Source organism: Mycobacterium sp. NTMscope_MAC_12, assembly GCF_976985675.1.
Genome location: NZ_CDRJYY010000001.1, coordinates 5,361,094 through 5,813,028, shown reverse-complemented (window position 1 = coordinate 5,813,028; position 451,935 = coordinate 5,361,094). Strand labels below are relative to the sequence as shown.

Genomic DNA, 451,935 nt, shown 5'->3' with positions numbered 1-451,935 from the left:
TCCGCAGTTGCCGCTCGACGGCGATGACGTTCGGGTACACCAGCAGCAGGCTGCCGGCCCTGGCCCCGTTATCGCCGGCGAACGGGTCGTACTGGCCGAGGATCCCCGAGGACACGTAGGCCAGGACGGCGCCGGTCTGCGCGCCGGTGATCCGGCCCGTGAGAAATCCGCGCGGCTTCTCGGCGCCGTTCATCATCACCCGCATCGACTCGGCCGCGGCGGCAATCCATTCCGGGCGGTCGATGATGCGGGCGGCGGGCACGGCGCCACCTGCGACCAGGCCGGTGACCTCACGGACCAGGGGTTCGGCGTTGGCCGCCGCGCCGACGAGTTCGTCGATCACCTGGCGCCGGGTGTAGTCGCTGGACGGCGGGCCGGGCCGGGCCAGCCGTCGGCCGACCGTGGCCGCGAATTGCCAGTCGACCGCGGTGCCCAGCGTCAGCTCCGGCGCCGGCGTCATGAGCACCCGCAGAACCAGAGCCTGGTCGCCAGGGCGTCCATCGCGTTGCGGCCGGTCGGGCCCGCGTCGTTAGAGATGAATGCGAAGGTGAGCACCCGGCCGCTGCGGTCGGTGAGCACCCCGGCCAGCGCGTTGATGTTGGTCAGCGAGCCGGTCTTGGCCCGCAACCAGCCGGCGGGGCCCTGGCTGGTCGAGGCGTCGACGAACCGGTCGCCCAGCGTGCCGCTGCCGGCGGCGATCGGGAGCAGATCCAGCAGCGCCCGCAGCGCCGGCTGGTCCGGCCCGGCGGCGGCCTGCAGCACCCCGTCGAGCGTCTTGGCCGTCAGCCGGTCGTCGACCGAAAGCCCGCTGGAATCCAACAGCGCCGCACCCGCGGTGTCGACGTGGGCGGTGCTCAATCGGTTGGTGACCGCGTCGGCCGCACCGGCGAAGCTGCGCGGCCGGTTGATCGCGGCGGCCACCTCACGGGCGATGCATTCGGCCAGCACGTTGTCGGAGTGGTCCATCATCTCGGACAGGCGCTGCACCAACGGCGCCGACTGCACGACGGCCAGCTGGCGCGCTCCGGACGGCGCCGTCGCGATCGTCACCGCGGCGGGATCGAGGTTCAGCGCCTTGGCCAGCTCGCGGCCGGCATCCAGCGCCGGCGTCCGGGACCGCCGGGAGTTGACCGTGGTCGGCTGGATGCGTCCGGCGTCGATCATCACCGACTCGATCGGCGCGATGTCGCCGTTGTCGACGTCGGCGGGATCCCAGCCCTGCGCCATCGTCGGCCCGCTGAACGCCGAGGTGTCCACCTGCACCGCGGTCGGGGTCACGCCGCTGCGCCGGATCTGCTCGACGAGGTCGCTGATGCGGGCCGCGCCCCGGTACCAGGTGTCCTGCCCGGGCGGTGCGGCGGACAGCACCGGATCGCCGGCGCCCACCAGCACGACGGGGCCCTGGGCGTTTTGGCTGCCGGCCACCACCCGGGTGCTGATCCGGGCCTGGCGGTCCAACGTCAGCAGGGCGGCGGCCGCCGTCAGCACCTTGTTGGTCGACGCCGGCACCAGCGGCATGTCGTCCGCCACCTGCCACAGCTCTTTGCCGGTGCTGGCGTCGGTGATCCGGCCGCCCAGCCTGCCCAGGTTGGGGTCACCCGCCACCGGCGCCAGCGCGGCGCTCACGCCCGGGCCGCTGGGCAACTCGGCGGTATCGCTCACCGGGACCATGCCGGGCTTGACCGTGGGTGCGTGCGGAGCCGGGATCGGAGCGCGCGCACTGCCCGCGCCATGCCCGGTCGTGGTGAAAAACGTTGCCGCCACCACCACGGCAGCGACGAACGCCAGCACGCCCAACCCGATGAACACTGGGGTGGATTTTTGCCAGCGAGTACGGGCCATCACTCTCCTGACTGTTTGAACCCATTCTGCCGAATCGGCGGCGATGGGCTCGACTAGGGTGTAGCAGAGCAAAATTGGCCTGCCCATGCAGACACCCAGACAAGGAGCCGACGCGGTGGAATTCGACGTGACCATCGAGATCCTGAAGGGCCAGCGGAACAAATACGAGATCGATCACGAGACCGGTCGGGTGCGTCTGGACCGCTACCTGTACACCGCGATGGGCTACCCGACCGACTACGGCTTCATCGAGGACACCCTCGGCGAGGACGGCGACCCGCTGGACGCCATGGTGTTGCTGCCGCAGTCGGTGTTTCCCGGGGTGATCGTGGAGGCCCGTCCGGTGGGCATGTTCCGGATGACCGACGAAAAGGGCGGCGACGACAAGGTTTTGTGCGTGCCGGCCGGCGACCACCGCTGGGACCACGTCCAGGACATCGGCGACGTGCCCGAGTTCGAGCTCGACGTGATCAAGCACTTCTTCGTGCACTACAAGGACCTGGAGCCGGGCAAGTTCGTCAAGGCGGCGGACTGGGTTGGCCGCGCGGAGGCCGAGGCCGAGATTCAGCGCTCGGTGGAGCGGTTCAAGACCGAGGGGCACTAGCGGCCGCACCGGCCCTGCGCCGGTTGCGCAGCAGGCTCCAGCCCAGCGCCGCTCCGATGAAGACCACCCCGACCGAGGCGGTGACCGCTTCGGGGACCTGCAGGCGGGGGTCGATGGATCCCAGCATGATCACGGCCAGCGCACCGATGGCCCAGTGCGCGCCGTGTTCCAGGTACACGTACCGGTCCAGGGTTTCCTGCTTGACCAGATAGATGGTGATGGACCGCACGAACATGGAGCCCACCAGTCCGAGCCCGAGCGCGATGACGATCGGGTCCGAGGTGATCGCGAAGGCGCCGGTGACCCCGTCGAACGAGAACGCGGCGTCGAGAACCTCGAGGTAGAGGAACAGGGTGAACCCCGCCTTACCGACCGCCTCGGCGGCCGTCATGCCCTCGACGTCGGCCGGGCGGAACGCGCGGCTCAACCCGTTGACCACCAGGTAGGTCACCAAGCCGAGCACTCCGGCGGTCAGCACCGTGGCACGCTCGTCGGCCGAATGCGTCAACCGCGAGCCGACCAGCACCAGCGTCGCGCCGGCCACCACCACCGACACCTGACCGAGTCGCCCGATGCGGGCGAAGGGGACCTCAATCCACTTGAGCCACTTGATGTCTCGGTCATGGAAGACGAAATCCAGGAACAGCATCAACAGGAACATCCCACCGAACGCCGCGATCTGCGGATGGGCGGACAGGATCATCTTCTCGTAGCTCGGCGAGCCGTCCGCAAACTCCAGCGCGCCATGCGGCGGCGGATGCAGCGCCAGTTCCAGCGCGCGAACCGGCCCGATCCCCGCGGTGGCCCACACGATCACCAACGGGAACAACAAACGCATCCCGAACACCGCGATGAGGATCCCGACGGTCAAAAACATCTGCCGCCAAAACGGGCTCATCCGCTTCAGGATCGCGGCGTTGATGATGGCGTTGTCGAACGACAGCGACACCTCGAGGACGGCCAACACCAGCAGCAGGAAAAGGTCCTCGAGGCCGCCGTGCGCATACCCCAGCACAAGGGCCACCACGGTGAGCAACAACGAGATGCCGAAGACGCGGTAGGCGGCCATGGGTCCTTTCCGACAGCCGCTCACATTAGCGAACCCGGTCGCGGCGCCGGGCTATCGGTTGCGGACACTTACTATTTTCAAATTGTGGCGATACATCGGCGCGGTCCGCTGAAAGCGCTGCCCCGATGACCGAAATCAGCGCGTCACAGGGGCCGGTGGCGCGCGGCGCCATGGCCCGCGTCGGCACCGCCACCGCCGTGACCGCGCTGTGCGGCTACGGCGTGATCTACCTGGCGGCCCGCGACCTGGCGCCCGGCGGCTTCTCGGTGTTCGGGGTGTTCTGGGGGGCCTTCGGGCTGGTCAGCGGCGCCGCGTTCGGCCTGCTCCAAGAAACCACCCGCGAGATCCGCGCTTGCTCAGTTGGGGGGCCGTACCTGGAGGTCGCGCCGGTCAAGCGCACCCACCCGCTGCGGGTCGCCACGCTGATCGGCGTGGCCGCGGCCGTCGTGATCGCGGGGAGCGCGCCGTTGTGGAGCGGGCGGGTTTTCGTCGAAGAGCGCTGGCTGTCGGTGGCGCTGCTCAGCGTCGGGCTGGCCGGCTTCTGTGTGCACACCACGCTGCTGGGCATGCTGGCCGGCATCAATCAGTGGACCCAGTACGGGGCGCTGATGGTGACCGACGCGGTCATCCGGGTCGCGATCGCGGCGGCCACCGTGGTGCTGGGCTGGCATCTGACCGGCTTCCTCTGGGCGACGGTCGCCGGCGCGCTCGCCTGGCTGATCCTGCTGGTGGCCTCGCCCGCCACCCGCGCCGCCGCCCGCCTGCTCACCCCGGGCGGCACCGCGAGGTTTCTGCGGGGCGCCGCGCATTCGATCACCGCGGCCGGCGCCAGCGCCATCCTGGTGATGGGTTTTCCGGTGCTGCTGAAGCTCACCAGCGCCGAGCTCGGCGCCGAGGGCGGGGTGATCATCCTGGCCGTCACGTTGACCCGCGCGCCACTGCTGGTGCCGCTGACTGCCATGCAGGGCAACCTGATTGCGCATTTCGTCGACGAGCGCAGCGACCGGGTGCGTGCGCTGATCGCCCCGGCCGGGATCGTCGCGGCGATCGGCGCGGTCGGGGTGCTGGCCGCGGGCGCGGTCGGCCCCTGGCTGTTGCGATTCGCTTTCGGGCCGCAGTACCACGCCAGCAGCGCCCTGCTGGCGTGGCTGACCGGGGCCGCGGTGGCGATCGCCATGCTGACGCTGACCGGCGCCGCCGCGGTGGCCGCCGCGCTGCACCGCGCCTACTCGCTGGGTTGGGTCGGCGCGACGGTCGCGTCGGGTCTGCTGCTGTTGCTGCCGCTGTCCCTGCAGACCCGAACCGTGGTCGGCCTGCTGTGCGGGCCGTTGGTCGGCATCGGCGTCCATCTGGTGGCGCTGTCGCGCGCCGGACGCGCATCGGGCTGATCTGGCCTGCACCAGCGTGTACCTTGTGGGCTTAGATGGGTACGGAAACGCAATATTCGGTCGTCTGGGTCGTCATTCCCGCCTTCAACGAAGCAGCTGTCATCGGCGAGGTGATAGCCGACGTCCGCTCGGTGTTCGACCACGTCGTCTGCGTGGACGACGGCAGCGCCGACGGCACCGGTGAGATCGCCCGGCGGGCGGGGGCCCACCTGGTCCGCCACCCCATCAACCTCGGGCAGGGCGCGGCCATTCAGACCGGCGTCGAGTACGCCCGCAAGCAGCCGGGGGCCCAGATTTTCGCGACGTTCGACGCCGACGGCCAGCATCGGGTCAAGGACCTGGCCGCGATGGTCGACCGGCTGCGCGCCGGGGACGTCGACGTGGTCATCGGCACCCGGTTCGGCACCCAGCAGGTCGCCCGGCCGCCGTTGCTGAAACGGATCGTGCTGCAGACCGCCGCGCGGTTGAGCCGGCGCGGTCGCCGGCTTGGCCTGACCGACACCAACAACGGGCTGCGGGTGTTCAACAAGAAGGTCGCCGACGGCCTGAACATCACGATGAGCGGCATGAGCCACGCGAACGAGTTCATCATGCTGATCGACGAAAACCATTGGCGCGTCGCCGAAGAACCGATCGAGGTGCTCTACACCGAGTATTCGAGGTCGAAGGGCCAGCCGCTGCTCAACGGCGTCAACATCATTTTCGACGGATTCCTGCGGGGGAGGATTCCAAAATGATCCGACATGAAAGGACCGGAAGATGAACTGGATCCAGGTGCTCCTGATCGGATCGATCGTCGCGCTGCTGGTGTATCTGCTGCGCTCGCGCCGCAACGCGCGGTCCCGGGCCTGGGTCAAGGTCGGCTACGTGGTGTTCGTGCTGGCCGGCATCTACGCCGTGCTGCGACCCGACGACACCACCGTCGTGGCGCAATGGTTCGGGGTGCGCCGCGGCACCGACCTGATGCTCTACGCGCTGATCATGGCGTTCTGCTTCACCACGCTCAGTACCTACATGCGGTTCAAGGACCTGGAGCTGCGTTACGCGCGGCTGGCCCGGGCGATCGCGATGGATTCCGCCCAGGCGCCCGAAGCGGGCTAGCCGGTGTGCGTCCGCCGGAAGTAGTCCACCGTGCGGCGCACGCCCTCGGCGAGCTCGACCTTCGGCCGCCAACCCAAAACCTGTGCCGCAGAACCGATGTCGAGACAGGATCGCTTGAGGTCGCCGAGTCGCGGCGGCGCGAACTCCGGGTCGTCGGGGCCCCCGACCGCGGCGGCCACCGCCGAATGCAGTTGCCGGTCCGAGGTTTCGACCCCGGTGCCGATGTTGAAGCGCTGCCCGCCACCGGCGTCTCCGGACGCCTTGACGAAGGCGTCGACCACGTCGTCGACGAAAACGTAGTCGCGGGTGTTGCTGCCGTCGCCGAAAACCTTGGTGGGCTTACCCGATAGCAGCGCCTGGGCGAAGATCGCCACCACGCCCGCTTCCCCGTGCGGGTCCTGGCGGGGCCCGTAGACATTGGCCGGCGCGATGTGCGAGCAGTCCAGCCCGTACAGGTGGCGGAAGGTGTTCAGGTAGATCTCGCCGGCCACCTTCCCCGCGGCATAGGGCGACGCAGGATCGGTGGGGGCGTCCTCACCGGTCGGGTACCGCGGCGGGACGCCGTAGATGGAGCCGCCCGAGGAGGTGTGCACCACCTTGCGCACCCCCGTCCTGCGCGCGGCCTCGGCCAGGCGCACCGTGCCGATCACGTTGACCGAGGCGTCGAACTGCGGGTCGGCCACCGAGTGCCGCACGTCGATCTGGGCGGCCAGGTGGAACACCACCTCCGGGCGGTGCTCGTCGAGGATGGCCTCCAGATCGGCGGTCACGATGTCGGCCTCGACGAAGACATGCGCCGGATTGTCGGCCAGGTGCTCGAGGTTGCCCGCGCGGCCGGACGCGAAGTTGTCCAGCCCCACCACCGCGTGGCCGTCGGCCAACAGACGGTCGACTAGCGTCGAGCCGATGAATCCGGCTGCCCCGGTAACCAGTGCACGCACCGGCCCACCATACATAGCGGCGGCGGCCGCGGCGCTCATCGCGGTGCAGCTGGCGGTCCGCGCGGCGCTGGCGTTCGGGGGCTACTTCTATTGGGACGACCTGATTCTGATCGGCAAGGCCGGCACGCATCACCTGCTCGCGCCGTCGTATCTGTTCCACGATCACGACGGCCACGTGATGCCGGGGGCATTTCTGCTCGCGGGCACCATCATCCGGCTGGCGCCGCTGGACTGGACGTGGCCGGCGGTCAGCCTGGTGGTGCTGCAACTGCTGGCGTCGCTGGCGTTGTTGCGCGCGCTGCACGCCATCCTCGGCTGGCGGCCGGTGCTGCTGATCCCGTTGACGTTCGCGTTGTTCACGCCGCTCGGCGTGCCCGGATTCGCCTGGTGGGCGGCGGCGCTGAACTCGCTGCCGATGCTGGCGGCGCTGGCCTGGGTCTGCGCCGACGCCGTCCTGCTGGTGCGCACCGGCGATCGGCGCTACGCGGTGACCGGGGTGCTGGTCTACTTCGGCGGGCTGCTGTTCTTCGAGAAGGCCGCGGTGATCCCGTTCGTCGCGTTCGCGGTGGCCGCGCTGCTGTGCCACGTGACCGGTGACGGGAGCCTGCGGTCGGCGCTGGCGACGGTGTGGCGGGCCGGGGCGCGGTTGTGGACCGCGGCGCTGGCGCTCACCGCCGCCTGGGTGGCCCTCTATCTGGGCGTGGTCAATCAGCAGCGGTGGAGTTCCGACCTGTCGATGACGGCGCGGTTGCTGGCGCGATCGATCACGCACGGCATCGTGCCCGGGCTGGCCGGCGGGCCCTGGCACTGGGACCGGTGGGCGCCGGCGTCGCCGTGGGCCACGCCCCCGCCGTCGGTGATGGCGCTGGGCTGGCTGGTGCTGGCCGGCGTGCTGGCGGTGTCGCTGGCGCGCAAGCGGCGCATCGGGCCGGTGTGGGCGACCGCCGCCGGCTACGCCGTGGCCTGCCAGGTGCCGATCTATCTGATGCGCTCGTCGAAGCAGACCGCGCTGGAGCTCGCGCAGACCCTGCGGTATTTCCCGGATCTCGTCGTCGTGCTGGCGCTGCTGGCCGCCGTCGCGCTGTGCGCCCCGAACCGGCCGGCCGGGCCGGCCTGGCTCGACGCGTCGCCGAAACGCGCGGCGGCGGCCGCGGGTCTGGCGGTGTTGTTCGTGGCGAGCAGCCTGTACTCGACGGCCACGTTTTTGACCAGCTGGCGCGACAACCCGGCTCAGCCCTATCTGCAGAACGCTCGGGCCTCTCTGGCCGCGGCCCATGCCGCCGCGGACGCGCCGCTGCTTGACCAGGAGGTCGATCCGCTGGTGCTGCAACGGGTGGCCGCACCGGAGAATCTGTCCAGCCACATGTTCGCCCTGCTGCGGGATAGGCCCGAATTCGCGCCCGCGACAACGCAATTGCGCATGCTGGACAGCTCCGGTCACCTGATCAAGGCGCGGGTGACCTGGGTTCGTACCATCGCGCCGGGGCCGATGCCGCGCTGCGGCTATTTCGCGCAACCGGACAAACCGGCGCGCCTGGTCCTCGACGGGCCGCTGCTACCCGCCGACTGGACCATCGAACTGAACTACCTGGCCAACAGCGACGGGTCGATGCTGTTGTCGATGACGCAGGGGCCCGAGGTCAAAGTGCCGGTGCATCCGGGACTCAACCGGGTGTTCGCGCGCCTGCCGGGCGCCGGGGACGCGATCACCGTGCGGGCCAACACCGCGGCGCTGGCGTTGTGCATCGCGTCGGGTCCGGTGGGTTTTCTGGCCCCGGGCTGAGCAGGGAAGTAATGGAGCCGCCTAGGAGAATCGAACTCCTGACCTATTCATTACGAGTGAATCGCTCTACCGACTGAGCTAAGGCGGCGTGCCCTCGCGCGGGCGGCACGAGTCTACGGCAGGCGGGCGGGCACCACGAAATCAATCGCGCGGTTCCTGGGTGCGCAGTTCCTGACCGATCGTCGCGACCATGGCGTCGACGGCGAACTTGGGCTTGACGTTGATCGCCAGCGCCTCGCGGCATTCGAGGACCGCCTCGATGCAGCGCAGCAGCCGATCGGGCGGGGCATGGGCCGCCAGCGCCGCGACCTTCTCGGCCATATCCGGATGGTTGGCCCGCACCGCCCCGGCTCCCGCGTCCAGGGCGGAGGCCATCAGCGCATCCCGGAAATAGGTCGCCAGGTCGATCAGCGCCCGGTCCAGCGCGTCGCGCGAGGCCCTGGTCTGGCGCGACTTCTGCCGCCGCTCAAGGTCTTTGATCGCCCCGGCCGCACCGCGCATCGCGCCCGCGGTGCCCTTTCCGGTGCCACCGGCGCCGAGGGCCGTGCGCAGCTCCTCTGTCTCGGCCTCGGCGCGGTCCGCGGTCAGCACCACCGCCTCGGCTTCGGCCGCGGCCACCAACTCCTCGGCGGCGGCGTAGGCCCGCGACGGGGTCGCGGCGTCGCGCACCAGTCCCAGCGCCCGCTCGCGCCGCTGCCGGGCCTCCGGGTCGGTGGCCAGCCGGCGGGCCCGGCCCACGTGGCCGCCGCTGACCGACGCCGCCCAGTCCGCGGTCTCGGGACTCAGGCCGTCGCTGTCCACCAGCACGTGCGCGATCGCCTCGGTCGAAGGCGTCACCAGCGCCACGTGCCGGCACCGGGACCGCAACGTGATCGCGATGTCCTCGGGGTCCACCGACGGCGCGCACAGCAGGAACACCGTCGACGGTGGCGGTTCCTCGACCACCTTCAGCAGCGCGTTGGCGGCGCCCTCGGTCAGCCGGTCGGCGTCCTCGATCACCACGATCTGCCGATTGCCGGTGGCCGGGCGCCGCGACGCGATCTGCACGATCGCGCGCATCTCGTCGACGCCGATGGACAGGCCCTCGGGAATCACCCGGCGCACGTCGGCGTGGGTGCCGGCCATGGTCGTCGCGCACGCGTGGCAGCGCCCGCAGCCCGGCCCCCCGTCTTCAACGGCGGAGGTGCACTGCAGCGCGGCCGCGAAGCACAGCGCCGCCACCGAGCGCCCCGAACCCGGCGGGCCGGTGATCAGCCACGCATGTGTCATAGTCCCGGCGCCCGCATCGCTGTGGGCTGGGTCACCGCGCGAGGCTTTGGCGGCGGCGAGCAGCTCGGCCGTCACCGCGTCTTGGCCTACCAGCCGCGCAAACACCCCGGACATCACCGGTAACAGTAGACAGCGAGGCCGACAGATACCGATCGGCTACCGTACCGCGACCATTCCGTGACCTTTGCGGCCCTCGGGGCCCCCGCGCGACCTGCCGAGATCGTTATTAAGTTTCCGGGACGTCGCCGCAGCCCGATACGGTGGGTTCGTGACATCGGCGGCGGCACTACCGGGGCGGATCAGCGCATTCGTCCGATGGGTGGTGCGCACCCCGTGGCCGCTGTTCGCGCTGAGCATGCTGCAAGCCGACATCATCGGCGCGCTGTTCGTGCTCGGCTTCCTGCGCTACGGCCTGCCACCGCAGGACCGTATCGAACTGCAGGACCTGCCGACGCTCAACCTGGCGATCTTCGCGACCTCCTTGGTCGTCCTGTTCCTCGTCGGCGTCGTGGTCAACCTCAAGCTGCTGATGCCGGTCTTCCGCTGGCAGCGCCGCGACAACATGCTCGCCGAGACCGATCCGGTCGCGACCGAACTCGCCCGCAGCCGCGCGCTGCGCATGCCCTACTACCGCACCCTGAGCACCGTCGTGTACTGGTGCATCGGCGGCGTGGTGTTCATCGTGGCCAGCTGGTCGGTGGCCAAGTTCGCGGCGCCCGTCGTCTCGGTCGCCACCGCGCTGGGAGCCGCGGCCACCGCGATCATCGGCTATCTGCAATCCGAGCGGGTGCTGCGGCCGGTGGCGGTCGCCGCCCTGCGCAGCGGGGTGCCCGAGAACGTCAAGGCGCCCGGCGTCATCCTGCGCCAGATCCTGACCTGGATGCTCTCGACGGCGGTGCCGCTGATGGCGATCGTGTTGGCCGTGGTCGCCGACAAGGCCTCGCTGCTGCATGCCGCGCCGGAGAGCTTGTTCAACCCCATCCTGTTACTGGCGCTGACCGCGCTGGGCGTCGGGCTGATCAGCACCCTGCTGGTGGCCATGTCGATCGCCGATCCGCTGCGCCAGCTGCGCTGGGCTTTGAGCGAGGTGCAGCGCGGAAACTACAACGCGCACATGCAGATCTACGACGCCAGCGAGCTGGGCCTGCTGCAGGCGGGCTTCAACGACATGGTGCGCGACCTGTCCGAGCGGCAGCGGCTGCGCGACCTGTTCGGCCGCTACGTCGGGGAGGACGTCGCCCGCCGCGCGCTGGAGCGCGGCACCGAGCTGGGCGGCCAGGAGCGCGACGTCGCGGTGCTGTTCGTGGACCTGGTCGGCTCCACCCAGCTGGCTTCCACCCGGCCGCCCGCCGAGGTCGTCCACCTGCTCAACGAGTTCTTCCGGGTGGTGGTGGACACCGTTGGCCGCCACGGCGGTTTCGTCAACAAGTTCCAGGGTGACGCGGCGCTGGCCATCTTCGGCGCGCCGATCGAGCACCCCGACTCACCGGGCGGGGCGCTGGCCGCCGCCCGGGAATTGCACGACGAGTTGCTCCCGGTGATCGGTTCGGCGGAGTTCGGCATCGGGGTGTCGTCCGGTCGGGCCATCGCCGGCCACATCGGTGCGCAGGCCCGCTTCGAGTACACGGTGATCGGCGACCCGGTCAACGAGGCCGCCCGGCTGACCGAGCTGGCCAAACTCGAGCCCGGCCACGTGCTCGCGTCGGCGATCGCCGTCAGCGGCGCGCTGGATGCCGAGGCGTTGTGCTGGGATGTCGGCGAGGTGGTCGAGCTGCGCGGCCGCAGGGCGCCCACCCAGCTGGCCCGACCGGTAAAGCTAGCTGCCCCGGAATTGGTTGCGCCGCAAGAGGTTTCCAGCGACGTAAGCAGCTAACTGCGCTTGGCGGTCTTTTTGGCCGCCGACTTCTTGGCCGGTGACTTGCGGGCGGCCTTCTTGGCGGGGCGCTTCGCCGGACCGCGGGCCCGGCGGTCGGCCAGCAGTTCGGCGGCCCGCTCGTCGGTGATCGACAGCACGTCGTCGCCCTTGCGCAGGCTCGCGTTCGTCTCGCCGTCGGTGACGTACGGCCCGAACCGGCCGTCCTTGATCACCATCGGCTTGCCCGTCGCCGGATCGGCGCCCAGCTCACGCAGCGGCGGCGCGGCGGCGCCCTGGCGGCCGCGGCGTTTGGGCTCGGCGTAGATCTTCAGCGCTTCCTCGAGGGTGATGTCGAACATCTGCTCCTCGGTGGCCAGCGAACGAGAATCGGTGCCGCGCTTCAGGTATGGGCCGTAGCGGCCGTTCTGCGCGGTGATCTCCTCGCCGGACTCGGGGTCGACGCCGACCACCCGGGGCAGCGAGAGCAGCCGCAGCGCATCCTCGAGCGTGACCGTCTGCAAGTCCATGGTGCGCAGCAGCGACCCGGTGCGGGGTTTGGGACCGGTGGGCTTCTTGCCCTTCTTCGCGGGTGTGGCGCTGCCGTCGTCGTCCCCGGGCGGCGGCTCGGGCAGGACCTCGGCCACGTACGGGCCGTATCGCCCGTCCTTGGCGACGATTTCGTGGCCGGTTGCCGGGTCCACACCCAGCACCCGTCCCTCCTGCGGCGTGGCGAACAGCTGCTCGGCCAGCTCGAGGGTCAATTCGTCGGGGGTCAGCGAGTCGTTGAGGTTGGCCCGCTGCGGCTTTGGCTCGCCGCTGGGATCATCGGGGTCGCCGGTCACCATGCGCTCCAGGTACGGCCCGTTCTTGCCCACCCGGACGTAGACGGGACGCCCCTGCTCGTCGTCAAAGAGCCTGATGGAGTTGACTTCTCGAGCGTCGATGCCTTCCAGGTTGACGCCGACGAGCTTCTTCAGGCCGCCGGATCGGGCCACCGAGTCGGCCACCCCGTGCTCGCCGCCGAAGTAGAAGTTGTTGAGCCAGTCGGTGCGCCGCTCCTGACCCGAGGCGATCGCATCGAGCTCGTCCTCCATCGCGGCGGTGAAGTCGTAGTCGACCAGCCGGCCGAAATGCTGCTCCAACAAACCGGTTACGGCGAACGCGACCCACGAGGGCACCAGGGCACTGCCCTTCTTGTGCACGTAGCCACGGTCCTGGATCGTCTTGATGATCGACGAATACGTCGACGGGCGGCCGATGCCCAACTCCTCGAGCGCCTTGACCAACGACGCCTCGGTGTAGCGCGCCGGCGGGTTGGTGGCGTGGCCGTCGGGCGTGAGCTCGATGGCGTCCAGCCGCTGGCCCTGGGTGAGCTGCGGCAGCCGGCTCTCGGCGTCGTCGGCCTCGCCGCCGGCCAACTCGTCCACCGTCTCCACGTAGGCCTTGAGGAAGCCCGCGAACGTGATGGTGCGACCGCTGGCGGAGAACACCACTTGCCTGTCCCCGGAACGGCCCCCGATCCGCAGGCTCAGCGTGGTACCGCGCGCGTCGGCCATCTGCGAGGCCACCGTGCGTTGCCAGATCAGCTCGTAGAGCCGGAATTCGTCGCCGTCGAGCTCACGGCGCACCGCGTCCGGGGTGGCGAACGTCTCGCCGGCGGGCCGGATCGCCTCGTGCGCCTCCTGGGCGTTCTTCACCTTGCGGGTGTACTGGCGCGGGGATGGCGAGACGTACTCCTCGCCGTAGAGCTGACGCGCCTGGTTGCGCGCGGCGTTGATCGCCGACTGCGACAGCGTGGTCGAGTCGGTACGCATATAGGTGATGTAGCCGTTCTCGTAGAGCCGCTGGGCGATGCTCATGGTGCGCTCCGAGGAGAACCGCAGCTTGCGGCCGGCCTCCTGCTGCAGCGTCGACGTCATGAACGGCGCGTACGGCCGTCGCGTGTAAGGCTTTTCCTCCACCGAGGCGACGGACAGCTGGGCGCCGCGCAGCCCGGCGGCCAACTCGGTCGCGCTCGCTTCGTCGAGGATGGTGACCTCGTCGGCCTTGCGCAGCTGCCCCAGCGAGTCGAAGTCGCGGCCGGCGGCCACGCGCAGGCCGTCGACGTTGGTCAGCCGGGCGGTGAAGGTGGGCGGCGACGCCTGCGGGTCGGACACGCTGGCGTCCAGCTGGGCCACGATGTCCCAGTAGGACGCGCTGCGAAACGCCATGCGGTCACGTTCGCGCTGCACGATGATCCGGGTGGCCACCGACTGGACCCGGCCCGCCGACAGCTTGGGCGCGACCTTCTTCCACAGCACCGGGCTGACCTCGTAGCCGTACAGGCGGTCGAGGATGCGGCGGGTCTCCTGCGCGTCGACCAGATCGATATCGAGGTCGCGGGGATTCTCGGCGGCCTCCAGGATCGCCGGCTCGGTGATCTCGTGGAACACCATCCGCTTGACCGGAATGTTGGGCTTGAGGGTCTCCAGCAGGTGCCAGGCGATGGCTTCGCCCTCACGGTCACCATCCGTGGCGAGATAGAGCTCGTCGACGTCCTTGAGCAGGCCCTTGAGTTCGGTGACGGTGCTCTTCTTCTCGGGGCTGATGATGTAGAGCGGTTCGAAGTCGTGGTCGACGTTCACGCCCAGCCTGGCCCACGGCTCCGACTTGTACTTGGCGGGCACGTCGGCCGCGGCGCGGGGCAGGTCCCGAATGTGACCGCGGGACGACTCGACGATGTAGCTGGACCCCAGGTAGCCGGCCAGTTTGCGCGCCTTGGTAGGCGACTCGACAATCACAAGTCGCCGGCGGCTTCCGTTGCCGCCGCCGGCGCTGTCCTTCAGTTTCGGGTCAGCCAACTGCCCTTACGCTCCATCCCTGATTGGTCCCCCCTGCGAGACCACCTGCAGGAAGAATGACAGGTCGGCATCGAAAATTCCGGTGAAATTCAGGTACGCGACCGTTCCTTCGCCCTGCGGCACCTGACAATTTCGCACCCTCGGGCGGGCCTGCGCAAACCGACGCTCGAGAACGCGGCGCAAAATCGCCCGTTGTCCGCCGGCTAAACCCGCGGCCACCGGGACAGCGCCTCGGCGCCGTCGGGCGGCTCCCCCACGTTCTCTACCAGGCGCGATAGCCTGCGGCGGCCGGTGATGCGCAGCGCCGGGTGGCCGCCTCGGGTGCCGATCAAGGTGGGCGCGATCCCGACGCGCATCAACGCCGACGCCAGCGGCGAGTGAGTGTCGGGCGCGTGCGGGTCGAGCGCCAGCAGGTAATGCTCGCCCTCCGGGTTGCCGGCCGCCAGCGTCCACGCCCGCAGCTCCCGCGGCCCGGGCAGCCAGCGCGGCGGCACGGTCTTGACCGCGCCGCGCGTCCATTCGGCCGCCAGCGTGCTCAGCGACGGGTCCACCGCCGTGCGCACCAGCGGGGTGTCCTCGTCGGTCCGGCTGATCTCGGCCACCAGCCCGGCCTCGCGGATCATGTCCGCCAGCGCCGAGGCCCGCCATACGTCGTCGACGACCACGGAAAGCCGAGCCAGCCGCGCGCCCTGCGCCTCCGGACCGCCGACGGTGACGATCTGCCCGGACGCCGCCAGCACCCCGGAAAGATCGGCGACCGCGGGCGGCACCGACTCCGCTGTGAAGAAGGAAAGCTGGCTCACGCCATCCGACAGTAGGCCCTCTCACCCGTCCGCGTCTTGAGGCGACCGGCGCGGCGGCGGCGGGCACCCACGTGGCGCAAAAGCCGAAAGAAACCGAAACAAAGAGGAAACCCCCCGGCGGGGCCCGCTGGGGGCTGCACGGGGGGTATCCGTCTCAGGTCTGCTCTCCTCTACAGGGAGCGGACTCCGGTGGCCTGGGGGCCCTTAGGGCTGTGGCCGATTTCGAACTCGACCTTCTGGTTCTCTTCGAGGGTGCGGAAGCCCGAACCCTGGATCTCCGTGTAGTGGACAAACACATCCGCGGAACCGTCTTCGGGGGCAATGAACCCAAAGCCCTTCTCCGCGTTGAACCACTTCACAGTTCCCTGTGGCATCTCTCGATCTTTCCTTTTCTTCTGGGTGCGGGGCATCGCCTTTCGATGCCCCGGGCCTGGTACGACCGCCATACCTCGCTGAGTCGCCGGAACTTCACCCGACCGATTAACCTCGCAGGAACCGCGGCCGCAACGTCGATCCTGCGAAAGTTTGACACGAACACAGAAGCTGCGACCGCAATTAGTCAACCATGTTCATCGCGTCGGCGACAGACTTGTGTGTTTGCCTGATGTGAAGTGCGATTCGGGCAGCGATGCCAAGCGGGGTGAGATGGCGAGTTTCGGCAGTGACCTGCTTGCCGCCGCGCTCGCCGGAACCGCGACGGACGAACGCCCGCTGCGCCACGTCGCCGAGCTGCCGCCGCGCGGCGGCCGGCCGGCCGATTGGCCGGCGTGGGCCGAGCCCGACGTGGTCAAGGCGTTCGCCGACCGCGGGATCGCCGCACCCTGGTCGCATCAGTTCGCGGCCGCGGACCTGGCCTACGCGGGCCGCCATGTGGTGGTGAGCACCGGCACCGCGTCCGGCAAGTCGCTGGCCTATCAGCTCCCCGTCCTCAACGCGCTGGCGACCGATCCGCGGGCCCGGGTGCTCTACCTGTCGCCGACCAAGGCCCTGGGGCATGACCAGCTGCGGGCCGCGCACGCACTGACCGCGGCGGTTCCGCGGCTGCATGACCCCGGTTTTGCGGTGGCGCCCACCGCCTACGACGGCGACAGCCCCGCCGAGGTGCGCCGCTTCGCGCGGGAGCGCTCCCGCTGGTTGTTCTCCAACCCCGACATGATCCATGTGTCGATCCTGCGCAACCATGCCCGCTGGGCCGTCCTGTTGCGGGGTCTTCGCTTCGTGGTGGTCGACGAATGTCATTACTACCGTGGGGTGTTCGGCTCCAATGTGGCGATGGTGCTGCGCCGCTTGTTGCGGTTGTGCGCCCGCTATTCGAGTGCGCCGACGGTGATCTTCGCCAGCGCGACAACGGATTCCCCGGGAGCGACGGCCGCCGAGCTCATCGGGCTTCCGGTTCAGGAGGTCACCGAAGACGGTTCACCCCAGGGGGCGCGGACCGTGGCACTGTGGGAACCCGCGCTGCGGGCCGACCTGGTTGGCGAGAACGGCGCGCCGGTGCGGCGCTCGGCGGGTGCGGAGGCGGCGCGCGTCATGGCCGACCTGATCGCCGAGGGAGCCCAGACCCTGACCTTCGTACGGTCGCGCCGCGCGGCGGAATTGACCGCGCTGGGCGCCCAGGCGAGGTTGGACGACATCGCCCCGGAGCTTTCCCGGACGGTGGCGTCGTATCGGGCCGGGTATCTCGCGGAGGACCGCACCGCGCTGGAGCGTGCCCTGGCCGAGGGCCGGTTGCGCGGCCTGGCCACCACCAATGCGTTGGAGCTGGGCGTCGACATCGCCGGGTTGGACGCGGTGGTGCTCGCCGGTTTTCCCGGCACCGTCGCCTCGTTCTGGCAGCAGGCCGGCCGCTCCGGACGGCGCGGCCAGGGGGCGCTGGTGGTGCTGATCGCCCGTGACGATCCGCTGGACACGTATCTGGTGCACAACCCGGCCGCGCTGCTGGACAAGCCGGTCGAGCGGGTCGTCATCGACCCCGGGAACCCGTACATCCTGAGTCCGCAATTGCTTTGCGCGGCAACCGAACTGCCGCTGGACGAGGTCGAGGTCCGCGAACTCGGCGCCACCGACGTGGCGGACGGCCTGGTCGATGACGGGCTGCTGCGGCGGCGAAGCGGCAAGTACTTTCCGGTGCCCGGTCTGGAACCGCATGCCGCGGTGGACATCCGGGGCTCGGTGGGCGGGCAGATCGTCATCGTGGAGACCGACACCGGGCGGTTGCTGGGCAGCGCCGGCGTCGGCCAGGCACCGGTCTCGGTGCACCCGGGAGCGGTGTACCTGCATCAAGGCGACAGCTACGTGGTGGACTCGCTGGACACCGAGGAGGGCATCGCCTTCGTCCACGCCGAGGACCCCGGTTATGCGACGTTCGCGCGGGAGATCACCGACATCGCCGTCACCGGCACCGGCGAGCGCTCGGCCTTCGGTCCGGTCACGCTGGGGCTGGTCCCGGTTCGGGTCACGCACCGGGTGGTGGGGTATCTGCGCCGCCGGCTCTCCGGGGAGGTGATCGACTTCATCGAATTGGACATGCCGGAGCACACGCTGGCCACCACCTCGGTGATGTACACCATCACCGAGGATGCGTTGCAGCGCAACGGTATTGACGGCACGCGGATTCCCGGGGCATTGCATGCGGCCGAGCACGCGGCCATCGGGCTGCTGCCGTTGGTCGCCAGCTGCGACCGCGGCGACATCGGCGGCTTGTCCACCGCGGTGGGACCCGAGCCCGACGGGCTGCCCAGTGTCTTCGTCTACGACGGGTATCCGGGCGGCGCGGGATTCGCCGAACGGGGCTTTCGAAAGGCCCGCACGTGGCTCGGCGCGACGGCCGGCGCCATCGAGGCGTGCGAATGCCCGCGGGGGTGCCCGTCGTGCGTGCAGTCCCCCAAGTGCGGCAACGGCAACGACCCGCTCGACAAGGCCGGCGCGGTACAGGTGCTGCGGTTGGTCCTCGCGGAGCTGGCACGAGAGTCACGCTGAGCAAACCGGCGGAGCCGGCGAGGTCGCCCGTCGGTTCACCCGCTCCCACGGGCGCGTCCCGTCGCCGTAAACTCAGCCGCATGGCCCACGACTGGTTGCTCGTGGAGACGCTCGGTGGGGATCCCACCGTTGTGGCGCAGGGGCGCCAACTGAAGAATCTCGTCCCGATCGCCACCTTCCTGCGCCGCAGCCCGTATCTCGCCGCGGTGCGAACCGCGATCGCCGAATCGGTGCAGACCGGGCAGGGCCTGACCAGCATCACACCCAAGCGTGATCGCATCATTCGCACCGAACCGGTGGTGATGTCCGACGGTCTCATCCACGGCGTGCACGTGTGGACCGGGCCCTCCGACATCGACCCGCCCGAGCGCCCGATTCCGGGGCCGCTGAAGTGGGACCTGACCCTGGGTGTGGCGACCGACACCCGCGAATCGCTGATCAACAGCGGCAAGAACCCCGAAGTCGAAGTCACCTTCGGCAGGGCCTTCGCCGAGGATCTCCCGTCCCGTGAACTCAACCCGAACGAGACCAAAGTGCTCGCGATGGCGGTCAAGGCCAAGCCCGACCAAACATTGTGCAGCACCTGGGATCTCACCGACTGGCGCGGCAAGGCGATCCGGATAGGTTTCGTCGCGCGCACGATCTTGGAGCCGGGGCCCGACGGCCGGGAGCACTTGGTGGCGCGAGCGATCAACTGGCAGTCCGAACTGAAGGGCCCGGCGGTGTCGACCGACGACCTGGCGCAACGGATCCTCAGCGGCCTCGCCCAGGCCGGGGTGCACCGCGCGCTGATCGACCTCAACAACTGGACCCTGTTGAAATGGCTCGACGAGCCCTGCACCTTTTACGACTGGCGACGCAGCGAGACGGGAAAGCCACGCGTCCACCCCGACGATCAGGACGTGATGACCGCCATGACAAGGGAATTCGACGGGGGCGCCACCAGTCGGGTGCTGCGCATGCCCGGGCACGACGGGGACTGGGTGCCGGTGCACATCACCGTCAACCGGGTGGAGCTGGAGCCGGATACGTACGCGGGGCTGGTCTCCCTGCGATTGCCCACCGATGACGAGCTGGTCGCCGCGGGGCTGTCACAAGCGCCCTAGTCCTTTCCTGCGACCGCCGGCCCCGCCCGCGCGGTGGCCCGTGCCGTACCGGCGACGACGACCGCCACCCGCGCCGTGATGACGACATCGAGACCGTCGACCACACAGCCGATGTCGTCGACCCGCATCGCGCGGGCGACGACCGCGGCGTGGGTGCAGGCCGCGTCGGATCCGGACGCCAGGCGCGCCGCCGCGGCCAGGGCGGCCAGGTCGGCCGCCGCCTGTGCGCGGTGACGGGCCACCACCGCCGAGCCGAGGTAGGCGGCGACGCCGGTCGCCCATAGCAGCACCACGACCATCCAGGCCGCGACCAATGTGGCCGAGCCCCGATCATCGGGGCGGCTCGACCGCGGCGACCGCCTTTGCGTCAATGACACTGGCGGGCAACAACTTCGAGTGCGCGACCACGGTGGCGACCAGGAAGTCGCCGTCGCGGTGCAGGTCGATTCGCGACCCGGCAGGGGCGAGTCGGCGAGCGGCGGCCACGGCGGAGCGTTCGTCGCCGCGAGCGGCCAGTCGGGCGGCCTCGCGAGCGGCGTCGATGCAGCGCACCTGCATCGAAACCGCGCTGACGCCGGCCAGGCACAGCACCAGCACCACCACGAGCGATGCGATGCCCAACGCCGCCTCGACGGTGCTCGCGCCGGCACTACCGGCTACACCTTGGTGTTGAGCGCACGGCCGATGATGTTGGTCAGCGCCGACACGATGGAATCGCCGGTGACCACCGCGTACAGCACCGCGCCGAACGCCGCCGCCGCGATCGTGCCGATGGCGTACTCGACCGTCGACATGCCCGACTCGTCGGCCGCCAGCACGACCACGCGCGCGGCGAGTTCGCGAAACATGTTGATCATCAAGGACTTCCTTTCGTTTCACAGCAGACCCGACTGCAGCACCTCACCGGCCAATCCGGCCACCACCGGGACGATGCCCAGGCAGACGAACGCCGGCAAGAAGCACAGGCCCAGCGGCCCGGCGATGAGCACCCCGGCCCGCTCGGCGGCGGCGGTGGCCGCGTGTGCGGCGTCGTGGCGGGACTGGTCGGCCAACTCGGCGACGCCACCGGCCAGCGCCGCGCCCGAGGACGCCGAACGCCGCGCCAACCGCAGCAGCGCGTCGACGTGCGTATCGTCCGGGCTCGCCGGTAGGTCCGACGGAATCGCCCATGCCACAGCGGGATCGGCGCCCAGCGCCAGCAGGTCGGCGGCCCGGCGCAGGACGCGGGCCGGCTGTGGCGGCGCGGATGGCGCGGCGGCCGCCGCGGCGGTCGACACCGCCATGCCCGCCCCCAGGCACACGGCCAGCACGTCGAGACAGGACGCGACCGCCAGCGGGTCCGGGCCGCCGGTTCGCGCGGCGGTCCCCCGCGCCCGGCCGCCGCGCAGCGGCGTCCCGGCACGCCGTCGCGTCAGCGAGGGACCGGGTCCAATCCACAGCGCCGCGGCCAGCAGCACCGCCACGAGGTTCATGCGCCGCTCCTCCTCATCGCTTCGCTCTGCATCGTCACCGGCGCGGTTCATCACGCCACCCGATCGACGATGCGGTCCGACCACAACAGCCCGCCGCAGGCCAGCGTCGAACCGATGAGCAGGAGCCACCCGCCCACGTGCCCGCCCAGCAGGAAGGCCAGCGGTCGGGCCCCGATCAGTTGACCCAGCAGCACCCCGAGCACCGGCAGGGCGGCCAGTATCGCCGCGGTCGCGCGCGCACCGGCCAGGCTCGATGCCACGCGGGCCGAGAACCGTTGCCGCTCAGCGATATCGCGCTGGGCGGCGCGCATCAGGGTCGCTATCCCCAACCCATTGTCACTGGCCAGCCGCCAGCACAGCGCGAGCCGCTCCCAATGCGCGGGTAGCGCCGACGAGTGCGACGCGGCGGCCAGCCCGGCCGCGACATCGGCACCCAACCGGGCCCGCGCCGCCACCGAGCGCAGCGAGTCCGCGACCGCGCCGGCGGTCTCGTCGGCGGCGACGCCGAACGCGCGCACCGGATGGGAGCCCGCCCGCAGCTCACCGACGAGCACATCAAGCGCGGTTTCCAGCGCGCGGCCCTCCCGCGTCGCGCGTCGCATGCGGCGGCGACGCCGATAGCGCAGGCTCACTGTCGCGCCCACGACCGCGATGCACAGAACGGTCGTCAGCGGCAGCAGGACCAGGGCGGCACAGCCGAGACCCACAGCCGCCCAGCCCGCCCCGCGAAGCTCGTTCGACGGGAGCCGCCGGCGCGGCGACGCCACCGGGCGCAGCCGGCGCCGGGGCGAGGGCCGACCGACCACGAGCGCGAGCGACAACAGCAGCGCGCCGGCCTGCGGGCCGTTCACGCCGGCATCCGGCTTTGCAGGACGCGCCGCAGTTGCGGGGCGTCGTCGGTCATCCCCCGATCCGCGTGCCACACCGTGACCGCCCGGACCTGTCCTCGAACCGGTTGCAGCACAGCGATTTCAGCGAGTCGCCGCCGACCGGTGCGGTCGCGTTCGACATGCAGTAGCACCTGCACGGCCGCGGCGAGTTGGCTGTGCAGGGCCGCCCGATCGAGACCGCCGAGCGCGCCCAGCGCTTCCAGGCGTGCGGGGACCTCGCCGGGGTTGTTGGCGTGCACGGTGCCCGCGCCCCCGTCGTGCCCGGTGTTCAGCGCGGCCAGCAGGTCGACCACTTCGGCGCCCCTGACCTCGCCGACCACGATGCGGTCGGGCCGCATCCGCAGCGCCTGCCGGACCAGTTGGCGCACCGGGACTTCGCCGACGCCTTCGACGTTGGCGCACCGCGCGACGAGTTTCACCAGATGCGGGTGCCGCGGCGCCAATTCGGCGGCATCCTCGACGCAGACGATCCGTTCGGCGGGCGGCACGGCGCCCAACATCGCGGCCAGCAAAGTCGTCTTGCCCGCGCCGGTTCCGCCGCTCACCAAAAACGCCAGCCGGGCGGCGATGATGTCGGCGACCAGCGCAGCGGCCGCGGGCTCGATCGCACCCGCGGCGGTCAGGGCCGCCAAGTCCTGGCTGGCCGGCCGCAGCACCCGCAGCGACAAACAGGTGCCGGCGGCGGCCACCGGCGGCAGCACGGCATGTAGCCGCACCGCGAACCCCCCGGCCCCGATGCCGGTCAGCTCGCCGTCTACCCAGGGCTGCGCGTCGTCCAGCCGCCGTCCGGCGGCTAGCGCCAGTCGCTGCGCCAAGCGCCGCACCGCGGCCTCGTCGCGGAAGCGAATCCCCGTTCGGCGCAAGCCGTTGCCGTCGTCGACCCATACCGCGTCCGGTGCCGTGACCAAGACGTCGGTCGTACCGTCCGCGCACAGCAGCGGTTCGAGAACGCCGGCGCCGGTGAGTTCGGTCTGCAGCACGCGGAGATTGGCCAGCACCTCGGTGTCGCCGAGCATCCCGCCGGACTCGGCCCGGATCGCGGCGGCCACCACCGAAGGCCCCAGCGGCCCGGCTTCGCCGGCCAGTCGCTCGCGGACGCGCTCGATCAGCGAACCACTCACGCCGCCCGCCCGTTCCGCGCCGCCCGCGCGCCGGCGGGCGGCAGCACCCCAAGCACCTCGCGGGCCGCCGCCGCGAGCGCCGACCGCCGCCCCAATCGCAGGCCGCCGCGTTCCACCTGCTCGCCGAGTTGCGGCTGCGCTTTGATCGCCGCCAGCAACGGCAGGCCGGCGATCTCGGCGACCTCCGCGGCCCGCAGTCCTCCCGGCGACGGTCCCCGCACCACCAGGCCCACGTTGGGATTGACGGACGCCAGGGCCGGCGCCATCGCCGTGGTCGCCGCGCAGGCCCGCACGTCACAGCGGCTGGCGACCACGACAAGGTCGGCGGCGCTCAAGGCGGCGTGGGTCGCGTCGGTGAAGCGGCGAGGCAGGTCGCAGATCACGCTGACCGCGCCCCGACGGCCCGCCTCGACGATGGCGTGCACCGCACCGGCGTCCACCTCGTACCCGCGCCGAGTTCCGGAGAGCACGCTGATTCCGCGGTGTCGCGGCAACGCATCGCGCACCGCCGGCCAGGTGAGCCGCCCACCGCGCAGCGCAAGGTCCGGCCAGCGCAACCCCGGCGCGTTTTCACCGCCGAGCAACAATTCGATGCCGCCACCCCACGGGTCGAGGTCCACCAGCAGCGCTTCGCTGGCGGCGTGAGCCAGAGCGACCGCGAGCACAGAGGCGCCGGCGCCGCCGCAGCCCCCGATGACGGCGACCGCGTGGCCGCGCGACCCGTCGTCGCGCGACGACTCGGCGGCTTCGGCGAGTTCGCCAACCAGCTCGGCCGCGTGCCCGGGCAGTCGCAGCACGTGCCCGGCGCCGACGCCGACGGCGGCCGCCCACGTCGTCGGGTCGGGCTCGGCCGCGGTCACGACGGTCACATGATCGCGGCGTGGCAGCGCCCAGCGCTCGCAGCGCGCCGCCGCCCCCGCGTCCAGCACGACGGCCGCGGCCGCCGCCCAGGTCTTGCGGCTCACCGGCGTCGCGTCGCCGGCATGCACGACGCGAACCCCCGCCGCTGCCGCCACGCGCTCCACTTCTGCGCGCAGTTCGGGCTCCGCCACCATCGCCAATACACCCGCGGAACCCTCGGCGCGGTGGGCGGCTTCCGCCGTGGAGGTGCCGGTCATCCGCCCACTGTGCGGGGCCCCAACCTTGGCACACCAGTCCCAAACGCGGATTTGGGGATAGAGACGTGAGTGTGCACAAACCGCGCGCGGCGGCGGTGCGCCAGCGACGACGGACGAACTCCCCGCAACGCATCGAGGGCCAATCCCAGCGCCCGAAACCGGGGGGAAACGGCCCAAAAAGACCCGAGAAAAGGGACGACCCCCGCCAGGGGGGGAGGAGGCGAGGGTCGTCGTGCATCAGCCCCGGGGGGTCGGGCTGATACACCCTCGGCTCAGGCCGAGTAATGCTTACTATACACATGACAGTCCGCAATAACGCAATAGATCATTTACTGAAAAATGACCTTGAGCCGCGAAAACACTGCTCCACCGGCCACCCGCACGGCCCTGAGCGGCCATTTCCGGTGCGGGACCGCGGCACGACGGCACCGTCGACCTATGCTGGGTCCGTGACCGTCTTCGACCCGGCTGCCGAGCAGTCAGCCGCGGGCCAATCAGCGGCAAGCACCACGTCCCGCGCCCGCACGGCGGCCTTCTTCGACCTCGACAAGACGATCATTGCCAAGTCCAGCACGCTGGCGTTCAGCAAACCGTTTTTCGCACAAGGCCTGCTCAATCGGCGCGCCGTGCTCAAGTCCAGCTACGCCCAATTCATCTATTTGCTCTCCGGTGCCGATCATGACCAGATGGATCGGATGCGGGCGCACATGACCAATATGTGCACCGGCTGGGACGTGGAACAGGTCAAATCGATCGTCAACGAGACGCTGCACGACATCGTGACCCCGCTGGTGTTCGCCGAAGCCGCCGATCTGATCGCCGCCCACAAATTGTGCGGGCGTGACGTCGTGGTGGTGTCGGCCTCGGGCGAGGAAATCGTCGCGCCGATCGCCCGGGCCCTGGGCGCCACCCACGCGATGGCCACCCGGATGGTCGTCGAGGACGGTCGGTACACCGGCGAGATCGCGTTCTACTGCTACGGCGAGGGCAAGGTCCAAGCGATCCGCGAGCTGGCCGCTCGCGAGGGCTATCCGCTGGAACACTGCTACGCCTACTCCGACTCGATCACCGACCTGCCGATGCTCGAGACGGTCGGTCACCCCAGCGTCGTCAATCCCGACCGCGGGTTGCGGAGGGAAGCCGTCGAACGCGGCTGGCCCGTGATGTCCTTCTCCCGCCCGGTGTCCTTGCGGGACCGCATCCCGGCGCCGTCCGGCGCGGCGATCGCCACCACCGCGGCGGTGGGCATCAGCGCGCTCGCCGCCGGCGCGGTCACCTACTCGCTGTTGCGCCGCTACGCGTTCTAAGCCACAGCAAACACGTGAGGCGCGCCATCCAATGCGCCTTGGCGGCATTCGCCAAATTGGGCCTTGCTGTGCTAAGGGTCTAGTAGTACAAAGGAACCACGGAAGCCCGGTGAGGCCTAGGTCGATCCGGAAGAGAAGGTTCGATCTCCCGATCCGGGCGCCCAGCACGGTGCCCGGCACCCACGCGGAGTCATAGCCGCGAAAATGGCAGAAGTGTTGCGGGCCTGCGTAATTGCGAAAAGCGGAAGTGTCGACGGCCCTTTGGGTGGGGCTGCAACCAGAAGCGTCGCAAGATCGCCGAGGCCAACCCACGCAGCCCCGAAATGCACGCTTGGTAACCGAGTCCCGTGCTAGCGGGCGGCGGACCGATCATTCGGAACGTCGCCCGCTCTACACTTTTCCGGCCCTTTTCCGGTGCCGATTTCCCGGCCTTTCGGCCCCTGCTTCAGCTACCGATTCGACATCGAGTCGGCGATCGCCAGAGCCTCTTTCGCACCGGCTTGCATCGCTCGGCAACACAGCACCAGCCACGCGCCCACCCCCTCGCGCGTGCCATCGGCGAAACCCTGTGCCGCGTCGCGGTACGCCGCGGGCTGACGCATCCAGCTGACCTCGGGCACCCCCAAGCCGTGCGGGTCCAGCCCGCTGGCGATGGTCACCAACCTCGACACCGCGCGGGCGACCACGCCGTCCGAACTGCCGAATGGCTTCAGCGTCAACAACTCACCGTGCGCGACCGCGGCGATCACCGGGGCCGGCGCCTGGGTGCGGCCATTCACCAACTCCGCCAACAGCTCCAGCCGCGGCCCTACGCCCGCATCGGCGCGCGGGCGACCCAGGTGCTCGGCGTCGGTCTGATCGGCCGCGGCCAGCATGTGCAGACGGGCAAGCGCCTGCAGGGGCGCGCGCCGCCAGATGCCCACGACGGGGCCTTCGCCGCCCTCGAGCGCCTGCGCCACCCGGAGCGCGCCCGCGAACACCGGATCGCTGACCTTTCCGGCGTCGGCGAGATCCTCCAGTCGGATGGGACCGCCGTCGAGAACCGACGACGCGCGCGCCGCCCGCAGCGCGGCCTCGGCGGCGGTCACGGGCCAGCCGCGCAAGTTGGCCCGGTGGCGATGGGCGCGCCCCAGCGCCTCGCGGGCGCGGTCGCTCGCCTCGGCGACGCCGGGCAGTTCCATCAGGGGGGCCAGAGGATCAGCCGTCACAGCTTGACAACCTATCTCCGTCGGATTGTCCGCGCGTGCGGGATAGCCTCCAACAGCTGCCTCGTGTACTCGTGGCCGGGGCGAGTGAACAGCTCCTCGGTGGGCGCGTGCTCCACCGCGCGGCCCGCGCGCATCACCAACACGTCGTCGGCGATCTGCCGGATCACCGCGAGGTCATGGCTGATGAACAAGTAGGCCAGCCCCAGTTCGGCCTGCAGATCGGCCAACAGGTCCAGGATCTGCGCCTGAACCAGAACGTCGAGCGCCGACACCGCCTCGTCGCACACCAGCACTTCGGGACGCAACGCCAGCGCGCGAGCGATCGCCACCCGTTGGCGTTGGCCACCGGACAGTTCGCGGGGCAGGCGATCCAACACCGACGACGGCAGCGCCACCTGGTCGACGAGGTCATGCACCGCTTGTGCGCGCTGCCTGCGGTCGCCGACCCGGTGAATCCGCAACGGTTCCTCGATGGCACGAAACACCGAGTACATGGGATCCAGGCTGCTGTAAGGATTTTGAAACACCGGCTGCACCCGCCGGCGGAAAGCAAGCTGCGCGTCCCGGGGCATCGCGTCGTCGATTCGGGTGCCGTCGAAAACCACCGCGCCCGAGGTGGGCGGCAGCAGGCCGAGCACCATCCGCGCCAGGGTCGATTTTCCCGACCCCGATTCCCCGGCGATCGCCAGCGTGCGCGCGCGGCGCAGCCGAAACGACACCGCATCTACGGCGCGGAATTCGCCGCGCCGCCACGGAACACCGTGGGATTCGCGGTAGACCTTGGTTAACTCGGAGGCGACGAGGATCTCGTCGGCGTCGCCCCCGTCCGGCTGCACGGCTCTCGGGCGCGACCGCGCGGCGCCCCGGACCGCCAGTGCAGGAGCCGCGGCGACCAGCCGCCGGGTGTATTCGTGCTGCGGGCTTTGCAAGATCGGCTGCGCCGCACCGGATTCCACGACGACGCCGCGATGGACGACGACCACGGACTCGGCACGCTCGGCGGCCAGGGCCAGGTCGTGCGTGATCAGCAGTAGCGCCGTGCCCAGTTCGGTGGTGAGCCGCTGCAGGTGGTCGAGCACCTGCCGTTGCACCGTGACATCCAGCGCGGACGTCGGCTCGTCGGCGATCAACAGCCGCGGCCGGCCCGCCAACCCGATCGCGATCAGCGCACGTTGGCACATGCCGCCGGACAGCTGATGCGGGTAGCTCCCGGCGTCTTTCACCGGGTCCGACATCCCCGCCGCGGCGAGCAGCTCCACCGCGCGTTCACGGGTGTGCGGGTCGGAGGTGTTGGCCCGCAACGCTTCCCGGATCTGAAAGCCGACCTTCCACACCGGGTTCAGGTTGGTCATCGGATCCTGCGGAATGTAGCCGATCTCCCGACCCCGGATCGCACGCATCGCTCGGCGGTCGGCGGCCGAGATGTCGACGCCGTCGAACACGATGCGCCCGCCGGTGATTCGCCCGCCGGGCGGAAGGAGTCCGAGGATCGCCGCGGCGGTGGTGGATTTCCCCGATCCCGATTCGCCCACGACGGCGACGGTCTGACCGGGCAGCACGGACAGGTCCAGGCCACACACCGCGGCCTGACCGCCGAAACTGACTTCCAGGCCGTCCACCAACAGCAGTGGCGGGGCGGTTGCGCTCATGCCCGCCACGCCCTCGACGCCGGATCCAGCGCGTCGCGCAGCGCGTCGCCCATCATCATGAAGGCCAACACGGTCATGGCCAGGGCGCCGGCGGGATAGAACAGGATGGGCGAGCCCGCCCGCAGCCGCGTCTGGGCGAGATTGATGTCGCCGCCCCACGACACCACCGAGGTCGGCAATCCGACACCGAGGTACGACAAGGTGGCCTCGGTGACGATGAAAAGGCCGAGGGCGATGGTGGCCACCGCGATGACCGGGCCCAGGGCGTTGGGTAGCGCGTGCCGGAGCAGGATCTGAAACCTGCTCATCCCCAACGCTTTAGCGGCGAGGACGTAGTCGCTTGCGCGCACCGAGAGCACCGCACCGCGCGCGATCCTGGCCACCTGCGGCCAACCGAACAACGCGAGGATCGCGATCACCGTCCACACCGTGCGATGGTGCAGGACCTGCATGAGCACGATCGCGGCAAGCAGCAACGGCAGCCCGAAGAACACGTCGGTGACACGGGAGACCACCGCGTCGATCCAGCCGCCGTAGAAGCCGGCCAACGCGCCCAGCGCGCCGCCCACGACGAACACGATCGCGGCGGCCCCCAGGCCGACCGTGACCGAGGCGCGCGCGCCGTACACCGTGCGCGCGTACACGTCGTGGCCCTGCAAGTCGGTGCCGAACCAGTGCGCGCGCGACGCGGGCAGCAGGCTCTGGCCGGGATCGGCATAAGTCGGATCCACGGATGTGAACAACGCCGGAAACATCGCGACGGCAACGATGAACGCGATCAACAGCGCCGCACCGATGAACTTCGGGCGCCGGTGCAACCGCCGCCACGTGTCGCGCCAGAATCCGCCCCGTGCGGTGTTCGGCTCAGCCATAACGGATCCGGGGATCCAGCGCGGTGTACAGCAGATCCACCATCAGATTGGTGAGCAGGTAGATCATCACCAGCACGGTCACGACCGAGACCACGGTGGGCGCCTCTTGCCGGGTGACGGCTTGGTAGAGCACCCCGCCGATGCCGTGAATGTTGAAGATGCCTTCGGTCACGATGGCACCGCCCATCAGCGCGCCCAGGTCCGCTCCCAGAAACGTCACGACCGGGATCAGCGAGTTGCGCAGGATGTGCACCGTCACAACCCGGGGCCGTGACAATCCTTTGGCGGTGGCGGTGCGCACGTAGTCGGCATGCGCGTTGGCGGCCACCGCCGACCGGGTCAACCGCACCACATAAGCGAAAGACACCGAGCCCAGCACGATTCCGGGTAACAGCAGGCGCGCGAAGGTGGCTCGTTGTCCCACCGTCACCGGGGCGATGCCCAACCGGACCCCGAACACGAACTGCGCGAGGAATCCCAGCACGAAGATGGGGATCGCGATGATGACCAGGCCGGTGATCAACACCGTCGAATCGAAAAGGCCACCCGCACGCAGGCCCGCGACCAGCCCGAACCCGATTCCCAGCACCGCCTCGACGGCCAGGGCGATCAACGACAGCCGCAGGGTGACCGGAAACGCGTGTGCGAGAACGTCACTGACGGGAAGCCCGGAGTAGGCGCGGCCCAGGTCGCCATGCAAAACGCCGCCGAGGTAGCGCAAGTACTGCACGATGAACGGGTCGTCGAGGTGATAGCGGGTGCGCAGCTGCGCGGCGACGGCCGGCGTCAGGGGGCGATCGCCGGCGATCGCGGCCAAAGGGTCGCCGGGCAGCAGGAAGACCATGCCGTAGATCAGCAACGTGGCGCCGAGGAACACGGGCACCATGACGGCGATCCGGCGCGCGATGTACCAGCCCATGTCAAGCCTTGACGATGTTCTCGTAGTCGGGCAACCCGTTCCAGGTGACCGTGACGTTGCTGACCTCGGGTGACCATCCGACCACGCTGATGTAGTTCCACAGCGGAACAACGGGCATGTCGTGGAACAGGATTCGTTGGGCGTCGTTGGCCAGCCCGGTGGCCTGCGCCAGGTCGGGTGCGGCTTCGGCGGCCGCCAGCGCGGCGTCGAACTTCTCGCTGGAGTAGCCGACGTCGTTGGATCCCGCGCCGGTGCCGAACAGCGGGGCGAGGAATTCGATCATCGACGGGTAGTCGCCCTGCCATCCGGCGCGAAACGCGGTGGCGATGCTGCGGTTGGTGATCTGGGTGCGAAACCCCGCGAAGGTCGGTTGCGGCGCGCCTGCCGCGTCGATGCCGAGCGCGTTCTTGATGCTGTTGGCCACGGCGTCCACCCAGTCCTGGTGTCCCGCGTCGGCGTTGTAGGCGATCGCGTAGCGTCCGCTCCAGGCCGAGATCGCATCGGCCTGCGCCCAAAGTCGCCGCGCCCGATCGGGATTGAAGTCCAACGCGTCACTGCCGGCGATGTTCGGATCGAACCCCGGCAGTGATCGGGCGGTGAAATCGCGCGCGGGACTGCGGGTGTCGGCGAAGATCTGCCGGGAGATCTGCGGCCGGTTGATGGCGGCCGACAGCGCCAGGCGGCGCAGCCGGCCTTCCTCGCCCCCGAAATGCGGCAGCCGCAACGGGGTGTCGAGGCTCTGGTTTATCGCGGCCGGACCGCTGGTGACCTTGTCGCCGAGGTCGCGCTTGTAGACCGGCAGGGCGCTGGGCGGGATGGTGTCCAGCACGTCGAGGTTGCCCGACAGCAGGTCGGCGTAGGCGGTGTCCAGGTTCGCGTAGAACTCGAAGCGCAGCCCCTTGTTGTGTGGCTTGCGGTTGCCGCGATATCCGGGGTTGGGCCGCAAGTCGATTCGGACGTTGTGCTCCCACGCCGGACCGTCGGGGCCTTGTGCGAGTTGGTACGGCCCGTTGCCGATCGGGTGCTGGCCGAACCCGCTCATGTCCCGGAAGGCGGCCGCCGGCAACGGATAGAAGGCGCTGTGTCCCAACCGCATCCTGAAGTCGATGGTCGGCGCCTTGAGCCGGACGGTGAACTCCAGGTCGTTGATCACCCGCAACCCCGACATCGTGGTCGCGGTCGGCTTGCCGTCCCCGGTGAGGCCGGCGACCGCGTCGAAGCCGTCGATCGGGCCGAAGAAGCATTGCTGCAGTTGGGCATTGGTGCTCAGCGCCCCATAGTTCCAGGCGTCGACGAACGAATGCGCCGTCACCGGTGAGCCGTCGGTGAACGTCCAGCCGGGTTTGAGGATGACGCGGTAGTTGACGTTGTCGGTGGTGTCGATCGACTGGGCGACCTCGGGCGACGGGTGGCCGGCGGCATCGTAGGACATCAGGCCGGCGAAGAGCCGGTCGAGGATCCGGCCGCCCTGGCTGTCGTTGGTGCCGGTCGGGATCAGTGGGTTGGGCGGTTCGCCGCCGTTGACCATCACCAGATCCGGACTCAGCACACCGCCGCCGCATCCGGCCAGCGAGGCGACCGCGAGCATCGCGGCGATGAGCGGGGCCAGCAAGGCCGGCGGGGTCCGCATCGCACGCATGACACCCGACCCTAGGGCCTGAAGTCGTGCGGCGGTGAAGTGCCACGACCGCGTCTGCGACCTAGAACCCCCGGGTGGTCGTCCCCGCGCGGGTCTACTGTCTGGCCAGGGCCGACTGGCTCGCTCAGACCGCGGTGACGGGATGCACCTGCAACTCGCAGGCCTCGATGGTGGCCGACACCGTCACCACGTTGGTGGTGCCGGGTGGATTGACGAGCAAGTCCGTGTAGGTGGGGCACGGCTTTCCCTCACCGTCGACGGCGACGCCCTCGACGATCGCCTGGCCCTGGGTCGAGATGGACAGGATGACGGCGGGCGCGACGTTGACGCCGCTGGGCAGGCCGCCCATGTATCCGCGCAACGTGGGCCGGGCGTGCACCAATGGGCCGCCGGCGCCCGAGTCGACCCCGGCGTATCCGGCGATGGTGCAGGGCTCCGCGCCGCCGGCGAGGGTGAAGATCAGGGTCACCGCGCGGTGCCCCACCGCGGCCTCCGTCGGGGAGGCGGACACGGCGATCTGGTCCGACCAGCACGGCGTCGGCGCGTCGACGGTGTCGGCCGGCATGGCCGACGCGGGCCACCCCAGCACCGTGGCGGCGGCGGCGTAAGTCGTTGCGGCCGCGGCGAAGCTGGAGGCTAGTCGGCGGATGCTCCGCCCATGACACGGCACACGGTGATTATCCGCCCTGAGGGCACACTTTGACCCCGGATTCGGCCGCACAAATGCCGCTCGCAGAGCCACGCCGCACACAGCTAGGCTCGCAGTCGGCCAGCCAACGGCGCAGTCTCGACACAGGAGAAGCCAGTGACCGCAACCCACCCTGCGGGCCCCTCGTCGTATCCCCCGTCGGCGCACTTCGTCGAACAGGCCAACGCGGGCGAGGAGCTGTACCGCGAAGCCGAACAGGACCGGCTGGCCTTCTGGGCGAACCAGGCCAATCGGCTGTCCTGGGCGACGCCGTTCACCGAGGTGCTGGACTGGTCCGACGCGCCGTTCGCCAAGTGGTTCGCTGACGGCAAGCTCAACGTCGCGTACAACTGCGTCGACCGCCACGTCGAGGCCGGCCACGGGGATCGGGTCGCCATCCACTGGGAGGGCGAGCCCGTCGGTGACCACCGCAGCCTGACCTACTCGCAGCTGCAAGCCGAAGTGTGCAAGGCCGCCAACGCGCTGACCGATCTCGGCCTGATGGCCGGTGACCGCGTCGCGATCTACCTGCCGCTGATCCCCGAGGCGGTGATCGCGATGCTGGCCTGCGCGCGCCTGGGCATCATGCACAGCGTCGTGTTCGCGGGCTTCACCGCCAAAGCGTTGCAGGCCCGCATCGCCGACGCCGACGCCAAGCTGCTGATCACCAGCGACGGGCAGTTCCGCCGCGGCAAGCCCGCGCCCCTCAAGGACGCCGCCGACGAGGCGGTCTCGGGCCCGGACAGCCCCATCGAGCACGTTGTGGTGGTGCGGCGCACCGGAATTGACGTGTCCTGGAATGACGACCGCGACCTGTGGTGGCACGACGTCGTGGACGCCGCCTCCCCCGAACACACCCCGGAGCCGTTCGGCGCCGAGCAGCCGTTGTTCCTGCTGTACACCTCGGGAACCACCGGCAAGCCCAAGGGCATCGTGCACACCAGCGGCGGCTACCTGACCCACGCCGCCTACACGCACTACTACGTCTTCGACATCAAGGCCGACACCGACGTGTTCTGGTGCACCGCCGACATCGGCTGGGTCACCGGACACACCTACGGTGTGTACGGTCCGCTGGCCAACGGGGTCACCGAGGTGCTCTACGAAGGCACACCCGACAGCCCGACCCAGCACCGTCATTTCGAGATCATCGAAAAGTACGGTGTGACAATCTATTACACGGCGCCCACGCTGATTCGCACGTTCATGAAGTGGGGCCGCGAGATCCCCGATGCGCACGACCTGTCCAGCCTGCGGCTGCTGGGGTCGGTCGGCGAGCCGATCAACCCCGAAGCGTGGCGCTGGTACCGGAAGGTGATCGGCGCCGAGCGCCTCCCGATCGTCGACACCTGGTGGCAGACCGAGACGGGCGCCACGATGATCTCCCCGTTGCCGGGAGTCGCTGCGGCCAAACCGGGTTCGGCGATGAGGCCGCTGCCGGGGGTCTCGGCGAAGATCGTCGACGACCACGGCGAGGAGCTGCCGCCGCCGGGCGAGGACAAGGGCGAGCACGTCACCGGCTACCTGGTGCTGGACCAGCCGTGGCCGTCGATGCTGCGCGGCATCTGGGGCGACCCGCAACGTTATGTCGAGACCTACTGGTCCCGATTCGCCGAGCAAGGCTGGTATTTCGCCGGTGACAGCGCCTATTACGACGCCGACGGCGACATCTGGGTGGTCGGCCGCATCGACGACGTGATGAACGTGTCGGGCCATCGGCTCTCCACGGCCGAGGTGGAGTCGGCGTTGGTCGGCCACGCCGCGGTGGCCGAGGCGGCGGTGGTCGGCGCGACCGACGAGACAACCGGTCAGGCCATCTGCGCGTTCGTCGTCCTGTGCGCGGATTTCGAGGTGCACGACGGAATCGTCGACGACCTGCGCGTCGAGGTGGCCCGGGAGATCTCCCCCATCGCGCGTCCGCGCGAGGTGCACGTGGTGCCCGAGCTGCCCAAGACCCGCAGCGGCAAGATCATGCGCAGGCTGTTGCGCGACATCGCCGAGAACCGCGAATTGGGCGACACCTCAACGCTGCTCGACCCCGGCGTGTTCGACGCGATCAGGGCGGCGAAGTAGCCGGTGCCGTTCAGGCCGGCAGCGGGCTGAACCCCGCACCGGGGCGGTGCTTGGCGTTGATGTCGCCCAGGATCGCGTTGAAGGACTGGACCACCGCCGGGGTGTGCAACGGGATGTACTTGACGATGCATGTCGGCAGGTTGTCGCTGAACGCGCCGTGGATCATTCCGACCAACTCATTGTTGACGGTCACCGGCGCGCCGGAATCACCCGGTTGGCCACAGACCTGCATCACGATGGTGCCCGGGGTCTGGCCCGCCCCCCAGGTGACGCCGCACGAATTGCCGGTGGTGCGGCCCTGTTTGCAGGCGATCTCGCCGAAGGCCGGGTCCGGGCCGATGCCGCTGATCAAGAAGCCGTTGAAGTTCGCCACCGGTGTCACCTTGGCCGGATCGAACTTGATCACCGCGTAGTCGAGGTTGTCGTTGCCGGCGACCATGGTGCCCAATATCCCCGCGTTTTCCGCGCCCTCGGCGGCGACCTGAGCGCCCGGGCCCCCGCAGTGCGCGGAGGTGAATCCGATGAGGTCGCCCGCGGCATCCCCACCGATGGTGGTCAGCGTGCACATGGTGTCGCCGTTGACAACGATGCCCGCCCCACCCCCCAGCGGGATCCTGACATCAGCGGCGGCGGCGTGGCCATGCGAACCGAGCACGGCCACGAGCAGGGCAACCATCGCCACCAAGAAGCATCGGTGCGCCCTCCGCACAGCCTCACTCCCATCGTCGGCCGGACATCGCGACCGGCTTGGCCGAGTGTAATCGGCCGGGGCGCCATGTTCGCTTCGGCCGCGCGTCCCGGCCGACCGCGTTCTGGCCGAACCCAACTGGCCAGGGGGCGGTCGCATGTTCGGCCGGCCTCGTCTGGCTTCTCCTGTCCAGGCGCCACGTGGCAACATGAACCGCGACGACAGCGAGCCTGGCGACGACGAAAGAGGACGGTCTGTGAGCAAAGCCGATGGCAAGAACGGTGTGCCCAGCACGCTGACCACGATTCCGTTGACCGACCCGCACGCCAAGCCCGCCGAGTCGTCGATCGGCGACCTGATCAAGGACGCGACGACCCAGGTCTCCACGTTGGTGCGCGCCGAAGTCGAACTGGCCCGCGCCGAAATTACCCGCGACGTCAAAAAGGGCCTCACCGGTAGCGTTTTCTTCATCGCCGCGCTCGTGGTGCTGTTCTACTCCACCTTCTTTTTCTTCTTCTTCGTCGCCGAACTGCTCGACACCTGGCTGTGGCGCTGGGTGGCGTACCTGATCGTCTTCGGGATCATGGTGGTGGTCGGCGCCGCACTCGCCTTGCTGGGCTTCCTCAAGGTGCGCCGGATTCGAGGGCCGCGCCAGACGATCGAATCGGTCAAGGAGACCCGCACCGCGCTCACGCCGGGCCATGACAAGCAACTCACCCAGCCGCACGGCAGGCACGCGAAGCGCGGCGACGAAGCCGCCGGCGATCCCTCGGGCGGGTAGATGGCGCCGCCCGATCCGTCGGTAACCCGCATCGACGGGCCGTGGCGCCACCTGGATGTGCACGCCAACGGCATCCGCTTTCACGTCGTGGAGGCCCTTCCTCCCCGCGATGCCGGCGGCCTGCCGCCGACGGCGCGGCCGTTGGTGATGCTGCTGCACGGATTCGGGTCGTTTTGGTGGTCCTGGCGTCACCAGCTGCGCGGGCTCACCGGCGCGCGCGTGGTCGCGGTCGACCTGCGCGGTTACGGGGGCAGCGACAAGCCGCCCCGCGGCTACGACGGCTGGACGCTGGCCGGGGACACGGCCGGACTCATCCGTGCGCTCGGGCACTCCTCGGCGACGCTGGTCGGCCACGCCGACGGCGGGCTGGCCTGCTGGGCCACCGCGCTGCTGCATTCGCGGCTGGTGTCGGCCATCGCGCTGATCAGCTCGCCGCACCCGGCGGCGTTGCGGCGATCCACATTGACGCGACGCGACCAGGGTTACGCGCTGTTGCAGACATTGCTGCCATACCAACTGCCGTTGTGGCCCGAGCGCCTGCTGACCCGCAACAACGCGGCGGAGATCGAACACCTGGTCCGCAGCCGTAGCTGCGCGAAATGGCTTGCATCCGAGGACTTTTCCGAGACCATCGGCCATCTGCGGACGGTGATACAGATTCCGGGGGCCGCGCACTGCGCGCTGGAATACCAGCGCTGGGCGGCGCGCAGCCAGCTGCGCGACGAGGGCCGGCGGTTCATGAGGTCGATGTGCCAGCAGCTCAGTGTGCCGCTGTTGCACCTACGCGGCGAGGCGGATCCCTACGTGCTGGCCGACCCGGTCGATCGGACGCAACGTTATGCGCCGCAGGGGCGCTACGTATCCATCTCGGGCGCAGGGCATTTCAGCCACGAAGAGGCGCCCGAGGAAGTCAACAGGCACCTGACGAGATTCCTCGACCAGGTGCACGCGTCCCGAGCCGGCCTCAACTGACGCAGGACCCGGTGCCCACCGTCTGCGTGTCACCGATTTTGGCGAGCTGACCGGCCACCTCGTCGGCGGTCAGCACAAAGCCGGTGTCGGGGTCGTCGACGGCCGCGCCGAACACCACACCGAGCACATGGCCGTCGAGATCGATCAACGGTCCACCCGAATTGCCTTGCTCCACACCGGCTCTGATCGTGTAGACGTCGCGGGTGACCGGCGCCGGGTCCCGGTAAATATCGGGCCCACTCAATTTGATCAGCTCCCGGATCCTGGCCGGTGTCGCGGTGAAGTTGCCCCCGCCCGGATAACCGAGCACGACGACACTGGCACCCGTCTTCGCCTCGGTCTGCGCGAACGGCAACGGTGGTGGCGGCAAGTTGGGGACCGCCAGGATCGCGATGTCGACCGACGGATCGTAGGACACCACGGTCGCGTCGAGGGGGCTGCCGCTGGCGTAGATCTGAACGCTGTTGGACCCGGCCACCACGTGCGCATTGGTCATCACCCGGTCGGGCGCGATCACGAATCCACTGCCCTCCAACACCTTCTGGCAGCTGGGGGCCAGGCTGCGCACCTTGACCACGCTGGGGGCGGTGGACTGCACCACCGGATTACGGGCCAGCTCGGGGTCGGGTGAGGCGACCGGGATGACCGGGGTCCGGCTGAACGGCTCCAACACGGCGGGCAGGCCGGAGGTGTTCAGCAGCGCGGACAGCCGCTTGGGCACCGTCTTGAGCCAAGGCGGTGCAACCTCGTTGACCTGAGCCAACACTCGCGAACCCCGGACCGCGGCGGCCAGCTCCGGCTGGTCCTTCGACTGCGTCAGCGGCGTCGCCAACAGCCACGCGGCGGTCAACACCACGACGAGCTGCACTCCCACCCCGATGACCGAGTCGAGAGTGCGGATGGAGCGGCTGCGGATCGCGCCCCGGACTGCTCGCCCCAACACCACGCCGGCGACCTCACCGATGACGACGAGCGCGAGGATCAAGAACAGTGCCGCAAACAATTTGGCGCGCGGGGCGGCGATGTGGCTGACGAGGTGGGGCGCCAGCAACACCCCGGCGATCGCGCCGAGCAACACCCCCACGAACGAGAGCAGCGAACCCAACGCCCCCGACCGCCAACCCGAGACCGCCGCGATGAAGGCGACCGCCAGTACGGCGATATCCAGCCACTGCGACGGGGTCATCGAATTCATGTTCATCGGCGGGTCTCGCCCCGTTCACCGACCAGCGCCATCGCCGCGTCCAGCTCCCGCTCGTCGGCGGTGTCCCAGGGCTGCGCCCAGCCGGCGACGTCGAGCAACGCGGAGATCACCTGGCCAGTGAATCCCCAGACCAGCATCTCGTTGAGCAGAAACGCCGGGCCGGCCCACCGGCGGCCGAGGTCGCCGCGGTACACCATCAACCGGTTTTCCGGATTGATGAAGGCGCGCACCGGAACTCGTGCGACGATCGCCGTCTCAGCCTCGTTGACCACGGCAACCGGACCGGGATCCGGCGAGTACGCCAACACTGGGACGACGTGAAACTGCGAGGGCGCGATGAACATTCGCTCCAGGGTGGCCAGCGGATGCAGCCTGCTGACGTCGATTCCGGTTTCCTCGTGGGCCTCGCGCAGGGCGGTGGCCACCGGGCCGTCGTCGGTGGGATCGGCGGCGCCACCGGGGAACGCCGCCTGGCCGGCGTGGTGACGCAAGGTCGACGCCCGCACGGTGACCAACAGGTCGGCGTCGTCGGGGAGACCGCCATCGGGTGGACCGGATTGCGGGCCGGAGAACAACACCAGGACCGCGGCTTCGCGGGCGCCTCCGCGCAGGGCGGTGACCGCCGACGCGGCCTTGGTGGTGATCATCGCCAGCACGTCGGCCGGCAGCCGGCGCCGGGCCGCATCCGGAACGTCATCGACGTTGTCGACCAGTGGACGCAGCCAGGACGGGCAGGCGTCGGGCGTCAGCGGAACGGTCCCGCGTGTGGGGGCGGGGTCCCCATTCCGCAGGGGCGAACCCCCAGCACTCACGGCCCCTCCAGTCGGTTCAATTTTTCCGCTTATCCCCTGTCGGTTCCGATCGCCGCCGCGATCTCGTCGGCAGTGGTGAAAGCTCGCGGCAGCGTCTGCGCAACGCTACCGTCCGGCCGCAGAACCACCGTCGCGGGCATCACATTTACCACCCGCAGCGCGGCCGCGACCCGGCGACGACCGTCCTGCAAGGTCGGCAGCCGAACGCCGAGCTCGGCCAGCCGCAGCAAGGCGGCGGTCTCGTTCTCGTCCTGATGCACCGTCACCACCGTCACGTCCGAACCGACCCGCCGTTGATACTCGGCCATCGCGGGCAGTTCGGCGGCGCACGGCGCGCACCAATACGCCCACAAGTTGAGGACCACACGGCGCCCGGCCACCGCGCGGGCGACATCGACGACCGAACCGTCGGCCGCGCACTCCGCCGTCACGCCGCGCAGCGCCTCGGGGCCGGGACCGCTTCCGGCACCGGGGCACGGCGCCAGGCCGGCCCGTTGCCGCGGACCCGCCAACGCCGCCGGGGTGTCGGCGTCGCGGTGTTCCCGGTCCGCCGCGGTCTGATCGCCACGTTCGGTCGCCGGGGGCCCCGTCGTGGCCGGGTGGTCACGCAGCTGCGCCACCAGCGCCGCGATGAGCGCCACGACCACCGCCAGAATCGCGATGTGCCAGCGAGCCTTCCGGGTGAGCGTCGGCCTCCACATCGGCATGCGGTCCCTGTGCGAGTCGGTTCCGGCGCGGGTTACAGCCCGGCCAGCGCGAGCAGGTGCTCGGTTTCCGGACCCCGCACCAGGGGCGCGGCCAGCGGCGCCTCGGTGGGTCCCAGGCCGAAGGAGGGGCAGTCCTTGGCGATCAGGCAGACGCCGCACGCGGGTTTGCGCGCGTGGCACACCCGTCGGCCGTGAAAGATCACCCGGTGACTCAGCATGGTCCACTCACTGCGCTCGATGAGCTCGCCGACGGAGTGCTCGATTTTGACCGGGTCGTTGTCCGTGGTCCAGCGCCACCGGTGCACGAGCCGCGCGAAATGCGTGTCGACGGTGATGCCCGGGACCCTGAAGGCGTTGCCCAGGATCACGTTGGCGGTCTTGCGGCCCACACCGGGCAGCGTGACCAGCTCGCCCATGGTGCCCGGCACCTCGCCCTCGAACCGTTCGACCAGGGCCTGGCCGAGGCCGATCAGCGAGGACGCCTTGTTGCGGAAAAAGCCGGTCGGGCGGATCAGGGTTTCCAGTTCGGCGCGGTCGGCCTGGGCGTAGTCGAGCGCCGACGGGTACCGCTTGAACAGTGCCGGCGTCGTCAGATTGACCCGCTTGTCGGTGCTCTGCGCGGACAAGATGGTGGCGACCGTCAGCTCCAGCGGCGTGGTGAAGTCCAGCTCGCAGTGCGCGTCCGGAAACGCTTGTGCCAGCGCACGATTCATCCGCCGCGCCCGTCGCACCAAGCCAATTCGGGATTCCTGCGACCAGCGCCGGGCCTCGACGCCACCGGGCTGGGCCGGCGTCGACTTCGACCGCCCGGACGACTTTGCCACTGTCACCTACGACAGAGTACTGATTTCGTGATCTCGCCGAGACCTCGTGTTGATGCAAGGCCATGTTTACTCTTCGTGTGTCATGGTTGCTGGTAGCCGGCGTTCCGGTGCTGCTGATGCTGGCGGCGCTCGGTCTGGGTCGGCTCGAATTCGAACTCACCCATGACGCCCTGGCGGTGGCCGATGTCGACGAGTTTCTCGAGCGCGCGGGCGACGTCGATATGCGCACCCTGGCCTGCGAAGGCATGCCCGAGGCGCTCGAGTACCTGCATCGACGGGAGGCCCGGCAACTGTCCGGCCCCGTGCTGACCGGGCGCACCGACGGGCCGCGCCACGCCGCGCCGTCATTTGCCGTCGGCTTCGTCGACCGCGATGAGATGACATTGCCGACGCGAATCCACGGCCATTCGCACGTCAATCCGCAATTTAGGGCACCTCGACACGCCAATCGTGTGTAGCGTTGGCACGTTAGACACAATGGCGTTCCTCTAGACTCGTCACGCGAGCAAGGGATCAGCCTGCCCGTATACATTTATTTTCTGGGAAAGTTGAAGAGGCAACGTGGACGAGATCCTGGCAAGGGCAGGAATCTTCCAAGGGGTTGAGCCCGGCGCGGTCACAGCGCTGACCAAGCAGCTGCAACCCGTCGACTTCCCCCGCGGACACACAGTCTTCGCTGAGGGGGAACCGGGGGATCGGCTCTACATCATCGTCGCGGGGAAGGTGAAGATCGGTCGCCGCTCGCCCGATGGACGCGAGAACCTGCTGACGATCATGGGCCCGTCGGATATGTTCGGCGAACTGTCGATCTTCGACCCGGGTCCGCGGACTTCCAGCGCCACCACCATCACCGAGGTGCGTGCGGTGTCGATGGACCGCGACGCCCTGCGGGCGTGGATCGCCGATCGCCCCGAGATCGCCGAGCAGTTGTTGCGGGTGCTGGCCCGACGGCTGCGCCGCACCAACAACAACCTGGCCGACCTCATCTTCACCGACGTGCCCGGCCGGGTGGCCAAGCAGCTGCTGCAGCTCGCCCAGCGTTTCGGCACCCAAGAAGGCGGCGCCATGCGGGTCACCCACGACCTGACGCAGGAAGAGATCGCGCAGTTGGTGGGGGCCTCCCGGGAGACGGTGAACAAGGCGCTGGCCGACTTCGCCCACCGCGGCTGGATCCGCCTCGAGGGCAAGAGCGTGCTGATCTCGGACTCCGAACGATTGGCCCGCCGAGCTCGATAAGCCCCGGGCGCGATCGTTGGTCCGCGAACGTAACGTGGCTGCGATTTTCGGCGTTCAATTTCGCAGTGGGGTTACGCTCGCGAACGCTCGCCGGGCGAGTTCGCGCTAGCCGCGCAGATGATCCAGCTGGACCTTCACCGACCATTCGGCGGCGTCCCACAGCTTCTCGTCGACGTCGACATAGACGTGTTCGACGATCTGGCGGGCGTCCGCGTCCTCGCCGAGCTCCCGCAGCGCCGATCGCACCTGCTCCAGTCGCTCATGCCGGTGCGCGATGTATCCGCGCGTGACGGCGTCCAGGTCCGGCAACTCCGGCCCGTGCCCGGGCAGCACGGCGCGATGGCCCAGACCGCGCAACCGGTGCAGCGATTCCAGGTAGTCGGTGAGGCTGCCGTCTTCCTTGTCCATCACGGTGGTGCCGCGGCCCAGGACGGTATCGGCGGTCAGCACGGCGTCGTCGAGCACGAAGGACAGCGAATCGGCGGTGTGGCCGGGGGTGGCCATGACTTTGATCGTCAGTCCGGCCGCATCGATCACCTCGCCGTCGACCAGCTCGCCGCCAAGCCCACGCAGGAAGCCGCTGCCCGCCGACCGGACCGTCGCGCCGGTGCGCTCGACGAGCTTGTCGATGGCGTCGGTGTGATCGCCGTGCCGGTGGCTGATCAGCACCAAACCGATGCGGCCCAGCGCGGCGATCCGCGCGATGTGCTCGTCGTCGTCGGGCCCGGGGTCCACGATGACCAGCTCGTCGCTGCGCGGGCCGCGCAGCACCCAGGTGTTGGTGCCCTCCAGCGTCATCAGGCCTGGGTTGTCGGCCAGCAGGACGGAGACCGTGTCGGTGACCGCCCGCAACCTGCCGTATGCGGGGTGGGTCAGCGACTCGGCAACCTCGGTCACGGCCGTCAGCCGACCTCGACGATCAGCTCCACTTCCACCGGCGCGTCCAGTGGCAGCTCGGAGACGCCGACCGCCGACCGCGCATGTGCGCCCCGCTCGCCGAACACCTCGCCGAGCAGGTCGGAGGCGCCGTTGATGACGCTTGGCTGGCCGTTGAAACCGGGAGCCGATGCGACGAACCCGACGACCTTGACCACCCGGGTCACCGAGTCGATCCCCACCAGGGAATCGACCGCCGCCAGCGCGTTGAGCGCGCAGATCCGCGCCATCGCCTTGCCCTCGTCCGGGGTGACCTCCGCGCCGAGCTTGCCGGTGCCCGCCAGCTTTCCGGCCTGCATCGGCAGCTGGCCCGCGGTGTAGACCAGGTTGCCCGTGCGCACCGCCGGTACATAGGAGGCCAGCGGCGCGACCACCTCCGGCAGCGCGAGACCGAGCTCCCCGATGCGGGCCTTCCAGGAAGGCTGGGCGCTCATCTTTACTTGGGGCGTTTGAGGTAGGCGACGTGCTGTTCGCCGGTCGGGCCGTTCAGCACCGAGACCAGCTCCCAGCCGTCGGCGCCCCACTGGTCGAGGATCTGTTTGGTGGCGTGCGTCAGCAACGGGACGGTGACGTACTCCCAGGCGGTCGGTTCGCTCATGCGGCGAGCTTATCGGTCGGTGGTGAACCGCTCCGGCCAGCCCGGCTAGCATGCGAAGGTGGCAACCACATCGAGCGGTGGTAGCGCCGTCGGCTGGCCGGCGCGCTTGACCAAGGCCCGCTTACATTTTGTGACCGGCAAAGGCGGTACGGGCAAGTCGACGATCGCGGCGGCGCTGGCGCTGGCGCTCGCGGCCGGGGGCCGCAAAGTCCTCCTCGTGGAAGTCGAGGGCCGCCAAGGGATTGCGCAACTCTTCGACGTCCCGCCCCTGCCGTATCAGGAGGTGAAGATCGCGACCGCCGAACGCGGCGGTCAGGTCAACGCCCTGGCGATCGACATCGAGGCCGCGTTCCTGGAATACCTCGACATGTTCTACAACCTGGGCATCGCGGGCCGCGCGATGCGGCGCATCGGTGCGATCGAGTTCGCGACGACCATCGCGCCCGGCCTGCGCGACGTGCTGCTCACCGGGAAGATCAAAGAGACGGTGATACGCGTCGACAAGAATCGGCTCCCGGTGTATGACGCGATCGTCGTCGACGCCCCGCCGACGGGACGGATCGCGCGGTTCCTGGATGTCACCAAGGCCGTCTCCGATCTGGCTAAGGGCGGCCCGGTGCACTCGCAGGCCGACGGCGTGGTGAAGCTGCTGCACTCCGAGCAGACCGCCATTCACCTGGTCACCCTGTTGGAGGCGCTGCCCGTCCAGGAGACGCTGGAAGCCATCGAGGAGCTCGCCGAGATGCAGCTGCCGATCGGCAGCGTGATCGTCAACCGCAACATCCCCTCCTACCTGCAGCCGGCCGATCTGGCGAAGGCCGCCGAGGGGGACATCGACGCCGACTCGGTGCGAGCCGGGCTGGAAAAGGCCGGAATCACGTTGAACGACAACGACTTCGCCGGGTTGCTGACCGAGACCATCGAGCACGCGACGGTGATCGCCACGCGCTCCGAGATCGCACAGCAGCTCGATGCCTTGAAGGTGCCGCGGCTGCAGCTTCCGGCGATTTCCGACGGTGTCGATTTGGGCAGCCTTTACGAGCTGTCGGAATCGCTTGCGCAGCAGGGAGTTCGATGAGCACTACGCCGAAACCGCTTGATATGGCCGCTATTCTGGCCGACACATCGAACCGCGTGGTGGTGTGCTGCGGCGCGGGCGGTGTGGGCAAGACGACCACCGCCGCCGCGATCGCGCTGCGCGCCGCCGAATACGGCCGCAACGTCTGCGTCTTGACGATCGACCCGGCCAAGCGGCTGGCCCAGGCGCTGGGGGTCAACGACCTCGGCAACACCCCGCAGCGAGTCCCGCTGGCGGCGGAGGTGCCCGGCGAGTTGCACGCGATGATGCTCGACATGCGTCGCACCTTCGACGAAATGGTGGTCCAATACTCCGGACCCGGTCGCGCACAAGCGATTCTGGACAACCAGTTCTATCAGACCGTCGCCAGTTCGCTTGCGGGCACGCAGGAATACATGGCGATGGAGAAACTGGGGCAGCTGCTGGCCGAGGATCGCTGGGACCTGGTGGTCGTCGACACCCCGCCGTCGCGCAACGCGCTGGACTTCCTGGACGCGCCGAAGCGGCTGGGCAGCTTCATGGACAGCCGGCTGTGGCGGCTGTTGCTGGCGCCGGGCCGCGGCATCGGCCGGTTGGTCACCGGCGCAATGGGTTTGGCCATGAAGGCGATGTCCACGATCCTGGGCTCACAGATGCTGGGCGACGCCGCCGCGTTCGTGCAATCGTTGGACGCCACATTCGGCGGCTTCCGGGAAAAGGCCGATCGCACGTACGCGCTGCTGAAAAGGCGTGGCACGCAATTCGTTGTGGTGTCGGCGGCCGAGCCCGACGCGCTGCGCGAGGCGTCCTTCTTCGTCGACCGGCTGTCGCAGGAAGGGATGCCGCTCGCCGGGCTGGTCTTGAACCGCACGCATCCGACGTTGTGCTCCCTGCCGGCCGAGCGGGCGATCGACGCCACCGAGATGCTCGAACACGGGACCGACCCCGAATCCGCGCCGCTGGCCGCCGCCGTGTTGCAAATTCATGCCGACCGCGCCCAAACCGCCAAGCGGGAAGTCAGATTGCTGTCCCGATTCACCGGAGCCAACCCGCACGTGCCGGTCATCGGCGTTCCGTCGCTGCCGTTTGACGTTTCGGATTTGGAAGCGCTGCGGGCCCTCGCCGACCAGATCACGTCGGTCGCTTAGGCCGAGCCACCCCGACCAGCGGGCGCAGCGCTGCGGCGTTCGGTCAGCCGGCGGTGCGGCTTCTGCTCTTGTCGAAGAAGTCCGCCCAGGACACCACCTCGGGGTGCTGCTTGAGCAGCGCGCGGCGTTGCCGCTCGGTCATGCCGCCCCACACCCCGAACTCGACCTTGTTGTCCAGCGCGTCCGCCGCGCACTCCTGCATCACCGGGCAGTGGCGGCAGATCACCGCCGCCTTGCGCTGGGCCGCGCCACGGACAAACAGTTCGTCGGGATCGGTCGTGCGGCATAGCGCCTTCGAGACCCAAGCGATCCGATCTTCAGCATCGACGCTGCGGAGTACACCTTGTGCGGCTGCAATGTTTGTCCTACGCGCCGCCGGCCGTATTGGTGACACGAATCGTTCCCTTTCCCTACCGGCCGCCCGTCACGGCCGCCCTCCTTGGGTGCAGATCCAACCCTGCGATCTACGCCTCACCATGTACATCGGTGTTACCTGAATCTCACCGTGTGTCTAAGTTAGGTGGTCAGGTGCCAATTGCGCAACAGTCCGATAACGCATTTTTTGGGACGAACGTGCCGTCTCGTACAAAAAATCGGGCGGGGAAGTGATCTTGCCCACTCGGCTACCCGTCTGACCTGTGACGCAACCGCAAATTCTCAACGCGCGCCCGGGGCCCCAGCAGCGGAAAATTTTCGGGTGAAGTTGCAGCGTGGCGGCGTGACTGGAGGCCGCTACTGTAGTACCCATGTCAGACCGCCCCCCGGCCGCGCTCACGATTCTGAAGCTCGCGGGGTTCTGTTTGTTGGCCAGCGTCGTCGCCACCGCCCTCCTTTTTCCCGTCGCCGGTGGCATCGGACTGGTGTCCAATCGGGCCTCGGAAGTGGTCGCCAACGGCTCCGCGCAGCTGCTCGAGGGCGAGGTGCCGGCCGTGACGACGATGGTCGACGCCAAGGGCAACACCATCGCCTGGCTGTATTCGCAACGCCGGTTCGAGGTGCCCAGCGACAAGATCGCCAACACGATGAAGCTGGCGATCGTCTCCATCGAGGACAAGCGGTTCGCCGACCACAACGGGGTGGACTGGAAGGGCACGCTGACCGGGCTGGCGGGCTATGCGCGCGGTGACGTGGACACGCGCGGCGGTTCGACCATCGAGCAGCAGTACATCAAGAACTACCAGTTGCTGGTCACCGCGAAGACCGACGCGGAGAAGCGCGCGGCGGTGGAAACCACCCCGGCGCGCAAGCTGCGCGAGATCCGGATGGCGCTGACGCTGGACAAGACCTTCACCAAGCCCGAGATCCTGACCCGGTACCTGAACCTGGTGTCGTTCGGCAACAACTCGTTCGGCGTGCAGGACGCCGCCCAGACCTACTTCGGGATCAACGCCTCCGACCTGAACTGGCAGCAGGCGGCGCTGCTGGCGGGCATGGTGCAATCGACCAGCGCGCTCAACCCTTATACCAACCCCGAGGGCGCTCTCGCGCGGCGAAACCTGGTGCTGGACACCATGATCGAGAACATCCCGCAGGAGGCCGAGGCGCTGCAAGCCGCCAAGGCCGCGCCGCTGGGGATTCTGCCGCAGCCCAACGAGCTGCCCCGCGGCTGCATCGCGGCGGGCGATCGGGCGTTCTTCTGCGACTACGTGCAGGAGTACCTCTCCCGGGCCGGGATCAGCAAGGAACAGGTGGCCCGGGGCGGCTATCTGATCAAGACCACGTTGGACCCGGACGTGCAGCTCCCGGTCAAGTCGGCGATCGACAAGTTCGCCAGCCCGACGCTGCCGGGCATCTCGAGCGTGATGAGCGTGATCCAGCCCGGCAAGACGTCGCACAAGGTGATGGCGATGGCCAGCAACCGCACCTACGGGCTGGACGTCGACGCCGGCCAGACCATGCGACCGCAGCCCTTCTCCCTGGTCGGCGACGGCGCGGGCTCCGTGTTCAAGATCTTCACGACGGCCGCGGCCCTGGACATGGGGATGGGCATCAACGCCACCCTCGAGGTGCCGGGACGGTTCCAGGCGAAGGGCATGGGTAGCGGCGGGGCCAAGGGCTGCCCGAAGGACAACTGGTGCGTGGTCAACGCCGGCAACTACCGCGGGTCGATGAACGTGACCGACGCGTTGGCCACCTCGCCCAACACCGCGTTCGCCAAGCTGATCCAGCAGGTCGGCGTGACGCGCACGGTGGACATGGCGATCAAACTCGGGCTGCGGTCCTACGCCGACCCGGGCACCGCCCGCGACTACAACCCCGACAGCAACGAGAGCCTGGCCGACTTCGTCAAACGGCAGAACATCGGCTCGTTCACCCTGGGCCCGATCGAGGTGAACGCGCTGGAACTGTCCAACGTCGCGGCCACCCTCGCCTCCGGGGGCACCTGGTGCCCGCCGAACCCGATCGACAAGCTGGTCGACCGCAAGGGCAATGAGGTCGCGGTGACGACCGAGACCTGCGATCAGGTGGTCCCCGAGGGCCTGGCCAACACCCTGGCCAACGCGATGAGCAAGGACGCGCTGGGCGGTGGCACGGCGGCCGGTTCGGCCGGCGCGGCGGGCTGGGACCTGCCGATGTCCGGTAAGACGGGCACCACCGAAGCCCACCGGTCCTCGGGCTTCGTCGGATTCACCAACCACTACGCGGCGGCCAACTACATCTACGACGACTCCACCAACCCCACGGATTTGTGTTCGTCCCCGCTGCGGCACTGCGGCGAGGGCGACCTGTACGGCGGTAACGAGCCCGCGCGCACGTGGTTCACCGCGATGAAGCCGATCGCCACCAGTTTCGGGCCGGTGCAACTGCCGCCCACCGACCCGCGCTACGTCGACGGCTCGCCCGGGTCGCGGGTGCCGAGCGTGGCGGGCCTGGACATCGATGCGGCACGCGCGCGCATCAAGGAGGCGGGCTTCCAGGTCGCCGACCAGAACAACTTCGTCAACAGCAGCGCAAAGCAGGGCGAGGTGGTCGGCACGACACCGAGCGGCGCAACGATTCCGGGCTCGATCATCACCATTCAGGTCAGCAACGGCATCCCGCCCGCCCCGCCGCCGCCGCCCGAAGGGGCGCCGGTGCCGGTCGGCTCGCAGGTCGTCGAGATTCCGGGGCTGCCGCCGATCACCATCCCCCTGATGGCGCCGCCGCCGCCGGCCCCGCCCGGTGCGCCGCCGCCGTAGGCGTGATTGCCGCACTCCTCGGCACCCCGCTTCGCGGGCCGCATCGTCGCACGGCGAGACCCGATTGCCGCACTCCTCCGCACCCCGCTTCGCGGGCCGCATCGTCGTACGGCGAGGCGTGATTGCGGCGTGACGCAAGAGATACGCTGCCGGTCCGCGGCCGGCAGTAGGCTGCCACCATGGCTGCTGTTTTGCCCGTCCTGATACGTGCCGGTGTCGCGGCGCTCGGTTCGAGCGTCGCCGGCCTCGGCTATGCCGCGATCATCGAGCGCAACGCCTTCGTCCTGCGCGAGATCACCATGCCCGTGTTGAGCCCCGGCTCCACCCCGCTGCGCGTGCTCCATATCAGTGACCTCCACATGACGCCCGGCCAGCGGCGCAAACAGGCGTGGCTGCGTGAGCTGGCCGGCTGGGAGCCTGACCTGGTCGTCAACACCGGCGACAACCTGGCCCACCCGAAGGCCGTCCCGGCGGTCGTCCAGGCCCTGGGTGACCTGCTGTCGCGGCCGGGCGTCTTCGTGTTCGGCAGCAACGACTACTTCGGGCCGCGCCTGAAGAACCCGATGAACTACGTGACCAACCCGTCGCACCGGGTCCGCGGCGAGCCGCTGCCCTGGCAGGACCTGCGGGCGGCGTTCACCGAGCGCGGCTGGCTCGACCTCACCCACACTCGGCGCGAGTTCGAGGTGGCGGGCCTGCACGTCGCCGCCGCGGGCGTGGACGACCCGCACCTCGACCGGGACCGCTACGACACCATCGCGGGCCCGGCCAGTCCGGCGGCGAACCTGCGGCTCGGGCTGACCCATTCCCCGGAGCCCAGGGTGCTGGACCGCTTCGCCGCCGACGGCTATCAACTGGTGATGGCCGGACACACCCACGGCGGCCAGGTGTGCCTGCCGTTCTACGGCGCCCTGGTGACCAACTGCGGCCTGGACCGCTCACGCGCGAAGGGGCCGTCGCGGTGGGGTGCGCACATGCAGTTGCACGTCTCCGCGGGGATGGGGACCTCGCCGTTCGCGCCGGTGCGGTTCTGCTGCCGGCCGGAGGCGACCATGCTGACCCTGATCGCCACCCCGATGGGCGACCGCGGCGCGGCCAGGGACCTGAGCCGTTCGCAGCCAACAGCTTCGGTGCGTTGACCGACCGGACCCGGATCGCGGTCCGCAGCCGCTCACGTTGCTGGACCGACAACGCGATCCGGTTGATCCATGCCGACGCGCGTCGCAGCGCCGACACCCACCTGCTGCGCTATCCGCTGCCTTCGCGGTGGAGCAGCGACGTCGACGTCGCGCTGTACCTCAAGGACGAGACCACCCACATCACCGGCAGCCTCAAGCACCGGCTGGCCCGTTCGTTGTTCCTCTACGCCCTGTGCAACGGCTGGATCGACGAGGGCACCACGGTGGTCGAGGCGTCCTCGGGTTCGACGGCGGTGTCGGAGGCCTATTTCGCGGCCCTGTTGGGGCTCCCGTTCGTCGCGGTGATGCCGGCGGCGACGAGCGCATCGAAGGTGGCGCTGATCGAAGCCCACGGCGGCCGTTGCCATTTCGTGCAGAGCTCCAGCGAGGTGTATGCCGAAGCCGAGCGCGTCGCCCGCGAAACCGGCGGCCACTACCTGGACCAGTTCACCAACGCCGAACGCGCCACCGACTGGCGGGGCAACAACAACATCGCCGAGTCGATCTTCGAGCAGATGCGCGAGGAGCGCTTCCCCGTCCCGGAATGGATCGTGGTCGGCGCGGGCACCGGCGGAACCAGCGCGACGATCGGGCGCTACATCCGCTATCGACTGCACGCCACCCGGTTGTGCGTGGTCGACCCGGAGAACTCCGCCTTCTTTCCCGCCTACGCCCATGGCCGCGACGACCTGAACGACTTGGTGATGCCCACGTCGTCGCGCATCGAGGGCATCGGCCGGCCGCGGGTGGAGCCGTCGTTTCTCCCCGGCGTCGTCGACCGCATGGTGGCCGTCCCCGACGCGGCCTCGATCGCGGCCGCGCGCCACGTCAGCGCCGTTTTGGGGCGCCGGGTGGGGCCGTCCACGGGCACCAACCTGTGGGGCGCGTTCGGCCTGCTCGCCGAGATGGTCGCCGAAGGCCGCAGCGGTTCGGTGGTCACGCTGCTCGCCGACAGCGGCGACCGCTACCGCGACACGTACTTCAGCGACGAGTGGGTCGCGGAACAGGGACTGGATCCGACGGGCCCCGCCGCGGCGCTGGTCGAGTTCGAGCGTTCGTGCTCGTGGGAGTGATGTGGCGCACCGCGGTTTGGCCACCCGATAGCCCGGTGCGATAGGCTGTCGGAGCTTCAGGCGGGGTGTGGCGCAGCTTGGTAGCGCGCTTCGTTCGGGACGAAGAGGCCGTGGGTTCGAATCCCGCCACCCCGACCAGTTAGGTCTGCCCATCCGGTGCGGGCGCAATCGCCCAAAACCCGGCCGATATAGTGGATCTCACCGTAATGCTGAGCAGACAGCATTGACATTCGTCGCCGTCATAACTGACCAATGATCGCCTTGCGAGACCGCAGGCTGCTGAAACGGCGCGGGATTTTGCCTGTAACCGGTCTCGACGCACGAAGGCGACATTCAGTGACCAATCTCGAAGATTTCACCCTGCTCACCGACGTTCTGCGCGCCATCTATTCCGCCGACGCGGCGGACTTCCCGCAGGTGCTGGACGAGCTGACCAGGGCGGCGGCGCGCTGGGTGCCCGGGGCGCAGGAGGCGGGGATCACCGTCACCAGCCGGAAGAACGAGGTCAGCACCCCCTCGGTCACGGACGATTGCGCCAGGTTGCTCGACGAGTTCCAGCAACGCCACCTCGAAGGGCCGTGCGTGCACGCCGCGTGGACCCGGAAGGTCGTCGTCATCAACGACCTCGCGGCCGACACGCGCTGGCCGAAGTATCAGGCCGACGCGCTCGCCCACACCCCGGTGCGCAGCATCCTGTCACTGCCGATGTACGCCGACGAGCTGAGCATGGGAGCGCTGAACTTTTATGCCGAACGCCCGCACGCCTTTTCCGACGACTCCCGCCGGGTGGCCGCCGTCTTCGCCACGCTGGGTGCCCTGGCGTGGAGCAACGTCGTGCGCGCCCAGCAGTTCAGGGAAGCCCTGAGCACCCGCGACACGATCGGGCAGGCCAAGGGCATCCTGATGGAGCGCTATGACCTCGATGACGACACGGCGTTCAACACGCTGATCAAACTGTCGCAGAGCATGAACACCCCGCTGCGCGTCATCGCGCGCCGGGTCATCGAGGACACGACCCGGCGCTGACGCGAACGCGTTCGCAGCCACCGGAATGCGCTGCGGCCCTGGGTATCTCGCGGCCTCTAGCTCTGGTTCCCGGCGCCGCCGCCCGGCGCGACGCTGGGTGCGCGGCGGGGGCCCCGCACGGGGATGGGCGCCACCCGCGTCCAGCTCCGCAGTTGCGTGCGCCCGACCAGACGGCATTGGTGGGTGATGGCCAGTTGGCGGGCCGCCTTCGTGAACGTCTGGTTGGTCACCACGACCGTCCGATTGCAATCGTGGTGTAGCGAACCGGACACGACCTGTTGCACCGCGGCGACGCCGACGGCCTTGGCCAGCCTTTTGCACTGCACCGCCATGCGGACGCCGTCCTTCTTGGCGATGAGGTCCACCCCGTAGTCGCCGGTGCTCGCCGTCGGCGTGACGCTGTAGCCCGCGATGCGCAGCTGCGCGGCAACGAATTCCTCGAATTCGGTACCGGACATTCGATCGATGGCCCGCAGCCCGGATTTCGCGATTTTGAGGTCGCGCCGGCGGTGTGCGTCGGCCTGATAGCGGTCCCGCTGCACCGAAAGCCACCACAGGAGGGCGACCGCGACCGCGAGCCCGCCGAGGCCGGCCAGAAATCCCGCGGGCGGGCTGCCGGTGGCCCGCTGCGTGAAATACCAAGGGAGAGCTAACCCCAGCAAGAGGAGCGACCCGAGAATCTTCTCCATGACTCCTCAACGTGCCCTTCGCGCCGACGCAGACCTGCCGATGAACCTAGTTCAAGCCTGTGACATCTCGGGGCAGGCGCGAGGCGACGCCGCGGCGCGGCCGCGGGGAGCTATCCGGTGAACCGTCGAGCGTTACGCGCAGTCGGCGCAGACCGGGAGGCCGGCGCTGGAGCGACGCAACCGGCTGCGGTGCTGCACCAAAAAGCAACTCGAGCAGGTGAACTCGTCGGCCCGCTGCGGGATCACGGTCACCGTCAGCTCTTCCCCGGACAGGTCGGCGCCGGGCAGCTCGAAGAAGTGCACATCGTTCGGGTCCTCGTCGACCACGGTGGTTCCCGCCCCGTGCAGGGTCGGCGCGAGCTCGCGAAGCGAGGACTTTTCCTGGGTGTCGTTGTCGGATACACGGCGTGCGTCGTAGTCAGTGGTGGTCGCCATCGGAGTTCCTCCCTGCTCTCAGACGGGCTGACGCACTTTCTTGTACTCACCCGTGGCGCAGGCAATACCCCGTTAATGCACGCCCTACACCGATCCGAGATAAGAAATTTTCGGCGCGGTCCGCGTGTCAGGATTCCCCCATGCGGTCCGGCGTGACCGAGCACGCGGCTCCGGGGGCGATACCCTCTGGGTGGTCGCGAGAACCCCTGTGCACCAGCGTTATTCGCACGAATGAACGGACGTGAACCGGCCGCCGTCTCCCGATCACCCGCCGGATGGTGTCAGCCGGGCCCGACGTGGGTATGCCCCGCCACATGACGTTGCAACCGGATGCGGGAGGTGCGCCCGCCGTCCTGTTCGACGTCGACGGAACCCTGGTGGATTCCAACTACCTGCACGTCCACGCGTGGCAGCGCGCGTTCGACGCCGAAGGCATCGTGGTGGCGTCGTGGCGGATCCACCGCTGCATCGGCATGGACGGCTCGAGGCTGGTGCGGACGCTGTCCGATGACGCGCCGGCCGACGTGCAGGAGCGGCTCAGCGACAAGCACAGCCGGTACTACCGCGAGATCACCGCGCTGCTCGAACCGTTGCCCGGAGCCCGCGCCCTGCTGCGCCGCGTCGCCGAGCTGGGGCTGCAGGTCGTGCTCGCCAGCTCGGCGCCCGAGGACGAATTGGAGATCCTGCGCAAAGTGCTCGATTGCGACGACGTCATCTCCGAGACGACGTCGTCCCGGGACGTCGACACCGCCAAACCCGAACCCGGGATCGTGCGGGTCGCGCTGGACCGAGCCGGGGTGGATGCCCGGCACGCCGTGTTCGTCGGGGACGCCGTGTGGGACGCGCACGCCGCGGCGGGCGCGGGCGTGCCGTGCATCGGGCTGCTCAGCGGCGGCATCGCCGGCGCGGAGTTGCGGGAGGCCGGGGCCGACCCGATCTTCGCCGATCCGCAAGACCTGCTCGACCATCTGGAAACCACCCGGATCGCGGCGCTCACTCCGGGACGCTGACCGCGGGCGCTTTCACATGCCGCGAGTGCGCAGCATCAACGGCAGCACGAACCAAAAGAATATGAACAGCGGCAGCGCGCACGCGCCCGCGACGAGGCCCACATTCCGCCCGGACACCGCCGCGAAAATGATGGTGGTGACGCCGATCAGCGCCAGGCCGAGCAGCCCCAGCCCGGCATAGGCACAGCGGTGAGCGGCGGAGACGAGAACTTGCAGCCGATGGCGCCGGAAAAGGATCCGGTGCATCGCAACCGGGGCGATCAGCAATACCGTCGAGCACACCGCGCACATCACCGTGGCCAGATAGACATCGCGCATGGGGCGTCCGAGGACATCGAAACGCTGCTGGAACGGCAGCGTCAGCAGGAAGCCGGTCAGCAGCTGCACCCCGGTCTGGACCACGCGCAGCTCCTGCAGCAGGCTGTTCCAATTGCGGTCCAGCCGTTGCACTTCGGTTTCGCCACGTTCACGGCGATCCCACCGCTGGTCGTCCTGCGGATGGTCGACGTCCATAGCCGTGATCATCGCACCCGGCGCGCCCGGCGGCGCGGGAATCGCTAGCTGTTGAGTTTGCCGTCCCGCACCGCGGTCAGCGCGTCGTCGAGCGTCGGATACAGCGGAAAGGTCTTGTCCAGACCGGTCAGGTGAATCGGCCGTCGGGTGGCCGGGCCGCGTGCGACCACGCCGAACCCGGTGTCCTTGCCCAGCTTCTCGTACGTCGCCGCCAGGATCTTCAGCCCGACCGAACCGAGGAACTCCACCGCCGACAGATCGATGACCAGTGCCGTGGGGCTCTCCGCGACAACCGCGCCGATGGCCTGTTCCAGGGCAGGAGCCGTGACCAAATCGATTTCGCCGCTGACACTGACCACGGAAACGCCGTCGTGGTCCTCGACCAACGTGGTAATCGAATCAGGAGCTGACAATGGCAATCCTTTGTCCTGGGCCTTGAATGCCTTAAGCGTTGTTCAACCCTAGCCTGCGTTACGAACTGCGAGAAGAATATGCCCTCTACACGTGGCCCGCGACAACCCAGGCTAGTCTCGCAAAAAGGAACTGCAGACCGCAGTGCGTGACGTGTACTCGGGAGGCCTGGGGAGGCCATATGTCAGATTCGACGTCGGATTTCACCAGTACCGGCACCGCAGCGCAAGTCGTCGGCATTTCCAGCGAGGGGCTGTTGCCCCAGCTAGTTCAGCATCTGCGTCAGAACCGGACCGTTTTGCGGGAGGAATGGGCCCGCCGCATCACCGAGGCCGAGCTGCTCACCGCGATGACCCCCGAGGAGCTCTTCTCCGAAGCGACGGCCGTCTACGACAACTACGTCGAGGTGCTCGAGACCGGTAGCGTCGAGGCGCTGCAGGCCTACGCCCGCGACCTGTCCGAACGCATCATCCCCCGAGGCGTGGAAACCGACGAGGTCGTCGGGATCGTCCTGCTGCTCCGCGACGTGCTGGCGCGCTCGCTGTTCGAGAAATACCAGACCGAATTCGAGATGCTCAACCGGGTGCTGGACGCCTACGAGCCGGCCGCCAACCGGATCGCCAACACCGTGGCGGTCAGCTTCGTGCAGGAACGTGAGCGCATCATCCGCCAGCAGCAGGAGGCGATCCGGGAGCTCTCGACGCCGGTGCTGCAGGTGCGTGAGCAGTTGCTGATCCTTCCGATCATCGGTGTGCTGGACAGCCAGCGCGCGCGCCAGGTCACCGAACAGCTGTTGCGCGCCATCCGCGCCAACCGCGCGAAGGTGGTGGTCATCGACATCACCGGTGTGCCGACCATCGACTCGACGGTGGCCAACCACCTGGTGCAGACGGTCGACGCGTCGGGGCTGATGGGTGCCAGCGTGATCATCACCGGCCTGTCCTCCGAAATCGCGCTGACGCTGGTGACGATCGGCCTGGACCTGTCGAAGATGAACGCGGTCGGCGACCTGCAGGGCGGTATCGAGGAAGCCGAGCGACTGCTGGGCTACGAGGTGACTCGTACCGGCGAGCAGACCGGGTGACAGTCAGGAACGCGAGCGCCGCATGCCAGTACCGATCCTGAAACAGGGTTCGATCCTCATCGCCTCGGTGCAGGCCGCGCTCTCGGACTCCGACGCCGAACGGCTGCGCTACGACCTCATGGAGCGCGTCAGCCGGTTCCGCGCGCAGGGCATCATCGTCGACGTCACCGCCATCGACGTGATGGATTCCTTCGCGGCCCGGTCGCTGCGCACGATCGCGCACATGACCCGGCTGCGCGGCGCGGACACGGTGATCGTCGGCCTGCAGCCCGAGGTGGCGTTCGCGATGGTCCAGCTTGGCCTGGCGTTCGACGACATGAACACCGCGCTGGACCTCGAAGAGGGCCTGTCCCTTCTGAATCGCCAACTGGCACAGCGGAAACCGACGATCGGACGCGATGGTGGCGGCTGATATCGTCGTCGCCATCGACAATCCCGACGACATCGTCGAAGCCCGCAAGGCGGGACACGAACTCGCCCTTGATTTGGGCTTCTCCCTGACCGACGTCACGATGATCGCCACGGCGATCTCGGAAATCGCCCGCAACATCACCAGCTACGCCGGCCGTGGCTCCGTGCGGGTCGGGGTGGCCGACCGGGAGGGCCGCAAGGCATTGGTGGTGCGCGCCGAGGACCAGGGGCCCGGCATCGCCGACATCGAACGCGCGATGGAAGACGGATATTCGACCGGACGCGGGCTCGGGATGGGGCTGCCGGGCGCGCGCCGCCTGATGGACCGGTTGGTCGTCGAGTCCACGGTCGGCCAGGGAACCGTCATCGAAATGTGGAAATGGGTCCCTCCCCGTGCATGAAAGCGGCCGCTGCGGACCCATCGAGTGGGCGAGGGCGGGCCGGCCCTTGCCCAGCGAGTACACCTCCGGCGACCGGGGCATCGCAGTCGACATCGGCGGTGAGGCCGTGCTGTTCGGTCTGGTGGACGGCCTCGGCCACGGGCCGGCTGCCGCGGAAGCTGCACTGCGCGCGATCGATGCGGTCAAGCGCAACAGTTCCGAGCGGCTCGAAGTTTTGATCGAGCTTTGCCACCGGCTGCTCACCGGGACCAGGGGGGTCGCAATGACGTTGGCGCGAGTCGATTTTGCCGCGAACACGCTGGAGTGGACGGGGGTCGGCAACGTCACCGCCGATCTGGTGGCCAAGGCACCCAGCGGTATCCAGGTCCGGTCCAGTGCCCGTCTCACCGGAGGCATCGTCGGCTACCGGATCCCGGAAATCCGTCCGGCACAGGCGGTTTCGATCCGCCCCGGCGATCTGCTCGTGATGAGCACCGACGGGATCGGGGAAGATTACCTGGAGCACCTCGACTTCTCGGCCCATGCTGTCGCCATCGCCGAAGAAATTCTCGGCAAGCACGCCAAGGAATCCGACGACGCGATGGTGCTGACGGCGCGGCACAGGGGGGCCTCGACATGAGCGACAACGTCTCCGCGGCCGGCTTCCACGCGCAGTACGCCGCCGCGTTGCGCGCCTACCTGGACACCCGCGACGAGGCCAGCCTGTCGATCGGATACGAGCTCGGCCGCACGGCCCTACAGGATCAAATCAGCCTGCTGGAAATCGTCGAGAACCACGTCCGCCTGGTCTTTGAAATCGCGAAGGACGTGCGCATCGACGGGCCGATCGCGCTGGAGTTCCTGCTGCAGTTGATGGTTCCGCTCGACGTGGCCATGCGCGGCTTCATCGACGGCAACAAGCGTTACGCGGAACAGCGGGCTCGCGCCGAGGGGCTGGCCGACCGCGACAAGTTCCGCAACGCGCTGGTGAATTCGCTGCAGGAGGGGTTCTTCGTCGCCGACCACGAGGGCTCCGTGATCGAGGTGAACAGCGCCTTCATCGACATCATCGGGTTTCCGAGCGAGGGCTTGCCCTATCGGTGGCCGCACCCGTGGCTGGTCGACACCAAGACGGCGGCCGAACAGATCGGCCGGGTGTTGGACCACGGCAGGGCCGACTACGAAACGCCGATCCGCCACGGCGACGGGCATCTCGCCTGGGTGAAGGTGAGCATCAACGCGGTCAAGGAGTCCGGCAGCGACCGCGCCGCCTACGTCGGGACCGTTCGAGACATCACCGCGGAGCGCGCTTTTGCGGCGCGGGAGAGTGCGGTCTTGCGCCTGGCCACGGCGGTGGCGGTGGCCAAGAGCGTGGACGAGTTGCTGTCGATCACGCTCGACGAGTGCCGCGCGGCGATCGACGTGCAGCGCGTGGTCGCGGTCATGTGGCCCAGCGGCGAGGGCGACCCGACGGTCCACGCCGCGGGCGAGCCCTCGGCAACTTCGTGGCGCAAACTGGATCCGACGTTGCGTCACACCTTCACCGACGCGCGTCAGCAATTACCGCTGACGGCGAAAACCGTTGAGTCACCCGATCATCCCGGCAAGGCTCAGGGATTGGTTGCGGTGCTCTCCGGCACCGGGGACCTGGCGCTGTGGCTGGAGCTGCGCACGCCTCGCTGGGTCAGCGGCGAAGACCGCCTGCTGGTCACCGTGCTGATCAGCCATCTCAGTCTGGCCATGCAGCACGTCCGTCAGTTCGAGAATGCCCGCGAGACGTCGCTGACGTTGCAGCGCGCCATGCTGCCGCCCGTCAAGCCCCCGCCGGGTTTCACGGTGCGCTACGAGCCCGCGGTGCTGCCGCTGGAGATCGGCGGTGACTGGTATGACGTGCTGCCCATCGGCGATCACCGCATCGGCATCGTCGTCGGCGACTGCGTGGGCCGCGGCCTGCCGGCCGCGGCCATCATGGGGCAGCTGCGCAGTTCCGCGCGAGCGCTGTTGATCAACGGCGCCGAGCCCGCGGTGCTGCTCGATCAGCTCGACTCGGCGGCGTCGCTCATCCCGAATGCCTACTGCACCACCGTCTTTCTCGCGATCCTGGACACCGAAACCGGGGTCCTGCAGTACAGCAACGCCGGCCACATGCCGGCCGTGCTCACCGGGCCCGAGCCCGGTACGACGACCCTGTTGACCGACGCCGCTTCGGTGCCGCTCGCGGTCCGCCGCGATGCGCCGCGACCGCAGACCACCCAGGTGCTGCCGCCCGGCTCGACCCTCATGTTGTTCACCGACGGGCTGGTGGAACGCAAACACGAGTCGATCGACGACGGAATCGCCCGCGCGGCAGACTTTCTGGCGCGGACGAAGTCATTGCCGTTGGACACCGTCGCCGATGAGATGCTTCGTGAACTGGCGCCGGAGGGCGGCTATGACGACGATGTGGCGATGGTGATCTACCGCCACCATCAGACCCCGCTGCGCATCGAAAGTGACGCCACCGCAGACCAATTGGTTCGTATCAGGCACCGTCTCGCGGACTGGCTGCGCGCCGCCCACATCACGGATGAGCTGGCCGCCGACATCGTGCTGGTGGTCAACGAAGCCTGCACCAATTGCGTCGAGCACGCCTACCGGGGATTCGTCGCCGGGGCCATGGTGGTCGAGGCCAGCCTTGGCGACGGCGAAGTGCACACCCGCATCACCGATTACGGGTCGTGGAAGACGCCGGCCGCCAACCCGGTCAACGGTGGGCGCGGCTTGCCGCTGATCAGGGCGCTCAGCCATGCGATGGAACTCGAGACCGCGGCCACCGGCACCACCGCCGATATCACGTTCCGATTGCCGGCAGCATCCGAGTAGTGGGCATCGAAAAGTGTTGCGGCGCCGTTTGCCGGGCCCCGGATACGGGTAGTCACCGGCGTGACCCTCGCATCGACCATGACTGAACCCGTCCTGCCGGAGGCGCACGGGCCGCTGTCGACGGCCGTTCGTTGCGCCCTGACGGGCCCGCCGTCGGTTGACCATTTCGCACGCATCGGCGCATCTGTGCGCGATTCGGACCCCTACGGTCTGGATCTGCAGCTGGCGCTGTCCGTGTGCTACGAGCTGCACTACCGCGGCTTTGCCGGCGTCGACCCCGAATGGGAGTGGAATCCGGCGCTGCTGGCGCTGCGGGCCGAATTGGAGCGCGTGTTTTTGGCCGGTGTGCGCCGCGACGTCGATCCCATCGAACCCGATCAGACGGCGGCGGCCGAAATGGAAGCGATTTCGGTCGAGCCCGTCGACGGCACCGGCCCGTCGTATTACCTGCGTGACACCGGAACGTGGCAGCAGATGCGCGAATATTTCGTGCACCGCTCGGTGTATCACCTCAAGGAGGGCGATCCGCACGCGTGGGCCATTCCGCGCCTGATCGGCACCGCCAAAGCGGCCTTCGTGGCGGTGGAGTTCGACGAGTACGGCGCCGGGCAGGGCCCGCGACTGCACCAGCAGCTGTTCGCCGATCTGCTGGCCGCGGCCGGGCTCGACGCGACATATTGGGGTTACGTCGACGCGGTTCCCGCCGAATCGCTGGCGGCGGTCAACCTCATGTCGCTGTTCGGGCTGCACCGCTCGTTGCGCGGCGCCGCGATCGGGCACTTCGCCTCGACCGAGATCACTTCGCCGCCGGGATCCCAACGGATGGTTCGGGCCTTGGAGCGCTTACGGGCGCCGGCGGCCTGCATCGCCTTCTACAGCGAGCACGTCGAGGCCGACGCGGTACACGAACACGTGGTGCGCGGCGATGTGGTCGGCGATCTCGTCGCGAGGGAGCCGCAGCTCGAGCGTGACATCATTTTCGGGATCCGCGCACACGCCGCGGTCGAAAACCGCTTGGCGGAAACGATTATGGCGTCGTGGAAGCAGGATCAGACGTCGTTGCGGCGGCCGCTGCCGTAGTAGTGGTCGTCTTGTTGAGTCGCCGGCACCTGCGGTGGCTGGTGTCGCACAACGGGTACCTGCCGCTGCGCCGGCAGGTACAGATCGCCACCATGAAACGGTCGGACTCGACGACTTCGCCGCCGGGCATCTCGATGCGCACCGGACCCGACACCAGCACCGGCCCGTTGGGAACCACCTGAACCCGGGTGGGACTCATCGCTTTTCAGCCCGGATCACGATCAGTTCCTCTTCCCGGCGCCCGCGTGGTATCAGGCCGACATCTTCCAGCCAAGTCGCCCGGGATGTCATCACCGGACCGAACGGAATCCATTTCGAGGCAATCACTTCCGCCTCCATGCCGGCCCACTTGAGGGAATCCAGCGACTGTTGGACACCGGCCAGCGCCGAGTGCACCAGCAGCAGGGATCCCCCGTCGCGCAACAACTTCGGTGCCGACTCGCACAGGGGGTCGAGTATCTGGCGGCCGTCTTGGCCGGCATCCCAGGCCCACGACGGTCCGGCGACCGGGTAGATCGCTTCCAGCTCAGCACCGGGGGGAGTCGGCACGTAGGGCGGGTTCGACACCACCACGTCGAACGGCGCGCACTCCACTGCCGCGATCCACGACCCCTCGCGAACGTCGACGTCGACACCGGCAACCGCGGCGTTTTCCCGGGCGCAGCGCACTGCCTGCGGGCAGATGTCGAAGGCCGTCGCATCGGCGCAGCCCATGCCCGCGGCCGCGATCGCGACGAAGCCACTGCCGGTGCACAAATCAAGGACATGCCGCCCCGGGATCAGACCGGTGTCGTGCATCACGTCGACCAGCAGTCTGGAATCCTCTTGCGGCTGATACACGTTGTGGGCGGGCAAGACGGCGGGCTCGGGATACGTGGTCGTCACTATTGGCCTTTCGAGAACCCTACAAGGATCGCCGCTGATCACGGCTTGGCGGGATAATGCCCGCAAACCCGCGCATTCAAACCGACCGGCCGAAAAGTCACCACCGCTAACGCGCCGTCGCGTGGGCGAACTGCTCGAGGATCGCCGCGCAGAAGGCCGGGAGGTCCGAGGGCGATCGGCTCGAGATCAAATTGCCGTCGACGACGACCTCTTCGTCTACCACGCGGGCGCCCGCGTTGCGAAGATCGGTGCGGATGCTCGCGTAGGACGTCAACGTCCGGCCCACCGCCACACCGGCTTCCACCAGCGTCCACGGTCCATGACAGATCGCGGCCACCGGCTTCCCCGATCTGACGAAATCACGGACGAACGAAACGGCGTCGTCGTCCATGCGCAGCTTGTCCGGGTTCACGGTGCCACCCGGAAGCACCAGGCCGTCGTATTCGTCCACCGACGCCTCCGACACTTTCCGGTCGACGGCGAAGGTCCCGGCCGGCTCGAGATCGTGGTTGCGCGCCTGGATTTCGCCGTCCTCGAGCGACAGCACCTCGATTTGCGCGCCGGCGTCGTGCAGCGCCGCGCGTGGCTGTTCGAGCTCAACCTTTTCCACGCCGTCGGCCGCCAGAAACGCTATTTTCTTTCCTTGCAATTCGTTTGACATCGCCGTCTTCCTTCCTGCGATCAACGATTCCCGTCGGATCAAAGGGTTCGCATCGCCGTGTAGAGGTCCAGGCCGGCGATCCCGGAAAGGGCGGCGGCACAGATGGTGCCCCGCCGCCGTCGCCCGGGACCGCGGGCGGCCACACCCGCGACCAGCAGGGCCATATCCAGGACATCCCCGGCCACGCGCGTCCACACCAGTTTGTCGGGACCCGCCAGCAGCGCCGCGCCGTGACCGCATTCGCGCAGCCCGAGCGCGCGGATCACCCGTCGCGATCGGGTGGTGTCGTTCACGCCCGCGATCGCGGCGACCTTCCCCGGGGCCAGTAGTTCGCTGATGCCCAGGACGAAGCTGGCACCGCCGAGCGCCTTGACCAATGTGGCTGTGGTGTCGCCTGATTGGTCGCTCATCGTCGCTCCCCGCTGATCAGTTTGCTGCCTCGCGCAGCGCGGCGAGCAACGGCTCGGCGGCCTCTTTGAGGAATCGCTCCTGGGTTTCCCCGCCGATCTGGATGAGCGCGATATCGGTGAATCCGGCCTCCCAGTAGGGCCGCACGCCCTCGACGATCGCGTCCAGATCGGGTCCGCACGGAATGGTCTCGGCGACGTCTTCGGGGCGCACGAATTGGGTGGCGCCCGCGAAGCCGGCCGGGGTCGGCAGGTCGGCGTTCACCTTCCAGCCGCCGGCAAACCAGCGGAACTGGTCGTGCGCGCGCTTGACGGCGGTGTCGCGATCGGGGTCCCAGCAGACCGGTATCTGGCCGATCACCCGCCCGCCGCCGGCGAGGTTGGCGGCCTGACGCGCGCCGTGCCAACCGTCGACGAGATCGGCCTTGGGCTCGGTGGCGATCAGATGGTCGGCCAGCTTGGCGAACTTGTCGATCGCCTTGGTGCCACCGATGGCCACCCCGATGCCGACCGGGATGTCGGGCACGTCCCACAACCGCGCGGAGTCGACCTGGAAATACTCGCCGGTGAAGTCCACCAGCTGCCCGCCGAACAGTTCCCGGATGATCTTGATGGCCTCACGCAGCATGTCTTGCCGACGGGTCACAACCGGCCAGCCCTTGCCGACGACGTGCTCGTTGAGGTTCTCGCCGCTGCCCAACCCCAGGGTGAACCGGCCGTCGGACAGGATCTGCACGGTGGCGGCCTGCTGGGCGACGATGGCCGGGTGATACCGCATCGTCGGGCACGTCACGTAGGTGTAGAGGTCCACCCGTTCGGTGGCCTGTGCCACCGCACCCAGCACCGCCCAGGCGTTGGGCGCGTGTCCTTGCGAGGTGAGCCACGGTGAAAAGTGGTCGCTGCAGACGTGGAAGTCGAAACCGCGCTCTTCGGCCGAAATGGCGTACTGGACAAGCTCTTTGGGTCCACTCTGTTCGGTCATCAAAGTGTAGCCAAAATTGGTCATGCGCAATTGGGTACCCGGCTGCCCCGAGGACAAACGACACCACCGAACCGGTCGGGCTACAGGCGCTCTTTGACGGCGGCCGACAAGCGGGCGCCGTCGGCCTTGCCGGCCGCGATCGCGCTGGCGGCCTTCATCACCATGCCCATCTGTTTCATGCCCGGACGCTCGCCGATTTCCTCGGCCACCTGCGCGATCGCCGTGTCGACAACGTCGGCCACCTCCGCCTCGGTGAGCGGGGTGGGCAGGTACTCGTCGATGATCCGCGCCTCGGCGTGCTCGTTGGCGGCGAGATCCCCGCGCCCGTTCTGGGTATAGATCTCCGCCGATTCGCCGCGTTTGCGGGATTCCTTGGCCAGCACCCTGATGACCTCCTCATCGGTGAGGTCTTTGGCCTGCTTACCGGACACTTCCTCGGTTTGGATCGCGGCCAGCAGCATGCGCAGGGTGGCCGTTCGCAGCTTGTCCTGGGCCTTCATCGCCGCGGTCAGGTCCGTCCGGAGCCGGGATTTGAGTTCCGCCATGTGTGAGACGCTACGCGCGGGCGCGGGGGGACAACGCGGTTCCACACGTATGAACGCGGGTGAACGCCGGTGAACATTGTGAAATGCCACGGCCGCCGACAGGATGGAGCCCATGACGAACGACGCGCCCGGCTGCAGAGCTAGTTTGCAAGGCCTCGGGGTTCGGTGAGCGCGCCGCCGCCTGGTTATCCGGTTGGCCCGCCGCCGGCATACGGCCCACCACCCCACTATGGCCCGCCCCCGGCGTACGGGCCGCCCCCGACGTACGGCCCCCCACCGGGCTACGCGCCCCCGCCGGGTTATCCACCCCCGCCCGGCTACGGACCGCCGCCGGGCTACGGGTCCCCACCCACCTTCGGCCCGCCGCCGGGCTACGGAACGGTCAAACCCGGCATCATCCCGCTGCGGCCGCTGACCCTCGGCGACATCTTCAACGGCGCGGTCGGCTACATCCGCGCCAATCCGAAAGCGACATTGGGCCTGACCGCGATCGTCGTGGTGATCATGCAGATCATCACCAAGGCCGCCTTCTTCGGACCGTTGGCCGCCCACGACCGATTCACCACCGACGAATCCGACGGCCTGACCGCGGGCGTCCTGGGCGCCTTTACGGCGTCGGTGGGCGCCGGCCTCCTGGTCGGCTGGCTGGGCGGCATGCTGCTGTCCGGAATGCTCACCGTCATCGTCGGGCGGGCGGTGTTCGGGTCGCCGATCACCATCGGTGAAACCTGGGCCAAGATCCGTGGGCGGCTGCACGCCCTGCTCGGCCTGGCCCTGCTGGAGGCCGTCGTGGTCGCGGCCCTGGCCGGGCTGGTCGCGGTGATCATCGGGGTGCTGGCGGCGATCGGTAGCGCCGCGGCGGCCGTGGTGCTCGGCATCCCTCTGGTGCTGGTCGTCGTCGCGGCGCTGGTGTACCTGTACACCGCGGCGCTGTTCGCCCCGGTGCTGATCGTGCTGGAGCGGCTGCCGGTGCTCGACGCGATCGCCCGATCGTTCAGGCTGATCCGCAACGGCTTCTGGCGGGTGCTGGGCATCCGTACCCTCACCTTCCTGGTGGCCTCCATCGTCGCCAACGCCGTCGCGGTGCCGTTCAGCATCGCCGGCCAGTTTCTCCAGATCACCTCGTCCGGCACGGCTTTCCTGATCAGCACCGCCGTCCTCTCCGTCGGGGCGGCGATCGGCGAGATCATCACCGCGCCGTTCAACGCCGGAGTCATCGTCCTGCTCTACACCGACCGCCGGATGCGCGCCGAGGCGTTCGACCTGGTATTACAGACCGGAGCCGCCCACGGGCCCTACGCGGCCGCGTCCACCGACCACCTCTGGCTCACGCGGCCGCTGTAACGGCTGAGCGAGGACTAGCTGAGCATGCCTTCCATCGACATCGACCGCGATGCCGCGCACCGTGCCGCGCAGGACGAACTCAACAAGCCGATCTATTCCAAGGGGTCGGCGGCCGACCAATTCCTCCACTGGCTCAACGACCTGATCTACCGGATGCTGCAGAAGACCTCCACGGTGCCGGGCGGATGGTTCACGGCGGCAGTGCTTTTGATCCTGCTGGCCATCGCGGTGCTGGTTGCCGTCCACATCGCGCGGCGCACCATGCGCGCCCGCCGTGGCGGCGACCATCTGCTGTTCGAAGCCGCCCAGCTGACGGCCGCCCAGCATCGCGCGACGGCCGAAAGCTACGCGGCCGAGGGCGATTGGGCGGCGGCGATACGCCACCGGCTGCGCGCCGTCGCCCGCCAGCTCGAGGAGACCGGTGTGCTGGCGGCGGCCCCCGGCCGCACGGCCAACGAGCTGGCTCGCGACGCCGGCACCGCGTTGCCCCATCTGGCTGGCGAATTATCCGAAGCGGCAACGGCTTTCAACGACGTCACCTACGGCGAGCAGACCGGCACCCAGGCCGCCTACCGGATGATCGCCGACCTCGACGACCACCTGCGGTCGCGCTGGTCGGGCGTCCCGGCGGAGGCCGGCCGGCCCGCCGTCCCCGAGTCGTGGGCCCAGGTGCGGTGATGGCGACGATCACCGAGGACCGCCCCGGAACCGCGCCCCGGCGCCGGCGGTCCTGGCGCTGGGTGGTCGTCCTCCTGCTGGTGCTCGCCGTCATCGCGGGGGTCGACGCCTACCTGAGCGCGCCGCGCCCCGGCGCGCGGATGGACCCGGCGTCGAGCGGCCCGGACGGCGCGCACGCGCTGGTGGAGTTGCTGCGCAACGCCGGCGTCGACGTCGTGGTCGCCGACACCATCGCCGACGTCGAACACGCCGCGCGCCCGGACGCGCTGATCCTGGTGGCACAGAGCCAATACCTGACCGACACCGTGGCCGACCGGCTGGCGAAGATCCCCTCGGATCTGCTGCTGGTGGAGCCGACGACGCGGGCCCGCGAGGCGCTGCTGCCGGACGTGGATGTATCGGGCGCCAGCGGCTTTGACAGCGGCCCGAATTGCACTCTGCGCGAGGCCGTTCGGTCCGGTTCTGTCCGGTTCGGGCCGACCAACACCTACAAGGCCAAGGACGGCCGGGCGATGACCCGCTGCTACGGCGGCGCGCTGATCCGCTTCCGGGATGGCGGGCGGGTCGTCACCGCGGTCGGCAGCACCGAGTTCATGACCAACGGCAGCCTGTTGCAAGCGGGCAACGCCGCGCTGGCGATGAACCTCGCCGGGGACCGGCCCCGCCTCGTGTGGTACGCGCCCCATCGCGTCGAGGGTGAATCCTCCGCCAAGGCATCGCTTTTCGACCTGATTCCGCCCAGCGTGATCTGGATCGTGTGGCAACTGGCGCTGGTGGTGCTGCTGGTCGCCGCGTGGAAGGGCCGCCGGCCCGGCCCGCTGGTGGCCGAGGAGCTGCCCGTGGTGGTGCGCGCCTCGGAGACCGTCGAGGGGCGCGGCCGGCTGTATCGGTCCCGGCGGGCACGCGATCGCGCCGCCGCGGCGCTGCGCACGGCCACGCTGCAGCGGCTGCTGCCGCGACTCGGGCTGGGCGCCGGCGCCGCACCGGCGGCGGTGGTGTCCACCGTGGCCCAGCGCATCGGGTCCGATCCGGGATACGTCTCCTACCATCTGTTCGGTCCGCCTCCGACGACCGACAACGACCTGTTACAACTTGCCCGTGCGCTCGACGAAATCGAAAGGCAGGTCGCACACCCGTGACACAACCCACCACCGCGGAGTCCCCCACCACTGAATCGGCACGTGAGGCGCTGCTGGCGTTGCGCGCCGAGCTCGCCAAGGCCGTCGTCGGGCAGGAGGGCGTGGTCAGCGGCCTGGTGATCGCGCTGCTGTGCCGCGGGCATGTGCTGCTGGAAGGCGTTCCGGGAGTGGCGAAGACGCTGCTGGTCCGGGCCCTGTCCGCGGCGCTGCAGCTGGAGTTCAAGCGGGTGCAGTTCACCCCCGATTTGATGCCCGGCGACGTGACGGGGTCCCTGGTTTACGACGCGCGCACCGCCGCGTTCGTCTTTCGGCCCGGCCCGGTGTTCACCAACCTGCTGCTGGCCGACGAGATCAACCGCACCCCGCCCAAGACGCAGGCCGCCCTGCTCGAGGCGATGGAGGAGCGCCAGGTCAGCGTCGAGGGCGAACCGCAGCCGCTGCCGGACCCCTTCATCGTTGCCGCGACCCAGAATCCGGTCGAGTACGAGGGCACCTATCAGCTGCCCGAGGCCCAGCTGGATCGCTTTCTCCTCAAACTGAATGTGGCGCTGCCCCCGCGTGACGCCGAAGTCGCCATCCTGCACCGGCACGCCCACGGCTTCGACCCCCGCGACCTGTCGGCGATCAAGCCGGTGGCCGGGCCGGCCGACCTGGCCGCCGGCCGCGACGCCGTGCGACACGTGCTGGTCGCCGACGAGGTACTGGGCTACATCGTCGACATCGTCGGGGCCACCCGCTCCTCCCCCGCGCTGCAGCTGGGCGTGTCCCCCCGCGGGGCGACCGCCCTGTTGGCCACCGCGCGCTCCTGGTCCTGGCTGTCGGGCCGCAACTACGTCACCCCCGACGACGTGAAGGCCATGGCCCGCCCGACGCTGCGGCACCGGGTGATGCTGCGACCCGAGGCCGAGCTCGAGGGGGCCACGCCCGACGGCGTGCTCGACGGGATTCTGGCGTCGGTTCCGGTGCCCCGCTAGTGATCCTGACCGGACGCACCGGGCTGGTCGCGCTGATCTGCGTCCTGCCCATCGCGGTGTCGCCTTGGCCGGCAACGGCTTTCGTGGCCCTGCTGGTGGCGCTGGCCGCCGCCGTGGCCGTCGACGTCGCCTTGGCGGCCCGCACCGGCGGCCTGCGCTACGTGCGCTCCCCGGATCGCTCCGCCCGGCTGGGGCAGCAGGTGGAGTGTGAGCTGGTGATCCACAACGACGGCCGGCGGCGGTTTCGCGGCCAGGTCCGCGACGCCTGGCCGCCCAGCGCCCGCGCGCACCCGCGCACCCACCCGGTGGACATCCCCGCCGGGGGTGATCAGCACGTCCAGACCCTGCTCGAACCGGTGCGCCGCGGCGATCAGCGCGCCACTGTGATCACCGCGCGATCGATCGGACCGCTGGGCCTGGCGGGGCGGCAAGGTTCGCAATCGGTGCCCGGCCAGCTGCGGGTGCTGCCGCCATTCCTGTCGCGCAAGCATCTGCCGTCGCGGCTCGCCAGGCTGCGCGAGATCGACGGCCTGCTACCCACCCTGGTGCGCGGGCAGGGAACCGAATTCGATTCGCTGCGAGAGTATGTCGTCGGTGACGACGTGCGCTCGATCGATTGGCGCGCCACCGCGCGCCGCGCCGACGTGGTGGTGCGCACGTGGCGCCCCGAACGCGACCGGCGCGTGGTGATCGTGCTCGACACGGGCCGCACGGCGGCGGGCCGGGTCGGCGTCGACCCGACCGCCTCCGATCCCGCGGGCTGGCCGCGGCTGGATTGGTCGATGGATGCCGCGCTGCTGTTGGCCGCGCTCGCGTCGCGGGCGGGGGACAACGTCGACTTCCTCGCCCACGACCGGGTGCGCCGGGCCGGCGTCTTCGGCGCCTCGCGCACCGAACTGCTTGCCCAGCTCGTCGACGCGATGGCCCCCCTGCAGCCGACGCTCGTCGAATCCGATTGGCGGGCAATGGCTTCCGCCATCGCACTGCGGGCCCGTCGGCGCTCACTGGTGGTGCTGCTGACGGACCTCAATCCGGCCGCCCTCGACGAGGGCCTGCTGCCCGTGCTGCCGCAGCTGTCGGCCAAGCATCACCTGCTGCTGGCCGCGGTCTCCGACCCGCGGGTCGACCAGATGGCCGCCGGCCGCTCCGATGCCGCGGCGGTGTACGACGCCGCCGCGGCCGAGCGCTCCCGCAACGACCGCGGCGCCATGGCCACGCGGCTGCGCCGCACCGGCGTGGAGGTCGTCGACGCCCCACCCGCCGAGCTGGCACCCGCCCTCGCCGACCACTACCTGGCGATGAAAGCGACCGGGCGCCTGTAGCTTTGGCGCCGCGAAGCTGTAACCACCGACGCATTTCCCGAGTAAGGCCGTCGGTAGTTGCAGTCTCGCGAAACTCAGCCGGTGGGGACCACGTCCGGCGCGTCCTCGATGTCGCCGCTTTCCCCGGCTTTGACCCCGCGGCGGCCGAAATAGACGATGTAGCACACGAACGCCGCCTCGGCGACGATGCCGATGCCGACCCGTACGACGGTCGGCAACGGCGACGGCGTCACCAGCGCTTCGATCAACCCGGAAACCAAGAGCACGGCCACCAGGCCCACGGCCACCGAGACGATGGCACGACCCTGTTCGGCCAGGACCTGCCCTCGGGGCCGGTCTCCGGGCGAGATCACCGACCATCCCAATCGCATCCCCGCCGCCCCCGAGAGGAAGACCGCCGTCAGCTCCAACAACCCGTGGGGGGCAAGCAATCCCAGCAGGACGTCGCCCTTGCCGGCCGGGAACATCAGGCCGGCGATCACGCCCAGATTGGCGGCATTTTCAAACAGCACGAAGGGAATGGGCAGCCCCAGCACCACGGAAAGCGCGATGCATTGGGCGGAAACCCAGGAATTGTTCACCCAGATTTGCAGCGCGAACGCGGCGGCGGGATGTTCGCTGTAGTACGACTCGACGTCGTGATTGACCAATTGCTCGATGTCGCTGGGTGTTCCGAGCGCTGACTGCACCTCGGGACTGCCGGCGACCCACAGCGCGACGAGCACGACCACCGCGAAGAACACCGCCGCCGTGGCCAGCCACCACCGCCAGGTGCGGTACGCGACGACCGGGAACGACACCGTCCAGAACCGGGCGAACGTACTGCTCAGCGGCGCGTGGGCGCCGGTCACCGCGGAACGGGCCCGCGCGACCAGGCTCGAGAGCCGGCCGACCAGCATCGAATCCGACGACGCCGAGCGCAGCATCGACAGGTGGGTGGACACCCGCTGATACAGCTCGACGAGCTCGTCGATTTCCGCGCCGCTCAGCGACCGGCGCCGCCCGATCAGTCGGTCGAGGCGGTCCCACGTACCGCGATGGGCCAGCACGAATGCGTCGACGTCCACCCTGGGCAGCCTAATCGCCCCGGCGGCCATGCCCCCGCGGGCACAACCAAGTGTGGCCGGCCGCACCCGCCCGGCCTGTACCGTTCGAAGTTATGTCGGAGGTGGTGACCGGGGACGCCGTGGTGCTGGATGTGCAGATCGCCCAGCTGCCGGTGCGGGCATTGAGCGCGCTGATCGATATCGCCGTCATGGTGATCGGCTATCTGCTCGGGCTGATGCTGTGGGCCGCCACCCTGACCCAGTTCGACACCGCGCTGAGTAACGCCATCCTGCTTATATTTACGGTGCTGGTAATTGTCGGCTACCCGTTGATCCTCGAGACCGCGACGCGGGGACGCTCGGTGGGCAAGATCGCCTTGGGCCTGCGCGTCGTGTCCGACGACGGCGGCCCAGAACGCTTCCGCCAGGCGCTGTTTCGCGCCCTGGCCTCGCTGGTGGAAATCTGGATGCTCTTCGGGAGCCCCGCCGTCATCTGCAGCATCTTGTCGCCCAAGGCCAAACGGATCGGCGATATCTTCGCCGGCACGGTGGTGGTCAACGAACGCGGACCCCGGCTGGGACCTCCGCCGACGATGCCCCCGGCCCTGGCCTGGTGGGCTGCGTCGCTGCAGCTGTCGGGGCTATCCGTCGGTCAGGCCGAGGTCGCGCGCCAATTCCTTTCCCGGGCACCGCAACTCGACCGCCAGCTACGCACGCAGATGGCGTACCGCATCGCCGGTGACGTCGTGGCCCGCATTGCGCCGCCACCGCCACCGGGAGCCCCGCCGGAACTGGTGCTTGCCGCCGTCCTCGCCGAGCGGCACCGCCGCGAACTGGCCCGGCTGCGCCCGCCCGCCCCGGGTTGGCCGACCATGCCACCGGGGGCGGTGCAGCAGTACCCGCCGCCGTGGCCGCCCGGCCCGGGGCCGGGCCACGGCGGTGCACCGGATGGTTTCGCACCGCCGCACTGACGCGCGCTAGCCGGCGACGCTCACCGCCATCAGTGCGACGTCGGCGATCAGCAGCGCCCACCCGAACAGCGGGACGGCGATGCCGCCGCGGTGTTTGGCGGTGAAAACCGAGATGACGATGACGACGACCGCGACCGCGGGCGCGCCGTAGAACGCGACGCCGAAATCGATGCCGCCGTGGCCCATGCTGGGGCAACTGCGGCCGCTGCAGCCGGCGGTGCTCATCACGCCACCCAGCGCGAAAAGCATCACGATCGCGGCGGCGGGCACCGTGGCCAGCGCCAACCCCCAGTTGACCCATGGCCACGCGTTCCGGCGCGGGGCACCACCGGGGTCCCCGAACGGGGCCGCACCGGCGACCCCGCGACCGACCGTCACGTCGTTGTCAGCGTCCATCCCACAGTTCCTACCCGCCGTCCGCCCTCTGCAAACCGGCCCTCCAGACCGAGCCCCGGTTTTGGGCGCATATTTCCGCAGGTCAGCGGCGGCAAGCGATATTTTTCAACATATCCCGTTGCATCGCGTTAGGTTCCGATATATCGTGATATTCCGTAGCGCACCAAACTGGTGCACAACCCACGAACGTAAGGACAGACAATGAGCAACCCATTCACTCCCCCCGAGGGACCATTCGGCGCCCGGCCCGGTTTCGGATTCGGCTTTGGCTCCGGCCCCGTCGACCGCCGCGCCCTGCACGAGGCGCGGCGCCAGGCGCGCCGGGACCTTCGCGAACATCTCCGCGACCACGCCGGCGGCGGCCACCCCGGTGGCTTCGAGGCCCCGTTCGGGTTGGGTCCCGGATTCGGTCCGGGCTTCGGTCCCGGATTCGGCTTCGGGCCCGGCGGTCGACGCGGCGGCTGGCGCCGTGGCGGCCCGGGCCGCGGCAAGCGCGGCGACGTGCGAGCGGCCATCCTGACGCTGCTGGCCGAGCGGCCGATGCACGGCTACGAGATGATCCAGCAGATCGCCGAACGCAGCAACGGACTGTGGAAGCCGAGCCCCGGCTCGGTCTACCCGACCCTGCAGCTGCTCGACGACGAGGGCCTGATCGCCGCGAGCGAAAGCGCAGGCAGCAAGAAGCTTTTCGAGCTGACCGAACAGGGCCGCGGCGCGGCCGAGAAGATCGAGACCCCGCCGTGGGACGAGATCACCGAAGGGGCGGACCCGGGTCACATGAACCTGAGGGCGGCCGCCGGGCAGTTGTTCGGCGCGGTCGGGCAGTCCGCCCACACCGCTTCCGCCGAGCAGCAGCAGCGCATCGTTGACATCCTCAACAACGCGCGGCGCGAGATCTACGGCATTCTCGGCGAAGACTGACCGGCGTCGGCGGGCCCTGGATCAGGTCACCTCAGGTGAGGGAGACCCAATCCAGGGTCCGCTGCACGGCCTTGCGCCAGCCCGCATACCCCTCGGCGCGCTGCTCGTCGTTCCAGGCCGGTGACCAACGCCGGCCCTCCTGCCAGTTGGCGCGCAGGTCCGCCGGGTCGGCCCAGAACCCCACGGCCAGTCCGGCCGCGTACGCGGCGCCCAGCGCGGTGGTCTCGGCGACCACCGGACGCACCACGTCCACGCCCAGCACGTCAGCCTGTATCTGCATGCACAGGTCGTTGCCGGTGATACCGCCGTCGACCTTCAAAACCTCAAGGCGCACACCGGAATCCGCGGCCATCGCGTCCACCACGTCGCGGCTCTGGTAGCAGATCGCCTCCAGGGTGGCCCGCGCCAGATGCGCGTTGGTGTTGAACCGCGACAGCCCGACGATCGCGCCCCGGGCGTCGGATCGCCAGTAGGGCGCGAACAGCCCGGAAAACGCCGGGACGAAATAGACCCCTCCGTTGTCGTCGACCTGGCGGGCCAGCGCCTCGCTTTGCGCGGCCCCGCTGATGATGCCCAGCTGATCGCGCAGCCACTGCACGGCCGCTCCCGTCACCGCGATCGAACCCTCAAGCGCGTAAACGGGTTTGGCGTCCCCGAACTGGTAGCAGACGGTGGTGAGCAACCCATTGTCGGACCGCACGATCGTCTCACCGGTGTTGAGCAGCAGGAAATTGCCGGTGCCATAGGTGTTTTTCGCTTCCCCCTCGGCCAGACACACCTGCCCCACCATCGCCGCGTGCTGGTCACCGAGCATCCCGGTGATCGCAATCTCGCCCCCGGCCGGTCCGGTTTCCGTCGTCACCCCGTAGGGCTGCCGCGACGACGACGGCCCGATCCGCGGCAGCATCGCCCGGGGGATGGCGAAGAACGACAGCAGCTCGTCGTCCCAGTCCAGCGTCTCCAGGTTCATCAGCATGGTGCGGCTGGCGTTGGTCACGTCGGTGACGTGCACGCCGCCCCGCGGACCCCCGGTCAGATTCCACAACACCCAGGTGTCGGGGGTGCCGAACAACGCGTCGCCGCGCTCGGCCGCATCGCGCACTCCGTCGACGTTCTCCAAGATCCATTGCAGCTTCGCCCCGGAGAAGTACGTCGCCGGGGGAAGTCCCGCCTTGCGGCGGATCACCTCGCCCCGGCCGTCGTGTTCGGCGGCCGACGCGATTCGGTCGGTGCGGGTGTCCTGCCACACGATCGCGTTGTAATAGGGCCGTCCGGTCTTGCGGTTCCAGACCAGCGTCGTCTCACGCTGGTTCGTGATACCCAGCGCGGCAATGTTTTTCGGAGCCAGGTCGGCGCGGTTGAGCACCGAGGTCAGCACCGAGGAGGTGCGTTCCCAGATCTCGACCGGGTCGTGCTCGACCCAGCCGGCCCGGGGCAGGATCTGTTCGTGCTCGAGCTGGTGGCGGGCCACCTCGGCACCCTCGTGATCGAAGATCATGCAGCGAGTGCTGGTCGTCCCCTGGTCGATGGCGGCCACGAATTCGGCGAACTCGGCCAACTGCCCTCCTCCACCCGTGAGCTCCGGCACTTTTGCGGCAAAAGTCCATCATGGACTACCCGCCCGGCGCGCGAGGCCGCAACCGCGACGCCGGAGAGCTTGCGTTACGGGCGGTAACCCTGTTGCATCTGCGGTGTGGGCGAAGAGGTCAAGCGCACCACGTACGACAGCGCACACCGCCGCGAATACCGGCGCAAGGTTCAGCTGTGCCTGAACGTGTTCGAGACGATGCTCGCCCAGTCATGCTTCGATTCGGAACAGCCGCTCACCGGCATGGAGATCGAGTGCAACCTCGTCGACGCGGACTACCAGCCGGCCATGTCCAATCGCCACGTTCTGGACGCCATCGGCGATCCCGCGTACCAGACCGAATTGGGCGCCTACAACATCGAATTCAACGTCCCCCCGCACGCGCTGCCCGGGCACACCGGGCTGGATCTCGAGGCCGAGGTGCGGGCCAGCCTGAACGAGGCCGAGATCAAGGCCGGCGCCGCCGACGGTGCGCACATCGTCATGATCGGCATCCTGCCCACGCTGATGCCCGAACACCTCGATCACGACTGGATGAGCGAGTCGACACGCTACGCCGCCCTCAACGACTCGATCTTCACCGCCCGCGGCGAAGACCTCCCCATCGACATCGACGGCCCCGAACCGTTGAACTGGCACACCGCGACGATAGCGCCCGAATCCGCTTGCACCAGCATGCAATTGCACCTGCAACTGGCTCCGGAGATGTTCGCCGCCAACTGGAACGCCGCGCAGGTCGTGGCCGGCCCGCAGCTGGCGCTGGGCGCCAACTCGCCCTACTTCTTCTCCCACCGGTTGTGGGCAGAGACCCGCATCGAGCTGTTCACCCAATCCACCGACACCAGACCGGAGGAGCTGAAAACCCAAGGCGTGCGCCCGCGAGTGTGGTTCGGCGAACAGTGGATCACCTCGGTCGTCGACCTGTATCGCGAGAACATCCGCTACTTCCCGTCCCTGTTACCCGAGGTGTCCGAGGAGGATCCGGTCGCCGAGCTGGCCGCCGGACGCATCCCACACCTGTCCGAACTGCGTCTGCACAACGGCACCGTCTACCGCTGGAACCGTCCGGTGTACGACGTGGTCGACGGGCGCCCACATCTGCGACTGGAGAACCGGGTGTTGCCGGCCGGGCCGACAGTCGTTGACATGCTGGCGAATTCGTCCTTCTTCTACGGCATGCTGCGCAGCTTGTCCGAAGCGGACAGGCCGTTGTGGGCCGACATGGATTTCGCCGTGGCGGAGGCCAATTTCTTGGCGGCGGCGCGCGATGGCATCGACGCCCGGCTGCGCTGGCCCGGGGTCGGGGAGGTGACCGCACGCGACCTGGTGCTCGACACACTGCTGCCGATGGCCGACGAGGGGTTGCGGCGCTGGGGCGTCGACGCCGAGGTGCGCGACCGGTTTCTGGGGGTCATCGAGGGCCGTGCCCGCGCGGGCCGCAACGGCGCCACCTGGCAGGTTTCCACCGTGCGGGCCCTGCAGGAAGGCGGCATGACCAGGCCCGCGGCCCTGGCCGAGATGCTGCGCCGCTACTGCGAGTACATGCACGCCAACGAGCCGGTGCACACCTGGGAGTAGGTTGACAACATGTCGTCTGATCAAGTGATGGACTGGGACAGTGCCTACCGCGAGCAGGCCCACTTCGAGGGTCCGCCGCCGTGGAATATCGGTGAGCCACAACCCGAATTGGCGGCGCTGGCCGCGGCCGGCAAATTCCGCAGTGACGTGCTGGACGCCGGCTGCGGAGTCGCCGAACTGTCGCTGAGCCTGGCCGCGCAGGGTTACACCGTCGTCGGCGTCGACCTCACCCCGACCGCCGTCGCCGCGGCCACCAAGTCCGCCCAAGAGCGCGGACTGACCACGGCCAGCTTCGTGCAGGCCGACATCACGTCGCTGAGCGGCTATGACGGTCGGTTCGCCACCGTGGTCGACAGCACGCTGTTTCACTCGCTGCCCGTCGAGGCCCGCGACGGCTACTTGCGCGCGGTCCACCGCGCCGCGGCCCCGGGCGCCAACTACTTCGTGCTGGTGTTCGCCAAGGGCGCCTTCCCCGCCGAGATGGAACCCAAGCCCAACGAGGTCGACGAAGACGAACTGCGCGCCGCGGTGAGCAAGTACTGGGAGGTCGACGAGATTCGCCCCTCCTTCATCCTGTCGAACGCCGTCAACATCCCCGACGCGCCTTTCGAATTCCCGCCGCACGACCGCGACGAGCAGGGCCGCATCAAGATGCCGGCCTACTTGCTGACGGCGCACAAAGCCGGCTAGCCGGTCGCGGTCGCCGCCGTCGCGGCGATGAGCGCCTCCGCGAAGGTCTCCAGGTCCTCGGCCGTGGTATCCACGTGCGGCGAGATCCGCAACAGCGGCCCCGACAGCTCCAGCGGCGCCCGCTGCACGCCGACGAAGGTGGTCAGGATCCGTCGTTCGGCGAGCAACCAGCCCCGCACCGCCTCCGGGTCGACGCCGTCGGTCGGCGCCAAAGTCGTGATGGCGCTGGGTTCTTCGACCTCCTCGACCACCGCCCACCCGGCCACATCGGCCAGCACCGCGCGGCTCAGGCCGCCCAGTTCGGCCAGGCGTGCACAGACCGTCGCCGGCCCGTACGCCAGGTGCTCCCCCAGCGCCAGCGAAAACCCCACCCGCGCGGCAACATTGGCTTCGCCGAACTCCAGCTGCTCGGCGACCGTCGGCGAACCCGACGCGCGCGCCCACTGCGGCGCCGCCAGCCTCGGGCGCAGGCTTTCCATCAGCTCCGGGCGCACCGCGAGAATCCCCACGCCACGCGGCCCGGCGATCCACTTGCGCGACGAGGAATACGTCGCATCCGCGCCGGCCGCGCAGTCCACCTGCCCCAGCGCCTGAGCCGCATCGACGACCAGTGGCAGCCCGACCTCGCGGCAGAGCTGCGCGACCATCGAAACCGGTTGCACCACACCGCTATGGCTGGCGACCGCGGTCAGGTGCACCAGGTCCGGCGGGTCGGCGTCGAGGGCCAGCGCCGCGTCGTCGAGCGCGACACGGCCGTCGTCCAGGGTCGGCAGCAGCCGGCGCTCGAATCCGTGGGCGGCCATCACGGCCAGGTTGGGACCGTATTCGCCGGGCAGGCACGCTAGCCTTTTTCGGTCCGCCCCTCCTGCCGGCCAGGCGCCCAACAGCAGATCCAAGGCGTTGAGCGAGCCGGTGGTGAACACCACCTCGGCGTCGGTCATCCCGGTCAGCGCGGCGAACGCGACACGTCCGGCGTCGAGCACCGGCGCGGCCGCCTCGGCCGCGACATACCCGCCGACTTCGGACTCGTTGCGGGCGTGCTGCGCCGCGGCCTCGATCACCGCAAGGCTCTGCCGTGAACACGCGGCGTTGTCCAGGTGCAGGCCGGCGAAGCGGGGGCGCGCCGCCCGCCATTGGTCGGCCAGCGTTTCGCCGACCGTCACTTCACGGCCAACGACAACCCGAAGTCGCCCGCGCCATCGGTCCACCATCGCGTGCGGCGCAATCCCACGGCGGCCAATTCGGCACTCACCTTTTCCGGGCGGAACTTGCACGACACCTCGGTGAGCATCTCCTCGCCGGCCTCGAAATCCACGATCAGCTCGAGCGCGCCGACACGCACCCGCTGGCGGCGGTCGGCCCGCAACCACATCTCGATGCGTTCCTCGGACGGGTTCCACCGGGCCACGTGCCGGAAGGCGTCGACGTCGAAATCCGCGTCCAGTTCCCGGTTTACCACCGCAAGCACGTTGCGGTTGAACAGCGCCGTCACCCCGGCGGCATCGTCGTAGGCGCGCACCAGGCGCTCGGTGTCCTTGACCAGGTCGGTGCCCAGCAGCAGGCTGTCGCCGGGCCGCATTTGGGCGGACAGCGCGGTGAGGAAGTCCGCGCGCGGCCCGGGCGTGAGGTTACCGATCGTCGACCCCAGGAATACGAACAGCCGTCGCCCGCCCACCGGGATCTCGGTCAGGTGTTCTTCGAAATCACCGCAGACGGCCTTGATTTCGACCCCTTCGTATTCCCGCTGAATGGCCGCGGCGGCCGTCGACAGGATGCTGGCGTCGACGTCGAACGGGACGAACCGGCGCAGCGAACCGCGTGCGCGCAGGGCGTCGAGCAGCACCCGCGTCTTCTCCGAGGTCCCGCTGCCCAATTCCACCAGGGTGTCGGCCTCGCTGGCCGAGGCGATTTCGGCCGCCCGCGCGCGCAGGATCTCGGCCTCGGCGCGGGTCGGGTAGTACTCGGGCAACCGGGTGATCTGGTCGAACAGGTCGCTGCCCACGGCATCGTAGAACCACTTGGGCGGCAACGACTTCGGCGTCTGCTGCAGGCCGTCGAACACGTCCCGGCGCAACGCATGGTAGGCCGAGTCGGCGGCGAGGTGGTTCGACAGCGACAGCGTCATCAAGACCCTTTCGGATGATCCAGCGGCGTCAGCGTGACGCCGCCGGCGGTGACTTCGACGAGGTGGCGGTCCGGCACGTCCTCCCAGTCGGAGTCGTTGTCATAGGGTTCGCTGGCCAGGACCACACCGTCCGGGCGGCGCAGGATGGACAGCGTGTCCCCCCAGGCCGTCGCCAGCATGCGAGAGCCGTTGGCGGCCAACACGTTCAGCCGGGCGCTGGGATCGGCGGCCGCTATCTCGGCGATGGTCTCGCCCAGCGCGTCGAGGCCCCGCTCGAAGATGACGGCCGCCAGTATCGCGCTGTCGCAGACCGATTCGGCCCGCGACGTCGCCGGCAACACGGCCCGGTCGACAATTCCGTTGTGCGACAACAACCACTGCCCGTCGGTGAACGGTGCCGTCGCACTGACTTCGATGGGCATGCCGACGGTCGCCGAGCGCACCGCGGCCACCACGCAGTGGCTGCGCAGCGCCGGCGCGACGGACTCGAACGACACGTCGCCCCACAGCGGCAGCGGGCTACGCCAGCGCCGTGGCGCGGCGCCATTCGAGGGGCCGTCCGAAGGAACATCGAAAAACCCGACGCCCCAACCGTCGGCGTTCAGCAGGCAATGCTTTTGGCGGCGCGGCGCGTAGGCCTGCACCCGCAGCCCGAACGGCGGGTCGAGCACAAGCGAGGAGACCGTGACGTCGGCCCCGAGCCACCCGAGATGCCGGCACATCAGGCGATGTCCCCGTTGTCGGAAACGTCCCAGGCCAACCGGACGCCGGAGAAGATCTGGCGGCGGTACGGGTGGTCCCAATTGCGGAAACTCGGCCGCAGGATGCCTGGCTCCACGGCCCACGACCCGCCGCGCAGCACCCGGTAATCGCCGTCGAAGAACGGCTGTGAATAGCGCTCGTAGAGCATCGGGACGAACCCGGGCCAGGGCCGCAGGGGGCTGCTCGTCCACTCCCACACGTCGCCGAGCATCTGCTCGGCCCCGTACGCCGAGGCGCCGGCGGGGTAGGCCCCGACGGGTGCGGGCCGCAACGCGGCGCCGCCGAGGTTGGCCAGCGCCTCGCCCGGCTCCTGGGCGCCCCACGGGTAGCGGCGCCGCGTGCCGGCGGACGGGTCCCACGCGCAGGCCTTCTCCCATTCCATCTCGGTGGGCAGCCGCGCCCCGGCCCAGGCCGCGTACGCCTCGGCCTCGAAATAGCTGACGTGCTGGACGGGTTCGTCGGCGGGGATGTCTTCGACGCGGCCGAACCGGGTGCGGGTGGCGGCGTCGGGATTCCAGAACTGCGGCGCGGTCAGGCCGGCGGCCTGGCGATGCCGCCAGCCACGCTCCGACCACCACCGCGGCTGGTCGTAGCCGCCGTCGTCGACGAAGTGCCGCCATTCGCCGTTGGTGACCGGAACCCGGCCGATCCGGAACGCGGGCAGGTCGACGACGTGGCCGGGGCGCTCGTTGTCCAGCGCGAAGGGCTCGGTGGCCGGGTCCACACCGAGCACGAACTCGCCGCCGGGCACCAGCACCGAGGTGCCGGCCAGGCCCGGACGGGCGGGCGGCAGCAGCGGCGTCTCGCGCAGCAGCGGGGCGCCGCGGCGCAAATTCAATGCCTGCAGCATGGTTTCGTCGTGCTGGTTTTCGTGGCTGACCACCATCGCGTACGCGAAGGCCGCCTCGTCGCCCGCGGGGTCGTCGGGCAGCGCGTCCAGGGCGTCGAGCACGGCGGACCGCACCGTCCGGCAGTACGCGCGCGCCTGGTCCGGTGGCAGCAGCGGAAGGTCGACCCGGCTGGCGCGGGAGTGCACGAAAGCGTCGTAGAGTCCCTCGACGGCCGGCGGCAGCATCGACGGCCGGGCCGGATCACCGCCCCGCAACAGCCACAGCTCTTCTTGCTGCCCGATGTGCGCCAGATCCCACACCAGCGGGCTCATCAGCGGGTCGTACTGACGGCACACCTCGGCGTCGTCGAAGTCGACCAGCCGCAAGGTCCGGGTCCGGGTTCGCGCCAACTGGTCGGCAAGCGCCTGGCGTGACGTCACCGTCACCGTCCCCCTCGCGCCGCCCGCGACACCTCGGCGGCGACGCCATGTTTGATCACCCGGTCGGCGAAGTCGTCGCCGGGACACCGGCCCTGTTCGACGAGGCTCACCAGCCGCTGCATCGCGTCGCCGAGTTCGGCCGGTGCCCTTTCGGCGGCGATGGTCACGCACGCGTTCGCGGCCGCGAAGAGCCGCCGGTCGCGCAGCCCGAGCCGCGCCGCGACGTCCCAGGCGGTGGCCACCGGTTCGACGGCCTCGGCCGCGGCGTCGGCGGCGGCCGGGTCGTCGAGCAGCGCCGCCAGGGTGAACGCCACCGCGGGCCACAACGCGTCCGGGACGCTGTCCAGGTAGCGGATCTCCAGCCACCGGCGGGGGCGGACCGGCGGGAACAAGGTCGTCAGGTGGTACTCCAGGTCGGCGACGCTGGGGCGGCGATCACCGAGCAACACCCGGCCGTCGACCCAGTCGGCGAAGGGCACCCAATGCGTGACCGCCTCAGCGTCCGGCGTGTGCACCAGCATCACGGGAGCCTTGAGCGCGTAGCGCCCCCAGTCGGTGCCCGGGTCGTCGCCGCTGGCCCCCAGGATGGGGCCGCAGCGCGCCGAATCCATCTGTCCCCACACCCGCTGCCGGCTGGAGACCCAGCCGGTGAAGTCGCCGCCCAGCATCGGTGAGTTGGCCGTGATCGCAATCATGGTGGGCCCCAAGGCGTGCGCCAGCCGAACCCGCGCCGCCCAGCCCTCGCGCGGCCCGGCGTCCACGTTGACCTGAATCGACGCGGTGGACGTCATCATCGCCGCGCCCGCTTCACCGGAGCGGCTGGTGGCGAAGAACCGTTCCATGGCGCGGTACCGGGCGCCGGGGTTGATGCGCCGGGGCGGTCGCAGCGGGTCGGCGCCGAGGAAGACCAGGCCCAGGCCGGCCTCGGCGAACGCCGGCTGCAGCACGGCCTGGTCGCGTTGCATCGCATCGATCGCGGGGAGGACGCCGTCGGCCGGCGGGCCGGAAAGTTCGACCGCGCCACCGGGCTCCACGGTGACCCTGCTGCCGCCCGGGAGCGCGGGGAGCCCGTCGAGCACCGCGGCGATTTCGTCCCAGCCGGGCCTGCGGTGCGGGGCGGCCGGGTCGTGGCAATGGGCCTCGAGCTCCAGACCCACCCGTCCCAGCGGGGCGTCCACCAGGCAGCCGTCGGCGATGTACTGCGCGACGGCCGTGGCGTCGGTGAGTTCGGCGATTTTCAGCTCCGCGGCAGGGTCGGCGCCGGTCGACCGCGGAGCCGCCGCAGTGATTGGGGCGAACGTCATATCACGATCCCTTCGGGCCCGACCAAGGCTGAACACGCACCTGCGGACCGCTTCCCTGCGCAGCTAATCGAACGATATCCGGCACTACTTCGTCTAGTGCTTCATCTATCAGACGCCCCCGACATATTCCCTTCCCGCGCCAATGGCCGGACGGCAGGGACGGATACCCAATCGCTCGACTACTGACCCAGCGCGTTCTGCATCGCCCCAGCTAGCACGTTCACGGCGGGCCCGGCGTTGCCCGACTGACACACTTTCGCCTGCAGCAACACGTTTTCGCGCAGCCTGGTTTGATCGAAGCAACGCCGATCGGTGCCCGCCTCCTGCTTGGTCCAGTTCTCGTCGGCGGGCCCGGCCGGCCCCCCGTCGAAGGACCACACCTGCGTGCTGCCGTTGTCCAGGTGTATCGCGGTCGTCTGACCCGAACAGCCGACCGTTCGATCCACCACCCGATGGAATGCCCGGGCCGCGGCGTCGGGGGTGGCGAACACCCCGACCGCCTGCTTGACCAGATGCGTTTGGTCGCTCGCCGACGTCTGCGTGACGGCTCCGTTGAAGGACGCCAGGTCGGGGTCGTCGTACACCTCGGACAGCCCGATGTCCGCCCAGTTGTTGCACTCCGGCAGGTCCACCCAGGTGCCCTGTCCCGGCTGGGTGAACACCGACTCCCAGCCCATGGGTCCGCCGACGATGTTGCCGACCGACCCCTTGCCGAGGACGGCGTAATTCACCACGCCCGGCTCCGACGGATGCGCCGCCGCGATCGGAGGCCCGACCGTACCCGCCAAAGCGAAGCCGACGGCGAGTACGGCCCAGTACACCCGCATGGTCATGCAGCGATCATGCCAGGCGTCCGGACGTTCGGTCAGCCCCCGTCAGCACCGGCCTTGTGCGCCAAGCGTTCCCGGCCGCGTCAGGGGCGCGGCGCGGGCGTGCCGGGAGCCGGGCTGACAGCCGTCGGCTGACCGGGGCCGCTGATCCCGGGGCCGGAGACCGGACCGCCGGGCCCGCCCGGACCGCCGGGGGGCATCGGCACGATCAAACCGGGTCCGCCGGGGTTGGGTCCCCATGGCCCATTGTCGGGTCCGGGACCACCGGGGCCGCCGTACCACGCGCCGGGACCGCCGGGGTTGGGTCCCCACGGCCCGTTGCCCGGCCCGGGCCCCCACGGCCCGTTGCCCGGTCCGGGGCCGCCCGGGTGGAACATGCCGTGGTGATGGTGGCAGTGGTAGTTGTGCTTCCAGATGAAGGCGCCGACGAAGAACGCCGACGAGATGATGAACACGATGCCCGCGACGATCACCACCCAGGCCGCCGCCGTGTAGAGCCGCGGCGGCTTCACCCGCTGCGGGGGTGGCGGCGGAGGCGGAGTGGTCGCGGCGGCAGGGGTCGGCTCGGCTTGGGGTTCGGGTGTCTCACTCATGCCATGCCATATTGCCCCGCCCGCGATGTCCGTAACAGGCCCCGGCGGCAAATTGCCGTGAATCGAGACGCGGCGGTTACCGCGCATGACAGGTGGCCCGGCGCTCGAGGAGAGCGCCGGGCCACTCGCGGGTTGGGGGTTCTAGTTGGTCAGGACGATGACGCTCGGGACCTCGTGCGAGGCCGCCGAGTGGAATACCGACGCCGGGAGCTGTCCCGGGGCCATGCCACTGGGCCGCACGGACGACGGGGCCGCCGGCGTCGTGGTAGCGCCCGGCCCGCTCGGGCCACCCGGGGCGACGCCGCCAGGTCCACCGGGGCCACCGGGGCCGCGGTGATGCAGCATCGCGTGGTGGTGGTGCTTGTGGTGGTGGCCGTGATGGCCGCCGCGGTGGCCAAGGATGAAGCCGGTGAAGAAGATGACCGCAACGATGAACACGATCCCGGCGACGATGGCGACCCACGCGGCGAGTTGGAAGACCCGCGGGGCCCGGTAGGCCGCGGCAGCTGCGGCCGGTGCAGTGGCGGTGGAGGTCCGCACGGTGGGGGTTTCAGATGTTTCGCTCATGAGACAAATGATGAAGCCGTTAACAGTAGTGGCGGCTATGCGCTACTTATGTAGCAGCTGTGAACTAAAGCCGCCGCTCAGCGCCCGAAAGCAGCTACTCGGGCTTGAACGGATTGACCGCGAACTGGATGACCCGGTACGGCGCGGCCACCCGCGCGCGAGTGTCCCACTGGCTCACGAAGATTCGCAGCTCGTCGAGCGTCGAGCCGGGCGAGATGTAGCCGCCATACGGCTGCGCAAGCCGGTTGTCGTAGGGCGGCGGCAGGCTTTCCGCGGGTTCCGGCCACTCGTCGTGCTGCACCACGGTGGTGACCGGCGCGTCGCCCAGTGCCGTCGGGTGGTCGGCCACCCGGACCTCCATGTTGCCCGTGACGGCATTGAAGTAGGACAACACGGCCTTGCCGTCGATCTGCCGGATGCACATCTCGCCCACCGCGTCCGGCCACAGCGGTGTCGGCGGCTTGCCCCAGCCCCCTTGCGGCCCGGCCGCCCAGCCCTGCCACCGGGACCGGTCGGTGAACGTTTGCGGTGTGGCGCGATACAGGACCACCGGGTCCCGACGGGTGAAGCTGTCGGCCACGATGTACACCCACCCGGTGGGCGAATCCGGGGTCGGGATCGGGTCGTAATACCCGCTGATCTGCGTCTGCGAGCCGCCCTGATACGAGGCGGGCCGCTTGGAACCCGGGATCGTCTGCCATCCCGCGCGCGCCGGTTCGGCGGTCACCAGCCGGGAGCTCTGCGGCTCCAGGTTCTTCGTCGTCGTCACCATCACGTAGTTGCGCCGGTTGATCTGCACCACTCCGGCGGGCAGTTGCGAGGCGTCCGGCGGGGTGGGATCGGCCAGCAGGGGGTGGGCGATCCCGGTGACGCCGGTGTAGCGCACCCCGCCCGGGTCGTCGACCGACGCCGTGTCGACGTGCAGCGCGACGGGCGCGTACCAGCCGCCGAACCCGACGCCCTGGCCGGCGAAGCTGTCGCCGCAGACCTGCAGCAGCTCGGTGGGAAATTCGACGAACTCACACAGGTCGGTCGCGCCGATGCCGTAATCCCCCGTGGGAGTGCCGGTTCCGGCGGTGGGGCCGATCCGCAACACCTCACCGGGCGCCAGCGGCTGCAGGATCGGCTCGGGGGCGGGGGCCGGCGGATCGGCATGAGCATCCCAAAACCATTGCGGCGCAAATAAAGTCAGTGCAAGCGAGCACCGCACGACCAGGCGAGTGTGGGCTGAGCTCAACAAGCTCACCCGCTGATCACAGCTGGGCGGCCAGCAGCTCGGCGATCTGGATGGTGTTCAGCGCCGCCCCCTTGCGCAGGTTGTCTCCCGAGACGAACAGGGCCAGGCCGCGGCCGTCGGGCACCCCCGGGTCCTGCCGGATCCGGCCGACCAGGGTCTCGTCGACGCCGGCGGCCGCCAACGGGGTTGGCACCTCGACCACCTTGACGCCGGGCGCCCCGTCGAGCAGCTCGCGGGCACGCTGCGGCGACAGCGGCCGCGCGAACTCGGCGTTGATCGACAGCGAGTGCCCGGTGAACACCGGCACCCGCACGCAGGTGCCGCTGACCGCCAGGTCGGGGATGCCGAGGATCTTGCGGCTCTCGTGGCGCAGCTTCTGGTCCTCGTCGGTCTCGCCGGAGCCGTCGTCCACCAGCGATCCGGCCAGCGGCACCACGTTGAAGGCGATGGGTGCCACGTAGGTCTTGGGCGCCGGGAACTGCACCGCGCTGCCGTCGTGCACCAGCTGCTCGGCGCCGTCGACGACCGCGCGCGCCTGCGTGGACAGCTCCTCCACGCCGGCGATCCCGCTGCCGGATACCGCCTGATAGCTGGACACCACCAGGCGTTGCAGACCGGCCTCCTCGTGCAGCACCTTGAGCACCGGCATCGCGGCCATGGTGGTGCAGTTCGGGTTGGCAATGATGCCCTTGGGGCGCCGGTGCGCGTCCCGTTCGAAGTTCACCTCGGAGACCACCAGCGGCACGTCCGGGTCCTTGCGCCAGGCCGACGAGTTGTCGATCACCGTCACCCCGGCCGCGGCGAACCGCGGCGCCTGCACCAGCGACATCGTCTTGCCGGCGGAGAACAACGCGATGTCCAGGCCGCTCGGGTCCGCCGTCGCGGCGTCCTCGACCTCGATCTCCTGGCCGCGGAATTCCAGCTTGCGGCCCTGCGAGCGCGCCGACGCGAAGAACCGCACCGACGTCGCCGGGAAGTCCCGCTCGTCGAGCAACCTGCGCATCACCTGGCCGACCTGGCCGGTGGCGCCAACCACGCCAATGGCAACCATTTCTATCTACCCGTCCCCGCATACACCGTCGCCGACTCCTCGCCGCCGAGCCCGAACGCCTCGTGCAACGCCACGACGGCCTTGTCCAGTTCCGTGTCGCGGCACAGCACCGAGATCCGGATCTCGGAGGTGGAGATCAGCTCGATGTTGACGCCCACCTCGGCCAGGGACTCACAGAAAGTGGCGGTGACCCCGGGGTGGCTGCGCATGCCCGCCCCGATCAGCGACACCTTGCCGATGTGGTCGTCGTAGAGCAGTTGGCTGAACCCGATCTCGTCCTTGAGCGCGTCGAGCTTGGCCACCGCGGTGGGCCCGCTGTCACGGGAGCAGGTGAAGGTGATGTCGGTCTTGCCGTCCTCGATCTTGGAGACGTTCTGCAACACCATGTCGATGTTCACGTCGGCGTCGGCGAGCGCCCGGAAGACGCGGGCGGCGTATCCGGGGATGTCGGGAATGCCGACGACGGTCACCTTGGCCTCGCTGCGGTCGTGCGCGACTCCGGTCAGGATGGGGTCTTCCATGGCTATGTCCTTGATCGATCCGACGACGACGGTGCCTGGGTTTTCCGAATACGAGGATCGGACATGCACCGGAATGTTGTAGCGGCGCGCGTATTCCACGCAGCGCAGCATCAAAACCTTGGCGCCGCAAGCCGCCATCTCGAGCATTTCTTCGAAGGTGACCGTGTCCAGCTTGCGGGCGTTGTGCACGATCCTCGGGTCGGCGCTGAAGATGCCGTCGACGTCGGTGTAGATCTCGCAGACGTCGGCGCGCAGCGCCGCGGCCAGGGCCACCGCGGTGGTGTCCGAGCCGCCGCGGCCCAGCGTGGTGACGTCCCGGGTGTCCTGGCTGACGCCCTGGAACCCGGCCACCAGCACGATGCGCCCCTCGTCGAGCGCGGCCTGCAACCGTCCGGGAGTGACCTCGATGATCTTGGCGTTGCCGTGCGTGCCGGTGGTGATCACGCCGGCCTGCGAACCGGTGAACGAGCGGGCCTGCGCACCCAGCGATTCGATGGCCATCGCGACCAGGGCGTTGGAGATGCGTTCACCGGCGGTCAGCAGCATGTCGAGTTCGCGCGGCGGCGGGGCCGGACACACCTGTTGGGCCAGATCCATCAGGTCGTCGGTGGTGTCGCCCATGGCGGAGACGACGACGACGACGTCGTTGCCCTGCTTCTTGGTAGCGACGATGCGCTCGGCCACGCGCCGGATCCGATCGGCGTTGGCCACCGAGGATCCGCCGTACTTCTGCACGACGAGCGCCACTGCTTCCCCTTCTGCTACGACTGATGCGTCGCGCAACAGAATACTTGCAGCGCCGCTGCGACTTTTCCCGCAGCGCTGCGCGCGGAACCACAGCGGCCCGGATCTGACGCAGATTTTCACCACGGCGCCAAGCGCGGTAAAGTTGCCGACGTGCAGCGGGTGCTCCTCCTCGGACGCCGCGACGGGGTCTGATCCAGACCGGCTTCCCGTCGCGGGTGTTCGCGATGCGCCGGTCTGAGGTTCCTTCTGACATCCCCGGAGCAATTACCGTGACTTCCAATTCCGACGCATTCAGCTCGACACGCAGCATCGTCAAACCGGCGGGCCCACCACGACCCGGGCAGCCCACGTGGAACCCCCAGCGGGGTTCGTCGATGCCGGTCAACCGGTACCGGCCCTTTGCCGACGAGGTCGAGCCGATCCGGCTGGCCGATCGCAGTTGGCCCGATCGGGTCATCACCAGCGCACCGCTGTGGTGTGCGGTGGATCTGCGCGACGGCAACCAGGCGCTGATCGACCCGATGAGCCCCACCCGCAAGCGCCGCATGTTCGATCTGCTGGTCCGCATGGGCTACAAGGAGATCGAGGTCGGGTTCCCGTCGGCCAGCCAAACCGATTACGACTTCGTCCGCGAGATCATCACCGACGGCGCCATCCCCGACGACGTCACCATCCAGGTGCTGACCCAGTGCCGGCCCGAACTGATCGAGCGCACGTTCGAGGCGTGCCAGGGCGCGCCGCAGGCCATCGTGCACTTCTACAACTCGACGTCAATCCTGCAGCGCCGCGTCGTATTTCGCGCCGACCGGGCCGCGGTGCAGGACATCGCGACCGAAGGCGCCCGCAAGTGCGTCGAACAGGCCGCCAAGTACCCGGACACGCGGTGGCGGTTCGAGTATTCGCCGGAGTCCTACACCGGAACCGAGCTGGAGTACGCCAAGCAGGTGTGCGACGCCGTCGGCGAAATCATCGGGCCCACACCGGAAAACCCGATCATCTTCAACCTGCCCGCCACCGTGGAGATGGCCACCCCGAACGTCTACGCCGATTCGATCGAGTGGATGAGCCGCAACCTGGCCAACCGGGAATCGGTCATCCTGAGCCTGCATCCGCACAACGACCGCGGAACCGCCGTTGCCGCAGCGGAATTGGGCTACCAGGCGGGCGCCGACCGCATCGAGGGCTGCCTGTTCGGCAACGGCGAACGCACCGGCAACGTCTGCCTGGTGACGCTGGGGCTGAACCTGTTCTCGCGCGGCGTGGACCCGCAGATCGACTTTTCCAACATCGACGAGATCCGCCGAACCGTGGAGTACTGCAACCAGCTGCCGGTCCACGAGCGTCACCCCTACGGCGGTGACCTGGTCTACACCGCGTTCTCCGGCAGCCACCAGGACGCCATCAACAAGGGCCTGGATCAGATGAAGGTCGACGCCGATGAGGCCGATACCGACGTCGAGGAGATGCTCTGGCAGGTGCCGTATCTGCCGATCGACCCCAAGGACGTCGGGCGCACGTACGAGGCCGTGATCCGGGTCAACTCGCAGTCCGGCAAGGGGGGGGTCGCCTACATCATGAAGGCCGATCACGGCCTGGCCCTGCCGCGACGGCTGCAGATCGAGTTCTCCCAGGTGGTGCAGAAGATCACCGACGGCGAGGGCGGCGAGGTCTCGCCGAAGGAGATGTGGGACGCGTTCTCCGAGGAGTATCTGGCCCCGGTGTGGCCGCTGGAGCGGGTGAAGCAGCGCGTCGACGCTTCGGAGGAAGACAGCGGCGTCACCAGCATCACCGCGACAGTCAAGATCAACGGGGTGGAGACCGAGATCAGTGGGACCGGCAACGGCCCGCTGGCCGCGTTCGTCCACGCGCTGGGCGATGTCGGCTTCGACGTGGCCGTGCTGGATTACTCCGAGCACGCGATGAGTTCCGGTGACGACGCGCAGGCGGCGGCTTATGTGGAGGCTTCGGTGTCGATCGCGAGCGCGGCGGAGCCGGGCGAAGCGGGTCGGCACCCCTCAGGCCCGGTGTCGATCGCGAGCGCGGCGGAGCCGGGCGAAGCGGGTCGGCACCCCTCGGGCCCGGTCGGTGGGCAGACGGTGTGGGGTGTCGGCATTGCGCCGTCCATCACCACGGCGTCGCTGCGTGCGGTCGTGTCGGCGGTCAACCGCGCCGCCCGCGCCTGATCAGACTCGCGCCTGATCAGAAGAGCGCGAGCTGCGGGTCCGCGTTGGTGGTGTCGGTGAATTCGTCCATGCTGGTGCCGCCGATGACGGCTCCGACGCAGTCCATGAACTTCGCGTCGGAGATCACCGGCACCCCCAATTTGTGGGCCAGATAGCCTTTGCCCTGCTCGGGCGCGGGATCGTTGCAGACCACCAGCGAGGTCTCCCGGTCGACGGTGTCGCTGTAGGCCAGCCCGGCGTGCAGGATCCGCTCGACGAGTTCCTCGTGGGTGCGGCCGACCTCGGCGGCCAGCGCCACCCGCATGCCCTGGACGAGGGGTCGGCCGCCCACGTAGGGGCCCGGGTTGAGATACGGGCAGGGCATCCGGGAGGCCAGCACCTTCAACGGCCTTAGCTCGTCGTGGGTGACCCGGCCGTTCGGCCAGCGCCGCCGGGTCACCGGATGCACCGGCAGCCAGATGTCGCCGTCGCGGGCAAGCTTGAGCGCCGAGGCCAGCACGCCGGTCAACACCATTGCGTCGTCGAAGGCGTCGTGGGGGCGCTCCTGGGTCACGCTCCAATGCGCCGCGAGTGTTTCCAGCCGCAGGTTGTCGAGGCCGAGGTCCAGCCGCCGGGCGAGTTCGACCGTGCACATCACCGAGTCGACGGGAAGTTCGATGTCGGCGAGTTCGGCCTCGGCGGCCAGGAAGGCGTAGTCGAACGCCACGTTGTGGGCCACCAGCGTGCGGCCGCGCAGCACGTCGATCACGTCCCCGGCGACGTCGGTGAACTGCGGCTGGTCTTCGAGCATCGCGGCGGTCAGGCCGTGCACGTGGGTGGGGCCCGGATCGACTCCGGGGTTGAGCAGGCTGACCACCGACTGCTCGACCTCGCCGTCCGCGTCCAGGCCGAGCACCGCGAGGCTGATGATCCGCGCCTGACCTGGCCGGAAACCCGAGGTTTCGACGTCGATCACGGCCCAGCCCGCGTCCGGCTCGCTGGCCGGCCGACCCCAGCACACCGCGCTCATGCACTGAGGATGGCACGGCCAACCGACATCGCCGGGTCGTTGCGCGCCGTGTCGGCGCTTGAATCGATGCGGGAAACCGGCTCCCCTTAAACTTCCCGGGTGGTCACCACCCGCGCCCGTCTGGCCCTCGCCGCAGGAGCGAGCGCGCGCTGGGCGTCGCGGGCGACCGGACGCGGGGCCGGGGCGATGATCGGCGGCCTGATCGCGATGACGCTGGACCGCTCGGTCCTCCGGCAGCTCGCCTCCGGACGCCGCACGGTCATCGTCACCGGCACCAACGGCAAATCGACCACCACCCGGATGACGGCGGCCGCGCTGGAAACGCTGGGCCCGGTCGCCACCAACGCCGAGGGCGCCAACATGGACGCCGGCCTGGTGGCCGCGCTGGCCGCCCAACGTCGAGCATCGCTGGCCGCGCTGGAAGTCGACGAAATGCACGTCCCCCACGTTTCCGACGCCGTCGACCCCAGCGTCGTCGTGCTGCTCAACCTCTCACGCGACCAGCTGGACCGGGTCGGCGAGATCAACGTCATCGAACGAACCCTGCGCGCGGGCCTGGCCCGGCACCCGGACGCGGTCGTGGTGGCGAACTGCGACGACGTGCTGATGACGTCGGCGGCCTACGACAGCCCCAACGTGGTGTGGGTGGCCGCCGGGGGTTCGTGGTCGAACGATTCGGTCAGCTGCCCGCGCAGCGGCGAGGTCATCGTCCGCGAGCACGGCCACTGGTACTCCACCGGCGCCGACTTCAAACGACCCAGCCCGCAGTGGTGGGTCGACCCGGAAGATGGGGGCGCGCTCCACGGCCCCGACGGCTTGTGCCTGCCGATGCGACTGACGCTGCCGGGCGCGGTGAATCGGGGCAATGCCGCTCAGGCCGTGGCCGCCGCGGTCGCGCTGGGCGCGGATCCGGCGGCGGCGGTCGCGGCCGTCTCGGCCGTCGACGAGGTCGCGGGGCGCTACCGGACCGTCCGGGTCGGCGAGCACGACGTGCGGATGCTGCTGGCCAAGAATCCGGCGGGCTGGCAGGAAGCGCTGTCGATGGTGGACAAGCACGCCGCCGGGGTGGTCATCTCCGTCAACGGCCAGGTGCCCGACGGGGAGGACCTGTCGTGGTTGTGGGACGTGCGTTTCGAGCATTTCGACGAGACGTCCGTGGTGGCCGCCGGCGAGCGCGGCACCGATCTCGCGGTGCGCCTCGGCTACGCGGGCGTCGAGCACACGCTAGTGCACGACACCGTCGCCGCGATCGCGTCGTGCCCGCCCGGGCGGGTGGAGGTCGTCGCCAACTACACCGCGTTTTTGCAGCTGCAACGAGCCTTGGCGCGCCATGGCTGACTCGGTAGTCCGGATCGGGCTCGTCCTGCCCGACGTGATGGGCACCTACGGCGACGGCGGCAACGCGTTGGTGTTGCGCCAGCGGCTGCTGCTGCGCGGCATCGCCGCCGAGATCGTCGAGATCACGCTGGCCGACCCGGTGCCCGAGTCGCTGGACCTCTACACGCTGGGCGGCGCCGAGGACTACGCGCAGCGGCTGGCCACCCGCCACCTGATCAAGCACCCGGGCCTGCAGCGCGCCGCGGAACGCGGCGCGCCCGTGCTGGCGATCTGCGCGGCCGTCCAGGTGCTGGGCCAGTGGTACGAAACGTCGGCCGGCGAACGCGTCGACGGTGTGGGCATGCTGGACGCGACGACGTCACCGCAGGAGGCGCGCACCATCGGCGAGCTGGCCACCAGGCCGCTGCTGGCGGGCCTGACCGAGCGCCTCACCGGCTTCGAAAACCACCGCGGCGGCACCGTGCTGGGCCCGTCGGCGTCGCCGCTGGGCGCGGTGGTCAAGGGCGCCGGCAACCGGTCTGGAGACGGATTCGACGGCGTGGTGCAGGGCAGCGTGATCGCGACCTACATGCACGGGCCGTGCCTGGCCCGCAATCCGGAGCTGGCCGACCTGCTGCTGAGCACGGTCGTCGGCGAGCTGCCCCCGCTGTCGATGCCGGAAGTGGACTTGTTGCGCCGCGAGCGGTTAGCGGCGCGCTAGGACGAAACGAGATGACGAAGATCAGCCCCAGACTTGCCGCCGGTGCCGCACTGGTCGCCGCGTTCATCGCGTCGTCGACGCCGTCGCACGCCAACCCGGAAGTGCTCAACGGCCGGTACAACGTGCTCTACGCGGACAACGACAAACCGACCGCCTGGCTTTTCGTCCCGTGCGGATCGGACTGCGTCCTGGCGACCTCCCAAGATGGCGGGACGTTCGTCATCAGCTGGGAATTCCACCTCGCCAACGGACGATGGACGCACAGCGGCACGGCCCCGGCGCCGTGCCCGAACGGCGCATCCGCTCCGGTGACCGTCAACTACAGCTTCGATGCCGTGTCGCTTGCCGGCGAAGGCCAGCAGACGACGACGGACGCGTGCGGCGGAGAGGCGGGCAGGACCTTTACCAGGTCGTTCCAATTGAGCAAGGCCTGACGAACGTCAGACCATGGCCCGGCGGCCGGCCAGCGCGCGGCCGAGCGTCAACTCGTCGGCGAACTCCAGGTCGCCACCCATCGGCAGCCCGGAGGCGATCCGCGTCACGGTCAGGCCGGGGATGTCGCGCAGCATCCGAACCAGGTAGGTGGCGGTCGCCTCGCCTTCGGTGTTCGGGTCGGTGGCGATGATCACCTCGGTGATGTCGACGTCGTCGACCCGCTCCCCGATCCGGCTCAGCAGCTCGCGGATCCGCAGTTGCTCGGGCCCCACCCCGGACAGCGGATCGAGCGCGCCGCCCAGCACGTGATAGCGGCCGCGGAATTCGCGGGTGCGCTCGACGGCCTGCACGTCCTTCGGCTCCTCGACGACGCATACCTGCGAGCCGTCCCGCCGGGGATCGGCGCAGATCCGGCACCGCTCGTTGTCGGAGACGTTGCCGCACACCGCACAGAACCGCACGCCATCGCGCACCTTCGCCAGCACCGCGGTCAGCCGGTCGATGTCCGGCGGCTCAACCGACAACAGGTGAAAGGCGATGCGCTGGGCGCTCTTGGGCCCGATGCCCGGCAGCTTGCCCAGCTCGTCGATCAAATCCTGGACGGGTCCTTCGAACATGTCGGGGCGGGATCTAAAGCCCCGGCGCCGGTGCGGGCGGCTGCCCCGGCGGCTGTCCGAACCCGCCGGCCAGCGACCCGAGCCGCTCCTGCGCCATCCGGGTGACCTGCTTGGACGCGTCGGCCATGGCGCCGACGATCAAGTCCTGCAGGGTCTCGACGTCCGAAGGGTCGACGACGGAGGGATTGATTTTCACGGCGACCACCTCGCCGCTGCCCTTGACGACGACCTCGACCAAACCCCCACCGGCTTGACCATGCACCTCAGCGTTCGCCAGGTGTTGCTGGGCTTCCATGAGCTTTTGCTGCATCTGCTGCGCCTGGGCCAGCAGCGCCGACATATCGCCTCCGGGTTGCATGACAGTCCCCTCGCATCTTGGTCTCGACTTGATTTCGCTCGTGAGTCTCCGGCGATTCGGAACACCCAGCGTAAACCGCGCGCCGTTACCTTTGCGCCGTGGACCTACGACTGAGCAGACGTGTCGGGATCAAACTGGCGGTTGGTGCGCTCGTTGCTGCGTCGACGGCGATCGCCCCGGCCGCGTGGGGGGTTCCCTCCAACATCGCCGGCATGGTGGTTTTCATCGATCCGGGCCACAACGGCTCCAACGATGCGTCCATCAACCGGCAGGTGCCCACCGGCCGCGGCGGCACCAAGGACTGCCAGGCCAGCGGGACGGCGACCAACGCCGGCTATCAGGAGCACACCTTCACCTGGGACACCGCGCTGCGGGTCCGCGCCGAATTGACCGCGCTGGGCGTCCGGACCGCCCTGGCCCGCGCCAACGACACCGGCCTGGGGCCTTGCGTCGACGAGCGCGCCAGCATGGCCAACGCGCTCCACCCCAACGCGATCCTGTCCATCCACGCCGACGGTGGCCCGCCGTCGGGGCGCGGGTTCCACGTCAACTATTCGGCGCCGCCGCTCAACCAGGCGCAGGCCGGGCCGTCGGTGCAGTACGCCCGCATCATGCGCGACCAGATGCAGGCCTCGGGGATCCCGCCGGCCAACTACATCGGGCAGAACGGCCTGTACGGGCGCTCGGACCTGGCCGGCCTGAACCTCGCGCAGTACCCGTCGGTTCTGGTCGAGTGCGGCAACATGAAGAATCCCGCGGACTCGGCGCTGATGCAGTCCGCGGAGGGCCGGCAGAAATACGCCGACGCCATGGTCCGCGGCGTCGCGGGCTTCCTGGCCTCGCAGGGCCAGGCGCGCTAACCTTCGAGTTCCTTTTTCAGGTTGGCCAGCACCTCGCCCTGAATCCTCTTCAGCCCCAAGGGCGCAAAGGTCTTTTCGAAGAAGCCCTTGACTCCGCCCGCGCCGGTCCACGTGGTCTTCACGGTGACGCTGGAGCCGGGCCCGGCGGGCGCCACCGTCCAGGTGATCACCATGGTCGAGTTCGCGTCCTTCTCGATGACGGTGTGCCCGGCCACGTCCACGTTGACCTGCACGTCGCGGACGCGTGATTTGGTGGCCTGCAGCCTCCACTTGGCGACGGTGCCCGCGCCCTGCCCGCCCTGCAGCACCTGGTAGTCGCTGTACTGCGGCGAGAGAATCTTCGGACGCACCGTCTGGTAATCCGCGACGGCGGCAAGGGTTGCCGCAGGCTCGGCGTTGATCAAGATGGTGCTGTCGGCGCTCACCTGTGCCAAGGCGACCCCTCCTCGTGATGAATTCCCCGGTGCCGCCGCTCGCGACGGATGCACGGGCTGTTGTCGAAGACTAGGGTATATGTGGTGCCTGTCCTTGGATCTGCACTCTCGGCCTACAAGTCGGGCGTTGAGCGGCTGCTGGCAAGCTATCGATCCATCCCCGCGACGTCCGTGGTCCGGCTGGCCAAGCCGACGTCAAACCTGTTCCGCGCCCGCACCAAACGGGATGCGCCCGGTTTGGACACGTCCGGGCTGACCGGCGTCCTGGGCGTGGATCCCGAAACCCGCACCGCGGACGTCGCCGGCATGTGCACTTACGCGGACCTGGTGGCCGCGACCCTGCCGTACGGCCTTTCGCCGCTGGTCGTCCCGCAGCTGAAGACCATCACCCTCGGCGGGGCGGTCACCGGCCTGGGGATCGAGTCGGCGTCGTTCCGCAACGGGCTGCCGCATGAATCGGTGCTGGAGATGGACATCCTCACGGGCGCTGGCGATTTGCTCACCGCGTCCCGCTCCCAGCACCCGGATCTTTTCCGAGCCTTCCCGAATTCCTATGGGACACTTGGGTATTCGACCCGGCTGCGCATCGAGCTGGAACCCGTCGCACCGTTTGTGGCGCTGCGCCACATCCGCTTCCGCTCGCTGCCCGCTCTGATCGCGGCTATGGAACGCATCATCGACACCGGCGGGCAGGGCGGAACCCCGGTCGACTATCTCGACGGGGTGGTCTTCAGCGCCGACGAAAGCTACCTGTGCGTGGGCCGGCGGACCACCACCCCCGGCCCGGTCAGCGACTACACGGGCAAGGACATCTACTACCAGTCCATCCGGCACGACGCGGCGGGTCCCGAAGCCGCGGCAGAGGCGACCAAGGATGACCGGCTGACCATCCACGACTACTTCTGGCGCTGGGACACCGATTGGTTCTGGTGCTCGCGCGCGTTCGGTGTGCAGGACCCGCGGTTGCGACGCTGGTGGCCGCGCCGCTATCGGCGCAGCAGCGTCTACTCCAAGCTGATCGCCATGGACCGCCGCTTCGGGGTGTCCGACCGCATCGAAGCGCGAAACGGTCGACCCCCACGCGAACGGGTGGTCCAGGACGTCGAGGTCCCGGTCGAACGGACCTGCGACTTCCTGCAGTGGTTCCTGGACAACGTGCCCATCACGCCGATCTGGTTGTGCCCGTTGCGCCTTCGCGACCGCCACGGCTGGCCGCTGTACCCGATGCGACCCGATCACACATACGTCAACGTCGGCTTCTGGTCGTCGGTGCCGGGGGGCGCGACCGAAGGCGCCACCAACCGGATGATCGAAGCCAAGGTGGGCGAATTCGACGGGCACAAGTCCCTGTACTCCGATTCCTTCTACTCCCGCGAGGACTTCGACGAGCTGTACGGCGGCGAGGCCTACAACACCGTCAAGAAAACCTACGACCCCGATTCTCGTTTACTCGACCTCTACGCAAAGGCGGTACAACGGCGATGACGACTACCAAGGAAACCCACCGCACGCGGAACGGGAAACTCAGCATGGCCGAGATCTTGGAGGTCTTCGCCGCGACCGGCCGACATCGGCTGAAGTTCACCGCCTACGACGGCAGCACCGCCGGGAGCGAGGACGCCGAACTGGGCCTGGACCTTCGCAGCCCCCGCGGCGCCACCTACCTGGCCACCGCACCCGGCGAACTCGGCCTCGCCCGCGCGTACGTGTCGGGCGACCTGCAGGCGTACGGCGTCCATCCCGGCGACCCGTACCAACTGCTCAAGACGCTGACCGACCGGGTGGAATTCAAGCGCCCGCCGGCGCGGGTGCTGGCCAACGTGGTGCGGTCGCTGGGGTTCGAGCGGTTGTTGCCTGTCGCGCCGCCCCCGCAGGAGGCGCTGCCCCGGTGGCGCCGCATCGCCGACGGGCTGATGCACACCAAGACCCGCGACGCCGAGGCCATCCACCACCACTACGACGTGTCCAACACCTTCTATGAATTGGTGTTGGGGCCGTCGATGACCTACACGTGCGCGGTGTACCCCGATGCCGACGCGACGCTGGAAGAGGCGCAGGAGAACAAGTACCGGCTGATCTTCGAGAAGCTGCGGCTGAAGCCGGGCGACCGACTGCTCGACGTCGGCTGCGGCTGGGGCGGCATGGTGCGCTACGCGGCGCGCCGCGGTGTCCGGGCCACCGGCGCCACCCTGTCGGCCGAGCAGGCGAAGTGGGCACAGAAGGCGATCGCCGAGGAAGGCCTCGCGGGCCTGGCCGAGGTGCGCCACACCGATTACCGCGACGTGGGCGAGGCGGCGTTCGACGCCGTGTCCTCGATCGGGCTGACCGAGCACATCGGCGTCAAGAACTATCCCGCCTACTTCGGGTTCTTGAAGTCGAAGCTGCGCACCGGCGGCCTGCTGCTCAACCACTGCATCACGCGCCACGACAACACGTCGACGTCGTTCGCCGGCGGGTTCACCGATCGCTACGTCTTCCCGGACGGGGAGCTGACCGGCTCGGGCCGCATCACCTGCGACGTCCAGGACTGCGGCTTCGAGGTGCTGCACGCGGAGAACTTCCGCCACCACTACGCGATGACGCTGCGCGACTGGTGCCGGAATTTGGTCGACAACTGGGACGCCGCGGTCAGCGAGGTCGGCCTGCCGACCGCGAAGGTGTGGGGCCTGTACATGGCGGCGTCACGGGTTGCCTTCGAGCAGAACAACCTTCAGCTGCATCACGTGCTGGCGGCCAAGACCGCCGCGCGGGGCGACGACGACCTGCCGCTGCGGCCGTGGTGGACGGCCTGACGCGCTAGCCTCTAGCCGTTGTCGATGCGGCGGGCACCCAGCTCGCTCTGGAGCAGTTCGAGCGCGACCTCTTCCGGATCGCGGCGCGGGCCCGGCGGCTCGTCGCGGACGGCCTCGGCGAGCATGTGTTCTTCTTCGGCCCGCCGAGCGGAATCCGGTTCGGGGGCAGGCTCTTCCGGCGCGGGGGTCAGCGTCCCGGCCGCGGCCGGCGCCGGCGTGCCGGCCTCGCACCGCACCCGCCAGTTGACCCCCAGCGCGTCTTTGAGCGCTTCGGCGATGACGTCGGCGTTGCGCTGTTCGCACAGCCGCTTGGCCAGCGGCGCCGATTCGTGGCTGAGCACCAACGTGTTGTCCTCGATCGCCCGGACGGTGGCGCCGGCCAGCATCACCTCGGTGGTGCGGCTGCGCTGACGCACCTTGTCGCGCACCGTCGACCACATGCTTCGCACCGCAGCGGCGTTGAGTTCGCCAGGCGCAGAAGGGGTTTCGGGGACGGGCGCGGGGGCGGGTTCGGGAGCCGGCGCGGGTGGCGGCGCCGGCGCGGGTGCCGGTTCGGGGTCGGGCTTCGGCTCGGGCTTGGCGGCAGACGCGGACGGCCGGGTGTAGCGGACCGGGCGATCGGGCTCGGCCGGTGTGGCCGCGCCGCGGGGAGTGCCCGCCGTGGTTTCGGCGCCGGGAATGGACATGTCCAGCCGGGTCTCGATCCGCTCGACGCGTTGCAGCAGCGCGGCCTCGGTGTCGCTGGCCGAGGGCAACAGCAGTCGCGCGCACACGACCTCGAGCAGCAGGCGCGGCGCCGTCGCGCCCCGCATCTCCCCCAGCCCCGCCTGCACCACCTCGGCGTAGCGGGTCAGGGTCGCCGTCCCGAGCCGGGTCGACTGGTCGCGCATCCGCTCCAGCACGTCCTCCGGCCCGTCCACCACGCCGCGGGCCGCCGCGTCCGGGACGGCCTGCAGCAGGATCAGGTCGCGGAACCGCTCCAGCAGATCGGTGGCGAAACGCCGGGGGTCGTGGCCCGCGTCGATCACCGACTCCACCGCCCCGAACAGCGCCGCGGCATCCCCGGCGGCCAGCGCGTCCACGGCGTCGTCGATCAGCGCCATGTCGGTGGCCCCCAACAGGCCCAGGGCCCGCTGGTAGGTCACATGCGCGCCCTCGGCGCCGGCCACCAGTTGGTCCAGCACCGACAGGGTGTCGCGGGGCGAGCCGCCGCCGGCGCGGATCACCAGCGGATAGACCGCGTCGTCGACGACGACGCCCTCTTGCTCGCAGATCCGCGCGATCAACGCCCGCATGGTCTTCGGCGGCAACAGCCGGAACGGATAGTGATGGGTGCGCGACCGAATCGTCGGCAGCACCTTCTCGGGCTCGGTGGTGGCGAAGATGAAGATCAGGTGCTCGGGCGGCTCCTCCACGATCTTGAGCAGCGCGTTGAACCCCGCGGTGGTCACCATGTGCGCCTCGTCGACGATGAACACCCGGTAGCGCGACTGCGCCGGCGCGTAGAAGGCCCGGTCGCGCAGCTCGCGGGTGTCGTCCACGCCGCCGTGGCTGGCGGCGTCGAGTTCGACGACGTCGATGCTGCCGGGCGCGTTGGGTGCCAGCGCCTGGCACGAGTCGCAGACCCCGCAGGGGGTGGCCGTCGGCCCCTGGGCGCAGTTCAGCGACCGGGCCAGGATGCGCGCCGAGGAGGTCTTTCCGCAGCCGCGCGGACCCGAGAACAGGTACGCGTGGTTGATCCGGCCCGCTTCCAGCGCGATCGACAGCGGCTCGGTGACGTGCTCCTGCCCCACCACTTCGGCGAAGGTTGCCGGACGGTACTTGCGGTAGAGGGCCACGGTCAGCAGGCTACCGGCGTCGTCCGACGACGACGCGGGCGCGGCAGGGTCGTCTGTTCACACCCGATCGCGGGCCAGCAGCGACTCCGACGCCGCCAGCAGCGCGCAGGTGGCCAGGCCGTCGACCGCGTCGCGCAGATCCGGCAGCGACGGGAAGGTGGGGGCGATCCGGATGTTCGTGTCGTCGGGATCTTTGCGGTACGGGAACGACGCCCCCGCCTCGGTCACCGCGATCCCGGCGTCCTTGGCCAGCGCGACGGTCCGCTTGGCCGTGCCGGACAACACGTCGAGGCTGATGAAGTAGCCCCCCTTGGGGTCGGTCCACGAGGCGATCTTGGAATCGCTGAGCCGCCGATCGAGGATCTCGGCCGCCAGCGCGAACTTCGGCGCCAGGATCTGCTGATGCCGCAGCATGTGCAGGCGCACCCCGTCGGCGTCGCGGAAGAAGCGCAGGTGCCGCAGCTGGTTGATCTTGTCCGGCCCGATCGACTTCTTCCCCGCGTATTGCAGGTACCAGGCGATGTTGCCCAGCGATCCGCCAAGGAAGCTCACGCCGGCGCCGGCGAAGGTGATCTTGGAGGTCGACGCGAACACGTACGGCCGATGGGGGTTGCCGGCCGCGGCGGCCAGGCCGAGGACGTCGACCTGCCGGACGAAGTCGTGCGTCAGGGTGTGCACCGCGTACGCGTTGTCCCAGAACAGCCGGAAGTCGGGCGCGGCGGTCCGCATCTGGACCAGCCGCAGCACCGTGTCCCAGGAGTAGGTGACCCCGGTGGGGTTGCCGAACACCGGCACGGTCCACATGCCCTTGATGGCGGGGTCCGCGGCGACCAGTTCCTCGATCAGGTCGACGTCGGGCCCGTCGGACAGCATCGGGACGGGGATCATCTCGATGCCCATCGTCTCGGTGATGGCGAAGTGCCGGTCATAGCCGGGGACGGGGCACAAGAATTTGACGCCGGCTTCGTCCTTCCAGGGCCGCTGCGAGTCCACGCCGCCGTAGAGCATCGAGAAGGCGACGAGGTCGTGCATCAGTTCCAGGCTGGAGTTGTTTCCCGCGATCAGGTTCTGCACCGGGATGCCGAGCAGCTCACCGAAGATGGCCCGCAGCTCCGGCAGGCCGTGCAGGCCGCCGTAGTTGCGGGTGTCGGTGCCCTCGCTGTCGCGGTAGTCATCGCCGGGAAGGCTCAGCAGCTGGTTGGACAGGTCGAGCTGGGCGGGAGCCGGCTTGCCGCGGGTCAGGTCCAGGGCCAGCTTTTTGGCCTGCAAATCCGCGTAATCCTGCTGATGGCGAGCGTGTGCAGCGGCAAGCTCGGCAGGGCCGAGGGACTCCAGCGACACCATGGACCCTTTCGCTATCAAGGCGTGGGAGGTGCGATCGCCGGGCGCAGCGGGTCGGCACCCGTTTAACCTAGGGGACCCCGCGCACCCGACAGAGCCCATTGACCCTTGCTGCCTTCCGGCCCTGGGGGAGTTCACAGGATAGACGCCGCGCGGGGTCCACCGAGAGTCTAATACCTTCCCCGGAGCAACCGGCGGTGGCCGTCTGGCCCTCGGTTACCATTGCCACGGAGGATTCGCCTAGTGGCCTATGGCGCTCGCCTGGAACGCGGGTTGGGTTAACAGCCCTCGCGGGTTCAAATCCCGCATCCTCCGCCATCGGTCCGCCCCGCGGACACGCACGTAAGCGGTTTGGTATCGCGCTGGTCGCCCTCAGGCCGGCTCGGGCCGGCCCAGCATGAGGAGGCTTATGGGGCGCAAGGTTGCCATCCCGTGGCACGCGTCATTCACGATCGCCGCCGGCTTCCTCTACTTCTTTTTCGTGTTGCCCCGCTGGCCCGAGTTGATGGGTGACACCGCGCATTCGTTGGGGACGGCGCTGCGCATCGTGGCGGGTGCGCTCGTCGCGCTCGCGGCGCTGCCGGTGGTGTTCACCCTGCTGCGCACCCGCAAGCCGGAACTGGGCACCCCGCAGATGGCGCTGTCCCTCCGGGTCGCCTCGATCGTGGCCCACGTGCTGGCCGGTGTGCTGATCATCGGGACGGCGATCAGCGAGATCTGGCTGAGCCTGGACGTCGCCGGACGATGGTTGTTCGGGATCTACGGGGCGGCCGCCGCGATCGCGTTGCTCGGTTTCTTTGCCTTCGATCTCTCCTTTGTCGCCGAGCTGCCACCGCCGCCACCCAAACCGATCAAGGCGAAGAAGCCCAAGAAGCGGCGCCGCAAGAAGGGCGAGGAGGCGGACGCGGACGCTGACACCGACAGCGCCGACGAAGACGACGAAGCCGAGGCGAGCGAGACGGACGACGCAGTAGCCGACGCCGCCGCTGACGACGTCGACGCCGACGCTGACGACGTCGACGAACCCGAAGTGACCGAGCAGCCCGCCACCACGGAAGTCGGTGAAGCCACCGACGCTCCAGTGGCGGCCGCCGAACCCGCCGAGACCGAGGCAGCGCCGACGGCCGAGGCCGCCGAAGCGACCGAGGAGAGCGAAGAACCGCGGGCCAAGTTGCAGAACCGGCGCCCGACGGGCAAGGGATCGCATCGGATGCGGCGCCGGCGCACTCGGGGCGGCACCGCGGTCGACGAAACCGTCGACGAGGGCTAGCGGGCCCGGCGGCCCCGCAACCGGCACGCGGCCGCCGAAAAGGCATGAGCCCCGGGATCTTCCACACGACGCCTTCCTGGCGGAAGTATTGGCGTCGAAATCTTCCTATTAGGCCACTAAGAACCCCGGCGGTTCCCTATGCTGAGCGAGTGCCAAACACCTATCGAGTGGTTCAGTGGAACACCGGCAACGTCGGCAAGAGCTCGCTCAAATCGATCGTCACCAACCCCATCCTCGAATTGGTGGGATGCTTCGCCTGGTCGCAGGACAAGGTCGGGCGCGACGCCGGCGAGCTCGTCGGCATAGCGCCGGTGGGCGTTGCGGCCACCAATGACGTCGACGAGCTGCTGGCCCTCAAGCCGGACTGCGTGGTCTACAACCCGATGTGGTTCGACGTCGACGACGTGGTCCGCATCCTGTCCGCGGGCGTCAACGTGGTGACCACGGCGTCGTTCATCACCGGCGGGAACCTCGGCGATGGCCGCGACCGCATCGTGGAGGCCTGCCAGAAGGGCGGCGCCACGCTCTTCGGGTCCGGCGTCAGCCCGGGTTTCGCCGAGCTGTTGGCCATCGTGTCGGCGATGGTGTGCAACCGGATCGACAAGGTCACGGTCAACGAGGCCGCGGACACCACGTTCTACGACTCGCCCGAGACCGAGAAGCCGGTGGGATTCGGCCAGCCGATCGACCATCCGGACCTGCCGGCGATGGCGGCGAAGGGGACGGCCATCTTCGGCGAGGCCGTGCGGCTGGTGGGCGACGCCCTCGGCGTCGAGCTCGACGAGGTGCGCTGCGTCGCCGAGTTCGCCCAGACCACCGAGGACCTCGTCATGGCGTCCTGGACCATCCCCGCGGGGCACGTCGCGGGCACCTACATCAGCTGGCAGGGAATCGTCAACGGCGAGACCCTGATCGACTTGAACGTGCGGTGGCGCAAGGGGCAGACGCTCGACCCGGACTGGAAGATCGAGCAGGACGGCTGGGTCATCCAGATCGACGGACAGCCCACGGTGACCACCAAGGTGGGTTTCCTGCCGCCGCCGTACTTCGAGGCCACCACGCTCGAAGAATTCATGGACCTCGGTCACATCATGACCGCGATGCCGGCCATCAACGCGATCCCCGCCGTTGTCGCCGCCGCACCCGGCATCGCCACCTACGCCGACCTCCCGCTGACGCTGCCCCGCGGCAATGCACACATCGGGTCATAGGACCGCGCTGCGCCGCCCGGGTTTGGCGTAGCGGGCGCCCAGCGTCGGCACCGCGAGCGGGCCCCGATCGCGGACCGCCTCGATGGCGTTGCGCAGCGGACGGGCCAGGCCCGCAAAGGATCCCATGTCGAACAGCAGCGGCGTCAGCAGCCGGTTGTGCACGAAACCGAAGGAGCTGCCGGTCTCGGGGTCGGCCCAGCCGAGCGTTCCGCCCAGCCCGACGTGGCCGAAGCCGCGGAGCAGTCCGGGAACCGGCGACTCGTGGTAGCCGAGGTGAAAAGGCATGGGCACCACCATGTTTGCGTCGGGCCACTTCCGTCGCGCCTGCCCGGCGAGTCCCCGCGCCAGCTCGGCGGAGAGGAACTTCTTGCCGTCGATGCGGCCGTCGTTGGCCAGCGCGGCGAACATCTTGGCCAGGCCACGCCCGGTCACCACGCCGTTGGCGGCGGGGACCTCGCCGTCCAGGAACGGGGTATCCCCCTTGATCAGCGAGATGACACCGGGAAAGTACATCGCGCCCAGCGCCCCGGAGAACGGCAGGCCGGCCAGTCTCGGCGCGATGAAGTTGAACACCGGGGCGCGCAGCCGCCCCTGCGGTATCAGGATTTCGGCCGCCGTGGTGGGTGAGCCTTCCGGGGGGCGGCCCAGGTGCAGCCCGTCGGTGTTGAGCGGACGGGCGACCTCCTGGCGGATCAGCTCGCGCATGCCCTTGCCGGTCACCGCCCGGGCCAGGCCGGACAACAGCCATCCGTAGGTGAGCGCGTGGTAGGCCTGCACACCGCGCAGGTGATCGACGGGCGCGGCCGCCAGCCGCTCCTCCATCAGGAGGTGGTCCATCAGCTCCGCTTTGGTGACGCCCCGCAGGTGCGACAACCCGGATCGGTGCCGCAACACGTCGCGGACCGTGATCTCGGCCTTCCCATTGGCGCCGAACTCGGGCCAGTATTGCGCGACCGGCGCGTCATAGGACAGCAGGCCACGGTCGGCGAGCCGGTGAATCACCGTCGACGCGATGCCCTTGGTCGCCGAGAACACCATCGCGCCGGTGTCGGCGGTCCAGCGCTGGGCGCCGGCCCGATCCGACCATCCGGTCCACACGTCGACGACGGACACGCCGTCGACGTAGACGCTCAGGGCTCCCCCGCCGAACCGGCGACCGGGGAACAGCTGGGAGAACAGCCTGATGACATTGGCGAAGCGCGGGTCGGCAGCGCCGGACACACCGCGTGGCAAACCATCGCCGGCGGTCAGCAGGGTCGACGGCGTCACGTCGCCGCGACACCTCGAGCGCTCATCCGAATGAAGCTATCAGTCGGGATGCGGCGGGGGCTCGGGATTCATATCGGGGGGTTGATCGGGCGGCGCTTCCCTCAGATAGCGCCTCAGCCGCAGCAACTGGTTGACCACGATCCCGATGCCCAACAGCATTAGGCCCGCCACTACTGCCACCACGATCGCGGTGCTCACGGAGTCCATGATGACAGGGCCCGGTGTTTCGATATCTCCTGCCGCCGGGTAGCCAGCACGCCATGAGCGCCGAAGACAAGTTGAAGAATAAGATCGAGGACCTCGGCGGCCGCGCCAAGGAAGCACTGGGCAAAGCCACCGGCGATCCCGAAACCCGGGACGAAGGGCGGGCCGATCAAGCGAAGTCCGCGTTGAAAGACGCCGGCGAAAAGGTGAAGGACGCGTTTAAAAAGTAATGACAATCCGGAATGTGTTGACCGTCCGGTCGATGCGCCGCCTGCCGCTGCCCATGTTGGCAGCGGCAGCCGTATTAGGTTCGCCGGTCGCGAGCGCGCCGCCGGCGTCGGCGGAACCGTGTCCCGACGTCGAGGTGGTGTTTGCCCGAGGATCCGGCGAGCCGCCCGGCATCGGCGGCATCGGCCGGCCGTTCGTGGACGCGCTGCGCTCGCAGATCGGCGCCAAGTCGCTGACGGTGTATGCGGTCAACTACCCCGCCAGCACCGACTTCGACAATCCCGCTTTCCCGGGGACCGTCATCGACGGAATCCGCGACGCCAGTGCGCACATCGAGTCCATGGCGGCGAATTGCCCCAACACCCGTGAGGTGCTGGGCGGTTACTCGCAGGGCGCCGCGGTGGCCGGCTACACCACCTCGGCCTCCGTGCCGCCGGGCGTTCCCGCTGACAAGGTGCCCCCGCCGATGCCGCCGGCCATCGCGCAACACGTCGCCGCCGTCACGCTGTTCGGCACGCCGACGGGACAGTTCCTGCAGAAGTACAACGCGCCGCCGCTGACCATCGGGCCGCTGTATCAGCCCAAGACGATCCAACTGTGCGCGCCGGGCGATCCGGTCTGCGCCAGCGGCGGCGACGGGGGGCTGGCCGCCCACACCTCCTATCCGGGCAACGGCATGACCAGCCAAGCCGCCGACTTCGCCGCCAGCCACCTGTAGGCCGGCATGCGGGTTCTCATCACGGGGGGCACGGGCTTTGTCGGCGGGTGGACCGCCAAGGCCGCCTTCGATGCGGGGCACTCGGTGAGGTTTCTGGTCCGCAACCCGGCGAAGTTGCAGACCACCGTCGCGAAGCTGGGTGTGGACACCTCGGACTTCGCCGTCGCCGACATCACCGACCGCGTCGCGGTGCGGGAGGCTTTGCAGGGATGCGACGCCGTCGTGCACAGCGCCGCCCTGGTCGCCACCGACCCGCGCCAGACGCCGGAGATGCTCGCCACCAACATGCAGGGCGCCCAGAACGTGCTCGGCCAGTCCGTCGAGCTCGGATTGGATCCCATCGTCCACGTGTCGAGCTTCACCGCCCTGTTCCATCCGGACCTGGAGACGCTGACGGCGGACCTGCCGGTGGTGGGCGGGGCCGACGGCTACGGAACATCCAAGGCGCAGGTCGACATCTATGCCCGCGGCCTGCAGGATGCGGGCGCGCCGGTCAACATCACGTATCCGGGCATGGTGCTCGGGCCGCCGGTCGGCGACCAGTTCGGTGAGGCGGGCGAAGGCGTGCGAGCGGCCGTGCAGATGCATGCGATCCCGGGGCGCAGCGCGGCATGGCTGATCGTCGACGTTCGCGACTTGGCGGCCCTGCACGCGGCGTTGCTCGAGCCCGGCCACGGGCCGCGGCGCTACACCGCCGGCGGCCACCGGGTGCCCGCGGCCGACCTCGCGAACCTGCTCGGCCAGGTCGCGGGGACGCCGATGGTGGCCGTCCCGATCCCCGACACCGCGCTCCGCGTCGCGGGGGCGGTGCTGGATCGGGCCAACCGTTTCCTGCCCTTCGAGACGCCGTTCACCTGGGCGGGAATGCAGTACTACACCCAGATGCCGTCCTCCGACGATTCCCCCAGCGAACGGGAACTGGGCATCACCTATCGCGATCCCCAGCAGACGGTGGCGGACACGTTCGCGGCGATGCGCGCGGAAAGCGGCTAGCCGCAACACCGCTCAGGCGGGTCTGATCTCCAGGCCGACGTGCACCTTGTCGATCCCGCCGCGGATGATCGTGTGCGCGTAGAACCACCACGCGTGATACCAGTACCGCTTGAGGACGGCGTTGTAGACCCGCCGCGTCTCGGACTTCGGCAGCACCCGGGCGACGGCTTGGACCTCGTCGCTCTTGGGCTTGCCCAGCGCCGCGCTCTTGGCGATCGTCACCCGGGGTGTGTTGTTGATCCGCTTGGTTTTCCACGACCCGTCATCGGTGATCACCAACAGCGTGCCGTCGCCGTCGGGCGCTCCCCAGATGGGCGTCGGCTTCGGCTGGCCGTCTTTGGTGAACGTGGTCAACAGCAGGTACTTGGATTGGATGACATCGGCGAAGCTGGGGGCCATGACAACCCAATTGCCCCGTCACCCCAGTTCCTAATCATGGCGGGCGCGACGCTGGGCTAAGCTTTTGGGCGATTGCCCAAGAGCGGGCTTTCACCATCCTTTGCGGGAAAGACATCCATATGACCGCCTCCCGACGGCCGAAGGCGCGCGACTCCAACACTCGCGACATGCTGATCGACGCGACGATCCAGATCATGGTCGAGGACGGATACGCCGCGGCCACCTCGCGGCGGGTGGCGAACGAAGCCGGCGTCAAACCCGCGTTGGTCCACTATTACTTCCCCACCATGGACGAGCTGTATCTCGACGTCTTCCGGCGCGGGGCCGCCGCTTATCTGGAGCGCCAAAAGCAGGCGCTGGCCTCCGACCGCCCGCTGCACGCCTTCTGGGGCACGCTCATCGAGCCGAAGGACACCCGGCTGCTGCTGGAGTTCATGGGGCTGGCCAATCATCGCAAGGAGATCGGCGCCGAGATCGCGGCGTGGTCGGAGCGGTGGCGCGAAACGCAAACGACCGCACTGAATTTCATCGTTCGCGAACACGGGTTGGACCGAAGTGAATTTCCGCCCGCCGGGATCGCGGTCATCATCGCGGCGATCGGGCGCATGCTCATCCTGGAGCAGGCGCTCGGCACCACGGCGGGCCATGACGAAGCCGTTGCGTTGGTGACCCGGCTCATCGACCGCTTCGAATTGCCGACGTAGCGCCCCTTAAGGCAGCACGACCCGCAAACGCTCCCAGCCGCGCACCGTGGACGTCGACGCCAATTGCGCCGTGTCGTAATCGATGTCCCATTCGGGCCAACGGTTGAGAATCTCGTCGAGCGCGACGCGGCCCTCGAGGCGGGCCAGGTTGGCGCCCAGGCAGTAGTGCACGCCCTTGCCGAACGTGATGTGCGAGATGTTGTCGCGACGGATGTTGTAGGTGTCCGGATCGGTGTAGCGGCGGGGGTCGCGATTGGCGGCGCCGAACAGCAGCAGCATGGCGCTGCCGGCGGGAACCGTCGTGCCGTAGCACTCGAAATCCTGTGCCATCCAACGGGCGACGTGGGGCCCGGTCGGTTCGAATCGCAGGGTCTCGTCGACGGTGCGGGTCAGCAGTGACCGGTCCTGGTATACCTCGCGGCGCTGATCGGGGTGTTCGGCCAGCACCTTGGCCAGCCAGCCGATCAGCCGGCCGGTGGTCTCGTTGCCCGCCCCGGCGACCACCTGGGTGTAGTGCAGCACCTCTTTACGGGTCAGCTTGCGGTGCACGCCTTGGTCGTCGTCGAACTCGACGTTGAGCAGCGTCGTCATCAGGTCGTCGGACGGATTCTTGGAACGCCATTCGACGTAGTCGGCGTAGATCCGGCCGTCGGCGATGGAGTCGGCGTTGGCGACCTTCAGGGGCGCGCCCGGCTTGGTGCGCAGGTTGGCGTCGTTGGCGTCACGCACCGAAACCTGCTCGGATTCCGGGATTCCCAACAGCATCCCGATCACCCGCATCGGCATCATCGATGCCAGCTCGGCGATGATGTCGAATCCGCCGGACCCGACGAGCGGGTCGAGGCACCGAACGCAGTATTGCCGGATCTGGTCCTCGAGGGCGGCCATCCGGCGCGGCGTGAAGACGCGAGACATCAGGCCGCGCAGCCTCGTGTGTTCGGGCGGGTCCTGGAACATCATCACGCCGCCGGGCATGTTGAACTTCGATTGGACCAGCTCGAGGATGTCGCTTCGCTTGTTGGAGAAGGTCTCCCAGTTGGCCAGTCCGCGCTCGACGTCGGAATGCCGTGACAACGCCCAGAAGTCGTACTTGTCGTTGTAATAGATCGGGGCTTCTTCGCGCAGCCGCGCATAGGTCGGATACGGGTCGGCGTTGATGCCCACGTCGTAGGGGTCGTAGTAGACGTCGGTGTCGTTGGTGACGGTCATCGATTCCTCACTTCGGGCAGCCGCCGGCATCCCCGCCACCCCTTAAATTTGGGCGATCGCCCAAAATCGTGGCACAGGCCATGTCTAGCAGCATCTCCGCGGATCCGTCAAGGTGGCTCTCTAGCCGGACGGTCCCGTCAGGGCGTCGACGTGGTAGCGGCTGGCGGTCCAGGGCGGTGCGTCCGGGGTGGGCGTGAGCGTGATCGTCAGTTGCGCTTTGCCCGCGGTGGCCGATTGCGGTACCAGGTAGGTGTCGTCCAGCCAGCGGTGAAAGGTGTTGCTGCGCGGCTGTAGCCACGTGCCCACGGGCATGCCGTCCACCGCGACGTCCGCCGATTGAAAGCCGGTCGCCTGATCGGACGTGCGCCGCAGCAGGACACCGCGATTGTCCGGATCAACCTGGACATGGAAAGCGATCGCGCCCTGGGTGCCGCGGACCGAGCCTACGACGGGCAGGGTGTCCTCGGTGCCCTCGTATTCGCTGACCAACAACTGATCGGTGGCGTCGGTGTCGGTGTAGCCGTGCAGGACGCGATCGACGGGATCGGCAGGGCGGACGTCGTCGCTGCCGGTCAGGACCGTGGCCGGCTGTGTGTAGAGGAATGCGGTTGAGCTGTAGTCGGGTTCGACCATGTTGCGTTTGCCGTGCTCGATGCCGAAGCGGAGCGCGGAACGATAGCCGATCGCGTCGGCGAGCATGATCCGGTAGACGGCGACGCAGTAGTCGGCGCACCCGCCGGCCGCCGTGCGTTGGTCGGGTTGGCCGTTGAGCGGGTCACTGAAGTGGGTGCCGTCTTTGAAATACCAGCCCCCCTCGTAGAGATCCTCGGTGCCGGTGCCGTACCACTGCGGGGACGCGGCGCCGTCGGTGTAGACCCGCTCGGCGCCTTCGAGAAAGTATGGGGCGCCGTCGCTGAACGCCGTTTTGGTCCGCTGGCCCCGTATGGTCTGGCTGACGCCGACGAACTTGCCGTGGCCTTGCTCGTCGGCGAACACCCAGTCCTGGCCCTGGACGGTCGGGCCGGCGTGGGCGCGGGCGGTGAAGTAGCCGGCGCGACCGCTGGCCAGCGCCGCAGCCCATTGAGCATCCGATGTGGTCGTCACGTCGCTACCGATCCCCGACACCTCCGATACGGTGGTGTTGACGAGCGTGACGCGGGCCGAGTCCGCGAAAGGCATTGGCCACCAACCCCACAAGATCAGCGACCCGTCGGGCTGCGGGCTGGCGGCGAACAGCAGCGATCGCACCGGGTTGGCACCGAGCCCCGCGCCGAAGAATTCCCCGAGGGGCGCGTCGACCATGGTCCGGCCGTCGAACTCGATCTGCAAGCGCAGTCCGGCCAGCAGTTGATCCGCCGGCGCCGGCAGCTGCAGCCGCAGCGCCGAGATGCTGCCCGGGCCGCTGGTTTCGGTGATTGATTGCCCGGAGCCCGCGGGAATGTCGACGACCCGATTGTCGTGTTTTGCGGTGCCCGTCGTCGGCTTGGGGTCGGCGGTTCCCGCGGCGCGAAGGGTGTCCAGCACGTCGCCCGCCGGATCGGCGGGCGAAAACGTGCTTATTCCATCGGCATTCGGAAACCGCCGGTAGTCGACGTGGTAATACTCCAAATGGGATGTGACGCTGACCCGCATCGACCGCCGATAGGGCATCGGCACCTTGACATAGACCCCGCCCGGCGACTGGGCGGCGTTGGCCACCAGCGGCCACGCGAATGGGGCGCCCACTTCGCCGTCGACCAGCGATTGCAACGGCGTGTCTACGACGGTCTGCCCGTCCAACTCGATGCGGATGTGTCCGATGGCACGAACATTGCCGCCGTCGCGGGTCAGCCAGATCGAATCGATTTCTCCGGCGCCGTGATCCTCCGCGATGACGCAGCCGGCCCCGCCCGGCGCCAGACAGCCGCCGGTGCCGTTCCGGTTGCCGGTGGAGATGTCGAAATCGCCGCCGCTGCGATCGAAACTCGACACCTGCAGCGTCTGCGAACCGGCGTCCAGATAGGGCAGCCGATCCAACCGACGATAGGTGTCCCAGCCGACCAGCCTTTCACCGAAGCCGTCGGCCGCGGGCTCGGCCGACGCCGCGGCGGGGGCAAGGACACCGGCGGTCGCCCACAGCATGAGCGCGCAGGCGACAGTCCACGCTCGCGAAGCCACCGGCATAGCACCAGAGCTTACTTTTCTCGATCGGGTTGACCAGATTTGGAACCTTACGCCCGTCCCCACTGACCCGAAACGCCTTCACGGTGTTGCCGATTCGCACAAATGCGGTCGCGATTGGCAATGCCCGGCGCGCCGAATCCCTGTTCCCCCGAATACGTTTGGCATCACCAGGGATTTCCAGAGACGCCGGGCAACGCCGGCCCCCGAACCCGGCGGACGACGCGGCGCCGGCAGAATTCAATCAGTTGACGTAGAACGACGTTATTTCGCTGGTTCCCATGGCATTCCGCATTGTACTCACGTAATATAACGCTCCTCGGGCGTAAGAATTCTCCTACGGAAGGAGTTGTTATGTCTGGTTTGAAATACAAGGTCGTTCTCGGCCTGCTCCTCACCTTCACCGCCATCACGGCCTCCGGCTGCACATTCCCGCTGACTATCGACTGCGGACCCAATCTGACCTGCACTCCGTAGGTTCGCCGGCAGCCAACAGGACCCCGAAGACAGCACCCATGCGCCGTTAATGGCATTGGGTGCCAGTTCCTCGCACGGCCGAAGCCGATACATCCCCTCGTGCATCGGACGACGCCGTGACAGCACCAGCGCGGTCGTGTGCCGTGAACGCGGTTGGGCACCAACGCTTTAGCAGTACGCATTGGGCCCTGATCCGGTCACTTTCCAACATGACCGACACCTCAGCGCCGCGACGGCGTGCGCATCCTTCGGGCCGTGCGCACGCTCTTCGCGAATTTCTTGCTGCCCTTTATGCGCGTTCGCGGTAAGCTAATCGCCTCAGCGAAACGGCGCTGAAGCGGTCGGCCCCGACACCCTGGCAGCTCGGGTGAGGGCATTCGTGCGGTGTGAATCCGCTTCTCCTAAGCCGCTGCGGCACAAGAGGATCACTTCCAGCCGCCGCCTCCCGGTGCTACCGTTGAAACGCTCGCGTGGGCTGGCGGTTCAGCGCTGCGAGAGGGGCCAATCGCGGCCCAGAGGCCCATCACCTAACGAATTTCGGTCTACCTTTTCCCGCCTTTACGATCCGTATCCCGGCTTGGCTGAACGCGTTTGGGCTCTCCGGGCATCTTCGGGTAGTTCGGCGGATACGGCATGTCGCCGAGGCCGCGCTCTTCGTCTGCCTCGGCCATCTCCAGCAACGTTGCGATCGACTGAGCCGCATCATCCATTGCGGCCCAAGGGTCTTCCCGGCCCGCGACCAGATCGGGGACGGTCGCCATGGTGTACTCGTCGGGCTCGGCGCCAGCGAGCTCGTCCCATGTCAGCGGCATCGACACCGTCGCGATCGGCGTGCGCCGCACCGAATACGCCGACGCCATGGTGCGGTCCCGGGCGTTCTGGTTGAAGTCGACGAAGATGCGCTCGCCCCGTTCTTCCTTCCACCACGCCGTGGTGACGGCGTCGGGCGCGCGGCGCTCCACTTCGCGGGCCAGCGCGATGCCCGCGCGGCGCACTTCGATGAAATCCCAGTCGGTGGTGATCCGCAGGAAGACGTGGATGCCCCGGCCCCCGGACGTCTTCGGGTAACCCACCAGGCCGAGCTCGTCGAGCAGCGGCCGCAACACGCCGACCGCGACGGTGCGCGCCTGTTCGAACGCGACGCCGGGCTGCGGATCCAGATCGATGCGCAGCTCGTCGGGGTGGTCGGTGTCCGGGCAACGGACCTGCCAGGGGTGCAAGGTGATCGTGCCCATCTGCGCCGCCCAGACGATCGCCGCGGGATGGGTGACCTTCAGCGCGTCGGCGGTCCGCCCCGACGGGAAGGTCACCCGGCAGGTCTGCAGGTAGTCGGGGTGGCGCTGGGGGATCCGCTTTTGGTAGATCTCCTCACCGTCGATGCCGTCCGGGAATCGCTGCAGGTGGCTGGGGCGATCGCGCAGCGTGTCGAGCATCGGTCCGCCCGCGACGGCGCGGTAGTAGTCAACCAGGTGCCGCTTGGTGCCTTTGGACCCCAGTTTGGGGAAATACACCTTGTCGGGGTTGGTCAGGCGGACCGCGACACCGTCGACGTCGACCTCTTCTGCAGCAGCCATACCAACGATTCCAGCACAATCAGGCTATGGACCTCCCCGTCATGCCGCCGGTGTCGCCGATGCTCGCCAAGTCCGTTCGCTCGATTCCGCCCGACGCGTCGTATGAGCCCAAGTGGGACGGATTCAGGTCGATTTGTTTCCGCGACGGCGATGACGTCGAGCTGGGCAGTCGCAACGAGCGGCCGATGACCCGCTACTTCCCCGAGTTGGTGGCCGCGGTCAAGGCCGAGCTGCCGGGGCGCTGCGTGATCGACGGGGAGATCGTCATCGCCACCGACCACGGCCTGGACTTCGAGGCGCTGCAACAACGCATCCACCCGGCCGACTCGCGGGTGCGGATGCTCGCCGAGGCGACGCCCGCGTCGTTCATCGCGTTCGACCTGCTGGCCCTGGGCGACGACGACTACACCCGACGGCCGTTCAGCGAGCGGCGCGCCGCCCTCGTCGACGCCGTGGGCTCGGGGCCCTCGATCCACGTCACGCCGGCGACGACCGACCTGGGCACCGCGCAGCGATGGTTCGACGAATTCGAGGGCGCCGGCCTCGATGGCGTGATCGCCAAGCCGCTGGACGTCACCTACCAGCCGGACAAGCGGGTCATGTTCAAGGTCAAGCACGAACGGACCGCGGACTGTGTGGTCGCCGGCTACCGGGTGCACAAGTCCGGCGCGGACGCGATCGGGTCGCTGCTGCTGGGCCTCTACCAGGACGACGGCCAGCTCGCGTCGGTCGGCGTGATCGGCGCCTTCCCGATGGCCGAGCGGCGCCGGCTGTTCGGCGAACTACAGCCGCTTGTCACCGACTTCGAGGACCATCCATGGAACTGGGCCGCCCACGAAGCCGGCGAGCGGACGCCCCGAAAGAACGAGTACTCACGGTGGAACGCCGGCAAGGATCTCTCGTTCGTGCCGCTGCGGCCCGAGCGCGTGGTCGAGGTCCGCTACGACCACATGGAGGGCAGGCGGTTTCGTCATACCGCGCAGTTCAATCGGTGGCGTCCGGACCGCGACCCGCGGTCCTGTACCTACGAACAGCTGGAACAGCCGGTGACGTTCAGCCTGGGCGAGATCGTGCCGGGCCTCGGCTCGGGCTAAAAGCGAGGGGCCCCTTCCGTGACGCTGCGGCCATCACGACCCGCGATGTCCGGCGGATCTGAAACGTCTTGCAGCACTGACTATTTCGCCTCCGCCAGGCATACTTTCGGACACAAGAGACAAGCGCCCGAACAGCTGTTCAACGTCAGTTAGCGGGGTCAGGTCCACACTGCGGTGCCGTCAGACCACTGTCAGTCGCACAAGTGAGAGGTCGCGTTAAGTGGTCACCCCATATCGATCCTGATAGTCAGGGCCAGGGTCAAGACGGCGACCACCGCGAGCAGAATTGTGTCTGTCCTGCGAAGGCGTGGCACGTCGGCTGTGCGCTGGCGCAATTCGCGGGCGATCAGGAAAAGCGGGAACATCACGCTGACGGCGATGAAGAACGATCCGACAATGTACAGCCAGACGAATCGCAGATTGTATTTCCTGGCTTCGGTCACCATGAGAGTGACGGCACTTAGGGCCAGCATCAGGGCGTCGGCTGTGATATTGCGCGAGGCCGCAGTCGTTTTGGTGTCGCGCCAGAAATTGACGAAGAAGTCGGTCGGGCTGTGAACGTACGTGACTGTTTGGCTCCACGTCGCGATGAGCGCGGCGACTGTGATAGCGCCGTAGACGATGCAAAGAACTTTGCGGGACGTAGGGACCGATGATGCTTGGTCCGCTCGGTCGGCTGTTGTCATGCCTCAAGGTAGAACGAACCAAACGAGCGATGGCACAAAATGACACATTCACTCGTAGCCCGGCGCCTGCGTTGCCGATGGTGTTTGCGGCGGTAGGCAATCGACTCGGCAAAGAACTCTTCGCTCGAGCACGGCCCTCAGGCTTGGCGGACATTGCCGATATGCCGATGGTGGCCTTGTCCAAGGGCGTGGTTAATGCTCCATGCCAATTCGGTGATCTGAACTACCCCAGGTTTAGTTCCTACTCGGTTGCGAGGGCCGGGGTCGGCTGGCTCGCAGGGTGTGAGGTGCCGGTGAGGGCGGCCTCGTACTCGGCGGGTGGAACGTAGCCGAGGGCTTCGTGCAGGCGTTCCTGGTTGTACCAGGCCACCCATTCGGCGGTCGAGAGTTCGACATCATCGATGCACCGCCAGGGCTTGCCGCGGTTGATGAGCTCGGTCTTGTAGGCGGCGTTGACCGCTTCAGCGAGGGCGTTGTCATAACTATCGCCACGCGACCCGACCGAGGGCGCGATCCCCAGTTCAGCCAGCCGGTCGGTATAGGCCAGCGATAGGTACTGGGATCCGCGGTCGGAATGATGAACCAACTCGGATAGATCGGTATTCGACTGCCACACAGCGTGATTGAATGCTTGAAGCGGGAGGTCTTCGGTGCGCATCGTGGCCGAGACCGCCCAGCCAACGATCTTCTTGGTGCACGCATCAGTGACGAACGCGGTGTAACAGAACCCCTGCCAGGTCCGCACGAACGTGATGTCGGCGACCCATAGCCGGTTCGGTGCAGCGGCCCGGAATTGGCGGTTGACCAGATCGGCCGGCCGGATCGCGGCCGGGTCGCTGATCGTGGTGAACACCGGCTTGCCCCGCTGGGCGCCGCGCAACCCGGCCTTGCGCATCAACCGGCGGGTTTGTTCACGGCCCAGCTGCCAACCACGCCGTGTCATCGCCGCGTGCATCTTCTTGACCCCATACACCGAGTAGTTCTGCCGGTGCACCGCCTCAAGGTCAGCGATCAGCTGCTCATCGCGGATCTCCCGGTCCGACGGTGGTCGGGTCCGCGCGGCCCGATAACCCCGCGAGGTGAGGAATCCGGGGATAGCTGCCCGCAGCACACGGCAGATGAGCTCGACCCCGAACTGATCGCGATGAGCATCGATGTAGGCGATCATTTCGTCGCGGGGCGGTCGAACTCCGCGGCAAAAAACGCAGATGCTGACTTCAAAATCTCGTTAGCCCTGCGCAGTTCAGCGTTCTCGCGCTTGAGCTTACGGATCTCGGCATGCTCAGAACTGGTCATGCCCGGCCGTTCACCAGCATCGACTTGGGCCTTGCGTCGCCACCGACGCACCGACTCCTCCGAAATATCGAGTTGGCTGGCGACAGACTTTATGGCCTCGAACTCCGACACTTCCGAGGCTTCCATCACAGTGTCCAACAACCGCAACGCACGCTGCCGAAACTCCGGCGAATACTGACGGGGCATAGCTTCCAATCCTCCTATAAGGATCGGAACTAAACCTGGGGTAGTTCAATCCTGTCCAAACACCCGGCTTGATTCGCGTTGGTGCGCGCGTCGGCGTGGGTCGCGAAACGAATCGGTTGATGCCCCAAGCCGTTTGAGGATTGATCCCGCTAGCTAGTTGTTTGTCGGTGGTGGTTGGGGTTGGAAGGGGTCATACCACCACCAGTCGGCGCGCTCGCCGGTCGGTCCCGGATACGGTGGCACTGCGGGTGGGGGCCCGGTGGGTGGGCGCGCCAGTGATCCCGGGCTCAGGATTCGGCCGGTGTCGTCGGTCACGGTGAGGGCGTCGGCGGGTCCGGTGATGGTGATAACACCCCGATGATGCAACCGGTGATGGTACGGGCAGACCAGCACCAGGTTGGCCAACTCGGTGGGGCCTCCGTCTTCCCAGTGCCAGATGTGATGGGCGTGCAGGCCCCGGGTGGCCCCACAGCCAGGCACCGCGCACGTGCGGTCGCGGTATTCCAGCGCGCGGCGAAGCCGCCGGTTGATCACCCGCGTCGCCCGCCCGGCACCGATAACCCGCCCCTCACGTTCAAACCAGACTTCACAGGTGGCATCACAGGTCAGGTAGCGGCGTTCGGCGTCGGACAGCAGCGGACCCAAATGCAGGGCCGCCGCGCGCCGCCCGACGTCGAGGTGGGCCACCACGGTGGTGTGCTGCCCATGGGGGCGGCGGGCCGTCTCGGCGTCCCAGCCCGCCTCCACCAGCCGCATTAACGCCTCGACGGTGCTCGGCAACGGCGGCCGCTGATCCGAACCGCCCCCGCCCTCACCGTGGTCGTGTTTCCACTCGGCGATCAGCGCCTCACGATGCGAGGCCAACGCGGCGTCGAACTTCGCGGCATCCAAGTGGCCAAGGGTGATCCGATAACAGGCGCCCCACTCCGTGCTAGTTGAGGTGATCGAACGCTCGCGCTCGGGGGCGGGCCGTGGTTCGGACTCGGACTCGGACTCGGTCTCGGACTCGGACTCGGACCGAGGTTCGGGTTCGGGTCGCGGTTCCAGCTTGACCGCGGTGCGTAGCTGACCGACCGTGGCGACCGCGGCCAGCTGCGCGTAATGCTCATCAGATCCCTGCCCGGCGCGTGCGGCGATCACCCCGACCTGATCGGCCGACAACCGACCCTCCCGCAGACCCTGAACACAGCGCGGAAACTCCCGCAGCCGGCCCGCGATGGCGCTGAGCGTGTGCGCGTTTGCCGACGAGCAGCCCAGCTTCCAGGCCACCAACGCCGGCACCGACCGCGCCCCGGTCACCCCACACAATTGGTCACGATCGATCTCGGCCACGATCTCCACAATGCGCCCATCAATCGCATTGCGCTGACCGCTCAACTCCGCCAACTCCTCGAACAACACCTCAAGGCGGTCACTCGCAGTGACCACCACGGCGTCAGCGGATGCGATCGACAACATGACGACATCATCGCAACCAGGTACGACAAATCCCGACCGCCCAAAACGACGCCGCCGACACAAAGCTCAGGCCAAAAGCCAACCTGTGGAGGAACTTCCAACTGTGGATAACTCGAAAACGGGCGTTTAGCGCCCCACCGAACCGGGCACGCGGCCGGTATGTCAGTCACAGCCTTTCAAGATCTGCCATTGGCCGATCGCGGCCGGGAATGGGACGGCGCCGCCGCCGAGAAGCGGGTCCGCAAGTGGGCCGGCGCCGAGGACGGCCCGAACCAGAAGTACCGCGATGCCCACGTCTGGTACGACGGCGACAAAAAGGACAACTTCACCGGGTACAAGCTGCTGATCGCCGATGTGATCGGCGGCTCGCTCAAGGCGGTGCCGCGCGGGGTGATGGCGGCCGGCGCGATCATGGACGGCGCGCGCGGCGGGATCGACGTGCCCGACTCCGACGTCGATCGGATCAAGAGCCACCTGGCCAAGTACTACAAGAAGATGGACGAAAGCCCGCCATGGGACCGCTGATCAGACGAAGCACCGCTGATCAGATCGCGAGCACGAGCTCCGACAGTCCGCGCAGCGTGACGTTGGTCTTGTACTGCGGCTCGCCGTCCAACCGCGCGTTCGGGAAACGAGCGGTCACCGCCGCCAGGGCCACGCCGGCCTCCAGCCGGGCCAGCGGCGCACCCAGGCAGTAATGCGCCCCGCGGCCAAATCCCAAGTGCCGCAAGTTTTTCCGATCCGGGTCGAACACGTCGGGGCGGTCGTATTCGGCGGGATCACGGTTGGCCCCGGCGAGCAGCAGCATCATGACATCACCCGCGGGCACCTCGATGCCCCCAATCACCATGTCGGCGAGCGCAATTCGACCAGCCAGCTGTACGGGCGGGTCGTAGCGCAGGGTCTCTTCCACGATCGCCGGCGCTCGGTCGGCGTCGGCGCCCAGGGCCGCCCACTGACCGGCATTGCGCAACATGGCCAACACGGCGTTCCCGATGAGGTTCACCGTGGTCTCGTGTCCGGCGATGAGCAGCAGATTGCAGGTGGAGACGATCTCTTCCTCGGTCAGTTGATCCCCCGACTCCTCCACGGCGATCAACCCCGACAGCAGGTCGTCGCCGGGTCGTGAACGGCGCTGATCAATCAGCCCGTGGAAGTATTCACGCAGCCACGTACCGGCCTCTTGTCGCTCATTGGCGACTTCCGGCGGCACACCGGTGATCGTCGAAAACGGATCCAGCGCCTGGGCCAGCAACGCCGACGCGCGGCTGAACTGCGGCTCGTCCTCGAGGGGCACGCCGAGCAGCCGGCAGATCACCGCGACCGGCAGCGGATAGGCGAAATCCTCGACGACTTCAAACTGTCCCTTCTCGGCGACCCGGTCGAGCAATCCGTCGACCAGCGAGCGGATGTCGGGTTGCAGCGCGCTGACCACCCTCGGCGCGAACGCCTTGCTGACCAGCTTCCGCAACCGGGTGTGGTCGGGCGGGTCGAGGAACAAGAACCCCGGCGGTCCTTGCCTGGGCGGCGCCGCGCCGGCCTCGGCCTGCTGCTTCGCGACCGTCGAGTTCGCGTTCTCGCTGCTCGACGACGGGTGCCGCAACACCTCGTCGCAGTCGCGGTAGCTCAGGAAGACGGCCAGGTTGGCGTCGGGCAACTGCAACGGTCCGCGGTCGCGAAACTGCGCGCACAGCCGATACGGGTCGGCCCGGTTGGCGGGGTCCAACAACTGCAGCAATAGCCCTTGGGATTCGGTGGCTTCGGTAGGCGCGGTCGTCACCCTGAACATTGTGCCCGCAGCCGGATCCGCCGCGCCGCGGCCCATTCAGCGGCGCAGGAACGCCACGATGTGGCCGGCCAGTTCTTCGCCGGCGTCCTCCTGCAGAAAGTGCCCGGCGCCGCGGATCACCGGATGGTCGATCCCCTGCGCGCCGCGCATCTCGCGCTGGAAGATCGCGGCCATCGGCCCGGTGATGGGGTCGCTGTCACTGAAGGCGACCAACATGGGTGTCGGGCTCACCGACAGCTTCGCCCACGCCTCCTTGTTGGCAGCCGCGGCGGGGTCGTCGGGTGACGTGGGCACCAGCCCGGGCATGGCCCGCGGGCCGATGCAGTACTCGTCGGCGGGAAACGGCGCGTCGTAGCCCGCGCGCTCGGCATCGCTCATCTGCCGGCGACAGCCGCCCTGCACGAACGCGCCGATGTCCAGCGTCGGCGCCGACGTGATGGCCTCCCGGAAGCGCCACCAGATGTCGGCCATCGGCTGGTCCCCGTTCGGGAGCCCGGTGTTGGCGACGACGATACGGGCGAACCGCTCGGAATGCTCTGCGGCGAGCCGCAATCCGATCAGCCCGCCCCAGTCCTGGCCGACCAGGGTGACGTTGCGGAGGTCGAGGGCATCGAACGCCAGCGCGCGCATCCATTCGACGTGGCGCGCATAGCTGTGGTCGCCGAGCCGGGTCGGCTTGTCCGAACGGCCGAACCCGACCAGGTCCGGGCAGATGACCCGGTGACCGTCGGCCACCAGTATCGGAATCATCTTGCGGTACAGGTACGACCACGACGGCTCGCCGTGCAGCATGAGAATCGGATCGGCATCTGCTGGACCGTCTTCGATCCAGGCCACGCGCAGCGCACCGCCGTCATCGTCGGGCAGCTCGTAATACCTAGGCGGATAAGGGAAATCAGAAATCCCGTCGAACCGCTCGTCGGGTGTGCGCAGCGTCTGCATGTCAGGTCCGTTCGGGCAGTCCGGCCACACCCGGATCCGCCATCAAGCGGTCGAGAAAACCGTGCTGGCCCTTCAACAACTTGATGCGCGCCGCCCCCACCGCGAACCAGCCCACCCGATCGACCTCGGGAAACTCCCGCAGCGTGCCCGATCCTTTTGGCCACTCCAGTTCGAACGTGTTGCTGCGCGCGTCGGTGATGTCGAGGTCGCTCTGCACGGCGAAGGCGGTCACCACCTTGCCGCCGGATTGTTTCAGCTGACCGAGGTCGATACGTGGCCCGGCCGGCACCGAGAGCCCCAGCTCCTCGGCGAACTCGCGTTGCGCGGCCGCCCAGGGATCCTCCCCGTCGGTGTACTCGCCCTTCGGGATCGACCACGCCCCGTCGTCCTTGCGGGCCCAGAACGGCCCACCCGGGTGCGCCAGCAAGACCTCGACGATGCCGTCGCAGGTCCGGTACAACATCACACCCGCGCTGAGCTTTGCCATCGACTTCTATTCTCCCACAGCGCGTTCCAGATCCTTGAGGGAGGATTCCAGATGCGCGAGCAGGCGCTGCAGGTGCGGCACGCTGCGCCGGCACCCCACCAAACCGAAGTCCAGATTGCCGGCGTTGCTGGCCAGGGTGATGTTCAGCGCCTGGCCGTCCAGCGCGATGGACAGCGGGTAGTTGCCGTCGAGCCGGGCTCCCCCGTAGTAGATCGGCTGCGTGGGTCCCGGCACGTTCGAAATGATGATGTTGAACGGCGGTGACGTCGACGCGACCCAGCCCGGGACCGCCGCCAACGCCAGCGCCGACGTGTTGACGGCGGACAGCGCCAGCGCCTGGAACCGCGGCAACTGCGAGAAGACTTGCTTGTTGCTGCGCATCGAATCGCTGATGGTCAGCAGGCGCTGCGCGGGATCGTCGGTGTCGGTCGCGAGGTTGCACAGGATGGCTCCGACCAGGTTGCCGCCGGCGTCGGCCTCTTCCTCGGTCCGCAGGCTCACCGGGACCATCGCGATCAGCGGCGTGTCCGGCAGCGCGTTCTGCTCGAGCAGGTAGTAGCGCAGGGCGCCCGAGCACATCGCCAAGACGACGTCGTTCACCGTGACGCCCGCGGCCCTCTTCACCGTCTTGATGCGGTCCAGCGACCAGGACTGCGCGGCGCAACGGCGAGCGCCGCCGATCTTGACGTTCAACATGGTCTTCGGCGCCCCGAACGGCAAGGTCAGTTGCTGCTCGAGCAGCGCCGCGCGCGCCAATCCCACCGTCGAGGGGGCAAGGGCCGCAAGGGATCCCGCCGCGCGCGCCAACGAACTCAGCGGAGACGACGGGCTGGACTTGCGCTTGGGTTTGCGCAGACTCCACGGGGCGCGGATCTCCGGGTCGTCGGGGTCGGTGGACAGCGCGCGCTGCATCAGCTTCTGTGCCGACACACCGTCGATCAGGGCATGGTGAACCTTGGTGTAGATGGCGAAGCGGCCGTCTTTGAGGCCCTCGACGATGTGCGTCTCCCACAGGGGGCGATGACGATCCAGCAGGCTGCTGTGCCACCTTGAGGTCAACTCGAGCAATTCGCGGACCCGCTTGGGTGACGGCAGCGCCGAACGCCGGACGTGGTAGTCGACATCGATGTCGTCGTCGTACGACCAGCCGAGGTTTGCGATGCCGCCGACGAACTTCGCGGGATGCTTGCGAAACGTGGGCTGGTACTCCCGCTGAGCCGTCAATTGCTTGTGCAGCTCACGGGCGAAGCCGCGGCGGGCACCCGGCGGGGGCTCGAACAACTGCAGGCCCCCGACATGCATGGGATGTTCGCGAGACTCTCCCAGGAGAAAGATCGCGTCGGTCGGCATCATCAGTTCCATCTACCCATTAAAGCGGGACTGCGGTCGGCGTGCGGATGTCTGCGCAGATCGGCGACGAGCTGATTCGCCGACCGTCAGTCGGCCACGACCGTCCACGCCGCGGTGGGACACAGGGCGATCGCGCGGACCGCGTTGTCCCACAAGGGTTCCAGGTCAGGGCGCACCGGGCTACAGCAGATCCGTGATCGTCTTCAGGCCCGCCTCGTAGAGCACGCCGGGTAGCATGCCGCCGTCGCATTCGATGGTGGTGCCGTTGACGAAGTCGGCCTGCCCGCCGGCGAGGAAGACGCAGACCCGGCCGACCTCCGCGGGCTCCCCGGCGCGGCGCAGCGGAACGGCCGCGAAATACTTCTCCCCGGTCGGATCGTCCTTCGGCAGCACGAACGACCGGAAGTTTTCGGTCATCGTCGGACCCAGCGCCACGCAGTTGACCCGGACCTTCGGCCCCCACTCCTCGGCCAGTGAGCGGGTGAGGTGGTTGAGGCCGCTTTTGGCCGCGCCGTAGGAGACCAGCGTGGGCGAACCCGCCGGATGTCCCGCGCCGCTGGAGATGTTGATGATGCAGCCGACGCCCTCCTGGGTCTGCATCTGCCGATAGGCGCGGATGGCGAACCACAGCGGGCTGATGAGGTTCATCTGCACCGCGAACGCGTGGAACAACGCGGTGCGCGCGTACTCGTCGTCGCTGGCGGGAGCGCCCTGAATGCGTTGCACCAGTTCCGGAATACGCTCGGCGTGCGGCGCCGGGACGGTGCCGCCCGCATTGTTCACCAGGATGTCGACCCGGCCGTGCGTGGCCACGACGTCTGCGACGAACGAGTCGATCGAACGGTAGTCCCCCTGATCGCAGACCATCTGAAAAGCGCGGGGCGCCCAGTCTTTTTCGATGCCGGGGAGTCCATCGAGCGGCGACCGCGAGCAGCCGATGACCGTCGCGCCCGCCCGCAGCAGTTCGTGGGCGATGCCGACGCCCACGCCGCGGCTGGTGCCGGTCACGATCGCGATCTTCCCGTCGAGGACGCTCATCCACAGACCCTTCCCGAACCGCCGATCATTGACAGTCACTGTCAGCAAGTCATAGCCTGCCATTTTGTTCGCCGATGTGTAAAGGCCACGCTCCGCCGTCCGGGAGGTCAATGATGAGTAGCCCGTCCAAGCTTCGTGTCATCCAGTGGGCCACCGGCGGTGTGGGTAAGGCGGCGATCCAGTGCGTCCTCAATCACCCGCAACTGGAGCTTGTCGGGTGCTGGGTGCACAGCGCGGACAAGAACGGCGTCGACGTCGGGCGGATCATCGGCACCCAGGATCTCGGTGTCACCGCGACCACCAGCCTCGACGAGGTGCTGGCACTGGACGCCGACTGCGTCATGTACAGCCCGCTGATACCCAACGACGACGAGGTCATCGCGATCCTGCGGTCCGGCAAGAACGTCGTCACACCGGTCGGCTGGGTCTACCCCGATCCGGGCAACCCACGTCACAAGGCCGTCGCCGACGCCGCGGTGGAAAGCGGTGTGACGCTGCATGGTTCGGGGATCCACCCCGGGGGCATCACGGAGCGATTCCCGCTCATGGTGTCCTCGCTGTCCTCGGCGATCACGCACGTGCGCGCCGAGGAGTTCTCCGACATCCGCACCTACAATGCACCCGACGTGGTGCGCCACATCATGGGATTCGGCGGCACTCCCGAGGAGGCCACCCAAGGGCCGATGGCCGGCCTGCTCGACGCGGGCTTCAAACAGTCGGTGCGGATGATCGCCGATCACATGGGATTTCGCATCGACCCCAACATCAGAACCATCCAGGATGTCGCCGTGGCGACTGCGGACATCGACTACGACCCGTTCCCGATCACCGTCGGCACCGTGGCGGCACGCCGCTTTCGCTGGCAAGCGCTGGTCGATGGCGAACCGGTCATCACCGCGGCGGTCAACTGGCTGATGGGTGAGGAAAACCTCGATCCCGCCTGGGATTTCGGTGAGCGCGGCGAACGCTTCGAGGTCGAGATCACCGGCGATCCCGACGTGAACCTCACCTTCAAGGGGTTGCAGCCGGAGACGATCGCCGAAGGGCTGATCAAGAATCCGGGAGTCGTGGTCACCGCCAACCACTGCATCAACGCGGTTCCCGACGTCTGCGCCGCCGAGCCGGGCATCAAGACCTACCTCGATCTGCCGTTGTTCGCCGGCCGCCCGGCCCCGAATCTCGCGCCGGACACCGCGTGATCCTCGACGACGTGTCGTTCTGTCACCTCGTCGTGGGCGTCACCGACATGGACCGCGCGCTCGCGTTCTACCGAGATGTCCTCGGCATGGACGTGGTGTTCGAATCGCTGATCTCCGGTGAGCCTTTCGATGCGGCATTGCACGCGACCCGCAAGCACGAGGGCCGGGTGGTCGGTGGGCTACTGGGCGGGTTGATGATCGAGCTGCTGTCGATCGGGGCCAGGGCGACCGAGCAGAAACAGCGACGCGGCTTCACGGGGATCCACAACGTCTCGCTGTCGGTGACCGACCTCGACGACACCCACCGCCGCATTGTCTCCGCCGGCTACACGCCCGACCAGGACCCCTTCGAGATCGGCGGTGTCCGAATGTTTTTCGTCAAGGATCCGGACGGGACGCCGGTGGAGTTCATCGAACTGCCCAACGGGGCGCGTAGCACCTACGAAATGCACCGGGGCGTAGCGCTGCAGATGGGACCCGTCCGATGAGCTACACCCACCCCGATTCGATGCGCGGACACGTCGCGATCGTCACCGGCGCCGCCCAGGGCGTCGGCAAGGGCGTGGCGGCCGCGTTGCTCGAACGCGGCGCTGCGGTGCTGGTGGTCGACATCCAAGGGGAGGCGCTCGAGGCGACCGCCGCCGAACTCGCAGCGATCGGACGGGTGGAACGGCTCGTCGCCGATCTGCGCGACCCCGACAGCGCGCAGCGGATCGCGGCCGCCGCGGTCGACGCCTTCGGTGCCGTGCATGGCCTGGTGAACAACGCGATCGCCACCAACGAGCCCAAGGCGTTCGTCGACATCACCACCGACGACCTCGCGCTCGGCTACGACGTCGGGCCCCGGGCGACCTTCCTGCTCATGCAGGCCGTGCACCCGCTCATGGTCAGGGAGGGCGGCGGGTCGATCGTCAACCTCGGCTCCGGGACGGGTACCGGCGGTGAGCCCAAGTGGGGCGGGTACGCGGCCGCCAAGGAAGGCATCCGCGGCCTGTCCAAGGTCGCGGCGCTGGAATGGGGTCGCGACAACATCCGCGTCAACGTCATCTGCCCGTTCGCCGAATCGGACGGCGTCAAGTACTGGAAGTCGTTCGCGCCCAAGGAATACGAGAAGGCGGTGGGGCGCGTTCCGATGAAGCGCATCGGCGACGTCCGCACCGACGTGGGCGCGCTGGTGGCGTTCCTGCTCGGCAGCGACGCGACGTTCATCACCGGGCAGACCATCCACGTCGACGGCGGGATCGGCTGCTTCCGGTGACGTCCCCGGCCAGACCAGAGTCGCTCCGCGATCGGCAGCGCGCCCAGATCCGCGCCGACATCCGGCGCGCGGCGTTCCGGCTGTTCGTCGAGCGCGGGTATGACGCGGTGACCACCGAGGAAATCGCCACCGCCGCAGGCGTTTCCCCGCGCACCTTCTTCCGCCACGTGCCGGCGAAGGAGGAGCTTCTCCTTGCGCCCGTGCGCTACGGCGGCGCCGCGATCGTCAATCTCCTCGAAGGTCGCCCCGCCGCCGAACCACCCGATATCGCGCTGATCAACGCCATCATCACCAGGACCCGCTCGTTCGAGCAGGCCGACACCGAAGAATGGCGCGAGGCCCTGCTGGTGGTCCCCGACCTGCTCGACAAGGTCACGGTGCACCGGCCCGCCGACAAGGAGCGGGCGACCAAGCTCATCGCCGAGCGGATGGGCGTCAACGCCGACGCCGACCTGCGTCCCGGCTTGCTGGTCCAACTCGCGTTCGCGGCAGCGGATTTCGCCTTCCAGCAGTGGGTGCGACAGTCCGGAAAGCCGTGGCCGCTCGATCGCTATGTCACCGAGGCCCTCGACGCGGTCAAAAGTCCGCACTGGAAACGTCGGTGAGCGGGTCAGCGTCGCTGCAACACCTCGGGATTGGCGATCCGAATGGGCTGCCCGTCCAGCCAGGCCACCACTGACTCCACGGTGTCGGAGTAGAAGGCGCCGAGCATCTCGCGGGTGACGTACCCCAGGTGCGGGGACAGTGTCACATTCGGGAGCCGCCGCAACGGGTGATCGCGGGGCAGCGGTTCGATGTCGTACACGTCCAGCCCGGCACCGGCGATGCGCCCGGATTCCAGCGCGGCGAGCAGGGCCGCCTCGTCGACGATCGGGCCCCGCGACGTGTTGATCAGGTAGGCGTGCGGCTTCATCAGGGCCAGCTCGGTCGCGCCGACCAGCCCTCGCGTGCGCTCCGAGAGCACCAGATGGATGGAGACCACGTCGGAGGCCTCGAAAAGGCGGGCCTTCTCCACCCGCCGGGCGCCCACGCTCGCGGCGGCGTCTTCGGTCAGATTTTGGCTCCACGCAACGACTTCCATGTCGAACGCTTTGGCATAGTCGGCCATGCGTCTGCCGACCCTGCCCAGGCCGAGCAGGCCGAGGGTCTTGCCCGCCAGGGTCATGCCCGCGGCGCTCTGCCAGCCGCCGTCGCGCATGTGGCGATGCTCGTCGGCGAGATTGCGCACCGTCGCGATCATCAGGCCCCAGGCGAGTTCGGGCGTCGCATCGCGCATCGCCCTGAATCGGGGATGCGCGAAATCGGAATGGGCGACCAGGATCCCGCGCTCGGTGGCCGCGGCCAGGTCCAGGTTCGGCAGGCTCTTGCCGACGATGGTGATCAGCTTCAGGTTCGGCAGCCGCTCGATCAGGGTCCGCGGAAACGCCATCCGCTCACGCAGGGTGCACAGCACGTCGAACGGCCGCAGCGCTTCGGCGGCGGCGTCTTCGGAGAGGTGGCGATCGAAAACGGTTACGTCAGCACGGTTCTGCACCGGTGACCAGTCGGCGACCTGCAACGCCACCCCGGCATAGTCGTCGAGTATCGCGACCTTGGGCATGGCTCACTCGATCATCGCGTTGCCGTGCCCGTCAAGACCGGGCACGCTGGACCCATGGGCGTGGTGGTGATCGGCCAGATCGCACGCGATCTGGTGCTGCGTACCGATGGGCCGCCGACGCCCGACGATTCCGTCACGATCCGGCAGCGCAAGGAATTGCTCGGCGGCAAGGGCGCCAACCAGGCGGTCGGCCTGGCGCAGCTGGGTGTGCCGGTCGCACTCATCGCCGTCACGGGTGACGACGACGCCGGGAGGACAGTACTGGCGCGGGCCCGACGGGACGGCATCGACGTCGGCGGCGTCGCGCGCCGCGGCACCACGGCGCTGTTGATCGATGTGGTCGCCCGGCCGCCCGAACGCATGCTCCTCGAAGACGTGCCGGAAAGCTCGCTGGTTCAGGTCGCCGACCTCGATCGGTCAATCACTGTATTCGACGGCGCAGATACCGTTTCCCTTCAGCTGCAGCAGCCGCCCGCCACCGTCTTGGAAGCCGCGCAACGGGCGCGGCGGCGGGGGCTGCGCGTGGTGGCCGACGGCGCTCCCGCCCCGCACATCCGCGCCGAGCTGCTCGCGGCGGTGGACGTGATCCGGGCCGACGCCACGGAAGCCTCGCTGATCGCGGGCCGGGAAATCACCACGGCGAAGCAAGCCTTCGAGCTGGCCGCCCACCTGCTGACCTGCGGCCCGGGACTGGTCGCCGTCGCCGTTCCGAAGGTCGGTGACCTGGTGGCGTGGAATGGGGGCAGCGAGCTGTTCGAGTTCGCCGACGTGGACGTGGTCGATCCGACCGGCGCCGGTGACGCGTTCGTGGCCGGCCTGATCGCCGCGCTGCGCGACGGCGCCGCACCACCGGAAGCCGGCAAGCTGGCGGCCGCGGCCGCCAGCGCGACGGTCCAGCGCCTCGGCGGGCGGCCCGACCTGGCCGCGCTCAAGGCGTGATCGCGGGCGGATACGGCAGTTCGGTGCTGGTGTGGGGGTCGACGTACACCGGGCGGCCGAGGTACGGGAACGCGCGCTGCGGGCACGCGGGCCGGTCGCAGATCTTGCAGCCGGCACCGATCGGCACGATCGACTCCGCGTCGGCCAAATCGATGCCGACCGAATAGATCAGCTTCTCCGCGTGCGCGACGTCGCATCCCAGCCCGATGGCGAAGCTCTTGTCCGGGCCGAGGTAACGGCTCGGCTCCGTCGTGGTGGTCCGCGCCACCCAGAAGTAGGTGCGCGCGTCGGGCATCTGCGCGACCTGGGTCAAAAACTGGCCGGGTCGGGAAAACGCGTGGTGGACCACCCACAGCGGGCAGTTGCCGCCGACGCGGGAGAAGTGAAAAGCGGTGGCGGACTGGCGTTTAGAGATGTTCCCGGCACTGTCGGTGCGGACGAAGATGAACGGCACGCCCCGCGCGTTCGGGCGCTGCAGGGTGGACAGCCGGTGGCAGATGGTTTCGAAGCCGACCTCGAATCGCCTTGCGAGCTGGTCGATGTCGTAGCGGACGTGCTCGGCGGCGTCGAGGAATCTCAGGTAGGGCAGCAGCAGGGCGCCGGCGAAATAGTTGGCCAGCCCGATGCGCGCCACGCCGCGGGCGTCGTCGCTGAGCTGGTCGTCGCCCGCGATGATCCCGGTGATCAACCGGCCCTGGGTGAGTAGGGCGATCTGGGTGGCGAGCTGAAAGGCACGCTGGCCCGGATGCAGCCACCGGGCCAGGTACAGGGTTTTCGCTTCGGGCGCGAACAGGCGTTTGGAGTTGGGGTCCAACACCTGACCGTCGTCGATCACGACCGCGATGCCGAGCTTGTCGGCGAGCAGCTCCGCGAGCTGGCCGTCGAGTCCGCCGATTCGTAAGTGGTTCTCGTTGAACAGATCTTCGGCGGCGAGGTCCAGTTCGCCGATGTAGTTCTTGCGGTCGTAGAAGAAATCGCGAACCTCTTCGAACGGCATCGGCTGCTGGGACAGCGACGAGGTGTCCAAGACTTCCGAATTCGCGCGGCTGTGCAGGGCCTCCAGGTCCGCCGTCGTGTCGTGCAGCCGCCGGTGCAGGTTGACCAGGGTCTGACCGATCGCGGGCATGCGGGCGACGAGCTCCTCGACCTGCGCGGCCGTGGCCGGCGCCTCGGCGAGCACCTCTCGAAGGTCGGAAATCAGGCGGGCATCGGACTCCGGCGCAAAGTACTGGCTCGGCAGGTCGAATCGTTCGGTGAGGGTGAGCAATACCGGAACGGTGATCGGGCGCTGGTCATTTTCCAGCTGGTTGACGTAGCTGGTCGACAAACCCAGGACGCGCGCCAGCGCCACCTGAGTCAGCCCCTGCTCCTCGCGCAATCGCCGGAGCCGCGCGCCGGCGAACGTCTTCGCCACGGGTTTCACCGTACGCCCAGCCCCTTTCACAACATTCGCAAAACCATGCGGATAAGGACACAAGATTACGCTTTTACAGGGGATTTACGCCGTCCCACGTCCTGCGTACTGTGCGACTTATGCGCATTCATGATGTTCGGACCCGGCGCAGCGCCGACGACTTCCCTCGTAGTGAACACCTCGCCTGGAAGATCGCCGAGGTCGCGGCCGACCCGGTCGCCGTGCCCGCCGACGTCGAGGCGATGGTGATCAACCGCATCATCGACAATGCCGCGGTCTCCGCCGCTTCCGTGGTTCGTCGGCCGGTGGCGGTCGCGCGGGCCCAGGCGCGGGCACACCCCGCCGCGGCCAAGGGCGCCAAGGTTTTCGGGATCGAGGGTGACTACTCTCCCGAGTGGGCGGCCTGGGCGAACGGCGTCGCGGTGCGCGAATTGGATTTCCACGACACGTTTCTGGCCGCCGAGTACTCGCATCCGGGTGACAACATTCCCGCCCTGGTGGCGGTGGCGCAGCACCTGGGGATCGGCGGCGCGGACCTGATCCGAGGCATCGCGACCGGCTACGAGATCCAGATCGACCTGGTCAAGGGAATCTGCTTGCACGAGCACAAGATTGACCATGTCGCGCACCTGGGTCCGTCCGTGGCCGCCGGCCTGGGCACGATGTTGCGTCTGGACAAAGAGACCATCTATCAGGCGATCGGGCAGGCGCTGCACCTGACGACGTCCACCCGGCAGTCGCGCAAGGGTCTGATCTCGAGCTGGAAGGCGTACGCGCCGGCCTGGGCGGGCAAGGTCGCCATCGAGGCCGTCGACCGCGCCATGCGCGGCGAGGGCGCGCCGGCCCCGATCTGGGAGGGCGAGGACGGGGTGATCGCCTGGCTGCTTTCGGGGCCCGGGCACACCTATCACGTCCCGCTGCCCGAACCCGGCGAACCCAAGCGCGCCATCCTGGACAGCTACACCAAGGAGCACTCGGCGGAGTATCAGAGTCAGGCGCTGATCGACTTGGCGCGCCGAATGCGCGAACGGATCGGCGATCTGGACCAGGTAGCGACGATCGTGCTGCACACCAGCCATCACACCCATTACGTGATCGGCACCGGGTCGGGCGACCCGCAGAAGTTCGACCCGGACGCTTCGCGCGAGACGCTGGATCACTCGGTGATGTACATCTTCGCGGTCGCGCTGCAGGACGGCACCTGGCACCACGAGCGCTCGTACGCGCCGCAGCGAGCGCACCGGCCCGACACCGTCGCGCTGTGGCAGAAGATCTCGACGGTCGAGGATCCCGAATGGACCCGGCGCTACCACTCCGCCGATCCGGCGGAGAAGGCGTTCGGCGCGCGCGCGGAGGTCACCCTCAAAAATGGTGAGGTGATCGTCGACGAGCTCGCCGTCGCCGACGCTCATCCCTTGGGGGCGAGGCGGTTTGAGCGCAAGCAGTACGTCGGGAAGTTCGCCGAGCTGGCCGAGGGCGTGGTCGGCGAGGCCGAGCAGCAGCGGTTCCTGTCGGCGGCCGAAGCTCTGGCGGACCTGCAGGCGGGCGCTCTGGGTGCGCTCAACATCACGGTCGGTCCGTTGGTGCTCGACAAGGCGCCGACGATTCCGGCGGGGATTTTCTGATGAGCGGGCTGATCGGCGGTGTCGTGCCGGCGGCGGCGAAACGGGCGCGGTTTCGTGCCGCGCTGGAAAGCGGTCGGCTGCAACGGTTCCCGGGTGCCTTCTCGCCGCTGGTGGCCAAGCTCGTCGCCGAGCTCGGGTTCGACGGGGTGTACGTGTCGGGCGCGGCGCTCTCGGCCGACCTCGGCCTGCCCGACATCGGCCTGACCACCCTGACCGAAGTCGGCGGGCGCGGCGCGCAGATCGCGGGGGTGACCGACCTGCCCACCCTGATCGACGCCGACACCGGCTTCGGCGAGCCGATGAACGCGGCGCGCACCGTGACGGTGCTCGAGGACGCCGGGCTGGCCGGCTGTCACCTGGAGGACCAGGAAAACCCCAAGCGCTGCGGGCATCTCGACGGCAAGGCGGTGGTGCCGGCCGCCGAGATGATCAAACGGCTGCGGGCCGCCGTCTCCGCCCGCCGCGATCCGAATTTCATCGTCTGCGCCCGCACCGATGCCGCCGGCATCGAGGGGGTGCCGGCGGCGATCGAGCGCGCCAAGGCGTACGCCGACGCGGGTGCGGACCTGATCTTCACCGAAGCCTTGGGCAGCCCAACGGAATTCGAGCGCTTCCGCGCCGCGGTGGACACACCCTTGCTGGCCAACATGACCGAGTTCGGCAAGTCGCCGCTGCTGTCCACCCAACAGCTGTCCGACATCGGCTACAACGTGGTGATCTACCCGGTCACCACGCTGCGGCTGGCCATGCACGCCGTCGAGATCGGTCTCCGTGAAATCGCCGAAACCGGAACACAATCCGGCCTCACCGATCGGATGCAGCACCGCAGCCGGCTCTACGAGTTGCTGCGCTACGCCGACTACACCCAATTCGATTCCGACATCTACAACTTTACCGTGCAAGGAGTCGCGCCATGAGTACCGCCGAAGACAACAAGCCCCGCATCTATAAGGGCCTGGCCGGCGTCGTCGTCGACACCACGGCCATCTCCAAGGTCGTCCCGGAGACCAACTCCCTGACCTACCGCGGCTACGCCGTGCAGGACCTCGCGGCCACGTGCAGCTTCGAGCAGGTTGCCTACCTGCTCTGGCACGGCGAGCTGCCCGACGAACAGCAGCTGGCCCTGTTCACCCAGCGGGAACGAGCGGCGCGTCGGCTCAACCGATCCCAGCTTTCGCTGCTGTCCAAACTGCCCGACACCTGCCACCCGATGGACGTCGTGCGCACCTTCATCAGCTCGATGGGCGCCGAAGACCCCGACGAGGACGACAGCAGCCCGGCGGCCAACCACGCCAAGGCGCTGCGGATGTTCGCGGTGCTGCCCACCGTCGTCGCGGCCGACATGCGCCGCCGGCGCGGCCTGGAACCCATCGCGCCCCACAGCCACATGAGCTACGCGCAGAACTTCCTGCACATGTGCTTCGGCGACGTCCCCGAGCAGGTGATCGTCGACGCGTTCGAACAGTCGATGGTGCTCTACGCCGAGCACAGCTTCAACGCCTCGACCTTCGCCGCCCGCGTGGTCACCTCGACGCAGTCCGACATCTACAGCGCGGTCACGGCCGCCATCGGTGCGCTCAAGGGCTCGCTGCACGGCGGGGCCAACGAAGCGGTCATGCACGACATGATCGAAATCGGGAGCGCCGAAAGGGCTTCGGAGTGGTTGCGGGGCAAGCTGGATCGCAAAGACAAGGTCATGGGCTTCGGTCACCGCGTCTACAAGAACGGCGACTCCCGGGTGCCGACCATGAAGGAGGCGCTCACGCGGGTCGCCGCGGCGCGGGACGGCCAGAAGTGGCTCGACATTTACGAAGTCCTGGAAAAGGGGATGGCCGAGGCCAACGGCATCAAGCCGAACCTGGACTTCCCGACCGGCCCGGCCTATTACCTCATGGGCTTCGACATCGGGGCCTTCACGCCGATTTTCGTGATGAGCCGGATCACCGGGTGGACGGCGCACATCATCGAGCAGACCGCGTCCAACGCGTTGATCCGTCCGCTGAGCGAGTATGTCGGACCGCCGCAACGGGCTCTATCGTAAATACCGTGTTGACGAAAGTCCTGGTCGCCAATCGCGGCGAGATCGCGATCCGCGCATTCCGCGCCGCCTACGAGCTGGAAATGGCCACCGTGGCGGTCTACCCCTACGAAGACCGCAACTCGGTGCACCGGCTCAAGGCCGACGAGTCGTACCAGATCGGCGAGGAGGGCCATCCGGTCCGCGCCTACCTGTCGGTCGACGACATCGTCGCCACGGCGCAGGCCTGCGGGGCGGACGCGATCTACCCCGGCTACGGCTTCCTGTCCGAGAACCCGGACCTGGCGGCGGCGTGCGCGGCGGCGGGCATCACATTCGTCGGCCCGAGTGCCGAGGTGCTCGAGCTCACCGGCAACAAGTCGCGGGCAATCGCGGCGGCGCGGGCGGCGGGCCTGCCGGTGCTGGCCTCCTCGACGCCCTCGACATCGGTGGACGAGCTGGTGACGGCCGCCGAGTCGATGACGTTTCCGCTGTTCGTCAAGGCGGTCGCCGGAGGTGGCGGCCGCGGGATGCGCCGGGTCACCGACCCCACAGCGCTGCCGGAGGCGATCGAGGCGGCCAGCCGTGAGGCCGAATCCGCGTTCGGGGATGCCTCGGTATTTCTCGAGCAGGCGGTGATCAACCCGCGTCACATCGAGGTCCAGATCCTGGCCGACAATCACGGCAACGTGATCCACCTCTACGAACGCGATTGCAGCGTGCAGCGGCGGCACCAGAAGGTGATCGAAATCGCCCCGGCGCCGAACCTGGATCCACAACTGCGGATGAGCATTTGCGCGGACGCGGTGGCGTTCGCGGAAAGCATCGGCTACACGTGTGCGGGCACTGTGGAGTTCTTGCTCGACGAACGCGGCAATCACGTGTTCATCGAGATGAACCCCCGGATCCAGGTGGAACACACGGTGACCGAGGAGATCACCGACGTCGACCTGGTGTCCGCCCAGCTGCGCATCGCGTCCGGGCAGACGCTGGAAGAGATTGGCCTGCGCCAGGATTCGATCGTCCCACACGGCGCGGCGCTGCAATGCCGCATCACCACCGAAGATCCGGCGAACGGCTTCCGCCCGGACACCGGCCGCATCACCGCCTACCGCACCCCGGGCGGCGCGGGAATCCGGCTGGACGGCGGCACGACGCTGGGCGCGGAGATCAGCGCGCATTTCGACTCGATGCTGATCAAGCTCAGTTGCCGCGGTCGCGACTTCCCCACGGCCGTGCGCCGGGCCCGACGGGCGGTCGCGGAATTCCGCATTCGTGGTGTATCGACGAATATTCCGTTCCTGCAAGCGGTTCTGGACGACGCGGATTTCCAGGCCGGACGCATCACCACGTCGTTCATCGAGGAGCGCCCGCAGCTGCTCACGGCGCGCAGCTCGGCCGACCGCGGCACCAAGATCCTCAGCTACCTGGCCGACGTCACCGTCAACAAGCCGCACGGTGAGCGCCCGTCGACGGTGTACCCGCACGACAAGCTGCCCGACATCGACCTGTCGACGGACCCGCCCGCGGGATCCAAGCAGCGTTTGACCGAACTCGGGCCGCAGCGATTTGCGGCCTGGCTCCGCGAGTCACGCGGCGTCGCCGTCACCGACACCACGTTCCGCGACGCGCACCAGTCGCTGCTGGCGACCCGGGTCCGCACCACCGGCCTGCTCAAGGTCGCGCCCTACCTCGCGCGGACCATGCCGCAGTTGTTGTCGGTGGAGTGCTGGGGCGGGGCGACTTACGATGTGGCGCTGCGGTTCTTGAAAGAGGACCCGTGGGAGCGGCTGGCGGCGCTGCGCGAGGCGATGCCCAACATCTGTCTGCAGATGCTGCTGCGCGGGCGCAACACCGTGGGCTACACGCCCTATCCGGAGACGGTGACGACCGCGTTCGTCGAGGAGGCGACGGCCACCGGCATCGACATCTTCCGGATCTTCGATGCGTTGAACAACGTCGACTCGATGCGGCCGGCCATCGACGCGGTGCGCGAAACCGGGACGGCGGTCGCCGAGGTGGCGATGTCCTACACCGGCGATCTCAGCGATCCGGCCGAAACGCTTTACACACTCGACTATTACCTCAAGTTGGCCGAACAGATCGTCGAGGCGGGCGCGCACGTCCTGGCGATCAAGGACATGGCCGGATTGTTGCGCGCGCCGGCCGCCGCGACACTGGTCTCGGCGTTGAAATCCCGATTCGACCTGCCGGTGCACGTGCATACCCACGACACCCCGGGCGGGCAACTGGCGAGCTACGTGGCGGCCTGGCACGCGGGGGCCGACGCCGTCGACGGCGCCGCGGCCCCGCTCGCGGGGACCACCAGCCAGCCCGCGCTGTCGTCGATCGTGGCCGCCGCCGCCAACACCGAGTACGACACCGGGTTGTCGCTGCCGGCGGTGTGCGACCTGGAACCGTACTGGGAAGCCCTCCGAAAGGTCTACGCGCCGTTCGAATCCGGGCTGCCGTCGCCGACCGGCCGCGTCTACCACCACGAGATCCCCGGTGGCCAATTGTCGAACCTGCGCCAGCAGGCCATCGCGCTGGGACTCGGCGACCGGTTCGAGGACATCGAAAACGCCTACGCCGGCGCCGATTCCATCCTCGGGCACCTCGTCAAGGTCACGCCGTCGAGCAAGGTGGTCGGCGACTTGGCGCTGGCACTGGTCGGGGCCGGCGTCAGCGCGCAGGACTTCGCCGAAGACCCGGCGCGCTACGACATACCGGATTCCGTCATCGGCTTCCTGCGCGGCGAACTCGGTGACCCGCCCGGAGGCTGGCCGGAGCCGTTGCGCACCAAGGCATTAGACGGGCGCGGGCCGGCGAAGCCCGAGCAGCCGCTCACCGCCGACGATGAAAAGGCGTTGGCCGTGCCGGGCGCCGAGCGGCAGGCCGCGCTGAATCGGCTGCTGTTCCCGGGGCCGGCCAAGGAGCTCGACGATCACCGCGAGACGTACGGCGACACCTCGGGACTGAGCGCCAACCAGTTCTTCTATGGGTTGCGCCAGGGGGACGAACACCGCGTGGAGCTGGAGCGCGGTGTGGAGCTGCTGATCGGGCTCGAGGCCATCTCCGACCCCGACGAACGCGGCATGCGCACCGTGATGTGCATCCTCAACGGTCAGCTACGTCCGGTCGTGGTGCGCGATCGCAGCATCGCCACCGATGTGCCGGCGGCCGAAAAGGCCGACCGCACCAATCCCGACCACGTCGCCGCCCCCTTTGCCGGCGTCGTCACGGTCACCGCCGAGGTCGGGGAGGAGGTCGAGGCCGGTCAGACGATCGCGACGATCGAGGCGATGAAGATGGAGGCCGCCGTCACCACCCCGAAGGCCGGCAAGGTCGCGCGAATCGCGGTGTCGCGCACCGCACAGGTCGAGGGCGGCGACCTACTCGTGGTGATCGACTAGCAGCTGCCGTTGATCAGCGCGGCGCGCGCCAGCGTCTGCTCCGCCTGCTTCACGTGGGCGGCGTCAACCAGGACGCCGTTCACCCCAACGGCGCCGCGGCCCCTGGCCTCGGCCTCCCGGTAGGCGGCGACATTGGCTTCGGCGCGGGCGATTTCGTCGGCGGTCGGGGCGTATACCGCGTTGGCGACGGGCACCTGGTCGGGGTGGATCGCCCATTTTCCGGTGTAGCCGAGCAGCGATGCGCGCCGCGCGTCGCGCTCGTATCCGGAGAGGTCGCGGTAGTCGGGGTAGGGCGCGTCAATCGCGTCGATGCCCGCGATGCGCGCAGCGACGATCACCTTGTTGCGCGCGTAGGCCCAGAACTCGCCGGGATACTCGCCCAGCGGGACGAAGTTGGTGTCCACCCGGGCGCCCTGGGACAGCGAGAAGTCACCCACCCCGAAGATCAAAGCGTCCAGGCGAGGGCTGGCCGCCGCGATCTCCTCGGCGTTGGCCAGACCTTCGACCTCTTCGATCAGCACCTCAAGCCGAATCCGCTTGCCGAGGTTCAGTTTTGATTCCAGCTGTGTGAGCAGAACGTCCACCCACCACACGTCGCGGGCGGTGCGCGCCTTGGGGATTATGATGGTGTCGAGGTTGCGGCCGGCCCTGGTCACCACCTCGATGACGTCGTCGTGGCACCACGCGGTGTCCAGCCCGTTGATCCGCACCGCCCGCGCGGTGCGGCCCCAATCCAGGTCGTTGAGCGCGCTGATCGCCTTGCCGCGCGATTCCTCCTTGAACGCGGCGGGCGTCGCGTCCTCGAGGTCGAGGAACACCAGGTCGGCGCCGCACCCGGCGGCCTTGTCGAACATGTTGTCGCTGCAGGCGGGCACCGCGAGCTCGGAGCGGCGGAGAAGATTCGTCATCGTTCAATTTCCTTCCGTCACAACACGCCACGGGCGCGCAAGTCGTCGATTTCGTCGCGGCCCATGCCGAGCAGTTCCCCGTACACCTCGGTGTTGTGCTCGCCGAGGCGCGGTCCCAGATGCCCGACCGTGCCCGACGCCGACGAGAAGCGCGGAACGGGGGCCTGCACCGTCATGGGTCCGAGTTGTTGGTCGTCGACGGAGATGAACACCTCACGATGCGCCAGTTGCTCGTCGGCGACCAGGTCACTGATGTCATAAACGGGCGCCGCCGCCACCTCGTGCGCTTCGAAGGCTTCCATCGCCTCCGAAAGTGTCTTGGTGGCAACCCAATCGGCGACCACGGCATCGACCTCGCGGGCCCGTGCCAGCCGTCGCTGCGGGTCGGAGAAGTCGGCGTCGTCGAGTAGATCGTGGCGGCCGATCGCCCGGAACACCCGCAGCGCCAACGCCGGCGAACTGCCGGACATGGCCAGCCACTTGCCGTCCGCGGTGCGATAGGTGTTGCGCGGCGCCGAGATGTCCCACCGGTTGCCGGCCCGCTCGGGCACCAGGCCCAACTGGTCATAGCCCAGCAGCGTCTGTTCCAGCAGCCGGGCCAGCGGGTCGATCAGGTTGACATCGATCAGTTGGCCCGGCCCGCCGTGCACGTCGCGGTGATACAGCGCCATCATCACCGCGTAGGCGGCGTTCAGCGACGCGACGCCGTCGGCCAACATGAACGGCGGCAGGGTGGGCGGCGCGCCGGCCTGACCCGTGATGTGCGCGAACCCGCTCATCGCCTCACCCAGCGTGCCGAAGCCCGGGCGCTCACTCTTCGGCCCGCTCAGCCCGTAACCGGTGATGTGCAGCATCACAATCCGCTCGTTGACCGCGCGCAGGCTCTCATAGTCGAGCCCCCACTTGCGCAACGTCTGCGGGCGGGTGTTGAAGATGGCGACATCGGCGTGCTGCACCAGGCGGCGCACCAGCTCCTGACCCTCCGCGCACCGCAAGTCCAGCGTGATCGATCGCTTGTTGCGCGCAATCGACTTCCACATCAACCCGACTCCGTCGCGCTGGTTGCCCCAGCCGCGGATCGGGTCGCCGTGGCGCGGTTCTTCGACCTTGATCACCTCGGCGCCGAACTCGCCAAGGTAGGTCGCCACCAGCGGAGCGGCGGCCAGCGTCGCGAGGTCGAGCACCCGCAGCCCGTCAAGCATGGGCACCGGCGGCCACCCGGCTGTTCGAGGGACGCTGCAGCCCGAGGTGCCCGCGCAGCGTGGACGATTCGTATTCGGTGCGGAACAGGCCGCGCCGCTGCAGCTCCGGGACCACCATGCGCACGACGTCCTCGAACGCTCCGGGCAGATGCGTTGCGGCCAAGACGAATCCGTCGCAGGCGCCGATTTCGAACCAGTCGGCCATCTGATCGGCGACCTGTTCGCCGGTGCCGACGAAGCGGGGCCCCTGCAGCAGCGTGGCGCGATGGTTGGCGAGGTCGCGCAAGGTGACCGTGTCCCCGCCGATATGGGTGCGCAGGTTCTGCACCAGGCCGCGGATTCCGGAGGCGGAGGCGAGCAGTTCGTCGGTCACCGGGTCGTCGAGGTCGTGTTGCGCGAAGTCGTAATTCATCAGCTCGGACAGCAGCGTCAGCGACGCCATCGGATGTACGAGATCGTTGAGGAACATCGCCTCGCGATCCTTGGCGTGGGCCTCGGATTCGCCCACCACCGCGTAGGCCATGGGGCAGATGCGCACGGCGGCGGGATCGCGGCCCGCTTCGGCGATGCGGTCCTTTTGATCGGCGTAGTGGTTGCGTGCGACCTCGATGCCCGGGTCGCCGGTGAAGATCAATTCGGCCCACCGGGAAGCGAATTCGCGGCCCCGGCCCGACGATCCGGCCTGGATGATGACCGGCCGGCCCTGCGGGGTCCGCGGCACCGTCAACGGTCCACGGGCGGAGAAGAACTGGCCGACGTGTCCCAGCTCGTGCACCTTGCTGGGGTCGGCGAACTGCCCGGACGCCCGGTCGTGCAGGACGGCTTCGTCCTCCCAGGTGTCCCACAGGCCGGTCACGACGTCCATGAATTCGTCGGCGCGGTCGTAGCGTTCGTCGTGACCGAGGTGGGCGTCGACGCCGAAATTCTGCGCCTCGCTGTCGTTGACGGAGGTGACCACGTTCCAGGCCGCGCGGCCACCCGACAGGTGGTCGAGCGAGGCGAACGTGCGCGCCACATGGAACGGCTGGTAGTAGGTGGTCGAGTAGGTGGCGCCCAGCCCAATCTTCGACGTGGCCTGCGCCAGCACCCCGAGAATCACACTGAGGTCCAGCTTGACCGGGCGGGCGCCGTAATGCACGGCCTCGCCCACCGATCCGCCGTAGACCCCCGGCATGGCCAGGCGGTCGTCGAAGAACATCAGGTCGAAGCAACCCTCTTCGAGCTGGCGGCCGATCTTCGCGTAGTAGGACGCGTCCAAGTACCGGTGTTCGGTCGCGGGGTGCCGCCACGAGCCCGCGTAGACCGAGGTGCTGCCGGCCTGCATGAAGGCCACGAGGGCCATTTTGTCGGTGCGCATACTTGAAACGTAACATCTGATATTTCAGATATCAAATGCTAAACCTGTCGTTTGGTATTATGCCCAGGTGGCTTCGACCTCAGGGATCGACATCTCCGGAACGGTCCGAGAGCGCGCCGCCCGCGAACTTCGCGACCGCATTCTGACCGGGGTCCTGCCGGCCGGTTCGCGGGTCGACCTCGACGCCATCACCGAGGAATTCGCGACCAGCCGCACGCCGGTGCGCGAGGCGCTGCTGGAGCTGTCGTTCGAGGGCCTGGTCCAAGTCGCCCCCCGCAGCGGCGTGACGGTGCTCGGCATCAGCCCGGGCGACGTCCTGGACAGCTTCACCATTCTCGGCGTGCTGACCGGGCAGGCCGCGGCCTGGGCCGCCGAGCGGATTGAGCCCGCGGAACTCGACACCCTACGAGAACTCGCGGCCGACGTCGTCGCGCGATCCGGGGACGACACCATCGGAGAAGCCAACTGGCATTTCCATCAGATGATCCATCGCGCCGCGCACTCCCCTCGCCTGCTGAACCAGATCAAACAGGTCGCCCGCGTGGTGCCGAGCAACTTCCTGGCCCTGTTTCCCGAGCACGAAAAGCATTCGCTCGACGAACATCAACAGCTGCTCGACGCGCTGGGCGACAAGGACGCCGAACGGGCCCGTGCGATCGCCGAGCGACACGTCCTAGATGCCGGCCGTTCGCTGGCCGACTGGCTCGAACAACGCCGCGACGCCTAGGCCGCCAGCGCGGGCAGGACCTTGTCGGTGAGCAATTGCACCGACTTCCACGCTTCGTCGACCGGCATGCCACCGACCAGGGGGTGCATGACGAGCGGCCCGTAGTTCTCGGCCTCGCGCACCTCCGCGATCAGCTGATCTGGAGTCAGGAAGCGGTACCGCCCCGATGCCCTGACCTCGTCCAGGGTCTGCACACCCGGAAGGTGCATTAGCGAGCGTTGATCGGTGGACCATCCGCCGTAAGTGACTGCCTCCCACAGGATGTGGTCGCCCAGTTCCGCCCACGCCCGCTCGGGGTCCTCGTGCAGGTAGATCATTCCGCGGTTGATCGGTCCCGGCATGAGAATGAACGGCGCCATGCCCGCCTCGGCGCACAGCTCGCGGTAGTAGGCGGCGATCTCGGGCAGGTGATCGGCCAGGCTGAGCGGCAGCCGGAACCGGGCGGCGCGGCGCGCCGTGGCACGCGCGCCACCGCCGACGTACAGCGGTGGATGCGGCCGGGTCCACGTGCCAATGTCGGACCACACCGCCAGCATCCGCTCGAGCAGGCCGTCCATCAGCGCGCCACGTCGCGTGAAATCGGCTCCCAGCGCGTCGTATTCGACCGTGCGGTATCCCAGGCCCACCGTGGTGTGCAGCCGGCCGCGGCTCATGTTGTCGACGAGCGCGATGTCTTCGGCAAGGCGGACGGGGTTCCACAGCGGGCCCAACGCGCAATCGACGCTGGCGATCAGCGTCGAGGTCCGGGCCAAGAACATCGCCGCGGCCATGATCGGGTTGCAGCTCCACCCGTGCCCGGTCGCGTGATGCTCGTCGACACTGATCGACGTGATGCCGTGCGACTCACCCCACTGCGCCAGTTCGAGCGCGGCGGACAGCTGTTCGCCCTGCACGCGCGGATCCCCCTGCGGCGAGGCGAAGTTGAAGCGCAGCACCGTCAGCAGCATGCTATGAGTTCCTCGCAATCTGGTTGCGCAGCCACGCGCTTTCCCAGAAGTTCGTGCTGCTTGCGAGAAGTTTTTCATGCGCCTGCCGGAGCACATCGCGAGCCCCCGAATGCTCGGCGGGCACGAGCTGGGCGAGGTGGATGGCGTGCAGCGCCCGATCGGCGGCCAGGTGCGCCCGGGCGCGATCCAGGAGCGCATCGGCGCCGGCCAACTCGACCACGTCGGCCGCGACGGCGTCAAATCCGACCGGGTACAGCTCGGTGGTCGACTCGTGGTGGAACCAGCCCGAGTAGTTCTCCCAGACGGCCCGCACGTCCCAGGCGACCTTCCCATAGCCCTGGCCCACTTCGTATTCCGCGGGCAACGTGATCTCGCGCATCAGGGTGCGGACATCCTTTCCGGCATTCATTCCGGCGACCGTCTGATCGTGGATGTACTGGATGGCGTTGCGCAGCCGGGCCAGCTCGGCGTTGATGCGCTCGGCCCCCGCGACGGGCGCGAAGTGACCCGTCACGAGCAGCTCGGGGCGCAGGTCGCGGACCCGTTCCACCGAGGCAATGGCCGTCAACGCGTCCCGGTAGCGGTCGCCCCGCATGGTGACGAGGTTGGGGATGTGCCCGAACAGGGGGCCGAAGGTGTTTCCGCACAGGCAGATTCGTTCGTCGGGGAGCCAGACCACCAGCGAGTCGGTGGTCTCCCCACCGGGCACCGAGATCAGTTCCATCCGTCGGCCGCCGAGCTCCAGCGTCAGCGTGTCCTCGAAGTCGAGGTCCACGGCGGGCACGCTCTGGCCCGCCAGTTGCGCGGTCCCCAGGCGCCGTTGGATGGCTTGGATGCCGTCGGCCAGCGTGTCTTTGAACGCGAACGCGCTGCGGCTGGCGCGGTAGGGGATCAGTCGTTCGTTGTCGTCTCGCCACGTCGTCCAGTTCGCTTGCGCGACAACGGTCGTGTCGGGGTCGCGCACGCTGTCCAGGCCGCCGACATGGTCGACGTGGCCCTGGGTGAAGATGATGTAGCGCACCGGCGAGGAGTCCACGGCGTCGAAGTTGGCGCGATGCACCGGCCCCTCGAAACCCATGCCGGTGTTGACGATCACCCGCCCCTGCGCGGTGGTGAGCAGGTACGAGTTGGACAGCCCGGGCGAGCACCACAATCCCGGGGCGATCTCATCCGCCTTCTCCGCGGACGCCGGGCGCATCGCGTCGGCGCCGGGCCTGCCGCGATAGACGGGTTCGGTCATCGCTGCTGACTCCTTATTCGGGTCGGACGTCGAACTTGTCGAAATAGAAGCCGAACCGGCCGCGGAGTTCGTCGGCGGAGACGCCGAAGTGCCGTTGCAGTTCGTAATGGATGCGGCCGTGCTTGCCTCGTGGATTGCCGTCCAGGTAGCGCTGGAAGCCGTCGCGCACCTGCTGCGGCAATTCGACACCGCCGCAGTGATACAGCCGCTCGAGCACCGGCATCTCGTTGCCGCCCAGCTGGTGAAAGTTGACGTCGATGCTGCGTTCGGTGTCCACCAGGTCGCGGTCGCGCACGCATGCGCTCAGCAGACGATGCACGCGATCGCTCCAATACTCCAGCAGCCACTGCGGATCAATGCTGTTGCGGCGCAGCCGATCCGAGTAGGCCATCATCGTGATCGCCGATTGGATCACCGCCACGGGGTCGCGGTGCGTAAAAGCCACCGTCGCGTCGGGGAACGTCGCCATCAACGGGCCGAGCTGCTCGCAGTGCTGCGGACTCTTGAGGACCCAGGTTCGCGGACCTCGCAGAAAGGTGAGCGCCTGCAACACCTTGCGCATGTAGGCGTAGTGGCGGGTTTGGTCGAGGCTCAGGTAGTAGTCGCGCCAATCCGGCACCCGCGCATGCCATTCCAGGACATAGGAGGACAGATCGAGGTCGAGGAGTTCCACCTCCTCCTCGATCGCCTCGGGGAAGCGGTCATGCATGGCGGCCACCACGGGCGCGCTGGCCATCAGCGCTTCGTGTTCTGCTTTGGCTCGCGCGTAACGGGGGTCCACGCCGAACACGTCGGGCCCCTGCCCACGAGCGGGGATGGGATCCTGGCTCTCCCAGTACGGCAGCGCGCGCCTGCGCGGGTCGGCGGCAATGAGATTCACCAGGTGCGTGGTGCCCGACCGCGGCATCCCGACCACGATGAAAGGCCTCTCGATCGGGATGGATTCGATCTCGGGGTACCGCGTGATCAGCTCGGTGAGCGACAACCGGTTACGCAGCAGGCGGACGATCCGCTGCCGCAGCGAATCGCGGGTGAGCTGGCGCAGACCCTCGTCGGCTTCGATCGCGGCGACGTGCGCGCGCAGCCGATCGGCGAAGCCGTCGGTGTCGTCGAGGTCGGCGGCAGCGGCTTTTAGCCCGGTTTGTTCGATGGCCTCCGCGAGCATCCGGTCGATGTCGAAGTCGACGCGCTTGGCCTCGGTGAACTGCAGGATCTGACGCTGGACGTCGGTCAGCCGGGGCGCGGTCAGGTCGTCGAAGTCGATGTCGTCCACCGCAGAACCCACCGCAACCCCTCTTCGACGCGTCAGGTGAGAAAGATGACACCGAGGCTAGACGCGGCGGGATTCCGTGGTTCACCCACCTTCCCGACCAGCGGTCACCCAGCTACAGGTTGGCCAGATCGTCGGGAACGTCGATCTTGTGCGCCAGCAGCGCCTCCAGGGGCACCACCTCGAGGGTGTTCTCGTGCGTGGATGCCAGCACCACCGGCGCCGCGCACCCGTCGTGGTGAGCCCGCAGCCAGTTCAGCGCGGTCACACACCATCGGTCGCCGGGCAGCAGGCCGGGGAACCGATACTCGGGAACCGGGGTCAACAGATCATTGCCGATGGAACGCTGGTGCTCCAGGAACTCGGCGGTCATCACCGCGCAAATCGTGTGCCGTCCAAGGTCCTGAGGCCCGGTTGAGCAACAGCCGTCGCGGTAGAAACCGGTCAGTGGGTCTGTGCCGCACGGTTCCAGCGGACCGCCCAGCACATTTCGATCAGGCACCCGTCCAGTATTGCTCTCGCGGGGGTGAAGTTTGAAGTGATTTGCCGACTGCGCCCAAGGATTTTCGGCGCCGGTGCGTCGGAGGCCGATGTGGACGGCCGGAGATCGGGCGTGTTAACTCGAATCGATGTCGACGCCGCCCAACCCACCCGGAAATCCCGCTGATGAGCCACCGTGGGGATGGCAGCCACCCGGTTACGGATCACAACCGACTCCGCACAACCCGCCTCATCCACCGCCTCCGCCACCGCCGGGATATCCGTCCCCGCAGGCTTACCCCGGTTACCCGGGCTATCCGGGATATGGCGGATACGTCGACCCGCAGGCGCCGTTCGGCCGCGATCCGGTTACCGGACTGCCCCTGTCGGACAAGGCCGCCACCACCGCCGGCTTACTTCAGCTCTTTCTCGGCTTGTTCGGCGTCGGCCGCTTTTACCTCGACTCGACTCAGATCGCGGTGGCCCAGCTGTGCCTGGGGCTGTTCGGAATTGTCTTCAGCCTGTTCTGTTTTCTGGGATTTCCGGTCCTGCTCGGCGGCATCATTTGGGCGATCGTCGACGCGATTTTGATCTTCACCGGCAGCGTCAAAGACAACCACGGCCGCAAGCTGCGCTAGACCCTCAATCAGGGTCACGCCGGTTTTGGTTGTCCGACAACGGGTTTGACACAGAGCCGGGCACATTTTAAACCGCCCGGCGTTTATGACGGCCCGGGCACGCCGGAGTCGATGGTTACGGATTGGTCACGATGACCGGTGGGTTCCGACTTTCGGCGGGGCCGCAGACGGCGGCCCGGGAGCAATTGTTATCTGAAGCTCTCGCGACGCGCTGAGCAAATCCCCGGGAAATCGCCCCGGAAACTTATCGTCACATCGTGGAACGACGAACGGCCCTGAAACTCCCTCTGCTGCTGGCGGCTAGCGCCGCAGTTACCCGGGTACCCCGGGCCTCCGCGGAGGAAGCGGGCCGGTGGTCTCCCGATCGCGCCAGCCGGTGGTATCAAGCTCAGGGCTGGCTCGTCGGAGCAAACTATATTCCCGCCAGCGCCATCAACCAGTTCGAGATGTTTCAGGCCGACACCTTCGACCCACGACGTATCGACACCGAGCTCGGCTGGGCTCAGTTCTATGGGCACAACACCGCGCGAGTGTTCCTCCACGATCAGCTGTGGGCCGCCGATCAGCGCGGGTTCCAAACGCGGCTAGGGCAATTCGTCGACATCGCGGCCCGTCATCGCATCAAGCCTCTCTTCGTCTTCTTCGACTCCTGCTGGGACCCGCAACCCCGAGCGGGCCGGCAACGCGCGCCGCGCCCCGGTGTGCACAACTCGGGCTGGGTGCAGAGCCCGGGCGCCGAGCGCCTTGGAGACCCCCGCTACGTCCCGGTCATGCGCGACTACGTCACCGCGGTGATGACCCAATTCCGTAATGACAACCGGGTTTTGGGGTGGGACCTCTGGAACGAACCCGACAACCCGGCGCGGCAGTACCGCAACACCGAAAGAAGCGACAAGGACCAACTGGTCGCCGACCTGCTCCCCCAGGTGTTTCGGTGGGCACGCGCCGTGGATCCGAGTCAGCCGCTCACGAGCGGCGTGTGGCGCGGAGACTGGGGACAACCCCAGGGCCGCAGCGCAATCAGCGACATCCAGCTCGCCAACTCCGACGTGGTCACCTTCCATTCCTACGCTGAGCCGGCCGGGTTCGAGTCGCGCATCAACGAGCTGACGCCGATGGGCCGGCCGATCCTGTGCACGGAATACATGGCCCGGCCCCGGGGCAGCACTGTGCAGAGCATCCTGCCCGTCGCCAAGCGCCACAACGTCGGCGCGATCAACTGGGGCCTGGTCGCCGGAAAGACCCAGACCTACTTCCCCTGGGAAACCTGGGATCACCCGGCCACCACGATTCCGAAGGTGTGGTTCCACGACCTGATCCGCCCTGAGGGACGTCCGTTCCAAGACATCGAGGTTCTGACCGTTCGGAAGCTGGCCGGCAGCCAGGCCTGACAGGTAGTGGCGGCCCCACCGGCCTGCCTTGGCATTGACCATTTGACGGTCGCCGTCGCGCTGCCAGTAGTAGCGTTTATGCCAGCTCAGAAGGGGGCGGCGATGATCGTCGGTGTTGGCCATCTGCCCACGACGCCATGACGCTGGCGAACCTGGTCGAAGCGGAACTGATCGCGTCGGCCGGCGGCGATCCGTGGGCGATCAACCAGAGCTTGCAGGCCGGTAACCCGTTTCAGATCTCGCAGTTGGCGGAGGCCTTTCATGGTGCGGGTCGACACACCGCCGAAGCCGAGCACGCATTCGAGCAAGCGCGAAAACGATTCGCCGCCGCCTGGAACCATCAGGATGGTGGCCACCCCATCAACGACTCTGAAGAAGTGCAGCGGGTGACGAAAGCCCTCGGGGCGCAGTCCGAACAGTTGCCGAAGATCGGTGCTGAATTGGAAAAGATCGCCGCCGCGTTAGCCGACGCGCAGAAACAAGGAGCTCGAGAGATCGCCCTTCTGGACAGTGAGCTCCGAGGCCTCGACAGCCTCATGACCGCGATCAAGAAGGAATTGGCGTCCGATCTGCCCGAGTCGGAACGCCAGAAGCTGTTGAGACTGTACGACGACGCGCACGCCGATGCCGTGGACGACGTCCGCGATGCCGTCAAACAAATGACGTCAATTCGCAACGGGTACTCCGACACTCTCCGTAGAGCCATGGGTGCCCTGCATACCGACGGTTACGACCCACCGAAAGCTGTAGACGACACTATGGAGCAGCCGTTACGGGGAATGGTGAGGAATCTGGGCCCGATCGCCGGCACCGGCAGTAATCCCGGCATCCCAGGGATCGGGGCAGCGGACTTAGGAGAAGTGGTCGAGATCCCTGGGCAGCCCGGGAAGTACCTTGCGATCTTCGGGGACGCATTCTCAGGCAATAAGGTTGGCGAGGGCTTGCACTATCGATCCGTAGCCGTTCCAGTGACCTTCGACGCCGACGGACGTCCGCATTTCGGGGCACCGTTGACCGGAGCAAAAGACAGCGGTCACGAGCTGTTCCCCATCCCGAGCGAAGCACCGCCAGAAGTCACAGACACGTTGCCCGCCGGGACGATCACGCTGGGCGACAAAACCTACATGATGGTCACGGGCACCAAGGACGGCTTGACGCCAGTGTCGTCGTGGCTGGTCGAAGTAAATGGCGATCCCGGTAAGGGGTGGACAAGCGTGCCGGGGTCATACCGGACCGTGGCAGAAGCACCCACTCAAATCAGCGGGTACAAAGGCCAAGACGGCAAGGTCTACATCGCTGCCGATTCGTTCGACCGCAGCCAAGGAGTCACCATGTACCGAGCAGATCCCAATGACGTCACCAACCGCGCTCAATAGCAACCATGGAATGGCACCGGCTGGGGAAAGGCCGGCGATATCGCCGCCGTACCGGTGACCGACCCAGGGGTACGCTTTGGTGAACTTAGTTTCCGTGAGGTCGGTGGACAGCCTGTCTTATCGGGATTCGAGGCAACTGCCGGCCCCGGAGCTGTGCAACTCTACGTGGGCAACAGCGCCGACAATCCGACCGAAATATTCAGCAACGTTCCAACTACGTTGGCGCACAATGATAATAACCACACTCCTGTGTCCGTCTTGCAACCGTACGGCGGATACATTTTGCCGAACTCAACGCTGAATAATATGAACGTTCTGGTGAGCCAATGGGACACTAAATTGAACACCCCGTACAACGTCCAACAGGTTCAGGTCAGTCCCGCGGGGCCATAACCGTTGGATACAGGAGGCAGAATCCACATGTCACCTTGGGTCAAGCCGCGAACGGTCTTCCAAACCTTCGCCGCCTTTGCGGTGGCCGTCGGTGAACTCAGCGCTTGCACCGCTCACGCCGATGCTCCATCATTTCCCGACCTCAGCGGCTATACACCGGTTAGCGCCGCCGACTACACGGTCACCTACCCGAATTCGGGTCGACCGAGCCCTTTGCAGGTGGTCGCATTCGTTACTCCCGACGGTGTGACTTGTGCATTCGGAAACCCGCCATCCGCCGGCTGCACTGGCAACAATTTGCCCGGAATGCCACCAGCTGCGCCGTCGGCGAGTGGAGCGCCGCGATTGAACTCGATTAGCACTGGATCGGGGTCGCGACCGACCGGTACGCCTCTCGACACGAATGGCCAGCCGCTGAAAACCCTTCCGCCGTTCCATTCCATCACGGTTGATGGGGTGATCTGCGGGGTCGATAACTCAGGCACGACCGCATGCAAAGACCCCCAGGGCCGTGGCTTCGTCCTGTCGCCACATGGTTCTGGTTGGCTGCCTCACGTGTGACTGTCAATCAGGCGGTAGGCGACCGCTTCAGCGTCCGACCATGATTCGGAGGAGGTTTCGAATGCCTACCGTCGCACGCCTGACTACTCGATCGTTTGCCTTAATCTTCGCCTTGGTGTCCGTGTCCTGTACGTCGCCGTCGCAACACGCCGTCGCACAGCCGCCCGGCTTCCCTAAGCTCGACGAGTTCACCCCCGGTATCAATCGATAACTACATCGAAATTCCGCCGAAAGGATTGCGGTACGCCTACTTTTCGACCCCTTACAACATCCAATGTTGGTTTGAGGCCGGCGAGCCCGTACCGGTTTGGCAATCGCAAGACATCAATTGCCTAGGGGACATGCCGGACGCGAATCCCTGCATGGTCGGCAAAGCAACGGGCGTACGATCAGCACCCACATATGCGATCAGCATGACAGGTAACAAATGTGGTGTGCCGTATACCCACGGGACATTGTTAAACATCGGACAGAAGGTGAACTTCCGCGACGCGACGTGCGTAGTGGGTCCTGACCGCCTCGTCGCCTGCCTGGACACCAGCAGCGGCGAGCACGGATTTGTGCTCAAACCCTCTGGCAGCGTGGCTTTTTAGGGCACAACTAAACCGGTTTGCCCACGGCGGCGATCCGAAACCGCTTGACCCAAAAGGGTTTACGAAGCCGCGAAGTCACCGACGACGGTCATTTTGTTTCCGTCCCGTGCGGTGGCGAAGCCGCCTGCGTTGAATGCGCAGTTCAGGATGATCGCCCGGTGCGGGGGACTTTGCATCCACATGTCCAGGGCCTCACGGGGATTCGCGGCGGATCCGCTGCCCCAGAAGACGATTTCACCCGTGGAGCGGCTCCGATAGCCCGCCTGCGCGATCCGCGCCTGTGGCGACGAGCCGTCCGAGCCGATGTGTCCGCTGACCCCGTTGCGCAGCATGTCGTCGGCATGCCGCTGGGCGGCTTCTGTCAAACGCGGGTCGTCGCTGATCGGCCCGCATCCCTGGCGAAGCTGGTTGACGCCGTTGTAGACCGCGGTCCCCGAATCGTCGGCGTGCGCAACGAAGCCGTCTGCACCGGAAACGGTGATGAAGGCAGTGCAGATCGAGAAGATTGCGAAGAACGCAACTTTCCTCGTCATGTTTGCCTCGTACCGCATACTGGCTTTATCTGTTTTAGATTACGAAATGTTACCCAGTCGCGACCATCGCCGGTCGCGAATAACAGATCCGTTCGGCGGCCGCCGACGGCGAGGCTAAGCCAAAGGCCCTGCTAGTGGCCGGTGTTGTGGGCCAGATCGATGGCGTACTGATTCACGAAGTGGCCCGCCGGTGGATCACCCTTGCCGCACGTCCCGTCGGATTCGCCGGGACGTTTGATCCACAGGTAGGCGTCGGCGTGCGCACCCGCGGTGGAGGCGGTCGGCGGGGTGCCCAACGCGCGGCCGCTGGGATTGCACCAGTTGAGCTCGGAATCGGGTGCCGGTCCGGCACCGTTGCGTGACGTATCGATCACGTAGTGCGAACCATTGGTGAGTCCGGAAATCGCTTCGCCGTAACCGATTTCGTCCTCGGTGGTGAAGAAGTTCGCGGTGTTGATGCTGAAGCCCCGCGCGTGGCCGACGTCGGCTTGGTTCAGTCTGGCGGCCATGTCCTCGGCACTGTGCCAGCGCAGGTGACCCGCGTCGACGTATACGGCGGCGTTCGGATCCTTTGTCAGGGTGTCGACGGCGTAGTGAATCAGGTCGAACCGTTCCTGGCGCTGATCACCCGACAGGCAGTCGGCCATGGCGAGCGCATCGGGTTCGACCACGATCGCCACCCGCGAGGCGCCCACACCGCCAGCGATGCCATCGATCCAGCTTCGGTAGTCGGCGCCCGACCCCATGCCGCCCGCGGCGAAGCTGCCACAGTCGCGATGGGGGATTCCGTAAATCGCCAGGACCGGGATGGCGCCGGCGGCGGCCGCGTCGCCGACGTACTTGCCGACCGTTGCCGCGGAGCCGCCCGGGACGATCCAGTACGCCTGCGGCGTATTGGCAATCGCGGTCAGCTCGGCGCTCGGCGGATCGGCGCTCTGCGCGGCGCGCATGGCCGCCGACGTGGGGTTGACGTAGAACGGCGCGCCGTCCAGCGGGTTGCCGTCGGAGACCAAACGCACCGCCGGGCCGGGACGGACCTGCACCGGATCGGCAAAAAGTCCGATGCCGGCCACGACTGCCAAGGAGGCCGTAATCGTCAGGAGAGGGGTGATCCACCGCGCGACTGCACCAGCAGCTGAGAACGTCACCTCAGGAAAATTAGCGGGTCGAACCATCGAGCGCCAACGAGGGTGGCGACCGATCGGCGCGCACACGATCGGTGCATCGTGAGAGCACGATCTACCTGCGACGGGGCGCCGGTAGTTTTGGCGGTGGCGGAGGGATTTGAACCCTCGGACGGTTTTAGCCGTCACACGCTTTCGAGGCGTGCTCCTTAGGCCGCTCGGACACGCCACCGCCGAGCAGCTTACCGAACGGGACGCCGCTCACCCCAATCGCTGGCGGGCGAAGAAGGCCTCCAGCGGCGCCGCGCACTCCGGTGCCAGCACACCGCCGCGCACTTCCGGCCGGTGATTGAGCCGCCGGTCGCGGACCACGTCCCACAGCGATCCGACCGCTCCCGTCTTGGGTTCCCAGGCGCCGAACACCAGCCGGCCGATGCGCGACAGCACCAGCGCACCCGCGCACATGGTGCACGGTTCGACGGTGACGGCCAGCGTGGCGCCCTCGAGCCGCCACCCGTCGCCGAGCACCTCGGCGGCCGCCCGCAGCGCGAGGATCTCGGCGTGGGCCGTCGGGTCGCCCAGGGCCTCGCGGGCATTCACGGCGCGGGCCAGCTCGGTTCCGTCGGCGCTGACCACGACCGCGCCGATGGGCACATCGCGGGGACCCGCCGTCGCGGCAACCGACAGTGCGGAGCGGATCAGCTCTTCGTCAGTCACCGACCGAGGCGGTCGATCACCGCCGACAGCTGATCGGCGAAGCCCATCTCGCGGGCGATGCGACCCAACTGCTCGTCGGCGTACAGGTCGGTCTCGTCGAGGATGACCCCCAGGACCGCCTCGGGCAGCCCGATGTCGGACAGCAGCCCCAGGTCGCCCTCTTCGAAGGGATCGGAATCCTCGAGGTCGTCGGGATCGATATCGGCGTCGAGCTTGTCGAGCACTTCCGCGGCGATGTCGTAGTCCAGCGCCGCGGTGGCATCCGAGAGCAACAGCCGCGTCCCCGACGGTGCGGGCCGCACGATCACGAAGAATTCGTCGTCCACGTCGAGCAGGCCGAAGACCGCCCCGGCGCTGCGCAACTCACGCAGCTCCGTCTCGGCCGCCGACAGGCTCGTCAGCGACTTGCGGGCCATCGGAGCACAGCGCCACTGTCCCTCTTCGCGCACGACCGCGACGCCGAAGCCGTCCGGCACATCTGCGGACAGGCCCTGGGCAGAGGCCCGTTGTTGTGCTCCCATGGCCGCTTACGGTAGTCCCTGACCAGGCCCCTGACCAGATGGAGCCTGGTAGCCGCGACATCTGACAGCAACCTTTCCGGGCGGATGTGCCAACCTTGGAATGTGGCAAGCCCTACTTCTAAGACACCGGTGTGTGTGCTCGGGCTGGGGCTGATCGGTGGCTCGATCATGCGCGCCGCCACGGCAGCGGGCCGTGAAGTCTTCGGCTACAACCGCTCCGTGGAGGGCGCGCAGGCCGCGACCGCCGACGGCTTCGACGCCACCACGGACCTGAGCGCGACGCTGACCCGCGCCGCCGGCTCCGACGCGCTGATCGTGCTGGCCGTGCCGATGCCGGCCATGGCGGGCATGCTCGCCCACATCAAGGACACGGCCCCGTCGTGCCCGTTGACCGACGTCACCAGCGTCAAAAAGGCGGTGCTCGACGAGGTCGCCGCGGCAGGTCTACAGGAACGCTTCGTCGGGGGCCACCCGATGGCGGGCACCGCGCATTCGGGTTGGGCCGCCGGCTACGCCGGGTTGTTCACCGAGGCACCGTGGGTGGTGAGCGTCGACGATCACGTCGACCCGACGGTCTGGTCGATGGTGATGACGTTGGCGCTGGACTGCGGCGCGGTGGTGGTGCCGGCCCGCTCCGACGAACACGACGCCGCCGCGGCCGCCATCTCGCACCTGCCCCACCTGCTCGCCGAGGCGCTGGCGGTCGTCGCCGGCGACGTCCCGTTGGCGTTCGCGTTGGCCGCCGGGTCATTCCGCGACGGGACCCGGGTGGCGGCCAGCGCCCCGGATCTGGTGCGGGCGATGTGCGAGGGCAACGCCGACCAACTGGTGCCCACGGCCGACCGCGCCATCGAACTGCTGAGTCGCGCCCGCGAATCCCTGGCCCGCCACCACTCGGTCGGCGAGCTCATCGAAGCGGGCCACGCCGCTCGAACGCGTTACGACAACTTCCCGCGCAGCGACGTCTTCCACGTCGTCGTCGGCGCGGAGAACTGGCGTCAGGAATTGGCCGCCGCGGGCCGCGCGGGCGGGGTGATCAGATCCGCTCTGCCAAGCCTGGATAGTCGACGATGAATCCTTCTTCGTCGACGCTCACCATGGTGTCGGCAATCGGGGTGCGCACCTTGATCTCGCCGCGACTGTCCGTGCTGCTGTAGCTCACCGTGTCCGCGATGATGGACATCTCCGGCATGTTCACGTACACCACGGGCAGCGTGACCGACGCCGCCTGCTCGTGTAGGCCGAGCCGCCGGATCGGCAGCGCGTTGAAGAACGGGCTGAACTCCACGTCGACGTCCAGGGCGCCGTTGTAGGCCGCGCGGTGCTCGCCCTGATGGTCGGTGACCAACCACATGTTCTCTTCGTCGCGGGCAAAGGAGAAGACGCGCTCACGCTCGGCCAGGGTGACGGTCATCCCGAGCCGCTTGGTGGCGCCGGTTTCGTCGGTCTGCAGGTCGTAGTAGGCGCCGAACGCCGGGTTGGCCTCGGTGGCGGCCGCAACGATGCGGCCGTTCGCCTTGATTCTCTTGCCGGACACCTGGAGTCGTACCGATTCCATCCGGGAGACGTCCTGTGCGCGCCAGGTGAGCATCGCCTGCCATACGCGGCGAGACGGTTCGGAGGGGGCTGCGTTCACTCATCTACCGTAAGACGTCCCCGCGAACCGCTGCGGAAGTGTTCGGTAAGAGCGTCGCAGCCGGCCGGTGCCCGGCACCGAAGCCCACACCAGTAACGCCAGCAGTCCGTCGAGCACCAGCGCCAATGCGGCCACCATCAGCGCCCCGACCAGGGCAAGGTGAAACTCGCGTTCCTTGATCCCGTCGATCAGGTAGCGCCCCAGCCCGCCGAGGCTGGCGTACGCGGCCACCGTCGCGGTGGCGACCACCTGCAGCGTCGCGTTGCGCAATCCGCCCAGCAGCAACGGCAGCGCATTGGGCACCTCGACGCGCAGCAGCACCTGGGCCTCCGTCATGCCCATCGCCCGGGCGGCGTCGACGACCGTGGGGTCGACGTTGGCGATCCCCGCATACGTGCCGGCCAACAACGCGGGCACACCCAACAGCATCAGGGCCACCAGCGACGGTCCCAGGCCCAGGCCGAACAGCAGCGTCCCGAACAGCAGGACGCCCAGCGTCGGCAGGGAGCGCAGCCCGTTGACGGCGCCCACCACCAACAGGGTGCCGCGGCCGGTGTGCCCGATGACAAGCCCGACGGGAACGGCGATCAGCGCCGAGGCGCCCACCGCGATGGCGGTGTATTCGAGATGCTCGAGGATGCGGGCCGCGAGCCCGACCGGTCCGGTCCAGTTGTCGACGGTCAACACGTAGGAGATCGCCCGGTCGACGAAGTTCATCGCGCGCCACCCACGACGGGCGCGGCGACCGAGCGGCGGCCGGTGGCACGTACGGCACGGACCCACGGCGTGGCCAGCCGGCCGGCAAACACGATGAGCACATCGATGACGACGGCCAGCGCGAACAACGCGATGATGCCGGCCAGGATCTGATCGCTCTTGCCGGTTTGATAACCCTGGGTGAACCAGCTGCCCAGCCCGCCGATGCCGATGACCGAGCCGACCGAGACCATCGCGATGTTGGTCACCACGACGACCCGCATCCCGGCGATGAGCACCGGAACCGCAAGTGGCAGATCGACTTTCACGATCCGCGTGATCGGTGGGTAGCCGACCGCGGTGGCGGCGGCGCGTGTCTGGGCGGGGACCGCGTCCAGCGCCTCGAGCACCGCCCGCACCAGCAGCGCGGCGGTGTAGGCCGTCAATGCGACGATCACGTTCGCCTCATCGAGGATGCGCGTGCCGATGATCGTCGGCAACACCACGAACAGCGCCAGCGACGGGATGGTGAACACGACGCTGGCGACCGCCGTCGTCAGCCCGCGGGCAATGCGCGTGCGCTGCACTGCCAGTCCCAACGGCAGCGCGATCGCCAACCCGATCGCCACCGGTACCAACGACAGCCGCAGGTGCACGATCGTCAGCCACCAGGCGTCGTCGAGATGGGTGAGCAGATAATGCATTATCGGCTCCCCCGTTGGGATTCCACCGCGGCGAGCACGTCGGCGGCCAGGACCCCGCCGATCACCTTGCCGCCGTCGTCGACGGCGATGCCGACACCCGACGGCGACGACAGCGCGGCGTCGAGCGCCTGGCTGAGATTGCCCCGTGGCCGAAACAGCGATCCCGCCCCGCTCATGCACTCCGACAACGGAGTGCCGTCGCGGTGCCGACGCGCGCCGTCCGCATCGATCCAGCCCAGCGGCGCCCCGCCGTCGTCGACCACCACCGCCCAGCCGTCGGAAAGCCCTGCGCCGGACAGCGTTTCCGTCGTGATCCGCGAAACATCGTGCAGCGGCAGCCCGGCCGCGTCGAGGCGTTGCAACCAACGGTAGCCTCGCCCCAGACCGATGAACCTCGACACGAAGTCGTTGGCCGGTCGCGACAGCAGCCGAGCCGGCTCGTCGTACTGCTGTAACGCTCCATCCTTGAACACCGCCACCCGTTCGCCGAGCCGCAGCGCCTCGTCGATGTCGTGCGTGACGAACACGATCGTCTTGTGCAATTCGGCTTGCAGCCGCAGTATTTCGTTCTGCAGCTCGTGACGGACCACCGGGTCCACGGCGGAGAACGGCTCGTCCATCAGCAAGATCGGGGGATCGGCGGCCAGGGCACGCGCCACGCCGACCCGTTGCTGTTCACCGCCGGAGAGCTGCGCGGGGTAGCGGCGGGCGAGCTTGACGTCCAGCCCGACGCGCTCGAGCACCTCGTAGGCGGCTTTGCGGGCGGCGCGGCGGGACTGCCCCCGCAGCACCGGAACCGTTGCCACATTGTCGATCACCCGCTGGTGGGGCATCAGCCCCGCGTGCTGGATGACGTAGCCGATTCCGAGTCGCAGTTTCACCGGGTCTCGGGTGGCGACGTCGACGCCGTCGATCGCGATGGTGCCCGACGTCGGTTCGATCATCCGGTTGATCATGCGCAGGGCCGTGGTCTTGCCGCTGCCGGAGGACCCGACGAACACGGTCAGCTTCCCACTGGACACGGCCAGGTTGAGGCGGTCCACCGCAGTGGTTCCGTCGTCGAAGACCTTGCTGACCCCTTCGAAGGTGATCACGTCATCCTCCGATCGGGTGGTTGAAGCCGTTGTCCCGTATCCAGTTTCGGGCCGCCTCGTCGGGATCGATACCCGAGTTTCCCGACACCGCGGCGTTGAGCCCGGCAACGCCGGAGGTGGTCAGCTTCGCCGACACCGCGTCCAGCACGTCCCTGAGCAAGTCGGACTTCTTTTGCGAATTGACCAGCGGCACAATGTTTCCCGCCAGGAAATTGGCCTCCGGGTCTTCGAGCGCCACGAGGCGGTCCTGCGGTATCGCCGGTGACGTGGTGAATACGTTGGCGGCGTTCACCCTTCCGTCGACCAGGGCGCGCACGGTGACCGCGCCGCCGCCATCGTCGATGGCGACGAAGTTACCCGGCCTGATGTCGAGCCCGTACTTTTGCCGCAGCCCCGGCAGCCCGGCCGGCCTGGTCGCGAACGCCGACGGCGCCCCGAATCTCACCTCGGCCGAATGTGCGGCCAAGTCGGCGATAGTCTTCAGGTTCCACGCGTTCGCCGTCTGAGTGGTCACGCTGACGGTGTCCGTGTCCGTCGCGGGTGCGGGCGTCAAAATCGACAGGTCGCCCGGGAGGCGCCGGTAGAGCTCCAGCTTGACGGCATCGAGCGTGGTCGCCTCCGAGTGCGGCGCGAAATAGAGCAGCAAGTTACCGATGTATTCGGGCACCAGATCAATGGAATGGTCCTTGAGCGCGGGGATATACGTCTCCCGGCTGCCGATCCCCATGCGCCTTCCGATGTCAAACCCGTTGGCCTGCAAGGCTTGTGCATAGATCTCGGCGATGATCTGCGATTCCGGAAAGTCCCCGGAGCCGACGACGATGGACGTGGGGCTCTGGACCTGCGCACCCAGTGGGTCGGAATTGCTGCATCCGGCGACAACGCACATCGTCGTCACCAGCACCGCCGCGCGCACGATCACCCCGTGCAGGCGCGGCACTAGCGTCATACCGCCGACCCTAACGCCCGAACCGGGCAGACGCTGGCCTGCGAGGATCGGTTGTCCGATTCGGTTTCATTCTGGGCCGAAGCGGGCAAAGATGACACTATGAGCAGCCACACCCCTGCGTCGCCCGGACAGCCGTCCCCCAAGCCCACCCACGGGGACAAGACCGGCGCATCCACCAAGGAACCCGCTATCGGGTTCACTCGCGCCGGTGCGCTGTGGTCGTCGCTGTTCGCCGGCTTCGTGATCCTGATTCTGTTGCTGATCTTCATCACCCAGAACACGTTGCCCACGGACTTTCGGTTCTTGGGCTGGCACTGGACCCTGCCCCTGGGTGTGGCGATCTTGCTGGCCGCTGTCGTCGGCGGGCTGATCACGGTGGCGGTCGGAACCGCACGGATCTTGCAGCTGCGCCGCGCGGCGAAAAAGCACCACGCGCCCAACGCGCGCTAGCCGGGCAGCTTGGCCAGTTCGGCCAGACCGCGGGAGATCAGCGGCGCCACCACCTCGGGGGTGTGCTCGGCGGCGTCGCCCATGCCACGAGCCTGATCCGACATCCGGCGGCGGAAGTCGATGCCCGCGGCGATGATCGCGAGTTTGAAATACGCCAGCGCCATGTAGAACTCCCAGTGCGTCAGCGGTAATCCGGCCACCAGCGAATAGCGGTCGGCCAGCTCGTCGGCCGTCGGCAGCAGCGGTGACGTCCACGCGGCCTGCGCGTTAACGATCAGGTCCAGCGCAGGATCGCGGTACACGCACATCAGCGCCGCGTCCGACAGCGGATCGCCCAGGGTCGAAAGTTCCCAGTCCACCACGGCCCGAACCTTTGTCGGGTCCTCGGCGTCCAGGATGGTGTTGTCGATCCGGTAGTCGCCGTGCACGATCGACGTGCGACTCTGCTGCGGAATCGCCTCGCCCAGACCGGAATGCAGCCGCTCCACATCCGCGTCGCGACGGTCCTCGGGCAACCGCACGAGCGCCCACTGCGAGCCCCACCGCCGCACCTGACGCTCCAGATACCCGCTGGGCTTACCGAAGTCGGCCAGCCCGACGGCGTCGGGATCGACATTGTGGAGGTCGACGAGCACCCGAATCAGCGAGTCGACGCAGCCGCCGATGACGGTGTGGCTGAACGATTCGAGTTGGGCGCGGCGGCGCACCACCTGGCCGGCGACGAATTCGACGATCTGGAAAGGGGCGCCGAGCACCGAATCGTCTTCGCACAGGCCGATCGTGCGCGCCACGGGAACCGGTGTGTCCTGCAGCGCGGCAACCACCCGGTACTCGCGGGCCATGTCGTGCGCCGAGGGCGTCAATCCGTGCAGTGGCGGCCGCCGCACCAGCCAACTGGTGGCGTCGTCGTACACGCGGAACGTCAGGTTGGAGCGACCACCGGAAATGAACTCCGCACGCAACTCGCCGTCGCGCCCGATCCCGAGTGAACGCAGGTAGGAGTCCAGCGAGGCCAGGTCCAGCCCCTCGAGTTGGTCAGCTGAAGTCACCGAACTTGTCTACCATCGCCGGCCGCGACCCGGTTCACCACCTGCGATTTGCCCGCGTCCCGATCAGGCCGTCCCACGGCCCTCGTCGTCGTCGAGCAGCCGCTGGTTTCGCGGCAACAGATCCCAGACGTGCTCGGTGGTGTTGACCGAGGCCACCGTCGCCTGCCCGGACCGGGAGAACAACAGCCGCGTGACCGACGCGTAGTCGACGGGAAAGGACAGCAGTCGCGCCGTCCCGAGGATCTCGTGCAGCAGCACGTTGATCACCCCGCCGTGGCTGAACACGGCGACGGTGTCCTCGGGGTCGGCGCTCGCGACGAGGCCGTCGACAGCGGCGCGCACCCGCGCACGAAACGCGTCCTCGTCGACCGCGCTGGGCAAATGCCCCTGGGCCAAGCGCGCCCACTCCTCGGGCATCTCCGCGCGGATCTGCTCGACGGGGATGTACACCGGAAGGTCGCGGTCGTACTCGGCGAAGCGGTCGTCGATCTCGACGGGCAGCCCCCGGTCCGCCGCGACCGGTTCGGCGGTCTGGATGGCGCGGCGCTGCGGGCTGCTCACCACCCGCGCGATGGGAAACCTGGCGAGCGCCTTGGGTAGTCGCTCGATCTGGGCCAACCCTTCCTCCGACAGGTCCGGATCGGAACCTTGGCCGTGTTCGGTGCGCAGCGGCAGCGCGTGCCGGACCAGAAGCACTTGCATATTTCTTCCTGTCTTTAAGTGGGGCCGGTCCGAAGTCTCTCATCGCTTCGTGCGCGTCGTTCAGGGCGTGCACAATCGCACTGGCGGCTCTGGTAGCCGTGCGTAGCCCGATGCCGAGGAGGATTCTCGATGACGCAGCCGGAGAGGGATTGGGACGCCGCCTACCGGCAAGCGGCGCCGCCGCCGTGGAGCATCGGCCGACCTCAGCCGGAGCTGGCGCGCCTCATCGATCAGGGCAAGGTGCGCAGCGAGGTGCTCGACTCCGGCTGCGGCCATGCCGCGCTCGCGCTGGCACTCGCGGCGCGCGGCTACACCGTCGTCGGCCTCGACGCGAGCGCGACCGCGGTCCAGGCGGCGGCCGCCGCGGCCGCCGAGCGAGGTCTGAGCACCGCGAGCTTCGCGCAGGCCGACGTCACCACGTTTCGCGGCTATGACGGCCGCTTCTCCACCATCCTGGATAGCGGACTGTTCCACGCGCTGCCGCCGGAACGGCGCCAGGATTACGTGCAGTCCATCTTTCGGGCCGCGGCGCCCGGGGCCGCGTTGTACATCCTGGCCTTCGCCGCCGGGGCGCTGGACCAGGCTCACCCGGACCGGCCGGGCCCGCCGGGCTTCACCGAAACCGAGTTGCACGACGCCATTTCGACGCTGTGGCAGGTCGATGACGTTCGCGTGGCCAAGGTCTACGGCAACGACGAGTCTTCGGACAACTCGCTGGCGCATCTCGAACACGACGACGAAGGCCACTTCATGGCGCCCGGGTTCCTGCTGAGCGCCCACAAGCCGGGCTGAGCCTTCAAACCCTTGCCACTACCGGGGAGAATGCTATTCTCCGTATGGAGATTGGGGTGTGCAGGATGGCTGAGCACGTGACTGAACCGGGGCTGGATGCGGACGTCCTCGCCCGTTGGCTGGACGTGCACGACGCGCCGGGGGGCGGTGAACGGCCGCAGCTGACGCAGTTGAAGGGCGGCTCGCAGAACACCCTTTACCTGATGGAGCGCGGCGGGCAGCGGATGGTGCTGCGGATGCCCGGCGCCCGGGCCGACGCCGCACGCATCGACGGCCTGCTGCGCGAGATCCGGCTGGTGCGGGCCTTGTCCGGTACCGACGTGCCGCACGCGGCGCTGATCGCCGCCGACGACACCGGCACCGTGCTCGGCATGCCGTTCTACGTCATGCAAGCGATCGACGGGTGGAGCCCGATGGACGGCGGCTGGCCCGCGCCGTTCGACACCGATCTCGCCGCCCGGCGCGGCCTGGCGTTCCAACTGGTCGAGGGCGCCGCCAGGCTGGGCCGGGTCGACTGGCGCGCCCAAGGACTCGAGGGCTTCGGCCGCCCCGACGGCTTCCACGAGCGGCAGGTCGATCGCTGGCTGGCGTTTCTCGACGCCTACCAGGTGCGCGAGCTGCCGGGCCTCGACGAGGCCTCGGACTGGTTGCGCCGCAACCGCCCGGCGCATTACCGGGCGGGCATCATGCACGGCGACTATCAGTTCGCCAACGTGATGTTCGCCCACGGGGAGCCGGCGCGCTTGGCCGCGATCGTGGACTGGGAGATGACGACCGTCGGCGACCCGCTGCTCGATCTGGCGTGGTGCCTGCTGGGTTATGACGGTGAAAAGCCGCGCGAGGACGGGTTTTATCTCGACATGCGCGGCATGCCCTCGCGCAGTGAACTGTTGGAGCACTACGAAACCGTGAGCGGGTTGTCGACCGAGAACATCGACTACTACCTGGTGCTGGCCAACTGGAAGCTCGGCATCGTGCTAGAGAAGACGTACGCAGCCGGCGTGCGCACCGGACCCCAACAAGGAGGGGTCGACCCGAAGATCACCGAGGCCTTCGGGCCGATGATCCTTGCGCTCATCGCCACGGCGGCCGACCTCGCACGATCGCTGACGACGACCTAGGGACTACTGAAATGGGTTATGCCGAACAGCTTTTCGATCTGACCGACCGGGTCGTCCTGATCACCGGCGGCAGCCGCGGGCTGGGACGTGAGATGGCGTTCGGAGCGGCCCGCTGCGGCGCGGACGTGGTGATCGCCAGCCGCAACATGGACAACTGCGTCTCGACCGCCGAGGCGATTGAGGCCGAGACCGGCCGTTCCGCCATGGCGTATCAGGTGCACGTGGGCCGCTGGGATCAACTCGACGGCCTCGTCGACGCGACGTACGAGCGGTTCGGCAAGGTCGACACGCTGATCAACAACGCGGGCATGTCGCCGCTCTACGACAAGCTCACCGACGTGACCGAGAAGCTGTTCGACGCCGTGGTCAACCTGAATCTCAAGGGCCCCTTCCGCTTGTCGGCGTTGGTGGGTGAGCGCATGGTGGCGGCGGGGCGGGGGTCGATCATCAACGTGAGCACGGCCGGATCGCTGCGCCCGACGCCGGACATCATCCCCTACGCCGCGTCCAAGGCCGGGCTCAATGCCATGACCGAAGCGTTGGCGAAGGGTTTCGGTCCGGCGGTGCGCGTCAACACGCTGATGGCCGGGCCGTTTCTCACCGACGTGAGCAAGGCGTGGAATCTCGACCAGGCGCCCGAGAAGCCCTTCCGGCATCTCGCCTTGGAGCGCGCCGGCGACCCGCGTGAAATCGTCGGTGCCGCGCTGTTTCTCGCCTCCGACGCCTCGAGCTTTACCACCGGATCGATATTGCGCGCCGACGGCGGCATTCCTTAACACGTGGCGATCACAAGCGCGGCGAGGCCGGGCGCAGTGGGTCGCCACCAATGACCGAGTAGGAGCATTCGATGTCTTGGGACTTTTCTACCGAGCCGGAGTTCGAGGAGAAGCTGGAGTGGATCCGCGGCTTCGTCCGTGACGAAGTGGAACCGCTGGAGGTGCTATTCGGAGGCTGCGAATTCCTCCCGCTGAACGACGAGCGGCGAAAAATCGTCGACCCGCTCAAACAGCAGGTGCGCGACAAGGGTTTGTGGGCGCCGCATCTGGGCCCCGAGCTCGGCGGGCAGGGCTTCGGCGCGGTCAAGCTGACGCTGATCAACGAGATCCTGGGCCGCAGCCCGTGGGCGCCGATCGTGTTCGGAACGCAAGCGCCCGACACCGGCAACGCCGAGATCATCGCTCGCTTCGGCACCCAGGAGCAAAAGGACCGCTACCTGGCGGGGCTGCTCTCCGGGGAGATCTTTTCCTGCTTCTCGATGACCGAACCTCAAGGCGGCGCCGACCCGCGGGTGTTCACCACCCGCGCGGTCCGCGATGGAGACGACTGGGTGATCACCGGCCGAAAGTACTTCTCCTCCAACGCCTCTGTCGCCTCCTTCTTCATCGTCGTCGCGATCACCGATCCCGACGTACCGGTCCATACCGGCGCCTCGACGTTCCTGATCCCGGCCGGGACCGACGGGCTGGTCCTGGAAGCCAACCACCACCTGGTCGGCGCGGATCCGCACGAGCCCGGGCATTCCCTGGTGCACTACAACGACGTGCGTGTGCCCGCCGACGCCCTGCTGGGCGAACCAGGCCAGGGCTTTTTGATACTGCAGACCCGGCTGGCCGGGGGGAGACTGCATCACGCGATGCGGTCCATCGGGATGGCGCAGCGTGCCGTCGAGATCATGTCGCGGCGCGCGAAAAGCCGCTTCACCCAAGGCAGTCTGCTGGCTGACAAGCAACTGGTGCAGGAGTTCGTCGCCGATTCCTACACCGAGCTGATCCCGTTCCGGCTGACCGTGTTGCACGCCGCCTGGCTGATCGACCAGGGCGACGAGCGCGCCGCCCGCGCGGAGATCGCCGCCTGCAAGATTCTGGCCTCCCAGGTACTCAAATCGATTGCCCTGCGGGCCATCCAGGTGCACGGCGCGCTCGGGCTCACCGACCAGCTGCCGCTGGTCAACGTGTTGCTGGGCGGCATCGCGCTGGGCCTGGCGGACGGGCCGACCGAGGCGCACAAGGTCAACCTGGCGCGGATGCTGCTCAAGGGGTATGAGGCCGAAGAAGGTGACTGGCCCAGCGAGATGCTCGACGTGCGGCGTGCGGCCGCCCGCGCCAAATACGGTGACCTCGTTGACCTCTAACCGGGTGACCGCGGCGGTAGAGCGGGCGCTGGATGACCGTCAGCGGGAAGCCACCGAGGAGGTGGAGCGCATCCTGGCCGCGGCGGTGCGCGTGATGGAACGCGTGGCGCCCGAGCCGCCCCGGGTGAGCGACATCGTCGCCGAGGCGGGTTCGTCGAACAAGGCGTTCTACCGCTACTTCGCCGGCAAAGACGATCTCATCCTGGCCGTCATGGAACGCGGGGTGGCCATCGTCGTGTCCTACCTCGAACACCAGATGGCCAAGGAGTCCAGGCCGCACGACAAGGTTGCGCGATGGATCGAGGGAACGCTCGCACAGGTGGCCGACCCGCATCTGATCAGCATGACCCGCGCGGCGGCCGGGCAGATGTCGGCCGGCACGAGTTGGCGCGCGGCCGACCAGGAGATGATGCGCCCGCTTCGCGAGCTGCTCGTCGAACCCGTTGCGGCGCTGGGTAGTAGCGACGTCGAACGCGACGTCGAGGCGGTGTTCAGCTGCACGGCGGCGACCCTGCGCCGCTATGTGGGCTCGGGCGACGAGCCGGGGCCCGACGACATCGCACACGTGGTGCGGTTCTGTTTACGTGGACTGGGGGCCAATTGATGCGCGCGGTGATCTGTCGTTCCTACGGCACACCTGAGGACCTGGTGATCGACGAGGTCGCCGACCCCGTTCCGGGGCCCGGCCAGCTGCTGGTGCGGGTGCGCGCGGCCGCGGTCAACTTCCCCGACGTGCTGTTCATCGCCGGCAAGTACCAGGTGAAGATCCCACCGCCGTTCATCCCCGGCAATGAGATCGCCGGCGAAGTCATCGCCGCCGGAGAGGGTGCGCCGTTCCGTCCGGGACAGCGCGTATCCGGAACCACCTTCGGAGCCTTCGCCGAGCAGGCGCTGCTCGACGCGAGCCAGGCTGAGCCCGTGCCCGACGACGCCGACTTCGCGTCCGCCGCGGCCTTCGGTGTCACCTACCGCACCGCCTATCACGCCCTGCGCTCGACCGCCGCTGTCACGCAGGAAGATTGGGTCGTCGTGCTCGGTGCCGCGGGCGGCGTGGGCGTGGCCGCCGTCGATCTGGCGGTGGCGATGAAGGCACGGGTGCTGGCCGCGGCGTCGAGTCCGGAAAAGCTGGAGCTGTGCCGGCAACGCGGCGCCGAGGCGACCGTCGACTACGACCGGGAGGACCTGAAGTCGCGGATCCGCGAACTCACCGGCGACAGCGCCCGAGTCGTCCTGGACCCGGTCGGCGGACCGTATTCGGAACCGGCGCTGCGCGGCCTCGCGCGTGGCGGCACCTTTGTCACACTGGGGTATGCGGCGGGCACGATCCCGGCCATTCCGCTCAATCTCATTCTGCTCAAAGACATCTGCGTGCGGGGCATGGAGATCCGCACCTTCCTGAGCGATTACCCCGACGATGCCGTCCGCGACATGGCGGAGTTATCGCGGATGTTCGCCGCCGGTACGGTCCGGCCGTACATCGGCGCGCGATTCCCCCTGTCCGAGACCGCCGCCGCGTTGCGGCATGTCGCCGACCGAAAGGTGCTGGGCAAGGTCGTGATCGACGTCGGGTGATGCGCTGTCACGGTGTGACGATGTTGAAATCCGGGACCGGCCCGTCGAGCACATCCAGCAAGGCCTGCAGCGCACCCCGGTCACCGGATAGCTCCAGGCCGGGCGAGGTGAAGTCGCCCGCCGCCACGGCCAGCAGCCGAATCTTGTTGACCAGCTTGACCGTGACGGACGCCGTCGCGGGGTCGGGCGCCGCCTTGCGGTGCACGAGCACGCCGTTGCGCAGGGTGAGCCGATGGGTGACTGCCGAGTCGCCCAAGGTGACGTCGATGGCGATGTCGAGATCCCAGCCGCGCGGGCCGTTGACCCGGATCGCCAGGCCGTCGAAGATCTGCTCGGGTGTCAGCTGGGACATCATGGGCGCTGAAGCGGTGGTAGTTGCGGTGCCGAAGTTGCCGTCGCGCAACTCCGTTGCCCCGCTCAGGAAGAAGTTGCGCCAGGTCGCGTTTTCGGCGCCGTAGGCGAGCTGCTCGAGCGCGTCGGCGTACAGGGCGCGCGCGCCGGCATGCTCGCTGTCGGTGAAGATCGCGTGGTCCAATAGCGTTGCGGCCCAACGATAGTCACCCGAGTCGAACGCCTGACGCGCAAGGTCGACGACCCGGTCGACGCCGCCCATCGCCTCGACATAGCGGGGCGCGAGCGCCTCGGGAGGGTGCGGCCACAGCCTGGCCGGATTGCCGTCGAACCACCCCATGTAGCGCTGATAGATCGCCTTGACGTTGTGGCTCACGGAGCCGTAGTAGCCGTGCGTGTGCCAGGCCTGCTCGAGTGCCGGTGGCATCTGGAACATTTCGGCGATCTCGATGCCGGTGTAACCCTGGTTCAGCAACCGCAGCGTCTGGTCGTGCAAATAGGCATACAAGTCGCGCTGCGTCGACAGGAACTCGACGATGCTGTCTTTGCCCCATGTCGGCCAATGGTGGGAGGCGAATACGACGTCGGCGCGGTCGGCGAACGTGTCGATCGCTTCGGTGAGGTATCCGGACCAGGCGTGTGGGTCGCGCACCAGCGCGCCCCGCAGGGTCAGCAGGTTGTGCAGATTGTGGGTGGCGTTCTCGGCCATGCACAGGGCCCGGAAACGCGGGAAATAGAAATGCATTTCGGCGGGCGCCTCGGTGCCGGGCGCCAGCTGGAACTCGATCTCCACCCCGTCGATCGTGTGCTTTTCACCGGTGGTGCGGATGTCGATGGTGGGGACGATGACAGCGACCTCGCCGGTGGAGGGCGCCTGGCCGAGCCCGCAGCCGACCTGATCCATGGGCCCGCGCGGCAGCAGGGTGCCGTACATGTAGGACGCCCGTCGCGTCATGGCCGGTCCGGCGTAGACGTTTTCGGAGACCGCGTGCTCGATGAAGCCTTCCGGCGCCAGCACTGCTACCGTGCCGGCGTCGACGTCGGCCTGCGAGGTGACGCCCAGTACGCCGCCGAAGTGATCGGCGTGGCTGTGGGTGTAGATCACCGCGACGACGGGCCGGTCGCCGCCTCGATGTTCGCGATACAGCGCCAGCGCCGCCGCGGCCACCTCGGTGGAGGTCAACGGATCGATGACGATGATGCCGCTGTCGGTCTCCACGAACGTCACGTTGGAGATGTCGAGACCGCGGACTTGGTAAGTACCCGGAACCACTTCGTAGAGGCCCTGTTTGGCGGTCAGCGTCGACTGCCGCCACAGGCTGGGATGGACCGACGTCGGGGCGGGGCCGTCCAGGAACGCGTAGGCATCGTTGTCCCAGACGACTCGACCGTCGGCCGCCCGAATCACGCACGGCGACAAGGCCGCAATGAATCCGCGGTCCGCATCGCGGAAATCGGCGACGTCCTGGAGTGGCAGGACCTGTTCGCGGTGGGCGGACTCGATGACAGGACTGGGAGGCTTGTGATCCACCACCTACACCTTGCCATTGATGCAACGGTCCGCGAAAGGCGTTTCACCGACCAAATAATGTATACCGCAACAATTTCTCCGGGTTCTGGATTCTCGGCCCAGTTAACCCGCATACTGCCCAGACGGCCCTCGATGCCGAGGTCCGCAACTATCGGGCAAAGGAGAACAGGTGAAGCGTCAATTGACGGTCGCGGTGGCTGGAGCGGCAATTCTTGCCGCGGCTATTTCCGGCTGTTCGGGTGGTAACAAGTCGGGAACGAGCGCGAGCAGTTCCGCAAGTAGCTCGGGTACCAGCGCGTCGGCAAGCACCGGCGGTGCCGCCGGTACGAAGGTCACCATCGACGGCAAGGACCAGAACGTCACCGGTTCGGTCGTGTGCACAAATGCGGGCGGCACCATCAACATCGCGATCGGTGGCGCAGCGACCGGCATCGCCGCCGTGCTCAGCGACGGCAACCCCCCACAGGTGAAATCCGTTGGGCTGGGCAATGTCAACGGCGTGACGCTCGGCTACACCTCGGGCACCGGGCAGGGCAATGCCACCGCCAGCAAGGACGGCAACAGCTACAAGATCAGCGGCACCGCCACCGGGGTGGACATGGCCAATCCCATGCAGCCGGTGAACAAGCCGTTCGAAATCAATGTGACCTGTAACAGCTAGGCCGATGCGGGCGGTTGCCATCCGTTGGGTGGCAACCGCACCGTGAACTCGGTGCGGCCCGGTGAGCTGTCGACCGCGATCGTCCCGTTGTGCGCCCTCACCACGGCCGAGACGATCGCCAGGCCAAGCCCGGTACTGCCGCCCTTGCGCGAGCGCGAGGAGTCGCCGCGGGCGAACCGTTCGAAGACCTCCGATTGCAGCGCCACCGGAATGCCGGGTCCGTTGTCGATGACCTGCAGCACGGTGTGCGACGGTTCGGTGCTCAAGCGCGTCGTCACCACGGTGCCGGCGCCGGTGTGGACGCGGGCGTTGGCAAGCAGATTCGTCAGCACCTGGTGGAGCCGCGCCGCGTCACCGGTGACGAGCACCGGTTCTTCGGGCAGGTCGAGTTCCCACTGATGATCCGGTCCCGCGACGTGAGCGTCGTTGACCGCATCCACCGCCAACCGCGACAGATCGACCGATTCGCGTTCCAGCGGCCGGCCGGAATCCAGGCGGGCCAGCAGCAGCAGGTCCTCCACCAGGCGCGTCATCCGCTCGGTCTCGGATGCCACCCGGCTCATCGCTTGCGCCACCGCCTCGCGGTCGTCACCCATCCGTTGCGTCAGTTCGGTGTAGCCCCGGATCGCGGCAAGGGGCGTGCGCAGTTCATGACTGGCGTCGGCGACGAACTGACGAACGCGAGTCTCGCTGGCCTGCCGCGCCGAAAGCGCTTCCGCGATGTGGTCGAGCATCCGGTTGAGCGAGGCACCGAGTTGTCCCACTTCGGTGGAGGGGTTTGCGTCCGATTCGCGTACGCGCACAGGCAGTTCGACCTCGCCGCGCGACAGCGGCAGGTCGGCGACCTGGCCCGCGGTTTGGGCGACGCGGCGCAGCGGTGCCAGCGCCCGCCTGATGATCACCACCCCGGCGATCGTCGCGGCCGCCAGCGCGACCGCGGTGACGATCCCGAAGATGACGAGCATCCGGATCAGGGTGGCGTCGATGTTGGACATCGACAGGCCGGTGACGATGATGTCGCTGCCGTTGCGGCTCGGGGCCGCGACGACGCGGTAGAGGCCAAGGCCGTCCAGGTTCAGCGTGACCGGCGCGCGGCTGCCGGCGATCTGTTCCAGTTGGGTCTGGGCGGCCGGGGTCAGGTCATCCCGGGTGCCGCTGCTGGTCAGGTAGCCGGCGTCGACGGTCTTGCCGTGGCTGACCACCGCCGCGACCATGCCCGCCGGCTGACCCGGGGCATCCAGGAAGCGGGGGCCGGGGCCCGGCCTCGGATAGTAGGAATGCTGGTGGTGGTGCCATCCCGGATGGTTCGGTTCGGGGTACATCAGCGCCGATCGGAACGAGGTCCCGGCGAGTTGGCCGTCGAGCTGCTTCACCAGGTGGTGGTTCAGCGCCAGTTCGGTCACCGCGGTGATGCCGACGCACACGATCGCCAAGACGACGATCTGCCCGACCAGCAGCCGCAGCCGGAGGGACCAGACCCTCCGCGGGTCAGCGGGCCGGCTTGAGGACATAACCCGCGCCGCGCAGCGTGTGGATCATCGGATCGCGACCGTTGTCGATCTTCTTGCGCAGGTAGGAAATGTAGAGCTCGACGATGTTGGACCGGCCGCCGAAGTCGTAACTCCATACCCTGTCCAGGATTTGGGCCTTGCTCAGCACCCGCTTGGAGTTGCGCATCATGAAGCGCAGCAGCTCAAATTCGGTCGAGGTCAACGAGATTGGCTCACCGGCGCGGGTGACCTCGTGGCTGTCCTCGTCGAGCACCAAGTCCCCGACCACCAGCTGCGCGCCGCTGTCCACGGTCGTCACCCCGGTGCGCCGCAACAGCGCCCGCAGGCGCAGCACGACCTCTTCGATGCTGAACGGCTTGGTGACGTAGTCGTCGCCGCCGGCCGTCAGCCCCGCGATGCGATCTTCCACCGCGTCCTTGGCCGTCAACAGCAGCACCGGCAGCTGCGGGATCTCCCCGCGCAGCTTGTGCAGGACGTCGAGGCCGCTCATGTCGGGCAGCATCACGTCGAGCACAACCACGTCGGGACGCTGGTTGCGGGCGGCCGCGATGGCCGATTCCCCGTCCCCGGCGGTGGAGATGTTCCAGCCCTCGTACCGCAGCGCCATCGACACCATTTCGGCCAGGACGGGTTCGTCGTCTACGACCAGCACGTTGATGGGGTTGCCGTCTGCACGACACATGACAACCCGCTCTACAGAGGCTCGGGGTTGGGTCACAACACCCAGTATCCGCTACCGACTGAGCCGAGCCTATGACTAACCTATGCGCGCGCTGTGAAACGAAACGCGCGACTGCCCGGGCAGTCGCGCGATCGCGGTGTTCGGCCGAAGCGGTTAATACCAGTAGCGCCGACCGGCGACCGGGCGGCCGATCGAGCCCAAAATCCAGAGGATCGCGCCGATGACCAGCAGCACGATTCCCAGCGTGGTCAGCACGGGTACGTGGAAGAAATACCCGAGAACAAGCAGGACAATTCCTAAGATAACCATTTCGACTTCCTTCGGGTGAGGGTTAGAGGCTGACCGATTGCATTGAACTTGGTTGCGGCAGATGACAATCCGTGACTTTCGGATTGACGCCAAAGTAATTCAAGGGTCCGGCGATCACCGTCACCGCAACCGTGCCCGCGGAGGCGCATGTCGTCTGGTCGTTTTTGAAGTAATCCCGTTGCCACGCCGCGAAGGCTCCGATCAGCAACCACACCAAAGCAACCGTTCCGATGATCCCGCTGCCACGCATCGTGACCTCCATTGTGGTCGAGAAGAAGTTTCTCGTGGACGTGAAGTTACCCATTCGACTTACGTCTAAACATGCAATGGGTTATGCGGCAGCGCTTGTCGGCACATCCCGGCACGTCAGAGGTAGTCGGCGCGGGAACCGGCCCCTCGCGCCGCCGGGGCCCGGGGAGCCCTGCCTTCCGGATTAGCTCAGCTAATTCGAGGATTCAGCCCGACCCGCGGCATTTCCACCCGAAATGGCGTGCGACGAGCCGCTAATCAGCAGCGGCACTTTCGATCTCAGCGTCCGATCAGCCCGCTCGCCGCTGCGCGGACACGTAGAGGGTGGGCGGCATCGAATCCTCCGCGCCCTGCGGGATCCGGCGGCCGTACCGGTCCATCAACTCCGCGAACGTCGCGGTCGCGACGTCCCAGCCGCGGCCCCGCAGCCAGCCGTCGACGGGCGTGCGCTCCTCCGGATACCAGAGGTCGTCGAAGTCCGTGATCTCGGCGTTGACCAGTTCGGCGGCGGCGGCCCGCATGCGGCGCATGTCCTCGCGCTGGCGCTGCACACGGTCGGGGTCGGTGAAACCCGAATCGGGCACGTTGGAGGCCAGCCAGCTGCCTTCGGCGCTCAACGAATCTATCCGCTCGAACAGCAAGTCCTGGGCCTGTGCCGGCAGGTAGCGAACGAGCCCTTCGGCCGACCAGACCGCCGGGCGGGAAGCGTCAAACCCCGCGTCTTGCAATGCTTTCGGCCAGTCCTGCCGCAGGTCGATCGGGACGTTGACCAGCCGCGCGGTCGGCTGCGCCCCGTGCTCGCGCAGCGTGTCGGATTTGAATTCCAGCACCTTGGGCTGGTCGAGCTCGTAGACGACCGTCCCGTCGGGCCACGGGAGCCGCCAGCTGCGCGCGTCCAGTCCGGCCGCCAGGATCACCACCTGGCGAACGCCGGCGTCGGCCGCGCCCAGGAAGAACTCGTCGAAGAACGCCGTCCGGGTGGCCATGAAGTCGACCATCAGCTGCAGCCGAGCCCGCAGATCGGGCTCGATGTCGGCCGCTTTGGCCAACAGCGCCGGATCGGCATAGATGCTCCACATCCCCTCGCCCGCGGCGTCGACGAACACCCGCGCGAATGGGTCGTTGATCAGCGGGTTCTCGCTCTCGGTCTCCGCGGCGCGGGCAGCGGCGACACCGAGCGCGGTGGCGCCGACGCTTTGGGTGATCTCCCAGGAATCGTTGTCGGTCCGCGGCATCGCCAGTTCCCTTCCCCAGAAAGTAAGTTATGCACACTATTCTTCCAGTCGCCGCCACCGGATGCCGCGCGTCGCCCCTGCCCTAGTCTTTTTCCCAGACGGTCCACAGGTTGCAAGGGAGTGCCATGACGCCCACCCCGTCGCGTACGCCGCAGGAAGTGTTCGCCCACCACGGCACGGCGCTGGCCGCGGGCGACCTTGACGAAATCCTCGCCGACTACGCGGAGGACTCCGTGCTGATCAGCCCCGCCGGCGTCGCGCGCGGCAAGGACGCCATCCGCCAGGTGTTCGCGCACCTGCTCGCCGATCTGCCGGATGCCAACTGGGACTTGAAAACCCAGCTCTTCGACGGCGATGTGCTGTTCCTGGAATGGGCCGCCGATTCGGCCGCCAGCCGGGTCGACGACGGTGTCGACACCTTCGTGTTCCGTGACGGCATGATCGCTGCGCAGACGGTCCGATACACGCCACACCCGAAGGGCTGAGCAGTGGACCACGTGAATCTTCAAGCCGTAGCGGAATGGATGTCCGGGCAGGGGCTCGGCGAGGGCCCGCTGGAAGACGTCTCCAACGTCACCGGCGGAACGCAGAACGTCATGCTGCGATTCAACAGGGCCGGCCGGCCCTACGTGCTGCGGCGCGGGCCACGCCACCTGCGGCCGCGTAGCAACAGCGTGATCCTGCGGGAGACGAAAGTCCTTGCGGCACTGGCCGGTTCCGATGTTCCCCATCCGCACCTGATAGCCGTCTGCGAGGACCCCGCCGTGCTGGGCGACGCGGTCTTCTACCTGATGGATCCGGTCGACGGATTCAACGCCGGCGAGGGCCTGCCGCCATTGCATGCCGGCGATGCCAAGGTGCGACACGGCATGGGGCTGTCGATGGCCGACGCGTTGGCCAAGCTCGGCGCCGTCGACCATGTCGCCGTCGGGCTCGCCGACTTCGGCAAGCCGGAGGGCTTTTTGGAGCGCCAGGTGCCGCGCTGGCTTTCCGAGCTCGAGTCCTACAACGACTACGAGGGATATCCCGGCCCGCAGATCCCCGGCATCGAGGAGGTGTCGGCCTGGCTGGACCGTCACCGGCCGGCGCATTGGACGCCGGGCATCATGCACGGCGACTACCACGCGGCCAACGTGATGTTCTCGCGCACGGGCCCGGAGGTGGTCGCGATCGTCGACTGGGAGATGTGCACGATCGGCGATCCGCTGCTGGACCTGGGCTGGCTGCTGGCCACCTGGCGCCAGCCCGACGGTTCGGCCGTGTTCAGCCACGCCCTGGGCGGGCAGGACGGGCTGGCCAGCACCGACGAGCTTTTCCAGCGCTACGCCGCCAACACCACCCGCGACCTGTCACACATCACCTGGTACACGGTGCTGGCCTGCTTCAAGCTCGGGATCGTGATCGAGGGGACGCTGGCCCGGGCCTGCGCGGGAAAGGCGGAAAAGGAGGTCGGCGACCAATTGCACGCCGCCACCGTGCACCTGTTCGAGCGGGCGCTGCGCCTCATCGACAGCCCGGCCTGACCCGCTAGCATTCGTCTCGTGCCGCCCCATCCCGAGGAACCGGATTACTACTCCGAACCCACCGCGGCCGCGCGGTACGGCGGCGGCTATTACGACGCCGTGCCCGCACCGCCCGAACCCCCGCCGCCCGGGCCCCCGACGCCCTGGTACCGGCGCCCGGCCGTGCTGGTCGCGGCAGGCGCCATCGGCGCGCTACTGCTGGGCGCGATCGTCTTCGCGGCGGTCAAGCTCGCCAGCCCTTCGCCGGCGCCCAGCCCGGCAACGACCACGACGCCGACACCGTCCACCACCGCGCCGGTGACCACGACGACAACGGAGCCGCCGCGGCACCACGGCGGAGGCGGTGGTGGCGGGCCGACCGAGACCGTCACCGAGACCGTCCCGCCGCCGAGCACCGATACCCCCACGACGACGGTCTCACCCAGCACGGTCACCGTGACGCCGAGCACCGAGACCAGCACCGTCACCCAAACGGTGACCGAGCCGCCCCGTCGCGGGCCATTCGGTGGGCCGTTCGGGGGACGCTAGCGGCCGGTCCTGCCAGGGTGGGTGTCCCCAGGTTCCGTCAAACCCGAGGGCACAACAGAATTCGGCCGCTTACAACAAAGTGCAAGTGGTGACACCTGCTGCGCTTGTACTGCAACCGCAAGCCGACGTCAGCAAGGCGCTGGACGCGATTACCAGGGCGGCGAGGATTTTGGTGACACGGGACATAGCGCAACCCCGATGTTCGCACGGAACTGAACTGATGCCCGAGGCCGCTGATATTACGCGCAGACCCTGCTGCCTGTAACACGTTTGCGCACGAAATGACTGAGCGCGCCCGAAGGGATTCGAACCCCTAACCTTCTGATCCGTAGTCAGATGCTCTATCCGTTGAGCTACGGGCGCTTGTTCTTCAGTTGTCGTTCCGTGTTCCGTTCAAGGACCCAGCGGAGGCGAGAGGATTTGAACCTCCGGTCCCCTTTGAGGGGGACAACTCATTAGCAGTGAGCCCCATTCGGCCGCTCTGGCACGCCTCCCTTTGGACTTTCTGAGGGTACCGACCCCTTTCCGGTCTCGCGGAACCGGCCATACTGTACACAGTTGAGACATAAACTGTCGAAGTGACCGCCCGTCTGCGCTCCGAACTGGCCGGACTGCCAGTGTATGTGCCCGGCAAGAACGTCCCGGGTTCGATCAAGCTGGCCAGCAACGAGACGGTTTACGGCCCGCTGCCCAGTGTGCATGCGGCGATCGAGCGGGCCATCGCCGTCGTCAACCGCTACCCGGACAACGCCAGCGTGGACCTCAAGGCGGCGCTGGCCATGCACCTGGGTTCCGACGTCGCCCCCGAGCACATCGCGGTCGGCAGCGGTTCGGTCACGTTGTGCCAGCAGCTCGTTCAGATCACCGCCGCGGCCGGCGACGAGGTGATGATCGGCTGGCGCAGCTTCGAGTGCTACCTGCCCATCATCCAGGTGTCCGGCGCGACGACCGTCCGGGTGCCGTTGACCGACCACACCCATGACCTCGACGCGATGCTCGCGGCGATCACCGACCGCACGCGGCTGATTTTCGTCTGCAACCCCAACAACCCGACGTCCACGGTCGTCGACCCGGACGACCTGGCGCGTTTCGTGGACGCGGTGCCGTCGCACATCCTGATCGCCATCGACGAGGCCTACGTCGAGTACGTCCGCGACGGCATGCTGCCCAACAGCCTGGAGCTGGCCCTCACCCACAGCAATGTCGTTGTGCTGCGGACCTTTTCGAAGGCGTACGGCTTGGCGGGCCTGCGGGTCGGTTACGCCATCGCCCAACCCGACCTGATCACCGCGCTGGACAAGGTCGTCATGCCGTTCGCGGTGACCAACGTCGGGCAGGCGGCCGCCATCGCGTCGCTGGAGGCCTCCGACGAGTTGATGGCCCGCACCGACGCGCTGGTCGCCGAGCGCACCCGTGTGAGCGACACCCTGCGCGACGCCGGGTTCGACCTGCCGCCGTCGCAGTCGAACTTCGTCTGGCTACCGCTCGGGTCGCGCACCATGGATTTCACCGAGCAGGCCGCCAACGCGCGCCTGGTGGTGCGGCCGTTCGCGTCCGAGGGCATCCGTGTCACCATTGGTGCGCCGGAGGAAAACGACGCCCTGCTGCGTTTTGCCTGCGACTGGATTGCCCGCACCGAACCGTAAGGAGTCGTCCGTGGACCTCGCCCGCAAGAAGTTCACCGAGTTCAAAGAGCGCAGCGGCGACATCGCGGATTCCGAGCTCGACGAATTCTGGGCAGAGCTATCGCCCGCGGCGATCGAGGAAATGCTCGGCGAGTGGAAGGGCGGCGAGTTCCAGACCGGCCACAAGATGAACGGCCAGCTGGAAAAGGCCGGGTGGTTCGGCAAGACGTTCAAATCCGTCAGCGACGTGCAGCCGCTGGTCTGCCTGGACGCCGACGGCAACAAGTTCTCCAACGTGGAAATGGGCAAGGGCGAGGCCAGCCTGTGGCTGGAGGACTTCCGCGGGGAGGTCACCGCCACGATGGTCTACGACGGCCAGCCGGTGCACGATCACTTCAAGAAGATCGACGACAACGCCGTGATGGGCATCATGAACGGCAAGGGCGTCCGCGACAACGGCAAGTACTACTACTTCTACCTCGAGCGGGTCTAGCGCCGCGGCGAGAGAGCCGTCGAGCGGACCCGCCGTGGCTTCACACCCAAAGCCCAGGCTTCACACTCGACGGGGCGAAAGCCGAAGAGCGGACTATCGCGCCGGGTTGCGGCCGGTGAACGCGACCAACTGCTCGAGCGCGCCGGCGTCGGCGGGCGCGTCGACCGGGTCGTCGAACCCGGCGCCACCTCGCAGCTCCGGGCGGATGATGCGGCGGGCCAACCCCAGCACATATTCGGACAGCGGCTCGGGGGCGTCGACCTCGCGCTTCGTCGCGGTCGCGTAATCCCAGGCGTGCACCAGGAATTCGATCGACAGGACGGCGCACGCGCTCTTGGCGGGCATCTCACCCTTGCCGAACGGCACCGATCCGCCCAGGCCGTGGCGGTGCCAGGCATCCAACGCCGGCCGCGCCGCGGCGACTATCTGTCGTTCCACGGAATCGCCTTCGGCGGGTTCGGGGATTTCCGCGCCCACCATGCCCCCGAGGGCCTTGATCGAATTGAGCAGGTGCTCGGTCAGCTGCGCCACGTCGAAATCCGCGCAGGGCGTCCGACACGACAGGTCGTCGTCGGCGAGGGTGTGCAGCACCCGCTGCAGCACCCCCAGGGTGTCCTCGGCGCTGTGCAGCTCGTCGGTCGGCGGGGAATGCGGACCGGGTCGCAAGTCAGGAGCCATATTCGCCACGCTACGGTCTCGATATGGCGCAAGCATACGAATCCGTCACCGTGGAGAAGAAAGACCACGTCGCCCAGGTGACGCTGATCGGGCCGGGCAAGGGCAACGCGATGGGGCCGGCCTTCTGGTCCGAGCTGCCCGAGCTGTTCGGTGAGCTGGACGCCGACCCCGAGGTGCGCGCCATCGTGCTGACCGGTTCGGGCAGGAACTTCAGCTACGGCCTGGACGTGCCGGCGATGGGCGGGTCGTTCACCCCGCTGCTGTCCGGCGACGCGCTGGCCGGCCCGCGCGCCGTCTTCCACCGCGAGGTCAAGCGCATGCAGGGCGCGATCAGCGCGGTCGCCGACTGCCGGACCCCCACCATCGCCGCGGTGCACGGCTGGTGCATCGGCGGTGGCGTCGACCTGATCTCGGCGGTGGACATCCGCTACGCCAGCGCCGACGCCAAGTTCTCGGTGCGTGAGGTGAAGCTCGCCATCGTCGCCGACGTCGGCAGCCTGGCCCGCCTCCCGTTGATCCTCAACGACGGCCACCTACGGGAGCTGGCGCTCACCGGCAAGGACATCGACGCGGCCCGCGCCGAGAAGATCGGCCTGGTCAACGACGTGTACGCCGACGCCGAGGCCACGCTGGCCGCCGCCCACGCGACCGCCGCGGAGATCGCCGCCAATCCCCCGCTGACCGTCCACGGCATCAAGGACGTCCTCGACCAGCAGCGCATCGCGGCGGTCTCGGAGAGCCTGCGGTATGTGGCCGCGTGGAACGCGGCGTTCCTGCCGTCCAAGGACCTGACCGAGGGCATCGCGGCGACGTTCGAGAAGCGTCCGCCGCAGTTCACCGGGGAGTAGTCCGGGGACACGTACCCTCGCTGAGGTGACAACTCCTGACGGCAAGATCCGCCTCCCGGCCGACCTGGACTCGGTGACGACGATCGGTGCCGAAGACCACTCCGAAATCGACAGTGCCGCAATAGACCGGATCTGGCAGGCAGCGCGGCATTGGTACCGGGCCGGCTTCCATCCGGCCATCCAGCTGTGCCTCCGGCATCACGGGCGCGTCGTGCTCAACCGCGCGATCGGCCACGGCTGGGGCAACGCCCCGAGCGACCCGCCCGACGCCGAGCGGATCCCCGTCACGCCCGACACCCCGTTCTGCGTGTACTCGGCGGCCAAGGGGATGGCGGCGACCGTGGTGCACATGCTCGCCGAGCGGGGCGTCTTCTCGCTCGACGACCGCGTCTGCGATTACATCCCCACCTTCACCAGCCACGGCAAGCACCGGATCACCATCCGGCACGTGATGACGCACAGCGCCGGGCTGCCATTCCCGACCGGCCCCCGGCCGGACGTCACGCGCGCCGACGACCACGAGTACGCGCAGCAGAAGCTCGGCGAATTGCGGCCGCTGTACCGCCCCGGGCTGTTCCACATGTACCACGCGCTGACCTGGGGTCCGCTGGTGCGCGAGATCGTGTACGCGGCCACCGGCAAGGAAATTCGCGAAATCCTGGCCACCGAGATCCTCGACCCACTCGGCTTCCGGTGGTCCAACTTCGGCGTCGCCGAGAAGGACCTCCCGCTGGTCGCGCCGAGCCACGCCACCGGGCGAACGCTTCCGCCGGTGGTCGCCCAGATCTTCCGCAAGGCGATCGGCGGAACCGTGCACGAGATCATCCCGTACACGAACTCCCCGCTGTTCTTGACCACCATCATCCCGTCGTCCAACACGGTGTCGAACGCCCAGGAGATGTCGCGGTTCGCCGAGATCTGGCGTCGCGGAGGCGAACTCGACGGCGTACGGGTGATCAGCCCGGAGACCATGTACGGTGCGATAGCCGAATGCCGAAGGCTGCGACCGGATTTCGCGGTCGGGCTGCAGCCGGCCCGCTGGGGCACCGGCTACATCCTCGGCACCAACCGGTGGGGGCCGTTCGGGCGCAACGCGCCGCACGCGTTCGGCAACCTCGGCCTGGTCAACATCGCGATCTGGGCCGACCCCGCACGCAGGCTGGCGGCCGGCGTGGTGAGCAGCGGAAAGCCCGGCCGGGATCCGGAAGCCCGCAGGTACACGGCCCTGATGGACACGATCGCCGCCGAGATCCCCACGGGTTAGCGACCACGGCAGTGGGAACCCTGCCGTCATGGCTACCTATCGAGTGCTCAACCCGAAAGGCGACGTCGTCGCGACGAAAGACATCGACAGCGCCGACGACGCACACGCATGGTTCGTCGACAACAAAGCCGACAACAGCGAGCTCGGCTGGCGCATGGAAGTCGAGCACGACGGCGACTGGCATTTCTTCGACGACAGCGAGGGCGATCGAAGCTGACGGTGTTTGTCCTCCGGCTCGCGGGGCAACCAACAAGGCATGGACTCGCAACGCTTCCGCAAACTGCTGGACGCACCGGGGCCGTTCGTCTCGGTGTATTTCGACGACTCGCACGACACCCATGACGCCGAGGCTCAACTCGAGCTCAAGTGGCGGGCGATCAAGGAAGACCTCGAACGCTCCCGCGCCGCCGCAGCGGTGATCGACACGATCGAGGACGCGGCGATGAACCTGCGTCCGCCGATCGGTCGAAGTGGACGGGCGGTGATCGCCAGCGCCGACGGTGTGGTGATCAACGAGCACCTGGCCCGCGGCCCCGCCGCGAACGTGGTCCGGGTATCCGAATTGCCTTACCTGGTACCGATTCTGGAGCAGAGCTTCGATCACCCGGACTATGTCCTGGCGGTCGTCGACCACAGCGGCGCCGACATCACGACCCACATCGGCGGGACGCTGCGCACCGAGACCGTCGACGGCGGGGGCTACCCCGTGCACAAGGCCGCGGGGGCCGAGACCGCCGGATACGGTGATCCCCAGTTGCGCACCGACGAGGCCGCCCGCAAGAACGTGCGCGCGGTCGCCGATCGCGTCGCCGAACTCGCCGACGACAAGGCGATCGAGGTCATCTTCGTGGTCGGTGAGGTGCGATCGCGCTCCGACCTGCTGGCCGCGCTGCCGGAAAGGCTGCACGATCGCGCTGTGGCGCTCGAGGTCGGGGCGCGGCATAGCGGCCACGACTTCGGCGAGATCGAGCGGGCCATCGAAGCCGAATTCGTCAAGCGCCAGCTTCGGACGATCGACGATGCGGCACAACGGTTTACCGCCGAAATCGGGCGGGGATCGGGGCTGGCGGCCGAGGGACTCGGTCCCGTCTGCTCGGCGCTGCGGCAAGGCGCGGTGGAGACGCTGATCATCGGCGACATCGGCGACGCCACCGTGGTTGCCGACGAGGGCCTGACGACCGTCGCCCCCAACGAAAACGTGCTCTCCGAGCAAGGCGCCGCTCCCGCGAAGACGCTGCGGGCCGACGAGGCGCTGCCGGTGTCCGCGATTTCGGTCGGCGCCGCCCTGGTGCGCACCGACGAGCGGATCTCCCCGGCCGACGGGGTGGGTGCGGTGCTGCGCTACGCGCCCACGCTGCACCAGAACGCCGAGTGAGAAGGGCGGTGGCGGAGGGATTTGAACCCCCGGACGGTGTTAGCCGTCTCTCGCTTTCAAGGCGAGTGCATTAGGCCGCTCTGCCACGCCACCACGGACAAGGGTAACGGGGGCCGGTAGCGTGGCCGCCATGCGAGCCATCGTCGCCGAATCCCCCGATCAACTCTCCTGGCAAGAAGTCGCCGACGTATCCGCCGGGCCCGGCGAGGTCGTCGTCAAGGTGGCCGCCGCCGGGGTGAACCGCGCCGACGTGCTGCAGGCCGCCGGCAAGTATCCGCCCCCGCCGGGTGCGAGCGAGACCATCGGCATGGAGGTGTCCGGCGTCATCTCCGAGGTCGGCGACGGTGTCTCGGAATGGTCTGCGGGGCAAGAGGTTTGCGCGCTGCTGGCCGGCGGGGGCTACGCCGAGTACGTCGCCGTGCCGGCTGGCCAGGTGCTGCCGATCCCGTCCGGTGTGGATCTTGTCGACGCCGCCGGGCTGCCGGAGGTGGCCTGCACGGTGTGGTCGAACGTGGTGCTGATCGCGGGCCTGAGCCGGGGCCAACTCCTGCTCGCGCACGGCGGGGCCAGCGGCATCGGCAGCCACGCGATCCAGATCGCGCGGGCGCTCGGGGCCCGGGTGGCTGTCACCGCCGGCTCGACGGAGAAGCTCGATTTCTGCCGCGACCTGGGCGCCGACATCACCATCAACTACCACGACGAAGACTTCGTCGCGCGGCTGCGCGACGAGACGAACGGCGCTGGGGCCAACGTGATCCTCGACATCATGGGCGCGGCCTACCTGGACCGCAACATCGACGCCCTGGCGAGCGACGGACGGCTCGTCATCATCGGCATGCAGGGCGGCATCAAGGCCGAGCTCAACATCGGCAAACTGCTCGCCAAGCGAGCGCGGGTGATCGGCACCACGCTGCGCGCCCGCCCGGTCACCGGGCCGAACAGCAAAAGCGAAATCGTGCAGGCGGTGACGGCCTCGGTGTGGCCGATGCTCGCCGACGGCCGGGTGCGGCCGATCATCGGCGCCCGCCTGCCCATCCAACAGGCCGGCGACGCGCACCAACAACTGGTGGCCGGCAAGGTGACCGGGAAGATCGTGCTGACCGTCTAGCGGATTCGCGAGCGTAACGTGGCTGCGATTTTCGGGCCGGATTTTCGCCGTGACGTTACGCTCGCGGCCAAAAGGGTCAGCCCAGGGACGCCAGCGCGCGCACCAACTGGTCGACCTCGGCCGTCGTCGAATAGTGCGCCAGCCCGACGGTGACCGCGCCGCCGATGTCGTTGACCCCCAGCACGTCGAGCGCGCGGGAGCTTTCGTTGGTGACGGCCAGAATCCCGTTGTCGGCCAACCGCTGCACCACTCGTTCGGCGGGCACGCCGTTCAAGGCGAAACTGACCACCGGGATCCGCACCTCGGGACGGCCGATGACCATCACCAACGGCAACGAGCGCAACGACACCATCAGGTAGTCGTAGATCCGGTTCAGATACGAGGTGGCGGATTGCATCGAGACCGCCAGGCGTTCGCGCCGGGTGCCGCGGGCGGATTCGTCGAGCGACGCCAGGTACTCGATGCTGGCGACCACCCCGGCCAGGAGTCCGAACTGGTGCGCGCCGATCTCCAGGCGCGCCGCGCCCGTCGCTTTGGGGTCGGTCGAGATGGAACTGAACGAGTTGAGCAGCGCCGGATCGCGGAACACGATCGCCCCGATCGGCGGGCCGCCCCACGCGGCGGCGTTCACCGCCACCACGTCGGCGTCGGTTTCCTTCATGTCGAGCAGCCGGTAGGGCGCCGCGGCGGAATGATCGACGACCACCAGGCCGCCGACGTCGTGCACCAGCTTGGTCATCGCGCGCAGGTCGGTGACCGTGCCCATCGTCGCGGACGCCGAGGCGACGGCGACCAGCCGAGTGGACTTACCGATCAGGCCCTCCCACTGCCACGTCGGCAGTTCGCCCGTCTCGATGTCGATCTCGGCCCACTTGACCTTGGCCCCGTACCGGTGCGCCGCCCGCAGCCACGGGGCGATGTTGGCCTCGTCGTCGAGGCGGCTGACGACGACCTCGTAGCCCAGGCCGGCCCGCGACGACGACGCCTCCGCCAGCGCGGACAGCAAGATCGCACGATCGGCGCCCAGGACCACGCCCGCGGGCTCGACGTTGAACAGATCGGCCACCGCCGCCCGGGCCGCCTCCAAGATGGCGGCGCTGCGCTGCGCCGACGGGTGCGCCCCCACGGTGGTGGGACCGGACCTGCGGAAAGCCGTCGACACCGTCGTCGCGACGGAGTCGGGAATCAGCATCCCGGCGGGAGCGTCGAAGTGTACCCATCCGTCACCCAGTGACGGATGCAGTCCGCGCACCCGGGCGACGTCGTATGCCATGTGGGCCACCTTAGGCTTCCGCGTTTTTTGCGAAACTGTGACGGTAGCGGGTGCCCTGAATGGCTCCAAGCCGTGCCGGTCAATCGGTGGCCTCCCGAGCCAGGGCACCCGGCCAGCCATACTAGTCGAGTGGGGCTCTGGTTCGGAACGCTCATTGCATTGTTTTTGCTGATAGCGCCCGGGGCGATCATCGCACGTATCAGTCAGTTGTCGTGGCCGGTCGCTGTTGCGGTGGGTCCGGCGCTGACCTACGGCGTGGTGGCGCTCGCCATTATTCCGTTTGGTGCCATCGGAATACCGTGGAACGGCTGGACCGCGCTGGCGGCGCTGGCCGTGATGTGCCTGGTGATGATCGGTTTCCAGCTGCTGCTCGGCCGCTACCGCGACCGCGACGCCGAGACCCGCAGGGTCGGCCGCTGGCCGGCGATCACGGTGGCGGCCGGGGTGGCGCTGGGGGCCCTGCTCATCATGTGGGCCGCCTACCGCGGCCTGGACGGCCATTGGCAGACCATCCCGAGCACGTGGGATGCGGTCTGGCACGCCAATGAGGTGCGGTTCATCCTCGACACCGGCCAGGCGTCGTCCACCCACATGGGCGAGCTGCGCAACGTCGAGACACACCACACGCTGTACTACCCGTCGGTGTTCCACGCCCTGGCCGCGGTGTTCTGCCAGCTGACCGGGGCGGCGCCCACCACCGGATACACGTTGAGCTCGGTCGCCGCCTCGGTGTGGCTGTTTCCGACCGGCGCGGCGATGCTCACCTGGCGCCTGCTCCGCCCGACCTGGGGCGAATGGCGCACCGCGGGAGCCGCGGCGACCACCGCCACGCTGGCGGCATCGTTCACCGCGGTCCCCTACGTCGAGTTCGCCGTCGCCGCGATGCCCAACCTGGCGGCCTACGGCGCCGCGGTGCCGGCGTTCGTGTTGATCACCTCCACGCTGCGCCACCGCGACCGCATCCCCGCGGCCGTGCTGGCGCTGGTGGGCGTCATGTCGGTGCACATCACCGGCGGTGTGATCGTGCTGTTGCTGCTGCTGGCCTGGTGGCTCCTGGACGCGCTGTGGCATCCGGTGCGCGGCAGGCTGGCCGACGTGGCGGCGCTGGCCTGCGTCGCGGTGGTGTCGGGGTTGATCCTTTTGCCCCAGTTCATCAGCGTGCAGGAGCAGGAAGACATCATCGCCGGGCACTCGTTTCTCACCTACCTCAGCAAGAAGCGGGGGCTTTTCGACGCCGTCTTCCAGCACTCCCGCCACCTCAACGACTTCCCGGTCCAGTACGGGCTGATCGGGCTGGCCGCCATCGGCGGCGTCATCCTGCTGGTCAAACGGATCTGGTGGCCGCTGGCCCTGTGGCTGCTGCTGATCGTGGTGAACGTCGACGCCGGAAATCCGATCGGCGGCCCGATCGGCGCGGTGGCCGGAATGTTCGGCGAATTCTTCTACAAGGATCCGCGCCGGATCGCGGCCGCCACCACCCTGCTGCTGGAGCCGATGGCCGGCATCGCGTTGTTCGCGATCGTGCTGGGCGTCGTCGCCGCGGCCCGACGGGTGTCGGGCCGGTACAAACCGTTGCCGGCCCCGGTCTGGGTGTCGGCCACCGCCGTTCTGCTGGTGGCGACCACGCTGCTCAGCGCGCGCCACTACCTCTATCGGCACCTGTGGTTGTTCGGCGACAAATACGACTCGGTGATGATCGACCAACGCGACCTGATGGCCATGGCTTACCTGGCCAAGCTGCCGGGGGCCCGCGAGACCCTGATCGGCAACGCCAACACCGACGGCACCGCGTGGATGTACGCCGTCGCCGACCTGCACCCGCTATGGACGCACTACGACTACCCACAACAGATGGGCCCGGGCCCCAACCGGTACATCTTCTGGACCTCGGCGCGCCGGGGCGATTCCGATCCGAGGGTCCTCGCGGCGATCAAAGCGCTCAATATCCGGTACATCTACACGAGCTCGCCGACTGTCCGGGGGTTCGCCGTACCCGAAGGACTAGTGTCACTGGATAAGTCGAAGTCGTGGGCGCTGATCTACGACAATGGCGGTGCCCGAATTTATGAATGGCGACCAAGCGGCACGCCGCCACACCCATAGTCCACAAAGGATGGTGAAGTATTGAGTACCCGCAACGATGATGACGACGTCGAAGTCATCGGCGGTGTCGACCCGCGGATCATGGCGATCGCCGACGACGACTCCGACGAGCGCTCCCTGACCGATCTGGTCGAGCAGCCCGCAAAGGTGATGCGGATCGGAACCATGATCAAGCAACTGCTCGAGGAAGTGCGCGCCGCGCCGCTGGACGACGCCAGCCGCAACCGGCTGCGCGAAATCCACGCGACCAGCATCCGGGAACTGGAAGAGGGCTTGGCGCCGGAACTGCGTGAGGAACTCGACCGCCTCACCCTGCCCTTCAACGAGGACGCCGCGCCGTCGGACGCCGAATTGCGCATCGCCCAAGCGCAGTTGGTCGGCTGGCTGGAAGGACTCTTCCACGGCATCCAGACCGCGCTGTTCGCCCAGCAGATGGCCGCCCGCGCCCAGCTGGAGAAGATGCGCCAGGGCGCGCTTCCCCCGGGCGTCGGCAAGCCGGGCGGGGCGCCCGGGCACGGCCAGTACCTGTAAGCGACCTCGGGTAGTTCACGGTGTCGGGTCCGCACATCAAGACGCACAACGCGTGGGTGGAATTTCCCATCTTCGACGCGAAGTCGCGCTCGTTGAAGAAGGCAGTCTTGGGCAGGGCGGGCGGCACGATCGGACGCAACAACTCCAACGTGGTCGTCGTCGAAGCGTTGCGGGACATCACCATGTCCCTCGAGCTGGGCGACCGGGTCGGCCTGGTCGGCCACAATGGGGCGGGGAAATCGACTCTGCTGCGCCTACTTTCGGGCATCTACGAGCCCACCCGGGGCTGGGCGCAGGTCACCGGGAGGGTGGCGCCGATCTTCGACCTCGGCGTGGGGATGGACCCGGAGATCTCCGGCTACGAGAACATCATCATCCGGGGCCTGTTCCTCGGGCAGACCCGAAAGCAGATGCAGTCCAAGGTCGACGAGATCGCCGAGTTCACCGAGCTGGGCGACTACCTGTCGATGCCGCTGCGGACCTATTCCACCGGCATGCGGGTCCGGCTGGCGATGGGCGTGGTCACCAGCATCGATCCCGAGATCCTGTTGCTCGACGAGGGCCTGGGCGCGGTGGACGCCGACTTCATGAAGAAGGCCCAGTCGCGGCTGCAGGGTCTGGTGGAGCGGTCCGGAATCCTGGTGTTCGCCAGCCATTCCAACGAATTCCTGGCCCGGCTGTGCAAGACGGCGATGTGGATCGACCACGGTGTCATCCGCATGACCGGCGGCATCGAGGACGTCGTGCGGGCGTATGAGGGGGAGGACGCGGCCCGGCACGTGCGCGAGGTGCTGGCCGAGACGGCCGGACAGCCATGAGCGACACCGTCGTCGCCGTCGTCGTCACCCACCGGCGCCCCGACGAGCTGGCCAAGTCCCTCGATGTGCTGAGCACGCAGACCCGGCTACCCGACCACCTCATCGTCGTGGACAACGATTTCTCGGGCGATGACCGGGTCCGCGAACTGGTTGCGGGACAACCCATTCCAACCACCTATCTGGGATCGCGACGCAACCTCGGCGGTGCCGGCGGCTTCGCGCTGGGCATGCTGCACGCGTTGGCCCAAGGCGCCGATTGGGTGTGGCTGGCCGACGACGACGGACGCCCGCAGGATTCCCACGTTCTGGCCACCCTGCTGGCGTGCGCGGAAAAGCACGGCCTGGCCGAGGTGTCACCGATGGTGTGCAATATGGACGATGCCGAGCGGCTGGCGTTTCCGTTGCGCCGCGGCTTGGTATGGCGCAGGCGCGCAAGCGAATTGCGCACTGAAACTGGGCAGGACCTGTTGCGCGGCATCGCGTCGTTGTTCAACGGCGCGCTGTTCCGGGCGGCCACGCTGGAATCGGTCGGCGTCCCGGATCTGCGGCTGTTCATCCGCGGCGACGAGGTGGAGGTGCACCGACGGCTGGTGCGTTCCGGCCTGCCGTTCGGAACCTGCCTGGACGCGGTCTACCTGCATCCGTGCGGAACCGACGAATTCCGCCCGATCCTCGGTGGACGCATGCACACCCAGTATCCCGACAATGCCACCAAGCGGTTCTTCACCTACCGCAACCGCGGTTACCTGCAGTCACAGCCCGGGCTGCGCAAGCTGGTGGTGCAGGAATGGGTTCGGTTCGGCTGGTTCTTTCTGGTGACCCGTCGCGACCCCCGTGGTCTGGCCGAGTGGATCCGCTTGCGGCGCTTGGGACGTCGTGAACAGTTCGGCCGGCCCAGTGGCGATCGCGAGCGCGGCGCAGCCGGGCGAAGCGGGTCGCCACCATCCCGGCCCAGTGGCGATCGCGAGCGCGGCGCAGCCGGGCGAAGCGGGTCGCCACCATCCCGGCCCAGTGGCGATCGCGAGCGCGGCGCAGCCGGGCGAAGCGGGTCGCCACCATTTAGACCGGGAGGACCCCGATGACGTTCCTTGACGCGGCGGCACAGTCGCGGACATTCACCCGCGCCCGCGGCGATCTGGTCGACGGCTTCCGTCGTCACGAGCTCTGGCTGCACCTGGGCTGGCAGGACATCAAGCAGCGCTACCGGCGCTCGGTGCTGGGTCCCTTCTGGATCACCATCGCGACGGGGACCACCGCCGTCGCCATGGGCGGCTTGTACTCCAAGCTGTTTCACCTCGAGCTGTCCGTGCATCTGCCGTATGTGACGCTGGGCCTGATCATCTGGAACCTGATCAACGCCGCCATTCTGGAGGGCGCCGACGTGTTCGTCGCCAACGAGGGACTGATCAAGCAGTTGCCCACCCCGCTGAGCGTGCACGTCTACCGGCTGGTGTGGCGGCAGGTCATCTTGTTCGCGCACAACATCGTCATCTACGTCGTGATCGCGGTGATCTATCCCAAGCCGTGGTCGTGGGCCGACCTTGCGGTGATTCCCGCGCTGGCGCTGATCGTGCTCAATTGCATATGGGTGTCACTGTGTTTCGGCATCCTGGCGACCCGCTACCGCGACATCGGTCCGCTGCTCTTTTCCGTCGTGCAGTTGCTGTTCTTCATGACGCCGATCATCTGGAACGACGACACCCTGCGCCAGCAGGGCGCCGGACGGTGGTCCCGCATCGTCGAGCTCAACCCGCTGCTGCACTACCTCGACATCGTTCGCGCGCCGCTGCTCGGGGCGCACCAGGAGCTGCGGCACTGGGCGGTGGTGCTGGTGTTGACGGCCGTCGGTTGGGTGTTCGCGGCCATCGCGATGCGCCAATACCGCGCCCGGGTGCCCTACTGGGTTTAGCGTTCCCGCCTTGTCACAGGGCGGCACTATTATCGAACACATGTTCGCATTGGTGCCGCGTGACCTCGCATTTCACGGCGTCGACGACGCCGGCGTGCTGGACCGGGTCACCGCGGCGGCCCGGGCGCAAAACGCGCAGTGCGCGCGGGAGCTGGAGGCGATCGGGGAGTTGTATGCCCGTCGGGCTCCCGCCGACGACGCCGAGCGCTTCAACTGGGCCGTCGACGGACACGAGAACGTGGTCGCCGAGGTGGCGGCCGCACTGGGCATCAGCCGCGGCCGGGCGTCGGGGCGCTTGCGCTATGCGATCGCGTTGCGTGAGCGGCTGCCCCGGGTCGCGGAGGTCTTCGCCCGGGGCGCCATCGATTTCCGGCTGATGGCGGCAGTGGTGTACCGCACCGAGCTGATCGAGGACCCCGAGCTGATCGCCCGGCTGGACGCCGCCGTGGCCCGGCACGCCCCGAAGTGGATGCGGTTGTCGGACCCGAAAATGGCTGAGCGCATTGACATGTGGGTGACGCGAGTAGATCCCGCGGGGGTGCGCGTGCCCGGGATGCGCAGTCAAGATCGCCGTGTCGAGATCGGGCCCATCAGCCCGGGGCTGGCGGAGATCTCGGCGAGGGTGCATTCCACCGATGCGGCCGCAGTGGACCGCGCGCTTGACGCGCTGGCCGACTCGGTGTGCCGGAATGATTCACGCACCAAGGCTCAGCGTCGCGCCGACGCGATGGGCGCGATGGCCGCCGGGCTGACCGCTCTGCGCTGCGACTGTGGCAGCCCGGAATGCCCTGCGGCGCAGCGGGTCCCGGGCACCAATGTCGTGATCCATGTGCTGGCCGAGCCGACCGCGGTCGGCGGCGAGGTGAGCGCGCCGGCATATCTGCCGGGGTTCGGCGCATTGCCGACACCGTCGCTGCGCGAGTTGGCCGCCGTCGCGAAGACCAAGCCGCTTACGCTGCCGCCGGATCGCGCGGAAGCCGGGTATCGGCCGTCGACCGCGCTGGCCGAGTTCATCCGGTTTCGCGATCTGACGTGCCGGTTCCCCGGTTGCGACGCCCCGGCCGACGTCTGCGACATCGACCACACGGTGCCGTTTCCGCTCGGCCCCACACATCCGTCGAACCTCAAGCTGCTCTGCCGCCACCATCATCTGCTCAAGACCTTCTATACAGGCCCCGACGGCTGGCGGGATCGCCAGCGACCAGACGGCACGGTGGTGTGGACGTCGCCGACGGGACATACCTACACCACCAAACCCGTTGGCAGCCTTTATTTTCCGGCGCTGGCCATCCCGACCGGGACGCTGATACTGCCGGCCTTCACGCCCGCGCCCTGGCAGAACCGCGGTGTCATGATGCCGGTCCGGCAGCGAACCCGGGCCCAGGATCACGCCGCCCGAGTCCGCTGGGAGCGCGGCATCAACGAGGCACGCATCAGTACCGAGGCGGCGCGCCACGCCGAGCGGTCGGCGCCCAACAACAACGACCCACCGCCCTTCTAGTTCGCGCTGAGATCAGACTTCGATCTGGGGATGCAACCGGCTGATCGTCCAGATACGTTGCCGGCGCGCCATGAACGCCGCCGCTGCGATGAATGCGATCGAGAACCCCGTGAGCACCAGGGCGTCGCGAATCAGGTTGCCGCTCAGGCCGCCCGAAACGGTGACGCGCAGGCCGTCGACAAGATAGGTCATGGGCACCACCGGGTGGGCGGCCCGAAACGGCGCCGGGGTGGTCTCCACCGGATAGAGGCCACCGCAGCAGGTCAACTGCACGATGAGCAAGGCCAGCGACAGCGCTGATCCGATGACGCCGAACGCGATCCGCAAGAAATGGTCGATCGACACGAAGGCGCCGGCGGCCAGGATCAACAACCCGGCCATCCAGACCGGCCGCTGGGGGTCGAGGCCCAGGCCCAGCCACACCACGCCGAACAGGATGAGGCCACCGACGGCCGTGACCGCGGTGACCGGCAGCCACCCCGCGACGGCGACGGTGAGCGCACTGACCCGTCCGGCGAACGCCCGCAGGTTGATCGGCCGGAAGAACAGGTACGCCAGCAGCCCGACCACCCACAACGCGATCGCGAAGAAAAACGGGGCAAACCCGCGCCCGTACTCGCGGGCCGGGTTCAGGTTGTCCATCGTGATGCCGACGGGTGAGCCGAGCACGTTGGCGGCCGTCGCGGTCTGCGCAGGGTTGACGTCGGGAACCTTGTGCAGGGTGTCGTCGATGACCTTGGCGATGTCGACGGCGCCGCTGTTCGACTGGTCGGCGCCGGTTTGCAGGGTCCGGCTGCCCGAGTCCAGTGCCTGCAGCGACACCGAGATCTGCTTGGCGCCGTCGGCGACTTGGCCCGCTCCCGTCGTCAGGGTGTGGGATAGATTCTTCGCCGCGAGCAACGCCTTCTTGATCTCGTCGGCTCGTGGCTGATTGTCCGGGACGAGCGCGAGCACCATGTCGATGACTCGTTCGAACGCCGCGTCGGCAGCGGCGTTGACGCTTTGCACGCGCTCCGCCCCAGCGCCGACGCTGGCCGCCCCCGATTGCAGCGCCTCGATGCCTTGGGTCAGCGCGGCACTGCCCTGCTGTGCGAGCACCGTGCCGTCGACCAGCCGGTGGGCGCCGTCCGAGGCGGTCTTGAGTTGCTGCTTGACCTGCGCGAGGTCGCTGTAAAGCGTGCTGGCATAAGCGGAATGGGCCGCGCTGTTGATCTTCTCCTGCAGTTCGGCCTTGGCCGCCTGCGCCACAATGCCCGCGACGAAGTTGTTCGCGTCGTTGAGGGTGATCGTCATGCCCGCCCGCTCGGGGACGGGATTTTGCGCGCTGACCAGCTTTTGGGTGAAGTCCGGCGGGACCGTGATCGTGAAGTAGTAGCGACCGTGTTCCAGGCCGTTATGCGCGGTGCGGGCATCGGTGAAGTGCCATTGGAACGCATTCGACGCCCGGAGTTGTTGGCTGAACTGCTCGCCGGCATCGATCAGCTGGCCGTTGGCCACGGCCGGCCGGTCCTGATCGACAACGGCGACGGGAATCTGGCTCGTCCTGCCGTACGGATCCCAGTTCGCCCACAGATAGAGCGACCCGTAGAGCAGCGGGATGAGCGAAAGCCCCGCCGGCACCAGCCAACGCACCGGGCCGCGGAAGCGACGAAATTCGAGGACGGCCAGACGCAGGGCGGTGATCAATGTGCTTCTCCATCGGGGACGGGAATGCGGTCGCGATCGATCGGGTGACGCAACCGTGTGACGACGATGTCGGTCGAGTCGAAACCATCGGGGATCTGCGTGCCGCCGGCGACGACGGTGCAGCCACGCTCGCGCAGTGCACTCAACCCGGTCCACACCCGGCGGCTTTCTTCGGGTCCGCAGCCGCGATCAACGTCGTCGATGACCATCGCGCCGGGGCGCTCCGCCACGGCCAGGGCCGCGGCCAACAGCACACGGTCGTCCGGTTTCAGCTCACCGATCGGTGATTTGCGTGGTGTTTCGAGGCCGACGATGTCGAACGCCTCGGCCACCGCGGCGCGCGTCGAGCGCCCGCGGCTGGTGAAGAAGCGCTCGGCGACATGCTCTTCCACGGTCAGATGTTCGTCGAGCTCGACCGCGGGCGACGCCGCCGCGACCGCGACCAGTTGTTGCACCTGCCTCGAATCGCCGGGCAGTCGATAACCGCCGACCGCGACGGTCCCCGTCACCAGCCGCATGCGCCCGGCCAATGCGAGCAGCATGGATGTGCGTCCCGAGCCCGCGGGCCCGGCGATCACCCCCAGCTGTCCCGCCGCGATGTCCATCGACACGTTCGCGACCGCACATCCCTGCGGACCGCGAACGCTGATGCCGCGCGCGACAATCTGCGCACCCTGGAATTCCACTGACCGCATTTACCCCAGGCATGAGCACTCAAACAAGGGCCGCACGGTTCCTCACGAGAATGGTGGCGGGCCGGCTCATCGTGGTGTCACACTGGTACGCCACCTGAGCACACTGGGCGAAAGGTCCACGGACGTGAGCAAGAAAGCCCCATCCGCGGCGGACGCCGCGCGGAACAACCTCGAGGCGGAGCTGGGCCGGCTGCGACAGCGGCGCGACCGCCTCGAGGCCGAAGTCAAGAACGACCGTGGGATGGTGGGCGATCACGGCGACGCGGCCGAGGCGATCCAGCGCGCCGACGAACTCGTCGTCCTGTCCGACCGGATCAACGAACTGGACCGGCGTTTGCGGGCCGGGCCGCCGGACTCCGACTCCTCCGCGACGCTGCCCGGCGGCACCGAGGTGACCCTGCGGTTCGCCGACGGCGAGGTGGTCACGATGCACGTGATCTCGATCGTCGAGGAGACGCCCGTCGGCCGGGAGGCCGAGACGCTGACCGCGCGCAGCCCGCTGGCCCAGGCCCTGGCCGGGCGCAAGCCGGGCGACACGGTGACCTACTCCACGCCGCAGGGCGAGAACCAGGTCGAGTTGATCGCGGTCAAACTGCCCCGCTGACGATGCCCGCCACTGCCCGGCGGCCCCGTTAGACTCCCCCAATGCTTCCCCCCGAGTCCCCAACCGCGCCGGCGCGCCTGAGCCTGACGACGCAGGTCACGCGCTTCGTCGTCACGGGCGGCCTGGCCGGCATCGTGGACTTCGGGCTCTACCTGATGCTGTTCAAGGCGGTGCACCTACAGGTCGACGTGGCCAAGTCCATCAGCTTCATCGTCGGCACCATCACCGCCTACCTGATCAACCGCCGGTGGACCTTCCAGGCGCCGCCCAGCACCGCCCGGTTCGTCGCGGTCATGGTTCTCTACGCCATCACCTTCGCCGTGCAGGTCGGGCTGAACCACCTGTGCCTGGCTTTCCTGCACTATCAGGCGTGGGCGATCCCGGTCGCGTTCGTGATCGCGCAGGGCACCGCGACGGTGATCAACTTCGTCGTGCAGCGGGCCGTAATCTTCCGCATCCACTGAGCCGCCTTCGGCAGGCGGTACCCTCTTTGACGATGTCGAGCACCGATCCCGTGACCAAGCCCGCCCGGTTGATGGGCTTTGGGCGCACCGCACCGTCGGTGGCCCAGGTGCTCTCCACCCGCGATCCCGAGGTGATCGCCAAGGTGGTGGCCCGGGTGGCCGACTCCGGCGGCCGGGGCGTGATCGCCCGCGGGCTGGGCCGGTCCTACGGCGACAACGCGCAAAACGGCGGCGGCCTGGTGATCGACATGACCGGGCTCAACCGCATCCACTCGATCAGCGCCGACACCCAGCTGGTCGATGTCGACGCCGGCGTCAGCCTGGACCAATTGATGAAGGCGGCGCTGCCGTTCGGCCTCTGGGTTCCGGTGCTGCCGGGCACGCGCCAGGTCACCGTCGGCGGGGCGATCGCCTGCGACATCCACGGCAAGAACCATCACAGCGCGGGCAGCTTCGGCAACCACGTGCGGTCGATGGAACTGCTCATGGCCGACGGCTCCGTGCGCACCATCACCCCCGACGGCGACGACGCCGAGCTGTTCTGGGCCACCGTCGGCGGCAACGGCCTGACCGGGATCGTGCTGCGCGCCACCATCGCCATGACGCCGACAGAGACGGCGTACTTCATCGCCGACGGCGTGGCCACCAGGGATCTCGACGAGACGGTCGCCGTTCACCTCGACGGCAGCGAGGCCAACTACACCTACTCCAGCGCCTGGTTCGACCTGATCAGTCCGCCACCGAAGCTCGGCCGAGCCGCGGTCAGCCGCGGCAGCCTGGCGAAGCTGGATCAATTGCCGAAGAAGCTCGCCAAGAACCCGCTGAAATTCGATGCGCCGCAGCTCTTGACGGTGCCGAACGTGTTTCCGGTCAGCGCGATGAACAAGCTGTCGTTCATGGCGATCGGCGAGACGTACTACCGCCTCGGCGGAACCTACTCGGGCAAGATCCAGAATCTGTCGCAGTTCTACCACATGCTGGATCTGGTCAGCGGCTGGAATAACGCTTACGGCCCAAGAGGTTTCGCCCAGCATCAGTTCCTGGTTCCGCCGGACGCGATGGACGAGTTCAAGGCCATCATCCGCTGGATCCAGACCACCGGCCACTACTCGGCGCTGAACGTGTTCAAGCTTTTCGGCCCGGGCAACCGCGCGCCCCTGAGTTTCCCCATGGCCGGTTGGAACGTCGCGATGGACTTCCCCAACAAGCCGGGGATCAACGAGTTCCTCAACGAGCTCGACCGGCGCGCACTGGAATTCGGCGGACGGGTCTATACCGCCAAGGACTCCCGTGTCAGCGCGGAAACGTTTCACGCCATGTATCCGCGCATCGACGAATGGATCGCGGTACGCCGCAAGGTCGACCCCTTGCGGGTGTTCGCCTCGGACATGGCCCGACGTTTGGAGCTGCTCTAGATGGTGTGCCAATGGTTTTAGACGCCGTGGGAAACCCGCAGACCATCCTGCTGCTCGGCGGCACCTCCGAGATCGGGCTGGCCATCTGCGAACGCTACCTGCAGAACGCGCACGCGCGAATCGTGCTGGCCGCCATGCCCAACGACCCCGGCCGCGACGCCGCCGTGGCGCAGATGAAGGCCGCCGGGGCGCGGTCGGTGGAGCTGATCGACTTCGAGGCCACCGACCCCGACACCCACCCGAAGATGATCGACCAGGCGTTCGCCAACGGTGATGTCGACGTCGCGATCGTCGCCTTCGGCATCCTCGGCGACGCCGAGGAGCTGTGGCAGAACCAGCACAAGGCCGTGCTGGCCGCCGAGATCAACTACACCGCAGCGGTTTCGGTGGGCGTGCTGCTGGCCGAGAAGATGCGCGCCCAGGGCTTCGGCCAGATCATCGCGATGAGTTCGGCCGCCGGCGAGCGGGTGCGACGGTCCAACTTCGTCTACGGCTCCACCAAGGCCGGGCTGGACGGATTCTACCTGGGGTTGGGAGAAGCGTTGCGCGAGTTCGGGCTTCGCGTCCTGGTGATTCGTCCCGGCCAGGTGCGTACCCGGATGAGCGCGCACGTCAAGGAAGCGCCTCTGACCGTCGACAAGGAGTACGTCGCCAACCTCGCGGTCACCGCTGCCGCAAAAGGTAAGGAATTGGTTTGGGCACCAGCAGCATTCCGTTACGTGATGATGGTGTTGCGACACGTCCCGCGCCCCATCTTCCGCAAGCTGCCAATCTGATCATGCGCAACGCGCTGGCCACCCTCGGCCAGATGGCCTTGGCGGTGCTCGTCGCGGTGGCGGTCGCGGTGGTGTCGCTGATCGCCATCTCTCGCGTGCAGTGGCCGGCCTTTCCCTCGTCCAATCAACTGCACGCCCTGACCACCGTCGGGCAGGTCGGCTGCCTGGCCGGCCTGGTCGCCACCGGATGGGTGTGGCGGCGCGGACACCGGCTGCTCGCCCAAGTGGGCGGGCTCTTGTTCGTCTCCGCGTTCACCGTCGTCACCCTCGGCATGCCGCTGGGGGCCACCAAGCTGTATCTGTTCGGCATCTCCGTCGACCAGCAGTTCCGCACCGAATACGTCACCCGGCTCGCCGACAGCCCCGCCCTGCGCGACATGACCTACCTCGGGCTGCCGCCGTTCTACCCGCCCGGCTGGTTCTGGATCGGCGGCCGTGCGGCGGCGCTGTCCGGGGCACCGGCCTGGGAAGTCTTCAAACCGTGGGCCATCACCTCGATCGCCATCGCCGTCGCGGTCGCGCTGGTGCTGTGGTGGCGGATGGTCCGGTTCGAGTACGCGCTGATCGTCACCGCCGCGACGGCCGCGGTCACGCTGGCCTACGGCTCGCCCGAGCCCTACTCGGCGATGATCACCGTGCTGTTACCGCCGGTGCTGGTGCTGACCTGGTCGGGCCTGCGTGCCGCGGACCGACCGGACGCGAGCCGCCGCGCGGGCTGGGGCGCGGTGATCGGCGCCGGGATTTTCCTGGGGTGGACGGCCACCTGGTACACGCTGCTGTTCGGGTTCACCGCGTTCGCGCTCGCGCTGATGGCGCTGTGGCTGGCCGGCGTGCGCTGGCACCGGGACGGCGCGAAAGCCGCGCTCGATCCGCTGCGGCGCGTGGCCGTCATCGCCGGCATCGCCGTGGTGATCGGGTGCATCACCTGGCTGCCGTTCCTCGTGCGAGCGGCCCGCAGCCCGATCAGCAACACCGGAGGCGCCGCCCACTACCTGCCCGCCGACGGGGCCGAGCTGACCTTCCCGATGCTGCAGTTCACGCTGCTCGGCGTCGTGGCCATGATCGGCACCCTGTGGCTGGTGGTGCGCGCCCGCTCCTCGGTGCGGGCGGGTGCGCTGGCCATCGGGGTGCTGGCGGTCTACCTGTGGTCGCTGCTGTCGATGCTCAGCACCCTGGCGCGCATCACGCTGTTGTCGTTCCGGCTGCAGCCGACGCTGAGCGTGTTGCTGGTCGCCGCCGGGGCGTTCGGTTTCGTCGAGGCGACGCTGGCGCTCAAGCACCGCGGCCGCGCGATCGTCCCGGTCGCCGGCGCCATCGGCCTGGCCGCCGCGATCGCGTTCAGCCAGGACATACCCGACGTGCTGCGGCCCGACCTGACCATCGCCTACACCGACACCGACGGCAACGGGCAACGCGGCGACCGGCGGCCGCCCAGCGCCGAAAAGTTCTACGCGACAATCGATCACGACATCACGCAGGTGACCGGCAAGCCCCGTGACCAGACCGTGGTGATGACGGCCGACTACAGCTTCCTGTCCTTCTACCCCTACTGGGGCTTTCAGGGGCTCACCTCGCACTACGCCAACCCGCTCGCCCAATTCGATCTGCGGGCCGCGCAGATCACCAAGTGGTCCAAGCTCAAGACCGCCGACGAGCTGATCCACGCCCTGGACACCTGCCCCTGGCCGGCGCCGACGGTCTTTTTGATGCGCCGCGGCGCGAACGGCAACTACACCCTGCGGCTGGCCGAGGACGTCTACCCCAACCAGCCCAACGTGCGGCGCTACACCGTCGATCTGCGCGGCGCCCTGTTCGACAGCGCGCGTTTCGACGTCCGCAGCGTCGGGCCCTTCGTGCTGGCCGTCCGCAAGCCGACGGCGTAACGGCTGATGAGCACCGAGACCACGCCTCAAACGGGGCCGCACACCGCGGAAGAACTAGCATCTAGCACCGTGCAAGCCACGGAAGCCAATCACCGGATCGCCCGGCTGATTGCTTCCGTCGCCGGGCTGCTCGGCGTGCTGCTGGCGATCGCCACCCCGCTGCTGCCGGTCGACCAGACCACCGCCCAGCTGAATTGGCCCCAGAACGGCACCTTCGGCAGCGTCGAGGCGCCCCTGATCGGCTATGTGGCCACCGATCTGAACATCACCGTCCCGTGCCAGGCCGCCGCCGGGCTGACCGGTGGGGGCAACGCCGGCAAGACGGTGTTGCTGTCGACGGTGCCCAAGCAGGCGCCCAAGGCCGTCGACCGCGGTCTGCTGATCGTGCGGGCCAACGACGAGCTGGTGCTGGTGGTGCGCAACGTCCCGGTGGTGAGCGCCCCGCTGAGCCAGGTGCTCGGCCCGGCCTGCCAGCGGCTGACGTTCACCGCGCACGCCGATCGGGTCACCGCCGAGTTCGTCGGGCTGACCCAGGGACCCAACAGCGAGCATCCCGGCTCGCCGCTGCGCGGCGAGAAGAGCGGCTACGACTTCCGGCCGCAGATCGTCGGCGTCTTCACCGATCTGAGCGGACCGACGCCCCCCGGGCTGAGCTTCTCGGCGACCGTCGACACCCGCTACAGCAGCAGCCCCACCCCGCTGAAGATGGCGGCGATGATCCTGGGGCTGGTGCTGACCGCCGCCTCCCTGGTCGCGCTGCACCGGCTCGACACCACCGACGGCACCCGGCACCGCCGCTTCCTGCCCGCGCGCTGGTGGTCGCTCGGCGGGCTGGACGCCCTGGTCATCGCGGTGCTGGTGTGGTGGCATTTCGTCGGCGCCAACACCTCCGACGACGGCTACATCCTGACCATGGCCCGGGTGTCCGAGCACGCCGGCTACATGGCCAACTACTACCGCTGGTTCGGCACGCCCGAGGCCCCCTTCGGCTGGTACTACGACCTGCTGGCGCTGTGGGCTCATGTGAGCACCACCAGCATCTGGATGCGGTTGCCGACCCTGGTGATGGCGCTGACGTGCTGGTGGGTGATCAGCCGGGAGGTCATGCCCCGCCTGGGTCATGCGGTCAAGCAGAACCGCGCGGCGGCCTGGACCGCGGCGGGCACGTTCCTGGCCGTCTGGCTCCCGCTCGACAACGGTTTGCGCCCCGAGCCGATCATCGCCCTGGGCATCTTGCTGACGTGGTGTTCGGTGGAGCGCGCGGTGGCCACCAGCCGGCTGCTGCCGGTGGCGATCGCGTGCATCATCGGGGCGCTGACCCTGTTCTCCGGGCCGACGGGCATCGCCTCGATCGGCGCCCTGCTGGTCGCGATCGGGCCGCTGCGCACCATCCTGCACCGCAGGATCAAGCGGTTCGGCGCGCTACCGCTGGCGCTGCCGTTGCTGGCCGCGGTCACCGTCACCGCCATCCTGATCTTCCGCGACCAGACGCTGGCCGGTGAGGTCCAGGCCACCATGCTCAAGCGCGCCGTCGGCCCCAGCCTGAGTTGGTTCGACGAACACATCCGCTACGAGCGGTTGTTCATGGCCAGCCCCGACGGGTCGGTGGCCCGCCGCTTCGCCGTGCTCGCGCTGGTGCTCGCGCTCGGGGTCACGGTCGCAATGTCGTTGCGCAAGGGGCGAATTCCGGGCACCGCCGCCGGGCCGAGCCGCCGCATCGTCGGGATCACCATCATCTCCTTCGTCGCGATGATGTTCACCCCCACCAAGTGGACCCACCACTTCGGCGTGTTCGCCGGACTGGCCGGGCCGCTGGGCGCGCTGGCCGCGGTCGCGGTGACGGCCGTGGCCATGCGGTCGCGGCGCAACCGCACCGTGTACGCGGCCGTGGTGTTGTTCTTGGTGGCGCTGTCCTTCGCCAGCGTCAACGGCTGGTGGTACGTCTCGAATTTCGGTGTGCCATGGTCGAATGCGTTCCCGGCGTGGCATTACGCCTTCGCCACCGCGCTGCTCGGGCTGACCGTGGTGGTGCTGTTGCTGGCCGCATGGTTCCACTTCGTCGCCCCCGAGAACGGACCGGCCAAGACCCGGCTGGGCGCGCGCATCGCCGGAATCATCCAGTCCCCGTTGGCAATTGCGACGTGGGTGCTGGTGGTGTTCGAGGTGGCCTCGCTGACCCTGGCGATGACCGACCAATATCCGGCGTGGTCGGTCGGTCGCTCCAACCTGCAAGCGCTGACCGGCAAGACGTGTGGACTGGCCGAGGACGTGCTGGTGGAGCAGGACCCTAACGCGGGCATGCTGTCGCCGGTGGGCGCCTCGGCGGCCGACGCCCTCGGGGCCGGCCTGTCGGAAGCCTTCACGCCCAACGGAATTCCCGCCGACGTCCGCGCCGACCCGGTGATGGAACGGCCGGGTGACCGCAGCTTCGTCAACGACGAGGAGAAGACCGGCAGCAACCAGGCGGGCACCGAGGGCGGCACCACCCCCGCGCCGGGAATCAACGGATCGTCGGCCCAGCTGCCCTTCAGCCTCGACCCCGCGCGCACACCGGTGCTCGGCAGCTGGCGTTCGGGCATCCAGATTCCCGCGCACCTGCGGTCCGGCTGGTATCGGCTGCCCTCGCGCGACCAGGCCGGACCGCTGCTGGTGGTGAGCGCGTCCGGGCGCTTCGACCCGCGCGAGGTCCAGGTGCAGTGGGCCACCGACGAGCAGGCGGCCAGCGGGCGTCCCGGCGGCTCGTTCCAATTCGCCGACGTGGGCGCGTCCCCGGCCTGGCGCAACTTGCGGCTGGCGCTCTCGGCAATCCCGCGTAACGCCACCCAGATTCGGTTGGTCGCCGACGACGAGGACCTGGCGCCACAGCACTGGATCGCGCTGACACCGCCGCGCATCCCGCGGCTGCGCACGCTGCAGGACGTGGTGGGCTCCGCCGCCCCGGTGTTCTTGGACTGGCTCGTCGGGCTGGCGTTCCCGTGTCAGCGACCGTTCGGCCACCAGAACGGCGTCGACGAGACACCGAAATGGCGCATCCTGCCCGACCGGTTCGGCGCCGAGGCCAACTCGCCCGTGATGGACAACAACGGCGGTGGCCCGCTGGGCGTCACCGAGCTGCTGGCGAAGGCGACCACGATGGCCACCTATTTGAAGGACGACTGGTCCCGCGACTGGGGCTCGCTGCAGCGGTTGACGCCGTATTACCCCGGCGCCCAACCCGCCGACCTGCTCCTGGGGACGGCGACGCGCAGCGGCCTGTGGAACCCGGCGCCGCTGCGCAAGACCTAGATTCGCGCCGGCGGGCGCGAGCACGGCCCTTGAGCGCCATCATCCGTAAGCCTATGCTTACGGTTCGTGAGCACTTACCAAACCGCTGACGCGTGGCTGGCGTTGGCGGACGGGACGCGGCGGGCGATCGTGGAACGGCTCGCGCACGGCCCGTCGGCGGTCGGTGAGTTGGCGCGCGACCTGCCGGTCAGCAGACCCGCCGTGTCGCAACACCTCAAGGTGCTCAAGTCCGCCGGGCTGGTGCGCGACCGGGCCGCGGGAACCCGCCGCGTCTATCAGCTCGACCCCACCGGTCTCGAGGCGCTCCGCGCCGACCTCGACCGGTTCTGGACCCAAGCGCTCGCCGGCTATGCGCGGACCATCGACGAGACCAACGAAGGATCGACATGACACCCCAGCGGACGCCCAACGTCACCCACCACGTCGTCGTCAACGCCGCCATCGAGCGCGCGTTCACGGTCTTCACTCAGCAATTCGGCGCGTTCAAGCCGCGCGAGCACAATCTGCTCGCCGTCCCGATCGCCGAGACCGTGTTCGAGCCCCGCGTGGGCGGCCACATCTACGACCGCGGCGTGGACGGCAGCGTCTGCCGGTGGGCGCGCATCCTGGCCTACGAGCCGCCGCACCGCGTGGTGTTCAGCTGGGACATCGGCCCGACGTGGCAGCTGGAAGCCGACCCGGCCAAGACCAGCGAGGTCGAAGTCCGCTTCACCGCGCAGGCCGACCAGCGCACCCGGGTGGACGTCGAACACCGCCATCTCGACCGCCACGGGCCGGGCTGGCCCTCGGTGGCCGACGGTGTCGACGGCGACGCGGGCTGGCCGCTCTACCTGGGCCGCTACGCCGACCTGTTGAGCGGCGGTGACCCGCGATGACCGCCGACCTGATGCCCATGGCCCGCGCCGAGCGGGCGGACCTGGCCGACTTCCTGGCCACGCTTGAGCCGCAGGACTGGGAGGCGCCCAGCCTGTGCACGCGGTGGAGCGTGAAAGACGTTGTCGCGCATGTGATCAGCTACGAGGAGCTCGGCCCCCTGGGGCTGCTGAAACGCTTTGCGAAGGGCCGGGTGGTGCGGGCCAACCAGGTGGGCGTCGACGAATTCGCGAAACTGACCCCGCAACAATTGCTGGAATTCCTGCGCAGCCACCTCCAACCACGCGGCCTGACAGCGGGTTTCGGGGGAATGATCGCGCTCGTCGACGGCACGATCCATCACCAGGACATCCGCCGCGCGCTGGACCGGCCGCGCGAGGTGCCGCCCGAGCGGCTCGCACGGATCCTTCCCCTGGTGCCGGGCAACCCCAGGCTCGGCGCGGGACGACGGATCAGGGGTCTGCGCCTGCGCGCCACCGACCTCGAGTGGACGCACGGCGACGGGCCCGAAGTGACCGGCCCCGCCGAGGCGCTACTCATGGCGATGTCCGGGCGTCCGGCCGCACTCGCCGACCTCGGCGGACCCGGGCACGCGACGCTGGCGGACCGGCTCGGCGGATAACGATTCGCGGCCCCGCGTCCCGATGGCGCAAAGCCGCGTCGCTTACGATCGAGCCTCGTGCCCCACGACCGTAATGAGCGATCGCAGCGGATCCCACGATCGGTGGCCGCGGTCGCGGGAGTCGTGGGTCTATTCCTGTGTCTTCTGGTCCCGGTGCTCCCGGCGACGCAGACCACGGCGACGGTGCTGTGGCCGCAGGGCACCGTGGACGGGCACGTCAGCCAGATCACCGCGCCCCTGGTGTCGGGGGCCCCGCGCGCGCTGGACATCTCCATTCCCTGCCCGGACATCGCCACCCTGCCCGCCAACGGGGGTTTGGTGGTCTCGACCCTGCCGCCCGGCGGGATGGACGCCGGGAAGAACGGGCTGTTCGTGCGGGCCAACAAGGACGTGGTCGTCGTCGCGTTCCGCGACACCGTCGCGGCGGTGGCGCAGCGCTCGGCCATCGCCGCCGGGGCCTGCACCGTGCTGCACGCCTGGGCCGGCGTCGGGGCGGCCGGCGCCGAATTCGTCGGCATACCCGGCGCCTCCGGGGTCCTGCCGGCCGAGAAGAAGCCGCAGGTCGGCGGGATCTTCACCGACCTGAAGGTGCCGGCCGGGCCCGGGCTGTCGGCCCGGGTCGACGTCGACACCCGATTCATCACCGCGCCCACCGCCGTCAAGAAGATCGTGATGGTGCTGGGCGCGCTGTCCGTGCTGACGGCCGTCATCGCGCTCGCGGTGCTGGACCGCCGCAGCCGCGGCGGCGGCACGCTGCTCAACTGGCGCTCCCCCATCGCCTGGCTCTCCAGATACCGGCCCGGCACCCACCTGGCCAACTGGCGGCGCGTCGGGCTGGCGACCTGGATCGCCGACGCCGGGGTGATCGCGACCCTGTTGCTGTGGCACGTCATCGGCGCCACCACCTCGGATGACGGCTACAACCTGACCATCGCCCGCGTCGCCCCCCGCGCCGGTTACGTCGCCAACTACTACCGCTACTTCGGCACCACCGACGCCCCCTTCGACTGGTATCTCGGGGTGCTGTCCAAGCTCGCCTCGGTGAGCACGGCCGGAGTCTGGATGCGGCTACCCGCCACCCTGGCCGGGATCGGCTGCTGGATGATCATCAGCCATTGGATGCTGCGCCGGCTGGGCCCCGGCCGGGGCGGTCTGGCCGCCAACCGTGTCGCGGTCTTCACCGCGGGCGCGGTGTTCGTCGCGGCGTGGCTGCCGTTCAACAACGGGCTGCGGCCCGAACCGCTGATCGCCCTCGGGGTCCTGATCACTTGGATGCTGGTGGAACGCGCGATCGCGCTGCGGCGGCTCGCCCCGGCGGCGGTGGCCATCGTCGTGGCGCTGCTGAGCGCGACGCTGGCGCCGCAGGGATTGATCGCCGTCGCCGCCCTGCTGACCGGGGCCCGGGCCGTCGCCCAGACGATCCGGCGCCGCCGGGCAACCGACGGACTGCTGGCTCCGCTGGCGGTACTCGGGGCGTCGCTGTCGGTGATCCTCGTGGTGGTGTTCCGCAGCCAGACGCTGGCCACGGTGCTGGAGTCGGCCCGCATCAAATACAAGGTCGGGCCGACGATCGCCTGGTACCAGGACTGGCTGCGCTATTACTTCCTCACCGTCGAGTCCAACCCCGACGGGTCGATGGCGCGGCGGTTCGCGGTGCTGATCCTGCTGCTGTGCCTGTTCGGGATGCTCGTCATCCTGCTGCGCCGCGGCCACGTGCCCGGCGTGGCCAGCGGCCCGGCCTGGCGGCTGATCGGCACCACGGCGATCGGCCTGCTGCTCGTGACGTTCACCCCGACGAAGTGGGCGATTCAGTTCGGCGCCTTCGCGGGACTGGCCGGGGCGCTGGGCGCGGTCACCGCGTTCGCCTGCTCGCGGATCGGCCTGCACAACCGCCGCAACCTGACGCTGTACGTGACGGCGCTGCTGTTCGTGCTGGCCTGGGCCACCTCGGGCATCAACGGCTGGTTCTACGTCGGCAACTACGGGGTGCCGTGGTACGACATCCAACCGGTCATCGCCAGCCACCCAGTGACCTCGATGTTCCTGACGCTGTCGATCATCACCGGGCTGCTGGCCGCCTGGCAGCACTTCCGGATGGACTACGCCGGGCACACCGAGGTCAAGGACAACCGGCGCAACCGCGTCCTGGCGTCGACCCCGCTGCTGGTGGTCGCGACCATCATGGTCGTCGGCGAGGTCGCCTCGCTGACCAAGGGCGCGGTGTTCCGCTACCCGCTCTACACCACCGGCAAGGCCAACCTCGCCGCGATCAGCTCGGGGCTGTCCCCCAGCAGCTGCGCGATGGCCGACGACGTGCTGGCCGAACCCGACCCCAACGCCGGCATGTTGCCGCCGGCTCCGGGCCAGACCTTCGGCCCCGACGGTCCGCTCGGCGGCGTGAATCCGGTGGGCTTCAAACCCGAAGGCGTGGGCGAGGATCTGCAATCCGACCCGGTGGTGACCAAGCCGGGTCTGGTCAACTCCGACGCCTCCCCGAACAAGCCCAACGTCGCCTACAGCGATTCCGCGGGCACCGCCGGCGGCAAGGGCCCGGTCGGAGTCAACGGCTCCCACGCGGCGCTGCCGTTCGGGCTGGACCCGGCCCGCACCCCGGTGATGGGCAGCTACGGCGAAAACTCGCTGGCCGCCACGGCCACCTCGGCCTGGTACCAACTGCCCGCCCGTACCGCCGACCGGCCTTTGGTGGTGGTCTCCGCCGCCGGCGCGATCTGGTCCTACAAAGAGGACGGCACCTTCACCTACGGCCAATCCCTGAAGCTGCAATGGGGCGTCACCCGCCCGGACGGCACCACCCAGCCGCTGGCCGAGGTGCAACCGATCGACATCGGCCCCCAGCCGGCATGGCGCAACCTGCGCTTCCCGCTGACCTGGGCGCCGCCGGAGGCGAACGTGGCGCGCATCGTCGCCTACGACCCGAACCTGAGCTCCGACCAATGGTTCGCGTTCACACCGCCCCGGGTGCCGGTGCTGGAAACCCTGCAGCAGCTGGTCGGGTCGCAGACGCCGGTGTTGATGGACATCGCGACCGCGGCCAACTTCCCGTGCCAGCGGCCGTTCGCCGAACACCTTGGCGTTGCCGAACTTCCGGGGTACCGCATTCTTCCCGACCGCAAGCAGACGGCGGCGTCGTCGAACCTGTGGCAGTCCAGCGAGGCGGGCGGGCCGTTCCTGTTCGCCCAGGCGCTGCTGCGCACCTCGACGATCTCGACGTACCTGCGCGGCGACTGGTATCGCGACTGGGGATCCGTGGAGCAGTACTTCCGGTTGGTGCCGGCTGATCAAGCGCCGGACGCCGCGATCGAACAGGGTGTGATGACAGTGCACGGCTGGAGCCGGCAGGGACCGATTCGGGCACTGCCATGAGCGCGCCGAGGATGCGCGACGACGTGCGAATGACGCGCTGGGTGGCGACGATTGCCGGCCTGATCGGGTTCGTGCTGTCCGTCGCCACCCCGCTGCTGCCCGTCGTGCAGACCACCGCGGCGCTGAACTGGCCCCAGAACGGTCAGCTGAACAGCGTTACGGCCCCGCTGATTTCGCTGACCCCGGTCGACATGACCGCCACCGTGCCCTGCGCGCTGGTGCGCGACCTGCCGCCGGAGGGCGGGGTGATCCTGGGCACCGGGCCCAAGAAGGGCAAGGACGCCGCGCTCAACGCGTTGTTCGTCGTCGTCAACGGCAAGCGCGTCGACGTCACCGACCGCAACGTGGTGATCGCCAGCGTGTCTCGGGAGCAGGCGAGCTCTGACCAATGCCGGCGCATCGAGATCACTTCGACAAAAGCCGGCACCTTCGCCACCTTTGTCGGACTCAATGATTCGGCGGGCAGACCGATCGGCGGCGGGTTTCCCGACCCGAACCTGCGCCCACAGATCGTCGGGGTGTTCACCGACCTGAGCGGCCCGGCGCCGGCCGGGTTGAAGCTGTCGGCGACCATCGACACCCGGTTCTCCACCACCCCAACCACTTTGAAGCTGGTCGCGATGGTGGCGGCGATCGTGGCGACCATCGTTGCGCTGGTCGCGTTGTGGCGACTCGACCAGCTGGATGGACGTCGGATGCGCCGGCTCATTCCGGCGAACTGGCGCACGTTCACGCTCGCCGATGTCGCGGTGATCTTCGGGTTCGTGCTCTGGCACGTGATCGGGGCGAACTCGTCCGACGACGGCTACATCCTCGGCATGGCCCGGGTGGCCGACCGCGCCGGCTACATGTCGAACTACTTCCGCTGGTTCGGCAGCCCCGAGGACCCGTTCGGCTGGTACTACAACCTCCTGGCGCTGATGACCCACGTCAGCGACGCCAGCCTGTGGATGCGGTTGCCGGACCTGGTCGCCGGAATTGTGTGCTGGCTGTTGCTTTCCCGTGAGGTGCTGCCGCGACTGGGGCCCGCGGTGGCCGCCAGCAAGCCGGCGAACTGGGCGGCGGGCATGGTGTTGCTGACGGCGTGGATGCCGTTCGACAACGGCCTGCGTCCCGAACCGATCATCGCGCTCGGCTCGCTGGTCACCTACGTCCTGATCGAACGCTCCATGCGGTACAGCCGGCTGACTCCGGCGGCACTGGCGGTCATCACCGCCGCCTTCACGCTCGGTGTGCAGCCCACCGGCCTGATCGCGGTGGCCGCGTTGGTCGCCGGTGGCCGTCCGATCCTGCGCATCTTGGTCCGCCGTCATCGCCTGGTGGGCACGTGGCCTCTGGTGGCGCCCATGCTGGCCGCCGGCACGGTCATCCTGACCGTCGTGTTCGCCGACCAGACGCTGCGGGCGGTGTTGGAAGCCACCAGGATTCGGACCGCGATCGGGCCCAGCCAGGCGTGGTACACGGAGAACCTGCGCTACTACTATCTGATCCTGCCCACCGTCGACGGCTCGCTGTCGCGCCGGTTCGGCTTTTTCATCACCGCGCTGTGCCTGTTCACGGCCGTGTTCATCATGTTGCGGCGCAAGCGTGTTCCCGGCGTGGCCCGCGGCCCGGCGTGGCGGCTGATGGGCGTCATCTTCGGCACCATGTTCTTCCTGATGTTCACGCCCACCAAGTGGGTGCACCACTTCGGCCTGTTCGCCGCGGTGGGGGCCGCGATGGCCGCGCTGACCACCGTGCTGGTGTCGCCGGCGGTGCTGCGGTGGTCGCGGAACCGGATGGCGTTCCTGGCGGCGGTGCTGTTCCTGATGGCGCTGTGCTTCGCCACCACCAACGGCTGGTGGTACGTCTCCAGCTACGGCGTCCCGTTCAACAGCACCATGCCGAAGATCGGCGGAATCTCGGTCAGCACAATATTTTTCGCGTTGTTCGTACTCGCCGTGCTGTACGCGATCTGGTTGCATTTCGCGGCGCGCAGCCACGGGGAGGGCCGGCTGGCCCGGGCGCTGACGGCCGCGCCGGTGCCCATCGCGGCGGGATTCATGGCGCTGGTGTTCATCGCGTCGATGGTGGCCGGCATCGTGCGCCAGTACCCGACCTACTCGAACGCCTGGGACAACCTGCGCGAGTTCAGCGGGGGCTGCGGGCTGGCCGACGATGTGCTCGTCGAGCCGGACAGCAACGTCGGCTATATGGCGCCGCTGCCCGGCAACTACGGACCGTTGGGGCCGCTGGGCGGTGAGCACCCGGTGGGATTCAGCCCGAACGGGGTGCCCGAACACATTGTCGCCGAGGCGGTTCGGATCACCCCGAACCAACCCGGGACCGACTACGACTGGGACGCACCGACCAGGCTGAGCACGCCGGGCGTCAACGGTTCGACGGTGCCGCTGCCCTACGGCCTCGATCCCGATCGGGTTCCGCTGGCCGGCAGCTACACCACCGCGGCGCAACAGGAGAGCAGGCTCACCTCGGCGTGGTACCGGTTGCCCAAACCCGATGCCGGCCATCCGCTGGTCGTGGTGTCCGCCGCCGGAAAGATCGCCGGCAACAGCGTGCTGCACCACCACACCGACGGGCAGACCGTGGTGCTCGAGTACGGCCGGCCCGGGCCCGCGGGTGACGCCGGAGCCGGCATCGTGCCGGCCGGGCGGCTGGTGCCCTACGACCTGAACGGCGAGCAGCCGAAGGCCTGGCGCAACCTGCGCTTCGCCCGCTCCGACATGCCCGCGGACGCGATCGCCGTGCGGGTGGTGGCCGAGGACCTGTCCCTGACGCCGGAGGACTGGATCGCGGTGACCCCGCCGCGGGTGCCGGAGATGCGCTCGCTGCAGGAGTACGTCGGCTCGACGCAGCCGGTGCTGATGGACTGGGCGGTCGGATTGGCCTTCCCCTGCCAGCAGCCGATGCTGCACGTCAACGGCGTCACCGAGATCCCCAAATTCCGCATCACGCCGGACTACACGGCCAAGAAGATGGACACCGACACCTGGGAAGACGGCACCAACGGCGGGCTGCTGGGTATCACGGATCTGCTGCTGCGGGCCCACGTGATGTCGACGTACCTGTCCCACGATTGGGGCCGCGACTGGGGGTCGCTGCGCAAGTTCGACACCATCGCCGACGCGCATCCCGCGCAGCTCGATCTGGGCACCGCGACCCGCACCGGATGGTGGTCGCCGGGCCAGATCCGCATCAAGCCTTAACCGCGGCGCAAAAGGTTATTGTCGGCGACGTTAAATGGCGTGCCGCCGCGGTTTCTGATTGGTCGAATAGCCCACCGAATTAACGCCCGAGTAATTGTCGACCGAGGGTTTGAATCGGCCAATTGCGGGACAATACTCATTCCGTATGTGATCCAGTTCACACTACGGAAAAGGGTGGCCCCCATGGACACGCTGACACGGCTGAAAACCTGCGCCACCGCGGCCACGGTGCTGGTTTGGCCGGCCGCGACGTTCGCCATCGGCACGGCGGACGCCGAAGGCGCCGGCACCACCGTGGTTTTCGACGCCAAACTTCGGCGTTGCGATTTCAGTCTGGTGAGTTTCGCGGTGCAGCAGCCCCACCCGTCGCTGGGGACGGGTTACGCCGTCGTCCACACGGCCGGGTCGAGGGTGGTCGCGGACGTCCATTTGGTGGACGCGCCGGAGCCCGGTACCCATTTCGACGTGGGGCTGATCCAGGTGCCCCGCCCGGCCTCCGCCACGTGCGGGCCCGGCGATCCCGGGACCGCCTTCACCGGCCTGGACACCGACGGCGCGGGCAGTGGGAACGCGACCGTACAAGACAGCGTTCGGCCCGGCACGACCGGCGTTTGGGTGATCATCGAACAACCCAACCCCCACTCGCAGAGCCCGGCGGAGTTCTACACCTCCGAGTTCGTCGTGCCGGTGAGGGCGTAGGTCGGATGAGGGGCGACGGTGTCGGCATCACAACGGGACACGCGGCAGCAGCGAATCGCGGCCGATGACGCCACCGGCGACCTGTCCGCGCTCCGCGGCTCCGCGCTGCCTGCCGAAGCTGTCCCCGAGGAAATCGACACGAAGGCGGCGGTGGCCGAGGCGGCGCTGGAGCGCGGCTCGGCCATGCTCGTGGTCAAGCGGGGTCCCAATGTCGGTTCGACGTTCGTCCTGAACCGGCCCCTGATGACCGCCGGACGCCACCCGGCCAGCGACATCTATCTCGACGACATCACGGTCAGCCGTCGGCATGCCGAAATCCGCAACGAGAACGGCGAATTCCTCCTCGTCGACCTCGGCAGCCTCAACGGCACCTATCGCAACCGTGAACCCGTCGACTCTGCGGTGCTGGCCGACGGCGACGTGCTGCAGGTCGGCAATTTCCGGCTCGTTTTCCTCACCGCCCCGACGCCGTGATCCGACGATGTACACCTCCGAATTCCGGCCCGGCCAAACGATTTTCGCCCAGGGCGATCCGGGCGACCGGCTCTATGTGATCGTCGAAGGCATGGTGAAGATCAGCCTCCGTGGCCCCGCGGGCCGCACCAGCGTGCAGGCGATCCTCGGGCCCACAGACATCTTCGGCGAGCTGGCCGTATTCGACCCCGCCCCGCGCGCGTGCACCGCCACGGCGCTCACGGACGTGCGGGCGCAGTGGCTGGACCGCGCGGCCCTGCGCGCGACGGTGGCGCGGCGGCCGGCGCTGGCCGAAGAGCTGTTGCGGGCGCTGACCCAGCGGCTGCAGGCCGCCGAACGGCAACTCGTCGAACTGGTCTCCAGCGATGTCGCCGCCCGCGTGGCCCGCCAGCTGTTGACGCTGGCCAGGCGGTTCGGCACCCGCGAGGGGGTCGCGCTGCGCCTGGCCCACGAACTCAGCCAGGACGAGCTGGCCCAGCTCGTCGGCGCCGACCGGGTATCGGTGAACAAGGCGCTGCGCAGTTTCACGACACGCGGCTGGATCTCGTTGAAAGGCAAGACCGTTCTGATCCTCAACCCCGACGCGCTGGGCCGCCGCGCCGGGGCCGTCGACTGCGCGCTACCGCGTGACGATCGGCTCGGCGCGTAGCGTCTCCCCCATGAGCGACTACGCCGTAGAGGCGGTGGACAGGCTGCCGTTCTCCACCGAGGAAAAATCGCAGCGCTACGCGACGGAGAACTACCGCGGCGCCGTCGGTCTCAATTGGTACAGCACCGATCCCACGCTGCAGTTCACCATGGCGTACTACCTGCAGCCCGACGAGCTGCAGTTGGCCGAGCGCCATCTGACGCGCATCGGCGAGCTGATGGGCGGCCCGGTGGCGCGGTGGGCCGAGGAGACCGACCGCAACCCGCCGCGGCTGGAGCGCTACGACCGGTGGGGTCACGACGTCAGCCAGGTGGTCATGCCGACGTCGTTCACGCAGTCCAAGCGGGCCGTCCTGGACGCCCAGCGGGCGCTGCGGACCGAGGCGCGCGAGGCGAAGATGAGCTCGTCCCTGACGCTGTTCGCGTCGAATTATCTGCTCAATCAAGCCGATATCGGCATGGGGTGCGCGTTGGGCACCGGCGGCGGCATGGTGCAGTCGCTGGTGGCGGCCTACGCGCCGCCCGACGTGGCCGAACACGTGCTGGCCAAATTCGCCTCCGGCGAGTGGGCCGGGGAGACGGCGCAGCTGCTCACCGAGCGCACCGGCGGCTCCGACCTGGGCGCGCTGGAGACCACCGCCACACGCCACGGCGACTCGTGGCTGCTCAACGGGTTCAAGTGGTTTGCGTCCAACTGCGCCGGGGAGGCGTTCGTCGTCCTGGCCAAACCCGAAGGCGCGCCGGACTCTTCGCGGGGCGTCGCCAATTTCCTGGTGCTGCGCACCCGCCGCGACGGCTCCCGCAACGGCGTGCGGGTCCGGCGCCTGAAGGACAAACTCGGCACCCGTTCGGTGGCCTCGGGCGAGGTCGAGTTCGTCGACGCCGAGGCGTTCCTGCTGTCCGGCGAACCCAACCCCGAATCCGGCCCCTCCGACGGCAAGGGGCTGGGCCGCATGATGGAGCTGACCAACGCCGCGCGGCTGGGCATCGCGTTGTTCGGGCTCGGCAACGCCCGCCGGGCCCTGGTCGAGTCGCTGTGCTACGCGCGGCAGCGGCGGGCCTTCGGCGGGGCGCTGATCGACAAGCCGTTGATGCGGCGCAAGCTCGCGGAGCTGATCGTCGATGTCGAAGCCGCCCAGGCGCTGGTGTTCGACGGCACCGGCGCCACCAACCATCGCCAGCCGCGCAGCCTGCGGCAGCGCATCGCCGTGCCGGTCACCAAGCTGAAGGTGTGCCGGCTGGGGATCACCGCGGCGTCGGACGCCATCGAGATCCACGGCGGCAACGGCTATATCGAGACCTGGCCGGTGGCAAGGCTTTTGCGCGACGCGCAGGTCAACACCATCTGGGAGGGCCCGGACAACATCCTGTGCCTGGACGTGCGCCGCGGGATCGAGCAGACCCGCGCGCACGAGACGCTGCTGGCGCGGCTACGCGATGCCGTGTCCGTCGCCGACGACGACGAAGCCACCCGGTTGGTCGCCGGCCGGATCGAGGACCTCGACGCGGCGATCACCGCGTGGTCCAAACTCGACAGCGAGCTGGCCGAGGCGCGGCTGTTCGGGCTGGCCCAGTTCATGGGCGACGTCTACGGGGGCGCGTTGCTCGTCGAGCAGGCCGCCTGGGAGCGCGCCACCCGCGGCGGCGGGCGCAAGGCGCTGGTCGCGCGGCTCTACGCGCAGCGGTATCTCGCCGATCGCGGGGCGCTGCGCGGGATCGACGCCGACTCCGACGAGGCGCTGGAGCGCTTCGACGAACTCGTCGACGGCGCGCTGCGGCTCGAGGACTAGATCGGGATGAGCCCGTGCTTGCGTGCGGTGCGGAACCACAGTTGCTTGTCCCGCAGCAGCTTCATCGACTTGCGCAGCAGCAGCCGCGTCTGGTGCGGGTCGATGACCGCGTCGATGAAGCCGCGTTCGGCCGCGGTCCACGGGATCGCCATGTTGAGGTTGTAGCCCTCGATGAAGTCCTTCTTGATCTGCTGCGCCTCGGGGGTGGTCGGGTCGGGGAAGCGCTTCATCAGCAGCTGCGCGGCCCCCTCGGCGCCGATCACCGCGATGCGCGCGGTGGGCCAGGCGAAGTTGAAGTCGGCGGTCAGCTGTCTCGAGCCCATCACGGCGTAGGCGCCGCCGTAGGACTTGCGGACGGTGATCGTCACCTTGGGCACGTCGGCCTCCACCACGGAGTAGAGGAACCGCCCGCCGCGCTTGATGATGCCCCGCTTCTCCTCCTCGGCACCCGGCAGGAATCCGGGCGTGTCCACCACGAAAACCAGCGGGATGTTGAACGCGTCGCAGAACCGGATGAACCGCGCGGCCTTGTCGGAGGCCTCGTTGTCGATCGACCCGGACATGTACATGGGCTGGTTGGCGATCACGCCCACGGGGTGGCCGTCGACCCGGGCGTAGCCGGTGATGATGGCCGGCCCGTGCTGCGCGGCGACGTCGAGGAAGTCGCCGTCATCGAAGATCCGCAGCAGGATCTCGTGCATGTCGTAGGCCATGTTGTCCGAGTCGGGCACGATCGAGTCGAGCTCCAGGTCGGTCGGGGTGATCTCCGGCTCCAGGCCGGGGTTGACCACCGGCGGCTTGCCGAAGGTGCTCGACGGCAGGAACGACAGGAAGTCGCGCACGTATGCGAACGCCTCGGCCTCGGAGTTCACCACCTGGTGGATGTTGCCGTAGCGGGCCTGCGCGTCGGAGCCACCGAGCTCGTCGAGGGTGACCTCCTCGCCGGTGACCTCGCGGATCACGTCGGGGCCGGTGACGAAGAAGTAGCCCTGGTCGCGCACCGAGACGAGCAGATCGTCCTGGATCGGCGAATACACCGCTCCCCCAGCGCATTTGCCGAAGATCAGGGAGATCTGCGGCACCAGGCCGGACAGCGCCTCGTGCCGGCGACCCAGCTCGGCGTACCACGCCAGCGAGGTGACCGCGTCCTGGATCCGGGCGCCACCGGAGTCCTGGATGCCGATGATCGGGCACCCGATCATCGCGCACCACTCCATCAGCCGCGCGACCTTGCGGCCGAACATCTCGCCGACGGTGCCCTGGAAGACCGTCTGGTCATGGGAGAACACCCCGACCGGCCGGCCGTCGATCATGGCGTGCCCGGTGACGCACCCGTCGCCGTAGAGCGCGTTCGGGTCGTTCGGCGTCTTGGCCAGCGCACCGGTCTCCAGGAAGGTGCCCGGGTCGACCAGCGCGTGCACGCGGGCGCGGGCGCTGGGGATGCCCTTCTTGTCGCGCTTGGCGACGGCCTTCTCGCCGCCGGGCTCTTGCGCCAGTTCCAGGCGGCGATGGAGCTCGGCCAGCTTCTCGGCTGTGGTGTGCTGGATGGGAGCCGGCGCCATCTCCGTCACTACTTGCCTACCTCACTTGTCTGGGTGGTTTCCGCGTCCACCTTATTCAGCACCTCGGCCAGGTGCGCGCCCACCTTGCCGATGATCGGCTCGTCGATGGCCTGGATGTGCTCGCCGCCGATCGGAACCACCTCCAGGTCCGCGACGAACTCGCCCCAGCCGCCGTCGGGCTGACGGATCGCATAGCGCGGCTCGAACTCGATGACGTCATCGTGGTAGCGGTCGGCCATGTAGAGGGTCACGTGGCCGTCGTACGGCTCGATCACGACGGTCTCGAGCGCCCGGTTGTCCAGGTACGACGTCCGCTGGTGCTCGACGATGCCGCCCGGGATCTGCACGCCGCTCTGCTGCACGATGTCCAAGACGAACTTGACCTGCCCCTCGTCGTCGAGCTCTTCGAGCTGCTCGTAGGGAATCGCGGGGATCTCGACGTTGAAGGTGCGCTCGGCGAACTTCGCGTAACGGTCCCAGCGCTTGCGGGTTTCCTCCTTGGTCTGCGGGATCTCCTCGCCGGGGCGCACGGTGTCGATCATCCCGACGAACCGCACGTCGGCGCCCGCCCGCTTCAACCCGATCGCGCACGCATACGCCAGGGCACCGCCGAGCGACCACCCGGCCAGGATGAACGGCTTGCCGTCGTTCATTTCCAGCAGCTTCGGCACGTACTGCGCGGCCCGCTCCTGGATGGTGCCCTCCACCCGCTCCAACCCGTACATCGGGGTGTTCGCGGGCAGCCGGTTGAGCAGCGGCTCGTAGACCACGGTCGACCCGCCGGCCGGGTGGAACACGAACACCGGTACCTGCGAGTCGTTCTCGGGCGCCCGGATGGTGCGGACGAAGCCGTCGATCTGCCCGGCCTCAAGGTACTGGCGCACTTTTTCGGCCAGCGCCTCGATGGTCTCCGATGTCAGCACGTCCTCGGCGGTGATGGTGCCCTCGGCGCGCTCGGAGAGTCGTTGCGCCATCTTGGCCGCGGTGTCCTCGTCGAGCTTGGGCAGCGGGTTGAAGATGCCGCCCGGCGACTTGCCCGTCACGATCGCCCAGGTGGCGAAGGTGACCCGCTCGGCGGCATCACGCGGCGGCACATCGGAATTCAGCGCCTTGGCCACCGCCTCCTGGCTGAGCGCTCCCGCCAGGTTCGGCTGGCCACCGTTGGTCGCCGCGGCCGGGCCGGACGGATCCGTCGGCGGCGGCGGAACCGGCGCATCCGGGGACGACGCTGGCGCCGGCTGGGTCTCGGGCTCGGCCTGCGGGTCGGGCGCGGGCGCGGCGGCCGATGTCGGGGTCGCCCCGCTGAGCAGCTGTGCCTGCTCCCGGGCGATCTCCTCGGGCGTCTGCGTCTTCTGGTGCTCGGCCAGCTGCTCGACCTCGTCGCGGTGCTCGATCGCGTATTCGATCAGCTTCTCGACGGCGTAGAGGTTGGCGTCGCGCACCGCGGTCAGCTGGATCGGCGGCAGGTCGAAGTCGTATTCGACGCGGTTCTTGATCCGCACCGCCATCAGCGAGTCGAGGCCGAGCTCGATCAGCGGCACCTCCCACGGCAGGTCCTCGGGCTCGTAGCCCATGGCCGCCGAGACGATCAGGCCCAGCCGCTCGCCGATGGTCTCACCGGAGTCCGGCGACCACCGGCCCACGGTGGACGGCAGGTAGCGGTTGGTCAGGCTGTCCGACAGCGTTTCGGCATCGGTCTCCTCGGCCTCGGGAGCCGCCGGCTCGGGCGCGCCAATCGTGCTGGGGGCGGCCGCAATTGCCGCACCGGCGCCCACCGCGGTCGGCAACGCGGCCACGCTCTGGCCGGCCCGCGACACCAGCGCGTCGTAGACCAGGGTGAAGGACTCGTCGATGCGGGCGTGCACCTGAACCGAGGCGCCACCCGGATGTCGGGTCATCGTCGTCACCAGCCGGGCGCCCGCGCCGGGCACCGCGCGCTGCTCGGAGGCCACCAGCTGGGCGTCCGAAAGGACTTGTGTCGCGGCCGATCTCACCAACGCGGCCAGGTCCGTCTCACCGTTGCGCGGCGCGTACTCCCAGACGTGCCGGCCGTCCGGCAGCGCGACATGGGTCCCCGGCATGATCACCGAGCCGTCGCCGGAGAAGTGCACGTCCAGCCAGTGCTCTTTGCGCTTGAACCGGGTCGGCGGGATGTTCGCGTAATCCTCGGGCCCTTGCGCCCTCGTGAACAGCGTCCGGATGTCCAGGTCGTGGCCGTGCACGTAGAGCTGGGCCATGGCCGAGGTCATCGACTCGACGTCGTCCTGCTTTTTGGCCAGCGTCGGAATCAGTTGGGCGTCATGCAAACCCGCGGCCGCGGTGGTCAAGCCGATCTGCATCAGCGCCACCGGGTTGGGCGCCAGTTCGAGGAACGTGGTGTGGCCGCTGTCGACGGCGTTGCGGACGCCGTGCGTGAAGTACACCGAATGCCGCATTCCCTTGACCCAGTACGCGACGTCGTGGATCGGCTCGCCGCCGGGCTTGATGTAGCTGCCCTCGTGCACCGTCGAGAAGATCCCGACGGTGGGGCTCATCGGCTTGATGCCCTGCAGTTCCGCCGAGAACTCGCCAAGCAGCGGATCCATCTGCGAGGTGTGGCCGGCGCCCTTGGTCTGCAGCTTGCGGGCGAAGCGGCCCTCGGCCTCACAGCGGGCGACGATCGCGTCGATCTGCTCGGGCGGACCACCGATCACGGTCTGACTGGGTGCGGCGTAGACGCACACCTCCAGGCCGGGGAAGTCGCCGAAGACCGTCTTCAGCTCGTCGGCGGAGTACTCCACCAACGCCATCAGGCGGATGTATTCGCCGAACAGCATGGCCTCGCCCTCGCCCATCAGGTGCGAGCGCGAGGCGATCACCCGGGCGGCGTCCCGCAGCGACAGCCCGCCGGAGAAGTAGGCCGACGCGGGCTCACCGAGCGACTGACCCACCACCGCAGCGGGTTTCGCTCCGTGATGCTTGAGCAGCTCGCCCAGCGCGATCTGGATGGCGAAGATGACGACGTTGGAAGTCTCGATGCCGTATTCGTGCGAGTCGTCGAGGATCAGCTCGAGCACCGAGTAGCCGCGCTCGTCCTGGATCAGCGCGTCGACCTTCTCGATCCACTCGGCGAAGACCTCGTTGCGCAGGTAGAGGTTCTTGCCCATCTTGCGGTGCTGCGCACCGAAACCGGCCATCGCCCAGACCGGGCCGCTGGTCACCGGGCCGTCGACGCTGAACACGTTCGGCCGCTGCTTGCCCTCGGCGACCGCCCGCAGGCCCTTGACGGCCTCTTCGTGATCGTGGGCCAGCACCACCGCGCGCGAGCGGCCGTTGTTGCGCCGCGACAGCGCCCGGCCGATCGATTCCAGCGACGACGCCTGCCCCTCCGGGCTTTCCATCCAGTCCGCGAGCTCGGCGGCCGCGGCCTTCTTGCGCGAGGTCAAAAAGCCCGAGACCGCGAGCGGGATCAGCGGCTTGGTCGGCTCCGACTCCTCTTGCGCGGCAAGCTCTTCCAGCGCGATCGCCTTGAGGCGCAGGGCCTCTTCGGTCACGCCGGGCAGCTCGTATTCTTCGTCTTCGTCGGGCGCATCGGCGTCGGGGATGATGTTGCCGAAGTCGTCGAACCGCAGCGAGTGGGCTTCGAGCGTGGGGGCCTCGGCCGCTTCGGCGGCTTTGGCGGCTTCGGCCTGCGGGGCTGGCTCGGGCTCGCGCTCCACCACGTCGCGCGGCAAGACCTCGCGCACGACCAGGTGCGCGTTGGCCCCACCGAAGCCGAAGCTGGACACCCCGGCCAGCGCGTAACCGCCGTAGCGCGGCCAATCCGTCGCGCTGTCAACGAATTTCAAGCGCATGCCGTCGAAGTCGATGTAGGGGCTGGGCCCGGCGAAGTTGATCGACGGCGGCAGCTTGTCGTGCTGCAGCGCCAGCACCACCTTGGCCAGGCTGGCCGCGCCGGCGGCCGACTCCAGGTGTCCCACATTGGTTTTCACCGCGCCCAGCAGCGCCGGACGGTCGGCGGGACGGCCGCGCCCGACGATGCGGCCCAGCGCCTCGGCCTCGATCGGGTCACCCAGGACGGTGCCGGTGCCGTGCGCCTCGATGTAGTCGACGGTGCGCGGATCGATGCCGGCGTCCTTGTAGGCCCGGCGCAGCACCTCGGCCTGGGCGTCCTGGTTGGGCGCGATCAGGCCGTTGGACCGGCCGTCGTGGTTGACCGCGCTGCCGGCGATCACGGCCAGGATCTGGTCGCCGTCGCGGCGGGCGTCGTCGACCCGCTTGAGCACGAACATGCCGCCGCCCTCGGAGCGGGTGTAGCCGTCGGCGTCCGACGAGAAGGACTTGATCCGGCCGTCGGGCGAAAGCACCTGACCGATCTCGTCGAAACCGAGCGTCACCAACGGCGTCAGCAGCGCGTTGACCCCACCGGCGACCGCGACGTCGCACTCGCCGTTGCGCAGCGCCTGCACCGCCTGGTGCGTCGCCACCAGCGAGCTCGAGCAGGCGGTGTCCAGCGCGACCGACGGGCCGCGGAAGTCGTAGAAGTAGGACACCCGGTTGGCGATGATCGAGCTGGCGGTGCCGGTGATCGCGTACGGGTGCGCGACGGTCGGGTCGGAGACCGCCAGGAATTGGTAGTCGTTGTTGGAGAAGCCGACGTAGACGCCGACGGCCTCGCCGCGCAGGGTCGACGCAGGGATGCGGGCGTGCTCGAGCGCCTCCCAGGTCAGCTCCAGCGCCATCCGCTGCTGCGGGTCGATGTTGTCGGCCTCGGTCTTGGCGACCGCGAAGAACTCGGAGTCGAAGCCCTTGACGTCCTTCAGGTAGCCGCCGCGGGTGCGAGCCGTCGCGACCCGCGCGGCGATGCGCGGCTCCTCGAGGAATTCCGACCAGCGGCCCTCGGGCAGATCGGTGATGGCGTCGCGGCTCTCCATCAGCGCTTGCCAGGTTTCGTCGGGGCTGTTCATGTCGCCGGGCAGCCGGGTGGACAGTCCCACGATCGCGATGTCGACGCGCTCGGCCGGACCGGTGCGGGTCCAGTCCGCGCCGGCCAGGTCGTCATCGGGCATCTCGGGCTCGCCCTCGATGATGCGGGTGGCCAGCGACTCGATCGTCGGGTGCTGGAAGGCCACCGCGACCGACAGCGTGACCCCGGTCATGTCCTCGATGTCGGCGGCCATCGCCACCGCGTCGCGCGAGGACAGGCCCAGCTCGACCATCGGCACCGACTCGTCGATGTCGTCCGGTGACCGTCCGACCGCCCTGCCCACCCAGTTGCGCAGCCACTGGCGCATCTCGGGAACGGTCATCTCGGCCTTGTTGGCGGCCTCAGTGGCGGGCGCGGGCACCTCCCCGTCAGGGCCCGGGGTTTCGTGTTCGGGGTGCTCAGTGTCAGCCATGGTCCTCAGAAATTCAGTCCGTCGAGTTGGCGAAGGCCGTCGGGGATCCGACTCCGCTCCGCAGACTGCCGTCGAGGTAGGCGGCGCGGCAGGCGCGGTGCCCGATCTTGCCGCTGGAGGTCCGCGGGATGGTCCCCGCCTGCACCAGCAGCAGGTCGCGGACCGTGACGCCGTGGCGCACGGCGATGGCGGCCCGGATGTCGTCGGCGATGGGCTGGTAGTCCAGCTTGTGCGAGCCGGCGGCGCGCTCGGCGACGATCACCAGCTGCTCGGAGCTGTCATCCGGGTCGTACTTGAGGCCGGTGTGCGGGTTGTCGAACACTTCCTGCGGCAGTTGGTTGGCCGGCACCGAGAACGCGGCCACGTAGCCGGTGCGCAGCGCCTTGCTGGCTTCCTGCGCCGAGTACTCGAGGTCCTGCGGGTAGTGGTTGCGGCCGTCGATGATGACCAGGTCCTTGATGCGACCCGCGATATAGAGGTGGCCCTTGTGGTAGGTGCCGTAGTCGCCGGTCTTGACCCACATCCCGTCGTCGGGGGCACCCTCGGCATGCGACTGGCTGATCCGCGACTTGAGGATGTTCCGGAAGACGTCGTTGGTCTCTTCTTCCTTGCCCCAGTAGCCGATGCCCAGGTTGTTCCCGTGCAACCAGATCTCGCCGATCTGACCGTCCGGCAGCTCGCTGGCGGTCTCGGGGTCGACGATGACGGCCCATTCGTCGACGCCGATGACGCCGGCCGAAACCTGCGCCACCGCGTTGGGGGCGTCGGCGGCGACCTCGACGAAACGCTGCTTGTTCAGCTCGTCGCGGTCGACGTGGATGACCGTGGGCGGCTCGTCCATCGGCGTGGTGGAGACGAACAGCGTCGCCTCGGCCAGCCCGTAGGAGGGCTTGATCGCGGTCTCGCGCAGGCCGTACGGGGAGAACGCCTCGTAGAACTTGCGCATCGACGCCGGGGACACGGGCTCGCTGCCGTTGAGGATCCCCTTGACGTTGCTCAGGTCCAGCGGCGGCTCGCCTTCCTTGGGCACACCGCGCACCGCGGCGTGCTCGAACGCGAAGTTCGGGGCGACGGTGAAGACCTCGCAGTCCGGGGCGTCGTCGGGCTTGCGCGCCATCTCCCGGATCCACCGGCCGGGCCGACGCACGAAGGCGGCCGGCGTCATGAAGGTGAAGTTGTGGCCGAGCACCGGCGACAGCAGCGCCGTGATCAGACCCATGTCGTGGAAGAACGGCAGCCAGGACAGGCCGCGGTCGCCCTCCTTGCCCTCCAGGCCGTTGAGCACCTGCAGCACGTTGGTGGGCAGGTTCAGGTGGGTGATCTCCACGCCGGTCGGGGTGCGGGTGGAGCCGGAGGTGTACTGCAGGTAGGCGATGGTGTTCTCGTCGGCCTCGGGCGCCTCCCAGGTGGACGCGACCTCGCTGGGCACCGCGTCGACGGCGATGACGCGGGGCCGCTCCTTGGCCGCGCGGGCGCGGATGAACTTGCGGACACCCTCGGCGGCCTCGGTGGTGGTCAGGATGGTCGAGGGGGTGCAGTCGTCGAGCACGGCGTGCAGGCGGCCGACGTGGCCCGGCTCGCTCGGGTCGAACAGCGGCACCGCGATCCGCCCGGCGTACAGCGCGCCGAAGAGCGCGATGAGGTAATCCAGGTTCTGCGGGCACAGCACGGCGATGCGGTCACCGGGCTGGGTGACTTGCTGCAGCCGGGCGCCCACGGCGCGGTTGCGGGCGCTGAACTCCGACCAGGAGATGTCGCAGGCGACGCCGTCGCGCTCGGTGGAAAAGTCCAGGAACCGGTAGGCGAGCTTGTCGCCACGCACCCGCGCCCACTTCTCAACGTGTTTGACCAAGTTCGTGTTCTCGGGGAACTTGATCTTTCCATTCACGATGAACGGGTTGTGGTACGCCATGCCGCTCTCCTGTCACACCTGTTATCTGGTCGGCTACGCCGACGTTTGTTGTCTAGGTCGGCTCCGCCGACATTTCGTTCTCTAGCTCTAGGCCGGCTACCGCCGGCCGTTACATGTCTACGCGCGGGCCAGAACGCCGGTCACGTGCCAGTCCCAGCCGGCAACGACCACGACCCGGGTCCGCGACAAAGCCTGGTAGCTCTTAAATTCCTCTTAATGTTACGGGCCTGCCCACGGCAGACCAAATCACAAGGTACCGCTGATCGCCACCGGCGACCGCCACCTAAAGCCTGTGTCCCACCACCCCGGTCATCCGTGTTTCGGTTGTGGCGCATTCGCAATCAGCCCGTGAGCCCAGTTCAACGTCCAGTCGGTCGCCGGGGCGCCGTCGACGCTCCAGCACTGCGTCGTCGCATAGAGCGCGTGGACCGGTTGCGCGGCGCCGCCGGCCAACGTGTTCAGTGTGCTCGGCAGGTTGGCGATGCTGAAGGCCTCTTCCGGTGCGGCACAGATGAGGTCGCCCGGCGCGCAGATCTCGTTGGTCTTGCCGTTGAGGTCACCGAAGCCACCGGGGCGCGCACCGGTCATGGTCAAACCCATCCCGGACAGGATGGGCACCTCGTGCAACGTGACCTCGGCGCCCTGGCCCGGCGGGTTGGGGCCGATGTCGTTGCCGACCCCGAGCTGGCGACGCCCGTCAGCGATCAACGTCACACCCAACACCAGGTCGTCGTCGACGGGCCCGCGGCCATTGCCGATATCGCTGGCGATGTCGCCCATGATCACCGCGCCCTGCGAAAAGCCCATCAGCACGTAGCTGGTGAGCGGGCACTTGGTGTTCATGTCGGTCATCGCCGCGACGGTGGCGCGGGTGCCTTCGGCCCGGCTGGCGTTGTAGGACATCTGCGTGTCGCCGCTCAACGGATTGTGGAACTGTGCGGTGTACGGGGTGGTGTAGGCCTGCACCCGCGACGCCGGGAAATCCTGGGTGATGCTCGCGGTCACCTTGTGCAGCAACGCGTTCGGGAATTGCATCGGGTTGGCGGGGTCGTCCTGCGGGGCGGACTCCCACGTGCCGGGGACGTTGACCAGCAGCACGTCGGGACACGAGGAGTCCTGGGATGCGGGTCGCGGCTTGTGCGGGTGCGACGTCGTCGAAGACGGGGGCAACACCCCGGGCGGCACCGCGCTGGGCTGCGACTCGCGCCCGCGCAGCACGGTGACGACGCCCACGATGACCAACAAGACGACGCCGGCGACCGAAAGGGCCGCAATCCAGGCGAGGGTGCGGCGGCGCTTGCGCCGGGCGCTGTTAGCCATGTTCTCCTGCCAGCAGAGTCGGTGGATCGCAGCTCGGATCCGGGCAAGCGGCCCTGGAACCCCGGCTGCACTCCTACACGGTACCGGCTCGCCGGCGAGGTCAATCCGGGCAGCGACCCGCCGCGCCCGGCTCCGCCGCGCCGGCGATCGCCGCTAGCGGATGGCGCCGACGATGTCGCCCGACATGGCCCCCAACTGCCCCGACCACGAGCCCCAGCCGTTGTCGCCGCCGCCCGGGAAGTCGAAGTGGCCGTTGTGCCCGCCGTTGCTGCGGTACTGCTGATAGAACTCCCGCGAACTGCCCATCGCCGCGGACGCCTGCCCGATCATCGCGGCGTCGTCGCCGCCCATGTTGGTCGGGCTGTAGACCCACACCCGGGTGTTGTTCTGCGCGAGCAGCGCCGCGTGCACGTACGGGTCGTGCCACTTCCACCGGCCCAGCTGCGGCGCCCCCCACATGCCGTTGCCATCCACGCCGCCGAACTGCTGCAGCCCGGCCAGGATGGCGCCGTTGTAGTTGGTGCTCGACGGGTACAGGAAGCCCGACAGCGAGCCGGCGAAGCCGAAGCGGTCGGGGTGGAAGGCGGCCAGCGCCATCGCGCCGTAGCCGCCCTGCGAGGCGCCGACGGCGCCGTGGCCACCGGGCGCGAGGCCCTTGTTGGCGGCCAGCCAGTCCGGCAGCTCGCTGGACAGGAAGGTGTCCCACTGCTTGCTTCCGTCCTGCTCCCAGTTGGTGTACATGCTCCAGGCGCCGCCGGCCGGGGCCACCACCGAGATGCCCTTGCCGCCCAGCGTGTTCATCGCGTTGCCGGCGGTGACCCAGTTGCTCACGTCGGGCGCCGCGTTGAAGGCGTCCAGCAGGTACACCGCGTGCGGACCACCGGCGAGGAAGGCCACCGGGATGTCGCGGCCCATGGCCGCCGACGGAACCATCAGGCTTTCGTAGCCCGCGGCCCTGGCTTTGCCGACGGTCCCGGCCGCCGGCGAAACGAAGACCAACCCGACCGCTAGCGCGGCAAAACAGAACGCCCGAAGAAGCGCTGGCACACCCCGCACGACCGTCATGTCCACCCTCCATCGTGTAGTCGCTGAATGCACAGTAGCCAGCGGCTCAGTACCCGCGCTCGCCGGGTAGTGAAACAGGTCACACGTGGGCGCGAAAGACTAACGGCGGAAACCTCGAAGGGTTCCCGCCGTCAGTCGTGATGCTTGGCGTGTTTTAGGTGCCCTGGCCGGTTGCGTTACCGGCAGCCGCGGCCGTGGCCGGGCCCGCACCCGGGGTGGCCCCCAGCACCGACTGCATGTCAGGCTTCATCGCCTGCAGCTGCGCGCCCCAGTAGGGCCAGTCGTGGGTGCCGTTGGCGTCGAAGTTCCAGAAGGCGTTGTGACCGCCGGCGCCGTTGTAGGCCTCTTGGAACTTCAGGTTGCTGGTCCGCACGAAGCCCTCGAGGAACTTCGCGGGCAGGTTGTCGCCACCGAGGTCGGACGGCTTGCCGTTACCGCAGTACACCCAGATGCGGGTGTTGTTGGCGACCAGCTTGCCGACCTGAAGCGACGGGTCGTTGCGCGCCCAGGCCGGGTCTTCCTTCGGCCCCCACATGTCGGCGGCCTTGTAGCCACCGGCGTCACCCATGGCCAGACCGATCAGCGACGGGCCCATGCCCTGAGACGGGTCCAGCAGCGCCGACAGCGAGCCGGCGTAGACGAACTGCTCCGGGTGGTAGGCGGCGAGGATCAGCGCCGACGATCCCGCCATCGACAGGCCGACGACGGCGCTGCCGGTCGGCTTGACCTGCTTCTGGCTCTGCAGGTAGGCCGGGAGCTCGCTGGTCAGGAAGGTCTCCCACTTGTAAGTGGTGCAGCCGGCCTTACCGCAGGCGGGCTTGTACCAGTCGGAGTAGAAGCTGGACTGGCCACCCACCGGCATGGCGACCGAGATGCCCGACTGGTTGTACCACTCGAACGCCGGGGTGTTGATGTCCCAGCCGTTGAAGTCGTCTTGCGCACGCATACCGTCGAGCAGGTACAGCGCCGGCGAGTTCGCACCACCGCTTTGGAACTGAACCTTGATGTCGCGGCCCATTCCGGCGGACGGAACCTGCAGGTACTCCACGGGCAGACCCGGGCGCGAGAAGGCACCGGCGGTCGCCGAGCCTCCGACGGCGCCAATCAGACCCGTCAGCAGCGCCGCGCTGGCGGCCCCCACCACGAGCCGGCGCGGCATACCCGCCGCGGCGCCGCGCAATCTGTCGACAAGCGTCATCCTTGCTTCCTCATCCTTCTTGCGGCCTCCCGGCGCATTCGTCCGATTGGGCGCTTTCCTGATTGGGTCAAACTGCCTGCGCGTACCCACCTGCACGGCTCCTCCTCAGGCCATCGTCGGCCCGCATCGTCGCCGCGCGAAGCGCAGGAGTGCCCGTGTAGTCAACCACACCTTGCCCCATTCGTTCGCATCGAGGCGAGCCGCCGAACGTCGAGCGGCCCACCTACCCAGCGGTTTTCATGTCAAACATGTGTCAAAGAGGCGATATCCGCACATGTGCTTGCCCGCCGATGCCAGCTGGTGAGGGGCCAAATGTGATGTTGCTGCCATTTTTTCGCGGCGGACCGGTGGTAATGGGGCCGGATTTTGCCGAAATTTCTTCTGCGCAGCGCTTACTCGCGAGGCGGGGGTGGGGCTTGTTCGGGTATCGGTAGCCCGCACCGTGCCAGTTCGTAAAGCGGGACCCGGTCGATCCGGTACTTGGTGAATTGGAAGGAGTGCAACACGTTGGACAGGAACCGATGCGGGTTCATCGGAGCGCGCACCGAGCCGAGCACCGCCTGGGTGTCGGGGCATTTCAGCGCCGCGACGGCGTCGGCGACCCACTGCGCGTCCAGGTAGCCCGGAATCCCCGGATACACCTTCACCCAGGGGCCGTCGGCGATCACCCAGTCCGGGAAGAGGTTCTTGTCGTGCCCGATGCGGCCGTGTTTCAGCCGCTCGGTGTGCTGCGCCAGGGGGTTGGCCAAACCGATCTGATCGATGACCCGCACGTCGAGCCCGACGTTCATGCCGACCATGCCGAGGTTGGTGAAAAACACCGCGTGCTGGGGCTTTTGCGGCGACTTGTCGGCGGGGCCGCCGGGCGGCGGCTGGGCCATCGGCACCAGGTCCCATTGGATGTAGTTGCCCGACGGCAGCAGCAACGCGCCGTCGGGGGTGTCGTTCAGGGCCGTCAGGATGGCGGCCATCCGCGGATAGCCCAGGTAGTCCGCGGCGGTCAGCGGATGCGCGTGACCGGTGGCCTGGGCGTAGAAGCGCCGTTCGTCGACGATGCCGGAGTAGGTGACGTGGGTGGCGTCATCGCCCATGCCGGATGAATTCGCCGCCCACAGCGCCCATCCGGCCACCCCGAGCCACAGCGCGGCGGCCGCGCCCGCCACCCAGTTGCCGGTCTCGCGCGAATAGTCCTGCCCGTCGGGGATGGCGACGGGGACGACGGCCACCGGGGCCAGCAGGCAGAACAGCGGCGCCAGCAGCACCCGCGCATGCATGAAGTCGCCGCCTTGGCGGATCCAGTACAGGGCCTGCAGCAGGCCGCTGATCAGGACCCACGCCACCACCGCCGGCGGGCTGTGCACCGCGCGGGCCAGCCGCCCGTAGTCGGGCGCCAGCGCGGGCCGCAGGAACGACGGGCGCCGCCGGGCGGCGAACAGCAGCGCTCCCAGCGGCACGAGCAGCACCACGGGGATCCACACCGCGTAGGGGCCGTCGAAGTTCGAGAGGTAGATCATGCCCTGGGACCACTTGTCGCCGGCCGCGTCCTTGGCCAGGGCGGTCCCCGGCACCAGCAGGCCGTAATAGCCCATCCGGAAGATCTCGTAGGCGACCGGCAGGAAACCGCCGGCCGCCACGATCAACGCGCGGCGCCGCCAGGTCCGGGCCGCGATCAGCATCATGATCAGCGCCAGCCCACCCATGAGGGCCAGCTCGGGCCGGACCAGGACGCTGAACCCGGCGACGAACGCCAGCGCGCCGACGAACACCTGCTTGTCCGCGCGGTTGCGCACCGGCTGCGCCCAGCAGACCATCATCCACCACAGCAGCCCGAGGTAGGCCAGGGCCAAACCGCTTTCCAGGCCGGAGGTGGCGAAGTCACGCGCCGGCGGCAGCGCGATGTACACCAACGCCCCCGCGGGCAACATGATCGCTTTGCGACCGCGCAGGCTGGGCGCGTACAACCGCGCGGCGCCCAGCATCAGCAGCGCCACCCCGAGCACCGAAAGCACCAGCGCCAGAGCCAAAGCCACGTACTCCATGCGCAGTGGGCCGCCGACCCAGCCGCCCGCGTACATCAGGTACGTCCAGGCGGTGGAGGTGTTGGCCTCCACCCGCTCGCCCTGGTTGAAAACCGGTCCGTTGCCGGCGAGCAGGTTGCGCACGGTGCGCAACACGATGAGCCCGTCGTCGGCGATCCACCGCCGCTGCCAGGCGCCCCACGCGAACAGGGCGGCGACCACCGCAACGCCGATCCAGAGGCTGGTCCGCACCATGGTCGTGTACGGGAACACCGGCCAGCCGGGCCGCCTGATCACCGGCCGGCTGCGCATCATGCGCGCCTTGAGCGCCTGCAGCTCGGGGCTAACCGAAGGCAACGGCGGCTCCAATGGTCGCGATCCACGCCACCGCCAGCAGCTGCAACACACGGTCCCGCAACGCGATGTCTTCGGGTTCCCCGGCCAGACCGCCGTCCACGTCGACCGCGTAGCGCAGGATCGCGATGGTGAACGGGACCATGGAGACCGCGAACCAGGACCCCGAGTGGCGGTCGCGCTCGAACGCCCACAAGCCGTAACAGACCACCACCGCGGTGGCCGACAAGGTCCAGACGAACCTCAGGTAAGTACTGGTGTAGCTCTCGAGCGACTTGCGGATCTTGGCGCCGGTGCGTTCGGCCAATTGCAGTTCGGCGTAACGCTTGCCGGCCACCATGAACAGCGACGCGAACGCCGCCGAGAGCAAAAACCATTGGGACAGTGGGATTTCGGTGGCCACACCACCGGCGATGGCACGGAGCAGATAGGCCGAAGACACGATGCAAATGTCAAGCACCGCTTGGTGTTTGAGACCGAAGCAATACGCCAGTTGCATGCCCAGGTAGACGGCCATCACCAGCGCGAGGTTCGGGGTCACCACCCAGGCGATGCCCAGCGAGGCCGTACCCAACAGCACCGCCAGGGCGTAGGCAAGCCACCCGGGCACCACGCCCGCCGCGATCGGGCGGAACCTCTTGGTGGGGTGCTCGCGGTCGGCCTCGACGTCGCGCACATCGTTGACCAAATAGATCGACGACGCGGCCAGGCTGAACACCACGAACGCCAACCCAACCTGGGTGAGCATCTGCCCGTAGTCGTATCGAATCCCGCTGCCCAGCCCCGCCACCGGCGCGGCCAGCACCAAGACGTTCTTGACCCATTGGCGGGGGCGCAGCGCCTTGATCACCCCGGCGACCAGGTTGCTGGGCGGTCCGGCCACCGCTTCCTTGGTTTCCTCGGTCATTCGTCACCTCTTACAACCTCTTGCACCTGTCCTGCGCGGCGCGCGATCGCCGCGATGACGGCACCCAGGGCGATGCCGCAGGCCACGTCGCTGGGGTAGTGCACGCCCAGCAACATTCGCGACAACGCCATCGGCGGCACCAGGACCGCCGGTAGCGGCAGACCGGTGGTCCGGCCCATCAGGATCGCGGCGGCTGTGGTGGAAGTGGCATGTGCGGACGGAAAACTCAACTTGCTGGGCGTGCCGACGTTGACCACGACGGCGGGATCGTGGGGCCGTTTGCGGCGCACGATCCGCTTGACGATCACGGCGGCGGCGTGGGCAACGAAGGCTCCCGCCCCGGCGACCAGCCAGTCCGCGCGCCGCCTCGGCGACAGGACCGCGCCGAGCAGGGCCACGGCCACCCAGCCGATGCTGTGCTCGCCGAAGTGGGACAGCGCGCGCGCCACCGTTAATGCCCCGGGGCGATCGGCCAGTGCAGCCTGGACGACGACCAGCGCGGCCACCTCACCGCGCGGAGCCTGCGCAGCAGAGGCGTCAGGCATGTTCAGCAGCTGGCAGCAACGCCGTCTCCCACTTCTGCTTGCTGGACAACACCGGCAGCGCGTCGCGGTACACCCTGCGCATCTCGTCGAAGCGGCTGAGCAGCTGACGCTGGCGGCGCAGCGATTTGAACAACAGCGAGAACATCTTTCGCCGGTCCCGCTGCCGGTAGACCACGCCACACCCGTCGGCCGTCGTGACCGTCACGCCGTCCACCGTGCACAACCGGAACCAGCGCGCATCCTGGGTCGCCACGTTGTACTCCGGACACCGGTGGGCGTCGGGGTCCGCCTTGGTCGCGTTGTGCAGGATCCCGCGGGCCAGCCGGTAGCCGATCGACGCCGGGTTCACCGGCGGGTTCATCGCCTTGCTCTGGTAGCGCGGCTGCGGCAGTTCGCTGGCCGCCGGGAGCACCACCGCGTCCGGGTATTCCTTGCGCAGGCGATGCACCTCCGGCAGCGCGGATTCCAGGATCGAGAAGATGTGCTCGGGTCCGGCGAGAAAGTCGTCGATGGCCTTGTTCTGGATGGCCACCGTCGAATACTCAAGGCAGGCAAGGTGTTTCAGCGTCGCCTTGAGGTGGCTGCGCACCAGCCCGGTGATGTCGCCGTCCCAGTGCAGCGCGGCGACCACCAGCCGGTTGCGCAGGTGGAAGTAGGCCTGCCAGTCGATGGCGTCGTCCTTGTCGCTCCACGCCATGTGCCAGATCGCGGCGCCGGGCAGCGTGACGGTCGGATATCCGTGCTCGCCGGCGCGCAGACCGTATTCGGCGTCGTCCCATTTGATGAACAGCGGCAGCGGCTGGCCCAGCTCCTCGGCGACCTGCCGCGGGATCATGCACGTCCACCAGCCGTTGAAGTCGACGTCGATGCGGCGGTGCAGCAGGGCGCTCCGAGAGTTCTTGTCGCTCAACGGGAATTCGGCGAAGTCGTGGTCGTATTCGGCGTGCGGGGCGGCGGTCCACATGAAGTTGGCCTGGTTGACGACCTCGCCCATGATGTGCAGGTGTGACGGCTCCTGCAGGTTGAGCATCTGCCCGCCGACGAGCATCGGCGTCTTGGCGAAGCGGTGCATCGCCAGCACCCGCAGGATCGAGTCCGGCTCGATGCGGATGTCGTCGTCCATGAACAGGATCTGTTGGCAGTCGGTGTTTTTCAGCGCCTCGTACATCACCCGGCTGTAGCCACCGGAGCCGCCGAGGTTGGGCTGGTCGTGAATCGACAGCCGATCGCCCAGGCCCGCGGCCGCCGCCGGAAAGTCCGGGTGATCGCGCACCTTGCGGACGCCCTGGTCCGGGACGATCACCGCGCCGATCACCTCATCCACCGAGGGATCCGCGGTGAGGTCGGCCAGGGCGTTGACGCAGTCGGCGGGGCGATTGAAGGTGGGGATGCCGACGGCGATGTTGGCCGGGACGGGCGCGGGCTCGGTCGCATACCAGCCGCCGCTGATCAAGTTGACCGCGCTGTCGGTGGTGATGTCGAACCAGATCCAGCCGCCGTCCTCGAACGGCTTGAGCGGCACCTCGATCTCGACGACCGCCGGCTGTTCGTCGGTCCCGACAAATTGACGGCCCTCCACCGAGATTCGCACCCCGGTGGCCTTCGTCCGGTACACGTCGACCCGTCCGGTTCCGGTCAGCTCCACCCGCAGCACCACCGAAGAGCAGATGGACCAGCGCCGCCAGTAGCTGGCCGGGAACGCGTTGAAGTAGGTGGCGAACGACACCTCGGACTCTTTGCCGATCTCCAGCGAGGTGCGGCTCGTCGCGTGCGCCCGCCGGGCGTTGGTCGTCGACTCCTCCAGATACAGCTTGCGCACGTCCAGCGGCTCGCCGGGGCGCGGCAGGATGATTCGGGACAGCAGGCTCACGGCGGACATCAGGCGCCACTCCTCCTCATCGCTTCGCTCTGCATCGTCGTAGCACGCATCATCGCGCGCCTTCCTCTTTGTTCTGGGCTTCACTCAGGGATGCGCCGTCGCGCAGGTGCGGCGCGAGGACGTTGTCGTACATGCTCAGTGCGCTGGCGATGGCCATGTGCATGTCCAGATACTGATAGGTGCCCAGCCGGCCGCCGAAAAGCACCTTCGCCGAAGCGGTTTCGGACTTCGCCCTGGCCCGGTAGGCGGCCAGCACGGCGCGGTCGGCCTCGGTGTTGATCGGGTAGTAGGGCTCGTCGTCGTCCTCGGCGAACCGCGAGTATTCGCGCATGATCACGGTCTTGTCGGCCGGATAGTCGCGCTCGGTGTGGAAGTGGCGGAACTCGTGGATGCGGGTGTAGGGCACGTCGGCGTCGTTGTAGTTCATCACCGGTGTGCCCTGGAAATCCCCGATCGGAAGCACTTTCAGCTCGAAGTCCAGCGTGCGCCAGCCCAGCCGTCCCTCGGCGTAGTCGAAGTAGCGGTCCAGCGGGCCGGTGTAGACGACCGGCGCGTCGGGGCTGTCCGCCCGCAGCTGGTCGCGCACGTCGAACCAGTCGGTGTCCAGCCGGACCTCGATGCGGTCGTCGGCGGCCATGTTCTGCAGCCACGCCGTGTACCCGTCGACGGGCAGGCCCTCGTAGGTGTCGCTGAAGTAGCGGTTGTCGAAGGTGTAGCGCACCGGCAGCCGGGTGATGTTCGACGCGGGCAGCTCCTTGGGGTCGGTCTGCCACTGCTTGGCGGTGTAGTTCTTGAGGAAGGCCTCGTAGAGCGGCCGGCCGACCAGGGAGATGGCCTTCTCCTCGAAGTTCTGCGCGTCCTCGGTTTTGATCTCGGCGGCCTGCTCGGCGATGAGCTTGCGCGCCTCGTCGGGGGTGAAGTACTTGCCGAAGAACTGCGACACCAGGCCCAGCCCCATCGGGAACTGGTAGGCCTGCCCGTTGTGCATGGCGAAGACCCGGTGCCGGTAGTCGGTGAACTCGGTGAACTGCCGCACGTAGTCCCAGACCCTCTTGTTAGAGGTGTGGAACAGGTGGGCGCCGTACTTGTGCACCTCGATGCCGGTGTGCGGCTCGGCTTCCGAATAGGCGTTGCCACCGATGTGCGGACGGCGGTCCACCACGACTACACGCTTCCCGAGCTGGGTAGCCACGCGCTCGGCAATGGTCAGTCCGAAGAATCCAGAGCCGACGACGAAAAGATCGAAACGAGCTGTCATCGGTTGCTTAGGGTATCCGACCGCGGGGCCCTAACCCATTTGGCGAGGCCACGGAGAAGGCCGGCCGTTCAACCACGGCCGTCGGGACGGCCGGAATCCGCGATCACAGTCCTGGTCGCAATTGCCTCACGATTCAATATCACCACTCTAGTAACAGGGTCCCCACTCGTACCATCGACTTTGTGTGATTCCAGCCAGATAGGACCGGCGGGACCGCAAACACAACACATAGTCAGATTGAGGAGACTTCCGTGCCGAACCGACGCCGACGCAAGCTCTCGACAGCCATGAGCGCGGTTGCCGCCCTGGCAGTGGCGAGTCCGTGCGCTTACTTCCTTGTCTACGAATCGACGGCCGACAACAAGGCGCCCGAGCATCACGACTTCAAGCAGGCCGCGGTGATGAGCGACCTGCCCGGCGAGCTGATGGGCGCGCTGTCACAGGGGCTGTCGCAATTCGGGATCAACATGCCTCCGGTGCCCGCCTTGAGCGGGGGCGCGACCACACCGGGTCTCGCCAGCCCGGGCCTGGGCACTCCCGGCCTGGGATCCCCCGGACTGGGGACGACGGGCCTGACCAATCCGGGCTTGACGAGCCCCGGCTTGACCAGCCCCGGCCTCACGAACCCCGGTTTGACCAGCCCCGGGCTGGCGAGCCCGGGCCTCACGAGCCCCGGCGCGGCACCCACGACGCCCGGGCTCACCGCGCCGGGTGCGCTGCCGGCCACCCCGGGCGCGGGCATCGCGACCCCGGGCGCCGGGCTCAACCCGGCGCTGTCCAACCCCGGGCTGACCAGCCCGGCCGGGGTGGCACCGGGGCTGGGCAGCCCCACCCTGTCGCCGAGCGAAGTTCCCATCGACTCCGGGGCCGGACTGGACCCGGGCGTCGGTGGCACCTACCCGATCCTCGGCGACCCGTCGACCTTCGGTAACGCCTCGCCCATCGGCGGCGGCACCGGACTGGGCGGTGGCTCCGGGTCCGGCGCCAGCGGCGGCCTGGTCAACGACGTCATGCAAGCGGCCAACCAGTTGGGCGCCGGCCAGGCGATTGACCTGCTCAAGGGCCTGGTGATGCCGGCCATCACGCAGGGCATGCAGGGCGGCGGGGCCGCGGGCGCCCTCCCGGGTGCCGCCGCGGGCGCCCTCCCGGGTGCCGCCGCGGGCGCTCTGCCGGGCGCCGCGGGTGCCCTGCCCGGCGCCGCGGCGGGAGCTCTTCCGGCGGCCGCGGGTGCTGCCGGTGCGCTGCCGGCGGCCGCGGGCGCGGTACCGGCACTGCCCCCGGTCTGACCTTTATCCAAACCCTCCACCAGACGGCACCGCAGAATCTTCTGCGGTGCCGTCGATTTTGGTGCGGATTCAGCCGCGCTCAACCTCGTGTCGTCTCATAGATAACATTAGAAACACACGTAACATCGCCTGGTGTCCCGCAGTCGTGCACCGACGATGATGCTCACCGCCATCGCGGCGACCGTCGTCATCGTCTCGTGGGTGGGGGACGCGACACGGGGCCGCGGCGCCTCCGGGCCGGCGCCGGCGCGCGGCACCCAACTCGTCGAGCAGCCGCTGATCGGGCTGGGCGCCGGGGTCACGGTTCGCGAAATCGGCCAGGACACTCCGTTCTCGTTGGTGGCGCTGACCGGCGACCTGGCCGGCACGTCGACCCGCGTGCGCGCCAGGCGTCCCGACGGTTCGTGGGGTCCCTGGTATCAGACCGAGTACGAAACCGCGGCGCCCGACCCGGCCGGGGCCGGCCATCCGGCCGGAGTTGCCGAGGGGCCGCGCGGCACGGATCCGGTGTTCGTCGGCACCACGACGACCGTCCAGATCGCGGTGACCCGACCGCTCGACGCGAAGGCGACCCAGCCGCCGCCCGCACCCCCGGGTGGCCCGACGGATCTGGGATACAAGCCGGCGTCGAGGGAACAGCCCTTCGGGCAGAACATCTCCGCCGTCCTCATCTCCCCGCCGCTGGCGCCGTCGCAAAACCAGTGGACACCACCGTCCGGGGTGGTGATGCCCGGGCAGGCGCCCCCCATCATCAGCCGGGCGGAATGGGGTGCCGACGAATCGCTGCGCTGCGGTAGTCCGCAGTACGACAACGGGATTCGCGCCGCGGTGGTCCATCACACCGCGGGCAGCAACGACTACTCGCCGCTGGAATCGGCCGGGATCGTCAAGGCCATCTACACCTACCACAGCAAGACGCTGGGCTGGTGCGACATCGCCTACAACGCGCTGGTCGACAAGTACGGCCAGGTGTTCGAGGGCAGCGCCGGCGGGCTCACCAAAGCGGTCGAGGCCTTCCACACGGGTGGATTCAACCGCAACACCTGGGGTGTGTCGATGATCGGCAACTTCGACGACGTGCCCCCCACGCCGATCCAGCTGCGCACCGTCGGCCGCCTGCTCGGCTGGCGGCTCGGCCTGGACGGCGTCGACCCCAAGGGCACGGTGCAGCTGGAGTCCGCCGGCAGTCACTACACCACCTTTCCGGCCGGCTCCATCGCGACGCTGCCGACCATCTTCACCCACCGCGACGTCGGCAACACCGATTGCCCGGGCAACGCCGCCTACGCGCTGATGGACGAAATACGGGATATCGCGGCACATTTCAATGACCCGCCGGAGGAGCTGATCAAGGCGCTGCAGGGCGGGGCGATCTACGATCACTGGCAGGCGATCGGCGGGATGAGCAGCGTGTTGGGCGCGCCGACCTCGCCGGAAGACAGCGCGGCCGGCGACGCCCGCTTCGTCACCTTCGCCCGGGGCGCGATGTATTGGTCACCCGAGACCGGCCCCCAGCCGGTCACGGGCGCCATCTACGACGCCTGGGGTTCTCAGAGCTACGAACGCGGCCCGCTCGGATTGCCGACCAGCGCGGAAATACAAGAGCCGCTGCAGATTACGCAGAATTTCCAGCACGGGACGCTGAACTTCGAGCGGCTGACCGGCAACGTCGCCGAGGTCGTGGACGGCATCACGACGCCGCTGGCCACCCAATTGCCAAGCGGCCCAACGGTTCCGGCCGAACACTTCTCGCTACCGGCGCACCCGGCCCCTTAGGGCCGGGCCAACGCGCCGCTAGGCCCACCAGCGTTCCAGCACCCGTCCCACGCCGTCGTCGTTGTTGGCGGCGGTGACCTCGTCGGCGGCGGCCTGCACGTCGGGATGGGCGTTGCCCATGGCGACGCCGTGACCCGCCCAGCGCAGGATCGGCAGGTCGTTGGGCATGTCACCGAACGCCACCACCTCCTCGCGGGCGATCTCACGCGGCCCGGCGATCTCGTCGACACCGGTGGCCTTGCTGATCCCCAGCGGCACGATCTCGATCAGGCCGTTGTTGGTGGAGTAGGTGATGTCGCCCTCGATGCCGACGTGCTTGGACAGTTCGGCGGCCATGTCCGAGCTGCGGGCCCCGGCCCGGCGAATGAGCAGCTTGATGGCCGGGGCGCTGAGCAGGTCCTCGATCGACACCTCGGTGTTGTCCGGGTTCAGCCAGGCATGCTCGTAGCCCGGCGAGCTGACGAACTGCGGGGTCGCGGTGTCGTGGGCGCGTTCGCCGATCCGCTCGACGGCCAGCCCCGCGCCGGGGATGACGCGAGTCGCCAGCTCCGCCAACTGGGCCAGGGTGTCGACGGACAGCGTGCGCGTCGACAGCACCCGGTCGGTCGCGGAGTCATAGATCACGGCGCCGTTGGCGCACACCGCAATTGGCGCGAAGCCAAGCGCGTCGACGACGGGCCGTATCCACCGGGGCGGGCGACCGGTCGCCACGACGAACTGCGCACCGGAGTCCACCGCGGCGCGAATGGCGTCGCGGGTGCGTGGGGTGATCTTCTCGTCGTCGTCGAACAGGGTGCCGTCGACGTCGCAGGCGATGAGCGTCGGCTTCATCGTCATCGGGTCCGACCGCTCAATGCAGTCCGCTTTGGGTCTGCCCCGGTCGCGTGATGCCGTCCGTTCCGTATTTCCGCATCCGGTCCTGCAGCTCCGACAACCGGATGGCGCGGGAATCCTCCTGGGTGGGTGCGCCACCCCCCAGTCGGCGCGGCACCCAGAATTCGTCCTTCGGGTGCGGATATTCCTCCTGCACCCGATACAGCAGGGTATTCATCGCCCCACGCAACACCGCATTGAGTTGCTCGGGCGTGCCCCGCGGCGGCAGCGGGCGCCCGGCGACCACGGTGATCGGGACCTTGTTGCGCAGCACCTTCTTCGGATGGTCCTTGGGCCAGATCCGGTGGGCGCCCCACACGATGATCGGCACGATCGGCACCTGGGCCTCCAGCGCCATGCGCGCGGCCCCGGTCTTGAACTCCCGCAGTTCGAAACTGCGGCTGATGGTGGCCTCGGGATGCGTCCCGATCAGCTCGCCCTCGCGCATGCGCTGCACCGCGGCGTCGAAAGCGTCGTGTCCCGACCTGCGATCCACCGGGATCAACCGGGCGTGCTTGATGACGTAGTTGACGGCCTTCACGTCGGCCATCTCCGCCTTGATCATGAAATACGCGCGCCGCCGGCGCTCCCGGACGGCCATCAGCGTGGGAAGCCAGTCCAGGTAGCTGGTGTGGTTTTGGGCCAGCAGCGCGCCACCCCGCTCGGGGATGTTCTCGAGACCCTGATAGGTGAACGTTGTCCCCTGCATGGCGACCATCGGCGGCACGATCCACTCCGCCAGCCGGTAGAACCCCTCGGGCATGTCGTCTCCTTGCCTACTGCGACGGGCGTTCGGCCCGGTTGGCGGCCTTCTTGGCCGCTCGACCGGCCGATCGGGCCGCCGCCTCGTCGGCCTCGATGCGCGCGGCCTCCGCGCGGGTCGGGGCCGTGCCGCCCAGCCGGTGCGGCACCCAGTACGCCCCGGGCTCGTGCGGATAGTCCCGTTGCGCCTGATGCAGCAACGTCGTCATCGAGTCGCGCAGGGCAGCGTCGGTCTGCGCAATGTCGTCGCGCACCTGCAACGGCGCGCCCACCTGCACGGTGACAGGAATTTTGGCCCGGCCCAGTTTACGCGGGTGGTCCTTGGTCCAGATGCGCTGCGCCCCCCAGACGATCACCGGGACGATCGGGACGCCGGCCTCGAGGGCCATCCGGGCGGCGCCGGTCTTGAACTCCTTGAGCTCGAAGCTGCGGCTGATCGTGGCTTCGGGATAGACGCCCACCAGCTCACCTTCGCGCAGACGCTGCACGGCCACGGCGTAGGCGCCCGCCCCGGCCCCGCGGTCCACCGGGATGGTGCGGGTGTGCTTGATCAGGAAATTGACCACCCGCACCTGCTGCATCTCGGCTTTGATCATGAACCGCAGGCGTCGCCCCCGGCGGTGCACGACCAGGCCGGCGGGCAAGAAGTCGACATAGCTGGTGTGGTTGATCGCCACCACGGCGCCGCCCCGCTCAGGGATGTACTGCTCGCCGCGATACGTGATGTTGGTGCCGGTGGCCGTCACCGCCAGTTGGGCCAGAAGCTCCAGCGCGCGGAAGGTCGGCTCCACCATCGATCACTGCTCCGGCGCCCCTGCGGGGCGCGCCCGGCGTGCCGCCCGAGCGGCCGCCTCCTCGGCTTCCAACCGGGCCGCTTCGGCGAGCGATGGGGCGCCCCCACCCAATCGGTGCGGCACCCAGAACTCCCCGGCGGGATGGGCGCCGTAGAGTTCCTGCGCGCGTTCCAGCAGGTGCTGCATCCGGGAATGCAGGAGGTCCTTCAGTTCCTCGATGCCCAGCGTCGGCTCGATCGGCTCCCCCACGACGACGACGATCGGTACCTTCGGCCGCCAGAGCTTCTTGGGGTGGTCCTTGGTCCAGATGCGCTGGGCGCCCCAGACGATGTGCGGAACGATCGGCACCCCGGCCTCGACCGCCATGCGGGCCGCGCCCGATTTGAACTCCTTGATCTCGAAGCTGCGGCTGATGGTGGCTTCGGGATAAACCCCGACCAGCTCACCGTCTTTCAGGTGCCGCACGGCGGCCTCGTAGGAGGCGGCGCCGTCCTGCCGGTTCACGGAGATGTGGCGCAGGCTGCGCATGATGGGCCCGGTGACCTTGTGGTCGAAGACCTCCTGCTTGGCCATGAACCGCACCTTGCGACCCAGGCCCTGCTTGTAGGCGGGCAACCCCGCGAACGTGAAGTCCAGGTAGCCGGTGTGGTTGATCGCGATGACCGCACCGCCGCTTTTGGGTAGGTTCTCCACGCCCGTGACCGTGATCTTCAGGCCCTGTGCGCGCCAGACCAAGCGGGCTAGCGCAATGACCGTCCCGTAAACCGGTTCCACAGCTCATCAGCCTAGTGCTCCGGGCTGTGCGGCGCCCCCGGATGTCGCCTCGCGCTAAGCTCGGGGGCGCAAAAGCCGCCGTCGCCGGCCGGCACCGAATCGGTCCCCCAGCGTCCCCCGGAAAGGTATTAGTGCAGGTCACCAGCGTAGGCCACGCCGGATTTCTGATCGAGACCCAAGCGGGCAGCATCCTCTGCGACCCCTGGGTCAATCCCGCCTACTTCGCATCCTGGTTCCCGTTCCCGGACAACAGCGCGCTGGACTGGGACAAATTGGGTGCCTGCGACTACCTGTACGTGTCGCACCTGCACAAGGACCATTTCGACGCGAAGAACCTGGCCGAGCACGTCAACAAGGACGCGACGGTGCTGCTGCCGGACTTCCCCGTGCCCGACCTGCGAAACGCGTTGCAGGAATTGGGCTTTCACCGATTCTTCGAGACCAGCGATTCGGTCAAGCATCGGATCGAGGGCCCCCGGGGCGGCCTCGACGTCATGATCATCGCCCTGCGGGCGCCCGCCGACGGCCCGATCGGCGACTCGGCGCTACTGGTCTGCGACGGCGCCACAACGGTTTTCAACATGAACGACGCGCGGCCGGTCGACCTGGACGTGGTGGCCTGCGAGTTCGGGCACATCGACGTGCACCTGCTGCAGTACTCCGGAGCGATCTGGTACCCGATGGTCTACGACATGCCGGCCCGCGCCAAGGAGTCCTTCGGCGTCCAGAAGCGGCAACGGCAGATGGACCGCGCCCGCCAATACCTCGCCCAGGTAGGGGCGACGTGGGTGGTCCCGTCGGCGGGCCCGCCCTGCTTCCTGGATCCCGAGCTACGCCACCTCAACGACGACCACGCGGATCCGGCGAACATCTTCCCGGATCAAATGGTGTTCCTGGACCAGATGCGCACGCACGGCCACGACGGCGGCTTGCTGATGATCCCCGGGTCGACCGCCGACTTCACCGGCTCCACCCTGAATTCGTTGCGCCACCCGCTGCCCACCGACGAGGTCGAGGCCATCTTCACCACGGGCAAGGCCGACTACATCGCCGCGTACGCCGAGCGGATGGCGCCCGTCGTCGCCGCCGAGCGGGCGAGCTGGGCCCCCGCGGCCGGGGAGCCCCTCCTGGAACCGCTGCGCGCGTTGTTCGAGCCGATCATGTCCCAAAGCGACGAGATCTGCGACGGGATCGGCTACCCCGTCGAACTGGTGCTCGGTCCCGAGACGGTGATCCTGGACTTCCCGAAACGCGCCGTGCGGGAACGGATTCCGGACGAGAAGGTCCGCTACGGATTCGAGATCGCACCGGAGCTGGTGCGCACCGTGCTGCGCGACCGCGAACCCGACTGGGTCAACACCATCTTCTTGTCCACCCGCTTTCGGGCGTGGCGGGTCGGCGGCTACAACGAGTACCTCTACACCTTCTTCAAGTGCCTGACCGACGAACGCATCGCCTACGCCGACGGCTGGTTCGCCGAAACCCACGACGACTCGGCGTCGGTCACGCTGGACGGCTGGGAGATCCAGCGCCGCTGTCCCCACCTCAAGGCCGACCTGTCGAAATTCGGTGTGGTCGAAGGAAACACGTTGACCTGCAACCTGCACGGCTGGCAGTGGCGATTGGACGACGGGCGCTGCCTGACCGCGCGGGGCCACCAGCTGCGGAGCCGCCGGGCGTGAACAATCCCTACGACTCCTACGACGACGGGCTGGTTCAGCTCGATCGCGCGGCGATCACGCTGCGCCGCTACCACTTTCCATCGGGCACATCGAAGGTCATCGCACTCGGGGCGATCCGCGGGTACAAAGCCGAAAAGCTGGGGCTTTTCACGCAGCGGTTCCGGATCTGGGGCAGCTCGGACTTCCGCCGCTGGCTGCCGCTGGACGTGCAGCGGCCGTTCCGGTCGACGTTGATCACCCTGGACGTGCCCGGCACCTGGCCCAGCCCCGCGTTCACGCCGGCGCGCGCCGACGAGTTCACCGCCCTGCTCGACGAATTGCTCAGCGGGCGCGGCTAGCGGCCCCGGTCGGCGAGCGCCTGTCGCGCCGCGTTGTAGCCGGGGATGAACGTGATCCCCGGTCCGCCGTGGCAGCCCGCGCTGCCCAGATACAGTCCCTCGATCGGGATCGGCTGGCCCAAAAAGCCCCTCGGGCCCGGCCGGTTGGGGCCGATCTGATTCGCGTTCAGCAGACCGTGGCAGTAGTCGCCGCCCGGCGCGCCGAACATCACCCCCATGTGCTTGGGCGTGAAGGTGGTGTGGCGGATGATGCTGCGCTCGAAATTCGGTGCGAGCCGGGTGATCTTGTCGATCACCCGCTGACCCATTTCGACCTTGGCCTGCCCGTAATCGACATCGCCCTCGATCGGGAAGAACAACGCGAACGCCGACGCGGCGTGCTTGCCCGCCGGCGCGAGGTCCGGGTCGTTCTGCGAGGGGATCTGCAAGACCACGGTGGGGTCGGCCGGAACGATCCCGCGCCGCGCGTCCTCCCACTGCTGCTGGACTTCCTCCGGCGTGCAGAACAGGCCGATCGAGGCCTGCATGGCCGGCTCATTGAGGGCCTCGTACGGCGGGGCGAAGGCGGGCGCCTCGTCCAGCGCGAAGTGCATCTGCAAGTAGCTGCCCCGGTGGTCGATGCGCGCATAGCGCGCCCGGATGTCGGCGGGCAGCGCGGCGGGATCGATCATGTCGTTGAGCGTGGTGTCCGGGGCGATGCCCGAGACGACGATCGGGGCGTGCAGGATCTCCCCCGCCTCGGTGCGCACCCCGCTCACCCGGCCGTCCGCGACGAGGATCTCGGTCACCTTGGTGCGCAACCGAAGTTCGCCGCCGTGGCTTTGCAGCACGTCGCACAGGTGCGAGGTGAGCGCGCCGATGCCGCCGCGCAGCTTCTTCATCTGCATCGTGTCGCCGTCGGGAACGCCGAGGCCGAAGGCGAGCGCGGCGGCGCTGCCCGGCGTGGACGGACCCCGGTAGAGCGTGTTGACCGCCAGCACGGTCATCGAGCCGCGCAGCGCGCCGTGCTTCTCGCGGTCCGGGAGGTACCGGTCCAACACGTCGGTGACCGAGCCGAACAGCATGTCGTCGATCGCCGAGCGCTCGAATTCGTTTGTGGCGCAGGCGTACATCTCGTCGATGCTTTTGGGTGGTGTTCCGGCTTCGAACCGGCCCAGCGCGCGGGTGGGGCCCTGGCTCCACGCCATCAGCCCCGCCATTCCGTTGACGGCGTCGGCGCCGTGCACCTCGTTGAGGTGGGTGAACAGCTTGACCGGGTCGCTGTACTGAACCAGCGGATCGTCCCCGACGCCGCGCACCGCCACCGACATCACGTCCAGGTCGATCGTCGGCATGGTGTCCAGGCCCAGCTCGTCGACCACCACCTGTGACGTCGGGAACTGCACCGAGCCGGCGATCTCGAACTGATACCCGTCGAAAAGCTCCACGGTGGAAGCCATCCCGCCCGCGTAGAGCTTGGGATCCAGGCACACCGTCCGCAGCCCGGCCTTCTGTAGCAGCACCGCGGCGGTCAGCCCGTTGTGCCCCGCGCCGATAACGATCGCGTCATAACCAGTCATGTCGTTGCCCTCCGCAAAGGAGGCTCGCACGACCCCAAAGTTTTGTCAATTATGACGAAACTTGCCGGGCGGTCGCGGTGATCCAGGAGTCGGTGATCCCCGCTCGCAGCGACTCCAGCGCCGCGTGGCACAGCCGCGCGAGCTCGCCGAGAGACCGGTCGTCGCCGACCATCCAGACCTCCATCGCGCCGAAGACGGCGGCCGCGATGCACCGCGCGGTCACCGCGGTGCGCACCCGCTGATCGGCCGTCGGCTCCGCGGCACCCGTGGTCCCACGACCACGCCGTTGCAACTGTGCCGCAATGGCGTCGGCGAAATCGGCCTGGACGTCGCGGATGTGGCGGACGATGCGGCCGGGGTCGAGCTCGTCCTGGCGCAGCGCGGCGATCTTGGTGACCGCGTCGACGTCGTACGGGAACGAGAAGATGGCCGACTGCACCGAGTCGATGATCGGTTCGTCGGCCGGCCTGGCGTCCAGGGCCGCGCGAAACCAGTGCAGCCCGGTGTAATCGGCGAACAACAGATCGTGCTTCGAGCTGAAGTGGCGATAGAACGTCCGCAGCGACACCCCGGCATCGGCGGCGATCTGTTCGGCCGACGTGTCCTCGACGCCCTGGGCCAGGAATCGCACCAGGGCGGCCTGGCGCAACGCTTCGCGGGTGCGTTCGCTGCGCGCCGTCTGGGCAGGCCTGACCATTGCAGCAAGATACCAAGACGTCGGGTTTGCCGTTCCGCTTGTTGTGTCAATATTGACAAAACTTTGCGGCGCGGGTGAGACTGCGGCCATGGTCTCGCTACTCACTCACGCGGTGCTCGGACTGGCGGTCATCAGTTGGATCGTCACGTCGAACTCGAAGGTCTTCGCCCGGCCGGCCAACGGCCCCCTGTTTTCGCCGATGGAAATCGTCTACTACGTCGTCGGCATCGTGTCCGTCGCGCTCGGCTGGTACTTCAACATCACCTTCGTGCAGGAGTACTCGCACGGCTCCACCAATCCGCTGTGGGGCGAGCACGGGAGCTGGGCCGAATACATCAGGCTGATGTTCACCAACCCGGCCGCCAGCTCGGCCAGCCAGGACTACACGATCGCGAATGTGATTCTGCTGCCGATCTTTACGATCGTCGACGGCTACCGGCGCGGACTGCGCCACCCCTGGCTGTACTTCGTGTCCAGCCTGTTCACCAGCTTCGCGTTCGCGTTCGCCTTCTACTTCGCGACGATGGAACGCCAGCGCCGGCACGCGCAGGTGGCCGGCGATCCGGCGCCGAAGATCACCGCCTAGCCCGGTTTGGTGGCCCGCCACCGCTGCCGGCCCCGCCTGACGTCGGTGTGGATGTCGGCGAATCCCGCGGCGCGCAACCGGCGGGGGAGGTCCTGCGGCGCGATGGGGTTGTAGGTGTCGGCGACGTGGAGCAGGCGGAAGGCCAGCGATGGGACGCCGTCGCTACCGGCGAAAACCCCGCCGGGCCGCAGCAGCCTGAACGCCTCGGCGAAGAGCTGGTCCTGCAACGCGGCGGTGGGAACGTGGTGCAGCATCGTGAAGCACACCACCGACGTGAAATCCTCGGCGGGCAGCCCGGTTTCGGTACCGCTTGCCTGGATGATGCGGGCCCGCTCGCCGTAGCGGTGCTGCAGACGATCGGCCATCGCGCCGTCGAGTTCAACGGCCGTGAGCGAGTCCGTGCGATCCAGCAGGGCGCGCAGGGTCGCGCCGTACCCGGGACCGATTTCCACGGTGCGCGTGCCCAATTCGACGTCTTGCAAGGCCCACGGCAGCAGCTGATCGGCCACCTCCCTTTCCCATGATGGGGAGCTGCAGCATCGTCGGTGGAGGAGATTCATCGCCATACCGCCCACGCTAGGCGGGCACGCCGGCTGCGGGCTTCCGATATCCTGCCGAGATATGTCGGAAATCAGCCACGACGGACTGGTGACGTCGGCGCAGACACTGCCGCCGGGAGCGCGGATCGAGCGACACCGCCATCCGCAACATCAGATCGTCTACCCGTCCTCGGGCGCGGTGTCGGTGACCACGCCGGCGGGAACCTGGATCACGCCGGCGAATCGCGCCATCTGGATACCGGCCGGGTGCTGGCACGAACACAAGTTCCACGGCACCACGCAATTTCACGGCGTCGCACTGGATCCCGGCCGTTACCGCCGCGGGCCGGCGGCGCCGGCCGTGCTGGCGGTCAGTCCGTTGATGCGCGAACTGATCATCGCGTGTTCGCGGGCCGACGGCACCGATACCGCCGAGCATCACCGGATGCTGGCGGTCCTGCACGACCAGTTGCAAGCGACCAGCGTCGCGGAGCCGCTGTGGATTCCCACCCCCGTCGACCCCCGGCTGCGGAAAGCGTGCGCCTTGATCGCCGACAACCTGCGCGAGCCGTTGACGCTGCAACAGATCGGCCGCCGCGTCGGCGTCGGCCAGCGCACGCTGAGCCGATTGTTCAGCGACGAGCTGGCGATGACGTTCCCCCAATGGCGCACCCAAATCCGGCTGCAACACGCCCTCATGTTGCTCGCCGATCGGCGCGATGTCACGTCCGTGGCGTCCGAATGCGGTTGGGCCACAACCAGTTCCTTCATCGACACCTTCCGGCGGGCCTTCGGGCACACCCCGGGCCAGCTGGCCGGCAAAGCGCTCTAGCTACTTGCGGCGACCCGCTAGCTACTTGGCGGGCTCGAGCACCTCGGCGCCGACGAACGGCACCAGCGCCTCGGGCACCCGCACGCTGCCGTCGGGCCGCTGGTGGTTCTCCAGGATCGCCACCAGCCAGCGGGTGGTCCCCAGCGTGCCGTTGAGCGTGGCCGCGGTCTGCGGCTTGCCGTTCTCGTCGCGGTAGCGGGTGGACAGCCGGCGCGCCTGGAACGTGGTGCAGTTCGACGTCGACGTCAGCTCGCGATACGTGCCCTGCGTGGGAACCCACGCCTCGCAGTCGAACTTGCGGGCGGCCGACGAGCCGAGATCGCCTGCGGCCACATCGATCACCCGATACGGCACCTCGATGCGGGCCAGCATCTCGCGCTGCCAGCCCAGCAGCCGCTGGTGCTCGGCCTCGGCGTCGGCGGGCGTGCAGTAGACGAAGCCCTCGACCTTGTCGAACTGATGCACCCGGATGATGCCGCGGGTGTCCTTCCCATAGCTGCCGGCCTCGCGGCGGAAACACGACGACCAGCCCGCGTACCGCAACGGGCCGGCGGACAGGTCCAGGATCTCGTTCCAGTGGTAGCCGGCCAACGGCACCTCCGAGGTGCCCACCAGGTAGAGGTCGTCAGCCTCGATGCGGTAGATCTCGTCGGCGTGGGCGCCCAGGAAGCCGGTGCCGGCCATCACCTCGGGGCGCACCAGCACCGGCGGGATCATCGGGGTGAAGCCGTTCTCGACGGCCACCCGCAGCGCCAGCTGCAGCAGGCCGAGCTGCAGCAGCGCGCCCTGACCGGTCAGGAAGTAGAACCGGGAGCCCGACACCTTGGCGCCGCGCTGCATGTCGATCAGACCCAGCGATTCGCCCAGTTCGAGGTGGTCCCTGGGGTTTTCGAGCGCCGGGGGCTCGCCGACGATGTCGAGGACGGCGAAGTCGTCCTCCCCGCCGGCCGGGACCCCGTCGATGACGACGTTCGAGATGGCCATGTGCGCCGCGGTGAACGCCGTCTCCGCCTCGCTCTGCGCGGTCTCGGCGGCCTTCACCTGCTCGGCCAGCTCCTTCGCCCGCGCCAGCAACGCGGGCCGCTCGTCGGGCGACGCGGCGCCCACGCTCTTGCTGGCGGACTTCTGGTCGGCCCGCAGCGCGTCGGCGGAGGAGATGGCGGCCCGGCGCGCGGCGTCGGCCGACAGCAGCGCGTCCACCAGCGCCGGGTCTTCACCGCGGCTGAGCTGGGAGCGGCGCACGGCGTCGGGGTCTTCCCGGAGCAGCTTCAGGTCGATCACGGCCCTGAGACTACTTTCACCGGCACCGGTCGACGGGCGCAGCATCCGCACCGGTCGGCTCAGGACTCACATCCGTAACTTTTGTCACGCACCACAGGTGGTCCTGTCAGAATGGACCCGATGTCGCAAGCGCCCGAGAAGGACCTTTCGGAAGCCCCCGCAGTCGAGACGCCCGCCGCCTCGACCGGTGAGCCGTCCGACCAGGCGTCCGCCTTCTTGTGGCCGCGCAGCCTGCAGGCCCGGGCGACCAGGCGGGCGCTGCTGCTGACCGCGCTCGGCGGCCTGTTGATCGCCGGGCTGGTCACCGCGATCCCGGTGAGCACCGAATCGGGACGGCTCCTCGACAGCAGCCCCGTGCGCAGCACCGGGGCCAAGAGCGACGCGGCCCTCAACCGCGCCTCCCGCGGGGAATGCCTGATGTGGCCCGACGCCACGCCGGAGTCGGCGAAGATCGTCAACTGCGGCGACGACCACAAGTTCGAGGTGGCCGATTCCATCGATATGCGGACGTTCCCGGGCTCCGAGTACGGGCCCAACGCCGCACCTCCGACGCCGGCCCGCATCCAGCAGATCACCCAGGAGCAGTGCGAGGCTTCCGTCCGTAACTACCTCGGGCTCAAGTTCGATCCGAACAGCAAGTTCACCGTCAGCCTGCTGTGGCCCGGCGACCGGGCGTGGCGCCAGTCCGGCGATCGCCGCATGCTGTGCGGCCTGCAACTGCCCGCCACGAACAACCAGCAGCAGGCGTTCAAGGGCAAGGTCGCCGACGTCGACCAGTCCAAGGTCTGGCCGGCCGGCACCTGTCTGGGTATCGATCCGGCGACCAATCAGCCGACCGATGTGCCGGTCGACTGCGCGGCCCCGCATGCGATGGAGGTCACCGGCACGGTCAACCTCGCCGAGAAGTTCCCCGACGCCCTGCCCGCCGAGCCGGATCAGGACGGCTTCATCAAGGATTCGTGCACCAAGATGACCGACGCGTACCTGGCGCCGGTGAAGCTGCGCACCACCACGCTGACGCTGATCTACCCCACGGTGCCGCTGTCCAGCTGGACGGCCGGCAGCCGCGAGGTGGCCTGCAGCATCGGTGCGACGCTGGGCAACGGGGGCTGGGCGACGCTGCTGAACAGCGCCAAGGGTCAGCTGCTGATCAACGGTCAGCCGCCGGTGCCGCCCCCCGACATCCCCGAAGAGCGGCTCACGATGCCGCCGATTCCGCTGCAGGTCCCGGCGCAGGCGCCGTCCAACCAGTCCACGACCGCGCCGGAGATCCCGCCGAACAATCAGCACCTGCCCGGGCAGCAACCCGTGGTGACGCAACCCCAGCAAGCGCCGCAACCCCAGCAGCAGCCTCCCGCGCAGCAAGCCCCGCCGCCGCCGGCGGACAACGGGGCACCGCCCGCCAACCCGGCGCCCGAGGCGCCACCACCGCCGCCCCCGCCCGCCGCGCCTGCCGAGCCCCCGCCGGGGGGCTAGCCGGTGCCCGTGCGGATGGACCCGCGGCGCTTCGACGAACTGGTCTCCGATGCCCTCGACCTGATACCGCCCGGGCTGGCCGCGGCGATGGACAACGTCGTGGTGCTGGTCGAAGACCGCCATCCCGAGGACGCCGAACTGCTCGGGCTCTACGAGGGGGTGGCGCTGACCGAGCGCGACTCCGACTACGCCGGCGCGCTTCCGGACACCATCACCATCTACCGCGGGGCGCTGCTGGACGCGTGCGAGTCCGAGGCCGAGGTGGTCGAGGAGGTGGCGATCACGGTGATCCACGAAATCGCCCACCACTTCGGCATCGACGACGACCGGCTGCACGAACTGGGCTGGGCCTGACGGGCGCGGCGTCCCGGATTTGTCGGCGCCGGGTGCTATGAACGGCGTATGAGCACTGACTGCCGCGACTGCCGGGCAGGCTTAGATCACTGTCACGGCACCATCATTCACCACGCGCTGCACCGGTCGGAGTGCACGGAGCCGGACTGCTTCAGCCCCGAATTGTTGCCGCACGCCTTCGTCATCGACTGCGACGCCGTCGGCTGCGCCTGCACCGAAGTGATCGCGCTGGCCGTCTGATCGACGCCTCAGCCCATCGGGTCGGTGCTTGACCGCACCGCGTCCGCGACCGGGGTCGCCTCGGCCTCCGGATAAAAGGGCGGAGTCAACGTTCCCCAGCGCACGCAACTCCACCGGCCGTCGGTGATCGGGGTCAAGGCCACCGACTGGGCGTTGTCGAGGTGATTGTCGAGCGCGAAGTCGGCCTCCACGCCCGCCAGCACCGCGGCGGCCAGCCGGATCGCCGCGCCGTGGCTGACGACGACGATGTCGCCGTGGAAGTCGTGGTCGTCGAGGTAGCGCAGGCGCAGGTCGGTGAGCACCGGCACGTAGCGGTCCAACACGTCGTTGCCGGTCTCGCCGCCGGGTAGCGGCACGTCAAGCTCGCCGCGATGCCAGCGGTCGTAGATCGCGTTGAACTCCGCGACCGCCTCGTCGTCGTTGCGGTCTTCCAGCCGGCCGACCTGCACCTCGTGGATGCCGGGGACTTCGACGGCGGACATCGCGAGCTGGCCCGCGATCACCGCCGCGGTCTGCGAGGCCCGGGTGGCCACCGAGTGCGCGAGCATCGCCGGCCGGGCCGACCCGCGGGCGAACGCCCGGGCCTGGTCGCGGCCCAACGGAGTCAGCTCCGCCCCGGGCGGGCGTGTGTCGAGCCGGCGCTCGACGTTTCCGTAGGACTGGCCGTGACGCACCAAGATCAGGCGACCGCTCACCGTTGCGACCCCCCGGCGGGCTGTTCGGGCTTTCCGTCCCGGACCCGCTCCAGCCAGCGCAACGCCTCGTCGGCGGATGGCGGCAGCGCCCCGGCGGGTGAACCGGTCGGCCAAGATCCCAGGTATCGCACATCGGCACAACGACGGTGCAGCGCCTTGAGTGCCTCGGCGACGGCGTCGTCGTCGATGTGCCCCACGCAATCGGCGAAAAACCGGTAGGTGCCGAGTCCGGTTCTGGTCGGCCGGGATTCGATTCGGGTCAGGTCGATGCCACGGACGGCGAACTCGGCGAGCGCGGCCAGCAATGCGCCCGGCGCGTTGTCGATGCGCAAGACCACCGACGTCCGATCGGCTCCAGTGCGGGCCGGCGGGGGCCCCGGCAGCCCGACCAGCACGAAGCGGGTGCGGGCGTTGGGTTCGTCGATCACGCCGTCGGCCAGGGTGTCCAGCCCCCAGTGGGCGGCGGCCAGCGGCGAGGTCACCGCGGCGTCGACCCGACCCTCGGCCACCTGCTGGGCGGCGTCGGCGTTGGAGTAGGCCGGCCGCAGTTCGGCATCGGCCAGGTGGGCGGCCAGCCACTGCCGCACCTGGGCGGCCGCGACTCCGAAGGCGGCCAAGGTGCGCACGTCGGCGGCGCGGCATCCCCGTTTGACGACGATGCTGAACGCGACGTCCAGCGTCGTCTCGGCGAAAACCTGCAGCCGCGAGCCCATGGCCAGGCTGTCCAGCGTCGGCGTCACCGATCCGTCGATCGAGTTCTCGATCGGGACGCACGCGTAGTCCGCGGCGCCGCCGCGCACCGCGTCCAGGGCCGCGGAGGTGCTGTCGACCGGCAACGGCTGCACCCCGCCGGACCCCGGCGCGGGAACCAGCCCGGCGGCGGTGATCTGTCGCAGCGCCGCCTCGGTGAAGGTCCCTTCCGGACCGAGGTAAGCGATGCGGGCCACGTCCCAACCCTAGCGGCGCGCCCGACAGAAAACCCTTGCGACGCCAACCGACGTAAGTTAACTTAGGCTTACCTAAGCATAAGGATGAGAATGGTGTTACCGCAGAGCTGCCACGCCCCGACCACCGCCGAACGGATTCGCAGCGCGTGCGTGCGCGCCGGCGGCGCGCTCCTGGCGATCGAGCACGACGACCCGGTCCCCACGCCCGTGCATCACCTGATGGACGATGGCTTCTTCGCGCTGGCGCTGCCCGTCGACCGGGAGCGCGGGCGGCCCGCCGCGGGATCGCAGGCTCTGCTGGAGCTGACCGATTACGCGCCGCTTCCGCTGCGCGAACCGGTCCGTTCGCTGGTGTGGGTGCGCGGGCGCCTGCAGGAGGTGCCCCCGGGGGAGATCCTCACCACGCTCGACGCGATCGCCGCCGAATGCCCGAATCCGGCGTTGCTGGGCGTCGACACCCCGAGGTGTGCGCCCGCCGGCGGGCAAGAGCAGCGGTACACGCTGCTGCGGCTCGAGATCGCCTCGGTCGTGGTCACCGACGCGACCGGCGCGGAGCCGGTGGCCGTGGACGACCTCCTTGCGGCCCGGCCCGACCCGTTCTGCGAGCTCGAGTCGGGCCTGCTGCGGCACCTCGACGCCGCCCACAGCGACGTCATGGCGCGGCTGGTGTCCCGGCTGCCGGCGCCCCTGCGCCGCGGGCACGTGCGACCGCTGGGGCTCGACCGCTACGGCGTGCGGTTCCGCGTCGAGGGCAACGACCGAGATCACGACGTCCGGCTGCCGTTCCACAAACCGGTGGACGACATGATCGGCCTGCGCCAGGCGATTCGGGTGCTGATGGGGTGCCCGTTCATCAACGGGCTGCGGGCGCGCGGCTAGCCGTCCTGACCTAGCCCGACCGCGGCGTAGCGGCGCGGCGGGTCGCCGGCCACGTACGTTAACCGGGTGAACGGCGACCGCTCACCGCAGCGTCGGTGGCCCGCACGGCCGGGGCCGCCGGTCCCACCGCGCCCCGAGCCGCCGCAGGTGATGCGCCGCGACGGTGCCCCGCCGCCGTCGCCGACCACGCAGACCCAGCCGCTGCGCCGGGCGGTGCCCCCACCCCCGCCACGACCACGCGCGCCGAGCGCGCCCCGGAAGCGGCGCCGCTGGATCCGGACGGTGCTGTCGGCGCTGCTGGTGGGCGTGCTGCTGATCGGCGCGGGCGTCGTCGCCGGCGCCGTCTGGTTCGACACCAAGCTGCACCGCGAGCGGGTGCTCGCCGACTATGCCGAACGTCCCGGGCCCGGCCGCGGCACCAACTGGCTCATCGTCGGCTCGGACAGCCGCCAGAGCCTGAGCGCCGCGCAACAACAGGATTTGGCCACGGGCGGCGACATCGGTGACGGCCGCACCGACACGATCCTGCTGGTTCACGTGCCGGGCGTCGGGTCCGGGGTGCCGACGACGATGGTGTCGATACCCCGCGATTCCTTGGTGCCGATCCCGGACCACGGCAAGGACAAGATCAACGCGGCGTTCTCGATGGGTGGCGCGCGGTTGCTGGTGCGCACCGTGGAACAGGCGACCGGGTTGCGCCTCGATCACTACGCCGAGATCGGATTCGGCGGGTTCGCCGCGCTGGTGGACGCGCTCGGCGGGGTGACGGTGTGCCCGACGACCCCGATCGATGACCCGTTGGCCGGCATCGACCTGCCGGCCGGCTGCCAGACGCTCGACGGCCGGCACGCCCTCGGATACGTCAGGACGCGCGACACCCCGAGGGCGGATCTGGACCGGATGGTCAATCAGCGCCAGTTCATGGCCGAACTGCTGCATCGCGCCGCCAGCCCGGCGGTGTGGCTCAACCCTTGGCGTTGGTATTCGGTGCCGCGCGCGGCCGCCGGCGCCCTGACCGTCGACCAGGACGACCACGCGTGGGATCTGGCCCGGCTGGGGTGGGCGTTGCACGGGCCCACCGCCACCATGACCGTCCCGATCGGGGAGTTCACCACCGGTGACGCCGGCGCGGTGGTGGTGTGGAATCACGGGGAGGCCGGCCGGTTGTTCGACGCGTTGGCCGCCGACGCGCCGTTGCCGCCCCCCACGGCGGATGGCCAGTAGCAGCGGTCGAACTAGATGCTGACCTGCCCCGCCGAATCGCCCCGCAGCCACGCCTTGGTGCGGCCCGGGTGGTGGGTGGCCAGCCAGGCCACGCCGACGTCGCGGCAGAAATCGATGTCGTCGTAGTCGTCGACGTTCCAGCAGTAGACGGCCCTGCCCTGGGCGATGGCGCGGTCGGCCAGTTGCGGATATTCCTTCAACGTCGGCAGCGACGGCCCGACGGCGGTGGCGCCGACGGCGGTGGGCGCGCCGCTGGTCAGGTAGCGCGCGGTTTTGCCCAGCAGCACGGTGGGCAGTAGCGGCGCGGCCCGCCGGATCCGCCAGATCGCGGACGCCGAGAACGACATCACCACGGCGCGGGACCGATCGGCGGAGGCGGGCGCGGCGATGCCGAAACGGTGCAGCAGGGCCAGCAGCTTGGTCTCCACCAGCGAGCCGTACCGGACGGGGTGCTTGGTTTCGATGAAGAGCTTCACCGGCCGATGCCAATCCAGCACCAGCGAGACCAGCGCGTCGAGCGTCAGCAAACTGGTGTCGCCGTGGGCGCCGTCCTCGCGCCAGCTGTCGTGCCACGCCCCGTACTCGAGCTCGCGCAACTGAGCCAGTGTCATCGTGCTGACCAGGCCGGCTCCGGTCGAGGTGCGATCCAGCCGGCGGTCGTGCACACACACCAGATGCCCGTCGCGGGTCAACCGCACGTCACATTCGACGCCGTCGGCGCCCTCTTTGAGCGCGAGGTCGTAGGCGGCCAGCGTGTGTTCGGGGAGCGCGGCCGAAGCGCCGCGGTGGGCGACGACATACGGATGCCCGGCGAGCACCTCGTCGGCCCACGTCATATCCCTATGCTGCCGGTTCCTGCCCCTTGAACTCAACTGGGTCGGCCGAAGCCGGTGCGGCGGCACCGTCGTCGGGAACCATGACCCAGCGATGCGCGGGCCGCGCCACGGGTTTGCGATGGAAGCCTTCGAAAATGCGGGCGGCGGCGGCCAGGGTGGCGGCCGCGAGCAGGTAGGCGACGACCATCAGGACGGTGTTGTTGGCGATGCCCTGGGCGTCGGTGGCGAAGCTGGTCACGATGGCGGCGATCGAGACGGCGTAGCTGCAGATCCACGCGAGCCACCACTGCAGGACGGGCCGGCGTAGCCGGGCCCAGTGGTCCTCGAGCAGGGCCAGCTCGATCACGTACACCGGGGCCCACAGCAGATTGGCCAGCGGCACGACGCAGCCGGCCCACAGTGCCCGCGTGGAGCGCGGTTCGGGCAGCCCGTGATGGGCGAACACGGCGGCACGCCGCGCGATCATCCAACGGATCAACAGCACGCCCGACGCGATCACCGCCGCGCCCGCGCCCACGCTGGCGAGCACGCCGAGCCAGTCGGCGGCGAGGGCCACCCACGAGTTCAGCAAGGTGTTCCGGTTGATGACCAGCAGCACGTAGCGGACGACGTAAACCAGGGCGGCGATGCTGAGGACCAGCACGCTCACGAATGAGGTGGTGCGGATGATCTGCCCCGACGGGCCCGGCGGCGCGCCGGCTTCGGCGACGGCGGGCGCCTGTTCCACGCGGTCCGCCAAGCCCCAACGCGGTATCACCGCATAGCGCGGCGTGGGCCCGGGGGGGCGCCGGCCGTGTCTGGCCGGTGGCGCGGCGCCGGGACGCACCGCTATCCAGCGATAGCCGGGCGGCAGCCGCGGCGGGGTGCGCTGCCACCCGGGAGACCGTTGCGGTTGTCCGGCCGGGGGCGGGGCGCCCGCCGAGCCCCATCGCGGGTCGGTGGGCGCGGACTGCGGCAGGGGCGCCATGAGGGCGCCGTGGCAGCGGGGGCACCACTCGCGTTGCCGGTCGCGCACGTTCCAGCGGGTGCCGCACTGGGAGCACACCTGGATCACCGGACCAGACTAGCGCCGCGACGATGCGGGCCGCGGAACGCGGGCCGTTGAGAAGCGGCGCGATCCAGCCCCGCCGCCGCGACGATGCGGGCCGCGGAACGCGGGCCGTTGAGAAGCGGCGCAATCCAGCCCCGCCGCCGCGTGGGCAACGTCATCGGCCGCCGCTGGCTATCCACAGTTTCCACAGGTTTATCCACATACACCCAGGGGGTACAGGAAACCATCGCTACTGCCTCTGGCGCCGATCCGCGCAGCCACTGTGGATAACGTCGCGGTGTTCTACGCATGTCATAGAGGGCTCAAATCCGCCGCCGAGCGAAATGGATTGCCTCGCTAAGCATCGGCGCGCAGCGCCCGGGCCGGCCCGGGCGCGGCCCCGCCTATTGCGGCCACAGACCTCCTGACTATCGATAACCCGCAGTTCAGAGCCTTATTTTCGCAACACCGTCACAAAGCGCTATGATCGCGTTCGCGAAAGTGTTTGTGACTCACCTCACTCACAGCGAGGTGAACCGGGGGTGGAAGGCGATTGATGGCCACGCATTCGTTCGGTCCGGGCTCACCGGCCGCGTCGAAGTCGTATTGCGGCTCGCCCGCGTGGAATCACAGCTACACCATCGCGGCGCTGCGCGCCGGATTGATCGCGTTGGCGCTACTGGCGGTGCTCGCGGTCATCGTCTTGTTCTGAACTGATCCGAGCGGGTATTCGCCTTGCGGCTCAACAAGGGTCATTCTTGCGGTGCGCGCGCTCATGGAGCAGGGTTGATAACGGCCGGCCGCCGTGAGGCGGCCCGCGCGACTGAGCGTCAAGACGATAATCGAAGAAAGGAACGCCGTGGCTGAATACACCCTGCCCGACTTGGACTGGGACTATGCAGCGTTGGAACCGCACATCTCAGGTCAGATCAACGAGATCCACCACAGTAAGCACCACGCCACCTACGTCAAAGGCGTGAACGACGCTCTGTCCAAGCTCGAAGAGGCCCGTGCCAACGAGGATCACGCTGCGATCTTCCTGAACGAAAAGAACCTGGCCTTTCACCTGGGCGGCCACGTCAACCACTCCATCTGGTGGAAGAACCTGTCGCCGGACGGTGGGGACAAGCCGACCGGCGAATTGGCCGCCGCGATCGACGACGCCTTCGGATCCTTCGACCGGTTCCGCGCGCAGTTCAGCGCGGCGGCCAACGGCCTGCAGGGGTCGGGCTGGGCGGTGCTGGGCTACGACACCCTCGGCAGCCGGCTGCTGACCTTCCAGCTCTACGACCAGCAGGCCAACGTTCCGCTGGGCATCATTCCGCTGCTGCAGGTCGACATGTGGGAGCACGCCTTCTACCTGCAGTACAAGAACGTCAAGGCGGACTACGTCAAGGCGTTCTGGAACGTGGTCAACTGGGCCGACGTGCAGAAGCGGTACGCCGCCGCGACCTCGAAAACCCAGGGCCTGATCTTCGGCTGACTTTCATTTCGATCGGCGGGGGCGTCGCGCGGATTGCGCGGCGCCCCAGTCGTTTGTCCGGCCCGAATCGGCCGGGTGTGAAGAGACCGTGTCGTGTTGCACGGCGCCTAATCCGCAGGCATTCTTAATTATTCGGACTACCAGTGTGGTTATTCCCAACGGAGGCGTCGCGCGGAGGTCGAGATGGAAACTGGGTCGGACCGACCTATCGGGGTTTCCCCGTTCCATTCCCGCGGCGCCCTGAAGGGGTTCCTGATCTCCGGACGTTGGCCGGACTCGACGAAAGAGTGGGCCCAACTCCTCATGGTCGCGGTCAGGATCGCGTCCTTGCCCGGATTGCTGTCCACCACAACGGTGTTCGGCGCCCGCGAGGAATTGCCCGACGAACCCGAGCCGGACACGGTCGGCCTGGTGCTGGCCGAGGGCACGGTTTTTGGTGAATCAGCTATCCAGCCGGGCTATTTCGCCGACCATCAGCCCCCCGCGCTGCTCATGCTGCACCCGCCGTCGGAAACCACGCCGTCGCTGCCCGAATGCACGGGCGCGGCATCGGGATGCGTATTGCTGCCCGGATTGCCCTACCTCGGCCTGGAACACCGGGCGGCTTGGGTGGAAGCAGAAGCCGACGGCACCATCACCTCGATGGTGAGCCGGGTCGGCATCGACCCGATCAGCCATCCCGACACGGCAATCCTGGCGATGCTTCTCGCCGCATAGCGCCAACGCCGGGGACACCGCGGCGGTGCGAATCGCGATTCACCCTTCCCGGTCGGGGCGTCGTCCTTCGCGCTCGCGGCGGTGCGCGACCGGCCCGGCCTCTCGACCGTCACGTCGGGCCGCGGTCACCGGTGGACGGGCCCCGGATGACCGCCACCTTGGCGGCGCCGGCTAAGTTAACGACCCCTCGACCATCGGTGTCCGCCAGGCGATCGACGGGTTTCGGCGCGTCCTCGACGGTCTCGTTTCGCGCCCGGCAGCAAATGACGTGCCAGATCGGGCCGGCGCGTGGGCCCGTTGCGGTGCGATCGCCCAGCACAGCTCGGGTGTTCACCGTGACTCCCGCGAGGCGGCCCGCCCGCCACTTCGGGACGGGTGTCCGATTCTGCGGATAACCTGTGAGTTCCGTGGATTTTGTGGACACCCCAGCGAATCAGTTAGACGCTCGTCAAGTGGGGAGTTGGTGAGCGTCAGCTGTGCCGTTCGGGAATCCTTCGGGGTTTGCACCTGGTTAGCCTTACCAAGCCTCGCTACCATGATCAGCAAATACACCTAGGTAATCGTTAGCTTCTACAGCCCAGTGGAGGTCATATCAATGAGCACGACGTTCGCTGCTCGCCTGAACCGCCTGTTCGACACGGTGTATCCGCCTGGACGCGGTGCGCACACCTCCGCGGAAGTGATCGCGGCGCTCAAGGCGGAGGGCATAACGATGTCGGCTCCGTACCTGTCCCAGCTGCGTTCCGGCAACCGCACCAACCCGTCCTCGGCGACGATGGCCGCCCTGGCCAACTTCTTCCGCATCAAGCCGGCCTACTTCACCGACGACGAGTACTACGAGAAGCTCGACAAGGAATTGTCGTGGCTGGCCACGGCGCGCGACGACAATGTGCGACGCATCGCGATGCGCACGGCGGAGTTGTCCCCGGAGGCGCAGCGCGAGGTCATGGAGCGGGTCAACGAGCTGCGCCGCGCGGAGCACCTGGACGCCTAGCGGCCGCCCGGGCCTCACATCGACCGGCCGGGGCCCTGCCGGCCAGCCCTGGGGAGCTGACGCCCGCCCGTTCCGATTAGGGTTGGCAAACGGATCGCGAACGCGACAGCGTGAGACGACGATTGCCAGCGAGATACCGGGAGGCGGCCGGGAATGGGCCTGTTCGGCAAGCGAAAGAGCCGCGCGACGCGTCGCGCCGAAGCCCGCGCGATCAAGGCCCGCGCGAAGCTCGAGGCCAAGCTGGCCGCCAAGAACGAGGTGCGGCGCGCCAAATCCGCGCAGCGGGCCGAGAACAAGGCGCTGCGGGCTCAGATCAAGGCGCAACGCGACAGCGACCGCAATGCGCTGAAAGTCGCTGAGGCCCAACTCAAGGCGGCCCGGGAGGGCAAGATCTTCTCTCCGGCACGGATCCGCCGCGTGCTCACGGTGGCGCGGCTGCTCGCGCCGATCCTCACCCCGGTGATCTACCGGTTGGCCGTCTCGGCGCGCGCGCTGATCGATCAGCGCCGCGCGGACCAGCTCGGGATTCCGCTGGCACAGATCGGCCAGTTCTCCGGACCCGGCGCCCAGCTGTCGGCCCGAATCGCCGGGGCGGAAAAGTCGCTGCGGACGGTGCAGGACAAGAAACCCAAGGACGCCGAGACCAAGGCGTTCGTGGCGGCCATCTCCGAGCGGCTCGCCGATCTGTCGGCGGCGATCACCGCCGCGGAGAATCTGCCCGCCGCGCGTCGCCGGGCGGCCCACGCCGCGATCTCGGCGCAGCTCGAAGGCATCGAGGCCGACCTGATGGCCCGCCTCGGGTTGAGCTGACCGACCGCACGAAAGGCAACCTCCTCCATGTCCATCCACGGCCGGTGGATCTCGCGCATCCTGATCGCGGTCGGCGCCGTCGTCGTCCTGGCTTTCGGGTCGGCCCTGCAGACCCCCGCGGCGTGGGCGCACGTCCACGCCAGCAGCGACAACGCGGTGCGCGGTGCCATGGCCCTCGTGGCCTTCCAGGTGCCCAACGAGTCGAACACCGGGGCCGCCACCACCGCCCTGAGCGTCGCCCTGCCCGACGTCGCATCGGCGCGCACCGAAAGCATGCCGGGCTGGACCGCCAGGCTCGACCGTGACGCGGCATCGGGTGCCGTCCGCTCGGTGACCTGGACGGCCGCCCCCAGCGGGGGAATCGCCCCCGACCAATTCGCTCTGTTCCGGTTGTCGGTGAAGCTGCCGGACACCGACACCGTCAGCTTCCCGGCCACCCAGTCCTACGCCGACGGGACCGTCGTGAAATGGGATGAGGCGCCGCTGCCCGACGGCGGCGAGCCGGAACACCCGGCGCCCATGCTCACCCTGGCCGCCGCGGCACCCCACCACCATCACGCGACGCCCAACCCGGTGACCGAACCCGCGCGGCCCCACGCGGCCGACAACACCGCGCGGTGGCTGGGTGGCGCCGCGCTGGTGGTCGCGGCGCTGGGTGTCGCGATCGCCGTGATCCGCCGCCGCCCATGAAACGGCTGGCTGTCGGCGCGTGCGTCAGCGCCCTGTTCGCGGTTGCCCTGCTCACCGCCCCGGTGGCGTCGGCGCACGCCACGCGGGTGGCCACCGACCCCGCGGCCAATGCGGTGCTGGCGTCCGGCCCGCAGCGGGTCAGCGCGACCTTCAACGAGCAGCTGCAGACCACGTTCGCCGCGATGACGGTGGTCGGGCCGGACGGCAATGTGTGGTCCTCCGGAGAGCCCACCGTGGCGGGTGCGGTGGTCAGCGTCGCCCTGCGCCCGCTGGGACCATCCGGGACGTACACGGTGAACTACCGGGTGACCTCCGCGGACGGCCACGTGGTGTCGGGGTCCTGGTCGTTTCAGCTCACGGTGTCCGGAACCGGTACGCCCGGGCCGCCCGCCGCCGGCGGCGGTGACGGCGGTGTCGTCCCCGTCTGGCCGTTCGTGGCGGCCGCGGTGGCGCTCGTTGCGGGCGGCGCGTGGTGGGCGGTGCGGCACAGGCGGTGATCGAGCCGCCGGGACGCGTGCTGGCATGATGGGGTCGAGATCCCTGAGCTAGGGAAGCGACGACAGAGGAAGCTCAAGGAGCGGCCGCATGGCAGACCCGCAGGACCCCACCGACAGCGCGCCCGACGGCGCCGGCAATCCGCCGGAAAAGAAACCGCCCGCCAAGGCGGCGAAAAAGACCGCGAAGGCGCCCGCCAAGAAGGCACCTGCGAAAAAGGCGCCCGCCAAGAAAGCGCCCGCGAAGAAGTTGCCCGCGAAGAAGGCGCCGGCCCAGAAAGCCGAACCCACACCCCCGAAACCGCCCGAGCCGCCATCCGGCGTGCAGCAGCGAGCGGAAACCAACGGCGACCTCACGGCCGCCGCTAAAGACGCTGCGGCACAGGCGAAGTCCACCGTGGAAGCCGCCAACAACCCGGTCTCGCCCGCTGCCGCGGGCCCCGCGGTGGCGCAATCCCCGGTGCCGCTGATCGTGGCGCTGGCCGTCAGCCTGCTGGCCATCCTGCTCATCCGCCAGCTGCGCCGCCGCTGAGCACGCAGGCGGCTAACGTGTCAGAAGTGACGGTGTCGTTCCAACCGACCGCCGACCTCGTCGACAGCATCGGTCCCGACGTGCGCAGCTGCGATACCCAGTTCCGCCAGCTCGGCGGGCGGGCCGAGTTCGCGGGGCCGATCAGCACCGTGCGCTGCTTTCAAGACAACGCGCTGCTCAAGTCGGTGCTCTCGGAGCCGGGTGACGGCGGCATCTTGGTGATCGACGGCGGCGGCTCGCTGCACACCGCGCTGGTCGGCGACGTCATCGCCGAGCTCGCCCGCTCCAACGGCTGGGCCGGGCTCATCGTCAACGGCGCGGTGCGGGACTCCGCCGCGCTGCGGGGGATGGACATCGGCATCAAGGCGTTGGGCACCAATCCCCGCAAGAGCACCAAGACCGGCGCCGGAGAACGCGACGTCGAAGTCGCCCTGGGCGGTGTGACGTTCGTGCCGGGCGAGATCGCCTACAGCGACGACGACGGGATCGTCGTCGTCGCCGCGGACCGCTAAACCGCTACCGGCGCACGCTTTTTCGCGAACTCCAGACCCTCGTCGTCGACCTTGCCGCGCCGGATCGTGCGCATGTCGACGAAGTAGTTCTGCTTGAGCCGCCACGGCGCCCGCGACCCCGACTTGGGCAGCAGGTGCATCGAACGCCGGAAGTAGCCGGGGGTGAAGTCCATGAACGGCAGCTCGTCGACCGCGTCGCCCGGGTGCTGCGGCTCGACGAAGTCAAAGCCCTTGGCGTCCATGTAGTTCAGCAAGCGGCAGACGAATTCGGAGACCAGGTCGGCCTTCAGCGTCCAGGACGCGTTCGTGTAGCCGAAGGTGATCGCGAAGTTGGGCACGCCGGAGAACATCAGGCCCTTGTAGGTCATCAACGAGGTCAGGTCGATGTCCTCGCCGTTGCGGGTCGGCTTCACCCCGCCCAGCAACTGCATGTTCAATCCCGTTGCGGTGACGATGATGTCGGCCGCCAACTCCTCACCCGAGGTGAGCTTGATGCCGGTCTCGGTGAACCGGTCGATGGTGTCGGTCACGACGTCGGCCTTGCCATGCCGGATGGTCCGGAAGAAGTCCCCGTCGGGCGCCAGGCATAGCCGCTCGTCCCAGACGTTGTAGCGCGGCCCGAAGTGCTTCTCGACGTCGTAGCCCTGCGGCAGGCGCCGCTGCGCCATCGTCATCAACGTCTTGCGCATGTAGGCCGGGGCCTTGCGGGACAGCTGGTACTGGAAGGTGCTGAACGCGATGGCTTTCCAGCGGTTGGCCATGTGCGCGAGGCGCTCGGGCAGCAGCCGGTTGGCCTTCTCGGCGAAGGGATCGACCCCGGGCAGCGACCCGATGTAGGTCGGCGAGCGCTGCAGCATCGTCACGTGCCCCGCGCCCGAGTTCACCAGGGCGGGAATCAGGGTGATCGCGGTCGCACCGGATCCGATGACGACGATGCGCTTGCCCGCGTAGTCGAGGTCCTCGGGCCAGTGCTGCGGATGCACGATGGTGCCGCCGAAGTCGTCCGAGCCTTCGAAGGTGGGCGAGAACCCCTCGTCGTAGTTGTAGTAGCCGGTGCAGGCGAACAGGAACGAACAGGTCATCTCGCTCGTGCCGCCGTCGTTCTCGACGGTCAGCGTCCAGCGGTTGTCGTCGTCGGACCAGTCGGCGGCCACCACCCGGTGGTTGTAGCGGATGTGCGACTCGATGCGGTTCTCGACCGCGGCCTCCTTGATGTAGGCCTTGATCGACGCGCCGTCGGCGATCGACTTCGCCGAACGCCAGGGCTTGAACCGGAAGCCGAGGGTGAACATGTCCGAGTCGGATCGGATGCCCGGGTACTTGAAGAGGTCCCAGGTGCCGCCGAGGTCGGCGCGGCGCTCCAGGATGGCGTAGCTCTTGGTCGGGCAGCGTTCCTGCAGGTGCCAGGCCGCGCTCACGCCGGAGATGCCGGCGCCCACGATGAGGACGTCAAGGTGCTCAGTCATACGGCCACGTTATCAACACCGTGTTGAATCGGTCAACACCGTGTCGAAACTCTCGACGCCGTGTAAAGTAGCGGCCGTGACTACCGTCGGTTCCGCCCGCACCCACCGGGGCAGGCGCTCGGCGCGCCCGTCCGGCGACGACCGTGAACTGGCCATTTTGACCACCGCCGAACGGTTGCTGCAGGAACGCGCGCTCGCCGACATCTCCGTCGACGACCTCGCCAAGGGGGCCGGGCTGTCCCGGCCGACGTTCTACTTCTATTTCCCGTCCAAGGACGCGGTGCTGTTCACCCTGTTCGAGCGGGTGATCATGGAGGCAGACTCCGCGCTGGAGTCGCTGGTCGCCAGCCCGCCCGCCGACCTGAAAGCGTTGTGGCGCATCGGGATCAACGTGTTCGTCGAGACCTTCGGCACACATCGCGCGGTGTCGCTGGCCGCCGATGCCGCGCGCACCAACAAGGACGTCGGCGAACTGTGGTCACGCTTCATGCAGAAATGGGTCGACCACATCACCACCGTGATCGAAGCCGAGCGCGCCCGCGGCGCGGCGCCGGTGACACTGCCGGCGCGCAACCTGTCCGCGGCACTGAACCTGCTCAACGAAAAGGTCATGCTCAGCGCGTTCGCCGACGGGCGACCGTCGGTGCCCAGCGAGCAACTGCTCGACACGCTGGTGCACATCTGGGTCAGCAGCGTCTACGGCGAGGCCTGCTGAAACGGGCTTGTCGGCGCCTCGTGCGAACATATGTTCGTGCGGTGCGATGCGTCCATCCTGCACGCGGACCTGGATTCCTTCTACGCGTCCGTCGAACAGCGCGACGACCCGACCCTGCGCGGCCGCCCGGTGATCGTCGGCGGCGGGGTGGTGCTGGCCGCGAGCTACGAGGCCAAGGCCTACGGCGTGCGCACGGCCATGGGCGGGGCGCAGGCGCGGCGGCTGTGCCCGGCCGCCGTGGTGGTGCCGCCGCGGATGAACGCCTACAGCCGCGCCAGTGACGCCGTCTTCGAGGTGTTCCGTGATTGCACCCCGATCGTGGAGGCGCTGTCGGTGGACGAGGCCTTCCTCGACGTCGGCGGGCTGCGCCGGGCCAGGGGCACGCCGGTGGCGATCGCCGAGCGGTTGCGCGCCGACGTGCGCGAGCGGGTCGGGCTGCCGATCACCGTCGGGATCGCTCGGACGAAGTTCCTCGCCAAGGTCGCCAGCCAGGAGGCCAAGCCCAACGGGCTGCTGCTGGTGCCGCCCGATCAGGAGCTGACGTTTCTGCGGCCGCTGCCGGTGCGCCGGCTGTGGGGCGTGGGCGCGGTGACGGCCGAGAAGCTGCACGCGCACGGCATCGTGACCGTCGCCGACGTCGCCGAGCTCAGCGAGTCGACGCTCGGCTCGATGGTGGGCGGCGCGATGGGCCGTCAGCTGTATGCGCTGTCCCGCAACATCGACCGTCGGCGAGTCACCACCGGCGTTCGCCGCCGCTCCGTCGGCGCTCAGCGGGCGCTGGGCCGCTCCGGTAACACTATGTCGCGCAACGAGATCGACGCCGTGGTGGTCAACTTGATCGACCGCATCACCGGCCGCATGCGCGCGGCCGGGCGCACCGGGCGCACGGTGGTGCTGCGGCTGCGCTTCGACGACTTCACCCGCGCGACCCGGTCACACACCCTGCCGTGGGCCACGTCGTCCACGGCCCCCATCCTGGCCGCCGCCCGGCGGCTGGTAGCAGGCGCCGCGCCGATGATCGCGCAACGCGGCCTGACGCTGGTGGGCTTCGCGGTGTCGGGCATCGACCGCAGCGGCGCCCAGCAGCTGATGCTGCCGTTCGGCGACTCGAACCGCCGCACGGCCGGCGACGACATCGACGCGGCCATCGACCGGGTGCGGGATCGGTACGGCAAGTCCGCCCTGACGCCCGCGGTTTTGGTCGGCCGCGATCCGGGCTTCGAGATGCCGCACCTGCCCGACTGACGGGTTGTCGGTGTTTTCACTAATAATTCAATTATTCTTTGCCACATGCCTTTTCGATGATTTGAGGTTGATTTGAATCAGCCTCGCGACGCCGCCTGTGCGGCGGCCCGCTTGTTAGGTTGGCGAAAACCCGACCTCGAAAGTGAGCAACTGAATCCGATGGCGCCGCACCAATCCCGCGACACCGGCCTGCCCCGCGAGGGTCTCCTGCTCGGTTACAGCGCGTTACTCGCCCTATCCGCGGGCTTCGTCAACTCCGTGGCGCTGCTGATCTTGGCGGTGCCCGTCGGCAATCTGACCGGGATCACCACCCAGCTGGGCATGAACACGGCCAACCCCTGGCTGTACGAAGGCCACGTGCTCGGCGCGATCTTTCTGGGCTTCCTGATGGGAGCGACCATAGCGGGGGCGATCCTCGCACCCACCGATGCTCTTGCGGGCCCGCGCCACGCCGCCGTGCTCTTCCTCGAGGCAGGCTTGCTCGTGCTTGCCGCGGTCGGGGTCGAGGAGACCGCCGTCAGGGCACAGGTCGACGCCCTGGGCATCGAGCAGACCGCGGTGCAGGCGCTGTTCGCCGCCGCGGCGCTCGGCCTGCAAAACGGGATGACATCGAGCTTTCGCGGAATGGCGATCCGCACCACGCACTTCACCGGAACCATTACCGACCTCGGGCTGATCCTCGGTCGCAGCCGGATACACGGAATCAAGAACTGGAAAACGGCGATACTGGCGACCACCCTGGTGTTATTCCTCGGCGGCGGTGTGGCCGGGATCATGTTCGGGGCCCAGTTGGGGGGTTACGCGTTGCTCATCCCGGCCGCGATTTGCGCGACCGTCGGCGCCGCCAACCTGCTGCAGGGCGCCGGCCGCAGCGACGCACCGGTTCCCGAGCACGCCGAACCGGTGCAGGTCTGAGTGGCGTCTCAATTCGCGCCGGTCCACTCCAGCAGCCGCTCGGCCGGCCAGGTGTTCACGATGCGGTCGGCGGGAACCCCCGCATCCAGCGCGCGCTGGGCGCCGTAACCGAGGAAGTCCAGTTGGCCGGGCGCGTGGGCGTCGGTGTCGATGCTGAACACGCAACCGATCTCCAGCGCCAGGTTGAGCAGGCGGGTCGGCGGGTCGCGCCGCTCGGGCCGCGAGTTGATCTCCACCGCGGTGCCGGACTCGCGGCAGGCCGTGAACACGGCCTCGGCGTCGAACTTGGACTCCGGCCGGATGCCGCGGTTTCCGGACACCAGCCGACCGGTGCAGTGGCCGAGCACGTCGGCGTGCGGGTTTTCGACCGCGCGCACCATGCGCCGGGTCATCGCGGCCGAATCCATCGACAACTTGGAGTGCACGCTGGCCACCACGACGTCGAGGCGTTCCAGCAGTTCGGGTTCCTGGTCCAGGCTGCCGTCGTCGAGGATGTCGACCTCGATCCCGGTGAGGATGCGCATCGGCGCGAACTTCTCCCGCAGCCGGTCGATCACGTCGAGCTGCTTGCGTAACCGCTCCGGCGACAGACCGTTGGCGATGGTCAGCCGCGGCGAATGGTCGGTCAGCGCACAGTATTCGTGGCCCAGCGCCGCCGCCGCGGCCATCATCTCGTCGATGGGCGCCGAGCCGTCCGACCAGTTGGAGTGCAAGTGCAGATCGCCGCGCAGGGCGGCACGAATGTCACCGCCACCGAGATCTTGTGCGGTGGAACGCAATTCGACCAGCAGGTCGGGTTCTCGGCCGGACCACGCCTGGTCGATGACCTTGGCGGTTTTGGGGCCGATTCCCGGCAGCGACTGCCAGCTGTTGGCCTGACCGTGGCGTTCCCGCGCCGCGTCGTCGAGGCCCTCGATGATGTCGGCCGCGTTGCGGTAAGCCATCACGCGTCGGGGGTCGTGACGGCTCCGGTCCTTGTAGTAGGCGATCTGCCGCAGGGCCGCTACCGGATCCATGACTCCAGTGTGCCCCGCGGTGGCTACAGCAGTTGGCCGACGACGAACCCGGCGAGCAGCACACCGAACCCGCCGATCTCGCCGACGATGAGTGCGGCCATCGCCAGTTCGGTGCGCCGGTCGGCGTTTTCGAACTGGTTGACGGTGTCGCGCCGGGCCCCGTGGGTGATGTAGGCGGCGATGGCCGCCACGAAGAAGAAGACGACGACCCCCGCCGCCACCAGGTTCACCCACACCGGCCAGGCGCTCAGTTGCACGAAGACGGCGAGCAGCAGCGTCGCGAACGAATACAGCAGCGCCGCGCGGTGCGCGATGTCGACGTAGGGATGCGCAAGGTGATTCTCGGAGGTCATCATCCCGCGGTATTTCCAGATGCCGAGCACGAGCGCGAGCAGAAAGATCAGGCCCGCCGCCAGCAGGGTGACCTTGGTGTCGATTCCCAAGGAGCAACAAGGACAGTTCATAGCGTGGCTGAGTTTAGTTGCCCTTCATAAACGACGACTAACGTCGTCGGCATGCGTTTCGCGTTCAAGACTTCCCCGCAGAACACCACCTGGGCACAGATGCTGGCCGTCTGGCAGGCGGCCGACGACATCGACGTCTACGAGTCCGGGTGGACGTTCGACCACTTCTATCCCATCTTTTCCGACAGCAGCGGGCCCTGCCTGGAGGGTTGGACGACGCTGACGGCGCTGGCGCAGGCCACCACCCGGTTGCGGCTGGGCACCCTGGTCACCGGCATCCACTACCGCCACCCCGCGGTGCTGGCCAACATGGCGGCCGCCCTCGACATCATTTCGAACGGGCGACTCGAGCTGGGGATCGGCGCCGGCTGGAACGAAGAGGAATCCGGCGCCTACGGCATCGAGCTGGGCAGCATCAAGGAACGCTTCGACCGCTTCGAGGAGGCGTGCGAGGTGCTGACCAGCCTTTTGACCGCCGACTGCACCGATTTTCAAGGCAGGTTCTACCAGCTCAAGGGCGCCCGCAACGAGCCCAAGGGGCCGCAGCGCCCGCACCCCCCGATCTGCATCGGCGGCAGCGGAGAGAAGCGCACCCTGCGGATCACCGCCCGCTACGCCCAGCACTGGAACTTCGTCGGCGGTCCGCCCGACGTTTTCGCGCACAAGCGTGACGTCCTCGCCGCGCACTGCGCGGACATCGGTCGCGATCCGAAGGAGATCACGCTCTCGGCCCACCTGCGCCTGGAGCCGGATCTCGACTACGGGAAGGTTGTCGAGGACGCGGCGGGACTCGCCGCCGAAGGGCTCGACCTCGGGATCGTCTATCTGCCCCCGCCGCACGACCCTGCCGTGCTGGAACCGCTCGCCGAGGCGATCCGCGACTCGGGGTTGCTGGACCGATAACACCGATTGTGGGGGCAGCCCGCGGTGCTCAGGCGAAAAATCCCGGCGCCGGCCGTCGAGCAAACCCGCCGAGCGCCCTCGGGCGCGTCGGCTGGGCGCTCACGCGCCGAAGAGCAGCAGATCCTGGGCGGTTACCAGCCGCTCGTGCTTGGCGGGGAACTCGCGACTTTTTACCGGGTGACGCAACCATGACCAGGCCATTCGCCCCATCCGCGTCCGGGGTACTGGGTGGATATGCACAAGAACCACTCCTGCGATCGGTCCGTCCATCCGGGAAACAGTGTGACCCCCCTGTGAGCGGGCTCACAGAGGATTATTAGACACCCGCCGCCTGGCAAACTGAAGCAGACGCGCCGAACGAACCCGGCCGTGTTTCTGGTGTGGCTGGTGTTACTACTGAAGCGGTACCGCGGTGGGCTTGATGGGCGCCGGCAGCGCGGTGGAACCCATCATGAAGCGGTCGGCCGCGGCCGCGGCCGCCCTGCCCTCAGCAATCGCCCAGACGATCAATGACTGGCCGCGACCCATGTCCCCGGCTACGAAGACGCCCGGAACCGACGTCTCGAAGTCGGCGCCGCGCGCGACGTTGCCGCGCTCGGTGAGCTTGACCCCGAGTTCGGTGAGCAGCCCCTCCTTCTCGGGCCCCACGAATCCCATCGCCAGCAACACCAGATCGGCCTCGAGTTCGAACTCGGAACCCTCCACCTTGACGAACTTGCCGTCCTCCATGGTGACCTCGTGCGCCTTGAGCGCCTTCACGCGACCGTCGTGGCCGACGAACTCCTCGGTGTTGACGGAGAACACCCGCTCGCCGCCCTCTTCGTGCGCCGCGGAGACCCGGTACATCAGCGGGTAGGTCGGCCACGGGGTGGACGGGGCGCGCGTCTCGGGTGGGCGCGGCATGATCTCGAACTGGTGCACCTCGGTGGCGCCCTGCCGGTGCACGGTGCCCAGGCAGTCGGCGCCGGTGTCACCGCCGCCGATGATGATGACCTTCTTGCCTTTGGCGGTCAGCGGCGGTTGCCCGTCGGCATCCACCTCGCCCTCGCCGAGGTCGCCCGACGCCTGCCGGTTGCCCCAGGGCAGGAACTCCATCGCCTGGTGGATGCCATCCAATTCCCGTCCGGGAACGGGCAGATCGCGCCAGGCGGTCGCACCGCCGGCCAGCACCACCGCGTCGAAGTCGGAGCGCAGCTGCTCGGCGGTGATGTCGACCCCGACGTTGACGCCCGCCCGGAATTCGGTTCCCTCGGCCCGCATTTGGTCCAGCCGGCGATCGAGGACGCGCTTCTCCATCTTGAATTCCGGGATGCCGTAGCGCAGCAGCCCGCCGATACGGTCGGCCCGCTCGAAGACGGTGACGCTGTGGCCCGCGCGGGTCAGCTGCTGGGCGGCGGCCAGGCCCGCGGGTCCGGAACCGACAACGGCGACCTTCTTCCCGGTCAGCTTCTCCGGCGGCAACGGCCGCACCCAGCCCTCGTCGAAGGCCTTGTCGATGATCTCCAGCTCGATCTGCTTGATCGTCACCGGATCCTGGTTGATGCCGAGCACACAGGCCGGCTCACAGGGCGCCGGGCACAACCGACCGGTGAAGTCCGGGAAGTTGTTGGTGGCGTGTAGCCGTTCGATCGCCGCCTGCCACTGGTCCCTGCGGACCAGGTCATTCCACTCCGGAATCAGGTTGCCCAGCGGGCAACCGTTGTGACAGAACGGAATACCGCAGTCCATGCAACGGGTCGCCTGCTCGCGCAGGGTCTCGTTGTCGAATTCCTCGTAGACCTCACGCCAGTCGCGCAACCGCAGCGGGACGGGCCGGCGCTTCGGCAATTCCCGGTGCGTGTATTTCAGGAAGCCGCTCGGATCAGCCATGGGCGGCCGCCATGATCGCCTTGTCGACATCGGCGCCGTCGCGTTCCGCGTCGGCGATGGCCTGCAGCACCCGCTTGTAGTCGCGCGGCATCACCTTGGCGAAATGCCGCCGCTGTTGCGGCCAGTCACCCAGAATGCGCTGGCCCACAGCGGAGTCGGTGGCATCCACGTGTGCCTGGATCATGCCTTGCAACCACTCGTTGTCATCGTCATCCAAGCTCTCGAGCTCGACCATCTCTTCGTTGAGATTTCCTGGCAATTCGCCGTGCGGGTCGTAGATGTACGCCACACCGCCGGACATGCCGGCCGCGAAGTTGCGGCCGGTGCGTCCGAGGACGACGACCTTGCCGCCGGTCATGTATTCACACCCGTGGTCCCCGACGCCCTCGACGACGGCGTGCGCCCCGGAGTTGCGGACCGCGAATCGTTCGCCGACGACACCGCGCAGGTACGCCTCGCCGCTGGTGGCGCCGAACAGGATGACGTTGCCGCCGATGATGTTGTCCTCGGCCACGTAGTCCTGCGGCGCGTCGTCCGACGGCCGGACCACGATCCGGCCACCGGACAGACCCTTGCCGACGTAGTCGTTGGCGTCGCCGTAGACGCGCAAGGTGATGCCGCGCGGGACGAACGCGCCGAAGCTGTTGCCCGCCGAACCGTCGAAGGTGATGTCGATGGTCCCGTCCGGCAACCCTTGCCCGCCATAGGCTTTGGTGACCTCATGGCCGAGCATGGTGCCCACCGTGCGGTTGACGTTGCTGATCGTGGTGGAGAAGCGCACCGGCTTGCCGGAATCCAGCGCCTCGCGGCTCATCACGATCAACTGCTGGTCGAGCGCCTTGTCCAGGCCGTGGTCCTGACGCGAGGTGCAGTACAGGTCCTGGTTCATGAACGCCGACTCCGGCTCGTGCAGGACCGGGTCCAGGTCGAGCCGGTGCGCCTTCCAGTGGGCGCGCGCCAGCGTGGTGTCCAACGCCTTGACCTGGCCGACGGCCTCGTTGAGGGTGCGGAATCCCAACTGCGCCATGTATTCGCGGACTTCTTCGGCGATGAACATGAAGAAGTTCTCGACGAACTCGGGCTTGCCGGTGAAACGTTCGCGCAGCACCGGGTTCTGGGTGGCCACGCCGACGGGGCAGGTGTCGAGGTGGCAGACGCGCATCATGATGCAGCCGGACACCACCAACGGCGCGGTGGCGAAGCCGAATTCCTCGGCGCCGAGCAGCGCCGCGATCATCACGTCGCGACCCGTCTTGAGCTGGCCGTCGACCTGGACCACGATCCGGTCGCGTAACCCGTTGAGCAGCAACGTCTGCTGCGTCTCGGCCAGCCCCAGCTCCCAGGGCGCCCCGGCGTGCTTCATCGAGGTCATCGGGGTCGCACCGGTGCCGCCGTCGTGCCCGGAGATCAGGACCACATCGGCGTGGGCCTTGGACACACCCGCGGCCACCGTGCCGACGCCGTTCTCGGAGACCAGCTTGACGTGCACGCGCGCCGCCGGGTTGGCGTTCTTCAGGTCGTGGATCAGCTGGGCTAGATCCTCGATGGAGTAGATGTCGTGGTGCGGCGGCGGCGAGATCAGGCCGACACCGGGGGTGGAATGGCGGACTTCGGCAACCCACGGGTACACCTTGTGCCCCGGAAGCTGGCCTCCCTCACCGGGTTTCGCACCCTGCGCCATCTTGATCTGGATGTCGGTGCAGTTGGTCAGGTAATGCGAGGTGACACCGAACCGGCCGGAGGCGACCTGCTTGATCGCGCTGCGCCGCCAGGCCCCGTCGGGGTCGCGGTCGAAGCGCTTGACGTCCTCGCCGCCCTCGCCGCTGTTGGACCGTCCGCCCAACCGGTTCATGGCGATGGCCAGCGTCTCGTGCGCCTCCGCCGAGATCGAGCCGTAGCTCATCGCCCCGGTGGAGAAGCGTTTGACGATTTCGCTGGCGGGCTCGACCTCTTCGAGCGGGATCGGTTGCCGCACACCGGCGCGGAACTTGAGCAGGCCGCGCAGGGACGCCATGCGCTCGCTCTGGTCGTCGACCAGGCGGGTGTAGTCCTTGAACACCTTGTACTGGCCGGTGCGCGTCGCGTGCTGCAGCTTGAAGACGGTCTCCGGGTTGAACAGGTGGTACTCGCCCTCGCGGCGCCACTGGTATTCCCCGCCCACCTCGAGCTCGCGGTGGGCGCGTTCGCCCGGACGGTCCAGGTAGGCCAGCGCGTGGCGGGCGGCGACGTCGGCGGCGATGTCGTCGAGCGTGATCCCGCCGATGGGACAGCTCAAGCCGGTGAAGTATTCGCTGAGCACATCCTCGGAAATCCCGACCGCCTGGAACAACTGCGCACCGGTGTAGGAGGCCAGCGTCGAAATGCCCATCTTGGACATCACTTTCAGCACACCCTTGCCGGCGGCCTTGATGTAGTTGTTCAGCGCCGTCTTGCGGTCGATGCCCTCGATGACACCCCGGTCGAGCATGTCCTCGATCGACTCGAACGCCAGGTACGGGTTGATCGCCGCGGCGCCGAAGCTGACCAGCGCCGCCATGTGGTGCACCTCGCGGGCGTCACCGGTCTCCACCACCAGGCCGACGTGGGTGCGGGTCCGGTCGCGCACCAGGTGGTGGTGCACCCCCGCCACCGCGAGCAGCGACGGAATGGGCGCCATCTGTTCGTCGGATTCGCGGTCGGACAAGATGATCACTCGTGCGCCGTCGGCGATCGCCGCCGACGCCTGCGCCCGCACGTCCTCGAGGGCGGCGGCCAGCCCGGCGCCCCCTTCGGCCACCGGGTACAGACAGCGAATCACCTTGGAACGCATGCCATGCGGGCGGCCGTTGACCTCGTCATCGGGGTTGAGGTTGATCAGCTTCGCCAGCTCTCGATTGCGCAGGATCGGCTGCGGCAGCGCGATCTGGTGACACGACAGCTCGGTCGGCGTCAGCAGGTCGCGCTCGCCGCCGGTGGTGCCCTGCAGGCTGGTCACCACCTCCTCACGGATGGCGTCCAGCGGCGGGTTGGTCACCTGCGCGAAGAGCTGCTGGAAGTAGTCGTAGAGGATCCGGGGTCGCTGCGAGAGCACCGCGACCGGGGTGTCGGTGCCCATCGACCCGATCGGTTCGGCGCCGCTGCGCACCATCGGCGCCACCAGCAGGCTGAGTTCCTCATAGGTGTAGCCGAATGTCTGCTGGCGCTTGACCAGTCGGTCATGCGGCATCCGCTTGTAGTGGCCCTGCGGCAGGTCGTCGAGGGGGACCAGATTCTTGTCCAGCCACTCCTGATAGGGGTGTTCGGCGGCCAGCTCCGCTTTGATCTCCTCGTCGGAGACGATGCGGCCCTGGGCGGTGTCCACCAGGAACATGCGGCCGGGCTGCAGCCGCATCCGGCGCACCACCTTGGCCGGGTCCAGGTCCAGCACGCCGGCCTCGGACGCCATCACCACCAACCCGTCTTCGGTGACCCAGATCCGCGAGGGGCGCAAGCCATTACGGTCGAGCACCGCGCCGATGATGGTGCCGTCGGTGAAGGTGATCGACGCCGGCCCGTCCCACGGCTCCATCAGGGAGGCGTGGTAGCGGTAGAACGCGCGGCGCGCGGGGTCCATCGACTCGTTGCGCTCCCACGCCTCGGGGATCATCATCAGCACGGCGTGCGCCAGGCTGCGCCCACCCAGGTGGAGCAGCTCGAGCGCCTCGTCGAAGCGCGCGGTGTCGGAGGCGCCCGGGGTGCAGATCGGGAACAACTTCTCGACGTCGGCTTCCGAGCCGAAGACGTCGGTCTTGATCAACGCCTCGCGGGCCCGCATCCAATTCTCGTTGCCGGTGACGGTGTTGATCTCGCCGTTGTGGGCGACGCGGCGGAACGGATGCGCCAGCGGCCACGACGGAAAAGTGTTGGTGGAGAACCGGGAGTGCACGATTCCCAGCGCGCTGGTAAGCCGATTGTCTTGCAGGTCAAGGTAAAACGCCTTGAGCTGCGGGGTGGTCAGCATGCCCTTGTACACCAGGGTCTGGCCCGAAAGGCTTGGGAAGTAAACGGTTTCGCGGCCGGGGCCGTCCTGGCCCGGGCCCTTGGTGCCCAGCTCGTGCTCGGCGCGCTTGCGGACCACGTAGGCGCGGCGCTCCAGCGTCATGCCGGATTCCCCCGCCATGAACACCTGCCGGAAGGTGGGCATGGCGTCGCGGGAGAGCGCACCCAGCGACGAGTCGTCGGTGGGGACGTTGCGCCAGCCCAGCACGGTCAGGCCCTCGGCTTCGGCGATCTTCTCCACCGCGGCACATGCGGTCGCGGCGTCCTTGGACGATTGCGGCAAGAAGGCGATGCCGGTGGCGTAGCTGCCCGCCGGCGGCAACTCGAAGTCCACGACTTCGCGCAGGAAGGCATCGGGGACCTGGAGCATGATGCCGGCACCGTCGCCGCTGCGCGGCTCGGCGCCCTGGGCACCCCGGTGTTCGAGGTTGAGCAGCGCGGTGATTGCCTTATCGACGATGTCGCGGCTGCGACGGCCGTGCATATCGACGACCATGGCTACCCCGCACGCGTCGTGCTCGAACGCGGGGTTGTATAACCCGACGCGCTTGGGCGTCATATGCACCTGACCCTTCACCTGAACGTTCTGCGCGGCCGTTAGCAGCGGCCCCGATGAGGTCGCACCCGGACGTTGCGGGCTAAAACCCCTTCGGTCTTGTCTCGATAGGCTGTGCCCCAGGCGGAGATGATCCTGTTCGGGATGTCCGTGCAGCTCTGAACGGTGGCCTGGAACCGGTCTCGACAAGTCGTAAAACGATATGACAATACCCGCCTGACATGCCAACTTCGTCAAGTCTAAACCGTCGGCGGGCACCCTCATAAATTTCGCGGTCGCCGCGGATCGGCCATAGCCCGACGCCGCCGTTCGGGGCCGTGATTTGCCGCCGTCGCGGGGCCTCGCCCGGCATATCACCGCCCCGGGGCCGCCGCCCGTGATTAGTTTGCTGGAGGCACTTTCAGGCGCGGCGGCCGGGGCGCCGCGGGCGGGGATGAACGTGCTCAGCGCCGGGCTCGCGGGGGCGCAACGCTCCGGCCGCGGGCCGATCCGAGTTTGCAGGTTTCCACACCGGCCGGGTGAGGAGATACTGGACCGATGTTGGTCACCTCCGGCGGCGCACGCCGGACCGTGGCGCTTATCACGTAACACGGCGCGACGATCGACCGTCCGGCACCTGAGGAGCCCATGAACGAGCGCGACGAATTCCTGCGGGACCGTCTGCGGCCCGAGCGGGAAACCACCGCGGCGGCACGCCCGCCTGGTCCCCCTCCGCACGGGCCCCATCCCGCCCCTCGGCCACCGGCTCCGCCTCCCCCTGCGCCCCGGCCCTCCGCGCCGCCGCAGGGCAGGGCGCCCGCACCCCCGCCATCGGCTCCCGCCGCCCCGCCGTCCTTCCGGCCACCACCCGCGCCGCAGCCACCGGCCCCCGCGCCGGCGCCGCCCCCGGAACTCCCCGACCGCGGTTGGCGACGGGCCGTGCGGATCGCCACCTTCGGCCTGATCGCCCTGGGCCCGTCGCCCACCCAACGGCAGGAAGCTCAGTTCAAGGCGGCGATCCAGACCCTCCTGTACGGGCACTACAAGGTCGGCGTGCTGGGCAAGGGCGGCGTGGGCAAGACGTCGGTGGCGGCCAGCGTCGGCTCGCTGTTCGCCCAACTCCGCCGGCAAGACCACGTGGTGGCGATCGACGCCGACACCGCCTTCGGGCGACTCAGCAGCCGCATCGATCCGGGATCGACGCGCTCGTTCTGGGAGCTCACCGCCGACAAAAACCTGCGGTCCTTCGACGATGTGGTGGCGCGGCTGGGCCGCAATTCCGCCGGCCTGCACGTGCTCGCCGGCGAACCGGCGTCCGGCCCGCGCCGCGTGCTCGACCCCGCGATCTACCGGGAAGCCGCGCTGCGACTGGATCGCCATTTCACGATCTCGGTCATCGACTGCGGTTCGACGATGGACGCGCCCCTCACCCAGGAGGTGCTGCGGGATCTGGACGCGCTGATCGTGGTGTCCTCACCCTGGGCCGACGGCGCGTCCGCCGCCGCGCGAACCATGGAGTGGCTGGCGGATCAGGGCCTGACGACGCTGCTGGCGCACAGCATCGTCGTGCTCAACGATTCCGACGGCCATGCCGACAAACGCACCCGCGCGTTGCTGGCCCGCGAGTTCACCGATCACGGGCGGCCGGTCATCGAGGTGCCGTTCGACCCGCACCTGCGCCCCGGCGGGGTCATCGACGTGGCCCGCGAAATGGCCCCGGCCACGCGGCGCAAGTTCCTCGAGATCACGGCGACGGTCGCCGGGTACTTCGCGGCGCGCCCCCACGGCTCTGGTGACCGAGGGCCGAAAGACCCACAGAGCTAGGACTTCTCGGCGGCGTCCCCCATCCGCGCCGACGGGTCGGCGATCGCCTCGATCTTGGCCACGCGCGTGCCGCGGATCGTCAGCACGATGACGGCGAACAGGCGGCGGTCGCTGAAGGCCAGCAGCACCGGCGCCCCGACGGGGCCGCCGACCAGCGTCACACCCGGCCACAGGTACCGCAGCAGGTTGGTGGCCACCGCGTCGGGCCCGTGGTTGACCTGTTGTGGCGGCGGCGGGTCGCCGAGAATCGTGCCCACGCCCCAGACCGTCGGATCGAGGACGGCGGCCAGCCCGGCGAGGTCGCCGTTCGAGCAGGCGGTAATGAATTTCTCCGTGACGAGCTGATGCTCGGCCGCGGCCACATCGTTCATATTCGGTTGCGCCGCAACGAATTTCGCCCGCGCCCGCCGCGCGAGCTGGCGGCAGGTGCCGGCCGGACGGCCCACCGCCTCCGAAATCGAGTCGAAGGGAATGCCGAACACGTCGTGCAGCACGAAGCTGACCCGCTCACCGGGGCTGAGCCTGCGCAGGACCTCCAGCAGCGCGCTGCGGATCTCGTCGTCGAGGGTGATCCGGTCGGCCGGGTCGGAGCGGCGCGGCGCCGGGCGCTCCTCGACGTCGCCGGGACGTTCGTAACGGGCGCGGGCCGAGCGCACCTGGTCGAGGCAGAGCCGGCTCGCCACCACGGTCAGCCAGCCCCGGACGTCCTCGATGCCGCTGACCTCGGCGCGGGAGAGCCGCAGGAATGCCTCCTGCGCAACGTCTTCCGCGTCGCCGATGTCGCCCAGCATCTGGTAGGCGAGGTTGACCAGATACGGGCGGTGACGACGCCAGGCCTCGGCGACCTGGTCGCCGGCTGACTGCGACTGGTTCATGACTCTTCGACGATATGGCGCCGCAAAAAGTTACCCGTTCTGCGGTGTAACTTTCCCACCTTTTGCCCCGTCCTTGCAGCAGTACAAATCCACGAAAGGAACCATCCCATGGCAATCGTCGTCACCGGCGCGACCGGTAACGTCGGGCGCCCGCTCGTCGCGGACCTGCGTGCCGCGGGAGCGCGCGTGCGCGCGGTCACCCGACAGCCGGCACCGGCCGGATTTCCCCCCGACGTCGAGGTGTTCGATTCGGCCACCGACGCGCTCTCGGGCGCGTCAGCGGTCTTCCTGAACTCCCGCGCGCTCGGCGGGCGGCTCGAAGAAGTGGTGGCCGAATGCGCGCGCGCCGGCGTCGCCAAGCTGGTCGCCTTGTCGGCGATCAACGCCGACGATGACGTCTCGCGTCAGCCGTCGCGATTTCGCGGTGACCGCAACAGGGAGGTCGAACAGCTCGCCGTCGGCTCCGGACTGGCCTGGGTGAGCCTGCGGCCCACCGTGTTCGCGACGAATTTCGCCGGCATGTGGTCCGCGCAGCTCCGCGCCGGCGACGTGGTCGCGGGGCCATACGCCGCGGCGTCGACGGCGCCGATCGTCGAGACGGACATCGCGGCGGTCGCGGCGCAGGCGTTGCTCACCGATGAGCTTGTCGGACAGCGGATCCCGCTGACCGGCCCGCAGGCGTTCACCGACTCGGAGCTGGTGGAGGTCATCGGCACCGTGCTGGGACGGCCGCTGCATTACCTGGAGGTGCCCACGGCCGCTGTGCGGCAACGCTTCCTGGGTCTGGGATTCAGCGCCGGATTCGCCGACGCCTACATTGCCATGCTCGCCGAATCGCTCGACAAGCCCGCGCTGGTCACCCACGACGTCGAGAAGATCCTTGGCCGCCCGGCACTTCCGTTCAGCCACTGGGTCGCCGAGCACCGCGACGTCTTCACCGGCGAGAACGAGGGGGCCTGACATGACCGAACCGCGTCCCCCGCGTTACCTCAAACCCATGAACAAGTTCATGATGGCGGTCCAACGGCTGGGCATTCCGACCGGGCCGGCCATGGTGCTCACCGTGCCCGGACGTAAGTCCGGTCAACCGCGCAGCACGCCGATGACGCCGTTCGACTTCCGCGGCGGGCTCTATGTGGTGGCCGGCTATCCCGGCGCCGACTGGGCGGCGAACGCCAGGGCGGCGGGCGCCGGCACGCTGCGCCGCGGCCGCCGCTCACGCCGGGTCCGGATCGTCGAACTGTCCGCCGACGAGGCCCGGCCGGTGCTGCGGGAGTTCCCCGCCAAAGTCCCGGTCGGCGTGGCGTTCGCGAAACGCTCGGGCATGGTGCGCGACGGGACGGCCGACGAATTCGAAGCCCTGGCCGGCCGTCTCGCCGTGTTCCGCTTCGAGTCGACGTAGGGTTCGCGTCACCAGACGATGGCGGCCATGTCGCGGTTGTCCGAACACACGCTGCGCACCGCCGCCTCGATATCGGCGGCGGAGATGATCTGCAGGTCCTCGACCGTCACCGGTTGGCCCGCCCGCTTCTGCGCGACCACCCGGGTGTCGCGGAAGCCTTCGGCACGTTCGACGACATTGCGGGCGAACCGGCCGTTCTGCATGGCATCGATGCCGTGGCGCCCACCGGGAGTGGTGTAGTTGCGGATGGTCGTGGCCGCGTCCAGGAGCTTCTCGCGTGCGCCGTCGTCGAGCAGGCTGGCGCGCGGCGTCGCGTAGCGGTGTGCGATCTCGACGATCTCCGAAGGTGAGTAGGACTCGAAGCGCAGCTTGCGGTTGAACCGGCCGGCCAAACCCGGGTTCACGGTGAGGAATTGGTCCACCTGGTCTTCATAGCCCGCACCGATGAAACAGAAGTCGAATCGGTGCGCTTCCAGCGCGACGAGGAGCTGGTTGACGGCCTCCATGCCGATCATGTCGGGCGTGCCGTCCTGATGGCGTTCGATCAGGGAGTAGAACTCGTCCATGAAAATGATTCGGCCGAGCGACTTTTCGATCAGCTCGTTGGTCTTGGGTCCCGACTCCCCGATGAAGTGGCCGCAGAAGTCCGAACGGCGCACCTCCCGGATCTCGGGGTGGCGCACGATCCCCATGCCGGCGTAGATCTTGCCCAGCGCCTCGGCGGTGGTCGTCTTACCGGTGCCCGGCGGCCCGACCAGCAGCATGTGGTTGGTCTGCCCCTCCACCGGCAGGCCGTGCTCGAGGCGCATCATCCGCACTTCGAGTTGGTCTTCCAGCGCCGCGACGGCCTGCTTGACGGCGGCGAGCCCCACTTGCTTCGCCAGCAGCTTGCGTCCCTCGGCCAGCAGCTCGGCCCGCCGCCCGGCGGTGGCGTCCTCGTCGAGTTCGTCGCGGCTCTTGGCCGAGGACGCGTCCCAACGATCGGTGCGACTCTCGATGGTCTCTTCGTCGGTGACCACCAGGTGCAGGTTCGGGTCGGCCAGCGCTTCTTTGGCCGCCTCGGTGAGGACCCCGTTGATGGTGGCCTTGGACAGCCAGATCTGGGCCTTGTCCTCCTCGCGCAGCTGGCGGTGCACCATCCCGCGCACGTACGCCAGATCGGCAACGAGCAGCGGGATGTCGGCCGGGCCGATCGATGCGGTCAACACGTCGGCGTCGAAGCGCGACGACGACTGGGTGTGCCCGATCACGTCGACGCGGTCCAGCCAGTCCAGCGCGACCCGGCCCTGCCCGAGGTGGGCGGCGGCGTGCGCGGCCAGCGCGCAGATCGACGCCGTCACGGCCGACATGACGATCGCCTGCGCGGGCAGCTCCTCGGCGGCCGCCAGCAGCACGTCCGGCCAGCGTTGCGTCCGGTACATCAGGAAGGTGCGGGCCAGCTGGTGCCACTGGTAGTTGGTCCAGGAGTCCAGCAGGTCGCGGTTGGCCAGCAGTTTGTCGGCCTCGGCGTACTCGCCGGCGATCGTCAATGCGGACGAGAGCGCCAGCCCCACCTGCGATGCGTCGGTGACGGTGATGCCGATGTAGGGGCCCAGCTGGATCTCCGCGGCCAGCGTCTGCCCGATGCGAGTGGTCTCGCGGTGCAGCCATTCGCTGGTGGCGTAGAGACGCCGCAACGAGGCCAGGTCGCTGTCGCCGCACGCGATGCGGCCCAGCCACGCGTCGGCCATCGACGCGTCGGCGTCGGTGGCGGCCACGAACTCCGGTAAGGCCGCCGCCCGGCCCTGCCGGCCCATGATCCCCATCGCCCGGTCGAAATGCCTTCGGGCCGTTTGTAAATCACCCATCACATCCCCCATCACGAGCGCCGCCGCCGTGGTCATCGGGGTTGCGGTCAGCCGCCCCCGGTCGGAGCGAACCGCCGCCCAACGCGCTCATCAAACTGTGCCTCAAACTCGTCTTACCGAACTGCTACGTGCCGACCGACATGGTGACCGGATCCAGGCTGACATAGCGGTGCTCGGCACGGAACATGTCCATCTCGGCAAGCCAATTCTTCCCCGCAGCAGTGACATTCACCACCGTGGGGCCGACTTGCTCGATGATCACCTCGAAGCCGTGGCGCTGTCCCTCGGAGAGCCTGACGCCCGCGGGCGCGATGGTGATCACGGTCGCCGGCCGCGGGGTGGGCGAGATCGCGGCGTCCCGAATATCCGCGGCCCCGCCGTCGGGCGCCCCGTTGCCGTCCCTGCCCCGTCGCGCGGCGTATTCCACCACGCTGACGGTGGTGCGCGGTGCCGGGCGCGAGCCGTTGACGACGCTGATCTCCGGCATCCGAACGCTGAGCCAGCGCGACATGTCACGGGTGTGCACGCAGACGCGTTCCCCGGCGCCCGCGGTGCGGATCACGATCCGCTTGGCGATCGGGTCGTCGGCGGCGACGAACACCCGCGACAGTTCACCGGCGTCGGTGACCGGCACCAGCAGCCGATCGCCGTTGCTGAGTTTCCCGATCAGCACGCCCGAGGGCCCGATCTCGGTGACCAGCTCCGCGGGCAGCGGGCTGCGCCGGATTCCGCGCAGGTGTGGTCGGGGGCCGCACATGTTGGCCGACGCCGCCGCGGCCTGCTCGCCGTTGAGGCGGCGCAGGATCACGCTGGGCGGGGTGGGCGCGGGCGTGGGGGTGCGCACGGTGATGGTCGCGGTGCACTGCGAATCCGGATACACCGTCACGTTCTGGATGACCTCGTCGGCGCGCAGCGTCCACGCCTGGGACAGGTTGCGCGACGTGATCGCCCCGGGCGGATACGCATAGGTGGTCAGCCAGCCCGCTTCCCCGCGGATGGCTTTCCACCGCTGCGCCGGTCCCGACACCGCGTCCCAGCCGAGCCGGCGATCGAGTTCGACCAAATCGGTGGCGTTGGCCACCTTGGCCCGCAGGCCTTCGCAGCGCAGCAGACCCGCGATGCGCTGGGCGACCGAAATCGCCGCTACGCCAACGGTCGTGCGCCACACCAACGCGTGGGCGTTATCGAACACCGCCAGCCGCATGATCAGCCACGTTTCGCGCCGGCCCGCGTAGGGCGGGGTGCCGATCTCCGAGTCATACACCCGCGGATAGTCGCCGACGGTTCCGTGCCGGGACCCGATGCTGACGACGCTGATCGAGTCGAGTTGCAGGCCGAGGGCTTGGTCCAGCATCGGCACCAATTCGACGACATCGAGCACGTTGTCGGTCTCGACGGTCACCGATCCGGTCACCATGGTGGCCTGATGCGCTCTGCCCAGCAGCTGCACCGCGACCACGGCGACACCGTCCTGCACCCGCACGCCGCCACCGGATCGGTTGTTGGCCACGGTGATTGGGGCCGACCAGTCGATCGGGCGCCGACCGCGCCGCCACAGCACGGCCCACGACCACGCCGGCTGGCCCCACCAGCGCACGAACACCAGCGCGACGCCCACAATCACGGCGACCGCGGCGCCGATGTAGCCGGCCAGCAGCCAACTCGCGAGCGCCAGCAGGAACACCACCCACACCCCGACCACCCGGCGATTGCTGCCGCGGCTGAACCCGGTGAGGTTGGGCCTCATCGGGCCCTCCGCAAGCGCGCGGCGATCGCGAGGACGAGCACACCGGCGGCCACCACCCCCAGGAATCCGATCGCGACGTTGCGCGCCCGATGGTCGGGCGGCGGGGGCGGCGCCGCCGGGGTGATGACCCGACTCCGTGCGCCCGGCGCCAACCGCTCACCCGGCGGGATGTTGAACGTCAGCGCCGCGACCGGGTCCACCAGCCCGTAGCCGACCTTGTTGTCGACCCCCGCGGGCGGATTGTGGGCCGACTGCACGATCCGATTGATCACCTGGTGCGCACTGAGATCCGGGTACTTCGCCCGCACCAACGCCGCGACACCGCTGACGTAGGCCGCCGAGAAACTGGTTCCCCAGAACGGCATGTTCTTCTCGCCCGGCCTCGACGGCGGGTAGGCGTTGACCGGGATACCGCCGAACTGGGGCGAGAGACCCATGATGTGGGTCCCCGGTGCGGCAACGCCGACCCACGGTCCCGACATGCTCTTGTCCAGCGCGGCGCCACTGGCATCGACGGCGCCCACCGACAGGACGTAATCGGAAAACCACGACGGCGCCGAGACGACCTTGACCTGATGCCAGTCCCGCGGATCCGACGGGTCCAGCGGGTCGTACATCGGGTTGTTGTTGCACCCGGCCTCCCCGTCGTTGCCGGCGGCCGCCACAATCACGGCGTCCTTCACGGTGGCCGCGTACCACAGCGCCGCGCCCAGGGCCCGCTGGTCGGCCGGGGCCGCCGCGGGCAGGCAGGCGGTGACCGAGATGTTGATCACCTTCGCGCCCATGTTCGCGGCGTGAACCACCGCGCGCGCAACCGAATTCAGCGTGCCGGCCTTGACCTTCTCGTCGGAGTTGGGATCGCCCGGCGGCGGGTTGACCGGTTCGAACGCCCGCGACGATTGCCGGATCGAGATGATCGTCGCGTGCGGGGCCACCCCCACCACCCCGTCGGGCGCCCCCGGGGGAAGCGGCGGCACCGCGGGTTCTTCCTCGGTCTGCGGATCGGGCGGCCCGTTCGATGCGGCGGTGGCGCCGCCGCCCTCCGGTGGCGGGGGCGGCGGTGGCGGCGGGGGAAGGACCTGGGTGATCGTCACCGGAGGCGGCGGGGGCGGGGGCGCCATCGGGGGCGGCACCTCGACCGGCGGCGGGGGCGCCCCGGCGACCGGCGGCGGCCCGGCCGGCGGCGGGAACGCCGGAGTGGCCGGCATCGGCCGCGGCATCGGCAAAATCCCTTGGGGCGCAGCGCCGATGATCGAGCTGACGATGGTGCCGTGCGCGTCGCAGTCCGTCAGGCCGTCCTCACCCATGATGTAGTCACCACCGGGCACCACCGGTAGCCGCGGGTTCGGTGTCACCCCGGTGTCGATGACCGCGACGGGCACGCCGTTGCCGGTGCTGTATTGCCAGGCCTTGGTGATGTTGAGCAGGTTGAACCCCGGAGCCAGCTGCGCCACGTCGGGGTTTCGCACGATAATCGGCGACGAGCAGCTGTTGGCGCGGCGCATCGGCTGATCGGGCCGCGGCGGCCCGTCCGGTGGCACCATCCCCGGATCCACCGATGGCGGTGTGATCGCTTGTGCGGCAGGGATATTGGCGGACAACGCGACCAGGGTCAGGGTGACGGTCAGCGCCGCCGCGGTTCTCAGTGGCGAATCCACGTGAAGAGCCCTCCCAGGGCCGCCGCCGCCGGCAGCAGAACGATGAATGCGAGCACTTCCACCCACTCCACGGTCAGCCGGATGAACGGCCTGAACCGCATGGCCGGCACCAAAAGCGCTGCGGCCAAACCCAATGCGGCGAACGTCGCCACCGCCACCACCGGCCACAGCAGTCCCGCCAGCGCGTCGTGGGACCCGGCGACGGCGTATTTGACCACTCCGGCGCACACCGCCGCCGACGCCCCGCACACCAGCGCGACGGCCTGGTATTTGGCGGCGAATCCTCGGCCCTGGGTGATGAAGATCCCCACCACCAGGCCGGCGACCACCAGCGCCAGCCACGCCCACGGGCGTCCCGGCGTCAACACGCCCCACACCGCCGCGGGCAGCACGATCGAAACCCCGACGCACAGGCCCACCTGGACCGCGTTGACCAAGCGCGCCGAGGCGGCGATCGCGGCGCCGCGCGCCGTGATGTCGGTGAGTTCGTTGTCTTGTTCCTCGGATTCGTCCTCGCTGACCGGGGACACGGTGTCGACCGGCATCCCCTCGCGCCGGGCGAACAGGTCCCGTCCGGTGATCGATCCGAAATGCGGCGGCCTGACCCGGGCCACCCACAACGCGATCAACGGGGTCATCCGGACCAGGACCAGCAGTCCGACCAACACACACACGGCCAACACCTGCGCCGTGGCCGGCCGGAACATCCGGACGGCGGCGACGACGGCCAGGACGCCGCAGACCGTCACCACGGCGGTGACCACCGCGGTCTGCCACCGGTTGCGCGCCGTCACCCCGATGGCGACGGCACCCAGGATCACCACCACGGCGCCGATCAGCCCGTGCGCCGCCCCGAGTACACCCGGCGGCGCGCAGGCGCCGGCGGTGGCCAGCGAGACCACCGCAAGCCAGGCGAACCCGCTGAACAGATCGCGCCGCTCCCGCCAGCCGTTCCGCACCACCAGGGTCGCGATGACCAACAGGACGCCGACCCCGCCCGCCACCGCCGCCGGGATCGGGCCGTCGGTGAATGTCCGTGCCCGCAGCGTCAGGGCCACCACCACCGAGACGGCCATCGCGATGACCGCGACGGCCGTGTGCGCGGCCGTCAGCGGCGTCACCGGCGCGAACATCCGATCGCCGCCGTCGCGGCCCAGCCACTTGCCCATGGCGGCCAGCCCGGTCGACAGCGACTCGTACTGCGGTTCGAACGACTCCCCGTCGACCCTGGGCACCAGCACCAGGGTGTCGCCGTCCTGGACGCCCAGCTCGTCGAGGCTCTTATTGATATCGAGGCGGACCCCATTGATCTTGTGAAGTTCGTAGCTGCCCGCCGGCAATGAAATGCCGTCAAAACCTTTGCGCTTCAGGTCCGCGTCGAACAGCTCGACCATTCCCTCGAAGAATCCCTCCATCGGAATTCCGGCGGGGAAAACCTGGGAGCACAGATGCTTCTCGTAAGAAATGTTGACCGCACAACGCGCTGGAAAAGCGACCTTATGCGGCGAGGTCACGGTACCGCCCGCTCGGCATCCGGAATGTATTTGTCGGCCAGCCCCGCGGTGATTTCGAAGAGGCGCAATCGCGTCTTTTTCTTCAGCTCGTGAACCGTATCGATGATGCCGCCTTTGGCGAGGTGCGGATCGAACGGCAGCGCTTCGACGGTCGCCCCGACCTTGGTGAACCGCTCGGTCAGGTAAGCCAGCGCGTCCTTGTCGGTGATCTGGTCGGTGTGGTTCACGATCACGGTGCTGCGCGAGACCAACTCGTGGTAGCCCTGCGACCGCAGGTAATCCACCGCCCGCAGCACCGGACGCGAGCGGTCGGCGGTGATCCCCGAAACGAACACGAGGGTATCGGTGTTCTCCAATACCGGCTTCATCACTTCGTGTTCGAGATCGGGGGAGGTGTCGACGATCATCACCGTGTGGGTGCGCCGCAATCGCGACAGCACCCCGGAGAACATCGCCGGCACCAACGGCCTGGGTTGGTCCGAGGTCCGGTTACCGGCCAGCACATCGAGACCGATTGCGTTCTGCCCCAGATGTTCTCGGATATCGGCGTAGCCCTGGACATCGGTGTCGTTGATGATGGCGGTGTAGTCGCCGGGCGGGGAATCGTCGATGCGGTCGGCCAGCGTGCCGAAACCGGGAACGGCGTCGATCGCAATCACGTTCTGCGGGCGGCATTCCCGGAAGACGCCACCGAGGCAGGCGGTGAGCGTCGTGACCCCGACGCCGCCCTTGCCGGACACCACGGTGATCACATACTGCCGCCGGATATGCCGGCGTATGCGGTTTTGTAAATCACGATAGTGTCGTTCTCGGGGAGATTCACCGAGATTTATTTGTCGAAATGAGATGGCGTAAATGAATTTACGCCAGCCCGACCCCGGTGGAATCTTTCGTGGCGCGGCCAGATCGGTAATTCGCATCGTGTCGGATACCGAATCCGGGAAGTTGCTGCCCCCTGACGGATCCCCCCGTCTGAGCGCTCCTTCGTCCGACATATTCGGGTCATTCCAAGGGCTCGTCACGACGAGATGCTAACACGGTTCGCGATACCGCGTTTACCCGTTCAGAAACCCATCAAGTGCGACAGGCGTTGTTATTACAAGGCTTTGGTTAACTAAGTTACTTCGGCATCCGATAACACCGTCTACACCACCCGCCGATACGAGTGCCACTCGTCGCCCGCGGGCAGCCGGCGGATGAGCCGTTGCACCGCTCCGCCGATGTCGCTGCGCGAACCCGGCGAGAGAATCTGATAGCGGCGCTGCCCCGAGGTGACGCTTTCGATGCAGACCCGGCCCCCGGGGGTGTCCACGATGGAGACCGTCGAATCGCCGACGGCGACGCGCGCCAATTCGTCCGGCCCGACACCGGCCTGCAGCGCGACGATGTTCGCGTGCGCGGACCGGGCGGGGTCGGCGGCCGTGAGAACCACCTGCAGCTGGTCGGCGTCCAGGCGCTGTTCGAGCAGGAACGCCCGCAGGCTGGCGGTGTCGCGCACCGAGTTCAGCAGTTGCTCGGTGTCCAGGGTGATCGGCCGCAGCGGCGCGGCCTCGGCCACGCCGCACAGCCGCTCGATCTGACCGACCACGAGCTCGCTGGCCGAGGATTCGTTGCCGGCCGTGCCGGCGGGGTACAGACGCACCATGTCGCCGTGCCGCTCCAAGACCACCCACCAGGTCGCGAAGCGGTTGATCGACGCGCGCGTGGGCTCGCGACCCGGCACGCCCATCATGACGACCAGCCCCAGGTCGCGCCGCAGCAGGACGGTGAGCCATTCGCGGATCATCGGGTCGACGTTGCCGGCCTCATCCAGTGCGCCGGCGGCTATCAAGTCCGCGGCCGCGGGGTGGCCCAGCGCGCGCTCGGGGGTGTCGAGCCGCGGCAGCATCGGCCGCAGCCCCAGCTCAGGGCAGGTTTGCTCCACCCCGGTGATCGCCTGCAGCACCCACAGGCCATCGACCGTCGTCGTCAGCATGTCGCCCCGCCGTTAATCAGCGACTCCCTCGATCGGCGAAGAAGACACCGGAGGTGGGGCACATACGCTCGGCGCATCTGCCCCACCTTCGCTTGTCCCGGTGGTTGAGCGGGCTCAGAACAGGCCGGCGATGTGCTGGTCGGTGCTGAGCGCGCTGTCGAGCACGTGCGAGGTCGTCTGGCCGTGCTGACGGATGGTGTCGATGAGGCCCTGCAGCCCCGACAGCATCTGCGCCTGCGCCTCGAAGAAGCCCGACGCGCCGTGGCCGGCGAAGAATTCCTGCAGGGCGTGCGTCCGGTTGGAGGTGTCGTCGAAAATGGACTGCAGCTGGCCGGCGCGGGAAGCGACATCGGTGGCGAAGTCGGCTACGGCGCCCGGGTTGTAAGTGATCGGGTCGGACATGGTGAATTTCCTTTCAAAAGACCTTTATGAATTGACGAATGAGTGGACGGGTCAGGAGCCGTGGCCGCCGAATAGCGCGGTAAAGGCGTGTGAGGAATCCGCCTCGTGGCCTTCCATCAGTGCCGCCGCCTTCGTGAGGCCCTCAGCCAGACGCGTGCCGCCGGTCAAGACTTTGTTCAAGTCGTTTTGCACCTCGATGGCGGTCGCGTGCGACGCGGCGACCGCGTCACCGGACCAGGTGGCCGGGTTCATCACATTTTCCTGATTTGCGACGTATCCCTGACCGATCCCGATCGCATGTTCCATGTTCGCCTGAATCGCGTTTGAAGTATCGCGAAGCATTTGCGGGGTCACCTTGATTGTCACGGAATTCTCCTTCTGCGGTTGGCCGCCCCCCGTAAGGGCATGAAGCGAAGTGTATGGCGGCTGTTTGGACCTGTCGATTCACCTTTCACCAGGGGGTGTGCTTCAGACTCTCGCGTCGACAACCCGCACGGTCGCGGGCTGTTCGGCTTTGTCACGGGATCCGCGGTCGCCTCCCGCCCCGTGCCCCACGGGCATACCGCCCATCGGGGCACCACCCATCGTCGTGGTCTGCGGTCGCATGGCCTCGGCGCCTAATGCCCCGGCCGGCCGCAGCCCCACCGGCCGGCCACTGGTGGCGGGCTCGAAGGCGCTGACCGGACGGGTGAAACTGCTCGCGGGGACGCCCGCGCTGCCCAGGGACGCGCCCCCGCCGGCTTCCGCTGCCGAAAGCCCGGTGGCCGACACCGCCGAGACGGCGGGCGTCGCCCCGCCCATGCCCATGGCGCCGGGATTGGCGAACATGCCCATCAGCGGCTGCATCATCTGCATCGGCGCCTGCATCGCCTGCATGGGAGCCTGCATCATCTGGGGGGCCGCGCCCATCATCTGCTGCACGGGCTGCATGAACGTGCCGGCCTGACCCATGAAGTCCTGGGCGCCCGAAGTCGCCTGCCCCGCGCCCTGCGTCCCCGTCTGGGCGCCCTGCATGGCGGCGCGCATGCCGTCGCCGGCGCCCATTTGCGCGGCGGACTCCCCCACCGCCGCCGCGGCCTGCGCCGGCGCCGCCGGCGAGGCGCCCATGGTGGCGATCGGCGGCGGAATGGTCAGGCTCGAGGACAGGGCCGTGAGGATCGATCCGTAGCTGGCCCCGACCGCGGAGTTGTTCGGCCACATTGACCCGAAGTACTCGAGCTCGAGCGACGTGATCCGTGGGGTCAACGCGCCCAGTACCAGCGGGTTGATGCCGTAGTCGGTCGCGGTCTCGGTGCGGTTTTCGATGCACTCGGGCGCGGGACGCATCGAACCGTACGCCATCTGATACGCCGAGACCGCGGTCGAAACCACCGCCGGCTTGACATCGACCCAGCCGGCAAGCCCGTGCAGCGACGCGTTCAGCGCGGTGGCGTTGGCCGCCGAGGCCAACGAACCGGCGCCCGTCCAGCTCGCCGAAGTCGCGACGGTGTTGATCGTCGAGGCAATGCTGGAGCCGTGATGGGTCGCCGCCAGCGCGGTCCAGGCGGCCTGATTCGCCAAATGAGTGACGACGCCCGCACCCGCCTTGAGCAGCAGGTCGTTTTCCTCAGGCGTACGCGCAGCCCACCCAGGATCGGCCATGCGCACTTCCCCCTTTGAACGTCGCTAGCGACTAAGCGCCAATAGCCAGCGTCAGGCTGCGCATGAGCTCGGTGACCACGTAGGTGCCCGAGGCGAGGGTCTGCGTGCCGGAGAACAAGCCGCGCTGGGCGGCGTGCTCGGACACCACGCCCAGGTAGCTCGCGCCGCACGCGTTCAACGCCGCCGCGAACATCGCCGAGTCGGGGTCGCCGCCCATCGGCAGCACTCCCAGCAGGACCGGCGACGCCGCCGAGGCCGCCGCCTCGGTCTCCGCGCTGATCGCCGACTCCGCGGCTGCCGACGCCAGAACCGCCTCTGACTGCACCGAAACGACCATGATTCCCTCCGAACGCTCAACGCCAAAGCCACGTGCTTGGGGCCTTCTTGGGGCCTTAGTGTAGTGCGGTTTCGCTGATCTTGTATTCGGTCCCTATCGGCCGGATGCGCGGCCCTGGTTTTCGGTAATTAATGCTGGTCCCAAGCGCGAAACTGGTGATTTCCCAGAAGGTGTCGTTGATAAACCTCAATCGCCACTCACGACCCGGCAGTCACAAAAGCGCCCCAGTGGGCCCGCGGTAGCCACTGTTCGAGCACGTTTGCTAGTCGCGGACCTGATCGCATACCGCTTCGAGTTTGATGCCGAACGGGTCACGCCAAAAGGTGGCGGAATAATGGCCGGGATATTGCGGGAAATGGCGCGGCGGGTGGATGACGGTGCCACCGATTCAAACAACATGATCATTTACCGCGCACCGATGATCGGCCGCCGCACCCAGAAGGCCAGGTGTTCGCCCGGCTCGTCCGCAGGATAGAAGAACAAGTCCGTGCCCGGCTGTTTCCCGCAGGCTTATAGGAGCCCCGCAATGAACGGCTCGGATCCGACAGGGGTGTCAGGCCGTCGTAATAACGTTCGGCGGCCGGCAGATCCGGCGCGTCTCATCGGCTCGTCGCTGAAAGCACGGGTCCGTCAACGCCGGGCGGTTCATGATATTGCCCCGTCGCGAGGAAGTCCGGTTGCCGCCCGGAGCGTTTCGGCAACGACGCGACCCGTGTCCCGAAGTGGCCGGGTGCTCCGTTGCACCCGGCCGAGCATGATCGCCCCTTCCAGACTGGCCACCGCGAACGTCGCGAGTCGGCGGGCACGGGCGGCCGAGACGCCGGCGTCAATCAGCTGGGCGGCCACCCGTGACTCCCAGGAATCGAACACCACATGGCTCGCTTCACGTAGGGCTTCGTTGCTGCTGGCGATCTCACATGCCAGCGTGCCGATCGGGCAGCCGTCTGCGAAATCGGTTTCCTCCAGGGCGCGCGCGGCCCAGTTGAACCATTTGACGGCGGCCTGACCGATGTCGGCCGACTCTGAAAACACCCGGTCGAGCAACTGCTGGTAGCGCTCGGCGGTCTGGGAGATGGCCTGCACAGCCAGGTCTTGTTTACCGCCGGGGAAGAAGTGATACAGCGAACCCAACGGGGCCCGGCTTTCGGCGACGATCTGCTTGAGGCCGGTGCCTGAATAGCCCTGGCGCCGAAACAGTCCGGTCGCCGCGGTCAGAAAGCGATCGCGCGTCGGCGTTGTCATGAGGAGGTCTCCGACCGGGCGGTCGCCACACCGCCGGCCGCGGAACCCAGCGGGAGGGCGTCTACGATTCGCCGGGCGCGTTGACGATCGATGGAGTAGGCGTTCATCGCCTCACGCTCGAGTTGATCGTCCAGCGGGCGCCCGATGACATCGAGCACCGTCTCTTTGGCTGACCGAACCGCGGACTGTTCGTGCGCGGCAATGCGATCGGCGAGGGCATAGGCGGAACTCATCAAACCGTCTTGGGCGACCACCCGGGTGACGAGGTTGACCTGCAAGGCACGTTGCGCGTCGATCGGTTCACCGCTGAGCTCCAGATCCAGAGCGACTGCGAGCCCACAGGTATCGACAAGCCGTGAGATTCCCCCGTCGCCGTGATGAAAGCCCAAGCCCACCAATGGCGCACCGAACATCGCCCTGTCAGAGGCGATGCGGATATCGCACGCCAGCGCTAATTCGAGGCCGGCGCCCAGCGCCCAGCCGTTGACCGCCGCGAGCACCGGCTTGGCAATGCGGTGTAGCCCGCGCGTAATCCCGCCGAAGCCAACCCCTTTGGCGTTCCGCCGCACCACGGCCGCATCGGCGTCGAGCCACTGGGTGAACCATGTGTTGCGGTCGGCGCCGGCGCAAAATGCATTCCCTGTCCCCGTCAATATCGCGACGTCGACACCGTCGTCGTCGCGGAACTCCGCCCAGATTTCGCGCAGCCGCTGATCCATCTCAGGATCGATCGCGTTGCGCGCGCTTGGCCGGTCCAAGGTGATCGTCGCCACCCGACCCCGCTTCTGATACCGAACATGCTCAGCGCTGACGTTCATGGAAGCCTCCGCATCCGTTCGGCGTGACGTCACAAGATTATATAGATCGCTCTACTAACGCAAGGGCTCAGCAGGCACCCCAACGACTCTCGCGTCGATTTGTCGCGTGACCGGCAACTACGCGGGGCCACGCCCGTCGCCGGCCAGCCGCAGCAGGAGTCGAGTGCCCCCGAGCGGGCTGGTCTGCAATGCCGCTGTGCCGCCGTGCAATTCGGCCTGCTGGGCGACCAGTGCCAGACCCAGCCCCGACCCCGAACGCGAGGCCGTCGATCCGCGGGCGAAACGCTCGAACACCGTGGCACGTTCGGATTCCGGGACCCCGGTGCCGTCGTCGTCGATCGCGATCTCCACGCCTTCGCCGGAACTGCTGACGGTCAGCTGGATCTTGCCGGCGTTACCGTGCTTGACGGCGTTGGCGATGGCGTTGTCGATCACCAGCCGCAGGCCGGTGGGCAGCCCAACCATCAGCACCGTCGGCGACGGCACCAGCGACACCTCGACGTCGGGGTAGATGCGCAGCGCGTCGTGTGCCGCACGGTCCAGAAGCTCGGTGATGTCGAAGGGGACGAAATCGTCGACGGTGGTCAGCTCGCCCTGGGCCAGCCGCTCCAGCGCGGTCAGCGTCCCTTCGATGCGGCTCTGGGTGCGGATGACGTCGCCGATGACCTCGTGCCGCTGCTCGGGCGGCAGGTCCAAGGTGGACAACACCTCGAGGTTGGTGCGCATGGCCGTCAACGGCGTGCGCAGCTCGTGCGAGGCGACGGCGGCGAAGTCGCGGGCCGACTCGAGCGCAGCCTTGGTGCGCTGCTGTTCCTTGCCGATGCGGGCCAGCATTCCCTCCACCGCCTCGGCGATCTCCACCGCCTCGCGCACGCCGCGCACCTGGACCTCGTCGGGGCTGGACTGGGCGTTGATCGCGCGGGCCTGCTGCGCCAGCAGCAGGAACGGATTGACCATGATCAGCGAGATCACCCAGCCCACCACGACCGTGCCGCCGATCACGCTGGCGCAGATCAGCAACACCCGCAGGTGCAGTTCGTTGATCCGGTGCTGGGCCTCGGCCAGCGGCGCGGCCAGCGCGATCGAGGCGGGACCCGCGGTGAACGTGCGAACGCGGTACTGCACCCCGTTGATGGTCGTGTTGGCGTAGCCGTCCGGGAGTTGCGGCAACACGATGTTGCTGGGCGCCGACACGGTCACCCCGCCGATGCGCGCGGTGCGCACCAGGTTGCCGTCCGGCATGTGCCGGTCGGGGGTGGCGGGCGGCGCGGTGTTGAGCAGGCTGCTGATGTCTCCCAGGCTGCTGACCGAATCCAGCCGGCGATCGAGCTGGCTGTACTGGTCATTGGTGACGCCCACCCACACCCAGGTGCCCAGCAGGACGACCAGCGTCATCACCGATATGGCGGCGACGATGAGGATGGTGCGCAGCGACAGCACCCGCATCGGCAGCTGTACACGCGGAAAGACGCGGATGTCGGGCTCCTTTGTGGGTTCGTGACGACCAGCCTGAGTACAACCCTCACAGCGGCAGGGGTTCGGCACGTTCAAGCGCGAGGGCGTTTCGCAAGAATTTACCGCTAATCGCGGCGCCGCCCTGCGCGTCACCTATCGGCGGCCGGCCATCGTTTTGCTCGCCCCACGGTGAGTGAGTACTCTCTCACCGTGCTGACTGGGCCGGGTCGAGGGCGTGACCGCCTGCTTTCCGCGGCGTTGCGGCTGTTCGCCGCCAAGGGGTACGCGGCCACGTCGGTGGCCGACATCCAGCGCGAATCGGGCCTGGCGCCCGGCTCGGGCGCGCTCTACAAGCACTTCGGCTCCAAACGCGAGTTGCTCGAGGCCGCGGTCGCGCACCGGATCGACAGCATCGTGGCCGCGCGAGAGCAGTACGACGCGGGACAGCCGGGCAGCGTCGAGCAAGCGGTGCGCACCGCCGGCCAGCTGATCTGGAGCAACCTCAAACACAGCGAGGATCTGCTCAAGGTCATGCTGCGCGAGCCCGACGAGCTCGGCGACCTCGACGAGAAGACGTGGCAGGTCATCACCGACAACGCCTACCAGCGCTTCGCCGATGAACTGGCCGCGTCGAATCGCTCCGGCCGCACCAGCATCCCCGACCCCGAAGCGGCCGCGGCCGTCGCGATCGGCTCGCTGTCCTACGCGGCGACGCTGCAAGCGCTCACCGGCCGCCTGCCGGGAAACACCGACGAAGAAAGGTATTTCGAGGCGTGGGTCAACCAGACGGTCAGCGTCCTGGCCCAGTACGCCAATCCCCGAAATCCTTTGCACACCAATGATTCAGGAGACCAGCTGTGACGTTTTCACTACAACTGTCCGACGACGTGATCGAAGTCCGCGACTGGGTGCACCAGTTCGCCGCCGACGTCGTCCGGCCCGCCGCCGCGGAATGGGACGAGCGCGAGGAAACACCGTGGCCGGTGATCCAGGAGGCCGCCAAGGTGGGGCTGTACTCCCCCGACCTGTTCGCCCAGCAGGCGGCCGAGCCGACGGGCCTGGGCATGCTGACGGTGTTCGAGGAATTGTTCTGGGGCGACGCGGGTATCGCCCTGTCCATCATGGGCACGGGGCTCGCCGCGGCGGCACTGGCGGGCAACGGCACTCCAGAACAGCTGGGCCGCTGGTTGCCCGAGATGTTCGGCACCGCTGACGAACCCAAGTTAGGCGCGTTCTGTTCGTCCGAGCCGGACGCGGGTTCCGACGTCGGCGCCATCCGGACGCGGGCGCGCTACGACGAGGCGACCGGCGAGTGGGTCCTCAACGGCACCAAGACCTGGGCGACCAACGGCGGCATCGCCAACGTGCACATCGTGGTGGCGTCGGTCTACCCCGAGCTCGGCACGCGCGGGCAAGCGACCTTCGTCATCCCGGCGGGCGTCAAGGGCCTGGCGCAGGGCCAGAAATTCAAAAAGCACGGGATCCGCGCCTCCCACACCGCCGAGGTGGTGCTCGACAACGTCCGGCTGCCCGAGGACCACATCCTCGGGGGCCGGGAGAAGTTCGAGGCGCGCATCGCCCGCGTCAAATCGGGTGCGTCCGCCCGCGGGCAGGCCGCGATGAAGACGTTCGAGCGCACCCGGCCCACCGTCGGCGCGATGGCCGTCGGCGTGGCCCGGGCCGCCTACGAGTACGCGCTCGAATATGCCTGCCAGCGTGAGCAATTCGGCCGCAAGATCGGCGAATTCCAGGCCGTGGCCTTCAAGCTGGCGGACATGAAGTGCCGCATCGACGCCGCCCGGCTGCTGGTGTGGCGCGCGGGATGGATGGCCCGCAACAACCAATCCTTCGACTCCGCGGAGGGGTCGATGGCCAAGCTGGTGGCCAGCGAGACCGCGGTCTACGTCACCGATGAGGCGATCCAGATCTTGGGCGGCAACGGGTACACCCGCGACTATCCCGTCGAGCGGATGCACCGCGACGCGAAGATCTTCACCATCTTCGAGGGCACCAGCGAGATCCAGCGCCTGGTGGTCTCCCGGGCGCTGACCGGGTTGCCTATCCGGTGACGGCCGCCGTGTGACGCGCCGCGCGGCCCGCGGCCCGCGCCGGGTGGGGCACGCGACATGATGGCGGCATGGCTACCGAGATCCGGGTGCTCGACAGCGAGGACGACCTCATCGCCGCCGCGAACGTGTTTCGCACCGCCATGGTCGGGTTTCCCCCGCTTGCGGGTCTCGCGCCCGGCCAGATCACCACGCTGCTCGAGGCGGGCCGCACCGTCGGGGCATTCGCCGACGGCCAGCTTGTCGGCACCGCCGACGCCGTGACGAGTTGGTTGACGCTGCCCGGCCCGGCGATCGTGGGGCACGCCGCCGTGACCCACATCGGGGTGCTGCCGTCGCACACCCGGCGTGGCATCGCCACCGAGCTGATACGTCACCAGTTGGGCGACTTCGCGGCACGCGGTGAGGTGGTGGCGACGCTGCGCGCCTCGGAGGCGACGATATACGGGCGCTACGGCTACGGCGTCGCGAGCTCGTCGCAGTCGGTCGAGGTCCAGACCGCGCGGGCGGCGCTGCGGCGCGATGTCGGGGCGGGCGGTCGGGTGCGCTTACTCGACACCGCGCAGGTGTGGGACGTGCTGCCCCGCATCTACGCCGAGAACCGTCCCGCCCGTCCGGGAACCATCGACCGCCCGCCGGCGTGGTGGCAGGGCGTGCGGCTGCGCACCGAATCCACCGCGGGGGCCGCGTATGTCGCGGTGCACGGCGAGCCGGGATCCGAATCCGGCTTCGTCCGGTACCGCCCGATCGACACCGAGCGGTGGTTCGTCAGCGACCAGCGCACCATCGTGGTCGAGGATTTCTTCGCGCCCACCACCGAGGCCTACCTCGGGCTGCTGCGATTCCTGCTCGGACTCGATCTGGTTGACCGCGTGCTGTTTTGGATGCTGCCGCTCGACGATCCGCTGCCGTGGCTCCTCGACGACCGGCGCGCCGTGCGGGTCACCGCCGTGCACGACGAAACCTGGCTGCGCATCATCGATGCGGAGGCGGCGCTGACCGCCCGCAGCTACGGCGGCGACGGCGCGGTCACCATCGCGGTCAATGACCCTCTGCTACCGGCCAATTCGGCGCGGTTCGCCATCGCGGGCGGCGGCGCGGCGGTCACCGACCGGCAACCCGACCTCACCGTCGACGTCGAGGGGCTCGCCGCCGTCCTGCTGGGCGGGGCCACGTGGCGCGAGCTCGCCGCGGCCGGGCTGGCCCGCACCGACGATCCGGCGGCGCTGGCCGTGGCCGATCGACTGTTCGCCGTGCCCGAGGCGCCCCACGCCGGGTTCTACTTCTGAGGGCGAGACTGAAGCGCATGATCGTCGTCATCGGCGCCGGGATATGTGGTCTCGCCGCGGCCTACGAGCTCTCTCGGCTCGGTCACGACGTGATCGTGCTGGAGCGCGGGCGCGCCTTCGGGGAGCAATCCGCCGGGCTGGCGCGGATATTCCGGGTCGCGCATCGACGCCCGGCGCTGTGCCGGTTGGCGCTGGCGGCCCGGGCGGGCTGGCAACGTTGGGAATCCGAGTTCGGCGCGGGGCGACTGCTGGGCTCCGAGGGCTTCATCGCCGCCGGCTCCCGCGACGAGATCGCGGCGGCCATGACGTCGGCCGGCGCGCGGTTCTCCCGGCTCGACCGGGCCGAAATCGCGGCACTGCTTCCCTTCGCGGTGGTGCCTTGGGAGACAGGGGTTTTCGATCCGCTGGGCGGCAGCCTGCGCATCCGCCGCGCCCTGGGCGCGTTGGCGCACCGCGTCACCATCCGGAACGCGGAGGCGCAGTCGGTGGCCGACGACGGCGCGACGACGCTCACCGACGGCACCGTGCTGCGCGGTGACCGGGTGCTGATCTGCGCGGGCGCGCACACCCCAGACCTGTTCGGCCCCCTCGGGGTTGACTTCGTCCCGCACACACGGTTCACCTATCGCGGCGCGGACGCGACCGGCGCGGCGTGCCTGTCCGCGCCCGAGGGCTACGGATTGCCGCTCGGCAGTACGGGCCGGTGGGCGTTCGGCCAGGAGGTGGCGGACCCCGCGACCGTGCGCGCGCTGTTCCCGTCGCTCTCGCCGGTCGACCAGGTGGACTGCGTCAGTGTCCGTGCCCCGTGGCTTGATTCGGGCGGCGACGGCTGGACCGTGGCGCGGCGTGGCCGCGTGCTGGCATTCGTCGGCAGCAACCTGATGAAATTCGGTCCGCTGCTCGGTGAACTGCTGGCGCGGGCCGTGTTGACTGACGAGGTGCCCGCGGAGTTGCTGCTGGATTAGTCCGGCGGCAACCCTGCGGGCCTTGGCATCTGTGGACTCCAAACCGTAAGAGCGGCAATGGAACCCAGACCGGCGGTCGGGTCGGTCAGCCGTGCGGCGCCTCGGAGATCTTGGTGTCCGGCTTTCCGAGCGTCTGGCAGTACGTCGTCACCGACAGCCGCGTTGCGGAAATCTCCACATTGCTCGGGTCGGCGCCGCTCTTGTCCTTGAGCATCTTGCTGACTTCGTCGTTCTGCTTCTTCTCGTCCTGCGTGGTGAAGTCTTTGCACTTTGTGTCGCCGCCGGTGTTGATGACCTGTGAGGCCGAACATGCGCCGGACAACAAGGCGGAGATCGCGATCGTGGCTGCCGCAATGTACTTCATCGTGTGCCTTCCTGGGTGCGAGTAGTGGTATCAGTACACCAAATCCGCTGATTTCAAACCCCTTCACACCGCGAAGTCCGGGCCCGCGGCGGAGGCGTGATCGCGTCCACCGGGAATAACCACCCGGGTGGCGTCGCGTTCTACGATCGTCGGGCGCGCGCACGTTGGAGGGGGAGAAGACCGGTGATCTCGTCGAGCGTGCGCAGCGGCCGCAACCGCCGACTGCGTCCGGGCCGGGAAGCCGCCCCCGCCCGGGCCCTGTTCATCAGCGTGTTGGCCCTGCTGCTGGCGACGGGATGGGTCGCCAATCACTTCGTCGGGTTGATGCCGGTGATCAGCGAGCACGAACACCTCAGCGCCGCCACCCTCGACGGCATCTTCGGCATCTACGCGCTCGGGTTGCTCCCCGGATTGCTGATCGGCGGCCGCACGTCGGACGCGTGGGGCCGTCGCCCGGTGGCGCTGGCGGGGGCGGCCGCCGCCGTGGCGGGGACGGTGGCGATGCTGCTGTCCCAGCACACCGGCGCGCTGCTGTCGGGCCGCCTGGTCGTCGGGCTCGGTGTGGGCCTCGCCATCAGCTCCTGCACCGCGTGGGCTTCCGATCTGAGAGGCCCGGCCGGCGCCGCGACCGCGGGAGCGGTGCTCACCGCCGGCTTCGCCATCGGGCCGTTCGCCGGCGGGGGCTTTGCCTGGGCCGGGCACTCCGGCATTCGGGTGTCGTTCGCCGTCGCCGCCGCCATTGTGGTGCTGGCGTCGTGTGCCGTCATCGTCGCGGCCGAGCCCGGCGAGCTGACCGGGCCGGCACCGGCCGCCGACAGGGCCCCGGCGGCACCGGCCACGCAGGGCGTGTCGCGGGCCCTGAGTTGGGCCATGCCACTCGCACCGTGGGTATACGCCTCGGCGACACTGGGATTCGTCACCATCCCCACCCGGCTACACACCGCGCTCGCGGCTCCGATCGCGGCGGGCACGGCCACCCTGATCGTCAACGGGGTCAGCGGGGTCGTTCAGGTGCTGGCCCGCACGCGCCGCTGGGGCCCACAGACCGGCACCGCCGGTGCGGTTCTGGCCGCACTCGGCTACGTGATGGCCGCGACGGCGCCACCGACCCTGACGCCCGTGCTGGGGCTACCGCTGTTGGTGATCCTGGGGTGCGCGTCGGGCCTGTGCCTGCGCGAAGGCCTGATCGATCTCGAGGCCGCGGCGCCGCAGCACCTGCGGGGCGCTCTGACCGGGGTGTTCTACGTCGTCACCTACGTCGGCTTCGCCCTGCCGCTGTTGTTGGCGACCGTCGACCCTGGCGCCGCGCTGGCGATCCTGTCCACCATGGCGGTATTGGCCTTGGCGACGGCGGTCGGCAGGGCGGCGCGGCTACGACGAGATAGTCACCGCCAGAACTGATTCGGACCCGTCAGCGTCGGCGCTCACAGCAGTTGGCGCAGCGTCTCGATCAGCTTGATCCGCTCGGCCGTCGTCGACGCGATGGGCGCCACGTTCAGCGTGGTCACCCCCGCCTCACGGAAGGCGGCCAGGCGTTCCTTGACGAACTCCCGGGTGCCGATCAGGTTGACGTCGCGCACCAGATCATCGGGCACCACCTTGGCGGCGCCGTCCTTGTCACCGGCCAGATAGAGCTCCTGGATCCGGTCTGCCTGCGGGCCGTACCCGTACTTGGTCGCAAGGGTGTGATAGAAGTTCTTGCCCTTGGCGCCCATCCCGCCGATGTACAGGGCGAGGTGTGGTTTGACGAATTCCCTTAGCGGCTCGACGTTTTCGCCGATGGCTAGTACGGGTCCGGCATAGATGCCGAGTTCGCCCAAGGCGGGGTCCCGCTTGGCCCGGCCGGCGGCCAGGGACGCCCCCCACACGTCCTGCGCCTTCTCGGGCAGGTAGAAGATCGGTTGCCAACCCTCGGCGATCTCCGCCGCCAATTCGACGTTCTTCGGCCCCAGCGCGGCTACCAAGATCGGAATGCGCTCGCGGACAGGCCGATTGATCAGCTTGAGGGGCTTGCCGAGGCCGGTCCCCCGGTCGGGAGGCAGCGGGATCGTATAGTGCTTCCCCTCGTGCTGCACGGTCTCGCGTCGCCACACCTGGCGACAGATGTCGATGACTTCGCGCGTCCGGCCGATCGGGGCGTCGTAGGGCACTCCGTGGAAGCCCTCGATGACCTGCGGGCCGGACGCGCCCAGGCCGAGGGTGAACCGGCCGTCGGAGACGTAATCGAGACCGGCCGCGGTCATCGCGGTCAGGGTGGGCGTCCGGGTGTAGAGCTGCAGGATGCCCGACGCCAGCTCGACCCGTTGTGTGCTGGCCGCCAGATAGCCGAGCGCGCTCACCGCATCGAACGAATACGCTTCGGGGACAAAAACAATGTCCAGTCCGGCGCGTTCCAGGTCGGCCACTTCGGCGGCCACGTCCTTGAAACCGCCCGCATAATTGATGCTCAATCCAATCCGCATGGTCATTACTTCTACGCGTTCCCGGATTGATCGGCCAATCCGAGCGCCTCCCGCTGAATGCGGTCGAACTGGGCCCCCATCGCCTCCGACAATGCCGTCGCGCCCGACAGCGGCCGCACCATCACCATGAACTCGTCGATCAGTCCGTCGTCGTTGAAATGCAGGAAGTCGCAACCGGTGATCTTCACTCCGGGCGCCCCGACAATCCCGGTCTCGAACACGAGGGCGTGGTCGCGGCCACCCGTGTCATGAATCTCCCGGATGTAGCGGAAGTTCTCGAAGACGCGCAGCACGCCGCGCAAAATCGCCGCGGTGATCGGCTTGCCGACATACGGCTTGAACGCCACCGGGCTGGTGAACACCACCGCGTCGGCCAGCATCGCCTGGATGGCCTCTTCATCGCGCTCTTCGACGGCCTTGCGGAACGGGTGCATCGGCGACCTCGCATAGTCAACTTGTTGAGTATTGAGGTTGACGCTAGGGTCCGCCTCGCCGGATGTCCAGGGTGCGATTAATCACTTTGTTGACTAGTCGCATCGTTGTACGATCGGCCGATGTCACTGCGTGACGCGGTGTTGGCCGCCCTCCTCGAGGGCGAATCGTCGGGGTACGACCTGGCCAAGGGTTTCGACGCGTCGGTCGCGAACTTCTGGCCGGCCACCCCGCAGCAGCTGTATCGCGAACTGGATCGACTCGCCGACCAGGGCCTCATCCGAGCGCGGGTCGTGCGCCAAGAACGCCGGCCCAACAAGCGGATGTTCTCCCTGACCGGGGCCGGGCGCGACGCGATCCGGCACTTCACCGCGAAGGCGCCGAAACCCTCGGTGATCCGCGACGAGCTGCTGGTCAAGGTTCAGGCCGCCGACGCCGGCGACATGGCAGCTGTGCGCGAGTCCATCCTCGAACGACTGCAATGGGCGAGCGCCAAAGTGCAACGCTACGAACGGTTGCGGGCGCGAATGATGGACGGCCGCGACGAAGACAAGTACCTGGCCCAGGCCGACCGAATCGGCCCCTACCTGACGCTGATCCGCGGAATCTCGTTCGAGCAGGAGAACATTCGCTGGGCCGAGCACGCCCTGGCCATCATCGAACGCCGCGGGTCGGCCGACACGGCGAAGGCCGCGCATTCGCGGCGGGGCCAGGCCGGCACGCGCCGGTGAGTCCTGGCCTCGGGAAGAGGTTCAGCGTTCGCGGACCGCGGTGAAGAACTTGGTGCGCATCAGCCGATCGAAGACCACCGGCAGCTCGTGGAACGGCCGTCCATACTCGGTGGCCGCCTTTTCGACCAGGTCCACGCTGGCGACACGCCAATGCCGCTGGGCCAGAAACTCTTTGGAGTCCGTGCGGGCATCGTCATACCACAGGTCGGCGACCGGTGGCTGACCGGTGTCTTGGCTGATGGTGGGGACGTTGTTGGCGAATTCCTGGACTTCGCCCGGCGCCGGACCGAGCTCGGCGGCTATGTGGCTCCCGGGCGCCGACAACTCGTGCAGCTTTTCGAAGAGCGCATCCTGGGCCGCCCCAGGCAAGTACGGCAGCAGGCCCTCGAGCGCCCACGCCGTCGGTCGGCCGGGGTCGAAGCCGGCCGAGATCAGCTCGCCCGCCCAGTCGTCGCGCAAATCGGTGGCCACCGTGACGCGCCTCGTCGACGGCACGGCGCCCTGCCGGTCGAGGACCCGTTGCTTGAAGTCGAGCACCCGAGGCTGATCGACTTCGAACACCGTATGACCCGCGGGCCATTCCAGTCGGTACGCCCGGGAGTCCAATCCGGCCGCCAGGATCACCGCCTGGCTCGTCCCCGACCGCCCGGCGTGAACGAAAAACTCGTCGAAGAACCGCGTCCGCACCCCCACCCACTGCGCGTTGAAGGCCGCGGCGCTACTCATGTCGGCGTTGTCAACGGCCGCAATCAGATTCGGCTCACCGGAGGCGGCGACGAAGCCGGCGGCGAAGTCGTCGTTCGCCAACGGCGGCTGCAGCCCGGCGTCGAGGGCCCGCGCCGCACACACCGCCAAGGCGGTGAAACCGACACTTGTCACGATATCCCAGGTATCGCCGGCGCTACGGGCCACAACAGGCTCCCCTCAATCATCGATCAGGACATAAAAGATTCGTTCGCACAACTAACGATACTGTACGCCGCGGCTCGGCCGGGCGCATCGTCGCTGACGATCCCGGCGTTAGCCTGAGGAATGACCGATTACCGCTCGCCCTCGACCGGCCGGACAGTGCGTGCCGTTCTGTTCGATACGTTCGGAACGGTCGTCGACTGGCGCTCCGGGATCGCCGCCTCGGTGCGGCGTTTCGCGCAGCGCCGGCACATCAGCCTCGACCCGGACGCGCTCGCGTTGGAATGGCGGAGCCGATACCTGCCCTCGATGTCCGAAATCCGTTCGGGCCGGCGGGAGTTCGTGTCGCTGGACGTTCTGCATCGAGAGAACCTCGTCGCATCGCTCGAGAAGTTCGGCATCAGCGCCGACGCGCTGCCCGGCGACGAAGTGGAGGCGCTGGCACGTTCGTGGCGCTGGCTGCCACCGTGGCCGGACAGCGTCGAGGGCATCGAGGCCATGAGGCGGCACGTGATTGTCGGGCCGCTGTCCAACGGCAACACCGGACTGCTGGTCGAGATGGCGAAGTACGCGGGCCTGCCGTGGGACGTGGTACTCGGTTCCGATGTCAGCAGGGCCTACAAGCCCGACGCCCGCGCGTACCACACGCCCGCGCGTCTGCTGGGTCTGGAACCCGGCGAGGTGATGCTGGTGGCGGCGCACACCGCAGACCTCGAGGCGGCCCGCAGCAGCGGCCTGGCGACCGGTTTCGTCGCGCGCCCGCAGGAGTACGGACCGGGCCAGGCGGCGGACCCGGCGCCCTCGGGCGCCTGGGACGTCGCGGGCGCGTCGCTGGTCGAACTGGCGCGGTCGCTGTTCGGCGCCGCCGGCGCACCGTGAGGCAGGGCCGCGCCGTCGAAGGGGTTGCGCGATGGCTACTTCCAGGCAAAAACCGGTTGTTCCAGGCCGTCGACCGGGTCGTGGCGGCCTTCCAGCCCCAGCCACCGCAGCTGCAGGAGCACCGCCCCGGTGGGTGCGTGGATCAGGTCGCCCCCCAGCGGGATCTGCACGACGGGTCGCGGGCTTTCCGGGATGGCGATGAATCGCGGCGAATCGTCACGTTGCAGTTGGTGCAGGCCCACCCGGTACACCGCGACCACCTCGTCGGGCGACGGGCGCGGATCCAGGCGGCCCCCTCCCCAAATGACCACCGGCGTAATGACATATCCCGACCGGGTCGGGTAATCGTCGAGCAGACCAAGCACGGTCGCCTCGGACAATTCGATGCCGACCTCCTCGCGCAGTTCCCGCAGCGCGGCCTCGACCGCGGTCTCGCCCGGGTCGAGGCGGCCACCGGGAAGCGCCCACTGCGCGGCGTGCGAGGTGAGTCGAGAAGCCCTGCGGCACAGCAGGAAAGCCGCACCGCCCGACACGTCGACCATGCGCCCGTCGAGGCCGGTCGCCGGCAGCCCCCGATCGGCGTTCCAGTCGTCGACCGGTACCGGATCCACCCTGTCCTCCCCGACGTCGGAGTCGACGAGCACCACCGCCACGGCGGCGTGCCGCTTGGCCGGATCGGCCACGATTCGGCGCTCATGACCGGCCAGATTGTTCCGGATCCGCTCGCGTAGTACCTGGTCATAGGGGATGGTCACCTCTCGAGACTAGGCCGCCGCGCTTGGGCGGCGTGCTTGGTCCCCGCCCGCCACCAGTGGTTAACTGCGAGCATGCGACGACAACCCCTGCTGGCCCGGCGCTTCTTCGATCGCTACGAGCCGGTGCATGCGGTGACGTATTTCGCGCCGGAGGCCCGGGCGGCGTTGGACGCGTTGGGTTACCGGGGTTTCTGGATCGGCTATTTCGCGGCCCGCTCGGCGCCGCTGGGCATGGTGCCGCGGGAGGTGGTGACCTCGGTCTTCTACAACTTCGCACCCGAACGGGTCGCCAAGGCGCTGCCGGCGGCGTGGGAGATCGCGGGTCCGCGAGCCGCGTTGCAGGCACGCCAGGAGTCCGCGGTCGCGGCGCTGCGCCGCTACGGCCTGAGCCCGGACGAAAACGTCCGCGTGGCAGCCGAACTCGCCGGGAAGGCGGCGCGCCACGCGCCGCTCGATGCCCGCCCGTTGTTCGCCGCGAATCTGGCGCTGCCCTGGCCCGACGATCCCCTGGCCGCGCTGTGGCACGCTACGACGCTGTTACGCGAACAGCGCGGAGACGGGCACGTCGCGGTGCTGGCCGCGGCCGGCATCTCCGGGCGCGAATCCAACGTCTTACATGCCGCGGCGGGCAACGTCTCACGCGACTACATCGCCCGCACCCGCGATTACGACGACGAGGCATGGCGTCATCACGAACAATGCCTCGCCGAGCGCGGGTTGCTCGACGATGCCGGAACACTGACCGCCGCGGGGCGCGAACTGAAGGACCACATCGAATCGACCACCGACGCCCTTTCCTTGTCGGCGCTCGACGCCCTCACCGACGACGAGGTCGAGAGGCTCTTCCGGGCGCTGTCCCCCATCACCCGCGCCGTCGTCGCCGCCGGCGATATCCCCGCCGCGACCCCGATGACGTTGCGTCGCGACGAATTGCACGACGACGGCGCGCATTTGGTGGGCCGATGAGCGCCCAGCGAGTGCCCGGCGGGGTCGTGCACAAGCTGCCCGCCGACCTGCGCGAGACGTTGATCGCCAACGCCGCCGCGCTGTCCGCCTGGAACGACATCACGCCGTTGGCCCGCAACGAGTTCATCTGCTGGGTCGAGGATGCCAAGCAGGACGCCACCCGGGCGCGCCGCATCCGCCGCACCAAGGAGGAACTGGAAGAAGGCAAACGCCGGCCGTGCTGCTGGCCGGGCTGCAAACACCGCGAACGCACCGGGAAATAGACGCCCGCTAGCGTCCTAGCGGTTTGTAGAAGACCAAGCCGTTGCCCTTGTTGTCATAAACCACGGCGCGTCGCTCGTGGGCATCGTCGTAGGGGCCCTTGACGATGCCACCGCCGCTGGCCTCGACAGCCTTCGCCGCGGCGTCGACGTCCGCGGTCTTGATGCCGACGACGACCTGCCCGGGGATGGGGTGGTCCACCGAGGTCGCCAGCGCCAGCGTGACCGGGCCCGCATCGAGGGCCGCGAAGTGCGCCCCGTCGCGGAACTTCAGCGGCATGCCCAGGGTCTCGCTGTAGAACCGGATCGACTCGTCCAAGTCGTCGGTCGACAGGATGATCATCTTTGCCTCGTGCTCGCTCATGGTGCCTCCCTATGGCCGGATCGCTACCAGCCTAATGGGAATCGATCGGCGTGCCGCTGATTGGGTTGCCGGCCTTGTCAGGGGATGCTCGATCACCGAGCCGCCGGCCGGTGAGCACTTTGCAAGCCTGGAGCGCTTGTCGATTCCTACGGCTAGATCGTGCCCCGGCCGGTTGGTGAGGTCGCCTGTAGCGCTTATGGGATGTCGTGCCAGATGTCGAGCACTGATCCATTAGGCCGCCGCCGGGTGCCCTTCGGCTCATCTCACACAAGAAATCGAGGAGGGCATCGGTGATCTTCATCGGAGACGACTGGGCCGAAGACCATCACGACGTGCATGTGATGAACGAGGCCGGTAAGCAGTTGGCTTGGCGGCGGCTGCCCGAAGGACTGACCGGTATCCGGGAGTTGCATGAGCTGATCGTCGCGCACGCCGAGGAACCCGATCAGGTGATCCTCGGCATCGAAACCGATCGCGGCCTGTGGGTGGAAGCGCTAAGCGCGGCCGGCTATCAAGTGTTTGCGATCAACCCGCTAGCGGTGGCCCGCTACCGCGACCGCCACCACGTCTCCGGGGCCAAGTCGGATGCTTCCGATGCCAAACTGTTAGCCGACCTGGTGCGCACCGACCGGCATAACCATCGCCGCATCGCCGGTGACAGCGCGCAGTCCGAGGCGATCAAAGTGCTGGCCCGGACCCACCAGAGCCTGATCTGGGCACGTACCCGGCAGACCAATACGCTGCGTAGTGCGTTGCGCGAGTACTACCCGGCCGCACTGACCGCGTTCGACGATTTAGGCCACGGCGACGCCTTAGGGGTGTTGGATCGCGCGCCCACCCCCGAACAGGCCGCCCAGCTTTCCCTGCCGATGCTGCAGTCCGCGCTCAAACGCGGCGGGCGTCAACGCAATATCGCCGCTCGTGCCCGCGAAATCCAAGCCGCGCTACGCTCCGAGCAACTAGCCGCACCCGCACCGGTTGTCGCGGCGTTCGCGGCCACCACGCGCGCCACCGTGGGTATCCTCGCCGAGCTCAACCACCAAATCAGAGAACTCGAAACCACACTGGCACAACATTTTGAGACACACCCGGACGCCGACATCTACCTCTCCCTGCCAGGACTCGGTGTCATCCTCGGCGCCCGGGTGCTCGGTGAGTTCGGGGACGACCCGAACAGATACACCGATACCAAGTCTCGCAAAAACTACGCCGGAACCTCACCGCTAACCGTCGCGTCGGGCAAAAAGCGCGCCGTGCTCGCCCGCCACATCCGCAACCGCCGACTCTATGACGCCATCGACCAATGGGCCTTCTGCGCCCTGTCGTCCAGTCCCGGCGCCCGAGCCCTCTACGACACCCACCGCACCGCCAAACAAAGCCACCACCAAGCCCTACGCGCCGTGGGCAACCGCCTCGTCGGCATCATGCACGGCTGCCTACGCCACCACACTCGATACGACGAACACACCGCCTGGGCCCACCGCAGGGCCGTCGCTTGACAACTTAGGAACCTGGGATGTCTAGGCGGGCAGGCATCCCGGGGAGCGTCAAGGACCAGCTCACGCGGCGCCGGACGAAACCGGTTGGCCCTCAACGTAATCCATGGGCGGCGCCTCGCCATGCCCCGCGCCGCGGTAGGCCACCGCGGTCGCCAGCGCCGAACCACCTTCGATGGTGCCCACCACAACCACCCGGTCGTTGACGGTGAATTGCGGTGCCGCGACGGCCGATTGGCTGCCGCGACGGGAGATGACGGTGGTGTCCGGGGTGAAGCGATACGTCCGGGTGTACCCGTCGGCGCTGCGCATGGTCACCGAGTCCACCGTCACGGCGATCACGGTGCCCTCCTGCTTTACCGGCTGCGAGACGGACGGCGGCCCCACATCGGCAATCACGGTGCGCTTGTCGGCATGAACCCCGTTGAGCACCAACGCCGTCAGGCAGGCCGCGCACAACAGTGCAGCGCACACGATCTCACATGCCTTCGCCACACCGGACAGCCCGCGCCGCTGACCACGATCGGTGTGCGTCGGGGTTTGCTCCGAAGACTCCGGCATGCGGTGTTTGGCAGCCACGATCCGTCCTTCCTGCGGCTTGCGCCGAAAGGACATCGACACCGACCGAATCAGGTTGTTGCCGTGGAATTACCCGCCGTGCTATGCCGGTAAACCGGGCCGTGCCCGAAGGGTGAGATGAGAGGCGGGAGTCAGCCCTTGGTCAGGGTGAACTGCGCGACGTCGGTGTAGCCCTCGCGGAACAGGTCCGCGCAGCCCGTGAGGTACTTCATGTACCGGTCGTAGACCTCTTCGGATTGAATCGCGATGGCCTCGTCGCGGCGCGCCTCGAGTGCGGCCGCCCAAGTGTCGAGGGTGCGGGCGTAGTGCAGGCGCAGCGGCTGGACCAGCTTCACCCCGAAGCCGGCACGCTGGGCGTGCTCCACGACGCCCTTGGCCTGCGGAAGGTCCCCGCCCGGGAAGATCTCGTCCATGATGAATTTCATGAAGCGCAGCTTGGTCATGGTGATGGGCAGCCCGCGCTCGGCGAACTCCTCGTCGCTGGGCTTGATGATGGTGTGCAGCATCATCACGCCGTCCGCCGGGAGCGCCTCGTAGGCCGTCTTGAAGAAATCGTTGTAGCGGTCGCGCCCGAAGTGCTCGAAGGCGCCGATCGAGACGATGCGGTCGACTTTTTCGTCGAACTGCTCCCAGCCCTGCAGCAGCACCCGCTTGGACCGCGCGGACGGATGGGCGTCAAGGCGGCGCTGCACGTGCGCCTGCTGATTGCGGCTCAGCGTGAGCCCGACGACGTTGACGTCATACCGCTCAAGGGCGCGGACGATGGTGGTGCCCCAGCCACACCCGACGTCGAGCAACGTCATGCCCGGCTGCAATCCCAGCTTGCCCAGCGAGAGGTCGACCTTGGCGACCTGCGCCTCTTCCAGCGTCATGTCCTCGCGCTCGAAGTACGCGCAGCTGTAGGTCCGCGTCGGATCCAGGAAAAGCGCGAAGAACTCGTCGGACAGGTCGTAGTGCGCTTGTACGTCCTCGAAATGCGGTTCCAAGCTGACGGCATCGCCGGGATTTTCGGACAAGGCACAACCTCTGACTTATTCATATCGGGTTCAATGGCGCGATCGAATCGATCGCCGCACGGACGCCCCAGTGTATCCGGCCGGCCCACCGCGCCCTCGCGGCGAGTTCCCGGGCAGCGTAGTACCGCCGAAATGGCCCACAGCCTGCCAGATCGCTGACGTCGGCGCAAATTTGGTAATCCCCTGCGGCTCAGAGCAACTCGGGCGCGCACACCCTGGCAGCGGGCGATGGGGTCGTTACATCGACCCCGTAAACGGGTACGCCGGGGCCGGCGTTCTTTAATGGTGTCGAACGCGCAACCCAGCCGGCTGACCGGCGTCACGGAGGCGGAGGCTCGCCAATGGCCGACATCACCATGTTGATCCTCGAAGACCACGAGTGGTTCCGCGAACAGTTCGCCCGGCTGGATTACCTGCAGGCACAGCGGACCACCGACCGCGCCGGGCTCGAACGGGTGTGGCGACCGCTCGCCGAGAAGCTCGACGTGCACGCCTACATCGAGGAAAAGATCTTCTACCCGCAACTACTCAAACGGGGCGGTGACGAGGCCGAAGGCGAGACGCTCGACGCCATCGGCGACCACAACGACATTCGCGACGGCGTGCGCGATGCCGATTCGGCCGAACTCGGCAGCGAGCAATGGTGGGCGGCCGTCGGGCGCACCCGGGAGGCCAACGACGATCACATGGGCGAAGAGGAGCGCGAAGGGCTGTCGGACTTCCGCCGCAACGCCCCGATCGGCCTTCGCGAAGCGCTGGGGCGCCAGTACAGCGAGTTCATGGCCGAGCATCCCACCACCGCGGGGTTGCCGATCACGGACCGTGACCCGCGCCGCTATGTCGAGCAGGTGGAGGCCCCGCCGTCCAAACCCTCGGACTTCTCGTTGCGCATCGGCAGCCTGAAGGGCCAGTGACCTGCGCGCGTGACCGGGCGAGCGTGACGGGGATAACCTGCGTCGGATCCCGCGGCGCCGCGACGCCGCCGGCATCAATGCCGGCGACCCGGTCCTAGCTGGCGTTTGTCGCACACGAGCAAACCCGCGCACGGGCACGTGGGTTCGCCGCGGTCGCCGTCGGTCGTCCCACGTCAGGCCCATGAAGCCCACCCCGCCGGTTGTCCCTGAGAAAGTTGTGGGTAAGTCTTGATTCGATGGTTATTCGACGCCGCCGGAGGAAATGGGCACGTAAAGAAATCAGGGTTGCCGACCCCGCGATGCGCCGAACCATCATGGGCACCGCGATCGGGAACTTCATGGAGTGGTACGACTTCGGGGTCTACGGGTACATCGCGACCACGATCGCCCAGGTGTTCTATCCCGGCAAGAACGTCAGCGGAGTCCACCTCATCGCGACCTTCGGAACGCTTGCGGCGGCGTTCGTCGTGCGTCCGCTCGGCGGGTTCATCTTCGGCCCGCTGGGCGACCGGATCGGGCGCCACCGGGTCCTGGTGGTCACCATCCTGATGATGACGGTGAGCACGACCGTGACCGGCCTGCTGCCCACCTACAGCACCATCGGCATCTGGGCGCCGATCTTGCTCGTCCTCGCGCGGATATTCCAGGGCCTGTCGACCGGCGGCGAATACGTCGGCGCCATGACCTATCTCGTCGAGCAGGCGCCCGACCACAAACGCGGCATGATGGTCGGGTTCTTGCCGATGGGCAATCTGGTGGGGTTCGTCCTGGCCGGCCTGCTCGTGACCGGGCTGCAGACCTGGCTGCCCGAGGACGCCATGCTGACCTACGGCTGGCGGATTCCGCTGCTGTTGGGCTTGCCTTTCGGCCTGGTCGCGCTGTTCCTGCGGCTGCGGCTCGAGGAGTCGTCGGCCTACCAGAGCGCCCACGACGACGCGCACTCGGGCGGCCAGGGCGGGCAACAGATTCGCCGCACCATCGTCGAGCAGTGGCGGCCGATGCTGATCTGCGCGGCGCTGGTACTGACCTCCCAGGTCGCCGACTTCATGCTCACCGGATATCTGCCGACGTACCTGCGGCTCTTCGTGCGCGTCGGCCACACCGCCGGCCTGGTCATGATCGTGACCACGTTGGCGATCCTGATGGCCACCGTGGTGCTCGTCGCCGCCTTGTCCGATCGCATCGGCGTCAAACCCATCATGTGGACGGGCTGCGGCCTGTTGATCGTCGCCTCCATCCCGGCGTTCCTGCTCATCCGCTTCGGCGGCATTTATCCGGTGATCTTCATCGGCGTGCTGCTGATCGGCTTGATGGAACTGTGCTTCGACAGCACCGGGCCGGCCATGCTGCCGGCGCTGTTTCCCACCAACGTGCGCTACGGGGCGCTGGCCATCTCCTACAACATCTCGATTTCGCTCGTCGGCGGCATCACGCCGCTGATCGCCCAGGCTCTGGTATCGGGCACCGGCAACGTGATGGTGCCGGCCTACATGCTGATCTTCGGAGGCGTGGTGGGCGCGGTCACCCTGCTGTTCACCCCCGAGGTCGCCGGCAAGCCGTTGCCGGGCTCGGGGCCCGCGGTCGAAACCGAGCGGGAGGCTCGCGCGCTCGCCGACGACGTCCGCTAGCCACCGTCCCGGCGCACTCGGCCCGTTTGGGGCGGTGCCCGCCGTGGTTACTAGGAGGTAGGCCGTCCATCCGGTAGGCGGCGCGACCGCAACAGTTGGGGGCGACACCCATGGAACCGATATCACCGACGGATGCGCTGTTCCTCATCGGCGAGTCACGCGAGCATCCGATGCACGTGGGTGCGTTACAGCTGTTCGAGCCCCCCGAGGATGCCGGGCCCCATTTCGTGCGCGAGTGCTATCAGGCGATGCTCGAGTGCACGGACGTGCAACCGGCCTTCAGCAAGCATCCGGCCTTCTTCGGCGGCGTCACCAACGTCGCCTGGTCCATCGACAAGGACGTCGAACTCGACTACCACCTCCGCCGTTCCGCGCTGCCCGAACCGGGACGGGTCCGCGACCTCTTGGAGCTGGTCTCCCGGCTGCACGGCAGCCTGCTCGACCGGCACCGCCCGATGTGGGAGGCGCACCTGGTCGAGGGCCTGCAGGACGGGCGCTACGCCGTGTACACGAAGTACCACCACTCCCTCATGGACGGCGTGTCGGCGCTCCGCTTGATACAGCGGGCCTTCACCTCCGATCCGGACGACGACGAGGTGCGGGTCCCGTGGAGCATGGCCCCGCGCAAGCGCGGCGGACGCAAGCGCTCCTCCCTGTTCGAGCGGGTGGGCCGCACCGCGGGGTCGGCGCTGGCGTTGGCGCCGTCCACGCTGAAGCTCGCGCGGGCCGCGCTGCTCGAACAGCAACTCACCCTTCCGTTCCAGGCGCCGCGGTCGATGTTCAATGTCCGGATCGGCGGCGCGCGGCGGGTGGCCGCCCAGTCCTGGCCGTTGGAGCGCATCAACGCGGTCAAGGCGGCCGCGGGTGTCACGGTCAACGACGTGATACTGGCCATGTCCGCCGGGGCCCTGCGGGCCTATCTGTTGGATCAGAACGCGCTGCCGGACGCCCCGCTGACCGCGATGGTGCCGGTCAATCTGCGCAAGGACGACGACGACCGCGGCGGCAACATGGTCGGCACCTTCCTGTGCAACCTCGGCACGGACCTCGACGACGCGGCGAAACGGCTCGAGATCATCAGCGCATCCATCCGCGACACCAAGGAGGTGTTCTGGCAGCTGCCGCCGGTTCAGCAGTTGGCCCTGTCGGCCTTCAACATCGGGGGGTTGTTCTTCGGGCTGATCCCCGGCTACCTGTCCGCGGGCTCACCGCCGTTCAACATCGTGATCTCGAACGTGTCGACGGGCCGCTCGGAGCAGCTGTACTGGCGCGGGGCCCGTTTGGACGGAAACTATCCGCTGTCCATCCCCCTCGACGGCCAGGCGGTCAACATCACCGTGACCAACAACGCCGACAACCTCGACTTCGGCCTGGTCGGCTGCCGGCGCAGCATTCCGCACCTGCAGCGGATGCTGGGTCATCTCGAGGAGTCGTTGAAGGACTTGGAGATCGCCACCGGCGCCTGAAAGCTGTGCGCCACAGCGCTTTTCGAGCCGGCGGTCAGGGCAGCTTGATCACCGACACGTACATCTCGACGATCGGCCGGAAGAGGTCCACGTCATCGAGTTGGCTGCCCAACACGATCGAGTCGCTGGTGGCGACGAGGACCTGGGCGAAGGTCGACGCGGGGATCAGCAACGTCCCACCGAGCCGGTCGATGCCCGCCACGATGAACTTTGCCAGCGCGTCGACGGCCTCTGATCTCTTGGCGGCCACGCGTTCCCGCGCCTCGGGGTTGCGCAGCAGGTACAGCATGAACTCGTGACCCAGCGCGGCGTGCTCCGCCCCGCGGTCGCGGCTGAGCTGGCTCCAGCGCTTGGCGATCTCGTCGAGCTCCCGCGCACCGACCTGCGTCGCCGGAGCCATCACTTCGGTGAAGTTGACGAAGTACCGGCGCCAGTAGCGATCGCTGACCGCCAGAAACAGATCTTCCTTTGTCGAAAAGTGTTTGTAGATGGCGCCTTTCGTGTAGCCGGCGGCGTGGGCGATGTCGTCGAGCGTCGCCGCGACGAACCCCTTTTCGCCGAAGACCTCCTCGGCGGCATCGACCAGGAGGGAGCGCGTGTGCTCGAGGCGGCGCTCCCGCGTCCAACGCTCAACCATGCGCCAGATTCTGCCAGAGCTTGCGAGAACCTATTCCGTTTCTCAGATACTCATGAGTATATTGCTCGGAGCACGGAGTGCCAACCCGGGAGGAGACCAGCGTCATGAGCGATCTCGCTAGCAGCAACAAGGCCGCGTCTGTCACCGAGTCACCGCCCGGCGCGGCCGAACTGGGCGCGCAAGGACAGTCCCCGGTGAGACCGATCAAGATTTGGGCCGCCGCCGGCGGCGCGCTGCTGGTGCTCCAGCTCTACGTGTGGATCCGATGGATCACCGGCCCCTATTTCGAGCGGGTGCCCTCGGGTCCGAGCGAGCCACCGATGTACATGAAGGTGCCGCTCATGGCGAACGCGGTGGCGCTGTGGATCGCGCTGCCGGTCGTCGTGTGGTGGTTCTTCATCAGGCCGTGGCGGCGCGAGCGGCGCATCACGCTGGACGGCATGCTCGTGCTGTCGATGGGCCTGATGTTCTTCCAGGATCCGTTGCTGAACTACCTCAACACGTGGTGCACCTACAACACCTGGCTGTTCAACCGCGGCTCCTGGTCGTCGAACATTCCGGGCTGGGTCTCCCCGGAGGAGCCGGGCCGTCAGGTGTCCGAACCGCTGTTGACCAACGCACCGGGTTACGCGTACGGCGTCCTGCTGATCACGATCGTCGGGTGCTGGATCATGCGCAAAATCAAGACGCGCTGGCCGAACATCAGCAATCTTCGGCTGGTCCTGGTCACCTACGCGCTCGCCTTCGTCTTCGACTTCGTCATGGAGGGTCTGGTCCTGCTACCGATCGGCTTCTACACGTACCCCGGTGCCATCAGGTCCGTGTCGATCAATGCCGACACCTACTACCAGTGGCCGGTCTACGAAGGCCTGATGTGGGGTGGTGTGCAGGCCGCGCTGTGCTGTCTGCGCTTCTTCACCGACGATCGTGGCCGCACCGTCGTCGAGCGCGGATTGGACCACGTGCGAGGGGGATTCGCCGGACAGCAGTTCACGCGCTTCCTGGCGATCTTCGCCGGCGTCAGCTCGTGCTTCTTTTTCTTCTACAACGTGCCCGCGCAGTGGATCGGCATGCACTCCGACCCGTGGCCCCAAGACCACCAGAAGCGTTCGTATTTCAACGGCGGCATCTGCGGTGACGGGACGGACACGCCATGCCCGAATCCCGCTCTGCCCGTACCCACCAAACGCTCCGGATACGTCGACGTGCACGGCCATCTCGTCCTCCCGCCGGGCGGCCAGCTGCCGGAAGTCGTCCCCTTCGAACGGGGACACTAGGTGCTGACGAACTCCCAGCCCACCGTTCGCCCGACGTCGCAGCCACCGTTCTATCGGCCGGCCGGCGATGAGGTGGAGGTGTTCCGCGCGGCGGCCCGCCGCGGCCTGCCGGTGCTGCTGAAGGGTCCGACGGGATGCGGCAAGACGCGGTTCGTGGAGGCGATGGCCCACGCGCTCGGACGCGATTTGATCACCGTCGCCGCGCACGAAGACATGACGTCGGCCGACTTGGTCGGGCGTTTCCTTCTCAAAGGGGGAGAAACGGTTTGGGTGGATGGGCCGTTGACCCGGGCCGTTCGCGAGGGCGCGATCTGCTACCTGGACGAGATCGTCGAAGCCCGCCAGGACACCACGGTGGTCATCCATCCGCTCGCCGATCACCGCCGCGAGCTTCTGGTCGACCGCCTGGGTACGACGGTGCCCGCAGCGCCGGGATTTCAACTGGTCATTTCCTACAACCCCGGCTACCAGAGCGTGCTGAAGAACATCAAAGAGTCGACCCGGCAGCGCTTCGTGGCCATCGAACTCGGCTTCCCGCCCGTCGAGACCGAGACGGAAGTCGTTGCCCACGAAGCGGGAATCGACGTCGCGACGGCGCGCGCTCTGGTCACAGTCGGTAACGCGATCCGAAACCTCGATGGCTCACCGCTTCGCGAGGTGTCGTCCACCCGCATGCTGATCCTCGCCGGCAGCCTGGTCGCCGAAGGGCTCGGCCTGCGCAGCGCCGTCCAGGCGGCGATCGTCCGGATCCTGTCCGATGACCGCGACGTCGTCGCTGCGCTCGGTGAGCTCGTCGACTCCCTCCTACCCCCAAGGTGATGGTTGCGGATACCATTGGCCCGCAACGGTATAGGCTCCTCGCCACCCACATAGCCGGCCGGTCCGTCGAGGTCGCCGAGGCAGAGGCCGGCCAGGACGCCTACACGAATGGCGACGTCATCTTCGTCCCGGCAGCCGGGTCCGCCGACGAGCAGCGCCGTCAGGTGCTGGTCCAGAGCGCGCTGCTCGGCGCCGGCAGCCTGGATCGGCGGCTGGTGAAGCGCCTGCGCGCGCGCCCGGCCCTCGCGCGCCGCTACCTCACCCTGGAGGCCCACCGGGCGCTCGCGGAACTCGCCCCCACCGTTGCGCTGGCGGCGGCCCTTTGCCCCGACGGTGAGCCCCGCACCGCAACCGCGGATCATTCCCTCGAAATGGCCAGGGGCACAAGCCCAATCGCGGACCCCCCGGCGTGGTTCGGCGTCATCCGGCCGACGCAACTCCTGGCGTCTTCCGACAGGCGGGCCGCCCCGGCCACGGACGCGGATCTGCGGACGGCGATCGAGCTCGTCGCCGCGCCGGAGCCCGATGACGAGGACGAGGCCGCCTCCGAGGAAAGCAAGATTCTCAAGCTGTTCGAGAACCCACTGTTCAGTTCACGGGCGCTGATGGATTTTTTCCGAAAACTGTTGGGCGAGACGCCGTCACGCGGTGACGACTCTTCGGGCGGGGAGTTTCAGGCCCGCTCGATCCGGCCGGCACGAACGGTTGGCGCATCGGCCCGTCCACTTGCGACTCGCATCAATTTCGTCGACGGCAGGCCAGGCGCGGCATTGGGAATCGGCGGTGCGCTGCACCCGGAGTGGGACGTCTTCACCAATCGCTATCGGGCGGACTGGTGCCGCGTGATCGATTTTCCGCTCACCGGGCCCGCCCGTATCTCGGCCGCGCAGGTGTCGCGCGACGACGAGCTGCGGCGGCGATTGGCGCGCGTCGGCCTCGGTCCCAGACTCTTGCGGGCGCGCCCCGACGGTGACGAAATCGACATCGAGGCACTCGTCGATCTCCTCATCGACCTGCGCTCCGGCTATTCACCCACCGAGGCCGTCTACACCCAGCGGCGCAATGTCGTTCGGAATCTCGGTGTCCTCATTCTGCTCGACGCTTCCGGATCGGCGACCGACGCCGACCACCAGGGCAACAGCGTCCATGACCACCAGCGGCGCGCGGCGGCGACAGTGGCGATGACCCTGGAGGAACTCGGTGACCGCGTGGCCATCTATGCGTTTCGGTCCCACGGACGGCATGCCGTGCACCTGCCGGCGATCAAAACGTTCGACCAGCGCTTCGGCGCCCCGCAGCGGGCGCGCCTCAATCAGCTTGAGCCGTCGGGCTATACGCGCCTGGGCGCGGCGATCCGCGGCGCGGGCGACATCCTCAACACGGAGGCCGGCACGCCGAACCGGCTGCTTCTCGTCCTGTCCGACGGGTGCCCCTATGACGACGGCTACGACGGCCGTTACGCGGAAGCCGACGCCAACAAGGCGCTCGAGGAACTCCGTGGCGATGGCGTGGCATGTCTATGCCTTTCGCTCGGAAGTACCACCGCCGCCGACGAGCTCGAGCGCGTCTTCGGCTCCGCCCGCTACGCCAGCGCCGCGACCCTGGCCGAGGTCAGCCCGCGGATGGACGAGCTGTTCCTGACTGCGCTACGCGAGCGCGCCGCGCCGGGACCGGCGTGAGGGCGGGATGTCTACCACCGCGCCTACTGTAAGGTCCACGGTAAGATCGCGCATGCCCGCTTCGGGGAAGGGTGAGCCATGCCAAGCACTGTTGATACGCGCAACCAGCTACGGCCCGACGTCGATCTGACCGACGGCGCCTTCTACGCCGGCGACTCGCGGCCGGTCTATCGGTGGATGCGCGAGAACGAGCCGGTCTTTCGGGACCGCAACGGGCTGGCCGCCGCCGCGACGTATCAGGCGGTGATCGACGCCGAGCGGGCGCCGGAGCTGTTTTCCAACGCGGGCGGCATCCGGCCGGACCAGGACGCGCCGCCGATGATGATCGCGATGGATGATCCCGCTCACCTGTTGCGGCGCAAGCTCGTCAACGCGGGATTCACCCGGAAACGCGTCAAGGACCGGGAGGCCTCGATTGGCGCGCTGTGCGATGCCCTGATCGACAACGTCTGCGAACGCGGTGAATGCGACTTCGTCTGGGATCTTGCGGCCCCACTGCCCATGGCCGTCATCGGCGACATGCTCGGGGTGCTCCCCGAAGAGCGGCAGATGTTTTTGCGCTGGTCCGACGACATGGTCACCCTGCTCAGCAGCACGACCGCCCAAGAGGACTTCCAGGTCTCCATCGACGCCTTCGCCGCCTACACCGAATACATGACGAGCATGATCGCGGCGCGCAAGGCCGAACCGACCGACGACCTGGTCAGCGTGCTGGTGCACGCGGAGGTCGATGGCGAGAAGCTCGCCGACCACGAGATCGTGACCGAGGTGTTGTTGCTGCTCATCGGCGGCGACGAGACCACCCGGCACACGCTGTCGGGCGGCACCGCGCAGATCCTGCGCCACCCGCAGCAGCACCGGCAGCTGGTCGACGACGTGGCTCTGCTGCCCAACGCGATCGAAGAAATGCTGAGGTGGACCGCGCCGGTCAAGAACATGGCCCGCACGTTGACCGCCGACCTCGAGTTTCACGGCACGCAGCTCGCGCGGGGCGAGAAGATCATCCTGCTCTTCGAATCCGCGAACTTCGACGAAGCGGTGTTCGGGGATCCCGAGCGCTTCCGGATTGACCGCTACCCCAACAACCATCTGGCATTCGGCTTCGGGACCCATTTCTGCCTGGGAAATCAGCTGGCACGGCTGGAGCTGTCGATGATGCTCGAGCGACTACTCAAGCGCCTGCCCGACATGGAGCTGGCGTCGGAGGACCCGCTGCCACTGCGGCCGGCCAACTTCGTCAGCGGCCTGGAGAGCATGCCGGTCAGGTTCACGCCCTCGGCGCCGTCGGGCGGGTGAGATCGACATGCTGCGTGAAAGCTATTGGTGGCCAGTGCCGTCCGCGTCGGTCACGTAGTCCAGGTAGACGCTGGTGCCGTTGGGGCGGGCGTGGATGGTGCAGTGATCGGCGAGGTTGTGCATCAGCGTGATGCCGCGCGAGGCCCGCGGATCGTTGGTGTGCCTCGACGAGGGCTTGCGCCAACGCCCGCGATCACTGACGCACACCCGGATTGACTCGGTGCCCGGGTCGTAGCTGGCCTGCAGTTTCATTCCGCCGGCCTCGCGGCAGGAGCGGTAGGCGTGTTCGACGCAGTTGGCCAGGGCTTCGTTCACGCCCAGAACCACGTCCTCGCGAATGTCCTCCGGCGCGCGCACCTCGTGCCGCAGCCACTGTTGCAGGGCACGGCGCCACTCCGCCGCCGTATCGGGGCGGGCTTCGCCGGCGAGTGTCAGGCGCGCCGGCGCGGCTGTCTCCGGCAGTAGTGGGCTCATGAATGCCACATACCCAGTTGCGGTCGCGGCGATAACCTCCGCCCGGTATCGCTTCGGCCACAGGCAGGTTTCCGTTCACGATCACCAGGTCACGGTGTCGCGAATCGATCAGCCGTCCCGGCGGGGCGTCAGCACGGGCGTCACGAGTTCGCCGGTGTGGAGGTAGCTGTCGAGGTTGCGGAGCGCCAGTAGCGCCATCGCCCGGCGGGTCCGGTCGGTCGCGCTGCCGATGTGCGGGAGAAGCACCACGTTGTCCAGGTCACACAATTCGGCGGGCACATGCGGTTCGTCCGCGAAGACGTCCAGGCCGGCACCCGCCAGCCCCCCGCCGACGAGCAACTCCACCAGCGCGTCCTGATCGACGACGCTGCCCCGGGCGATGTTGATCAGATACCCCTCGGGACCCAAGGCCTGCAGCACGGCGCGGTCGACCAACTTGTGGGTCCCTTGATCGCCCGTGGTGGCGACGACGAGCACATCGACCGACTCGGCGAGTTGCACGGGCGACGGGGCGTAGCGGTACGGCGAGCCTTCGATGCGGCGACGGTTGTGATACGCGATGGCGCAATCGAATCCGCGCAGCCGGGTGGCGATCGCCGAACCGATGCGGCCCAGGCCCAGGATGCCCACCCGCAGGCCGCTGACGTCCCGGGCGTACGGAAACCGGCCCTCGCGCGCCCACCGGCCCGCCCGCACGTAGCGATCGGCGGCGCCGAAACGGCGCAGCGTCATCAAGATCAGGCCCAGCGCGGTGTCGGCGACCGTGTCCGACAGCACATCCGGGGTGTTGCTCACGCCGATACCGCGGCGCTTCGCCGCCTCCAGGTCGATCAGATCCACCCCGGCCCCGTTGTTGACGATGACCTCCAGGTTGGGCAGCGCCGCGATGGTATCGGCATCGACACCCGGCGGCCCCCACGTCAGCAGCACGCGCACGTCGGCGGCATGCTGGTTCAGGAATCGGGCCCGAGCCGGGCCGTCGGGAAGCTTCGCGATGTCGTAGCGCTCGCCCAGCTTTTCGGCGAGCGCCGGCTCCAGCTCGCCGACCCGCAGCACCCCACTCAGCTTCTCGGCCGTCACGCCCCCATCATGCTGGAAGCCCGAATTGTGATCGGTCGACGGGCCGCGCGGGAAGCAAACGCGGCGGAAGACGGTTGAACCGCGAATGCGCGTCGGCGTCGTCTACCCCCAAACCGAGCTTGGACCGGAACCCGCGGTCCTGCGCACGTACGCCCAGCGCGTCGAGGAGCTCGGGTTCGCCCACATCCTCGCCTATGACCACGTCGTCGGTGCAGATCCGAAGGTGCATCAAGACTTTCAGGGCCCCTACGACATCGACACGACGTTTCACGAGCCGTTCGTCATGTTGGGCTACCTCGCGGCGGTCACCACCCTGGAACTCGTCACCGGCGTCATCATTTTGCCGCAGCGGCAGACCGTGCTGGTGGCCAAGCAGGCCGCGGAGGTCGACCTGCTCAGCGGCGGGCGCTTCCGGTTCGGCGTCGGACTGGGCTGGAACGCCGTGGAGTACGAAGCGCTCGGGGAGAGGTTCACCAACCGGGGAAAGCGGTCCGAGGAACAGGTCGAGCTCATGCGCAAGCTGTGGACGCAGCGATCGGTCAGCTTCGACGGCAAGTACCACACCGTGACCGGCGCGGGCCTGGCCCCGTTGCCCACCCAGCGTCCCATCCCTTTGTGGTTCGGGGCGGCCTCCGATCGGGCCTACGAACGCGCCGGTCGCCTCGGCGACGGCTGGTTTCCGATGACGGCGCCCGGCCCCGGCCTGGACCACGCGCTCGCGCAGGTGATCCGCGCGGCCGAAGCGGCGGGCCGGGACCCGCGGACCATCGGCATGGAAGGCCGTGTCAGCTGGATCGACGACCAGGACCAGCTCGCCGCCGACATCGCCGCATGGAAAGCCGCCGGGGCCAGCCACCTGTCGGTGAACACCATGAACGCCGGCTTCGCGCATGTCGACGACCACCTTGCCGCCTTGGAACGGGTGGCCACCGACCTGGCGTAGCGGCCGTGTCAGGCGCGTCCGTCCGCGGATAGCTGAGCGACCAGGCTCAGGTGCACATTGCGGCGGTGCGGTTTTGACGGCTTGCTGTCGTACCCAACGGCTTCCGGCTCGATCGTTTCACGGAGATGGACCTCTCCGCCGGTTGCGGTATGCCGTCGTTGCCAGTCGGTGATCGCCTGATGCGCCGCGTGGTCGAGATAGCTGGTGCGCAGGTGCAGCGTCACCGACGTGCGTTCCGGGATGGACGCCAATACACCGGTCAGCCTCGGCAGCGACAGGAACGTGCACGCCCCCTCGACGACGACGTGCCAGCCATCGTCCACGGGCTTGGCCTCGATCCTCGCGCGGACCACCCGCCATCCGGTCACGACGACGGCCAACGCGAGTCCGATCATGACGCCGTGCAGCAGATTGAGGAACACGACGCTGGTGATGGTCACCAGGTAGACGGCGAGATCGCCATTGCGCAAGGCGGTTTCGATGTGCGCCGGTTTCAACAGCTCGATCCCGATGACGATGAGGAGGCCGGCGAGCGCAGCGGTCGGGATCTTTTCGACCAGCCCGGCGAAGGGCACGGCGAAAAGCAGGATCCAAAACCCGTGCATGATCGTCGACGCGCGCGTTTTCGCGCCCGCGTTCACGTTGGCCGCGCTGCGCACGATGACACCGGCGATGGGAAGCCCACCGATCGCGCCCGAGGCGATGTTCGCGGCGCCTTGCCCGATCAGCTCGCGGTTGAAGTCGGTTCGCGGTCCGTTGTGCATGCGATCGATCGACACCGCGGTCAGCAGGCTCTGGACGCTGGTGATCATGGTGACCGTGATGACGGCGATCACGACGGCTCCCCAATTCCCGTGCGGCAGCGACGGTAATTGCAACGCGTCGAGCACCGAGCCGTTCAGGACGATCCGGGATACGTGGAACGGGAACACCACCGAGATCGCGGTGACGACCACGATGGCGACCAGTGGCCCGGGAATGCTGGCCAGCCGCGCCGGGGCCCAGCGCCAGGCAACGAGGATGGCGATCACCAATAGCCCCAGCACCAGTCCCGGCCGGTGGGCGCCGAGAATCTGCGCAGGCAGCCCCGTGACATTGCTCCATGCCGAGCTTTCCGAGGCGCCGCCCAGCAATACGTGCACTTGCTGCAGGGCAATCGTGATCCCGATACCGGCCAGCATGGCGTGCACCACGACGGGTGAGATCGCCAGCGCGGCGCGCGCAATACGGCTGAGCCCCAACACAACTTGCAAGATCCCCGCGATGACCGTGATGAAACACGTTATGGCCCAGCCAAACTGGTGGATAACATCGGCGACGATGACGGTCAGCCCGGCGGCCGGCCCACTGACCTGTAGGGGCGACCCACCGATCCACCCGGCGACGATTCCTCCGACGATCGCCGCGATCAGACCGGCGAGAACCGGCGCATCTGAAGCAATCGCGATTCCGAGCGACAACGGGAGCGCCACCAGGAATACCACCAATGACGCGGGCAGGTCGTATTGGGCCGTCTCGCGGAGCCGGTCAATGCGGGACGTTGCGCCATGCTCCACGCCTTGTCGACCTGGCGATTCAGCGTGTTGCAAGGGCTTTCTCCTGAATTCGTCAATGGCGGTGGACTTTTGGATATCCAACCGACAACGGCAAGCCGACAAATGCGTAAAGCCGCGCGGCCCAGGCGATTACAAATGCGATGAACATCGTTGTTCAGCTGGGCATGCCTGGCCTCTTGGTACGAAAGTAGGTGGGCAGGCAACGGCGGTCAACCGGACGGGCGGGGCGCATATCGAATGCAAATGTTTGCGCGTGCCCGTCAACGCGCCGGAGAACTCTTATTCCAGGACGAAGACAGGGATTTGTCGCGCCGTCTTGGTTTGGTATTCCGCGTAGGGAGGAAAGGCTTCGACGGCCCGCTGCCACCACTCGTCGCGCTCGGGTCCCTCGAGTTCGCGAGCCCTCAGGGTGGCGATCTTGTCGCCGTCTTGCAGCGTCACGGTCGGGTTCGCCCTGATGTTCGCGTACCACGCGGGATGCTCGGGGGCGCCGCCGTGGGACGCGACGATGGCATAGCGGCCGCCGTTCTCGACCCGCATCAGCGGCACGTAGCGCGGCTTGCCGGACTTCGCCCCCGTGATGGTCAGCAGAACGATGGGCCGGTCTAAGACCTCGACCCCGTCGGTGGTGCCGCGACTCAAGATTTGTTCGGTCTGCTCGCGGACCCAGCCCCTGGGACTCAGCTCGATGTGGTCGCCCATGACAACAGTGAACACCACCGCGGGCTTCGGCGGAGACGGGTACAGTTGACTCGTCAGTTAAATAAGCTAACTAATCACGCGCACAGTCGCCGAGAGGAGTTTGGCGTGGCCCGCACCGAGAACGACACATGGGATCTGGCGTCCAGCGTCGGAGCCACCGCGACAGCCGTCGCCGCGCAGCGCGCGATCGCCTCCCAGGGTCCCGACGCCCTGCTGAATGACCCGTGGGCCGACCCGCTCGTCCGCGCCGTGGGCACCGACACCTTCATCAAGCTCCTCGACAGCCAGGTCGACCGCAGCGACGACCCGCTGATGAACCGCCAGGCCGTCAAGGAACAGATCACGGTGCGCACCCGCTTCTTCGACGATTTCTTTATGCAGGCGACGGCCTCGGGCATCCGGCAGGCGGTCATCCTGGCGTCCGGACTGGACACCCGGGCCTACCGGCTGCCCTGGCCGGCGGGCACGATCGTCTACGAACTCGACCAACCCGAGGTCGTCGAGTTCAAGACGCGGACGCTGGCCGGCCTGGGCGCAACGCCCGGCGCGGAGCGGCGCACGGTTCCGATCGACCTGCGCGACGATTGGCCGGCGGCACTCGCGGACGCCGGATTCGACGCTACGCAGCCGACCGCGTGGAGCGCCGAGGGGCTGCTCGTTTACCTGCCGCCCGAGGCGCAAGACCGTTTGTTCGACAACATCGCCGCCGTGTCGGCGACCGGCAGCCGGATCGCCACGGAGCACCTGGACCTGAGCAAGATCCCGTCGGATTGGGCCCAGAAGCTGACCGAGCGGTCCCGGCGCATCGGGTCCAGCATCAATCTGGCCGAGCTGTTCTACACCGGCGAGCGCAACACCGCGGCCGAGTACCTCGCGGCGCGCGGGTGGCAGATCGACATACGGACCACCGAGCAGGCTTTCACCGCTCAAGGATTCGGGGTGCCCAACGACGAGCTGGCCTCGTTCGGCGACGCATCGGGCTACCTGACCGCGACCTTGCGCTAGCGGCCACCGAAGGCATTCCCGGCGGCCGCGGGCCCACCACGTCATGCATATCAACCTTCTTGACACATATCAGGGCCGTTGATATCAATGGTGGTATGACTCAGCCAACGCACGAGATGTTCGAAGCCGCTTACCGGGGCGAGGCCCCCGAGATGGGCGAGGGCAACCGGCCGCCGTGGAGCATCGGTGAGCCGCAGCCGGAGATCGCGGCCCTCATCGAGGCCGGCAAGTTTCACGGTGACGTGCTCGATGCCGGTTGCGGTGAGGCGGCGGTATCGCTGTATCTGGCCGAACGCGGTTTCACCACGGTGGGCCTGGACCAGTCGCCCACCGCCATCGACTTGGCGCGCGAGAAGGCCGCCCGGCGCGGCCTGACCGGCGCCACCTTCGACGTCGCGGACATCAGTGCCTTCAGCGGCTACGACGGTCGCTTCGGGACCATCGTCGACAGCACCCTGTTCCACTCGATGCCCGTGGAGCTGCGCGATGGCTATCAGCAGTCGATCGTGCGGGCCGCCGCGCCCGGCGCGTCCTACTTTGTGCTGGTCTTTGACCGCGCCGCGATGGCGACCGATGGCCCGGTCAACGCGGTCACCGAAGACGAACTGCGCGATGTGGTCTCCAAGTACTGGGTGATCGACGAGATCCGCCCGGCGCGTATCCACGCCAACGTGCCCGAGAGCTTTCTGGAAGGCTTCCAGGCCTTTGCCGGTGCCGACATCCGCGACGAGGGCAACGGCCGCAAGTCCATAGGCGCCTGGCTACTGTCCGCGCATCTCGGTTAGCGGCGCGCCGGCGAGCGCGAGCTACTGGCCGTCCCAGCTCTCCGGCAGCATCGGCAGACGGGGGCCGTCGCCGGATTCGTTGCCGGCCAACGTGATCAGACCCGCCGCCCGCACGTCGGGTTTGGGCAGCGTCCCGGTGAAACCCTCGATCGCGCCACGGGAGTCCGACGCCAGGGCCCGGTCGGGCGAGCAAGGCCTGACCGCGCCGGAATCGTTCTCGGCCTCGAGGAATTCGTACCGGTATCCGTGGTCGATGACCGAATGCGGGCGGCGCCGCGCCCGCGTCTGCTCGCGTTCCGGCGCGGTCGCGCGCGCCGCCGCCGCGGCGGCCTGCGCGGCCGGCAGTTCGGTTCTGGTGCGGGTCTGCGCCGTCGAACCCATGCCGAGACCGAGGCCGCCCACCATGTAGCCGAAGCCCTCGGCGCCGGTCACCGGAGCGGGCGGCGTGGGGGGCGCGGCCGGAGGCGCAGCGGTGGAGACCGCGGTCGTCGGGGTCGAGGCCGCCGATGTGGCCGGCGCCACCGGGCCGGCCGGGGCCTGCGGGGCCATCGTCGGCGCAACCGACACCAGCGGTGGCTGCACCCCCACCACGGCGGGCTGCGGGGCGGCGACGACGGGGGCCGGGGTCGGCGCGGCTATCCCGGCCAGGCCCGCCAGACCCGCCAGTCCGGCGAGGCCTCCCAGACTGGTGATGGACAGGCTCAAGGCGACCTGCAACAGCAAGGGCAGCTCCTGGAGAATGAACCGCAGCGTCCTGATCGTCCAGTTGATGATCCGGAAGGTCTGCCACGCAATGAAATAATTCATCAGCGCCGGGAACGTGGACGGGTTGAGCAGACCCGACGCGTTCTGCTGAAGCCACGCCAGCGCCTGGGCGTTGCCGTTGAAGAAGTTGCCCAGGTTCTGCAGATACTCCGACGGGCTCCAGTTCGGCTGGCCCTGACCGGGGATCTTTTCGCCGTCGGGCCCGAAGAGCATTTCCCAGATCTCTTCGGGGGTGGGTAACTGGAAAGACCCCGTGCCGCTACCGCCCCCTCCGCCGGTGCCGCCACCGGCCCCGGTTCCGGTCCCGGTCCCACTACCGGTTCCGGTCCCGGTGCCGGATCCATGCCCGCCCGACCCGGCGCCGCTGGTCAATTGCACGGCTTCGGTCGTGACCTGGTAGGTGCTCATCGTGGTGGCCGCCTGGGTCCACATCCGCGCGTAGTCGGCCTCGTTCAGCGCAATCGGAATCGTATTGACGCCAAAGAAATTCGTTGCCAGCAAGGCCGCGTGCATGGCATGGTTGGCGGCCAACTCCGGCAGCGTCGGCATCGCGGCCAGGGCGGCCGTGTACGCGGTGGCCACCCCCTGATGTTTGGCGGCCGCCTCGGCGCTCAGCGTCCCGGCCAGCTCCAGCCAGGCCAGATACGGCATGTGCGCGGCGACGTACGTTTCCGCGGTCGGGCCGTCCCACACCCCGGCCGATCCGGTCAGCACTGTCGTCAATTCCGTTGCTGCAGAATGGTATTGGGTGCTCAGTGCTGACCACGTTCCCGCCGCGGCGAGTAGCGGGCCCGGTCCGGGGCCACTGCTCAGCAGCGTCGAATGCACCTCTGGCGGCAGCGCCATCCACACCGGAGCGGTCACCGTCAGCCGCCCGCCACCAGATACGTCGTCGCGTCCGCCGCGTCCTCGGCGGCGTAACCGACGCCGGCCAGGCTCACCCCCAGCCCGGCCCGGCCCAACACCTCGATACCCTTGGCCGCCGCGGCCGTATGCTGGCCGCCCCTACCACTGAAAACGGCGGCGGCTCCGAGCGATACCGGATCGGCCGCCGGTGGGACCACCGCCGAGACCACCGGGGCGGCGGCGGCATGTGCGGCGGCGAGCTGCGCGGTGATCGCCTCCACCGCCGCGCTGGTCGCGGCCAGGCCCTCGGGAAGAACTCGTAGCGTCATCGCGGCCACTCCTCGATTCGTCTTTTGCCCCACAATGTTCCGGTCACGTTCGGCGGGGGCAGGGACCCCACACAACGCGCGACCGCCCAGCCGAGCAGCCCGGCCAAGAAGCCGAAAACCACATGCCAGCCAGACTTTTCGAGCAGCCCGGTCGACGCCCAGGTCGACAAATGACCACCGGCGTGCAGTCCGAACACCGAACTGGCCAGTGCGACAAGATGAACCGGTGCGGCAGCGACCGACAACAGCCATCGCCGCGCCCGCACCGCCGGCAGCGAGGCGACGGCGTACAGCAACGCCGCCGCGGCCACATAGCGACTACTCCACAGCGGATCGGCCCACCCGTGCATCGGTAACGTCGCCACCGTGGAGGCCGCCCCGACCGCGAGCACCGTCTCGCGCCGGGCGGTTACCAGCGCCACCGCCACCAACAGCGTCAGCCAAACCAATCCGCGGTGCCCGGGCAGGCCCAGCGGGATCCGGAGATCGGTCGAGGCGACGATCGTGGCCACCGCAAACAGGGGGAACGCCGCCTCGCGGACGGGCACGAAACCGGCCGCCGGACGTGCATCACGGTCATCCGGGAAGCATAAATTGCCGGCAGCCACCCACGCCCTCATTTGCGGATGATTCACAGGATAAGATCCGCAAATGCGCAGCCGTACGCGTTTGCTTCGGGCAGTCGCGGTCCTGGCCCTCGGCGCTGGGGTCGCTGCGTGCGGGCCCTCCGGGGCCGACAATCAGCTCGTCGTCCAGGACAATCACCGCGTGCTCGAGCGGTTCACCATCGCGCAGCTGCGCCGGCTCCCCCAGGTGGAGATCGCCACGCCGCAATCGCACGGCGCGCAGGCGCAAAAGGGCCCCAGCGTGCGCTCGGTCCTCAACGCTGCGGGCGCGGCAGGAGCCACGAGGGTGCGGGTGGAAGGGCGCGACCCGGCCCAGACGCTGATCGCCGCCGCGCTCGACGATCAGACCATCCTCACCTTCACCAAACGCGACACGCTCAAGCTGGCGGGCGCAAAACTCGGCCGCGACCAATGGGTCCGCGATGTCACCGCCCTGGTGGTCAACCCGTGACCACACGCTCGGCACTCGCCGGTGTCGACCTGCTCATCGGCATCGACGACACCGACAACCCCTATACGCCCGGCACCGGCCGGCGCGCCCGCGCGCTGCTTCACGAGCTGGCCGCGGCGGGCCTCGGCTCGCCCGCCGGCGCACCCCTCACCAGCTGCTCGTCGACGACCGGATCCCCTATACGTCCCACAATTCGAGCGCATGCCTGGCCTGGCGCGCCGCCGGCGGCGACCCACACGCGGCGCGCGCCGGCATCATCGAACTCGCCGGGCAGTTCTTGGAACGGGTCTGCCCACCCGATGCCGACCCCGGCCTCGCCGTCGCCGTCCCAGCGGACCTCGACGACGCCGCGCTGCTCATCGAGTTCGGTCGCCGCGCCAAACGAGAGGTCTTGCATCCCAGCGAAGCCCGCGAACTCGCCACGACGCTCGGCGTGCACTTATCGGGGCACGGCGGCACCAAGGAGGGCATGACCGGCGCGCTGGCGGCGGTCGGCCTGCACCTGTCCGGCAACGACGGGCTGTTCATCACCCTGCCCGGCATCCGCAAGCTGCCCCACCATGCCACCCTCGACACGGTTCGCACCCTGACACCGATCGACCTCGCCCACGATGACCTGCATCGCCAACCCACTCCCGGTGAGGTGATCGAACTGGGCGACTGGGTGCGCCCGGTGCTGCTCGACGGGCTGGCCGTCCTGCTTCTCGAGCCACCGCGCCGCCAAGGCGGCGGCGGCAGAACGTGGCGAACGGCCCCGCGCGCCGTGGTCAAACGGTATTGAGTGTTTCGGCGCCTGCGATTCGGGAGACCCTCACAAAAGCCATCTGCAGACGTTCAGAGGAGATCCCGGTGGATCAGGAAGTCAACAGCGACTCGCCCGCTGCGCCCGAGGACGCCCGAAAGACAACCGAGGAACAGCGCAAGCTGCAGGATCAGCTCGAGCACCAGAAGGAAGACTTGGACGCGCCGGGTTTGCACCAGTCACGGCACGACACCGCCGACGAGAGCACGCGCTAGCCCCAGCCACTTCCGTTGATTCCTAAGGCTTTTCGAGACTCGCTGCCGCCGGTCAGGCTTGGCTGTGCTCGGTGCGGACTCGGCGGTCGTGGGCGAGCGCCGCGGCCGCCGACCAGGTCAGGGTCAGGCCACCGAGGGCCGCCGCGGGGATGGCCCACACGCGACGGGCCATCAGCGCGTCATTGCATCGACCCACGTAGTTGTCGCCGGCCGCGTGCGGCGCGCCGGCGCTGGCCTTTCGGCCGGTCGGCCTCGTCTCGGCGTTGGATGCGTGGGTCAGATCCGTGGTGAAGCCGCTGCCGCATTTGACTTGCCAGCCGAACTGGTCGTAGGCATCGATGAAGACCGGGAACCGCAACGCGAAGAGCCCCCCGGCCAAGAACAGCACCGCCGCGAAGACGATGAGCGGTCCGCGGGTGAGCATGCGCCTGAGCCCCCTAGGTCATGCAAACGTTGGAGAAAAGCAGCACCGGCCAGGACACGATCGAGCCGAGGAACGACACCACCAAATCGACGCCGTGCATGTCGTGCAGATGCGTTGTGTGGGTGCTCGACCAGATCACGCCGACGATCAAGTACGGCGTGCCCAGCAGGATGCCCAGTCCCAGCAGTTCGGCGATGCTCAACTGATACTCGAGGAGCTTGCGGAGCCTGCTGAGCATGAGCATCCCTTTCGCGCGGGCGCTGCCGGAGTCGCCGCCGACCCACACCAAGCGATGAGGACCACCACATTCCGGCGCGCGGACTAGACGCCGAATATGTTAATACCGATTCGTCTTATTGGGTAGTGCATGGGCCGATCGGCGTTGATGGGCGCCGAGGCCTCTTACGCGGAGATACGCTGCCGGAACGGCACGTTCATCCCCACCGATTCGCGAATCGCGGCGGACGCATCGCAGCAAGTGCAGCGCTGTTCTCCGAAACGCATGTCAGCGACGTTGCCGGCGATCGCCGACCGCGGCGGGGGATGCGGCCGGCCGTCCCAGCACCGTCACCTCCATCAGGCGACGAACCGTGAGGGCGGCGGACTGACTGGTGTCGGGGTACACGAGTCGCCCGACGCCCGCCGCGAGCGCGAACGCGGCGTGCACGGCGTACCGCGCGCGGCCGAGCGTGAGTTGCGGTCGTGCCGCTACGGCCAACCGGGCCCAGGATTCGACGGTGGAACGCTGAATGTTGTAGAGCAGCACCGCATCTGTGTCAGGCAGGTTGTGACGCTCGGTGTAATACACGCCCGCGAGCTCGGGGTTGGCGAACGACCGGGTCACATAGGCGTCGATGAGCCGCGCGAGCGCCTGCTCCGGATCGTCGCTGGTGGCCAGGATGCTGGACAGGTCGCCGGAGAGTTGGTCGGCGGCTCGCCTGTAGTACACCGCCAGGATCGCGGCCTTTCCCGGGAAGTATTGGTAGATGCTGGCAACCGGTATGCCCACCGCCGCGGCGATGTCTTCCATCCCGGTCTCGCGGTAGCCACGTTCGTTGAAGAGGCGCATCGACTCGTGCAGGAGCAGTTCGTAGCTGCCCGCGGCACTCGTCAGGGTCGACGTCCGCAACGGTTCGGAGCCGCGTGGGCGCTGCGCCGGCAATTCGGCTTGCAGCACCGCGGCCGCGATGTCGGTGAGCGCGGCGCGGATCTCGGCATTGCCGAGGCGGGATCGGTGATCGGTGATGCTGCCGATGACGCTCAGCGTGGCCGCCGACAGGATCCAGCGTTGCCGCGAGGTGAGTTTCGGCCGCAGCCTGATCAGCGGCCGCTGCAGGCGCCGGTTGATCAGTTTGATCTGCTCGGCCGACGCGCGCTGATCGTCCCCGCGCAGATAGCGGCCTTCCCACCGATACAGTCCGCCGGTGGTGCGGTTGACGATCGTGGTGTCGATCAGCGCACGGGTGAGCGCGCTGAGGACGTCGCCGGGGTCGGCATCGGCGGGCAAGTCATCGGCGAACGCCGTGGCGTCGACCAGTTGCTGGCCCAGCGCCAAGACGACGTCGCGGAACAGGTCGTATTTTCCCTGCGAATGCCGGTAGAGCGCAGCGGCGGAGATTCCGACCCGGGCGGCGATGTTTTCCATGCTGACCGCGTGGTAGCCCAGCTCGCTGAAGGCATCGGTGGCGGCGCGGGCGATCTGGATCTTGCGGTCCTTCGGGCGCCGCTTGACGTGATCCGCAGACGAGCGGCTAGCCGATGGCATACAGATCACCGTAGCCGCAGCGGCGGCTGATCGGGCGATCGGAGGACGACCGGTTTTACGGTACCGGCACGCTGAGGACGCGCGGCCGGGCGCAGCGTTGTGCCCGAGGTCATTGGACGTCCAACCCCGTTACGCCCCGCCGAATTCCGGCCGCAGCACCGAGCTGAGCGCGCCGAGCGGAATGTGTGGCTCGACGGTGCCTCCGTCCATGAACCATTGCGCGGACTGCCCGTACTGGATCGGGGAGTCGTGCCCGACCGGGTAATCCGGCAGGTACAGGATCAGCTCGTCGGGCGTGAGCGCCCACGCCTTGTAACCCCCGGAGAACACCTTGTCCGGTGTCCAGCGGTCGACGGTGAACGGGTAGCTCCCCGGGGTGTGCTGCCACGCGGCGCGGTCGAGCGCCTCCTGGATGAAGGGTTCGGCCAACGGTGGGATGGCGGTCAGCGGGTCGACGCCGGGTTTGGTGATGTCGGCGAGCTGCAACCGTCGGCCGCCCGCCATGTCGAAGGTGAAGGTGCGGTAGGCGTTGTTGAATGACGGTCCATCGGCGTGATAGTCCTCGTGGAAGACCACGCTGAGCGCCCGACCGTGGGGGAACACCTGGAAGTTCTCCTCACCCCAGCTGTCTTGGACCATCGAGGCGCCCTTCGTGCGCCAGTTGTTCATCAGGTTGTGCAGGTATTCGCGGATCGCGGGGCCGCTGGCGGGGTTGTCGACCAGATCACCGGGCAGGGCCATCTTGATGTCGCGCACCGCTTTTCGCTCGGATGTCACCGAGGTGTGGCAGTACTGTCCATCCCAGTCGCCACCCAGGCCGCCACAAAACGACTGGGCCGACGCCGACGCCGTCGGCGCGGTCAACACCGCCGCGGCCGCAATACCGGCCGAAAGTCGAATGATTCGCATGGCCGAATCGTCCTAGGGCAGTTCGACTTTGCTGGCCAGCCAACGGCCGCCGACATTGTCCATCGTGATCTTCATGCGGCTGCGGTCGACGCGACCGTCGGGACGCACCGCGTTGCTGACCGTCTGATCGACCATCAACAACACCACCACCCGGGTTTTGCTTTGCGATTCGATCGCCGAGTCGATTACCGTGCCGTGCGCGGTGGCCTTGTTGTCGACCAGCAATTGCCGGAGCTGCACGCTGGCCTTGGTGTAGGTGTCCTTGAACTCCCCTGTGGCGCCGTCGAGTACGGCGGAGAAGTTCTGGTCGACCTGGTTGGCGTCGATACTGGTCAGCACCTGGGCATAAGTGATAGCGGTCCGCTGGGCCGCCTGCCCGGCCTGGCTCACCGTGTGCTCATCCCAGAGCTTCCAGCCCAGCCCGCCCGCCAGGCCGAAGGCGCCCAGGTAGACGGCGACCACCATTGCGATGCGGGCGTACCGTTTCCAGTGCCGCGCCGGGGCTTTCGGCTCCAGCTCGTCGGCATCCGCCGCGTCTTCACGGTCTCCGTCGGGCGGCTTCTCGATGTCCTCGGTGGCGTCGCATTCTTGGTCGGCGGTCACGGTCACGGCGCTGTCTCCTTGCGGTCTTGGGATGTCGGTGGGCTCAGTGAGGCGGTTCGATCGGTAGTACCGGGCCGCCGTAAAGGGTCGGAATGGTGAACCGCCCCTTCGGTGTTGGATCGGCGGTTTGACCGAGGTCGGCGCCGGGAGGCGGGCCCGCCGTGTCGTCGCCGCCCGGACGGGGCGCATTCTTCGCGCCGCGAACCAACACCTGGGGGTCGTCGTCTCGGCAGTAGGTGTACAGGAACGGTTCGGGATAGTCCGCCGACGACGACGGCCGCCGCGGGGTGCCGTAGTCACACGTGTAGCGCGGATAGATGTCGGCGGTCGCCCACAGCCCGTGCTCGTGCATGGTGGTCATCAGGGCCTCGAGCGTGGACCCGCGATAGTTCGGGAAGACCGCGTTCAAGGCAGGAACCCGGACATAGATGATCCGGGCGGTGGTCACGAGGTTGGCCAGCAGCCCGACCATGGTGTCGGAGTTGTCGTCGAACAAGTTGTCCACCGACGACATCGCGTGCGGTGTCTGATCGACGAATGTGCGATAGCCGCGGTCCATCTTGTTCACCCCGGTCATGAGGTCGCCGACATTGCGCGCCGCCACCGCGAGCCCGGCATTCTTGTCCGAGAGGGTGGTCAGGACCACCCGGCTCGTCTTGAGCATGCTGACGGTTTGCGGCAGCACCGGGTCCATTGTCGAGAGCAAAAACGTGGAGCCGTCGATGATGTCGGTGAGCTTTTGCGGGCCCTCCTTGCTCAAACTCAGTTCCCGCTTGACGATTTCGAGCTTCTTCGGGTCGGTCTGGGCCAGCATCCCGTCGGCGTCGGCGAGGACCTGGGACAGCGGAATGGGCGTCGTGGTGCGCTGTGGGCCGATCACGCTGCCGTTCGCCAGGAACGGACCGCTGTTGGAGGCGGGTTCGAAATCGATGTACTGCTCGCCCGCGGGTGAGAGTCCGGACACGCGCACCGGGCTGGCGGCGGGAATCTTGGTATTCGCGTTGATGTTCGCGACCACCTCGACGCCGGTGGGTGTGGGCCGCAGCGACTGGATTCGCCCGACCCGAATCCCCCGGACGGAGACGTCCTGGTTGGCCAGCAGGCCGCCGGAGTCGGGCAGCCGGATCGTGACCTGGTAGGTGGAGTCCAGCGGGTTGATGCGCAGGGCGCCGATCGCCAGGTAGGCCAGGCCGACCACGAGTGTGAGCGCCAGGGCGATGCCGGACAGCCAGGCGCGTTGACGGTGACCGGTTTTGACCGCGGCGACGATGAATCGGGCGAGGGCGTCGATCACCGCGGTGGCTCCGGGCTCATGGGGTCCGGGGGCGGTTCTCCCCCGGGTGCCGGTGGGAGGGGAGGACCGCTTGGCGTCCACGGGGTTTGGCCCATCGGCGTTTGCGGCCCGCGGCCCACGACCCTTTCCTGCAGGCGCCACAACACGTACTTGATCGAGCCGATCATGTAGTTCCAGTCGCGGCGCATGGGTCCGTGGAATGCCGGATCCCCCTTGAACCCCCCGGTCTCCGCGCCGGTGCCGGGCCGCGATCCCATGACCAGGCGGTCGAAGCTTCCACGTACCGAAATAGCGTCGCTGGGCGTGGTTTTCACGAACGGCGGGATCAGCCGGTTCAGACCGGCCAGGCTGGTGTCGGGGCTCAACACGACGTCGTTCCACGCGGCGGCGATGGTGTTGGCGTCCTTGATGACGCTGCGGCCCGTCTTGTCGGTGCCGGCGATGGACGGGAACTTGGAAAGCTGGCGAGTCGTGGCGCCGAGTTCGTCGACGACGTCGGCGATTTCATCGGCGTTGTCGGACAGCACGTTCGTTGCCGGCCCGACCGCTCGCAGGACATCGGTGATCGCCTGGTTCTTCTCATCCAGCCGATCGGCCAGGTTCGCCGTCTCGGTCACCGCCGCGTCGATCTGCTCCGAGCGGGCATTGAGCTTGCCCAGCAACAGATTGGTCCGGTTGATCAGGTTGCCGAACGCGCGCCCCTGGTCGCCGGTTGCCTTGCCGGCGCCGTTGACGATATTGGTGAAGTTGCGGACCGCGCCACCGTTGACGAGCAGCGCAGCCGAGCTGAGCACGCTCTCGACGGTGGCGGCGGCGCGGGTCGCCGGCAGTCCGATGGTTTCTCCGCCCTTGAGCAGCGGTGCATTCGGGTTCATCGGGGTGGGTGGCTTGATGGCGACGAACACGTCGCCAAGCGGTGTCGCGGAACGTAACTCCGCGGTGCTGCCCACGGGGATGCGCACGCCGTCCATGATGCGCAGGGTGGTCACCGCGGTGTAGTTGCGCGCGACCATCGATTCGAGTTGCCCGACGTCGGCGCCGGCGAGTTTGACCTTCGCGTGGGCGGGCAGATTCAGGGCGTTGGAGAACACGGCGTTGAGCAGATATCCGCCGCCGCCGATTCCCGGGGCCGGTAGCGGCAAGCTGGCCAGCCCGTTGGTGGCGCAGCTCGAACTGACCATGGCCGCGCTCAGCGCGACCGCCAATGTCTTGTGCTTGCCCCAGGCCATCGCTACTGCCCCATCGCCGAGAGGCCGTCGAGGATGTACGTCAGGCCGAAGTCGGGCCCGTAATCCTGCAGTGTCCCTGTACTGCAACCCAATTGACGGAGGTGCATCAGGTTGCACAGCTCCTTGGCCGATTGGCTGTCCGTGAGTGCCTTGTCGAGCAGGCCGTGCACACGGATCGCGCCGTTGTTTCGATCGACGGTGTTGTACAGGTTTTCCAGCGTCAGCGGGAGGACGTCAAGCATCTCCGCCACGACGCGCTGATCCTCGACGACCGTCTTGGCGACGGTGTCGCCGTTGCGGACCGCCTGCTTGAGATTGTCGCGATTGTTCTCGATCAGCGTGGTGACTACTTCGAGGATACGGTTGATGGTGCGCCCGGTGGCTCCGGTGCCGAACTTCTCGTCGGCCAGGATCTGGCTGAGCTGGCGTGTGGTGGAACCGAACTGGCGCACCTTGGTGTCGTTGCGCGCGGCGGCCTCGGTGATCGAGCTGAGGTCGGTGACGATCGTGGTCAATTGCTCGCGGGTGGTGCCGCCTCGCTCGGAGCTGAGCCGCAACGCCTTGGAAAGCTCGTCGAGTGCGGCCAAGATCTTCTTGCCGTTCCCATCGGTCATGGCGACCGCCGCGTCGCTCAGATCGGCGACCGGGCCGCCGCCCTTCCCGTCGCCCTTGAGCGATTTGGAGACTTTGTCGAGCATGTCGAGCACGCGGTCGAACGCCACGGGGGTCTTCGTCCTGGTCAGTCCGATGGTGTCGTGGTTCTTGAGCACCGGGCCGCTCCGGTACGGCGGGGTCAGTTCGACCTGCCGGTCGGTGAGTATCGAGGTGGTGATGGTGACCGCGCGGGCCGCGGCGGGGATTTTGACCTTCTTGTCCACGGTCAGCTCGGCCTCGACGTAGCTGCCTTTGGACGTGACCCTGCTGACCTTTCCCACCGGCATGCCGAGCACCGCGACCACGTTGCCTTCGTAAAGGCCGGCGGCGCTGTCGAATTGAGCGATCACCGTCATCGTGTCGAGGCGTGACTTGACATAGTGCCCGACCACGCCGATGGCGACGGCGGCCCCCACCGCTACCACGGCAGCGACGGCGATGAGCTTGCGCCTACCGGAAATCATTTGCAGTCCTTGAAGTACTGGATCATCTTGAATTCCTTCGCGCGGCCGCTGATGGCGCACATCCACGAATCGATGGCGAGCCCGTTGGGCAGGTTGAACTCGACGACCGGCCCGTACCCGGTGGCGTTGGTCAAGCCCCGCAACGCCACCGGGGCAACCTGCAGGAGATTGCGCACCAGGTCGTCGTGCTGGCCGATCATGTTCGTCAGGTCGTGCAGGTTGGCGAACAATTCGTCCAGCATGGGCCGGTTGGTGACGACGATCTTGTCGAGTTGATCGACGAGCTCGGTCAGCGCCGTGAACATGGCGTGGAAGGTGGCCTGGCGGGCCACCAGGTGGCCGAGCAGGTCCTGACCTTGATCCATCAGATGTCCGATGTTGGTCTGCTGACGCCGCAGCGTATTGACCACTCGCTGAGTGCTTTTCATCAGCGTGCCGAGCTGTCCCCGCCGGTCGGCGGTGATCGTCGACAAGGTCTGCAGATTCGCGACGGCCTGCGGAACCAGCGGCGGCACCCCGGCGAGCTGCTTGCCCAGCACCGCCAGCGACTGCGCGAACTGGTCGGAATCGACCTGCTCGAAGGTGGTGGTGGCGTCTTCGAGCAGCGACTGCAGGTCGTAGGGCACCGCGGTGTGGGACAGCGTGATGGTCTTGGCCGGGAGCGAACCCGGGCCGTCGGGCACCAGCTCCAGATAGCGCGACCCGAGGATGGTCATCACCTTGATGACCGCCCGGGTGTCCCTGCCGAGCGGGACGTTGTCACGCACGCTCAAGCCGGCTTCGACGTGGTCGCCGTCGAGTTTCATGCTGGTGACGTGCCCGACCTCGATGCCGGCGATCGTGATCGGGTTTCCGGGCCGCAGCGTGGCGGCCTGCAGGAATTCGGCGGTGTAGTGGGTGTAGCCGACGCCGAGCAGCTTGATTCCGAGCGACACCGCGACAAGAACCGCGACCACCGCGAGCCCGGCCAGGCCGAGCCAGGTCCTGTTGTACGACTCAAGCGGGCGCCGCTGCAGCCATCGGGTTTTCAGTGCGTCAGCCATTGGCCATGTTCCTGCATCGCGGGGTGTGCCACCCCATGTTCTTCGTGGTGATCGGATACGCGTTCCCGGGGGTGGCCGCGTTGACGATGAACGTGGTGATGTCGTTGAGTCCGGGGAAGAAGCCCGTCGCATTCAGGTCACACGCGTAGGCGTTGCCGTAGGAACCCTCGCTGAGGGCCCGCGCGAAACCCTTGAGCAACAGGGGCAGGTTGTCACCGGTGAACGCCAGCTGCGGCTCGATACCCACCAGGTGCTTGCTGAACCCCGGCTCCCGGGTGATCAGTTGGTTCAACGACGGGTCGACGTCGTCGGCGATCGCCGCGAGGCGGCGGGTCACCCGGGCGATCGAACCCACCGAGTCCTGCAACGCCGGGCGGCGGTCATCGAAATTGGCCACCGCGGAGCGGGTTTGATCGAGCGCGTGGTCGAGGTCGTCGTTCTGGCGCGCGACGGTGTCGGTGACTTTGGTGAGGTTGCTGATGAGGTCGCCCAACGACTGATCGCGCGCAGACAGGGTCCGGGTGATCGTCGACGTCTGCTGCACCAGGAGCGGAATGGACGCCTGATCGCCCTGCAACGACTGCAGGACCCCCTTGGTCAGGTCATCGGCGTCTTTAGGGTTGAGCAGGGTGAACAGGGGCTCGAAACCGTTGAGCAGCTTGCCGACGTCGAAGGAGGGGTCGGTCTGCTGCACCGGTATCACGCTGCCCGCCGAAAGCGTTCCCCTGCTGCCGGTTTCACCCAGCGACAGCCCCAGATAGCGCTGTCCGATGATGTTCTGGTAGGTCACCGACGCGACGGTGTTGCCGTACAGGCGCTGCTCGTTCTCGACGATGAACGAGACCTTCGCCAGTTTCCCGGCCAATTCGATGTTTTCGACGCGGCCCACCCGCACGCCGGCCATGCGGACGTCGTCGCCGATGCGCAATCCGTACACGTCGGTGAACATCGCCGCGTACGGCGTGGTCGGCCCGGCCACGTCGCGGCGCAGGGTGGCGTACACCATCCACGTCACCGCGATGGCGATCGCCATGAACAGCGACAGCCCGATCAGCGGTTTGCGTACCTTCATTTCGGTTCGCCCGCCGCGGGCCGCGGTTGCTGTGGCTTGAGGGAGACCGTGGCGCCGCGCGCCACCGGGCCCAGCAGCAGCTGGGTCGCCACCGACGCCGGACGGCCTTGGCCGGTGATCATGCCGAGCTGGTCGCGTTCGTGTTGGCTGCCCACGGGGCCGACGTTGCCGCCGTAGGCCGATGGCGCGGCCGCACCAGGCAGGGCCGGACTCGGGGGCGGCGGTCCCGGCGCCGGCGGTGGCGGCGCATCGTCGGGGTCGGCGGTCCCCGGGACTCGGGGTGTCGGACCGACCTGCCACGGCCACCACGGCAACGGCGGGTTGGGGTCTTCCAGGCTGGGATTGGGGTTGAACAGCGGCGGGCCGACCGCGGTGAGGTTGCCGTCGGGTCCGATCTGCGTGCCCGGGGGCGGCGCCAGATCCGCGGGCGCATGGTAGTTCTGCGGCAGCAACACCTCGGGCAGGTCCGGGCGCACCGCGATCGTCGGGGCCGTGAAGCAACTCGGTCCCAGCAGCTGGCCGTAGCGCGGGCAATCGGCGCGGGTATAGGTGTAGGTCGGCGTCAGCGCCAGATTGACCCGCATGTTGCCGGTATCGAGTTCGGGATCCCAGACCTCTTCAAAGAACTTGTCGGACAGCCGATTCAGCCTGGTGAAGATGGGCACGAATTTGTCGCTGTTCAACGCGAAGACCCCGAGCGCGGGCGTGAGGTTCTGACTCATTTCGATCAGCTGGTCGGTGTGGTTGTCGAACGCTTGGCGATTCACGCCGAAGGTGTGGTGCGAGCCGGTCACCAGCGACCGGAACTGCTCGCGTTTTTCGACCAGGGTCTGCATCGGTTTGACCGCGTCGTGCAGGACGTCGACGAGGTCGGGCGCCGTGGCCTGCAGGCCGCGGGTGGCGTCCAGCAGCGCGGAGACCGTGGAGGGGCCGGGGTCGGTGGTCACGATCGCGTTGAGTTCGTCGAGCACCCGGGTCATCTGCGCGCCGGCGGTGAGCAATGTGCCGCGCCGGTTATTGGTGGCGGCCGCGACCGCGGCCAGGATTCCGACGCTGTGGTCTTCGCGGCCCCGGCCGGTCGCGGCCAGGATGTCGCGCAGCTTGCTGATCGTGGTCTGGAAGATCACTGTCGACAGCTGGAGGTCTTCGGGGATGCGCGTCCCGTTGCGGATGCTCGGGCTGGGGCCGCCGTCGACGAGTTGCACCGACGAGACCGCGAACACGTTGCTGGGTACCACGCGCGCGGTCACCGCGCTCGGGATGTCCTTGGCGTATTCGGGTTTGAGGTTGATGTGCACGTAATTCGGCCTGCCGTAGGCCGCCGGGACGACATTGTCGACGGCGCCGACGAGCAGCCCGTGATATTTGACATCGGACCGGGCCGGCAGCCCGTCACCCACGTTCGTCAGCTCGGCGACCACGCGAATGTAGTCGTTGAGCCGTCCGGTGGACTTCAACAGCAGGCTTCCCGTGATCAGTCCCGCGATCAGCAGCACCGCCGCCCCGAGGGCCACCAGCTGCTGGTCGGTGGGACCCCGTCCGTCGAAATCTAGCGAATTCGCCATTCAGCCACCGAATCTCGCGCCGGCGTCGATGCTCCACAGCGCCATCGTGAGCAACATGTTGACCATGATCACGACGGTGATACTCGCCCGCATGGCATGCCCGGCCGCTACACCCACGCCCTCGGGGCCGCCCGCGGCGTAAAACCCGTAGTAGCACTGAACGGTGGATGAAAGCCACACGAATACAACGCACTTGAGCACCGAGTACGCGATGTCTTTGGCGCTGAGCATCATGGTGAAGTAGTGCAGGTACGGTCCGATGGATCCGCCACTGATGATGTTGGCGACCACCTGACACGTGAGGTAGGTGACGGCTAGGCAGGCGATGTAGAGCGGGATGACGGCGATGACGGAGGCCATGAGCCTCGTCGTGACCAAAAACGGAATCGGGCGTATCGCCAGGGATTCCAGCGCGTCGATCTCCTCGGCGATGCGCATGGCGCCGAGCTGCGCGGTGAATCGGCAGCCCGCCTGCATCGCGAAGGCCAGGGAGGCCATGATGGGCGCCAGTTCGCGGGTGTTGACCAGTGACGAGATGATCCCGGTGGCGGGGCCCAGGCCCAGTAGGTTGAGAAAGTTGTATCCCTCCACGGCCACCAGTGCGCCCGCGGTAAAGCCGAGCACCACCGCGACGCCGGCGGTGCCGCCGCCCACGACGATCGAGCCGTTGCCCCAAGCGATGTTCGACAACAACCGCAGGAATTCCGTACGGTATTGCCGCAGCACGCTGGGCACCGCGAGCACGGCACGCACGAAGAAGACCAGCATGTGCCCCAGCCGCATGGTGGGCCCGGCCGCGACCCGGTACGCGCCGATGAACGGTCGTGCGAGTCCGGGAACGTATGCGGAGGCCGTCATTTCACAGCCCCGTCCTGGGAAACAGCATGTTGTACAACTGGCTGATTCCGACGTTGACGACCATCAGCACCAAAATCGATTCCACCACCGCCGCGTTCACCGAGTTGGCCACGCCCGCCGGGCCGCCCTTGGTGAAAAGACCTTTCTGGCAGGCGATTACCGCGACAATGGCTCCGTAGATCACGGCCTTGAGCAGCGCCACGATCATGTCCTCCGTGGTGGCGAACGACGAGAACGTCGCCACGAAACTTCCCGGCGCGCCCCGCTGGAAGTAGACATTGAACAGATAGCTGGCCAAAAACCCGACGAAGCACGTGATTCCGGTCAGGGCGACGCCGACCATGATGGCCGCGGCGAAGCGGGGTACGACCAGACGGCGGATCACCGAGACCCCCATGACCTCCATCGCGTCGGTCTCTTCGCGCATGGTCCGAGACCCGAGATCCGCGGTGATGGCGGACCCGACGGCCGAAGCCATCAGCACCGCGGCCACCAATGAGGCGGCCTGTCGGATCACGGCGAGCCCACTGGCGGCGCCGGCGAGGGAGGTCGCACCGACCTGGTTGGCCAACAGGGCGAACTGGATGGATAGCGTCACCCCGATCGGCAGCGCCACCAGGACGGTGGGCAGCACGGCGGTCGCCGCCATGAATGCGCCCTGGCGCACGAACTCCGCCCATTGGAAGCGCCCGGTGAACAGGTCGACCACGCAGTACTCGACCGTGCGTACCGCGAGGATGTACTGCTCGCCGAGGGTGGTGAGCGAAGCGAGGGGGTGCCGCACGACGTAGCCCGCGGACCACTCCTGGATGGTGGCCACACCCTCGGGTGCTCGGTCGTCGTTGAGCGAGCGGTCGTCCTGGATGGTCATCGCCGGATGCGCCTCAGCGCGACGACTCGCCGGTATGTGTGTTCATCGGTGAACCTTTGGTGTGCCCCCACGGGCCGCTATGTTAACCGCTGCTCAGGTTATGCGGAAGATCTCACTTTGCACTGTCTGCAAATTCAGCGCCTAATTTGAGCCACCGAGCCGGGTATGACCCATGGTCATTTCGCGTATTTCCCTGCTAGCCGCCTCTTGACGCGCCGCTGACATCGCGGGAAGATCGCGTTCCGGACTGCTGATGTTAATAGGCATTTGTCTACTAAATGGTTGGTTCAGTCTGGGGTGATCGCGAGTTATCGTTTTCCTGGGGAAGGCGCGGATGATCCTGACGAGGTTGCGACGGGCGGGCGGCGGCATTTCGGCCGCCGGGCCGGCGCTGCTCGCTACCGCCCTCGCGCTGTCCGGCACCGCCTACGCCGATCCGGGTCAGCCTCCCCCACCGTTGCCCGCGTTCACGCCGGCACCCAGCGATTGGTCACCGAACTTCGACATCTGGCCGTACAACACCTTCGCCTCTCGGGTGACACCCGAGATGATCGGCGGAATGTCCGACTCCTGCCAATGGTTCAAGTCCCAATTCGACCCATTGATGGGCCAGATCAACGACTTCAACCGATACCTCGGTGATCAGCACGACGACTACACGGCCGGTGGTGTGCAGCAGAACGCCAACGCCGTTGTCACCAACATCGACCGGTCGACGGCCTTTCTGGGCCCGCGGGTAAAGCCACTGATCATCACCAACGAACCCGACAACTTCGGCCCCTATTCGCCGATATACGGCGGGGAATCCATGACCCACTTGGCATTTCAGTTGTCACGGATCAGCGACAGCATCAAGAGAAAGGAACCGTCGGGCGTCACCCACGCGAACATCGTCTCGGCCACCGGCTGGGCGAACGCGCTACGTGACTCCGGCGCATGTAACTGATGAACTACCGCCCATCGCTACGAACAGTCGGCAACCCACGGACGTGGTTGGTGAGCCGCTTCCGTATCGCCGCAGAAGGCACAGAAGTCTCGGAAGTTGGGGAAGGCGACATGAGTCCGCCGGCCGACACCTCACCCGACACGGACCATGACGAGGGTCGTGTCGATGCGGAAGGCGACCAGCCGCCGCGCCGGCGAAAGGGCCTGCGGGTCAATGTCGCTCGCCGGGCCGCCGCCGTGATTCTGGCCGTAGCGCTCGCCGGGGCCGGATACGAGGGCTGGCTGCTGTTCCAGCATCACCAGAAGGATGTCGCTGCGACCCAAGCGCTGTCTGCGGCCAAGAAATATATCCTGGCGCTCACCAGCGTGGACACCAACGCGATCGATAAGAACTTCACCGAGGTTCTCGACGGCTCGACCGGCGAGTTCAAGGACATGTACACGAAATCCAGCGCCCAGCTGCGCCAAACGCTCATCGACAACAAGGCGGCGGCGCACGGCAGCGTCGTCGATGCGGCGGTCCAGTCGGCGACCGAGGACAAGGTGGACGTCGTGCTGTTCGTCGATCAGTCGGTGAGCAACGGGGCGGCGCCGGTTCCCCAGTTGGACCGCAGCAGGGTGAAGATGACCATGGAAAAGGTGGACGGCCGCTGGCTGGCCAGCAAGGTGGAGCTTCCCTGAACCGGTGCGCCGACGGGTTGTTCAGGCGCGCCAGGTTTCCTCGGCCACCCGATAGAAGTTTCCACCGAGCACCGCGTGGATGTCGCGGCCGTTCCATCCCCTGGCCCGCAGGTGCTCGCCGAGCGTCACGAACGTTTCCGGCGGCATCCATCGGATCGGGCCCCAGCGCGTGTAGCTGTCGTCGAACAGGTGGGGATTGCGCCGCAGCTCATCGACGAAATCGGCGGCGTCGAAACAGAAGTCGGTGCTGACGCCGACGTGCTCGACGCCGACGAGGTCGACGGCGTATTCGAGGTGCCGTGTCATCGCGTCCAGCGTGGGCGTGTTGGGTCCGAGGAAGATGCCGACGCCGGTGATGCCGATGACGCCGCCCGTCTGCGCGCAGGCCCGCGCCTGGTCGTCGGTGATGTTGCGGGGATGCTCCCACAGCGCGCGCATGCACGAGTGGCTGTAAATGACCGGCCCGGCGGATACCTCGCACATGTCGAGACCGGTGCGTGCGCTGCAGTGGGATCCGTCGGGAACGATGCCGGCTGCGTTCAGTTCGGCGATGACCGCACGGCCCCAATCGGTGAGGCCGCCATCGGTGCGGTCGAGGCAGCCGCTGCCGGCCCGGTTGGCGTTGTTGTAGGTCGGCAGCAGGGTGCGTACCCCCAGGTTCGCCAGGGTGCGCACATTTTCCAGATCGTCATCGAGTGGGCCTGAGTCTTCCAGGTCGAAAACCACCGCGATGCGCCCGGCCCGGGTCGCCGCGTCTACCTCGCCGACGGTGGCCACCAGTTCCAGGTCGGGGTGGGCGGCGATCCCGGCGCGATAGTGGTGCAGGAGCGCCACGGCGTCGCTGAAGCTGTGCGGGGAGTATCCCGCGTTGACCGAAAGCACGGTGCGACCGGCGTATTGGTAACGCGTCAACGGACCGATCTCGGTGTCGGTGTTGAGCGGCAGACACGTGTGCTGGTCCCAGAGCAGCGTGGTCATGGGTGGTGAACTCTCCTTAGACCCTTATGGTTTACCCCTCGAGCGCGGCCTCGACGGCTTGGTCGGCGAGCTCGGCCCAGGGCATCGGTTCCCGCGGGGACCCGGGCGGGTCGGCCAACCGACGATGCCACCAGCCGACATCCCACCACCTTTCCTGCTTGAAGCCCACGCCCCGAAAGGTACCGACGGGGGTGAAACCCAAAGCCTCGTGCAGCCCGACGCTGGCGGCATTGGGAAGCGTGATGCCCGCATAGGCATTGACATACCCTTGTGCGACGAGCAGATTCAGCAGTCCCGCGTAGATTCGGCGGCCATGACCGCGGCCGTGAATGGACGCGTCGAGGTACAGCGACACATCGACGCACCAACGGTAGGCGTCGCGCGCCCGGTGCGGGCTCGCATAGGCGTATCCCTTGACGCCTTGGCTATCGGCGACGACCAGCCAGGGCAATGTCGCAAGCGTGCGGGTCATCCTCGACCGCACCTCCTGGACGCCGGGGGGAGCCGTCTCGAAGGACACCGCCGTGTCCCGCACGTACGGTAGATAGATTTCAGCGACGGCACCCGCGTCCTCGGGCGTGGCCATGCGAACCTTCACGACCACAGAAGGCTAGCCGTACAGCGACGGTGGTGTCGGCCTTCAGGAAAATAATGTGGATATGAGGGTTTCGGCGAACCGGCGACGGGTGGTGTTTTGCGAGGCAACAAGTAACCAGCGCCCATCAGCCCGCACGGCGACGCTGGTGTTCACGCGACTTTTGCGCCGATTGCGTCGGCGCCGTACCACCGCGGCGTCCGCGTGAAGCAGCGCCACGTCCGGTGTGAGAAACCGGACCTGGGTGATGTCTATCCGTAGGCGGGTTCCCTTGAGGAGCTTGCGGAACAGCGGGAGGTACGCTGCCGCGATCGCTTCGCGCCCCGTGTGGTGGCTGCCCAGAAACGTGACGTAGTCCGCATCGTGGGTGAAGACACCGGCATAGGCGTCGGGATCGCCCGCCGCCCAACCGTTTACCTGCTGAGCGATCAACCCGCGGATGGCGTCCTCGTCGGCTCGCCGGTCGCCGCTCGTCACAACGCCTCCCGTAAACGTTGGTGCCGACGCGGCTGCTGCGCACGGTGGAACCGTCGCCGCAAGGTGGCTCGAAGGACGCGCAGCAGCAACGTGGGATCCTGGAGTCGCGCCGGCGGATCGACGAGATGGGTGACCCGCAGCAGGCTTTCGGTTACCGCGGTGTCATCACCGGCGGCGTTCAGCATGGCACCGACCAACTGGCCGCGCAGCCGCCGACTCAGGGAAGGCTTGAGGGTGGGAGATGGGACGCGATCGTTGGCCTGGTTCATCGCCCATGTCGGGCCGATGTCGCGTGCCGTCATGTGGAAGAAGCGCTGGGCCAAGTCGGCGTCGCCGCCGCGCAGACAGTCTCGCAGTGCCAGCGCTTGCTGCGCCGCCATCGTCATGCCTTGGCCGTACACGGGATTGGGGCTGCACAGCGCATCGCCGATGACGAGCAGGCCGCGGGGGAATCTCGGCATCTGGTCGTAGCGCCGCCATACCGCCGCGGGGTTACGGAAGGTGGCGATGTCCGCGAGCGGCTGCGCGCGGCGTAGCCCGTCGATGATTTCCGGGGGCAAGGCGCGATCGGCCAGCGCGAGCATGGTGGCGAAATCGGGTGGCGCCCCGCCGGTGTCGATCGTGCGGCCGACCGCGAACATCCAGGTGTCGTTCTCGCAGGCCAGCAGCAGACCACCGGGCTTACCGCCGCCGCCGAGGTTGAACACGACCATCTGCTTGTCGAGGCATCCCGTCGGCATGCTCAGCAGTTGGCTGGAGTAGCCCAGCATGGCGGTGGACCGCGTCTCGGGTGGGCGCCCGTAACCCAGGAGTTCCAGAAGGGCCGGCGTGCGGGCGGAGCGGCCCATGGCATCGACGACCAGATCCGCGGGCACATCGATGGCCGCGCCGTTGTCGCGGTGCAGGATTCGCGCACCGGTGACCGCCTCCCCGGCGGCAAGCGGCTCGATGACGTCGTGGCCGTCGAGAAGAGTCACGTTGGACAGTGCCGCGACGCGCCGATGCACATGAAACTCCACGAACGGCCGGCTGGCCAGGCACAACGTGACCGCCGTGGGATCGGTCAACGTGCCCGAGCGTTGGAGCTCGTAGCGGCCCGTGCGCACGTAGAACCGCGACAGGTCGCCGTCGTTGATGACAGTGGCGCCGGCCGCGCCCAACTCGTCGATCAGGCCGGGAAAGAGTTCGGCAAGCACTTGCGTGCCGCGGCTGAGAAACATATGCACGTGACGGCCCTGCGGCACGCCCTTCCGGTGAACGGGATGGCCGGGGGCCTTGTCGCGCTCGATGACGCTGACCGAGTCGTAGAAGTCCGAAAGCACGCGCGCGGCAAGCAGACCCGCGATCCCGGCGCCCAGCACAATGGCGTGTTGGCGCGAAGCATTCACGGCGAACGCCCTTGGTCAGTCGAGCCCACACGGTTTGTGTTGTGACCCATGACGCAGCAGCATACCGCAAATATAAGGTTATGGTAAGAATATTAAGGAATTGATAATGGTGGTTGTTCGGCGCGGCCGGCGGGGCGGGATCCCTGGAGATCGGAGCCCCGTCGGGGGCAGCGGCGAGCTCCTCAACTCGGTGGAAGTTGGATCTATGCAGAGGATTTGGGTCGCGGCGGGCATTGGCGGCGGCCATCTCGGTGACGCGACGCCGCCCAAGGGGCCGCGGAGGTCGATAGCGCATCCTTCCGGAATTGTTCCGCTGCAGTTAAAGTGGGGCGTCGGCGTGGCTGACCTGCATCGCGAATAGGGAGGGTCAAACTGTTTTCCCGTTCGCGCCAGATACCCGTCACGCCGGCGTGGTTCACTGCCGCACTCGATCAACGGCCCGAGCAGGGCGAGGTGGAGGTCGACGGCTGCCGCATCCACCTACGTCTTTGGGGTGCCGCGGACCAACCTCCGGTGGTGCTGATCCACGGCGGCGGTGCGCACTCCGGTTGGTGGGATCACATCGCGCCGTTCATTTCCCGTACCCACCGGGTGATCGCGCTGGATCTGTCCGGGCATGGCGACAGCGGGTCACGAGCCGGCTATGACCTGCGGATCTGGGCAAGCGAGGTGATGGCGGCCGCATCCTCCGCCGGCCCCGCCGGGCGGCCGACCATCGTCGGCCACAGCATGGGCGGTTGGGTAGCGTCCACGGCGGCAATGCACTACAGCCGGCAGATCAACAGCATGCTGGTGATCGACTCGCCGTTGTGGGAGCGTGCGCCGGAGGAAGGGCGGCTACGACGGCACAAACACACCGAATACCGGACCAGAGACGAGATCCTGGCCCGTTTTACGGCGGTGCCGTCGCAGGAGTTGATCCTCCCCTACGTCCGTCAGCACATCGCGGCCGAGTCGGTGCGCAAGACCAACGCGGGCTGGGTGTGGAAGTTCGATCCGGCGATTTACGGCGGTGAGTATCTCGAGCCGACGCCCGCCGACGAGGAATCGTTGGAGAGCATGCTCGCCGCAATGCGTTGCCGCGTAGGCTATTTGCGTTGCGAGGCCGGATTGGTTCCGCCCGCGATGGCCGAACGGATCCGCTCTCTCCTGCAGCTGAGGGGCCCCTTTGTCGAGTTGGCCGAAGCCGGTCATCATCCGATGCTCGACCAACCGCTTCCACTGGTCGCGACGCTGCGCACGCTCCTGGAATTCTGGTCGATCACCTAAGCCCGTGCGCGGCGGGCCAGCTTCGCGGGCTGGTCGATGATCAGGGCCCTACCCTGCTGCCGGATCCAGCCGCGCTGGGTGAAGTCCGAGAGCGCCTTGTTGACCGTTTCGCGTGAGGAACCGACGAGTTGAGCGAGCTCCTTCTGGGTGAGGTGATGCTCGACGCGCACCGGTCCCCCATTGTCGGTGCCGAATCGCATTGCCAGATCGAGGATTTGCTTGGCCACCCGGGCGGGCACGTCGGTGAAGATCAAGTCGCACAGGGTGTTGTTGGTGTGCCGGAGTCGGCGCGCCAGCACCCGTAGCAGCTGCTCCGCGATTTCGGGTCGTTCGGCCATCCATGTTCGCAGGGCCTGGCGGTCCATCCTGACGGTTTCCACCTCGGTCAGCGTGATCACCGTCGAGGTGCGCGGGCCCGGATCGAAGAGCGCGAGCTCACCGAACACGTCACCGGGGCCCAGCACCGCGAACACGGTTTCACGGCCGTCTGCCGTCTGGTGGCGGATCTTCACCGAGCCCGCCAGGATCACAAAGAGGTCGTCGCCCGCCTCGCCTTCGACGAAGACGGTGCGCCTGCGAGGGAAGGAGACGTGCTGCAGATGGCGAGCCAACGCGGCGACCGCATCGGGTGCAATTCCCTGGAAGATGCCGGCTCGCGCCAAAATGTCGTCCACGCCGCCCCTTTCAACGCGTTCCGCACGGCGTTTGCGCGCACTAGGCGCTGCTCCAGGTTGGGGGCGTCTTGGCTCGCGACCTCGACTTTACACCAGGGTTAAATTCCGTAACGCAGCAGGTCCGGGGGCCGGCGGCTAGGCGGCGGGCGTCGTGGTGGCCGATGCGGCTGTGACTTCGGAGTAGAAGTTGCCGCACGCATCGCAATGGACCTGATACTCGAGCTTGTCGTCGCGCTCGAGGAAGCTGTACTGCGCCCACGCCATGCATCGCGGGCACCGTGCGCGACCGTGTTCCACTGCCATTCACCAACCCCTAACTCGCACAGATGCATTGGAAGTACCCCGTGCAAAGCTGGTCTAATCACCGACTTGCGGACCTGTTCCTGTCCGCTTTCGCCGCCCTACACGACCCGACAAGCCGCAGCTTCTACGACCGCAAGAGGGCGGAGGGCAAGAAACACAACGCCGCCCTCATCTGCCTAGCACGACGCCGCTGCGACGTCCTCTACGCAATGCTGAAAACCAAACAGCTTTATCGAGATTCGCAACCCGCCGCCGCCTAAACATCGACCCGAACCAGGTCATACACATACGACCGATCACCCTTGTAACTCACCCACACACCCTCGGGTGGAAGATCACCCCACCCGGCATCGCCGAATGGGCGACTCGACACCGCAGAGACCTCGTTGCACACCACCCAACCGAAGTCAGGGAGTCGTCGACACCAAACATCGAGGTCGATCCGCTTATACGACGGAAAGCCATCCACCTCCCCATTGCGAACGAACTCGTAGGTCAACCCGTCCACACGCCGCACAAACCGCACGCCCACCATCCAGCCATTCTCAACAACAGACCCCACCGCCTCAACCGAGAGTCAGCCCGTCAACCTTGACGAAACACATAGGGACACCCCCCGCCGCCTAGTAATTCAGCCCGGAGAACATCACCCGGCCGGGGTCATATTTCTGTCGCACCGCGCTCAGCCGGGACAGGTTCGGGCCGAAATAGCGCGCCGGCGACTGGTTGGCCTCGATGTAGTTCACGTAGCCACCGACCGAATACTGTTGCACCGCTTGGTGTGCCGTGCCGAGCCAGTTCGTCGCCGCCGAAGGATCGCCGGTTTCGACGTACCACTGCACCAGCGCCGCCTGCCGGCGCCAGGGAAAGGCCGTCGCTCCCGGCGCCACCGTGGCGAGGGCGCCGTCGAGCGCGTGCATGATCGCCAACATGCGCCCGGCCCCGCGGGGAAAGGCGTTGACCGCCGCGGCGATCCCCTGTGCCACGCCCGCGTTGACGGTGGAAAAGACGTCCGATCCGCCGACATAGCCGAGCGGCGAAGGGTTGTGGTTCCCGACGGCCAGGTAGTTCACCAGGTCCATGTAGTTGAAGGTGTGGTTTTCGGTGCCGGAGGGCTGCATTCCGACCGCTTGGGTGATGGCTGCGGCAGTGCTGTTGCCCGATCCGGCTGGGGAGGTGGCCATGATCCGGCAATGCATGCCCGTCGCGTCGACGGTGGCGTCGGCCAGCGCCCAGCTGTTTCGGTCGGCGGTGCGCAGCCAGTTCTGCCATCCGACGAGGACCTGCGCGAACGACTCCGGCGGGAAGTTGAGGTTGACGACGTCGACGTCCTTGGTGGGGAACGTGGCGAAGGTCAGGGAGGTCGTCACACCGAAGTTGCCGCCACCGCCGCCGCGCAGCGCCCAGAACAGGTCGGGGTTGCTGGCGGCGGAGGCGGTGACCGCCTGGCCGTTCGGCAGCACCACCGAAGCCGACGTCAGCTGGTCACAGAGCAGGCCCGCATGCCGGGATTGGGCGCCCAGGCCGCCGCCCAGCGCGTGCCCGGCGGCGCCGACCGACGGGCAGGTCCCGGTCGGGACGCCCCGGCCGGCCGCGGCGAGCGTCCGGTGCATCGTGTACAGGCTGGTGGCCGGCGTCACGGTGACCTGCCCCGTGGCGGCGTCGTAGTTGGCATCCCCGGGCAGCTGGCGCAGATCGAGCACCATGGTCCCGTTCGCGGTCGACGCTCCGATGTAGGAGTGCCCGCCACTGCGCGGAGCGACCTTGAGGTTGTGGGCGGCGGCGAACGCCATCGCCTTTTGCACGTCGGCCGCCGACGTCGGGGTGACGACCGCCGCCGGCGTGGACCCGTTGTAGTTGGTGTTGAAAACCTGCTTGGCGCTGGCGAATTGGGGGTTGTCCGGAAGCAACACCTTGCCGCCGAGCGCGGTGGAGAGTCCTTCCCACCCCGACGGCCGGGGATCGGCGACAGCCCGGGGTGCGCCGAGCACCGCTCCGGCGGCTAACGCCCCGACGGCGCCCCGCAGAAACGTCTGCCGTGAGATTTCACGCGCCAACGCCGGGCTCCCGCGACTGCCTCATGCCCCGAATTGTCGACCACGAGAACCGTGGCGGCGCATGACATGTCGACGGTTGACCGAAACGTGCCCCAACCGTTATCCGGCGCCCTTGCCGTTGTCGACGCGATAGACGGCGCCGTGGATGGCCGCCGCGGCGTCGCTGGCGAGGAAGGCGATCACATTGGCGACGTCGAGGGGCTGCATCATGCCCCGTGGTGAGGCCGTGCGCATGATCAGGTCGTAGTTCGGATTTTCGGGCGCACTGAACTGTTCGATTTGCGGTGTGAGCATGCCGCCGGGGCACACCGCGTTGACGCGAAGGCGATCCGCCGTGTACTCCACGGCCAGCGCGCGGGTGAGCCCGATCAGCCCGTGCTTGGCGGCGCAGTATCCCGCCGAATACGCCTGGCCCTCAACACCGGCGATCGAGCTGACGTTGACGATGTTTCCGCCGCGCTCCAGCAGGTGGGGCAGCGCGGCCCGGCAAAGAAAGAAAGGACCGTTCAGGTTGACCGCGACGTCCTGCTCCCAATCGTCGTCGGTCATCGACTCCGTGCGGCGCATCTGATGCTTCCCGGCGACGTTGACGAGAACGTCCAAACCGCCGAAGTCGCGGACGCACCGCTCGACCGCGTCCCTGCAGGCCGGCGCCGAAGCGATGTCCACCGACGCGTATCCGCCGCGTTCCACGTCGGCGAACACGTCGGCCAGGCGTCCGGCATCGCGACCGATGCCGAAAACCGTTGCGCCCTGCCGCGAGAACAGCTTGGCCGTTTCCGCGCCCAGGCCCGACGACGCCCCCGTCACCAATGCCACCTTGTCCTGCAGCGCGGCCATGCCAGCTCTCTTCCCTCGTCGCGGCGGTTCGATGCGGCCCGATGCTTCGGGCAGCCTAGTAGGACCGCATCCGCACGACGCTACCCCGCAGAAGCTCAAGTGGGGCAACCGGTCTGGATCTTCGCCTACCGGTGAACATCCGCTCGAGCTGCAGGCTCTGCTCGAGCCGGCGTGCCGTGATCATCGCGACCAGGTTGATCGCCAGCTTGCCCAGCGCGATCCGGCTGGTGCGCTTCCTCCAGCTTGGCCGCGTGGAGCCCGCACGACGGCCGAAGTAGTAGCCGATGCACGTCGCTGTCGTGAGCGCGCAGATTGCCGCGATTACCGTCACGTGATGAGCGTCCTTCGTCACGGTCGCGGGAAGGTCACACGCCGGCCACACTCCGGCCAACAAGTCTCAGGCGCGGCGGATTGGCATAGCACCTGCCGATTCAAACAAGCTGGGCCTCAACGCAATGCGTTTCAGTCGATATCGAGGCCGCCCGACGCCATGATCAGGACGCGGCGGTCACCACCGACATGGGGATATTCGTCGTCGGGCAGGGCGACTGGGAGTTGCTGTTCTGCCCAGTCGGCGGGGTCGGCCTCCACCGGCAGAACGTTGTCCAGCGCCCCGGAGTATTTGCGCGCACGGCTGTTGAGCATGGCTTGTTCGATCACGGCTATCCCTTCCTTCGCGACTGATGAATAACCCCGACTGTCAACACGTTTGAGTCCTGCGAGGGTGGGCCGCCCGCCCCCGGACGAGTCGCCTGGCTATGGCAGTGGCCGAACCTCATCCGTGCGGGACCGAGGTAGTGCCCACGGAATTGCCCGGGTCGGCGGACTGGCCCATTCACCCTCGTTGTGATGTCATCACCTGCCTTTCTCCATCGTGGTGTCATCGGGATTGGCCGATGGCCGCCTCGGAGGGCTGCGCTGCACGGCGCGCACATTGGGTGCGGGTGCACGCCACGGCGGTGCGCATACCTCCCAGGACCGACCAGGTGACCGGGGCCCGAGCAGGGCGCACCCGGCCACTGGTGGCGCCGGTGGCCGACGGAGCAGGGTGACTGACGCCGCGCACAAGATGGCGTCGACCTCGGCCATCAGCACCGACACCTCGGCATCATCGCCCAGCAAGAGCCCTGTCTGCTGGCCTGGTGCTGCCTCGATGACCGTGCCGGGCGCTGCTGTCCCGGTGCCGCGGTGCGTCATCACCAACCCACGTTCTGTCAGCATCGCACCGGCCCATCACGCGCTGATTGCGGTCTGCTGCCCATCCCCGCGGTTGACCGCGATCTTGCGCGGCTTGGCCTTCTCGGCCACCGGGATACGCAAACGCAGGACCCCGGCGTCGTAACGCGCATCGATATGCTCGGTGTCGAGATTGTCGCCGAGCACCAGTTGCCGACTGAACACCCCACGCGCCCGTTCGGTTGCCAGCATCTCCCGGCTTGGATCCACATCGGGGCGCTCGGCGCGCACCGTCACCACATTGCGCTCGATGTCGAGGTCCAGCGACTGCTCATCGATTCCCGGCAGATCGAATTCGACCACGAACTGCTCGCCGTCGCGCCAGGCATCCATCGGCATCGCGGCCGGACGCGCCGCGGTGCCGGATACCTGCTGAGTGAAGCGGTCGAGGTCACGAAACGGATCGCTACGAACCAACATGGTCGTCACCTCCAACACTCCCATCCAGTATCTGTTCGCATCGGTTATCTATGCCTTGCGGCATAGTTTTTATATATCTCGGCTCTGCGATCTTGGCAAGGGCCCGGTCCAGAATTTTCGGCTCCCGGTTGCCGAGAGATGTTGCCGGCCATCGCATGCAGCCGGAGATCGGGTTGACACGGCCGGGCCCGCGGCGGCCTCTTCGGCGCTGGACTGGTACTGCGCGATCGCGGAGTCGCCGACACTGTACGCCTGTACAGCGCGCTACCGGTGTCACAATACAACGAACCGGCTGAACGAGGAGAACATGGCAGCATCTGCGCGGCGTGTGGGCGCCGAGACGTCCAAGACCCGGGACACCCTGCTCGACCATGTCGAGAAGATGATGCTCGACGAGGGCTATGCGAGCGTGACCTACCGCGCCCTGGCCTCGGCCGCCGGCGTCACGCCCAGCCTGGTGCAGTACTACTTCCCGACGCTCGACGACATTTTTCTCTCGGCGATCCGCCGCTATTCCGAACGCAGCCGTCGACTGCTCGACAAGGTGCTCGAATCGCGCCCCGACGATCCACTCCGCGCCCTATGGGAGTTCAGCCGGACCGAGGCGTCGGGCGCATTGATGACGGAGTTCATGGCCCTGGGCAATCACCGCAAGTCCATCCAGGCCGAGATCGCCGCGGTGACCCAAGCCAACCGCAAACGTCAGGTCGATGCGCTGGTCGCCAAATTCGGCAAGAGCGCACGCCCGGGTGGACACTTCTCGCTGCCCGCCCTGCAACTGCTGATCTCCGGGCTGCCCAAGTTCCTCAACCTCGAAGAGGGCATCGGGGTCAAGACCGCCCACAAGGAAGTCACCAACGCCTTCGAGAAGTACCTGGACTCGATCGAGCCGGCCCCGGCTCCGAAACGTAAGACCGCCCAACGGCGTTCACGGTAGCGCTAAAGGCGGACTGTTCATGGCATCAGGTAGCGGCGCTCGTCAGTCGGCCAAGCTGCAGGGCATCCTGGCCGCCACCGAAGCGCTGATGCTCGATCAGGGCTATGGGGCGGTCACCTTTCGCAGTGTAGCCAACGCTGCGGGCGTGGCCGCAGGCCTGGTGCAGTATTACTTTCCGTCCTTGGACGACCTCTTCGTGGCGGTGCTGCGTTCGGCAACCGATCGCCTCATCGCCGACCTGCAGCGCGCCACCAAATCCGACCAACCACTACGGGGCGCATGGGCATACGCCAACAACGCCGCCGGCACCGCGCTGCTGATGGAGTTCATGGCACTGGCCAATCACCGCGGCGCCGTGCGTGCCGTCATCGGCGAGGGCGGGGAACGTGTACGCCAGGCCTTGCTGACGACGATCCAATCCCGCTGGGCCACCTACGGTCTCGACGAGAACACCCTGCCGCCCGCCGCCGTGCTGTTCCTGCTGTCCTGCATCCCGCGGATGATCTATCTCGAAGAGAGCCTCGGCACCGTCACCGGCCATGCCGAAGCCACCGCGCTGGTCGAACGGTTCCTCGACCAGGTCGAACCTCCCACCGCCTGACGCTTCGCCCCGTCACGGGAGGCTCATCCGACGATCCGGATGGCGAGAGAATGGACGTTCCGCGGTTGAATACGTTATTCTTGTACAAATCACCAAAGTTTGTGGAGGTGTCATGGCGGTCCGTTCCCACCCCATTTCTGCGGCCCTGGGGCTCGAAATCACGGGTATGACCAGCGACGACCTGGTGACTCGCGCTGGCGCCGATGCGACACAGGCGGCGCTGGATCGGCACGGTGTGGTGGTGTACCGCGAGGTTCACATCAGCGACGAGGGCCTGCTGGAGTTGAGCCGGATGCTGGGGACGCTGGTGGTGCAGCCAACCGGTGAACACCGCTATCCGGAGATCCAGACCATCACGCTGGATCCGGCCAAGACGAACGCCCTGCTGGCCTCCTACCGTCAGGGCAACTTCCACTGGCACATCGACGGCGCCACCGACGAAACCCCGCAGAAGGGCACGCTGTTGACCGCCCGAGCCGTCGATCCCGCCGGCGGGGATACCGAATTCTCCAGCACGTACGCCGCCTACGAGGCCTTGCCGGAGGAGCAAAAGGCGCAGATCTCGGGCCTGCAAGTCGTGCATACCTTCGCCCATGCCCAGTCGCTGGCCAACCCGGATGCCACCGAAGAGCAACGCGCGCAATGGAATCGGGTTCCCGCCCGCATTCACCCGCTGGTGTGGACGCATCGTGACGGCCGGAAGTCGATGCTGTTGGGGGCGACCGCCGCCGAGGTGGTCGGGTGGCCGCCCGGCCAGAGCCGCGAGCTGTTGGACCGGCTGCTGGACTGGTCGACGCAGCCGCAGTTCAGCATCCGCCATCAGTGGCGCGTCGGGGACCTGGTGATGTGGGATAACACCGGAATGCTGCACCGCGCATTGCCTTTCGAACCGACGTCGGTGCGCCTGATGCACCGCACAACGCTGGCCGGCGAGGAACCCGTCGCCGCCGCCTAGCGTTCGGACGCCCAGGGCGCGCTCTTTTCAAAGGACCGAATCACTCAGAAGTGCTGTACGACTGTATAGCAACGCCGGGGCGCAATGGTCAACCGCTTCGGCTAGCGCATCACGTGTGCACACTGGGTGTGCGGATGGACGTCGAACAGGTCGCGGTAGGAGGGTGGTTGCCGGCCGTCTTCGTCGTGGATGCCGTATTTGACGGCCAGTTCCGCGCCGATGAGGGTCTGGCCGCTGAGTTCGAGGCATTGGGGGTCGTTGTAAAGCGCCCAGATCACATGCCCGGTGAGTTCGGGCGTTTCGGCGCTGTCAAGGATGTGCCCGAACTTCTCGGGGTTGTTGGCGATGATGGCGCGGACGCGGTCGGTGAGCAGTGATCCCATCCAGATCGATACCGCCGTGATCCCAGTGTCTTTGAAGTCGAAGGCCATGTCGGCGGCCATCTTGTCGACCGCGGCCTTCGGCACTCCGTAGGCGGGTCCGAAGGCGTAGTGCACCGACCCCGACGAGGAGGTGAAGGCCACCAGGCCGCGTCGCTGCGGGAGCATCAGGGGTGCGGCATAGACGGTGGCGACGTAGCTGCTGCGCACGCCGACGTCCAGGGTGTCGATGACGTTGAGCGGCTCTTCCCAGAACTTGGTGCGCCCCATCATTTCGTCGCGGATGATGGCGGCGTTGTTCACCAGGATGTCGATGTGGCCCTGTTCCTGCTCGATCCGGGCGAACAGGGCCTTGACCTGATCGTCATCGCCGTGATCGACACGCACGGCGATGCCCTGTCCCCCTGCGGCGCTGACCATTTCGGCCGTCTGGTGGATCGTGCCGGGCAGGGCGGCGTCGCGGGCGTTCTCGCTGCGGCCGGTGACGTACACGGTGGCGCCGTGCTGTCCGAGGGCGTGGGCGATGCCGGCTCCGGCGCCGCGGCTGGCTCCGGTCACGACGGCCACGCACGGTGCGGACGACATGGGAGTTCTCCTGCCTGTCGGATCAGCCGACGATCGCGGGCATGGAGTCCCAGCCCCGGACGGTCGATGTGCGCGAACGGCGCGCGTTGTCCATGTCGATGGTCCACTCCGGGAATCGCTTGAGCACCTCTTCGAGCGCGACGCGGCCCTCGAGGCGGGCCAGTGGCGAGCCGACGCAGAAGTGGGCGCCGCGGCCGAAAGTGAGGTGACCGCCCGGCTTGCGGCGGATGTCGAACCGGCTGGGGTCCTCGAAGTGCCGTTCGTCGCGATTGGCCGAGGCGAGCATCAGCAGTATCGCGCTACCGGCCGGCACGATCTGCTCCTGGAACGCGACGTCCTCGGCTGCGACGTAGCGCGCGACGTGCGGCCCGGGCGGCTCGAAGCGCAGCAGTTCCTCGATCGCCGTTGGGATCAGCGAGTGGTCTTCGGCGAGTTCCTTGCGTTGGTCGGGGTGTTCGGCCAGGACCTTGCCCATCCACCCGAACAGCCGACCGGTGGTCTCGACGCCGGCGCCGGCGACTACGGCGAGGAAGATGACCAGCTCTTGCTTGGTCAGCTTGCGCGTGGTGCCGGTTTCGTCGTCGAATTCGACGTTCAGCAGCTCGGTGATCAGGTCGTCGGACGGGTGCTTCTCGCGCCACTCGACGTATTCGCCGAACATCTCGCCGGTGAAGTAGTGCTCCTTGTCGATGTGCATGGGCTTGCCGGCTTCGTTGCGCAGTACCGCGTTGGCGTGGGCGCGCACCGCGGGCTGCTCGGAATCCGGGATGCCGGCGAGCATCCCGATCGTTTTCATCGGGAGTTCGGCCCCGAGGTCCTCGACGAAGTCGAAGCGTTCACCGCCAACCAGCGGGTCGAGACAGGCGGTGCAGAACGCGCGCACCTTGTCCTCGATGGCGCGCATCTTCTTCGGTGTGAATGCGCGCGACACGATGGCGCGGTGGATGGTGTGCACCGGGGGATCTTCATTGATGAAGACGCCTGCCGGGATCACCGGATCGGTGAGCACGACTTCGAGGATGTCGCCCTTGGCCGAGCTCAGGCGAGTGGTGTCCTTGAGTGCCGCGTCGACGTCGGCGTAGCGGCTGATGCCCCAGAAGTTGTGCCGCTCGTTGTAATAGACCGGGGATTCGTCGCGAAGCCGGCGATACGTCGGATAGGGGTCGAGGTCGATCTCGACATCCCAAGGGTCGTAGTACAGGTCGCTCATCTGTTGCCTCCAAAGTTGCTGCCGGGCAGCATGATTCGTCCGAGGATCCGCCTAGATGACGGCGCCGCCGTTGACCCCGATCACCTGGCCGGTGATGTAGCCCGCGCCGTCGGTGCACAGGTAGGAGCACAGCCCGGCGACGTCCTCGGGCGAGCCAAGGTGGCCGGCGGGAATCGCCCGCGTGAGGTACTCGGTCGGCGGCAGCTTTTCCAGCCGCTGTTGTTCGCGCAGCATCGGGGTGTCGATCGCGAACGGCGGAATCGTGTTGGCGGTGATGCCTTTTCCGGCATAGTCCCGCGCGACGGTCTTCGTCAACGCGATCACCCCGCCCTTGGTAGCCGAGTAATGACCCTGACGTGGCGCGCCCTGTTGCCCGGCCGCCGAGGAGATGGTGACGATCCGCCCCCAGCCGCCGGGCACCATGTCCGCGAGGCCGGCCTGCAGGCTCAGGAAGGTGCCAGTCAGGTTCACCGCCAGAAACCGATTCCACTCCGCCAGGGTGATCTGGTCGAACCGCGTGAAGCCGCCGATGGCCGCGCTGGTCACCAAGATCTCGACGGGGCCGAACTGTGCCCGCACCGTGTCGAACGCGGCGTGAACCGACGCTTCCTCCGATACGTCGACACCGACCGCGACGGCCTTGCCTCCCGCCGCGTGGACCTCGGCGACGACCTTGGTCGCCGCCTCCTCGTTCAGGTCGAGGACCGCCACCCGGTGCCCGCCGGCGGCGAGCGTCGTGCAGATCGACTGACCCAGGCCCGATCCGCCACCGGTCACCACCGCCACGCGGTTCATGTCAGACACGCTCCTTGCCGCACCGACACCCGGTGCTATACGACTGTATAGTGAAACTAGCGCCGTAGGCAAGGCGGCCGCCCTTCGTTGATGCTGTACAGTTGTATTGCGTCTGTTTCGCGTCGCGACGATGGGAAGTGGTGTTGTGGACGACAGGTTCTCGATGCAGGGGCGGGTTGCCGTCATCACCGGCGGCGGCACGGGGATCGGCCGGGCTTCGGCGCTGGTCCTCGCCGAATACGGCGCCGACGTCGTGCTCGCCGGCCGCCGGGAGGAACCGCTGAAGGCGACGGCCGCCCAGATCGAGGCGCTGGGACGGCGGGCACTGGCCGTGCCGACCGACGTGACCGATGCCGCGGAGTGCCGGTCCCTCGTCGATACCACGTTGGCCGAATTCGGGCGCCTGGATGTGCTTTTGAACAATGCCGGCGGTGGTCAGACCAAATCTCTGATGAAGTGGACCGACGACGAGTGGCATCAGGTGCTGGACCTGAATCTTTCCAGTGCGTGGTATCTGTCGCGCGCGGCCGCCGAACCGATGATCGCCGCGGGCAAGGGTGCCATCGTCAACATCTCTTCCGGCGCCAGCCTGTTGGCCATGCCGCAGGCGCCGGTGTATGCCGCCGCGAAGGCCGGGCTGAACAATCTCACCGGCTCGATGGCCGCGGCCTGGACCCGCAAGGGGGTGCGGGTCAACTGCATCGCCTGCGGCGCCATCCGCACGCCCGGCTTGGAAGCCGACGCCGACCGTCAGGGCTTTGACGTCAACATGATCGGACAGACCAACGCGTCAGGCCGCATCGCCGATCCGGATGAGATTGGTTACGGGGTACTGTTTTTCGCCTCCGATGCCTCCAGCTACTGCTCGGGCCAGACGCTGTACATGCACGGCGGGCCCGGCCCCGCCGGCGTCTGAGACACACGGGAGATGCGACGTCTGCTGGGGTTAGAACCGCCGACCGGATACCAACCGAGGCGATCTACCTCGTCGCTTGTCACGGATGTTCACCACCGTTCGACGGGGACGTCTTCGATCGTCAGCGGACGTGCGTAGGAGGGGTCGGTCCGGTCCCACTTGCCCTTGATGAAGCCCTTGACGGCGCCGGAAGCCAGCACCGAGGAATCGCCGCTCATCATCCATTCCAAGGTGCAGCGGCGCAGCGCGATCTTCCATACCCCGTCGCGACGCTCCAGGCGATCGAGGTAGCGCCCGCCCATCAATGACACGATCTTGCCGCCCTTGGCCCGCATCGCCCCGATGACATAGCTCTCCGCATGGGCTTCGTCGCCGTTGATCTCGCAGGTGTGGGTGGTGATGTTGTGCAGGTGGTCCTCGAAGACCATGCTGTGCGCGTTGTTGGCCCAATCCCCGTACTCGGGGCCGAGTTTCACGGTCGGACCGTGTTCGTCGACGCCGTCCTCGAAATAAACGCTGCCCATCAGTTCCGCGTCGTGGCGGTCATGCCCACGGGACTGGTTCATCACGCAGTCGAGGATGGCGGTGCGATCCTCCAGGTATTGCACCCGCTGCCGCAGTTGCTCGAGCTCGTCGCCGTTGGTCATGGCGGTCCTTCCGCTGAGATCGGATTGCGCTGTACACCTGTATAGCACACGGTGAGGTCGACCTCATACGCGGTCTTCGGGCGATGGTGGGTAGAACAGGTTCCCGTCGTCATCAAGGCGAGCGTGTTCGTTTAGGACGGCTGGCCTCGTCGAGGTGTTGGACATGATGTGCATGACCTCAATCCCGGCGACCAGCAATGCATCCGTGATCAACCTGCGGTGGCAGCGCCACGGGACCGCCTCGCTGCACATGATTGCCGGCCGTTGTCCGGTCGCTAGTTCGATCAACTCGTCGAGGCCTTCTTTGAAGTCGGGCGTGTGCATGTAGTCGGCGTAGTCGCGAAACGCCTTGACGCGCCACGCGCCGTTACGGCTCGACACGCCCGCGGGTGTGTGGCGTCTGCCGCCCAGCTTCGGCATCCATCGGTAGCCGATGTCGGACGGCAGCGCTTCGGCGATTGCGTCCTTGTTCCACTGCGGATACTTTCGGGACGCCGGGAACGAACGCACATCGGCGAGGTAGGTGATCGCGTTGGTGCGCAACATCGTCAAGAGTTCGTCGAACTCGCGTGTCGAATGGCCGATCGTAAAAACCTGGTCGGTGCTCACCGAGCCCCCCTCGTCGCCAGCCGTCGAACTCCTCGATCGGGGGAGCCCACTTTTTATTGTCCGGGACCGGTGCGCGGTTACGGCGCCTTAGATGCGCCGCTTCAGCTGCCAAAGTTATCCGTTCGTCATGTGATTGCCCGACGCGAAATGCCTTCAGGTTCCAAACAATATGGCGGACGTATCCGCGTCCGGAGGTTTGACGATTTGGCTGACACCAAACCGGTTCGCTACGTCGGATCTGTATGACACGAGCGCGGTCCCTGGCCAGCCGCAAAACCAGTCCGGCTTTTACTACGGCGCGGCGTCCGGGCATAGGTCGGCCGCGGCAAAGCGCACTGCGGCAGTGGCCTGGTCGTGGCTAAGCGCCGAGCTGCCGTTGGAACGCGATCCGGTGACCAACTCATCGGCGATGCGGCCGGGCGCCTCGCCACTGTAGAGCCGCCAGCAGATGGCGTTGCCAAACCCCACCAGGTCGAAGTTATGGGGGTCGTCGCGGCTGCCGATGCCGATGCTGTTGATGTCGGTGAGGAAATCATCGGCTCCTTGCGCGTGGGCCGGGGTGGCCCCCGCGGCTCCGGCGCCTAGCAACGCCCCAACCGCGAGCGCCATGCACGTCCGGCCGATGTCTCGTCTTGTGTCCGCCATGGATGCCTCTCCTTGTTCAATCGTTGGCGGCCAGCTCGGTCAGGTCGATGTCGGGCGTCATTGGCGGGCCTCCGGCAGCGGGGTGGTGGTCACCGCTTTTGGGACCACAGCGGCGCCAAGCAGGGCGAGGCCGTGTTGGAGCGCGTCGGCGGGGACGTCGTCGACGAGGTGGTGCATGACGATCAGGCCGTGCATGAGGGAAAGCACGGTGGCGGCGGTGGCGCGGGTGTCGGCGTCCGGCGGGAGGTGCCCGCCCTCGCGCCAGCGTTCGGCCAGTTCGGTGATGTGGTCGAGAGTTTCCCGATAGAGCGAGCGGGCACGTTTTTGGAGGAACGGATCGCGCAGGGCTTCGGCCCAGGTTTGCAGCGCGATCCGGGTCATGTCGTAGTCGGGATTGCTTGTCCTGCTGTCCAGTTCGGCCACCAACAGGGACAGGGTTTCGGCCGGCGTGGGACAGGGGTCGCGACCCAGCACTGCCACGAAGATGCCGCGCACCTTGGCCAGTCCTTCGTCGACGGTGGCCGTGATGAGCTCATCTTTGCTGCGGAAGTACCGGTAGACCGCGCTCGAGGACATTCCGGTCGCGGCGATCACATCGTCCATCGAGGTGGCGTGGAAGCCGCCGCGCGAAAAGCACGTCCACGCACTGGTGAGAATGTGCTGGCGGCGTTGCGCACGGGTCTGCTCGCTGAGGCGGGGCACAAAACACAGGCTAAACGAAAACGATCGGTTGCGCTATCGGGCAGTCCCGGCGTACTGTCAGGCTCAAGAAGAAACGATCACTCTCGTTTGGGGGCCAGGATGCTGCTCTGCCATGCCTCTGCTCATGACGCCAACGATTGCGGTGTCGGTCGCTACGGCGAGCTGTCGTGATCGACCTTGCCCGAGCGCGCATGATCGTGGACGCCGCGCTGGACCATGCGCGGCGCGCCGAGTTCCCCCCGATGACGGTCGCGGTGCTTGATGCCGCGGGCCGGCTGGTGGCCTTCGCCTCAGAAGACGGTTCGAGTTTGCTGCGCGGACGCATCGCCCAGGCCAAGGCCCGCGGGGCGCTGAATATGGGTGTGGGCAGCCGAAGCCTGGCCGCGCGGGCGGTTTCTCATCCGGAGTTCGTCAACTCGCTGGTGTCGCTGGCCGGCGGCGACCTGGTGCCCGTCGCCGGCGGCGTGTTGATCCGCGACGCCAACGACGACGTCATCGGTGCCGTCGGGGTCAGCGGCCACGACCCCGACAACGACGAAGCGTGCGCGATCGCGGGCATCGCCGCCGGGGGTCTGCGCGCCGATCCCGGTAGCTGACCCAACAGCCGTCCCTGTCCGCGAAAGGAACCCCCAGCCGATGTTCGACACACCGAATCGCCTGCTGGCCATGATCGACAACCGGCAGCTGCCGGTGGGCATGCAGTGCTTCACCGGCAACCACACCCTGATCGAGGTGATGGGGCGCACCGGTTTTGATTTCGTCTGGCTCGACAGCGAACACTGCGACATCAACCCCCGCGCGCTGGAGGACACCATCCGCACCGCCGACGGGGTCGGCCTCACTACGTTGGTGCGGATCCCCGAACCCGGCGACGGTACCGCCGCGCGGCGCGCGCTGGAGGCCGGCGCCGCCGGGGTGGTGGTGCCGATGGTGCGGTGCGCGGCCGACATCCGCGGTGTGCTCGACGCGGTGACCTATCCGCCGGCGGGCAAGCGCGGTATCTGCCCGGCCTACCGGGCGGCAGGGTATTCGATCCGCATGTTCGGCGAGTACGCGGCCTGGAATGACGCCAACGTGCTCGTCGTCCCGCTGATCGAAACCCTGGATGCGCTGGACAACATCGAGGAGATCTGCGCGATCGAGCAGGTCCGGATCCTCGGATTCGCTTCCGGCGAGCTCGCTTTCGCTCTCGGCGAGGGAAGCCGGATGCACAGCAGCACCAAGGTGCAAGACGCCTACCAGAAGGTCAAGTACGCCGCGGCCCGCCACGGTGTGGTGCTGATGGGCGGGCCGATCCTGGACCCCAGCGCGCAAAGCTGCACCCAGGCACTCAGGGACGGCATCGCCGTGTTCTGCCTCGGCATCGACGTGATGGCCTTTCGCCGGGTCTGCGAAGACACCATCGCGGCGGCGAACGCGTCGGTCGCCGCCCACCCCTCCTTCACCCGGTCCGCTGCACCCGAGAGCGGTTTTCCCGCCCAGTTTTGATCAACGACCCGCCTCGTCAACGAAAGGGCATAACCATGGCCGCACTGCACCGCTACGTCGTCGGACCCGACGTCGAGGGCCGCTCGGCGATCCTGGAAACCGAACCCACCAACACCCAGTCCAAGGAGGGCTTCTTCTGGCGCGCCACCCTGTGGGCGACACGAGAAACCCCGGTCGACAACAGCATTGACGGGGACCGGTCCCTCGACCCGGGGGCCAGTCGTGAACCGTTCCCGAACGGCATGTTGGTCCGGGCCCTGGAGATCTGGCCCGACAAGGATCCCCAGGAGCTGCGCGAGGAGTTCGCCGAGCTCAACGAGCAGGTCGGGCAAAAGCACCAGCCCAGCGACACCGACGCGCAGCGGCACCCCACCATGCACCGCACCGACACCCTCGATGCGATCACCTGCGTGCGAGGCGAAATCTACTTGGTCACCGACGTCGACGAGGTCCTGATGACCCCGGGTGACACGGTGATCATCCGCGGCGTCAACACGGCTGGAGCAACCGGACCAACCAACCATGCCTGCTCGTCGGCTCGATGATCGACGCCACCCCGCCCGACAAACGACAGCCGTGAACGCAAGCGCCGCAACATACCTCGAGAAACAGGATCCACGATGACCCGCAACGTGCGTACTGCGCAAGGACTGGTGTCGGGCGCCGAAGAAGGCGGCATCCACCGATTCCTCGGCATTCCGTACGCCGCCCCGCCGGTCGGAGCCCTGCGCTGGGCGCCCCCGGCCCCGCCCGCCCCGTGGGACGGGGTTCGCGATGCCACGAGATTCGGCAACGCCGCGATACAGACCGTGGATACCGGCTTCGATCCCGGCGCGCCGCAAAGCGAGGACTGCCTATATCTGAATGTGTGGACCTCGACCCTCGATTCCGTTGCGCGCCAACCGGTCATGGTGTGGATCCACGGCGGCGGATTCCTCAACGGCGCCTCCTCAATGAGGCTGTGGTCCGGCGAGAATCTGGCCCGGCGCGGTGTCACGGTGGTCTCGCTGAACTACCGGCTGGGAGCGTTCGGGTTTCTGGCTCACCCGCAGGCCGGCACCAACTTCGGGCTGTTGGACTGGGTGGCCGCGCTGACCTGGGTGGCCGAGAATATCGCCGCATTCGGCGGTGACCCGAACAACGTGACGGTCTTCGGGCAGTCCGCCGGCGGCGCCGCCGCGCGCGCGTTGCTGCACACCCCCTCCGCGCGCGGCCTGTTCCAGCGGGCCGTCGTGCAAAGCGCCGGCTATGAGGATTACGCAGTCGTCGGGTCCCGGTCGTATCAGCGCGTCACCACGGCCAGCCAGCGACTGTTCGACCAGCTGGGCAGCACCGACATCGCTGAGCTACGCCGGGTGCCGGCCGAACAGGTGCGCCAGGCCTCGTTCGACCAGTGCGGCATCAACCCGCCACCCGGTCAGGTGCACACCCCGGCCAACCTCGTCTGGTACCCGACCGCCGACGGAGTGGTGATGGCCGAGGACTTCGCCGGCTGGCCCGCCGACGTGCCGGTCATGATCGGCTGCACCGAACACGAGGGCCGCTTTTTCGTCCAGCCCACCCTGCTGTATGCCCATCCCGAGCTGGACCCCGCCCACGTGTACACCCAGGACACCCTCGCGCACATGGCCCGCGCGCTGGGCGGCGAGCGCGCCGAGGACATCCTCGCCCACTACGCCGCCTCCCGGCTCAGCCCCTATGAGGCGCTGGCCGATCTGATCACCGTCGCAGTGTGGCACGAGCCGGCCCTGGCCAGCGCCGAACGCTTCGCCGCGCTGGGACGACGGGCGTACCATTACCGCTTCGCGCGGGTCTCCCCGGGCGCCCGCAAATCGGGACTGCTCGCCAAACACAGCGCCGAGATTCCCTACCTGTTCGGCGGGCTCGAACCGCCCGCCAGCTACGACGAGATCGACGCCGCAGTGTCCGACGCCGTCCAACACGCCTGGGTGGAATTCGCCCGCACCGGCGTGCCCCGCACCCTCGACGGCACCGAATTCCCCCGCTACGACCTCACAACAAGGCAGGTCGCGGTCATCGACGATGCCACCGACCTCCGCCCGCTGGACGCCAACCCCGTCACCGACATGATCCACACCCTGCGCACCGTGCCCGCCAACCGGTGAGACACCGCTCGGAAAGCAATGTCCGGCAACGCGAAAGAAAGAAAATATGTCCACCACGCCAGAGCAGAACAAAGAAATCATTGCCCGGTTCAACAAGGAATTCATCGAAGGGGGAAACGAGGCACTCTTCTGGGAGACGGTATCCCCGGAGTTCATCAACCGTTCAGCCGCGCCGGGACAGGACGGGCCCGACGGCGCGTTTCATTGGTTCACCCGAGTCCTGAAAGTGGCGTTCCCCGACCTGGCCGTCACGATCCACGACCAGATCGCTGAAGGCGACAAGACCGTCACGCGCAAATCGTATGTGGCGACACATATGGCGGAGTTCCTTGGCGTTCCCGCAACCGGACGACGAGTGTCATTCGGCGTCATCGACATCATCCGGATCGTCGACGGGAAGTACGTCGAGCACTGGGCCAGCCCGGATATGTTCGGCCTCTACCAGCAGATCACGGCCTGAGTTGGATCGTCGAGGTGTAGTGCCCGGTATTGGAGTTCGCTGATGACGGTCTGTCGTGATGTCCGGCCTCGAAGCCGCGATCGTGGCATGGTCGTGGACAACGCAATTGCGTCGATAGACCGATGGTGGATCAGCAAGGCCGAGAACCATCGGCCGCAATGACCGCGCCCACACCTGAACGGGTTACGAAAGTCGAAGGAGCCGACCGAATGCGCATTATCACCGTTGAGGAACACTTTGAGCACCCCGAGGTAAGTCAGCGCGTTCTGCAGCTGGGTGGGCCACCCAGCGGCTTGCCGCTTGACGAGCTCGCTGAATTCGGTTCGGTCTTCAACGACGACCCCGACGCCGCGGCCCGGCTTGGTGGGCATCGGCTGGCGCATATGGACGCCGTCGGTGTCGATGTCCAAGTCGTCTCCCACGGCAACGGCAGCCCGAGCTCATTGCCCGCCCCAGAGTCGATAGTGCTGTGCCGCCAAGTAAATAACGAACTGGCACAACAGATTTCCGAACGCCCCGACCGATTCCGGGGATTCGCCACGCTCCCGCTTTATGATCCCGTCGAAGCAGCCGAGGAGTTCCGGCGCTGTGTCGGCGACCTCGGCTTCGTGGGTGCGTTGATCGCGGGCACATTCGACGGACTCTTCCTCGACGACTCCCGTTTCGATCCGATACTTGCAGCGGCTGAGGCAGTGGGCTTGCCGATCTACGTTCATCCCGGGCTGCCCCACCCAAAGGTCTCTGGGCCTTACTACTTCGGCGACTGGTCCGCCGCCGTCGGGCTGATGTTCTCCGGACCCGCATTCGGCTGGCACGCCGAGGCCGGTATCCACATGATCCGGCTGATCTTGTCCGGGGCGCTAGACCGCCACCCGGGGCTGAAACTGCTCAGCGGGCACTGGGGAGAAGTGATGGCATTTTGGCTCGAACGACTCGACGAAACCTTCGCGCTGGTACGCAAGGGCCGCGACCGCGACGTCAGCGACTACTACCGGCAACAAATCTGGGTGACTCCCTCGGGAATGTTCAACCAGCATCAGCTCGACCACGTCGTCGCCGAACTGGGCGCCGAGCGGATCATCTACTCCGAGGACTTCCCTTACGTTAAGCGTGACAATGTCACCGAATTCCTCACCGACTCAGGGCTTTCCAATCAGCAAATGCACGCCATCGCACACGGTAACGTCGAGGCGCTGTTGCGTATCTGACAGCAAATTGTGCGCTCTTGCTGGTGATCAAGTAGCGGATCCAATGTGACTGCCAAGCAGCTGAGTGTTCGCAGGCACTGCACGGCAAAGCGGCGCGACATCTGCCGGACGTAATTCCACAACCCGCTTCGTCGCCATGGTCCCAGCGTCCCCAATTCGTCTGCAGATCAACATCGTTCCTGCAGCGGCTCCATTCCTGCCTACACCAGACCGGTCATCAAACCGTTTTGACGGGCAGTTGCAAGTACGAGGCGCGGAATCCTCCGGTGTGGACAATGTGTTGCCCGCTGTTTTGCGGGATGTATTCACGGAGTGCGGGCATCCATGTGCCAAATAGGTTCTGCGCACTGATGATTAGCCGGAGCTGCTCGCCGGGGTGATACACCAGACCGATCGGCAGCAGGTCGATCTCAACGTCGACTATTTCACCGGGGCTGAGCTTCTCGACCCGATCGAAGCTGTGGGCCGGGACTTCGTCGGTCGACAGCATCTCGTCCAGATGCCGCATCGACACCCGTAGCCGGCCACTGGAGCCCTTGTACCGCAGGATCGAGGCGCCCCGCTCGGTGACGTCGTGGACCCTCGCGCCATGGTTGGGCACGGTGAACTCCTGCAGAGGAGCCCCCTGTGCGTTCAGCTTCTGAATGAAGACGAACAGGTCCATGTCGTCGGCGCCGTCCGCCTCGACCCACAGCCGCGCTTTCGGGTAGCCGACCATCGTGGTCTGCTCGTCGAAGCGAACGATGAAAGAGACTAGGCCCGGGTTGATTTCCACGTCATACATCGCCGCCGACTCGTCAGCGGGTGCCTGCGTGTGCAGCGTGCGCGACGCGCCGTCGAGGTAGTACTTCGTGTAGGTAACGCCTTGCGGCGGAAACTGATCCGCGGCGATATTGACTTGGTCGCCGCCTTCGAGATCGAGCAGGGCGTATCGGACACGCGGGGTCTGCTCCCAGCCGTTGTCCACGCCCTTGAGGAAGTGATCGAAGAACCGGCGCAGATCCTCCCGGTTGGCCTCGTCGTAGTAATCGGGCCACTCCTGACTGTTGTGGATGCGCAGCCACTTCTCCTTCGACCCCATCCGCCGCCAGGCCCGAAACGTCCCCGCGGTGTGCAGGGTGTTGGAATAGCTGGCCACCACGTAAGCCGGTACCGCAATCCGGTCAAACTGCGGAATTTTGTTCTCCCACAACTCGTTCACGAGCGGATACCGATCAGCCTCGCTGAGGACGTCCTCCTTGCGGCTTTTGCCCCAGTAGCTGTTGTCCTGCAGTTGCCGGGCAAACCCGGTGTCGGGCATGCCGCCGCGCATCACCAGATCGCGGTAGACGTCGCTGATGCCTTCCCACGGATTGATCGCCGTGAGGTGAGGTGGCTGTTCGGCCGCGGCGAACCACTGCGAGACCGCCAGATAGGAGGTCCCGCTCATCGCGACCTTGCCGGTGCACCATTCCTGGGCCGCCAGCCACTCGATCAGATCGTGGCAGTCCTGGCCCTCTTGGCGGTCCCACAAGACGCTGTCGCCCTCGGAATCGGTGACCCCTCGAGGATCCGGATTGCAGATCGCATAACCGTGGGCGCACCAATACGCCGGGTCGGGCCCCTCGAACTTGTGCAGACCCGACACAATCGCGTTGTCCAGACCGACCAAACTGAAAACCCCCATGGCGGCCGGCGCGCTGCCCTCGCCCTTGCCATACGGGCTCCATGCCACGATCACCGGCACCTTCTCCGCGCCCACCGGCCGCAGGACATCGACATAGATCGTCACGCCGTCACGCAAGGTGACCGCGACATCCTTCTCCAACACGATGTCGACCGGCAAGGTCCGAAACGCCGGCGCCAGCTGAAACCCCGCCGGCAGGGTGCGCGTGCCCGGATCGAACCCGCTCAACACCCCGAACCTCTCGCCCGGTTCCAAAGGCTGAGACGGCATGAACACTTTCTCCTCAGCCATATGGATCCTTTCGCAATCCGCGTCATCCAACCTTCTCGACCATAAGACCGATCCGCCCAAAAATCAACATGCGTTGAGATAAGGCGCCGGAACCAGTACCTTGACGGCATGGCCCCCAACAGCACGCCAGCGTCCGCGATGCGCCGCGGGCGTCGGCCGGGCAGGAGCACTACCCGCCAAGCCATCCTGGAGGCGGCGCGCGCCCGGTTCGCGAGCGACGGTTTCGCCGCGACGACCATCCGGGGGGTCGCGACCGATGCGGGCGTCGACGCCTCGTTGGTCATGCAGTTCTTCCGATCGAAGAACGAGTTGTTCGCCGCCGTCATGTCGATTTCGCCGGAAGCCTTGGCACACTTGAGCACCGCGTTCGACGGACCAGACGAACACCTCGGCGAACGGGTGGTCCGCGCATTCCTCAGCGTGTGGGAAGGGGCGCCGCAAGATTCGGAGCCGCTCATGGCGATGCTTCGAGGGGCCATCGTCAACGAACAGGCGGCCGCGCAATTGCGCGAGTTCCTTCAAGCCCGGCTGCTGGAAGGCGTCAGCTCACGTCCCGTTCAGCACCACGACGCGGCGTTCCGCGCCGGATTGGCGTCCTCGATGCTGGTCGGCATCGTCGTCGGAAGACGAATCGTCGGAGTTCCCGTGCTCGCCAGTGCGGACACTGAGGCACTGGTCGCGCTCGCTGCGCCGGCGATCCAAAGCGTGCTGACATCGGGGTTGCCGATAACCGATCACGCCGGGTGAGGTGTTCGCCCGATATGGGGTTGGAAAGGTAGCGTCGGGCCTACACCACAAAGGGGGCGGTCGCATTGACCGACATCATCAACGACGCTTTCTCCCGCCGCGCATTCATACGGGGTGCCGCGTTATCGGTGCCCGTCGTGGGCGCAGCGCTCGTCGTACCCGCCGCGTTGGCCGAGCCTTCGGAGTGCAGCGATCCATCCGGCATGGTCGGCAACTGCGCGGTGCAGCTACCCCAGGAATTCACCTCGACGAGTTTCAGCACAACGGCCATCGCCGGAGGTACGAACTACTCGATTCTGTTCAGCACCAAGATCCCGAGAGGCCCGCTCGTACCTTCGGGCGCCACCGGTTACCGCATCCGCAGCGGCAGTGTGTCGGGCACGAAGCAGGACGGAACCCCGTTCCGCCTGACACCAGGGATCGGCGAAGTGGGACCACGGGTCCTCGGAGCACGTTCGGCGTCATCCCTCGGCTTCGCGCTGGATGTGCCGTGGAATGCCGACCAGCTCGTGCGTTCGTTCCTGTACGCCTACGAGGTCGAGTTCTTGACCGGGCTGACCGGAATTCAGACCTGCCCGTACACGACCACCATGACGCTCGCGGACAACGGGATGACCCTCGGCGGTGTCGGCTCGGTGACGTTCTCCCCGCCGAGGCTTACCGATTGTGGGGAACCACCACCGCCGCCGCCTCCGCCGTGAGCGGGTTGCACGGCTAGCGCCGCGATTTCGACGCCCGGTTGCGGCGACCTCGGTGGTCCTGCCTCGGCGAAATTTCATCACGCGCCTGATACTTTGCCGAAAAGACCTTTCCGTCAACAGAATTCGACGGACATAGGGCGTGGGTATGTGACGGCCGGCGGGAGCCAGCTGCGTTACAACGGGTTTCGTTCACCGCCCAACGGCCGGTACCAGTTGCCTGGAATGACGGGGGCGATCAGGCGGCGCAGCCACAGCACCGGCCGTAAACGAACTGTGGGCCACAGATTACGTAAAGATCAGACCGCGGTCACTCCGGTGGCCTGGGGGCCCTTGGCGCCCTGTCCTACCTCGAACTGAACCCGCTGATTCTCCTCCAGTGAGCGGTAGCCACCGCCCTGGATCTCGGAGTAGTGGACGAAGACGTCCGCACTGCCGTCATCGGGGGCGATGAAGCCGAAGCCTTTTTCGCCGTTGAACCATTTCACGGTTCCTTGCGTCATATTTCTTGTACTTCTTTCGTTTACTTTCGCGAATGCAGAACACATTCGCCCTTCAGCCTACCCCACGATTACGTTTCTCTAGATCCGTCTTCGACGGTGGCGTCGCGGCGGGGGCACCCACCGGACAAGATTTCCGCGGGGAACGTCACCGTAGGTCCCCAAATGCATCGTGGATGGCGACTCCTGTACGTGCCGCTCGACGAGTCACAACTGACCGCCGCCGACGTGGAGGCCATGCGATCACGGCTCCGGTGCTCATACAGCTCGCCACCATGTCAAGGCCGCTCTGGTCGGTTGGCGTGGTTGACGCGACGGTGTTACCGTAGCCACCGTCGCTGACTCGGAACCCGAGTTTCGCATCGCTTGGCAGGTCATCTTCTCGCCTGAACGGGGCTGTCCTGCGTCTGGACTGAACACAACGAAAGCTGGGGGAACGCACGCGGTGTTTCGAGTGTTGAGGCGGTTCTGGATCCCGCTGCTGCTGGTGGTGGTCGTGGCGCTAGGCGCGTATGCGATTACCCGCATTCGCGAGTCCACAAGCCATCACGGCCCGAATCTGGCGGAGGGATCCGGAATTACCGCAAACTTCAATCCGAAGCACATCAGGTACGAGATCACCGGGACGGGCGGGACCGCGAATCTCAACTACCTCGACGAGAACGGCCAACCCCATCTCATCGAAAATGCGCCGCTGCCCTGGTCATTCACGATCGTGACGACGCTGCCGTCGATGTCGGCCAACATCTTGGCCCAGGGCGATCGGGGCACCCACGATCTTCGGTGTCAGGTGACCGTCGACGGCCAGGTGCGTGACAGCAGGGCGAGCACCGACACCATCAAACCGTTCATCTACTGCTTGGTGAAATCCGTATGAGCAACATGCACATGAAGCCCCATCGCCCGTTCATTGGTCGAATGGTTCGGATCTTCTCGTTACCGATCATCGTGTTCTGGGTGCTCGTGGCCGTGGGCCTGGGCATCTTGACCCCGTCGCTCGATGCCGTCGCGGCGACACGTTCGGTGCCCATCAGCCCCACCAATTCGCAGTCGTATCAGGCGATGCTGCACATCGGCAAGGTGTTTCAGCAGTACGATTCGGACTCCACAGCGATGGTCGTGCTGGAGGGCAAGGACAAGCTCGGCGATGCCGCGCACAAGTTCTACGACAAGATCGTCGCCAAGCTGGAAGCCGATCACAAGCACGTGCAAAGCGTCCAGGATTTCTGGAGTGATCCGCTGACCGCGGCGGGCTCTCAGAGCGTGGACGGCAAATCCGCTTACGTGCAGATCTTCCTCAATGGCCCCCAGGGCACGACACCCAGCCACGAGTCGGTGGCGGCGGTGCGTGACATCGTTGCCTCGGTACCAGCGCCGCCGGGTATCAAGGCCCATGTCGCCGGCAATACCGTGCTGAACGCCGACACCAGCGTGGCCGGGCATCAAAGCATGGCGACCATGGAGGTGGTGTCGGTCGCCGTCATCATTCTGATGTTGCTCATCGTCTACCGCTCCGTAGTGACGATGCTGGTGTCCATGGTCATCATCGGCCTGGAATTATTTGCCGCACAGGGTATTACGGCCACGGCGGGCAACCTGAACATCATCGGCTTGACCCCGTACGCGGTGAGCATGGTGACCATGCTGTCCTTGGCCGCCGGGACAGATTATGTGATCTTCCTACTCGGGCGATATCACGAGGAGAGATCGAAAGGCCTCGATTCCGAAGAGGCGTTCTATGTCGCCTACAGCGGTGTCTCGCACGTCATCCTGGGTTCCGGGCTGACCATCGTCGGTGCCTGCTTGTGCCTCACCATGACCACGCTGCCCTACTTCCAGACCATGGGTCTGCCCTGCGCGATCGCGGTTGGGGTGGTCATCGCCGCAGCCCTGACACTGGCGCCCGCGATCCTGACGGTGGCGTCGAAATTCGGTCTGCTCGACCCCAAGCACAACGTGGTCTCCTCGCCGGGTTGGCGCAAGGTCGGCACGTCCGTGGTGCGCTGGCCCATTCCGATCGTCTTGGTGACCTGCGTGATTGCCGTCGTGGGTTTCGTCGCCCTGATGACCTATGTGCCGCAGTACAACGACCAGAAGTTCACCCCCGCCGATATGCCCGCCAACCAGGCCATGGGCGTCGCGGACCGGCATTTCTCCCAGGCCCGGATGAACCCCGAACTGTTGATGCTCGAGGCCGATCACGACCTGCGTACGCCCGCGGACATGCTCGTGATCGAAAAGGTCGCCAAGAACGTCTTTCGCATGCGGGGCATCGATCGAGTACAGACCATCACCCGCCCCCTGGGCGCACCGATCGAGCACAGCTCGATCCCATTCCTGCTCGGTGCGCAAAACGCGGGCACCCTGCAGGCCGCGAAGTTCAACAACGACAGCTCGGCGCAGATGCTCGAACAGGCCGACGAGCTGAGCAGGACCATCGCCAACATGCAACGCATGTACACCATCACCAAGGAGATGACCGAAACCACGCACAGCATGGTTGGCAGGACCCACGAGATGGTGGACACCACCAACGAACTGCGGAATAACATCTCCGATTTTGAGGATGTCTTCAGACCCATTCGCAGCTACTTCTACTGGGAAAAGCACTGCTACGACATCCCGATCTGCTGGTCACTGCGGTCAATCTTCGACACACTGGACGGGATCGACGCACTCGCCGACCAAATACAAGGCCTCACTATCGATTTGGATCGTTTGGATCATTTGCTGCCGCAGATGTTGCCGGTGCTGCAGAACACCATCGACTCGATGACCAAAATGCGCGACTTCATGATCGCGACCCATAGCACCCAGGCCGGCACCCAGGCCCAGCAACAGGAACTCGCCAAGGGCGCGACGGAGATAGGCCTGTACTTCGACCAGGCCAAGAATGACGATTTCTTCTACCTGCCACCAGACGTGTTCGACAACCCGGACTTCAAACGCGGCATGAAAATGTTCATGTCGCCCGATGGCAAAGCAGTCCGGATGATCATCACCCACCAGGGCGACCCCGCCTCGGTGGAGGGTATCGACCATGTCCGAGGCCTCAAAAATGTTGTCGCAGACGCCCTCAAGGGCACCCCGCTGAGCAATGCCAAGGTCTCACTCGCGGGCACGGCATCGCTGTATGCCGATATGCAGGACGGCGTCGTCACCGACCTCATGATTACGATCATCGCCGCGATGATCCTGATTTTCGCGATCATGTTGTTGATCACCCGCAGTGTGGTGGCCGCCGTCGTGATCGTCGGCACCGTCGCCGCGTCCTTGGGTACCGCATGTGGTTTATCGGTGCTGCTCTGGCAGGACATCCTAGGGCTGGGCGTGCAGTGGATCGTGATCCCGTTGTCGATGGTGATCCTGCTGGCGGTGGGTTCGGACTACAATCTCCTCGTGGTCTCGCGCTTCAGGGAAGAGATACACGCCGGGCTCAACACGGGCATCATCCGTGGCATCGGGGCCACCGGACGCGTCGTCACCGCGGCCGGCCTGGTGTTCGCCTTCACCATGATGGCGATGATCGTCAGCGACCTGCGCGTGGTCGGTCAGCTCGGCATGACCATCGGCATCGGCCTGGTCGTCGACACGTTGATCGTGCGGGCGTTCATGACCCCATCGATCGCTGCGGCGCTGGGTCGCTGGTTCTGGTGGCCGCTCAACACCTTTGAGATCACCAGGCATGGCCGTAGCGAACCCGAACCAAGGCCTGCCGACCACGACACCGCGCCCCTTGCGACAGCAAGGACGTGAGCGCCTTGACCGGGCCTGGCAAGCTGGCGACGGAGTCGGTCGCTGCAGCGGAATGCTTGCCAGACACGAAATCGATACTGCGCCAACGCACCGAAGGCCGGCTCGATCGATCCCGCGATCCCGCGATCCTCAATGCAGCGCTGGCCGCATTGGCCGAAAACGGTTATAACAACACCAATATGAACGACATCGCCGCGCGAGCGGGTGTCGGTAAAGCCGCGATATACCGCCGCTGGGCGTCGAAGGCCGCGTTGATGACCGATGCGCTTGTGTATTGGCGACCCGACCTCATCGCCGATGATGCCCCAGACACCGGCAGCCTTGTCGGTGACTTCGACGCGCTGGTTGAACGTGTGGCGCGCGCCGATGACGACCTGATCTCCAGTGATCTGGTGCTGCGAGTGGCGATGGAGGCGGTACACGATCACCAACTCGCATCAGCCCTCGACGAGTTGATGCTGCTCAAGGGCAGGCGCGTGGTGACGGCCATCCTCCGGCAGGCCGCGGCCCGCGGCGAGGTCGCGCCCGACGGGGATTGGTCCCTTATCGCCGACACCTTGACGGGAATGGGGCTGATGCGGGTCATCAGCGGTCAAACCGTTGACGCGAAGTTCGTCCGGAAAGTCATCGACACGCTGATTCTGCCTGCCGTTTGCGCGGCGAATACCAAGGTTGCTGGCGCGAGCGCAAAGTAGTCCCGCGCAGGTTGACCGCTCGGCGGACCGCCGCCGACTAGTTTCGTCACCGACTCGAACCGATCATGTCGTGCGTGAACAGCCGCGCGCCGTAACCAACCGCCCGCCTACGCCTTGGCGTAATAGCACCCAGGGCGGAACCACCGCTTCGGCTCCGCCGAGTATCTGAATTGGCTGCGGGACAACGATTATCCGCTGGCAGCGGTGGAGGGGGATCATCGCCGATGCCATTAGGTTCTCAAACCGCGTGACGGATGACGGCCATGCCACCTGCGGTGTTGCAGAATTCTCATCAAAATGGCGGACGGGTTTATCTCATCTTCGTGGCGGGTCCTAGAACCGCGCGATTGTCCACAGTTGCGAAGGCTCGCGGCCGCAGATCCCACAACGCGCACCTCTACTACGTGTGAGCCAGAGACGCCCGCAAAGCGGTTGACGTTCATGTGTCCAACTGGGTAGCGACGCAGTGGTGGTCGTCAATGCGGTCGACGTCGAGTCTGTCGATGACATCGGCCAGGGTCGGCTAGCGGTGACTCACTCGAGCGATGTTGTTCCGCGTTGCGGCCTCCGGTGGCCTGGTGTGGCCGCGTTAGTGTGCGTAGGTCGCCTTCCGTGAACAGGCCGACAGAAAAGTTGGGCAAATATGACAGCAGCAGCAGCAGAAGCGTCAGCACTCGAAGCGCGGGTCGGTCACTTCTACCAGATCGACGACACGTACCTGGTCGGCCGTGAAAAGGTGCGCGAGTTCGCCCGTGCCGTGCAGGACTATCACCCTGCGCACTGGAAACTCGACGCTGCCGCTGAGCTGGGCTATTCGGACCTGGTGGCTCCGCTGACCTTCACGTCGGCTCCGGCGATGGCCGCCAATCGGCACTTGTTCGAGTCCGTCGTCATCGGTTACGAGATGTATCTGCAGACCGAAGAAGTCTTCGAGCAGCACCGACCGATCGTGGCCGGCGACGAGCTGCACATTGATGTCGAACTGTCATCGGTGCGCAGGATCGCCGGCAGAGACTTGATCACGGTGACCAATACATTCACCGATACCGCCGGCGAGCGGGTGCACACCCTGCACACCACCGTCGTCGGCGTCACTGCCGAGGATGTCGATCCGGGGATCAGGACCGTCGCGCAGCAAGTGATGATGCACGACGTGAATCTCGCGGGCATCGACTACTCCGAAGCGGACTACCAAAAGACGGTGCGCCCGGCGGACGACGTTCGGGTCGCGCCGGGAGGCACGCGCCGCACCCCGGGGACGCCGTCCTTCGATGACGTGAAGGTCGGCGACGAATTACCGGTCCACCACGCGCGACTGTCGCGCGGCGACCTGGTGAACTACTCGGGGGTGGCCTGCGACGCCAACCCGCTTCATTGGGACGAGAACCTCGCAAAACTGGCGGGACAGCCCGACGTGATCGCCCACGGAATGCTCACCATGGCATTGGGTGCCGGATTCGGCTCCGCATGGTCAGGCGATCCCGGTGCGGTTACCCGCTACGCGGTGCGGCTGTCCCAGCCCGTGGTCGTGTCGTCCACCGAGGGTGCCGACATCGAATACAGCGGCAGGATCAAGTCACTGGACCCGGAAACCCGCACCGGAGTCGTGATCGTCGGCGCAAAGTCGGCCGGCCGCAAGATCTTTGGCCTGGCGACGTTGAACATCCGTTTCCGCTGACGTCTACTGGGATCGCAGGCGCCGGCACCACAAACCATTGTCATCGCGCCATATTGGCGAACCGCGACAGGTGCAACTGGTGGGCCACGGTGACCGTCTTGGTCGGGCCGTTGCGGTGTTTGGCGAGGATGAAATCCGCCTCTCCCCCGCGTGGATCGTCCCGTTCGAACGCGTCCGGACGGTTCAGCAGGATCACCATGTCGGCATCTTGCTCTAAAGAATTGTGTAGGTTAATCCCATTTGCAACGAAATTATGTGTGTCGCTTACAGTTCCGTCATATACGTCTTGCTCGCCGATGCTGGTAATCTCGATGATCCGATCCCAATAGACATCGCTGGTCGTGAGAGCATGGATTTCGGAGTCTTCAAGCAATGCTGCCATCCTATGGAGCAGTGACCGCCCCGGTGCATGTTGCAACCGGGACTTGCAGAAGCGCGTCTTCATAGCAACTTTGAGTTCGCCGCTAGTAAGCTCCTTGCGAGCTACAACTTCCTCTACTTTGCCCCAAACCTCAACGGGCACCGTGTCACCGCCAGGGCGGCGAATGCGCGATTGCAGCTTTTCGAGCACAAACTGGGCAGAAGTGCCGCGCGCCCCATAGACGCCGATCTTGGTCAAGAACGCTGTTTGATTCCCTGCCCTGTCAATCCATAAATGCCAGCAGTCGCGGTACCCCGCCTTGTGCATTCGCGTGATTCGGCTCTGCACTCCAAGACGCAGGAGCAGCTGTGCAACATCGTCGACCAATCGACGACTGGTGGACGCATAGTAAATCTTTGCTTGGCCCGACTTGGCGTCCCAGCGAACCGAGCCATCCGTCGCCCACAGGTGACGCAGGAACAGCACCACCTGGTCGTTGGGCGCGCGAAAGACGGCTTCCGGCACAAACTTTTCGTAACTGCGCTTGCCGAACAACCCTAGGCCGTCGAGCCACGCGGCGATCGGATTCCGCTTGCCATGGGTCAAGCGCTCCGGCGCCGGCAACCGCAGCGTCGTGACTCGCGCCGCCGGATACTCGTCCCGAACCGCGGTTACACCAAAGTGCGCGGCCGAGACCGTCACCGCGACCAGGTTCGCCTCGTCCACGGACGCATACCGTATCGGTTGTCTTTTAACGCACGACCCGTCACCGATCATGTGGGCCAGCAGCATGACTTCGCGATCATCCATCCGCTGGGTGTCGACGGGCTCCGGCACCCGCCGCGGCGCGGCGATGCGGTCGCCAACCTGCAGCTGCTCCAACGGCGTCCAACCGTCGAGCTTCATGAAGGGATGGTTGCCGGTGGCCTCCACTTCGCGGCCGGAGGCCAGCCGTAGCCGGAACACTTCCTTGCGACCGCTCGGGAACACGTTGGTCATCGGGCGCGCGACCATCCGCAGTCGCTCGTCCAGGGACCACACCAAAGGACGCTCGCCCGTGCGCATCAACTCGCCGAAGGTCACCTCGGCGCCCGTGTCGGCACGCAAAATCCGCGTCGACGCGGTAAGGCATCCCGACTCCCGAAGGTCAGACAGCATGGGCTTCTTGTCGGTGCGCTGCTCGGGACCACGGTTGAGCTGGCTGATCGCCACGACGGGAACCTCGAGCTCCTTGGCCAAAAGCTTGAGCTGGCGCGAGAATTCGGAAACTTCTAGCTGCCGCGACTCGACCTTCTTTCCCGACGACATCAGCTGCAGATAATCAACGACCACCAGACGCAGGTCGGATTTCTGCCGCAGCCGACGCGCTTTGGCGCGAATCTCCATCATCGTCAGGTTCGGCGAGTCGTCGATATACAGTGGCGCCTCGCTGATTTCGCTCATCCGGCGCGCCAGCCGCGTCCAGTCCTCGTCGCTCATGCGACCCGAACGCATATCGGCGAGTTTGATTTTCGCTTCCGCCGACAATAACCGCATCACGATCTCGGACTTGCTCATCTCCAGCGAGAAGATCACGCTCGCCATGCGGTGCTTGATCGAGCACGATCGCAAAAAATCCAGCCCCAGCGTGGAGTTGTGTGTCGGCACCATGCCCGGGCCGGCCAGGTACAACCGTGCGCCATTGTCGACCTGCACGCAGCGCACCGGAACACTGTCCACCCGGCGCACCGCCTCGACCTGCAGCACAGGAGCCAACACCGCGGCGGTAGCCCCGTGCCCGGCGAGCCCCGACGTCGACCCCGGGGCGACGATCGCGTCCCCACCGGCGCGCAGCTGCACCGACGTCCGGATGCCGCGGGTGGTCGGCCACTGATGCGCCGCGTCGGCGACGATCACTGTCCCGTCAGAGAATTCCACCTCGTAGCACGGCCGTCCCAGCATCACGTCGGTGGCGGCGACCACCCGCGTCGGCTTCCCGTCGGCGCCGAGCAGCTCGTCACCGACCGCGACATCGCCCATCGTCGTCCACCCGGTCGGCGTGGGCAGCGGCGTATCCAACGCCAGGGCCTTCCCCACTCCAGGCCTGGCCGCCACGATGATCATCTGCCCGGCATGCAGACCGTTGGTCACCTCGTCGAGTTCGGTGAAACCGGTTGGCACGCCGCGCGCCACACCGCCGTTCGACGCGATGGCGTCGATCTCGTCCATCGTCGGCTGCAGCAGGTCCTCGAGCGGAACGAAATCCTCCGTCGTGCGCCGGTCGGCCACCTCGTAGATCTCGGCCTGCGCGCGGTCGACCACCTCGGCCACGTCGGCCCCCTCGGCGCCCGCGTAGCCGTACTGCACCACCCGGGTGCCGGCCTCGACCAGGCGCCGCAGCAGCGCCTTCTCGGCCACGATGGTCGCGTAGTAGCCCGCGTTGGCCGCGGTGGGCACCGTCGAGATCAGCGTGTGCAGATACGGCGCGCCACCGATCCGGCGCAACAGGCTGCGGCGGTCCAATTCCGCGGCGACCGTGACGGCGTCGGCCGGCTCGCCACGCCCATACAAGTCCAGGATCGCGTCGTAGACGTTTTGGTGCGCGGGGCGGTAGAAGTCCCCGGGCCGCAGCCGCTCGAGCACGTCGGCGATGGCGTCCTTGCTCAGCAGCATGCCGCCCAACACGGCCTGCTCCGCCGCCATGTCCTGCGGTGGCTGACGCCCGAAGTCCTCGCTGGGCGACGATGCATCCATGCCCGACGTCAGATCATCGACGACCGCCATGGATTCCCTTCTCCCGTGATCCACTCATCCGAACATACATTCGATAGCCGACATTGAGGGTAGGTCAAGGTCCTGACACCTTCGCCCCAGAGCACCCGCACGCCCGGCGCCGGGACGACGTTAGACGTTGCTGGGTACTAGGTAAACGGGGTGCTGTTCATGAACCTGTGCATCGTGTGTGCATATACATCGACACCTGTGTTGAGCGGGGTGTGGAGAACCTGTGGATTAATGCAAAGGGCCAGGACATCACTGCAGATACCGGCCATACAACGCCATGAAAATCGTGTGGACAAGAATCTCTACGGCGTGTCGGGCCGGGTTACCGTCCCGGGCGTGTTGGCTTTCCGCCACATTTTCCCAGCGTTACGGGCCGGTTACGTGGACCGCGCGAATGCACCCCAGAAATAGTTCGCTAGGGAGCACCTCCGCGACCGCCCGGGGCAGACTGGGGCCACAAGCCCGCAGCGCAACGAAGCCCGGCGGCGGCCGATCAAGGCCACCGCCGGGAACGAGCAAATGTCGGGCGCTTAGCTCTGCGCGACTACCTCGAGCGCGACCTCGACGTCGACCTCGGGGTGCAGGTGCACCGCCACCGGGTGGGTACCGAGGGCTTTGATGTGCGACTTCGGCAGCCGGACGATCCGTTTGTCCAGGTTCGGGCCACCGGCCTTCTTGATCGCGGTGACGACGTCGCCCGCGGTCACCGAACCGAACAGCTTCCCGGAATCCGCCGCGGTCTTCACCGGCAGCGAGACCGGTCCCAGCGCCTCGATCGCCGTCTTGAGTTCGTTGGCGTGGCCAAGGTCGCGCACCGCCTTGGTCTCGCGGGCCCGGCGGATATCGTCGGCCTGCTTCTGCGCACCGCGGGAGGCCACGATCGCCAGTCCGCGCGGGAGCAGGTAGTTGCGGCCGTAGCCGTCCTTGACCTCGACAGTGTCGCCGACGGAACCAAGGTGGTCGACGTCAGCCGTCAGAATCAGCTTCATCGTTTCGTACTTTCAGTTGGCCCTCGGCGTCTATCGCGCCGAGGAGGTGAAGGGCAGCAGCGCCACTTCGCGGGCATTCTTTACCGCGATGGCGATGTCACGTTGGTGCTGCACACAGTTGCCGGTGACGCGACGCGCGCGAATCTTGCCGCGCTCACTGATGTACGTGCGCAGCAGCGCGGTGTCCTTGTAGTCGATCGCTTGATCCTTCTTGGCGCAGAAGACACACTTCCGTGCCTTGACCGGCTTTTCCGGAGCCGGGCGCCGCTTGTTGGACTTGGCCATGTCTGTCTTTCTTTCCCTTTTCTACTGCTGAAGTTCTGTTAGAACGGCGGTTCGTCGTCGCCGCCGCCGAACGAGCCCGATGCCGGCGCGCTGCCCCACGGGTCGTCGGCCGGTGCGCTGGTCGCGGGCGCCGCCTGCTGGCGGGATCCACCGCCGCCACCACCGCCGAAGCCGCCGCCACCACCGCCACTGCGCGAGGCCTTGTTGACCTTGGCCGTGGCATACCGCAGCGAGGGGCCGATCTCGTCGACCTCGACCTCGACGACGGTGCGCTTCTCACCTTCACGGGTCTCGAACGAACGCTGCTTGAGCCGGCCGGTGACGATCACACGGGAGCCGCGGGTGAGGCTTTCGGCGACGTTCTCGGCGGCTTCCCGCCAGATGTTGCATCGCAGGAACAGCGCCTCGCCGTCCTTCCACTCCCCGCTCTGGCGGTCATAGATCCGAGGCGTCGACGCCACCGTGAAATTCGCGACGGCGGCACCCGACGGAGTGAACCGCAGTTCAGGGTCTGCGGTCAGGTTTCCGACGACGGTGATAGTGGTGTCACCAGCCACAGTTTCCTCCTCGTTCCACGCTGTTGCTCGCCGCTCCGGTAGTGGATGTCATGAGCGTGTCCTCGCTGAGCCTACGCAGGTGCACCCCGCCGTGGGTCCACGGCGCGGCCACGATTGTTAGTGCTTGTCGGTGCGCATCACCTTGGTGCGCAGTACCGACTCGTTGAGGCTCAGCTGGCGGTCGAGCTCGGACACCGTCGCCGGCTCGGCTTTGAGGTCGACGACGACGTAGATGCCTTCGGCGTGCTTGGCGATCTCGTAGGCCAGCCGGCGCCGGCCCCAGATGTCGACCTTGTCGACGGAACCGCCATCCTTGCGGACGACGTTCAGGAACGTCTCCAAGGACGGAGCAACGGTGCGCTCGTCGAGCGTGGGGTCAAGAATGACCATGATTTCGTATGGACGCATGGAAACCTCACCACCTCCTCTGGTCTCAAGCGGCCACGGACGATCCGTGGCAGGAGGGTCGCCTGCGTCGGCAACCGCCCCAGGCTACCGGATACCGCGCTGACCAGAAAAATCCGGGTTGTGGGGGTCGCTATCGCCGGGCGCCCGAGTATTCCCTGGCCCTGGCCAACGTCGCCGCGTCGGCCTTGGCGAGCGCACCCGAGTCGAAGGGCGGCTGCGGGTCGTATTCGATGAGCAGCTGAGCGGCCTGTGCTGCCTGGCGATCGACCAGCAACTCCACCAGACGCAGGGCCATGTCGATGCCGCTGGACACCCCGGCGGCGGTGATGATCCGCTGCGGCAGGTGTTCGACGACGCGTTCGGCCACGTAGCGGGCGCCCAATCCGTTGAGCAGGTCGGCCGCCGCCCAATGGGTGGTGGCGGTCAGCCCGTCCAGCAGGCCGGCCGCGGCCAGCAGCAGCGCGCCGGTGCACACCGATGTCGTGAACCGGGTGTTCGGACGCACCGCCTGCAACCAATCCCGGATGACCTCGTCGTGGATCAGTTGCCGGGTGCCGATGCCGCCGGGGAACACCACCACGTCCGGCGCGGCCACCTCGTCGAAGGTGGCGTCGCAGGTGACGCCGAGCATTCCGTTCTCGGTGCGCACCTCACCGCGGCGGTGCCCGACGAACACGACGTCAACCGACGGGATGCGTTGCAGCACTTCGTAGGGGCCGACCGCGTCGAGCGCGGTAAATCGCGGAAAGAGGGGAATGGCGACCTGGGTCATGGCGTCATGTTGCCATCGCGGGTTGTTCGTCGGCGCCCTCGGACGCCGGGGCACTGGCGCGACGCGATGCGACCGGCCGCAGCCGGTCCGGCAGCCAGCCGGGCGGGGCGTCGGGTGCGCGGTCGAACGGCCCGCCCGCCGGGTCGTCCACCCGTCCGCCCCAGCGCACCAAATCCTCGTCGGGCCGGTAGATCTGGCGGATCACCAGCGCGCACAACACGATGACCGCGACATCACGCAACAGCACCGTGGTGGTGAAGAACTGCTCGGCCAATGAACGGTTCGGATTGCCGTACAGGTAATACATTCGCGGCACCCACACCAGCGCGTCGACCGTCATCCAGGCCAGCAGCACGCGGCGATGCGGCAGCGCGAGCACCGCCAGCGGCACCAGCCACAGCGAGAACTGCGGACTCCACACCTTGTTGGTCAGCAGGAAAGCCGCCACCACCAGGAACACCACCTGCGCCACCCGCGGCCGTCGGGGAGCGGTCAGGATGATGAATGCGATTGCCGCACAACACGTCACGAACAGCACCGCAACCACGGTGTTCAACACCGTCGGCGGCTGCCAGAACCCCAGCTTGGGATCGAAACCCCGCCAGCCGGTGAACGACTTCACGACGTTGTACAACGAATCCATGTCGTCGCCGCGGCGCGTGTTGAGCCGGAAGAACTCCGACCATCCGCGCGGAAAGAACACCAACACAGGCAGGTTCACCAGCAGCCAGGTCACCACGGCCGCCGCCGCGGTGCGGCCCCACGCCCGCAGCCGCCCGGTCCGGATTCCCAGCAGCAGCATGGGACCCAAGAACAGCAGCGGGTACAGCTTTGCCGCGGCCCCCAACCCGATCAGCACACCGGCCAGCACCGGCTTGCGCCGCGCCCAGGCCAGCAATCCGGCCATCGCGAAACCCGTTGCCAGCGCATCGAAATTGGTGAAGATCTGAAATATCAGCACCGGCGACGCCGCCACCAGGGCCGCATCCCAGATCCGCCGCCCGGCCAGGCCCGCCGACGCCCAGACGGTGGCCAGCCAGGCGAGGGCCAGCCCAAACGCCGAGATGTTGAAGAACATCACGACCTCGGCGACCACCGGAAGCGGCGCAAGCTTGCTCAGCGCCGTGTAGGTCTTGGCCAACGCCATCGAAACGTACTGATACATCCCCGTCAGCACGGGATATTCCATGTACCGCACCGCGGGCCGGCCGTCGTAGCGGATCTGCTGGGCGCCGGTGGAGTCGGTCTCGATCCAGCTCGACTTGTACGGAAACTTGCCCTGGCTCAACAACTCCGCGCCGTAGAGCGGCACCGTGTCGGAGTAGCACAGCTCGTAGTAGGCGCGCTGGTTGTCCCAATTGGCCACGCGTTGATCGCCGGTGCCGGTGCCGGTGCTTTGCAGGCAGGCCGCCTTGGTCGACCAGCCGAGCGCCAAAAAGACCAGTCCGATCAAGAACATCACCCGCAGCGGGGTCATCAAACGAGCGCGGCCGATCAGCGCGTGGCGGCCGACGGGGCCCCCGACGACGTCGGCGAGCGCGGCGCCCAGAAAGTCGGTGCGGCTGGGGCAGTCTCGGTTGTCGGCGCTACGCAGATCCGCGGCCAGCGGTCGCGGTGAAATGGTGGCGCCGTGTTCCGCGGCCCCGGTCACGGCGGCGGGGGCGGCGCTTGGGGCCCACCCGGCGGGGGGCCACCACCCGGCTCAGGAGAGCCCGGCGGGCCGCCCCCGGGCGGCGGTGGCGCCAGCGTGATCGTCGTGGGCGGACCGACCGGGATGGTGATGCCCGGCGCCACTTCGATGGTGGGCTGGATGACGGTTTCCGCCGGCGGCTTCGGCGGGGGCGGCGGCGCCGGCACCCCCGCGTAACCGCCGATCTCGGTCGGCTTGGGGAAGGATTCGTTGGAGGTGCCCTTGAGCGCCCCGTCCATCGTGGCCTTCCAGATATCCGATGGCAGCCCCGACCCGTAAACCGGTGCGCCCGAAGCCGTTACCAGCGGCTCGTCGCCTTTGGCCGTACCCACCCACACGGCCGTCGACAGCGACGGCGTGTAGCCGACCATCCAGGCGTCCTTGTCCGAGTTGGTGTCACCCAGCTGCGTAGTGCCGGTCTTGGCGGCCGACGGCCTGCCGCCGGCGAGGGCGTGGCCGCGCGAGTAGCTGGCGATCGGCACCATGGCCGCGGTGACGTTGTCGGCGACGGCCTTGGGGATGCGCTGCTCGCCGCTGTCCTCGGACTTGCTCGCGTCGAACAGCACCTGGCCGTCGGAATTGACCACCTTCTGCACGAAATGCGGCCGATGATAGACGCCGGACGCGGCCAGGGTGGCATACGCCGAGGCCATATCGAACACCCGGGTTTGATACTGGCCCAACACAATTCCGTTGTTCGGTGGCCCGCCCTTGCCGTCCTCCGACAACGTGTGGGCCACACCGGGGAAGCTGGTCGCGACGCCGGCTTGGTGCGCCGCGTCGGCGACGGCCTGCGGTCCGCCCTTGAGCTTGAGCATCAGCCGGTAATACGAGGTGTTCAACGACTGCTTGAGCGCCTGGGCGATGTTGCACGTCCCGCAGCTTTCACCCTCGACGTTCGTGATCTTGATGCCGTCGACAGTCAACGGCGAACTGTCCACCTGATAGCCCAGGCCGATCCCCTGCTCGAGCGCCGCAATCAGGCAGAACACCTTGAACGACGACCCGGTCTGCAATCCGGCCTGAGCGAAGTCGAAACCGTTGGCATCGCTACCGCCGTAGTAGGCGCGGATGGAGCCGTCGTGCGGATCGACCGACACCGCCGCCGTACGCATGTCGGGGTCTTGGCCGTCAAGGTATTTCGACACGGCCTTTTCGGCGGCCTGCTGGGCCTTGGGATCGATGGTGGTGGTGACCTGAAGCCCCTGGGTGTTCAGCGTCCGCTCGTCGATGTTGAACAGATCCATCAACTCTCGGGTCACCTGGCGTTCGATGAGCCCGTTGGGGCCGGTCGTCTGGTTCTGCGCGCGCGCCTGATCGGGCGGCACGGTCTGCGGGAACACCTGCGCGGCACGGTCGTTCGACGACAGCGCCTTGGTCTCCACCATGCCGTCGAGCACCCAGTTCCAGCGGGCCAGGGCGCCCTTGGGGTCGACGGCCGGATCCAGGGTGGACGGCCGCCGAATGAGCGCCGCCAGCAACGCCCCCTCCGAGACGGTGAGCTGCTCGACGGGCTTGTCGAAATAGGCCTTCGACGCCGCGGAAATACCGTAAGCACCCCGACCGAAGTAGATGATGTTCAGATAGGACTGCAGCACTTCGTCTTTGGACCACTCCCCCGACATCTTGGTAGCGATGACCAATTCCTTGGCCTTGCGCATCAGTCCGCTGACGCCGTGCTGCGCCGAGCCGACGAGGGCGTTCTTCACGTATTGCTGGGTGATTGTCGATCCACCCTGCAAATCCCCGCTGCCGAACAGGTTGTTGTTCACCGCCCGTGCGAAGCCGCTGAAGTCGAAGCCGGGGTTGGAATAGAAGTTGCGGTCTTCGGCGGCGATCACCGCCTGGCGGACGTGCACGGGCACCTGATTGAGGTTGACGTCGACCCGATTGCCTTCCGGCGGAATGATTTTGGCGATCTCGGAGCCGTCGCTGGCCAGGATGGTCGAAACCTGGTTGGTACGAAGGTCGCCCGGCTTGGGAATGTCGACGATGAAGTACGCCATCGCGAAGGTGACGATCGGCAACAGCACCAAAACGGCCGCACACAGGTAGGCCGCGCGGCGCACCCACAACCAGTTGACCTGCTGGGTCCAGGTCCAGTCGCGCCACGGCCCGGCCGCCCGCTTGCCGGGCCCATCGGGCCCCCCGGGCCGCCCGCGCCGTGGCGGCGGAGGAGGAGGTCCGCCGGGTGGGCGGCCGCCGAAGCTGGCGCGCTCGTGCCGGCCGGACGCCGGCGACCGGCGATCCAAGGCGGCCTTGACCTCGTCGAGCGCGTCACGCCGCACGGGCGCCGACGGGGGCCCGGCCAAGGCGGCTTTGACTTCGTCAATGGGGTCGGAGCGCCGGGGCGCGCGGTCATCTTTGACCGCAGGCAGGATCGTGGTCAGGCGATCGTCGGGCGGACCCTGGCGGCGCCGGTTGGACGCCGGCGGGGCATTCCGGTGTCCGGAATCCTGGGAATCGCCGCTCCGGGGCTCAGCGTCCGGACGGTCGTCCTTGCCGTGGTTGCCCAGCCGCTCAGTCCCTGGCCCACGTTGGTCACCGGACGACTGGCTGTGCCGTCCTTCGTCATTCGAGCTCATTCAGTGGCCGTGCGGGCGCCGTTGCGCGCCGTCCGCGAGCGCCCGGTGCCCCTGGGAGGAGATGCCGGGCGCACCGCACCGAGCACATAGGACTTGACGAGGTGATTCCAGCTGCACGTGCGGCACACCTCCACCACGTGGACCGCGAACTCGTCGAAGCGGGATGCGAGCATCACCAACTCCTCGGCCGTGCGCGCCGAGCCCGAGACCGGTCCCAGGTGCTCGCCGAACACCCACGACACCAGCGTCAGCTGCTCCTTGCGGCAGATCGGACACATGACCTGGCTCGTTTTCCCGTGAAACTTGGCGGCGCGCAGCAGATAAGGGTTCGCGTCACACACCTCGGACACACCTGTTCGGCCCGAGTACACCTGGGCCAGCAGTGAGCGCCGCCGAAGCGCGTAATCCACCACTTGTCGCTGCAGTCGCACGCCCACCAGAGTACGACGCCATGCCGACCAGTGATACGCAACCAAAACTGTGGCGCCCGACGGCGTCGCCGCCGTGGTGTTGACGCCGCCCACGCAGCTGCACTCGGTCGGCGGCCTCACGGGGTCGCTCGAGCAGATGCGCAAACGGTTCGGCAACACCATGGGCTACCGGCTGGTGATCTACCCGACCTACGCGGCGTTGGACCGACCGGACCCCTCCGACGACCGACGCGTCCTGGCCTACACCTACCGCGGCGGCTGGGGCGATCCGACCAGCTCGGCCAAGAGTTCCTCGGACGGTCCCGTGCCGGTCGACCTGAGCAAGTTCGACGTCAACGCGGCAGTGGGCATCATGCGCGGCGCGCCCGAGACCTTGCGCATGAAGCCGTCCGACGTGAAATCGACCTACCTGATCGTCGAGCCGGCAAAAGACCCGACCACACCCGGAGCGCTCACGCTGTCGCTGTATGTTTCCAGCGACTACGGCGGCGGCTACATCGCCTTCGGCGGTGATGGCACCGTCAAGCAGATGAGTTTGCCCACGTAGCGTCGCCCCCGGCCCGACTCAATCCCGCGCGGTGTGACGAATGGCAAACCAACACTAAGTGGTGTTGTGGCTAATATATCGAGGCGATACGATTGCGCGAGGCGTCGGATCGTCGTAACTAGCCATGCAAACCACTTTTGAGGGGGTGAGTCGATGCTGGAGCTTGCCATCCTGGGTCTCCTGATCGAGTCGCCCATGCACGGCTACGAGTTGCGCAAACGGCTGACCGGTTTACTCGGCGCGTTCCGGGCGTTTTCGTACGGTTCGCTCTACCCGGCCCTGCGCCGCATGCAGGGCGAAGGGTTGATCGCCGAGGACGCCGCGCCGGCCGGGACGCCTGTCCGACGGGCCCGGCGCGTCTACCAGTTGACCGACGAGGGCCGTCGGCGCTTCGGTGAGCTGGTGGCCGACACCGGTCCGCACAACTACACCGACGACGGCTTCGGGGTACACCTGGCGTTCTTCAACCGCACTCCGGCAGAGGCGCGGATGCGCATTCTGGAAGGCCGCCGCCGTCAGGTCGAAGAACGGCGGGAGGGTCTGCGTGACGCCGTGGCGCGGGCCAGTAGCTCGTTCGACCGCTACACCCGCCAGCTTCATCAGTTGGGGCTCGAGTCCAGCGAGCGCGAAGTCAAGTGGCTCAACGAGCTCATTGCTGCGGAGCGGGCTATGCCCGGCCTCTCCGAGCAAACATAATCCCCGCACGAACCCAGCCATCCCAGTCAGAGGTCAGAGGTTAGGAGAACGCCCATATGAGTGAGCAGAACGCGCCGCTTGCGTCGACGGAGGTACGAGTCGCCATTGTCGGCGTCGGTAACTGCGCGTCTTCGCTGGTTCAGGGCGTGCAGTACTACTACGACGCCGACGAGAACAGCACCGTGCCCGGCTTGATGCACGTGAAGTTCGGTCAGTACCACGTGCGCGACGTGAAGTTCGTCGCCGCGTTCGACGTGGACGCCAAGAAGGTCGGGTTCGACCTGTCCGAGGCCATCTTCGCGTCGGAGAACAACACCATCAAGATCGCCGACGTGCCGCCCACCAACGTCACGGTGCAGCGCGGCCCGACGCTGGACGGCATCGGCAAGTACTACGCCGACACCATCGAGGTGTCCGATGCCGAGGCGGTTGACGTGGTCAAGGCGCTGCGCGAGGCCGACGTCGACGTGCTGGTGTCCTACCTGCCGGTGGGCTCGGAGGAGGCCGACAAGTTCTACGCCCAGTGCGCCATCGACGCGGGCGTGGCGTTCGTCAACGCGCTGCCGGTGTTCATCGCCTCGGACCCGGTGTGGGCCAAGAAGTTCGCCGACGCCGGTGTGCCGATCGTGGGCGACGACATCAAGAGCCAGGTCGGCGCCACCATCACCCACCGCGTGATGGCCAAGCTGTTCGAGGACCGCGGCGTGCAATTGGACCGCACCATGCAGCTCAACGTCGGCGGCAACATGGACTTCCTCAACATGCTCGAGCGCGAGCGGCTGGAGTCCAAGAAGATCTCCAAGACGCAGGCCGTGACCTCCAACCTGCAGCGCGAGTTCAAGACCAAGGACGTGCACATCGGCCCGTCGGATCACGTCGGCTGGCTCGACGACCGCAAGTGGGCCTACGTCCGCCTCGAGGGCCGCGCCTTCGGTGACGTGCCGCTGAACCTGGAGTACAAGCTCGAGGTCTGGGACTCGCCGAACTCCGCCGGCGTCATCATCGACGCGGTGCGCGCCGCCAAGATCGCGAAGGACCGCGGCATCGGCGGCCCGGTGATCCCGGCGTCGGCCTACCTGATGAAGAGCCCGCCGCAGCAGCTGCCCGACGACATCGCGCGCACCCAGCTCGAAGAGTTCATCATCGAGGGCTGAGCCCCTCGATGCACCACCGTGTCGCGAGCGTAACGCCACGGCGATTTTCACCTCCTCGAGAATTCGCCACCGCGTTACGCTCGCGGCCGTTGGTACCAAATCATCGACACGACGCTGTGCGGGTGCTTAGCATCATCTTTCGATGACCGTTCAGTCCGCGGCGTTCCTCCGCACCACGCTCCCCCTCGACCTGTCCCGGCTCGCCGAACTGGACAGCGGCCGCTACCACTCGATCTGGCTGCCCGATCACATGGTCAGCTTCTGGCCCGACTCGATCTGGACGCCCGAGTTCACCGACCTGGCCACGGCTTCCCCGTCGCCGCACCGCCACCTGGACGGGCTCGCGGTCGCGGCCGCGGCCGCCGTGTTGACCGAGCGAGTGCCGCTTGTCAGCGCCGTGGTCGACACGGTGCGCCGCCACCCCGTCATGCTCGCGCAGACGGCGCTGACCATCGATCACCTCGCCAAGGGGCGCTTCATCCTCGGCCTGGGCAGCGGCGAGAGCGAAAACACCCTGCCCTACGGTTTCGACTTCTCCCGTCCGGTCAGCCGTTTCGAGGAAGCTTTGACGGTGATCCGGCTGCTCTGGGGAAGCGACGGCCCGGTCGATTTCGATGGGCAGTTCTATTCGCTGCACCACGCCCGCCTGGACACCGAGCCCTACGAAACCCGGCCACCGCAGATCTGGGTCGGCGCCAGCGGCCCCCGAATGCTCGACATCGCCGGCCGGCACGCCGACGGGTGGTGGCCGGCGGGCGCCTGGACTCCCGAGCACTACGCCGAGATGCTCTCCGCGGTGCGGGCATCCGCGGAACGCGCCGGCCGCGACCCGATGGCGATCACACCGTGCTTCATTCAGGTATGCCTGATCGGCAAGGACGACGCGGCCCTCACCGAGATATTGCAAGCACCCCTGGTCAAGGCATTTCTGCTACAGGTGTCCGCGAAGACGTTGCGCGACTTCGGTTTCGAGCACCCGATGGGCGACGATTGGCGCGGCTTTCAGGACATCGACCCCGCGGTGCTCACCCGGGACCGCATCGTGGAATTCCTGGGCAAGGTGCGACCCGAGATGGTGCTGTCCGTCGTGCCCCACGGGACACCGAAAGAGGTCGCCAAGATTGTCAAGACGTATGTGGACGCGGGCCTGCGCGTGCCGAAGATTCTCGACTACGGCGCCATGGCCGGTCTGACATACGCGCAGGCGTCGGCGGCGAACGTCCGCGCCGCGGAGGACGAACTCGTGCGGCTCTGCGGAGACCCGTCGTGACAACACCTTTGGACGCCGCGGAGTTGCTCGCCGCCGCCGAGGCCGAGACCGGGCTGCGCGACTACGGCGATCCGACATTGCCGGAGCGCTTCGCCGTCGCCGTCGACCATCTGAACGGCCTCGGCATGGACGCCGACGGCAGATTCGAAGCCGCGCAGGTATGTCGATGGCTGCTGACGTCGCGGCTTGAACTCATCGAGGACCGCAACCGGTACCCGATCGGCGAGGAAGTGATCGACTCGCCGATGTTCGTTACTGGCGAACCGCGCTCGGGGACAACGCTGATGCACGCCCTGATGTCCGTCGACCCGCACGCTCGCGCGTTGCGGTTCTGGGAGGTGATGTATCCGTCCCCGCCGCCGGGACTCAGCGGACCCGACGACCAGCGCCGGGCGCGGGCCGACTCCGACTGGCGCGAGATCAACGCGAAGATGCCCAAATGGCTGCGCAGCCATCCCTACAACGACATGCTGGGTGACGGCCTGCCCGAAGACGAACGCACCTGGGCGTTCGACTTTCGCGTGATGACACCCACGGCGTGGTGGCGGGTGCCCATGCAGTCGCTCGTTGGCGGCCTGGCCACCGATCCTGCCGCTCAATACCGGCTGCACAAGGCGATGCTGCAACAGCTGCAATACCGCCGGCCGCGAAAGTACTGGGTGCTGAAGGGCTTTCACGGATTCCGGCTCAAGGAACTGTTCGACACCTACCCCGACGCGCGAATGGTGTGGCTGCATCGCGACCCCGTGCAGGTCGCCGCGTCGCGCACCATGATGATGGCCGACATCGCCGAAGGCATGGTCGGCACCGTCGACCTGCATGCCCTGGCGAAGATGCACTTGGAGTTGACCCGGGCCGGGGTCGCCAACACCATGAGCAACCCCCTGGTCGACGATCCCCGCATCCTGCACCTGCGCTACGCCGACTTCATCGCCGATCACGTTGGCGCCGTCCGGCGTTACTACACGTTCTGCGGTCGCGAGCTGACGGCCGAGGCCGAGTCCGCGATGCGCGCCTACCTGGCCGAAAATCGCGGCGACCGCTACGGAAAGTTCCGCTACTCCACACAACTGCTCACCGACATCGGCGAGGACCTCGACGCGCTGCACGCCGAATTCAAGCCGTTCCGTGACCGGTTTGGTGTCGCGATCGAAAACCGGGGCTGACATGACGGGCGCACACCACCGTCTGTCCGTCCACAACGTCACCTTCTACGGCGCTTCGCCGGCCGAGCTGCAAGAGCACTGGGCCACGCTCGACGTGTCCCGGTTGAGCATCCTGGACAGCCAGCTGCTCGACCCGCGGTTTCCAATTCTGTTGCGGCACAATGACTACACCGTGGAGGCGGTATATCACCTCTTCGCCGGCGGTAGCCTCACCTCCGACGCCCACGCCGCCCGCGATGCGCTGTCCACCGTCATCGACGCGGCAGCCGAGGTGGGCGCGCGCACGGTCTACATGCTCACCGGCGGACGCGGACACCTCACCTGGATACAGGCCGCCGAGCGATTCTGCGACATGGTCGCGCCCTGCGCTGCCCGCGCGAAGGACGCCGGGGTGGCGCTGGCGATCGAGAACGCATCGAGCCTGTACGCCGACATTCATCTCGCCCATACGCTGCGAGACACCGTTACCCTGGCGGAGATGAGCGATCTCGGGGTCTGCATCGACGTGTTTCACTGTTGGGCCGAAGGGGATTTCGAGGCGCAGGTGCAGCGGGCGCTGCCGCGGGCGGCGCTCATCCAGCTGAGCGACTATGTGCTCGGTGACCGGGCGTTGCCGAACCGGGCGGTCCCCGGCGACGGCACCATTCCGATCGAAGCGTTCGTGGCCCAGGCGCTCGCCGGCGGCTACACGCACGGCTTCGACCTCGAACTCATCGGTCCCCGTATCGACACGGCGGGGCGGCTCGAATCCGCCCGGCGCGCATGCGATGTCGCCGGCGCGATGCTGGACAGGCTGGGTGCGTGAGCATGGCCTTCGGTGACGGTCCCGACGACACGGCCCTGCAAGCAGCCTGGACCGAATTCTGTGACCGGCTCCGGCGGGCGGGCGAGCGCGTTTTCAAGGACCACAACCCGGCGTCGGGAACGCATCGCGTCGACGCCTACCGGTTCCTCACCCAAAACCTCGGCCAGGCCTTCGATCTCGCCCTCGAAACCCGCGACACCGGCTACCCCGCGCTGCACACCTTCAGCGGCCCCACCCGCAAGCTCGGCGGCGACTGCGCCGACTTCACCTACCAGCAGGCATGGATCGACGGGCACTCGGCGTACCGGCTCACCGGCACCCGCGGCACCTCTCGATTCTTCAACGTCACCGTGCAGGGCCGACGCACGCCCGGCCCCGGCGTGCTGCACGAACCCTTCGGCGACACACCGGAAGCCAACCTGCTCGGCCATCAGCTCCGCACCGGTGAGGACGGGGAGTTCGAGCTCTTCATCGGCGGTCCCGAGCGTGGGCCTAACTGGCTGCCCACCACGCCCGAGTCACGAAAGCTGTTCATCCGCCAGGGATTCGACCGCTGGGACGAGCTTCCCGCGCGGCTGCGCATCGAGCGCGTCGACATGGCCTCCCCCAAACCGTTGCCCACGCCCGCCGACATGGTCGAGGCGATGCGCTGGGCCGGCGATTTCGTCACCGGCCTGATGTCCGATTGGCCCGAGTTCGCGTTCCACTACGGCGGCGTCGACGCCGACCACCCGAACAGTTTCCCCGGCGTCGCGACGACCGACGCCGACGGCAAGCGCGGCCGGGCCGCCGCCAACATGTATTGGGAGCTGGCCGCCGACGAGGCGCTGATCGTCGAATTCGGCGCCCACGACGGGTTGTGGATGTTCACCAACATGGGCGTCTTCTTCAACAGCATGGATTACCTGTACCGCCCGGTGAGCTACACGCCGAGCCGCACCAGGGTCGACCGCGACGGGCGCATCCGGCTGGTGATGGCCCATCGTGATCCCGGCGTGCACAACTGGCTGGACACCCAGGGCTTCGAACGTGGCAACCTCACCTATCGGCACATGCTCGAGGGCGAACCCGCCGCGCTGGACACCCGGGTGGTCAAGCACGACGAGCTGCCCCGCGTGCTCCCCGAAGGAACCGCCATGGTGAGCCCCGAAGAACGCGCCGCCGCGATGTGGGAACGCTTCCGTGGCATTCGCCGCCGCTATGTCCTCTAGAGCGGTCTAGGGTCAAAGATCGTGACCGAGATCTCCGAAGACGAACTGGCCGGCTTGTCCGAGTTCGCGCTGTTGCAGGAAAACGCCGAGCAGGCCGGGGTGTCCGGCCCACTGCCCGACGTCGAGCGCGTCGAATCGGGCACCGGTGAAGGCAAAGTCAGCGCGCTGCGCTGGGGCGGCGCTGCGCCGCGCATCGTGTTCATCCACGGTGGCGGACAAAACGCGCACACCTGGGACACGGTCATCGTCGGCCTCGGTGAGCCGGCGCTGGCGGTCGACCTTCCCGGCCACGGCCACTCCGCCTGGCGCGAGGACGGCGACTATTCGCCGCGGCTCAACGTCGACACCTTGCTGCCGATCCTGCGCGAGCACGCAACGACGGCTGACCTCGTCGTCGGCATGTCGCTCGGCGGACTGACCGCGATCCGGCTGGGCGCGGTGGCACCCGAGCTTGTCAAGGAACTCGTGCTGATCGACGTCACCCCCTCGGCGCTGCAACGCCATTCCGAGATGACCAAGGAGCAGCAGGGCACGGTGGCGCTGATGCACGGGGAGCGGGAGTTCCCCAACTTCCAGGCCATGCTGGACCTGACGATCGCCGCCGCGCCGCACCGCGAGGTGAAGGCGCTGCGCCGCGGGGTGTTCCATAACTCCCGCAAGCTCGACAACGGCAGCTGGACGTGGCGCTACGACGCCATCCGCACCTTCCCCGACTTCTCCGGACTGTGGGAAGACGTCGACGCCCTGTCCGCACCCGTGACCCTCATACGCGGTGGCACATCGGGTTTCGTCAGCGACGACGACGCGGCCGAACTCGGCCGTCGCGCAAAGCATTTCCGCGCCGCACACGTGGTCGAGAATTCGGGACACTCCGTGCAGAGCGACCAACCCCGCGCGCTGATCGACCTGCTGCGCGGGGTGCTCGACGCACGCTGAGCCATCATGACCGACGACCGCAGCGCCAGAGCCTCCGGGCGGCCGCGCGACGCCTCGATCGACGAGCGCGTGCTGTCGGTGACCCGTGACTTGCTGGTGGAGGTCGGCTGGGACGAGCTGAGCATGCGCCTCGTCGCGGCGCGGACCGGCGTCGGTCGGTCCAGCCTGAACCGTCGCTGGTCGTCCAAGGCGGAACTGGTGCTGCACGCCATCCTGGGTGAAACCCCTGACCTGGCACCGTTTTCCGGCACCGACCTGACCGGCTGGATCGACTGGGTGGTGCGTGGCAGTCACGAACTGTTCGGCCGGCCCGACGTGCGGGCCGCGGTACCGGGCTTGCTGCTGGCCCTCGGCGAAAACGACGACTTACGCAGGGACTTGTGGGCACGGTTCAGCGGACCGGCCGTGCAGCTTTTCGCCGACGACGTGCATGCGACGACGCCCGCCAAGCGACGCCGAGCCGACGTCGACGCCCGGGCCACCCTGGCGATGGCGGCGGGCGCCGCGCTGTTCGTCACGACGGTCGCCGTCGAGGACGACTCCGAGGCCCTACGAAACCGGATCGCGCAGCTGTTGATCACGGCCGTCGCCGCGTCCCACCCGCAATGACTCGACGATCGCCGCTTTCGGGGAGCGCCACGTGATGCCGAGGTCGCCCACGGTCGTGCTGTCGTCGGTGGGGGTGGCGGCGGTAAGCAGCAGCGCCGCTTCGTAACTGAGGCCGTCGCCGAGCGCGACGTACCGGCCGGCGGCGTCGGCGAGTCGACCGATGCCCCGCAGCAAGCGCGGCGACAGGGGCACGCGCCGCACCCGCCGGCCCAGCCCCTCTTCGAGCGCGTCGATCATCTCGTCGAAGCTGAGCAGGTGCCCGCCGCACACGTAGCGGTGGGGGCCGCGACCGGCCTGCATGATTCGCGTGTGCACGTCGGCGACGTCTCGCACGTCGACCATCTGCATGCCTCCGCGAACTTTCGGTGCCACCGCCCACCGCACGATCGGTGCCCACCCTCGTTCGGTGACGCCGGGGGCGGTGCCCAAGGCCGGTCCCACGACGCTCGAGGGATACGTCACGACGACGGGCGCCCCCGCCTCCTGCAGCCGTCGGGCGACCCGGTCGGCGTACCCCTTGGTCTTCGCGTACGCGCTGCGGCCACACGCGGTGGGCGAATCGGGCGAGATGATGCCATCGGGTGGGGGGAACAGCGCGCTGTAACTGCTGACCAACACCACCGGGTCAAGCGCGAGGCGGACCGCGCGAGTCAAAATCGCCTCCGTCGCATAGGCATTGACGTCCCACATCAACTGGGCGCGGCGTTCGTCGGTGCCCACGACCCCGGCGGCATGCAACACGGCGTCGGCTCCGGCGAGTAGCTGCTCGATGGTCGCGGCGGATCTCACGTCACCGGACAGCACCGTCACGGAGCCGAGCGCTCGGAGGCGGTCGAGGACGGCGGCGGGGTCCGTGGGCGCGGCCAACAGCTTCACGTGGTGGCCGGCCTGGATCAGTGCGCGCACGGTGTGCGCGCCGAGATATCCGGTTCCGCCCGTCACCGCTACGCGCATCGATCGTTCTCCGCTCTGTGGTCAGTTCGTCGTGCTATATTTCGGTGCCAATGGTATCGAAACTGGCGTTCGGCCCGCAGCGGCTGGGCCCCCTCACCCTGAAGAACCGCTTCGTCAAGGCGGCGACGTTCGAGGGCGTGATGCCGCACGGCACCGTCAGCGACGCGCTGATCGACTTCCATACCGAGGTCGCCCGGGGCGGGGCCGCCATGACGACCGTCGCCTACTGCGCGATCTCACCGGGCGGCCGGGTGCACCGCGACACGGTCGTGCTGGACCGCGATCGCGTGCCGCAGCTGCGCCGGCTGACCGAGGCCGTGCACGCCGCCGGTGCGCTCGTCTGCGCCCAGATCGGCCACGCCGGACTGGTCGCCAACACGCTGTCGAACCGGACGCCGACACTGGCGCCATCCACCCGGGTGAGCGCGCCGGCCATGGGACTGGTTCGGGCCGCCACCCCCGAACAGCTCGACGCGGTCGTCGACGGCTTTGGGGCCGCAGCCCAAAACGCGGTCGACGCCGGATTCGACGCGCTCGAAATCCACATGGGCCACGGCTATTTGCTCAGCTCGTTCTTCAGCCCGAATCTGAACAGGCGCACCGACCGCTACGGCGGCGATACCGTGCGCCGGGCCGAACTGGCCCGCCGCGTCGCCGAACGGGTCCGGTCCACCGTCGGCCGCTCCGTGGCCGTCACCGCCAAGTTCAACATGGACGACGGGGTGCGGGGCGGCTTCTGGCTGAACGACAGCATCCCGACGGCGCAGCTGCTGGAGTCCGACGGGCACCTCGACGCGTTGCAGCTGACCGGCGGCAGCTCGCTGCTCAACCCGATGTACTACTTCCGCGGCGATGTCCCCATGGACGAATTCGTCGCCTCCCAACCCTGGCCGGTCGGTTTAGGTCTGCGCGTGATGGGTCGGCGGCTGTTCCGGACCTATCCCTTCGAAGAGGCGTTCTTCTTGCCGCTTGCGCGCCAGTTCCGCGCGGCGGTGTCGATGCCGTTGATCCTTCTCGGCGGCATCAACCGGCTCGACACGGTGGAAGGCGCCCTGGCCGAGGGGTTCGAATTCGTGGCGATGGCCCGCGCGCTGCTCCGAGATCCCTTCCTGGTCAAGCGATTTCGTGAGCATTCCGCCACCGAAGGGTTGTGCATCCACTGCATGAAATGCATGCCCACCGTCTACAGCGGAACGCATTGCGTGGTGCGTGACCGGATCGAGGCGACGCCGGTGGGTTGACCGGGCCTACGGTGGGTCCTATGACCTCTCAGCGCCCTATCCGCATCGGTGTGCAGCTACAACCCCAACACGCTCCGCAGTACAGCCAGATCCGCGACGCCGTGCGCCGGTGCGAGGACATCGGCGTGGACATCGCCTTCAACTGGGACCACTTCTTCCCGCTCTACGGCGACCCGGACGGCGCGCATTTCGAATGCTGGACGATGCTCGGGGCCTGGGCCGAGCAGACGTCGCGCATCCAGATCGGTGCGCTGGTGACCTGCAACTCCTACCGCAACCCCGAGCTGCTCGCCGATATGGCCCGCACCGTCGACCACATTTCCGACGGGCGACTCATCCTGGGCATCGGTTCGGGATGGAAACAAAAGGACTACGACGAGTACGGCTACGAATTCGGCACCGCCGGCAGCCGCCTCGACGACCTGGCGGCCGCGCTCCCCCGAATCAAAACCCGGCTGGCCAAGCTGAACCCCGCGCCCACCCGGGAGATCCCGATCCTGATCGGCGGCGGCGGCGAACGCAAGACGCTGCGGCTGGTCGCCGAACACGCGCACCTCTGGCACAGCTTCACCTCCGCCGACGAGTTCCCGGCCAAGTCGGAGGTCCTCGCGCGCCACTGCGCCGACGTCGGTCGCGATCCGGCCGGCATCGAATGCTCGGCGGCCGTCAAGGGCGGCGGCGAACTGCTCGCCAACGCCGAAACCCTCGTCGGCCTCGGCGTCACACTGCTGACCGTGGCATGCGACGGCCCGGGTTACGACCTCAGCGACGCCGAAGCGCTCTGCAAGTGGCGCAATAACCGTTGAACGGGCGGCCGCCAGTTTTGTTTCATCGGCGAAAACCCGTAAACGCCCGCATCATTTCGTGAGAAACTCTCAGCGCTAGATGGCCGAACCCGGTGCGAAAGAGACTCAGCAAAACGATGCCGAAAAAATACGGGGTCAAAGAAAAGGACCTGGTTGTTTCGCACATCCTCCACCTGTTGTTGACGGGCAAGCTGCGCAGCGGGGACCGCGTAGACCGCAATGAAATCGCGCTGGGCTTGGGAGTCAGCCGGGTGCCCATTCAAGAGGCACTGGTCCAACTCGAACACGACGGCATTGTGTCCACCCGTTACCACCGCGGCGCCTTTGTCGAGCGGTTCGACGAAGCCACCGTCCTCGAACACCACGAGCTGGACGGTCTGCTCAACGGGATGGCGTCCGCACGCGCCGCCACCAGTCCCACCCCGCGGATCCTGGGGCAGCTCGACACCCTGATGCGCTCGCTCCGCACGGCCAAAGATGCCCGCGCGTTCGCCGACATCGCCGCCGAATACCGGCGCACCGTCAACGATGAGTACGCCGGGCCGCGGCTGCACGCCGCCATCCGCGCCTCGCAAAACCTCATCCCCCGCCTGTTCTGGACGACCTATCAGAGCGGACGCGAGGAAATGCTGCCGTTCTACGAAGACGAGACCGCCGCGATACACCGCCGCGACCCCGACGCCGCGCGGGCCGCGTGCGTCGAGCGCTCCTACCTGATGGCCCAAACCATGCTTGCCGAGCTGGTTCGCCGCAGGGTCTTCACACCGCCCGGCGACGTCAGCCGCGTGGTTCCCGGCCCACTTCAGGTGATTACCGGCGGCGAGACGATCTCCGCCGAAGCCTCGTTGGCGCTGTAGAACAGGCTCTGGCCGGTCCTGCCGCCGGCGAATCGATACGGTGGCAGTGATGAGTTTGCCCGTGCGCCGGCGCACCACGCGCCTTGCCAAGCTATTCGCACTGGCCTCGACATTGCTGGTGGTGTGGGGGTCGGCGTCGATCACGTTGGCGAGCCCCGCGGCCGCCGACCGGAACCAATGCGCGCCAGCCGGCCCGAAAAGCGCGGCCGTGTTGCCCGAGAATCTGGCCCATAGCAGTGCCATGGGCCGGCCCGACGAGCACACCACGGCCGGCGTCGAGCCGTTGAGTTCGGTGAACATCGACACCCTGGGATTGGGCACGCCGGGGGTCCTGACCGTCGGCACGCTCTCCGGCGCTCCGCCCCACATCTGCATCACCCCCACCGGCCAGTACAGCGGCTTCGACAATCAGCTGCTCCGGGCGATCGCCCGCAAGCTCGGACTCCAAGTTCGCTTCGTCGGCACGGATTTCGCCGGGCTGCTCGCTCAGGTGGCGACGCACCGCTTCGACGTCGGGTCGTCGTCGATCAAGGCCACCGAGGAGCGCCGCCGAACCGTCTCCTTCACCAACGGCTACGACTTCGGCTACTACTCGCTGGTGGTGCCCCCGGGCTCCGCGATAAAAGACTTCAGCGATCTGGCCGCGGGCCAGCGCATCGGCGTGGTGCAGGGCACCGTCGAAGAGTCCTACGTCGTCGACAACCTGCATCTGCAGCCGGTGAAGTACCCCGACTTCGCCACCGTCTATGCCAGCCTCAAAACGCGCCAGATCGACGCGTGGGTGGCACCGGCCGGGGAGGCCGCCAGCACGATCCAGCGGGGCGATCCGGCGGTGATCGTGGCGCACAGCTTCAGCAACGAGGGATTCGTGGCGTACGCGGTGGCCAAGGACAACAAGCCGTTGGTGGATGCGCTGAATTCCGGGTTGGACGCCGTCATCGCCGACGGCACCTGGTCAAACCTGTACTCGCAGTGGGTGCCCCGCACCCTGCCGCGGGGCTGGAAACCCGGCTCGCTGGCCGCCCCGGCGCCGGTCCTGCCGGACTTCGCCGCCATCGCGGCGAAGCAACACCACAAAGAGGTGGGTCCGGCCGCGCCGAAATCGACCCTCGCGCAGTTGCGCGACTCCTTCTTCGACTGGGACATGTACCGGCAGGCCATTCCCGCTCTGTTCAGCACCGGATTGCCCAACACGTTGATCCTGACCAGCAGCGCCGGCGTGATCGGGTTGGCGCTGGGCATGCTGCTGGCCGTCGCCGGGATATCCCAGTCGCGCTGGCTGCGCTGGCCGGCGCGGGTGTACACCGACGTGTTCCGGGGACTTCCGGAAGTGGTGATCATCCTGATCATCGGGCTCGGTGTCGGGCCGATAGTGGGCGGGTTGACCAACAACAACCCCTACCCGATCGGCGTTGCCGCGTTGGGGATGATGGCCGCCGCCTACATCGGCGAAATTCTGCGATCGGGGATCCAAAGCGTGGATCCCGGCCAGCTGGAGGCGTCGCGTGCCCTGGGATTCAGCTATCCGGTGGCGATGCGGTTGGTGGTGGTGCCGCAGGGCGTCCGACGGGTGCTGCCGGCGCTGGTCAATCAATTCATTGCGCTGTTGAAAGCCTCTGCGCTGGTGTACTTCCTGGGCCTGGTCGCCGACCAGCGGGAGCTGTTCCAGGTGGGCCGCGATCTCAACGCCCAGACCGGCAACCTGTCGCCGCTCGTCGCCGCCGGCGCCTTCTACCTGATATTGACTGTGCCGTTAACGCATTTGGTCAACTACATCGACGCGCGGCTGCGCCGTGGTCGCGCCGCGGTCGATCCCGAAGATCGGCCCGACATGCTCACCACGACGTTCGGCCAGGAGATCACGTGACTGCCAGCATCGTCGGCCGGTCGTCAGTCTCCTTGGCGTGCAATGGCATTCACAAGACCCTGGACGGCACCGCGGTGCTGCGCGGCGTCGATATGGAGGTGCCCGCGGGCAGCACCGTCGCGGTCATCGGGCCGTCGGGCTCGGGCAAGTCGACCCTGCTGCGCACGCTCAACCGCTTGCATGAGCCGGACAGCGGCGACATCCTGCTCGACGGCAAGTCGGTGTTGAAGGACAACCCCGACGAGCTACGCCAGCGCATCGGCATGGTGTTCCAGCATTTCAATCTCTTCCCGCACCGCACCGTGCTGGACAACGTCGCGCTGGCACCGCGCAAGTTGCGGCGCCTGCCCGCCGACCAGGCCCGCGAACTGGCGCTGACGCAGCTGGATCGAGTTGGCCTGAAACACAAGGCCGGTGCCCGCCCCGGCATGTTGTCGGGCGGCCAACAACAGCGGGTGGCGATCGCCCGCGCGCTGGCGATGTCGCCACAGGTGATGTTTTTCGACGAGGCGACCTCGGCGCTGGATCCCGAAATGGTCAAGGGAATCCTGCAACTCATCGCCGACCTCGGTGCCGATGGCATGACAATGGTTGTCGTGACCCACGAAATGGGTTTCGCCCGGTCGGCATCCGACACGGTGGTATTCATGGATCACGGCAAAGTGGTGGAATCGGGCCCGCCCGAGCAGATATTCGAAGCGGCCGAGACCGAACGGCTGCAGCGGTTTTTGTCCCAAGTGCTTTGATCTCCACTGCCCAATGGGCAATAGCTACCTTGTCCGCACCTGATAACGGGTTAGACTCCCGATTTATGGCAGACAGCGAATCGAACCCGGCCGACGTTGCCGAGCTCGCCGAAGGTTTGCACCGCGCGCTGTCCAAATTGTTTGCCATGCTGCGGCGCGGGGACCCCAGCGGGGCCGCGGCCGGGGAATTGACCCTGGCGCAGCTGTCGATCCTGGTCACCTTGCTCGATCAGGGCCCGATCCGGATGACCGATCTGGCGGCGCACGAACGCGTGCGGACTCCCACCACGACCGTGGCGATCCGCCGCCTCGAGAAGGTGGGGCTGGTCAAGCGTTCCCGCGACCCGTCCGACCTGCGGGCGGTCCTGGTCGACATCACCCCGCGCGGTCGAGCCGTTCACGGTGAGTCGCTGGCCAATCGTCGCGCGGCCCTGGCCGCGATGCTCAGCCAGCTCCCCACCGCCGACCTCGACACCCTGATGAAGGCGCTGGCACCGCTGGAGCGGTTGGCCTCCGGCGATCCCACATCCGGGCCGGCCGGCGTCCCGCCCGCCCGCCAGGAAGCCTGAAAACTACCGGCGTTCAACGCTATTCGTCTATCGTTTCGGTCTGGGTAGACTTTCCCTCATGCCCACTGCACTCATCACCGGCGCCGGACGCGGGATCGGTACGGCGATCGCGACGGCGCTGGCGCCGACGCACACCCTGCTGCTAGCCGGCCGCCCGTCCGACCGGCTCGACGCGGTCGCGGAGCGGCTCGATGCCACCACGTTTCCACTGGACCTGACCGACGGCGGCGATATCGAGGCCGCCTGCGAAATCGTGGACGAACTCGACGTGCTGGTGCACAACGCGGGCTTGTCGATCCCCGGGAACGTCGCGGATTCCCACGTCGACGAGTGGCGTGCCACCTTCGCCGTCAACGTCTTTGGGCCGGTGGAACTTACGCTGGCGCTGCTGCCCGCGCTGCGACGGGCCCGTGGCCAGGTCATCTTCATCAACTCCGGCGCGGGCCGCAACGTCTCGCCCGGCATGGCCTCCTACTCGGCCAGCAAGTTCGCCATCCGCGCCTTCGCGGACTCCCTGCGCAACGACGAGCCTGAGTTGCGCGTCACCACGGTCTATCCGGGCCGCACCGACACCGACATGCAACGCGAACTCATCGAATTCGAAGGCGGCAGCTACGATCCCGCGAAGTTCTTGAAGCCGGAAACCGTTGCGGCCGCGGTCGCCAACGTGGTGGCCACCCCACCCGACGGGCACGTCCACGAGGTGGTGCTGCGGCCGGCCGGACGATAGCGGCGCTACACGACCAGGTTGACCAGCCGACCGGGAACCACGATCACCTTGCGCGGGCTGGCGCCCGCCAAGAACGCCTGGACCTTCTCGTCGGCCAGCGCCGCGGCCTTCAACGTGTCCTGGTCGGCGTCGGCCGCGACCGTCACGCGTCCGCGCACCTTGCCGTTCACCTGCACCGGATATTCCACGGTGTCGTCGACGAGGTACGCCGGGTCGGCCACCGGGAACGGCCCGTGCGCCAGCGAGGTGGTGTGGCCGAGTCGTAGCCACAATTCCTCGGCCAGGTGCGGTGCAAGCGGCGCCAGCATCAGCACCAGCGGCTCGACCGCCGCGCGGGGCACCGCGTCACGGTGCTCCTTGGTGAGGTGGTTGGTGTATTCGATCAGCTTGGCCGCCGCGGTGTTATTGCGCAGTGCCGCATAGTCTTCCGAGACCCCGGCGATGGTGCGGTGCAGTACCCGCAGGGTGCCGGGGGCCAGCTCCTGCGCGGGCGCGTCGAGCACCCGCGTCTCGCCGCTCTGTTCGTCGACCACCAGCCGCCACACGCGCTGCAGGAAGCGGTGGGCCCCCACGACGTCCTTGGTCGCCCAGGGCCGGGAGGCCTCCAGCGGGCCCATCGACATCTCGTAGACCCGCAACGTGTCGGCGCCGTAGTCGTCGCAGATCTCGTCGGGTGAGATCGAATTCTTCAGGCTCTTACCGATTTTGCCGAATTCCTGGAAGACTTCGACGTCTCCCCCGGGCGCCGGGTAGACGAAGCCGCCGTCGCGTTCGACCACCTCTTCCGCGGGTACATACGATCCGCGCGCGTCGGTGTAGGCGAAGGCCTGGATGTAGCCCTGGTTGACCAGCCGGCGGTAGGGCTCCCGCGAACTGACGTGGCCCAGGTCGTAGAGGACCTTGTGCCAAAACCGCGCATAGAGCAGGTGCAACACCGCGTGCTCGGCGCCGCCGACGTACAAGTCGACGCCACCGGGATCCTGCGGGCCGTGCTCGGCCGGCCGCGGGCCCATCCAGTAGGCCTCATTCTCCGGGGCGGCGAACCGCTCCGAGTTGTGCGGGTCGGTGTAGCGCAGCTCGTACCAGGAGCTGCCGGCCCATTGCGGCATGACGTTGGTGTCGCGACTGTAGGGCTTGAGGCCGTCGCCGAGGTCCAGCTCGACGTGCACCCACTCCGTCGCCTTCGCCAACGGCGGCGAGGGCTCGCTGTCGGCGTCGTCGGGGTCGAACAGCACGGGCGAGTAATCCGGCACGTCGGGCAGCTCGACCGGCAGCGCGGCCTCGTCGAGTGCGTGCGCACGCCCGTCGCTGTCGTAGACGATCGGGAACGGTTCGCCCCAGTACCGCTGGCGGGCGAAAAGCCAGTCGCGCAACTTGACTTCGACGCGGGCCCGGCCGCGGCCTTCGGACTCCAAGCGGGCGGTGATCGCTTCCTTGGCGGCGGCCACGTCCAGGCCGTCGAGGTATCCGGAGTTGACCAGCACCCCGTCCCCGGCGTAGGCGGCTTCCGAAATATCCCCGCCGGCAATGACTTCCACGATCGGTAGACCGAACTCGTGGGCGAAGTCCCAGTCGCGCTGGTCGTGGCCGGGGACGGCCATGATCGCCCCGGTGCCGTATCCGGCCAGCACGTAGTCGGCGATGAAGATCGGCACGGGTTTCCCATTGGTGGGATTGGTGGCGTAGCTGCCCAAAAAGACGCCGGTCTTCGCCTTGCTTTCCTGGCGCTCGAGGTCCGACTTCGAGGCGATGGCGTGCCGGTAGGCGTCGACCGCTTCGGCCGGCGTCGCGGCGCGATACGTCCAGCGCGGGTCGGTACCGTCTGGCCAGGTCGCAGCCACCAGCTCGTCGACCAGGTCGTGCTCGGGCGCCAGCACCAGATAGGTGGCGCCGAACAGCGTGTCGGGCCGGGTGGTGAACACCTCGATGTCGACCGTCTCGCCGTCCGACTTGGTCGCCGAAAACAGGGCCTTGGCGCCGGTGGATCTCCCGATCCAGTTGCGCTGCATGGTTTTGACCGCCTCCGGCCAGTCCAGCAAGTCGAGGTCGTCGAGCAGCCGGTCGGAATAGGCGGTGATTCGCATCATCCACTGCCGCAACCGCTTCCGGAACACCGGGAAGTTGCCTCGGTCGCTGCGACCGTCGGCGGTGACCTCTTCGTTGGCCAGTACCGTGCCCAGTCCGGGGCACCAGTTCACCATCGAGTCCGCCCGGTAGACCAGTCGGTGGCTATCGATCACGTCGGCCCGCTCCCCCACCGACAAGGCGGCCCAGTCCCGCCCGTCCTCGAGCCGGCGCGCACCGGAATCGAATTCGGCGACCAGTTCGGCGATGGGGCGGGCCTTGTCGGCGGCGGTGTCGAACCAGGCGTTGTAGATCTGCAGGAAGATCCACTGCGTCCACTTGTAGAACTCGACGTCGGTGGTGGAAAAGCTGCGCCGGCTGTCGTGGCCCAGCCCGAGGCGGCCCAGCTGGCGCCGGAAGTTCACGACGTTGGCCTCGGTCCGGGTGCGGGGGTGGGTGCCGGTCTGCACGGCGTATTGCTCGGCGGGTAGCCCGAACGCGTCAAAACCTAACGCGTGCAACACGTTACGGCCCCTCATGCGGAAATATCGGGCGTATACGTCCGTCGCGATATAGCCCAGTGGGTGGCCGACGTGCAGGCCCTCCCCCGACGGGTAGGGGAACATGTCCTGCACGAACAACTTGTCGTCCGGGACGGGGGACCCGTCCGCCGGGGCCAACGATCCGACCGGGTTGGGCACGTTGAACGTCCCCAGCTTCGCCCAGTTGTCCTGCCACGCGCCCTCGATCCGGCCCGCCAGCGCCGCGGTGTAACGATGCGGCGGGGCGTCGGAGTCCGGCTGGGCGGCGCCAGAGCCGCTGCCTGGGGAAGTGGTCGGGGATTCGGTCACCTGAACAGGGTATAAGGGGCGACACGGCCAGTTCGCCGGCCACAGGTTGGTCTCGGTTCCGTTGCGCGCCGATCAGGGGTTCATCCCAGGTGTATTTCGAGCCTGTTCACCGCCTTTGACCTCTAGTTACAGTCGGCCACTATCGACGGCTTCTGGTATCTGAGCCATGGGAAGGACCGACGCAGATGATTGACATCGTCCCCCTCCACCGGGCACTGCTCGGCGGTATGGTCGCCGGCCTGATGGGTTTGGCGGTTGTTACGGGCGGCACGGCATCGGCGGACCCGTTGCCCCCGGCGCCGGCACCGGTCCCGGCCGTCCCCGCCCAGGCGCCGCAAAACCTCGGGCCCGAGCTGGTGCCGCCGAGCAGATACCTCGCCGCGCCGCAGGCGGCCACTCCCCTGGCGCCGCCGGCCACCGCCGGGGCCCCGGGATCGGCGGCACCGGCCGCGGCCACACCGGCGACCCCTCCGGCCCCGGCGCCGGTTCCCGCGACGTCCGGGACGATCCGTGAATTCCTGCAGTCGAAGGGCGTCAAGCTCGAGGCGCAAAAGCCGCAGGGATTCAAGGCGCTCGACATCACCCTGCCGGTGCCCGCCCGCTGGACCCAGGTGCCCGACCCCAACGTGCCCGACGCGTTCGCCGTCATCGCCGATCGGCGGGGCAGCAGCATCTACTCCTCGAATGCCCAGGTGGTGGTGTACAAGCTGGTCGGCGATTTCGATCCGAAGGAGGCGATCACCCACGGCTACGTCGACAGTCAGAAGCTGCCGGCGTGGCAGCCGACGAACGCCTCGATGGCCGATTTCGGGGGCTTCCCGTCGTCCATCGTCGAGGGCACCTACCGCGATGGGGACCTGACGTTGAACACGTCCCGGCGCCACGTCATCGCCACGTCGGGACCCGACAGATACCTCGTCTCGCTCGCGGTGACCACCGATCGCGCGGTCAGCGTCGCCGACGCCCCGGCCACCGACGCCATCATCAACGGCTTCCGGGTCGCCGCCCCCGGCGCCGCCGCCCCGGCGCCGGCCCAGGCTCCCGCCGCCTCTCCGGTCGGGCGACCCGCCCAGCCGCCCGCCGCTCCGGCACCCGCCACCGCTCCAGTCGCTCCAGTTGCCCCGGCCCCGGTTGCCCCGGCCGCTCCGGTCGCTCCGGCCCCTGCCGCTCCGGTCGCCCCGGCGGCCCCAGTTGCCCCGGCGCCCGCTACGGCTCCGTTGGTGCCGCTCGCCCAGACGACGCCCGCCGCCCCGGCCCGGCTCCCCGCGCAGGCGCCGCTGACCAACCAGCAGCACACGCCCAGCCTGCTGGCGATGGTGCCGGGCCTCCCGCCGCTGCCGAACTTTTCGTTCCTTCAGCACTGAGTCCGCCCGCAGAGCCGGATGAGCGGGCCGGCAACCCGGCTCGTATTGTGAGCCCATGCTGATTGCGGGCGTGCTGTGCATGTGTGCGGCGGTGGCCTCGGCGGGGTTCGGCACCTGGTCGCTTGCGCACAATCGGAATTTCGGCGCCACGGCGCTGGCGCTGCGCGCCATGGCGCCCACCCAGTTGGCCGCCGCGGTGATGCTCGGCGCCGGCGGCGTCGTGGCGCTGGCCGCGGTCCCACACACCGCCCTGGTGGTGCTGATCGTGTGCGTCGTCGGGGCGCTGGGGACGCTGGCCGCGGGCTCCTGGCAGAGCGCGCGTTTCGCGCTGCGCCAGGAAGCGGCGGCGCCCGCCTGCGCGGGCAGCTGCGCCGGCTGCACGCAATCGTGCGCCTGACCTCCCGCTGGGGGAGCGCTAGTTTCGGCTGATGTCGATCGGGTGCGTCGCGAGCAGCGAAAGCGGCAGCGGCTGCCGGCGCAGGACGTGGCCCCACAAGTCTGACCTCGGCCCGACGAGAACGTCGGATGGCAAGGCGGACAAGACAATCCAGTCGTCGCGTTCGATCTCGCCTTCGAGCTGACCGATCGTCCAGCCGGAGTACCCGGCGAAGATGCGCACCCCCTCCACCAGCGGTGCGATCGTGTCGGGGTCGGCGTCCAAATCGACCATCACCACCCGGCCGTCCACGTGCCGCAAGCCCGGCGCGTCTTGCGGATCGGCGCCGACGCGCAACGTCGCCAGGCACAGCGCGGCGTCACGCTTCACCGGGCCACCGATGAACATCGTCTTCGGCTTCGCCGCCAGGTTGGTCCACTGGGGCAGCACGTTGTACACCGCGGTTTCGCTGGCGCGGTTGAGCACCACACCCAACGTGCCGCCATCGTTGTGCTCGACGATGTAGATCACGCTGCGCCGAAACGTCGGTTCGAGAAGATCGGTGTTGGCGAGCAGCAAAGTGCCCGCGCGCACTCGTTGCGCGGCGGGTGCGACGTAGTCCTCTGGATCCTCCGGCGGGGGCACCCCACCATCATCGCATCCACCCGATCGTGGCCCAGGGCAATCGAGAGCGGGGAACACAACGATTTGTACTGTTGTTGGGACAGCTCTGAGCGCGCGAGCTTGCCAGCCCCAATCGTGGAAGTCGGTTTCGGTGATCCCAACCCGGATGCAGTCCAGCGCACCCGTCGACATCTGGCGGTCGGTGCGCGGTTTGCCGGACTTCTGGCGGCTGCTGCAGGTGCGCATGGCGAGTCAGTTCGGTGACGGCCTGTTTCAGGCGGCGCTGGCCGGAGCGCTGCTGTTCAACCCGGATCGGGCGGCCGACCCGCTTTCCATCGCGCGCGCCTTCACGGTCCTGTTTTTGCCCTACTCGCTGCTGGGACCGTTCGCCGGCGCGCTGATGGACCGGTGGGACCGTCGGCTTGTCCTCGTCGGCGCCAACGCGGGCCGCTTGATCCTCATCGCCGCGATCGGCACGATTCTGGCGGTCCGGGCCGGCGACCTGCCGCTGCTGCTGGGCGCCCTGTTCGCGAATGGCTTAGCCCGCTTCGTGGGGTCCGGGCTGTCGGCGTCGCTGCCGCACGTGGTGCCGCGCGAGCAGGTGGTGACGATGAACTCGGTGGCCACCGCGGTCGGGGCCATCGCGGCGTTCGTCGGCGCAAACTTCATGCTGGTGCCGCGGTTCATCTTCGGCGCCAGCGACAAGGGCGCCTCGGCGATCGTCTTCATCACCGCGATTCCCGTGTCGATCGCGTTACTGCTGTCGTGGCGGTTCGGCGCGCGGGTGCTGGGCCCCGACGACACCCGGCGCGCGATCCACGGACCGGTCATCTACGCGGTGGTCACGGGCTGGTTGCACGGAGCGCGCACGGTGGCGCAGCGCCCGACGGTCGGCGCCACGCTGTCCGGCCTGGCCGCCCACCGGATGGTGGTCGGGATCAACTCGCTGCTGGTCTTGTTGCTGGTCCATCACCTGCCCGACGCCGACGGTGGGGGATTCGGGACCGCCCTGCTGTTCTTCGGCGCCGCGGGCCTGGGCGCCTTCCTGGCCAACCTGCTGACGCCGCCCGCGATCCGTCGCTGGGGGCGCTACGCCACGGCAAACGGTGCGTTGGCGGCCTCGGCGATCATCGAGGTCGCCGGCGCCGAACTGCTGGTCCCGGTCATGGTGGCGTGCGGCTTTTTGCTCGGTGTGACCGGTCAGATGGTCAAGCTGTGCGCCGACACGGCGATCCAGATTGATGTCGACGACGCTCTTCGCGGACACGTGTTCGCCGTGCAGGATGCGCTGTTCTGGGTGGCGTTCATCGTCGCGATCACGGCGGCCGGAATGTTGATTCCCGGCGACGGACACGCGCCCGCGTTCGCTCTGTTCGGCTCGATGCTCTACCTGGCCGGCCTGGCGGTGCACAGCTTCATCGGGCGCCGCGGCGAGCAGGCGAATGACCGCTAAGGTGACGACGTGACGTGTCCGACGGCCGCCGCCGACAGGGGAGGGCGCCGATGACCGGACCCGCGCCCATGGTCGAGGACCTGCGCGCCGAAAGCGACGCGCTCGACGCCCTGGTCGCGCCGTTGGAGCCCGAGCGCTGGGCCGATCCCACGCCCGCGCCCGGCTGGACCATCGCGCACCAGATCGGCCACCTGCTGTGGACCGACCGCGTCGCCCTGATCGCCGTGACCGACGAGCCAAGATTCGCCGACCTGGTGGCGGGTGCGGCCGCCGACCCGACCGGCTTCGTCGACAAGGGCGCCGAAGAACTCGCAACCCTGGCGCCCGCCGAGCTGCTCGCCGACTGGCGCGCCACCCGCCGGCGGCTGCACGAGGAGCTGCTCGGAGTCACCGACGGTCGCAAACTCCCGTGGTTCGGCCCACCGATGAGTGCGGCGTCGATGGCCACCGCGCGGTTGATGGAGACGTGGGCACACGGTCTCGACGTCGCCGACGCCCTGGGCATCACGCGGCCCGCGACCGACCGCCTGCGGTCGATCGCCCATCTGGGGGTGCGCACCCGCGATTTCGCCTTCGCCGTCAACAATCTGGCGCCCCCGGCCGAGCCGTTCCGGGTCGAGCTGCGCGGACCCGGCGGTGACATTTGGTCCTGGGGACCGCCGGAGGCTGAGCAACGGGTCAGCGGCTCGGCGGAGGATTTCTGCTTCCTCGTCACTCAACGGCGCCCCCTGAGCGCCCTCGACATCACGGCCCGAGGCGCCGACGCGCGGCGTTGGCTGGAGATCGCGCAGGCTTTCGCGGGGCCTCCCGGCCCCGGGCGATGAGCGAGTGAACAGGACCGGGGCCGTCAACCGCGTCCGCGCGATTGGCGCGTCACCGACGTCAGTGCAGGGGGCCGCCGTAGCTCGCCCGGTTCTCGGCCTCGGCCTCTTCTCGCAGCGCCGTGATCGCCAGGTTCAGCCTGTCGGCCAACTCACCGTGGCCGTACCCGGTCATCACCCCGGGATGCAGAGTCAGTTTGATCAGCCGGCCGTCTGAATTCGCCACGGCGTACACGTCGCCCAGGTCGACGCTGTAGGTCACCGCCTCGGCCTGCGCCACCAGGGCTTCCCACTTGTCGGCCGCTTCGCTCAGTTCCCGAAGAACCGACTCGACGAGATCCTTATCGCTGAGATTCGCGCGACTGCCCGAACCCGACACGAGGGACAGTATCGTCGACCCCTCCGACCAGCGTCAATTCATACGCGGCGGGTTCTCGGCTCAACTGCCGGGCGTCGACGCGGCGAGCTTGTGATACCAGGCGAGGTGGTAGTTCGCCGACACCGTGTCGCCGCTGGCAATGGCTTCGGTGGCCGCCATCAACATGCACTTGAGCAGCAGTCCCGGATTGACGTTCGGATACTGAACCAAAAGCTGGTAACGCGCTGTGTCGAGATGCACCCGCAGCACGTCGACCTCCTGGTCGACGACGAACGTGCCCGCGGCCGCCGCGTCGGCCAACCGCGTGACGATCTTGGGCAGCTCGGCGCGCCCCCGGGTGACATGGCTGAGCGCCGCCGCCAGGTCATCGATGGCCGGCAGCTGGCGCGGCTCGACAGAAGATCGGGTCGCGGCGAAGTCGACCGAGCGGCGCAGCGAATCACCGGGGGTGTAGGTGACCACGCCGGTCGTTTCCCCGATCAGTGCGGCGACCCTGCCGCTGCGTCGCTCGGGTTCCAACAACCGCACGCCTGCGGGAAGGCTGATGCCCGACGGGATCCAGCCGTGGGCGAGGTCGGTGACCAATACCGTCGTCCCGTCGGCGCGATCCCCGATCGCCCAGTTCAGCCGTGGCTCTTGCCGTACCACGAACTCGAGGAGCCGGTTCAGCCGGTCTTTGTCGAATCCCGTTGGGGCCACCGGCTTTTCGACGGGCACCTGCACGGCCTCGGCGGCTTCCACGGGAGCTTCCGGCGCACTAGCCGCCGGCTCGTCGCCGCCAACCCGCGCGGGCTCGTCCGCCGGGGCGTGGTGGCGTCCGCCCGCCGCGGGTTCGAGGGGCTCCTCAACGGGCTCTGGTGCGCTGTCGGCCGGCGCCTCGACCACCGGCTCCGCGTCCGTGACCACCGGAATGACCTGCGTCTCCTCGAGAGGCGGCGCATCGGCAACCCCGGCCGGCTCCTCCGGATCGGCGGTGGCTTCCTGGCCGGGTGCCGCCGGCTCGTCCCCAACGACCGACTCATCCACAACCGCATGGTGGCGGCCGCTTGCGGTGGATTCTTCGACCGGCGGCTCGAGAGCTTCCTCGACCGGCGCCTGGGGAACTTCCTCGACCGGCGCCTCGGGAGTTTCCTCGACCGGCGGCTCCGGAGCCCGCTCGGCCGGCGTCTCGACCACCGGCTCCGCGTCCCTGACCACCGGAATGACCTGTGTCTCCTCGAGATGCGACGCGTCGGCGGTCCCGATCGCCTCGTCATCGGCGGTGGGCTCTGGCTCGCTCGCCTGTGGTTCGTCCGGGCCAGCGGCCGGTTCGACCGCGGGGCGGCGACGCCATCTCGGCGTCGGCTGGGGCGGCTCCGCGGCGTCGTCGATCTCGCGGACCGCCGGTAGCACCTGCGTCTTTTCCAGGTCCGCAGCGGCACGTTCCAGGCCCGGCGGAGGCGCAGCGGGGGCCTGCGCGCCGCTCTGCACCGTATGCAGGTAGCGAATCGTCGATTCGACTCGGCGCACGGCACGGCCGCGGGCTTCCTCGATGACCCGCGCCTCGGCTGCCTGCCGGGCCGGGTCGGTCATTCCCGCCCGCTTGAGCATCTTGAGTTGGTCGTTGGCGCCGTTGGCAATTCGCTGCAGGTCGGCCCTGAGATACTCTGCGAGAGTGGCGGTTTCGGCCGTGACCGTCGACAATTCGGCAGGCCACAGCCCGCCTGTCACCCAGGGGGTGCAGTCGATGGGAGAGCTGAAGGCCGGAATCGCCAGGGATTCCCGGGTAGCTCTCCGGAGGCGCTGACGCGCCGTCATCCGACCGAAGATCGCCACTAGCTAAGCGTACCGGCAGTGGCCGGGCGACTTGTGCGGTCAGTGAATTGTGCGCCCGCAACGGCCTGGGTAGCGTGGGGACATGGCTGAATCTGCACTGCAGCAGCAACTCGACGAGGTGCGCGCGTTGCTCGCCCGCGCGCGAGAGTTGTTCGGCCCCAATCCCGTAGAGCCGCCCACGGGCATCGCTCCCGATCCCAGCGCAGCGAAGCCATGGCTGCGCTAGACCGGCAGCGCAGCTGAGATCCGCGCAGAACGCCTAGCGTCCGCCATCGCGGCGGCGCAGTTTGTGCGCCAGCAACTTCTCAATGGCCGCATCGAGGTCTCGCGGGGTAGGAACCTCGGCGGACGGGGTGTGTCCTGCCGCGACGATCTCGTCGCGAATCTCCAGCAACGCCTTGAGGCACGACACATCGGCGGTGAGCACGATGCCCTGCGCCAGGGTCTCGGCGTCAGTTTCCATCGCCTCTTCGCTCAGCGCGACACTGTGCATATATCCGCCGCGGCAAGAGCGGACGAGGATGTGCCCACTCGGGTGAACGGTGTCGAAAGCGGGATTCGCGTCGGTCATCGACCGCGGTCGACGACGTCGCCGAACTTGCGTGCAGCCTCCTGCTCGTGCTGTTCCCACATCGTCGCCGATACGGTCAATTGGTCGGCCAAATCGGCGTGGTCAGCAGCCTGCTGCTCATAACACTGGCGTCGCAGCTCGAGCAGCTCGCGGCCGGCGTCGCGCAACTCGCTAAAGATCGGCCCGAGCGAATCAAGGCTCTCCTGGATCGCGGCGTGCGACGACGGAACGGTGCGCAAGTACTCCGAGGTGTCCTGATGATGCGCGGCGGCCTGACGTAAGTGCGCGGGCACCACATGTATCGAATCTGCCATCCGCTGTCTCCTGTTGACGACCGCCGTACGTGCCGGCGAGTTCATTTTTCTCAGGTGGTCGACGAGGTTGCCGGCCGGGTAGGTGTCGGTGGTTCAGGCTTAGTCGGCGTGGTCGCGGACGCGGCCGACGCCGGCGGATGCTCCCAGCCTAGAAAGCTCGGTCCGCTCACGGTGGCGATGTGCTGAATTTGGCCATCAAGAAGCGCCTTGTCAGGGCCGAGGGCAAGGGCGTGACGGTCCGTGAACATCCCGATGTCGCCCGGACTCACGTGTGGCGCATCGATGGGGTTGGCGACCGCCGTTCCCGGTGGGGGAATGGTCATTCCCTGTTGTTGGAACGCTTCCGCGATCGGCGTTCCGCCGACGGCGGCCTGGATCGCCGCCGCCAACTGCGGGCTGGCGGCGGTCACGGTTTCGCCGTCGGGCAGGGTCACCGGCGTCGGGCCGGCCGCTGGCTCGTCGGATGACGCGTCCTGCGGGCCGTTGTTCTCGTCGGGGTTGTCCGAGGCGTCGAGCGCGCTCGGGTCTTCCTCTTGGGCATCCGGTAGTTCTTCGTCGGCCAAATCCTGCAGCGCCGGATCGCTTGCGTCGTCGCCCTGCAGCCCCGAAAACGGAAGGCCGCCCGGCCCTTCCCATCCCGCCATGGAAGCGGGCATGGTGCCCAGACCCGGGAGTGGCCCGCCGCCGAAGTTCGGCATCGGGGGCGCCATCGGCGTTTCCGTTGCGGGCGCGAACGGGGCGCCCGCCGCCGCGTCCGGCCCCGGAACGTCTCCGGGCAACAGTTCGTCGTCATCGGCCAGCAGCGAATCCAGCAGCGGATCCCATTCCGGGTCGGTATCGCTCGACGCATCGGTCGTACCGACCGCGGGCGCATCACCAACGGACGCCGTGGGTGGGTGTTCGCCCGGCCGATTGGGTTCGTTCTTGGACGCGTCGTACAGCGACGTCCATGCGGCCATCAGCGCCGATTTCGACGTATCGTCCAGGCTGGCGTTCAGGACCACCGCGCGAATGTCTCGGAGCTTGCCGATGAGGAAGCGTTGGAAATCGCGCGCTCCCGCGGGAGTGTCCAGGTCTGATCTCATCCGTACCGCGGCTTCGGTTTCTTGTTGCAGCTTGGTGAGCGCTTCCCTGCCGTCGACCGCATTCAGGTGCGCGTTGAGGATGGCCGAAACGACCTGCATGTCCAGTTGCGAACTCGCCGAGTTCTGCTGTGCCAGAGCGGCTTCGGCGCTGGCGATGGCGTCTGCGGCCGCACCCGATTCCCGGTCCGGCGCTGTCGCGGTTCCTTCGAATGCTCGCCCCGTGGGCGGGCTGCTCGCCGGTGCGGCGCCGAACACGTCCGCATGCTGTCGGCGGATCTTGCGCAGGATTGCCTCGAGTTGCTCGGTGCCCGTGGTCGGCGTGATCACCGCGGAGACTTCGGTGGGCGCCAATCCCGTCTGCCACGCGTTTGGATCGCCGGTGCGGTCTCGGACGTATTTGACCGCTGCGAGGAGATCGTCGTAGGCCGACATCAGATCCCCAGGCGGCGCTGCAGCGGCCCCCGCTGCGGGAAATGACGCGACCCCTCCATGCCCGGCGACAGTACTCAGGGGCGTTCCTGCCGACAATTCACTGAGCTGCATGGTTGTGGACTAGTTCCGGTTAACTGCTGCCGACGGTGTACTGCGCCCGAAGGTTCTCCAACACAGCCCTTTTCGCCTGAACGAGCTCGCGCGCACTGGCCACTACCGCGGCGATCTCGCGTTGCTTGTCCAGCAGAAACTTGTGAAACTCGCGCGCCCCCATGGGTGTATCCACGGCGAGGTTCGCTTGCTGCACGACGGCGTGGTCAATCTGTTCGGCGATGGCGTCGAGTCGCCGGACACTCTCGCGCGCCGCCGTGTGAGCGGTGTTCAGCACGTCGGTGAGCACGCGGTCGGCTTCGGACGCGGCGCCGTGCTGAGTCGCCAGCGTTGATCGCCGCGCCTCAACGGCCTCTAACGAGGACTCGGGTTGTTCCGGCATCGGCTCACCCTTCTCGTCGTGCCCGGATCGCCGGGCGGACTTGGTGTGTCATATCGGTCGGCGTATCGCAACGTTGTTGCCCAGTCGGCTTATTCGCACCGACGCGCCCGCGTACGGCGCCTCGACAACCAGGTTGTTACCGATGGCGAGCTGGACGTGACCGGAGTGCGGAAAGACCAGATCACCCGGTCGCACCTGCGAACGGGGTACCGGGATGCCGTCGTTGATCTGCTGATATGTGGTGCGGTCCAAGTGAATACCGGCCCGCGCGTAGCTCCACTGAACGAGCCCGGAACAGTCGAACTGGTCGGGGCCGGTCGCGCCCCAGACGTAGGGACGGCCCAGCCGTGACAACGCGGCCCGCACGGCGAGTGCGGCGCGGTCGTTCGGCGGCAATCCGAGGCCCCGCGCGTGCCGCAGCCGATACCGCAACGCCAGCAGGGCCGCATGGTGCCGTCGCGCACGCAACCTCGCCGACACGACGTGGGCCCGTTGCGTACGCAGTCGCGCCACGCGACGGCGTATCGCCTCTCGCTGCGCCAACGGGGTCGACGGGGGCACCGTGGCATCGGCGCGGGCCGCGTCGAGGACATTTTGGGTCAGGTCGCGGGCCTGCGCGCGGTCGCGGTGGGCGCCGTTGAGCAGGTCGGTGACCGCGGCGTCGGTCCCCGCGGCTGACGTGAGGCGCTGCCGGCTGTGGTCCACCGCAAGTTGGTAGCCGCCACGGGCAAATCCGTCGTTCCGCCCGGCGGCCCGCCGCAACAGCCCGCGGTAGTGCCCGGTGTCCGCATCCAGCGCTGCGGGCGTCGTGCCGCCGGCGAAGAGTTGATGAGCGCGGCTCAACGCCTCGACTTCGCTATGGCTCACTGTGCCTCCTCGCCGCTGTCGTGGCTGGCCTGTTCTCGGCTCGTCGTCTCAACCGCCTCGGTGAAGGCGTGCACGCGGGGGAGGGCGCCCGGCGAAATGACACCGCGATTGCGGATGTCCCATATCTCGTCCACGTCGACGCCCACCAGCGCGGCGATGATCGGCTCCGGCAAGGAGGACTGTGCGCAGGCCCGGTCGAAACGGGCGCTCAGGCTGGCGGGCATCCGCTTCAGCAGGGCCGTGCGCGTCGCCTCCAGGGCCTGCAGATGCTCCATCAGCCGTTCGGTCGAATCGGCGCCCGCGCTCACCGCCACCCGCCAGGAGCTGGCGGCGAGCATCTCCGCCTTCACGCACTGAGCGATCACAGACAGAATATACGTCTCATATTCGTTTGATGTTGTCGCAGGAAGCCGATCGATGACGGATTTGAGGGCATCGAGCTGGGCTTCGGCATAGCCTTCCAGCACTTCGGTGTCGCTATGGCGGTCGACCACCACCGGTCCGGAACGCCGTGCGGACATCGCGGCCGCCGGCGGCGCGGCCATCAGCCGGGCCAATTCGGCATCCGGATCGGCGGCCACCAATAGCCGGGAGTAGGTGCCCGGCGGCAGGCCAAGCCCATTTTCAATCTTCTGAACTGTGCTTTTGTGCGGTTTACGGGCGCCGCGTTCGAGAAAGCTGAGCCCCATGATGCTGACCCCGGTCGCGGTGGCGAGGTCGGCTAATGACCAATCCCGCGATTCTCGCAACGCGCGGATAGCCGCGCCGGCCGATTCACGGCTCACCACACGCTCCGGCCATAGGCCGGATAGTACACAGCCACCGTCTCGGATATGCAGATATACGTTTCCGTCGACGTTTCTCTTGCGCGGTCGGCCTCTCGCCGTATACGCTTTTGCCTACGTTTCACGCTCGACAAGGAGACCGACATGGGACACCCGTGCGCAGCCAACCCGGAGCTTTGGTTCGGCTACCCCGACGACGACGGTGGTGACGGCGCGGCGAAGGCGCGCGCATACGAACGGTCGGCCACCGAGGCGCGCCTGCAATGCCTGCGCCGCTGCCCACTGGCACAACAGCGCCGCTGCGCCCAACACGCCATCGCACACCGCGAGGAGTACGGCGTATGGGCGGGCGTAAAGCTGCCGGGCGGCCAGTATCGCAAGCGTGACCAGCTGGCTCACGCCCACGACGTCCTGCGGCGTATTGCGTCGGGCGAAATCAACTCCCGGCAGCTACCCGAGAATGCGGCGCTGCTGGCGCGGCACGAACACGAGGCGGTCCCGGTGGCCGCAGTCGTGTTGCATCTGCCGCTGGCCCAAGTCGGGCCTCGTACGGCTGCCTGACGTCGCGTCGCAATCCCAGCTCGGCAGTTTGCTGAACCAGTCAATGGGGTAGTCGGGGTCGGCAAGACCAGTCTGTCGACCTTAAAGGCGCACCCATGACGTTCGACCTGACCCCGACGGCGGCACAACACGATCTGGCCCGACGCACCCATGAGTTCGCCGAATCCGTAATACGCCCAGTAGCCCTCGAATACGACCAACGCCAGGAGTTCCCCTGGCCGGTGCTCGAAGAGGCGGCCCAACAAGGTTTCTACAGCCCGCTGTTCTACCGCGACCTGATCGGCGACCCGACCGGCATCTCCCTGCCTATGTTCATGGAGGAACTGTTCTGGGGGTGCGCCGGCATCGGCCTGGCCATCGTGATGCCCGCCCTGGCGCTCTCAGCGATCGGCCAGGCCGCGTCCCCGGAGCAGATGCTGGAGTGGGCGCCCGAATGTTTCGGCACCCCAGGCGATCTCAAGCTCGCCGCCCTGGCGATCTCCGAGCCCGAGGGCGGCAGCGATGTGCGCAACCTACGCACGCGTGCCCGCCGCGACGGTGATGACTGGATCATCGACGGCCACAAAATGTGGATCGGCAACGGCGGCATCGCCAACGTGCACGTGGTCAACGCGGTAGTCGACGAGGAACTCGGCCATCGAGGTCAGGCGCTCTTCGTGGTGCCCGGCGGCACGCCCGGCCTGAAACTGCTGCGAAAGCTCGACAAGCTGGGCTGTCGGGCGTCCCATACGGCCGAGCTGCTTTTCGAAGGCGTGCGCGTGCCGCGCGCCAATCTGCTCGGCGGGGAAGAGAAACTCGAACACAAACTCGCCAAGGCGCGAGAAGTTGTGGCGGGTGGAAAACGCTCCGGTTCAGCGACGTTGGGAACCTTCGAGCAGACGCGACCCATGGTCGCCGCCCAAGCCATCGGGATCGCCCGTGCGGCGTTGGAGTACGCGACCGCGTATGCCACCGAGCGTGAGGCGTTCGGCGGGCCCATCATCGACAACCAGGGCATCGCGTTCCCGCTCGCGGAATTGGCCACGCAGATCGATGCGGCCCGGCTGCTCACCTGGCGGGCCTCCTGGATGGCGGCCAACAACGTTCCCTTCGAACGAGGGGAGGGCTCGATGTCGAAGATGGCCGCCAGCGAGGTAGCGGTCAAGGCCACCGAACGCGCAATTCAAACCATGGGCGGCTGGGGCTACATCACCGATCACCCGGTCGAGAAATGGTATCGGGATGCCAAGCTGTACACCATCTTTGAAGGAACCAGCGAGATCCAGCGGATGGTCATCTCCAACGCCCTGGGCGCGGCCGTGGGCACCCCGCCGCTGCATGTGGTCCTCGAGCCGTCCGGGGGACCGCTGAACCGGGTCTTCGGGCGGGGTACGCCGTTGCGGTCCCGCGTCGCCGATACCGCCCTGTCGATGCAGGATCGGGTGCCCGAGCCGGTCATGCGGCTGGCCATGAAGGTGCTGCGGCCCCCGGGCAAGTGAGTCGGCCGGGTACGGTCGCGGATGACGGCGCCGTTGAGGAGTCCGCGACGGAGGGTGAACGATGAGCAACCTTGAAGCCGCGCCGGCCGAAGTCGCCTGCGCCGCTTCGCAACACCCGGGCATCTCGCCCGGGGTGGAGGTGCTGCATCCGCGCGAGGTTCCCTTGGGGGGCCCGAGGGCCATACGGGTGCAACGCACGTTGCCACAACGAGGACGCTCGTTGATCGGTGCGTGGTGTTTCATCGACCACTACGGTCCGGTCGCCGCGAGGATGGATGTCCCGCCGCACCCGCATACGGGACTACAGACGGTCAGTTGGTTGTTCAGTGGGGAAGTGGAGCACCGCGACAGCGCCGGCGTACGTGCGGCCGTTAGGCCCGGCGAGCTGAATCTGATGACCGCGGGCGCCGGCATCTGCCATTCCGAAGTGTCGGTGGAGTCCGAACCCCTATTGCACGGCGCGCAGCTTTGGGTGGCGCTGCCGGCTTCCCATCGCGACACCGAGCGAGGCTTCGCCCACTATGCGCCCCCGCCGGTCTCGCTACCCGGCGCCGAACTGCGCGTGTTCCTCGGCGAGCTGGCCGGGAGTCGTTCGCCCGCAGTGACATTCACTCCGTTACTGGGCGCCCAGCTCGACCTCGACGCCGGTGCGGCACTGGACATCGATGTCGATGCCGCCTTCGAACACGGGGTGCTCTGTGATTCGGGCGTCGTTCAGGTGGGTGGGACGCCCCTGGCAATCGCCGACCTGGCGTATCTGAGCCCGGGCCACCGGCAGCTGCATGTGCGCAACGTGGGGGAGCGGCCCGCGCGGCTGCTGTTGCTCGGCGGCACGCCGTTCGCCGAAGAGTTGGTGATGTGGTGGAACTTCGTCGGACGAAGCCACGAGGACATCGTCAACTACCGCCGACTGTGGGAGGACGGCGACGATCGATTCGGTGCCGTCCACGGATACCGGGGAGCGCTTTCCCGGCTGCCCGCCCCGCCGCTGCCGACCACTCGGCTGCGGCCTCGACCGATACCCCGAAGAAAGGAACGTACCAATGACGACCGATAAGACCGGCGCGGAAACCACTGTCACCCTTGAGGACGGCAAGTACACGATCGCCGTCGAGGGCAAGACGGTGGGACTAGCCGATTTCGCCGACCGCGGCGACCAACGCGTCTTCTACCACACCGAAATCGACCCGGCCTACGGCGGACGCGGCCTGGCGACAATCCTTGTCGAGGAGGCGCTCAACGAGGCGCGCGATGAAGGCAAGCGCATTGTTCCGGTGTGCTCGATGATCGGCACGGTGCTCAAGAAGCATCCTGAATTCGACGACATCACGGACCCGGTCACTCCGGAAATCACGCAGTGGGTGCGGTCTTAGGAATATTCAATGGCCGGGGGGCGTCTGCGGCGCGGCGATTGGGCAGATATACGTTAGAGTTTTCGCGCTTAATTGATCTCGTCCGGTTTCGGCCATCCCCATTTTTTGGACGAATTAGACCGGCGCAGGGTAAGCAGCTCTTCGCAAACGCGTTCGGCAGTCGACTGATCCGCAAATAACTCCTCCACTCGAGTCAGGTTCGTCGACAACCAATTGGCCTGATCTATCGGCGCGTCTGCTCCCGTGTCGTCGCCCCCTTCTAGGTACTGGCGGATTAATGCTAGTCCAAACCAATCGTCGGAGACTGTTTGAAGGAGCGGTACTGCAGCGAAATAGATGAGGCCGCGATCATTGACTAAGTCCCACCTGAGCTGCTCACCGGTAAACGAGATCGATGCATCAATGTCGGCCAGGCCTCGGTTGGATGAATTGGTAATCCGGTACTTTGGATTGAGGTAAAGAACGCCGACATATTGAACAATAAATTCCAGAAGGGTTTTCACCGCTAACCTCCGATCTTAGGCGGGACTAGGGTATAGCCGTCCACTACTTGGTAACCATGCGACCTCAGGTAGCTGAGTTCGGCGGCAGTATAAGTATTATCCAGAATGCTATCGATTGAAGTTGACAACCTAATAGTGTCCCGATTTGCGATTGCAATGTCGAGCACATGCTGATTCGCCGCAAGTCGCTCAATGGGTGTGGCCGAGTTCCATGCGTCGCCGATATCGAAGTAGCTTGCGCCCCTCTCCTGTGCGAGATCGATGTACGAGGGCCCCCCGAGCGGGTGTTTAAATGGTCCCAGAACGGTTTCCCCGCTGCCGGTCAGATGCGCTTCGGACATTGCTCGCAGCTCGGGTGGCATGTAGTTGAGCGGGTTGTCCAAGTGGAATTCAGGATGCGCTGGATCAATGACAACCGGCGCCGGGCTATCAGGTAAGGCCCCCACGTGAGGTCCGGCCGGCGCATGTTCGACGGGCACGTCGCCGTGCGGAGCGGGCGGCGTGTGCTCCACCAGGGGCGGCTCGAGAGGGTGAGTGCCCGGGACCGGCTCCCCGGGTAACGGGGCATGAGAAGCCAGGTTCCGTTCTGCGGCTTGGAGGTGTTCCTCGGCTCCGGCGAGTGCGCGGGGGAACACGTTGTCGGCCGTCAGACCCTCCAACATCTCGCGGCTGAAAAGCATCTTCAGGCCCTGAAAGGCCGCCTCGCCGCCCGCCTTGAGCGCCGGCGCCCCGGCCGCCAGGGTTACGGCCGTAAAGAGGGGTTCGGAAGTCGCTTCCACTCGCCCGGGATCCGGTGTGCGCATGCCGGTCAATTTGCCGCCGTTGAAGGTGTAGTACGTGCCGGTGGCTTGGTCGAAGAACTCGCCCGTGCCGTTCTTGAGCTGGCCGTAAGCCTGCACGGGCTGCCCGTTGACGTTATAGGTGAACGTGAAATGCCCGTCGGGGCCGACATTTATCGATGCAGGGTCAATGCTGTTGTAGTCGGGAATCTTGCCCAGGTCGTCGAGAGCGCGGGCGAGGTCGGCCTTGAGCTTGGGCAGTTTGGCGCTGGCCGCCTCGCCTTCCGGCGAACCCGGGCCATGGGTATACAGGTCGGCCGCGGCTTTACTGAGCGCCTCCTGCGCGGCACGCACCTTGGCCATTTGGTCCACAACGGCCTGGTTGGTGGCTTGGCGAATGTCAGCCAACGCGGCCTGTTGGGCGGGGGACGCTGGGGCCACGCCGTCAGCATCGGCACCATGGAGCGGGGCGCCGTCGTACCCTTCGGCGTGAAGGCTGTTCAGTGATTTCTGAAGGCCGTCGGAGTACCCGTTGCGAATTGACTGCAGCGCGGCGAGCGCGGACTTGGTGTCGCGCAGGGCGTCGTCCTCCAGCGTGTTGATGAGGGCGTGCAGCTCGTCCTTTTCCCCGGCGCTGAGGCTGTGGTCGTTTTGCAAGATGGAGACGGCCTGGCTGACCATGTTCGAGATGTTCGTCAACTGGGCTTCTAAGGTGGCGATGCGCGCGGCTCCGGCCTTCTGCGCATCGGCTAGCGACGCGGCGATGTTTTCCAGGTCCGCGGCGATCTTAGGCAGCTGCAAGGACTGCGCCCCTAGGGATTTCGTGACGCGCTGAACTTCGTCAGAGTCGTTGATGGGATGACCGCCGCCGTCATGGTGGTTCCAGGCGGCCTCGAAGCGGGTGCGGGCTTGCTGGAAAGCGTTCTCGGCCTCCGCCGTGCATCGGCCCGCGCGGTGAAAGGCGCCGGCCAGATTGGAAATCTGCAACGGGCTGCCCGCCTGCAGGCTGGCGTTGATCGCCCACGGGTCGCCGCCGGCCTCGGCGATCAGCGCCTGCTCATCTATGTACGGAAGTCCCACAGCACCGCTCGCGGCCGCGCAGCAATAAGCGATCGTCCTTGCGATCGCATTGCGCCCATTTCCAACCCTTCCTGAGCTAGCTCATAAGGCTACTGGCGCATACGCGCTCGTCAATTCATGGCCGAATCAAATAGGTTCCGCAATACCACGGTGCGACGACGGTGCGAGTTCCTGCGCTGCGAAGTCCTCGGCGAACCGAACACGACGTGCCAAATCGGAGGATGGCGCGCTACGCCCTGAATCGGGTGGCGCCGTAACAGCGTTCGCTCTCAGGCCTGTAGTTGGCTACGGACCTCCAGACGCCTGAGCTTGCCCGACGACGTACGGGGTAATGATCCGGGCGGCATCAGTACGACATCGGCCGGAGTCACCCCGCACACCGAGATGACCCGCTTGATCACAGCGCTACGGGCCACATCGTGATCCGAACCCATGAATTCCGCGGCGATGAGTAACCGCGACTGGGCGGCACCGGATTTGGAGCCGACCGCGACCACGCCGCCGTGGCGCACCCCATCCACTTGCGCGGCCACCTGCTCGACTTCGGTGGGAAAGATGTTGCGCCCCGCGATCGTGATGATCTCTTTGGACCGGCCGCAAATGACCAGTTGGCCGTCGACGAGATAGCCAATGTCTCCCGTGCGGAACCACTCCGCACCGCGATCAGTCTCGGTGGCCGCGTCACCGAAGTACTTCGTCATCATCGATGATCCGCGGATCTCGACTTCCCCCAGGCGGTCATCCGAGCCGTGGTCCGTCGGGCTTACGCGGAGCTCCATACCGGGGATGGGGTGGCCCAGCAGTGCATACCGTTGCCGCGTACCGGATTCCGTCCGCTCATCGATGCGCAACCCCTCCCCGCAGGCGGGCATCGTCACGGCACAGGTTGACTCGGCCATCCCGTACGCCGGGGTAGCGGCGGACGGCGGCAATCCGAACGGAGCCATCGCCTCGGCGAATCGTTGAAACCCCTCGCAGTCAACGGGTTCGCCTCCATTGATGGCAATCCGCAGCGCTCCCAAGTCGACGTCCGAAACTCGGCCCGAGTAGCGGCCGAGCATGGAATACCCGAAATTGGGTCCCGCGGTGAATGTTGCCGCGCTGGCCGAAAGCCAATCCGCCCAGCGAAGGGGCGCGGCGGAGAACGCCCCTGTCGGCGCCTGCCAAAGCGGCGTCCCGCTCAGCACAGCGGTCAACAGGAATGCCAGACCCATATCGTGGTAAAGCGGCAACCACGAACACGCCCGGTCGGCGGCGCCGTCGAGTTGTAGCCGCCGAATGAGTCCGCGCATGTTGTTCAGCACGGCGTCCGGCGACAAGACCGCGGTTCGGGGGTCGCCGGTGGATCCGGCAGTACCCTGCAGGATCGCGGCGTTCGAATCGGATTGACTCTGAGGATCATTCGACGCGGGGGTGCGAGCGGCCTCGGCAAGGCTGCTGACCGACAGGGTCGTCTCCGCATCGCGCAGGGTCCGCAGCGTCGCACCGTGACTGAATACCGTGCTGACTCCGATCCCGTGGAAGCGGCTCAGGGTGCTGCGAGCCCACTCAGCCGGGTCGGCGCCGCGCCTGGGGCGGGGCAGAATCGAGACGGCGGCACCCGCCAGCCACGCGCCCTGTATGGCGGCGATCAGCTCAACGGTCGGTTCACCGACGAGTCCCACGGCGCCAAGGTGATCCTGCTGCAGTAAATGCGTGGCGATGCTTTCGGCCATTCCGTGGACCTCGGGCCAGGGGCGGGCAGTCCATCTATCGGCGTCTTTGTCTAGGACCACCAAGTCATGCGGCGACCGCGTCATCGCGTCGCGCATCGCGGCCGCGAGAACGTTCATGCGTCGGCCCCGGCCGCGATCGCGGCCTGCAGGTCGCCGACGGTCGTGCAGGTCAACAGGTCTTCCTCGCTCAATTGCGCGCCGAACCGTTCTTCGATGGCCACCAGGCCGGCGGCAAAGGCGACGGAGTCCATTCCCAGGTCATCTATCAGACGCGTTGTGGCAGTGACGGTTTCGAACTTGAGGTCCAGGTCATCTCGAAGGATGCTGACCAACTGATCGTCGACGGTGCCGGGCACAGGTTGATTGGAGGAGGCCATGTGCCGGGACCATACCGGGTTGAATTAGGTAAGGCTACCCTCATTGGTATTGTGTGGGTTGTCTCACCGTCAAGGCCGACGCAATGGGCTACCCGCTGCCGCCGGCTAACTGCGGCTTGCCGGTGCGCCGATTGCCGCACGGGCACAACAACTTTGAGGGCCGTCGGATCCGCGGCGGATGGCCGGCCGGCTTCGCGTTTTCTCCGCTGAGATGATGGTGCTGTGACAGACCCCTGCGCAGGGTGCGGTTTTACGTATGACCTGCGCCGAGCCGCATCCGCCGGTCAGGACATCCGAGCCTCGGCGGCGGACGTTGCTATACTTCTGTCTAACAACGAGATTGGGGTGCGGTCCCGCGCGCGTCCCGACGTATGGTCACCGCTGGAGTACGCATGCCATCTGCGCGATGTGCTGCTGGTGCAGCGCGAACGGGTACTCGCCGCCCGGCGGACGAGCGGCCACGATTGTGCGTCCATGGGCCGCGAGGAGCGGGCTGAGCACGACGGATACAGCGAACAGGACCCGGCTGAGGTCGCTCGTCAACTCGCCGACGCGGCAGCACTATTCAGCAATGTCCTGGCTCGGCTGTCCGCCGATGACTGGGACCGAACCGTTCTCTACCACTATCCGGAAACCCGCGAACGGTCGCTGCGCTGGGTCGCGGTACACACCGTGCACGAGCTACAGCATCACCTTCTCGACATTCGCCGCCAGCTGTGACCGGAGCGGGCGCGGCGCACGAAAGTCGCTGGTACACCGGATTTCTCTGCGCTACAGTGCCGGCATGAACGTCAACGCGGCCGCGTTCTCCACCCGATGGGCACAACGCTGGAACGCCCACGACGTCGACGCCGTCCTCGACGACTTCCATGACGACGTGGTGTTCACCTCGCCCGTGGCCGCCAAGCTCCTGCCGGAAACACAGGGAGTGGTCCGCGGCAAGGCGGCGCTACGTCGGTACTGGATAGCCGCCCTCGAACGCATTCCGGATCTCCATTTCACCGTCGAAGGCGTCTACCAAGGCGTCAACACGATCGTCATCACCTACCGCAACCAGAACGGCGATCTCGTCAACGAGGTCTTGGTCTTCGAAGACGACGTGATCGTCGAGGGCCACGGGACATATCGCAGCGCCGGCTCATAGCGCTTAATCGGTCTCCCAAAACACGAAAGTCACGACCCCTTGCGAGGTCGTGACTTTTCGTAGCACCGCTCAATGTGTGTGGTTCTTGATTGCTGGTCAAGCGCCGTTTTCTGCATTAGGTTCCACCGATTTTCTGCGGAGTTCCCACAGACTTTTGGGGAGGTGGGGTGGGTGCAAAGTCGGCGCGGTTCGGTGGCTGTGTGATCACGAGCGGACCGGTGAGTCCACGCCGGCGGTTCGCGCTTAGTGCGCTCGGCTGAGTGGATTATTCGGCCGCCAGGCCTGCTTGGAACGCTGAAGCGCGGAACTCCACAGGGTTTATTGCCTGAGAACGCAGAAGCGGGCCGGACCCAAAGGTCCCGCCCGTACCTGTCGAAATCGTTGTTAGCTGCGCCGAGGCATCGGTGTCGGCGGGTATCCCAGATCGGCCGCGAGTTGTCGCAGTCTGATGTCGATTGATTCGTCGCGAAGTGTCTTGGGGTCGTGGTTTTGTTGCGCGCGAATGTTGACCGCGACCGCGGCGAGGGCGATGGCAATCTTGATCATCGGTGTGCGACGCGGCCCGGTGGTCAACGCATCCAGGCCCGCGACGTGTTTGGATTTCAACTGGCTGAAACGTTGCTCAGTAAGCGCCCTGGCGGCCTCAAAGTACAGTGTGTGTTCCCAGGAGCCCGGTACTAGCTCCCATTGGGCCATTCTGAGTTGGCCGTCGGTGAGGTAGATGGTGACGCTGGAGTTACAGCAGCAGGCCATGGCTTCAGCGGCCCAATCCGGTTCGGCCAACGGCAGGCCGGGCACGTCGGTTTGCATTGACTCGGGTTTGAGCGGACACATGATCAAGCCCAGCGCCGCGGGACATACCAGCCGAACTTTTGCGCGTCGAGGCGCGACAACACCCAGACGGGGGCGGCCGAATCGAACCTCGGTCATGACCGGTCGGGTGTGATACCCCATCAAGAAGGGGTAGATGGCTTGCAGCCTGCGGTCGTGGAAACGAAATCCGTCCTTTGCGAGCAGCTCCTCGGTGCTAGGCGTGCGGTGTCCGCTGATGCGTTTGACGACCGCAGGGCAGAAGAAGGCCCCGGAATGCTGTAGTGGCCCCGGGAGAGGTCCGTCCGGAGCGTCTGGCGGGTTGCTGCTGGCATGTTCAACGGTCCAGTGTTTGGGGTAGCGCACGACCGGGCTGTAGCCGGTATCCAACAGTAGTTCTGCGAACCCGTTTTTGGGGTTGTAACCCATGTCAGCAGTCAGCAGGGGTCGGCGGGTACGTCCACCTCGGCGGCCGTCGATCCCGGTGCGGCGGGCATGCTTGAGCGCTGTTGCCAGGCCGTCGATACTGCCGCTGGTTGGTGTGTGCACGTCAATTCCGATGAACACTGCCGGCTCGGCGTGCAGGGCGTCACGACGGGCGATGCGCGACACAAACGTGGCGCCTACTCCATAGCCGCTCGATTTCACGTCGCCTTTGGAACCGAATTCGTTGATTTGGCCGCGTTTATCGCGGGCCCAGAACCGTGCGACCGAGGAGGCGCCCCGATAGCGTTCAGGGCGGCTGCCCAGCGTCCCATCCGGTTTTGCGGTGTTGATGATTGTTTCGTCGACAACGACGTCGCCCTCGCAGTTGGCCGGCGCGGCGGCGCGCACCGATCCGTACAACAGGTCATTGATCAGCGTTGTCAGGCGTTGAGCGGCGACATCGCTGCGGAGCCGATCTTCGTCACTGCGCGCGCGCAGGCGGGCGTGGAACTCCGCGTTAGTCATTCGCTGTGACGGCAGATCGAAGTCGGGGTCTAGTGGCTGCATGCGCAGACTCCAGAAGCGGTGAAAACGGCGATATTCGCTCTCAGCTTCGCTGCGGATGGCCGTGCAATCCTGTCCGGCCATCCCGACGGCCGCCAATTGATCGTGAGTGAACTCGCCGAGGGTGTCCATCGCCCCGCGCAGACTGTAGGGACGCCCCATGAGGAATCGCACCAAGAAGGCAACGAGCACCGCACTCACGGTGTACTCGATACCGCTGGGCTTTCGGCCGCCGCCCCGGGATGCCTCCCGACAATGTTGCTCGATGCATTCTGCGACAGCAGATTTCATGATCACCTCCAACGCGGTGAAGAACACCTCATCGGCGATCGTGCATAGGTGTTGACGGGGCCTGATCATCGCTGAGCGCCCGCAAGGATCGTGATGGCGTGCCGCAGCTTGTATTGACGCACCAGGGATCGTTCGTCCGTGAGGATCCGCAACTCGCAAAGATCTGCAAGTTGCTGAAGCAGCACCGCCGGTATCCGCTCCGCTAGATCGATGATCCACCGATTTCGTAGCGCCACGGGGTTCAAAGTCGGATGCCCCTGCTCGCGCAGTTGCTCGCTGACACGGTTGACCAGATTGCGTTCGGCGGTGCGGGCATGCGGCGCCAACACCAGCCTGTGTCCGATGCTGACTGACAGCCCTAGCAACCGGGCACTCATCGCGGGATCGATCACCGGTACTTGCCGGATGCCCCCGCCGAGGTTGGGGAGAGCGACCACGCTGACTGCTCGTCCGTCGATGGGCACACTGGTGATCGCCGTGCCACGCAGTGTCTTGAAGTCCGCCGGACGTGCCCCCGCTCCGTACGTGAGATCGAGCAGGGTCTGGGCGCGCTGGCTCAATTTCGTTGGTAATCGGGGGATGATCGCTTGCAGGCGCAGGATCTCTGTGCGACTGGCAACCGGATGCCGTTGACGCGGCGGCACCGTTTTCGTCTTCGTCGGGGGAAACTGCTGTGAGTGCAACCGCCGGCCCGTCCCGTACAGAAAGTAGCGGCGCTGATCAAGGGTGCGTTGGCTTTCGGTTGCGGTAGCGGCCAGGTACTCATCGACGTTGGCGCGGGTGAAAGCCCGTAGTGGGTCCACGACGCCGCCGAATGCCGACCACACCAGGAAGCGGGCCACGTGACCGACAGCCTTTCGGTCTTGTTCAGCCACTGTGTAAGGCACCAGGCAGCGCAGTTGCGCGGCGGCCTCGATCGCCGCTGCGGCCACCGCGGGGTCTTCGGCGTGCACACGAAGTTGTAGCAGCCGCGCCAGTCGATCGCTTTGCGACGGATGTGGTGGCGGTAACGGCTTAATCGCGGCCCGGGCGGCGCCAACGACCGTCTTATCGGGCTTGTCTGAGCCAATCTGCTCGGGCGGCGTCTGAGGGCTGTCCACCGCGGCTGTGGCGATGGCCATCTTTTTGAACCGCGCCATCAGCGATCACCTCCGGCCACCTGGACCGAGGCCACCTGGTGTGCATGGCGTGCCGTGCTGCCATGCGCCCGGGTGTTATGCACCGCCGCAGGGTTGTCCGTGTAATCGGTTCGGGGCACAAGGCGAGTCGCCGGCACCAGGTTTTGACTAAACTTGCCGTTTTGTGGCGTGGATGTTTGACATGGCTGCGTGGACACGGTGAAATACACCTATCCCTCCTAGAGGGGTTGAAGAGCCGACAGACTCTTTTTGAACGTCGAAGCCGGGTGCCAGCCCGGCTTTCGGCATTTCTATGGTCGGCGTTGGCCGACGTTCACAGGTTTGCTTCGGCGCGATGGCCTAATCAGCGGTTACGTAATTGCCTCCTTTAATGGCTCAGGAATAGGTTGGGAATAAACGATTTACGCCGTCCTTCATTCCAGATCATTGATCGGGTCGGCGGATAGGGGTGCTGTCCACCGCCTGGTTTGTCTCGGAGAGGGCATGGGTCAGGAGGCGCTCGCCTGTTTGAGACAAGGTCAGATCGGCGCACCGTGCATAGCGGTAGACGTCCTCGGCTAGTTCCGGTGACAGGCTGAACTCAACGCGCACGCGGTTGCGGCGTCCCATGATTGGCCTAGACATGCTGCCACCCCTCGCTGCGGGATCTCGGGTGTGCCCGGACATACCCGGGTATTTAACCTGCCGCAGTCACACTTTTGTTATGGCGCATGCGCCGACGTGCCTACGAGGTCCTTGGCGCTGCAAACTTTTTGGCGTAATGTCCGGCGGTTAACCGCCGCGGTAAACCGCGCACGGACCCTAGCCGTGCGCGAGCAACCGGCGATGAAATTTGTTGCTGTTGAGCATCTTTGGCGCTAAAGCCAGTTTGCGCCGCCATGTCGACATCGTGCACTGGGTGCTGTCGCATGACGTCAGAATCTCGACTAAAGGAGGGCGCCTAGACCGCTAATCCTCGACGCAAAATCCGCTTTACGGTTTACGGCGTGTCGCGGCGGCTAGTAAGAACTTGACCGCGCAGGACCTCTGCCATGGTTTCCAAATCGACCATGTCGTTATACGCCGCCGCGCTGGTCGCTTCTACGGGTCCGTACCGCCGACCGGTGACTGGCTAAGCCGAGGACTGCGCTGTCGATTACAGGTAGGTGCCTTGAGGTACTTCGGGTTTGAAGCGGCCGGACCGGATGGTGGCCAGGAGCGCCGTCTCGGTGACCGTCCCGGTGGCTAGGACGGTACGCCGAACGATTTCGCGGATGTCGGCGCCGTTGGTTTCGGCATTGAGGTGGGCGGCGACTTGGCTGGCATCGACGGATTGGGCTCCGGGGATGCCGCGCAGGTAGGTGGTCAGGATCTGTGCGGCCGCCTCGCGTGTGGGATAGCCGATCTCGATGATCGAGTCGAATCGTGCGGTCCGGATCGCCGCCGCGTCCAACGCCGCGACGTCGTTTGTGGAAGCCAGCGTCAAGATCGGCGCTGAGGGGTCTGTGTCCATGACAGCCAAGAACTCCGACAGTGGACGAGCCTCGCCGTGGTGGCGGCGATTGCCGACGATGAGGTCGATGTCCTCGAGCACGATCACGGCCGGCCCTAGTGCACGGGCCTCTTTGTACACGGCGGACAGCACTGATTTGCCTGCGCGGGCATCGACATTGATCACGGTGAACGGCCCGACGAGTTCAGCGGCGATGGTTTGCGAGATCGCGGTCTTGCCGACGCCGGGCGGTCCGGCTAGCAAGATTCCCCGACGTACTCCGAGCCCCAACTGGGTCATCAACTCCCGGTGGGTGGTCAACGCGGCAATATTAAGGTCGATCTCTTCCCATACCGACTCGGGCACAATCACATTCGTGCGGCTAAGGGGCGGGATCTCCGTGACCTCAAGAACCAGGCCGTTGTTCTCGGATGCAGTCAACGCTCGACCACGGTAGAGGTTTTTGGCGCCATCAGCGTCGGTCATGATCGCCTCGATCACGGAAACGGCATGACCGCGATCGGCAGGGGTGGTGTAGACCTGCAGCCGTGGCGTATCGGAGTACAGCGTCGATGAACTAAGTCGGACCACGACGGGCGCGGGGGCGAGCTGGCCAGCTGTGAAGAACGCCGACAGCCGTGCGGGCGGCGCTAGGTGTTTGTCGCCAATCTCGATGTGCGCCCAGGTCGGTGGCTCGTCGTCGTCGCTGGGCCCGATCGGGGGATCGAAGCGGTCGATCAAGGCTGCCAGGGCCAATCCGGCCGCGACGTGTCCGATCGAGGACAACCGCCGTGACTCGCAAACCAGATCCGAGCCCGAACGGCCCAAGACAGCATGCAAAAACCCCGCGAGGGTCACTTGCGTGGTGACCGACCCGGTCAAGATTTGGCCGACTAACTGCACCGCGCGCCGAACCGACGAATCCTCACCGGCCAACACCGCAGCCAGGGCTGATGGTTCAACATCGGACATGGTCGGCAGTATGCCCGCACCTACCGACAGGCCCGATGGAACCGGCCACCGCGTGACACCCTTGGCCCGCGTGGACATAGCGGGGCGCAATAGGGTCGCCGACCTTTTTCCAGCAACAGCAGGTAACAGCTACCTGCCGGGCGAGGCTTGCTGCATCACCGGCGGCAGCACGAGGGCCGACGCGCGCTTCGGGCGCAGGGCAGTCGTCCTACGCGGCGCGCCGAGCCGTCCATGCCCAGAACCGGCGCCACAAAATTGAGCCACCCATCCCGTTATTTTCGCGGCGCCGGGCGAGGTCTACTTGGTGGCAGACCCGGCTGCCACGGCCATCAGGGGACTGCTTTCCCGCTCAGCTAGTAGTACGCTTCTATATGCCCCGGGAGTGGCTCATCCGAAGTAGTCGGCAAAGGAGTTGCAAACCGGCCGCGCAGGAAGACGGAAAGTCGAATCGTCGCACTCGCTTGCCCTCCCAGGGCCCAATAAGTCAGCCGGTCGCAAACAGGATCCGAGGGCCGCGCTGCTCTTCGTCGCAGGTGGCGGTCGACGCGCTGCTCGTACGGCTCTGCTATACGGTCATAACTAGCGCGAGTCGTCTCCAAGAAATCATTTCTCATGTGGTTGTGAGAGCGATCGAATTCGGTCAGTAAAGACTGCTGTCCACTCGGAGAGGTACTGATCGTCGGGTATGCGGGCCTCAGGCTGATGAAAGAGAGTAGTGGCAACGCGAGTTCCGAGGATGCTGTTGATTCCAAGTGCAGCAAGGACTTTGCGTTGATGTGGCGTGAGCTTGGGCACCCAGATGATGATCCATTCGGCGAGTTCGACGTTGAGTCCGTCGATGAGGGCGGCGTAGGCAGTGTCGAGGCGGGCCGATTGGCCGGCCGGTGTGCGGGCGGCGATCTGCAGGAGTTGGATCTCCTCGTCAATAACGCTAAGTAGGTAGCGACCCAGGACGGTCAGTTCGGCGTGCAGGTCCCCGAGTCCGGCGAACAGTGCGCGGATGTCGCGCATGGCCTGGCGGCGGTCGAGCTGGCGATCGATCCCGGCGTCGAGCAACGCGTCCTTCGACTTGAAGTGGCGATAGAGGGCGCCCGAGCCGGCGGCTAGCCCTGCCGCGGCTTCGATTTGGGACACGCTGGTGGCTTCAAATCCCTTGGCGCTAAAGAGTCGCATCGCTTCGGTGACCAGCCGTTCCCGTGTCGACACCGGTGCAGTCATTGACCTCTCCAAAGTGATCACTTACATTTGGTAAGAGCCTACTACACGCGGTGGGCCCACGGGAGGACCAGATGGCGCAGCACGACCAACCCGTGCCGCACGGACGGATCCGGCGCACCATGCCGCTGGCGGGCTTCGCGGCCCGCGCCGTCGGCGGGCGGTTGGTCGCCGGTATACGCGAGCACACCGGTGATGACGGCGCGGTCGAGCGGTTTCACGAACGCACCGCCGAGCGCTATACCGAACTGCTCGGCCACTCCAAAGGTGTGTTGATGAAAGCCGGCCAAATCCTGTCGATGGTCGACGCCCGTGCCGTGGGCACCGGCGGATTCTGGCCCTACCAGAAGGCGCTGGCGCGGCTGCAGGCTGATGCGCCGCCGATGCACCCGTCGCTTGTGCACAAGGTGCTCGAAGAGCAGCTGGGTTCTGCTGTACGGCATTTCGCCGAATTCTGCGATGAGCCGATGGCGGCGGCCTCGGTCGGCCAGGTGCACCGCGCGGTGCTGTCGGACCGCCGTCAGGTTGTTGTGAAAATCCAGTATCCCGGTGTCGCGCAGGCGATCCGCGATGACCTGGCCAACACCGAACTGCTGGCGACGTTCATGCGGTTTATGACCGCGGCATCAGGGATCAAGCTCGATATCCGGACGCTGGCGCGCGAGGCCGCAGCGCGTATCGCCGAAGAGGTCGACTACTGCCATGAAGCGGCCACGATCACCGCGTTCGGCGAGCTCTACCGCGGGCACCCCTTCATCCACATTCCTGAGGTCATCTCCGAGGCCTCCAGCGACCAGGTCCTGACGATGACCTACCTGGACGGCATGGACTACCCGGCCGCGCAACAGGCCGATCAGGACCTGAAAAACACGTGGGCCGAGGTGATCACCCGATTCACCAACAGCTGCTACCGGCACGCCAATCTCGTGCATGCCGATCCCCATCCGGGCAATTACCGTTTCAATGCCGATGGCAGCGTTGGGTTCCTGGATTTCGGTTGCGCCACCCCTTTTCCTGAGAAGCAGCGCTGGCTGTACGTGGCCTTTCAGTGGGCTGCCATCGAGGGGCGCCTACAGGACTGCCGCGACCTGTTGACCAAATTGGGCTTCATCCCTGGCGATTCAGCACTGCGCGCCGAAGATCTGGCGCCGTGGCTCTCGACCCTTACCTATGAGACGGGCATGTCTCAGCCCGTGACTTACACACCCGAGACCGTCACTCGCACGATTGCCGGGTCCCTCAATATCCGCGACGCGGCCCACCCGCTCGCTCAGATGACGGTGCCCGCAGAGTTCGCCTTCAGCTCGCGGATCGCGCTGGCCACCAACAGCATCCTTGCCGGCCTACACGCCTGCCTTCCCATCCGGTCCATCTGGGCCGACATGAACGGCGCCGCCGAGCCCATCACCGAGCTGGGCAAGCTACACCACGCGTGGGTGCGCGAACGCGGCCTGCCCGCGGCTTTGGATCATCATGACCACCCCTGACATTTCGCCAGAGGCCGCCCTTCATCGCAGGCCACCTGGCAACGAGGAGCCGGCCCGTCGTGGCGCGGCGATCACCACCAGCAAGGACACCATGCCCCACGACGACGCTCCTATTCCAGGCGGGCGGATCCGCCGCACCATGCCGCTGGCGGGCTTTACCGCCCGCGCCGCTGGGGGCCGGCTCATCGCGGGGCTTCGGGAGAAGTCTGGTGATGACGGCGCGGTCGAGCGGTTTCACGAGCGCACCGCCGAGCGCTATACCGAACTGCTCGGCCACTCCAAGGGCGTGTTGATGAAAGCCGGCCAAATTCTGTCGATGGTCGACGCGCGGGCAGTGGGCACCGGCGGGTACTGGCCCTATCAGAAGGCCCTGGCCCGGCTTCAGTCAGATGCGCCGCCAATGCATCCGACTCTCGTTCACAAGGTGCTGCAGAAAGAACTAGGTTCAGCTGTACAGCATTTCGCCGAATTCTGTGATGAGCCTATGGCCGCGGCGTCGGTCGGCCAAGTACACCGGGCCGTGCTGTCGGATCGCCGCGAGGTTGTCGTGAAAATTCAGTATCCCGGTGTGGCCCAGGCGATCCGTGACGATTTGGCCAACACCGAGCTGGTCGCCACGTTTCTGAGATTCTTGGTCGCGGCGTCGGGAATGAAGGTTGACGTCAAAAGCCTGGCGCGTGAAGCATCCGCCCGGATTGCTGAGGAGGTCGACTATCGCCACGAGGCCGCTGCCATCACCAAGTTCAGCGAGCTCTACCGCGGCCACCCCTTCATCCGTATCCCCGAGGTCATTCCCGAAGCATCCAGTGACCGGGTGCTGACGATGACCTACCTCGACGGGATGGACTACTCAGCGGCACAACGGGCCGACCAGAGTCTGAGAAACACCTGGGCCGAAATAACCGCGCGATTCTCCAATGGCAACTTCCGACACGCCAACCTGTCACACTCCGATCCCCACCCGGGCAACTATCGCTTCCATCCCGACGGCACCGTCGGCTTTCTCGATTTCGGCTGCACCACAATCATTCCCGAGAAACAGCGATGGTTGTGGGTGGCCTGTCTACGCGCAGCAATCGACGGACGCATCAGCGACAGCCGCAACCTGATGATTCAATTGGGATTCATCGCCGCTGACTCAACATTGACTACCGATGAACTGCAGCAATGGGTCTCATACACCAACTATCCAATGACCATGCCGCAACCAGTAACGTTCACTCCCGACGCCGTCGCGCGGATCGTCAGCGGATTCTTCGATATCCGCGACCGCAACCACCCAGGCGCCAAGGTGAACCTGCCCCCAGAGCACGCATTCACCACTCGGATCATTCTTGCCTTCAACAGCGTCGCCGTCGGTCTGCGAGCAACGCTGCCGATTCGAGCAATCTATGACGACATGGACGGCGTCACCGAACCCATCACTGAACTGGGCAAGCTGCACCACACGTGGGTACGCAAACGCGGCCTCCCCGGGGCATTGGACCATCATGACCACCCCTGACGTCGAATCCGGAGTGCGGCTGCCGTGGGATCCCGCTGACCCTTACCCGTTCTATGAGGAGTGTCGCCGCCAGCGCGAGGTGGTGTGGAATGACACCGCCGCAGCGTGGCTGATTCTGGGCTATCACCCGGCGCGACAGATTCTGGCCGGGCCTGGCTGGACCAGCAATCCGCTGGCCAACCCCAACACCCCAGCCGTCCTCCGGGCAACGGATCCAGACATCCTGCGCCGCAACATGTTATTCACCGACGGCGCCAACCACTCGCGGCTGCGCGGCGCCGTCCGAGACTTCTTCACCCGCAACGTCATCGCCGGCCTGCGCGACGGCATCGCAACCATCGCTGCAGACACGATCGACTCCATTCCCACCGGGATCGAATTCGACTTCATGGCCGACATCGCCCTGCCCCTACCGATCGCCGTCGCGGCAGCCTGGATGGGGCTCGACATCGGGGCCGCACGGTTGCTCCGCGAGGAGTCTGGTGCCATCACCAGAATGCTCGCCGACTCAACTGATGCCCTCGCCGCCGAAGACGGCACAGAAGCCCTAGCCGCGCTGCTCACCGAATTCCTTCCACTGGCCGCAGACCGCCGCCGCCATCCCGGCGATGACCTGCTCAGCGTCATCGCCACCGACACCGATCTCGAACTCGACGACGTCGTCACCACCGCCATCATCATCGCCATCGCCGGTCACGAAACCACCGCAAACCTGCTCGGCACGACAATGATTCGCCTCCTGACACCCCAGCGTGACGGCACCCGGCCAGCTGAGAGCATCGGCACGATAGACGATCCATTGATCACCGAGCTGCTGCGCCTTGACGGCCCCGTCCAAACCGTGGCGCGCACCGCCACGCAGGACCACGCCTTCGGTGACGTCACCATCCGCGCCGGCGAACCCGCCCTCGTCGTCCTCGCCGCAGCCAACCGTGACCCCGCCGTCTTCAACAAACCCGACCAACTCCGCACCGACCCGCCCAGACCAGCACCTCTGACCTTCGGCCACGGCGCCCACTACTGCCTGGGAGCGCCATTGGCCCGCCTCGAAACCGCCATAGCACTCCAACACATCCTGGCACGCCAACCCACACTGTGCGGGAATACCACCTGGCGCGACAACCCCGCCATCCGCGGACCCCAGACACTCCCCTGTACCTTCATGTCCGCACCAACGACGTTGAATCAAGGGGCCCGGCACCGCACATGAATCCGACTGGCGGGCAGGGGATTTGGCGGCTCGAGCTGGGTAGCAGGCAGGCGGTGGGATTAATACCGCACCAACCAAGGGCTCCCTCGGCGAGGTGCTCGGGAACGGCATGCGTGAGTCCGTTGGCTGTGACGAGGTCGTCATGATGCGTCAACACCTTAAATAGGCTGAAGGTCGCCAGTTGCGGCGCTAGCAGCCGCGGCGATGGCTCGCGCAGCCGGGCGATGAGCGCGGGATAGCCGACGAGTCGTTGTCGGCGAATCACCCAACCAGCCATCTCGGTCCTTGGAGAAAACTGGACACCGCGTGCGGCCAATGTCCGGACGCAAAATGCGAGCACGCCCGCCGCGCGTTCGGCGGCAACGACGTGTGCGGCGAGGTCGAATGCTGTCCAGTCGCCGCATGCGGTTGCGGCTTGGGGGCCCACGGCTTCTAACGAATCAGCCAGGGCTGAGCGTTCGGCATCGACATCATCGCGGACTGTCACAACGACTCCCCTTAGCGCGGTCCGACCTCGGCGCTCAGCCCCACTGCCCGGCGATCGAGGATCTGTCGGACAGCTTGAATAAGTGGGGCACCCTCGCAGTGTCCGGTTGGGTTGCGCCAGGCAACATAACCGTCGGGACGCACGAGGACCGCCCCGTCGCGGCCAATTCCGTAGAGGTCGAAGAATGTGTTGTTGTGGTCGACCAATCCGGGATCGCCGATCGCGTAGCTGGCGATGGGCACGCCGAGGTCTCGAGCAGCAACCGCGGCTGCTTTTCGCCAGATCGCGCCGCCTGGACCAGTTAGCACCGTGAACCCGCCGCCGAATAGATCGAGTGTCGAGACGGGTTCAGATTCGTCGCCCAGCCAGACATGCGGTGCGCGGCAGCCCGGAGTCGCGCAGGGCGCGTAGTCGCTATAGCTGTCCTCGACGTCGGGAGGTGTTGTGCCATCGGCGATGACGGCGGTCGAGTGATACACGGTGCCGAACTCGACGCCGAAATGATTGCCGAAGCGTCGGCTCTCCCGCTCGGCCTCCTCGGCACTGAGGTCACTGCTCGCCGGATAGTAGTAAGCCGCGGCGAGCCGCGCGAGATTGCGGTGATTCTGCAAACACTGGGCGATCGTGGTGATCGCGGGTGGTCGACGTTCATCTTCATAGGTGATGAGCAGCGACCACCCCGCCAGACCACGGACGCAGAAGGCCAACTTCCACATGGCGTTGTGCATGCCTTGCAGTCCGGTGTTTACGCCCAGTCCCCCGGTGGGCGGGAACTGGTGGGCGGCATCGCCACATAACACCACGCGGCCGGCGACCCAGCGATCGGCGACGGCGGCGTTCATCTGCCACAGCCCTACGCCTTTCACCTCGACATCGAGATCGGGAACCCCGACCGCCCCGCGGACCCAGCTCCGCACCCGCTCGGCGTCCCAGAGCTCGCGCACCCACTGGTCAGGCGATACGCCGATCTGGCACAGCCAGCGGCCGTGCGCGTCGAGTGGTTGCAGCAGACCGGCGGCGGCTGGGTTGGCGACGAAAAGCACTACGCCCCGGCGTTCTCCGACATGGCGTTCGATATCGGCGCGGAAGTAGCAGTTGACGAAATGATGGATGCCCTGCTCGCCGTTCAACGCGATGCCAAGTTGGCGACGTACCGTGCTGTCGACACCATCGGCTGCAACCAGCGCTTCCCCGGCCAGCGTGTAGGTATCGCCCGTCGCGTTGACGCGGACCGCCACAGCCGCTTCGGCGTCGTGGTCGCCCGACCCGGACAGCACGTCGGTGACCTGGTGACCGAACCGAAGATCGACGATTCCCGTGGCCTGCGCCGCGTCACGCAGGATGGCTTCGGTCAGGTCCTGCGACGACATGATCGGCAGCGCCGGGCTGATCGTCGGCCCGGGGCCTTCGAAACCTCCCGTCTCGATCTGACCCACCTGCTGACCGACAATCGTGTCCAGATACCTCATCGGGCTCTTCCATCCCAACGGAGTATCGATGCCGCGCAGCCGTCGATACACCGCACTTCCCCACCCGCGGGCGATCTCCATCGTCCGCGCATTTAGATTGCGGGCCTTGGGATGCCACGATATTGAATCATGTCGCTCAATAACAACGCTGGAAACAGAGAACCTGGCGAGCTCCAGGGCAGCGGCCAGCCCAACGGGCCCGCCCCCGACGATGATCACGGGTTTGTGCGACACGGTTGATTTTCACCTCGTTGCGGCTTAGGTGTTGGCAGGAGTGGTGGTGCCGGCGCCGCGCTGGCGGGTGATGACGAGGTCGTGGCGGTCGACCGGCAAGGTGGGTTCGTCGAGGCCTTCGATCACGAAGGCTGCGTCGGCGATCATCGTCCGATCGTCCTGGCCCGACTGTCCTTGGCTGGTGAGGTAGTCACCGAGGAACAGCGAATTGGCCAGGTGTAGTGCCAGCGGTTGCAGTGAGCGAAGGTGTATTTCACGCCCGCCGGCGATACGGACTTCGACGTCAGGAAAGGCGAACCGGAACATCGCCAGGATGCGCAGGCACCGTTGCGGGGTCAGCTCCCAATGCCCGCCAAAGGGGGTGCCCTCAAACGGGATCAGAAAGTTCACCGGCACCGAATCCGGCTGGAGTTCACGCAATGCCAGTGCGACGCCGACGATGTCGTCATCGGATTCCCCCATTCCGACGATCACGCCCGAACACGGTGACAGCCCCGCAGTTTTGGCAGCGGTCACCGTGGCGGCCCGGTCGGTGAAGGTGTGGGTTGAGCAGATCCGCGCATAGCGCTCAGCGCTGGTGTTCAGGTTGTGGTTGTACGCGTCGGCGCCGGCCTCACGCAGCCGCTCGGCTTGCCCCTGTTTCAGCAGCCCCAAGCAGGCACACACCTCCACTTCTGGGGCGGAGTTTTTGATCGCGGCGATCGTGTCGGCGACGCGCTCGATATCGCGATCCCCTGGCCCCCGACCGGCTGCGACTAGACAGATGCGTTTGGCGCCGGCGTCGATCGCGCAGTGCGCGTGGCGGGCGGCCTCCTCGGGGTCTATCCAGGAGTACCTAAGGATCTCAGCGCTTGAGCCGAGTCGTTGCGAGCAATACCCGCAATCCTCCGGGCACATTCCGGATTTCATGTTCACCAGGTAGTTGAGCTTGACCCGCCGACCAAAAAACTTACGGCGCACGCGACCGGCCGCCGCGATCACGTCGAGCAGATCGTCATCACTGCTGGCCAACACCGCCAACAACTCGTCGCGCTCTAGGCGATCAGCCCGTAGCGCGGTGGAGGTGATCGCCGTCAGTCGTTGCTCAAACCCGTTCGCCGCCAGGTCCGTTGGGTCATGCATGGGCTTCTCCTTTTCGGTCGCCGATCACCTCGGCGAGTCCGCGGTCGAAATTGATCGAGACCCTGCCAAGCAAACTTCGACTCTCGGTGAACAGGTGGCGCAGGTTGGCGGCCAGGATGTGAGGCAGCAGTGCGGGGTCATTCAGTCGAGCAGGTGGATCGATGAGGTGAGTCACGCGCAAGAGGCGTTCGGTCACGGTGGTGTCATAGGCCGCGGCGGTCAACGTCGCCCTGACGAGCTGGCCGAGTAGCCGCTGCCGCCCCGATTGTTGACGGTGAGGCGACATAGCACGGTCGTTGGCCCGGTTGAGTGCCCACGTCGGGCCGATGTGTTGGGTGGCGCCGCGGAAGAATCGTTGGGCCAGATCGGTATCGCCGAGGCGCAAACAATCACGTAGCGTCAGCGATTGGAGTGCGGCCATCGTCATGCCTTGCCCGTGGATGGGGTTGAGGCTGCACAGACCATCACCCATTACCAGCAATCCGCGCGGGAATCGCGCCATCTGGTCGTAGCGACGCCAGACCGCAGCCGGGTTGCGGAACATGGCGATCTCACCAACTGGCTGCGCATCGCCCAATGCCTCAGCGAGCGTGTCAGGTAGGGCGTTTTGGGCCAGGGCCAGCATGGTGGCGAAGTCAGCCGGCGCCCCGCCAGCATCGGTCGATCGGCCGACAGCCAGTACCCACGTGTCGTGCTCGCACGCCAACAGCAGCACCACGTGCTGGTCAACCCCCCGATTCGACATGACCAACTGCTTGGTCAACGACCCATGCGGGATGGCAAACCGTTGGCTGGAATAGCCCACTGCGCTCGGAGACCGCTTCTCGGTCGGCCGGTCATAGCCCAAGGCTTCGAGGAAAGCCGGAGTCCGCGCGGCTCGGCCCGTGGCGTCGACCACCAAATCAGCATCCAACGCAGTCACCATCCCGTTGGCGCGGTTGACGATTCGCACCCCAGTGACGGCACCAGCGACACCAATCGGGTCGAGCACTTCGTGCTCATCGAGAAACGCCACATTCGCCAGGACTGCAACGCGCCGGCGCACATGAAACTCCACGAACGGCCGACTCCCCAGACACAACGTCAACCCCGCCGGGTCGACCAATCTCCCCGACCGTTTCAACTCACAGCGCCCGACACGTACATAGATCCGCGACAGCTCACCATCGTTCACCACGACGGCGCCGGCGGCGGCCATCTCCTCAAGCACCCCAGGAAATAACTCCGCCAGCACCTGCGTGCCGCGGCTTAAAAAGGTATGCAGGTGACGACCCTGCGGAACACCTCGGCGCTCATGAGGATGGTCAGGCAACGGGTCGCGCTCCACCACCGTCACCGAGTCGTAGAACTCCGAAAGAACGCGCGCGGCAAGCAAACCCGCCATCCCCGCACCCAACACAACCGCATGCTCACCACGCTCACTCACCTACGGCCCCTTCCGACATAGCATCGGCGGGGCATTACGACCTCGAAACGAGCCGAGTGATCACCGCCCACGCCAAGGCCTCGCAAGCCCATGACGAGTGACCGTACACCAAGATTAAGAAAATTAAGAGTACCGTTAAGTAACAGTAAGAAGTGTTGATGGCGATAGTCCCGATAGTGCCCGCCTGGCCGGGCGTCGCTGGTATTTACGAACGAAGGCGGGGCCGAGGTGGAGGTCGCCCGCGTGGTCGGTGAGCACGCCGGGGCTGGCTACCGCAATGACGGTGATTGCGTCGGCTAGCCAGAGGATTGCGTTTGCGTGATGACTGGTGGATTCCGTTGAATATCGTTGCGCCGCAAGTTTCCTGGGTAGCACGGTGAGGCGCCGATGATGCTCGGTGGGTACGTTGGCGGGTAAGAAGCTGTGATTTGCAGGACGTAACCATCAGGGGCGTACCCGAACCGGTTCGGTTTGTCGTACCCGTTGCGTTCAATGACTTGCCAACCCCAGCTTTTCCACAAGTCCCCAACCTGGGCCACGAGTGCGTTGAAATCAATGCCCGGCGGCGTTTTTATATCGCGCCAGTCGGAAAATCTGACCGGCGCATTTGGGCCGCTCGGCTCATCCTCGCAGTACTGGGTATCGCCGCCAACGACGTAGCGGCTGCCGTCGAGGGTGCTTCCCTTGGGAAGTCCGTTGACCGTTTGCTGCAGGTAACGCAACACAGTGTCTTGCGCTTCCTGTTGACTGGCCGGGATTTTCGGTGACGGTACGACCGGGGTCGGTTCCATGGGACCTCCAGGAATGAGGGTAGCGCCAGATGGTGTGGCTGGCCCGTGCGATTGGGCGGGCTTGGTGGGTGAGCAGGCGACCAGTAGCGCGAATACAGCGCCGACCGCTATGGGGAGTTTCGTTGAATGCATTGTCTCTCATGGTGTGAAGGTGGGCGGGGTGACGTCTGTTCTTCCAGCGATGATGCGGCCCATATTGATGAGGGCAGGGTTGTTCATGTTGTCCCAGTAGCTGCCGTGGGCTCCTATTGACGGTAGGCCGAACGGCCACGCCTTGCCGGGGGCTGCCTCGAAGGGTGTGCCACCAAAACCCGCGCTCATCGGGTCGGGGCCCAGGGTCATGCCGGTGACGACGCCGATGATGTCGTTTTGTGCGCGGGTAGCAAATACGTGGGAACCGGGGTCGAGGTTGAGATCGCTGGCATGCCCGGTGAGCATGCCGGGGCTGGCTACCGCGATGACGTTGTCGGCGTCGAGATGGTGGCCGTTAAGTGCGGCTGCCCCCACCTCTGTCGAGCCGTAGCTGTGTCCGATGACGGTGTTGAGCGAGGGGCGGCCACCGGTGACCGCGTCGTTGTGGGAAGCGCGCATACCTGCTTGGAAATCGTCTAAAGCGGCGGCTCCGTTGTGGGCGTAGCTGGTCGATGCAGCTTCGAAGACGTTCATCGGTCGGTCATAGCCCATCCAGGTCGTCACCGACACATCACCTGGTTGCAAAGACTTGTCGGCGTTCATCGTTGCCTGCAGCATGGCTCTGGATTTGTCGGCGCTGGCATCGAAGCGTGTGAGGTCTTGGCCAGTCCCAGGCACGAAGGTGGCGTTGCGTTTGGCGGTGTCGGGATTGTTGAGGGAGACGGCGGCGTGCCCTTTGTCGTCGATGATGCCGAGATATCTGGGTATTTGGCCGGGCTGGACCTTGTCCGGTGGCGGTCCCATCTCATTTTTCACCTTTGAGTATCCGTCGCGTGCGCGATTGGCCGCATCCCACTGCCGTCGCCATTCCAGATATTCGTTCGTCTTCAGGAAAGGCGTCTTTCCGTTGGCCCAGTCTGGATGGGCAGCACGCAGGCGATCCAGATCGGCTTGGTTGGCGTTTTGTAGCTCGGGCAGATGCATGCGGTTGTAGTGGTCGCGGTCGGGGAAGGGCATGCCTGGGTGGTTGCCGATGAAATGATCGCGGTTGTATTCGGCGTCTTTTTGCTCTTGGGTGAGCGAGTTCCATGCCTGGGTAAACTGCGTCGGGTCGTCCGGCAGCGGGGGCGCCGGCGACAATGGGCCTTCTTGCGCCCTGATACCTGCGGGGTCGTATCCGTCACTCTTCAGGGTTCCCAGTGCGTTCTGCAACGTGTTCGAGTAGCCGTCGCGTGTTGCTTGCAGCTGGCCCAGCGCGGCTTTCGTGTCGCGGATGGCGTCGTCTTCGAGTGAGGTGATGTAGCCATTGAGCGCATCTCGGTCGGCCGCGCTGAGCTCAGGATGGGTGTTTTCTATCTCAACGGCTTCGGCGATCATGTCGTCGAGCCCCTTCAGCTGTGCTTCCAGCGTGCCGATCTGGCCGGCGGCAGCCTTTTGGGCCTCGGCCAATGTTGACGCGATATTTTCCAAGTCCGCGCCAATTTTCGGCAGTTGCACTGACTGCGCGCCAAGGGATTTCGTCACCCGCTGCACTTCAGCGGAGGCGTTTATCGGATGGTCGCCGTCCTGGTGATTCCAAGCAGCATCGAAGCGGGAGCGAGCTTGGGCGAACGTTGCGTCTGCTTCCGCCGTGGAGCGGCCCGCTGCATGGAACGCATTCGCGAGGTTGGAAATCTGCCCCGGGCTGCCCGCTTGCAAACTTCGATTGATCGCCCACGGGTCACCGCCCGCAAAGGCGATCAACGCCGGAATACTTATGTACTTGAGTTGCATCGAATCTTCAGCTGCTCGCCGGGCCGCTGATCAACCGCGATCTGCTGACGCCCCGAACCACTCATGACTCGTCGGCGCAAGAATGCGGCAAACCAGCACCAACACGCATCGCCACCCTTTCCCAACCTGCGAAAAAGATTACTGTCGCCGGCTCGCCAGTCAATTCACCGCGGGTAGGCCTGCTCGCCTTATCGCCTCGAGCGGGGGAAGACCCCGCTGGCGTGGTTGCTTTCAGGTGTCATTCAGTTCATCGAGGTTTCCGTCAGCCACTCTTCCGCGGCCGCCACGGCATCAGGATGCTCGGACATCCATTTGCCGTGTGCCGTGCATCGCAAGCGCAGTTCCTCCTCGTCTGCGTCTCGCTGCGGCAATCCGTAGCGAGCGCGGATGTGTTCCTCGCTGAACGTGCGGCCTGCGCCGTAGTCGGCTTCTGCTTCGATGAGTGATTCACGAAAGCCCGGTAGTGCCAACCAGAAGTCGGTGTCGTCGCCGTCGTCGTCGGCCCACTGATCGACCTTCCCAGTCACGCCATCAGGGTAGCGGCGTATCCCGATACACCGAATCTGCTGACTAACGCGATGCGCGGTGACGTCGCGGCAATGTCAGCACACTCCGAGCCCAGGCGGACGGTCATCACATCGCCGATGAGGGCGTACCACGAAGACCGTCCCAGGCTTCGTCCCAGCGCTATGTCTCGATAACGAAGGTTTTTGGGACGGTCTTTTCAGTAGGGCAGAGGAACCATGAGCGGGGGGTTGGGGATTGGCGGTAGGCGGGCCCAGCTTCCATAGAACCACCGTTCGACGGGCCAGGGGGGCGGGTGCGTTTCAAGCGACCACCTGCTCGGGCGGTGACTGCGAATGATGAACTCGCCGTCGCCGCCCACAACGGGGATCGGCTCGCTGGTCGCTGTCGGCGGTGGCGTTAGGGGTAGCCGAAACGCCATAGCGGTTCTCCGTCCCGGCCTTTCGTACGCATAGGTGGAGCAGGCCGCTACGATCTCACGATTGATATCCGCAATGTCACAGTGCCCCAGTCGATCCGGCACGGCAGGACGAGCTTTGTAGCCGTCAAATGCGGCCAGGAGTAAGCCAGGAGTCAATGGAAAGATGACGACGCCCGCGATGCCGACGCTACCGCGTTCCACTCGAGGCCTGAACGGGCCATTGATGGGAACAACAGGTTCATCGCTGGTCACCAAGATTGGCGGAACCCTGTAGATGCGCCAGTGCCGGGCGAAGAGGTGCAGGCCGATGGTCTCGACCATCTGACCTGACATTCCGATTACGGACGCCTTCTGCGGACCGACCGTGATGTCGCCGCTGTTGAGCCCGTCGAGAAAGCGCCGCATCTCGGCAATCGCCTTGGGCGTGGGCTCCTGACCTCTCTCCTGCAAGAAATGTGTGATGCCGGCATCGGTCATTTCTCCATAGGTGAGCTTGAAGTAGTCGTTCATCGATGCATGAGAAAAGGCCCGGAAGTTACGGCCTCGTACGTACTGAAATGCCATGAAAATAGAGAAGAGAACGCGCTGCTCGTCGTTACTGAGTACCTGAATCGGATCAACGATGGCGGCGTCGATGAAATCCGCACCCCACCTTTCGACCCTGCTGAGAGTCACCTCAAACAGCAGGGGCGGTACTTCTTCTGGGTCGAGTTCCGGGGATTCGAGCCGGTAATAGTCCGTCTCCGTTGCTGCTTTCCTGGGAGTCGTGACCCACGACCGCTTTCCATCAACGTGAGTGACCCGCAGCTTTCCATCATCAGCCCACTGTTTGAGATAGAAAGCCGGAACAAGGTGGTGCCGCTTTTGCGCAGACGCCGATTCACCGCTGCGACGAGCCTCTTCCAAGAGCTCTCGGAGCGCAGCTTCGTGCTCTGTCTCGTCAGCAGGACCCATGCGGTAGCGATTCGTTCTTGTCGGAGAGGTACCGGTAAGCGGTTGCTCGTCCGATGCCGAATGCTTCGGCAAGCTCGCGGACCGGTTCACCGGTGGCCGCGAGCCTGCGGAGCTGGTCTTGGCGGGCGAGCGACAGTTTGTGTGGCTTGGTCGCCGGCAGTTGGCGTCGGCATCGAGATTCGCGAGATGCGGCGCGGCGCTCCCGCCCAAGCTCGAGCTCGAGTTCGGCGAGGGTGGCCATGATCGCTGCCACCGCGCGACCGGTCGAGGTCGCGGTGTCTATCCCTTCGCGTAAGGCGCGCAACAGGATTCGGCGTTCACTGAGTTCGGCGATGGTGCGGGTGACTTCGGCGACGGAGCGGCCGAGGCGGTCGATGGCGGTGACGACGACGATGTCATCGGCGCGGGCGTAGTCCAGCATCGCGGCCAGGCCCGGGCGAGCGGTCTTGGCCGAACCGGAGAGCGTGTCGGTGAAAACGCGGCCGGCGTTGACACCAGCCGCGGTCAGCGCTGAGAGCTGTGCATCGAGGTTTTGGCCGGTGGTGCTTACTCGCGCGTAGCCGAGGATCGCCGTCATAGCGATGACTGTCTCATTGCTCACCGACGGTAGGGATTCGAGACACGCGATGTGAGACAAGAAATAAGACAGCGCTACCTGGGCGGATGACCCGGGAGAGGGGCACTGATCGCAGGTCTCGTTTCTCTAGTTTTGAGACTCAACGCAGCGCTTAATAGCACGCAAGCCGCCATGCAACCGAAATCGACCCTTCTGGGAGGTCAGGCGTGCACTTTTAGGATTGTTTGGGATGCAGCCCGCCCGGCCGCAAAACACACTGACAGCCGATTCACCGCCGAAGGGTCGGCGTCACTGCTTAGGGTCATTCCGTGCCTAGCGAACTTGTCATTGAAACGGTCAACCGCCTCGCTCGCCTTACCCCGGTACGCGCCGAGGCGGAGATTCAAGCCGATATCTACATGCTCCTGACGACGGCCGGGCTGGGACTTGGCTCGGACGACGTCCTCAAGATTGAGTCGCAGGTCGCGGACGGCACCCGCCGGCGCATCGACATTGAAGCCGGCCATGTCGTCATCGAGGTGAAGAAGGACCTCCGCGTTGGGAACCTTGCCGATTACGAAGAGCAACTCGCCGGTTATGTGCAGCAGCGCCACAACGAGCTGGGCAGCCGCTACGTCGGCATCCTCACCGACGGTACCGGCTGGCGGCTCTATAACCTCAAAGACGGCGTCTTGGTGGAGGTTTCGGTGCTGGAACTAAGCCCCAGCGGACCGGATGTTGATCAGCTTCTCGTGTGGCTGGAATCGGTCATGGCGACACGAGACCAAATTAAACCAACCCCGCAGGAGATTGAGGACCGTCTCGGCGCCGAGTCACCAGGCCATCGCCTCGACCACGCGTCCTTGGCTGCGCTGTTCGAGGCGAACCTCGATCACGTAGAAGTTAAGTTGAAACGGGAGCTTTGGGCCAAGCTGCTCCGTACTGCGTTCGGCAAGGGTTTCACTGACGACCCGGACCTCTTTATCAATCACACCCTGCTGGTGATCACCTCGGAATTGATCGCGCACGCGGCTATTGGCTGGGACGTCTCGCCCAGCGGTGGCCTAACACCGATGCAGTTGACTTCTGGATCTGAGTTCCAGAATGCCCAGATCTACGGTGTCGTCGAAGCAGACTTTTTCGACTGGGTGGTGCAAGTGGACGGCGGACCGCAGTTTGTTGGCGAACTCGGGCGGCGCATCGCTAGGTTCGAATGGTCGAAAGTCGAGCACGACGTGCTCAAGATTCTGTACGAATCAGTGATCGCACCCGCCGAACGACGCCGCCTCGGTGAGTACTACACGCCGGACTGGCTTGCGAATCGCGTCGTCGATACAACTATCGCAGACCCGCTAGGTTCCCGTGTCGCCGACCCTAGCTGCGGTTCTGGAACCTTCCTGTTCCATGCGATCAGGCGCTACCTCAGCGCGGCGGAAGAGGCCGGTACTCCGACCGCGCAAGCGGTGAACGATGTCACGGCCAGCGTGATTGGCATGGACGTGCACCCTGTCGCCGTGACTCTCGCCCGCGTCACGTACCTCCTTGCGATCGGACTTGACAGGCTCACAAACTCCGAGCGCGGTCCGTTGTCGATCCCGGTCTACCTCGGCGACTCGTTGCAGTGGGAACAGACCCGCGATTTGATCGGCGGGGTGGATCGCGTCACCATCACCACCGAAGGCGACTCCATCATTGCGGGCGGCGGCGGTGTCCTCTTCGGCGACGACTTGGTGTTTCCTCGCAGCATCTTGGGCGATGCGAGCAGGTTTGACCGTCTCGTGTCCGAGATGGCGGATAAGGCCTGTGACGTCACAAATAAGAAAAATGGCACGCTAATCGAGCCGGTTCTCCGGCGTTTCAAGGTCACCGACGAGGAGGGCGGAATCCTTCGCGAGACGTTCGCCACGATGCGTGCGCTGCACAAGTCGGGGAAGAACCATATCTGGGGTTACTACGTCCGAAACCTGATCCGGCCACTATGGCTCGCCGAGCCAGACAACCGTGTTGACGCTCTCATTGGAAATCCGCCGTGGCTGGCTTACGCAAAGATGCCCGCCGCAACGCAGGAGCGCTACAAGAAACTCGCCAAGCCCCGCAACCTGCTCACAGGCGGGCTCGGTGCGGCCAGCCGTGATTTAAGCACACTCTTCGTCGTCCGGGCGGTCGAGCTGTACTTGCGGCCTGGTGGCACCTTTGCGTTCGTGATGCCGTACGGGATCCTTACTCGACGACCTCATACAGGCTTCCGAACCGGCAAGTGGATGACAAGGAACTCGGAACATCTGGCGGTACAGTTTGGTTTCAGTTGGGACTTGGCCCATGTGACCACCGGCTTCCCGATGGTGTCTTGCGTCGTTCAAGGCAAGCGTTCCGCGTCCCCCTCTCCCATTGGCGCAAACACCATTACGTGGACCGGTTACCTTGCGCGACCGGACATCCCGTGGAAGGAGGCGCAGCACAAGATCGCCATCGGCGAAGGCACAGTGACGGCGCACGATGTCGGCGCCGTGCTCCCGGAATCCCCTTATAAGCGGGAGTTTCGCCAAGGTGCAGTCCTCGCTCCCCAGATGGCCCTCTTCGTTCGTGAAGCGCCCACCGGACCGCTCGGTGCGGGCGCAGGACGCGTGTCATTGATCTCCAGCCGGAGTACTTACGAGCCCAAGCCCTGGAAACTCCTGCCGGCGATCTCGGCGACTGTCGAGACCAGGTTTGTTCGGCCGACTTATCTCGGGTTGACCGTGCTACCTTTCCGCACACTGGAGCCGCGGCGCACCGTGCTCGCAACCGACGACAGCGCGGTACTCACGGAGTCCGCTATCGACGATCACCCCGGCCTCAAGGCGTGGTGGGACCGAGCCGAAGCGGTGTGGGCTGCGAATAAATCTGAATCGGACAAAGGCAAGCTGCTCGATCGGATCGACTTTCACGGACAGCTATCTTCACAGCTCCCGGTCGCCCCGCTCCGCGTCGTCTATACAAAAACGGGGAACAAGCTCGCGGCGGCGATCGTGAGGGACCCGCGTGCCATCATCGATTTCTCGCTGTACTGGGCCAGGGTCTCGACTGAGTCAGAGGCGCGGTACCTATGCGCGGTGCTGAACTCGGGAACACTGTTGGAGCGCGTGAAACCTCTGCAGACGCTAGGCCTCTATGGTGCGCGCCACTTTGACAAGTACGTATTCCTCATCCCGTTCCCAAAGTACGACAACACGAACGAGCTCCACGTGGAGCTCGCCGCGCTCGGGGCCAAAGCAGAAGAGCTCGCCGCGCAAGTCGACGTGTCCTCCTCTCGGACGTTTCAGATCGCCCGCAAACTCATCTCGACAAAATTGGATGACTCAGCTATCAGCACCAAGATCGATGCCGCAGTCGCCGAGCTC

General features: G+C 67.6%; 433 protein-coding genes, 7 tRNA genes, 1 other RNA gene, 8 pseudogenes and 1 other annotated feature (2 of these 450 cut by a window edge). Of the genes and pseudogenes, 210 read left to right on the top strand and 239 right to left on the bottom strand.

Going from position 1 to position 451,935, the window contains the following annotated elements:
- On the bottom strand, positions 1-460 hold the 5' end (the start) of the coding sequence (locus AC0KS4_RS27125; RefSeq protein WP_238955641.1) for a zinc-dependent metalloprotease. The gene continues 596 nt to the left of window position 1, outside the view; 460 of the gene's 1,056 nt are visible here — the first part of the coding sequence; the start codon lies at positions 458-460; its stop codon lies off the left edge, out of view.
- Positions 457-1,842: a D-alanyl-D-alanine carboxypeptidase/D-alanyl-D-alanine endopeptidase gene (dacB, locus tag AC0KS4_RS27120; RefSeq protein WP_225326191.1), complete on the bottom strand. Its 1,386-nt coding sequence runs from the start codon at positions 1,840-1,842 to the stop codon at positions 457-459. Before dacB ends, AC0KS4_RS27125 begins: the two co-directional genes overlap by 4 nt.
- 115 nt (positions 1,843-1,957) lie before the next feature.
- Here dacB and AC0KS4_RS27115 point away from each other — a divergent pair, with 115 nt between their 5' ends.
- Positions 1,958-2,446: an inorganic diphosphatase gene (locus tag AC0KS4_RS27115; RefSeq protein ID WP_225326320.1), complete on the top strand. Its 489-nt coding sequence runs from the start codon at positions 1,958-1,960 to the stop codon at positions 2,444-2,446.
- Here AC0KS4_RS27115 and AC0KS4_RS27110 read toward each other — a convergent pair.
- Positions 2,427-3,515, bottom strand: a complete 1,089-nt coding sequence (locus AC0KS4_RS27110) for a DUF475 domain-containing protein (RefSeq protein WP_238955640.1) — start codon at positions 3,513-3,515, stop codon at positions 2,427-2,429. The genes AC0KS4_RS27115 and AC0KS4_RS27110 overlap by 20 nt on opposite strands.
- A gap of 125 nt (positions 3,516-3,640) precedes the next feature.
- On the opposite strand from AC0KS4_RS27110, the gene AC0KS4_RS27105 reads away from it, so the two are divergent.
- The 3 genes from AC0KS4_RS27105 to AC0KS4_RS27095 are packed head-to-tail and all read left to right on the top strand — an operon-like array spanning position 3,641 to position 6,004.
- Positions 3,641-4,903 (top strand): polysaccharide biosynthesis protein, encoded by a 1,263-nt coding sequence (locus AC0KS4_RS27105; RefSeq protein WP_238955639.1) that lies wholly within the window; start codon positions 3,641-3,643, stop codon positions 4,901-4,903.
- Positions 4,904-4,938: 35 nt separating this feature from the next.
- Entirely contained in the window at positions 4,939-5,640 is a 702-nt protein-coding gene (locus tag AC0KS4_RS27100) for a glycosyltransferase family 2 protein (RefSeq protein ID WP_238955638.1), read from the top strand.
- A 22-nt stretch (positions 5,641-5,662) separates the two neighbouring features.
- Positions 5,663-6,004 carry a DUF2304 domain-containing protein gene (locus AC0KS4_RS27095; RefSeq protein ID WP_064940286.1) on the top strand — a complete coding sequence of 114 codons (342 nt, stop codon included), beginning with the start codon at positions 5,663-5,665 and terminating at the stop codon, positions 6,002-6,004.
- Here AC0KS4_RS27095 and AC0KS4_RS27090 read toward each other — a convergent pair.
- Positions 6,001-6,945: an NAD-dependent epimerase/dehydratase family protein gene (locus AC0KS4_RS27090; protein WP_238955637.1), complete on the bottom strand. Its 945-nt coding sequence runs from the start codon at positions 6,943-6,945 to the stop codon at positions 6,001-6,003. The genes AC0KS4_RS27095 and AC0KS4_RS27090 overlap by 4 nt on opposite strands.
- Here AC0KS4_RS27090 and AC0KS4_RS27085 point away from each other — a divergent pair.
- Positions 6,911-8,728, top strand: coding sequence for a hypothetical protein (locus tag AC0KS4_RS27085; protein ID WP_238955636.1), 1,818 nt, complete (start codon positions 6,911-6,913; stop codon positions 8,726-8,728). The two genes, AC0KS4_RS27090 and AC0KS4_RS27085, sit on opposite strands and share 35 nt — an antisense overlap.
- A 12-nt stretch (positions 8,729-8,740) precedes the next feature.
- Here AC0KS4_RS27085 and AC0KS4_RS27080 read toward each other — a convergent pair.
- Both AC0KS4_RS27080 and AC0KS4_RS27075 read right to left on the bottom strand, forming a co-directional pair.
- Positions 8,741-8,816, bottom strand: a tRNA-Thr gene (locus AC0KS4_RS27080).
- A 53-nt stretch (positions 8,817-8,869) separates the two neighbouring features.
- Complete coding sequence (locus AC0KS4_RS27075) at positions 8,870-10,111, bottom strand: DNA polymerase III subunit delta' (RefSeq protein WP_238955635.1); 1,242 nt, start codon at positions 10,109-10,111, stop codon at positions 8,870-8,872.
- 97 nt (positions 10,112-10,208) lie between these two features.
- On the opposite strand from AC0KS4_RS27075, the gene AC0KS4_RS27070 reads away from it, so the two are divergent.
- A complete protein-coding gene (locus AC0KS4_RS27070; RefSeq protein WP_238957262.1) occupies positions 10,209-11,870 on the top strand; it encodes an adenylate/guanylate cyclase domain-containing protein in 1,662 nt (553 codons plus the stop codon).
- On the opposite strand, the gene topA is transcribed toward AC0KS4_RS27070, so the two are convergent.
- The 3 genes from topA to cspA all read right to left on the bottom strand — a co-directional run bounded on the left by topA (position 11,867) and on the right by cspA (position 15,869).
- The gene (gene topA / locus AC0KS4_RS27065; RefSeq protein WP_225326184.1) at positions 11,867-14,692 is read right to left on the bottom strand and encodes a type I DNA topoisomerase; all 2,826 of its coding nucleotides are present in this window, start codon (positions 14,690-14,692) and stop codon (positions 11,867-11,869) included. The two genes, AC0KS4_RS27070 and topA, sit on opposite strands and share 4 nt — an antisense overlap.
- A gap of 203 nt (positions 14,693-14,895) precedes the next feature.
- Positions 14,896-15,495, bottom strand: coding sequence for a hypothetical protein (locus AC0KS4_RS27060; protein ID WP_225326183.1), 600 nt, complete (start codon positions 15,493-15,495; stop codon positions 14,896-14,898).
- Between the two features lie 170 nt (positions 15,496-15,665).
- Positions 15,666-15,869, bottom strand: a complete 204-nt coding sequence (gene cspA / locus AC0KS4_RS27055) for a cold shock protein CspA (protein WP_007772268.1) — start codon at positions 15,867-15,869, stop codon at positions 15,666-15,668.
- A 271-nt stretch (positions 15,870-16,140) separates the two neighbouring features.
- On the opposite strand from cspA, the gene AC0KS4_RS27050 reads away from it, so the two are divergent.
- Together AC0KS4_RS27050 and AC0KS4_RS27045 are read left to right on the top strand one after the other, a co-directional pair.
- The gene (locus tag AC0KS4_RS27050) at positions 16,141-18,474 is read left to right on the top strand and encodes a DEAD/DEAH box helicase (protein WP_225326182.1); all 2,334 of its coding nucleotides are present in this window, start codon (positions 16,141-16,143) and stop codon (positions 18,472-18,474) included.
- An 80-nt stretch (positions 18,475-18,554) separates the two neighbouring features.
- Positions 18,555-19,580: a PAS domain-containing protein gene (locus tag AC0KS4_RS27045; RefSeq protein WP_225326181.1), complete on the top strand. Its 1,026-nt coding sequence runs from the start codon at positions 18,555-18,557 to the stop codon at positions 19,578-19,580.
- Here AC0KS4_RS27045 and AC0KS4_RS27040 read toward each other — a convergent pair.
- Genes AC0KS4_RS27040 through ssd form a run of 7 tightly spaced genes read right to left on the bottom strand, consistent with a single transcriptional unit; the run spans position 19,577 to position 24,118 of the window.
- Positions 19,577-19,879, bottom strand: coding sequence for an Rv3654c family TadE-like protein (locus AC0KS4_RS27040; protein WP_308011523.1), 303 nt, complete (start codon positions 19,877-19,879; stop codon positions 19,577-19,579). The genes AC0KS4_RS27045 and AC0KS4_RS27040 overlap by 4 nt on opposite strands.
- A 31-nt stretch (positions 19,880-19,910) precedes the next feature.
- Positions 19,911-20,201, bottom strand: a complete 291-nt coding sequence (locus tag AC0KS4_RS27035; protein WP_275254028.1) for a TadE family type IV pilus minor pilin — start codon at positions 20,199-20,201, stop codon at positions 19,911-19,913.
- A gap of 35 nt (positions 20,202-20,236) precedes the next feature.
- Complete coding sequence (locus AC0KS4_RS27030; RefSeq protein ID WP_238955633.1) at positions 20,237-20,437, bottom strand: DUF4244 domain-containing protein; 201 nt, start codon at positions 20,435-20,437, stop codon at positions 20,237-20,239.
- A gap of 18 nt (positions 20,438-20,455) precedes the next feature.
- A complete protein-coding gene (locus AC0KS4_RS27025) occupies positions 20,456-21,052 on the bottom strand; it encodes a type II secretion system F family protein (RefSeq protein WP_238955632.1) in 597 nt (198 codons plus the stop codon).
- A 50-nt stretch (positions 21,053-21,102) separates the two neighbouring features.
- On the bottom strand, positions 21,103-21,903 hold the full coding sequence (locus AC0KS4_RS27020) for a type II secretion system F family protein (protein ID WP_238955631.1): 801 nt from the start codon (positions 21,901-21,903) through the stop codon (positions 21,103-21,105).
- Positions 21,900-23,063: a TadA family conjugal transfer-associated ATPase gene (locus tag AC0KS4_RS27015; protein WP_225326177.1), complete on the bottom strand. Its 1,164-nt coding sequence runs from the start codon at positions 23,061-23,063 to the stop codon at positions 21,900-21,902. Before AC0KS4_RS27015 ends, AC0KS4_RS27020 begins: the two co-directional genes overlap by 4 nt.
- Positions 23,060-24,118 carry a septum site-determining protein Ssd gene (gene ssd, locus AC0KS4_RS27010; RefSeq protein ID WP_238957261.1) on the bottom strand — a complete coding sequence of 353 codons (1,059 nt, stop codon included), beginning with the start codon at positions 24,116-24,118 and terminating at the stop codon, positions 23,060-23,062. Before ssd ends, AC0KS4_RS27015 begins: the two co-directional genes overlap by 4 nt.
- Before the next feature lie 512 nt (positions 24,119-24,630).
- On the opposite strand from ssd, the gene AC0KS4_RS27005 reads away from it, so the two are divergent.
- On the top strand, positions 24,631-25,488 hold the full coding sequence (locus AC0KS4_RS27005) for an HAD-IB family hydrolase (protein WP_225326176.1): 858 nt from the start codon (positions 24,631-24,633) through the stop codon (positions 25,486-25,488).
- Between the two features lie 449 nt (positions 25,489-25,937).
- Here AC0KS4_RS27005 and AC0KS4_RS27000 read toward each other — a convergent pair whose 3' ends face one another.
- From AC0KS4_RS27000 to AC0KS4_RS26975, 6 genes are all read right to left on the bottom strand, one after another.
- Positions 25,938-26,696, bottom strand: a complete 759-nt coding sequence (locus AC0KS4_RS27000; protein ID WP_225326175.1) for an oxidoreductase — start codon at positions 26,694-26,696, stop codon at positions 25,938-25,940.
- An 11-nt stretch (positions 26,697-26,707) separates the two neighbouring features.
- A complete protein-coding gene (locus AC0KS4_RS26995; RefSeq protein WP_238955630.1) occupies positions 26,708-28,345 on the bottom strand; it encodes a dipeptide ABC transporter ATP-binding protein in 1,638 nt (545 codons plus the stop codon).
- On the bottom strand, positions 28,342-29,217 hold the full coding sequence (locus AC0KS4_RS26990; protein ID WP_238955629.1) for an ABC transporter permease: 876 nt from the start codon (positions 29,215-29,217) through the stop codon (positions 28,342-28,344). Before AC0KS4_RS26990 ends, AC0KS4_RS26995 begins: the two co-directional genes overlap by 4 nt.
- Positions 29,210-30,136, bottom strand: coding sequence for an ABC transporter permease (locus AC0KS4_RS26985; RefSeq protein ID WP_238955628.1), 927 nt, complete (start codon positions 30,134-30,136; stop codon positions 29,210-29,212). The genes AC0KS4_RS26990 and AC0KS4_RS26985 overlap by 8 nt, the downstream gene beginning before the upstream one ends.
- 1 nt (position 30,137) lies before the next feature.
- Positions 30,138-31,766 carry a peptide ABC transporter substrate-binding protein gene (locus tag AC0KS4_RS26980; RefSeq protein WP_238955627.1) on the bottom strand — a complete coding sequence of 543 codons (1,629 nt, stop codon included), beginning with the start codon at positions 31,764-31,766 and terminating at the stop codon, positions 30,138-30,140.
- Positions 31,767-31,899: 133 nt separating this feature from the next.
- The gene (locus tag AC0KS4_RS26975) at positions 31,900-32,445 is read right to left on the bottom strand and encodes a DUF4232 domain-containing protein (protein WP_238955626.1); all 546 of its coding nucleotides are present in this window, start codon (positions 32,443-32,445) and stop codon (positions 31,900-31,902) included.
- A 135-nt stretch (positions 32,446-32,580) separates the two neighbouring features.
- Between AC0KS4_RS26975 and acs the strand changes: the two genes are divergently transcribed.
- Positions 32,581-34,536, top strand: coding sequence for an acetate--CoA ligase (acs, locus tag AC0KS4_RS26970; RefSeq protein WP_238955625.1), 1,956 nt, complete (start codon positions 32,581-32,583; stop codon positions 34,534-34,536).
- A 10-nt stretch (positions 34,537-34,546) separates the two neighbouring features.
- On the opposite strand, the gene AC0KS4_RS26965 is transcribed toward acs, so the two are convergent.
- Complete coding sequence (locus AC0KS4_RS26965) at positions 34,547-35,245, bottom strand: S1 family peptidase (RefSeq protein WP_238955624.1); 699 nt, start codon at positions 35,243-35,245, stop codon at positions 34,547-34,549.
- Between the two features lie 235 nt (positions 35,246-35,480).
- Here AC0KS4_RS26965 and AC0KS4_RS26960 point away from each other — a divergent pair, with 235 nt between their 5' ends.
- The gene (locus AC0KS4_RS26960; RefSeq protein WP_238955623.1) at positions 35,481-36,005 is read left to right on the top strand and encodes a phage holin family protein; all 525 of its coding nucleotides are present in this window, start codon (positions 35,481-35,483) and stop codon (positions 36,003-36,005) included.
- Positions 36,006-36,977, top strand: a complete 972-nt coding sequence (locus AC0KS4_RS26955; protein ID WP_238955622.1) for an alpha/beta fold hydrolase — start codon at positions 36,006-36,008, stop codon at positions 36,975-36,977. It begins immediately after the preceding gene.
- Here the strand turns inward: AC0KS4_RS26955 and marP are convergent.
- Genes marP through nth form a run of 4 tightly spaced genes read right to left on the bottom strand, consistent with a single transcriptional unit; the run spans position 36,970 to position 40,413 of the window.
- Positions 36,970-38,163: an acid resistance serine protease MarP gene (gene marP, locus AC0KS4_RS26950; protein WP_225326165.1), complete on the bottom strand. Its 1,194-nt coding sequence runs from the start codon at positions 38,161-38,163 to the stop codon at positions 36,970-36,972. The genes AC0KS4_RS26955 and marP overlap by 8 nt on opposite strands.
- An 11-nt stretch (positions 38,164-38,174) precedes the next feature.
- The gene (locus AC0KS4_RS26945) at positions 38,175-38,993 is read right to left on the bottom strand and encodes an NUDIX hydrolase (RefSeq protein WP_238955621.1); all 819 of its coding nucleotides are present in this window, start codon (positions 38,991-38,993) and stop codon (positions 38,175-38,177) included.
- Positions 38,994-39,022: 29 nt separating this feature from the next.
- Positions 39,023-39,700, bottom strand: a complete 678-nt coding sequence (locus AC0KS4_RS26940) for a TlpA family protein disulfide reductase (protein ID WP_238955620.1) — start codon at positions 39,698-39,700, stop codon at positions 39,023-39,025.
- A 32-nt stretch (positions 39,701-39,732) separates the two neighbouring features.
- On the bottom strand, positions 39,733-40,413 hold the full coding sequence (gene nth, locus AC0KS4_RS26935) for an endonuclease III (protein WP_238957260.1): 681 nt from the start codon (positions 40,411-40,413) through the stop codon (positions 39,733-39,735).
- 173 nt (positions 40,414-40,586) lie between these two features.
- On the opposite strand from nth, the gene AC0KS4_RS26930 reads away from it, so the two are divergent.
- Together AC0KS4_RS26930 and crp are read left to right on the top strand one after the other, a co-directional pair.
- Positions 40,587-40,982: a hypothetical protein gene (locus AC0KS4_RS26930; RefSeq protein ID WP_225326162.1), complete on the top strand. Its 396-nt coding sequence runs from the start codon at positions 40,587-40,589 to the stop codon at positions 40,980-40,982.
- 103 nt (positions 40,983-41,085) lie between these two features.
- A complete protein-coding gene (gene crp / locus AC0KS4_RS26925) occupies positions 41,086-41,760 on the top strand; it encodes a cAMP-activated global transcriptional regulator CRP (protein WP_007772229.1) in 675 nt (224 codons plus the stop codon).
- Positions 41,761-41,865: 105 nt separating this feature from the next.
- Here crp and AC0KS4_RS26920 read toward each other — a convergent pair whose 3' ends face one another.
- Genes AC0KS4_RS26920 through AC0KS4_RS26910 form a run of 3 tightly spaced genes read right to left on the bottom strand, consistent with a single transcriptional unit; the run spans position 41,866 to position 43,294 of the window.
- The gene (locus AC0KS4_RS26920; protein ID WP_238955619.1) at positions 41,866-42,657 is read right to left on the bottom strand and encodes an MBL fold metallo-hydrolase; all 792 of its coding nucleotides are present in this window, start codon (positions 42,655-42,657) and stop codon (positions 41,866-41,868) included.
- A gap of 5 nt (positions 42,658-42,662) precedes the next feature.
- Complete coding sequence (locus AC0KS4_RS26915; protein WP_225326160.1) at positions 42,663-43,130, bottom strand: RidA family protein; 468 nt, start codon at positions 43,128-43,130, stop codon at positions 42,663-42,665.
- Positions 43,131-43,132: 2 nt separating this feature from the next.
- Entirely contained in the window at positions 43,133-43,294 is a 162-nt protein-coding gene (locus AC0KS4_RS26910) for a DUF4177 domain-containing protein (RefSeq protein WP_095576409.1), read from the bottom strand.
- Positions 43,295-43,352: 58 nt separating this feature from the next.
- Between AC0KS4_RS26910 and bagA the strand changes: the two genes are divergently transcribed.
- Positions 43,353-44,372 carry an ATPase BagA gene (bagA, locus tag AC0KS4_RS26905; RefSeq protein WP_225326159.1) on the top strand — a complete coding sequence of 340 codons (1,020 nt, stop codon included), beginning with the start codon at positions 43,353-43,355 and terminating at the stop codon, positions 44,370-44,372.
- Positions 44,369-45,499 carry an ATPase BagB gene (gene bagB / locus AC0KS4_RS26900; RefSeq protein WP_238955618.1) on the top strand — a complete coding sequence of 377 codons (1,131 nt, stop codon included), beginning with the start codon at positions 44,369-44,371 and terminating at the stop codon, positions 45,497-45,499. Before bagA ends, bagB begins: the two co-directional genes overlap by 4 nt.
- A 43-nt stretch (positions 45,500-45,542) precedes the next feature.
- On the opposite strand, the gene AC0KS4_RS26895 is transcribed toward bagB, so the two are convergent.
- Positions 45,543-45,893, bottom strand: a complete 351-nt coding sequence (locus AC0KS4_RS26895; protein ID WP_225326157.1) for a WhiB family transcriptional regulator — start codon at positions 45,891-45,893, stop codon at positions 45,543-45,545.
- 352 nt (positions 45,894-46,245) lie between these two features.
- Here AC0KS4_RS26895 and ponA2 point away from each other — a divergent pair, with 352 nt between their 5' ends.
- From ponA2 to AC0KS4_RS26870, 5 genes are all read left to right on the top strand, one after another.
- The gene (ponA2, locus tag AC0KS4_RS26890) at positions 46,246-48,678 is read left to right on the top strand and encodes a transglycosylase/D,D-transpeptidase PonA2 (protein ID WP_225326156.1); all 2,433 of its coding nucleotides are present in this window, start codon (positions 46,246-46,248) and stop codon (positions 48,676-48,678) included.
- 179 nt (positions 48,679-48,857) lie between these two features.
- Positions 48,858-49,817, top strand: a complete 960-nt coding sequence (locus tag AC0KS4_RS26885) for a metallophosphoesterase (protein ID WP_238955617.1) — start codon at positions 48,858-48,860, stop codon at positions 49,815-49,817.
- On the top strand, positions 49,814-50,929 hold the full coding sequence (cds1, locus tag AC0KS4_RS26880; protein WP_238955616.1) for an L-cysteine desulfhydrase Cds1: 1,116 nt from the start codon (positions 49,814-49,816) through the stop codon (positions 50,927-50,929). The genes AC0KS4_RS26885 and cds1 overlap by 4 nt, the downstream gene beginning before the upstream one ends.
- Before the next feature lie 61 nt (positions 50,930-50,990).
- Positions 50,991-51,067: transfer RNA gene (locus tag AC0KS4_RS26875), tRNA-Pro, on the top strand.
- A 198-nt stretch (positions 51,068-51,265) separates the two neighbouring features.
- Entirely contained in the window at positions 51,266-51,955 is a 690-nt protein-coding gene (locus AC0KS4_RS26870; RefSeq protein ID WP_238955615.1) for a GAF and ANTAR domain-containing protein, read from the top strand.
- Between the two features lie 56 nt (positions 51,956-52,011).
- Here the strand turns inward: AC0KS4_RS26870 and AC0KS4_RS26865 are convergent, their stop codons facing one another.
- Together AC0KS4_RS26865 and AC0KS4_RS26860 are read right to left on the bottom strand one after the other, a co-directional pair.
- Positions 52,012-52,644 (bottom strand): restriction endonuclease, encoded by a 633-nt coding sequence (locus AC0KS4_RS26865; RefSeq protein ID WP_238955614.1) that lies wholly within the window; start codon positions 52,642-52,644, stop codon positions 52,012-52,014.
- A gap of 132 nt (positions 52,645-52,776) precedes the next feature.
- Positions 52,777-53,079 (bottom strand): DUF4193 domain-containing protein, encoded by a 303-nt coding sequence (locus AC0KS4_RS26860; RefSeq protein WP_225326151.1) that lies wholly within the window; start codon positions 53,077-53,079, stop codon positions 52,777-52,779.
- 314 nt (positions 53,080-53,393) lie between these two features.
- Here AC0KS4_RS26860 and AC0KS4_RS26855 point away from each other — a divergent pair, with 314 nt between their 5' ends.
- Positions 53,394-54,089 (top strand): HAD family hydrolase, encoded by a 696-nt coding sequence (locus AC0KS4_RS26855; RefSeq protein WP_238955613.1) that lies wholly within the window; start codon positions 53,394-53,396, stop codon positions 54,087-54,089.
- 12 nt (positions 54,090-54,101) lie between these two features.
- Here the strand turns inward: AC0KS4_RS26855 and AC0KS4_RS26850 are convergent, their stop codons facing one another.
- Together AC0KS4_RS26850 and AC0KS4_RS26845 are read right to left on the bottom strand one after the other, a co-directional pair.
- Positions 54,102-54,602, bottom strand: a complete 501-nt coding sequence (locus AC0KS4_RS26850) for a DUF6328 family protein (protein WP_225326149.1) — start codon at positions 54,600-54,602, stop codon at positions 54,102-54,104.
- A gap of 44 nt (positions 54,603-54,646) precedes the next feature.
- Positions 54,647-55,015: an STAS domain-containing protein gene (locus AC0KS4_RS26845; RefSeq protein ID WP_225326148.1), complete on the bottom strand. Its 369-nt coding sequence runs from the start codon at positions 55,013-55,015 to the stop codon at positions 54,647-54,649.
- Between the two features lie 179 nt (positions 55,016-55,194).
- Between AC0KS4_RS26845 and AC0KS4_RS26840 the strand changes: the two genes are divergently transcribed.
- From AC0KS4_RS26840 to AC0KS4_RS26815, 6 genes are all read left to right on the top strand, one after another.
- Positions 55,195-56,097 carry an STAS domain-containing protein gene (locus AC0KS4_RS26840; protein ID WP_009954780.1) on the top strand — a complete coding sequence of 301 codons (903 nt, stop codon included), beginning with the start codon at positions 55,195-55,197 and terminating at the stop codon, positions 56,095-56,097.
- Positions 56,098-56,119: 22 nt separating this feature from the next.
- The gene (locus AC0KS4_RS26835; RefSeq protein WP_008263312.1) at positions 56,120-56,509 is read left to right on the top strand and encodes an STAS domain-containing protein; all 390 of its coding nucleotides are present in this window, start codon (positions 56,120-56,122) and stop codon (positions 56,507-56,509) included.
- The gene (locus tag AC0KS4_RS26830; RefSeq protein WP_225326315.1) at positions 56,499-56,909 is read left to right on the top strand and encodes an anti-sigma regulatory factor; all 411 of its coding nucleotides are present in this window, start codon (positions 56,499-56,501) and stop codon (positions 56,907-56,909) included. The genes AC0KS4_RS26835 and AC0KS4_RS26830 overlap by 11 nt, the downstream gene beginning before the upstream one ends.
- A gap of 46 nt (positions 56,910-56,955) precedes the next feature.
- Positions 56,956-57,528 carry a SpoIIE family protein phosphatase gene (locus tag AC0KS4_RS26825; protein WP_225326147.1) on the top strand — a complete coding sequence of 191 codons (573 nt, stop codon included), beginning with the start codon at positions 56,956-56,958 and terminating at the stop codon, positions 57,526-57,528.
- Positions 57,525-59,750, top strand: a complete 2,226-nt coding sequence (locus AC0KS4_RS26820; protein ID WP_225326146.1) for a SpoIIE family protein phosphatase — start codon at positions 57,525-57,527, stop codon at positions 59,748-59,750. Before AC0KS4_RS26825 ends, AC0KS4_RS26820 begins: the two co-directional genes overlap by 4 nt.
- A 78-nt stretch (positions 59,751-59,828) precedes the next feature.
- A complete protein-coding gene (locus tag AC0KS4_RS26815; protein ID WP_225326145.1) occupies positions 59,829-60,830 on the top strand; it encodes an iron-containing redox enzyme family protein in 1,002 nt (333 codons plus the stop codon).
- Here the strand turns inward: AC0KS4_RS26815 and AC0KS4_RS26810 are convergent.
- The 6 genes from AC0KS4_RS26810 to AC0KS4_RS26785 all read right to left on the bottom strand — a co-directional run bounded on the left by AC0KS4_RS26810 (position 60,778) and on the right by AC0KS4_RS26785 (position 64,310).
- Entirely contained in the window at positions 60,778-61,029 is a 252-nt protein-coding gene (locus AC0KS4_RS26810; RefSeq protein ID WP_225326144.1) for a CDGSH iron-sulfur domain-containing protein, read from the bottom strand. The two genes, AC0KS4_RS26815 and AC0KS4_RS26810, sit on opposite strands and share 53 nt — an antisense overlap.
- Positions 61,026-61,715, bottom strand: coding sequence for a HemK2/MTQ2 family protein methyltransferase (locus AC0KS4_RS26805; protein ID WP_225326143.1), 690 nt, complete (start codon positions 61,713-61,715; stop codon positions 61,026-61,028). The genes AC0KS4_RS26810 and AC0KS4_RS26805 overlap by 4 nt, the downstream gene beginning before the upstream one ends.
- A 106-nt stretch (positions 61,716-61,821) precedes the next feature.
- Complete coding sequence (locus AC0KS4_RS26800; RefSeq protein ID WP_225326142.1) at positions 61,822-62,376, bottom strand: type 1 glutamine amidotransferase domain-containing protein; 555 nt, start codon at positions 62,374-62,376, stop codon at positions 61,822-61,824.
- A 38-nt stretch (positions 62,377-62,414) separates the two neighbouring features.
- Positions 62,415-62,786 (bottom strand): malate dehydrogenase, encoded by a 372-nt coding sequence (locus AC0KS4_RS26795; RefSeq protein ID WP_225326141.1) that lies wholly within the window; start codon positions 62,784-62,786, stop codon positions 62,415-62,417.
- Positions 62,787-62,802: 16 nt separating this feature from the next.
- Positions 62,803-63,789, bottom strand: coding sequence for an LLM class F420-dependent oxidoreductase (locus tag AC0KS4_RS26790; RefSeq protein ID WP_225326140.1), 987 nt, complete (start codon positions 63,787-63,789; stop codon positions 62,803-62,805).
- A gap of 56 nt (positions 63,790-63,845) precedes the next feature.
- Positions 63,846-64,310, bottom strand: coding sequence for a GatB/YqeY domain-containing protein (locus AC0KS4_RS26785; protein WP_225326139.1), 465 nt, complete (start codon positions 64,308-64,310; stop codon positions 63,846-63,848).
- Positions 64,311-64,475: 165 nt separating this feature from the next.
- Between AC0KS4_RS26785 and AC0KS4_RS26780 the strand changes: the two genes are divergently transcribed.
- Genes AC0KS4_RS26780 through AC0KS4_RS26760 form a run of 5 tightly spaced genes read left to right on the top strand, consistent with a single transcriptional unit; the run spans position 64,476 to position 69,767 of the window.
- Complete coding sequence (locus tag AC0KS4_RS26780) at positions 64,476-65,654, top strand: DUF7847 domain-containing protein (RefSeq protein WP_225326138.1); 1,179 nt, start codon at positions 64,476-64,478, stop codon at positions 65,652-65,654.
- Positions 65,655-65,678: 24 nt separating this feature from the next.
- The gene (locus AC0KS4_RS26775; protein ID WP_225326137.1) at positions 65,679-66,332 is read left to right on the top strand and encodes a DUF4129 domain-containing protein; all 654 of its coding nucleotides are present in this window, start codon (positions 65,679-65,681) and stop codon (positions 66,330-66,332) included.
- Entirely contained in the window at positions 66,332-67,471 is a 1,140-nt protein-coding gene (locus tag AC0KS4_RS26770) for a DUF4350 domain-containing protein (protein ID WP_225326136.1), read from the top strand. The genes AC0KS4_RS26775 and AC0KS4_RS26770 overlap by 1 nt, the downstream gene beginning before the upstream one ends.
- Complete coding sequence (locus AC0KS4_RS26765; RefSeq protein ID WP_225326135.1) at positions 67,468-68,445, top strand: AAA family ATPase; 978 nt, start codon at positions 67,468-67,470, stop codon at positions 68,443-68,445. Before AC0KS4_RS26770 ends, AC0KS4_RS26765 begins: the two co-directional genes overlap by 4 nt.
- Positions 68,445-69,767 (top strand): DUF58 domain-containing protein, encoded by a 1,323-nt coding sequence (locus tag AC0KS4_RS26760; RefSeq protein WP_225326134.1) that lies wholly within the window; start codon positions 68,445-68,447, stop codon positions 69,765-69,767. Before AC0KS4_RS26765 ends, AC0KS4_RS26760 begins: the two co-directional genes overlap by 1 nt.
- 74 nt (positions 69,768-69,841) lie before the next feature.
- Here the strand turns inward: AC0KS4_RS26760 and AC0KS4_RS26755 are convergent, their stop codons facing one another.
- A complete protein-coding gene (locus AC0KS4_RS26755; protein ID WP_225326133.1) occupies positions 69,842-70,834 on the bottom strand; it encodes a stage II sporulation protein M in 993 nt (330 codons plus the stop codon).
- A 92-nt stretch (positions 70,835-70,926) separates the two neighbouring features.
- Between AC0KS4_RS26755 and AC0KS4_RS26750 the strand changes: the two genes are divergently transcribed.
- Positions 70,927-71,784, top strand: a complete 858-nt coding sequence (locus tag AC0KS4_RS26750) for an RDD family protein (RefSeq protein WP_225326132.1) — start codon at positions 70,927-70,929, stop codon at positions 71,782-71,784.
- Positions 71,785-71,790: 6 nt separating this feature from the next.
- On the opposite strand, the gene AC0KS4_RS26745 is transcribed toward AC0KS4_RS26750, so the two are convergent.
- Positions 71,791-72,180, bottom strand: coding sequence for a hypothetical protein (locus AC0KS4_RS26745; protein ID WP_225326131.1), 390 nt, complete (start codon positions 72,178-72,180; stop codon positions 71,791-71,793).
- A gap of 201 nt (positions 72,181-72,381) precedes the next feature.
- On the opposite strand from AC0KS4_RS26745, the gene AC0KS4_RS26740 reads away from it, so the two are divergent.
- Entirely contained in the window at positions 72,382-73,101 is a 720-nt protein-coding gene (locus tag AC0KS4_RS26740) for a PadR family transcriptional regulator (protein ID WP_238955612.1), read from the top strand.
- 31 nt (positions 73,102-73,132) lie between these two features.
- Here the strand turns inward: AC0KS4_RS26740 and glpK are convergent, their stop codons facing one another.
- Positions 73,133-74,659, bottom strand: a complete 1,527-nt coding sequence (glpK, locus tag AC0KS4_RS26735; protein WP_225326129.1) for a glycerol kinase GlpK — start codon at positions 74,657-74,659, stop codon at positions 73,133-73,135.
- Between the two features lie 135 nt (positions 74,660-74,794).
- Between glpK and AC0KS4_RS26730 the strand changes: the two genes are divergently transcribed.
- Entirely contained in the window at positions 74,795-76,267 is a 1,473-nt protein-coding gene (locus AC0KS4_RS26730; RefSeq protein WP_238955611.1) for a glutamate-cysteine ligase family protein, read from the top strand.
- Positions 76,268-76,276: 9 nt separating this feature from the next.
- Positions 76,277-76,957, top strand: a complete 681-nt coding sequence (locus AC0KS4_RS26725; RefSeq protein WP_238955610.1) for a class I SAM-dependent methyltransferase — start codon at positions 76,277-76,279, stop codon at positions 76,955-76,957.
- Here AC0KS4_RS26725 and egtE read toward each other — a convergent pair.
- The 11 genes from egtE to AC0KS4_RS26670 form a co-directional block, all read right to left on the bottom strand.
- On the bottom strand, positions 76,954-78,168 hold the full coding sequence (gene egtE, locus AC0KS4_RS26720; protein ID WP_238955609.1) for an ergothioneine biosynthesis PLP-dependent enzyme EgtE: 1,215 nt from the start codon (positions 78,166-78,168) through the stop codon (positions 76,954-76,956). The two genes, AC0KS4_RS26725 and egtE, sit on opposite strands and share 4 nt — an antisense overlap.
- On the bottom strand, positions 78,117-79,082 hold the full coding sequence (egtD, locus tag AC0KS4_RS26715; protein ID WP_225326125.1) for an L-histidine N(alpha)-methyltransferase: 966 nt from the start codon (positions 79,080-79,082) through the stop codon (positions 78,117-78,119). Before egtD ends, egtE begins: the two co-directional genes overlap by 52 nt.
- Positions 79,082-79,804 carry an ergothioneine biosynthesis protein EgtC gene (gene egtC / locus AC0KS4_RS26710; RefSeq protein WP_225326124.1) on the bottom strand — a complete coding sequence of 241 codons (723 nt, stop codon included), beginning with the start codon at positions 79,802-79,804 and terminating at the stop codon, positions 79,082-79,084. The genes egtD and egtC overlap by 1 nt, the downstream gene beginning before the upstream one ends.
- The gene (egtB, locus tag AC0KS4_RS26705) at positions 79,804-81,114 is read right to left on the bottom strand and encodes an ergothioneine biosynthesis protein EgtB (RefSeq protein ID WP_238957259.1); all 1,311 of its coding nucleotides are present in this window, start codon (positions 81,112-81,114) and stop codon (positions 79,804-79,806) included. The genes egtC and egtB overlap by 1 nt, the downstream gene beginning before the upstream one ends.
- A 2-nt stretch (positions 81,115-81,116) precedes the next feature.
- Complete coding sequence (gene egtA / locus AC0KS4_RS26700; RefSeq protein WP_238955608.1) at positions 81,117-82,418, bottom strand: ergothioneine biosynthesis glutamate--cysteine ligase EgtA; 1,302 nt, start codon at positions 82,416-82,418, stop codon at positions 81,117-81,119.
- Positions 82,419-82,597: 179 nt separating this feature from the next.
- Positions 82,598-83,245: a sensor domain-containing protein gene (locus AC0KS4_RS26695; RefSeq protein WP_225326314.1), complete on the bottom strand. Its 648-nt coding sequence runs from the start codon at positions 83,243-83,245 to the stop codon at positions 82,598-82,600.
- 86 nt (positions 83,246-83,331) lie between these two features.
- Entirely contained in the window at positions 83,332-83,841 is a 510-nt protein-coding gene (locus tag AC0KS4_RS26690) for a hypothetical protein (RefSeq protein WP_238955607.1), read from the bottom strand.
- Positions 83,842-83,982: 141 nt separating this feature from the next.
- Positions 83,983-84,381 (bottom strand): hypothetical protein, encoded by a 399-nt coding sequence (locus AC0KS4_RS26685; protein ID WP_308193075.1) that lies wholly within the window; start codon positions 84,379-84,381, stop codon positions 83,983-83,985.
- Between the two features lie 121 nt (positions 84,382-84,502).
- Positions 84,503-85,645: a DUF4185 domain-containing protein gene (locus AC0KS4_RS26680; RefSeq protein ID WP_225326313.1), complete on the bottom strand. Its 1,143-nt coding sequence runs from the start codon at positions 85,643-85,645 to the stop codon at positions 84,503-84,505.
- A 16-nt stretch (positions 85,646-85,661) separates the two neighbouring features.
- Positions 85,662-86,696 (bottom strand): aspartate-semialdehyde dehydrogenase, encoded by a 1,035-nt coding sequence (locus tag AC0KS4_RS26675; RefSeq protein WP_238955605.1) that lies wholly within the window; start codon positions 86,694-86,696, stop codon positions 85,662-85,664.
- A 2-nt stretch (positions 86,697-86,698) separates the two neighbouring features.
- On the bottom strand, positions 86,699-87,964 hold the full coding sequence (locus AC0KS4_RS26670) for an aspartate kinase (protein ID WP_225326118.1): 1,266 nt from the start codon (positions 87,962-87,964) through the stop codon (positions 86,699-86,701).
- Between the two features lie 224 nt (positions 87,965-88,188).
- Between AC0KS4_RS26670 and leuA the strand changes: the two genes are divergently transcribed.
- Entirely contained in the window at positions 88,189-90,147 is a 1,959-nt protein-coding gene (gene leuA, locus AC0KS4_RS26665; RefSeq protein WP_275254025.1) for a 2-isopropylmalate synthase, read from the top strand.
- Positions 90,148-90,163: 16 nt separating this feature from the next.
- Here the strand turns inward: leuA and AC0KS4_RS26660 are convergent, their stop codons facing one another.
- Entirely contained in the window at positions 90,164-91,156 is a 993-nt protein-coding gene (locus AC0KS4_RS26660; RefSeq protein WP_225326117.1) for a DEDDh family exonuclease, read from the bottom strand.
- 99 nt (positions 91,157-91,255) lie between these two features.
- Here AC0KS4_RS26660 and AC0KS4_RS26655 point away from each other — a divergent pair, with 99 nt between their 5' ends.
- From AC0KS4_RS26655 to AC0KS4_RS26645, 3 genes are read left to right on the top strand one after another with little or no spacing between them, the layout of a single operon-like run.
- Complete coding sequence (locus tag AC0KS4_RS26655) at positions 91,256-92,494, top strand: Mur ligase family protein (RefSeq protein ID WP_225326116.1); 1,239 nt, start codon at positions 91,256-91,258, stop codon at positions 92,492-92,494.
- A complete protein-coding gene (locus tag AC0KS4_RS26650; RefSeq protein ID WP_238955604.1) occupies positions 92,487-93,194 on the top strand; it encodes a type 1 glutamine amidotransferase in 708 nt (235 codons plus the stop codon). Before AC0KS4_RS26655 ends, AC0KS4_RS26650 begins: the two co-directional genes overlap by 8 nt.
- An 11-nt stretch (positions 93,195-93,205) precedes the next feature.
- Complete coding sequence (locus tag AC0KS4_RS26645; protein ID WP_225326114.1) at positions 93,206-93,628, top strand: hypothetical protein; 423 nt, start codon at positions 93,206-93,208, stop codon at positions 93,626-93,628.
- Between the two features lie 6 nt (positions 93,629-93,634).
- On the opposite strand, the gene recR is transcribed toward AC0KS4_RS26645, so the two are convergent.
- Both recR and AC0KS4_RS26635 read right to left on the bottom strand, forming a co-directional pair.
- The gene (gene recR / locus AC0KS4_RS26640; RefSeq protein ID WP_067173162.1) at positions 93,635-94,246 is read right to left on the bottom strand and encodes a recombination mediator RecR; all 612 of its coding nucleotides are present in this window, start codon (positions 94,244-94,246) and stop codon (positions 93,635-93,637) included.
- Between the two features lie 13 nt (positions 94,247-94,259).
- Positions 94,260-94,604, bottom strand: a complete 345-nt coding sequence (locus AC0KS4_RS26635; protein ID WP_225326113.1) for a YbaB/EbfC family nucleoid-associated protein — start codon at positions 94,602-94,604, stop codon at positions 94,260-94,262.
- A 98-nt stretch (positions 94,605-94,702) separates the two neighbouring features.
- Between AC0KS4_RS26635 and AC0KS4_RS26630 the strand changes: the two genes are divergently transcribed.
- Entirely contained in the window at positions 94,703-95,464 is a 762-nt protein-coding gene (locus AC0KS4_RS26630) for an Rv3717 family N-acetylmuramoyl-L-alanine amidase (RefSeq protein WP_225326112.1), read from the top strand.
- Here the strand turns inward: AC0KS4_RS26630 and AC0KS4_RS26625 are convergent.
- A complete protein-coding gene (locus AC0KS4_RS26625; protein WP_225326111.1) occupies positions 95,461-95,898 on the bottom strand; it encodes an SRPBCC family protein in 438 nt (145 codons plus the stop codon). The genes AC0KS4_RS26630 and AC0KS4_RS26625 overlap by 4 nt on opposite strands.
- A gap of 81 nt (positions 95,899-95,979) precedes the next feature.
- On the opposite strand from AC0KS4_RS26625, the gene AC0KS4_RS26620 reads away from it, so the two are divergent.
- Together AC0KS4_RS26620 and AC0KS4_RS26615 are read left to right on the top strand one after the other, a co-directional pair.
- Positions 95,980-97,383, top strand: a complete 1,404-nt coding sequence (locus tag AC0KS4_RS26620; protein WP_225326110.1) for an FAD-binding oxidoreductase — start codon at positions 95,980-95,982, stop codon at positions 97,381-97,383.
- On the top strand, positions 97,380-98,690 hold the full coding sequence (locus tag AC0KS4_RS26615; protein ID WP_225326109.1) for a class I SAM-dependent methyltransferase: 1,311 nt from the start codon (positions 97,380-97,382) through the stop codon (positions 98,688-98,690). Before AC0KS4_RS26620 ends, AC0KS4_RS26615 begins: the two co-directional genes overlap by 4 nt.
- 11 nt (positions 98,691-98,701) lie before the next feature.
- Here the strand turns inward: AC0KS4_RS26615 and AC0KS4_RS26610 are convergent, their stop codons facing one another.
- From AC0KS4_RS26610 to ffs, 3 genes are all read right to left on the bottom strand, one after another.
- A complete protein-coding gene (locus tag AC0KS4_RS26610; protein WP_225326108.1) occupies positions 98,702-100,528 on the bottom strand; it encodes a DNA polymerase III subunits gamma/tau in 1,827 nt (608 codons plus the stop codon).
- A 57-nt stretch (positions 100,529-100,585) separates the two neighbouring features.
- Positions 100,586-101,869 carry an aspartate aminotransferase type Ic gene (locus AC0KS4_RS26605; protein WP_225326311.1) on the bottom strand — a complete coding sequence of 428 codons (1,284 nt, stop codon included), beginning with the start codon at positions 101,867-101,869 and terminating at the stop codon, positions 100,586-100,588.
- 68 nt (positions 101,870-101,937) lie between these two features.
- An RNA gene (gene ffs, locus AC0KS4_RS26600) (signal recognition particle sRNA small type) lies at positions 101,938-102,034 on the bottom strand.
- Between the two features lie 64 nt (positions 102,035-102,098).
- Between ffs and AC0KS4_RS26595 the strand changes: the two genes are divergently transcribed.
- The 3 genes from AC0KS4_RS26595 (at position 102,099) to AC0KS4_RS26585 (ending at position 104,350) form a co-directional block, all read left to right on the top strand.
- Positions 102,099-102,187, top strand: a tRNA-Ser gene (locus AC0KS4_RS26595).
- Positions 102,188-102,278: 91 nt separating this feature from the next.
- A complete protein-coding gene (lucA, locus tag AC0KS4_RS26590; protein ID WP_238955603.1) occupies positions 102,279-103,139 on the top strand; it encodes a lipid uptake coordinator LucA in 861 nt (286 codons plus the stop codon).
- Between the two features lie 149 nt (positions 103,140-103,288).
- Positions 103,289-104,350 (top strand): NAD(P)H-dependent amine dehydrogenase family protein, encoded by a 1,062-nt coding sequence (locus tag AC0KS4_RS26585; protein WP_238955602.1) that lies wholly within the window; start codon positions 103,289-103,291, stop codon positions 104,348-104,350.
- Here the strand turns inward: AC0KS4_RS26585 and lipL are convergent.
- Both lipL and AC0KS4_RS26575 read right to left on the bottom strand, forming a co-directional pair.
- Entirely contained in the window at positions 104,345-105,619 is a 1,275-nt protein-coding gene (gene lipL / locus AC0KS4_RS26580) for an esterase/beta-lactamase LipL (protein WP_238955601.1), read from the bottom strand. The genes AC0KS4_RS26585 and lipL overlap by 6 nt on opposite strands.
- A gap of 39 nt (positions 105,620-105,658) precedes the next feature.
- On the bottom strand, positions 105,659-105,817 hold the full coding sequence (locus AC0KS4_RS26575) for a hypothetical protein (RefSeq protein ID WP_238957427.1): 159 nt from the start codon (positions 105,815-105,817) through the stop codon (positions 105,659-105,661).
- Positions 105,818-105,879: 62 nt separating this feature from the next.
- On the opposite strand from AC0KS4_RS26575, the gene AC0KS4_RS26570 reads away from it, so the two are divergent.
- From AC0KS4_RS26570 to AC0KS4_RS26560, 3 genes are read left to right on the top strand one after another with little or no spacing between them, the layout of a single operon-like run.
- Positions 105,880-106,053, top strand: coding sequence for a CsbD family protein (locus tag AC0KS4_RS26570; RefSeq protein WP_225326104.1), 174 nt, complete (start codon positions 105,880-105,882; stop codon positions 106,051-106,053).
- Entirely contained in the window at positions 106,053-106,769 is a 717-nt protein-coding gene (locus tag AC0KS4_RS26565; RefSeq protein ID WP_425326344.1) for a cutinase family protein, read from the top strand. The genes AC0KS4_RS26570 and AC0KS4_RS26565 overlap by 1 nt, the downstream gene beginning before the upstream one ends.
- A 6-nt stretch (positions 106,770-106,775) precedes the next feature.
- Positions 106,776-107,762 carry an SDR family NAD(P)-dependent oxidoreductase gene (locus AC0KS4_RS26560; protein ID WP_238955600.1) on the top strand — a complete coding sequence of 329 codons (987 nt, stop codon included), beginning with the start codon at positions 106,776-106,778 and terminating at the stop codon, positions 107,760-107,762.
- A 12-nt stretch (positions 107,763-107,774) separates the two neighbouring features.
- On the opposite strand, the gene AC0KS4_RS26555 is transcribed toward AC0KS4_RS26560, so the two are convergent.
- Positions 107,775-108,161, bottom strand: a complete 387-nt coding sequence (locus AC0KS4_RS26555; RefSeq protein ID WP_238955599.1) for a PPOX class F420-dependent oxidoreductase — start codon at positions 108,159-108,161, stop codon at positions 107,775-107,777.
- Positions 108,162-108,280: 119 nt separating this feature from the next.
- On the opposite strand from AC0KS4_RS26555, the gene AC0KS4_RS26550 reads away from it, so the two are divergent.
- Entirely contained in the window at positions 108,281-108,865 is a 585-nt protein-coding gene (locus AC0KS4_RS26550; protein ID WP_238955598.1) for a TetR/AcrR family transcriptional regulator, read from the top strand.
- 6 nt (positions 108,866-108,871) lie between these two features.
- Here the strand turns inward: AC0KS4_RS26550 and AC0KS4_RS26545 are convergent, their stop codons facing one another.
- Positions 108,872-110,074: a cytochrome P450 gene (locus AC0KS4_RS26545; protein WP_238955597.1), complete on the bottom strand. Its 1,203-nt coding sequence runs from the start codon at positions 110,072-110,074 to the stop codon at positions 108,872-108,874.
- A 120-nt stretch (positions 110,075-110,194) separates the two neighbouring features.
- Positions 110,195-112,195 carry a glycoside hydrolase family 172 protein gene (locus AC0KS4_RS26540; RefSeq protein WP_238957256.1) on the bottom strand — a complete coding sequence of 667 codons (2,001 nt, stop codon included), beginning with the start codon at positions 112,193-112,195 and terminating at the stop codon, positions 110,195-110,197.
- Between the two features lie 393 nt (positions 112,196-112,588).
- Here AC0KS4_RS26540 and AC0KS4_RS26535 point away from each other — a divergent pair, with 393 nt between their 5' ends.
- Entirely contained in the window at positions 112,589-112,711 is a 123-nt protein-coding gene (locus AC0KS4_RS26535; protein ID WP_255641285.1) for a hypothetical protein, read from the top strand.
- 542 nt (positions 112,712-113,253) lie between these two features.
- On the opposite strand, the gene ligD is transcribed toward AC0KS4_RS26535, so the two are convergent.
- Complete coding sequence (ligD, locus tag AC0KS4_RS26530; protein WP_225326099.1) at positions 113,254-114,285, bottom strand: non-homologous end-joining DNA ligase; 1,032 nt, start codon at positions 114,283-114,285, stop codon at positions 113,254-113,256.
- A gap of 26 nt (positions 114,286-114,311) precedes the next feature.
- Between ligD and AC0KS4_RS26525 the strand changes: the two genes are divergently transcribed.
- Positions 114,312-115,379 carry an ATP-dependent DNA ligase gene (locus AC0KS4_RS26525; RefSeq protein WP_225326098.1) on the top strand — a complete coding sequence of 356 codons (1,068 nt, stop codon included), beginning with the start codon at positions 114,312-114,314 and terminating at the stop codon, positions 115,377-115,379.
- Between the two features lie 224 nt (positions 115,380-115,603).
- Here AC0KS4_RS26525 and AC0KS4_RS26520 read toward each other — a convergent pair whose 3' ends face one another.
- The 3 genes from AC0KS4_RS26520 to AC0KS4_RS26510 all read right to left on the bottom strand — a co-directional run bounded on the left by AC0KS4_RS26520 (position 115,604) and on the right by AC0KS4_RS26510 (position 119,005).
- Complete coding sequence (locus AC0KS4_RS26520) at positions 115,604-116,065, bottom strand: DUF2834 domain-containing protein (protein ID WP_225326097.1); 462 nt, start codon at positions 116,063-116,065, stop codon at positions 115,604-115,606.
- A gap of 241 nt (positions 116,066-116,306) precedes the next feature.
- Positions 116,307-117,547, bottom strand: a protein-coding gene (locus tag AC0KS4_RS26515) for an IS3 family transposase (RefSeq protein ID WP_425326343.1) whose coding sequence is annotated in 2 segments (ribosomal slippage) — positions 116,307-117,259 and positions 117,259-117,547 — 1,242 coding nt in all. Because the reading frame shifts where the segments join, the coding sequence is not laid out codon by codon here.
- Positions 117,155-117,272, bottom strand: a sequence feature (AL1L pseudoknot). It overlaps the preceding gene by 118 nt.
- A gap of 153 nt (positions 117,548-117,700) precedes the next feature.
- Positions 117,701-119,005, bottom strand: a complete 1,305-nt coding sequence (locus AC0KS4_RS26510) for an HNH endonuclease signature motif containing protein (protein WP_225326096.1) — start codon at positions 119,003-119,005, stop codon at positions 117,701-117,703.
- A gap of 159 nt (positions 119,006-119,164) precedes the next feature.
- On the opposite strand from AC0KS4_RS26510, the gene AC0KS4_RS26505 reads away from it, so the two are divergent.
- Complete coding sequence (locus AC0KS4_RS26505) at positions 119,165-119,530, top strand: hypothetical protein (protein WP_225326095.1); 366 nt, start codon at positions 119,165-119,167, stop codon at positions 119,528-119,530.
- A gap of 19 nt (positions 119,531-119,549) precedes the next feature.
- On the opposite strand, the gene AC0KS4_RS26500 is transcribed toward AC0KS4_RS26505, so the two are convergent.
- The 5 genes from AC0KS4_RS26500 to AC0KS4_RS26480 all read right to left on the bottom strand — a co-directional run bounded on the left by AC0KS4_RS26500 (position 119,550) and on the right by AC0KS4_RS26480 (position 124,611).
- Positions 119,550-120,785, bottom strand: a complete 1,236-nt coding sequence (locus AC0KS4_RS26500; RefSeq protein WP_238955596.1) for a cytochrome P450 — start codon at positions 120,783-120,785, stop codon at positions 119,550-119,552.
- 45 nt (positions 120,786-120,830) lie between these two features.
- Positions 120,831-121,736, bottom strand: coding sequence for a haloalkane dehalogenase (locus AC0KS4_RS26495; RefSeq protein WP_225326093.1), 906 nt, complete (start codon positions 121,734-121,736; stop codon positions 120,831-120,833).
- A 1-nt stretch (position 121,737) separates the two neighbouring features.
- Positions 121,738-122,223, bottom strand: a complete 486-nt coding sequence (locus AC0KS4_RS26490; RefSeq protein ID WP_225326092.1) for an NUDIX hydrolase — start codon at positions 122,221-122,223, stop codon at positions 121,738-121,740.
- Between the two features lie 6 nt (positions 122,224-122,229).
- Positions 122,230-123,585 (bottom strand): WS/DGAT/MGAT family O-acyltransferase, encoded by a 1,356-nt coding sequence (locus AC0KS4_RS26485; RefSeq protein ID WP_225326091.1) that lies wholly within the window; start codon positions 123,583-123,585, stop codon positions 122,230-122,232.
- 168 nt (positions 123,586-123,753) lie between these two features.
- On the bottom strand, positions 123,754-124,611 hold the full coding sequence (locus AC0KS4_RS26480) for an SDR family NAD(P)-dependent oxidoreductase (RefSeq protein WP_225326090.1): 858 nt from the start codon (positions 124,609-124,611) through the stop codon (positions 123,754-123,756).
- Between the two features lie 113 nt (positions 124,612-124,724).
- On the opposite strand from AC0KS4_RS26480, the gene AC0KS4_RS26475 reads away from it, so the two are divergent.
- Genes AC0KS4_RS26475 through AC0KS4_RS26460 form a run of 4 tightly spaced genes read left to right on the top strand, consistent with a single transcriptional unit; the run spans position 124,725 to position 127,673 of the window.
- Positions 124,725-125,810 (top strand): NAD(P)H-dependent amine dehydrogenase family protein, encoded by a 1,086-nt coding sequence (locus AC0KS4_RS26475; RefSeq protein ID WP_225326089.1) that lies wholly within the window; start codon positions 124,725-124,727, stop codon positions 125,808-125,810.
- Positions 125,807-126,298: a VOC family protein gene (locus AC0KS4_RS26470; RefSeq protein WP_308011522.1), complete on the top strand. Its 492-nt coding sequence runs from the start codon at positions 125,807-125,809 to the stop codon at positions 126,296-126,298. The genes AC0KS4_RS26475 and AC0KS4_RS26470 overlap by 4 nt, the downstream gene beginning before the upstream one ends.
- Complete coding sequence (locus tag AC0KS4_RS26465) at positions 126,295-127,068, top strand: SDR family NAD(P)-dependent oxidoreductase (RefSeq protein ID WP_225326088.1); 774 nt, start codon at positions 126,295-126,297, stop codon at positions 127,066-127,068. Before AC0KS4_RS26470 ends, AC0KS4_RS26465 begins: the two co-directional genes overlap by 4 nt.
- A complete protein-coding gene (locus tag AC0KS4_RS26460) occupies positions 127,065-127,673 on the top strand; it encodes a TetR/AcrR family transcriptional regulator (RefSeq protein WP_225326087.1) in 609 nt (202 codons plus the stop codon). Before AC0KS4_RS26465 ends, AC0KS4_RS26460 begins: the two co-directional genes overlap by 4 nt.
- 5 nt (positions 127,674-127,678) lie before the next feature.
- On the opposite strand, the gene AC0KS4_RS26455 is transcribed toward AC0KS4_RS26460, so the two are convergent.
- On the bottom strand, positions 127,679-128,668 hold the full coding sequence (locus AC0KS4_RS26455; protein WP_225326086.1) for a D-2-hydroxyacid dehydrogenase family protein: 990 nt from the start codon (positions 128,666-128,668) through the stop codon (positions 127,679-127,681).
- Positions 128,669-128,722: 54 nt separating this feature from the next.
- On the opposite strand from AC0KS4_RS26455, the gene AC0KS4_RS26450 reads away from it, so the two are divergent.
- Positions 128,723-129,607 (top strand): ribokinase, encoded by an 885-nt coding sequence (locus tag AC0KS4_RS26450; RefSeq protein WP_255641338.1) that lies wholly within the window; start codon positions 128,723-128,725, stop codon positions 129,605-129,607.
- On the opposite strand, the gene AC0KS4_RS26445 is transcribed toward AC0KS4_RS26450, so the two are convergent.
- Positions 129,597-131,030 (bottom strand): short-chain fatty acyl-CoA regulator family protein, encoded by a 1,434-nt coding sequence (locus AC0KS4_RS26445; protein WP_238955595.1) that lies wholly within the window; start codon positions 131,028-131,030, stop codon positions 129,597-129,599. The genes AC0KS4_RS26450 and AC0KS4_RS26445 overlap by 11 nt on opposite strands.
- A gap of 110 nt (positions 131,031-131,140) precedes the next feature.
- On the opposite strand from AC0KS4_RS26445, the gene prpD reads away from it, so the two are divergent.
- From prpD to AC0KS4_RS26425, 4 genes are read left to right on the top strand one after another with little or no spacing between them, the layout of a single operon-like run.
- On the top strand, positions 131,141-132,646 hold the full coding sequence (gene prpD / locus AC0KS4_RS26440) for a 2-methylcitrate dehydratase PrpD (protein WP_238955594.1): 1,506 nt from the start codon (positions 131,141-131,143) through the stop codon (positions 132,644-132,646).
- Positions 132,646-133,563, top strand: coding sequence for a methylisocitrate lyase (gene prpB / locus AC0KS4_RS26435; protein ID WP_225326082.1), 918 nt, complete (start codon positions 132,646-132,648; stop codon positions 133,561-133,563). Before prpD ends, prpB begins: the two co-directional genes overlap by 1 nt.
- Positions 133,560-134,687 (top strand): bifunctional 2-methylcitrate synthase/citrate synthase, encoded by a 1,128-nt coding sequence (locus AC0KS4_RS26430; RefSeq protein ID WP_238955593.1) that lies wholly within the window; start codon positions 133,560-133,562, stop codon positions 134,685-134,687. The genes prpB and AC0KS4_RS26430 overlap by 4 nt, the downstream gene beginning before the upstream one ends.
- A gap of 5 nt (positions 134,688-134,692) precedes the next feature.
- Positions 134,693-138,076: a pyruvate carboxylase gene (locus tag AC0KS4_RS26425; protein WP_238955592.1), complete on the top strand. Its 3,384-nt coding sequence runs from the start codon at positions 134,693-134,695 to the stop codon at positions 138,074-138,076.
- On the opposite strand, the gene AC0KS4_RS26420 is transcribed toward AC0KS4_RS26425, so the two are convergent.
- The 3 genes from AC0KS4_RS26420 to AC0KS4_RS26410 are packed head-to-tail and all read right to left on the bottom strand — an operon-like array spanning position 138,073 to position 141,543.
- Entirely contained in the window at positions 138,073-138,984 is a 912-nt protein-coding gene (locus tag AC0KS4_RS26420; RefSeq protein ID WP_238955591.1) for an HpcH/HpaI aldolase/citrate lyase family protein, read from the bottom strand. The two genes, AC0KS4_RS26425 and AC0KS4_RS26420, sit on opposite strands and share 4 nt — an antisense overlap.
- Positions 138,985-139,001: 17 nt before the next feature.
- Entirely contained in the window at positions 139,002-140,186 is a 1,185-nt protein-coding gene (locus AC0KS4_RS26415; protein ID WP_238957254.1) for a CaiB/BaiF CoA transferase family protein, read from the bottom strand.
- Positions 140,179-141,543, bottom strand: coding sequence for an LLM class flavin-dependent oxidoreductase (locus tag AC0KS4_RS26410; RefSeq protein WP_472408539.1), 1,365 nt, complete (start codon positions 141,541-141,543; stop codon positions 140,179-140,181). The genes AC0KS4_RS26415 and AC0KS4_RS26410 overlap by 8 nt, the downstream gene beginning before the upstream one ends.
- Before the next feature lie 67 nt (positions 141,544-141,610).
- On the opposite strand from AC0KS4_RS26410, the gene AC0KS4_RS26405 reads away from it, so the two are divergent.
- Complete coding sequence (locus AC0KS4_RS26405; protein ID WP_238955589.1) at positions 141,611-142,270, top strand: GntR family transcriptional regulator; 660 nt, start codon at positions 141,611-141,613, stop codon at positions 142,268-142,270.
- On the opposite strand, the gene AC0KS4_RS26400 is transcribed toward AC0KS4_RS26405, so the two are convergent.
- The 4 genes from AC0KS4_RS26400 to AC0KS4_RS26385 all read right to left on the bottom strand — a co-directional run bounded on the left by AC0KS4_RS26400 (position 142,267) and on the right by AC0KS4_RS26385 (position 146,229).
- Positions 142,267-143,217, bottom strand: a complete 951-nt coding sequence (locus AC0KS4_RS26400; RefSeq protein WP_225326076.1) for an LLM class flavin-dependent oxidoreductase — start codon at positions 143,215-143,217, stop codon at positions 142,267-142,269. The two genes, AC0KS4_RS26405 and AC0KS4_RS26400, sit on opposite strands and share 4 nt — an antisense overlap.
- A 1-nt stretch (position 143,218) precedes the next feature.
- Complete coding sequence (locus tag AC0KS4_RS26395) at positions 143,219-144,457, bottom strand: MBL fold metallo-hydrolase (RefSeq protein ID WP_225326075.1); 1,239 nt, start codon at positions 144,455-144,457, stop codon at positions 143,219-143,221.
- Between the two features lie 13 nt (positions 144,458-144,470).
- Positions 144,471-145,742: a sulfotransferase family protein gene (locus AC0KS4_RS26390; RefSeq protein ID WP_225326074.1), complete on the bottom strand. Its 1,272-nt coding sequence runs from the start codon at positions 145,740-145,742 to the stop codon at positions 144,471-144,473.
- Positions 145,743-145,842: 100 nt separating this feature from the next.
- A complete protein-coding gene (locus AC0KS4_RS26385; RefSeq protein ID WP_238955588.1) occupies positions 145,843-146,229 on the bottom strand; it encodes a DUF2237 family protein in 387 nt (128 codons plus the stop codon).
- A 127-nt stretch (positions 146,230-146,356) separates the two neighbouring features.
- Here AC0KS4_RS26385 and AC0KS4_RS26380 point away from each other — a divergent pair, with 127 nt between their 5' ends.
- From AC0KS4_RS26380 to AC0KS4_RS26365, 4 genes and pseudogenes are all read left to right on the top strand, one after another.
- Entirely contained in the window at positions 146,357-146,845 is a 489-nt protein-coding gene (locus AC0KS4_RS26380) for an NINE protein (protein ID WP_238955587.1), read from the top strand.
- Positions 146,846-147,102: 257 nt separating this feature from the next.
- Positions 147,103-148,236 (top strand): cellulase family glycosylhydrolase, encoded by a 1,134-nt coding sequence (locus AC0KS4_RS26375; RefSeq protein WP_238955586.1) that lies wholly within the window; start codon positions 147,103-147,105, stop codon positions 148,234-148,236.
- 137 nt (positions 148,237-148,373) lie between these two features.
- Positions 148,374-150,005, top strand: a pseudogene (locus tag AC0KS4_RS26370) (putative alpha/beta hydrolase).
- A 27-nt stretch (positions 150,006-150,032) separates the two neighbouring features.
- Positions 150,033-150,566: a hypothetical protein gene (locus AC0KS4_RS26365; RefSeq protein ID WP_308193050.1), complete on the top strand. Its 534-nt coding sequence runs from the start codon at positions 150,033-150,035 to the stop codon at positions 150,564-150,566.
- A 652-nt stretch (positions 150,567-151,218) separates the two neighbouring features.
- Here the strand turns inward: AC0KS4_RS26365 and AC0KS4_RS26360 are convergent.
- From AC0KS4_RS26360 to AC0KS4_RS26340, 5 genes are all read right to left on the bottom strand, one after another.
- Positions 151,219-151,692 (bottom strand): CAP domain-containing protein, encoded by a 474-nt coding sequence (locus tag AC0KS4_RS26360; protein WP_238957253.1) that lies wholly within the window; start codon positions 151,690-151,692, stop codon positions 151,219-151,221.
- A gap of 131 nt (positions 151,693-151,823) precedes the next feature.
- Positions 151,824-152,840 carry a glycoside hydrolase family 6 protein gene (locus AC0KS4_RS26355; RefSeq protein WP_238955585.1) on the bottom strand — a complete coding sequence of 339 codons (1,017 nt, stop codon included), beginning with the start codon at positions 152,838-152,840 and terminating at the stop codon, positions 151,824-151,826.
- A 118-nt stretch (positions 152,841-152,958) separates the two neighbouring features.
- Positions 152,959-153,048, bottom strand: a tRNA-Ser gene (locus AC0KS4_RS26350).
- A 29-nt stretch (positions 153,049-153,077) separates the two neighbouring features.
- Complete coding sequence (locus AC0KS4_RS26345; RefSeq protein WP_225326066.1) at positions 153,078-153,533, bottom strand: nucleoside deaminase; 456 nt, start codon at positions 153,531-153,533, stop codon at positions 153,078-153,080.
- On the bottom strand, positions 153,530-154,054 hold the full coding sequence (locus tag AC0KS4_RS26340) for a tRNA adenosine deaminase-associated protein (RefSeq protein ID WP_225326065.1): 525 nt from the start codon (positions 154,052-154,054) through the stop codon (positions 153,530-153,532). Before AC0KS4_RS26340 ends, AC0KS4_RS26345 begins: the two co-directional genes overlap by 4 nt.
- Before the next feature lie 129 nt (positions 154,055-154,183).
- Here AC0KS4_RS26340 and AC0KS4_RS26335 point away from each other — a divergent pair, with 129 nt between their 5' ends.
- A complete protein-coding gene (locus AC0KS4_RS26335) occupies positions 154,184-155,128 on the top strand; it encodes a prephenate dehydrogenase (protein ID WP_238957252.1) in 945 nt (314 codons plus the stop codon).
- On the opposite strand, the gene AC0KS4_RS26330 is transcribed toward AC0KS4_RS26335, so the two are convergent.
- From AC0KS4_RS26330 to AC0KS4_RS26310, 5 genes are read right to left on the bottom strand one after another with little or no spacing between them, the layout of a single operon-like run.
- Complete coding sequence (locus AC0KS4_RS26330; protein ID WP_238955584.1) at positions 155,091-155,690, bottom strand: putative glycolipid-binding domain-containing protein; 600 nt, start codon at positions 155,688-155,690, stop codon at positions 155,091-155,093. The genes AC0KS4_RS26335 and AC0KS4_RS26330 overlap by 38 nt on opposite strands.
- On the bottom strand, positions 155,691-156,407 hold the full coding sequence (locus tag AC0KS4_RS26325; RefSeq protein ID WP_238955583.1) for an ABC transporter permease: 717 nt from the start codon (positions 156,405-156,407) through the stop codon (positions 155,691-155,693).
- Positions 156,404-157,090, bottom strand: coding sequence for an ABC transporter permease (locus AC0KS4_RS26320; RefSeq protein ID WP_238955582.1), 687 nt, complete (start codon positions 157,088-157,090; stop codon positions 156,404-156,406). Before AC0KS4_RS26320 ends, AC0KS4_RS26325 begins: the two co-directional genes overlap by 4 nt.
- Positions 157,090-158,184, bottom strand: coding sequence for an ABC transporter ATP-binding protein (locus AC0KS4_RS26315; protein WP_238955581.1), 1,095 nt, complete (start codon positions 158,182-158,184; stop codon positions 157,090-157,092). The genes AC0KS4_RS26320 and AC0KS4_RS26315 overlap by 1 nt, the downstream gene beginning before the upstream one ends.
- A 1-nt stretch (position 158,185) precedes the next feature.
- The gene (locus AC0KS4_RS26310) at positions 158,186-159,133 is read right to left on the bottom strand and encodes an ABC transporter substrate-binding protein (protein ID WP_238955580.1); all 948 of its coding nucleotides are present in this window, start codon (positions 159,131-159,133) and stop codon (positions 158,186-158,188) included.
- A 99-nt stretch (positions 159,134-159,232) separates the two neighbouring features.
- Between AC0KS4_RS26310 and AC0KS4_RS26305 the strand changes: the two genes are divergently transcribed.
- Positions 159,233-159,583, top strand: coding sequence for a LapA family protein (locus AC0KS4_RS26305; RefSeq protein ID WP_225326058.1), 351 nt, complete (start codon positions 159,233-159,235; stop codon positions 159,581-159,583).
- Here the strand turns inward: AC0KS4_RS26305 and AC0KS4_RS26300 are convergent.
- Complete coding sequence (locus tag AC0KS4_RS26300; protein WP_225326057.1) at positions 159,580-160,632, bottom strand: phosphotransferase family protein; 1,053 nt, start codon at positions 160,630-160,632, stop codon at positions 159,580-159,582. The two genes, AC0KS4_RS26305 and AC0KS4_RS26300, sit on opposite strands and share 4 nt — an antisense overlap.
- Before the next feature lie 63 nt (positions 160,633-160,695).
- A complete protein-coding gene (locus tag AC0KS4_RS26295; RefSeq protein ID WP_238955579.1) occupies positions 160,696-161,334 on the bottom strand; it encodes a histidine phosphatase family protein in 639 nt (212 codons plus the stop codon).
- 129 nt (positions 161,335-161,463) lie between these two features.
- On the opposite strand from AC0KS4_RS26295, the gene AC0KS4_RS26290 reads away from it, so the two are divergent.
- From AC0KS4_RS26290 to AC0KS4_RS26265, 6 genes are all read left to right on the top strand, one after another.
- Positions 161,464-162,126, top strand: a complete 663-nt coding sequence (locus AC0KS4_RS26290) for a class I SAM-dependent methyltransferase (protein ID WP_225326055.1) — start codon at positions 161,464-161,466, stop codon at positions 162,124-162,126.
- 65 nt (positions 162,127-162,191) lie between these two features.
- A complete protein-coding gene (locus tag AC0KS4_RS26285) occupies positions 162,192-163,247 on the top strand; it encodes a phosphotransferase family protein (protein WP_238955578.1) in 1,056 nt (351 codons plus the stop codon).
- Between the two features lie 11 nt (positions 163,248-163,258).
- Positions 163,259-164,023, top strand: coding sequence for an SDR family NAD(P)-dependent oxidoreductase (locus AC0KS4_RS26280; RefSeq protein ID WP_238955577.1), 765 nt, complete (start codon positions 163,259-163,261; stop codon positions 164,021-164,023).
- Positions 164,024-164,094: 71 nt separating this feature from the next.
- Positions 164,095-165,378 carry an acyl-CoA dehydrogenase family protein gene (locus AC0KS4_RS26275; protein WP_238955576.1) on the top strand — a complete coding sequence of 428 codons (1,284 nt, stop codon included), beginning with the start codon at positions 164,095-164,097 and terminating at the stop codon, positions 165,376-165,378.
- Positions 165,359-165,982, top strand: coding sequence for a TetR/AcrR family transcriptional regulator (locus tag AC0KS4_RS26270; protein WP_238955575.1), 624 nt, complete (start codon positions 165,359-165,361; stop codon positions 165,980-165,982). Before AC0KS4_RS26275 ends, AC0KS4_RS26270 begins: the two co-directional genes overlap by 20 nt.
- A complete protein-coding gene (locus AC0KS4_RS26265) occupies positions 165,982-166,950 on the top strand; it encodes an NADPH:quinone oxidoreductase family protein (protein WP_238955574.1) in 969 nt (322 codons plus the stop codon). Before AC0KS4_RS26270 ends, AC0KS4_RS26265 begins: the two co-directional genes overlap by 1 nt.
- 7 nt (positions 166,951-166,957) lie before the next feature.
- Here the strand turns inward: AC0KS4_RS26265 and AC0KS4_RS26260 are convergent, their stop codons facing one another.
- Entirely contained in the window at positions 166,958-168,835 is a 1,878-nt protein-coding gene (locus AC0KS4_RS26260) for an alkyl/aryl-sulfatase (RefSeq protein ID WP_238955573.1), read from the bottom strand.
- Between the two features lie 166 nt (positions 168,836-169,001).
- Between AC0KS4_RS26260 and AC0KS4_RS26255 the strand changes: the two genes are divergently transcribed.
- Positions 169,002-169,493 (top strand): lipoprotein LpqH, encoded by a 492-nt coding sequence (locus AC0KS4_RS26255; RefSeq protein WP_225326048.1) that lies wholly within the window; start codon positions 169,002-169,004, stop codon positions 169,491-169,493.
- Here AC0KS4_RS26255 and AC0KS4_RS26250 read toward each other — a convergent pair.
- From AC0KS4_RS26250 to AC0KS4_RS26230, 5 genes are all read right to left on the bottom strand, one after another.
- Positions 169,490-171,004 (bottom strand): sensor histidine kinase, encoded by a 1,515-nt coding sequence (locus tag AC0KS4_RS26250; RefSeq protein ID WP_225326047.1) that lies wholly within the window; start codon positions 171,002-171,004, stop codon positions 169,490-169,492. The genes AC0KS4_RS26255 and AC0KS4_RS26250 overlap by 4 nt on opposite strands.
- Positions 170,982-171,686, bottom strand: coding sequence for a two-component system response regulator TcrX (gene tcrX, locus AC0KS4_RS26245; RefSeq protein ID WP_008263107.1), 705 nt, complete (start codon positions 171,684-171,686; stop codon positions 170,982-170,984). The genes AC0KS4_RS26250 and tcrX overlap by 23 nt, the downstream gene beginning before the upstream one ends.
- Before the next feature lie 153 nt (positions 171,687-171,839).
- Positions 171,840-171,995 carry a DUF6131 family protein gene (locus tag AC0KS4_RS26240; RefSeq protein ID WP_008263106.1) on the bottom strand — a complete coding sequence of 52 codons (156 nt, stop codon included), beginning with the start codon at positions 171,993-171,995 and terminating at the stop codon, positions 171,840-171,842.
- A 22-nt stretch (positions 171,996-172,017) separates the two neighbouring features.
- Entirely contained in the window at positions 172,018-172,257 is a 240-nt protein-coding gene (locus AC0KS4_RS26235; RefSeq protein ID WP_225326306.1) for a hypothetical protein, read from the bottom strand.
- A 277-nt stretch (positions 172,258-172,534) separates the two neighbouring features.
- The gene (locus AC0KS4_RS26230) at positions 172,535-173,479 is read right to left on the bottom strand and encodes a class I SAM-dependent methyltransferase (protein ID WP_225326046.1); all 945 of its coding nucleotides are present in this window, start codon (positions 173,477-173,479) and stop codon (positions 172,535-172,537) included.
- A gap of 125 nt (positions 173,480-173,604) precedes the next feature.
- Here AC0KS4_RS26230 and AC0KS4_RS26225 point away from each other — a divergent pair, with 125 nt between their 5' ends.
- Genes AC0KS4_RS26225 through AC0KS4_RS26215 form a run of 3 tightly spaced genes read left to right on the top strand, consistent with a single transcriptional unit; the run spans position 173,605 to position 175,530 of the window.
- A complete protein-coding gene (locus tag AC0KS4_RS26225; protein ID WP_238955572.1) occupies positions 173,605-173,964 on the top strand; it encodes a nuclear transport factor 2 family protein in 360 nt (119 codons plus the stop codon).
- A gap of 39 nt (positions 173,965-174,003) precedes the next feature.
- Positions 174,004-175,002 (top strand): phosphotransferase family protein, encoded by a 999-nt coding sequence (locus tag AC0KS4_RS26220; RefSeq protein WP_238957251.1) that lies wholly within the window; start codon positions 174,004-174,006, stop codon positions 175,000-175,002.
- Between the two features lie 18 nt (positions 175,003-175,020).
- Positions 175,021-175,530 (top strand): hypothetical protein, encoded by a 510-nt coding sequence (locus tag AC0KS4_RS26215; RefSeq protein ID WP_225326044.1) that lies wholly within the window; start codon positions 175,021-175,023, stop codon positions 175,528-175,530.
- A 290-nt stretch (positions 175,531-175,820) separates the two neighbouring features.
- On the opposite strand, the gene AC0KS4_RS26210 is transcribed toward AC0KS4_RS26215, so the two are convergent.
- Together AC0KS4_RS26210 and AC0KS4_RS26205 are read right to left on the bottom strand one after the other, a co-directional pair.
- Positions 175,821-175,893, bottom strand: a tRNA-Arg gene (locus tag AC0KS4_RS26210).
- A 42-nt stretch (positions 175,894-175,935) separates the two neighbouring features.
- A tRNA-Ser gene (locus AC0KS4_RS26205) sits at positions 175,936-176,024 on the bottom strand.
- An 84-nt stretch (positions 176,025-176,108) separates the two neighbouring features.
- On the opposite strand from AC0KS4_RS26205, the gene hisC reads away from it, so the two are divergent.
- Complete coding sequence (gene hisC, locus AC0KS4_RS26200) at positions 176,109-177,176, top strand: histidinol-phosphate transaminase (protein WP_238955571.1); 1,068 nt, start codon at positions 176,109-176,111, stop codon at positions 177,174-177,176.
- A 10-nt stretch (positions 177,177-177,186) separates the two neighbouring features.
- On the top strand, positions 177,187-177,648 hold the full coding sequence (locus AC0KS4_RS26195; RefSeq protein ID WP_225326042.1) for a DUF4334 domain-containing protein: 462 nt from the start codon (positions 177,187-177,189) through the stop codon (positions 177,646-177,648).
- A 93-nt stretch (positions 177,649-177,741) separates the two neighbouring features.
- On the opposite strand, the gene AC0KS4_RS26190 is transcribed toward AC0KS4_RS26195, so the two are convergent.
- On the bottom strand, positions 177,742-178,326 hold the full coding sequence (locus tag AC0KS4_RS26190) for a TIGR03086 family metal-binding protein (RefSeq protein ID WP_238955570.1): 585 nt from the start codon (positions 178,324-178,326) through the stop codon (positions 177,742-177,744).
- 23 nt (positions 178,327-178,349) lie between these two features.
- Here AC0KS4_RS26190 and AC0KS4_RS26185 point away from each other — a divergent pair, with 23 nt between their 5' ends.
- The 4 genes from AC0KS4_RS26185 to AC0KS4_RS26170 are packed head-to-tail and all read left to right on the top strand — an operon-like array spanning position 178,350 to position 181,813.
- On the top strand, positions 178,350-179,174 hold the full coding sequence (locus AC0KS4_RS26185; protein WP_238955569.1) for a crotonase/enoyl-CoA hydratase family protein: 825 nt from the start codon (positions 178,350-178,352) through the stop codon (positions 179,172-179,174).
- A 25-nt stretch (positions 179,175-179,199) separates the two neighbouring features.
- Positions 179,200-180,438: a lipase LipE gene (gene lipE / locus AC0KS4_RS26180; protein ID WP_238955568.1), complete on the top strand. Its 1,239-nt coding sequence runs from the start codon at positions 179,200-179,202 to the stop codon at positions 180,436-180,438.
- 28 nt (positions 180,439-180,466) lie between these two features.
- Positions 180,467-180,655: a hypothetical protein gene (locus AC0KS4_RS26175; RefSeq protein ID WP_008263089.1), complete on the top strand. Its 189-nt coding sequence runs from the start codon at positions 180,467-180,469 to the stop codon at positions 180,653-180,655.
- Positions 180,656-180,694: 39 nt separating this feature from the next.
- Positions 180,695-181,813, top strand: coding sequence for an Rv2629 family ribosome hibernation factor (locus AC0KS4_RS26170; RefSeq protein WP_238955567.1), 1,119 nt, complete (start codon positions 180,695-180,697; stop codon positions 181,811-181,813).
- Between the two features lie 6 nt (positions 181,814-181,819).
- Here the strand turns inward: AC0KS4_RS26170 and AC0KS4_RS26165 are convergent.
- Positions 181,820-181,906 (bottom strand) — tRNA-Ser (locus AC0KS4_RS26165).
- Positions 181,907-181,943: 37 nt separating this feature from the next.
- Here AC0KS4_RS26165 and AC0KS4_RS26160 point away from each other — a divergent pair.
- Positions 181,944-182,921 carry an NAD(P)H-quinone oxidoreductase gene (locus AC0KS4_RS26160; protein WP_238955566.1) on the top strand — a complete coding sequence of 326 codons (978 nt, stop codon included), beginning with the start codon at positions 181,944-181,946 and terminating at the stop codon, positions 182,919-182,921.
- A 76-nt stretch (positions 182,922-182,997) separates the two neighbouring features.
- On the opposite strand, the gene AC0KS4_RS26155 is transcribed toward AC0KS4_RS26160, so the two are convergent.
- Positions 182,998-184,194 (bottom strand): cysteine desulfurase-like protein, encoded by a 1,197-nt coding sequence (locus tag AC0KS4_RS26155; RefSeq protein WP_238955565.1) that lies wholly within the window; start codon positions 184,192-184,194, stop codon positions 182,998-183,000.
- A gap of 129 nt (positions 184,195-184,323) precedes the next feature.
- Here AC0KS4_RS26155 and AC0KS4_RS26150 point away from each other — a divergent pair, with 129 nt between their 5' ends.
- The 6 genes and pseudogenes from AC0KS4_RS26150 (at position 184,324) to AC0KS4_RS26125 (ending at position 191,056) form a co-directional block, all read left to right on the top strand.
- Positions 184,324-186,297, top strand: a complete 1,974-nt coding sequence (locus AC0KS4_RS26150; protein ID WP_238955564.1) for a DUF6541 family protein — start codon at positions 184,324-184,326, stop codon at positions 186,295-186,297.
- Between the two features lie 81 nt (positions 186,298-186,378).
- Positions 186,379-186,828, top strand: coding sequence for a bacterial proteasome activator family protein (locus AC0KS4_RS26145; RefSeq protein WP_225329209.1), 450 nt, complete (start codon positions 186,379-186,381; stop codon positions 186,826-186,828).
- A gap of 20 nt (positions 186,829-186,848) precedes the next feature.
- Positions 186,849-187,646, top strand: a complete 798-nt coding sequence (gene wzt, locus AC0KS4_RS26140; protein ID WP_225329202.1) for a galactan export ABC transporter ATP-binding subunit Wzt/RfbE — start codon at positions 186,849-186,851, stop codon at positions 187,644-187,646.
- Positions 187,643-188,548, top strand: a pseudogene (glfT1, locus tag AC0KS4_RS26135) (galactofuranosyltransferase GlfT1); the annotation flags it as partial. The gene wzt and the pseudogene glfT1, both read left to right, overlap by 4 nt.
- Positions 188,549-188,724: 176 nt before the next feature.
- Entirely contained in the window at positions 188,725-189,555 is an 831-nt protein-coding gene (gene wzm, locus AC0KS4_RS26130) for a galactan export ABC transporter permease subunit Wzm/RfbD (RefSeq protein WP_225329201.1), read from the top strand.
- Positions 189,556-189,595: 40 nt separating this feature from the next.
- Positions 189,596-191,056, top strand: a complete 1,461-nt coding sequence (locus AC0KS4_RS26125; RefSeq protein ID WP_238955563.1) for an HNH endonuclease signature motif containing protein — start codon at positions 189,596-189,598, stop codon at positions 191,054-191,056.
- Positions 191,057-191,068: 12 nt separating this feature from the next.
- Here AC0KS4_RS26125 and AC0KS4_RS26120 read toward each other — a convergent pair whose 3' ends face one another.
- Both AC0KS4_RS26120 and AC0KS4_RS26115 read right to left on the bottom strand, forming a co-directional pair.
- On the bottom strand, positions 191,069-192,742 hold the full coding sequence (locus AC0KS4_RS26120) for a YhgE/Pip family protein (protein ID WP_238955562.1): 1,674 nt from the start codon (positions 192,740-192,742) through the stop codon (positions 191,069-191,071).
- Complete coding sequence (locus tag AC0KS4_RS26115) at positions 192,739-193,437, bottom strand: ATP-binding cassette domain-containing protein (RefSeq protein WP_238955561.1); 699 nt, start codon at positions 193,435-193,437, stop codon at positions 192,739-192,741. The genes AC0KS4_RS26120 and AC0KS4_RS26115 overlap by 4 nt, the downstream gene beginning before the upstream one ends.
- A 124-nt stretch (positions 193,438-193,561) precedes the next feature.
- On the opposite strand from AC0KS4_RS26115, the gene AC0KS4_RS26110 reads away from it, so the two are divergent.
- From AC0KS4_RS26110 to AC0KS4_RS26040, 15 genes are all read left to right on the top strand, one after another.
- Positions 193,562-194,041 carry a GreA/GreB family elongation factor gene (locus tag AC0KS4_RS26110; RefSeq protein ID WP_225329197.1) on the top strand — a complete coding sequence of 160 codons (480 nt, stop codon included), beginning with the start codon at positions 193,562-193,564 and terminating at the stop codon, positions 194,039-194,041.
- 41 nt (positions 194,042-194,082) lie between these two features.
- Positions 194,083-194,505, top strand: coding sequence for a GtrA family protein (locus tag AC0KS4_RS26105; RefSeq protein WP_238955560.1), 423 nt, complete (start codon positions 194,083-194,085; stop codon positions 194,503-194,505).
- Positions 194,506-194,537: 32 nt separating this feature from the next.
- Complete coding sequence (locus AC0KS4_RS26100) at positions 194,538-195,920, top strand: FAD-binding oxidoreductase (protein ID WP_238955559.1); 1,383 nt, start codon at positions 194,538-194,540, stop codon at positions 195,918-195,920.
- A gap of 11 nt (positions 195,921-195,931) precedes the next feature.
- Positions 195,932-196,696, top strand: coding sequence for a decaprenylphospho-beta-D-erythro-pentofuranosid-2-ulose 2-reductase (locus tag AC0KS4_RS26095; RefSeq protein WP_238955558.1), 765 nt, complete (start codon positions 195,932-195,934; stop codon positions 196,694-196,696).
- Positions 196,697-196,698: 2 nt separating this feature from the next.
- The gene (locus AC0KS4_RS26090) at positions 196,699-198,579 is read left to right on the top strand and encodes a galactan 5-O-arabinofuranosyltransferase (RefSeq protein ID WP_238955557.1); all 1,881 of its coding nucleotides are present in this window, start codon (positions 196,699-196,701) and stop codon (positions 198,577-198,579) included.
- 6 nt (positions 198,580-198,585) lie between these two features.
- Complete coding sequence (locus AC0KS4_RS26085; protein ID WP_472408538.1) at positions 198,586-201,864, top strand: arabinosyltransferase domain-containing protein; 3,279 nt, start codon at positions 198,586-198,588, stop codon at positions 201,862-201,864.
- A gap of 66 nt (positions 201,865-201,930) precedes the next feature.
- A complete protein-coding gene (locus tag AC0KS4_RS26080; RefSeq protein ID WP_238955555.1) occupies positions 201,931-202,254 on the top strand; it encodes an ArsR/SmtB family transcription factor in 324 nt (107 codons plus the stop codon).
- A complete protein-coding gene (locus tag AC0KS4_RS26075; RefSeq protein ID WP_238955554.1) occupies positions 202,251-202,739 on the top strand; it encodes an SRPBCC family protein in 489 nt (162 codons plus the stop codon). The genes AC0KS4_RS26080 and AC0KS4_RS26075 overlap by 4 nt, the downstream gene beginning before the upstream one ends.
- Positions 202,736-203,359, top strand: a complete 624-nt coding sequence (locus tag AC0KS4_RS26070) for a maleylpyruvate isomerase family mycothiol-dependent enzyme (protein ID WP_238955553.1) — start codon at positions 202,736-202,738, stop codon at positions 203,357-203,359. The genes AC0KS4_RS26075 and AC0KS4_RS26070 overlap by 4 nt, the downstream gene beginning before the upstream one ends.
- A gap of 57 nt (positions 203,360-203,416) precedes the next feature.
- Positions 203,417-206,743, top strand: coding sequence for an arabinosyltransferase domain-containing protein (locus AC0KS4_RS26065; RefSeq protein WP_238955552.1), 3,327 nt, complete (start codon positions 203,417-203,419; stop codon positions 206,741-206,743).
- Positions 206,740-209,949: an arabinosyltransferase domain-containing protein gene (locus AC0KS4_RS26060; protein ID WP_238955551.1), complete on the top strand. Its 3,210-nt coding sequence runs from the start codon at positions 206,740-206,742 to the stop codon at positions 209,947-209,949. The genes AC0KS4_RS26065 and AC0KS4_RS26060 overlap by 4 nt, the downstream gene beginning before the upstream one ends.
- Before the next feature lie 183 nt (positions 209,950-210,132).
- Complete coding sequence (locus AC0KS4_RS26055) at positions 210,133-210,648, top strand: hypothetical protein (RefSeq protein ID WP_238955550.1); 516 nt, start codon at positions 210,133-210,135, stop codon at positions 210,646-210,648.
- 18 nt (positions 210,649-210,666) lie between these two features.
- Entirely contained in the window at positions 210,667-211,122 is a 456-nt protein-coding gene (locus tag AC0KS4_RS26050) for an FHA domain-containing protein (protein WP_308193049.1), read from the top strand.
- A 7-nt stretch (positions 211,123-211,129) separates the two neighbouring features.
- A complete protein-coding gene (locus tag AC0KS4_RS26045; RefSeq protein ID WP_238955549.1) occupies positions 211,130-211,771 on the top strand; it encodes a Crp/Fnr family transcriptional regulator in 642 nt (213 codons plus the stop codon).
- 10 nt (positions 211,772-211,781) lie between these two features.
- Positions 211,782-213,560 carry an acyl-CoA dehydrogenase family protein gene (locus AC0KS4_RS26040; protein WP_238955548.1) on the top strand — a complete coding sequence of 593 codons (1,779 nt, stop codon included), beginning with the start codon at positions 211,782-211,784 and terminating at the stop codon, positions 213,558-213,560.
- Here the strand turns inward: AC0KS4_RS26040 and AC0KS4_RS26035 are convergent.
- The 11 genes from AC0KS4_RS26035 to glf all read right to left on the bottom strand — a co-directional run bounded on the left by AC0KS4_RS26035 (position 213,557) and on the right by glf (position 232,956).
- Entirely contained in the window at positions 213,557-215,122 is a 1,566-nt protein-coding gene (locus AC0KS4_RS26035) for an acyl-CoA carboxylase subunit beta (protein ID WP_225329208.1), read from the bottom strand. The genes AC0KS4_RS26040 and AC0KS4_RS26035 overlap by 4 nt on opposite strands.
- Positions 215,123-215,130: 8 nt before the next feature.
- Positions 215,131-220,410, bottom strand: coding sequence for a polyketide synthase Pks13 (pks13, locus tag AC0KS4_RS26030; RefSeq protein ID WP_238957249.1), 5,280 nt, complete (start codon positions 220,408-220,410; stop codon positions 215,131-215,133).
- A gap of 103 nt (positions 220,411-220,513) precedes the next feature.
- The gene (gene fadD32, locus AC0KS4_RS26025) at positions 220,514-222,412 is read right to left on the bottom strand and encodes a long-chain-fatty-acid--AMP ligase FadD32 (protein WP_225329183.1); all 1,899 of its coding nucleotides are present in this window, start codon (positions 222,410-222,412) and stop codon (positions 220,514-220,516) included.
- 309 nt (positions 222,413-222,721) lie between these two features.
- Entirely contained in the window at positions 222,722-223,732 is a 1,011-nt protein-coding gene (gene culp6, locus AC0KS4_RS26020; protein WP_225329182.1) for a carboxylesterase Culp6, read from the bottom strand.
- 153 nt (positions 223,733-223,885) lie between these two features.
- Positions 223,886-224,788 carry an esterase family protein gene (locus AC0KS4_RS26015; RefSeq protein WP_225329206.1) on the bottom strand — a complete coding sequence of 301 codons (903 nt, stop codon included), beginning with the start codon at positions 224,786-224,788 and terminating at the stop codon, positions 223,886-223,888.
- A gap of 163 nt (positions 224,789-224,951) precedes the next feature.
- Entirely contained in the window at positions 224,952-225,995 is a 1,044-nt protein-coding gene (ag85A, locus tag AC0KS4_RS26010; protein WP_225329181.1) for a diacylglycerol acyltransferase/mycolyltransferase Ag85A, read from the bottom strand.
- Between the two features lie 392 nt (positions 225,996-226,387).
- A complete protein-coding gene (aftB, locus tag AC0KS4_RS26005; protein ID WP_275254019.1) occupies positions 226,388-228,370 on the bottom strand; it encodes a terminal beta-(1->2)-arabinofuranosyltransferase in 1,983 nt (660 codons plus the stop codon).
- Positions 228,357-229,274, bottom strand: a complete 918-nt coding sequence (locus AC0KS4_RS26000; RefSeq protein WP_238955547.1) for a decaprenyl-phosphate phosphoribosyltransferase — start codon at positions 229,272-229,274, stop codon at positions 228,357-228,359. Before AC0KS4_RS26000 ends, aftB begins: the two co-directional genes overlap by 14 nt.
- Positions 229,271-229,819 (bottom strand): phosphatase PAP2 family protein, encoded by a 549-nt coding sequence (locus tag AC0KS4_RS25995; RefSeq protein ID WP_225329178.1) that lies wholly within the window; start codon positions 229,817-229,819, stop codon positions 229,271-229,273. Before AC0KS4_RS25995 ends, AC0KS4_RS26000 begins: the two co-directional genes overlap by 4 nt.
- Positions 229,812-231,698: a glycosyltransferase gene (locus tag AC0KS4_RS25990; protein ID WP_238955546.1), complete on the bottom strand. Its 1,887-nt coding sequence runs from the start codon at positions 231,696-231,698 to the stop codon at positions 229,812-229,814. Before AC0KS4_RS25990 ends, AC0KS4_RS25995 begins: the two co-directional genes overlap by 8 nt.
- A gap of 49 nt (positions 231,699-231,747) precedes the next feature.
- The gene (gene glf, locus AC0KS4_RS25985; protein ID WP_238955545.1) at positions 231,748-232,956 is read right to left on the bottom strand and encodes a UDP-galactopyranose mutase; all 1,209 of its coding nucleotides are present in this window, start codon (positions 232,954-232,956) and stop codon (positions 231,748-231,750) included.
- Positions 232,957-233,207: 251 nt separating this feature from the next.
- Here glf and AC0KS4_RS25980 point away from each other — a divergent pair, with 251 nt between their 5' ends.
- Both AC0KS4_RS25980 and AC0KS4_RS25975 read left to right on the top strand, forming a co-directional pair.
- The gene (locus AC0KS4_RS25980) at positions 233,208-234,242 is read left to right on the top strand and encodes a PirG (protein ID WP_238955544.1); all 1,035 of its coding nucleotides are present in this window, start codon (positions 233,208-233,210) and stop codon (positions 234,240-234,242) included.
- 129 nt (positions 234,243-234,371) lie between these two features.
- Positions 234,372-236,018, top strand: coding sequence for an LGFP repeat-containing protein (locus tag AC0KS4_RS25975; RefSeq protein ID WP_238957248.1), 1,647 nt, complete (start codon positions 234,372-234,374; stop codon positions 236,016-236,018).
- An 18-nt stretch (positions 236,019-236,036) separates the two neighbouring features.
- Here the strand turns inward: AC0KS4_RS25975 and AC0KS4_RS25970 are convergent, their stop codons facing one another.
- Genes AC0KS4_RS25970 through AC0KS4_RS25955 form a run of 4 tightly spaced genes read right to left on the bottom strand, consistent with a single transcriptional unit; the run spans position 236,037 to position 239,221 of the window.
- Positions 236,037-236,849: an HAD family hydrolase gene (locus AC0KS4_RS25970; protein ID WP_225329656.1), complete on the bottom strand. Its 813-nt coding sequence runs from the start codon at positions 236,847-236,849 to the stop codon at positions 236,037-236,039.
- A 19-nt stretch (positions 236,850-236,868) separates the two neighbouring features.
- The gene (locus AC0KS4_RS25965) at positions 236,869-237,654 is read right to left on the bottom strand and encodes a lysophospholipid acyltransferase family protein (RefSeq protein WP_238955542.1); all 786 of its coding nucleotides are present in this window, start codon (positions 237,652-237,654) and stop codon (positions 236,869-236,871) included.
- A 13-nt stretch (positions 237,655-237,667) separates the two neighbouring features.
- The gene (locus AC0KS4_RS25960; RefSeq protein ID WP_238955541.1) at positions 237,668-238,447 is read right to left on the bottom strand and encodes a lysophospholipid acyltransferase family protein; all 780 of its coding nucleotides are present in this window, start codon (positions 238,445-238,447) and stop codon (positions 237,668-237,670) included.
- A 3-nt stretch (positions 238,448-238,450) separates the two neighbouring features.
- Positions 238,451-239,221, bottom strand: a complete 771-nt coding sequence (locus tag AC0KS4_RS25955) for a lysophospholipid acyltransferase family protein (RefSeq protein ID WP_238955539.1) — start codon at positions 239,219-239,221, stop codon at positions 238,451-238,453.
- 131 nt (positions 239,222-239,352) lie between these two features.
- On the opposite strand from AC0KS4_RS25955, the gene AC0KS4_RS25950 reads away from it, so the two are divergent.
- On the top strand, positions 239,353-240,903 hold the full coding sequence (locus tag AC0KS4_RS25950) for an MBL fold metallo-hydrolase (protein WP_238955537.1): 1,551 nt from the start codon (positions 239,353-239,355) through the stop codon (positions 240,901-240,903).
- On the top strand, positions 240,900-241,241 hold the full coding sequence (locus tag AC0KS4_RS25945) for a hypothetical protein (protein WP_238955535.1): 342 nt from the start codon (positions 240,900-240,902) through the stop codon (positions 241,239-241,241). Before AC0KS4_RS25950 ends, AC0KS4_RS25945 begins: the two co-directional genes overlap by 4 nt.
- Here the strand turns inward: AC0KS4_RS25945 and AC0KS4_RS25940 are convergent.
- Together AC0KS4_RS25940 and AC0KS4_RS25935 are read right to left on the bottom strand one after the other, a co-directional pair.
- Positions 241,238-242,800, bottom strand: a complete 1,563-nt coding sequence (locus tag AC0KS4_RS25940; RefSeq protein ID WP_238955533.1) for a phytoene desaturase family protein — start codon at positions 242,798-242,800, stop codon at positions 241,238-241,240. The two genes, AC0KS4_RS25945 and AC0KS4_RS25940, sit on opposite strands and share 4 nt — an antisense overlap.
- A gap of 49 nt (positions 242,801-242,849) precedes the next feature.
- Positions 242,850-243,497, bottom strand: a complete 648-nt coding sequence (locus AC0KS4_RS25935) for a TetR/AcrR family transcriptional regulator (RefSeq protein WP_238955531.1) — start codon at positions 243,495-243,497, stop codon at positions 242,850-242,852.
- Between the two features lie 88 nt (positions 243,498-243,585).
- Between AC0KS4_RS25935 and AC0KS4_RS25930 the strand changes: the two genes are divergently transcribed.
- Positions 243,586-244,083 carry a DUF2834 domain-containing protein gene (locus AC0KS4_RS25930; protein ID WP_238955529.1) on the top strand — a complete coding sequence of 166 codons (498 nt, stop codon included), beginning with the start codon at positions 243,586-243,588 and terminating at the stop codon, positions 244,081-244,083.
- Here the strand turns inward: AC0KS4_RS25930 and AC0KS4_RS25925 are convergent.
- Positions 244,080-244,649, bottom strand: coding sequence for a class I SAM-dependent methyltransferase (locus tag AC0KS4_RS25925; RefSeq protein ID WP_238955527.1), 570 nt, complete (start codon positions 244,647-244,649; stop codon positions 244,080-244,082). The two genes, AC0KS4_RS25930 and AC0KS4_RS25925, sit on opposite strands and share 4 nt — an antisense overlap.
- Before the next feature lie 55 nt (positions 244,650-244,704).
- On the opposite strand from AC0KS4_RS25925, the gene AC0KS4_RS25920 reads away from it, so the two are divergent.
- Positions 244,705-245,454: an AraC family transcriptional regulator gene (locus AC0KS4_RS25920; RefSeq protein ID WP_238955525.1), complete on the top strand. Its 750-nt coding sequence runs from the start codon at positions 244,705-244,707 to the stop codon at positions 245,452-245,454.
- A gap of 21 nt (positions 245,455-245,475) precedes the next feature.
- On the opposite strand, the gene serS is transcribed toward AC0KS4_RS25920, so the two are convergent.
- Entirely contained in the window at positions 245,476-246,735 is a 1,260-nt protein-coding gene (gene serS, locus AC0KS4_RS25915) for a serine--tRNA ligase (RefSeq protein WP_238955524.1), read from the bottom strand.
- 111 nt (positions 246,736-246,846) lie between these two features.
- Here serS and AC0KS4_RS25910 point away from each other — a divergent pair, with 111 nt between their 5' ends.
- The 3 genes and pseudogenes from AC0KS4_RS25910 to AC0KS4_RS25900 all read left to right on the top strand — a co-directional run bounded on the left by AC0KS4_RS25910 (position 246,847) and on the right by AC0KS4_RS25900 (position 248,805).
- Positions 246,847-248,211: a septum formation family protein gene (locus AC0KS4_RS25910; RefSeq protein ID WP_238955521.1), complete on the top strand. Its 1,365-nt coding sequence runs from the start codon at positions 246,847-246,849 to the stop codon at positions 248,209-248,211.
- A gap of 3 nt (positions 248,212-248,214) precedes the next feature.
- Positions 248,215-248,617 (top strand): annotated as a pseudogene (locus AC0KS4_RS25905) (metallopeptidase family protein).
- Complete coding sequence (locus AC0KS4_RS25900; protein ID WP_008262971.1) at positions 248,614-248,805, top strand: hypothetical protein; 192 nt, start codon at positions 248,614-248,616, stop codon at positions 248,803-248,805. The pseudogene AC0KS4_RS25905 and the gene AC0KS4_RS25900 overlap by 4 nt, the downstream one beginning before the upstream one ends.
- Before the next feature lie 8 nt (positions 248,806-248,813).
- On the opposite strand, the gene AC0KS4_RS25895 is transcribed toward AC0KS4_RS25900, so the two are convergent.
- Positions 248,814-249,500: a histidine phosphatase family protein gene (locus AC0KS4_RS25895; RefSeq protein WP_225329635.1), complete on the bottom strand. Its 687-nt coding sequence runs from the start codon at positions 249,498-249,500 to the stop codon at positions 248,814-248,816.
- Positions 249,497-250,447 carry a prephenate dehydratase gene (pheA, locus tag AC0KS4_RS25890; protein ID WP_225329636.1) on the bottom strand — a complete coding sequence of 317 codons (951 nt, stop codon included), beginning with the start codon at positions 250,445-250,447 and terminating at the stop codon, positions 249,497-249,499. The genes AC0KS4_RS25895 and pheA overlap by 4 nt, the downstream gene beginning before the upstream one ends.
- A gap of 90 nt (positions 250,448-250,537) precedes the next feature.
- Here pheA and AC0KS4_RS25885 point away from each other — a divergent pair, with 90 nt between their 5' ends.
- Both AC0KS4_RS25885 and AC0KS4_RS25880 read left to right on the top strand, forming a co-directional pair.
- Positions 250,538-251,326 carry a DUF2470 domain-containing protein gene (locus AC0KS4_RS25885; protein ID WP_225329637.1) on the top strand — a complete coding sequence of 263 codons (789 nt, stop codon included), beginning with the start codon at positions 250,538-250,540 and terminating at the stop codon, positions 251,324-251,326.
- Between the two features lie 282 nt (positions 251,327-251,608).
- Positions 251,609-252,550, top strand: a complete 942-nt coding sequence (locus AC0KS4_RS25880; protein WP_308011590.1) for an LCP family protein — start codon at positions 251,609-251,611, stop codon at positions 252,548-252,550.
- Between the two features lie 11 nt (positions 252,551-252,561).
- Here AC0KS4_RS25880 and AC0KS4_RS25875 read toward each other — a convergent pair whose 3' ends face one another.
- Both AC0KS4_RS25875 and AC0KS4_RS25870 read right to left on the bottom strand, forming a co-directional pair.
- Positions 252,562-253,386 (bottom strand): glycerophosphodiester phosphodiesterase, encoded by an 825-nt coding sequence (locus AC0KS4_RS25875; RefSeq protein WP_225329639.1) that lies wholly within the window; start codon positions 253,384-253,386, stop codon positions 252,562-252,564.
- 4 nt (positions 253,387-253,390) lie between these two features.
- Positions 253,391-254,440, bottom strand: coding sequence for a DUF4328 domain-containing protein (locus AC0KS4_RS25870; protein WP_238955519.1), 1,050 nt, complete (start codon positions 254,438-254,440; stop codon positions 253,391-253,393).
- A gap of 532 nt (positions 254,441-254,972) precedes the next feature.
- On the opposite strand from AC0KS4_RS25870, the gene AC0KS4_RS25865 reads away from it, so the two are divergent.
- The 9 genes from AC0KS4_RS25865 to rraA all read left to right on the top strand — a co-directional run bounded on the left by AC0KS4_RS25865 (position 254,973) and on the right by rraA (position 260,648).
- Positions 254,973-255,128 carry a hypothetical protein gene (locus tag AC0KS4_RS25865; RefSeq protein ID WP_008262955.1) on the top strand — a complete coding sequence of 52 codons (156 nt, stop codon included), beginning with the start codon at positions 254,973-254,975 and terminating at the stop codon, positions 255,126-255,128.
- Positions 255,129-255,275: 147 nt separating this feature from the next.
- The gene (locus AC0KS4_RS25860) at positions 255,276-255,899 is read left to right on the top strand and encodes a superoxide dismutase (protein ID WP_008262954.1); all 624 of its coding nucleotides are present in this window, start codon (positions 255,276-255,278) and stop codon (positions 255,897-255,899) included.
- A 183-nt stretch (positions 255,900-256,082) separates the two neighbouring features.
- Complete coding sequence (locus AC0KS4_RS25855) at positions 256,083-256,616, top strand: peptidase (protein WP_225329641.1); 534 nt, start codon at positions 256,083-256,085, stop codon at positions 256,614-256,616.
- Between the two features lie 595 nt (positions 256,617-257,211).
- Entirely contained in the window at positions 257,212-257,610 is a 399-nt protein-coding gene (locus AC0KS4_RS25850) for a secretion protein EspR (RefSeq protein ID WP_008262950.1), read from the top strand.
- 153 nt (positions 257,611-257,763) lie between these two features.
- Positions 257,764-258,420 (top strand): DUF6474 family protein, encoded by a 657-nt coding sequence (locus AC0KS4_RS25845; protein ID WP_238955517.1) that lies wholly within the window; start codon positions 257,764-257,766, stop codon positions 258,418-258,420.
- Between the two features lie 27 nt (positions 258,421-258,447).
- Entirely contained in the window at positions 258,448-259,110 is a 663-nt protein-coding gene (locus tag AC0KS4_RS25840) for a YcnI family copper-binding membrane protein (protein WP_238955507.1), read from the top strand.
- A complete protein-coding gene (locus tag AC0KS4_RS25835) occupies positions 259,107-259,607 on the top strand; it encodes a copper resistance CopC family protein (RefSeq protein WP_238955504.1) in 501 nt (166 codons plus the stop codon). The genes AC0KS4_RS25840 and AC0KS4_RS25835 overlap by 4 nt, the downstream gene beginning before the upstream one ends.
- Positions 259,608-259,695: 88 nt before the next feature.
- Positions 259,696-260,136, top strand: a complete 441-nt coding sequence (locus AC0KS4_RS25830) for an Rv3852 family protein (RefSeq protein ID WP_275254017.1) — start codon at positions 259,696-259,698, stop codon at positions 260,134-260,136.
- 26 nt (positions 260,137-260,162) lie between these two features.
- Complete coding sequence (gene rraA, locus AC0KS4_RS25825; RefSeq protein ID WP_225329645.1) at positions 260,163-260,648, top strand: ribonuclease E activity regulator RraA; 486 nt, start codon at positions 260,163-260,165, stop codon at positions 260,646-260,648.
- Here the strand turns inward: rraA and AC0KS4_RS25820 are convergent.
- Complete coding sequence (locus AC0KS4_RS25820) at positions 260,645-262,114, bottom strand: flavin-containing monooxygenase (protein ID WP_238955502.1); 1,470 nt, start codon at positions 262,112-262,114, stop codon at positions 260,645-260,647. The genes rraA and AC0KS4_RS25820 overlap by 4 nt on opposite strands.
- Before the next feature lie 76 nt (positions 262,115-262,190).
- On the opposite strand from AC0KS4_RS25820, the gene AC0KS4_RS25815 reads away from it, so the two are divergent.
- The 3 genes from AC0KS4_RS25815 to AC0KS4_RS25805 all read left to right on the top strand — a co-directional run bounded on the left by AC0KS4_RS25815 (position 262,191) and on the right by AC0KS4_RS25805 (position 264,989).
- Entirely contained in the window at positions 262,191-262,829 is a 639-nt protein-coding gene (locus tag AC0KS4_RS25815) for a TetR/AcrR family transcriptional regulator (RefSeq protein ID WP_225329647.1), read from the top strand.
- A gap of 30 nt (positions 262,830-262,859) precedes the next feature.
- Complete coding sequence (dinB, locus tag AC0KS4_RS25810) at positions 262,860-264,074, top strand: DNA polymerase IV (protein ID WP_238955500.1); 1,215 nt, start codon at positions 262,860-262,862, stop codon at positions 264,072-264,074.
- A 159-nt stretch (positions 264,075-264,233) separates the two neighbouring features.
- Positions 264,234-264,989, top strand: coding sequence for a YoaK family protein (locus tag AC0KS4_RS25805; RefSeq protein ID WP_238955498.1), 756 nt, complete (start codon positions 264,234-264,236; stop codon positions 264,987-264,989).
- An 8-nt stretch (positions 264,990-264,997) separates the two neighbouring features.
- Here AC0KS4_RS25805 and AC0KS4_RS25800 read toward each other — a convergent pair whose 3' ends face one another.
- Together AC0KS4_RS25800 and AC0KS4_RS25795 are read right to left on the bottom strand one after the other, a co-directional pair.
- On the bottom strand, positions 264,998-266,005 hold the full coding sequence (locus AC0KS4_RS25800; RefSeq protein WP_225329650.1) for a PHP domain-containing protein: 1,008 nt from the start codon (positions 266,003-266,005) through the stop codon (positions 264,998-265,000).
- 23 nt (positions 266,006-266,028) lie between these two features.
- Positions 266,029-266,469, bottom strand: a complete 441-nt coding sequence (locus AC0KS4_RS25795) for a hypothetical protein (RefSeq protein ID WP_225329651.1) — start codon at positions 266,467-266,469, stop codon at positions 266,029-266,031.
- 51 nt (positions 266,470-266,520) lie between these two features.
- On the opposite strand from AC0KS4_RS25795, the gene AC0KS4_RS25790 reads away from it, so the two are divergent.
- Positions 266,521-267,372 (top strand): LLM class F420-dependent oxidoreductase, encoded by an 852-nt coding sequence (locus tag AC0KS4_RS25790; RefSeq protein ID WP_238955497.1) that lies wholly within the window; start codon positions 266,521-266,523, stop codon positions 267,370-267,372.
- 393 nt (positions 267,373-267,765) lie between these two features.
- On the opposite strand, the gene AC0KS4_RS25785 is transcribed toward AC0KS4_RS25790, so the two are convergent.
- Together AC0KS4_RS25785 and gltB are read right to left on the bottom strand one after the other, a co-directional pair.
- Positions 267,766-269,241, bottom strand: a complete 1,476-nt coding sequence (locus AC0KS4_RS25785) for a glutamate synthase subunit beta (protein WP_238955495.1) — start codon at positions 269,239-269,241, stop codon at positions 267,766-267,768.
- Complete coding sequence (gene gltB, locus AC0KS4_RS25780; protein WP_225329654.1) at positions 269,234-273,817, bottom strand: glutamate synthase large subunit; 4,584 nt, start codon at positions 273,815-273,817, stop codon at positions 269,234-269,236. Before gltB ends, AC0KS4_RS25785 begins: the two co-directional genes overlap by 8 nt.
- 624 nt (positions 273,818-274,441) lie before the next feature.
- Here gltB and AC0KS4_RS25775 point away from each other — a divergent pair.
- The gene (locus AC0KS4_RS25775) at positions 274,442-275,617 is read left to right on the top strand and encodes a MinD/ParA family ATP-binding protein (protein WP_225341150.1); all 1,176 of its coding nucleotides are present in this window, start codon (positions 274,442-274,444) and stop codon (positions 275,615-275,617) included.
- Here AC0KS4_RS25775 and sigI read toward each other — a convergent pair.
- Positions 275,614-276,492 carry an RNA polymerase sigma factor SigI gene (sigI, locus tag AC0KS4_RS25770; protein WP_225330569.1) on the bottom strand — a complete coding sequence of 293 codons (879 nt, stop codon included), beginning with the start codon at positions 276,490-276,492 and terminating at the stop codon, positions 275,614-275,616. The two genes, AC0KS4_RS25775 and sigI, sit on opposite strands and share 4 nt — an antisense overlap.
- A gap of 108 nt (positions 276,493-276,600) precedes the next feature.
- On the opposite strand from sigI, the gene AC0KS4_RS25765 reads away from it, so the two are divergent.
- On the top strand, positions 276,601-277,452 hold the full coding sequence (locus tag AC0KS4_RS25765; RefSeq protein ID WP_225330570.1) for an NAD(P)H-binding protein: 852 nt from the start codon (positions 276,601-276,603) through the stop codon (positions 277,450-277,452).
- Between the two features lies 1 nt (position 277,453).
- Positions 277,454-277,894 carry a nitroreductase family deazaflavin-dependent oxidoreductase gene (locus AC0KS4_RS25760; protein WP_225330571.1) on the top strand — a complete coding sequence of 147 codons (441 nt, stop codon included), beginning with the start codon at positions 277,454-277,456 and terminating at the stop codon, positions 277,892-277,894.
- 8 nt (positions 277,895-277,902) lie between these two features.
- On the opposite strand, the gene eccA2 is transcribed toward AC0KS4_RS25760, so the two are convergent.
- The 10 genes from eccA2 to AC0KS4_RS25710 form a co-directional block, all read right to left on the bottom strand.
- Entirely contained in the window at positions 277,903-279,753 is a 1,851-nt protein-coding gene (eccA2, locus tag AC0KS4_RS25755) for a type VII secretion system ESX-2 AAA family ATPase EccA2 (RefSeq protein ID WP_225330574.1), read from the bottom strand.
- A 112-nt stretch (positions 279,754-279,865) separates the two neighbouring features.
- The gene (gene eccE, locus AC0KS4_RS25750; RefSeq protein WP_238955491.1) at positions 279,866-281,488 is read right to left on the bottom strand and encodes a type VII secretion protein EccE; all 1,623 of its coding nucleotides are present in this window, start codon (positions 281,486-281,488) and stop codon (positions 279,866-279,868) included.
- Positions 281,485-283,146, bottom strand: a complete 1,662-nt coding sequence (mycP2, locus tag AC0KS4_RS25745; protein ID WP_238955489.1) for a type VII secretion system ESX-2 serine protease mycosin MycP2 — start codon at positions 283,144-283,146, stop codon at positions 281,485-281,487. The genes eccE and mycP2 overlap by 4 nt, the downstream gene beginning before the upstream one ends.
- On the bottom strand, positions 283,131-284,660 hold the full coding sequence (gene eccD, locus AC0KS4_RS25740; RefSeq protein ID WP_238955486.1) for a type VII secretion integral membrane protein EccD: 1,530 nt from the start codon (positions 284,658-284,660) through the stop codon (positions 283,131-283,133). Before eccD ends, mycP2 begins: the two co-directional genes overlap by 16 nt.
- A complete protein-coding gene (locus AC0KS4_RS25735; protein WP_008262890.1) occupies positions 284,657-285,682 on the bottom strand; it encodes a MinD/ParA family ATP-binding protein in 1,026 nt (341 codons plus the stop codon). Before AC0KS4_RS25735 ends, eccD begins: the two co-directional genes overlap by 4 nt.
- A gap of 122 nt (positions 285,683-285,804) precedes the next feature.
- Positions 285,805-286,635 carry an ESX secretion-associated protein EspG gene (locus AC0KS4_RS25730; protein ID WP_225327811.1) on the bottom strand — a complete coding sequence of 277 codons (831 nt, stop codon included), beginning with the start codon at positions 286,633-286,635 and terminating at the stop codon, positions 285,805-285,807.
- A gap of 114 nt (positions 286,636-286,749) precedes the next feature.
- Positions 286,750-287,037 (bottom strand): WXG100 family type VII secretion target, encoded by a 288-nt coding sequence (locus AC0KS4_RS25725; protein ID WP_008262888.1) that lies wholly within the window; start codon positions 287,035-287,037, stop codon positions 286,750-286,752.
- A 51-nt stretch (positions 287,038-287,088) separates the two neighbouring features.
- Positions 287,089-287,403: a WXG100 family type VII secretion target gene (locus tag AC0KS4_RS25720; RefSeq protein WP_008262887.1), complete on the bottom strand. Its 315-nt coding sequence runs from the start codon at positions 287,401-287,403 to the stop codon at positions 287,089-287,091.
- A gap of 102 nt (positions 287,404-287,505) precedes the next feature.
- A complete protein-coding gene (locus tag AC0KS4_RS25715) occupies positions 287,506-288,678 on the bottom strand; it encodes a PPE family protein (RefSeq protein ID WP_225327810.1) in 1,173 nt (390 codons plus the stop codon).
- Between the two features lie 31 nt (positions 288,679-288,709).
- Positions 288,710-289,015 carry a PE domain-containing protein gene (locus AC0KS4_RS25710; RefSeq protein WP_008262885.1) on the bottom strand — a complete coding sequence of 102 codons (306 nt, stop codon included), beginning with the start codon at positions 289,013-289,015 and terminating at the stop codon, positions 288,710-288,712.
- A gap of 334 nt (positions 289,016-289,349) precedes the next feature.
- Here AC0KS4_RS25710 and AC0KS4_RS25705 point away from each other — a divergent pair, with 334 nt between their 5' ends.
- Entirely contained in the window at positions 289,350-289,490 is a 141-nt protein-coding gene (locus tag AC0KS4_RS25705) for a hypothetical protein (RefSeq protein WP_238955485.1), read from the top strand.
- Between the two features lie 170 nt (positions 289,491-289,660).
- Here the strand turns inward: AC0KS4_RS25705 and AC0KS4_RS25700 are convergent, their stop codons facing one another.
- The 3 genes from AC0KS4_RS25700 to AC0KS4_RS25690 form a co-directional block, all read right to left on the bottom strand.
- Positions 289,661-290,257 carry a TetR/AcrR family transcriptional regulator gene (locus AC0KS4_RS25700; RefSeq protein WP_238955484.1) on the bottom strand — a complete coding sequence of 199 codons (597 nt, stop codon included), beginning with the start codon at positions 290,255-290,257 and terminating at the stop codon, positions 289,661-289,663.
- Positions 290,254-291,075 carry an enoyl-CoA hydratase/isomerase family protein gene (locus AC0KS4_RS25695; RefSeq protein ID WP_238955483.1) on the bottom strand — a complete coding sequence of 274 codons (822 nt, stop codon included), beginning with the start codon at positions 291,073-291,075 and terminating at the stop codon, positions 290,254-290,256. The genes AC0KS4_RS25700 and AC0KS4_RS25695 overlap by 4 nt, the downstream gene beginning before the upstream one ends.
- Positions 291,076-291,192: 117 nt before the next feature.
- Positions 291,193-292,521, bottom strand: a complete 1,329-nt coding sequence (locus AC0KS4_RS25690; RefSeq protein ID WP_225327806.1) for a sensor histidine kinase — start codon at positions 292,519-292,521, stop codon at positions 291,193-291,195.
- 219 nt (positions 292,522-292,740) lie between these two features.
- Between AC0KS4_RS25690 and AC0KS4_RS25685 the strand changes: the two genes are divergently transcribed.
- The 4 genes from AC0KS4_RS25685 to AC0KS4_RS25670 all read left to right on the top strand — a co-directional run bounded on the left by AC0KS4_RS25685 (position 292,741) and on the right by AC0KS4_RS25670 (position 296,850).
- Complete coding sequence (locus AC0KS4_RS25685; protein WP_225327805.1) at positions 292,741-293,391, top strand: TetR/AcrR family transcriptional regulator; 651 nt, start codon at positions 292,741-292,743, stop codon at positions 293,389-293,391.
- Positions 293,388-294,599 carry an acyl-CoA dehydrogenase family protein gene (locus AC0KS4_RS25680; protein ID WP_338341725.1) on the top strand — a complete coding sequence of 404 codons (1,212 nt, stop codon included), beginning with the start codon at positions 293,388-293,390 and terminating at the stop codon, positions 294,597-294,599. Before AC0KS4_RS25685 ends, AC0KS4_RS25680 begins: the two co-directional genes overlap by 4 nt.
- A 68-nt stretch (positions 294,600-294,667) precedes the next feature.
- Positions 294,668-295,885 (top strand): GNAT family N-acetyltransferase, encoded by a 1,218-nt coding sequence (locus tag AC0KS4_RS25675; protein WP_238955482.1) that lies wholly within the window; start codon positions 294,668-294,670, stop codon positions 295,883-295,885.
- A 17-nt stretch (positions 295,886-295,902) separates the two neighbouring features.
- Complete coding sequence (locus tag AC0KS4_RS25670; protein WP_238955480.1) at positions 295,903-296,850, top strand: NAD(P)/FAD-dependent oxidoreductase; 948 nt, start codon at positions 295,903-295,905, stop codon at positions 296,848-296,850.
- An 85-nt stretch (positions 296,851-296,935) separates the two neighbouring features.
- Here the strand turns inward: AC0KS4_RS25670 and AC0KS4_RS25665 are convergent, their stop codons facing one another.
- Positions 296,936-297,214: a hypothetical protein gene (locus tag AC0KS4_RS25665; protein ID WP_225327801.1), complete on the bottom strand. Its 279-nt coding sequence runs from the start codon at positions 297,212-297,214 to the stop codon at positions 296,936-296,938.
- A gap of 183 nt (positions 297,215-297,397) precedes the next feature.
- On the opposite strand from AC0KS4_RS25665, the gene AC0KS4_RS25660 reads away from it, so the two are divergent.
- Positions 297,398-298,615, top strand: coding sequence for an MFS transporter (locus AC0KS4_RS25660; protein WP_225327800.1), 1,218 nt, complete (start codon positions 297,398-297,400; stop codon positions 298,613-298,615).
- Between the two features lie 23 nt (positions 298,616-298,638).
- Here the strand turns inward: AC0KS4_RS25660 and AC0KS4_RS25655 are convergent, their stop codons facing one another.
- Positions 298,639-299,676, bottom strand: a complete 1,038-nt coding sequence (locus AC0KS4_RS25655) for an LLM class F420-dependent oxidoreductase (protein WP_238955478.1) — start codon at positions 299,674-299,676, stop codon at positions 298,639-298,641.
- Between the two features lie 11 nt (positions 299,677-299,687).
- Positions 299,688-300,110, bottom strand: coding sequence for a nuclear transport factor 2 family protein (locus tag AC0KS4_RS25650; protein ID WP_238955475.1), 423 nt, complete (start codon positions 300,108-300,110; stop codon positions 299,688-299,690).
- 120 nt (positions 300,111-300,230) lie between these two features.
- On the opposite strand from AC0KS4_RS25650, the gene AC0KS4_RS25645 reads away from it, so the two are divergent.
- The gene (locus tag AC0KS4_RS25645) at positions 300,231-300,839 is read left to right on the top strand and encodes a PadR family transcriptional regulator (protein ID WP_238955473.1); all 609 of its coding nucleotides are present in this window, start codon (positions 300,231-300,233) and stop codon (positions 300,837-300,839) included.
- Between the two features lie 21 nt (positions 300,840-300,860).
- Here AC0KS4_RS25645 and AC0KS4_RS25640 read toward each other — a convergent pair whose 3' ends face one another.
- On the bottom strand, positions 300,861-301,751 hold the full coding sequence (locus tag AC0KS4_RS25640; RefSeq protein ID WP_238955472.1) for an SAM-dependent methyltransferase: 891 nt from the start codon (positions 301,749-301,751) through the stop codon (positions 300,861-300,863).
- A gap of 120 nt (positions 301,752-301,871) precedes the next feature.
- Between AC0KS4_RS25640 and AC0KS4_RS25635 the strand changes: the two genes are divergently transcribed.
- Positions 301,872-302,627 (top strand): haloacid dehalogenase type II, encoded by a 756-nt coding sequence (locus tag AC0KS4_RS25635; protein WP_238955469.1) that lies wholly within the window; start codon positions 301,872-301,874, stop codon positions 302,625-302,627.
- Between the two features lie 35 nt (positions 302,628-302,662).
- Here AC0KS4_RS25635 and AC0KS4_RS25630 read toward each other — a convergent pair whose 3' ends face one another.
- Positions 302,663-303,382, bottom strand: a complete 720-nt coding sequence (locus tag AC0KS4_RS25630) for an NUDIX hydrolase (RefSeq protein WP_238955467.1) — start codon at positions 303,380-303,382, stop codon at positions 302,663-302,665.
- Between the two features lie 72 nt (positions 303,383-303,454).
- Here AC0KS4_RS25630 and AC0KS4_RS25625 point away from each other — a divergent pair, with 72 nt between their 5' ends.
- Both AC0KS4_RS25625 and AC0KS4_RS25620 read left to right on the top strand, forming a co-directional pair.
- On the top strand, positions 303,455-304,348 hold the full coding sequence (locus AC0KS4_RS25625; RefSeq protein ID WP_238955465.1) for an SCO6745 family protein: 894 nt from the start codon (positions 303,455-303,457) through the stop codon (positions 304,346-304,348).
- Positions 304,345-304,611 carry a YdeI/OmpD-associated family protein gene (locus tag AC0KS4_RS25620; protein WP_225327792.1) on the top strand — a complete coding sequence of 89 codons (267 nt, stop codon included), beginning with the start codon at positions 304,345-304,347 and terminating at the stop codon, positions 304,609-304,611. The genes AC0KS4_RS25625 and AC0KS4_RS25620 overlap by 4 nt, the downstream gene beginning before the upstream one ends.
- Positions 304,612-304,618: 7 nt before the next feature.
- Here the strand turns inward: AC0KS4_RS25620 and AC0KS4_RS25615 are convergent, their stop codons facing one another.
- Positions 304,619-304,972, bottom strand: a complete 354-nt coding sequence (locus AC0KS4_RS25615) for a VOC family protein (RefSeq protein WP_136245367.1) — start codon at positions 304,970-304,972, stop codon at positions 304,619-304,621.
- 290 nt (positions 304,973-305,262) lie between these two features.
- Between AC0KS4_RS25615 and AC0KS4_RS25610 the strand changes: the two genes are divergently transcribed.
- On the top strand, positions 305,263-306,471 hold the full coding sequence (locus AC0KS4_RS25610; protein ID WP_225330671.1) for an IS110 family RNA-guided transposase: 1,209 nt from the start codon (positions 305,263-305,265) through the stop codon (positions 306,469-306,471).
- Between the two features lie 60 nt (positions 306,472-306,531).
- Here AC0KS4_RS25610 and AC0KS4_RS25605 read toward each other — a convergent pair whose 3' ends face one another.
- Together AC0KS4_RS25605 and AC0KS4_RS25600 are read right to left on the bottom strand one after the other, a co-directional pair.
- Positions 306,532-307,047 (bottom strand): hypothetical protein, encoded by a 516-nt coding sequence (locus tag AC0KS4_RS25605; RefSeq protein ID WP_238955463.1) that lies wholly within the window; start codon positions 307,045-307,047, stop codon positions 306,532-306,534.
- Between the two features lie 131 nt (positions 307,048-307,178).
- Positions 307,179-308,063, bottom strand: a complete 885-nt coding sequence (locus AC0KS4_RS25600; RefSeq protein ID WP_238955461.1) for a cyclopropane mycolic acid synthase family methyltransferase — start codon at positions 308,061-308,063, stop codon at positions 307,179-307,181.
- A 341-nt stretch (positions 308,064-308,404) separates the two neighbouring features.
- On the opposite strand from AC0KS4_RS25600, the gene AC0KS4_RS25595 reads away from it, so the two are divergent.
- The 3 genes from AC0KS4_RS25595 to AC0KS4_RS25585 all read left to right on the top strand — a co-directional run bounded on the left by AC0KS4_RS25595 (position 308,405) and on the right by AC0KS4_RS25585 (position 312,071).
- On the top strand, positions 308,405-308,977 hold the full coding sequence (locus AC0KS4_RS25595; RefSeq protein ID WP_238955459.1) for a hemerythrin domain-containing protein: 573 nt from the start codon (positions 308,405-308,407) through the stop codon (positions 308,975-308,977).
- Between the two features lie 299 nt (positions 308,978-309,276).
- Positions 309,277-310,605, top strand: a complete 1,329-nt coding sequence (locus AC0KS4_RS25590; protein WP_225327787.1) for an MFS transporter — start codon at positions 309,277-309,279, stop codon at positions 310,603-310,605.
- A 110-nt stretch (positions 310,606-310,715) separates the two neighbouring features.
- Positions 310,716-312,071, top strand: coding sequence for a WS/DGAT/MGAT family O-acyltransferase (locus tag AC0KS4_RS25585; RefSeq protein ID WP_238955458.1), 1,356 nt, complete (start codon positions 310,716-310,718; stop codon positions 312,069-312,071).
- Positions 312,072-312,105: 34 nt separating this feature from the next.
- Here the strand turns inward: AC0KS4_RS25585 and AC0KS4_RS25580 are convergent, their stop codons facing one another.
- Complete coding sequence (locus AC0KS4_RS25580) at positions 312,106-312,708, bottom strand: TetR/AcrR family transcriptional regulator (RefSeq protein ID WP_225327785.1); 603 nt, start codon at positions 312,706-312,708, stop codon at positions 312,106-312,108.
- Between the two features lie 104 nt (positions 312,709-312,812).
- Here AC0KS4_RS25580 and AC0KS4_RS25575 point away from each other — a divergent pair, with 104 nt between their 5' ends.
- The 4 genes from AC0KS4_RS25575 (at position 312,813) to AC0KS4_RS25560 (ending at position 317,779) form a co-directional block, all read left to right on the top strand.
- Entirely contained in the window at positions 312,813-313,985 is a 1,173-nt protein-coding gene (locus tag AC0KS4_RS25575) for a spirocyclase AveC family protein (protein WP_238955455.1), read from the top strand.
- Positions 313,986-314,804, top strand: a complete 819-nt coding sequence (locus AC0KS4_RS25570) for a CbbQ/NirQ/NorQ/GpvN family protein (protein ID WP_225327783.1) — start codon at positions 313,986-313,988, stop codon at positions 314,802-314,804.
- Positions 314,804-316,483: a nitric oxide reductase activation protein NorD gene (locus AC0KS4_RS25565; RefSeq protein WP_238955453.1), complete on the top strand. Its 1,680-nt coding sequence runs from the start codon at positions 314,804-314,806 to the stop codon at positions 316,481-316,483. Before AC0KS4_RS25570 ends, AC0KS4_RS25565 begins: the two co-directional genes overlap by 1 nt.
- A 78-nt stretch (positions 316,484-316,561) precedes the next feature.
- On the top strand, positions 316,562-317,779 hold the full coding sequence (locus AC0KS4_RS25560) for a cytochrome P450 (RefSeq protein WP_225327781.1): 1,218 nt from the start codon (positions 316,562-316,564) through the stop codon (positions 317,777-317,779).
- A 21-nt stretch (positions 317,780-317,800) separates the two neighbouring features.
- On the opposite strand, the gene AC0KS4_RS25555 is transcribed toward AC0KS4_RS25560, so the two are convergent.
- Positions 317,801-318,253: an ATP-binding protein gene (locus AC0KS4_RS25555; protein WP_238955451.1), complete on the bottom strand. Its 453-nt coding sequence runs from the start codon at positions 318,251-318,253 to the stop codon at positions 317,801-317,803.
- A 108-nt stretch (positions 318,254-318,361) separates the two neighbouring features.
- Positions 318,362-319,333, bottom strand: coding sequence for a 2-hydroxyacid dehydrogenase (locus tag AC0KS4_RS25550; protein WP_238955448.1), 972 nt, complete (start codon positions 319,331-319,333; stop codon positions 318,362-318,364).
- Positions 319,334-319,418: 85 nt separating this feature from the next.
- Between AC0KS4_RS25550 and AC0KS4_RS25545 the strand changes: the two genes are divergently transcribed.
- Positions 319,419-320,276 (top strand): LLM class F420-dependent oxidoreductase, encoded by an 858-nt coding sequence (locus AC0KS4_RS25545; RefSeq protein WP_225327777.1) that lies wholly within the window; start codon positions 319,419-319,421, stop codon positions 320,274-320,276.
- A gap of 8 nt (positions 320,277-320,284) precedes the next feature.
- Here AC0KS4_RS25545 and AC0KS4_RS25540 read toward each other — a convergent pair whose 3' ends face one another.
- Together AC0KS4_RS25540 and AC0KS4_RS25535 are read right to left on the bottom strand one after the other, a co-directional pair.
- Positions 320,285-321,832, bottom strand: a complete 1,548-nt coding sequence (locus tag AC0KS4_RS25540; RefSeq protein ID WP_238955446.1) for a SulP family inorganic anion transporter — start codon at positions 321,830-321,832, stop codon at positions 320,285-320,287.
- A 279-nt stretch (positions 321,833-322,111) separates the two neighbouring features.
- Complete coding sequence (locus tag AC0KS4_RS25535; RefSeq protein WP_225327775.1) at positions 322,112-322,534, bottom strand: nitroreductase family deazaflavin-dependent oxidoreductase; 423 nt, start codon at positions 322,532-322,534, stop codon at positions 322,112-322,114.
- Positions 322,535-322,639: 105 nt separating this feature from the next.
- Between AC0KS4_RS25535 and AC0KS4_RS25530 the strand changes: the two genes are divergently transcribed.
- Positions 322,640-323,539, top strand: a complete 900-nt coding sequence (locus AC0KS4_RS25530; protein WP_238955443.1) for a class I SAM-dependent methyltransferase — start codon at positions 322,640-322,642, stop codon at positions 323,537-323,539.
- A 95-nt stretch (positions 323,540-323,634) separates the two neighbouring features.
- Positions 323,635-324,324, top strand: a complete 690-nt coding sequence (locus AC0KS4_RS25525; RefSeq protein WP_238955441.1) for a class I SAM-dependent methyltransferase — start codon at positions 323,635-323,637, stop codon at positions 324,322-324,324.
- Positions 324,325-324,345: 21 nt separating this feature from the next.
- Here the strand turns inward: AC0KS4_RS25525 and AC0KS4_RS25520 are convergent, their stop codons facing one another.
- From AC0KS4_RS25520 to AC0KS4_RS25510, 3 genes and pseudogenes are all read right to left on the bottom strand, one after another.
- Positions 324,346-325,953: a PPE domain-containing protein gene (locus AC0KS4_RS25520; protein ID WP_472408537.1), complete on the bottom strand. Its 1,608-nt coding sequence runs from the start codon at positions 325,951-325,953 to the stop codon at positions 324,346-324,348.
- Positions 325,954-325,955: 2 nt separating this feature from the next.
- The gene (locus tag AC0KS4_RS25515; protein ID WP_225327772.1) at positions 325,956-326,264 is read right to left on the bottom strand and encodes a PE family protein; all 309 of its coding nucleotides are present in this window, start codon (positions 326,262-326,264) and stop codon (positions 325,956-325,958) included.
- Positions 326,261-326,844: pseudogene (locus tag AC0KS4_RS25510) on the bottom strand (hypothetical protein). Before AC0KS4_RS25510 ends, AC0KS4_RS25515 begins: the two are co-directional and overlap by 4 nt.
- Before the next feature lie 71 nt (positions 326,845-326,915).
- On the opposite strand from AC0KS4_RS25510, the gene AC0KS4_RS25505 reads away from it, so the two are divergent.
- The 3 genes and pseudogenes from AC0KS4_RS25505 (at position 326,916) to AC0KS4_RS25495 (ending at position 328,358) form a co-directional block, all read left to right on the top strand.
- Positions 326,916-327,341 carry a hypothetical protein gene (locus tag AC0KS4_RS25505; protein ID WP_238955431.1) on the top strand — a complete coding sequence of 142 codons (426 nt, stop codon included), beginning with the start codon at positions 326,916-326,918 and terminating at the stop codon, positions 327,339-327,341.
- A pseudogene (locus AC0KS4_RS25500) lies at positions 327,338-328,122 on the top strand (hypothetical protein). Before AC0KS4_RS25505 ends, AC0KS4_RS25500 begins: the two are co-directional and overlap by 4 nt.
- Positions 328,123-328,190: 68 nt before the next feature.
- Positions 328,191-328,358, top strand: a complete 168-nt coding sequence (locus AC0KS4_RS25495) for a hypothetical protein (protein WP_225327768.1) — start codon at positions 328,191-328,193, stop codon at positions 328,356-328,358.
- Between the two features lie 52 nt (positions 328,359-328,410).
- Here AC0KS4_RS25495 and AC0KS4_RS25490 read toward each other — a convergent pair whose 3' ends face one another.
- The 13 genes from AC0KS4_RS25490 to AC0KS4_RS25430 form a co-directional block, all read right to left on the bottom strand.
- Positions 328,411-328,782 carry a hypothetical protein gene (locus tag AC0KS4_RS25490; protein WP_238955428.1) on the bottom strand — a complete coding sequence of 124 codons (372 nt, stop codon included), beginning with the start codon at positions 328,780-328,782 and terminating at the stop codon, positions 328,411-328,413.
- A 13-nt stretch (positions 328,783-328,795) separates the two neighbouring features.
- Entirely contained in the window at positions 328,796-329,020 is a 225-nt protein-coding gene (locus AC0KS4_RS25485) for a hypothetical protein (protein ID WP_225327766.1), read from the bottom strand.
- 267 nt (positions 329,021-329,287) lie between these two features.
- Positions 329,288-330,547 (bottom strand): TetR/AcrR family transcriptional regulator, encoded by a 1,260-nt coding sequence (locus tag AC0KS4_RS25480; protein ID WP_238955426.1) that lies wholly within the window; start codon positions 330,545-330,547, stop codon positions 329,288-329,290.
- 129 nt (positions 330,548-330,676) lie between these two features.
- Positions 330,677-331,456, bottom strand: coding sequence for a mannan-binding family protein (locus AC0KS4_RS25475; protein WP_238955424.1), 780 nt, complete (start codon positions 331,454-331,456; stop codon positions 330,677-330,679).
- A gap of 12 nt (positions 331,457-331,468) precedes the next feature.
- Positions 331,469-332,065, bottom strand: a complete 597-nt coding sequence (locus tag AC0KS4_RS25470) for an Mce protein (RefSeq protein WP_238955422.1) — start codon at positions 332,063-332,065, stop codon at positions 331,469-331,471.
- A gap of 37 nt (positions 332,066-332,102) precedes the next feature.
- Positions 332,103-333,353, bottom strand: coding sequence for an MlaD family protein (locus tag AC0KS4_RS25465; protein WP_238955421.1), 1,251 nt, complete (start codon positions 333,351-333,353; stop codon positions 332,103-332,105).
- Positions 333,350-334,582 carry an MlaD family protein gene (locus tag AC0KS4_RS25460; protein WP_238955419.1) on the bottom strand — a complete coding sequence of 411 codons (1,233 nt, stop codon included), beginning with the start codon at positions 334,580-334,582 and terminating at the stop codon, positions 333,350-333,352. Before AC0KS4_RS25460 ends, AC0KS4_RS25465 begins: the two co-directional genes overlap by 4 nt.
- A 2-nt stretch (positions 334,583-334,584) precedes the next feature.
- Positions 334,585-335,700 carry an MCE family protein gene (locus AC0KS4_RS25455; RefSeq protein ID WP_238955417.1) on the bottom strand — a complete coding sequence of 372 codons (1,116 nt, stop codon included), beginning with the start codon at positions 335,698-335,700 and terminating at the stop codon, positions 334,585-334,587.
- Entirely contained in the window at positions 335,697-336,743 is a 1,047-nt protein-coding gene (locus AC0KS4_RS25450; protein WP_238955415.1) for an MCE family protein, read from the bottom strand. The genes AC0KS4_RS25455 and AC0KS4_RS25450 overlap by 4 nt, the downstream gene beginning before the upstream one ends.
- The gene (locus AC0KS4_RS25445; protein ID WP_238955413.1) at positions 336,736-337,815 is read right to left on the bottom strand and encodes an MCE family protein; all 1,080 of its coding nucleotides are present in this window, start codon (positions 337,813-337,815) and stop codon (positions 336,736-336,738) included. The genes AC0KS4_RS25450 and AC0KS4_RS25445 overlap by 8 nt, the downstream gene beginning before the upstream one ends.
- Positions 337,812-339,380, bottom strand: coding sequence for an MlaD family protein (locus AC0KS4_RS25440; RefSeq protein ID WP_238955403.1), 1,569 nt, complete (start codon positions 339,378-339,380; stop codon positions 337,812-337,814). The genes AC0KS4_RS25445 and AC0KS4_RS25440 overlap by 4 nt, the downstream gene beginning before the upstream one ends.
- Entirely contained in the window at positions 339,381-340,238 is an 858-nt protein-coding gene (locus tag AC0KS4_RS25435; RefSeq protein WP_225327756.1) for an ABC transporter permease, read from the bottom strand. It lies immediately after the preceding gene.
- Position 340,239: 1 nt separating this feature from the next.
- Complete coding sequence (locus tag AC0KS4_RS25430) at positions 340,240-341,109, bottom strand: MlaE family ABC transporter permease (protein WP_225327755.1); 870 nt, start codon at positions 341,107-341,109, stop codon at positions 340,240-340,242.
- A gap of 334 nt (positions 341,110-341,443) precedes the next feature.
- On the opposite strand from AC0KS4_RS25430, the gene AC0KS4_RS25425 reads away from it, so the two are divergent.
- Both AC0KS4_RS25425 and AC0KS4_RS25420 read left to right on the top strand, forming a co-directional pair.
- Complete coding sequence (locus AC0KS4_RS25425; protein ID WP_225327754.1) at positions 341,444-342,055, top strand: hypothetical protein; 612 nt, start codon at positions 341,444-341,446, stop codon at positions 342,053-342,055.
- Positions 342,055-342,735 (top strand): Mce protein, encoded by a 681-nt coding sequence (locus AC0KS4_RS25420; protein ID WP_255641186.1) that lies wholly within the window; start codon positions 342,055-342,057, stop codon positions 342,733-342,735. The genes AC0KS4_RS25425 and AC0KS4_RS25420 overlap by 1 nt, the downstream gene beginning before the upstream one ends.
- Before the next feature lie 21 nt (positions 342,736-342,756).
- Here AC0KS4_RS25420 and AC0KS4_RS25415 read toward each other — a convergent pair whose 3' ends face one another.
- Genes AC0KS4_RS25415 through AC0KS4_RS25400 form a run of 4 tightly spaced genes read right to left on the bottom strand, consistent with a single transcriptional unit; the run spans position 342,757 to position 346,173 of the window.
- Entirely contained in the window at positions 342,757-343,713 is a 957-nt protein-coding gene (locus tag AC0KS4_RS25415) for a dipeptidase (RefSeq protein ID WP_225327753.1), read from the bottom strand.
- Between the two features lie 31 nt (positions 343,714-343,744).
- Positions 343,745-344,299, bottom strand: a complete 555-nt coding sequence (locus AC0KS4_RS25410; protein WP_225327752.1) for an arsinothricin resistance N-acetyltransferase ArsN1 family B — start codon at positions 344,297-344,299, stop codon at positions 343,745-343,747.
- Between the two features lie 54 nt (positions 344,300-344,353).
- Positions 344,354-344,785 carry an SgcJ/EcaC family oxidoreductase gene (locus tag AC0KS4_RS25405; protein WP_225327751.1) on the bottom strand — a complete coding sequence of 144 codons (432 nt, stop codon included), beginning with the start codon at positions 344,783-344,785 and terminating at the stop codon, positions 344,354-344,356.
- A complete protein-coding gene (locus tag AC0KS4_RS25400; RefSeq protein WP_225327750.1) occupies positions 344,782-346,173 on the bottom strand; it encodes an FAD-dependent oxidoreductase in 1,392 nt (463 codons plus the stop codon). Before AC0KS4_RS25400 ends, AC0KS4_RS25405 begins: the two co-directional genes overlap by 4 nt.
- Positions 346,174-346,545: 372 nt before the next feature.
- On the opposite strand from AC0KS4_RS25400, the gene AC0KS4_RS25395 reads away from it, so the two are divergent.
- Positions 346,546-347,442: an alpha/beta fold hydrolase gene (locus AC0KS4_RS25395; RefSeq protein ID WP_472408548.1), complete on the top strand. Its 897-nt coding sequence runs from the start codon at positions 346,546-346,548 to the stop codon at positions 347,440-347,442.
- Here AC0KS4_RS25395 and AC0KS4_RS25390 read toward each other — a convergent pair.
- Together AC0KS4_RS25390 and AC0KS4_RS25385 are read right to left on the bottom strand one after the other, a co-directional pair.
- Complete coding sequence (locus AC0KS4_RS25390; RefSeq protein ID WP_225327749.1) at positions 347,439-348,116, bottom strand: Crp/Fnr family transcriptional regulator; 678 nt, start codon at positions 348,114-348,116, stop codon at positions 347,439-347,441. The two genes, AC0KS4_RS25395 and AC0KS4_RS25390, sit on opposite strands and share 4 nt — an antisense overlap.
- Before the next feature lie 135 nt (positions 348,117-348,251).
- Positions 348,252-348,419, bottom strand: coding sequence for a hypothetical protein (locus AC0KS4_RS25385; protein ID WP_225327817.1), 168 nt, complete (start codon positions 348,417-348,419; stop codon positions 348,252-348,254).
- A gap of 74 nt (positions 348,420-348,493) precedes the next feature.
- Here AC0KS4_RS25385 and AC0KS4_RS25380 point away from each other — a divergent pair.
- Positions 348,494-348,679: pseudogene (locus AC0KS4_RS25380) on the top strand (IS110 family transposase); the annotation flags it as partial.
- Positions 348,680-349,042: 363 nt separating this feature from the next.
- Here AC0KS4_RS25380 and AC0KS4_RS25375 read toward each other — a convergent pair.
- The 6 genes from AC0KS4_RS25375 to AC0KS4_RS25350 form a co-directional block, all read right to left on the bottom strand.
- Positions 349,043-350,476, bottom strand: coding sequence for an FAD-binding oxidoreductase (locus AC0KS4_RS25375; RefSeq protein ID WP_238955400.1), 1,434 nt, complete (start codon positions 350,474-350,476; stop codon positions 349,043-349,045).
- A 99-nt stretch (positions 350,477-350,575) separates the two neighbouring features.
- A complete protein-coding gene (locus tag AC0KS4_RS25370) occupies positions 350,576-351,316 on the bottom strand; it encodes an SDR family NAD(P)-dependent oxidoreductase (protein ID WP_238955398.1) in 741 nt (246 codons plus the stop codon).
- Between the two features lie 55 nt (positions 351,317-351,371).
- Positions 351,372-351,647, bottom strand: coding sequence for a hypothetical protein (locus tag AC0KS4_RS25365; protein WP_225327746.1), 276 nt, complete (start codon positions 351,645-351,647; stop codon positions 351,372-351,374).
- Between the two features lie 131 nt (positions 351,648-351,778).
- On the bottom strand, positions 351,779-351,976 hold the full coding sequence (locus tag AC0KS4_RS25360) for a hypothetical protein (RefSeq protein WP_238955396.1): 198 nt from the start codon (positions 351,974-351,976) through the stop codon (positions 351,779-351,781).
- 195 nt (positions 351,977-352,171) lie between these two features.
- Entirely contained in the window at positions 352,172-352,537 is a 366-nt protein-coding gene (locus AC0KS4_RS25355) for a hypothetical protein (protein WP_238955394.1), read from the bottom strand.
- A gap of 12 nt (positions 352,538-352,549) precedes the next feature.
- The gene (locus AC0KS4_RS25350) at positions 352,550-352,972 is read right to left on the bottom strand and encodes an Hsp20/alpha crystallin family protein (RefSeq protein ID WP_238955391.1); all 423 of its coding nucleotides are present in this window, start codon (positions 352,970-352,972) and stop codon (positions 352,550-352,552) included.
- A 307-nt stretch (positions 352,973-353,279) separates the two neighbouring features.
- On the opposite strand from AC0KS4_RS25350, the gene AC0KS4_RS25345 reads away from it, so the two are divergent.
- The 3 genes from AC0KS4_RS25345 (at position 353,280) to AC0KS4_RS25335 (ending at position 355,465) form a co-directional block, all read left to right on the top strand.
- Positions 353,280-353,909 (top strand): TetR/AcrR family transcriptional regulator, encoded by a 630-nt coding sequence (locus tag AC0KS4_RS25345; RefSeq protein ID WP_238955388.1) that lies wholly within the window; start codon positions 353,280-353,282, stop codon positions 353,907-353,909.
- Between the two features lie 19 nt (positions 353,910-353,928).
- Complete coding sequence (locus AC0KS4_RS25340) at positions 353,929-354,510, top strand: TetR family transcriptional regulator (RefSeq protein WP_238955385.1); 582 nt, start codon at positions 353,929-353,931, stop codon at positions 354,508-354,510.
- Positions 354,511-354,622: 112 nt separating this feature from the next.
- The gene (locus AC0KS4_RS25335; RefSeq protein ID WP_238955383.1) at positions 354,623-355,465 is read left to right on the top strand and encodes a TauD/TfdA dioxygenase family protein; all 843 of its coding nucleotides are present in this window, start codon (positions 354,623-354,625) and stop codon (positions 355,463-355,465) included.
- A gap of 101 nt (positions 355,466-355,566) precedes the next feature.
- Here the strand turns inward: AC0KS4_RS25335 and AC0KS4_RS25330 are convergent, their stop codons facing one another.
- The 3 genes from AC0KS4_RS25330 to AC0KS4_RS25320 are packed head-to-tail and all read right to left on the bottom strand — an operon-like array spanning position 355,567 to position 358,435.
- On the bottom strand, positions 355,567-356,430 hold the full coding sequence (locus tag AC0KS4_RS25330) for an SDR family NAD(P)-dependent oxidoreductase (RefSeq protein WP_238955381.1): 864 nt from the start codon (positions 356,428-356,430) through the stop codon (positions 355,567-355,569).
- Positions 356,431-356,452: 22 nt separating this feature from the next.
- On the bottom strand, positions 356,453-357,640 hold the full coding sequence (locus AC0KS4_RS25325; protein WP_225327741.1) for a cytochrome P450: 1,188 nt from the start codon (positions 357,638-357,640) through the stop codon (positions 356,453-356,455).
- A 51-nt stretch (positions 357,641-357,691) separates the two neighbouring features.
- Positions 357,692-358,435: an SDR family NAD(P)-dependent oxidoreductase gene (locus AC0KS4_RS25320; protein WP_225327740.1), complete on the bottom strand. Its 744-nt coding sequence runs from the start codon at positions 358,433-358,435 to the stop codon at positions 357,692-357,694.
- A 145-nt stretch (positions 358,436-358,580) separates the two neighbouring features.
- On the opposite strand from AC0KS4_RS25320, the gene AC0KS4_RS25315 reads away from it, so the two are divergent.
- A complete protein-coding gene (locus tag AC0KS4_RS25315) occupies positions 358,581-359,351 on the top strand; it encodes an SDR family NAD(P)-dependent oxidoreductase (protein WP_225327739.1) in 771 nt (256 codons plus the stop codon).
- An 89-nt stretch (positions 359,352-359,440) separates the two neighbouring features.
- Here AC0KS4_RS25315 and AC0KS4_RS25310 read toward each other — a convergent pair whose 3' ends face one another.
- From AC0KS4_RS25310 to AC0KS4_RS25295, 4 genes are all read right to left on the bottom strand, one after another.
- Positions 359,441-359,998 carry a nuclear transport factor 2 family protein gene (locus tag AC0KS4_RS25310; protein ID WP_238955379.1) on the bottom strand — a complete coding sequence of 186 codons (558 nt, stop codon included), beginning with the start codon at positions 359,996-359,998 and terminating at the stop codon, positions 359,441-359,443.
- A 63-nt stretch (positions 359,999-360,061) separates the two neighbouring features.
- Positions 360,062-360,607, bottom strand: coding sequence for a DUF488 domain-containing protein (locus AC0KS4_RS25305; RefSeq protein WP_225327737.1), 546 nt, complete (start codon positions 360,605-360,607; stop codon positions 360,062-360,064).
- Between the two features lie 291 nt (positions 360,608-360,898).
- Positions 360,899-361,252: a DUF732 domain-containing protein gene (locus AC0KS4_RS25300; RefSeq protein ID WP_225327736.1), complete on the bottom strand. Its 354-nt coding sequence runs from the start codon at positions 361,250-361,252 to the stop codon at positions 360,899-360,901.
- Between the two features lie 57 nt (positions 361,253-361,309).
- A complete protein-coding gene (locus AC0KS4_RS25295) occupies positions 361,310-361,954 on the bottom strand; it encodes a TetR/AcrR family transcriptional regulator (protein WP_225327735.1) in 645 nt (214 codons plus the stop codon).
- Positions 361,955-362,121: 167 nt separating this feature from the next.
- Here AC0KS4_RS25295 and AC0KS4_RS25290 point away from each other — a divergent pair, with 167 nt between their 5' ends.
- The 6 genes from AC0KS4_RS25290 to AC0KS4_RS25265 all read left to right on the top strand — a co-directional run bounded on the left by AC0KS4_RS25290 (position 362,122) and on the right by AC0KS4_RS25265 (position 367,236).
- Positions 362,122-362,550 carry a GlcG/HbpS family heme-binding protein gene (locus AC0KS4_RS25290; RefSeq protein WP_225327734.1) on the top strand — a complete coding sequence of 143 codons (429 nt, stop codon included), beginning with the start codon at positions 362,122-362,124 and terminating at the stop codon, positions 362,548-362,550.
- 40 nt (positions 362,551-362,590) lie between these two features.
- A complete protein-coding gene (locus AC0KS4_RS25285; RefSeq protein WP_238955377.1) occupies positions 362,591-363,442 on the top strand; it encodes an HpcH/HpaI aldolase family protein in 852 nt (283 codons plus the stop codon).
- Positions 363,443-363,477: 35 nt separating this feature from the next.
- On the top strand, positions 363,478-363,987 hold the full coding sequence (locus tag AC0KS4_RS25280; protein WP_238955375.1) for a cupin domain-containing protein: 510 nt from the start codon (positions 363,478-363,480) through the stop codon (positions 363,985-363,987).
- A gap of 75 nt (positions 363,988-364,062) precedes the next feature.
- Complete coding sequence (locus AC0KS4_RS25275; protein ID WP_238955373.1) at positions 364,063-365,568, top strand: carboxylesterase/lipase family protein; 1,506 nt, start codon at positions 364,063-364,065, stop codon at positions 365,566-365,568.
- Positions 365,569-365,614: 46 nt separating this feature from the next.
- Entirely contained in the window at positions 365,615-366,028 is a 414-nt protein-coding gene (locus tag AC0KS4_RS25270; RefSeq protein ID WP_238955371.1) for an ester cyclase, read from the top strand.
- A 209-nt stretch (positions 366,029-366,237) separates the two neighbouring features.
- Positions 366,238-367,236 carry an amidohydrolase family protein gene (locus tag AC0KS4_RS25265; RefSeq protein ID WP_225327729.1) on the top strand — a complete coding sequence of 333 codons (999 nt, stop codon included), beginning with the start codon at positions 366,238-366,240 and terminating at the stop codon, positions 367,234-367,236.
- Between the two features lie 217 nt (positions 367,237-367,453).
- Here the strand turns inward: AC0KS4_RS25265 and AC0KS4_RS25260 are convergent, their stop codons facing one another.
- The gene (locus AC0KS4_RS25260) at positions 367,454-369,193 is read right to left on the bottom strand and encodes a CocE/NonD family hydrolase (protein ID WP_238955369.1); all 1,740 of its coding nucleotides are present in this window, start codon (positions 369,191-369,193) and stop codon (positions 367,454-367,456) included.
- A 108-nt stretch (positions 369,194-369,301) separates the two neighbouring features.
- On the opposite strand from AC0KS4_RS25260, the gene AC0KS4_RS25255 reads away from it, so the two are divergent.
- Positions 369,302-369,940, top strand: coding sequence for a TetR/AcrR family transcriptional regulator (locus AC0KS4_RS25255; RefSeq protein WP_225327727.1), 639 nt, complete (start codon positions 369,302-369,304; stop codon positions 369,938-369,940).
- A 65-nt stretch (positions 369,941-370,005) separates the two neighbouring features.
- Positions 370,006-370,641: a hypothetical protein gene (locus tag AC0KS4_RS25250; RefSeq protein WP_225327726.1), complete on the top strand. Its 636-nt coding sequence runs from the start codon at positions 370,006-370,008 to the stop codon at positions 370,639-370,641.
- 296 nt (positions 370,642-370,937) lie between these two features.
- Here AC0KS4_RS25250 and AC0KS4_RS25245 read toward each other — a convergent pair whose 3' ends face one another.
- Positions 370,938-371,141 (bottom strand): cold-shock protein, encoded by a 204-nt coding sequence (locus tag AC0KS4_RS25245; RefSeq protein WP_009952110.1) that lies wholly within the window; start codon positions 371,139-371,141, stop codon positions 370,938-370,940.
- Positions 371,142-371,592: 451 nt separating this feature from the next.
- On the opposite strand from AC0KS4_RS25245, the gene AC0KS4_RS25240 reads away from it, so the two are divergent.
- From AC0KS4_RS25240 to AC0KS4_RS25225, 4 genes are all read left to right on the top strand, one after another.
- Positions 371,593-372,015, top strand: a complete 423-nt coding sequence (locus AC0KS4_RS25240; protein WP_374109672.1) for an MmpS family transport accessory protein — start codon at positions 371,593-371,595, stop codon at positions 372,013-372,015.
- Complete coding sequence (locus AC0KS4_RS25235; RefSeq protein WP_238955367.1) at positions 372,012-374,894, top strand: MMPL/RND family transporter; 2,883 nt, start codon at positions 372,012-372,014, stop codon at positions 374,892-374,894. Before AC0KS4_RS25240 ends, AC0KS4_RS25235 begins: the two co-directional genes overlap by 4 nt.
- Positions 374,895-374,899: 5 nt before the next feature.
- Positions 374,900-375,589 carry a TetR/AcrR family transcriptional regulator gene (locus AC0KS4_RS25230; protein ID WP_374109673.1) on the top strand — a complete coding sequence of 230 codons (690 nt, stop codon included), beginning with the start codon at positions 374,900-374,902 and terminating at the stop codon, positions 375,587-375,589.
- A gap of 643 nt (positions 375,590-376,232) precedes the next feature.
- The gene (locus tag AC0KS4_RS25225) at positions 376,233-377,267 is read left to right on the top strand and encodes a fused (3R)-hydroxyacyl-ACP dehydratase subunits HadA/HadB (protein WP_225327723.1); all 1,035 of its coding nucleotides are present in this window, start codon (positions 376,233-376,235) and stop codon (positions 377,265-377,267) included.
- Positions 377,268-377,307: 40 nt separating this feature from the next.
- On the opposite strand, the gene AC0KS4_RS25220 is transcribed toward AC0KS4_RS25225, so the two are convergent.
- The 9 genes from AC0KS4_RS25220 to AC0KS4_RS25180 all read right to left on the bottom strand — a co-directional run bounded on the left by AC0KS4_RS25220 (position 377,308) and on the right by AC0KS4_RS25180 (position 388,108).
- Positions 377,308-380,391, bottom strand: a complete 3,084-nt coding sequence (locus tag AC0KS4_RS25220) for a replicative DNA helicase (protein WP_238955365.1) — start codon at positions 380,389-380,391, stop codon at positions 377,308-377,310.
- Between the two features lie 530 nt (positions 380,392-380,921).
- Complete coding sequence (gene rplI / locus AC0KS4_RS25215) at positions 380,922-381,380, bottom strand: 50S ribosomal protein L9 (protein WP_225327721.1); 459 nt, start codon at positions 381,378-381,380, stop codon at positions 380,922-380,924.
- 30 nt (positions 381,381-381,410) lie between these two features.
- Positions 381,411-381,665, bottom strand: coding sequence for a 30S ribosomal protein S18 (rpsR, locus tag AC0KS4_RS25210; protein ID WP_003874730.1), 255 nt, complete (start codon positions 381,663-381,665; stop codon positions 381,411-381,413).
- Positions 381,666-381,703: 38 nt separating this feature from the next.
- Positions 381,704-382,222: a single-stranded DNA-binding protein gene (locus tag AC0KS4_RS25205; RefSeq protein WP_008262692.1), complete on the bottom strand. Its 519-nt coding sequence runs from the start codon at positions 382,220-382,222 to the stop codon at positions 381,704-381,706.
- A gap of 117 nt (positions 382,223-382,339) precedes the next feature.
- On the bottom strand, positions 382,340-382,630 hold the full coding sequence (gene rpsF, locus AC0KS4_RS25200; protein ID WP_007771721.1) for a 30S ribosomal protein S6: 291 nt from the start codon (positions 382,628-382,630) through the stop codon (positions 382,340-382,342).
- Between the two features lie 130 nt (positions 382,631-382,760).
- Positions 382,761-383,402 carry a DJ-1/PfpI family protein gene (locus tag AC0KS4_RS25195; protein WP_238955364.1) on the bottom strand — a complete coding sequence of 214 codons (642 nt, stop codon included), beginning with the start codon at positions 383,400-383,402 and terminating at the stop codon, positions 382,761-382,763.
- Positions 383,403-383,406: 4 nt separating this feature from the next.
- Positions 383,407-385,053, bottom strand: coding sequence for a glycosyltransferase family 87 protein (locus AC0KS4_RS25190; protein WP_238955362.1), 1,647 nt, complete (start codon positions 385,051-385,053; stop codon positions 383,407-383,409).
- Positions 385,050-387,608 (bottom strand): transglycosylase domain-containing protein, encoded by a 2,559-nt coding sequence (locus tag AC0KS4_RS25185; protein WP_425326366.1) that lies wholly within the window; start codon positions 387,606-387,608, stop codon positions 385,050-385,052. The genes AC0KS4_RS25190 and AC0KS4_RS25185 overlap by 4 nt, the downstream gene beginning before the upstream one ends.
- Positions 387,609-387,673: 65 nt before the next feature.
- Positions 387,674-388,108, bottom strand: a complete 435-nt coding sequence (locus AC0KS4_RS25180) for a DUF5318 family protein (RefSeq protein WP_225327717.1) — start codon at positions 388,106-388,108, stop codon at positions 387,674-387,676.
- Positions 388,109-388,163: 55 nt separating this feature from the next.
- Between AC0KS4_RS25180 and AC0KS4_RS25175 the strand changes: the two are divergent.
- From AC0KS4_RS25175 to AC0KS4_RS25135, 9 genes and pseudogenes are all read left to right on the top strand, one after another.
- Positions 388,164-388,655: pseudogene (locus tag AC0KS4_RS25175) on the top strand (hypothetical protein); the annotation flags it as partial.
- Between the two features lie 153 nt (positions 388,656-388,808).
- Positions 388,809-389,351, top strand: a complete 543-nt coding sequence (locus tag AC0KS4_RS25170; protein ID WP_225327716.1) for a PadR family transcriptional regulator — start codon at positions 388,809-388,811, stop codon at positions 389,349-389,351.
- A gap of 56 nt (positions 389,352-389,407) precedes the next feature.
- On the top strand, positions 389,408-390,505 hold the full coding sequence (locus tag AC0KS4_RS25165; RefSeq protein ID WP_238955358.1) for an inositol-3-phosphate synthase: 1,098 nt from the start codon (positions 389,408-389,410) through the stop codon (positions 390,503-390,505).
- A 142-nt stretch (positions 390,506-390,647) separates the two neighbouring features.
- Positions 390,648-391,775 (top strand): LLM class flavin-dependent oxidoreductase, encoded by a 1,128-nt coding sequence (locus AC0KS4_RS25160; RefSeq protein ID WP_238955356.1) that lies wholly within the window; start codon positions 390,648-390,650, stop codon positions 391,773-391,775.
- Positions 391,772-392,941 carry a sulfotransferase family protein gene (locus AC0KS4_RS25155; RefSeq protein ID WP_238955354.1) on the top strand — a complete coding sequence of 390 codons (1,170 nt, stop codon included), beginning with the start codon at positions 391,772-391,774 and terminating at the stop codon, positions 392,939-392,941. The genes AC0KS4_RS25160 and AC0KS4_RS25155 overlap by 4 nt, the downstream gene beginning before the upstream one ends.
- 1 nt (position 392,942) lies before the next feature.
- Positions 392,943-393,746: a sugar phosphate isomerase/epimerase family protein gene (locus AC0KS4_RS25150; RefSeq protein WP_238955353.1), complete on the top strand. Its 804-nt coding sequence runs from the start codon at positions 392,943-392,945 to the stop codon at positions 393,744-393,746.
- 2 nt (positions 393,747-393,748) lie between these two features.
- Positions 393,749-394,957 carry a DUF1214 domain-containing protein gene (locus AC0KS4_RS25145; RefSeq protein WP_238957246.1) on the top strand — a complete coding sequence of 403 codons (1,209 nt, stop codon included), beginning with the start codon at positions 393,749-393,751 and terminating at the stop codon, positions 394,955-394,957.
- A gap of 21 nt (positions 394,958-394,978) precedes the next feature.
- The gene (locus AC0KS4_RS25140) at positions 394,979-395,893 is read left to right on the top strand and encodes an alpha/beta fold hydrolase (protein WP_238955351.1); all 915 of its coding nucleotides are present in this window, start codon (positions 394,979-394,981) and stop codon (positions 395,891-395,893) included.
- Between the two features lie 6 nt (positions 395,894-395,899).
- Entirely contained in the window at positions 395,900-396,502 is a 603-nt protein-coding gene (locus AC0KS4_RS25135) for a TetR/AcrR family transcriptional regulator (RefSeq protein ID WP_225329714.1), read from the top strand.
- Here the strand turns inward: AC0KS4_RS25135 and AC0KS4_RS25130 are convergent.
- Complete coding sequence (locus AC0KS4_RS25130) at positions 396,443-397,456, bottom strand: NAD-dependent epimerase/dehydratase family protein (protein ID WP_225329715.1); 1,014 nt, start codon at positions 397,454-397,456, stop codon at positions 396,443-396,445. The genes AC0KS4_RS25135 and AC0KS4_RS25130 overlap by 60 nt on opposite strands.
- A gap of 50 nt (positions 397,457-397,506) precedes the next feature.
- On the opposite strand from AC0KS4_RS25130, the gene AC0KS4_RS25125 reads away from it, so the two are divergent.
- From AC0KS4_RS25125 to AC0KS4_RS25095, 7 genes are all read left to right on the top strand, one after another.
- Positions 397,507-398,697, top strand: coding sequence for an NADH:flavin oxidoreductase (locus AC0KS4_RS25125; RefSeq protein ID WP_238955349.1), 1,191 nt, complete (start codon positions 397,507-397,509; stop codon positions 398,695-398,697).
- Positions 398,698-398,717: 20 nt separating this feature from the next.
- Complete coding sequence (locus tag AC0KS4_RS25120) at positions 398,718-399,503, top strand: LLM class F420-dependent oxidoreductase (RefSeq protein WP_238955347.1); 786 nt, start codon at positions 398,718-398,720, stop codon at positions 399,501-399,503.
- A 116-nt stretch (positions 399,504-399,619) separates the two neighbouring features.
- The gene (locus AC0KS4_RS25115; RefSeq protein ID WP_238955345.1) at positions 399,620-400,360 is read left to right on the top strand and encodes a GntR family transcriptional regulator; all 741 of its coding nucleotides are present in this window, start codon (positions 399,620-399,622) and stop codon (positions 400,358-400,360) included.
- 49 nt (positions 400,361-400,409) lie between these two features.
- Entirely contained in the window at positions 400,410-402,227 is a 1,818-nt protein-coding gene (locus tag AC0KS4_RS25110) for an ABC transporter substrate-binding protein/permease (protein WP_238955343.1), read from the top strand.
- Positions 402,224-402,973: an amino acid ABC transporter ATP-binding protein gene (locus AC0KS4_RS25105; RefSeq protein ID WP_308011592.1), complete on the top strand. Its 750-nt coding sequence runs from the start codon at positions 402,224-402,226 to the stop codon at positions 402,971-402,973. The genes AC0KS4_RS25110 and AC0KS4_RS25105 overlap by 4 nt, the downstream gene beginning before the upstream one ends.
- Before the next feature lie 65 nt (positions 402,974-403,038).
- Complete coding sequence (locus tag AC0KS4_RS25100) at positions 403,039-403,542, top strand: MarR family winged helix-turn-helix transcriptional regulator (RefSeq protein WP_225329720.1); 504 nt, start codon at positions 403,039-403,041, stop codon at positions 403,540-403,542.
- A gap of 58 nt (positions 403,543-403,600) precedes the next feature.
- On the top strand, positions 403,601-404,272 hold the full coding sequence (locus tag AC0KS4_RS25095; RefSeq protein WP_238955341.1) for an SDR family oxidoreductase: 672 nt from the start codon (positions 403,601-403,603) through the stop codon (positions 404,270-404,272).
- A gap of 5 nt (positions 404,273-404,277) precedes the next feature.
- On the opposite strand, the gene leuS is transcribed toward AC0KS4_RS25095, so the two are convergent.
- Positions 404,278-407,187 carry a leucine--tRNA ligase gene (gene leuS / locus AC0KS4_RS25090; protein ID WP_238955339.1) on the bottom strand — a complete coding sequence of 970 codons (2,910 nt, stop codon included), beginning with the start codon at positions 407,185-407,187 and terminating at the stop codon, positions 404,278-404,280.
- Between the two features lie 185 nt (positions 407,188-407,372).
- Between leuS and AC0KS4_RS25085 the strand changes: the two genes are divergently transcribed.
- Entirely contained in the window at positions 407,373-408,551 is a 1,179-nt protein-coding gene (locus AC0KS4_RS25085) for an LpqN/LpqT family lipoprotein (protein WP_238955337.1), read from the top strand.
- Positions 408,552-408,606: 55 nt separating this feature from the next.
- A complete protein-coding gene (locus tag AC0KS4_RS25080) occupies positions 408,607-408,948 on the top strand; it encodes a hypothetical protein (protein ID WP_225329724.1) in 342 nt (113 codons plus the stop codon).
- Positions 408,949-408,966: 18 nt separating this feature from the next.
- Here the strand turns inward: AC0KS4_RS25080 and AC0KS4_RS25075 are convergent, their stop codons facing one another.
- Positions 408,967-409,572: a YqgE/AlgH family protein gene (locus AC0KS4_RS25075; protein ID WP_225329725.1), complete on the bottom strand. Its 606-nt coding sequence runs from the start codon at positions 409,570-409,572 to the stop codon at positions 408,967-408,969.
- Between the two features lie 99 nt (positions 409,573-409,671).
- On the opposite strand from AC0KS4_RS25075, the pseudogene AC0KS4_RS25070 reads away from it, so the two are divergent.
- Together AC0KS4_RS25070 and AC0KS4_RS25065 are read left to right on the top strand one after the other, a co-directional pair.
- A pseudogene (locus AC0KS4_RS25070) lies at positions 409,672-411,004 on the top strand (MFS transporter).
- A gap of 50 nt (positions 411,005-411,054) precedes the next feature.
- Positions 411,055-411,828, top strand: coding sequence for a TIGR03084 family metal-binding protein (locus tag AC0KS4_RS25065; RefSeq protein WP_225329726.1), 774 nt, complete (start codon positions 411,055-411,057; stop codon positions 411,826-411,828).
- A gap of 58 nt (positions 411,829-411,886) precedes the next feature.
- Here AC0KS4_RS25065 and AC0KS4_RS25060 read toward each other — a convergent pair whose 3' ends face one another.
- Both AC0KS4_RS25060 and AC0KS4_RS25055 read right to left on the bottom strand, forming a co-directional pair.
- On the bottom strand, positions 411,887-412,213 hold the full coding sequence (locus AC0KS4_RS25060; RefSeq protein ID WP_225329741.1) for a DUF2710 family protein: 327 nt from the start codon (positions 412,211-412,213) through the stop codon (positions 411,887-411,889).
- Positions 412,214-412,264: 51 nt separating this feature from the next.
- Complete coding sequence (locus tag AC0KS4_RS25055; protein ID WP_225329727.1) at positions 412,265-414,019, bottom strand: DUF5631 domain-containing protein; 1,755 nt, start codon at positions 414,017-414,019, stop codon at positions 412,265-412,267.
- Positions 414,020-414,101: 82 nt separating this feature from the next.
- Between AC0KS4_RS25055 and AC0KS4_RS25050 the strand changes: the two genes are divergently transcribed.
- Complete coding sequence (locus AC0KS4_RS25050) at positions 414,102-414,245, top strand: hypothetical protein (RefSeq protein WP_014378759.1); 144 nt, start codon at positions 414,102-414,104, stop codon at positions 414,243-414,245.
- Between the two features lie 33 nt (positions 414,246-414,278).
- Here AC0KS4_RS25050 and AC0KS4_RS25045 read toward each other — a convergent pair whose 3' ends face one another.
- The 6 genes from AC0KS4_RS25045 to AC0KS4_RS25020 all read right to left on the bottom strand — a co-directional run bounded on the left by AC0KS4_RS25045 (position 414,279) and on the right by AC0KS4_RS25020 (position 418,566).
- Positions 414,279-414,590, bottom strand: coding sequence for a DUF2694 family protein (locus tag AC0KS4_RS25045; protein ID WP_020821275.1), 312 nt, complete (start codon positions 414,588-414,590; stop codon positions 414,279-414,281).
- Positions 414,587-414,904 carry an ESX-1 secretion-associated protein gene (locus tag AC0KS4_RS25040; protein ID WP_008262603.1) on the bottom strand — a complete coding sequence of 106 codons (318 nt, stop codon included), beginning with the start codon at positions 414,902-414,904 and terminating at the stop codon, positions 414,587-414,589. Before AC0KS4_RS25040 ends, AC0KS4_RS25045 begins: the two co-directional genes overlap by 4 nt.
- 50 nt (positions 414,905-414,954) lie before the next feature.
- Complete coding sequence (locus tag AC0KS4_RS25035) at positions 414,955-416,421, bottom strand: DUF4226 domain-containing protein (protein ID WP_238955336.1); 1,467 nt, start codon at positions 416,419-416,421, stop codon at positions 414,955-414,957.
- 130 nt (positions 416,422-416,551) lie between these two features.
- Entirely contained in the window at positions 416,552-416,914 is a 363-nt protein-coding gene (locus AC0KS4_RS25030; RefSeq protein ID WP_238955333.1) for a DUF4226 domain-containing protein, read from the bottom strand.
- A gap of 48 nt (positions 416,915-416,962) precedes the next feature.
- Positions 416,963-417,781, bottom strand: coding sequence for a C40 family peptidase (locus AC0KS4_RS25025; protein ID WP_238955331.1), 819 nt, complete (start codon positions 417,779-417,781; stop codon positions 416,963-416,965).
- Complete coding sequence (locus AC0KS4_RS25020) at positions 417,778-418,566, bottom strand: helix-turn-helix domain-containing protein (protein WP_225329731.1); 789 nt, start codon at positions 418,564-418,566, stop codon at positions 417,778-417,780. Before AC0KS4_RS25020 ends, AC0KS4_RS25025 begins: the two co-directional genes overlap by 4 nt.
- 144 nt (positions 418,567-418,710) lie before the next feature.
- On the opposite strand from AC0KS4_RS25020, the gene AC0KS4_RS25015 reads away from it, so the two are divergent.
- The 4 genes from AC0KS4_RS25015 to AC0KS4_RS25000 all read left to right on the top strand — a co-directional run bounded on the left by AC0KS4_RS25015 (position 418,711) and on the right by AC0KS4_RS25000 (position 421,978).
- Positions 418,711-419,127 (top strand): WhiB family transcriptional regulator, encoded by a 417-nt coding sequence (locus tag AC0KS4_RS25015; RefSeq protein ID WP_008262579.1) that lies wholly within the window; start codon positions 418,711-418,713, stop codon positions 419,125-419,127.
- A gap of 95 nt (positions 419,128-419,222) precedes the next feature.
- Positions 419,223-420,605 carry an acyl-CoA dehydrogenase family protein gene (locus tag AC0KS4_RS25010; protein ID WP_225329732.1) on the top strand — a complete coding sequence of 461 codons (1,383 nt, stop codon included), beginning with the start codon at positions 419,223-419,225 and terminating at the stop codon, positions 420,603-420,605.
- Positions 420,606-420,666: 61 nt separating this feature from the next.
- Positions 420,667-421,662, top strand: a complete 996-nt coding sequence (locus tag AC0KS4_RS25005; protein WP_225329733.1) for a pirin family protein — start codon at positions 420,667-420,669, stop codon at positions 421,660-421,662.
- Complete coding sequence (locus tag AC0KS4_RS25000; protein ID WP_225329734.1) at positions 421,649-421,978, top strand: GNAT family N-acetyltransferase; 330 nt, start codon at positions 421,649-421,651, stop codon at positions 421,976-421,978. The genes AC0KS4_RS25005 and AC0KS4_RS25000 overlap by 14 nt, the downstream gene beginning before the upstream one ends.
- Positions 421,979-422,046: 68 nt before the next feature.
- Here the strand turns inward: AC0KS4_RS25000 and AC0KS4_RS24995 are convergent, their stop codons facing one another.
- From AC0KS4_RS24995 to AC0KS4_RS24980, 4 genes are all read right to left on the bottom strand, one after another.
- A complete protein-coding gene (locus AC0KS4_RS24995) occupies positions 422,047-422,481 on the bottom strand; it encodes a hypothetical protein (protein WP_225329735.1) in 435 nt (144 codons plus the stop codon).
- Between the two features lie 2 nt (positions 422,482-422,483).
- Positions 422,484-424,340, bottom strand: coding sequence for a putative alpha/beta hydrolase (locus AC0KS4_RS24990; protein WP_238955330.1), 1,857 nt, complete (start codon positions 424,338-424,340; stop codon positions 422,484-422,486).
- 269 nt (positions 424,341-424,609) lie between these two features.
- Positions 424,610-426,172, bottom strand: a complete 1,563-nt coding sequence (gene mbtM, locus AC0KS4_RS24985; RefSeq protein WP_238955328.1) for a long-chain-fatty acid--ACP ligase MbtM — start codon at positions 426,170-426,172, stop codon at positions 424,610-424,612.
- Complete coding sequence (locus AC0KS4_RS24980; RefSeq protein ID WP_238955326.1) at positions 426,169-426,432, bottom strand: acyl carrier protein; 264 nt, start codon at positions 426,430-426,432, stop codon at positions 426,169-426,171. Before AC0KS4_RS24980 ends, mbtM begins: the two co-directional genes overlap by 4 nt.
- A gap of 261 nt (positions 426,433-426,693) precedes the next feature.
- On the opposite strand from AC0KS4_RS24980, the gene AC0KS4_RS24975 reads away from it, so the two are divergent.
- Both AC0KS4_RS24975 and AC0KS4_RS24970 read left to right on the top strand, forming a co-directional pair.
- Positions 426,694-427,152 (top strand): DinB family protein, encoded by a 459-nt coding sequence (locus tag AC0KS4_RS24975; RefSeq protein ID WP_238957245.1) that lies wholly within the window; start codon positions 426,694-426,696, stop codon positions 427,150-427,152.
- 64 nt (positions 427,153-427,216) lie between these two features.
- Positions 427,217-427,576 carry a nuclear transport factor 2 family protein gene (locus AC0KS4_RS24970; protein ID WP_238955324.1) on the top strand — a complete coding sequence of 120 codons (360 nt, stop codon included), beginning with the start codon at positions 427,217-427,219 and terminating at the stop codon, positions 427,574-427,576.
- A 384-nt stretch (positions 427,577-427,960) separates the two neighbouring features.
- On the opposite strand, the gene AC0KS4_RS24965 is transcribed toward AC0KS4_RS24970, so the two are convergent.
- From AC0KS4_RS24965 to AC0KS4_RS24950, 4 genes are all read right to left on the bottom strand, one after another.
- On the bottom strand, positions 427,961-429,694 hold the full coding sequence (locus AC0KS4_RS24965; RefSeq protein WP_472408536.1) for a hypothetical protein: 1,734 nt from the start codon (positions 429,692-429,694) through the stop codon (positions 427,961-427,963).
- Between the two features lie 38 nt (positions 429,695-429,732).
- Positions 429,733-430,599, bottom strand: coding sequence for a hypothetical protein (locus tag AC0KS4_RS24960; RefSeq protein ID WP_472408535.1), 867 nt, complete (start codon positions 430,597-430,599; stop codon positions 429,733-429,735).
- 1,342 nt (positions 430,600-431,941) lie between these two features.
- Positions 431,942-433,249: an ATP-binding protein gene (locus AC0KS4_RS24955; protein WP_238955319.1), complete on the bottom strand. Its 1,308-nt coding sequence runs from the start codon at positions 433,247-433,249 to the stop codon at positions 431,942-431,944.
- Between the two features lie 603 nt (positions 433,250-433,852).
- The gene (locus AC0KS4_RS24950; RefSeq protein ID WP_238955317.1) at positions 433,853-434,467 is read right to left on the bottom strand and encodes a TetR/AcrR family transcriptional regulator; all 615 of its coding nucleotides are present in this window, start codon (positions 434,465-434,467) and stop codon (positions 433,853-433,855) included.
- A gap of 71 nt (positions 434,468-434,538) precedes the next feature.
- Between AC0KS4_RS24950 and AC0KS4_RS24945 the strand changes: the two genes are divergently transcribed.
- The 3 genes from AC0KS4_RS24945 to AC0KS4_RS24935 all read left to right on the top strand — a co-directional run bounded on the left by AC0KS4_RS24945 (position 434,539) and on the right by AC0KS4_RS24935 (position 438,665).
- On the top strand, positions 434,539-435,951 hold the full coding sequence (locus tag AC0KS4_RS24945; protein ID WP_238955315.1) for an ABC1 kinase family protein: 1,413 nt from the start codon (positions 434,539-434,541) through the stop codon (positions 435,949-435,951).
- A gap of 91 nt (positions 435,952-436,042) precedes the next feature.
- Entirely contained in the window at positions 436,043-437,455 is a 1,413-nt protein-coding gene (locus AC0KS4_RS24940) for an ABC1 kinase family protein (protein ID WP_238957244.1), read from the top strand.
- Positions 437,442-438,665, top strand: coding sequence for a cytochrome P450 (locus AC0KS4_RS24935; RefSeq protein ID WP_238955306.1), 1,224 nt, complete (start codon positions 437,442-437,444; stop codon positions 438,663-438,665). The genes AC0KS4_RS24940 and AC0KS4_RS24935 overlap by 14 nt, the downstream gene beginning before the upstream one ends.
- Here the strand turns inward: AC0KS4_RS24935 and AC0KS4_RS24930 are convergent.
- The 9 genes from AC0KS4_RS24930 to AC0KS4_RS24890 form a co-directional block, all read right to left on the bottom strand.
- The gene (locus tag AC0KS4_RS24930) at positions 438,616-439,152 is read right to left on the bottom strand and encodes a maleylpyruvate isomerase family mycothiol-dependent enzyme (protein ID WP_238955305.1); all 537 of its coding nucleotides are present in this window, start codon (positions 439,150-439,152) and stop codon (positions 438,616-438,618) included. The genes AC0KS4_RS24935 and AC0KS4_RS24930 overlap by 50 nt on opposite strands.
- A gap of 11 nt (positions 439,153-439,163) precedes the next feature.
- Positions 439,164-440,840: an FAD-dependent monooxygenase gene (locus tag AC0KS4_RS24925; RefSeq protein WP_238957243.1), complete on the bottom strand. Its 1,677-nt coding sequence runs from the start codon at positions 440,838-440,840 to the stop codon at positions 439,164-439,166.
- Positions 440,841-440,879: 39 nt separating this feature from the next.
- Positions 440,880-441,977 carry a biotin synthase BioB gene (gene bioB / locus AC0KS4_RS24920; RefSeq protein ID WP_275254015.1) on the bottom strand — a complete coding sequence of 366 codons (1,098 nt, stop codon included), beginning with the start codon at positions 441,975-441,977 and terminating at the stop codon, positions 440,880-440,882.
- Positions 441,970-443,403 carry an NAD(P)/FAD-dependent oxidoreductase gene (locus AC0KS4_RS24915; RefSeq protein ID WP_238955296.1) on the bottom strand — a complete coding sequence of 478 codons (1,434 nt, stop codon included), beginning with the start codon at positions 443,401-443,403 and terminating at the stop codon, positions 441,970-441,972. Before AC0KS4_RS24915 ends, bioB begins: the two co-directional genes overlap by 8 nt.
- 296 nt (positions 443,404-443,699) lie before the next feature.
- Complete coding sequence (locus AC0KS4_RS24910) at positions 443,700-444,194, bottom strand: hypothetical protein (RefSeq protein WP_238955294.1); 495 nt, start codon at positions 444,192-444,194, stop codon at positions 443,700-443,702.
- Positions 444,195-444,332: 138 nt separating this feature from the next.
- On the bottom strand, positions 444,333-446,099 hold the full coding sequence (locus tag AC0KS4_RS24905; protein ID WP_238955292.1) for a putative alpha/beta hydrolase: 1,767 nt from the start codon (positions 446,097-446,099) through the stop codon (positions 444,333-444,335).
- A gap of 242 nt (positions 446,100-446,341) precedes the next feature.
- Complete coding sequence (locus tag AC0KS4_RS24900; RefSeq protein WP_238955290.1) at positions 446,342-446,626, bottom strand: hypothetical protein; 285 nt, start codon at positions 446,624-446,626, stop codon at positions 446,342-446,344.
- Positions 446,627-446,823: 197 nt separating this feature from the next.
- Positions 446,824-447,999 carry a DUF4238 domain-containing protein gene (locus tag AC0KS4_RS24895; protein WP_472408534.1) on the bottom strand — a complete coding sequence of 392 codons (1,176 nt, stop codon included), beginning with the start codon at positions 447,997-447,999 and terminating at the stop codon, positions 446,824-446,826.
- Positions 447,986-448,576, bottom strand: coding sequence for a recombinase family protein (locus AC0KS4_RS24890; protein ID WP_238955286.1), 591 nt, complete (start codon positions 448,574-448,576; stop codon positions 447,986-447,988). Before AC0KS4_RS24890 ends, AC0KS4_RS24895 begins: the two co-directional genes overlap by 14 nt.
- 308 nt (positions 448,577-448,884) lie before the next feature.
- Here AC0KS4_RS24890 and AC0KS4_RS24885 point away from each other — a divergent pair, with 308 nt between their 5' ends.
- Positions 448,885-451,935, top strand: partial view of an N-6 DNA methylase gene (locus AC0KS4_RS24885; RefSeq protein ID WP_238955285.1) — the 5' portion only. Its footprint extends 57 nt past the window's final position; 3,051 of the gene's 3,108 nt are visible here — the first part of the coding sequence; the start codon lies at positions 448,885-448,887; its stop codon lies beyond the right edge, outside the window.

Excerpts from the sequence above, each read along its gene's own strand:
- dacB (WP_225326191.1), bottom strand. The coding sequence starts at position 1,842 with ATGGCCCGTACTCGCTGGCAAAAATCCACCCCAGTGTTCATCGGGTTG.
- AC0KS4_RS27110 (WP_238955640.1), bottom strand. The coding sequence starts at position 3,515 with ATGGCCGCCTACCGCGTCTTCGGCATCTCGTTGTTGCTCACCGTGGTG.
- AC0KS4_RS27105 (WP_238955639.1), top strand. The coding sequence starts at position 3,641 with ATGACCGAAATCAGCGCGTCACAGGGGCCGGTGGCGCGCGGCGCCATG.
- AC0KS4_RS27100 (WP_238955638.1), top strand. The coding sequence starts at position 4,939 with ATGGGTACGGAAACGCAATATTCGGTCGTCTGGGTCGTCATTCCCGCC.
- AC0KS4_RS27095 (WP_064940286.1), top strand. The coding sequence starts at position 5,663 with ATGAACTGGATCCAGGTGCTCCTGATCGGATCGATCGTCGCGCTGCTG.
- AC0KS4_RS27085 (WP_238955636.1), top strand. The coding sequence starts at position 6,911 with ATGAATCCGGCTGCCCCGGTAACCAGTGCACGCACCGGCCCACCATAC.
- AC0KS4_RS27075 (WP_238955635.1), bottom strand. The coding sequence starts at position 10,111 with ATGTCCGGGGTGTTTGCGCGGCTGGTAGGCCAAGACGCGGTGACGGCC.
- cspA (WP_007772268.1), bottom strand. The coding sequence starts at position 15,869 with ATGCCACAGGGAACTGTGAAGTGGTTCAACGCGGAGAAGGGCTTTGGG.
- AC0KS4_RS27050 (WP_225326182.1), top strand. The coding sequence starts at position 16,141 with ATGGCGAGTTTCGGCAGTGACCTGCTTGCCGCCGCGCTCGCCGGAACC.
- AC0KS4_RS27045 (WP_225326181.1), top strand. The coding sequence starts at position 18,555 with ATGGCCCACGACTGGTTGCTCGTGGAGACGCTCGGTGGGGATCCCACC.
- AC0KS4_RS27040 (WP_308011523.1), bottom strand. The coding sequence starts at position 19,879 with ATGGTCGTGGTGCTGCTATGGGCGACCGGCGTCGCCGCCTACCTCGGC.
- AC0KS4_RS27030 (WP_238955633.1), bottom strand. The coding sequence starts at position 20,437 with ATGATCAACATGTTTCGCGAACTCGCCGCGCGCGTGGTCGTGCTGGCG.
- AC0KS4_RS27025 (WP_238955632.1), bottom strand. The coding sequence starts at position 21,052 with ATGAACCTCGTGGCGGTGCTGCTGGCCGCGGCGCTGTGGATTGGACCC.
- ssd (WP_238957261.1), bottom strand. The coding sequence starts at position 24,118 with ATGGTGGCGGAGCCCGAACTGCGCGCAGAAGTGGAGCGCGTGGCGGCA.
- AC0KS4_RS26995 (WP_238955630.1), bottom strand. The coding sequence starts at position 28,345 with ATGAGCGCAACCGCCCCGCCACTGCTGTTGGTGGACGGCCTGGAAGTC.
- AC0KS4_RS26990 (WP_238955629.1), bottom strand. The coding sequence starts at position 29,217 with ATGGCTGAGCCGAACACCGCACGGGGCGGATTCTGGCGCGACACGTGG.
- AC0KS4_RS26985 (WP_238955628.1), bottom strand. The coding sequence starts at position 30,136 with ATGGGCTGGTACATCGCGCGCCGGATCGCCGTCATGGTGCCCGTGTTC.
- AC0KS4_RS26980 (WP_238955627.1), bottom strand. The coding sequence starts at position 31,766 with ATGCGGACCCCGCCGGCCTTGCTGGCCCCGCTCATCGCCGCGATGCTC.
- AC0KS4_RS26955 (WP_238955622.1), top strand. The coding sequence starts at position 36,006 with ATGGCGCCGCCCGATCCGTCGGTAACCCGCATCGACGGGCCGTGGCGC.
- marP (WP_225326165.1), bottom strand. The coding sequence starts at position 38,163 with ATGACCCCGTCGCAGTGGCTGGATATCGCCGTACTGGCGGTCGCCTTC.
- AC0KS4_RS26940 (WP_238955620.1), bottom strand. The coding sequence starts at position 39,700 with ATGCCGATGTGGAGGCCGACGCTCACCCGGAAGGCTCGCTGGCACATC.
- nth (WP_238957260.1), bottom strand. The coding sequence starts at position 40,413 with ATGAATCGTGCGCTGGCACAAGCGTTTCCGGACGCGCACTGCGAGCTG.
- AC0KS4_RS26930 (WP_225326162.1), top strand. The coding sequence starts at position 40,587 with ATGTTTACTCTTCGTGTGTCATGGTTGCTGGTAGCCGGCGTTCCGGTG.
- AC0KS4_RS26915 (WP_225326160.1), bottom strand. The coding sequence starts at position 43,130 with ATGAGCGCCCAGCCTTCCTGGAAGGCCCGCATCGGGGAGCTCGGTCTC.
- AC0KS4_RS26910 (WP_095576409.1), bottom strand. The coding sequence starts at position 43,294 with ATGAGCGAACCGACCGCCTGGGAGTACGTCACCGTCCCGTTGCTGACG.
- bagB (WP_238955618.1), top strand. The coding sequence starts at position 44,369 with ATGAGCACTACGCCGAAACCGCTTGATATGGCCGCTATTCTGGCCGAC.
- ponA2 (WP_225326156.1), top strand. The coding sequence starts at position 46,246 with ATGTCAGACCGCCCCCCGGCCGCGCTCACGATTCTGAAGCTCGCGGGG.
- AC0KS4_RS26885 (WP_238955617.1), top strand. The coding sequence starts at position 48,858 with ATGGCTGCTGTTTTGCCCGTCCTGATACGTGCCGGTGTCGCGGCGCTC.
- AC0KS4_RS26865 (WP_238955614.1), bottom strand. The coding sequence starts at position 52,644 with ATGGAGAAGATTCTCGGGTCGCTCCTCTTGCTGGGGTTAGCTCTCCCT.
- AC0KS4_RS26860 (WP_225326151.1), bottom strand. The coding sequence starts at position 53,079 with ATGGCGACCACCACTGACTACGACGCACGCCGTGTATCCGACAACGAC.
- AC0KS4_RS26855 (WP_238955613.1), top strand. The coding sequence starts at position 53,394 with ATGACGTTGCAACCGGATGCGGGAGGTGCGCCCGCCGTCCTGTTCGAC.
- AC0KS4_RS26850 (WP_225326149.1), bottom strand. The coding sequence starts at position 54,602 with ATGGACGTCGACCATCCGCAGGACGACCAGCGGTGGGATCGCCGTGAA.
- AC0KS4_RS26840 (WP_009954780.1), top strand. The coding sequence starts at position 55,195 with ATGTCAGATTCGACGTCGGATTTCACCAGTACCGGCACCGCAGCGCAA.
- AC0KS4_RS26835 (WP_008263312.1), top strand. The coding sequence starts at position 56,120 with ATGCCAGTACCGATCCTGAAACAGGGTTCGATCCTCATCGCCTCGGTG.
- AC0KS4_RS26820 (WP_225326146.1), top strand. The coding sequence starts at position 57,525 with ATGAGCGACAACGTCTCCGCGGCCGGCTTCCACGCGCAGTACGCCGCC.
- AC0KS4_RS26815 (WP_225326145.1), top strand. The coding sequence starts at position 59,829 with ATGACTGAACCCGTCCTGCCGGAGGCGCACGGGCCGCTGTCGACGGCC.
- AC0KS4_RS26810 (WP_225326144.1), bottom strand. The coding sequence starts at position 61,029 with ATGAGTCCCACCCGGGTTCAGGTGGTTCCCAACGGGCCGGTGCTGGTG.
- AC0KS4_RS26800 (WP_225326142.1), bottom strand. The coding sequence starts at position 62,376 with ATGTCAAACGAATTGCAAGGAAAGAAAATAGCGTTTCTGGCGGCCGAC.
- AC0KS4_RS26795 (WP_225326141.1), bottom strand. The coding sequence starts at position 62,786 with ATGAGCGACCAATCAGGCGACACCACAGCCACATTGGTCAAGGCGCTC.
- AC0KS4_RS26790 (WP_225326140.1), bottom strand. The coding sequence starts at position 63,789 with ATGACCAATTTTGGCTACACTTTGATGACCGAACAGAGTGGACCCAAA.
- AC0KS4_RS26785 (WP_225326139.1), bottom strand. The coding sequence starts at position 64,310 with ATGGCGGAACTCAAATCCCGGCTCCGGACGGACCTGACCGCGGCGATG.
- AC0KS4_RS26775 (WP_225326137.1), top strand. The coding sequence starts at position 65,679 with ATGCCTTCCATCGACATCGACCGCGATGCCGCGCACCGTGCCGCGCAG.
- AC0KS4_RS26770 (WP_225326136.1), top strand. The coding sequence starts at position 66,332 with ATGGCGACGATCACCGAGGACCGCCCCGGAACCGCGCCCCGGCGCCGG.
- AC0KS4_RS26750 (WP_225326132.1), top strand. The coding sequence starts at position 70,927 with ATGTCGGAGGTGGTGACCGGGGACGCCGTGGTGCTGGATGTGCAGATC.
- AC0KS4_RS26745 (WP_225326131.1), bottom strand. The coding sequence starts at position 72,180 with ATGGACGCTGACAACGACGTGACGGTCGGTCGCGGGGTCGCCGGTGCG.
- AC0KS4_RS26740 (WP_238955612.1), top strand. The coding sequence starts at position 72,382 with ATGAGCAACCCATTCACTCCCCCCGAGGGACCATTCGGCGCCCGGCCC.
- AC0KS4_RS26725 (WP_238955610.1), top strand. The coding sequence starts at position 76,277 with ATGTCGTCTGATCAAGTGATGGACTGGGACAGTGCCTACCGCGAGCAG.
- egtE (WP_238955609.1), bottom strand. The coding sequence starts at position 78,168 with ATGGTGGACCGATGGCGCGGGCGACTTCGGGTTGTCGTTGGCCGTGAA.
- egtD (WP_225326125.1), bottom strand. The coding sequence starts at position 79,082 with ATGACGCTGTCGCTGTCGAACCACCTCGCCGCCGACTCGGCCTACCAT.
- egtC (WP_225326124.1), bottom strand. The coding sequence starts at position 79,804 with ATGTGCCGGCATCTCGGGTGGCTCGGGGCCGACGTCACGGTCTCCTCG.
- egtA (WP_238955608.1), bottom strand. The coding sequence starts at position 82,418 with ATGACGTTCGCCCCAATCACTGCGGCGGCTCCGCGGTCGACCGGCGCC.
- AC0KS4_RS26695 (WP_225326314.1), bottom strand. The coding sequence starts at position 83,245 with ATGCGGGTGTACTGGGCCGTACTCGCCGTCGGCTTCGCTTTGGCGGGT.
- AC0KS4_RS26690 (WP_238955607.1), bottom strand. The coding sequence starts at position 83,841 with ATGAGTGAGACACCCGAACCCCAAGCCGAGCCGACCCCTGCCGCCGCG.
- AC0KS4_RS26675 (WP_238955605.1), bottom strand. The coding sequence starts at position 86,696 with ATGGTTGCCATTGGCGTGGTTGGCGCCACCGGCCAGGTCGGCCAGGTG.
- leuA (WP_275254025.1), top strand. The coding sequence starts at position 88,189 with ATGCGCCGGTCTGAGGTTCCTTCTGACATCCCCGGAGCAATTACCGTG.
- AC0KS4_RS26660 (WP_225326117.1), bottom strand. The coding sequence starts at position 91,156 with ATGAGCGCGGTGTGCTGGGGTCGGCCGGCCAGCGAGCCGGACGCGGGC.
- AC0KS4_RS26650 (WP_238955604.1), top strand. The coding sequence starts at position 92,487 with ATGGCTGACTCGGTAGTCCGGATCGGGCTCGTCCTGCCCGACGTGATG.
- AC0KS4_RS26645 (WP_225326114.1), top strand. The coding sequence starts at position 93,206 with ATGACGAAGATCAGCCCCAGACTTGCCGCCGGTGCCGCACTGGTCGCC.
- recR (WP_067173162.1), bottom strand. The coding sequence starts at position 94,246 with ATGTTCGAAGGACCCGTCCAGGATTTGATCGACGAGCTGGGCAAGCTG.
- AC0KS4_RS26635 (WP_225326113.1), bottom strand. The coding sequence starts at position 94,604 with ATGCAACCCGGAGGCGATATGTCGGCGCTGCTGGCCCAGGCGCAGCAG.
- AC0KS4_RS26615 (WP_225326109.1), top strand. The coding sequence starts at position 97,380 with ATGACGACTACCAAGGAAACCCACCGCACGCGGAACGGGAAACTCAGC.
- lucA (WP_238955603.1), top strand. The coding sequence starts at position 102,279 with ATGGGGCGCAAGGTTGCCATCCCGTGGCACGCGTCATTCACGATCGCC.
- AC0KS4_RS26570 (WP_225326104.1), top strand. The coding sequence starts at position 105,880 with ATGAGCGCCGAAGACAAGTTGAAGAATAAGATCGAGGACCTCGGCGGC.
- AC0KS4_RS26565 (WP_425326344.1), top strand. The coding sequence starts at position 106,053 with ATGACAATCCGGAATGTGTTGACCGTCCGGTCGATGCGCCGCCTGCCG.
- AC0KS4_RS26560 (WP_238955600.1), top strand. The coding sequence starts at position 106,776 with ATGCGGGTTCTCATCACGGGGGGCACGGGCTTTGTCGGCGGGTGGACC.
- AC0KS4_RS26555 (WP_238955599.1), bottom strand. The coding sequence starts at position 108,161 with ATGGCCCCCAGCTTCGCCGATGTCATCCAATCCAAGTACCTGCTGTTG.
- AC0KS4_RS26550 (WP_238955598.1), top strand. The coding sequence starts at position 108,281 with ATGACCGCCTCCCGACGGCCGAAGGCGCGCGACTCCAACACTCGCGAC.
- AC0KS4_RS26545 (WP_238955597.1), bottom strand. The coding sequence starts at position 110,074 with ATGACCGTCACCAACGACACCGACGTCTACTACGACCCCTACGACGTG.
- AC0KS4_RS26540 (WP_238957256.1), bottom strand. The coding sequence starts at position 112,195 with ATGCTGTGGGCGACCGCCGGTGTCCTTGCCCCCGCCGCGGCGTCGGCC.
- AC0KS4_RS26535 (WP_255641285.1), top strand. The coding sequence starts at position 112,589 with ATGTCTGGTTTGAAATACAAGGTCGTTCTCGGCCTGCTCCTCACCTTC.
- ligD (WP_225326099.1), bottom strand. The coding sequence starts at position 114,285 with ATGGCTGCTGCAGAAGAGGTCGACGTCGACGGTGTCGCGGTCCGCCTG.
- AC0KS4_RS26525 (WP_225326098.1), top strand. The coding sequence starts at position 114,312 with ATGGACCTCCCCGTCATGCCGCCGGTGTCGCCGATGCTCGCCAAGTCC.
- AC0KS4_RS26520 (WP_225326097.1), bottom strand. The coding sequence starts at position 116,065 with ATGACAACAGCCGACCGAGCGGACCAAGCATCATCGGTCCCTACGTCC.
- AC0KS4_RS26510 (WP_225326096.1), bottom strand. The coding sequence starts at position 119,005 with ATGTTGTCGATCGCATCCGCTGACGCCGTGGTGGTCACTGCGAGTGAC.
- AC0KS4_RS26505 (WP_225326095.1), top strand. The coding sequence starts at position 119,165 with ATGTCAGTCACAGCCTTTCAAGATCTGCCATTGGCCGATCGCGGCCGG.
- AC0KS4_RS26495 (WP_225326093.1), bottom strand. The coding sequence starts at position 121,736 with ATGCAGACGCTGCGCACACCCGACGAGCGGTTCGACGGGATTTCTGAT.
- AC0KS4_RS26490 (WP_225326092.1), bottom strand. The coding sequence starts at position 122,223 with ATGGCAAAGCTCAGCGCGGGTGTGATGTTGTACCGGACCTGCGACGGC.
- AC0KS4_RS26485 (WP_225326091.1), bottom strand. The coding sequence starts at position 123,585 with ATGGAACTGATGATGCCGACCGACGCGATCTTTCTCCTGGGAGAGTCT.
- AC0KS4_RS26480 (WP_225326090.1), bottom strand. The coding sequence starts at position 124,611 with ATGAGCGTCCTCGACGGGAAGATCGCGATCGTGACCGGCACCAGCCGC.
- AC0KS4_RS26475 (WP_225326089.1), top strand. The coding sequence starts at position 124,725 with ATGAGTAGCCCGTCCAAGCTTCGTGTCATCCAGTGGGCCACCGGCGGT.
- AC0KS4_RS26465 (WP_225326088.1), top strand. The coding sequence starts at position 126,295 with ATGAGCTACACCCACCCCGATTCGATGCGCGGACACGTCGCGATCGTC.
- AC0KS4_RS26455 (WP_225326086.1), bottom strand. The coding sequence starts at position 128,668 with ATGCCCAAGGTCGCGATACTCGACGACTATGCCGGGGTGGCGTTGCAG.
- AC0KS4_RS26450 (WP_255641338.1), top strand. The coding sequence starts at position 128,723 with ATGGGCGTGGTGGTGATCGGCCAGATCGCACGCGATCTGGTGCTGCGT.
- prpD (WP_238955594.1), top strand. The coding sequence starts at position 131,141 with ATGCGCATTCATGATGTTCGGACCCGGCGCAGCGCCGACGACTTCCCT.
- prpB (WP_225326082.1), top strand. The coding sequence starts at position 132,646 with ATGAGCGGGCTGATCGGCGGTGTCGTGCCGGCGGCGGCGAAACGGGCG.
- AC0KS4_RS26430 (WP_238955593.1), top strand. The coding sequence starts at position 133,560 with ATGAGTACCGCCGAAGACAACAAGCCCCGCATCTATAAGGGCCTGGCC.
- AC0KS4_RS26420 (WP_238955591.1), bottom strand. The coding sequence starts at position 138,984 with ATGACGAATCTTCTCCGCCGCTCCGAGCTCGCGGTGCCCGCCTGCAGC.
- AC0KS4_RS26415 (WP_238957254.1), bottom strand. The coding sequence starts at position 140,186 with ATGCTTGACGGGCTGCGGGTGCTCGACCTCGCGACGCTGGCCGCCGCT.
- AC0KS4_RS26410 (WP_472408539.1), bottom strand. The coding sequence starts at position 141,543 with ATGCGCACCGACAAAATGGCCCTCGTGGCCTTCATGCAGGCCGGCAGC.
- AC0KS4_RS26400 (WP_225326076.1), bottom strand. The coding sequence starts at position 143,217 with ATGCTGCTGACGGTGCTGCGCTTCAACTTCGCCTCGCCGCAGGGGGAT.
- AC0KS4_RS26395 (WP_225326075.1), bottom strand. The coding sequence starts at position 144,457 with ATGACCGAACCCGTCTATCGCGGCAGGCCCGGCGCCGACGCGATGCGC.
- AC0KS4_RS26380 (WP_238955587.1), top strand. The coding sequence starts at position 146,357 with ATGTCGACGCCGCCCAACCCACCCGGAAATCCCGCTGATGAGCCACCG.
- AC0KS4_RS26365 (WP_308193050.1), top strand. The coding sequence starts at position 150,033 with ATGTCACCTTGGGTCAAGCCGCGAACGGTCTTCCAAACCTTCGCCGCC.
- AC0KS4_RS26360 (WP_238957253.1), bottom strand. The coding sequence starts at position 151,692 with ATGACGAGGAAAGTTGCGTTCTTCGCAATCTTCTCGATCTGCACTGCC.
- AC0KS4_RS26340 (WP_225326065.1), bottom strand. The coding sequence starts at position 154,054 with ATGGGAGCACAACAACGGGCCTCTGCCCAGGGCCTGTCCGCAGATGTG.
- AC0KS4_RS26325 (WP_238955583.1), bottom strand. The coding sequence starts at position 156,407 with ATGAACTTCGTCGACCGGGCGATCTCCTACGTGTTGACCGTCGACAAC.
- AC0KS4_RS26320 (WP_238955582.1), bottom strand. The coding sequence starts at position 157,090 with ATGCATTATCTGCTCACCCATCTCGACGACGCCTGGTGGCTGACGATC.
- AC0KS4_RS26310 (WP_238955580.1), bottom strand. The coding sequence starts at position 159,133 with ATGACGCTAGTGCCGCGCCTGCACGGGGTGATCGTGCGCGCGGCGGTG.
- AC0KS4_RS26305 (WP_225326058.1), top strand. The coding sequence starts at position 159,233 with ATGAGCAGCCACACCCCTGCGTCGCCCGGACAGCCGTCCCCCAAGCCC.
- AC0KS4_RS26295 (WP_238955579.1), bottom strand. The coding sequence starts at position 161,334 with ATGCAAGTGCTTCTGGTCCGGCACGCGCTGCCGCTGCGCACCGAACAC.
- AC0KS4_RS26290 (WP_225326055.1), top strand. The coding sequence starts at position 161,464 with ATGACGCAGCCGGAGAGGGATTGGGACGCCGCCTACCGGCAAGCGGCG.
- AC0KS4_RS26285 (WP_238955578.1), top strand. The coding sequence starts at position 162,192 with ATGGCTGAGCACGTGACTGAACCGGGGCTGGATGCGGACGTCCTCGCC.
- AC0KS4_RS26280 (WP_238955577.1), top strand. The coding sequence starts at position 163,259 with ATGGGTTATGCCGAACAGCTTTTCGATCTGACCGACCGGGTCGTCCTG.
- AC0KS4_RS26275 (WP_238955576.1), top strand. The coding sequence starts at position 164,095 with ATGTCTTGGGACTTTTCTACCGAGCCGGAGTTCGAGGAGAAGCTGGAG.
- AC0KS4_RS26265 (WP_238955574.1), top strand. The coding sequence starts at position 165,982 with ATGCGCGCGGTGATCTGTCGTTCCTACGGCACACCTGAGGACCTGGTG.
- AC0KS4_RS26250 (WP_225326047.1), bottom strand. The coding sequence starts at position 171,004 with ATGTCCTCAAGCCGGCCCGCTGACCCGCGGAGGGTCTGGTCCCTCCGG.
- tcrX (WP_008263107.1), bottom strand. The coding sequence starts at position 171,686 with ATGTGTCGTGCAGACGGCAACCCCATCAACGTGCTGGTCGTAGACGAC.
- AC0KS4_RS26240 (WP_008263106.1), bottom strand. The coding sequence starts at position 171,995 with ATGGTTATCTTAGGAATTGTCCTGCTTGTTCTCGGGTATTTCTTCCAC.
- AC0KS4_RS26235 (WP_225326306.1), bottom strand. The coding sequence starts at position 172,257 with ATGGAGGTCACGATGCGTGGCAGCGGGATCATCGGAACGGTTGCTTTG.
- AC0KS4_RS26230 (WP_225326046.1), bottom strand. The coding sequence starts at position 173,479 with ATGCCGCGGACCGACAACGATTCCTGGGAGATCACCCAAAGCGTCGGC.
- AC0KS4_RS26225 (WP_238955572.1), top strand. The coding sequence starts at position 173,605 with ATGACGCCCACCCCGTCGCGTACGCCGCAGGAAGTGTTCGCCCACCAC.
- AC0KS4_RS26220 (WP_238957251.1), top strand. The coding sequence starts at position 174,004 with ATGTCCGGGCAGGGGCTCGGCGAGGGCCCGCTGGAAGACGTCTCCAAC.
- AC0KS4_RS26190 (WP_238955570.1), bottom strand. The coding sequence starts at position 178,326 with ATGGCTCCTGACTTGCGACCCGGTCCGCATTCCCCGCCGACCGACGAG.
- AC0KS4_RS26185 (WP_238955569.1), top strand. The coding sequence starts at position 178,350 with ATGGCGCAAGCATACGAATCCGTCACCGTGGAGAAGAAAGACCACGTC.
- AC0KS4_RS26175 (WP_008263089.1), top strand. The coding sequence starts at position 180,467 with ATGGCTACCTATCGAGTGCTCAACCCGAAAGGCGACGTCGTCGCGACG.
- AC0KS4_RS26170 (WP_238955567.1), top strand. The coding sequence starts at position 180,695 with ATGGACTCGCAACGCTTCCGCAAACTGCTGGACGCACCGGGGCCGTTC.
- AC0KS4_RS26160 (WP_238955566.1), top strand. The coding sequence starts at position 181,944 with ATGCGAGCCATCGTCGCCGAATCCCCCGATCAACTCTCCTGGCAAGAA.
- AC0KS4_RS26155 (WP_238955565.1), bottom strand. The coding sequence starts at position 184,194 with ATGGCATACGACGTCGCCCGGGTGCGCGGACTGCATCCGTCACTGGGT.
- AC0KS4_RS26145 (WP_225329209.1), top strand. The coding sequence starts at position 186,379 with ATGGCGATCGCCGACGACGACTCCGACGAGCGCTCCCTGACCGATCTG.
- wzm (WP_225329201.1), top strand. The coding sequence starts at position 188,725 with ATGACGTTCCTTGACGCGGCGGCACAGTCGCGGACATTCACCCGCGCC.
- AC0KS4_RS26125 (WP_238955563.1), top strand. The coding sequence starts at position 189,596 with ATGTTCGCATTGGTGCCGCGTGACCTCGCATTTCACGGCGTCGACGAC.
- AC0KS4_RS26115 (WP_238955561.1), bottom strand. The coding sequence starts at position 193,437 with ATGCGGTCAGTGGAATTCCAGGGTGCGCAGATTGTCGCGCGCGGCATC.
- AC0KS4_RS26105 (WP_238955560.1), top strand. The coding sequence starts at position 194,083 with ATGCTTCCCCCCGAGTCCCCAACCGCGCCGGCGCGCCTGAGCCTGACG.
- AC0KS4_RS26100 (WP_238955559.1), top strand. The coding sequence starts at position 194,538 with ATGTCGAGCACCGATCCCGTGACCAAGCCCGCCCGGTTGATGGGCTTT.
- AC0KS4_RS26095 (WP_238955558.1), top strand. The coding sequence starts at position 195,932 with ATGGTTTTAGACGCCGTGGGAAACCCGCAGACCATCCTGCTGCTCGGC.
- AC0KS4_RS26090 (WP_238955557.1), top strand. The coding sequence starts at position 196,699 with ATGCGCAACGCGCTGGCCACCCTCGGCCAGATGGCCTTGGCGGTGCTC.
- AC0KS4_RS26085 (WP_472408538.1), top strand. The coding sequence starts at position 198,586 with ATGAGCACCGAGACCACGCCTCAAACGGGGCCGCACACCGCGGAAGAA.
- AC0KS4_RS26075 (WP_238955554.1), top strand. The coding sequence starts at position 202,251 with ATGACACCCCAGCGGACGCCCAACGTCACCCACCACGTCGTCGTCAAC.
- AC0KS4_RS26070 (WP_238955553.1), top strand. The coding sequence starts at position 202,736 with ATGACCGCCGACCTGATGCCCATGGCCCGCGCCGAGCGGGCGGACCTG.
- AC0KS4_RS26060 (WP_238955551.1), top strand. The coding sequence starts at position 206,740 with ATGAGCGCGCCGAGGATGCGCGACGACGTGCGAATGACGCGCTGGGTG.
- AC0KS4_RS26055 (WP_238955550.1), top strand. The coding sequence starts at position 210,133 with ATGGACACGCTGACACGGCTGAAAACCTGCGCCACCGCGGCCACGGTG.
- AC0KS4_RS26045 (WP_238955549.1), top strand. The coding sequence starts at position 211,130 with ATGTACACCTCCGAATTCCGGCCCGGCCAAACGATTTTCGCCCAGGGC.
- AC0KS4_RS26040 (WP_238955548.1), top strand. The coding sequence starts at position 211,782 with ATGAGCGACTACGCCGTAGAGGCGGTGGACAGGCTGCCGTTCTCCACC.
- AC0KS4_RS26035 (WP_225329208.1), bottom strand. The coding sequence starts at position 215,122 with ATGGCGCCGGCTCCCATCCAGCACACCACAGCCGAGAAGCTGGCCGAG.
- pks13 (WP_238957249.1), bottom strand. The coding sequence starts at position 220,410 with ATGACCGTTCCCGAGATGCGCCAGTGGCTGCGCAACTGGGTGGGCAGG.
- fadD32 (WP_225329183.1), bottom strand. The coding sequence starts at position 222,412 with ATGGCGTACCACAACCCGTTCATCGTGAATGGAAAGATCAAGTTCCCC.
- culp6 (WP_225329182.1), bottom strand. The coding sequence starts at position 223,732 with ATGGCTAACAGCGCCCGGCGCAAGCGCCGCCGCACCCTCGCCTGGATT.
- ag85A (WP_225329181.1), bottom strand. The coding sequence starts at position 225,995 with ATGACGCTTGTCGACAGATTGCGCGGCGCCGCGGCGGGTATGCCGCGC.
- AC0KS4_RS26000 (WP_238955547.1), bottom strand. The coding sequence starts at position 229,274 with ATGACCGAGGAAACCAAGGAAGCGGTGGCCGGACCGCCCAGCAACCTG.
- AC0KS4_RS25995 (WP_225329178.1), bottom strand. The coding sequence starts at position 229,819 with ATGCCTGACGCCTCTGCTGCGCAGGCTCCGCGCGGTGAGGTGGCCGCG.
- AC0KS4_RS25990 (WP_238955546.1), bottom strand. The coding sequence starts at position 231,698 with ATGTCCGCCGTGAGCCTGCTGTCCCGAATCATCCTGCCGCGCCCCGGC.
- glf (WP_238955545.1), bottom strand. The coding sequence starts at position 232,956 with ATGACAGCTCGTTTCGATCTTTTCGTCGTCGGCTCTGGATTCTTCGGA.
- AC0KS4_RS25970 (WP_225329656.1), bottom strand. The coding sequence starts at position 236,849 with ATGAAGCCGACGCTCATCGCCTGCGACGTCGACGGCACCCTGTTCGAC.
- AC0KS4_RS25965 (WP_238955542.1), bottom strand. The coding sequence starts at position 237,654 with ATGCCCGAGGGGTTCTACCGGCTGGCGGAGTGGATCGTGCCGCCGATG.
- AC0KS4_RS25960 (WP_238955541.1), bottom strand. The coding sequence starts at position 238,447 with ATGGTGGAGCCGACCTTCCGCGCGCTGGAGCTTCTGGCCCAACTGGCG.
- AC0KS4_RS25940 (WP_238955533.1), bottom strand. The coding sequence starts at position 242,800 with ATGACTGGTTATGACGCGATCGTTATCGGCGCGGGGCACAACGGGCTG.
- AC0KS4_RS25935 (WP_238955531.1), bottom strand. The coding sequence starts at position 243,497 with ATGGTCAGGCCTGCCCAGACGGCGCGCAGCGAACGCACCCGCGAAGCG.
- AC0KS4_RS25930 (WP_238955529.1), top strand. The coding sequence starts at position 243,586 with ATGGTCTCGCTACTCACTCACGCGGTGCTCGGACTGGCGGTCATCAGT.
- AC0KS4_RS25925 (WP_238955527.1), bottom strand. The coding sequence starts at position 244,649 with ATGGCGATGAATCTCCTCCACCGACGATGCTGCAGCTCCCCATCATGG.
- AC0KS4_RS25920 (WP_238955525.1), top strand. The coding sequence starts at position 244,705 with ATGTCGGAAATCAGCCACGACGGACTGGTGACGTCGGCGCAGACACTG.
- AC0KS4_RS25910 (WP_238955521.1), top strand. The coding sequence starts at position 246,847 with ATGGACCCGATGTCGCAAGCGCCCGAGAAGGACCTTTCGGAAGCCCCC.
- AC0KS4_RS25900 (WP_008262971.1), top strand. The coding sequence starts at position 248,614 with ATGAGCACTGACTGCCGCGACTGCCGGGCAGGCTTAGATCACTGTCAC.
- AC0KS4_RS25885 (WP_225329637.1), top strand. The coding sequence starts at position 250,538 with ATGGTGTTACCGCAGAGCTGCCACGCCCCGACCACCGCCGAACGGATT.
- AC0KS4_RS25875 (WP_225329639.1), bottom strand. The coding sequence starts at position 253,386 with ATGACGTGGGCCGACGAGGTGCTCGCCGGGCATCCGTATGTCGTCGCC.
- AC0KS4_RS25865 (WP_008262955.1), top strand. The coding sequence starts at position 254,973 with ATGGCCACGCATTCGTTCGGTCCGGGCTCACCGGCCGCGTCGAAGTCG.
- AC0KS4_RS25855 (WP_225329641.1), top strand. The coding sequence starts at position 256,083 with ATGGAAACTGGGTCGGACCGACCTATCGGGGTTTCCCCGTTCCATTCC.
- AC0KS4_RS25850 (WP_008262950.1), top strand. The coding sequence starts at position 257,212 with ATGAGCACGACGTTCGCTGCTCGCCTGAACCGCCTGTTCGACACGGTG.
- AC0KS4_RS25845 (WP_238955517.1), top strand. The coding sequence starts at position 257,764 with ATGGGCCTGTTCGGCAAGCGAAAGAGCCGCGCGACGCGTCGCGCCGAA.
- AC0KS4_RS25840 (WP_238955507.1), top strand. The coding sequence starts at position 258,448 with ATGTCCATCCACGGCCGGTGGATCTCGCGCATCCTGATCGCGGTCGGC.
- AC0KS4_RS25835 (WP_238955504.1), top strand. The coding sequence starts at position 259,107 with ATGAAACGGCTGGCTGTCGGCGCGTGCGTCAGCGCCCTGTTCGCGGTT.
- AC0KS4_RS25830 (WP_275254017.1), top strand. The coding sequence starts at position 259,696 with ATGGCAGACCCGCAGGACCCCACCGACAGCGCGCCCGACGGCGCCGGC.
- AC0KS4_RS25820 (WP_238955502.1), bottom strand. The coding sequence starts at position 262,114 with ATGACTGAGCACCTTGACGTCCTCATCGTGGGCGCCGGCATCTCCGGC.
- dinB (WP_238955500.1), top strand. The coding sequence starts at position 262,860 with ATGTTCGTGCGGTGCGATGCGTCCATCCTGCACGCGGACCTGGATTCC.
- AC0KS4_RS25805 (WP_238955498.1), top strand. The coding sequence starts at position 264,234 with ATGGCGCCGCACCAATCCCGCGACACCGGCCTGCCCCGCGAGGGTCTC.
- AC0KS4_RS25800 (WP_225329650.1), bottom strand. The coding sequence starts at position 266,005 with ATGGATCCGGTAGCGGCCCTGCGGCAGATCGCCTACTACAAGGACCGG.
- AC0KS4_RS25795 (WP_225329651.1), bottom strand. The coding sequence starts at position 266,469 with ATGAACTGTCCTTGTTGCTCCTTGGGAATCGACACCAAGGTCACCCTG.
- AC0KS4_RS25790 (WP_238955497.1), top strand. The coding sequence starts at position 266,521 with ATGCGTTTCGCGTTCAAGACTTCCCCGCAGAACACCACCTGGGCACAG.
- AC0KS4_RS25785 (WP_238955495.1), bottom strand. The coding sequence starts at position 269,241 with ATGGCTGATCCGAGCGGCTTCCTGAAATACACGCACCGGGAATTGCCG.
- gltB (WP_225329654.1), bottom strand. The coding sequence starts at position 273,817 with ATGACGCCCAAGCGCGTCGGGTTATACAACCCCGCGTTCGAGCACGAC.
- AC0KS4_RS25775 (WP_225341150.1), top strand. The coding sequence starts at position 274,442 with ATGAACGAGCGCGACGAATTCCTGCGGGACCGTCTGCGGCCCGAGCGG.
- sigI (WP_225330569.1), bottom strand. The coding sequence starts at position 276,492 with ATGAACCAGTCGCAGTCAGCCGGCGACCAGGTCGCCGAGGCCTGGCGT.
- AC0KS4_RS25765 (WP_225330570.1), top strand. The coding sequence starts at position 276,601 with ATGGCAATCGTCGTCACCGGCGCGACCGGTAACGTCGGGCGCCCGCTC.
- AC0KS4_RS25760 (WP_225330571.1), top strand. The coding sequence starts at position 277,454 with ATGACCGAACCGCGTCCCCCGCGTTACCTCAAACCCATGAACAAGTTC.
- eccA2 (WP_225330574.1), bottom strand. The coding sequence starts at position 279,753 with ATGGGGGATGTGATGGGTGATTTACAAACGGCCCGAAGGCATTTCGAC.
- eccE (WP_238955491.1), bottom strand. The coding sequence starts at position 281,488 with ATGAGGCCCAACCTCACCGGGTTCAGCCGCGGCAGCAATCGCCGGGTG.
- AC0KS4_RS25730 (WP_225327811.1), bottom strand. The coding sequence starts at position 286,635 with ATGCTGACGACGACGGTCGATGGCCTGTGGGTGCTGCAGGCGATCACC.
- AC0KS4_RS25725 (WP_008262888.1), bottom strand. The coding sequence starts at position 287,037 with ATGTCCGACCCGATCACTTACAACCCGGGCGCCGTAGCCGACTTCGCC.
- AC0KS4_RS25715 (WP_225327810.1), bottom strand. The coding sequence starts at position 288,678 with ATGGCCGATCCTGGGTGGGCTGCGCGTACGCCTGAGGAAAACGACCTG.
- AC0KS4_RS25710 (WP_008262885.1), bottom strand. The coding sequence starts at position 289,015 with ATGGTCGTTTCGGTGCAGTCAGAGGCGGTTCTGGCGTCGGCAGCCGCG.
- AC0KS4_RS25705 (WP_238955485.1), top strand. The coding sequence starts at position 289,350 with ATGGCCGGGATATTGCGGGAAATGGCGCGGCGGGTGGATGACGGTGCC.
- AC0KS4_RS25700 (WP_238955484.1), bottom strand. The coding sequence starts at position 290,257 with ATGACAACGCCGACGCGCGATCGCTTTCTGACCGCGGCGACCGGACTG.
- AC0KS4_RS25695 (WP_238955483.1), bottom strand. The coding sequence starts at position 291,075 with ATGAACGTCAGCGCTGAGCATGTTCGGTATCAGAAGCGGGGTCGGGTG.
- AC0KS4_RS25690 (WP_225327806.1), bottom strand. The coding sequence starts at position 292,521 with ATGCGGGTGCTGTCGCTGCGCACCATCCTCATCGTCGCCGCCATATCG.
- AC0KS4_RS25675 (WP_238955482.1), top strand. The coding sequence starts at position 294,668 with ATGGCTACCGAGATCCGGGTGCTCGACAGCGAGGACGACCTCATCGCC.
- AC0KS4_RS25670 (WP_238955480.1), top strand. The coding sequence starts at position 295,903 with ATGATCGTCGTCATCGGCGCCGGGATATGTGGTCTCGCCGCGGCCTAC.
- AC0KS4_RS25665 (WP_225327801.1), bottom strand. The coding sequence starts at position 297,214 with ATGAAGTACATTGCGGCAGCCACGATCGCGATCTCCGCCTTGTTGTCC.
- AC0KS4_RS25655 (WP_238955478.1), bottom strand. The coding sequence starts at position 299,676 with ATGCGGATTGGATTGAGCATCAATTATGCGGGCGGTTTCAAGGACGTG.
- AC0KS4_RS25650 (WP_238955475.1), bottom strand. The coding sequence starts at position 300,110 with ATGCACCCGTTCCGCAAGGCCGTCGAAGAGCGCGATGAAGAGGCCATC.
- AC0KS4_RS25645 (WP_238955473.1), top strand. The coding sequence starts at position 300,231 with ATGTCACTGCGTGACGCGGTGTTGGCCGCCCTCCTCGAGGGCGAATCG.
- AC0KS4_RS25635 (WP_238955469.1), top strand. The coding sequence starts at position 301,872 with ATGACCGATTACCGCTCGCCCTCGACCGGCCGGACAGTGCGTGCCGTT.
- AC0KS4_RS25625 (WP_238955465.1), top strand. The coding sequence starts at position 303,455 with ATGCGACGACAACCCCTGCTGGCCCGGCGCTTCTTCGATCGCTACGAG.
- AC0KS4_RS25620 (WP_225327792.1), top strand. The coding sequence starts at position 304,345 with ATGAGCGCCCAGCGAGTGCCCGGCGGGGTCGTGCACAAGCTGCCCGCC.
- AC0KS4_RS25615 (WP_136245367.1), bottom strand. The coding sequence starts at position 304,972 with ATGAGCGAGCACGAGGCAAAGATGATCATCCTGTCGACCGACGACTTG.
- AC0KS4_RS25595 (WP_238955459.1), top strand. The coding sequence starts at position 308,405 with ATGGCCGACATCACCATGTTGATCCTCGAAGACCACGAGTGGTTCCGC.
- AC0KS4_RS25590 (WP_225327787.1), top strand. The coding sequence starts at position 309,277 with ATGCGCCGAACCATCATGGGCACCGCGATCGGGAACTTCATGGAGTGG.
- AC0KS4_RS25585 (WP_238955458.1), top strand. The coding sequence starts at position 310,716 with ATGGAACCGATATCACCGACGGATGCGCTGTTCCTCATCGGCGAGTCA.
- AC0KS4_RS25580 (WP_225327785.1), bottom strand. The coding sequence starts at position 312,708 with ATGGTTGAGCGTTGGACGCGGGAGCGCCGCCTCGAGCACACGCGCTCC.
- AC0KS4_RS25575 (WP_238955455.1), top strand. The coding sequence starts at position 312,813 with ATGAGCGATCTCGCTAGCAGCAACAAGGCCGCGTCTGTCACCGAGTCA.
- AC0KS4_RS25565 (WP_238955453.1), top strand. The coding sequence starts at position 314,804 with ATGGTTGCGGATACCATTGGCCCGCAACGGTATAGGCTCCTCGCCACC.
- AC0KS4_RS25560 (WP_225327781.1), top strand. The coding sequence starts at position 316,562 with ATGCCAAGCACTGTTGATACGCGCAACCAGCTACGGCCCGACGTCGAT.
- AC0KS4_RS25555 (WP_238955451.1), bottom strand. The coding sequence starts at position 318,253 with ATGAGCCCACTACTGCCGGAGACAGCCGCGCCGGCGCGCCTGACACTC.
- AC0KS4_RS25545 (WP_225327777.1), top strand. The coding sequence starts at position 319,419 with ATGCGCGTCGGCGTCGTCTACCCCCAAACCGAGCTTGGACCGGAACCC.
- AC0KS4_RS25535 (WP_225327775.1), bottom strand. The coding sequence starts at position 322,534 with ATGGGCGACCACATCGAGCTGAGTCCCAGGGGCTGGGTCCGCGAGCAG.
- AC0KS4_RS25525 (WP_238955441.1), top strand. The coding sequence starts at position 323,635 with ATGACTCAGCCAACGCACGAGATGTTCGAAGCCGCTTACCGGGGCGAG.
- AC0KS4_RS25515 (WP_225327772.1), bottom strand. The coding sequence starts at position 326,264 with ATGACGCTACGAGTTCTTCCCGAGGGCCTGGCCGCGACCAGCGCGGCG.
- AC0KS4_RS25505 (WP_238955431.1), top strand. The coding sequence starts at position 326,916 with ATGCGCAGCCGTACGCGTTTGCTTCGGGCAGTCGCGGTCCTGGCCCTC.
- AC0KS4_RS25490 (WP_238955428.1), bottom strand. The coding sequence starts at position 328,782 with ATGCTCACCCGCGGACCGCTCATCGTCTTCGCGGCGGTGCTGTTCTTG.
- AC0KS4_RS25485 (WP_225327766.1), bottom strand. The coding sequence starts at position 329,020 with ATGCTCAGCAGGCTCCGCAAGCTCCTCGAGTATCAGTTGAGCATCGCC.
- AC0KS4_RS25480 (WP_238955426.1), bottom strand. The coding sequence starts at position 330,547 with ATGCCATCGGCTAGCCGCTCGTCTGCGGATCACGTCAAGCGGCGCCCG.
- AC0KS4_RS25475 (WP_238955424.1), bottom strand. The coding sequence starts at position 331,456 with ATGCGAATCATTCGACTTTCGGCCGGTATTGCGGCCGCGGCGGTGTTG.
- AC0KS4_RS25460 (WP_238955419.1), bottom strand. The coding sequence starts at position 334,582 with ATGGCCTGGGGCAAGCACAAGACATTGGCGGTCGCGCTGAGCGCGGCC.
- AC0KS4_RS25455 (WP_238955417.1), bottom strand. The coding sequence starts at position 335,700 with ATGATTTCCGGTAGGCGCAAGCTCATCGCCGTCGCTGCCGTGGTAGCG.
- AC0KS4_RS25450 (WP_238955415.1), bottom strand. The coding sequence starts at position 336,743 with ATGGCTGACGCACTGAAAACCCGATGGCTGCAGCGGCGCCCGCTTGAG.
- AC0KS4_RS25445 (WP_238955413.1), bottom strand. The coding sequence starts at position 337,815 with ATGAAGGTACGCAAACCGCTGATCGGGCTGTCGCTGTTCATGGCGATC.
- AC0KS4_RS25440 (WP_238955403.1), bottom strand. The coding sequence starts at position 339,380 with ATGGCGAATTCGCTAGATTTCGACGGACGGGGTCCCACCGACCAGCAG.
- AC0KS4_RS25435 (WP_225327756.1), bottom strand. The coding sequence starts at position 340,238 with ATGACGGCCTCCGCATACGTTCCCGGACTCGCACGACCGTTCATCGGC.
- AC0KS4_RS25430 (WP_225327755.1), bottom strand. The coding sequence starts at position 341,109 with ATGACCATCCAGGACGACCGCTCGCTCAACGACGACCGAGCACCCGAG.
- AC0KS4_RS25425 (WP_225327754.1), top strand. The coding sequence starts at position 341,444 with ATGATCCTGACGAGGTTGCGACGGGCGGGCGGCGGCATTTCGGCCGCC.
- AC0KS4_RS25420 (WP_255641186.1), top strand. The coding sequence starts at position 342,055 with ATGAACTACCGCCCATCGCTACGAACAGTCGGCAACCCACGGACGTGG.
- AC0KS4_RS25415 (WP_225327753.1), bottom strand. The coding sequence starts at position 343,713 with ATGACCACGCTGCTCTGGGACCAGCACACGTGTCTGCCGCTCAACACC.
- AC0KS4_RS25410 (WP_225327752.1), bottom strand. The coding sequence starts at position 344,299 with ATGGCCACGCCCGAGGACGCGGGTGCCGTCGCTGAAATCTATCTACCG.
- AC0KS4_RS25385 (WP_225327817.1), bottom strand. The coding sequence starts at position 348,419 with ATGGCAGTGGAACACGGTCGCGCACGGTGCCCGCGATGCATGGCGTGG.
- AC0KS4_RS25370 (WP_238955398.1), bottom strand. The coding sequence starts at position 351,316 with ATGGCCGCGCTGCAGGACAAGGTGGCATTGGTGACGGGGGCGTCGTCG.
- AC0KS4_RS25355 (WP_238955394.1), bottom strand. The coding sequence starts at position 352,537 with ATGCTGACAGAACGTGGGTTGGTGATGACGCACCGCGGCACCGGGACA.
- AC0KS4_RS25350 (WP_238955391.1), bottom strand. The coding sequence starts at position 352,972 with ATGTTGGTTCGTAGCGATCCGTTTCGTGACCTCGACCGCTTCACTCAG.
- AC0KS4_RS25345 (WP_238955388.1), top strand. The coding sequence starts at position 353,280 with ATGGCAGCATCTGCGCGGCGTGTGGGCGCCGAGACGTCCAAGACCCGG.
- AC0KS4_RS25340 (WP_238955385.1), top strand. The coding sequence starts at position 353,929 with ATGGCATCAGGTAGCGGCGCTCGTCAGTCGGCCAAGCTGCAGGGCATC.
- AC0KS4_RS25335 (WP_238955383.1), top strand. The coding sequence starts at position 354,623 with ATGGCGGTCCGTTCCCACCCCATTTCTGCGGCCCTGGGGCTCGAAATC.
- AC0KS4_RS25330 (WP_238955381.1), bottom strand. The coding sequence starts at position 356,430 with ATGTCGTCCGCACCGTGCGTGGCCGTCGTGACCGGAGCCAGCCGCGGC.
- AC0KS4_RS25325 (WP_225327741.1), bottom strand. The coding sequence starts at position 357,640 with ATGAGCGACCTGTACTACGACCCTTGGGATGTCGAGATCGACCTCGAC.
- AC0KS4_RS25320 (WP_225327740.1), bottom strand. The coding sequence starts at position 358,435 with ATGAACCGCGTGGCGGTGGTGACCGGTGGCGGATCGGGCCTGGGTCAG.
- AC0KS4_RS25310 (WP_238955379.1), bottom strand. The coding sequence starts at position 359,998 with ATGACCAACGGCGACGAGCTCGAGCAACTGCGGCAGCGGGTGCAATAC.
- AC0KS4_RS25300 (WP_225327736.1), bottom strand. The coding sequence starts at position 361,252 with ATGGCGGACACAAGACGAGACATCGGCCGGACGTGCATGGCGCTCGCG.
- AC0KS4_RS25285 (WP_238955377.1), top strand. The coding sequence starts at position 362,591 with ATGTTCGACACACCGAATCGCCTGCTGGCCATGATCGACAACCGGCAG.
- AC0KS4_RS25280 (WP_238955375.1), top strand. The coding sequence starts at position 363,478 with ATGGCCGCACTGCACCGCTACGTCGTCGGACCCGACGTCGAGGGCCGC.
- AC0KS4_RS25275 (WP_238955373.1), top strand. The coding sequence starts at position 364,063 with ATGACCCGCAACGTGCGTACTGCGCAAGGACTGGTGTCGGGCGCCGAA.
- AC0KS4_RS25270 (WP_238955371.1), top strand. The coding sequence starts at position 365,615 with ATGTCCACCACGCCAGAGCAGAACAAAGAAATCATTGCCCGGTTCAAC.
- AC0KS4_RS25265 (WP_225327729.1), top strand. The coding sequence starts at position 366,238 with ATGCGCATTATCACCGTTGAGGAACACTTTGAGCACCCCGAGGTAAGT.
- AC0KS4_RS25260 (WP_238955369.1), bottom strand. The coding sequence starts at position 369,193 with ATGGCTGAGGAGAAAGTGTTCATGCCGTCTCAGCCTTTGGAACCGGGC.
- AC0KS4_RS25255 (WP_225327727.1), top strand. The coding sequence starts at position 369,302 with ATGGCCCCCAACAGCACGCCAGCGTCCGCGATGCGCCGCGGGCGTCGG.
- AC0KS4_RS25245 (WP_009952110.1), bottom strand. The coding sequence starts at position 371,141 with ATGACGCAAGGAACCGTGAAATGGTTCAACGGCGAAAAAGGCTTCGGC.
- AC0KS4_RS25235 (WP_238955367.1), top strand. The coding sequence starts at position 372,012 with ATGAGCAACATGCACATGAAGCCCCATCGCCCGTTCATTGGTCGAATG.
- AC0KS4_RS25225 (WP_225327723.1), top strand. The coding sequence starts at position 376,233 with ATGACAGCAGCAGCAGCAGAAGCGTCAGCACTCGAAGCGCGGGTCGGT.
- AC0KS4_RS25220 (WP_238955365.1), bottom strand. The coding sequence starts at position 380,391 with ATGGCGGTCGTCGATGATCTGACGTCGGGCATGGATGCATCGTCGCCC.
- rplI (WP_225327721.1), bottom strand. The coding sequence starts at position 381,380 with ATGAAGCTGATTCTGACGGCTGACGTCGACCACCTTGGTTCCGTCGGC.
- rpsR (WP_003874730.1), bottom strand. The coding sequence starts at position 381,665 with ATGGCCAAGTCCAACAAGCGGCGCCCGGCTCCGGAAAAGCCGGTCAAG.
- rpsF (WP_007771721.1), bottom strand. The coding sequence starts at position 382,630 with ATGCGTCCATACGAAATCATGGTCATTCTTGACCCCACGCTCGACGAG.
- AC0KS4_RS25195 (WP_238955364.1), bottom strand. The coding sequence starts at position 383,402 with ATGACCCAGGTCGCCATTCCCCTCTTTCCGCGATTTACCGCGCTCGAC.
- AC0KS4_RS25170 (WP_225327716.1), top strand. The coding sequence starts at position 388,809 with ATGCTGGAGCTTGCCATCCTGGGTCTCCTGATCGAGTCGCCCATGCAC.
- AC0KS4_RS25165 (WP_238955358.1), top strand. The coding sequence starts at position 389,408 with ATGAGTGAGCAGAACGCGCCGCTTGCGTCGACGGAGGTACGAGTCGCC.
- AC0KS4_RS25160 (WP_238955356.1), top strand. The coding sequence starts at position 390,648 with ATGACCGTTCAGTCCGCGGCGTTCCTCCGCACCACGCTCCCCCTCGAC.
- AC0KS4_RS25150 (WP_238955353.1), top strand. The coding sequence starts at position 392,943 with ATGACGGGCGCACACCACCGTCTGTCCGTCCACAACGTCACCTTCTAC.
- AC0KS4_RS25145 (WP_238957246.1), top strand. The coding sequence starts at position 393,749 with ATGGCCTTCGGTGACGGTCCCGACGACACGGCCCTGCAAGCAGCCTGG.
- AC0KS4_RS25135 (WP_225329714.1), top strand. The coding sequence starts at position 395,900 with ATGACCGACGACCGCAGCGCCAGAGCCTCCGGGCGGCCGCGCGACGCC.
- AC0KS4_RS25130 (WP_225329715.1), bottom strand. The coding sequence starts at position 397,456 with ATGCGCGTAGCGGTGACGGGCGGAACCGGATATCTCGGCGCGCACACC.
- AC0KS4_RS25125 (WP_238955349.1), top strand. The coding sequence starts at position 397,507 with ATGGTATCGAAACTGGCGTTCGGCCCGCAGCGGCTGGGCCCCCTCACC.
- AC0KS4_RS25120 (WP_238955347.1), top strand. The coding sequence starts at position 398,718 with ATGACCTCTCAGCGCCCTATCCGCATCGGTGTGCAGCTACAACCCCAA.
- AC0KS4_RS25115 (WP_238955345.1), top strand. The coding sequence starts at position 399,620 with ATGCCGAAAAAATACGGGGTCAAAGAAAAGGACCTGGTTGTTTCGCAC.
- AC0KS4_RS25110 (WP_238955343.1), top strand. The coding sequence starts at position 400,410 with ATGAGTTTGCCCGTGCGCCGGCGCACCACGCGCCTTGCCAAGCTATTC.
- AC0KS4_RS25100 (WP_225329720.1), top strand. The coding sequence starts at position 403,039 with ATGGCAGACAGCGAATCGAACCCGGCCGACGTTGCCGAGCTCGCCGAA.
- AC0KS4_RS25095 (WP_238955341.1), top strand. The coding sequence starts at position 403,601 with ATGCCCACTGCACTCATCACCGGCGCCGGACGCGGGATCGGTACGGCG.
- AC0KS4_RS25085 (WP_238955337.1), top strand. The coding sequence starts at position 407,373 with ATGATTGACATCGTCCCCCTCCACCGGGCACTGCTCGGCGGTATGGTC.
- AC0KS4_RS25080 (WP_225329724.1), top strand. The coding sequence starts at position 408,607 with ATGCTGATTGCGGGCGTGCTGTGCATGTGTGCGGCGGTGGCCTCGGCG.
- AC0KS4_RS25065 (WP_225329726.1), top strand. The coding sequence starts at position 411,055 with ATGACCGGACCCGCGCCCATGGTCGAGGACCTGCGCGCCGAAAGCGAC.
- AC0KS4_RS25050 (WP_014378759.1), top strand. The coding sequence starts at position 414,102 with ATGGCTGAATCTGCACTGCAGCAGCAACTCGACGAGGTGCGCGCGTTG.
- AC0KS4_RS25045 (WP_020821275.1), bottom strand. The coding sequence starts at position 414,590 with ATGACCGACGCGAATCCCGCTTTCGACACCGTTCACCCGAGTGGGCAC.
- AC0KS4_RS25040 (WP_008262603.1), bottom strand. The coding sequence starts at position 414,904 with ATGGCAGATTCGATACATGTGGTGCCCGCGCACTTACGTCAGGCCGCC.
- AC0KS4_RS25035 (WP_238955336.1), bottom strand. The coding sequence starts at position 416,421 with ATGTCGGCCTACGACGATCTCCTCGCAGCGGTCAAATACGTCCGAGAC.
- AC0KS4_RS25030 (WP_238955333.1), bottom strand. The coding sequence starts at position 416,914 with ATGCCGGAACAACCCGAGTCCTCGTTAGAGGCCGTTGAGGCGCGGCGA.
- AC0KS4_RS25015 (WP_008262579.1), top strand. The coding sequence starts at position 418,711 with ATGGGACACCCGTGCGCAGCCAACCCGGAGCTTTGGTTCGGCTACCCC.
- AC0KS4_RS25010 (WP_225329732.1), top strand. The coding sequence starts at position 419,223 with ATGACGTTCGACCTGACCCCGACGGCGGCACAACACGATCTGGCCCGA.
- AC0KS4_RS25005 (WP_225329733.1), top strand. The coding sequence starts at position 420,667 with ATGAGCAACCTTGAAGCCGCGCCGGCCGAAGTCGCCTGCGCCGCTTCG.
- AC0KS4_RS25000 (WP_225329734.1), top strand. The coding sequence starts at position 421,649 with ATGACGACCGATAAGACCGGCGCGGAAACCACTGTCACCCTTGAGGAC.
- mbtM (WP_238955328.1), bottom strand. The coding sequence starts at position 426,172 with ATGAACGTTCTCGCGGCCGCGATGCGCGACGCGATGACGCGGTCGCCG.
- AC0KS4_RS24980 (WP_238955326.1), bottom strand. The coding sequence starts at position 426,432 with ATGGCCTCCTCCAATCAACCTGTGCCCGGCACCGTCGACGATCAGTTG.
- AC0KS4_RS24970 (WP_238955324.1), top strand. The coding sequence starts at position 427,217 with ATGAACGTCAACGCGGCCGCGTTCTCCACCCGATGGGCACAACGCTGG.
- AC0KS4_RS24955 (WP_238955319.1), bottom strand. The coding sequence starts at position 433,249 with ATGTCCGATGTTGAACCATCAGCCCTGGCTGCGGTGTTGGCCGGTGAG.
- AC0KS4_RS24950 (WP_238955317.1), bottom strand. The coding sequence starts at position 434,467 with ATGACTGCACCGGTGTCGACACGGGAACGGCTGGTCACCGAAGCGATG.
- AC0KS4_RS24945 (WP_238955315.1), top strand. The coding sequence starts at position 434,539 with ATGGCGCAGCACGACCAACCCGTGCCGCACGGACGGATCCGGCGCACC.
- AC0KS4_RS24940 (WP_238957244.1), top strand. The coding sequence starts at position 436,043 with ATGCCCCACGACGACGCTCCTATTCCAGGCGGGCGGATCCGCCGCACC.
- AC0KS4_RS24935 (WP_238955306.1), top strand. The coding sequence starts at position 437,442 with ATGACCACCCCTGACGTCGAATCCGGAGTGCGGCTGCCGTGGGATCCC.
- bioB (WP_275254015.1), bottom strand. The coding sequence starts at position 441,977 with ATGCATGACCCAACGGACCTGGCGGCGAACGGGTTTGAGCAACGACTG.
- AC0KS4_RS24910 (WP_238955294.1), bottom strand. The coding sequence starts at position 444,194 with ATGGAACCGACCCCGGTCGTACCGTCACCGAAAATCCCGGCCAGTCAA.
- AC0KS4_RS24905 (WP_238955292.1), bottom strand. The coding sequence starts at position 446,099 with ATGCAACTCAAGTACATAAGTATTCCGGCGTTGATCGCCTTTGCGGGC.
- AC0KS4_RS24895 (WP_472408534.1), bottom strand. The coding sequence starts at position 447,999 with ATGGGTCCTGCTGACGAGACAGAGCACGAAGCTGCGCTCCGAGAGCTC.
- AC0KS4_RS24890 (WP_238955286.1), bottom strand. The coding sequence starts at position 448,576 with ATGACGGCGATCCTCGGCTACGCGCGAGTAAGCACCACCGGCCAAAAC.